General features: G+C 71.0%; 376 protein-coding genes, 10 tRNA genes, 2 pseudogenes and 1 riboswitch (2 of these 389 cut by a window edge). Of the genes and pseudogenes, 170 read left to right on the top strand and 218 right to left on the bottom strand.

The window, feature by feature from the left end; genetic code table 11:
• A protein-coding gene (locus ACT1U9_RS21540) for a SanA/YdcF family protein (RefSeq protein WP_444534313.1) crosses the window boundary here: on the top strand, window positions 1-507 show its 3' portion. It extends 177 nt beyond the left edge of the window; only the last 507 of its 684 coding nucleotides appear in the window; its start codon lies beyond the left edge, outside the window; it ends in the stop codon at window positions 505-507.
• A 6-nt stretch (window positions 508-513) separates the two neighbouring features.
• Here ACT1U9_RS21540 and ACT1U9_RS21535 read toward each other — a convergent pair whose 3' ends face one another.
• Window positions 514-960 (bottom strand): gamma-glutamylcyclotransferase family protein, encoded by a 447-nt coding sequence (locus ACT1U9_RS21535; RefSeq protein ID WP_444534312.1) that lies wholly within the window; start codon window positions 958-960, stop codon window positions 514-516.
• A gap of 210 nt (window positions 961-1,170) precedes the next feature.
• Here ACT1U9_RS21535 and ACT1U9_RS21530 point away from each other — a divergent pair, with 210 nt between their 5' ends.
• From ACT1U9_RS21530 to ACT1U9_RS21520, 3 genes are all read left to right on the top strand, one after another.
• Window positions 1,171-1,851: a hypothetical protein gene (locus ACT1U9_RS21530; protein WP_444534311.1), complete on the top strand. Its 681-nt coding sequence runs from the start codon at window positions 1,171-1,173 to the stop codon at window positions 1,849-1,851.
• Window positions 1,848-3,143, top strand: a complete 1,296-nt coding sequence (locus ACT1U9_RS21525; RefSeq protein WP_444534310.1) for an ATP-binding protein — start codon at window positions 1,848-1,850, stop codon at window positions 3,141-3,143. Before ACT1U9_RS21530 ends, ACT1U9_RS21525 begins: the two co-directional genes overlap by 4 nt.
• Before the next feature lie 252 nt (window positions 3,144-3,395).
• Window positions 3,396-5,036, top strand: a complete 1,641-nt coding sequence (locus ACT1U9_RS21520; RefSeq protein WP_444534309.1) for a M4 family metallopeptidase — start codon at window positions 3,396-3,398, stop codon at window positions 5,034-5,036.
• Window positions 5,037-5,079: 43 nt separating this feature from the next.
• Here ACT1U9_RS21520 and ACT1U9_RS21515 read toward each other — a convergent pair whose 3' ends face one another.
• Entirely contained in the window at window positions 5,080-5,691 is a 612-nt protein-coding gene (locus tag ACT1U9_RS21515; RefSeq protein ID WP_444534308.1) for an NADPH-dependent FMN reductase, read from the bottom strand.
• Window positions 5,692-5,748: 57 nt separating this feature from the next.
• On the opposite strand from ACT1U9_RS21515, the gene ACT1U9_RS21510 reads away from it, so the two are divergent.
• From ACT1U9_RS21510 to ACT1U9_RS21470, 9 genes are all read left to right on the top strand, one after another.
• A complete protein-coding gene (locus tag ACT1U9_RS21510) occupies window positions 5,749-6,528 on the top strand; it encodes an aminotransferase class IV family protein (protein ID WP_444534307.1) in 780 nt (259 codons plus the stop codon).
• Between the two features lie 127 nt (window positions 6,529-6,655).
• Entirely contained in the window at window positions 6,656-7,231 is a 576-nt protein-coding gene (locus ACT1U9_RS21505; RefSeq protein ID WP_444534306.1) for a hypothetical protein, read from the top strand.
• Window positions 7,232-7,237: 6 nt separating this feature from the next.
• A complete protein-coding gene (locus ACT1U9_RS21500) occupies window positions 7,238-7,930 on the top strand; it encodes a class F sortase (protein WP_444534305.1) in 693 nt (230 codons plus the stop codon).
• 273 nt (window positions 7,931-8,203) lie between these two features.
• Window positions 8,204-10,714 carry a nitrite reductase large subunit NirB gene (nirB, locus tag ACT1U9_RS21495; RefSeq protein WP_444534304.1) on the top strand — a complete coding sequence of 837 codons (2,511 nt, stop codon included), beginning with the start codon at window positions 8,204-8,206 and terminating at the stop codon, window positions 10,712-10,714.
• Between the two features lie 5 nt (window positions 10,715-10,719).
• The gene (gene nirD, locus ACT1U9_RS21490; protein WP_444539211.1) at window positions 10,720-11,079 is read left to right on the top strand and encodes a nitrite reductase small subunit NirD; all 360 of its coding nucleotides are present in this window, start codon (window positions 10,720-10,722) and stop codon (window positions 11,077-11,079) included.
• Window positions 11,080-11,094: 15 nt separating this feature from the next.
• Complete coding sequence (locus tag ACT1U9_RS21485; RefSeq protein ID WP_444534303.1) at window positions 11,095-11,679, top strand: TetR/AcrR family transcriptional regulator; 585 nt, start codon at window positions 11,095-11,097, stop codon at window positions 11,677-11,679.
• A 67-nt stretch (window positions 11,680-11,746) separates the two neighbouring features.
• Window positions 11,747-12,523 carry an SDR family NAD(P)-dependent oxidoreductase gene (locus ACT1U9_RS21480; RefSeq protein WP_444534302.1) on the top strand — a complete coding sequence of 259 codons (777 nt, stop codon included), beginning with the start codon at window positions 11,747-11,749 and terminating at the stop codon, window positions 12,521-12,523.
• 49 nt (window positions 12,524-12,572) lie between these two features.
• Window positions 12,573-13,493 (top strand): oxidoreductase, encoded by a 921-nt coding sequence (locus ACT1U9_RS21475; RefSeq protein WP_444534301.1) that lies wholly within the window; start codon window positions 12,573-12,575, stop codon window positions 13,491-13,493.
• Between the two features lie 348 nt (window positions 13,494-13,841).
• Window positions 13,842-15,752, top strand: a complete 1,911-nt coding sequence (locus ACT1U9_RS21470; RefSeq protein WP_444539210.1) for an APC family permease — start codon at window positions 13,842-13,844, stop codon at window positions 15,750-15,752.
• A 72-nt stretch (window positions 15,753-15,824) separates the two neighbouring features.
• Here ACT1U9_RS21470 and ACT1U9_RS21465 read toward each other — a convergent pair whose 3' ends face one another.
• From ACT1U9_RS21465 to dusB, 3 genes are all read right to left on the bottom strand, one after another.
• A complete protein-coding gene (locus ACT1U9_RS21465; protein ID WP_444534300.1) occupies window positions 15,825-16,826 on the bottom strand; it encodes an ArsR/SmtB family transcription factor in 1,002 nt (333 codons plus the stop codon).
• A gap of 521 nt (window positions 16,827-17,347) precedes the next feature.
• On the bottom strand, window positions 17,348-20,071 hold the full coding sequence (gene ppdK / locus ACT1U9_RS21460) for a pyruvate, phosphate dikinase (RefSeq protein WP_444534299.1): 2,724 nt from the start codon (window positions 20,069-20,071) through the stop codon (window positions 17,348-17,350).
• A 461-nt stretch (window positions 20,072-20,532) separates the two neighbouring features.
• Window positions 20,533-21,678: a tRNA dihydrouridine synthase DusB gene (gene dusB / locus ACT1U9_RS21455; protein WP_444534298.1), complete on the bottom strand. Its 1,146-nt coding sequence runs from the start codon at window positions 21,676-21,678 to the stop codon at window positions 20,533-20,535.
• A gap of 64 nt (window positions 21,679-21,742) precedes the next feature.
• Between dusB and ACT1U9_RS21450 the strand changes: the two genes are divergently transcribed.
• The gene (locus ACT1U9_RS21450) at window positions 21,743-23,188 is read left to right on the top strand and encodes an MFS transporter (protein WP_444534297.1); all 1,446 of its coding nucleotides are present in this window, start codon (window positions 21,743-21,745) and stop codon (window positions 23,186-23,188) included.
• Between the two features lie 80 nt (window positions 23,189-23,268).
• On the opposite strand, the gene ACT1U9_RS21445 is transcribed toward ACT1U9_RS21450, so the two are convergent.
• Window positions 23,269-24,132: a helix-turn-helix transcriptional regulator gene (locus ACT1U9_RS21445; RefSeq protein WP_444534296.1), complete on the bottom strand. Its 864-nt coding sequence runs from the start codon at window positions 24,130-24,132 to the stop codon at window positions 23,269-23,271.
• 186 nt (window positions 24,133-24,318) lie between these two features.
• Between ACT1U9_RS21445 and ACT1U9_RS21440 the strand changes: the two genes are divergently transcribed.
• The 3 genes from ACT1U9_RS21440 (at window position 24,319) to ACT1U9_RS21430 (ending at window position 27,521) form a co-directional block, all read left to right on the top strand.
• The gene (locus ACT1U9_RS21440) at window positions 24,319-25,713 is read left to right on the top strand and encodes an MFS transporter (RefSeq protein ID WP_444539209.1); all 1,395 of its coding nucleotides are present in this window, start codon (window positions 24,319-24,321) and stop codon (window positions 25,711-25,713) included.
• A 143-nt stretch (window positions 25,714-25,856) separates the two neighbouring features.
• Window positions 25,857-26,873 (top strand): aldo/keto reductase, encoded by a 1,017-nt coding sequence (locus tag ACT1U9_RS21435; RefSeq protein WP_444534295.1) that lies wholly within the window; start codon window positions 25,857-25,859, stop codon window positions 26,871-26,873.
• Window positions 26,874-26,924: 51 nt separating this feature from the next.
• A complete protein-coding gene (locus ACT1U9_RS21430; protein ID WP_444534294.1) occupies window positions 26,925-27,521 on the top strand; it encodes a TetR family transcriptional regulator in 597 nt (198 codons plus the stop codon).
• 138 nt (window positions 27,522-27,659) lie between these two features.
• Here the strand turns inward: ACT1U9_RS21430 and ACT1U9_RS21425 are convergent, their stop codons facing one another.
• The 3 genes from ACT1U9_RS21425 to ACT1U9_RS21415 are packed head-to-tail and all read right to left on the bottom strand — an operon-like array spanning window position 27,660 to window position 30,402.
• A complete protein-coding gene (locus ACT1U9_RS21425; RefSeq protein WP_444534293.1) occupies window positions 27,660-28,517 on the bottom strand; it encodes a hypothetical protein in 858 nt (285 codons plus the stop codon).
• Window positions 28,514-29,167: a response regulator gene (locus tag ACT1U9_RS21420; RefSeq protein ID WP_444534292.1), complete on the bottom strand. Its 654-nt coding sequence runs from the start codon at window positions 29,165-29,167 to the stop codon at window positions 28,514-28,516. Before ACT1U9_RS21420 ends, ACT1U9_RS21425 begins: the two co-directional genes overlap by 4 nt.
• Window positions 29,155-30,402, bottom strand: a complete 1,248-nt coding sequence (locus ACT1U9_RS21415) for a histidine kinase (protein ID WP_444534291.1) — start codon at window positions 30,400-30,402, stop codon at window positions 29,155-29,157. Before ACT1U9_RS21415 ends, ACT1U9_RS21420 begins: the two co-directional genes overlap by 13 nt.
• Window positions 30,403-30,578: 176 nt before the next feature.
• Between ACT1U9_RS21415 and ACT1U9_RS21410 the strand changes: the two genes are divergently transcribed.
• The gene (locus ACT1U9_RS21410) at window positions 30,579-31,010 is read left to right on the top strand and encodes a hypothetical protein (protein ID WP_444534290.1); all 432 of its coding nucleotides are present in this window, start codon (window positions 30,579-30,581) and stop codon (window positions 31,008-31,010) included.
• Between the two features lie 170 nt (window positions 31,011-31,180).
• Here ACT1U9_RS21410 and ACT1U9_RS21405 read toward each other — a convergent pair whose 3' ends face one another.
• On the bottom strand, window positions 31,181-32,563 hold the full coding sequence (locus ACT1U9_RS21405) for a glycine--tRNA ligase (RefSeq protein ID WP_444534289.1): 1,383 nt from the start codon (window positions 32,561-32,563) through the stop codon (window positions 31,181-31,183).
• A gap of 225 nt (window positions 32,564-32,788) precedes the next feature.
• On the opposite strand from ACT1U9_RS21405, the gene ACT1U9_RS21400 reads away from it, so the two are divergent.
• The 9 genes from ACT1U9_RS21400 (at window position 32,789) to ACT1U9_RS21360 (ending at window position 43,273) form a co-directional block, all read left to right on the top strand.
• Entirely contained in the window at window positions 32,789-33,739 is a 951-nt protein-coding gene (locus ACT1U9_RS21400; protein WP_444534288.1) for a metal ABC transporter substrate-binding protein, read from the top strand.
• 47 nt (window positions 33,740-33,786) lie between these two features.
• The gene (locus ACT1U9_RS21395) at window positions 33,787-34,545 is read left to right on the top strand and encodes a metal ABC transporter ATP-binding protein (RefSeq protein ID WP_444534287.1); all 759 of its coding nucleotides are present in this window, start codon (window positions 33,787-33,789) and stop codon (window positions 34,543-34,545) included.
• Window positions 34,546-34,547: 2 nt separating this feature from the next.
• On the top strand, window positions 34,548-35,441 hold the full coding sequence (locus ACT1U9_RS21390) for a metal ABC transporter permease (RefSeq protein ID WP_444534286.1): 894 nt from the start codon (window positions 34,548-34,550) through the stop codon (window positions 35,439-35,441).
• 57 nt (window positions 35,442-35,498) lie between these two features.
• The gene (locus tag ACT1U9_RS21385; protein WP_361428995.1) at window positions 35,499-35,909 is read left to right on the top strand and encodes a Fur family transcriptional regulator; all 411 of its coding nucleotides are present in this window, start codon (window positions 35,499-35,501) and stop codon (window positions 35,907-35,909) included.
• Between the two features lie 285 nt (window positions 35,910-36,194).
• Entirely contained in the window at window positions 36,195-36,857 is a 663-nt protein-coding gene (locus ACT1U9_RS21380) for a ScbR family autoregulator-binding transcription factor (RefSeq protein ID WP_444534285.1), read from the top strand.
• A gap of 355 nt (window positions 36,858-37,212) precedes the next feature.
• Complete coding sequence (locus ACT1U9_RS21375) at window positions 37,213-38,970, top strand: acetyl/propionyl/methylcrotonyl-CoA carboxylase subunit alpha (protein ID WP_444534284.1); 1,758 nt, start codon at window positions 37,213-37,215, stop codon at window positions 38,968-38,970.
• A 10-nt stretch (window positions 38,971-38,980) separates the two neighbouring features.
• Window positions 38,981-40,837: a 2-oxoacid:acceptor oxidoreductase subunit alpha gene (locus tag ACT1U9_RS21370; RefSeq protein WP_444534283.1), complete on the top strand. Its 1,857-nt coding sequence runs from the start codon at window positions 38,981-38,983 to the stop codon at window positions 40,835-40,837.
• A complete protein-coding gene (locus tag ACT1U9_RS21365) occupies window positions 40,830-41,894 on the top strand; it encodes a 2-oxoacid:ferredoxin oxidoreductase subunit beta (protein WP_444534282.1) in 1,065 nt (354 codons plus the stop codon). The genes ACT1U9_RS21370 and ACT1U9_RS21365 overlap by 8 nt, the downstream gene beginning before the upstream one ends.
• A 152-nt stretch (window positions 41,895-42,046) precedes the next feature.
• A complete protein-coding gene (locus ACT1U9_RS21360; protein WP_444534281.1) occupies window positions 42,047-43,273 on the top strand; it encodes a cytochrome P450 family protein in 1,227 nt (408 codons plus the stop codon).
• A 50-nt stretch (window positions 43,274-43,323) separates the two neighbouring features.
• Here the strand turns inward: ACT1U9_RS21360 and ACT1U9_RS21355 are convergent, their stop codons facing one another.
• Together ACT1U9_RS21355 and ACT1U9_RS21350 are read right to left on the bottom strand one after the other, a co-directional pair.
• Window positions 43,324-44,169 (bottom strand): NmrA family NAD(P)-binding protein, encoded by an 846-nt coding sequence (locus tag ACT1U9_RS21355; RefSeq protein ID WP_444534280.1) that lies wholly within the window; start codon window positions 44,167-44,169, stop codon window positions 43,324-43,326.
• Window positions 44,170-44,180: 11 nt separating this feature from the next.
• Window positions 44,181-45,122 (bottom strand): ScbA/BarX family gamma-butyrolactone biosynthesis protein, encoded by a 942-nt coding sequence (locus ACT1U9_RS21350; protein WP_444534279.1) that lies wholly within the window; start codon window positions 45,120-45,122, stop codon window positions 44,181-44,183.
• A 168-nt stretch (window positions 45,123-45,290) separates the two neighbouring features.
• On the opposite strand from ACT1U9_RS21350, the gene ACT1U9_RS21345 reads away from it, so the two are divergent.
• The gene (locus ACT1U9_RS21345; protein ID WP_444534278.1) at window positions 45,291-45,950 is read left to right on the top strand and encodes a ScbR family autoregulator-binding transcription factor; all 660 of its coding nucleotides are present in this window, start codon (window positions 45,291-45,293) and stop codon (window positions 45,948-45,950) included.
• Between the two features lie 28 nt (window positions 45,951-45,978).
• Here ACT1U9_RS21345 and ACT1U9_RS21340 read toward each other — a convergent pair whose 3' ends face one another.
• From ACT1U9_RS21340 to leuA, 4 genes are all read right to left on the bottom strand, one after another.
• Window positions 45,979-46,812, bottom strand: coding sequence for an isoprenyl transferase (locus ACT1U9_RS21340; RefSeq protein WP_444534277.1), 834 nt, complete (start codon window positions 46,810-46,812; stop codon window positions 45,979-45,981).
• Window positions 46,813-46,828: 16 nt separating this feature from the next.
• On the bottom strand, window positions 46,829-47,578 hold the full coding sequence (recO, locus tag ACT1U9_RS21335; protein WP_444534276.1) for a DNA repair protein RecO: 750 nt from the start codon (window positions 47,576-47,578) through the stop codon (window positions 46,829-46,831).
• Between the two features lie 47 nt (window positions 47,579-47,625).
• Window positions 47,626-48,345 carry a TerB family tellurite resistance protein gene (locus ACT1U9_RS21330; protein ID WP_444534275.1) on the bottom strand — a complete coding sequence of 240 codons (720 nt, stop codon included), beginning with the start codon at window positions 48,343-48,345 and terminating at the stop codon, window positions 47,626-47,628.
• 160 nt (window positions 48,346-48,505) lie between these two features.
• A complete protein-coding gene (gene leuA, locus ACT1U9_RS21325; protein ID WP_444534274.1) occupies window positions 48,506-50,269 on the bottom strand; it encodes a 2-isopropylmalate synthase in 1,764 nt (587 codons plus the stop codon).
• Window positions 50,270-50,580: 311 nt separating this feature from the next.
• Between leuA and ACT1U9_RS21320 the strand changes: the two genes are divergently transcribed.
• From ACT1U9_RS21320 to ACT1U9_RS21310, 3 genes are read left to right on the top strand one after another with little or no spacing between them, the layout of a single operon-like run.
• On the top strand, window positions 50,581-51,642 hold the full coding sequence (locus ACT1U9_RS21320; protein WP_444534273.1) for a M4 family metallopeptidase: 1,062 nt from the start codon (window positions 50,581-50,583) through the stop codon (window positions 51,640-51,642).
• A 31-nt stretch (window positions 51,643-51,673) separates the two neighbouring features.
• Window positions 51,674-51,940: a protealysin inhibitor emfourin gene (locus ACT1U9_RS21315; RefSeq protein WP_188278017.1), complete on the top strand. Its 267-nt coding sequence runs from the start codon at window positions 51,674-51,676 to the stop codon at window positions 51,938-51,940.
• A 29-nt stretch (window positions 51,941-51,969) separates the two neighbouring features.
• Window positions 51,970-52,776 (top strand): GNAT family N-acetyltransferase, encoded by an 807-nt coding sequence (locus tag ACT1U9_RS21310; protein ID WP_444534272.1) that lies wholly within the window; start codon window positions 51,970-51,972, stop codon window positions 52,774-52,776.
• Window positions 52,777-52,922: 146 nt separating this feature from the next.
• Here the strand turns inward: ACT1U9_RS21310 and era are convergent, their stop codons facing one another.
• The 5 genes from era to ACT1U9_RS21285 all read right to left on the bottom strand — a co-directional run bounded on the left by era (window position 52,923) and on the right by ACT1U9_RS21285 (window position 57,676).
• Window positions 52,923-53,864 carry a GTPase Era gene (era, locus tag ACT1U9_RS21305; protein ID WP_444534271.1) on the bottom strand — a complete coding sequence of 314 codons (942 nt, stop codon included), beginning with the start codon at window positions 53,862-53,864 and terminating at the stop codon, window positions 52,923-52,925.
• A 53-nt stretch (window positions 53,865-53,917) separates the two neighbouring features.
• Window positions 53,918-54,853 carry a WxL protein peptidoglycan domain-containing protein gene (locus ACT1U9_RS21300; protein WP_444539208.1) on the bottom strand — a complete coding sequence of 312 codons (936 nt, stop codon included), beginning with the start codon at window positions 54,851-54,853 and terminating at the stop codon, window positions 53,918-53,920.
• A gap of 69 nt (window positions 54,854-54,922) precedes the next feature.
• On the bottom strand, window positions 54,923-56,245 hold the full coding sequence (locus ACT1U9_RS21295) for a beta-xylosidase (protein WP_444534270.1): 1,323 nt from the start codon (window positions 56,243-56,245) through the stop codon (window positions 54,923-54,925).
• Between the two features lie 223 nt (window positions 56,246-56,468).
• On the bottom strand, window positions 56,469-56,822 hold the full coding sequence (locus tag ACT1U9_RS21290) for a cytidine deaminase (protein ID WP_444534269.1): 354 nt from the start codon (window positions 56,820-56,822) through the stop codon (window positions 56,469-56,471).
• Between the two features lie 32 nt (window positions 56,823-56,854).
• Window positions 56,855-57,676: a helix-turn-helix transcriptional regulator gene (locus tag ACT1U9_RS21285; protein ID WP_444539207.1), complete on the bottom strand. Its 822-nt coding sequence runs from the start codon at window positions 57,674-57,676 to the stop codon at window positions 56,855-56,857.
• 170 nt (window positions 57,677-57,846) lie between these two features.
• On the opposite strand from ACT1U9_RS21285, the gene ACT1U9_RS21280 reads away from it, so the two are divergent.
• Complete coding sequence (locus ACT1U9_RS21280) at window positions 57,847-59,292, top strand: MFS transporter (RefSeq protein WP_444534268.1); 1,446 nt, start codon at window positions 57,847-57,849, stop codon at window positions 59,290-59,292.
• Here ACT1U9_RS21280 and ACT1U9_RS21275 read toward each other — a convergent pair.
• The 6 genes from ACT1U9_RS21275 to ACT1U9_RS21250 form a co-directional block, all read right to left on the bottom strand.
• Window positions 59,273-59,626 carry an MmcQ/YjbR family DNA-binding protein gene (locus tag ACT1U9_RS21275; RefSeq protein WP_444534267.1) on the bottom strand — a complete coding sequence of 118 codons (354 nt, stop codon included), beginning with the start codon at window positions 59,624-59,626 and terminating at the stop codon, window positions 59,273-59,275. The genes ACT1U9_RS21280 and ACT1U9_RS21275 overlap by 20 nt on opposite strands.
• Window positions 59,623-60,912: a hemolysin family protein gene (locus tag ACT1U9_RS21270; protein WP_444534266.1), complete on the bottom strand. Its 1,290-nt coding sequence runs from the start codon at window positions 60,910-60,912 to the stop codon at window positions 59,623-59,625. Before ACT1U9_RS21270 ends, ACT1U9_RS21275 begins: the two co-directional genes overlap by 4 nt.
• Window positions 60,909-61,406, bottom strand: coding sequence for an rRNA maturation RNase YbeY (ybeY, locus tag ACT1U9_RS21265; RefSeq protein WP_444534265.1), 498 nt, complete (start codon window positions 61,404-61,406; stop codon window positions 60,909-60,911). Before ybeY ends, ACT1U9_RS21270 begins: the two co-directional genes overlap by 4 nt.
• Before the next feature lie 12 nt (window positions 61,407-61,418).
• The gene (locus tag ACT1U9_RS21260) at window positions 61,419-62,435 is read right to left on the bottom strand and encodes a PhoH family protein (RefSeq protein ID WP_188278027.1); all 1,017 of its coding nucleotides are present in this window, start codon (window positions 62,433-62,435) and stop codon (window positions 61,419-61,421) included.
• Window positions 62,436-62,743: 308 nt separating this feature from the next.
• Window positions 62,744-63,871, bottom strand: coding sequence for a carbohydrate kinase family protein (locus ACT1U9_RS21255; protein WP_444534264.1), 1,128 nt, complete (start codon window positions 63,869-63,871; stop codon window positions 62,744-62,746).
• A 65-nt stretch (window positions 63,872-63,936) separates the two neighbouring features.
• Window positions 63,937-65,223 carry a glucarate dehydratase family protein gene (locus ACT1U9_RS21250; RefSeq protein ID WP_444534263.1) on the bottom strand — a complete coding sequence of 429 codons (1,287 nt, stop codon included), beginning with the start codon at window positions 65,221-65,223 and terminating at the stop codon, window positions 63,937-63,939.
• 241 nt (window positions 65,224-65,464) lie between these two features.
• Between ACT1U9_RS21250 and ACT1U9_RS21245 the strand changes: the two genes are divergently transcribed.
• Complete coding sequence (locus ACT1U9_RS21245) at window positions 65,465-66,646, top strand: MFS transporter (RefSeq protein ID WP_444534262.1); 1,182 nt, start codon at window positions 65,465-65,467, stop codon at window positions 66,644-66,646.
• A 336-nt stretch (window positions 66,647-66,982) separates the two neighbouring features.
• Here ACT1U9_RS21245 and ACT1U9_RS21240 read toward each other — a convergent pair whose 3' ends face one another.
• From ACT1U9_RS21240 to hrcA, 8 genes are all read right to left on the bottom strand, one after another.
• Window positions 66,983-67,981, bottom strand: a complete 999-nt coding sequence (locus ACT1U9_RS21240) for an adenosine deaminase (protein ID WP_444534261.1) — start codon at window positions 67,979-67,981, stop codon at window positions 66,983-66,985.
• Window positions 67,982-68,044: 63 nt separating this feature from the next.
• Window positions 68,045-68,956 carry a ribonuclease Z gene (locus ACT1U9_RS21235; protein ID WP_444534260.1) on the bottom strand — a complete coding sequence of 304 codons (912 nt, stop codon included), beginning with the start codon at window positions 68,954-68,956 and terminating at the stop codon, window positions 68,045-68,047.
• 6 nt (window positions 68,957-68,962) lie between these two features.
• Window positions 68,963-69,322, bottom strand: a complete 360-nt coding sequence (locus ACT1U9_RS21230) for a histidine triad nucleotide-binding protein (RefSeq protein WP_444534259.1) — start codon at window positions 69,320-69,322, stop codon at window positions 68,963-68,965.
• 116 nt (window positions 69,323-69,438) lie between these two features.
• Window positions 69,439-69,975: a hypothetical protein gene (locus ACT1U9_RS21225; RefSeq protein WP_444534258.1), complete on the bottom strand. Its 537-nt coding sequence runs from the start codon at window positions 69,973-69,975 to the stop codon at window positions 69,439-69,441.
• A 65-nt stretch (window positions 69,976-70,040) separates the two neighbouring features.
• Window positions 70,041-70,793: a 16S rRNA (uracil(1498)-N(3))-methyltransferase gene (locus ACT1U9_RS21220; RefSeq protein ID WP_444534257.1), complete on the bottom strand. Its 753-nt coding sequence runs from the start codon at window positions 70,791-70,793 to the stop codon at window positions 70,041-70,043.
• Window positions 70,790-71,872, bottom strand: a complete 1,083-nt coding sequence (locus tag ACT1U9_RS21215; protein WP_444534256.1) for a nitronate monooxygenase — start codon at window positions 71,870-71,872, stop codon at window positions 70,790-70,792. Before ACT1U9_RS21215 ends, ACT1U9_RS21220 begins: the two co-directional genes overlap by 4 nt.
• 187 nt (window positions 71,873-72,059) lie before the next feature.
• Window positions 72,060-73,196, bottom strand: a complete 1,137-nt coding sequence (gene dnaJ / locus ACT1U9_RS21210) for a molecular chaperone DnaJ (RefSeq protein WP_444534255.1) — start codon at window positions 73,194-73,196, stop codon at window positions 72,060-72,062.
• Window positions 73,197-74,213, bottom strand: a complete 1,017-nt coding sequence (gene hrcA, locus ACT1U9_RS21205; RefSeq protein WP_444534254.1) for a heat-inducible transcriptional repressor HrcA — start codon at window positions 74,211-74,213, stop codon at window positions 73,197-73,199.
• A 178-nt stretch (window positions 74,214-74,391) separates the two neighbouring features.
• Between hrcA and ACT1U9_RS21200 the strand changes: the two genes are divergently transcribed.
• Together ACT1U9_RS21200 and ACT1U9_RS21195 are read left to right on the top strand one after the other, a co-directional pair.
• Window positions 74,392-75,120 (top strand): MBL fold metallo-hydrolase, encoded by a 729-nt coding sequence (locus ACT1U9_RS21200; RefSeq protein WP_444534253.1) that lies wholly within the window; start codon window positions 74,392-74,394, stop codon window positions 75,118-75,120.
• Between the two features lie 39 nt (window positions 75,121-75,159).
• The gene (locus ACT1U9_RS21195) at window positions 75,160-75,960 is read left to right on the top strand and encodes a DUF3097 domain-containing protein (RefSeq protein ID WP_444534252.1); all 801 of its coding nucleotides are present in this window, start codon (window positions 75,160-75,162) and stop codon (window positions 75,958-75,960) included.
• 135 nt (window positions 75,961-76,095) lie between these two features.
• Here ACT1U9_RS21195 and hemW read toward each other — a convergent pair whose 3' ends face one another.
• Both hemW and ACT1U9_RS21185 read right to left on the bottom strand, forming a co-directional pair.
• A complete protein-coding gene (gene hemW, locus ACT1U9_RS21190) occupies window positions 76,096-77,328 on the bottom strand; it encodes a radical SAM family heme chaperone HemW (protein WP_444534251.1) in 1,233 nt (410 codons plus the stop codon).
• A gap of 81 nt (window positions 77,329-77,409) precedes the next feature.
• Entirely contained in the window at window positions 77,410-79,341 is a 1,932-nt protein-coding gene (locus tag ACT1U9_RS21185) for a SpoIIE family protein phosphatase (protein WP_444534250.1), read from the bottom strand.
• A 179-nt stretch (window positions 79,342-79,520) separates the two neighbouring features.
• On the opposite strand from ACT1U9_RS21185, the gene ACT1U9_RS21180 reads away from it, so the two are divergent.
• A complete protein-coding gene (locus ACT1U9_RS21180; protein WP_444539206.1) occupies window positions 79,521-83,588 on the top strand; it encodes a HAMP domain-containing protein in 4,068 nt (1,355 codons plus the stop codon).
• 9 nt (window positions 83,589-83,597) lie between these two features.
• Window positions 83,598-84,185 carry a response regulator gene (locus ACT1U9_RS21175; RefSeq protein WP_444534249.1) on the top strand — a complete coding sequence of 196 codons (588 nt, stop codon included), beginning with the start codon at window positions 83,598-83,600 and terminating at the stop codon, window positions 84,183-84,185.
• A gap of 21 nt (window positions 84,186-84,206) precedes the next feature.
• Here the strand turns inward: ACT1U9_RS21175 and ACT1U9_RS21170 are convergent, their stop codons facing one another.
• Window positions 84,207-86,093 (bottom strand): AMP-dependent synthetase/ligase, encoded by a 1,887-nt coding sequence (locus tag ACT1U9_RS21170; RefSeq protein WP_444534248.1) that lies wholly within the window; start codon window positions 86,091-86,093, stop codon window positions 84,207-84,209.
• Between the two features lie 226 nt (window positions 86,094-86,319).
• Window positions 86,320-88,185, bottom strand: a complete 1,866-nt coding sequence (gene lepA / locus ACT1U9_RS21165; RefSeq protein ID WP_444534247.1) for a translation elongation factor 4 — start codon at window positions 88,183-88,185, stop codon at window positions 86,320-86,322.
• Window positions 88,186-88,392: 207 nt separating this feature from the next.
• Here lepA and rpsT point away from each other — a divergent pair, with 207 nt between their 5' ends.
• The gene (gene rpsT / locus ACT1U9_RS21160) at window positions 88,393-88,659 is read left to right on the top strand and encodes a 30S ribosomal protein S20 (protein ID WP_188278044.1); all 267 of its coding nucleotides are present in this window, start codon (window positions 88,393-88,395) and stop codon (window positions 88,657-88,659) included.
• Between the two features lie 454 nt (window positions 88,660-89,113).
• On the opposite strand, the gene holA is transcribed toward rpsT, so the two are convergent.
• Window positions 89,114-90,100, bottom strand: a complete 987-nt coding sequence (gene holA, locus ACT1U9_RS21155) for a DNA polymerase III subunit delta (protein ID WP_444534246.1) — start codon at window positions 90,098-90,100, stop codon at window positions 89,114-89,116.
• 104 nt (window positions 90,101-90,204) lie between these two features.
• Between holA and ACT1U9_RS21150 the strand changes: the two genes are divergently transcribed.
• Entirely contained in the window at window positions 90,205-90,453 is a 249-nt protein-coding gene (locus ACT1U9_RS21150) for a hypothetical protein (RefSeq protein WP_444534245.1), read from the top strand.
• Between the two features lie 58 nt (window positions 90,454-90,511).
• On the opposite strand, the gene ACT1U9_RS21145 is transcribed toward ACT1U9_RS21150, so the two are convergent.
• From ACT1U9_RS21145 to leuS, 6 genes are all read right to left on the bottom strand, one after another.
• Window positions 90,512-91,468 carry a YceI family protein gene (locus tag ACT1U9_RS21145; protein ID WP_444534244.1) on the bottom strand — a complete coding sequence of 319 codons (957 nt, stop codon included), beginning with the start codon at window positions 91,466-91,468 and terminating at the stop codon, window positions 90,512-90,514.
• Window positions 91,469-91,680: 212 nt separating this feature from the next.
• The gene (locus ACT1U9_RS21140) at window positions 91,681-94,293 is read right to left on the bottom strand and encodes a ComEC/Rec2 family competence protein (RefSeq protein WP_444534243.1); all 2,613 of its coding nucleotides are present in this window, start codon (window positions 94,291-94,293) and stop codon (window positions 91,681-91,683) included.
• Window positions 94,290-95,045 (bottom strand): helix-hairpin-helix domain-containing protein, encoded by a 756-nt coding sequence (locus ACT1U9_RS21135; RefSeq protein ID WP_444534242.1) that lies wholly within the window; start codon window positions 95,043-95,045, stop codon window positions 94,290-94,292. The genes ACT1U9_RS21140 and ACT1U9_RS21135 overlap by 4 nt, the downstream gene beginning before the upstream one ends.
• A 508-nt stretch (window positions 95,046-95,553) precedes the next feature.
• Window positions 95,554-96,399, bottom strand: coding sequence for a DegV family protein (locus tag ACT1U9_RS21130; RefSeq protein WP_444534241.1), 846 nt, complete (start codon window positions 96,397-96,399; stop codon window positions 95,554-95,556).
• Window positions 96,400-96,557: 158 nt separating this feature from the next.
• A complete protein-coding gene (locus ACT1U9_RS21125) occupies window positions 96,558-97,274 on the bottom strand; it encodes a hypothetical protein (RefSeq protein WP_444534240.1) in 717 nt (238 codons plus the stop codon).
• A 118-nt stretch (window positions 97,275-97,392) separates the two neighbouring features.
• Entirely contained in the window at window positions 97,393-100,266 is a 2,874-nt protein-coding gene (leuS, locus tag ACT1U9_RS21120; RefSeq protein ID WP_444534239.1) for a leucine--tRNA ligase, read from the bottom strand.
• 425 nt (window positions 100,267-100,691) lie between these two features.
• Between leuS and ACT1U9_RS21115 the strand changes: the two genes are divergently transcribed.
• Together ACT1U9_RS21115 and ACT1U9_RS21110 are read left to right on the top strand one after the other, a co-directional pair.
• Window positions 100,692-101,888 carry a hypothetical protein gene (locus ACT1U9_RS21115; RefSeq protein ID WP_444534238.1) on the top strand — a complete coding sequence of 399 codons (1,197 nt, stop codon included), beginning with the start codon at window positions 100,692-100,694 and terminating at the stop codon, window positions 101,886-101,888.
• Window positions 101,885-103,453, top strand: a complete 1,569-nt coding sequence (locus ACT1U9_RS21110; RefSeq protein ID WP_444534237.1) for a ferredoxin — start codon at window positions 101,885-101,887, stop codon at window positions 103,451-103,453. The genes ACT1U9_RS21115 and ACT1U9_RS21110 overlap by 4 nt, the downstream gene beginning before the upstream one ends.
• A 50-nt stretch (window positions 103,454-103,503) precedes the next feature.
• On the opposite strand, the gene ACT1U9_RS21105 is transcribed toward ACT1U9_RS21110, so the two are convergent.
• A tRNA-Ala gene (locus tag ACT1U9_RS21105) sits at window positions 103,504-103,576 on the bottom strand.
• 117 nt (window positions 103,577-103,693) lie between these two features.
• Between ACT1U9_RS21105 and ACT1U9_RS21100 the strand changes: the two genes are divergently transcribed.
• A complete protein-coding gene (locus tag ACT1U9_RS21100; RefSeq protein ID WP_444534236.1) occupies window positions 103,694-104,893 on the top strand; it encodes a glycosyltransferase 87 family protein in 1,200 nt (399 codons plus the stop codon).
• Here ACT1U9_RS21100 and ACT1U9_RS21095 read toward each other — a convergent pair.
• The 3 genes from ACT1U9_RS21095 to ACT1U9_RS21085 form a co-directional block, all read right to left on the bottom strand.
• Entirely contained in the window at window positions 104,862-105,095 is a 234-nt protein-coding gene (locus ACT1U9_RS21095) for a hypothetical protein (protein ID WP_188278056.1), read from the bottom strand. The genes ACT1U9_RS21100 and ACT1U9_RS21095 overlap by 32 nt on opposite strands.
• Window position 105,096: 1 nt before the next feature.
• Complete coding sequence (locus ACT1U9_RS21090; protein ID WP_444534235.1) at window positions 105,097-105,261, bottom strand: hypothetical protein; 165 nt, start codon at window positions 105,259-105,261, stop codon at window positions 105,097-105,099.
• 72 nt (window positions 105,262-105,333) lie between these two features.
• Window positions 105,334-106,695, bottom strand: a complete 1,362-nt coding sequence (locus ACT1U9_RS21085; protein ID WP_444539205.1) for an MFS transporter — start codon at window positions 106,693-106,695, stop codon at window positions 105,334-105,336.
• 181 nt (window positions 106,696-106,876) lie between these two features.
• On the opposite strand from ACT1U9_RS21085, the gene ACT1U9_RS21080 reads away from it, so the two are divergent.
• Window positions 106,877-107,746, top strand: coding sequence for a helix-turn-helix transcriptional regulator (locus ACT1U9_RS21080; protein WP_444534234.1), 870 nt, complete (start codon window positions 106,877-106,879; stop codon window positions 107,744-107,746).
• Between the two features lie 127 nt (window positions 107,747-107,873).
• Here the strand turns inward: ACT1U9_RS21080 and ACT1U9_RS21075 are convergent.
• From ACT1U9_RS21075 to ACT1U9_RS21045, 7 genes are all read right to left on the bottom strand, one after another.
• Window positions 107,874-107,946, bottom strand: a tRNA-Ala gene (locus tag ACT1U9_RS21075).
• 138 nt (window positions 107,947-108,084) lie between these two features.
• Window positions 108,085-108,726: a histidine phosphatase family protein gene (locus ACT1U9_RS21070; RefSeq protein ID WP_444534233.1), complete on the bottom strand. Its 642-nt coding sequence runs from the start codon at window positions 108,724-108,726 to the stop codon at window positions 108,085-108,087.
• Window positions 108,727-108,737: 11 nt separating this feature from the next.
• A complete protein-coding gene (rsfS, locus tag ACT1U9_RS21065) occupies window positions 108,738-109,172 on the bottom strand; it encodes a ribosome silencing factor (protein ID WP_361430043.1) in 435 nt (144 codons plus the stop codon).
• 78 nt (window positions 109,173-109,250) lie between these two features.
• Entirely contained in the window at window positions 109,251-110,972 is a 1,722-nt protein-coding gene (locus ACT1U9_RS21060; RefSeq protein ID WP_444534232.1) for an LCP family protein, read from the bottom strand.
• Between the two features lie 14 nt (window positions 110,973-110,986).
• Window positions 110,987-111,607: a nicotinate-nucleotide adenylyltransferase gene (gene nadD / locus ACT1U9_RS21055; RefSeq protein WP_361430041.1), complete on the bottom strand. Its 621-nt coding sequence runs from the start codon at window positions 111,605-111,607 to the stop codon at window positions 110,987-110,989.
• Window positions 111,608-111,657: 50 nt separating this feature from the next.
• Window positions 111,658-111,819, bottom strand: a complete 162-nt coding sequence (locus ACT1U9_RS21050) for a hypothetical protein (RefSeq protein WP_188278063.1) — start codon at window positions 111,817-111,819, stop codon at window positions 111,658-111,660.
• Window positions 111,820-112,025: 206 nt separating this feature from the next.
• The gene (locus tag ACT1U9_RS21045; RefSeq protein ID WP_444539321.1) at window positions 112,026-112,259 is read right to left on the bottom strand and encodes a hypothetical protein; all 234 of its coding nucleotides are present in this window, start codon (window positions 112,257-112,259) and stop codon (window positions 112,026-112,028) included.
• Between the two features lie 109 nt (window positions 112,260-112,368).
• On the opposite strand from ACT1U9_RS21045, the gene ACT1U9_RS21040 reads away from it, so the two are divergent.
• Complete coding sequence (locus ACT1U9_RS21040; RefSeq protein WP_444534231.1) at window positions 112,369-113,577, top strand: M48 family metallopeptidase; 1,209 nt, start codon at window positions 112,369-112,371, stop codon at window positions 113,575-113,577.
• Window positions 113,578-113,584: 7 nt separating this feature from the next.
• On the opposite strand, the gene ACT1U9_RS21035 is transcribed toward ACT1U9_RS21040, so the two are convergent.
• The 7 genes from ACT1U9_RS21035 to ACT1U9_RS21005 form a co-directional block, all read right to left on the bottom strand.
• Complete coding sequence (locus ACT1U9_RS21035) at window positions 113,585-114,658, bottom strand: SCO2583 family membrane protein (RefSeq protein WP_444534230.1); 1,074 nt, start codon at window positions 114,656-114,658, stop codon at window positions 113,585-113,587.
• Window positions 114,659-114,847: 189 nt separating this feature from the next.
• Entirely contained in the window at window positions 114,848-115,492 is a 645-nt protein-coding gene (locus ACT1U9_RS21030; RefSeq protein ID WP_444534229.1) for an SCO2584 family spore wall biosynthesis protein, read from the bottom strand.
• A gap of 89 nt (window positions 115,493-115,581) precedes the next feature.
• The gene (locus tag ACT1U9_RS21025; protein WP_444534228.1) at window positions 115,582-116,865 is read right to left on the bottom strand and encodes a glutamate-5-semialdehyde dehydrogenase; all 1,284 of its coding nucleotides are present in this window, start codon (window positions 116,863-116,865) and stop codon (window positions 115,582-115,584) included.
• A gap of 121 nt (window positions 116,866-116,986) precedes the next feature.
• Window positions 116,987-117,472 carry a hypothetical protein gene (locus ACT1U9_RS21020; RefSeq protein WP_444534227.1) on the bottom strand — a complete coding sequence of 162 codons (486 nt, stop codon included), beginning with the start codon at window positions 117,470-117,472 and terminating at the stop codon, window positions 116,987-116,989.
• A gap of 149 nt (window positions 117,473-117,621) precedes the next feature.
• Window positions 117,622-118,749, bottom strand: coding sequence for a glutamate 5-kinase (gene proB, locus ACT1U9_RS21015; RefSeq protein ID WP_444534226.1), 1,128 nt, complete (start codon window positions 118,747-118,749; stop codon window positions 117,622-117,624).
• Window positions 118,750-118,884: 135 nt separating this feature from the next.
• On the bottom strand, window positions 118,885-119,859 hold the full coding sequence (galE, locus tag ACT1U9_RS21010; RefSeq protein ID WP_444534225.1) for a UDP-glucose 4-epimerase GalE: 975 nt from the start codon (window positions 119,857-119,859) through the stop codon (window positions 118,885-118,887).
• A gap of 182 nt (window positions 119,860-120,041) precedes the next feature.
• Complete coding sequence (locus tag ACT1U9_RS21005; protein WP_444534224.1) at window positions 120,042-122,183, bottom strand: PIG-L family deacetylase; 2,142 nt, start codon at window positions 122,181-122,183, stop codon at window positions 120,042-120,044.
• A 218-nt stretch (window positions 122,184-122,401) separates the two neighbouring features.
• On the opposite strand from ACT1U9_RS21005, the gene ACT1U9_RS21000 reads away from it, so the two are divergent.
• Together ACT1U9_RS21000 and ACT1U9_RS20995 are read left to right on the top strand one after the other, a co-directional pair.
• Window positions 122,402-123,412, top strand: a complete 1,011-nt coding sequence (locus ACT1U9_RS21000) for a hypothetical protein (protein WP_444534223.1) — start codon at window positions 122,402-122,404, stop codon at window positions 123,410-123,412.
• Window positions 123,409-126,225 (top strand): stealth conserved region 3 domain-containing protein, encoded by a 2,817-nt coding sequence (locus ACT1U9_RS20995; protein ID WP_444534222.1) that lies wholly within the window; start codon window positions 123,409-123,411, stop codon window positions 126,223-126,225. The genes ACT1U9_RS21000 and ACT1U9_RS20995 overlap by 4 nt, the downstream gene beginning before the upstream one ends.
• A gap of 118 nt (window positions 126,226-126,343) precedes the next feature.
• Here the strand turns inward: ACT1U9_RS20995 and ACT1U9_RS20990 are convergent, their stop codons facing one another.
• From ACT1U9_RS20990 to rplU, 4 genes are all read right to left on the bottom strand, one after another.
• Window positions 126,344-128,080, bottom strand: a complete 1,737-nt coding sequence (locus tag ACT1U9_RS20990; RefSeq protein WP_444534221.1) for a stealth family protein — start codon at window positions 128,078-128,080, stop codon at window positions 126,344-126,346.
• A gap of 217 nt (window positions 128,081-128,297) precedes the next feature.
• A complete protein-coding gene (obgE, locus tag ACT1U9_RS20985) occupies window positions 128,298-129,737 on the bottom strand; it encodes a GTPase ObgE (protein ID WP_444534220.1) in 1,440 nt (479 codons plus the stop codon).
• A 141-nt stretch (window positions 129,738-129,878) separates the two neighbouring features.
• Entirely contained in the window at window positions 129,879-130,133 is a 255-nt protein-coding gene (rpmA, locus tag ACT1U9_RS20980) for a 50S ribosomal protein L27 (RefSeq protein ID WP_049715810.1), read from the bottom strand.
• Window positions 130,134-130,147: 14 nt separating this feature from the next.
• On the bottom strand, window positions 130,148-130,468 hold the full coding sequence (gene rplU, locus ACT1U9_RS20975) for a 50S ribosomal protein L21 (protein ID WP_114036861.1): 321 nt from the start codon (window positions 130,466-130,468) through the stop codon (window positions 130,148-130,150).
• Between the two features lie 330 nt (window positions 130,469-130,798).
• On the opposite strand from rplU, the gene ACT1U9_RS20970 reads away from it, so the two are divergent.
• Complete coding sequence (locus tag ACT1U9_RS20970) at window positions 130,799-132,625, top strand: hypothetical protein (RefSeq protein WP_444534219.1); 1,827 nt, start codon at window positions 130,799-130,801, stop codon at window positions 132,623-132,625.
• 72 nt (window positions 132,626-132,697) lie between these two features.
• Here the strand turns inward: ACT1U9_RS20970 and ACT1U9_RS20965 are convergent, their stop codons facing one another.
• From ACT1U9_RS20965 to ACT1U9_RS20895, 15 genes are all read right to left on the bottom strand, one after another.
• Window positions 132,698-136,672 carry an Rne/Rng family ribonuclease gene (locus ACT1U9_RS20965; RefSeq protein ID WP_444534218.1) on the bottom strand — a complete coding sequence of 1,325 codons (3,975 nt, stop codon included), beginning with the start codon at window positions 136,670-136,672 and terminating at the stop codon, window positions 132,698-132,700.
• Between the two features lie 235 nt (window positions 136,673-136,907).
• Window positions 136,908-137,684, bottom strand: coding sequence for a TIGR03936 family radical SAM-associated protein (locus ACT1U9_RS20960; RefSeq protein ID WP_444534217.1), 777 nt, complete (start codon window positions 137,682-137,684; stop codon window positions 136,908-136,910).
• 132 nt (window positions 137,685-137,816) lie between these two features.
• Entirely contained in the window at window positions 137,817-138,803 is a 987-nt protein-coding gene (locus ACT1U9_RS20955) for a hypothetical protein (protein ID WP_444534216.1), read from the bottom strand.
• 63 nt (window positions 138,804-138,866) lie between these two features.
• Window positions 138,867-140,795, bottom strand: coding sequence for a TIGR03960 family B12-binding radical SAM protein (locus tag ACT1U9_RS20950; RefSeq protein WP_188278077.1), 1,929 nt, complete (start codon window positions 140,793-140,795; stop codon window positions 138,867-138,869).
• 88 nt (window positions 140,796-140,883) lie between these two features.
• A complete protein-coding gene (locus ACT1U9_RS20945) occupies window positions 140,884-142,413 on the bottom strand; it encodes a CYTH and CHAD domain-containing protein (protein ID WP_444534215.1) in 1,530 nt (509 codons plus the stop codon).
• Window positions 142,414-142,516: 103 nt separating this feature from the next.
• Window positions 142,517-143,707 (bottom strand): rod shape-determining protein RodA, encoded by a 1,191-nt coding sequence (gene rodA / locus ACT1U9_RS20940; RefSeq protein ID WP_444534214.1) that lies wholly within the window; start codon window positions 143,705-143,707, stop codon window positions 142,517-142,519.
• 4 nt (window positions 143,708-143,711) lie between these two features.
• On the bottom strand, window positions 143,712-145,943 hold the full coding sequence (gene mrdA / locus ACT1U9_RS20935) for a penicillin-binding protein 2 (protein ID WP_444534213.1): 2,232 nt from the start codon (window positions 145,941-145,943) through the stop codon (window positions 143,712-143,714).
• A gap of 16 nt (window positions 145,944-145,959) precedes the next feature.
• A complete protein-coding gene (mreD, locus tag ACT1U9_RS20930) occupies window positions 145,960-146,634 on the bottom strand; it encodes a rod shape-determining protein MreD (protein ID WP_444534212.1) in 675 nt (224 codons plus the stop codon).
• Between the two features lie 12 nt (window positions 146,635-146,646).
• The gene (gene mreC, locus ACT1U9_RS20925) at window positions 146,647-147,696 is read right to left on the bottom strand and encodes a rod shape-determining protein MreC (protein ID WP_444534211.1); all 1,050 of its coding nucleotides are present in this window, start codon (window positions 147,694-147,696) and stop codon (window positions 146,647-146,649) included.
• 136 nt (window positions 147,697-147,832) lie between these two features.
• A complete protein-coding gene (locus tag ACT1U9_RS20920; RefSeq protein WP_188278344.1) occupies window positions 147,833-148,852 on the bottom strand; it encodes a rod shape-determining protein in 1,020 nt (339 codons plus the stop codon).
• 283 nt (window positions 148,853-149,135) lie between these two features.
• A complete protein-coding gene (ndk, locus tag ACT1U9_RS20915; protein ID WP_444534210.1) occupies window positions 149,136-149,549 on the bottom strand; it encodes a nucleoside-diphosphate kinase in 414 nt (137 codons plus the stop codon).
• Between the two features lie 90 nt (window positions 149,550-149,639).
• A complete protein-coding gene (locus ACT1U9_RS20910; RefSeq protein WP_444534209.1) occupies window positions 149,640-150,005 on the bottom strand; it encodes a DUF4233 domain-containing protein in 366 nt (121 codons plus the stop codon).
• 6 nt (window positions 150,006-150,011) lie between these two features.
• Window positions 150,012-151,526, bottom strand: a complete 1,515-nt coding sequence (gene folC / locus ACT1U9_RS20905; protein WP_444534208.1) for a bifunctional tetrahydrofolate synthase/dihydrofolate synthase — start codon at window positions 151,524-151,526, stop codon at window positions 150,012-150,014.
• An 85-nt stretch (window positions 151,527-151,611) separates the two neighbouring features.
• Window positions 151,612-152,715 (bottom strand): sensor histidine kinase, encoded by a 1,104-nt coding sequence (locus ACT1U9_RS20900; RefSeq protein WP_444534207.1) that lies wholly within the window; start codon window positions 152,713-152,715, stop codon window positions 151,612-151,614.
• A gap of 168 nt (window positions 152,716-152,883) precedes the next feature.
• Window positions 152,884-155,535, bottom strand: a complete 2,652-nt coding sequence (locus ACT1U9_RS20895; protein WP_444534206.1) for a valine--tRNA ligase — start codon at window positions 155,533-155,535, stop codon at window positions 152,884-152,886.
• A gap of 139 nt (window positions 155,536-155,674) precedes the next feature.
• Here ACT1U9_RS20895 and ACT1U9_RS20890 point away from each other — a divergent pair, with 139 nt between their 5' ends.
• Window positions 155,675-156,577 (top strand): hypothetical protein, encoded by a 903-nt coding sequence (locus ACT1U9_RS20890; RefSeq protein ID WP_444534205.1) that lies wholly within the window; start codon window positions 155,675-155,677, stop codon window positions 156,575-156,577.
• 612 nt (window positions 156,578-157,189) lie between these two features.
• Here the strand turns inward: ACT1U9_RS20890 and clpX are convergent.
• The 5 genes from clpX to ACT1U9_RS20865 all read right to left on the bottom strand — a co-directional run bounded on the left by clpX (window position 157,190) and on the right by ACT1U9_RS20865 (window position 162,009).
• On the bottom strand, window positions 157,190-158,482 hold the full coding sequence (clpX, locus tag ACT1U9_RS20885; RefSeq protein WP_067158960.1) for an ATP-dependent Clp protease ATP-binding subunit ClpX: 1,293 nt from the start codon (window positions 158,480-158,482) through the stop codon (window positions 157,190-157,192).
• Window positions 158,483-158,626: 144 nt separating this feature from the next.
• On the bottom strand, window positions 158,627-159,304 hold the full coding sequence (locus ACT1U9_RS20880) for an ATP-dependent Clp protease proteolytic subunit (protein ID WP_317453864.1): 678 nt from the start codon (window positions 159,302-159,304) through the stop codon (window positions 158,627-158,629).
• Window positions 159,305-159,379: 75 nt separating this feature from the next.
• On the bottom strand, window positions 159,380-159,997 hold the full coding sequence (locus ACT1U9_RS20875; protein ID WP_444534204.1) for an ATP-dependent Clp protease proteolytic subunit: 618 nt from the start codon (window positions 159,995-159,997) through the stop codon (window positions 159,380-159,382).
• Between the two features lie 333 nt (window positions 159,998-160,330).
• Window positions 160,331-161,722 (bottom strand): trigger factor, encoded by a 1,392-nt coding sequence (gene tig / locus ACT1U9_RS20870; protein ID WP_444534203.1) that lies wholly within the window; start codon window positions 161,720-161,722, stop codon window positions 160,331-160,333.
• 210 nt (window positions 161,723-161,932) lie between these two features.
• A tRNA-Pro gene (locus ACT1U9_RS20865) sits at window positions 161,933-162,009 on the bottom strand.
• Window positions 162,010-162,184: 175 nt separating this feature from the next.
• Here ACT1U9_RS20865 and ACT1U9_RS20860 point away from each other — a divergent pair.
• A tRNA-Gly gene (locus ACT1U9_RS20860) sits at window positions 162,185-162,258 on the top strand.
• 62 nt (window positions 162,259-162,320) lie between these two features.
• Here the strand turns inward: ACT1U9_RS20860 and ACT1U9_RS20855 are convergent.
• The 8 genes from ACT1U9_RS20855 to ACT1U9_RS20820 form a co-directional block, all read right to left on the bottom strand.
• Window positions 162,321-162,515 (bottom strand): hypothetical protein, encoded by a 195-nt coding sequence (locus tag ACT1U9_RS20855; protein WP_188278091.1) that lies wholly within the window; start codon window positions 162,513-162,515, stop codon window positions 162,321-162,323.
• A 127-nt stretch (window positions 162,516-162,642) separates the two neighbouring features.
• Window positions 162,643-163,101 carry an HD domain-containing protein gene (locus ACT1U9_RS20850; protein WP_444534202.1) on the bottom strand — a complete coding sequence of 153 codons (459 nt, stop codon included), beginning with the start codon at window positions 163,099-163,101 and terminating at the stop codon, window positions 162,643-162,645.
• 5 nt (window positions 163,102-163,106) lie between these two features.
• Window positions 163,107-165,545 carry an ABC transporter permease gene (locus tag ACT1U9_RS20845; RefSeq protein WP_444534201.1) on the bottom strand — a complete coding sequence of 813 codons (2,439 nt, stop codon included), beginning with the start codon at window positions 165,543-165,545 and terminating at the stop codon, window positions 163,107-163,109.
• A complete protein-coding gene (locus tag ACT1U9_RS20840) occupies window positions 165,542-166,354 on the bottom strand; it encodes an ABC transporter ATP-binding protein (RefSeq protein WP_444534200.1) in 813 nt (270 codons plus the stop codon). The genes ACT1U9_RS20845 and ACT1U9_RS20840 overlap by 4 nt, the downstream gene beginning before the upstream one ends.
• Window positions 166,355-166,487: 133 nt before the next feature.
• The gene (locus tag ACT1U9_RS20835) at window positions 166,488-167,633 is read right to left on the bottom strand and encodes a PP2C family protein-serine/threonine phosphatase (protein WP_188278095.1); all 1,146 of its coding nucleotides are present in this window, start codon (window positions 167,631-167,633) and stop codon (window positions 166,488-166,490) included.
• Window positions 167,634-167,785: 152 nt separating this feature from the next.
• Window positions 167,786-168,937, bottom strand: coding sequence for a phage tail sheath family protein (locus ACT1U9_RS20830; RefSeq protein ID WP_444534199.1), 1,152 nt, complete (start codon window positions 168,935-168,937; stop codon window positions 167,786-167,788).
• Window positions 168,938-169,050: 113 nt separating this feature from the next.
• Entirely contained in the window at window positions 169,051-169,863 is an 813-nt protein-coding gene (locus tag ACT1U9_RS20825) for an Fpg/Nei family DNA glycosylase (RefSeq protein ID WP_444534198.1), read from the bottom strand.
• Between the two features lie 9 nt (window positions 169,864-169,872).
• Window positions 169,873-170,361 (bottom strand): ribose-5-phosphate isomerase, encoded by a 489-nt coding sequence (locus tag ACT1U9_RS20820; RefSeq protein WP_188278098.1) that lies wholly within the window; start codon window positions 170,359-170,361, stop codon window positions 169,873-169,875.
• Between the two features lie 205 nt (window positions 170,362-170,566).
• On the opposite strand from ACT1U9_RS20820, the gene ACT1U9_RS20815 reads away from it, so the two are divergent.
• Window positions 170,567-172,078 carry an amino acid permease gene (locus ACT1U9_RS20815; RefSeq protein ID WP_444534197.1) on the top strand — a complete coding sequence of 504 codons (1,512 nt, stop codon included), beginning with the start codon at window positions 170,567-170,569 and terminating at the stop codon, window positions 172,076-172,078.
• Here ACT1U9_RS20815 and ACT1U9_RS20810 read toward each other — a convergent pair.
• Window positions 172,042-173,727: a protein kinase domain-containing protein gene (locus tag ACT1U9_RS20810; protein ID WP_444534196.1), complete on the bottom strand. Its 1,686-nt coding sequence runs from the start codon at window positions 173,725-173,727 to the stop codon at window positions 172,042-172,044. The genes ACT1U9_RS20815 and ACT1U9_RS20810 overlap by 37 nt on opposite strands.
• 256 nt (window positions 173,728-173,983) lie before the next feature.
• Between ACT1U9_RS20810 and ACT1U9_RS20805 the strand changes: the two genes are divergently transcribed.
• Window positions 173,984-174,787: a hypothetical protein gene (locus ACT1U9_RS20805; RefSeq protein ID WP_444534195.1), complete on the top strand. Its 804-nt coding sequence runs from the start codon at window positions 173,984-173,986 to the stop codon at window positions 174,785-174,787.
• Window positions 174,788-174,848: 61 nt separating this feature from the next.
• Here ACT1U9_RS20805 and ACT1U9_RS20800 read toward each other — a convergent pair whose 3' ends face one another.
• The gene (locus ACT1U9_RS20800; RefSeq protein ID WP_444534194.1) at window positions 174,849-175,442 is read right to left on the bottom strand and encodes a biotin transporter BioY; all 594 of its coding nucleotides are present in this window, start codon (window positions 175,440-175,442) and stop codon (window positions 174,849-174,851) included.
• Between the two features lie 280 nt (window positions 175,443-175,722).
• Here ACT1U9_RS20800 and ACT1U9_RS20795 point away from each other — a divergent pair, with 280 nt between their 5' ends.
• From ACT1U9_RS20795 to ACT1U9_RS20785, 3 genes are all read left to right on the top strand, one after another.
• On the top strand, window positions 175,723-177,138 hold the full coding sequence (locus ACT1U9_RS20795) for an amino acid permease (protein WP_444534193.1): 1,416 nt from the start codon (window positions 175,723-175,725) through the stop codon (window positions 177,136-177,138).
• A gap of 211 nt (window positions 177,139-177,349) precedes the next feature.
• Window positions 177,350-178,756, top strand: a complete 1,407-nt coding sequence (locus ACT1U9_RS20790) for an amino acid permease (protein ID WP_444534192.1) — start codon at window positions 177,350-177,352, stop codon at window positions 178,754-178,756.
• 261 nt (window positions 178,757-179,017) lie between these two features.
• The gene (locus ACT1U9_RS20785) at window positions 179,018-179,659 is read left to right on the top strand and encodes a superoxide dismutase (protein ID WP_444534191.1); all 642 of its coding nucleotides are present in this window, start codon (window positions 179,018-179,020) and stop codon (window positions 179,657-179,659) included.
• Between the two features lie 228 nt (window positions 179,660-179,887).
• On the opposite strand, the gene ACT1U9_RS20780 is transcribed toward ACT1U9_RS20785, so the two are convergent.
• The gene (locus ACT1U9_RS20780) at window positions 179,888-180,550 is read right to left on the bottom strand and encodes a DsbA family protein (RefSeq protein ID WP_188278104.1); all 663 of its coding nucleotides are present in this window, start codon (window positions 180,548-180,550) and stop codon (window positions 179,888-179,890) included.
• Window positions 180,551-180,722: 172 nt separating this feature from the next.
• On the opposite strand from ACT1U9_RS20780, the gene pepN (ACT1U9_RS20775) reads away from it, so the two are divergent.
• Both pepN (ACT1U9_RS20775) and ACT1U9_RS20770 read left to right on the top strand, forming a co-directional pair.
• The gene (pepN, locus tag ACT1U9_RS20775; protein ID WP_444534190.1) at window positions 180,723-183,302 is read left to right on the top strand and encodes an aminopeptidase N; all 2,580 of its coding nucleotides are present in this window, start codon (window positions 180,723-180,725) and stop codon (window positions 183,300-183,302) included.
• 136 nt (window positions 183,303-183,438) lie between these two features.
• A complete protein-coding gene (locus ACT1U9_RS20770) occupies window positions 183,439-184,506 on the top strand; it encodes a hypothetical protein (protein ID WP_444534189.1) in 1,068 nt (355 codons plus the stop codon).
• Between the two features lie 19 nt (window positions 184,507-184,525).
• On the opposite strand, the gene ACT1U9_RS20765 is transcribed toward ACT1U9_RS20770, so the two are convergent.
• The 3 genes from ACT1U9_RS20765 to ACT1U9_RS20755 all read right to left on the bottom strand — a co-directional run bounded on the left by ACT1U9_RS20765 (window position 184,526) and on the right by ACT1U9_RS20755 (window position 187,222).
• On the bottom strand, window positions 184,526-185,716 hold the full coding sequence (locus ACT1U9_RS20765) for a serine hydrolase domain-containing protein (RefSeq protein ID WP_444534188.1): 1,191 nt from the start codon (window positions 185,714-185,716) through the stop codon (window positions 184,526-184,528).
• Between the two features lie 123 nt (window positions 185,717-185,839).
• Entirely contained in the window at window positions 185,840-186,721 is an 882-nt protein-coding gene (locus ACT1U9_RS20760) for a pyridoxamine 5'-phosphate oxidase family protein (protein WP_444534187.1), read from the bottom strand.
• Between the two features lie 45 nt (window positions 186,722-186,766).
• The gene (locus ACT1U9_RS20755) at window positions 186,767-187,222 is read right to left on the bottom strand and encodes a VOC family protein (protein WP_444534186.1); all 456 of its coding nucleotides are present in this window, start codon (window positions 187,220-187,222) and stop codon (window positions 186,767-186,769) included.
• A gap of 179 nt (window positions 187,223-187,401) precedes the next feature.
• Here ACT1U9_RS20755 and ACT1U9_RS20750 point away from each other — a divergent pair, with 179 nt between their 5' ends.
• The gene (locus ACT1U9_RS20750; RefSeq protein WP_444534185.1) at window positions 187,402-187,944 is read left to right on the top strand and encodes a CGNR zinc finger domain-containing protein; all 543 of its coding nucleotides are present in this window, start codon (window positions 187,402-187,404) and stop codon (window positions 187,942-187,944) included.
• A gap of 157 nt (window positions 187,945-188,101) precedes the next feature.
• Complete coding sequence (locus ACT1U9_RS20745; RefSeq protein ID WP_444534184.1) at window positions 188,102-191,434, top strand: S8 family serine peptidase; 3,333 nt, start codon at window positions 188,102-188,104, stop codon at window positions 191,432-191,434.
• Between the two features lie 61 nt (window positions 191,435-191,495).
• Here ACT1U9_RS20745 and ACT1U9_RS20740 read toward each other — a convergent pair whose 3' ends face one another.
• A complete protein-coding gene (locus ACT1U9_RS20740) occupies window positions 191,496-192,986 on the bottom strand; it encodes a M28 family peptidase (protein ID WP_444534183.1) in 1,491 nt (496 codons plus the stop codon).
• A 236-nt stretch (window positions 192,987-193,222) separates the two neighbouring features.
• On the opposite strand from ACT1U9_RS20740, the gene ACT1U9_RS20735 reads away from it, so the two are divergent.
• Window positions 193,223-194,239: an aspartate-semialdehyde dehydrogenase gene (locus ACT1U9_RS20735; protein ID WP_444534182.1), complete on the top strand. Its 1,017-nt coding sequence runs from the start codon at window positions 193,223-193,225 to the stop codon at window positions 194,237-194,239.
• A gap of 387 nt (window positions 194,240-194,626) precedes the next feature.
• Here the strand turns inward: ACT1U9_RS20735 and ACT1U9_RS20730 are convergent, their stop codons facing one another.
• Window positions 194,627-195,802, bottom strand: a complete 1,176-nt coding sequence (locus ACT1U9_RS20730) for an MFS transporter (protein ID WP_444534181.1) — start codon at window positions 195,800-195,802, stop codon at window positions 194,627-194,629.
• Window positions 195,803-195,859: 57 nt separating this feature from the next.
• On the opposite strand from ACT1U9_RS20730, the gene ACT1U9_RS20725 reads away from it, so the two are divergent.
• Window positions 195,860-196,816, top strand: a complete 957-nt coding sequence (locus ACT1U9_RS20725; protein WP_444534180.1) for a LysR family transcriptional regulator — start codon at window positions 195,860-195,862, stop codon at window positions 196,814-196,816.
• Here the strand turns inward: ACT1U9_RS20725 and ACT1U9_RS20720 are convergent.
• Window positions 196,767-197,288 (bottom strand): DUF1203 domain-containing protein, encoded by a 522-nt coding sequence (locus ACT1U9_RS20720; RefSeq protein WP_444534179.1) that lies wholly within the window; start codon window positions 197,286-197,288, stop codon window positions 196,767-196,769. The two genes, ACT1U9_RS20725 and ACT1U9_RS20720, sit on opposite strands and share 50 nt — an antisense overlap.
• Window positions 197,289-197,460: 172 nt before the next feature.
• On the opposite strand from ACT1U9_RS20720, the gene pepN (ACT1U9_RS20715) reads away from it, so the two are divergent.
• Window positions 197,461-200,031, top strand: a complete 2,571-nt coding sequence (pepN, locus tag ACT1U9_RS20715) for an aminopeptidase N (protein WP_444534178.1) — start codon at window positions 197,461-197,463, stop codon at window positions 200,029-200,031.
• Between the two features lie 216 nt (window positions 200,032-200,247).
• Here pepN (ACT1U9_RS20715) and ACT1U9_RS20710 read toward each other — a convergent pair whose 3' ends face one another.
• The 3 genes from ACT1U9_RS20710 to ACT1U9_RS20700 are packed head-to-tail and all read right to left on the bottom strand — an operon-like array spanning window position 200,248 to window position 203,112.
• Window positions 200,248-201,159, bottom strand: coding sequence for a LysR family transcriptional regulator (locus ACT1U9_RS20710; protein WP_444534177.1), 912 nt, complete (start codon window positions 201,157-201,159; stop codon window positions 200,248-200,250).
• Window positions 201,160-201,168: 9 nt separating this feature from the next.
• On the bottom strand, window positions 201,169-202,101 hold the full coding sequence (locus tag ACT1U9_RS20705) for a DMT family transporter (RefSeq protein WP_444534176.1): 933 nt from the start codon (window positions 202,099-202,101) through the stop codon (window positions 201,169-201,171).
• 51 nt (window positions 202,102-202,152) lie between these two features.
• Window positions 202,153-203,112 (bottom strand): EamA family transporter, encoded by a 960-nt coding sequence (locus tag ACT1U9_RS20700; RefSeq protein WP_444534175.1) that lies wholly within the window; start codon window positions 203,110-203,112, stop codon window positions 202,153-202,155.
• Window positions 203,113-203,232: 120 nt separating this feature from the next.
• On the opposite strand from ACT1U9_RS20700, the gene ACT1U9_RS20695 reads away from it, so the two are divergent.
• Complete coding sequence (locus ACT1U9_RS20695; protein ID WP_444534174.1) at window positions 203,233-203,733, top strand: MarR family winged helix-turn-helix transcriptional regulator; 501 nt, start codon at window positions 203,233-203,235, stop codon at window positions 203,731-203,733.
• A gap of 97 nt (window positions 203,734-203,830) precedes the next feature.
• On the opposite strand, the gene ACT1U9_RS20690 is transcribed toward ACT1U9_RS20695, so the two are convergent.
• Genes ACT1U9_RS20690 through ACT1U9_RS20680 form a run of 3 tightly spaced genes read right to left on the bottom strand, consistent with a single transcriptional unit; the run spans window position 203,831 to window position 206,492 of the window.
• Window positions 203,831-204,061 carry a hypothetical protein gene (locus tag ACT1U9_RS20690; protein ID WP_188278126.1) on the bottom strand — a complete coding sequence of 77 codons (231 nt, stop codon included), beginning with the start codon at window positions 204,059-204,061 and terminating at the stop codon, window positions 203,831-203,833.
• Window positions 204,062-204,081: 20 nt separating this feature from the next.
• On the bottom strand, window positions 204,082-206,310 hold the full coding sequence (malQ, locus tag ACT1U9_RS20685; protein ID WP_444534173.1) for a 4-alpha-glucanotransferase: 2,229 nt from the start codon (window positions 206,308-206,310) through the stop codon (window positions 204,082-204,084).
• A gap of 2 nt (window positions 206,311-206,312) precedes the next feature.
• Complete coding sequence (locus tag ACT1U9_RS20680; protein WP_444539204.1) at window positions 206,313-206,492, bottom strand: hypothetical protein; 180 nt, start codon at window positions 206,490-206,492, stop codon at window positions 206,313-206,315.
• Between the two features lie 227 nt (window positions 206,493-206,719).
• Here ACT1U9_RS20680 and ACT1U9_RS20675 point away from each other — a divergent pair, with 227 nt between their 5' ends.
• Window positions 206,720-209,806, top strand: a complete 3,087-nt coding sequence (locus ACT1U9_RS20675) for a beta-N-acetylglucosaminidase domain-containing protein (RefSeq protein WP_444534172.1) — start codon at window positions 206,720-206,722, stop codon at window positions 209,804-209,806.
• Between the two features lie 124 nt (window positions 209,807-209,930).
• Here ACT1U9_RS20675 and ACT1U9_RS20670 read toward each other — a convergent pair whose 3' ends face one another.
• Entirely contained in the window at window positions 209,931-210,467 is a 537-nt protein-coding gene (locus ACT1U9_RS20670) for an HNH endonuclease (RefSeq protein ID WP_188278129.1), read from the bottom strand.
• A 254-nt stretch (window positions 210,468-210,721) separates the two neighbouring features.
• Between ACT1U9_RS20670 and ACT1U9_RS20665 the strand changes: the two genes are divergently transcribed.
• The 14 genes from ACT1U9_RS20665 (at window position 210,722) to ACT1U9_RS20600 (ending at window position 229,358) form a co-directional block, all read left to right on the top strand.
• Window positions 210,722-211,804, top strand: a complete 1,083-nt coding sequence (locus tag ACT1U9_RS20665; protein WP_444534171.1) for a mechanosensitive ion channel family protein — start codon at window positions 210,722-210,724, stop codon at window positions 211,802-211,804.
• Between the two features lie 277 nt (window positions 211,805-212,081).
• Window positions 212,082-213,287 carry an ROK family transcriptional regulator gene (locus ACT1U9_RS20660; RefSeq protein ID WP_444534170.1) on the top strand — a complete coding sequence of 402 codons (1,206 nt, stop codon included), beginning with the start codon at window positions 212,082-212,084 and terminating at the stop codon, window positions 213,285-213,287.
• Between the two features lie 81 nt (window positions 213,288-213,368).
• On the top strand, window positions 213,369-214,712 hold the full coding sequence (locus tag ACT1U9_RS20655; RefSeq protein ID WP_444534169.1) for an ABC transporter substrate-binding protein: 1,344 nt from the start codon (window positions 213,369-213,371) through the stop codon (window positions 214,710-214,712).
• A gap of 18 nt (window positions 214,713-214,730) precedes the next feature.
• Window positions 214,731-215,672, top strand: coding sequence for a carbohydrate ABC transporter permease (locus ACT1U9_RS20650; RefSeq protein WP_444534168.1), 942 nt, complete (start codon window positions 214,731-214,733; stop codon window positions 215,670-215,672).
• Window position 215,673: 1 nt separating this feature from the next.
• Window positions 215,674-216,570, top strand: coding sequence for a carbohydrate ABC transporter permease (locus ACT1U9_RS20645; RefSeq protein WP_444534167.1), 897 nt, complete (start codon window positions 215,674-215,676; stop codon window positions 216,568-216,570).
• An 8-nt stretch (window positions 216,571-216,578) separates the two neighbouring features.
• Window positions 216,579-217,844, top strand: a complete 1,266-nt coding sequence (locus ACT1U9_RS20640) for a 6-phospho-beta-glucosidase (RefSeq protein ID WP_444534166.1) — start codon at window positions 216,579-216,581, stop codon at window positions 217,842-217,844.
• The gene (locus ACT1U9_RS20635) at window positions 217,841-218,815 is read left to right on the top strand and encodes an N-acetylglucosamine kinase (protein ID WP_444534165.1); all 975 of its coding nucleotides are present in this window, start codon (window positions 217,841-217,843) and stop codon (window positions 218,813-218,815) included. Before ACT1U9_RS20640 ends, ACT1U9_RS20635 begins: the two co-directional genes overlap by 4 nt.
• 213 nt (window positions 218,816-219,028) lie before the next feature.
• On the top strand, window positions 219,029-220,426 hold the full coding sequence (locus tag ACT1U9_RS20630) for a hypothetical protein (RefSeq protein ID WP_444534164.1): 1,398 nt from the start codon (window positions 219,029-219,031) through the stop codon (window positions 220,424-220,426).
• A gap of 61 nt (window positions 220,427-220,487) precedes the next feature.
• Complete coding sequence (locus ACT1U9_RS20625) at window positions 220,488-221,465, top strand: glutamate ABC transporter substrate-binding protein (RefSeq protein WP_444534163.1); 978 nt, start codon at window positions 220,488-220,490, stop codon at window positions 221,463-221,465.
• A 59-nt stretch (window positions 221,466-221,524) separates the two neighbouring features.
• The gene (locus ACT1U9_RS20620) at window positions 221,525-222,853 is read left to right on the top strand and encodes a hypothetical protein (protein ID WP_444534162.1); all 1,329 of its coding nucleotides are present in this window, start codon (window positions 221,525-221,527) and stop codon (window positions 222,851-222,853) included.
• A complete protein-coding gene (locus tag ACT1U9_RS20615; protein WP_444534161.1) occupies window positions 222,850-225,483 on the top strand; it encodes a tetratricopeptide repeat protein in 2,634 nt (877 codons plus the stop codon). The genes ACT1U9_RS20620 and ACT1U9_RS20615 overlap by 4 nt, the downstream gene beginning before the upstream one ends.
• Window positions 225,484-225,486: 3 nt before the next feature.
• Window positions 225,487-226,743: a PP2C family serine/threonine-protein phosphatase gene (locus ACT1U9_RS20610; protein WP_444534160.1), complete on the top strand. Its 1,257-nt coding sequence runs from the start codon at window positions 225,487-225,489 to the stop codon at window positions 226,741-226,743.
• 64 nt (window positions 226,744-226,807) lie between these two features.
• Window positions 226,808-228,166, top strand: coding sequence for a vWA domain-containing protein (locus ACT1U9_RS20605; protein ID WP_444534159.1), 1,359 nt, complete (start codon window positions 226,808-226,810; stop codon window positions 228,164-228,166).
• An 85-nt stretch (window positions 228,167-228,251) separates the two neighbouring features.
• A complete protein-coding gene (locus ACT1U9_RS20600; RefSeq protein WP_444534158.1) occupies window positions 228,252-229,358 on the top strand; it encodes an FHA domain-containing protein in 1,107 nt (368 codons plus the stop codon).
• A gap of 6 nt (window positions 229,359-229,364) precedes the next feature.
• Here ACT1U9_RS20600 and ACT1U9_RS20595 read toward each other — a convergent pair whose 3' ends face one another.
• Window positions 229,365-230,333 carry a methyltransferase domain-containing protein gene (locus tag ACT1U9_RS20595; RefSeq protein ID WP_444534157.1) on the bottom strand — a complete coding sequence of 323 codons (969 nt, stop codon included), beginning with the start codon at window positions 230,331-230,333 and terminating at the stop codon, window positions 229,365-229,367.
• A gap of 86 nt (window positions 230,334-230,419) precedes the next feature.
• Here ACT1U9_RS20595 and ACT1U9_RS20590 point away from each other — a divergent pair, with 86 nt between their 5' ends.
• From ACT1U9_RS20590 to ACT1U9_RS20575, 4 genes are all read left to right on the top strand, one after another.
• Window positions 230,420-230,824, top strand: coding sequence for a globin (locus ACT1U9_RS20590; protein ID WP_444534156.1), 405 nt, complete (start codon window positions 230,420-230,422; stop codon window positions 230,822-230,824).
• A 218-nt stretch (window positions 230,825-231,042) separates the two neighbouring features.
• Window positions 231,043-234,342, top strand: coding sequence for an FtsX-like permease family protein (locus ACT1U9_RS20585; protein WP_444534155.1), 3,300 nt, complete (start codon window positions 231,043-231,045; stop codon window positions 234,340-234,342).
• 11 nt (window positions 234,343-234,353) lie between these two features.
• Window positions 234,354-237,116: an FtsX-like permease family protein gene (locus tag ACT1U9_RS20580; RefSeq protein WP_444534154.1), complete on the top strand. Its 2,763-nt coding sequence runs from the start codon at window positions 234,354-234,356 to the stop codon at window positions 237,114-237,116.
• 66 nt (window positions 237,117-237,182) lie between these two features.
• The gene (locus tag ACT1U9_RS20575) at window positions 237,183-238,163 is read left to right on the top strand and encodes an ABC transporter ATP-binding protein (RefSeq protein WP_444534153.1); all 981 of its coding nucleotides are present in this window, start codon (window positions 237,183-237,185) and stop codon (window positions 238,161-238,163) included.
• A gap of 50 nt (window positions 238,164-238,213) precedes the next feature.
• Here the strand turns inward: ACT1U9_RS20575 and ACT1U9_RS20570 are convergent, their stop codons facing one another.
• The 7 genes from ACT1U9_RS20570 to ACT1U9_RS20540 form a co-directional block, all read right to left on the bottom strand.
• Complete coding sequence (locus ACT1U9_RS20570) at window positions 238,214-238,888, bottom strand: hypothetical protein (protein ID WP_444534152.1); 675 nt, start codon at window positions 238,886-238,888, stop codon at window positions 238,214-238,216.
• Window positions 238,885-239,331, bottom strand: a complete 447-nt coding sequence (locus ACT1U9_RS20565; protein WP_444534151.1) for an acyl-CoA thioesterase — start codon at window positions 239,329-239,331, stop codon at window positions 238,885-238,887. The genes ACT1U9_RS20570 and ACT1U9_RS20565 overlap by 4 nt, the downstream gene beginning before the upstream one ends.
• Before the next feature lie 5 nt (window positions 239,332-239,336).
• Window positions 239,337-241,001, bottom strand: a complete 1,665-nt coding sequence (gene ettA, locus ACT1U9_RS20560) for an energy-dependent translational throttle protein EttA (protein WP_393263464.1) — start codon at window positions 240,999-241,001, stop codon at window positions 239,337-239,339.
• A gap of 200 nt (window positions 241,002-241,201) precedes the next feature.
• Window positions 241,202-242,635, bottom strand: coding sequence for an LAETG motif-containing sortase-dependent surface protein (locus ACT1U9_RS20555; RefSeq protein ID WP_444534150.1), 1,434 nt, complete (start codon window positions 242,633-242,635; stop codon window positions 241,202-241,204).
• Between the two features lie 219 nt (window positions 242,636-242,854).
• The gene (locus ACT1U9_RS20550) at window positions 242,855-243,373 is read right to left on the bottom strand and encodes a single-stranded DNA-binding protein (RefSeq protein WP_444534149.1); all 519 of its coding nucleotides are present in this window, start codon (window positions 243,371-243,373) and stop codon (window positions 242,855-242,857) included.
• Window positions 243,374-243,648: 275 nt separating this feature from the next.
• Window positions 243,649-245,826, bottom strand: coding sequence for a GTPase (locus ACT1U9_RS20545; RefSeq protein ID WP_444539203.1), 2,178 nt, complete (start codon window positions 245,824-245,826; stop codon window positions 243,649-243,651).
• A gap of 200 nt (window positions 245,827-246,026) precedes the next feature.
• Complete coding sequence (locus ACT1U9_RS20540; RefSeq protein ID WP_444539202.1) at window positions 246,027-247,625, bottom strand: dynamin family protein; 1,599 nt, start codon at window positions 247,623-247,625, stop codon at window positions 246,027-246,029.
• Window positions 247,626-247,969: 344 nt separating this feature from the next.
• Between ACT1U9_RS20540 and ACT1U9_RS20535 the strand changes: the two genes are divergently transcribed.
• Window positions 247,970-248,042: transfer RNA gene (locus ACT1U9_RS20535), tRNA-Arg, on the top strand.
• Window positions 248,043-248,232: 190 nt separating this feature from the next.
• On the opposite strand, the gene ACT1U9_RS20530 is transcribed toward ACT1U9_RS20535, so the two are convergent.
• Together ACT1U9_RS20530 and ccsB are read right to left on the bottom strand one after the other, a co-directional pair.
• The gene (locus ACT1U9_RS20530) at window positions 248,233-248,607 is read right to left on the bottom strand and encodes a hypothetical protein (protein WP_444534148.1); all 375 of its coding nucleotides are present in this window, start codon (window positions 248,605-248,607) and stop codon (window positions 248,233-248,235) included.
• 108 nt (window positions 248,608-248,715) lie between these two features.
• Window positions 248,716-249,876, bottom strand: coding sequence for a c-type cytochrome biogenesis protein CcsB (gene ccsB, locus ACT1U9_RS20525; protein ID WP_444534147.1), 1,161 nt, complete (start codon window positions 249,874-249,876; stop codon window positions 248,716-248,718).
• A gap of 409 nt (window positions 249,877-250,285) precedes the next feature.
• Between ccsB and ACT1U9_RS20520 the strand changes: the two genes are divergently transcribed.
• From ACT1U9_RS20520 to ACT1U9_RS20510, 3 genes are read left to right on the top strand one after another with little or no spacing between them, the layout of a single operon-like run.
• Complete coding sequence (locus tag ACT1U9_RS20520) at window positions 250,286-251,590, top strand: aminotransferase-like domain-containing protein (protein ID WP_444534146.1); 1,305 nt, start codon at window positions 250,286-250,288, stop codon at window positions 251,588-251,590.
• Between the two features lie 34 nt (window positions 251,591-251,624).
• The gene (hppD, locus tag ACT1U9_RS20515) at window positions 251,625-252,719 is read left to right on the top strand and encodes a 4-hydroxyphenylpyruvate dioxygenase (protein ID WP_444534145.1); all 1,095 of its coding nucleotides are present in this window, start codon (window positions 251,625-251,627) and stop codon (window positions 252,717-252,719) included.
• A 50-nt stretch (window positions 252,720-252,769) separates the two neighbouring features.
• Window positions 252,770-253,822: an alpha-hydroxy acid oxidase gene (locus ACT1U9_RS20510; protein ID WP_444539201.1), complete on the top strand. Its 1,053-nt coding sequence runs from the start codon at window positions 252,770-252,772 to the stop codon at window positions 253,820-253,822.
• Window positions 253,823-253,856: 34 nt separating this feature from the next.
• Here ACT1U9_RS20510 and ACT1U9_RS20505 read toward each other — a convergent pair whose 3' ends face one another.
• From ACT1U9_RS20505 to ACT1U9_RS20465, 9 genes are all read right to left on the bottom strand, one after another.
• Window positions 253,857-255,206 (bottom strand): hypothetical protein, encoded by a 1,350-nt coding sequence (locus tag ACT1U9_RS20505; RefSeq protein WP_444534144.1) that lies wholly within the window; start codon window positions 255,204-255,206, stop codon window positions 253,857-253,859.
• A 33-nt stretch (window positions 255,207-255,239) separates the two neighbouring features.
• Window positions 255,240-255,461 (bottom strand): MbtH family protein, encoded by a 222-nt coding sequence (locus ACT1U9_RS20500; protein WP_188278159.1) that lies wholly within the window; start codon window positions 255,459-255,461, stop codon window positions 255,240-255,242.
• Between the two features lie 29 nt (window positions 255,462-255,490).
• Window positions 255,491-259,417: an amino acid adenylation domain-containing protein gene (locus ACT1U9_RS20495; protein ID WP_444534143.1), complete on the bottom strand. Its 3,927-nt coding sequence runs from the start codon at window positions 259,415-259,417 to the stop codon at window positions 255,491-255,493.
• A complete protein-coding gene (locus ACT1U9_RS20490) occupies window positions 259,417-276,633 on the bottom strand; it encodes a non-ribosomal peptide synthase/polyketide synthase (RefSeq protein WP_444534142.1) in 17,217 nt (5,738 codons plus the stop codon). Before ACT1U9_RS20490 ends, ACT1U9_RS20495 begins: the two co-directional genes overlap by 1 nt.
• Window positions 276,634-276,872: 239 nt before the next feature.
• The gene (locus ACT1U9_RS20485; RefSeq protein ID WP_444534141.1) at window positions 276,873-277,760 is read right to left on the bottom strand and encodes an ABC transporter permease; all 888 of its coding nucleotides are present in this window, start codon (window positions 277,758-277,760) and stop codon (window positions 276,873-276,875) included.
• Window positions 277,757-280,393, bottom strand: a complete 2,637-nt coding sequence (locus ACT1U9_RS20480) for an alpha/beta fold hydrolase (protein ID WP_444534140.1) — start codon at window positions 280,391-280,393, stop codon at window positions 277,757-277,759. The genes ACT1U9_RS20485 and ACT1U9_RS20480 overlap by 4 nt, the downstream gene beginning before the upstream one ends.
• 123 nt (window positions 280,394-280,516) lie before the next feature.
• On the bottom strand, window positions 280,517-281,308 hold the full coding sequence (locus tag ACT1U9_RS20475; protein WP_444534139.1) for a maleylpyruvate isomerase family mycothiol-dependent enzyme: 792 nt from the start codon (window positions 281,306-281,308) through the stop codon (window positions 280,517-280,519).
• 89 nt (window positions 281,309-281,397) lie between these two features.
• Window positions 281,398-282,795 (bottom strand): APC family permease, encoded by a 1,398-nt coding sequence (locus tag ACT1U9_RS20470; RefSeq protein WP_444534138.1) that lies wholly within the window; start codon window positions 282,793-282,795, stop codon window positions 281,398-281,400.
• A 356-nt stretch (window positions 282,796-283,151) separates the two neighbouring features.
• The gene (locus tag ACT1U9_RS20465) at window positions 283,152-284,039 is read right to left on the bottom strand and encodes a LysR family transcriptional regulator (protein WP_444534137.1); all 888 of its coding nucleotides are present in this window, start codon (window positions 284,037-284,039) and stop codon (window positions 283,152-283,154) included.
• 76 nt (window positions 284,040-284,115) lie between these two features.
• On the opposite strand from ACT1U9_RS20465, the gene ACT1U9_RS20460 reads away from it, so the two are divergent.
• A complete protein-coding gene (locus ACT1U9_RS20460) occupies window positions 284,116-284,865 on the top strand; it encodes a CTP synthase C-terminal region-related (seleno)protein (protein ID WP_444534136.1) in 750 nt (249 codons plus the stop codon).
• A gap of 51 nt (window positions 284,866-284,916) precedes the next feature.
• Here ACT1U9_RS20460 and mmsA read toward each other — a convergent pair whose 3' ends face one another.
• Genes mmsA through iolC form a run of 5 tightly spaced genes read right to left on the bottom strand, consistent with a single transcriptional unit; the run spans window position 284,917 to window position 290,992 of the window.
• Window positions 284,917-286,419 carry a CoA-acylating methylmalonate-semialdehyde dehydrogenase gene (gene mmsA, locus ACT1U9_RS20455; protein ID WP_444534135.1) on the bottom strand — a complete coding sequence of 501 codons (1,503 nt, stop codon included), beginning with the start codon at window positions 286,417-286,419 and terminating at the stop codon, window positions 284,917-284,919.
• Between the two features lie 14 nt (window positions 286,420-286,433).
• Window positions 286,434-288,314, bottom strand: coding sequence for a 3D-(3,5/4)-trihydroxycyclohexane-1,2-dione acylhydrolase (decyclizing) (iolD, locus tag ACT1U9_RS20450; RefSeq protein ID WP_444534134.1), 1,881 nt, complete (start codon window positions 288,312-288,314; stop codon window positions 286,434-286,436).
• On the bottom strand, window positions 288,311-289,120 hold the full coding sequence (gene iolB / locus ACT1U9_RS20445) for a 5-deoxy-glucuronate isomerase (protein ID WP_444534133.1): 810 nt from the start codon (window positions 289,118-289,120) through the stop codon (window positions 288,311-288,313). The genes iolD and iolB overlap by 4 nt, the downstream gene beginning before the upstream one ends.
• Window positions 289,121-289,136: 16 nt before the next feature.
• On the bottom strand, window positions 289,137-290,024 hold the full coding sequence (locus ACT1U9_RS20440) for a Cgl0159 family (beta/alpha)8-fold protein (RefSeq protein ID WP_444539200.1): 888 nt from the start codon (window positions 290,022-290,024) through the stop codon (window positions 289,137-289,139).
• A gap of 2 nt (window positions 290,025-290,026) precedes the next feature.
• Entirely contained in the window at window positions 290,027-290,992 is a 966-nt protein-coding gene (gene iolC / locus ACT1U9_RS20435) for a 5-dehydro-2-deoxygluconokinase (protein WP_444534132.1), read from the bottom strand.
• Between the two features lie 137 nt (window positions 290,993-291,129).
• On the opposite strand from iolC, the gene ACT1U9_RS20430 reads away from it, so the two are divergent.
• From ACT1U9_RS20430 to ACT1U9_RS20410, 5 genes are all read left to right on the top strand, one after another.
• The gene (locus tag ACT1U9_RS20430) at window positions 291,130-292,032 is read left to right on the top strand and encodes a sugar phosphate isomerase/epimerase family protein (protein WP_444534131.1); all 903 of its coding nucleotides are present in this window, start codon (window positions 291,130-291,132) and stop codon (window positions 292,030-292,032) included.
• 2 nt (window positions 292,033-292,034) lie between these two features.
• Entirely contained in the window at window positions 292,035-293,093 is a 1,059-nt protein-coding gene (locus ACT1U9_RS20425) for a Gfo/Idh/MocA family protein (RefSeq protein ID WP_444534130.1), read from the top strand.
• A 326-nt stretch (window positions 293,094-293,419) separates the two neighbouring features.
• Window positions 293,420-293,623, top strand: coding sequence for a helix-turn-helix transcriptional regulator (locus tag ACT1U9_RS20420; protein ID WP_444534129.1), 204 nt, complete (start codon window positions 293,420-293,422; stop codon window positions 293,621-293,623).
• Window positions 293,624-293,758: 135 nt separating this feature from the next.
• A complete protein-coding gene (locus tag ACT1U9_RS20415) occupies window positions 293,759-294,076 on the top strand; it encodes a heavy-metal-associated domain-containing protein (RefSeq protein WP_188278176.1) in 318 nt (105 codons plus the stop codon).
• 77 nt (window positions 294,077-294,153) lie between these two features.
• Complete coding sequence (locus ACT1U9_RS20410; protein ID WP_444534128.1) at window positions 294,154-296,397, top strand: heavy metal translocating P-type ATPase; 2,244 nt, start codon at window positions 294,154-294,156, stop codon at window positions 296,395-296,397.
• A gap of 415 nt (window positions 296,398-296,812) precedes the next feature.
• Here the strand turns inward: ACT1U9_RS20410 and ACT1U9_RS20405 are convergent, their stop codons facing one another.
• Both ACT1U9_RS20405 and recD2 read right to left on the bottom strand, forming a co-directional pair.
• Complete coding sequence (locus ACT1U9_RS20405) at window positions 296,813-298,102, bottom strand: citrate synthase (protein WP_361387685.1); 1,290 nt, start codon at window positions 298,100-298,102, stop codon at window positions 296,813-296,815.
• Window positions 298,103-298,281: 179 nt separating this feature from the next.
• Complete coding sequence (recD2, locus tag ACT1U9_RS20400) at window positions 298,282-300,498, bottom strand: SF1B family DNA helicase RecD2 (RefSeq protein WP_444534127.1); 2,217 nt, start codon at window positions 300,496-300,498, stop codon at window positions 298,282-298,284.
• A gap of 303 nt (window positions 300,499-300,801) precedes the next feature.
• Between recD2 and ACT1U9_RS20395 the strand changes: the two genes are divergently transcribed.
• Window positions 300,802-301,179, top strand: coding sequence for a DUF937 domain-containing protein (locus ACT1U9_RS20395; RefSeq protein WP_444534126.1), 378 nt, complete (start codon window positions 300,802-300,804; stop codon window positions 301,177-301,179).
• A 213-nt stretch (window positions 301,180-301,392) separates the two neighbouring features.
• On the opposite strand, the gene ACT1U9_RS20390 is transcribed toward ACT1U9_RS20395, so the two are convergent.
• Entirely contained in the window at window positions 301,393-302,193 is an 801-nt protein-coding gene (locus tag ACT1U9_RS20390; protein WP_444534125.1) for an SDR family NAD(P)-dependent oxidoreductase, read from the bottom strand.
• Between the two features lie 177 nt (window positions 302,194-302,370).
• The gene (locus ACT1U9_RS20385) at window positions 302,371-303,483 is read right to left on the bottom strand and encodes a LacI family DNA-binding transcriptional regulator (RefSeq protein ID WP_444534124.1); all 1,113 of its coding nucleotides are present in this window, start codon (window positions 303,481-303,483) and stop codon (window positions 302,371-302,373) included.
• Between the two features lie 246 nt (window positions 303,484-303,729).
• On the opposite strand from ACT1U9_RS20385, the gene ACT1U9_RS20380 reads away from it, so the two are divergent.
• The 5 genes and pseudogenes from ACT1U9_RS20380 to ACT1U9_RS20360 all read left to right on the top strand — a co-directional run.
• Window positions 303,730-304,854 carry a Gfo/Idh/MocA family protein gene (locus ACT1U9_RS20380; RefSeq protein ID WP_444539199.1) on the top strand — a complete coding sequence of 375 codons (1,125 nt, stop codon included), beginning with the start codon at window positions 303,730-303,732 and terminating at the stop codon, window positions 304,852-304,854.
• Window positions 304,851-306,005 (top strand): dihydrodipicolinate synthase family protein, encoded by a 1,155-nt coding sequence (locus ACT1U9_RS20375; RefSeq protein WP_444534123.1) that lies wholly within the window; start codon window positions 304,851-304,853, stop codon window positions 306,003-306,005. The genes ACT1U9_RS20380 and ACT1U9_RS20375 overlap by 4 nt, the downstream gene beginning before the upstream one ends.
• A 26-nt stretch (window positions 306,006-306,031) precedes the next feature.
• Entirely contained in the window at window positions 306,032-306,829 is a 798-nt protein-coding gene (locus tag ACT1U9_RS20370; RefSeq protein WP_444534122.1) for a sugar phosphate isomerase/epimerase family protein, read from the top strand.
• Between the two features lie 140 nt (window positions 306,830-306,969).
• A pseudogene (locus ACT1U9_RS20365) lies at window positions 306,970-307,458 on the top strand (GNAT family N-acetyltransferase); the annotation flags it as partial.
• 5 nt (window positions 307,459-307,463) lie between these two features.
• Window positions 307,464-308,207, top strand: a pseudogene (locus ACT1U9_RS20360) (sugar phosphate isomerase/epimerase family protein); the annotation flags it as partial.
• Here the strand turns inward: ACT1U9_RS20360 and ACT1U9_RS20355 are convergent.
• Window positions 308,110-309,090, bottom strand: a complete 981-nt coding sequence (locus ACT1U9_RS20355; RefSeq protein WP_444534121.1) for an EamA family transporter — start codon at window positions 309,088-309,090, stop codon at window positions 308,110-308,112. The pseudogene ACT1U9_RS20360 and the gene ACT1U9_RS20355 overlap by 98 nt on opposite strands.
• A gap of 111 nt (window positions 309,091-309,201) precedes the next feature.
• On the opposite strand from ACT1U9_RS20355, the gene ACT1U9_RS20350 reads away from it, so the two are divergent.
• The 3 genes from ACT1U9_RS20350 to ACT1U9_RS20340 all read left to right on the top strand — a co-directional run bounded on the left by ACT1U9_RS20350 (window position 309,202) and on the right by ACT1U9_RS20340 (window position 312,899).
• The gene (locus ACT1U9_RS20350; RefSeq protein WP_444534120.1) at window positions 309,202-310,122 is read left to right on the top strand and encodes a LysR family transcriptional regulator; all 921 of its coding nucleotides are present in this window, start codon (window positions 309,202-309,204) and stop codon (window positions 310,120-310,122) included.
• Between the two features lie 333 nt (window positions 310,123-310,455).
• Complete coding sequence (locus ACT1U9_RS20345; RefSeq protein WP_444534119.1) at window positions 310,456-312,267, top strand: glycoside hydrolase family 3 protein; 1,812 nt, start codon at window positions 310,456-310,458, stop codon at window positions 312,265-312,267.
• 65 nt (window positions 312,268-312,332) lie between these two features.
• Complete coding sequence (locus ACT1U9_RS20340) at window positions 312,333-312,899, top strand: hypothetical protein (protein WP_444534118.1); 567 nt, start codon at window positions 312,333-312,335, stop codon at window positions 312,897-312,899.
• Window positions 312,900-312,939: 40 nt separating this feature from the next.
• Here the strand turns inward: ACT1U9_RS20340 and ACT1U9_RS20335 are convergent, their stop codons facing one another.
• From ACT1U9_RS20335 to speB, 7 genes are all read right to left on the bottom strand, one after another.
• Window positions 312,940-314,343, bottom strand: a complete 1,404-nt coding sequence (locus tag ACT1U9_RS20335) for a S28 family serine protease (protein ID WP_444534117.1) — start codon at window positions 314,341-314,343, stop codon at window positions 312,940-312,942.
• Window positions 314,344-314,463: 120 nt separating this feature from the next.
• Window positions 314,464-314,856 (bottom strand): hypothetical protein, encoded by a 393-nt coding sequence (locus tag ACT1U9_RS20330; RefSeq protein WP_444534116.1) that lies wholly within the window; start codon window positions 314,854-314,856, stop codon window positions 314,464-314,466.
• Window positions 314,857-314,969: 113 nt separating this feature from the next.
• Complete coding sequence (locus ACT1U9_RS20325) at window positions 314,970-315,326, bottom strand: hypothetical protein (RefSeq protein ID WP_444534115.1); 357 nt, start codon at window positions 315,324-315,326, stop codon at window positions 314,970-314,972.
• Window positions 315,327-315,396: 70 nt separating this feature from the next.
• Complete coding sequence (locus ACT1U9_RS20320) at window positions 315,397-319,104, bottom strand: ABC transporter ATP-binding protein (RefSeq protein ID WP_444534114.1); 3,708 nt, start codon at window positions 319,102-319,104, stop codon at window positions 315,397-315,399.
• A 208-nt stretch (window positions 319,105-319,312) separates the two neighbouring features.
• On the bottom strand, window positions 319,313-320,302 hold the full coding sequence (locus ACT1U9_RS20315; protein ID WP_444534113.1) for a serine hydrolase: 990 nt from the start codon (window positions 320,300-320,302) through the stop codon (window positions 319,313-319,315).
• A gap of 138 nt (window positions 320,303-320,440) precedes the next feature.
• Window positions 320,441-322,111: a thiamine pyrophosphate-binding protein gene (locus tag ACT1U9_RS20310; RefSeq protein ID WP_444534112.1), complete on the bottom strand. Its 1,671-nt coding sequence runs from the start codon at window positions 322,109-322,111 to the stop codon at window positions 320,441-320,443.
• A complete protein-coding gene (gene speB, locus ACT1U9_RS20305) occupies window positions 322,108-323,079 on the bottom strand; it encodes an agmatinase (RefSeq protein ID WP_361433087.1) in 972 nt (323 codons plus the stop codon). Before speB ends, ACT1U9_RS20310 begins: the two co-directional genes overlap by 4 nt.
• Before the next feature lie 147 nt (window positions 323,080-323,226).
• Here speB and ACT1U9_RS20300 point away from each other — a divergent pair, with 147 nt between their 5' ends.
• From ACT1U9_RS20300 to ACT1U9_RS20290, 3 genes are all read left to right on the top strand, one after another.
• A complete protein-coding gene (locus ACT1U9_RS20300) occupies window positions 323,227-324,660 on the top strand; it encodes a PucR family transcriptional regulator ligand-binding domain-containing protein (protein WP_444534111.1) in 1,434 nt (477 codons plus the stop codon).
• 66 nt (window positions 324,661-324,726) lie between these two features.
• Window positions 324,727-325,884 carry an acyl-CoA dehydrogenase family protein gene (locus ACT1U9_RS20295; protein WP_444534110.1) on the top strand — a complete coding sequence of 386 codons (1,158 nt, stop codon included), beginning with the start codon at window positions 324,727-324,729 and terminating at the stop codon, window positions 325,882-325,884.
• Window positions 325,881-326,741: an acyl-CoA thioesterase gene (locus ACT1U9_RS20290; RefSeq protein ID WP_444534109.1), complete on the top strand. Its 861-nt coding sequence runs from the start codon at window positions 325,881-325,883 to the stop codon at window positions 326,739-326,741. The genes ACT1U9_RS20295 and ACT1U9_RS20290 overlap by 4 nt, the downstream gene beginning before the upstream one ends.
• Window positions 326,742-326,817: 76 nt before the next feature.
• Here the strand turns inward: ACT1U9_RS20290 and ACT1U9_RS20285 are convergent, their stop codons facing one another.
• Together ACT1U9_RS20285 and ACT1U9_RS20280 are read right to left on the bottom strand one after the other, a co-directional pair.
• Window positions 326,818-327,597: a phosphatase gene (locus tag ACT1U9_RS20285; protein WP_188278195.1), complete on the bottom strand. Its 780-nt coding sequence runs from the start codon at window positions 327,595-327,597 to the stop codon at window positions 326,818-326,820.
• An 89-nt stretch (window positions 327,598-327,686) separates the two neighbouring features.
• Window positions 327,687-328,280, bottom strand: coding sequence for an SACE_7040 family transcriptional regulator (locus ACT1U9_RS20280; RefSeq protein WP_444534108.1), 594 nt, complete (start codon window positions 328,278-328,280; stop codon window positions 327,687-327,689).
• 129 nt (window positions 328,281-328,409) lie between these two features.
• Here ACT1U9_RS20280 and ACT1U9_RS20275 point away from each other — a divergent pair, with 129 nt between their 5' ends.
• The 10 genes from ACT1U9_RS20275 (at window position 328,410) to ACT1U9_RS20230 (ending at window position 341,635) form a co-directional block, all read left to right on the top strand.
• Window positions 328,410-330,041: a carboxyl transferase domain-containing protein gene (locus ACT1U9_RS20275; RefSeq protein WP_444539198.1), complete on the top strand. Its 1,632-nt coding sequence runs from the start codon at window positions 328,410-328,412 to the stop codon at window positions 330,039-330,041.
• Window positions 330,042-330,049: 8 nt separating this feature from the next.
• On the top strand, window positions 330,050-332,050 hold the full coding sequence (locus ACT1U9_RS20270; RefSeq protein WP_444534107.1) for an ATP-binding protein: 2,001 nt from the start codon (window positions 330,050-330,052) through the stop codon (window positions 332,048-332,050).
• Between the two features lie 8 nt (window positions 332,051-332,058).
• Entirely contained in the window at window positions 332,059-332,988 is a 930-nt protein-coding gene (locus ACT1U9_RS20265; RefSeq protein ID WP_444539197.1) for a hydroxymethylglutaryl-CoA lyase, read from the top strand.
• Window positions 332,989-332,994: 6 nt separating this feature from the next.
• Window positions 332,995-334,155, top strand: coding sequence for an acyl-CoA dehydrogenase family protein (locus ACT1U9_RS20260; RefSeq protein ID WP_444534106.1), 1,161 nt, complete (start codon window positions 332,995-332,997; stop codon window positions 334,153-334,155).
• A 407-nt stretch (window positions 334,156-334,562) separates the two neighbouring features.
• Window positions 334,563-335,594 (top strand): ABC transporter substrate-binding protein, encoded by a 1,032-nt coding sequence (locus tag ACT1U9_RS20255; protein WP_444534105.1) that lies wholly within the window; start codon window positions 334,563-334,565, stop codon window positions 335,592-335,594.
• A gap of 2 nt (window positions 335,595-335,596) precedes the next feature.
• Complete coding sequence (locus ACT1U9_RS20250) at window positions 335,597-336,436, top strand: siderophore-interacting protein (protein ID WP_444534104.1); 840 nt, start codon at window positions 335,597-335,599, stop codon at window positions 336,434-336,436.
• A gap of 154 nt (window positions 336,437-336,590) precedes the next feature.
• The gene (locus tag ACT1U9_RS20245; RefSeq protein WP_444534103.1) at window positions 336,591-338,045 is read left to right on the top strand and encodes a pyridoxal phosphate-dependent decarboxylase family protein; all 1,455 of its coding nucleotides are present in this window, start codon (window positions 336,591-336,593) and stop codon (window positions 338,043-338,045) included.
• On the top strand, window positions 338,026-339,300 hold the full coding sequence (locus ACT1U9_RS20240; RefSeq protein WP_444534102.1) for a lysine N(6)-hydroxylase/L-ornithine N(5)-oxygenase family protein: 1,275 nt from the start codon (window positions 338,026-338,028) through the stop codon (window positions 339,298-339,300). The genes ACT1U9_RS20245 and ACT1U9_RS20240 overlap by 20 nt, the downstream gene beginning before the upstream one ends.
• Window positions 339,297-339,851, top strand: coding sequence for a GNAT family N-acetyltransferase (locus ACT1U9_RS20235; RefSeq protein WP_444534101.1), 555 nt, complete (start codon window positions 339,297-339,299; stop codon window positions 339,849-339,851). The genes ACT1U9_RS20240 and ACT1U9_RS20235 overlap by 4 nt, the downstream gene beginning before the upstream one ends.
• Window positions 339,848-341,635 carry an IucA/IucC family protein gene (locus ACT1U9_RS20230; protein WP_444534100.1) on the top strand — a complete coding sequence of 596 codons (1,788 nt, stop codon included), beginning with the start codon at window positions 339,848-339,850 and terminating at the stop codon, window positions 341,633-341,635. Before ACT1U9_RS20235 ends, ACT1U9_RS20230 begins: the two co-directional genes overlap by 4 nt.
• Before the next feature lie 363 nt (window positions 341,636-341,998).
• On the opposite strand, the gene ACT1U9_RS20225 is transcribed toward ACT1U9_RS20230, so the two are convergent.
• Together ACT1U9_RS20225 and ACT1U9_RS20220 are read right to left on the bottom strand one after the other, a co-directional pair.
• Entirely contained in the window at window positions 341,999-342,499 is a 501-nt protein-coding gene (locus tag ACT1U9_RS20225; RefSeq protein ID WP_361433754.1) for a hypothetical protein, read from the bottom strand.
• Between the two features lie 58 nt (window positions 342,500-342,557).
• Complete coding sequence (locus tag ACT1U9_RS20220; RefSeq protein ID WP_444534099.1) at window positions 342,558-343,073, bottom strand: NUDIX domain-containing protein; 516 nt, start codon at window positions 343,071-343,073, stop codon at window positions 342,558-342,560.
• Between the two features lie 149 nt (window positions 343,074-343,222).
• Here ACT1U9_RS20220 and ACT1U9_RS20215 point away from each other — a divergent pair, with 149 nt between their 5' ends.
• Window positions 343,223-344,578 (top strand): hypothetical protein, encoded by a 1,356-nt coding sequence (locus ACT1U9_RS20215; RefSeq protein ID WP_444534098.1) that lies wholly within the window; start codon window positions 343,223-343,225, stop codon window positions 344,576-344,578.
• Window positions 344,579-344,703: 125 nt separating this feature from the next.
• On the opposite strand, the gene ACT1U9_RS20210 is transcribed toward ACT1U9_RS20215, so the two are convergent.
• Window positions 344,704-345,858, bottom strand: coding sequence for a hypothetical protein (locus tag ACT1U9_RS20210; RefSeq protein WP_444534097.1), 1,155 nt, complete (start codon window positions 345,856-345,858; stop codon window positions 344,704-344,706).
• Window positions 345,859-345,929: 71 nt separating this feature from the next.
• Between ACT1U9_RS20210 and ACT1U9_RS20205 the strand changes: the two genes are divergently transcribed.
• Window positions 345,930-346,157 (top strand): hypothetical protein, encoded by a 228-nt coding sequence (locus tag ACT1U9_RS20205; protein ID WP_361433763.1) that lies wholly within the window; start codon window positions 345,930-345,932, stop codon window positions 346,155-346,157.
• A 300-nt stretch (window positions 346,158-346,457) separates the two neighbouring features.
• Here ACT1U9_RS20205 and ACT1U9_RS20200 read toward each other — a convergent pair whose 3' ends face one another.
• Window positions 346,458-348,011 carry a beta-N-acetylhexosaminidase gene (locus ACT1U9_RS20200; RefSeq protein WP_444534096.1) on the bottom strand — a complete coding sequence of 518 codons (1,554 nt, stop codon included), beginning with the start codon at window positions 348,009-348,011 and terminating at the stop codon, window positions 346,458-346,460.
• 173 nt (window positions 348,012-348,184) lie between these two features.
• Here ACT1U9_RS20200 and ACT1U9_RS20195 point away from each other — a divergent pair, with 173 nt between their 5' ends.
• The 3 genes from ACT1U9_RS20195 (at window position 348,185) to glmS (ending at window position 351,390) form a co-directional block, all read left to right on the top strand.
• Complete coding sequence (locus ACT1U9_RS20195; RefSeq protein ID WP_444534095.1) at window positions 348,185-349,081, top strand: DUF4429 domain-containing protein; 897 nt, start codon at window positions 348,185-348,187, stop codon at window positions 349,079-349,081.
• 139 nt (window positions 349,082-349,220) lie between these two features.
• Window positions 349,221-349,502, top strand: a complete 282-nt coding sequence (locus ACT1U9_RS20190; protein WP_067159327.1) for a hypothetical protein — start codon at window positions 349,221-349,223, stop codon at window positions 349,500-349,502.
• A gap of 70 nt (window positions 349,503-349,572) precedes the next feature.
• Complete coding sequence (gene glmS / locus ACT1U9_RS20185; RefSeq protein ID WP_444534094.1) at window positions 349,573-351,390, top strand: glutamine--fructose-6-phosphate transaminase (isomerizing); 1,818 nt, start codon at window positions 349,573-349,575, stop codon at window positions 351,388-351,390.
• Between the two features lie 108 nt (window positions 351,391-351,498).
• On the opposite strand, the gene ACT1U9_RS20180 is transcribed toward glmS, so the two are convergent.
• Window positions 351,499-352,068 carry a GPR1/FUN34/YaaH family transporter gene (locus tag ACT1U9_RS20180; RefSeq protein WP_444534093.1) on the bottom strand — a complete coding sequence of 190 codons (570 nt, stop codon included), beginning with the start codon at window positions 352,066-352,068 and terminating at the stop codon, window positions 351,499-351,501.
• Window positions 352,069-352,233: 165 nt separating this feature from the next.
• Window positions 352,234-352,755, bottom strand: a complete 522-nt coding sequence (locus ACT1U9_RS20175) for a universal stress protein (RefSeq protein WP_188278211.1) — start codon at window positions 352,753-352,755, stop codon at window positions 352,234-352,236.
• Between the two features lie 369 nt (window positions 352,756-353,124).
• Between ACT1U9_RS20175 and ACT1U9_RS20170 the strand changes: the two genes are divergently transcribed.
• From ACT1U9_RS20170 to ACT1U9_RS20155, 4 genes are all read left to right on the top strand, one after another.
• Entirely contained in the window at window positions 353,125-353,610 is a 486-nt protein-coding gene (locus tag ACT1U9_RS20170; RefSeq protein ID WP_444534092.1) for a hypothetical protein, read from the top strand.
• 387 nt (window positions 353,611-353,997) lie between these two features.
• Window positions 353,998-355,230 carry a helix-turn-helix domain-containing protein gene (locus tag ACT1U9_RS20165; protein WP_188278212.1) on the top strand — a complete coding sequence of 411 codons (1,233 nt, stop codon included), beginning with the start codon at window positions 353,998-354,000 and terminating at the stop codon, window positions 355,228-355,230.
• A gap of 5 nt (window positions 355,231-355,235) precedes the next feature.
• On the top strand, window positions 355,236-355,838 hold the full coding sequence (gene orn / locus ACT1U9_RS20160; protein WP_444534091.1) for an oligoribonuclease: 603 nt from the start codon (window positions 355,236-355,238) through the stop codon (window positions 355,836-355,838).
• Window positions 355,839-356,028: 190 nt separating this feature from the next.
• Window positions 356,029-356,101 (top strand) — tRNA-His (locus tag ACT1U9_RS20155).
• Between the two features lie 67 nt (window positions 356,102-356,168).
• Here the strand turns inward: ACT1U9_RS20155 and ACT1U9_RS20150 are convergent.
• Window positions 356,169-357,209, bottom strand: a complete 1,041-nt coding sequence (locus tag ACT1U9_RS20150; RefSeq protein ID WP_444534090.1) for a LacI family DNA-binding transcriptional regulator — start codon at window positions 357,207-357,209, stop codon at window positions 356,169-356,171.
• Window positions 357,210-357,480: 271 nt separating this feature from the next.
• Here ACT1U9_RS20150 and ACT1U9_RS20145 point away from each other — a divergent pair, with 271 nt between their 5' ends.
• From ACT1U9_RS20145 to ACT1U9_RS20130, 4 genes are read left to right on the top strand one after another with little or no spacing between them, the layout of a single operon-like run.
• Complete coding sequence (locus ACT1U9_RS20145; RefSeq protein WP_444534089.1) at window positions 357,481-358,779, top strand: ABC transporter substrate-binding protein; 1,299 nt, start codon at window positions 357,481-357,483, stop codon at window positions 358,777-358,779.
• A gap of 35 nt (window positions 358,780-358,814) precedes the next feature.
• Window positions 358,815-359,825 carry a carbohydrate ABC transporter permease gene (locus ACT1U9_RS20140; RefSeq protein ID WP_444539196.1) on the top strand — a complete coding sequence of 337 codons (1,011 nt, stop codon included), beginning with the start codon at window positions 358,815-358,817 and terminating at the stop codon, window positions 359,823-359,825.
• Window positions 359,822-360,664, top strand: coding sequence for a carbohydrate ABC transporter permease (locus tag ACT1U9_RS20135; protein WP_444534088.1), 843 nt, complete (start codon window positions 359,822-359,824; stop codon window positions 360,662-360,664). The genes ACT1U9_RS20140 and ACT1U9_RS20135 overlap by 4 nt, the downstream gene beginning before the upstream one ends.
• A 59-nt stretch (window positions 360,665-360,723) precedes the next feature.
• Window positions 360,724-362,172, top strand: coding sequence for a glycoside hydrolase family 1 protein (locus tag ACT1U9_RS20130; RefSeq protein ID WP_444534087.1), 1,449 nt, complete (start codon window positions 360,724-360,726; stop codon window positions 362,170-362,172).
• Between the two features lie 9 nt (window positions 362,173-362,181).
• On the opposite strand, the gene ACT1U9_RS20125 is transcribed toward ACT1U9_RS20130, so the two are convergent.
• Both ACT1U9_RS20125 and ACT1U9_RS20120 read right to left on the bottom strand, forming a co-directional pair.
• Entirely contained in the window at window positions 362,182-362,964 is a 783-nt protein-coding gene (locus ACT1U9_RS20125) for an oxidoreductase (RefSeq protein ID WP_444534086.1), read from the bottom strand.
• Between the two features lie 68 nt (window positions 362,965-363,032).
• Entirely contained in the window at window positions 363,033-363,611 is a 579-nt protein-coding gene (locus ACT1U9_RS20120; RefSeq protein WP_444534085.1) for a TetR/AcrR family transcriptional regulator, read from the bottom strand.
• Window positions 363,612-363,709: 98 nt separating this feature from the next.
• Here ACT1U9_RS20120 and ACT1U9_RS20115 point away from each other — a divergent pair, with 98 nt between their 5' ends.
• Window positions 363,710-364,480 (top strand): MerR family transcriptional regulator, encoded by a 771-nt coding sequence (locus ACT1U9_RS20115; RefSeq protein WP_444534084.1) that lies wholly within the window; start codon window positions 363,710-363,712, stop codon window positions 364,478-364,480.
• Window positions 364,477-364,647: a hypothetical protein gene (locus tag ACT1U9_RS20110; RefSeq protein ID WP_444534083.1), complete on the top strand. Its 171-nt coding sequence runs from the start codon at window positions 364,477-364,479 to the stop codon at window positions 364,645-364,647. Before ACT1U9_RS20115 ends, ACT1U9_RS20110 begins: the two co-directional genes overlap by 4 nt.
• A 46-nt stretch (window positions 364,648-364,693) precedes the next feature.
• Here ACT1U9_RS20110 and ACT1U9_RS20105 read toward each other — a convergent pair whose 3' ends face one another.
• The 3 genes from ACT1U9_RS20105 to ACT1U9_RS20095 form a co-directional block, all read right to left on the bottom strand.
• On the bottom strand, window positions 364,694-366,169 hold the full coding sequence (locus ACT1U9_RS20105) for a glycoside hydrolase family 18 protein (protein ID WP_444534082.1): 1,476 nt from the start codon (window positions 366,167-366,169) through the stop codon (window positions 364,694-364,696).
• Between the two features lie 354 nt (window positions 366,170-366,523).
• Window positions 366,524-367,900 (bottom strand): ATP-binding protein, encoded by a 1,377-nt coding sequence (locus ACT1U9_RS20100; RefSeq protein WP_444534081.1) that lies wholly within the window; start codon window positions 367,898-367,900, stop codon window positions 366,524-366,526.
• Window positions 367,897-368,601 (bottom strand): response regulator transcription factor, encoded by a 705-nt coding sequence (locus ACT1U9_RS20095; protein ID WP_444534080.1) that lies wholly within the window; start codon window positions 368,599-368,601, stop codon window positions 367,897-367,899. The genes ACT1U9_RS20100 and ACT1U9_RS20095 overlap by 4 nt, the downstream gene beginning before the upstream one ends.
• A gap of 97 nt (window positions 368,602-368,698) precedes the next feature.
• Here ACT1U9_RS20095 and ACT1U9_RS20090 point away from each other — a divergent pair, with 97 nt between their 5' ends.
• Window positions 368,699-369,229: a hypothetical protein gene (locus ACT1U9_RS20090; protein ID WP_444534079.1), complete on the top strand. Its 531-nt coding sequence runs from the start codon at window positions 368,699-368,701 to the stop codon at window positions 369,227-369,229.
• Between the two features lie 8 nt (window positions 369,230-369,237).
• Here ACT1U9_RS20090 and ACT1U9_RS20085 read toward each other — a convergent pair whose 3' ends face one another.
• Together ACT1U9_RS20085 and ACT1U9_RS20080 are read right to left on the bottom strand one after the other, a co-directional pair.
• Window positions 369,238-370,128 carry a spermidine synthase gene (locus tag ACT1U9_RS20085; RefSeq protein WP_444534078.1) on the bottom strand — a complete coding sequence of 297 codons (891 nt, stop codon included), beginning with the start codon at window positions 370,126-370,128 and terminating at the stop codon, window positions 369,238-369,240.
• A gap of 135 nt (window positions 370,129-370,263) precedes the next feature.
• Window positions 370,264-370,728 (bottom strand): hypothetical protein, encoded by a 465-nt coding sequence (locus tag ACT1U9_RS20080; protein WP_444534077.1) that lies wholly within the window; start codon window positions 370,726-370,728, stop codon window positions 370,264-370,266.
• A gap of 230 nt (window positions 370,729-370,958) precedes the next feature.
• Between ACT1U9_RS20080 and ACT1U9_RS20075 the strand changes: the two genes are divergently transcribed.
• On the top strand, window positions 370,959-372,380 hold the full coding sequence (locus tag ACT1U9_RS20075) for a tetratricopeptide repeat protein (RefSeq protein WP_444534076.1): 1,422 nt from the start codon (window positions 370,959-370,961) through the stop codon (window positions 372,378-372,380).
• A 24-nt stretch (window positions 372,381-372,404) separates the two neighbouring features.
• Here ACT1U9_RS20075 and ACT1U9_RS20070 read toward each other — a convergent pair whose 3' ends face one another.
• The gene (locus tag ACT1U9_RS20070) at window positions 372,405-373,010 is read right to left on the bottom strand and encodes a histidine phosphatase family protein (protein WP_444534075.1); all 606 of its coding nucleotides are present in this window, start codon (window positions 373,008-373,010) and stop codon (window positions 372,405-372,407) included.
• A 193-nt stretch (window positions 373,011-373,203) separates the two neighbouring features.
• Here ACT1U9_RS20070 and ACT1U9_RS20065 point away from each other — a divergent pair, with 193 nt between their 5' ends.
• The 7 genes from ACT1U9_RS20065 (at window position 373,204) to ACT1U9_RS20035 (ending at window position 379,509) form a co-directional block, all read left to right on the top strand.
• Window positions 373,204-374,085, top strand: coding sequence for a phosphatase PAP2 family protein (locus ACT1U9_RS20065; protein WP_444534074.1), 882 nt, complete (start codon window positions 373,204-373,206; stop codon window positions 374,083-374,085).
• Window positions 374,006-375,172, top strand: a complete 1,167-nt coding sequence (locus ACT1U9_RS20060) for a hypothetical protein (RefSeq protein ID WP_444534073.1) — start codon at window positions 374,006-374,008, stop codon at window positions 375,170-375,172. Before ACT1U9_RS20065 ends, ACT1U9_RS20060 begins: the two co-directional genes overlap by 80 nt.
• Window positions 375,163-376,749 (top strand): hypothetical protein, encoded by a 1,587-nt coding sequence (locus ACT1U9_RS20055; protein ID WP_444534072.1) that lies wholly within the window; start codon window positions 375,163-375,165, stop codon window positions 376,747-376,749. Before ACT1U9_RS20060 ends, ACT1U9_RS20055 begins: the two co-directional genes overlap by 10 nt.
• Window positions 376,746-378,089: an AAA domain-containing protein gene (locus ACT1U9_RS20050; RefSeq protein ID WP_444534071.1), complete on the top strand. Its 1,344-nt coding sequence runs from the start codon at window positions 376,746-376,748 to the stop codon at window positions 378,087-378,089. Before ACT1U9_RS20055 ends, ACT1U9_RS20050 begins: the two co-directional genes overlap by 4 nt.
• Before the next feature lie 125 nt (window positions 378,090-378,214).
• Window positions 378,215-378,556 carry a hypothetical protein gene (locus ACT1U9_RS20045; RefSeq protein ID WP_444534070.1) on the top strand — a complete coding sequence of 114 codons (342 nt, stop codon included), beginning with the start codon at window positions 378,215-378,217 and terminating at the stop codon, window positions 378,554-378,556.
• Window positions 378,557-378,851: 295 nt separating this feature from the next.
• Complete coding sequence (locus ACT1U9_RS20040) at window positions 378,852-379,445, top strand: bifunctional DNA primase/polymerase (protein ID WP_444534069.1); 594 nt, start codon at window positions 378,852-378,854, stop codon at window positions 379,443-379,445.
• Window positions 379,436-379,509, top strand: a tRNA-Lys gene (locus tag ACT1U9_RS20035). Before ACT1U9_RS20040 ends, ACT1U9_RS20035 begins: the two co-directional genes overlap by 10 nt.
• A 73-nt stretch (window positions 379,510-379,582) precedes the next feature.
• On the opposite strand, the gene ACT1U9_RS20030 is transcribed toward ACT1U9_RS20035, so the two are convergent.
• A complete protein-coding gene (locus ACT1U9_RS20030; protein WP_444534068.1) occupies window positions 379,583-380,848 on the bottom strand; it encodes a M6 family metalloprotease domain-containing protein in 1,266 nt (421 codons plus the stop codon).
• A 330-nt stretch (window positions 380,849-381,178) separates the two neighbouring features.
• On the opposite strand from ACT1U9_RS20030, the gene ACT1U9_RS20025 reads away from it, so the two are divergent.
• Window positions 381,179-383,128 (top strand): putative bifunctional diguanylate cyclase/phosphodiesterase, encoded by a 1,950-nt coding sequence (locus ACT1U9_RS20025; protein ID WP_444534067.1) that lies wholly within the window; start codon window positions 381,179-381,181, stop codon window positions 383,126-383,128.
• 113 nt (window positions 383,129-383,241) lie between these two features.
• On the opposite strand, the gene ACT1U9_RS20020 is transcribed toward ACT1U9_RS20025, so the two are convergent.
• Both ACT1U9_RS20020 and ACT1U9_RS20015 read right to left on the bottom strand, forming a co-directional pair.
• Window positions 383,242-384,954 (bottom strand): glycosyl hydrolase family 18 protein, encoded by a 1,713-nt coding sequence (locus ACT1U9_RS20020; protein WP_444534066.1) that lies wholly within the window; start codon window positions 384,952-384,954, stop codon window positions 383,242-383,244.
• A gap of 248 nt (window positions 384,955-385,202) precedes the next feature.
• Window positions 385,203-386,267 (bottom strand): LLM class flavin-dependent oxidoreductase, encoded by a 1,065-nt coding sequence (locus tag ACT1U9_RS20015; protein WP_444534065.1) that lies wholly within the window; start codon window positions 386,265-386,267, stop codon window positions 385,203-385,205.
• Between the two features lie 133 nt (window positions 386,268-386,400).
• Here ACT1U9_RS20015 and ACT1U9_RS20010 point away from each other — a divergent pair, with 133 nt between their 5' ends.
• The 7 genes from ACT1U9_RS20010 (at window position 386,401) to ACT1U9_RS19980 (ending at window position 391,903) form a co-directional block, all read left to right on the top strand.
• Entirely contained in the window at window positions 386,401-387,783 is a 1,383-nt protein-coding gene (locus ACT1U9_RS20010) for an amidase (protein ID WP_444534064.1), read from the top strand.
• A 69-nt stretch (window positions 387,784-387,852) separates the two neighbouring features.
• Entirely contained in the window at window positions 387,853-388,725 is an 873-nt protein-coding gene (gene ehuB / locus ACT1U9_RS20005) for an ectoine/hydroxyectoine ABC transporter substrate-binding protein EhuB (RefSeq protein ID WP_444534063.1), read from the top strand.
• A complete protein-coding gene (gene ehuC / locus ACT1U9_RS20000) occupies window positions 388,722-389,381 on the top strand; it encodes an ectoine/hydroxyectoine ABC transporter permease subunit EhuC (RefSeq protein WP_444534062.1) in 660 nt (219 codons plus the stop codon). Before ehuB ends, ehuC begins: the two co-directional genes overlap by 4 nt.
• 50 nt (window positions 389,382-389,431) lie before the next feature.
• A complete protein-coding gene (gene ehuD, locus ACT1U9_RS19995) occupies window positions 389,432-390,049 on the top strand; it encodes an ectoine/hydroxyectoine ABC transporter permease subunit EhuD (protein WP_444539195.1) in 618 nt (205 codons plus the stop codon).
• Complete coding sequence (locus tag ACT1U9_RS19990; protein ID WP_444534061.1) at window positions 390,039-390,797, top strand: amino acid ABC transporter ATP-binding protein; 759 nt, start codon at window positions 390,039-390,041, stop codon at window positions 390,795-390,797. The genes ehuD and ACT1U9_RS19990 overlap by 11 nt, the downstream gene beginning before the upstream one ends.
• A gap of 167 nt (window positions 390,798-390,964) precedes the next feature.
• Window positions 390,965-391,723, top strand: coding sequence for an IclR family transcriptional regulator (locus tag ACT1U9_RS19985; protein WP_188278241.1), 759 nt, complete (start codon window positions 390,965-390,967; stop codon window positions 391,721-391,723).
• Between the two features lie 106 nt (window positions 391,724-391,829).
• Window positions 391,830-391,903 (top strand) — tRNA-Lys (locus ACT1U9_RS19980).
• A 183-nt stretch (window positions 391,904-392,086) separates the two neighbouring features.
• Here ACT1U9_RS19980 and ACT1U9_RS19975 read toward each other — a convergent pair.
• Genes ACT1U9_RS19975 through ACT1U9_RS19965 form a run of 3 tightly spaced genes read right to left on the bottom strand, consistent with a single transcriptional unit; the run spans window position 392,087 to window position 393,735 of the window.
• Window positions 392,087-392,980 carry a helix-turn-helix domain-containing protein gene (locus tag ACT1U9_RS19975; protein WP_444534060.1) on the bottom strand — a complete coding sequence of 298 codons (894 nt, stop codon included), beginning with the start codon at window positions 392,978-392,980 and terminating at the stop codon, window positions 392,087-392,089.
• Window positions 392,949-393,473, bottom strand: coding sequence for a DUF6879 family protein (locus ACT1U9_RS19970; protein ID WP_444534059.1), 525 nt, complete (start codon window positions 393,471-393,473; stop codon window positions 392,949-392,951). Before ACT1U9_RS19970 ends, ACT1U9_RS19975 begins: the two co-directional genes overlap by 32 nt.
• Entirely contained in the window at window positions 393,445-393,735 is a 291-nt protein-coding gene (locus ACT1U9_RS19965) for a hypothetical protein (RefSeq protein ID WP_444534058.1), read from the bottom strand. The genes ACT1U9_RS19970 and ACT1U9_RS19965 overlap by 29 nt, the downstream gene beginning before the upstream one ends.
• Window positions 393,736-393,927: 192 nt before the next feature.
• Between ACT1U9_RS19965 and ACT1U9_RS19960 the strand changes: the two genes are divergently transcribed.
• From ACT1U9_RS19960 to ACT1U9_RS19950, 3 genes are all read left to right on the top strand, one after another.
• Window positions 393,928-394,497: a hypothetical protein gene (locus tag ACT1U9_RS19960; RefSeq protein ID WP_444534057.1), complete on the top strand. Its 570-nt coding sequence runs from the start codon at window positions 393,928-393,930 to the stop codon at window positions 394,495-394,497.
• Window positions 394,494-394,979 carry a group II truncated hemoglobin gene (locus ACT1U9_RS19955; protein WP_444534056.1) on the top strand — a complete coding sequence of 162 codons (486 nt, stop codon included), beginning with the start codon at window positions 394,494-394,496 and terminating at the stop codon, window positions 394,977-394,979. Before ACT1U9_RS19960 ends, ACT1U9_RS19955 begins: the two co-directional genes overlap by 4 nt.
• 119 nt (window positions 394,980-395,098) lie before the next feature.
• Window positions 395,099-396,643 carry an MFS transporter gene (locus tag ACT1U9_RS19950; protein ID WP_444534055.1) on the top strand — a complete coding sequence of 515 codons (1,545 nt, stop codon included), beginning with the start codon at window positions 395,099-395,101 and terminating at the stop codon, window positions 396,641-396,643.
• A gap of 74 nt (window positions 396,644-396,717) precedes the next feature.
• Here the strand turns inward: ACT1U9_RS19950 and ACT1U9_RS19945 are convergent, their stop codons facing one another.
• The 3 genes from ACT1U9_RS19945 to ACT1U9_RS19935 all read right to left on the bottom strand — a co-directional run bounded on the left by ACT1U9_RS19945 (window position 396,718) and on the right by ACT1U9_RS19935 (window position 400,105).
• Window positions 396,718-397,308 (bottom strand): lytic polysaccharide monooxygenase auxiliary activity family 9 protein, encoded by a 591-nt coding sequence (locus tag ACT1U9_RS19945; protein WP_444534054.1) that lies wholly within the window; start codon window positions 397,306-397,308, stop codon window positions 396,718-396,720.
• Between the two features lie 167 nt (window positions 397,309-397,475).
• On the bottom strand, window positions 397,476-398,642 hold the full coding sequence (locus ACT1U9_RS19940) for an SPFH domain-containing protein (RefSeq protein WP_444534053.1): 1,167 nt from the start codon (window positions 398,640-398,642) through the stop codon (window positions 397,476-397,478).
• The gene (locus ACT1U9_RS19935; protein ID WP_444539194.1) at window positions 398,639-400,105 is read right to left on the bottom strand and encodes a peptidoglycan-binding protein; all 1,467 of its coding nucleotides are present in this window, start codon (window positions 400,103-400,105) and stop codon (window positions 398,639-398,641) included. Before ACT1U9_RS19935 ends, ACT1U9_RS19940 begins: the two co-directional genes overlap by 4 nt.
• Before the next feature lie 205 nt (window positions 400,106-400,310).
• Here ACT1U9_RS19935 and ACT1U9_RS19930 point away from each other — a divergent pair.
• From ACT1U9_RS19930 to ACT1U9_RS19920, 3 genes are all read left to right on the top strand, one after another.
• Window positions 400,311-400,384, top strand: a tRNA-Lys gene (locus ACT1U9_RS19930).
• 515 nt (window positions 400,385-400,899) lie between these two features.
• Window positions 400,900-402,900: a glycosyltransferase family 2 protein gene (locus ACT1U9_RS19925; protein WP_444534052.1), complete on the top strand. Its 2,001-nt coding sequence runs from the start codon at window positions 400,900-400,902 to the stop codon at window positions 402,898-402,900.
• Window positions 402,897-404,837 carry a galactose oxidase-like domain-containing protein gene (locus ACT1U9_RS19920; protein ID WP_444534051.1) on the top strand — a complete coding sequence of 647 codons (1,941 nt, stop codon included), beginning with the start codon at window positions 402,897-402,899 and terminating at the stop codon, window positions 404,835-404,837. Before ACT1U9_RS19925 ends, ACT1U9_RS19920 begins: the two co-directional genes overlap by 4 nt.
• A 288-nt stretch (window positions 404,838-405,125) precedes the next feature.
• On the opposite strand, the gene ACT1U9_RS19915 is transcribed toward ACT1U9_RS19920, so the two are convergent.
• The 13 genes from ACT1U9_RS19915 to ACT1U9_RS19855 form a co-directional block, all read right to left on the bottom strand.
• The gene (locus ACT1U9_RS19915) at window positions 405,126-406,118 is read right to left on the bottom strand and encodes a glycoside hydrolase family 6 protein (RefSeq protein WP_444534050.1); all 993 of its coding nucleotides are present in this window, start codon (window positions 406,116-406,118) and stop codon (window positions 405,126-405,128) included.
• 333 nt (window positions 406,119-406,451) lie between these two features.
• Window positions 406,452-407,138, bottom strand: a complete 687-nt coding sequence (locus ACT1U9_RS19910; protein WP_444534049.1) for a class F sortase — start codon at window positions 407,136-407,138, stop codon at window positions 406,452-406,454.
• A gap of 10 nt (window positions 407,139-407,148) precedes the next feature.
• Window positions 407,149-407,715 carry a hypothetical protein gene (locus tag ACT1U9_RS19905; RefSeq protein ID WP_444534048.1) on the bottom strand — a complete coding sequence of 189 codons (567 nt, stop codon included), beginning with the start codon at window positions 407,713-407,715 and terminating at the stop codon, window positions 407,149-407,151.
• A gap of 172 nt (window positions 407,716-407,887) precedes the next feature.
• On the bottom strand, window positions 407,888-408,667 hold the full coding sequence (locus ACT1U9_RS19900; protein WP_188278257.1) for an HAD-IIA family hydrolase: 780 nt from the start codon (window positions 408,665-408,667) through the stop codon (window positions 407,888-407,890).
• 152 nt (window positions 408,668-408,819) lie between these two features.
• Window positions 408,820-409,890: a 2-aminoethylphosphonate ABC transporter substrate-binding protein gene (locus tag ACT1U9_RS19895; protein WP_444534047.1), complete on the bottom strand. Its 1,071-nt coding sequence runs from the start codon at window positions 409,888-409,890 to the stop codon at window positions 408,820-408,822.
• 31 nt (window positions 409,891-409,921) lie between these two features.
• Window positions 409,922-410,719, bottom strand: coding sequence for an ABC transporter permease (locus ACT1U9_RS19890; protein ID WP_444534046.1), 798 nt, complete (start codon window positions 410,717-410,719; stop codon window positions 409,922-409,924).
• On the bottom strand, window positions 410,706-411,641 hold the full coding sequence (locus tag ACT1U9_RS19885) for a 2-aminoethylphosphonate ABC transporter permease subunit (protein ID WP_444534045.1): 936 nt from the start codon (window positions 411,639-411,641) through the stop codon (window positions 410,706-410,708). The genes ACT1U9_RS19890 and ACT1U9_RS19885 overlap by 14 nt, the downstream gene beginning before the upstream one ends.
• Complete coding sequence (locus ACT1U9_RS19880; RefSeq protein ID WP_444534044.1) at window positions 411,634-412,692, bottom strand: ABC transporter ATP-binding protein; 1,059 nt, start codon at window positions 412,690-412,692, stop codon at window positions 411,634-411,636. The genes ACT1U9_RS19885 and ACT1U9_RS19880 overlap by 8 nt, the downstream gene beginning before the upstream one ends.
• The gene (locus ACT1U9_RS19875) at window positions 412,689-413,390 is read right to left on the bottom strand and encodes a phosphonatase-like hydrolase (RefSeq protein ID WP_444539193.1); all 702 of its coding nucleotides are present in this window, start codon (window positions 413,388-413,390) and stop codon (window positions 412,689-412,691) included. Before ACT1U9_RS19875 ends, ACT1U9_RS19880 begins: the two co-directional genes overlap by 4 nt.
• Window positions 413,384-414,505 (bottom strand): TIGR03364 family FAD-dependent oxidoreductase, encoded by a 1,122-nt coding sequence (locus ACT1U9_RS19870; RefSeq protein ID WP_444534043.1) that lies wholly within the window; start codon window positions 414,503-414,505, stop codon window positions 413,384-413,386. The genes ACT1U9_RS19875 and ACT1U9_RS19870 overlap by 7 nt, the downstream gene beginning before the upstream one ends.
• 245 nt (window positions 414,506-414,750) lie before the next feature.
• Window positions 414,751-415,521, bottom strand: coding sequence for a GntR family transcriptional regulator (locus ACT1U9_RS19865; RefSeq protein ID WP_444534042.1), 771 nt, complete (start codon window positions 415,519-415,521; stop codon window positions 414,751-414,753).
• Window positions 415,522-415,612: 91 nt separating this feature from the next.
• Window positions 415,613-416,410, bottom strand: a complete 798-nt coding sequence (locus ACT1U9_RS19860) for a hypothetical protein (protein ID WP_444534041.1) — start codon at window positions 416,408-416,410, stop codon at window positions 415,613-415,615.
• Window positions 416,411-416,625: 215 nt separating this feature from the next.
• Window positions 416,626-417,771 carry an ROK family transcriptional regulator gene (locus tag ACT1U9_RS19855; protein ID WP_444534040.1) on the bottom strand — a complete coding sequence of 382 codons (1,146 nt, stop codon included), beginning with the start codon at window positions 417,769-417,771 and terminating at the stop codon, window positions 416,626-416,628.
• Between the two features lie 56 nt (window positions 417,772-417,827).
• Between ACT1U9_RS19855 and ACT1U9_RS19850 the strand changes: the two genes are divergently transcribed.
• Both ACT1U9_RS19850 and ACT1U9_RS19845 read left to right on the top strand, forming a co-directional pair.
• Window positions 417,828-418,913, top strand: coding sequence for a Gfo/Idh/MocA family protein (locus tag ACT1U9_RS19850; protein WP_444534039.1), 1,086 nt, complete (start codon window positions 417,828-417,830; stop codon window positions 418,911-418,913).
• Window positions 418,914-418,942: 29 nt separating this feature from the next.
• Window positions 418,943-419,392 (top strand): heme-degrading domain-containing protein, encoded by a 450-nt coding sequence (locus tag ACT1U9_RS19845; RefSeq protein WP_444539192.1) that lies wholly within the window; start codon window positions 418,943-418,945, stop codon window positions 419,390-419,392.
• A 24-nt stretch (window positions 419,393-419,416) separates the two neighbouring features.
• Here ACT1U9_RS19845 and ACT1U9_RS19840 read toward each other — a convergent pair whose 3' ends face one another.
• The 5 genes from ACT1U9_RS19840 to ACT1U9_RS19820 all read right to left on the bottom strand — a co-directional run bounded on the left by ACT1U9_RS19840 (window position 419,417) and on the right by ACT1U9_RS19820 (window position 422,916).
• Window positions 419,417-419,983: a Uma2 family endonuclease gene (locus ACT1U9_RS19840; RefSeq protein WP_444534038.1), complete on the bottom strand. Its 567-nt coding sequence runs from the start codon at window positions 419,981-419,983 to the stop codon at window positions 419,417-419,419.
• A gap of 23 nt (window positions 419,984-420,006) precedes the next feature.
• A complete protein-coding gene (locus ACT1U9_RS19835) occupies window positions 420,007-420,864 on the bottom strand; it encodes a fumarylacetoacetate hydrolase family protein (RefSeq protein ID WP_444534037.1) in 858 nt (285 codons plus the stop codon).
• 146 nt (window positions 420,865-421,010) lie between these two features.
• Window positions 421,011-421,772, bottom strand: a complete 762-nt coding sequence (locus tag ACT1U9_RS19830) for a YidC/Oxa1 family membrane protein insertase (protein ID WP_444534036.1) — start codon at window positions 421,770-421,772, stop codon at window positions 421,011-421,013.
• Between the two features lie 127 nt (window positions 421,773-421,899).
• Window positions 421,900-422,247, bottom strand: coding sequence for a DUF6412 domain-containing protein (locus ACT1U9_RS19825; RefSeq protein ID WP_444534035.1), 348 nt, complete (start codon window positions 422,245-422,247; stop codon window positions 421,900-421,902).
• 138 nt (window positions 422,248-422,385) lie between these two features.
• Window positions 422,386-422,916: a winged helix-turn-helix transcriptional regulator gene (locus ACT1U9_RS19820; protein WP_444534034.1), complete on the bottom strand. Its 531-nt coding sequence runs from the start codon at window positions 422,914-422,916 to the stop codon at window positions 422,386-422,388.
• 116 nt (window positions 422,917-423,032) lie between these two features.
• Between ACT1U9_RS19820 and ACT1U9_RS19815 the strand changes: the two genes are divergently transcribed.
• Entirely contained in the window at window positions 423,033-424,421 is a 1,389-nt protein-coding gene (locus tag ACT1U9_RS19815) for an MFS transporter (protein ID WP_444534033.1), read from the top strand.
• A gap of 6 nt (window positions 424,422-424,427) precedes the next feature.
• Here ACT1U9_RS19815 and ACT1U9_RS19810 read toward each other — a convergent pair whose 3' ends face one another.
• Complete coding sequence (locus ACT1U9_RS19810; RefSeq protein ID WP_444534032.1) at window positions 424,428-425,159, bottom strand: class E sortase; 732 nt, start codon at window positions 425,157-425,159, stop codon at window positions 424,428-424,430.
• A gap of 227 nt (window positions 425,160-425,386) precedes the next feature.
• On the opposite strand from ACT1U9_RS19810, the gene ACT1U9_RS19805 reads away from it, so the two are divergent.
• Window positions 425,387-426,394, top strand: coding sequence for an SEC-C metal-binding domain-containing protein (locus ACT1U9_RS19805; RefSeq protein ID WP_444534031.1), 1,008 nt, complete (start codon window positions 425,387-425,389; stop codon window positions 426,392-426,394).
• Window positions 426,395-426,477: 83 nt separating this feature from the next.
• Window positions 426,478-429,669, top strand: coding sequence for a DUF3427 domain-containing protein (locus ACT1U9_RS19800; RefSeq protein ID WP_444534030.1), 3,192 nt, complete (start codon window positions 426,478-426,480; stop codon window positions 429,667-429,669).
• Between the two features lie 16 nt (window positions 429,670-429,685).
• On the opposite strand, the gene ACT1U9_RS19795 is transcribed toward ACT1U9_RS19800, so the two are convergent.
• Window positions 429,686-430,333 (bottom strand): ATP-binding protein, encoded by a 648-nt coding sequence (locus tag ACT1U9_RS19795; protein ID WP_444534029.1) that lies wholly within the window; start codon window positions 430,331-430,333, stop codon window positions 429,686-429,688.
• Window positions 430,334-430,510: 177 nt separating this feature from the next.
• Here ACT1U9_RS19795 and ACT1U9_RS19790 point away from each other — a divergent pair, with 177 nt between their 5' ends.
• The 4 genes from ACT1U9_RS19790 to ACT1U9_RS19775 all read left to right on the top strand — a co-directional run bounded on the left by ACT1U9_RS19790 (window position 430,511) and on the right by ACT1U9_RS19775 (window position 432,229).
• Window positions 430,511-431,356 carry a helix-turn-helix domain-containing protein gene (locus tag ACT1U9_RS19790; RefSeq protein WP_444539191.1) on the top strand — a complete coding sequence of 282 codons (846 nt, stop codon included), beginning with the start codon at window positions 430,511-430,513 and terminating at the stop codon, window positions 431,354-431,356.
• Entirely contained in the window at window positions 431,356-431,553 is a 198-nt protein-coding gene (locus tag ACT1U9_RS19785) for a DUF397 domain-containing protein (protein ID WP_361427797.1), read from the top strand. The genes ACT1U9_RS19790 and ACT1U9_RS19785 overlap by 1 nt, the downstream gene beginning before the upstream one ends.
• Window positions 431,554-431,593: 40 nt before the next feature.
• Window positions 431,594-431,812: a DUF397 domain-containing protein gene (locus ACT1U9_RS19780; RefSeq protein WP_444534028.1), complete on the top strand. Its 219-nt coding sequence runs from the start codon at window positions 431,594-431,596 to the stop codon at window positions 431,810-431,812.
• A 114-nt stretch (window positions 431,813-431,926) separates the two neighbouring features.
• The gene (locus tag ACT1U9_RS19775; protein ID WP_393263620.1) at window positions 431,927-432,229 is read left to right on the top strand and encodes a hypothetical protein; all 303 of its coding nucleotides are present in this window, start codon (window positions 431,927-431,929) and stop codon (window positions 432,227-432,229) included.
• 356 nt (window positions 432,230-432,585) lie between these two features.
• Here ACT1U9_RS19775 and ACT1U9_RS19770 read toward each other — a convergent pair whose 3' ends face one another.
• The 5 genes from ACT1U9_RS19770 to ACT1U9_RS19750 all read right to left on the bottom strand — a co-directional run bounded on the left by ACT1U9_RS19770 (window position 432,586) and on the right by ACT1U9_RS19750 (window position 437,475).
• Window positions 432,586-433,923, bottom strand: a complete 1,338-nt coding sequence (locus ACT1U9_RS19770; protein ID WP_444534027.1) for a DUF445 domain-containing protein — start codon at window positions 433,921-433,923, stop codon at window positions 432,586-432,588.
• A gap of 123 nt (window positions 433,924-434,046) precedes the next feature.
• Window positions 434,047-434,730, bottom strand: coding sequence for a DUF1707 SHOCT-like domain-containing protein (locus tag ACT1U9_RS19765; protein ID WP_444539190.1), 684 nt, complete (start codon window positions 434,728-434,730; stop codon window positions 434,047-434,049).
• A 61-nt stretch (window positions 434,731-434,791) separates the two neighbouring features.
• The gene (locus ACT1U9_RS19760; RefSeq protein ID WP_444534026.1) at window positions 434,792-435,787 is read right to left on the bottom strand and encodes an ABC transporter ATP-binding protein; all 996 of its coding nucleotides are present in this window, start codon (window positions 435,785-435,787) and stop codon (window positions 434,792-434,794) included.
• Window position 435,788: 1 nt separating this feature from the next.
• Entirely contained in the window at window positions 435,789-436,667 is an 879-nt protein-coding gene (locus ACT1U9_RS19755; RefSeq protein ID WP_444539189.1) for an ABC transporter permease, read from the bottom strand.
• 7 nt (window positions 436,668-436,674) lie between these two features.
• On the bottom strand, window positions 436,675-437,475 hold the full coding sequence (locus ACT1U9_RS19750; RefSeq protein WP_444534025.1) for an ABC transporter permease: 801 nt from the start codon (window positions 437,473-437,475) through the stop codon (window positions 436,675-436,677).
• A 142-nt stretch (window positions 437,476-437,617) separates the two neighbouring features.
• Here ACT1U9_RS19750 and ACT1U9_RS19745 point away from each other — a divergent pair, with 142 nt between their 5' ends.
• A complete protein-coding gene (locus ACT1U9_RS19745) occupies window positions 437,618-440,119 on the top strand; it encodes a transglycosylase domain-containing protein (protein WP_444534024.1) in 2,502 nt (833 codons plus the stop codon).
• On the opposite strand, the gene ACT1U9_RS19740 is transcribed toward ACT1U9_RS19745, so the two are convergent.
• The 3 genes from ACT1U9_RS19740 to ACT1U9_RS19730 all read right to left on the bottom strand — a co-directional run bounded on the left by ACT1U9_RS19740 (window position 440,120) and on the right by ACT1U9_RS19730 (window position 441,384).
• Window positions 440,120-440,440: a DMT family transporter gene (locus tag ACT1U9_RS19740; protein ID WP_188278280.1), complete on the bottom strand. Its 321-nt coding sequence runs from the start codon at window positions 440,438-440,440 to the stop codon at window positions 440,120-440,122.
• Between the two features lie 50 nt (window positions 440,441-440,490).
• A riboswitch (guanidine-III (ykkC-III) riboswitch) is annotated at window positions 440,491-440,553 on the bottom strand.
• Window positions 440,554-440,618: 65 nt separating this feature from the next.
• A complete protein-coding gene (locus tag ACT1U9_RS19735; RefSeq protein WP_067159470.1) occupies window positions 440,619-440,951 on the bottom strand; it encodes a GroES family chaperonin in 333 nt (110 codons plus the stop codon).
• A gap of 79 nt (window positions 440,952-441,030) precedes the next feature.
• Window positions 441,031-441,384, bottom strand: a complete 354-nt coding sequence (locus tag ACT1U9_RS19730) for a DUF3618 domain-containing protein (RefSeq protein ID WP_444534023.1) — start codon at window positions 441,382-441,384, stop codon at window positions 441,031-441,033.
• Window positions 441,385-441,521: 137 nt separating this feature from the next.
• On the opposite strand from ACT1U9_RS19730, the gene bcp reads away from it, so the two are divergent.
• From bcp to ACT1U9_RS19715, 3 genes are all read left to right on the top strand, one after another.
• On the top strand, window positions 441,522-441,989 hold the full coding sequence (gene bcp, locus ACT1U9_RS19725; RefSeq protein ID WP_444534022.1) for a thioredoxin-dependent thiol peroxidase: 468 nt from the start codon (window positions 441,522-441,524) through the stop codon (window positions 441,987-441,989).
• Between the two features lie 111 nt (window positions 441,990-442,100).
• The gene (locus ACT1U9_RS19720; RefSeq protein WP_444539188.1) at window positions 442,101-442,241 is read left to right on the top strand and encodes an HNH endonuclease; all 141 of its coding nucleotides are present in this window, start codon (window positions 442,101-442,103) and stop codon (window positions 442,239-442,241) included.
• Between the two features lie 52 nt (window positions 442,242-442,293).
• Window positions 442,294-442,378 (top strand) — tRNA-Leu (locus ACT1U9_RS19715).
• Window positions 442,379-442,436: 58 nt separating this feature from the next.
• On the opposite strand, the gene rdgB is transcribed toward ACT1U9_RS19715, so the two are convergent.
• The 4 genes from rdgB to ACT1U9_RS19695 form a co-directional block, all read right to left on the bottom strand.
• A complete protein-coding gene (gene rdgB / locus ACT1U9_RS19710) occupies window positions 442,437-443,039 on the bottom strand; it encodes an RdgB/HAM1 family non-canonical purine NTP pyrophosphatase (RefSeq protein ID WP_444534021.1) in 603 nt (200 codons plus the stop codon).
• Window positions 443,040-443,067: 28 nt separating this feature from the next.
• Window positions 443,068-443,442, bottom strand: a complete 375-nt coding sequence (locus ACT1U9_RS19705) for a hypothetical protein (RefSeq protein ID WP_444534020.1) — start codon at window positions 443,440-443,442, stop codon at window positions 443,068-443,070.
• Between the two features lie 95 nt (window positions 443,443-443,537).
• Window positions 443,538-444,275: a ribonuclease PH gene (gene rph / locus ACT1U9_RS19700; protein WP_188278287.1), complete on the bottom strand. Its 738-nt coding sequence runs from the start codon at window positions 444,273-444,275 to the stop codon at window positions 443,538-443,540.
• Between the two features lie 242 nt (window positions 444,276-444,517).
• The gene (locus ACT1U9_RS19695) at window positions 444,518-444,751 is read right to left on the bottom strand and encodes a glucose PTS transporter subunit EIIB (protein WP_018517946.1); all 234 of its coding nucleotides are present in this window, start codon (window positions 444,749-444,751) and stop codon (window positions 444,518-444,520) included.
• A 270-nt stretch (window positions 444,752-445,021) separates the two neighbouring features.
• Here ACT1U9_RS19695 and ACT1U9_RS19690 point away from each other — a divergent pair, with 270 nt between their 5' ends.
• Together ACT1U9_RS19690 and ACT1U9_RS19685 are read left to right on the top strand one after the other, a co-directional pair.
• The gene (locus ACT1U9_RS19690) at window positions 445,022-446,320 is read left to right on the top strand and encodes a PTS transporter subunit EIIC (protein ID WP_444534019.1); all 1,299 of its coding nucleotides are present in this window, start codon (window positions 445,022-445,024) and stop codon (window positions 446,318-446,320) included.
• Between the two features lie 331 nt (window positions 446,321-446,651).
• Complete coding sequence (locus tag ACT1U9_RS19685; RefSeq protein ID WP_444534018.1) at window positions 446,652-447,914, top strand: PTS transporter subunit EIIC; 1,263 nt, start codon at window positions 446,652-446,654, stop codon at window positions 447,912-447,914.
• A 72-nt stretch (window positions 447,915-447,986) separates the two neighbouring features.
• On the opposite strand, the gene ACT1U9_RS19680 is transcribed toward ACT1U9_RS19685, so the two are convergent.
• On the bottom strand, window positions 447,987-448,739 hold the full coding sequence (locus ACT1U9_RS19680) for an MBL fold metallo-hydrolase (RefSeq protein WP_444534017.1): 753 nt from the start codon (window positions 448,737-448,739) through the stop codon (window positions 447,987-447,989).
• Between the two features lie 199 nt (window positions 448,740-448,938).
• On the opposite strand from ACT1U9_RS19680, the gene ACT1U9_RS19675 reads away from it, so the two are divergent.
• Window positions 448,939-449,403, top strand: coding sequence for a type II toxin-antitoxin system PemK/MazF family toxin (locus ACT1U9_RS19675; protein ID WP_444534016.1), 465 nt, complete (start codon window positions 448,939-448,941; stop codon window positions 449,401-449,403).
• Between the two features lie 134 nt (window positions 449,404-449,537).
• Here ACT1U9_RS19675 and ACT1U9_RS19670 read toward each other — a convergent pair whose 3' ends face one another.
• The 7 genes from ACT1U9_RS19670 to clpS all read right to left on the bottom strand — a co-directional run bounded on the left by ACT1U9_RS19670 (window position 449,538) and on the right by clpS (window position 454,314).
• Window positions 449,538-450,488 (bottom strand): PLP-dependent cysteine synthase family protein, encoded by a 951-nt coding sequence (locus ACT1U9_RS19670; protein WP_444534015.1) that lies wholly within the window; start codon window positions 450,486-450,488, stop codon window positions 449,538-449,540.
• A gap of 14 nt (window positions 450,489-450,502) precedes the next feature.
• Window positions 450,503-450,781 (bottom strand): MoaD/ThiS family protein, encoded by a 279-nt coding sequence (locus ACT1U9_RS19665; RefSeq protein WP_444534014.1) that lies wholly within the window; start codon window positions 450,779-450,781, stop codon window positions 450,503-450,505.
• A gap of 109 nt (window positions 450,782-450,890) precedes the next feature.
• Window positions 450,891-451,007: a putative leader peptide gene (locus ACT1U9_RS19660; protein ID WP_317453872.1), complete on the bottom strand. Its 117-nt coding sequence runs from the start codon at window positions 451,005-451,007 to the stop codon at window positions 450,891-450,893.
• A 115-nt stretch (window positions 451,008-451,122) separates the two neighbouring features.
• Entirely contained in the window at window positions 451,123-451,545 is a 423-nt protein-coding gene (locus ACT1U9_RS19655) for a Mov34/MPN/PAD-1 family protein (RefSeq protein ID WP_444534013.1), read from the bottom strand.
• Between the two features lie 77 nt (window positions 451,546-451,622).
• On the bottom strand, window positions 451,623-453,077 hold the full coding sequence (locus ACT1U9_RS19650) for an amino acid permease (protein ID WP_188278295.1): 1,455 nt from the start codon (window positions 453,075-453,077) through the stop codon (window positions 451,623-451,625).
• Between the two features lie 350 nt (window positions 453,078-453,427).
• Window positions 453,428-454,009: a DUF2017 domain-containing protein gene (locus ACT1U9_RS19645; protein ID WP_444534012.1), complete on the bottom strand. Its 582-nt coding sequence runs from the start codon at window positions 454,007-454,009 to the stop codon at window positions 453,428-453,430.
• Window positions 454,009-454,314, bottom strand: coding sequence for an ATP-dependent Clp protease adapter ClpS (clpS, locus tag ACT1U9_RS19640; RefSeq protein WP_188278297.1), 306 nt, complete (start codon window positions 454,312-454,314; stop codon window positions 454,009-454,011). The genes ACT1U9_RS19645 and clpS overlap by 1 nt, the downstream gene beginning before the upstream one ends.
• 156 nt (window positions 454,315-454,470) lie before the next feature.
• Here clpS and ACT1U9_RS19635 point away from each other — a divergent pair, with 156 nt between their 5' ends.
• Window positions 454,471-455,799 (top strand): nicotinate phosphoribosyltransferase, encoded by a 1,329-nt coding sequence (locus tag ACT1U9_RS19635; RefSeq protein ID WP_444534011.1) that lies wholly within the window; start codon window positions 454,471-454,473, stop codon window positions 455,797-455,799.
• A 104-nt stretch (window positions 455,800-455,903) separates the two neighbouring features.
• Window positions 455,904-456,491, top strand: a complete 588-nt coding sequence (locus ACT1U9_RS19630; protein ID WP_444534010.1) for an isochorismatase family protein — start codon at window positions 455,904-455,906, stop codon at window positions 456,489-456,491.
• Window positions 456,492-456,605: 114 nt separating this feature from the next.
• Here ACT1U9_RS19630 and ACT1U9_RS19625 read toward each other — a convergent pair whose 3' ends face one another.
• Together ACT1U9_RS19625 and ACT1U9_RS19620 are read right to left on the bottom strand one after the other, a co-directional pair.
• Complete coding sequence (locus ACT1U9_RS19625) at window positions 456,606-456,911, bottom strand: hypothetical protein (RefSeq protein ID WP_444534009.1); 306 nt, start codon at window positions 456,909-456,911, stop codon at window positions 456,606-456,608.
• A gap of 122 nt (window positions 456,912-457,033) precedes the next feature.
• Window positions 457,034-459,457 carry an immune inhibitor A domain-containing protein gene (locus tag ACT1U9_RS19620; protein WP_444534008.1) on the bottom strand — a complete coding sequence of 808 codons (2,424 nt, stop codon included), beginning with the start codon at window positions 459,455-459,457 and terminating at the stop codon, window positions 457,034-457,036.
• A 403-nt stretch (window positions 459,458-459,860) separates the two neighbouring features.
• Here ACT1U9_RS19620 and ACT1U9_RS19615 point away from each other — a divergent pair, with 403 nt between their 5' ends.
• Entirely contained in the window at window positions 459,861-460,124 is a 264-nt protein-coding gene (locus tag ACT1U9_RS19615; RefSeq protein ID WP_188278302.1) for a hypothetical protein, read from the top strand.
• Window positions 460,125-460,150: 26 nt separating this feature from the next.
• Here ACT1U9_RS19615 and ACT1U9_RS19610 read toward each other — a convergent pair whose 3' ends face one another.
• Window positions 460,151-460,927, bottom strand: coding sequence for an RDD family protein (locus ACT1U9_RS19610; RefSeq protein ID WP_444534007.1), 777 nt, complete (start codon window positions 460,925-460,927; stop codon window positions 460,151-460,153).
• Between the two features lie 75 nt (window positions 460,928-461,002).
• Window positions 461,003-461,373 carry the end of an RDD family protein gene (locus ACT1U9_RS19605; RefSeq protein ID WP_444534006.1) on the bottom strand. It continues 1,060 nt past the right edge of the window, so the window shows 371 of its 1,431 coding nt (coding positions 1,061-1,431); its start codon lies beyond the right edge, outside the window — the gene reads right to left on this strand; it ends in the stop codon at window positions 461,003-461,005.

Raw genomic sequence — 461,373 nt, 5'->3', positions numbered from 1 at the left:
GCGGTGGTGTTCGGGGCCGGGCTGTGGAAGGGCGAGCCGTCGCCGTACCTCGCGCACCGGCTCGACGCGGCGATCGAGCTGTACCGGGACCACAAGGTCAAGGCCGTGCTCGTGACCGGGGACAACGGGCGGGCCGAGTACGACGAGCCCGACGCCATGCGCGCCTACCTCGTGCAGCACGGCGTCCCCGACCAGCAGGTGGTCAGCGACTTCGCGGGTTTCGACACCTATGACTCGTGCGTACGGGCCCGCAAGATCTTCGGGGTGCGCCGGGCCGTCCTGGTCAGCCAGGGCTTCCACATCCGCCGGGCGGTCGCGCTGTGCGAGAGCGCCGGAATCGACTCGTACGGGGTCGCCGTCGACGCCGTACACGACGTGACCTGGTACTACGGCACGACTCGCGAGGTGTTCGCGGCGGGCAAGGCGGCCTTCGACGCCACCTTCCGGCCGGACCCGACCTTCCTCGGCCCGAAGGAGACCGGAGTGGCGCGGGCGCTCGCGCGGTGACGCGGCTCAGACGCGCTCGCCGGGCGGGCTGCGGCGGGCCGTGACCCAGTCGCCGCCGGGGATCGGTGTCCCCTCGGCCAGCAGCCGCCGGGCCAGCGCGGGCGCGGCCAGATAGACCCAGGCGCGGGCCGTGCCGCCGCCCGGCAGCTCGACGGTCCGGGACACCCGGTCGTACATGTTCCGGGGGTCGTCCGGCCCGTGACACTCCTCCAACTGGTCGAGTACGACGAGGACTTGGGCGTACGCCTCGGGGCTCGGGGTGATCAGCGCGCCGGTCACCACGCCGCCGCCCTCCATCGCGTACGGATAGCCGGGCCCTTCGTACAGCACCGCCCCCGGCAGCCGCGCGGGCACCTCGGCGGCGGTGCGGCCGCGCAGGAACCGGACGTAGTAGCGCTCGCCGGGCCGCAGCGTGCCGTACACGAAGAAGGGCAGCGGTTCTGCCGTGGTCACGGGCACTCTCCCTCGGGGCATGGGGCACAAAACGGGGGACGAAAGGGCACTCCGGCCTGGCCGAAAGTCCCTGATCCGACGGTTGCGGCGGGGCCTACGCACAGCTGTTACACACCGTCCCGGCTTCCGTGATGAAGGGGTCCTACCGTCGATTGTCGCGGCCGGTGGACCCGGCCGGTCCCCCGCCCCCTGCCACCAGGCCGCCTCGCCATGATCCTGAGTCTCCGCGCCACCGCGGTCGCCACTGCCGCGGCCGCCGTCGCCGTGCTCGCCGTGAGCGGGTGCGGCGCGCCCACCGGGCTCAGCGACGGCGGGGCCGCGCCGCCGGTGGCCGCGCAGCCGACGCCGAAGCCGCTCTGGCCCGACTGGTCCGACCCTTCCCCCAAGAAACCGGGCGCGGCCGACGCGGCAGGCACGCAGCCGCCGCCGGAGCCGCTGGCCGACGGGCCCGAGGTGCCGAAGGAAGGTCTCGCGGCGGTCGATCCGGACGACGTCGTACGGGCCGACCCGCGCACCAGGCAGTTCAGCAAGCTGGAGAAGATAAAGCGCCCGGGGCAGCCCGGCATGCGCCCGCCCGTCCTGCGCGATCTCACCGACGACGGCTCGCCCGAGCTGATCCTCTCCGCCGACGTGGAGAGCGGCCGTACGGTGATGGCGGTGTACACGGCCCGCGACGGCAAGGTCGTCCCGATCCTCTACACGGTGGGCAAGCGGCTCGCGGTCGAGACCGTCGGGACGGACCTCGTGGTGCGCACCGCCTCGGACGACGGCGCCGAACAGGCCGTCCGCTACCGGTGGGACGGCGCCCGCCTTTCGTCGGTGAGCGACATCAAGACGTACAAGAACGACGACGCGGACGACGACGGAGCGGCGAAGGAGGCCGGGCCGTGACGCCGTCCACGCGCGCGTGGTCCTTCGTACGCGAGGCACCGCGGCGGCTGCGGGCCGTACCGCAGGGGCTGAGTCTGCGCTGGAAGATCGCGGTGGTGCTGGCCGGCGGCTGCGCCCTTGTCGCGTTCGCCATCGGCGCGCTGATGCACGAGGCGCGGGCCGCACAACTGGTCGCGACGGTACGGGAGTCGGCGACCATGCAGCTCGCACGGGTGCGCCAGGTGTACGAGTTGACGGGGCAGGTCGACCGCAGCGACATCGACGCGGCCGTCGACGACCGGCGGATGCCCGCCGAGCTGCGGAAGTCGGCGCTGGCGGGGCGCCGCAGCACCTTCGTCGACCTGGACGGCCCGGACCCGGCCGTGTGGGCTGCGCGGCCCATCGGCGACCAGGTGCTGTCGGTGCGGCGGCCGCTGGTCGCCGAGCGGGCGGAGCTGCGGGAGTTCGACCGTGAGCTGATCTGCTGGGGCGCGCTCGTGGTGGCCCTTGCCGCGCTCGGTGGTGCGGGGCTCGCCAGCCGCCTCAGCCGTGAGCTGCGGACGGCTGCGGCGATCGCGCGGCGTATCTCGCGGGGTGAACTCGACGCGCGGATCGGGCAGTCGGCGGCACCCTCCGCGCGCAACGAGGTGGCGGAGCTGGCGTGCGCCGTCGACACGATGGCCGCGTCGTTGCAGCGGCGTCTGGAGGCCGAGCAGCGGTTCACGGCTGATGTGGCGCATGAGTTGCGTACGCCGCTCACGGGCCTGCATACGGCCGCTGAGCTGTTGCCGCCGAGTCGGCCGACCGAGTTGGTACGGGACCGGGTCGCCGCGTTGCGGACGCTGACCGAGGATCTGCTGGAGGTTGCCCGGCTTGACGCTCGGGTCGAGCGTCCGGATCTTGAAGTGCGGGCGCTGGGGCGGCTGATGGAGGGGATTCTGCGGCGGTGCGGATTCGCTGTGGAGTTGGCCGAGGGTGAGGGTGGGGGCGCGTTGGTTCGTACCGATCCTCGGCGGCTTGAGCGGATTGTGGCCAATCTTGTCGCCAACGCTCGGCGGCACGGGGCGGAGCCTGTCGAGGTCACCGTGTCCGGTACCGCCGTGACGATTCGGGATCACGGGGTCGGGTTTCCTGAGCGGGTGCTGCGGGATGGGCCCTCGCGGTTCGTCACCGGGGTGACGTCTCGGGGGCAGGGGACTGGGCTTGGGCTGACCATTGCCCTGGGGCAGGCGGAGGTTATTGGGGCGCGGGTTGCATTGCGGAACGCGTCCGGTGGTGGGGCGGAGGCCACGGTGACGTTGCCGGAGGCTTGAGTTTTCGGGTGCGGGTTGTGGGGGCTTGTCGCGCCCACGCGGCGGAGCCGCACAATGTCACAGCCCCGCGCCCCTAGGTACTAAATGCCCCGGCCAACCCGTGCGCTCGGGCACTCACTGCCGCTGGTCGCGCGGTTCCCCGCGCCCCTTTGTAGGCACAGGCACTATAGACAGCCAGCTGTCATGTTCACCTAAAATCTGAGATGGCATCAGATCCTCCGAGCCAACCCCCCATGGAACCCGAGGAGCCCGATGAGACCTACACGGAACGCATCGCGCCTCACCACCGCCGGGATAGTCGTCGCGGCCGGTGCCATGATCGCCGCCGCGCTCAGCCCCGCTTCCGCCGCTGTCCACCCCGCGCCCTCCCGGGACGTCGCCGTTCGGGACGGTGACCGGGCCGTCGCCGCGCACGCGGTCGCGCTCGCCGTGACCGCCGCGCAGGGCATGTCCGTACGGGACGTCGTCATCGACCCCGACGGCAGTCGGCATGTGCGTTACGACCGTACGTATCGCCAACTGCCCGTTCTGGGAGGCGACTTCGTTGTTCACCTCTCCCCCAGCGGGGCCTATCGCGGGGCCGACCGGGCCTTCGCCGGTGATCTGGCCGTGCCCACCGTCACGCCCGCGCTCCCCGCGCCGCGCGCCGCCGATCTGGCGGGCGCCGAGCTGCGCGCCGCGCACAAGGGTGCCTCCCTGAAACAGCTCACGGCCAAGCCGCAGCTGGTCGTCGACGCGCTGCACGGCGCGCCCCGGCTGGCCTGGAAGACGCAGACCGCCGCGCGGGACTCACTGGGCAACCCGGTCGCGCGCGTGGTGCTCACCGACGCCCGTACCGGTGCGAAGATCGACGCCTGGGACTCCATCGAGACCGTCACCGGCGACGGCCAGTCGCTGTACAGCGGCACGGTCCCGCTGGAGACCACCCAGTCCGGGTCGTCGTACCAGCTCACGGACCCGACACGCGGCAACACGTACACCGGTGACGCGCAGAACCAGACCGACTTCTGCTTCTTCGGCATCTGCTTCTGGCGGGCGCCCGCCACCCTCTTCACCGACGCCGACAACCACTGGGGCAACGGCACCAACTCCGATCGCGCCTCGGCCGCCGTCGACGCCCAGTACGGCACCAACACCACGTGGGACTACTACAAGAACGTCCATGGTCGGAGCGGAATCGCCGGTGACGGCAAGGGCTCGTACAACCGCGTCCACTACGGCAGCAACTACAACAACGCCTTCTGGGACGACAGTTGCTTCTGCATGACGTACGGCGACGGCGACGGCACCACGTTCGGGCCGCTCGTCGCGCTCGACGTGGCCGGGCACGAGATGACGCACGGCGTCACCGCCAAGACCGCGGCCCTGACGTACTCCGGTGAGTCCGGCGGGCTCAACGAGGCCACCAGCGACATCATGGGCACCATGGTCGAGTGGTACGCCAACAACGCCTCCGACCAGGGCGACTACCTCATCGGCGAGAAGATCGTGAAGCCCGGCTTCGGCAAGCCCGCGCTGCGCTTCATGGACAAGCCCTCCACGGACGGCAACTCGGCGGACTGCTGGAGCTCCGGCGTCGGCAACCTGGACGTGCACTACTCGTCCGGCGTCGCCAACCACTTCGCGTATCTGCTCTCCGAGGGCAGCGGCGCCAAGGTGATCAACGGCGTCAGCTACAACAGCCCCACCTGCAACAACTCCACGGTCTCCGGCATCGGCCACGACAAGGTCGGCAAGATCTGGTACCGGGCCCTGACCGTCTACATGACGTCCTCCACCGACTACGCGGCCGCCCGCACGGCGACCCTGAACGCGGCGAAGGACCTCTACGGCAGCGGCAGCGCGGAGCAGAACGCGGTCGCCGCGGCCTGGTCGGCGGTCTCCGTCGGCTGACCCGCGCCACCGGACCCGTCCGTACGCCATGGGCTCAACCGGCTTACGGACGGGCCCTCTTGGCGTCCCGCAGCGTCCGGCCCCACCAGCCCAGCTGGTCGAGCAGCCGCTTGACGGCCGACTCCGCCTCGGTCGGCTCGACGGGTTCGCCGTCCGGCCCGAAGCGGTCCGGGGCCTGGTGGAAGCTGACCGTGTCGCGGACCGTGACCGCGTGCAGCTCCGCGAAGACCTGCCGCAGATGCTCGACGGCCCGCAGACCCCCCGAGATCCCGCCGTACGAGACGAAGCCGACCGGCTTGGCCTGCCACTGCGTGTAGTGCCAGTCGATCAGGTTCTTGAGCGAGGCGGGGAAGGAGTGGTTGTACTCGGGCGTGACGACGATGAAGGCGTCGGCGTCGGCGAGCTTCGGCGTGACGCTGTCCAGGACCTCCCTCACCGGCGGCGTCGGGTTGTACGAGATCGAGGTGGGCAGCGCGACCTCGGCCAGGTCGATCAGCTCGACCTCGAAGTCGTCGCGCTCGCGCAGCCGAGCCAGCAGCCAGTCGCCGACGACCGGGCCGAACCGGCCCTCGCGGTCGGAGCCGACGACGACAGCGAGCTTGAGCGGGGCGGCATGGGTGAGGGGCTCCGCGAGGGGAGCTGTGGTGATGTCCATGCCGAGGAGCGTCACATCTCAAGCTAACTTGAGGTCAAGCCGCACTACGGTGGCCCCATGAGCGATGCGTATGCCGAGATCAACGGCCGTCCCGCCGACGCCGACACCCTCCGGATCCCCGCCCTGACCGGCAACTACGGCCACTTCAGCGCCATGCAGGTGCGCGGCGGCCGGGTGCGCGGGCTCGCGCTGCACCTGGCCCGGCTCGACGCCGCCACCCGCGAGATCTTCGGCCCCGGCCTCGACGGCGAGCGGGTGCGCACCCTGGTCCGCCAGGCCCTCAAGGCGTCCGGCGCCGAGGACGCCTCGACGCGCGTCTATGTATACGGGCCCGACGACGACCCGACCGTGATGGTGACCGTACGACCGCCGCAGGACCTCTCCCCGGAGCCGCAGCGGCTCCTGTCCGTCCCGTACGAGCGGCCCGCCGCCCATCTCAAGCACCTCGGCGGCTTCGGCCAGCTCTACTTCGGCAAGAAGGCCGTCCGCCAGGGCTATACGGATGCGCTGCTGACGGGTCCCGGCGGCGAGATCGCCGAGGGGTCGGTCACCAACATCGCGTTCTGGGACGGGAGTTCGGTGGTGTGGCCGGACCGGCCCTCGCTGCTCGGCATCACCATGGCGCTGGTCGAGGCGCGGCTGCCGCAGTACGGGACGCCGACCGTCCGGCGCCCGGTCACCCTGGACGGCCTCGGCGCGTACCGGGCGGCCTTCGTCACCAACTCGCAGGGCATCGCGCCGGTCGCCTGCATCGACGAGCACGGGTTCACGGTGGACGCCGAGCTGATGGAGACGGTGTGGCGGCTGTACGCGGAGGTCCCCTGGGACGAGATCTGAGGGCGATGCCCCCGGCCGGGCGAACGGGTGACGGGCTCACTCGTTCGCCCCCTGCCGGGGGGCGGCCGTCCGCGTGGGCCACTTACCTCGAAGGGAGAAGCACGGCACCCCGCTCCCCGGAGGACCCATGCGTACTGCCCGCCTGCTGACCGGTTCCGCGCTCGCGGCCGCCCTGCTGGGCCTCGGCGGCGCACCCGCGTACGCCAACAACGACTTCGGCGGCGGTGTGGAGGTCTTTCCCGCGACGGCCTCGCCGGGCACGACCGTGACCGTGAACACCACCGCGTGCGGCCGCGACGGCCACGCGACCGGGGACGCGCGGGCGGTCGGCGACGGGGAGTTCCACCTCAGCGTCTCCACCCACAAGGAAGTGCTCGCCGGTCAGTTCATGGTGCCCCACCACGCCAAGCCCGGGACCTTCGAGATCAGCGTGACCTGCGACAACGGCAAGTCCGCCCGGGGTGATCTGACGATCGCCCACGGCGGCGAGAGCGATCGTGGGGGCGAGCGCTTCGACCACTCGGAGCACGGCGAGCACGCCGAGCACAGCGAGCCCAAGGGCCATGTGAAGTCCGGCGTCGGCGGCAGCGTGATCTCCAACCGGACCGAGATCGCGGCCGGGGCGGCCGTGCTCGCGGTGGCCGCCGTCACCGGCGGACTGCTGCTGCGCCGCCGGGCGGGCGCTCCCGACCGCCGGAACTGACCGCCGGTGTCGGCGCAGTCGGCGGAGTCGGTACGGGCCGCCCAGGCCGCGCGGCGGCGCAACGGCTGGCTGATCGGTATCGCGGTGTGCGTCGGGGTGTGGCTGGTGCGCCAGGGCACGGAGGCGGCGCAGCCGCCGCAGCCGTCGCGCGCGGAGTCCTTCACGGGGTCGGTGGCCGGCTCGCCCCACGCGCGCGTAAGCGACGCCCAGACCGGTGGCGCGCTCGCGGGTGACGCGCTGGCGCCCTCCGAGCCCGTACGTATCCGGATTCCGGCGATCCGGGTAGACGCGCCGGTGCTGCCGCTCGGGCTCGCCGGGGACGGCAGTCTGGCCGTACCGCCGCCGGGCAAGTCGGACAGTGCCGGGTGGTACAAGGACGGCACGGCGCCGGGGGCCGTGGGGACCGCCGTGATGGCCGGGCATGTCGACGACGCGCGTGGGCCCGCTGTCTTCTATGCCCTTGGCGTGCTGAAGAAGGGCGCGCGGGTGGAGGTGGTCCGGCGGGATCGGGGTACGGCCGTGTTCACCGTCGACGCGGTGGAAGTGTTTGGGAATGACGGCTTCCCGAACCGGCGTGTGTACGGCGCGGTGGGCCGCCCTGAGCTGCGGGTGATCACCTGCGGTGGGGGCTTCAGTGAGGCGTCGGGGTACCGGGGGAACGTCGTGGTGTTCGCCCATCTCACCGGCGCGGGTCTTTGAGGCGCGGGAAGTAGCGGGAGGTCGGGGGCGGACCGTGCTGGGCTGGTCGCGCAGTTCCCCGCGCCCCTTAGGTGACCCGGAACCGTATCTGGCGGGCCTCACGCCTGCCCCCGCCTCCCCCTGAGCAGCCTCACCGGGCTCCCCCCACCCCGCTGAGCAGGCCGTTGCTCCCGGGAAACGGGGCAGATGCGGTCGGGAAACAGCCGCCGACCACGCTGATGGCATCACCAGCGGCCACCGTGCCCTGCTCACCCACGACGGAGGGTCCTGCCCATGACCACAGAACCCGGCCGCACGATCCTCGTCATCGGCCACGGCATGGTCGGCCAGCGCTTCCTCGAAGCCCTCGCCGACAACGGCGTCACCGCCTACGCACGCGTGGTGGTGCTCGGCGAGGAGCCCCGCGCGGCGTACGACCGGGTCCACCTCACCTCGTACTTCTCGGGCACCACACCCGATGAACTGTCCATGGTGGAAGAGGGGTTCATCGAGCGCCACGGCATCGAGCTGCTGCTCGACGACCCGGCGGAGCACATCGACCGGGCGGCGCGGACCGTCACCACGCGCGCGGGGCGCTCCTTCGCGTACGACGTCCTGGTGCTCGCCACCGGCTCGTACCCCTTCGTGCCGCCGGTCCCCGGCAAGGACCTCACCGGCTGTTTCGTGTACCGCACGATCGAGGACCTGCTGGCCATCGAGGCGTACGCGAAGACGGCGACGACCGGTGCGGTGGTGGGCGGCGGGCTGCTCGGCCTGGAGGCGGCGGGCGCGCTGAAGGGGCTCGGACTGACCACGCACATCGTGGAGTTCGCGCCCCGGCTGATGCCCGCGCAGGTCGACGACGGCGGCGGCGCGGCGCTGCTGCGCACCATCGAGAACATGGGCCTGACCGTTCACACGGGCGTCGGCACCCAGGAGGTCACCGGTGAGGGCGCCGTCGACGGCATGCTGCTCTCCGACGGCTCGCGCCTCGACACGGACCTGGTCGTCTTCTCGGCCGGGGTGCGCCCCCGCGACCAGCTGGCCCGCGCGTGCGGTCTGCCGGTCGGCGAGCGCGGCGGCATCGTCGTCGACGAGCGCTGCCGCACCGAGGACCCGGCCGTCTTCGCGATCGGCGAGTGCGCGCTGACCAGCGACGGCAAGGTGTACGGCCTGGTCGCGCCCGGATACGAGATGGCGGTCACGGCCGCCGAGACGATCGCGGGCGGCCTGGAGAAGTCGTTCACCGGCGCCGACATGTCGACCAAGCTGAAGCTGCTCGGCGTGGACGTGGCCTCCTTCGGCGATGCGCACGGCGCCGCCGAGGGCAGCCTCGACGTCGTCTACACCGACGCGCGCTCGGGCATCTACAAGAAGCTCGTCGTCTCCCCCGACGGCACCCTGCTCGGCGGCGTCCTGGTGGGCGACGCCGAGATGTACGGCACGCTGCGCCCGCTCACCGGCCATATCCCGCCGATACCGGCCGAGCAGCTGGTCCTGCCGGCCGGACTCGGCGCCCCCGTCGCGCTCGGCCCGGAGGCACTGCCCGACGACGCGGTGATCTGCTCCTGCCACAACGTCACCAAGGGCGCGGTCACCCCGCTCTCCTCGCTGCCCGAGGTCAAGAAGTGCACCAGGGCCGGTACGGGCTGCGGCAGTTGTGTCAAGACCCTCGAAAAGCTGCTGCCGAAGACCGGCGACGGCGGCCTGTGCGACTGCTTCGCCAAGACCCGTCAGGAGCTGTACGAGATCGCGCTCGCGCTGCGCGTCACGTCGTACGAGGCACTGCTCGACGACCACGGCCGCGAGTCGGCCCGGGGCGGTGACGGGTGCGAGATCTGCAAGCCCGCGGTCGCCTCGATCCTGGCGAGCCTGGGCAACGGCCACATCCTCGACGGCGGCCAGGCCGCGCTCCAGGACACCAACGACCACTTCCTCGCCAACATCCAGCGCAACGGCTCGTACTCGATCGTGCCGCGCATCCCGGGCGGCGAGATCACCCCCGAGAAGCTGATCGTCATCGGCGAGGTCGCCCGCGACCACGGCCTCTACACGAAGATCACCGGCGGCCAGCGCATCGACCTGTTCGGCGCCCGGGTCGACCAACTCCCGCAGATCTGGGCGAAGTTGGTGGCGGCGGGCTTCGAGTCCGGCCACGCGTACGGCAAGTCCCTGCGTACGGTGAAGTCCTGCGTCGGCCAGGCCTGGTGCCGCTACGGCGTGCAGGACTCGGTGAAGATGGCGATCCAGCTGGAGCTGCGCTACCGGGGTCTGCGCTCCCCGCACAAGCTGAAGTCGGCGGTGTCGGGCTGCGCGCGCGAGTGCGCGGAGGCCCAGTCCAAGGACTTCGGTGTGATCGCGACGGCCAACGGCTGGAACCTGTACGTGGGCGGCAACGGCGGCGCGACCCCGCGCCACGCGGACCTGCTGGCCCAGGACCTCTCGGACGCCGAACTGGTCCGCCTCATCGACCGGTTCCTGATGTTCTACATCCGCACCGCCGACCGCCTGGAGCGCACCTCGGTGTGGCTGGAGCGGATCGAGGGCGGCCTCAAGCACGTCAAGGACGTGGTGGTGCACGACTCCCTCGGCATCTGCGACGAGCTGGAGGCGCTGATGGCCACCCATGTCGACGACTACCGCGACGAGTGGGCCGAGACGATCGAGGACCCCGAGCGCCTGGCCCGCTTCGTCTCCTTCGTCAACGCGCCCGGCACCCCCGACCCCACGGTCCGGTTCGTGCCGGAGCGCGGTCAGATCAAGCCCGAACTGCCCTTGCTGACCCTGGAGGTGGCGGCGCGATGACCGAAATGACCGAAGCGGAGACCCTTGTTCAGGACAACAGTGTCCGAGTCCTGCTGGACGACGGCTGGTTCGAGGTGTGCGAGCGTACGCGTCTGATCCCCGGCCGGGGTGTCGCCGTACTGCTGCCGGACGGCCGGCAGGCCGCGGTCTTCACCGACCGCGCGGGCCGCACGTACGCCGTCGACAACCGCGACCCGTTCACCGGCGCGTACGTCCTCTCGCGCGGCCTGCTCGGCCTGACTCCGGACGGCCGTCCTTACGTGGCGTCCCCTCTCCTGAAGCAGCGCTTCGACCTGGAGACGGGTGCGTGTCTGGACGACGACGAGGTGTCGATCCAGGCTTACTTGACCGATCGTTCTCAATAGCCGTACGGTCACTGTGTGGCCAGGACCAAGGAATTCGATCCGGACGCCGCGCTCCAGGCAGCCCTTGAGCTGTTCTGGCGGCGCGGCTACGAGGCGACGTCGATGGCGGACCTCGTCGAACACCTCGGTATCGGCCGCGCCAGCATCTACGCGACCTTCGGCAACAAGCACGAGCTGTATCTGAAGGCGCTCGACCGCTACGGCGAGACCGTGGGCGAGGTCCTGGTCCACGAGCTGTCCGGCCCCGGCTCCGCGCTGGACGCCGTACGGGGCGTGGTGCGCCGGTTCGCGGCCGAGTCGACGGCTCGTGCGACCCGACTGAACGGCTGTTTCGCCACCAACACCGCGACCGAGATCGCACCGCACGACGCGGCCGCGGCCCGCCGGGTGGAGCAGGACTGGGAGCGCGTCGAGACCCTGCTGCACTCGGCGCTCGTCCGCGCCCAGGCGCAGGGCGAACTGCCCGGGGACCGCGATCCGCGCGCGCTGGCCCGTATGTTCCTGGTGCTCATGCAGGGCATGCGGGTCGTCGGCAAGGCGTGCGGCGACCCGGCCAGGGTGCGGGACGCGGCGGAGGCCGCGCTGACGCTGTTGGACTGACGCACACGGCGACCGAGTGTCGTCGCTTGTTTCTTACCCTTATAACAGAACGATTGGTCAAGAAAAAATGCCTACTGGCCTTCGCTTCACCGACAAGACCGTCCTCGTCACCGGCGCGGGCTCCGGGATCGGCCGGACCGTGGCGCTGGCGTTCGCCGCCGAGGGGGCCCGGGTGGCCGTCGCCGGACGGACGACGGCCTCGCTCGACGAGACCGTGGCACTGATAGAGCAGGCGGGCGGGACGGCTGCCGCGTTCACGGCGGACGTGTCCCGCGAGGACGAGATGCGCGGCCTGGTGGCGGCCACCGTCGACCGCTTCGGCTCCCTCGACGTGGCGGTCAACAACGCCGGGGTGCTGCGCGGCCGCAACGGCACGCCGATGGGCGACGTGGCCGTCGCCGACTGGCAGGCCATGCTCGACATCAACCTCACCGGCGTCTTCCTGGCCCTCCAGGCCGAGATCGCCCAGATGCGCACCCAGGAGAGCGGCGGCGCCATCGTCAACATCGGCTCCAACCTCGGTGCCCACAAGCGCATCCCGGGCGCGGCCGGCTACCAGGCCACCAAGGCCGCCGTCTCCGCGCTGACCAGGGCCGCCGCCCTCGACCACATCCGGGACGGCGTCCGTATCAACGCGGTCAGCCCCGGCGCCTCCGCCACCACGATGTCGATGCGGCCCGGCGAGACGGAGGAGGAGCGCGCGGAGCGTATGAAGGGGGCCTCGCCGCTCGGCCGGGTCTCGGCGACCGCCGAGATCGCGGCGGCCGTCCTCTACCTGGCCTCGGACGACGCGGCGTCGGCGGTCGGCACGGATCTGGTGATCGACGGCGGCGCGTCCGCCTGACCCCATGGGGCCCCTGCGCTCCAGACCTACCGGACGGTACGGTGGCCGCATGACTCAGGGCTGGAGCGCGAGGGACATCCCCGACCAGAGCGGCCGCACGGCCGTCGTCACCGGGGCCAACAGCGGCATCGGACTCGTCACGGCACGCGAGCTGGCCCGCAAGGGCGCACATGTGGTCCTCGCGTGCCGCAGCGAGGCGCGCGGCAAGGAGGCGGTGGCGCTGATCCACCGTCAGGTATACGGCGCGGACGTGGAGTTCAGGCCGCTGGACCTGGCGGACCTGTCGTCGGTACGGGCGTTCGCGGAAACGTATCCGCATGAGCGTCTGGACCTGCTGATCAACAACGCGGGTGTGATGGCGCTGCCGTACGGGAAGACGGCGGACGGCTTCGAGCGGCAGTTCGGCGTCAACCACCTGGGCCACTTCGCCCTGACGGGCCTGCTCCTGCCGAAGCTGCGCGCGGCGCCGTCGGCGCGGGTGGTCTCGGTCTCCAGCGGCCTGCACGCCCTGTCCAACGTGGACCTGACCGACCTCAACAGCGAGCGCGGCTACCGCCGTTGGATGGCGTACGCCCGCTCGAAGTCGGCGAACCTCCTCTTCATCCACGAGTTGGCGCGGCAGCTGCGATCGGCGGGCTCCGATGTGGTCGCGGCCGCCGCGCACCCCGGCTACGCGGCGACCAACCTCCAGACGGCGGGCGCCCGCATGGAGGGCCGCCGCCTGGCAGAACGCATAGCGGAACTGGGCAACCGAGTCCTGGCCCAGCCGGCCGAGTCGGGCGCCCTCCCCACCCTGTACGCGGCCACGGCCCCGTCGGTCCGCCCTGACTCCTTCACAGGCCCCCGATTCCAGGGCTGGCGCGGCGCCCCCACGAGGTCGACCCGAGCGAAGTGGACGCTGAACGACACGACGTCCGAGCGGTTGTGGGTCGCTTCTGAGGGGCTTACGGGGGTGCGGTACGGGTTGTAAGGGCGTGCGATTTCCCCCACCCCGCCCCTTCCCGAAAGCTCTGGGCGAGCGGCCTGGTTCTTTGTCCGCGGGCCGGTGGGGGCTTGTCGCGCAGTTCCCCGCGCCCCTAAATACCTAGGGGCGCGGGGAACTGCGCGAGCAACCCAGCACGATCCGCAGACAAACGGGATCCGGGGGCGCCGCCCCGGGAGGCTCTTCCACTCCCCTCCTCCACCCCCACCCACCCCCGGAGGGTTAAGGGAAGGGGCGGGGTGGGGGCGTCAAAGGTTCGTATGGATGGCCGTCCCGCCCGCCAAGGCCCCGACAAGAGAGGCCGCATCCCGCCGGGGCGACCGCACGCTGAACAGCATGCTGATCAAGTCGTCGATCCGGGCCGCCGACCCCGCGGCCGAGGAACCCCCCGGGGCAGCCGGGATCCCCGGGGCATCCGGCGCCGCGCCCACCGCCACACCCGGCCTCCCCGTCGCCCCCGGCGGCGCCCCCGACCGCCACCGCCTCACCGCGACCCAGGGCCTCGCCGCGCTCTCGCTCGATGCCATGGCCTCCGTGGCATACGGGCCCGAGGCCATCGTGCTCGTGCTGGCGGCCGCCGGGTCGTACGGGCTCGGGTTCACGCTCCCCGTCACCGTCGCCATCGCGACGCTGCTCGCCGTGCTCGTCGCCTCGTACCGCCAGGTCATCGCCGCGTTCCCGAACGGCGGCGGCTCGTACGCGGTGGCCCGCGCCCACCTCGGCCCGCGCACCGGCCTCGTCGCGGCGGCCTCGCTGATCCTCGACTACGTACTGAACGTCGCCGTCTCCGTCACCGCCGGCGTCGCCGCGCTGACCTCGGCGTTCCCCGGTCTCTATGACCAACGAGTCGTCATCTGCCTCGGCGTACTCGTCCTGGTCACCGCGGTGAACCTGCGCGGCATCGTCGAGTCGGCGAAGGCGTTCATCGTGCCGACGGCCGTCTTCATCGGCGCGATCATGGCGATCGTCGTCGTGGGGCTCTTCCGTGGCGCACCCGTCTCCACCGCGACCGCCGACGGCCACGCGTCCGTGCTCGCCGGGAACGCCACCAGCGTCGGCGCGCTGCTGCTGCTCAAGGCGTTCGCGTCGGGCTGTTCGGCGCTGACCGGCGTGGAGGCCGTCGCCAACGCCGTGCCCTCGTTCCGCGCCCCGGCCGCCAAGCGCGCCCAGCGCACCGAGGTGGCGCTCGGCGCGCTCCTCGGCGTGATGCTCATCGGGCTTTCCGTACTCATCGGCCGCTTCCACCTCCAGCCGGTCGAGGGCGTCACCGTCCTCGCCCAGCTCGCGGACGCATCGCTCGGCCACAACTGGGCTTTCTACGTCGTGCAGTTCGCCACCGTCGTCCTGCTCGCGCTCGCCGCGAACACCTCCTTCGGCGGGCTCCCCGTCCTCATGTCGCTGCTCGCCCGCGACAACTACCTGCCGCACGTCTTCGGCCTGAAGGCCGACCGCCAGGTCCACCGCCACGGCGTCCTCGCGCTCGCCACCGTCTCGGGCGCGCTCCTGATCTTCTCGGGCGGCGACACCAACACCCTCGTACCGCTCTTCGCGATCGGTGTCTTCGTCGGCTTCACCATCTGCCAGACCGGCATGGTGCTGCACTGGCGGCGCGAGCGCTCGCCGCGCTGGCGCGCGAAGGCGCTGCTCAACGGCTTCGGCGCGCTGCTCACCGGCGTCTCGGCCATCGTCGTCACCGCGACCAAGTTCACCGAGGGCGCCTGGATGGTGGTCATCGCCCTGCCGCTGCTGGTGCTCGCCTTCGAGGCGGTCCACCGGGCGTACGGCAGGATCAGCGAGCGCATCGGGCTCGGCCGCGTCCCCGAACCGCCGCACCGCGACCGCTCGCTGGTGATCGTGCCCGTATCGCATCTGTCCCGGCTGACCGGCGAGGCGCTGAACGCCGCCGTGTCCCTGGGCGACGAGGTACGGGCCGTCACCGTCACCCACCCCGACGAGGAGGACCGGCGGGAGACCGAGGCGCTGCGCCGCGACTGGCAGGCGTGGAACCCGGGCGTGGAGCTGGTCGAACTGCACTCGCCGCACCGCACGGTGGGCCGCCCGGTCGCCGCGTACGTCGACCGCGTCCACCGCTACCACCCGAACACCCGGGTCACCGTCCTGATACCGGAGGTCGAGCCCGCCCACATCTGGCAGCGGCTGCTCCAGAACCAGCGCGGCGCCGTCCTCGCGCACGCGGTGCGACGGGACACGGACGCGGTGATCTGCCGACTGCGGTTCCGGCTCTGAGACCCGCCCTCGCACGCGCCGCCAACGGCCTTCCCGGGAGCGGCCGTTTCCGGCCACCCCCGGAACCGGGCACTACATCGTCGCCGGGGCGGAACGTTCCGCCATCACCGGCTGACCGCCCCGCAGCAGCGCCGTCCCCAGCGGGGTCAGCGTGTGCAGCACCGCGCTGCCGTGCCGCAGCGTCACCAGCAGGCCCGCCTCCCGCAGGACGCCGGCGTGCTGGCTGGCGGAGGCGAGCGACACCCCGGCCCGGCGGGCCAGTTCGCTGGTGGTCGCGCCGTGGCCGATCGACTGGAGCACCGCCGACCTGGTGTGCCCCACCAGCCGCCCGAGCGACGGGGTCGTTCCCGAAGTCCGCTCGTACGGCGTGTGGGTGTGCGTGACCGGGTAGACCAGGACGGGCGGCAGCAGCGGGTCCTGCAGCGCCACCGGTGTACGGCGGCAGAAGAAGGACGGCTGGAGCAGCAGTCCGCGGCCCTCCAGGTACAGGTCACGGTCGACCGGGTAGTCCGCCTCCAGGACCGGCGCGCGCCAGCGCATCATCGGCGGGAGCGAGGCGAGCAGTTCGTCCGCCCCGCCGTCCAGGAGCGCACGGCCCCTGGCTCCCCGGTCGGCGTCGACGCGGGCCTGGATGTGCGGCCAGTACGGCGAGATGGCGGCCCGGTGGTAGCCGCGCAGCGCGCCGAGGAGACGGTCCATCGGCTCGGCGCGGCCGTCGGCGAGCGCCCGCAGCCAGCCCGGCAGCCCCCGGGGCCCTGCGACCCGGGTGAGCTCGTCCTGCAGCCGGTCCGGCCCGGTCTCGCGCACGACCTCCAGCGCTGACTCCAGGGTGTGCGGCCCTTCGGCGGGCGTGAGAAAGTCGGGAAAATAGCCGCGGCCCGGCACCACTGCGGAGAGCAGACGCGTTTCACCGTTCAACCGGGTACGCGTTTCCGTTCGCCATTCACCGAAGACTAGGGCGCCCCGACGGTCTCTTAATCGATGAAAGCTGAGAATCGTTTCCCACAGCGCGTCCGGACCGGGCGCCATGCGCACCCGGGCCAGGTCCACGCCAGTGAAATGAATACGCAGCACCGAATCTCCACCTGTCTCGAATGTTGCAACGTGTTGCATTGTGTTGCATCCGCAATCGTCCCGCCCCTGAGTATGCCTACCGTCACAGGCCGTGACCACCGGCCTTTCAGCCACACTTGAAAGGCATCGCGAGCAGCCCGTGCGTACCGAAAAGCTGTACGTCGTCGGGCACGACACCGGGCCAACCGGAAAGACGTTGTGAGGACCGTGGGGGGCTTTGCTTCGTCTGGCGGCGGTCGGCATGGTGGCGGCTCCGTGCCCGGCGGGGATGACAGAGTGCGGTTCGCGGATGGGGATCCGTGAACCGCACTCTGCTTTTACGGCAACGGGCTCATGAAATGTCCGTGCTTCAACAGGAATTAAGCGGCCGCACACTCGGGGAACATCGGGTCATCGCCCAAATCGCTTGTGAACAGGCGGAAGGGGCGGCACCCCCGCACAGGGTGCCGCCCCTTCCATGTGTTCCGAAGCCGCCGTCGGATCGGTGTTGAGGGTCGGGGACCCGACGGCGGCTCCGGGGCTTATCGCGAGTCGCTGCCCTTCGACTCGGCGGCCGCGCGGCCCGCTTCGAGGCGCGCGACGGGGATGCGGAACGGGGAGCAGGAGACGTAGTCCAGGCCCACCTCGTGGAAGAAGTGCACCGACTCCGGGTCGCCGCCGTGCTCGCCGCAGACGCCCAGCTTCAGGTCGGGGCGGGTGGCCCGGCCGGCCTGCACGGCGGACCGCACCAGCGAGCCGACGCCGTCCTTGTCGATGGTCTCGAACGGCGAGACCCCGAAGATGCCCTTCTCCAGGTACGCGGTGAAGAAGCTCGCCTCCACGTCGTCCCGCGAGAAGCCCCAGACCGTCTGGGTGAGGTCGTTGGTGCCGAAGCTGAAGAACTGGGCGGCCTCGGCGATCTGACCCGCCGTCAGGGCGGCGCGCGGCAGCTCGATCATCGTGCCGATGGTCAGCTTGAGGTCGGTGCCGGTGGCGGCCTCGACCTCGGCGATGACCCGGTCGGCCTCCTCACGGACGATCTCCAGCTCCTGGACGGTGCCGACCAGCGGAATCATGATCTCCGCACGCGGGTCGCCCTTGGCGTTGCGGCGCTCGGCCGCGGCCTCGGCGATCGCCCGCACCTGCATGGCGAACAGACCGGGGATGACCAGGCCGAGGCGGACGCCCCGAAGACCCAGCATCGGGTTCTGCTCGTGCAGCTTGTGGACGGCCTGGAGCAGACGCAGGTCGTTCTCGTTGGCGTCCTTGCGGGACTCGGCGAGCGCGACGCGGACCGACAGCTCGGTGATGTCGGGCAGGAACTCGTGCAGCGGCGGGTCCAGGAGCCGCACGGTGACCGGCAGCCCGTCCATCGCCTCGAAGAGCTCGACGAAGTCCTTCTTCTGGAGCGGCAGCAGGGCACTGAGTGCCACCTCGCGCTCCTCGTCGGTGTCGGCCAGGATCAGCCGCTCGACCATCTCGCGCCGCTCACCGAGGAACATGTGCTCGGTGCGGCACAGGCCGATGCCCTGGGCGCCGAACCGCCGCGCCCGCAGGGCGTCCTCGGCGTTGTCGGCGTTGGCCCGTACGCGCAGGCGGCGTACTCGGTCCGCGTACGCCATGATCCGGTGCACGGCCGCGACCAGCTCGTCGGCATCGTCGGCGCCCGCGTGCATCCGGCCCTCGAAGTACTCGACGACCGGGGACGGGACGACCGGGACCTCACCGAGGTAGACCTTGCCGGTGGAGCCGTCGACGGAGACCAGGTCGCCCTCTTCGATGACGGCGCCGGACTGCGTCGTCATACGGCGGCGCTTGGTGTCGACCTCCAGCTCCTCGGCGCCGCAGACACAGGTCTTGCCCATGCCGCGCGCCACGACCGCGGCGTGCGAGGTCTTGCCGCCGCGCGAGGTCAGGATGCCCTCGGAGGCGATCATGCCGTCGAGGTCGTCGGGGTTGGTCTCGCGGCGGATCAGGATGACCTTCTCGCCCGAGCGCGACCACTTGACGGCGGTGTACGAGTCGAAGACCGCCTTGCCGACGGCGGCACCGGGCGAGGCCGCGATACCCCGGCCGATGAGCTCGGTCTTGGCGTCCTCGTCGAAGCGCGGGAACATCAGCTGGGCGAGCTGGGCGCCGTTGACGCGCTGGAGTGCCTCGGCCTCGTCGATCAGGCCCTGGTCCACGAGCTGGGTGGCGATCCGGAAGGCGGCACCGGCGGTGCGCTTGCCGACCCGGGTCTGGAGCATCCACAGCTGGCCGCGCTCGATGGTGAACTCGATGTCGCAGAGATCCTTGTAGTGGGTCTCCAGGGTCTCCATGATCTGCATGAGCTGGTCGTACGACTTCTTGTCGATGCCCTCCAGCTCGGCCAGCGGCACGGTGTTGCGGATGCCCGCGACCACGTCCTCGCCCTGGGCGTTCTGCAGGTAGTCGCCGTAGACGCCCTGGTGGCCGGAGGCCGGGTCACGGGTGAAGGCGACGCCGGTGCCCGAGTCGGGGCCGAGGTTGCCGAAGACCATCGAGCAGATGTTGACCGCGGTGCCGAGGTCGCCGGGGATGCGCTCCTGGCGGCGGTAGAGCTTGGCGCGGTCGCCGTTCCACGACTCGAAGACCGCCTTGACGGCGAGGTCCATCTGCTCGCGGGCGTCCTGCGGGAAGTCGCGTCCGGCCTCGGCCTTGACGACCTTCTTGAAGTGCTTGACCAGCTTCTTCAGGTCGGCGGCGTCGAGGTCGGTGTCGACGGTGACCTTCTTGGCGGCCTTGGCCTCGTCGAGGGCGTCCTCGAAGAGCTCGCCGTCGACGCCCAGCACGGTCTTGCCGAACATCTGGATGAGGCGGCGGTAGGAGTCCCAGGCGAATCGCTCGTCGCCGGACTGCTTGGCCAGGCCCGTCACCGAGGCGTCGGAGAGGCCGATGTTGAGGACGGTGTCCATCATGCCGGGCATCGAGAACTTGGCGCCCGAGCGCACCGAGACCAGCAGCGGGTCGTCGGCCTGGCCGAGCTTCTTGCCCATCGTGGCCTCAAGGGCGTCGAGGTGGGCACTCACCTCGTCGCGCAGCGCGGCCGGCTCCTCGCCGCTGTCGAGGTAGACCTTGCACGCCTCGGTGGTGATGGTGAAGCCGGGAGGCACCGGCAGGCCGAGGTTGGTCATCTCGGCGAGGTTCGCGCCCTTCCCGCCGAGCAGGTCCTTGAGGTCCCTGTTCCCCTCGGTGAAGTCGTAGACGAACTTCTGGCTGTGCTGGAGGTCTTTGTCTTCCGACACGGGTCTCGACTCCTCGACGACTCGTTGGCTGCCCTGACGGCGAGGAACATACCCAGATCGAAGGTGTCTGGGTACGTCCACTTGCGCGTCATACGGCTTTAACCACTCGTCCGCCAGCAGATCGAAAGTAACTGGGAGGTAACCCGGGCGATCACCATTGCTTCACTCCCTGAAGGCGAAAGCGCTGGAACAGGCATCATTCCGCTCACCTGAGCGGCATTTTCTGCATCTGAGTTCACTTCTTGAACACAGAAGGGGTGGCACTCAGTGCCACCCCTTCTAGAGGTGCAGCCGCCTCAAAAGTGCTCATCTGAGCGCAACCCCTATCAGGGGTGGCGAGAATCACGCCGCCGAGAGGGCCGGAATTCCACGATCCGGACCGCGGATCACGCCATCACAAGACAGCGGGCCGCGAATATCGCGACCCGCTTTCGCCCTGCTGTCGACCGATTCGTACCGGTTCAGCCGCCGGAGGTGTCCAGCTCGGCGTCCGCGCTCACGCCCGAGCAGTCGTACGGGTCCTTGAGCCAGCCGTCCGGCAGGACGACGCGGTTGTTGCCCGAGGTGCGCCCGCGCGGGCCGTCGGCGCCGTCCGGCCACGACTGGTCCAGATCGAGCTCGCTCAACTGAGCGCTCAGCTCGTCCAGCGACGAGGTGATCGCGAGGCTCTTGCGCATCTCCGAGCCGACCGCGAAGCCCTTGAGGTACCAGGCCACGTGCTTGCGGAAGTCGATGACCCCGCGCGACTCGTCGCCGATCCACTCGCCGAGCAGCGTCGCGTGCCGCACCATCACGTCGGCGACCGTGCGCAGGGTGGGGCGCGCGTAGGAGTCCGTACCCTCGAAGGCGGCCACCAGGTCGCCGAAGAGCCAGGGGCGGCCGAGGCAGCCGCGCCCGACGACGACACCGTCGCAGCCGGTCTCCTTCATCATCCGCAGCGCGTCCTCGGCGGACCAGATGTCGCCGTTGCCGAGCACCGGGATCTCCGGGACGTGCTCCTTCAGGCGCGCGATGGCGTCCCAGTCGGCGGTGCCGCCGTAGTGCTGGGCGGCGGTGCGGCCGTGCAGCGCGATCGCGGTGACGCCCTCCTCGACGGCGATCCGCCCGGCGTCCAGATACGTGATGTGGTCGTCGTCGATGCCCTTGCGCATCTTCATCGTGACCGGCAGGTCCCCCGCGTTGGAGACGGCCTCGTTGAGGATCGCGCGCAGCAGCGGCCGCTTGTACGGGAGCGCCGAGCCGCCGCCCTTGCGGGTCACCTTGGGCACCGGGCAGCCGAAGTTCAGGTCGATGTGGTCGGCCAGGTCCTCGTCGACGATCATCCGGACCGCCTTGCCGACGGTGACCGGGTCGACGCCGTACAGCTGGATCGAGCGAGGCGTCTCGGTCTCGTCGAAGTGGATCAGCTGCATGGTCTTCTCGTTGCGCTCGACCAGCGCCCGCGTCGTGATCATCTCGCTCACGAACAGCCCCTTGCCGCCGCTGAACTCACGGCAGAGGGTACGGAACGGGGCATTGGTGATGCCGGCCATGGGCGCCAGCACCACGGGAGGCTGCACGGCATGCGGGCCGATGTTGAGCGTGGTCATCCAGCCATTGTCGCGCATCCCCGCGTTAATTAGTTAGCCGTACTACATGGACCAGGTCGTTAGTTAGGCGTACTATCTAGAGATGCCCGATCTCAGTCCCCGCCGCCGCATACTCGTGCTCGCGATCTGCTGCATGAGTCTGCTCATCGTCGGCCTCGACAACACGATCCTGAACGTGGCGCTGCCCACCATGCAGCGCGAACTGCATACCTCCGTCTCCGGGATGCAGTGGACGATCGACGCGTACACCCTCGTCCTCGCCTCCCTGCTGATGCTCGCGGGCTCGACCGCCGACCGCATCGGCCGCCGCCGGGTCTTCATGGCGGGCCTGGTGATCTTCACCCTCGGCTCGCTGCTCTGCTCGCTCGCCCCGAACCTGGCCTCCCTGGTCGCCTTCCGCACCATCCAGGCGGTCGGCGGCTCGATGCTCAACCCGGTGGCGATGTCGATCATCACCAACACCTTCACCGACCCGCGCGAACGCGCCCGCGCCATCGGCGTCTGGAGCGGCGTCGTCGGGATCTCCATGGCCGCGGGCCCGATCATCGGCGGCCTCCTTGTCGACTCGGTCGGCTGGCGCTCGATCTTCTGGATCAACCTTCCGGTCGGCCTGGCCGCGCTCCTGCTGACCTGGCGTTACGTACCGGAGTCCCGCGCGGAACGCCCGCGCCGCCCCGACCCCGTCGGTCAGCTCCTGGTCATCGCGCTGCTCGGCTCGCTCACGTACGCGATCATCGAGGCGCCCAGCTCGGGCTGGACCTCGGCACAGATCCTGCTCTGCGCGGCGATCGCCGCCGGCGCGCTCACCGGGCTCCTGCGCTATGAGCCCCGGCGCCAGGATCCCCTCATCGACCTGCGGTTCTTCCGCAGCACACCGTTCAGCGGCGCCACCGTCATCGCGGTCTCCGCCTTCGCCGCGCTCGGCGGCTTCCTCTTCGTCAACACGCTCTATCTGCAGAACGTACGGGGCCTGGACGCGCTGCACGCAGGGCTCTACATGGTGCCGATGGCGGCCGTGACCCTCGTCGTGGCACCGCTGTCCGGACGCCTCGTCGCCGCCCGGGGGCCACGGCCTTCGCTGCTGATCGCCGGGGTCACGATGGCCGCGAGCGGGCTGCTGTTCGCCGCGTTCGACGGTCAGTCCTCGACGGGACTGCTCTTCACCGGATACGTCCTGTTCGGCCTCGGCTTCGGCATGGTCAACTCCCCCATCACCAACACCGCGGTCTCCGGAATGCCCCGCGCCCAGGCGGGCGTGGCCGCCGCCGTCGCCTCCACCAGCCGCCAGACCGGGCAGACGCTGGGCGTCGCGGTCATCGGCGCGGTGCTCGCGGGCGGCCTCGCGGGCACGGCGGCCCCGGGCGCGTACGCCGCCGCCTTCCCGGACGCCGCCCGCCCCGCCTGGTGGATCATCACCGGCTGCGGTCTCGCCGTACTCCTGATGGGAGCCGCGACCAGCGGCCGCCGCGCCCGCGAGTCCGCGCGCCGGACGGCCGAGCGGCTGGAGCTGGCGAGCTCGGCGGCGTAACGCCTTAGGAAGGTGGCAGCCACCACGCGCGCGTAGCGGCTCTTTCGGCCTCTACGTGTGCGTGGCTGTGGTGACAGCCACTACGCGTGCGCGGGCACACGGCCCGAGAGCTCCTGGAGGTGTTCGAGCCGTACGCGCGTGTCCGCGTCGAGCGGTACGTACGTGACCAGGCGCGGGCCGGACGACGGGCCCAGCCAGAGGTTGGTGTGTTCCAGGTGCAGCAGGCCGACCAGCGCGTTGCGGATGAACTTGTCCCGGCCGCCCTGACCGACCACCTCGTGCCGCGCCCAGATCTCGCGGAACTCCGGCGACCCGTTCTCCAGGCGCATCAGCAGCGTCTTCCAGGCGGGCTCGGCCAGGTGCTCGGCCATGGAGGCGCGGAACTTGGCGGCCATCATCCGGTTGACCTCGGGCAGATCGGCGACCGCCGCCCGCCAGTCGTCGTTGGTGAAGGCCAGCCACATGCAGTTGCGGTCGCCGGGCGCCAGCGCGTCCAGGTCGCAGAGCAGCTTCGCGTACGTGCGGTTGTACGCCAGGATGTCGTACCGGCTGTTCTGGATGCAGGCGGGCATCGGCTCCAGCTGGTCCAGCATCGCGCGCATGGCAGGAGTCACCGTGGGGCAGGGCGCGTTGGGGTTCGGGTCGCCGGTGCCTGCGAGGGCGAACAGGTGCGCCCGCTCGCTCGGGTCCATCAGCAACGCGCGCGCGAGCGCGTCCAGGACCTGCGCGGACACCTGGATCTCGCGGGCCTGCTCCAGCCACGTGTACCAGGTGACGCCGACGGCGGACAGGTGCGCGACCTCCTCGCGGCGCAGCCCGGGGGTGCGCCGGCGGCGGCCGTGCGGCAGGCCGACCTGCTCGGGCGTGATGCGCTCGCGGCGGCTGCGCAGGAATTCCGCCAACTCGTGCCTGCGAACATCGGACTGCGGTGCCACAGTGGTCATACGCACCAGGGTGCCGCACCGCCGACCCAGTTGCCAGGTAGTGCGGGTACCAGGATAAGCAGACTCTGGTACCAGGCTGAGCAAACCGCGATCGTGTGATGCGTGAGCAACGACGTGAGTTCTGTTTCGACCACATCCGCTACCCGACCGAGGACCGCAACCACCACCCCGGCCACCGTCCCGGTCATCCATCACGAGGGCGCGTCGATCGGCGCGCTCGGGCTCTTCACCGTGCTGCTCGGCGCGGCCCTGCCCCTGATCGACTTCTTCATCGTCAACGTCGCCCTGCCCGCCATGGACAAGGACCTGTCCGCGGGCGCGGCCACCCTGGAGCTGGTGGTCGCGGGCTACGGCGTCGCGTACGCCGTACTGCTCGTCCTCGGCGGCCGGCTCGGCGACACCGCCGGGCGCCGCAAGCTCTTCCTGATCGGCATGGCCGGGTTCGGCCTGACCTCGCTGGCCTGCGGCCTGGCGCCGACCGCCTGGACGCTGGTCGCGGCCCGGGTCGCCCAGGGCGCCACGTCCGCGCTGATGCTCCCGCAGGTCCTGGCCACCATCCAGGCCACCACCACCGGACCGCACCGGGCGCGCGCGATGAGCCTGTACGGCGCGACCGCGGGCCTGTCGATGGTCGCGGGCCAGATCCTCGGCGGCGTGCTCGTGGCCGCCGACATCGCGGGCTCCGGCTGGCGCTCGGTCTTCCTGGTCAACGTTCCCGTGGTCGTCGTCGGCCTGGTGCTCGCGGTCCGCAGCGTGCCGGAGACCCGCTCGGAGCGGGCCGCCTCGATCGACGTGCCGGGCACGCTCCTGCTGGCCCTTTCGCTGATCAGCCTGCTGCTGCCGCTGACCGAGGGCCGCGCGGCCGGGTGGCCGCTGTGGACCTGGATATCGCTCGCGGTCTTCCCGTTCGCGGCGTTCGCGTTCTTCCGTACCGAGCAGCGCATCGACCGCCGGGGCGGCACCCCGCTGGTCCCGCCGAGCCTGCTGCGCCTGCCGTCCCTGAACCGGGGCCTGGTGCTGATCGTCCCGTTCTCCATCGGCTTCAGCGGCTTCATGTTCGTGATCGCGGTCGTCCTCCAGCAGGGCCTGCGGATGGGCCCGGTCTCGGCCGGTCTCGCCCTGGTGCCGATGGCGCTGGCGTTCTTCGCGGCCTCGCTGGCCGGGCCGCGCCTGATCGGGCGGTACGGCAGCAAGGTGGTCACCGTCGGCGGCCTCATCCAGGGCGTCGGCATCGCGGTCCTGGTGGCGACCGTCCACTACGGCTGGCCGGACCTCGGCATCGGCGCGCTGGCCCCTGGGGTCGCGCTTGCCGGACTCGGCCAGGGCCTCCAGCTGCCGGTGCTGTTCCGGATCGTGCTCTCGGACGTCCCGGCGGACCGGGCGGGCGTCGGCAGCGGCGTCCTGGTCACCACCCAGCAGTCGGCCCTCGCCCTCGGCGTCGCGACCCTGGGCAGCCTCTTCCTCTCCCTCGCCCCGTCCTCGGGCACCCGTGACGCGCTGGTCGTCACCCTCCTCGTCCAGCTGGCGGCCGTGGTCGTGACGGTGCTGCTGAGCCTGCGGCTGCCGCGGAAGGTGGGATGACCTGGGAAGACGGGGGGACACCCGAACACGGGGTGACGCGGGGTGACAGATGACAGATATTGAAATCTGTCATCTGTCATGTCATGGTGGGTACGGGGGTGCACACCGCACCTCCCACCCCCACCCTCCTAGGAGCGACCACCATGCGCACCCGCACCCTCGGCACCACCGGCCCCCAGGTCTCCGCCCTCGGCCTCGGCTGCATGGGCATGTCCGCGCTGTACGGCGAGGCCGACCGGGCCGAGTCCATCGCCACCATCCACGCCGCCCTCGACGCGGGCATCACCCTGCTCGACACCGGCGACTTCTACGGCATGGGCCACAACGAGCTCCTGATCGGCGAGGCCCTGCGCAGTGCCCCCGCCGCCGCCCGCGAACAGGCGCTCACCAGCGTCAAGTTCGGCGCCCTGCGCGACCCGGACGGCGGCTGGGCCGGATACGACGGCCGCCCCGCGGCGGTCAAGAGCTTCGCCGCGTACTCGCTCCAGCGCCTCGGCGTCGACCACATCGACGTCTACCGCATCGCCCGGCTCGACGAGAACGTCCCGGTCGAGGAGACCGTCGGGGCCATCGCCGAACTGGTCGAGGCCGGGCACGTACGCCACATCGGGATGTCGGAGGTCGGCGCGGAGACCCTGCGCCGGGCCGCCGCCGTCGCCCCCATCAGCGACCTCCAGATCGAGTACTCGCTCATCTCGCGCGGCATCGAGGACGAGATCCTGCCGACCGCCAAGGAGCTCGGCATCGGGATCACGGCGTACGGAGTGCTCTCGCGCGGCCTGATCAGCGGCCACTTCACCCGCGACCGCCAGTTGGCCGCCAACGACTTCCGTGGCATGAGCCCGCGCTTCCAGGGCGAGAACCTCGACCGCAACCTGGACCTCGTCGAGGCGCTGCGCAAGGTCGCCGACCACCAGGGCGTCTCGGTCGCGCAGATCGCGATCGCCTGGGTGATGGCGCAGGGCGAGCGGTTCGGCGCGGACATCGTGCCGCTGGTCGGCGCCCGCCGCCGGGACCGCCTGGCGGAGGCGCTGGGCGCGCTCGACGTCACGCTCGGCAAGGACGACCTGGCCGCGATCGAGGCCGCCGTCCCGGCCGGCGCCGCCGCGGGCGACCGCTACCCGGCGGCCCAGATGGCGCATCTGGACAGCGAGCACTGAGTTGTCCACAGGGCCGAACCGGTGTCGTCGGCGCCGGGTAACGTCAAGGTCATGAGTACGGAACCACTGACCGCCGAGCGCATCCTCGAAGCGACCGAGGAGGTGCTGCGCCGCCACGGCCCGGCGAAGGCCACGGTCGTCGACGTCGCCCGCCAGCTCGGCGTCAGCCACGGCAGCGTCTACCGCCACTTCCGTACGAAGTCGGCGCTGCGGGAAGCCGTCACCAAGCGCTGGCTGGACCGCACGACGCTGCAGCTGGGCGTCATCGCGGACGACGAGTCCAAGGACGCGGAGTCCGCCCTGCGCGAGTGGCTGGCGAAGCTGTTCGAGGCCAAGCGCCACAAGGCGGGCGACGACCCCCAGCTGTTCGCCACGTACGAGGTGCTGCTCGCGGAGAACAGCACGGTGGTCGAGGACCACATCGCGGACCTGGTCGCCCAACTGGCACAGATAGTCCATGCGGGCGTCCACCGAGCCCAGTTCACCACGACAACCCCCGACGAATCAGTGGCCCGAGCCCTCTTCGACGCCACAGGCCGCTTCCACGACCCGGCATACGCGTCCCAGTGGCAACGCCCGGGAATCGAGGCGGATTTCGAGGCAGTGGTGAACCTCTTGATACGAGGCCTGCGCACCCCGGCAAGTTAGGGGCGCGGGGAACTGCGCGACCAGCCACGCACGGTCCGCAGCCGAACTCGAACCTTTAAGGGGCGCGGGGAACTGCGCGACAAGCCCCCACCGGCCCGCAGCCGAACGCGCACCCCAAAACGCCGCAGCCGGGGACGCCTAGTGCCAACTGGCGTACCCGGCGGTCGCCGCACCCGACCCGGTCGAGATCGTCAGCGACCGATCAGACGCCGGGTCGACCAACGCGTCGTCGACATCCCGCGCCCCCGACCCCACAGACCCCGACACCCGATACCGAGACCCCGGAGGCAGGGAGACCTCCACACTCCCCGACCCGGAGGACGCACTGACCCGCCGAGGCGGGGTCACGAACTCCATCGACGCCTGCCCCGACCGCACCCGCACCTCCGCCGAGGACGACCCGATCGCGGACCCGCTGAACGACCCGGAGTCGACGGACCCGGTGATCGGCCCGCGTACGCCGTACAACTTCACACTCCCCGACCCGGCCCGCACATCGACCGGACCGGTGAGCCCGCTGACCCGGACCGTGCCCGAGCCGCTCTTCACCATCAGCTCGACCCCGGCCGGGACGGTCAGATCGAGCTGGACCGAGCAGTCCAGGCCCGTGACGGAGAGCAGACCGCCGCACTCGGGCCGCAGTTTCAGGGTGTCGTTGTCCCACACCTTGCTGACCTTGGGTTTGCGCAGCGACCAGGAAAGCCGCTCCTTGACCCGGACTTCACCGTCCGCGCCGGGCCCCACGGTCACCGCGGCGCTGCCGGAGTCGATCTGCACGGCCCGCACCGGGTGGTGGTCGTTCGTCTCGACGCTGCTGTGACTGGCCTCGCGGCCGAAGAACTCCCCGTACATCCCGAAGACGAGCGGAGCCACGATGAACAGCGCGCTGAGCACCGCGACCAGGATCCACCGCCCCCGGTGCTGGGGCCGGTCCCCACCCGCACCGGACCCCGGGCCGGGGCCGCTCTCCGTACGTATGCCCGTACTCGTACTCACGAGCCGCCGTCCAGGAACCGCAGCACGGCGAGGACACGGCGGTGGTCGCCGTCGGCGACGGGCAGGTCGAGCTTGGCGAAGATGCTGTTGATGTGCTTGGCCACCGCGCTCTCGCTGACGACGAGTTGGACGGCGATGCCCGCGTTGGAGCGGCCCTCGGCCATCAGGGCGAGGACTTCGCGTTCGCGCGGGGTGAGGCGCTCCAGCGGGTCCGTGCCGCCGCCCCGGCGCAGCAGCAGCTGGGCGACGACCTGCGGGTCGAGCGCGGTGCCGCCGCCCGCGACCCGCTTGAGCGCGTCGATGAACTCCTCGACGTCGGCGACCCGTTGCTTGAGCAGATAGCCGATGCCACCGGTCTGCGCGGTGAGCAGATCGGCCGCGTACCGCTCCTCCACGTACTGCGAGAGCAGCAGTACGGAGGTGTCCGGCCACTGCTGACGGATCATCAGGGCGGCGCGTACGCCTTCGTCGGTGAAGCCGGGCGGCATCCGGACGTCGACGAGGGCCAGCTTGGGCCGGTGCTCCTCGACGGCGGCGAGCAGCCCGTCGGCGTCGTCCGCCTCGGCGGCGACCTCGAACCCGGCCATCTCCAGAACCTTGACAAGTCCTATCCGCAGCAGGACCGAGTCCTCGGCGATCACAGCCCGCACGGCAACTCCACAGTGATGACAGTCGGGCCCCCGTGGGGGCTGTTGATCCGGATCGTTCCGTCCACCGACCCTACGCGCTTGCCCAGGCCCCGCAGTCCGGTGCCGCCGGCGGCGTCCGCGCCGCCGACCCCGTTGTCGGAGACGGTGAGGGTGAGCAGGTCGGCGCGGCGGCGCACCTGGACGGAACAGCGCGTCGCGCGGGCGTGCTTGGCGACGTTCGCCAGTGCCTCGGAGACGACGAAGTAGGCGACGGCCTCGACGGTCGGCGACGGGCGCCGGTCGATGTCGACGGTGAGCTCGACGGGCAGCGGGGCGCGGGCGGCGATGCCGGAGAGCGCGGCGTCCAGGCCGCGGTCGTCGAGGACGGCCGGGTGCAGCCCGCGCACCAGGCTGTTCAGCTCCTCGATGGCCTCCTTGGCCTCGCGGTGCGCCTCGTCGATGACGGCCCGGGCATCGGGCGGCAGATCGGTGAGGGTGGCCCGGGCCAGGCCCAGGTTCATGGCGAGCGAGACGAGCCGCTGCTGGGCGCCGTCGTGCAGGTCGCGCTCGATACGGCGGCGTTCGGCGTCGGCGGCGTCCAGGACCCCGGCGCGGCTCTCGGCCAGCGTCTCGACCCGCCGCTCCAACTCCTTGGCCCGGTTGGGGCCGAGCAGGGCGGCCGCCGCGTGGGCGTCGAGGCGGACGGTGGCGGCGGCGAACCAGGGCGTGGCGAGCAGCAGCACGAAGCCGGCGACGGTGAGCAGGACGTACTCGTCGGTCCAGCCCGGCATCCGGTCGTCCATCGGCAGCGCCCACACCCAGGAGAAGACCAGCGTCCCCGCGAGGCCCACTGCCCATGAGCAGACCACCAGCACACCGGCCGTCGCCGCGAGCGGGGCGACGAGGAGGTGGTAGCCGTACTGCCGCCAGGTCGACTCCGAGCGCAGCCGCTCGACGAGCCCGCGCCAGCTCAGCCTGCGGCTGCGCCAGGCGATGTGCGGCACGTCGAGGCCGAGCAGCGACCAGAAGCGGCTGCGCTGGAGGGTGGTGAGCAGCGGATTGACGACGAGGACGAAGAGCAGGGCGCCGGGGGTGTGTCCGGGCGCCGCGATCATGTACGTGAACGCGGCCGCGGCGGGCAGCGCGAGGGGAACGCCTGCCACGGCGAAGGTGGTGTTGCGCCAGGCCCACGCCGACCAGGGGGCGTGTGCGGCGGCCCAGTCGAATGCGCGCCGCAGCGGGCCGGGAGTTGCCATGTGCATACCGTAAATGCCCAGGTCGGGGCCGCGCCATCACGCTGCTGCCCGGCCGGGGGTGTAGCTGGCACCACCCCCGTTACGGACAGCCGCGCTACTGATTCGGACGGCTGGAACGACGAGGCTTGTGATCATGCCCGGCGGACGGACCTCCGGGCCGGAAGGAGCCCGTCGCCATGACGCTCGTCGCCCCGCAGATCCGCACCCGTCGTACGACGTCCCGTACCGGTGCCGGTGTCGCGGGCCTGCGCCTGCCGCGTCTGGCGACGCTGCTGACGGGGGCGGGGGCCGCGCTGCTGCCGTGGATGGTGGTCCTGGCCGGGACGCTGCCGCAGACCACGGAGGTCTCCAACTGGTCCGCGGCCTGGATCGGCCTCGACGTCCTCCTGGCCGTCGGGCTGACCGGAACGGGTGCGCTGCTCAAGCGCGGTGACGCGCGGGTGGGGCAGGCGGCTGCGGCGACGGGGGCGCTGCTGCTTGTGGACGCCTGGTTCGACGTGATGACTTCGGCCCCGGGCCCGGAGTTCACCACGTCCGTGGTGCTGGCCGTGTGCGCGGAGCTGCCGCTTGCAGTGGCGTGCGGTGTGCTTGCGGCGCGACGCCCGTAGCTGCGCTTTCGTCTGCGGGCCGTCTGTGGCTGCTCGCGCAGTTCCCCGCGCCCCTAGGTAGTCAGGGGCGCGGGGAACTGCGCGAGCAACCCAGCACGATCCGCAGACGAACCAATGGCTGAGCCCCGCACTGCCTGCTCGGCGGTACGGGGCTCAGCTACATGCCCGAATCAGCAACCGAGCAGTCGGCTACCGAGGTAGGACTGGATCTGGTCCAGGGACACCCGCTCCTGGGACATCGTGTCGCGCTCGCGCACCGTCACCGCGTTGTCGTCGAGCGTGTCGAAGTCGACGGTGACACAGAACGGCGTACCGATCTCGTCCTGGCGACGGTAACGGCGACCGATCGCGCCCGCGTCGTCGAACTCGATGTTCCAGTTCTGCCGCAGGTCCGCCGCCAGGCCCTTCGCCTTCGGCGACAGCTGCGGGTTGCGCGAGAGCGGCAGGACCGCGACCTTGACCGGCGCCAGGCGCGGGTCCAGGCGCATCACGGCACGCTTCTCCATGACGCCCTTGGCGTTGGGCGCCTCGTCCTCGCTGTAGGCGTCGAGGAGGAAGGCGAGCATGGAGCGGCCGACACCGGCGGCGGGCTCGATGACGTACGGGGTCCAGCGCTCACCGGCCTCCTGGTCGAAGTACGACAGGTCGCTGCCGGACGCCTTGGCGTGCGCCGAGAGGTCGTAGTCGGTGCGGTTGGCGACACCCTCCAGCTCGCCCCACTCGCTGCCGCCGAACTGGAAGCGGTACTCGATGTCGGCGGTGCGCTTGGAGTAGTGGGAGAGCTTCTCCTTCGGGTGCTCGTACCAGCGCATGTTCTCCTCGCGCAGGCCCAGGCCCGTGTACCAGTTCCAGCGCTCCTGCATCCAGTACTCCTGCCACTTCTCGTCCTCGCCCGGCTTGACGAAGAACTCCATCTCCATCTGCTCGAACTCGCGGGTGCGGAAGATGAAGTTGCCGGGCGTGATCTCGTTGCGGAAGGACTTGCCCATCTGGGCGATACCGAACGGGGGCTTCTTGCGGGAGGTCTGCTGGACCTGGCCGAAGTTGGTGAAGATGCCCTGCGCGGTCTCGGGACGCAGGTAGGCGACGGAGCCGCTGTCCTGGGTCGGGCCGAGGTGGGTGGAGAGCAGACCCGAGAAGTTCTTCGGCTCGGTGAAGGTGCCCTTGTTGCCGCAGTGCGGGCAGCCGATGTCGGCGAGGCCGTTCGCGGGCTCCTTGCCGTGCTTCTCCTCGTACGCCTCGATCAGGTGGTCCGCGCGGAACCGCTTGTGGCAGGAGGTGCACTCGGTGAGCGGGTCGGTGAAGGTGGCGACGTGGCCGGAGGCCTCCCAGACCTCGGTGGCCAGGATCACCGACGAGTCGATACCGACGACGTCCTCGCGCGAGGTGACCATGTAGCGCCACCACTGGCGCTTGAGGTTCTCCTTCAGCTCGACACCCAGCGGCCCGTAGTCCCAGGCGGCACGCTGACCACCGTAGATCTCGCTGCACGGGTAGACGAAGCCACGGCGCTTGCTCAGGTTGACGATGGTGTCGATCTTGTCGGCGGCCACGGTGCTCTCTTCATTACGACGACGACGAACGGCGAATGCCCCAGGGTAGCGGCGGCCTGCACCCCTGGATCAAATCGGTATCCGGGACGGGCGTTGACGAGGGGTCCTGGAGGGGCTCGGGGGGTGGCTGGGAGGAGGGTCCGGAGGGTCGCTTGACGAGGGCTTGGCCAGGGCTTGACGGGGCGTTGTTGACAATCGTTTCCACTTTTGTTGAAAATGAGTGTCATGAACGTACGACGCCTCATACCCGCCGCCGCCCTCTCCAGCGCCGTGATCCTCGGCCTCACCGCCCTGACCGCGTGCTCGGGCTCGTCCACGGGCAAGAAGGACGGCAAGCTCGACGTGGTGGCGTCGTTCTACCCGATGCAGTACCTGGCCGAGCAGATAGGCGGCTCGCACGTCGCCGTCTCGAACCTCACCAAGCCGGGCGTCGAGCCGCATGACCTGGAGCTCAGCCCGAAGCAGACCGCCTCGCTCGGCGAAGCGGACGTCATCGTCTACCTCAAGGGCATCCAGCCCGCCGTGGACAAGGCCATCGACCAGTCCGGTGTGAAGCACACCGTCGACGCGGCGGGCCTGACCAAGCTGGAGGACCACGGCACCGAGACCGGCCCGGGCCACGAGGGCCACGCCCACCAGGGCGGCAACGAGGCCGGCGCCGACCCGCACATCTGGCTGGATCCGGTGAAGTACGCCGAGGTCGCCAAGGGCGTCGGCAAGACCCTGGAGCAGGCCGACCCGGACCACGCGGCGGACTACAAGAAGAACACCGACACCGTGGTGAAGAACCTCGGCGCGCTGAACGACAAGTTCGCGTCGGGTCTGAAGAACACCGCGACGAAGACGTTCATCACCACCCACTCCGCCTTCGGCTACCTCGCCGAGCGCTACGGGCTGACCCAGGAGGGCATCGCCGGCATCGACCCCGAGGCCGAGCCGAGCCCCGCCCGGATCAAGGAGCTCCAGTCGCTGGCGAAGAAGGACCACGTCAACACGGTCTTCTTCGAGACACTGGCCAGCGACAAGACCGCCAAGACCCTCGCCAAGGACACCGGCCTCAAGACGGATGTCCTGGACCCGCTGGAGGGCATCACCAAGAAGTCCAAGGGCGCCGACTACATCGCGGTGCAGGAGTCCAACCTGGCCGCGCTCCAGAAGGCGCTCGGTGCCAAGTGACCACCCCGGCAACGAAGTCCGCATCCGACGCATCGGAGGCAGCAGCGATGGAACCCGTCATATCCCTGCGCGGGGCCACGGCCACGCTGGGCTCGCGCCCGGTGCTGCGCGGCATCGACCTCACCGTCCAGCGCGGTGAGGTCGTCGCGCTCCTCGGCGCCAACGGCTCGGGCAAGTCCACCGCCGTGCGCTCGGTGATCGGCCAGGTGCCGCTCACCGGTGGCGCGATCGAGCTGTTCGGCACCGAGCTCAAGCGCTTCAAGGACTGGGCGCGCGTCGGTTACGTACCGCAGCGCACCACCGCCGCGAGCGGCGTCCCGGCCACGGTCCGCGAGGTCGTCTCCTCGGGGCGTCTGTCCCGTACGAAACTGGGCCTGCTCTCCAAGGCGGACCGGGCGGCCGTGCGCCGGGCCATCGAGCTCGTCGGCCTTTCCGACCGCGCCAAGGACTCGGTGAACGCGCTCTCCGGCGGCCAGCACCAGCGCGTCCTGATCGCCCGCGCGCTCGCCTCCGAGCCCGAGCTGTTGATCATGGACGAGCCGATGGCGGGCGTCGACCTGGCCAGCCAGGAGATCCTCGCCGCGACCCTGCGCGAGCAGGTCGCGGGCGGCGCGACCGTCCTGCTCGTCCTGCATGAACTCGGGCCCCTGGAGCCGCTGATCGACCGCGCGGTGGTGCTGCGCGACGGCTGCGTCACCCACGACGGCCCGCCGCCCAAGGCCACCGGCCAGCACGCGCTGCCCGGCCACGACCACGTCCACCCCCACTCGGCCGCCGAGCCGATCCGTACAGGACTGCTGACCTGATCATGGAAATCCTCCAGACCGCCTTCATGCAGCGGGCGCTCATCGCGGCCGTCCTGGTCGGCATCACCGCCCCCGCCGTCGGCATCTACCTGGTGCAGCGCCGCCAGGCCCTGATGGGCGACGGAATCGGCCATGTCGCGATGACCGGCGTCGGCCTCGGCTTCCTGCTCAACAGCAGCCCGGTGTGGATGGCGACGCTCGTCTCCGTCGTCGGCGCCGTGACGATGGAACTGATCCGCGCGTACGGCAAGACGCGCGGCGACATCGCGCTCGCCATGCTCTTCTACGGCGGTATGGCGGGCGGTGTGCTGCTGGTCAACCTCTCGGACACCGGCTCCAACGCCAACCTCTCCTCGTACCTGTTCGGCTCGCTCTCCACCGTCTCCGACTCGGACGTCACCTCGATCTGCCTGCTCGCGGCGTTTGTGGTGCTGGTCACGGTCGGACTGCGGCGGCAGCTGTTCGCGGTCAGCCAGGACGAGGAGTTCGCACGGGTTACGGGTCTGCCGGTGCGGGCGCTCAACCTGCTGATCGCGGTGACCGCCGCGATCACCGTCACGGTCGCGATGCGCGCCGTCGGGCTGCTGCTCGTCAGCGCGCTGATGGTGGTCCCGGTCGCCGCCGCCCAGCAGATCTCGCGCTCGTTCGTGGTGACGTTCGTCCTCGCGGTGGTCATCGGTACGACGGTCACGCTGGCCGGAACGGTCACTTCCTACTACCAGGACGTGCCGCCCGGTGCGACGATCGTGCTGCTCGCCATCGGCGCGTTCATCGCGCTGACCGCGCTCGCGGCCCCCTTGGCTCGACGGCGCGCGCGGGTGGCCGAAACCGCCGCCCAGGAGTGCACCCTGGAGGTACCGGGGGCACGGTCCGCGGCGGACGAGGCCACGGTCTGACCCCGACCTGGCAGAATGGCCCGACGACGTGAGCGGGCGACGGTAAGGGAGGCACCTGTGGCGACGGCTGGACCACCTGTACGCGGACGGTCCACCCGGCAGCGGGCCGCCGTGGCGGCGGCCCTCGACCAGGTGGACGAGTTCCGCAGCGCGCAGGAGCTGCACGACATGCTCAAGCACCGGGGCGACTCGGTGGGGCTCACCACCGTCTACCGCACCCTGCAGTCCCTCGCCGACGCCGGCGAGGTCGACGTCCTGCGCACCAGCGACGGCGAGGCCGTCTACCGCCGCTGCTCCTCCGGCGACCACCACCACCATCTGGTGTGCCGGGTGTGCGGCAAGGCGGTCGAGGTCGAGGGCCCGGCGGTCGAGAAGTGGGCCGAGGCGATCGCCGAACAGCACGGCTTCGTGAACGTGGCGCACACCGTGGAGATCTTCGGTACGTGCGAGGAGTGTGCGGCGAAGTAGTCGACGCACGGTAGTTGTTGACGTACGCCGGAGGGGGTGCGGGCCGTAGTGGCCCGCACCCCCTTCTGCATGCCCCGGCTCGCCCCTCCCGCACCATTCGCTATTTGCCGCCACAAACAGCACGTCCGGTTCTGTGCTGGGGTCAGGTGCTGCTGTTTCCAGCCGCTCAGAACTCCTTCAAGCCAGAGTCGAGGGAAATTAAGAAACCATCGCGTCGGTTTCTATAGACTCGCGTACGCATGCCATGCCCATGCCTATGCCCCCGCCGGACAACGGAGTGACACGATGAGCAAGCAGCAACGGGCGGAGCGGACGCGTCAGACGCTGATCCTCGCCGCGGCGGAAGTCTTCGACGCGGACGGATTCGCACCGTCCTCACTGACCGCGATCAGCACCCGGGCCGGCGTCAGCAACGGGGCGCTGCACTTCCACTTCGTCAGCAAGAACGCCCTGGCCGAGGCGGTCTGCGAGAACGCGATGGCGTCCCTGCGGCAGATCGCCCGCCCCAGGGAGGCCGGTCACGGACGGGCGCTCCAGGTCCTCGTGGACACCACGCACGCGCTGGCGTTCCGGCTCGGCGACGACGTGGTCCTGCGCGCCGGGTTCGGCCTCAGCTCCGACGCGACCTGGAAGGGCTCGACCGATCTGCGCCAGTACTGGGTCGACTGGGTCGGCGAGGTCCTGACCGGCGCGGCCGCCGAGGGCGCGCTCGCCGAGGGGGTCGCCGTGGACGACGCCAAGGCGGTGATCGCGGCGACGACGGTCGGCTTCGAGGCGATGGGCCGCGCCCATCCCCGCTGGTCCTCCCGCCAGATGTTCGGCAGGTTCTGGCGCCTGCTCCTCCCCCGCCTGGCCCGGGCGGACGCCCTGGACTCACTGAAGCCGGACGGCAGCCCGGGCTTGATGGCAGCGATCGGCACCCCGGGGATGGCGGCCGCGCTCGCCTAAGCGGACTTTTCCCTAAGGGGCGCGGGGAACTGCGCGACCAGCCCGGCACGGTCCGCACCCGAATTCAGGAACTAACAACTCGCGTTCCGCAAGAATTTCGCACAATTCCCCGTGGTGGAGCAACGGTGGCGAAGCCGTCTGACCTACGGGGGCGTAGCGCCCAAACCCCCTGCATAGGAGGGGGTTTGGCGGCTGAGCCAGCACGCGGGGCAGCGCGTGAGATCACCGCGCGGTGGACAACTGCGGAGTAACGCCGGATACGTTCCCTCCACGATGCTTCGAGGGTAGCGCTGTACAAACAACCGGCGTTCCGATCCGATCTTTCCGCTCAGCACCCGCAAGTTGAGGAGCCGTCGTGCGCAAGGTGCTCATCGCCAACCGTGGCGAAATCGCTGTCCGCGTTGCCCGGGCCTGCCGGGACGCCGGGATCGCCAGCGTAGCCGTCTACGCCGACCCGGACCGGGACGCTCTGCACGTCCGCGCGGCCGACGAAGCATTCGCTCTGGGCGGTGACACCCCGGCCGCCAGCTACCTGGACATCACCAAAGTCCTCCAAGCAGCCGCAGACTCCGGCGCGGACGCCATCCACCCCGGCTACGGATTCCTCTCCGAGAACGCCGACTTCGCCCAGGCCGTCCTCGACGCCGGACTGACCTGGATCGGCCCGCCGCCGCAGGCGATCCGCGACCTGGGTGACAAGGTGGCCGCGCGTCACATCGCGCAGCGCGCGGGCGCCCCGCTGGTGGCGGGTACCCCGGACCCGGTGTCGGGTGCTGATGAGGTCGTCGCGTTCGCCGAGGAGCACGGCCTGCCGATCGCGATCAAGGCGGCGTTCGGCGGCGGCGGACGCGGGTTGAAGGTCGCCCGCACCCTCGAAGAGGTCCCCGAGCTCTACGAGTCGGCGGTGCGTGAAGCTGTTGCGGCGTTCGGGCGGGGCGAGTGCTTCGTGGAGCGCTACCTCGACAAGCCGCGCCACGTCGAGACCCAGTGCCTCGCCGACAGCCACGGCAACGTGGTCGTCGTCTCCACCCGCGACTGCTCGCTCCAGCGCCGCCACCAGAAGCTGGTGGAAGAGGCCCCCGCGCCGTTCCTGTCCGAGGCGCAGAACGCGCAGCTCTACAGCGCGTCGAAGGCGATCCTGAAGGAAGCCGGTTACGTCGGCGCGGGCACCGTGGAGTTCCTGGTCGGTGCGGACGGCACGATCTCCTTCCTGGAGGTCAACACCCGCCTCCAGGTCGAACACCCGGTCACCGAAGAAGTCACCGGCATCGACCTGGTCCGCGAGATGTTCCGCATCGCCGACGGTGAAGCCCTCGGCTACACCGACCCGGCGGTGCGCGGGCACTCCTTCGAGTTCCGCATCAACGGCGAAGACCCCGGCCGCAACTTCCTCCCCGCCCCCGGCACCGTCACCACCTTCAACCCCCCGACCGGCCCCGGCGTCCGCCTCGACGCGGGCGTCGAATCCGGCTCGGTCATCGGCCCCGCCTGGGACTCCCTCCTCGCCAAGCTGATCGTCACCGGTGCCACCCGCGAACAGGCCCTCCAGCGCGCCTCCCGCGCCCTGGCCGAGTTCACCGTGGAGGGCATGGCCACCGCCATCCCCTTCCACCGCGCCGTCGTCACCGACCCCGCCTTCACCAGCGACCCCTTCACCATCCACACCCGCTGGATCGAGACCGAATTCGTCAACACCATCCCCGCGTTCGTCCCCCCGACGGCCGACGGCGACGACGAGTTCTCCACCGAGCGGGAGTCGGTGGTCGTCGAGGTCGCGGGCAAGCGGCTTGAGGTCTCGCTGCCCGCTTCCCTCGGGATGACGCTGGCCCGTACGGGACTCGCGGCAGGGGCCAAGCCCCAGCGTCGCGCGGTCAAGAAGGCGGGCTCCGCCGTCTCGGGCGACGCGCTCGCGTCTCCGATGCAGGGCACGATCGTCAAGGTCGCCGTCGAAGAGGGCCAGGAGGTCAACGAAGGCGACCTCATCGTCGTCCTCGAAGCGATGAAGATGGAGCAGCCCCTCAACGCCCACCGCTCCGGCACCATCAAGGACCTTGCGGCGGAAGTGGGTTCGTCCGTCACGTCCGGTGCCACCATCTGCGAGATCAAGGGCTGAGGAGTCACCCATGCTGAAGGAAGTCAAGCGTCTCGACCGGGTGATCATCCGCTTCGCGGGTGACTCGGGCGACGGCATGCAGCTGACCGGCGACCGCTTCACCTCGGAGACCGCCTCGTTCGGCAACGACCTCTCGACCCTGCCCAACTTCCCCGCCGAGATCCGCGCCCCCGCCGGCACCCTCCCCGGTGTCTCCAGCTTCCAGCTCCACTTCGCCGACCACGACATCCTCACCCCGGGCGACGCCCCCAATGTACTGGTCGCGATGAACCCGGCGGCCTTGAAGGCGAACCTGGCGGACGTGCCGCGCGGCGCGGACATCATCGTGAACACGGACGAGTTCACCAAGCGCCCGATGGCGAAGGTCGGTTACGAGACCTCCCCGCTGGAGGACGGCTCCCTCGACGCGTACAACATCCACCCCGTGCCGCTGACCACGCTGACGGTCGAGGCGCTCAAGGAGTTCGGCCTCCCGCGCAAGGAGGCCGAGCGCAGCAAGAACATGTTCGCGCTGGGCCTGCTGAGCTGGATGTACCACCGCCCCACCGAGGCCACCGAGGCGTTCCTGCGGCAGAAGTTCGCCAAGAAGCCGGAGATCGCCGAGGCGAACGTCGCGGCCTTCCGCGCGGGCTGGAACTTCGGCGAGACGACCGAGGACTTCGCGGTCTCGTACGAGGTGGCCCCCGCCACCCGCGCCTTCCCGCCCGGCACCTACCGCAACATCTCCGGCAACCTCGCCCTCGCCTACGGGCTGGTCGCGGCGGGCAAGCAGGCGGACCTGCCGCTCTACCTGGGCTCGTACCCGATCACCCCAGCCTCGGACATCCTGCACGAGCTGTCCAAGCACAAGAACTTCGGCGTACGGACGTTCCAGGCCGAGGACGAGATCGCGGGCATCGGCGCAGCTCTGGGCGCGGCCTTCGGCGGCTCCCTCGGCGTCACCACCACTTCCGGCCCCGGTGTGGCACTCAAGTCCGAGACCATCGGCCTGGCCGTCAGCCTCGAACTGCCGCTGCTCATCGTCGACATCCAGCGCGGCGGCCCGTCCACCGGCCTCCCCACCAAGACCGAACAGGCCGACCTGCTCCAGGCGATGTACGGCCGCAACGGTGAAGCCCCGGTCCCGATCGTGGCGCCGAAGACCCCGGCCGACTGCTTCGACGCGGCTCTGGACGCCGCCCGCATCGCCCTGACCTACCGCACCCCGGTCTTCCTCCTCTCCGACGGCTACCTCGCCAACGGTTCGGAGCCGTGGCGAGTTCCGGATGCCGAGGAACTCCCCGACCTGCGCGTCCAGTTCGCCACCGTGCCCAACCACACGCTGGCCGACGGCACCGAAGTGTTCTGGCCCTACAAGCGCGACCCGCAGACGCTGGCCCGCCCGTGGGCCGTCCCCGGCACCCCGGGCCTTGAGCACCGTATCGGCGGGATCGAGAAGCAGGACGGCACGGGCAACATCTCGTACGACCCCGCCAACCACGAGTTCATGGTCCGCACCCGGCAGGCGAAGATCGACGGCATCGAGGTCCCCGATCTTGAGGTCGACGACCTCGGCGGTGCCAACACCCTTGTCCTCGGCTGGGGTTCGACCTACGGCCCGATCACCGCGGCCGTCCGGCGGCTGCGCGCCGAGGGCGTGCCCATCGCGCAGGCCCATCTGCGTCACCTCAACCCCTTCCCGAGGAATCTCGGCGAGGTGCTGAGGCGTTACGACAAGGTGGTCGTCCCCGAGATGAACCTCGGCCAGCTCGCCACGCTGATCCGGGCGAAGTTCGTGGTCGACGCGCAGTCGTACACCCAGGTCAACGGAATGCCGTTCAAGGCCGAGCAGCTCGCGGAGGCCCTCAAGGAGGCCATCAATGACTGAGACGACGGCACGTACCCTGCTCAGCCTGGTGCCCAAGGCCGAGGCCAAGCAGTCGATGAAGGACTTCAAGTCGGACCAGGAGGTCCGCTGGTGTCCCGGCTGCGGCGACTACGCCGTCCTCGCCGCCGTCCAGGGCTTCATGCCCGAACTCGGCCTCGCCAAAGAGAACATCGTCTTCGTCTCCGGCATCGGCTGCTCCAGCCGCTTCCCGTACTACATGAACACCTACGGGATGCACTCCATCCACGGCCGCGCCCCCGCCATCGCCACCGGCCTCGCCACCTCGCGGCGCGACCTGAGCGTGTGGGTGGTCACCGGTGACGGCGACGCGCTGTCGATCGGTGGCAACCACCTCATCCACGCCCTGCGCCGCAACGTCAACTTGAAGATCCTGCTGTTCAACAACCGGATCTATGGCCTGACCAAGGGCCAGTACTCGCCGACGAGCGAGGTCGGGAAGATCACGAAGTCGACGCCTATGGGCTCGCTCGACGCGCCCTTCAACCCGGTGTCCCTCGCGCTCGGCGCGGAGGCCTCCTTCGTGGCGCGTACGGTCGACTCCGACCGCAAGCACCTCACCGAGACCCTGCGCCAAGCGGCCGACCACCCCGGCACCGCCCTCATCGAGATCTACCAGAACTGCAACATCTTCAACGACGACGCCTTCGAAGTCCTCAAGGACAACGAGCTGGCGCAGGAGGCCGTGATCCGGCTTGAGCACGGGGAGCAGATCCGGTTCGGCGCCGACCTGCACAAGGGTGTCGTCCGCGATCCGGCCACCGGTGACCTCCAGGTGGTCGAGGTGACCCCGGAGAACGAGTCGCGGATCCTGGTGCACGACGCGCACGCCACGTCGCCGACCACCGCGTTCGCGCTGTCCCGCCTCGCCGACCCGGACACGCTCCACCAGACCCCGATCGGTGTGTTCCGCAGCGTGAGCCGGCCGGTGTACGACACGCAGATGGCCGACCAGCTGGACCAGGCCATCGAGCAGCGCGGCAAGGGCGACCTCGCCAACCTCCTCACCGGCAACGACACCTGGACCGTCGTCGGGTGACGCGCACACGGGACGCAAGGGGCTGAAAACCGACCCTGTCGTCAAACCGGTAACCCGGTTTGTTAGTGTCCTCCCGCCCGCGCGTCTGGGGGGAGGGCACAGTAGTCGGCATGGCACGCACCCCCCGTTCCCGTCCCCTTCGGAGCACCTCCATGCCCCAGCACTGCCCGTTCGCCATCGACGCCTCCGGGGCCGACATCCACGGCGAGATCGCCCGTATCCGCGAGCGCGGCCCGGTCACCCGGGTCGAGCTGCCGGGCGGCGTGTCCGCGTGGTCGGTCACCAGCAACGACGTGGCCAAGAGCCTGATGACCGACCCGCGCGTCTCCAAGGACGCCGAACTGCACTGGCCCGCCTGGATCAGCGGCGAGATACCCCGCACCTGGCCGCTCGCCATCTGGATATCGGTGCGCAGCATGATCACCGCGTACGGCGAGGAGCACAGCCGGCTGCGGAAGCTGACGAACCGGGCGTTCACCGCGCGGCAGACCGAGTCGCTGCGGCCGACGGTCGCGCGGATCGTCTCCGACCTCCTCGACAAGCTCGCGGGCACTCCGCGCGGCGAGGCGGTCGACCTGCGCACGGCCTTCGCGAGCCCGCTGCCCGTCCAGGTGATCTGCGAGCTCTTCGGTGTCCCGGACACCTCCCGCGACCGGCTCTGCCGGCTGATCGACATCACCTTCCTGACGTCGGTCAGCGCCGAGGAGGCCGAGGCGAACGGGCGTGAACTGTACGCCGCGCTGCACGAGTTCATCGCGTACAAGCGCGCCGAGCCCGGCGACGACATGACCAGCGGCCTCATCGCCACCCATGACGAGGACGGCAGCGGTCTGACCGAGGTGGAGCTCGTCGACACCCTGCTGCTGATGATCTCCGCCGGGTTCGAGACCGTGGTCAACCTGATCGACCAGGCGACGCACGCACTGCTCACCCACCCCGAGGAGCTGGCGCGCGTCCGGCGCGGGGAGGTGGCCTGGGAGGACGTGGTCGAGGAGACCCTGCGCTGGGAGCCGCCGGCCGCCCATGTGCCGCTGCGCTACGCCGTGGAGGACATCGAGGCCGGGGGCGTACTGATCCGCAAGGGCGAGCCGATCCTGGTCGCGCTGGCGGGTCCCGGCCGCGACCCCGAGGTGCACGGCGACGACGCCGACCGCTTCGACCCGGCGCGCCCCCTGCGCCGCGAGCACCTGGCGTTCGGGCACGGCGTGCACTTCTGCCTGGGCGCGCCGCTGGCCCGGATGGAGGCGACGGTCGCGCTCTCGGCGCTCTTCGAGCGCTTCCCGGACGTGGCCCTGGCCGCGCCCGGCGAACGCCTGCCGCAGCTGCCGTCGTTCATCTCCAACGGCCACCAGGCGCTGCCGGTCCTGCTGCACGGCTGACCGGCCGGGGTCCGCGCGCTACCTACGTACTACGTACGTGAGGCTCGCGCTCACGCGAAGGCGCTCGCGTGGGCGCGGGCCCAGTCGGCGTACGACCGGGCCGGGTGGCCGGTCAGTTCGCGGACCGTGTCCGACACTCCGGCCTTGGCGCCCGCCAGCTGGCGTTCGGCGCTGTGCAGCAGCGCCTCGGCCACCGGCTCGGGGTAGCGCTTCAGCAGCGCCGCACGCGCCCGCTCGGGGCCCAGCTCCTCGAACTTCAGCTCCCTGCCCAGGGCTTCGGAGAGCTGTGCGGTCTGCTCGACGGCGGTGACGGCCGCAGGGCCCGACAGGGCGTACTCCCGGCCCTCGTGCGCCTCGGGCGCGGTGAGCACCTCTGCCGCCACCTCGGCGATGTCGCGCGGGTCGACGGTCGCGTTGGGCGCGTCCCCGTACAGCGCGCGCACCACGCCCTCGGCGCGCACCGAGGGCGCCCAGGACAGGGTGTTGGTCATGAACGCCCGGGGCCGCAGCAGCGTCCAGGAAAGGCCCGACTCCCGTACGGCCGTCTCGTTCTCGCGCTGGCGGCGCGTGATGAGGTCGGTCGCGGCCGGGTCGGCGACGGCGAGCGCCGAGAGCTTGACCAGATGGCGCACCCCGGCCACGCGGGCCGCCGCCGCGAAGTGGGCGTCGTCGGGCTCGGTCATGCTGTTCGTCACCAGGAAGGCCGCGTGTACGCCGTCGAGCGCGCGCTCCAGGCTGTCGCGGTCCCCGTACGCGCCGGGCACGACCTCGACGCCCGGGCCCGTCACCGTCACCCGTTCCGGGGTCCTGGCCAGGATCCGCAGCGGGCCCCGCTGTGCGAGCAGGCGGGCGACCTCGCGGCCCACGGTCCCGGTCGCGCCGGTCACCAGAATCATCTGAGCCTCCGTCAACTTCCGTGCGGTGCCGCCAGGGTGGCCAGGAATACCAGACTGTCGTCCTGGTGGCCGGTGACCTGCACGGCACGTGTTCCGGGCCGCGCGTCCGGCGCGTCGGACACCTGGATCCAGCACGGCGTGCCGAACTCCGCGTACCGGTGGAACGCTATGCCGCCCGCGAGCGGGACGAACGGCCGGGGTCCCAGGGTCGCGCAGGCGGCCTGCCGGGCCGCCTCCAGGAGCAGCATGCCGGGTATGTGGTCGTTGGGGCGCTGGAAGAGCGTGGGGTGCGTGGTGTCGACGCGCAGCCGCCAGACGCGTTCCTGCGGGAAGGGCGCGAGCACCACGTCCTCGGCGCGGGAGCGGCCCGCGAGGTCGGCGGGTATCGGCGGCGGGAGGTGTTCCAGGACGCCGGGGAACTCCTTGTCGCCGCGCAGCCTGCGGTAGACGCCGGGGCTCAGGACCCGGGCCCGGCCGTTTCCGGTGGCCAGCAGGCGGCCCCCGCGCCGCAGCGTCCAGTCGACCTTGAGCTGGGTGAGCCTGCCGCCGCGCCATTCGAGCTGGGAGAAGTCCAGCTCCACCTCGATGAGGGCGGACGCGCCGCCGACGTCCAACTGGTCGGCGTGGCCCTCGTATTCGAGGTCGGTGAGCATGAAGTGCCAGTCGAGCGGGACTTCGTAGCCCGCGTGCACGATGAGCATCGCGGACTGGCGCATCGTCTCGACGACGAGCAGCGGGTCGTGCAGGGCGCCCGAGACTGGCTCGAAAAAGACGTGGTCGTGGGGCCAGCTCGCGGTGACCGAGAAGGTATGGTCACCGCGGCGCCGCCAGCCGCGCGGGAACGCGTCGGCGGGCCGGGCCCGGTGGACAAGTTCAGGCGAAACGGTGTGTACCGGGCCGCTGTTCAGGGCGTTTACGGCCGCGGTGCCGGTTATGTGCTGGGCACCGGTCAAGACTGCCTGCGTTTTGGGCATGCTCCCCCCAGGGGCGTGTACCGAAAGACCGTAGTGGCGCGTCCCCTGATAAGATACAAACTAGACGGTTTTTTTCAAGACATTGGGGCGGGCGGCCCCGGAAAGCTTCACCGCGCTGACATCGCGGCGATACAACGAGGAGGCAGTGTGGCGAAGCAGGACCGGGCGATCCGTACCAGGAGGGCGATCCTGGAGGCCGCGGCCATGGTCTTCGAGAAGCAGGGCTTCCAGGCCGCCACCATCACGGACATCCTGAAGGTCGCCGGGGTCACCAAGGGCGCGCTGTACTTCCACTTCCAGTCGAAGGAAGCGCTCGCCCACGGGGTGCTCAGCGAGCAGGGCTCGGGCCCCGGGCTTCAGCCGCAGCCGATCAAGCTCCAGGAACTCATCGACGCCGGCTCGATCCTGGCGCACCGGCTCCGTACCGACCACCTGGTACGGGCGAGTGTCCGCCTCACCCTCGACCAGCAGGCCCACGGCCTGGACCGCAGCGGGCCGTTCAGGCACTGGAGCGAGGTCAACGGCGAGCTGCTCACCGTGGCGCAGCAGCGCGGCGAGCTGCTGCCCAACGTGGTCATCTCCGACACGGCCGAGCTGTATGTGGGAGCCTTCGCGGGGCTGCAGATGATGTCGCAGATCCTCAGCGACTACCAGGACCTCTCGCACCGCCACGCCGTCATGCAGCGCCACATGATGTCCAGCATCGCGGTGCCGTCGGTGCTGGCGGCCCTGGACTTCGCCGAGGACCGCGGCGCGCGTATCTCCGCCGAGCTGGAGGCCGCCGAGCGCGAGGCCGCCGGGGTCTGACCCCCAGCGGCCCGCACATGAGCGGGTCCTACTCGCCGGACTCCGGCTCCGGCTGGCCCTGGTTGGGGATCGCCCCGCCGAAGCGGCGGTCGCGCTGGGCGTACTCCAGGCAGGCGCGCCACAGGTCGCGGCGGTCGAAGTCCGGCCACAGCACGTCCTGGAAGACCATCTCCGCGTAAGCGCTCTGCCAGATCAGGTAGTTGGAGGTGCGCTGCTCGCCCGACGGGCGCAGGAACAGGTCCACGTCCGGCATGTCCGGGTAGTACAGGTACTTCGCGAAGGTCTTCTCGTTGACCTTCGACGGGTCGAGGCGGCCCGCCTTCACATCCTCCGCCAGCGCCTGCGCGGCGTCCGCGACCTCCGCCCGGCCGCCGTAGTTCATGCAGAAGTACAGCGTCAGCTTGTCGTTGTCCTTGGTCTGCTCCTGGGCGACCTGGAGCTCCTTGGCCACCGACTTCCACAGCTTCGGCATCCGGCCCACCCAGCGCACCCGGATGCCCAGTTCATCGAGCTGGTCGCGGGTCTTGCGGATGAAGTCGCGGTTGAAGTTCATCAGGAAGCGCACTTCGTCCGGCGAGCGCCGCCAGTTCTCGGTGGAGAAGGCGTACAGGGAGATGCTCCCCACGCCCATCTCGATGGCGCCCTGGAGCACGTCGAGGACGCGCTCGGCGCCGATCTTGTGGCCCTCGGTGCGCGGAAGTCCGCGCTCCTTGGCCCAGCGCCCGTTGCCGTCCATGACGACCGCCACGTGCTTGGGCACCAGCTCGCCGGGGATCTTCGGCGGGCGCGCGCCCGACGGGTGCGGCTCGGGACTCGTGTACTCCCGGCGGGACCGGCCGCCCAGGATTCCGCGTCGTGCCATGTGGAGTTCTTCTCCCTCAGTTCTTCTCTACGTACCGCAGTGAGCGCAGGCCGCGCTCCAGATGCCAGTGCAGATAGGCCGACACCAGGCCACTGCCCTCCCGCACGTGCCTCGGCTCGCTCGCGTCCGCCGTCGCCCAGTCCCCCGTGAGCAGCGCGCTCAGCAGGGCGACCGCCTCCGCAGAGGGTACGACGCTGCCGGGCACCCGGCAGTCGGCGCATATCACTCCGCCGCCGGCCACCGAGAAGAACCGGTTGGGCCCGTGGATGCCGCACTTCGCGCAGTCCTCGAAGCTCGGCGCGTAGCCGTTGACCGCGAGCGAGCGCAGCAGGAAGGCGTCCAGGACCAGGCCGGGCGCGTGCTCGCCGCGCGCCAGCGTGCGCAGCGCGCCGACGAGCAGCAGGTACTGCTGCACGGCGGGCTCGCCCTCGTTGTCGGTGAACCGTTCCGCCGTCTCCAGCATCGCCGTGCCGGCGGTGTACCGGGCGTAGTCGGTGACGATGGCGCCACCGTACGGAGCGATGGTCTCACTCTGGGTGCACAACGGCAGCCCCCGGCCGACCAGTTCGCTGCCGCGCGCGAAGAACTGCACGTCGACGTGCGAGAACGGTTCGAGTCGCGCCCCGAACTTGGACTTCGTCCGGCGCACTCCGCGGGCGACGGCGCGGACGCGGCCATGGCCGCGGGTCAGAAGCGTGATGATGCGGTCGGCCTCACCGAGCTTCTGGGTGCGCAGCACTATGCCGTCGTCCCGGAACAGACTCATGGGCCCATTGTTTCACCGCGTCGAGCGGTGCCCTCACGGAGCCGCTGTCACGACGGCGTACGCGCCGCCGCAAGCAGCCGTGAGACGTCGTCCGCGCACAGCCGGAGCGCGCCGCCGACCGTCGTGAGGACCTCGCGCTCCGCCGGGCTGTACGGGCCGTCGGCGAGCGCGATGCGGGCGCCCTGGAGCAGGATCGACTCCCGGCCGGCCGGGGCCAGGTGCGGGGCCAGCGGCTCCAGGGACTCATGGAGCTCGATGGCGAGGGCCGCGCCGCACGGGTCGGCGTCGGTGTCGGCGAGGTAGCGGCCGGTGTCGGCGGCCAGCGCCTCGATGAGGGCGATCAGCTGCTCCTCGGTGCAGTCGTCGTACCCGGCGGCGCGGACCGTGGCGGCCGCGGTGGCCGTGACCGTGCGCGAGGAGGTGCCGCCGGCGGCGAGGACGGCGAGCGCGACGGTGTGGACCGCGTCCCGCAGCATCGCCGAGAAGCGGGTGGTGGTCGGGTGGTCGAGGGCGTCCGTGCCGAAGTGGCTCTCGCAGGCGGCGCACTCCACGACGGGCCCGGCGTCCCCGCGCGAGAACAGCGGCACCCCGAACACGGCGAGGCGCCGACGGCCGGTCCTGCGGCGGAAGTTGCGGTCGCCCCCGCACTCCGGGCAGAAGAAGTCGCCGTCGCCGACGGTGTTCCATGATGTCCGGATCGTCCACACTCGTACGAGGATGCCTCGGGCGCGAGGGTTCGAACCGTCATGTCCCCGGCCTTGCACCACCGCGCACCTCCGTAACGGTCCGGCAACACTGCCGCGTTGACGTGATGTTAGCCACATCGATGATGTGACGTCAGCACCCCGTAGGAAGGAGTGGCGCAAAGACGGCGCCCCACCGCCCGCACAGGGCCGGTGGGGCGCCGCAAACCCTCCGCAGGGGGTGTCAGCGTGCGGCGCGGTTGACCGCCGAGACGACCGCCTTCAGGGACGCGCGCGTGGTGTTGGCGTCGATGCCGATGCCCCACAGCACCTGGCCGTCGATCGCGCACTCGATGTACGAGGCGGCCTGCGCGGACGCGCCCTCGCTCATCGTGTGCTCCTGGTAGTCCAGCAGTCGCGCGTCCACGCCGACGGCGGCCAGCGCCTCGAAGAAGGCCGAGATCGGACCGTTTCCGGTACCGGTCAGGACCGTCGGTACGCCGTCCACGACCGCCTCGACGGTCAGCGTGTCCCGGCCGTCCGTGTCGGTCGTGGTCTGTCCGGAACGCAGCTGGATGCGGCCCCACTGGTTGGCCGGATTCGGCAGGTACTCGTCCTGGAAGACCGACCAGATCTGGCCGGGCGTGACCTCGCCGCCCTCGGCGTCCGTCTTCGCCTGGATGATCTTCGAGAACTCGATCTGCATCCGGCGCGGCAGGTCCAGCTTGTGGTCGTTCTTCAGGACGTACGCGATACCGCCCTTGCCCGACTGCGAGTTGACCCGGATGACGGCCTCGTAGGAGCGGCCGACGTCCTTCGGGTCGATCGGCAGATACGGCACCGCCCACTCGATGTCGTCGACCGTGACGCCCTTGGCGGCGGCGTCCGCCTCCATCGCGTCGAAGCCCTTCTTGATGGCGTCCTGGTGGGAACCGGAGAAGGCGGTGTAGACCAGGTCGCCCGCGTAGGGGTGGCGCGGGTGGACCTCCATCTGGTTGCAGTACTCGCTGGTGCGGCGGATCTCGTCGATCTGCGAGAAGTCGATCTGCGGGTCGACGCCCTGGCTGAACAGGTTCATGCCCAGGGTGACCAGGTCGACGTTGCCGGTGCGCTCGCCCTGGCCGAACAGGCAGCCCTCGATGCGGTCGGCCCCGGCCATGATCGCCAGCTCGGCCGCCGCCACCGCCGTACCGCGGTCGTTGTGCGGGTGCACGGACAGGCAGACGAACTCGCGGCGGGTCAGGTTGCGGCTCATCCACTCGAACCGGTCCGCGTGCGTGGACGGCGTCGAACGCTCCACCGTGGCGGGCAGGTTGAGGATGATCTCGCGGCCCTCCTCGGGCTGCCAGACGTCGCAGACCGCCTCGCAGACCTCCAGGGCGAAGTCCAGCTCGGTGTCGGTGAAGATCTCCGGGCTGTACTGGTAGCCGAAGGTCGTCTCCGGGCCCAGGATCTTCTCCGCGTACTCCATCACCAGCCGGGTGCCGTCCACCGCGATCTGCTTGATGTCGTCCTTGGAGCCCCGGAAGACGACCCGGCGGAAGGTGGGGGCGGTGGCGTTGTACAGGTGCACGGTGGCCCGGTGGGCGCCGCGCAGCGACTCCACGGTCCGCTCGATCAGGTCCTCGCGGGCCTGGGTCAGGACGGAGATCGTCACGTCCTCGGGGATCGCGCCCTCTTCGATGATCGAGCGTACGAAGTTGAAGTCGGTGTCGCCGGACGACGGGAAGCCGACCTCGATCTCCTTGTAGCCCATGCGCACCAGCAGGTCGAACATCTCGCGCTTGCGGGCGGGGCTCATCGGGTCGATCAGGGCCTGGTTGCCGTCGCGCAGATCGGTGGACAGCCAGCGCGGCGCCTTGCTGATCCGCTGCTCGGGCCAGGTGCGATCGGGGATGTCCACGGCCTCGTACGTGCCGTACTTGTGGATCGGCATCCCGGACGGCTGCTGGGTGTGGGTCGCGTTGGTGATGGGCGTGGGGCGGCCGGCGAAGGTGTGCTGCGTCATTGCGAAGGGCTCCTCGGGGGTCCTGCGATGAAGGACGGCCGACTGTCGAAGCGCACCACCAGGTCCCGCGGGGAGGGGGTCGGCCTACGACTACAGGCCCTCGCCGCGGCAGCTAAGGAGAAGCAGCCCGAAACGCATGATGCGAAGAAGACTAATCGAGTGCCGGCGAGGTGGCAGTCCCGTTTCAGTATGCGGGACGTCACTGGTGACACCAGGGACCAAAGCCCCAAACGGGACGGCCTGCCCTTGTCGGAACCAATCATGGTGGCGGGTGGTGACAGCTCCATGACCCGGTGCCACATTGTCGCGACATGAACGCGCATACACCCGCCTTCTGCACCATCGTTCCCCCACACGTCTTCGACCGTCTGCTGGACGCCGAGGACCCCGCGCTGTCCGAGACCGCCCGCAGGACACTCGTCGCGGACGCGGCCCAGCGCACCTCCCGCCGCGTGACCACGGTGCTGGGCGCGCCCGCCGTCACCCCGCCCGAGGGCGCGGCCGCCGACCGGCCGCACCGCACGATCTGCGACGCCCGGCACGGCACCGCGCTGCCCGGCCAGGTCGTGCGCCGCGAGAGCGACCAGCCGGTCCAGGACGCGACCGTCAACCGCGCCTTCGCCGGGCTCGGCGCGACCTTCGAGCTGTATCTGAAGGCGTACGGGCGGCACTCGATCGACGGCCGCGGCATGCCGCTGGAAGCCACCGTGCACTTCGACAACCAGTACGACAACGCCTTCTGGAACGGCACCCAGATGGTGTTCGGGGACGGCGACGGCCGGATCTTCCTGGACTTCACGCTCCCCGTCGACGTCATCGGCCACGAGCTGACCCACGGCGTCACCCAGCACACCGCGAACCTGACGTACTTCGGCCAGCCGGGCGCGCTCAACGAGTCGATGTCGGACGTCTTCGGCTCGCTGATCAAGCAGTACACGCTGGACCAGGACGCGCAGGACGCCGACTGGCTCATCGGCCAGGGCCTGCTCGCCCCGGCGGTGACGGGGACGGCGCTGCGCTCGATGAAGGCGCCGGGCACCGCGTACGACGACCACGTCCTCGGCAAGGACCCGCAGCCCGCGACGATGCAGAACTACGTCACCACCGGCCGCGACAACGGCGGCGTCCACATCAACTCGGGCATCCCCAACCACGCCTTCTACCTGGTCGCCGAGGCGCTCGGCGGCAAGGCGTGGGAGCGGGCCGGGCAGATCTGGTACGACGTGCTGACCGGCGGCCAGCTGGGCAAACAGGCCATGTTCACGGACTTCGCCCGGCTGACGGTGGCGGCCTCGCACAGCCGGTACGGCGACGGGGAGGAACATCAGGCCGTTCTCAAGGCCTGGTCCCAGGTCGGGGTGGCTTCCGGCTGACGCGGGCCCGGAGCACTGCTAGACAGGGACCATGCGAATCCAGGTGACCCGCACAGGAGGTTTCGCCGGTATCGAGCGCCGGGCCGAGGTGGACACCTCGGGCCGGCCCGATGCCGCCGAGTGGCAGGCCCTGGCCGAGGCGGCGCTCGCCGACGGCCGGGCCGAGCCGTCCACGGGCGTACCGGACGGCTTCCACTACGAGATCACCGTGGACGGCCGTACCGTCCACTGCGAGGACCCACATCTGTCGGAGGCCCAGCGCACCCTCGTCTCACGGGTCCTTAAAGAGGGTGCGTAGCCGGTCCGCCGATTGCTTTGATGCGGAGCATGACGACACGCACTTCCGGCCTCGAACTCCTTGAGCGCTACTACGACTCGGTGCCGCGCGCATCGGCCCGGGCGGAGGACTTCGGTCCGCTGACCCTTTTCGTACGGGAGGGAGCGGGCTGGCCGTTCTACGCCCGGCCGACCCTCGACCACCCGGGCCCGGTCTCGGCCGCCGACGTGGACCGGGTCCGGGCGCGCCAGCGGCAGCTGGGGATACCGGAGGCGTTCGAGTGGGTGGGCGAGGTGAGCCCGGGGCTGCGGGCGGCCGTGGAGGCGACGGGTCTCTCGGTCCATGAGCATCCGCTGATGGTGCTCTCGGCGGACGCGCCGGACGCGCCTCCCCATCCGCTGGTGCGGATGCTGGGCGCGGACGATCCGCTGCTGCACGCGGCGCTGGTGGTGCCGCATCTGGCGTTCTCCTCGCCCGGTACGGCGGTGGGTGCGGCGGGTCCTTCCGAGCTCACCGCCGAGATCAGGGCGCGGGTCGGCGACGGCCGGGCCGAGCAGGTCGCCCAGCGCATCCGCGACGGCATCACGGCCATGGCGGCGGCTGTGGAGGACGGGCTTCCGCTCTGCTCGGGCATGCATCAGCCGGTGTCCGGTGTCACGGAGATCGTCGGCGTCGGCACGCTGCCTTCTGCGCGGCGGCGGGGTCTGGGCGAGGCGGTCACGGCTGAGCTGGTCCGCGACGCCCGCGCCCGGGGCGCGTCGACGGTGTTCCTGTCGGCGGGCGACGAGGACGTAGCCCGCATCTACGCCCGCCTTGGTTTCGTGCGAGTGGCGACAGCGCTGATCGCCGAGGCGTAATTTCCCCCCACCCCACCCCACCCCTTCCCGAAAGCCCTGGGCGGGCGGCCGGGTTCCTTTTCTGCGGACCGTGCTCGGTTGCTCGCGCAGTTCCCCGCGCCCCTGGATGGGCCCTTCGGGCCCTCCTTCAGGGGCGGGGTGGGGCTCTAAAAGCCCAGCTTGCGCAGCTGCTTCGGGTCTCGTTGCCAGTCCTTGGCGACCTTCACGTGAAGGTCAAGGAACACCGGCGTGCCGAGCAGCGCCTCGATGTGCTTGCGTGACTTCATGCCGACTTCCTTGAGCCGCTTGCCCTTGGGGCCGATGATGATCCCCTTCTGGCTGGGCCGCTCGATGTACACGTTCGCGTGGATGTCGAGCAGCGGCCGATCCGCCGGACGGTCCTCACGCGGCAGCATCTCCTCGACGACCACGGCGATGGAGTGCGGAAGCTCGTCCCGTACACCTTCCAGCGCCGCCTCACGGATCAGCTCGGCCACCATGACCTGCTCGGGCTCGTCCGTGAGGTCGCCCTCGGGGTAGAGCGCCGGGCCCTCGGGCAGCAGCGGGACCAAGAGGTCCGCCACCAGCTGGACCTGCTGGTCGCCGACGGCCGAGACCGGCACGATCTGCGCCCACTCGAAGCCCAGCTCGTCCCCGAGCTTCTGCACCGCGATCAGCTGCTCGGCCAGCGCCTTGGAGTCGACCAGGTCCGTCTTGGTGACGATCGCGATCTTCGGGGTCTTCTTGATCCCCGCGAGCTCCTTGGCGATGAACTTGTCGCCGGGGCCCAGCTTCTGGTCGGCGGGCAGGCAGAAGCCGATCACGTCGACCTCGGCCCACGTCGTCCGCACGACGTCGTTCAGGCGCTCGCCGAGCAGCGTGCGCGGCTTGTGCAGGCCCGGCGTGTCGACCAGGATCAGCTGGGCGTCGGGGCGGTGCACGATGCCCCGTACCGTGTGCCGCGTCGTCTGCGGACGGTTGGAGGTGATCGCCACCTTCTGTCCGACCAGAGCGTTCGTGAGGGTGGACTTGCCCGCGTTGGGGCGGCCGACGAAGCAGGCGAAGCCGGCCCGGTGGGGGGCGTTGTTCTCAACAGTACGAGCGCTCATGCCGCCCATTCTCCCCGATCCGCACGGCCCCGCCGCACGCGCCCGGCGCGGACTCAGGATCGCCGCGCCCGCACCCGCCGCAGCCGCCACCCCACGACCCCCGCCGCGAGCGCCGCCACCAGCACGCCGACCGCGAGCCACGGCAGCGCGAGGAAGGACGCGCCGCCCGAGCCGGTGGTGTCCTTGGCGCTCGCGGTGAGGGAGACATCACCCCAGTCCAGCTGCGGCGAGCCCGACCACGGCTCGCTGAGGCGGACCTTCTGGCCGGGCAGCAGCTCGGCCGGTATCCGGGTCAGGGCGCGGCTCAGGAGCGTACGCCCGAACAGGCCCTTCGCCTTGAGCTCGACCTTCGGGTTGAGCGTGACGTTTCCCCGGTTGTGCAGGGTGTACGAGATGACGCTCCGGCTCGTACCGGTGCCGGGCACCAGCGGGCGGTGCTGGGCGAGCGAGACGTCCTCGACCGCGAGCGCGGGCACGGCCGGGCCGCTCACCCGCAGATAGACGCGCGCGCCGACGGCCTGCTGGACGCCCATGGCAAGCTGCCCCTGCCCGGCCGCGATCTTCTCGTCGAGCGCGACGAGCGCGCCCGGATGGTCGCCGGGTTCGGCGTCGGCCGGGACGGTGACGGTGAACGGCACGGTGACCGAGGCGTGCGCGGGGACGGTGACGGACGTGCGGTCCGGCTTGGTCCAGGCGCCGACCCCGCGCTGGGTCTCGCGCTGGGTGCGCACCGCGAATCCGCCGTCGCGTTCGGTGTTGTACGCGTCGGCCCCGTAGAGCCGGAAGGTCATGGGCGCGGCGGTCTTGTTGGTGACGGTCACCTTGTCGGCCAGCGTGGTGCCGGGTGAGGCCGAGAGGTAGAAGTACGGGCGCTGGGCTGCTGCCGTGGAGGCGGGGAAGACGGCCCAGTTGCCGTTGTCGGCGGCCCGCGCGGGCGGGGCGAGCAGCAGGAGGGCCGCGGCGAGGAGGAGTACGTACAGCTTGCGCACGGTCGGGACCCCCGGGGACGGGTGGGCCGGCCGGGTGCGCGCCCGGCCCACGGGTTGATGCATACCGGCTCAGGCCAGCGTGAGGGTGAGCACACCCGCGTACGTGCCGGGTGCGGTGTACGCCGGGACGGTCAGCGAGACCTTGGCGTCGACGGTGAACTCACCGCCGGTGAGCGCCGCGTTGGGCGTGGTCGCGAGCGTCGCGCCCGCGCTGCCCACGGTGCCCGCCGAGCCCGCCGCACAGGTCGACGGGGAACCGGCCTTGGTGGCGCAGGCCGGGGTCCAGCCGAGCTTCGAGGCGTCGATCTTCGCCCCGGCGGGACCGGTGAAGTCGGTGACCTTGCCGGTCAGGGACCAGCCCGCGGGGCCGCCGCGGAAGTCCTGGACCGTCACCGTCTTCAGCGAGCCGTTGGAGGCGCCGCCCTTGCCGAAGTCGACGGCGTCCATCGAGACGGCGTCGCCTGCCTGGGTCATGGAGAGCGTGCCCGCCTTGACCGCGGAGCTGAGCTTCTGGCTGTTCGGCGGGGTCGGGGTGTTGTCGACGACGGTGTACGCCGACGGTCCCGCGCCCTTGTCGGCGCTCCAGCTCGCGCCTTCGTAGGCGACGATGCCGCTGGTCGCCTTGTCGTTGACCGTCAGGGCGGTGGAGAACGCGCCCTGCGCGTCCGCCGTCACGGTCCTCTTGTCGGCGGTCTCGGCGGCCCCGGCCCGGCCCACGACCGTCACGGTCGCGCCCGCGGTGAACTTGGACCCGGTGACGGTGACGCTGTCGCCGGGCTTGCCGGAGGCGGTGCCGAGCTGGACGGCCCGCTGGTTGGTCTGGCCGCCGCCGGTCGCGGTGACCGTCTCGGAGACGGGCGCGGGCGGGTTGGTGACCGTACAGGGGGTGTCAAGCTCCATGATGTAGCTGGTGTGGATGTTGTAGTCACCGGGCGACAGGGTGATCGCGCCGGGTGCGCTGACGGTGAACGTACCGGTCATGGAGAACGCCGGGAACGCGCCCTTGCCCGGCACCGGGTCGTTCTTCTTGGGTCCGGCGACCGTGACGGCGCCGGTCTGCGCACCGCCCAGGGCGACCTTTCCGGTGGGGGTCATGATGTCGGCGGGCAGCGCGATGTCCACCGGGTTGCCGGCGGCGGGCTTGGTGACGGTGTACGTCACGGTCACCGTGTCGCCGACCTTGGGTGTGGCGTTGTCGACGGTGATCTGGGCGGACGTGGTGCCGTCGATCGGCGGGATGTTGGCGATCGGCGGTGGTACGCAGTGTGTGGCGAAGTCGACGGGCGTCGCGGCCAGGGCCTGCGCGGGCGCGATAAGCGCTCCCGTTCCGGCCATGAGCGCCGCGGCTCCCAGTACGGCGGCCCAGTTGCGCCGTCTTCGTGGTGAAGGCATGACTGCCCTCCTCTGCGGTTGTGGCGCAGCAGCGGCTCGGCTGCGCCGGCAGGGAGCCATTCACGAGGGGGCGCGAAAAGAAGTCAATGGAATCGAAATCCACCGACTGATGGGCCATCAGATACTGTCAAGATCCGCGTTCCCGCAGGTCAGGAGCGGTAGATCAGCCTCCGCAACATCCTCGGAGATCGACCCGCCGCCCCTTCCCCACGGCGCGTCCGGCTCAGCCCGCCGCGACCGTGCTGCGCAGCTCCCCGTCCGGCCCCGCCACCAGCACGGGCGTGGCCGCCCCGCCGAGGTCCGCCACCGCCGCCCGGTCCTCGTCCGAGGCGCCCGGGGCCTCGGTGACCACGGCCGCCGCCTCCAGGGACCTGGCCCCGCTGGCCACCGCCATCGCGACGGCGGTCCGCAGCGCGGAGAGCTTCAGCGAGTCCAGCTCGACGGTTCCGGCGACGTACGTACGCCCGGTCTCATCCCGTACGGCCGCGCCCTCGGCCACCCCGTTGCGGGCCCGGGCGCTGCGCGCCAGGGTGATGATCTTGCGGTCCTCGGGGTCGAGTTCGGTGCTCTGAGTCATGCCCCGAGCATAAGGAGCGGCGATACGGTCGCTCAGCCCGCCACCGGGTACATCGAGCCGCGCCGTCCCTGGGGCGAGGTCAGCCACTCCAGCTTGGCGGCGGTGTCGGTCTCCGGCAGCGGGGTGTGCAGCACGATCGTGAGGTCCGGGCGGGCGGGGATGCGCAGCTGCGTGGACTCCACCAGCAGCGTGCCCACCACCTCGTGCTGGAACTCCTTGCGGACCTGGCCGCCGGGCAGGATGTCGCGGCGCTCCCACAGCTCGGCGAACTCCGGGGAGAGCCGCGTCGCCTCCTCGATCACCGCCCCGAACCCCTCGTCGCCGGGCCGCTCCGAGGCGGCGGCCCGGTACTGGGCGACCACGTTCACCGCGAGCTCCTCCCAGCACGTGGAGCGGGACCGGTAGACGGGGTCGGTGAAGAACGCGATCAGGCAGTTCTGCACGATCTCCGGCCGCAGGCCGAGCACCAGCGCGGCCGCGTCGTTGTACATCACGGTGTTCCAGTACGCGTCCATGATGTGCGCGGGGAACGGCATCCAGGCGTCGATGAGCCGTTGCAGTCCCTGGCACATGTCGGCGTCGGCCGGATCGACCTCGGGCGCGGGCGGGTTGAGGCCGGCCAGCACGTACAGGGTGCGGCGCTCGGCGCTGGTCAGCTTGAGGACCTTGCCCACCGAGTCCAGGACCTGCGGGGAGACCGTGATGTCGCGCCCCTGCTCCAGCCACTGGTACCAGGAGACACCGACCCCGGCGAGCACGGCGACCTCCTCGCGGCGCAGGCCCGGGGTGCGCCGGCGGGCGCCGCCGTCGGGCAGTCCGGCCTGCGTCGGGCTGATCCTGGCCCGCCGGTTCATCAGGAACTCGCGCAGCTCGGTGCGGCGCGAGGCGTTGCCGATCGGCGTGGCCACGTACGTACTCCCCCTCGTCGACTGCCCGTTGAGCACCACCGGTCCTGCCTGGTGGTGCCACCAACAGGATAAGTTCCCTCTCTCCACGGGCATTCCCGGGCCGCCAGGCTGTGGCCATGGCAATCGACACCCACACCGCAGCGGCCACCGCGCCGGTGCTCACGCAGGACCCGGAGGACAACCGGCTCTCGGGCCGGGCGAAGCTGGTCCTGTTCGTGCTCTGCGCCGCCCAGTTCATGGTGGCGCTCGACTTCTCCGTACTGAACGTGGCCCTGCCCGTCCTCGGCGACGACCTGGGCCTCTCCCAGTCCGCCCTGCAGTGGGCGGTCACCGCCTTCGCCCTGCCGTCCGGCGGCTTCCTGCTGCTGTTCGGCCGGATCGCCGACCTGTTCGGCCGCAAGAAGCTGTTCCTGACCGGGCTCGCCCTGTTCGGCGCGGCCTCGCTGCTCGCCACGCTCGCCTGGGACCCGGCGTCGTTCCTCACCGGCCGCGCCCTCCAGGGCCTCGGCGCCGCGGTGATCGTGCCGACCGGCATGTCCCTGCTGACCACCACCTTCCCCGAAGGACCGCAGCGCGACCGGGCGTTGGGCATCAGCGGAACGCTGCTCTCGCTCGGCTTCACCGTCGGCATGGTGCTCGGCGGGGTCATGACCGACACGCTGGGCTGGCGCTCCACGATGGGCCTGCTCGCGGTCGCCGCGGTGATCGTCCTGGTCCTGGCCCCCGGCCTGCTGCCCGAGTCCCGCACCACCGGCGAGCGCCCGCGTCTGGACGTGCCCGGCGCGGTCACCGTCACCGGCGGTCTGCTCGCGGTGATCTACGCCCTGTCGACAGCGGCCCAGCGCGGCTTCGGCGGCGCGGACGTCTGGGGGACGCTGGTCGTCGGCCTCGCGCTGCTCGCCGCGTTCGTCGCGGTCGAGTCGAAGGCGGTCGCCCCGCTGGTCTCGCTGCCGATGCTGAAGCGCCGCACGGTGGCGTGGGGCAACCTGGCCGGTCTGGTCACCTTCTCGATGATGTCGACGGTCGTCTTCGTACTGACCCTCTACCTCCAGGAGGTCCTGGGCCTCTCGTCCTTCCAGACGGGTCTGGTCTTCGGTGTCCAGGGCGTCCTGTCGGCCGTCGCCGGCACCCTCGCCCCGAAGGTCATCGGCCGCTTCGGCGCCCGCCGCACCCTGATCTTCTCGCTGCTCGGCCAGGGCCTGTTCATCGCCGCGCTGCTCGGCATCGGCTCCGGCTCGGGCGCGCTGCTCGCCACCGCCGCCGTCTCGCTGGCCAGCATGTTCCACCTGGGCGCGATCATCTCGTACGGGCTGACCGTCACCAGCGGTGTCCCGGACGAGGAGCAGGGCCTGGCGACCGGTCTGGTCACCACCACCCAGCAGGTCGGCATCACCATCGGCATCCCGCTGCTCGGCGTCCTCGCCACCACCCAGGGCAGCCTGTTCGACGGGGTGCGCACGGTCCTGCTCATCGACGCGGTGATCGTGGTCGCGGCGGCGGCCCTGGTGGCGGTCGGCCTTGGCCGCCGCGCCTCCCAGGAGGTCACGGCCGGTCGAGCTTGAGCCGTTCGGCCTTCGGGAGACCGGCCACCACCAGGTCGTACGAGTCCTCGATCAGCTCCCGGACCAATTGGTCCGGGAGCTGCTCCACGTCCACCGTGTTCCAGTGCCGCTTGTTCATGTGCCAGCCCGGCACGATCGCCGCGTACTCCTCGCGCAGCCGTACCGCGTCGTCCGGGTCGCACTTGAGGTTGGCGGTCAGCGGCGAGCCGCCCAGGTTGCTCAGCGCGAACATCTTGCCGAGGACCTTGAAGACCGAGGTCTCGGTGTCGAAGGGGAACTCCTCCGTCACCGCGTTGAACTCCAGGCAGAAGGCCCTGAGTTCCTGGGGGTTCATACGTCCTCCTCCTTGACCGGTACGGGCTCGACGAGGACCGTGACGATCTTGTTCCGGCGGCCCGCCGGGGACTCGGCGGTCAGCCGCAGCACCCGCCCGTCCGGCAGGTCCACCACGGCCGTGGCGCCCGCGATCGGCACCCGGCCGAGCGCCTTGGCGAGCAGCCCGCCGACCGTCTCCACGTCCTCGTCGTCGTACTCGTCGAGCCCGAACAGCTCGCCGAGGTCGGTGATGTCGAGGCGCGCGGTGACCCGGAAGCGGCCGTTGGAGAGCTCCTCGACCGGCGGCAGCTCCCGGTCGTACTCGTCGGTGATCTCCCCGACGATCTCCTCCAGGATGTCCTCGATGGTGACGATGCCGGCCGTGCCGCCGTACTCGTCGATCACGACGGCGACGTGGTTGCGGTCCTGCTGCATCTCGCGCAGCAGGTCACCGGCGTTCTTGGTGTCGGGCACGAACACGGCGGGGCGCATGGCCGTCGAGACCAGGTCCGCCTCGGAGTCCCGGTTGATGTGCGTCTTGCGGACCAGGTCCTTGAGGTACACGATCCCGACGATGTCGTCCTCGTTCTCGCCGGTCACCGGGATACGGGAGAAGCCCGAGCGCAGCGCGAGGGTCAGCGCCTGACGGATCGTCTTGTAGCGCTCGATGCAGACGAGGTCGGTGCGGGGCACCATCACCTCGCGCACCAGCGTGTCGCCCAGCTCGAAGACCGAGTGCACCATACGGCGCTCCTCGTCCTCGATCAGGGACTCCTGCTCGGCGAGGTCCACCATCGCCCGCAGCTCGGCCTCGGAGGCGAACGGGCCCTTGCGGAAGCCCTTTCCGGGGGTGAGCGCGTTGCCGAGCAGAATCAGGAGCTGCGGGACCGGGCCCATGATCCTGGCCAGCGGCAGCAGCACATACGCGGCCGCCGTCGCCGTGTTCAGCGGGTGCTGGCGGCCGATGGTGCGCGGCGAGACGCCGACGGCGACATACGAGACGAGCACCATCACCGCGATGGCGACGACCAGCGCCGCCCAGGTCCTGTCGAACTCGTTGAGACAGACGTACGTGACGAGCACCCCGGCCGCCATCTCGCAGGCGACCCGCACCAGCAGGGCCACATTGAGATAGCGCGTCGGGTCGGCGGCCACCTGGGCGAGCCTGGCCGCCCCGCGCCGCCCGGACCGTACGGCCTCGGCCGCGCGGAACGACGACGTACGGGCGATCCCGGCCTCCGCGCACGCGGCGAGCCAGGCGACGACGACCAGGGCGACCGCCCCGAAGAGCAGTTGCCCGGTCATGAGACGGTCGGCGCCGGGGAGGGGCCGGTGAAGCCCTTCTCCGCCCGCCAGCCGTCCACGATCGCCGCCTGGAGGCCGAACATCTCGGCCTTCTCGTCCGGCTCCTCGTGGTCGTAACCCAGCAGGTGCAGCACCCCGTGGACGGTCAGGAGCTGGAGCTCCTCGTCCATCGAGTGCTTCGTCGGCGCGTCCTCGCCCTGCTTGGTGGCGACCTCGGGGCAGAGCACGATGTCACCGAGGAGCCCCTGCGGGGGCTCCTCGTCGTCCTTCATCGGCGGACGCAGCTCGTCCATCGGGAAGGACATGACATCGGTCGGACCGGGCAGGTCCATCCACTGGATGTGCAGCTGCTCCATGGCCTCGGCGTCCACGACGATCACCGAGAGCTCGGAGAGCGGGTGGATCCGCATCCGCGTGAGGGCGTAGCGGGCGATGTCGAGGATCGCCTGCTCGTCGACCTCGGTTCCGGACTCGTTGTTGACGTCGATCGACATGGTGCGCTCTGACTACTTCCCGTTGCGGTCCTGCTGGCTGTCGTACTTCTCGTACGCGTCGACGATACGGCCGACGAGCTTGTGCCGGACGACGTCCTGCGACGTGAGCCGGGAGAAGTGGACGTCCTCGACACCCTCCAGGATCTCCTGGACCTGCCGCAGCCCGCTCTTCGTGCCGCTCGGCAGGTCGACCTGGGTGATGTCACCCGTGATGACGATCTTCGAGTCGAAACCGAGCCTGGTCAGGAACATCTTCATCTGCTCGGCGCTGGTGTTCTGTGCCTCGTCCAGAATGATGAAGGCGTCGTTGAGCGTACGGCCGCGCATGTACGCCAGCGGGGCGACCTCGATGGTGCCCGCCGCCATCAGCCGGGGGATCGACTCCGGGTCCAGCATGTCGTGCAGCGCGTCGTAGAGCGGGCGCAGATACGGGTCGATCTTCTCGTAGAGCGTGCCCGGCAGGAAGCCGAGGCGCTCGCCCGCCTCGACGGCGGGCCGGGTCAGGATGATCCGCGTGACCTGCTTGGACTGCAGGGCCTGGACCGCCTTCGCCATGGCGAGATAGGTCTTTCCGGTACCGGCGGGGCCGATGCCGAAGACGATCGTGTGCTTGTCGATCGCGTCGACGTACCGCTTCTGGTTGAGGGTCTTGGGCCGGATCGTGCGGCCACGGCTGGAGAGGATGTTCTGGGTCAGCACATCGGCCGGGGTCTCGTGGCCGTCCTCCGCCTTGCCGTTCTCGCTCGCCCTGAGCATGGCGATCGACCGTTCCACTGCGTCCTCCGTCATCGGCTGACCGGTGCGGAGCACCAGCATCATCTGGTCGAACAGGCGCTGGATGAGCGCGACTTCCGCCGGGTCCCCCGTGGCACTGATCTCATTGCCCCGGACATGGATGTCGGCCGCCGGGAAAGCCTTCTCGATCACGCGCAGCAGCGAGTCGCCGGATCCGAGCAGCATCACCATCGGGTGCTTGGCAGGGACCTTGATCTGGGCACTCGCCTGCGGCTGTGTGGGTGTCTGAGTCATGGGCCGGCTCTGTGGCCTGCGCATACCTCCCGTTGCAGGGTTCTCGCTGCTCGACAACCTCTGGAATACCAAGCCTACGACCTGCCACTGACACGTCCGAGGGGTTTTCGAGCGGGGGTTCATCCAAGGGGCGCGGGGTGTTCGGCGCAGGGGCGTTCCCGGGCTGCTTATGGGCGCAGGGGATTCGGGCGATCGCTACGGCCCCGGGTCACTTAAGGGGCGCGGGGCTGTGACATTTGCGGCTCCGCCGCGTGGGCGCGACCAGCCCGCCACGGTCCGCAGCCGAACACCGCACCTCCGGGAGGGGGCTAAACCGGGTGCCGGAAGCCAATGGTCGGCACGGCCCGACGAAGCGGCCACGGCCGAGCCGCCCCCGGCAGCAACCCCTCCAGGAACGCGTACCGCCGCAGCGCAGCCGGATCCTGGTCCTCGAACGTCCGCACCTGCTGCCACCACCCGGCGATCTCGGCCCACCCGGGCGCCGACAACGACCCGCCGAACTCCTGCACGGACAGCGCAGCCGTAAGCCCCGCGAAGGCAAGCCGATCCGCCAACGGCCACCCCGCGAGCGTCCCGGTGACGAACCCCGCCACGAACACATCCCCCGCCCCCGTGGGATCGAGCGCCTCCACCGCGATCGCGGGCACCTCCGCGGTCTCCCCGGTCGACCCGTCCACCGCGTACGCGCCCTCCGCGCCAAGAGTGACCACAGCCACCGGCACCTTCTCCGCCAGGGCGCGCGCGGCCGCACGCGGGCAGTCGGTCCGGGTGTACCGCATCGCCTCCCCCGCGTTGGGCAGAAACGCCTCGCAGTGTTCGAGCCCGGCAAGACCCGCCAGGTCCCAGTGCCCCGTGTCGTCCCAGCCGACATCCGCGAAGATCCGCGACCCGTTCCGGGCGGCGCCCTCGATCCACTCCTCGCACCGCCCCGGCACCAGCGAGGCGATCGCGGCACGCGCGCGTGGCGGGCACGCGGGCGCGGACTCCTCCGGAGGCGCCTCGTGCCCGTGCGAGACCATCGTCCGCTCGCCCTCGTACGCCATGGAGACGGTGACCGGCGAGTGCCAGCCGGGCACGGTCCGCGACAGCGACAGATCGATGCCCTCGCCCTGCTCAAGCGCGTCCCAGCAGTACTCGCCGTAGTGGTCGTCGCCGAACGCCGCCGCCAGCGACGTGCGCAGGCCGAGCCGGGACAGCGCGATGGCCATGTTGGCGACGCCGCCGGGGCTCGATCCCATGCCACGCGCCCAGGACTCCGTACCGCGCACGGGGGCGGAGTCCAGGCCGGTGAAGATGATGTCGAGGAAGACCGTGCCGGTCAGGAAGACGTCGCAGTCCGGGTCGCGGGGCCGGCGCAGCTTGTCCAGCGGGTCGACACCGGCACTGTGGCCCGACCCGGGGTACTGGTCGCTCTGCTCTCTGCGGGATGTGGTCACAGCGGGCTCCCCGTTCGCGTACGGATCTGGCCAGTGTGCCCGATCCGGCTCGCACGGGACTCGCCCTACCAGCGCGGCAGCGCCGGAGTCCGCCATTCCGCGTGCCCGGGCGCCCGGCGCATCGCGGCGGCGTCGTCGCGGTCACGCATGCTCCCGTCGTCCTCCAGCCAACGCCGGTGGAGCCGGTCGAGGACGTCCCGGTCGAGCTCGACGCCGAGCCCGGGGGCGTCGGAGACGGCGAGCCGCCCGTCCCGGAAGACATGGCGAGCGGTGATCACGTCCTCGCTCTGCCACGGGTAGTGGCTGTCGCAGGCGTAGTCGAGGTTGGGGACGGTGGCGGCGACGTGCGTCATCGCGGCGAGGCTGATGCCCATATGGGTGTTGGAGTGCATGGACAGACCCACCCCGAACGTGCGGCAGACCGCCGCCAGCTCCTGGGTGCGGCGCAGCCCGCCCCAGTAGTGGTGGTCGCTGAGGACGACCTGCACGGCGTCGGTGGCGAACGCCTCACGGATCTCGGGGAAGGTCGTGACGCACATGTTGGTGGCGAGCGGGATGTCCGTCCCCGCAGAGACCTCGGCCATCGCGCGCGTGCCGGGCGCCGGGTCCTCCAGGTACTCCAGTACGTCCGCGAGCTCGGCGGCGACGCGCAGCGAAGTCCCGGGCGTCCAGCCGCCGTTGGGGTCGAGCCGCAGCGGATGCCCGGGGAAGGCGTCGGCGAGCGCCCGGACGGCGGCGATCTCCTGCTCGGGCGGGAAGACGCCGCCCTTGAGCTTGAAGGACGTGAACCCGTACTCGCGCACGAACCGCCGCGCCTGGGCGACGATCCCGTCGGGGTCGAGCGCGGCCCCCCAATCGTCCTTCTCGCCCACCCCGCCCGGGTGTTCGGTCCACCGGTAGAAGAGATAGGCGCTGTACTCCACGCTGTCGCGGACCTTGCCGCCGAGGAGCGTGTGGACGGGCAGACCGAGGGCCTTGCCGAGCGCGTCGAGACACGCCACCTCGAAGGCGGACACGACGGACAGCCGCAGCTTGTCCGCGGTCTGCACCCCGCGCAGCCCACCGACGCCGATGGAGTCGTCGACACGAGATTCATCGACGCCGATCGAGTCCATGAGTGTGAACAAACCATTGAGGTCGGCGATGTCATGGCCGACCAGCAGCGGGGCGTACGGTCGGGCGAGTTCAAGGTACTTGGTGTCGCCGTACGTCTCACCGACACCGGTGACACCGCCCTCGGTGACGACTTCGACGACGAGGCGCGGGGTGTACGGCTGGTGGACGCCCTGGACGTTGAGGAGTGGGGGGTCGGAGACGAGGACGGGGGTGAGCCGGACTTCGCGTATATCCACAGGAACTAAGACTAGATATGTGAACAAGACCAGGTCAAGGGATCAGCGGGAGACCCCGATCGGGATCGCGCGGAATACCCGGCATTCATGAACGCAAACAAAAAGTGACCCAGATCACTCAGCCGCACCTTTCGTGCACTCAGGGCGCTTGATACAAATTGCTCCCGCGTTCCCGTACAACACCGGGCGCATCTCCCCTCTTTGGCATCTGCCCGTTCGGGCACCGCTCCCTGGAACGCCCATGTCCGCACGTCCTCGTGCCGCCTGGCCCCTGGTCGCCGTCTTCGCGGCCGGCTACCTCGCCGCGTATCTGCTCCCGACCGTCGTCGGCCGGCTCTCCTCGGGCCTCGGACTCTCGTCCACCCAGGCCGGACTCATCGGCTCCACACTGCTGTTGAGCTCGGCGGCGGCCGGATTCACGCTGGCGTCCCGGGTGGAGCGGTACGGGGAGCGGCGCCTGGCCCGGCTCGGGCTCCTGCTCGCGTTCGCGGGTTACGGGGGCGGCGCGCTGACGACGTACGTGCCGCTCGTCGTGGCGGGCGCGGTCGTCGGGGGCTTCGGGTCCGGTACGGCGACGGCCGTGGCCGCGGCGGGGATGGCCGCGCGGCCCGACCCCCACCGGGCGACCACGCTCGGCCTGCTGACCGTCTCGGCCACGGCCGGGGCGCTGTATCTGACGATCCCTCACCTCGGCGGCGGCCACGGGCTGCCGTTCGCGGCGATCGCGCTGGTGGCGGCGGTGGTGTGGCCGGTGACGGGACGGCTGCCGGGGCCGGGTGCGGCGCGGGTTCCCTCGGCGGCGTCGGCCGCCCCTCTCCCTCGGCGCCGCTCGGGCGCGGTGCTGGCCGTGGGGATGCTCTGCTGGTCCCTGGCGCAGAACGCGCTGTGGGGGGTGAGCGGGCGCATCGGCCTCACTCAGGCGGGTCTTTCCGAGGTCACCGTCGGCGTGGTGTTCGCCGTCGCGCTCGGGGCGGGGCTGCTCGGGGTGAGCGGGGCGGGGGCGCTGGGCCTGCGGCTCGGGCGGGCGGTGCCGATCGGGGTGGGGACGGTGGTGATCGCGGGGTGCGTGGTGGTGAGTTCGTCCGCGCGGGATCTGTCGTCGTTCGCGGGCGGAGTGATGCTGTGGAACGTCTTCTACCCGGTCGTGCTCTCGTATCTGCTGGGCCTCGGGGCCGCGCTGGATCCTCGGGGGCGGTGGGCGGTCCTGGTGGGTTCGGCGTCGTCGCTCGGCGTCGCGTGCGGGCCCCTGACGGGGAGCCTGCTGTCGTCGTACGCGGGGTTCGTGGGGATGGGTTTGGTGCTGGCCGCGCTGCTCCTGACGGTGGCGGGGCCGCTGGCCGCGGTGGCGCGGGGGGTGTCCGGGCGGGGGCCGGTGGTGGGTGCGGTACACGTGGACGAGCCCGAGGTGGCCCTGGCGTCTTAGGCCCCTCCCCACCCCTTCCCTAAACCCTCCGGGGGTGGGTGGGGGCGAAGGAGGGTTCTCCCAGGGGGTACGCCCCCAGCCCCCCGAGCGGGGGCTGCGCCCCCTGCACCCCGCTTCGCCTGCGGACCGCGCTGGGTTGCTCGCGCCCACGCGGCGGAGCCGCAAATCGATACAGCCCCGCGCCCCTAAGGAGGGCCCGAAGGGCCCATCAAGGGGCGCGGGGAACTGCGCGACAAGCCCCCACCGACGGTCGGTCAAAGAACCCGGCCGCCCGCCCAGGCCACGCGGCGGAGCCGCAAAATGTCACAGCCGGGAAGGGGCGGGGTGGGGAAAGGGTCACCCCGTACCGAACTCGTACGCCTCCACCTCCGCCAAGTACCGCTCCCGCAGCCCCTCCTCGTCGTCCAGGAACGCCGCCAGGAACGAGTTCCGGGCGAGTTCACGGAGGCGCGATTCCGAGAGCCCCAGCGCGGCCCGCACCGCGAGGAACGTGTCGTCCACGTACCCCCCGAAGTACGCCGGATCGTCGGAGTTCACCGTGCACATGAGCCCCGCATCCATCATCCGCCCCAACGGATGTGCCTCCAGAACGTCAACGGCGCGGAGCCGGACGTTCGACAGAGGGCACAGCGTCAGCGGTACGCGGTCGCGGACCAGGCGCGCCACCAGCTCCGGGTCCTCCAGCGCCCGCAGCCCGTGGTCGATCCGCTCGACGCCGAGCACGTCCAGCGCCTCGGTGATGTACGACGGCGGCCCCTCCTCCCCCGCGTGCGCGACCTTGCGCAACCCGAGCGCGGAGGCCACCGCGTACACCTCGCGGAACTTCGCCGGCGGATGCCCGACCTCGGCGGAGTCGAGGCCGATGCCCACGATCCGGTGCAGATACGGCCGCGCCGCGTCCAGCGTCGCGAGCGCCGACTCGGCCGACTGGTCCCGCAGGAAGCAGAGGATCAGCCGGGTCGAGATGCCGTGCCGCTCCCGGCTGCGGTCGAGCGCGCGGCCGAGCCCCTCCACCACCGTCCCGATCGACACGCCCCGCGCGGTGTGCGCCTGCGGGTCGAAGAAGATCTCCGCGTGCCGCACCCCCTGCGCCGCAGCCCGCGCCAGATACGCCTCCGCCAGCGCCTCGAAGTCGTCCTCCGTCCGCAGCACCGCCATCAGCGAGTAGTACAGGTCGAGGAAGGACTGCAGGTCGTCGAAGAGGTACGCCTTGCGCAGCTCCTCGGTGTCGGCGTACGGGAGCCGGACCCCGTTGCGCGCGGCCAGCTCGAAGGCGAGCTCGGGTTCGAGGGTGCCTTCGATGTGGAGGTGGAGTTCGGCCTTGGGGATGGGCATGAAGTACTGCTTCCTACGTGGTGCGTGCGTTGCGTCTGAGACTCGTACGAAAACCTCGTACGTCTACGTCGTGCGTTTCGGCAGCGGCACCCTCATCAGGTCCTCCGCCACCGTCAGCTCCCCCTCGAACCCCGCCGCCCGCGCCTGCCGTTCGAACTCGACCGGGTCGGCGTAGCGCTGCGAGAAGTGGGTGAGGACGAGGTGGCGTACGCCCGCGTCGCGGGCCACCACCGCTGCCTGACCTGCCGTCAAGTGGCCGTGGTCCGTGGCCAGTTGGACGTCCTCGTCCAGGAACGTCGACTCGATGACCAGCATGTCGCAGCCCTGAGCCAGCGCGTGCACGCCGTCGCAGAGGCGGGTGTCCATGACGAACGCGAACCGCTGGCCGCGCCGTATCTCGCTGACCTCGTCGAGCGTGACCCCGTCGACCGCGCCCTCGCGCTGGAGGCGGCCCACGTCCGGCCCGGCGATGCCGCGCTCGGCGAGGAGCGCGGGCAGCATGCGGCGGCGGTCCGGCTCGGTGATGCGGTAGCCGTACGACTCGACCGGGTGCGAGAGCCGCCGCGCGTCCAGCGTGTACGCGTCGGTCGCGGCCAGCACCGCCCCCTCCCCCTCGACCGGCACCTGGCCGAGCTCGACCGTCTCGCGGTAGGCCGTGGCGTACCGCAGCCGGTCGAAGAAGCGCTGCCCGCTCGCCGGGTAGTGCGCGGTGACGGGGTGCGGGACCCGGTCGAGGTTGATCCGCTGGATCACCCCGGCCAGGCCCAGCGAGTGGTCGCCGTGGAAGTGCGTGACGCAGATCCGGTCGATGTCGTGGGCGGCCACCCCGGCCCGCAGCATCTGGCGCTGGGTGCCCTCGCCGGGGTCGAAGAGGATGCCCTCGCCGTCCCAGCGCAGCAGATAGCCGTTGTGGTTGCGGTGCCGGGTCGGGACCTGGCTGGCGGTGCCGAGCACCACCAATTCACGTACGGACACGATCGGTTATCCGGGCGGCCACTGCATGCCGCGGCCGCCGAGCAGATGCGCGTGCGCGTGGAAGACCGTCTGGCCCGCGCCGCTGCCGGTGTTGAAGACGATCCGGTAACCGCTCCCGTCGATCTTCTCCTCGCCCGCGATCTCCCCCGCCGCGCGGAGCAGATCGGCGGCGATCGCCGGTTCGGCGGCGGCCAGCGAGGCAGCATCCGGGTAGTGGACCCGGGGGATGACGAGGATGTGCGTCGGGGCCTGGGGGTTTATATCCCGGAAGGCGACGACGGTCTCGCTCTCGCGGACGACGGTCGCGGGGACGTCCCCCGAGACGATCTTGCAGAACAGGCAGTCCGCCTGCGGCTCTCCGGCCACGGTCCTGAGCTCCTCGGTAGCGGTGATCAGTTCATGGGCATGCTACTGAGGTTCGCCGCGCGATGACGTGCCGCCCTCTCCGGGAACGTACGGGACCTGGCTTCGCAAAGGCCCGCTCACTTGCCCCGGAACGTCTCCGTCACCGTCACGGTGACCGTCGCCGTCGGGTGGCTGCCCGGTTTGCCCGTGGGCCTGGGGTGCGAGCTCGTGGTGGGCGCGGGGGCGTTGCAGTTGCCCAGGACGGTGGCCTTGAAGACCGTGCGGTCGCCGACCTTCGCCGTCAGGTCGCCGCGTACGCAGCGGTCGTCGACGACCTGGGTGACCTTGCCGGTGACCGTGATCGCCTTGTTGTCCTTGGTGCGGCCCCGGCAGTCGACCGTGGCGACCGAGTGCGTCGAGGAGGGGGACGGCTTACGGGTCGAGGTGCTGGTGCCGCTGACCTTCGCCGTACAGGACAGCCACGAGACGTTCACGCCGTCCTGCTTCAGCTTGTCCGTCGCCGTCTTGTCGGTGGTGATCGAGACGGTCGCCGAGCTCATGCCGCCCACCGGGTCGCAGGCCGCGGCGGCCGTGCCCGCCACCGCGACGACCCCGAGCGCGGCGAGCGCACGCCGGTGGCGCAGCGGGACGCGTAAGTATCTCCTTGCCCCCATACGCGCCAGCGTCCCACCGGCCCGGCCCACGCGGTAGACCGCTTTACGACGTCACGTCGGGCGGCTCACGCCCAGCGCCCCGTGCGTCCCATCAGCAACGCGGCGGCCGCCGTGCCCGCCGTGGAGGTGCGCAGGACGCTCGGGCCGAGGCGGTACGGCCTGGCGCCCGCCGCCTCGAAGACCGCCAGCTCCTCCGGCGACACACCGCCTTCCGGGCCCACCACCAGGACGATCTCGCCGCGCTCGGGCAGCTTCGCGGTGGCCAGCGCCTCACTCGGGGCGTCCCGGTCCTCGTGCAGCACGGCGGCGAAATCAGCCGTGGCCAGAAACGCGACAACCTGCTTGGTCGTCATCGCGTCCCGTACCTCCGGGAACCGCACCCGGCGCGACTGCTTGCCCGACTCACGGGCCGTACTGCGCCACTTGGCCAGGGACTTGGCGCCCCGGTCGCCCTTCCACTGGGTGATGCAGCGCGCGGCCTGCCACGGCACCACCGCGTCCACGCCGGTCTCCGTCATCGTCTCCACGGCGACCTCGCCCCGGTCGCCCTTGGGCAGCGCCTGGACGACGGTGATCCGCACCTCCGGCTCGGGCTCGTGCCGTACGGAGTCGAGCCGGACGACGAGACGGTCCTTGCCCTCGGTCTCCAGGACCACGGCGTCGGCCCAGTCGCCGTGCCCGTCGGTGAACACCACGTCCTCGCCGGGACCGAGCCGCTTGACCGAGACGGCGTGCCGCCCCTCGGGCCCGTCCAGGACGTACCGGCCGCCCGGTCCCACCGCTGTGAAACCGTCGACCACGAAGACCGGGGCGGTCATGACGCACTCCTCATGTTTCTCGATGCCGCCGCCAACGCGGCCAGCGAAGCGTCCAGTTCGGCCGCCAGTACCTCCACCAGCTGCCCGGCGGGCAGCTCGCGCGCGAGCCGGTGGCCCTGGCCCGCCCACAGGGCCATGCCCTGCGCGTCACCGGCCGCGGCGGCGGCCCGCCGCAGTCCGGTGGTGATCTGGTGCACCTCGGGATAGGCGGCCGGGGCGTACGGCCCGTGCTCGCGCATGAACCGGTTGACCAGGCCGCGGGCCGGCCGTCCGGAGAAGGCGCGGGTCAACTCCGTACGGGCGAAAAGGGGGTTGGTCAGCGCCTGCTTGTGCAGCGGGTCGGCGCCGGACTCCGGGCAGGCCAGGAACGCGGTGCCGAGCTGCGCCGCGTCCGCGCCCGCCGCGAGCACCGCCGCGATCTGGGCGCCGCGCATCAGCCCGCCCGTCGCGATGATCGGCAGCCGTACGGCCTCGCGGACCAGGGTGATCAGGGTGAGCAGCCCGATCCCGGAGCCGTCGGCCTGCGGGTCGTCGCGGTGCGTCGACTGGTGGCCGCCGGCCTCTATGCCCTGCACGCACACGGCGTCGGCCCCGGCGCTCTGCGCGGCCAGCGCCTCGTCGGGGGTGGTCACGGTGACGACGGTGTATGTGCCTACGGCCGCGAATCCGGCGAGCACCTCGGGCTCGGGGCAGCCGAAGGTGAACGACACGGCCGGGACCGGGTCGTCGCGCAGGATCGCCAGCTTGGCCTCGTAGCCGTCGTCGCCGCCGGAGTCGGCCTCGCCCAGCGGCGTCTCGTACCAGGTGGCCTCGCCCGCCAGCTGGTGCCGGTAGACGTCGATGACCGCGGGGTCGGTGTGCGGGGGCTGCGGCATGAACAGGTTGACCCCGAAGGGGCGCCCGGTGAGCCGCCGCAGCTGCTTGATCTCCTGGTACATCCCGTCGGCCGTCTTGTACCCGGCGGCCAGGAATCCGAGCCCGCCGGCCTCGCAGACCGCGGCGGCGAGACCGGCGGCGGAGACGCCACCGGCCATGGGGGCCTGCACGATCGGATACCGGCAGAGATCGGTCAAAGCCATGCCCGCATCGTGCCACGGGTGCGCTCCGGTACCCGAATCCCCCCGTCCGGACGCGAAGGTCCGGGGGCGAGACCCCCGGACCGACAGCCGTCAGCGGCCGTTGAAGGCGTCCTTCAGACGGGAGAACAGGCCCTGCTGGCCCGGCTGACTGTGCTCACCCGGGGGACAACCCCCGGCCCCCCGGCCGTCAGCGGCCGTTGAACGCGTCCTTGAGCCGCGAGAACAGGCCCTGCTGCCCGGGCTGGAACTGCCCCATCGGGCGCTCCTCGCCGCGCAGCTTGGCGAGCTGGCGCAGCAGGTCCTCCTGCTGGGGGTCCATCTTGGTCGGCGTGGTGACCTCGACGTGGACGATCAGATCGCCCCGGCCGCCGCCGCGCAGATGCGTCACACCGCGTGCGTGCAGCGGGATGGACTGGCCGGACTGGGTGCCCGGGCGGATGTCCACCTCCTCCATGCCGTCAAGGGTCTGCAGCGGCACCTTGGTGCCGAGCGCCGCCGCCGTCATGGGGATGGTCACCGTGCAGTGCAGATCGTCGCCGCGCCGCTGGAAGACGTCGTGCGGCAGCTCGTGGATCTCCACATAGAGGTCGCCGGCGGGGCCGCCGCCGGGGCCGACCTCGCCCTCGCCCGCCAGCTGGATCCGGGTGCCGTTGTCCACACCGGCCGGGATCTTGACCGTGAGGGTGCGCCGCGAACGGATCCGGCCGTCGCCCGCGCACTCGGGGCACGGGGTCGGCACCACGGTGCCGAAGCCCTGGCACTGCGGGCACGGCCGCGAGGTCATGACCTGGCCGAGGAAGGACCGGGTGACCTGGGAGACCTCGCCGCGGCCGCGGCACATGTCACACGTCTGCGCCGAGGTGCCGGGAGCGGCGCCCTCGCCGGAGCAGGTCGTACAGACGACCGCCGTGTCGACCTGGATCTCCTTGGTGGTCCCGAAGGCCGCCTCGTTGAGGTCGATCTCCAGGCGGATCATGGCGTCCTGGCCCCGACGGGTCCGCGAGCGCGGGCCGCGCTGCGAGGCCGTACCGAAGAACGCGTCCATGATGTCCGAGAAGTTCCCGAAGCCGCCCGCGCCGAAGCCGCCCGCGCCACCGCCGCCGGAGGACGACAGGGGGTCGCCGCCGAGGTCGTAGACCTGCTTCTTCTGCGGGTCCGACAGCACCTCGTAAGCGGCGTTGATCTCCTTGAACCGCTCCTGGGTCTTGGGGTCGGGATTCACATCGGGGTGAAGTTCCCTCGCCAGTCTCCGGAACGCCTTCTTGATCTCGTCCTGCGATGCGTCGCGGCGTACGCCCAGTACGGCGTAGTAGTCCGTGGCCACTTACGACTCCGCCAGGATCTGTCCGACGTAACGTGCCACTGCGCGTACCGCTCCCATCGTTCCGGGGTAATCCATGCGGGTCGGTCCGACCACGCCGAGTTTTGCGACGGCTTCGCCGCCCGAACCGTAGCCGACCGAGACGACGGACGTGGAGTTCAGCCCTTCATGGGCGTTCTCATGCCCGATACGTACGGTCATGCCCGATTCCTTGGCCTCGCCGAGCAGTTTGAGGAGCACAACCTGCTCCTCAAGTGCCTCCAGCACCGGCCGAATGGTCAGGGGGAAATCATGTCCGAAGCGGGTCAGATTGGCGGTGCCGCCGATCATCAGCCGCTCCTCGGTCTCCTCGACCAGGGTTTCCAGCAAGGTGGACAGAACCGTCGAAACGGTTCCTCGGTCCTCCGGTTCGAAGGACTCCGGCATGTCCTGCACCAGCTGCGGTACGTCCGCGAAGCGCCGCCCCACGATCCGGCTGTTGAGCCGGGCCCGCAGATCCGCGAGCGAGGTCTCGCCGAACGGCGCCGGGCAGTCGACCAACCGCTGCTCGACCCGCCCGGTGTCCGTGATGAGCACCAGCATCAGTCTGGCGGGCGCGAGCGAGAGCAGTTCCACATGCCGCACGGTCGAGCGCGTCAGCGACGGGTACTGCACCACGGCGACCTGCCGGGTGAGCTGCGCGAGCAGCCGCACCGTGCGCGCCACCACGTCGTCGAGGTCGACGGCCCCGTCCAGGAAGTTCTGGATGGCCCGCCGCTCCGGCGACGTCATGGGCTTGACGCCCGCGAGCTTGTCGACGAACAGCCGGTAGCCCTTGTCCGTGGGGATGCGGCCCGCGCTGGTGTGAGGCTGGGCGATGAAGCCCTCCTCCTCCAGGACGGCCATGTCGTTGCGCACGGTCGCCGGCGAGACGCCGAGCGCGTGGCGCTCGGTCAGGGCCTTCGACCCCACCGGCTCCTCGGTCCCGACATAGTCCTGGACGATGGCGCGCAGCACTTCGAGTCTGCGTTCACTGAGCACCGCGCACACCTCCAGCTGTGGTCCCTGGCCGCTCTGCCTGGCACTCTGTGCGTTCGAGTGCCAGCATTCCCCCGGCCAGTGTACGGCCGACCGGTACACCCCTAGCAAGGGCGGCCACCGTTGCCGCTCGCGGCGCGGTCGGGCGACGCGTCCGGTGACCCGGGATACCGTCGCAGTCATGGGCATCGACACGACGGACATCCGCTGGGAGGAGTCCGGCTGGGAGCGCCTGGGCGACGGCGTGGGCCGCCGCCGGCTGCCCGGCTGGGACGCGACGGCCGGCCTGGTCGTCGGCGACCAGGCGGTACTGCTGTACGACACGGGGTCCACGCTGCGCGAGGGCGCCGAACTGCGCGCCCAGGCGCAGGCGCTCGCCGGGCGCCGCGTGACCCATATCGCGCTCAGCCATCCGCACTTCGATCATGTGCTCGGCACGGCCGCGTTCTCGGGCTGCGAGGTGTACGGGGCGGTGGGCATCGACCGGGTCCTGGACGGCGAGGCCATGAAGGCCGACGCCACCGCCCACGGGGTCCCCGTCGCGCAGGCCGCCGAGGCGGCCGACCTGCTGGTCTCGCCGCACCACTTCGTGAGCGGCGAGTGGACGCTGGACCTGGGCGGCCGCCAGGTCCTGCTTGCCAACGTGGGCCCGGGCCACTCCGGCCACGACCTCGCCCTGCTGATCCCCGGCTCCCCCGAGATCGTCTTCTGCGGCGACCTGGTCGAGGAGTCCGGCGAGCCGCAGGCGGGCCCGGACGCGGTCCGCACGCGCTGGCCGGCGGCGCTGGACCGGCTGCTTGAGCTGGGCGGGGAGGACGCGGTGTACGTGCCGGGGCACGGGGCGGTGGTGGACGCGGCGTTCGTACGCGCACAACGGGCAACGCTGGCAGCCCAATTCGGCGTGTCGTAATACGTCGTCGGATGGTGATCAGCCCGTATTCTCATCCGAATGCGCAGCTACAGCCCGGATCTGACCCCGCCCTGGAAGAAGCAGGCCCCGGCCCCCGAGGTCGCCGCCGAGCCCGATCTGGTGGTGGAGGAGGTGACGACCGGCTTCTGCGGGGCGGTGATCCGCTGCGAGGCGGGCACGGTGACGCTGGAGGACCGCTTCGGCAAGCACCGGGTGTTCCCGCTGGCGCCGCGCGGGTTCCTGCTGGAGGGCAAGGTGGTGACGCTGGTCCGCCCGTCGGCGGCGCCTGCTCGCCCGGCCCGTACGGCGTCGGGGTCGGTGGCCGTGCCCGGGGCGCGGGCGCGGGTGGCTCGGGCGGGGCGGATCTATGTCGAGGGCCGCCACGATGCCGAACTCGTCGAGAAGGTGTGGGGCGACGACCTGCGGATCGAGGGCGTCGTCGTCGAATACCTCTCCGGCATCGACGACCTCCCCGCGATCGTCGCGGACTTCGCCCCCGGCCCCGACGCGCGCCTCGGCGTCCTGGTCGACCACCTGGTCCCCGGCTCCAAGGAGTCCCGGATCGCGGCGGCGGTCACGGGCGAGCACGTCCTGGTGGCCGGGCATCCCTACATCGACGTCTGGGAGGCGGTGAAACCGGCGTCCGTGGGGATCGCGGGGTGGCCGGTGGTGCCGCGGGGTGTGGACTGGAAGACGGGGGTGTGCGCGGCGCTGGGGTGGCCACCGAATTCCGGGGCGGCGTGGCAGCGGATCCTGTCCGGCGTACGGACGTACAAGGACCTGGAGCCGGAGCTGCTGGGCCGGGTGGAGGAACTGATCGACTTCGTGACGGCGCCGTAGGACCACCGGTGGTTCCGCGCCCCTGGGAGGGCCCGAAGGGCCCATCAAGGGGCGCGGGGAACTGCGCGAACGGCCCCCACCGGCCCGCAGACGAACGACACCCGCCGGAGGCTTTCGGGAAGGGGTGGGGTGGGGTCAATCCACCAGGTCGCGGACCACCGCGTCCGCGAGCAACCGCCCCCGCAGCGTCAGCACCGCCCGCCCCTCGGCGTACGGACCCGGGTCGAGGAGGCCGTCCGACAGGGCGCGGCGCGACGCCGCGAGGCCCGTCGGGCGCAGCAGGGACAGCTCGCAGCCCGACAGAAGCCGCAGCTCCAGCAGGATGCGCTCCACCCGGCGGTCCTCGGCGGACAGGAGCTCACGCCCCGCCCCCGGCGTACGACCACCAGCCAGCGCCGACGCGTACGCCCCCGGATGCTTCACGTTCCACCACCGCACACCCCCCACATGACTGTGCGCCCCAGGACCCGCCCCCCACCAGTCCGCCCCCCGCCAGTACAGCTCGTTGTGCAGGCAACGGCCCGCCTCGGACGTGGCCCAGTTCGACACCTCATACCAGGAGTAGCCCGCCTCCGCCAGCACCGAGTCCGCGATCAGATACCGGTCCGCGTGGACGTCGTCGTCGGTCATCGGCACCTCGCCCCGCCGGATCCGCCGCGCCAGCTGCGTACCCTCCTCGACGATCAGCGCGTACGCCGAGATGTGGTCCGGGCCCGCCCCCACCGCCGCCGCCAGCGACGCGCGCCAGTCGTCGTCCGACTCCCCCGGCGTCCCGTAGATCAGGTCCAGGTTGACGTGGTCGAACCCCGCCGCCCGCGCCTCGGCGACACACGCCTCGGGCCGCCCGGGCGTATGCGTACGGTCGAGGATCTTCAGTACGTGCTGCTTCGCGCTCTGCATCCCGAAGGACACCCGGTTGAAGCCCCCGGCCCGCAGCTCCTCCAGATACGCCCGGTCCACCGACTCGGGGTTCGCCTCCGTCGTCACCTCGGCGTCGTCCGCGAGCCCGAACTCGTCCCGTACCGCCGCCAGCATCCGTACGAGATCACCGGCCGCGAGCAGCGTCGGGGTACCGCCGCCGACGAACACCGTACGGACCGGACGGTCGTCGTCGCCCAGCACCTTGCGGGCGAGGCGGATCTCGTCGATCAGGGTCGAGGCGTAGTTGTCCCGGGAGGCGAGCACGCCGCCGGAACCGCGCAGCTCGGTGGCGGTGTAGGTGTTGAAGTCGCAGTAGCCGCAGCGCGTGGCGCAGTACGGAACGTGCAGGTAGAAGCCGAGCGGCCGCTCCCCCGCGCCCTCAAGGGCGGATCCGGGCAGCGCCCCGTCCTCGGGCATGGGCTCACCATCGGGCAGTACGGAAGGCATGACCCCATTGTCCGCCACCGGCGGGCAACCCCGGTCCGCGCGCCCGAGCGCCCCCCCGAGCCCCACTCCGCGCCCGCGCACTCAGCGCGCCTGCAGCACCAGCAGCGCCAGGTCGTCCTCCGGCGGCTTCGCGCCGAACGCGTACACCGCTCGCTTGATCCGTTCCGCGATCCCCGACGCCGTCAGCCCGGCGCACTGGGCGAGTGTCGTCGCCAGGCCGTCCTCGTCGTCGAACATGCGCGAGCCGGAGCGCCGCTCGGTCACCCCGTCCGTGACGCACAGCAGGCTGTCGCCGGGCATCAGCCGGAAGCTCTCGCTCTCGTACGCGGCCCCCTCGACCACGCCGATCAGCACCTGCGGCACCGCCGCCGCCCGCACCGTGCCCTCGGGGTTGAGGAGCAGCGGCAGCGGGTGGCCCGCGCTGGCCAGGGTGCAGCGGGCGCCGCCGCCCTGGTCCTCGGGGACCGGCACCAGCTCCCCGTACAGGAGGGAGAGGAATCGGGCCTGGGGCCCCTCGGGCATCTCGCGGCCGCCCGCCGTCGCCACCATCCGGGCGGCCGCCTCCGCCGCCTCGACGCCGTCGTCGACGAGCAGCTTGTTGAGGCGGTCGAGCACGTCGTGCACCGCGTACCCCTCGCGCGCGAGCAGGCGCAGCCAGGGACGGACGAGGCCGGTGACGACCGCCGCTTCCGGGCCGCTGCCCTGGACGTCGCCGAGCGCGAAGCACCAGCGGCCGTCGGCGCCCGGGAACAGGTCGTAGAAGTCACCCCCGGCCACCCCTTCCCCGCTCGGCTGGTACACCAGCGCGCTGTCGACCCCCGGGATCTCCGCCACGCCTGCGGGCAGCAGTCCGCGCTGGAGCACCCGGCTGATGGTGACCTGCCGGGTGTACTGGCGCGCGGCGCCGATCGCGAGCGCCACCCGGCGTACGAAGTCCTCGACCAGACCGGTGACTTCGTCCGGGATGCGCATCAGACCGCCCCGGCCGAGCATGAGCACGCCGACCGACCGGCCGCCCGCCACCATCCGGTAGGCCAGCGCCGCCCCGTCGTCCTCGTCCGGGCACGGCCAGGGCATCGGCACCGGTCCGCCGCGCGCCGACTCGGGCAGCCGGGGCGGCTCCTTCTCCAGGGCCGCCCGCAGCTCCTCGATGCCGGACTCGCGGGCGTGCCAGACCCGGGCGAGCCGGGGCGAGCCCAGCGGGCCGCCCGCCTCCGGGTCGAGCCAGATCGCGCACCAGTCGGCGAGCCGGGGCACCAGGAGCTGTCCGGCGAGCGCCGCGATCATGTCCTCGTCGAACTGGCCCGCCAGCAGGTCGGAGGCCTCGGCGAGGAAGGACAGCGCGCCCCGGTTGACCCAGTCCCGGTCGTGCTCGGACGAGGTGCGCCGGGGCGCGTTGGTGAGTATCTCGGCGGCCCGCAGCCCGCGTTGGAGCCGCGCGTCGGACCCGGGGTCGTAGTGCCCGTCCCCGTCGCTCCCGTCGCCCTCGCCGTCCCCCACGAGTTCGAGGCGGGCCCATACGGTCTTCAGGCCCGTGCGGTACGTGATGCCCCAGGCCTCCGAGAGCGCCGCCACCAGGTGCAGTCCCCGGCCGTACTCGGGCGCGCCCGGCTCGCGCGGGGCACGCGGTTCGTTGCGTACGGCTCTGGAGGGATGGTGGTCGGAGACCTCCAGGACCACCGCGCCCGGGTCGCCGCCGGTCGGCGCTTCCAGGCGGCAGACCAGCTCGACCGTGGTTCCGGCGTGCACCACCGCGTTGGTGACGAGCTCGTTGACCAGTATGGCGGCGTCGTCCGCGAGCCGGTCGCCGAGCCGGGTCGCGCCGGGCAGCCCCTGGTCCGTCCAGTCGGCGAGCGCGGCCCGCACGAAGCGGCGGGCGGCGGACGGGGCGAGCGGGTTGCCGGGCAGGCTGGTGCGGGCGCAGGACCTGGCGCCGTACTCCGTCGCGTCGGGCGGAGCGGGCGAGTTCAGTAGGCGGTTCACGCTCTCCCGCTGCGTTGGAATGGACCCCACGGTGCGGCTCCTGACCGGTTCTCACAATGCGCCGCTCATGACACCGACAGAGTGACAGACTGAGCGTGCCCATAAGCGCCGAGTCACCGAAGTGGGCCGAGATGAACCATGACAGTGCCGTGCCTCCTGATGAGGGCGACTGGATCCGCGCACTGGAGCTGCGCCCGCTGCTGGCCGCGATGACCGCCCTGCGCGACGGCGACTTCCGCGTGCGGCTCCAGGAGACCCACGAGGGAATACCCGCGGAGCTCAACGCGATCTTCAATCAAATCGCCGTCCGCAACCAGCACTTCACGGACGAGCTGGCCCGCGTACGCCGTGAGGTCGTCCGGCACGGGCGCCTGGACGAGCGTCTGGCGGCCAGCCCCGGGCAGGGCACCTGGACGGCCGGGGTGGCGAGCGCCAACTCGCTGATCGACGCCCTGGTCGTCCCGGCGGCGAACGCGACGCGCGTCCTGGACGCGGTGGCGGGCGGTGATCTGACCCAGCGGGTCGATCTGCACGACGGCAACCGGCAGTTGCGCGGCGATCTGCGCAGACTCGGCCGGGCCGTCAACAAGATGGTCGACCAGCTCTCGCTGTTCACCGGCGAGGTGACCCGGGTCGCCCGCGAGGTCGGCACCGAGGGGCGGCTCGGCGGGCGCGCCAAGGTGCAGGGCCTGAGCGGCAGTTGGCGTGACGTCACCGAGGCCGTCAACACCATGGCCGCGCGGCTCACCGCCCAGGTCCGCGACATCGCGGCGGTGACCACGGCGGTGGCGCGCGGCGACCTCACCCGTACGGTGACGGTCGAGGCGACCGGGGAGCTCCTTGAGCTGAAGCTCACGGTCAACACGATGGTCGACCAGCTCTCCGCCTTCGCCGACGAAGTCACCCGCGTCGCCCGCGAAGTCGGCACCGAAGGACGGCTCGGCGGCCGCGCCCAGGTCAGAGGCGTATCCGGAGTCTGGAAGGACCTCACCGACAACGTCAACTTCATGGCGTCCAACCTGACCTCGCAGGTCCGCAACATCGCCCAGGTGACGACGGCCGTCGCCAACGGCGACCTCTCGCAGAAGATCACGGTGGACGCGCAGGGCGAGATCCTGGAGCTGAAGTCGACGATCAACACGATGGTCGACCAGCTCTCCGCCTTCGCCGACGAAGTCACCCGCGTCGCCCGCGAAGTCGGCACCGAAGGAAACCTCGGCGGCCGCGCGCAGGTCAGAGGCGTCTCCGGGGTCTGGAAGGACCTCACCGAGAACGTCAACTTCATGGCGGACAACCTGACCTCGCAGGTACGCAACATCGCGCTCGTCTCGACCGCCGTCGCCCAGGGCGACCTCGGCAAGAAGATCACGGTCGAGGCGAAGGGCGAGATCCTGGGCCTGAAGTCGACGATCAACACGATGGTCGACCAGCTCTCCGCCTTCGCCGACGAAGTCACCCGCGTCGCCCGCGAAGTCGGCACCGAGGGAAACCTCGGCGGTCAGGCGCAGGTCAGGGGCGTCTCCGGGGTCTGGAAGGACCTCACCGACAACGTCAACTTCATGGCGTCCAACCTCACTTCACAGGTACGCAACATCGCCCAGGTGACGACCGCCGTCGCCAACGGCGACCTCTCCAAGAAGATCACGGTCGACGCGCGCGGCGAGATCCTGGAGCTCAAGGACACCGTCAACACGATGGTGGAGCAGCTGCGCGCCTTCGCCGACGAGGTGACCAGGGTCGCCCGCGAGGTCGGCACCGACGGCCGCCTCGGCGGGCGCGCGCAGGTCCTCGGCGTCTCCGGCGTCTGGAAGGCCCTCACCGACAACGTCAACTACATGGCGGACAACCTGACTTCCCAGGTCCGCAACATCGCCCAGGTGGCGACCGCGGTGGCCCAGGGCGATCTGTCGAAGAAGATCGACGTGGACGCGCGCGGCGAGATCCTGGAGCTCAAGACCACCATCAACACCATGGTCGACACGCTCTCCTCGTTCTCCTCCGAGGTCACCCGCGTCGCCCGCGAGGTCGGCTCCGAGGGCCAGCTGGGCGGCCAGGCCCGCGTCGAGGGCGTGTACGGGACATGGAAGCGCCTGACGACCAACGTCAACGAGCTCGCCCTGAACCTCACCACCCAGGTCCGCGCGATCGCCGAGGTGGCCTCGGCCGTGGCGCAGGGCGACATGTCCCGCTCGATCACCGTGGAGACGCGCGGCGAGGTCTCCGAGCTGAAGGACAACATCAACCTGATGGTGTCCAACCTGCGCGAGACGACCCGCGCCAAGGACTGGCTGGAGTCGAACCTCGCCCGCCTCGCGGGTCTGATGCAGGGCCACCGCGACCTGATGGAGGTCGCCGACCTGATCCTGCGCGAGCTCACCCCGCTGGTGAACGCCCAGTACGGCGCGTTCTTCCTGGCCGACCCCGGCAACGAGGACACCCCGTCCCGTACGACGTCGACGACCAAGGGACTGGCGTTCATCGCGGGATACGGCTCCGCGCAGGGCGCGACCGTCGACACCACCGGCATGCCGGGCCACGGCCTCGTCCGCCAGGCGGCGCTGGAGAAGAAGCGCATCCTCCTGGAGGAGGCCCCGCCCGACTACATCAAGATCAACTCAGGTCTCGGGGAAGCCTCCCCGGCCAGCGTCGTCATCATCCCGATCCTCTTCGAGGACAAGCTCCTCGGGGTGATCGAGCTCGCCTCCTTCTCCCGCTTCTCCGATGTCCACCTCGCCTTCTTCGACCAGTTCGTGAACACCATCGGCGTCGCCATCAACACCATCATCGCCAACTCCCGTACGGAGTCGCTGCTCAGCGAGTCCCAGCGGCTCGCCGTGCAGCTCCAGGAGCGCTCCAACGAACTCCAGCGCCAGCAGGCCGAATTGCAGCGCTCGAACGCCGCCCTGGAGGAGAAGGCCGCGCTGCTCGCCAGCAGCTCCCAGTACAAGTCGGAGTTCCTGGCGAACATGTCGCACGAGCTGCGCACCCCGCTCAACTCGCTGCTGATCCTCGCCCGGCTGCTCTCCGACAACCCGGACGACCACCTCTCCGACCAGGAGGTCCAGTTCGCCACCACCATCCACCGCTCGGGCTCCGACCTGCTCCAGCTGATCAACGACATCCTGGACCTGTCGAAGATCGAGGCGGGCCGGATGGACGTACGCCCCAAGAAGCTCCCGCTGATCAAGCTCCTCGACTACGTCCACGCCACCTTCCGCCCCATCACCCTCGACCGGGGCCTCGCCTTCGAGGTGGCGGTCGGCGAGGACGTGCCGCGTGACATGTACTCGGACGAGCAGCGGCTCCAGCAGATCCTGCGCAACCTGCTCTCCAACGCGATCAAGTTCACCTCATCGGGCCGCGTCGAACTGCGCGTGAGCCGGGTGAAGGATCCGGAGAACCGCCTCCTCGGCGGCTCCGACGACCTGATCGCCTTCGCGGTCGCCGACACGGGCATCGGCATCGCACCGGAGAAGCTTCCCGTGATCTTCGAGGCGTTCCAGCAGGCCGACGGCACCACCAACCGCAAGTACGGCGGCACGGGCCTGGGCCTGTCCATCAGCCGCGAGATCGCGGGCCTGCTCGGCGGCAGGATCATCGCCGAGAGCGAGCCGGGCGACGGCTCCACCTTCACCCTGTACGTCCCGGTGCTCTACCCCGGCCATCTGCCCGGCGAGCCCGACCAGCCCTCCGAGCTCAACCTCCAGCCGTCCGACCAGCTCGCCGACCAGCACCTGACGCTGCCGGACGAGGACGACGACTGGCCCACCAGCACCAAGCTGGAGGAGTGGAAGCGCGGCCGGGGCGGTCAAGTGCTCCCGGGACGGCGGGTGTTGATCGTCGACGACGACATCCGCAACGTCTTCGCACTCACCCATGTGCTCGGCCGGGTCGGCATGCCCGTCCTGTACGCGGAGAACGGCCGCGAGGGCATCGAGACCCTGGAGCGCAACCCGGACGTCGAGCTGGTCCTGATGGACATCATGATGCCGGAGATGGACGGCTACGAGACGATCGAGGCCATCCGCCGCAGCCCGCTCTGGGCCGAGCTGCCGATCGTGGCGCTGACCGCGAAGGCGATGCCCGGCGACCGCGAGAAGTCGATCGCCCAGGGCGCCAACGAGTACGTGCCCAAGCCCGTCGACGTAGACCGGCTCCTCACCGTCGTCTGCGCCCTGCTGGACCCTGAGGGCGAGACCGGGGAGCCGCGCGTTCCCTCTGTCCCGGAGCAGTCGGGCGGCACTGGGGAGACCGCCGCTGCTCCAGAGACCACGTAAGGCGACACCATGAGCACCCAGGCACCACCCGGCGACCGGGCGAGCATCCTCCTCGTCGACGACATGGAGGACAACCTGATCGCCCTGGAGGCCGTCCTCGGCTCCCTCAACGAGCCGCTGGTACGGGCGCGTTCGGGCGAGGAGGCGATGAAGGCGCTGCTGCGGCAGAAGTTCGCGGTGATCCTGCTCGATGTGCGCATGCCGGGCATGGACGGCTTCGAGACGGCGACCAACATCAAGCGCCTCGACCAGACGAAGGACGTCCCGATCATCTTCCTGACCGGGGCGGAGGGCGACAGCGGCTATGCGTTTAGGGGGTACGCCACCGGCGCGGCGGACTTCCTGGCCAAGCCGTTCGACCCGTGGGTGCTGCGGGCCAAGGTGAACGTTTTCCTCGATCTGCACCGCAAGAACCGCCAGCTGGAGCGGCTGCTCGACCAGGAGCAGAAGCAACTGGGCGAGATCATGCGGCAGTTGGCCGCGATCGAGGAGGAGCTGGCGAGAGGCGACGGCCCGCCGGAGATGGGCGAACTGCGCCACCGCCTCGCCGCGATGGAGGAGCTGATACGGGATATGAGACGACGGCGGGGCCGTTAGGCCCCGCCGCCTCCTGTCGACTCAGGCCTCGCGCGAGCCCGCGTACATCTCCTCGATCAGCGCCTTGTACTGGCGCTCGACGACCGGTCGCTTCAGCTTCAGGCTGGGCGTCAACTCGCCGTGCTCGACGTCGAGATCGCGCGGCAGCAGCCGGAACTGCTTGATGGTCTGCCAGCGCTGAAGCCCCTCGTTGAGCCGCTTCACATACCCGTCGACGAGCTCCACCGTCTCCGGGCGGGCCACCACCTCGGCGTACGAGCCGGTGATGCCCTTCTCCTTGGCCCAGCCGAGGATCGCGGGCTCGTCCAGGGCGATCAGCGCGGTGCAGAAGTTGCGGTCGGCGCCGTGCACCAGGATGTTGGAGACGAACGGGCAGACGGCCTTGAACTGGCCCTCGACCTCGGCCGGCGCCACGTACTTGCCGCCGGACGTCTTGATCAGGTCCTTCTTGCGGTCGGTGATCCGCAGATAGCCGTCCGGGGAGAGCTCGCCGATGTCACCGGTGTGGAACCAGCCGTCGGACTCCAGGACTTCGGCGGTCTTCTCGGGCAGCTTGTGGTAGCCCTGCATGATGCCGGGGCTGCGCAGCAGGATCTCGCCGTCGTCGGCGATGCGCACCTCGGTGCCGGGGAGCGGCTTGCCGACGGTGCCGGTGCGGTAGGACTCGCCCGGGTTCACGAAGGAGGCGGCACTGGTCTCGGTGAGCCCGTAGCCCTCCAGGATGTGGATGCCGGCGCCGGAGAAGAAGAAGCCGATCTCGGGCGCGAGGGCCGCCGAGCCCGACACACAGGCGCGCAGCCGCCCGCCGAACGCCTCGCGGATCTTCGCGTACACCAGCGCGTCCGCGACCTTGTGCTTGGCGGCGAGGGCGAACGGCGCCGAAGGGCGGCCGGTGCGGCGGAAGTTGTCCTGGGTGACCTTGGCGTGCTCGCGGGCGACCTCGGCCGCCCACTTGAAGATCTTGTACTTGGCGCCGCCGGCCTCCCGGGCCTTGGCGGCGACCCCGTTGTAGACCTTCTCGAAGATCCGGGGCACCGCGGCCATGTAGGTCGGCTGGACCACCGGCAGATTCGCGATGATCTTGTCGACCCGGCCGTCGACGGCGGTGACGTGCCCGACCTCGATCTGCCCGGAGGTGAGCACCTTGCCGAAGACGTGCGCGAGCGGCAGCCAGAGGTACTGCACGTCCTCGCCGCTGATCAGGCCGGTCGCCGCGATGGCCTTCGCCATGTACGACCAGTTGTCCTGCGGCAGGCGCACACCCTTGGGGCGGCCGGTCGTCCCGGAGGTGTAGATCAGCGTGGCCAGCTGGTCGGCGGTGATGGCCGCGATCCGCTCCTTGACCGCGTCCGGGTGCTTCTCCAGATACGCGGCGCCGCGCTCCTCCAGCTCGGCGAGCGTGATCACCCAGCCCTGCGGGTCGTCCTCGGCGGCCTCGACGCCCGTCGGGTCGATCACCACGACATGGCGCAGATCCGGCAGCTCGGCCCGGCGCTCACGCGCCTTCGCCAGCTGCGCCGCGTCCTCGGCGATCAGCACCACGCTCTCGGAGTCGGCGAGCACGTACGCCGACTCCTCGGCGTTGGTCTGCGGGTAGATGGTGGTGGTCGCGCCGCCCGCGCACATCACCCCGAGGTCGGCCAGGATCCACTCGACCCGGGTGGAACAGGCCAGCGCCACACGCTGCTCGGAGACGACACCGAGATCGGCGAGACCGGCGGCGATCGCGTAGACCCGTCCGGCCGCCTGGCCCCAGGTCAGCGACTTCCACTCGTCGGGGCCCGTGCCGTCCGCGGACGGGACCGGATGCCGGTAGGCCTCCAGGTCCGGGGTGGCCTCCACGCGCTGGACGAAGAGGGCCGCCACGGACGGTGGCCGATTCTCGATCAAGGTCTGTGTGTCGCTCACGACGTCCTCCGGGCCGGCCTGCGGCAGGGCTGGGGCTGCTGTTGTTTAACTGGCGAGTAACCATCGGGCCGTGATCAGAGTAGAGCGCTCCCGGCCGCCATGTAAGAGGCAGCGGAAGGTGGTTTCATAACGAACGGACCCCCACTCCGAGGAGCGGGGGTCCGTATTTCGGTGAGGGGTGACTGGCCGGTAACAACCGCTGACACCCTGTCGCCGATTCGCCTGGTTACTTCTTCTTGCCGCCGGACTCGTCACTGGACAGCACCGCGATGAAGGCCTCCTGCGGGACCTCCACGGAACCGACCATCTTCATCCGCTTCTTGCCTTCCTTCTGCTTTTCGAGCAGCTTCCGCTTACGGGAGATGTCACCGCCGTAGCACTTGGCGAGGACGTCCTTGCGGATGGCGCGGATGGTCTCGCGGGCGATGACCCGGGAGCCGATCGCGGCCTGGATCGGCACCTCGAAGGCCTGCCTGGGGATGAGCTCGCGCAGCTTGGCGACGAGCCGCACACCGTAGGCGTAGGCGGCGTCCTTGTGGGTGACGGCGGAGAAGGCGTCGACCTTGTCGCCGTGCAGCAGGATGTCGACCTTGACCAGGCTCGCGGACTGCTCGCCGGTGGGCTCGTAGTCGAGCGAGGCGTAGCCGCGGGTCTTGGACTTCAGCTGGTCGAAGAAGTCGAAGACGATCTCGGCGAGCGGCAGCGTGTAGCGGATCTCGACGCGGTCCTCGGAGAGGTAGTCCATGCCGATGAGCGTGCCGCGACGGGTCTGGCAGAGCTCCATGATCGCGCCGATGAACTCGCTGGGCGCGAGGATCGTGGCGCGCACGACCGGCTCGTACACGTCCGAGATCTTCCCCTCGGGGAATTCGCTCGGGTTGGTGACGGTGACCTCGTTGCCGTCCTCCAGGACGACGCGGTAGACCACGTTCGGCGCGGTGGCGATCAGGTCGAGCCCGAACTCGCGCTCAAGCCGCTCGCGGATCACGTCGAGGTGCAGCAGACCCAGGAAGCCGACGCGGAAGCCGAAGCCGAGCGCCGCCGAGGTCTCCGGCTCGTAGACGAGCGCGGCGTCGTTGAGCTGAAGCTTGTCCAGCGCCTCGCGCAGGTCCGGGTACTCGGATCCGTCCAGCGGATACAGACCCGAGAAGACCATCGGCTTCGGGTCCTTGTAACCGCCGAGCGCCTCGGTCGCGCCCTTGTTCAGGGAGGTGATGGTGTCACCGACCTTGGACTGACGGACGTCCTTCACACCGGTGATGAGGTAGCCCACCTCACCGACGCCGAGGCCGTCGGACGGCGTCATCTCGGGCGAGGAGACACCGATCTCCAGCAGCTCGTGCGTGGCGCCGGTGGACATCATCCGGATCCGCTCGCGCTTGTTGAGCTGCCCGTCGACCACACGGACATACGTCACGACACCGCGGTACGAGTCGTACACCGAGTCGAAGATCATCGCGCGGGCCGGGGCGTCGGCGACACCGACGGGCGCGGGCACGTCCCGCACGACCCGGTCGAGCAGAGCGTCCACGCCGACACCGGTTTTCGCGGAGACCTTGAGCACGTCCTCCGGCTGGCAGCCGATGAGGTTCGCGAGCTCCTCGGAGAACTTCTCCGGCTGGGCGGCGGGAAGGTCGATCTTGTTCAGTACGGGAACGATCGTGAGGTCGTTCTCCATGGCGAGGTAGAGGTTCGCCAGCGTCTGCGCCTCGATGCCCTGGGCGGCGTCGACGAGCAGGACGGTCCCCTCACAGGCGGCGAGCGACCGCGACACCTCGTACGTGAAGTCCACGTGCCCCGGGGTGTCGATCATGTTCAGGATGTGCGTGCTGCCCTGAGCAGGCCCCTCGGTAGGAGCCCAGGGCAGGCGCACGGCCTGGGACTTGATCGTGATGCCGCGCTCGCGCTCGATGTCCATCCGGTCGAGGTACTGAGCACGCATCTGCCGCTGCTCGACCACACCGGTCAGCTGGAGCATCCGGTCGGCAAGGGTCGACTTGCCGTGGTCGATGTGCGCGATGATGCAGAAATTGCGGATCAGAGCCGGGTCGGTACGGCTCGGCTCGGGCACGTTGGTAGGAGTCGCGGGCACGCAGGGTCCTGATTCTTGAGACGCGGGGCGTCTCGTCTCGGGCGATGTCGGATCGATACGTAGCCCCTATCGTCCCACGGGAACGGGACTGCGCCCGGTTTGGGCCGCCAGGAGGACGGCTGGTAACCTGGGCAGCTGTGCCTCGTCTGCCCTCTCAGCGGCGAGTGTCACACCCATCTGATACATCGAACCTGCAAAGGCTCTTTCGTGGCGAACATCAAGTCCCAGATCAAGCGGAACAAGACCAACGAGAAGGCGCGCCTGCGTAACAAGGCCGTCAAGTCCGAGGTCAAGACCGCGGTCCGCAAGGCCCGTGAGGCCGTCCTGGCCGGCGACGTCGAGGCGGCCACCACGGCTGTCCGCGCCGCCTCCAAGAAGCTGGACAAGGCCGTCAGCAAGGGTGTCATCCACAAGAACGCCGCCGCCAACAAGAAGTCGGCGCTGGCCACCAAGGTTGCCGCCCTCCAGGCCTGACCCGGCCTTCTGGTCCTCCCGGACCACTTGATTGTCCACCGGCAGGGACCCAGCGGGCCCTCTCATCCGCTCCCTCCCGGTACCCAGCACCACCGCCGCACGCGGCCTGCGTTCGCCACGCGGGTGCGGCGCTTTGCTTGATCGTTTAACGGAAACCCCGTTTCTGCCCCTCTTGGGGGGTGGGGGCGGGGTTTTTGCATGTCGTGTGTGGCTGGTCCCTAGGTATTTAGGGGCGCGGGGAACTGCGCGAGCGGCCAAGCACGGTCCGCAGACAGACGGGGTGAGGGGCGCAGCCCGTTCACCCACCCCGGCCGGGGCCAGGGGCGGAGCCCGGAGCGGGGTATAGGGGCCGCAGGCCCCGCGAAGGGGGTCCGGGGGCGGGAGCCCCCGGGAGACCGCCTCCACCCCCATCCACCCCCGGAGGGTTTAGGGAAGGGGCGGGGTGGGGCGAAACTCAGCGCCGAGACCGCGCGGCCCGCGCCACCACCACAATCGCCTTCTCCAAGGCGTACTCAGGATCGTCCCCCCCGCCCTTCACCCCCGCGTCGGCCTCGGCCACAGCACGAAGAGCCACGGCAACACCATCCGGCGTCCACCCCCGCATCTGCTGCCGCACCCGATCGATCTTCCACGGCGGCATCCCCAGCTCCCGGGCGAGATCGGCCGGCCGCCCGCCCCGAGCCGACGACAGCTTCCCGATCGCCCGCACCCCCTGAGCCAGCGCACTGGTGATCATCACCGGCGCGACCCCGGTCGACAGCGACCACCGCAACGCCTCCAGCGCCTCCGCGGCCCGCCCCTCCACCGCCCGGTCCGCGACCGTGAAGCTCGACGCCTCGGCCCGCCCGGTGTAGTAGCGCCCGACGACCGCCTCGTCGATCGTCCCCGCCACGTCCGCGCACAGCTGCGACACCGCCGACGCCAGCTCCCGCAGATCGCTGCCGATCGAGTCGACCAGCGCCTGGCACGCCTCGGGCGTCGCCGAACGCCCCAGCGCCCGGAACTCCGACCGCACGAACGTCAGCCGCTCCGCCGGCTTCGTCGTCTTGGGACACGCGACCTCGCGCGCCCCCGCCTTGCGCGCCGCGTCCAGCAGCCCCTTGCCCTTGGCGCCGCCCGCGTGCAGCAGTACGAGCGTGATCTCCTCGGCAGGCGCCTCGAAGTACGCCTTCACATCCTTGATCGTGTCCGCCGACAGATCCTGCGCGTTGCGTACGACCACGACCTTGCGCTCGGCGAACAGCGAAGGACTGGTCAACTCGGCCAGCGTGCCGGGCTGCAGCTGATCGGACGTGAGGTCGCGCACATCGGTGTCGGCGTCGGCGGCCCGGGCGGCCGCCACCACCTGCTGCACGGCGCGGTCGAGCAGCAGGTCCTCCTGGCCCACGGCGAGCGTGAGCTGGGCGAGCGGATCGTCGGTGGAATTCTTCCTGGTGGCCATCGCCGTCCAGCATCCCACGCCCCACTGACAGCGCCGGGCCGCCACCTTGACAGCACCCCGCCCGCCCGCGTCCCGCACCCGCCCGCATACCGGAGAATGTCCAGGTGAGCGATGTGACCCGACACGTACTTGTCCTGCCCGACCGCGACGCCGCCGACGAGGTCGCCGAGGAACTCCCCGCCCGCTTCGGCCTCACCCACGAGCCCCAGCTCGTACGCGACGCCCTGGCCGGCGAGGACGACGCCGAGGACGCCCAGTGGCTGCTCGTCATCGAGGACCCGGACGCCCGCCTGGACCCGGCGGCCCTGAACGAACTGGCCGAGGAGTACGAGGGCTGGCTCGAAGCACCGTAGGACGATCCGGGCCGGGGCAAGGCCGGGGCCGGAGTCGGGGCTGTCGCGGGCGTGGGGCTCAGGCGGCCGTGGGGCCCGCAGGTTCCACCAGGCGCTTGGGCACGACCTGTATGTCCAGGTCGATGGAGATCGACGACCCGATCGCCGCGATCCCCCGCGCCAGCATGGTCTGCCACGTGAGCGTGAAGTCCTCCCGATGCAGCTCGGTGGCGGCCCGGCAGGCCACCCGCGTCTCGCCCTCAAGCCCCGTACCGAGCCCGAGGTACTGCGTGTCCAGCGTGACCGTACGGCTCACCCCGTGCAGGGTCAGCCCGCCGATGATGGCCCAGCGACTGCCGCCCCGGTGCACGAAGCGGTCGCTGTAGAACTCCAGCGTCGGGCAGCGCCCCACGTCCAGGAAGTCCCCGGACCGCAGATGGTCGTCCCGCATCTGCACCCCCGTGTCGATGGACGCCGCGTCGATCACGACATGCATCGCCGAGTCCTCCATACGGTCACCGATCCGTACGGCCCCCGCGAACGTGTTGAACCGGCCGTGGATCCGGGCGAGCCCGATATGCCGCGCGGTGAACCCGATCTGGGAGTGCGACGGGTCGAGCTCCCACTCCCCCGCCTCCGGCAGCGCCGGCGGCGGCGCGAGATGCAGCTTCACATCACCGAGCCCGGCGAGCGCGCTCTCGGCCACCACGGCGTTGCTGTGGAACGGCGTGTACCCCTCGGCCGTCACCGCCAGCCGGTACTCCCCCGCCGGCACCGTCGCCATGACACTGCCGTACGGATCGGTCTCCCCCGCCACCACCTTGCGGCCCGAACTGTCGCTGACCACGAACTCCGCCTGCCGGACCGGCTCGTTGACCGGATCCAGGACCCGGCAGCTGAGCACCCCGGCGTTCGGCGGAACGACGACCGCCGCGAGCGGGCCACCTCTTCCCGAACGAGGCCCCGTACGAGGTCCCGTACGAGGTCCCGTACGGGAAGAGTCGGTCGAAAGCCTGCCGGACCAGCGGCTGAACACGGTGCACGCACCCCCGCGCGAGAAGAATCCTCCGGACCACGCGCGCCCAGGACATCGTCGTCACGGCAGGACCGCGGCCCTTGACGAAGACGCATTCGATCACTCTTGACCCGTTCGAGGCAAACGAGGCCCATGTGATGTGTTGGGCAACACTGTCCCGAGAGGCCCGAATTGCTACCCCCGGTTACCCGCGCGAGCCCACTCCCCTCCCCTCATGGGCCGCGCCCCGTCGGCACCGCCCGTAGCCCGCTCCCCGTACCCGCCACGGCGATCGCGCCGTCCGTGTCCGTACGCAGCACCCTCGCCCCGGCCGCGCCGAGCAGGGCGACGGTGTCGGGCGCGGGATGGCCGTACGGGTTGCCCCGGCCCGCCGAGATGAGCGCCAGCCGTGGCCGCACCGCCCGCAACAGCGCCGGATCCTGGTGCGCCGAACCGTGGTGCGCCACCTTGAGCACGTCCACCGGCGGCAACTCCGGATGGTCCCTCAACAGGGCTTGCTGAGCAGGCGGTTCAAGATCCCCCGGCAGGAACAGGGTCAGCCCTCCGGCCCGTACGAGCAGAGTGACGCTGGCATTGTTCGGCCCGTCCAGCACGGGATCGAGTCGGGTGGCACCTATGTGGTTGGGCATGTTCGAGGAGTTCGGCGCACCGGGCGTCGGCGGTGGCAGCGGGGCCGCCGGTGGCCACAGCACCTGCCAGGACAGTCCGCCCACGGCACGCCGCTCCCCCGCCTCCGCCGACGCCACCGGCACACCCGCCCGCGCGGCGACCCTCCGTACGAACCGGGCTTGTTCCGGCGGTTCTTCGAACGTCGTCGTCTCGATCACCCCGACCGAGCGGCCGCGCAACACCCCGGGCAGCCCCGCCACATGGTCGGCATGGAAGTGCGTGAGCAGGAGAAGGGGAATCCGGGTGACACCGAGAGCCCGCAGACACCGGTCGGCCGGGACGGGGTCGGGCCCCGTGTCGACCACCACCGCCGTGCCGTCCCCCGCCGCCAGCACCGTGGCGTCGCCCTGCCCGACATCGCACATCGCATAGGCCCAGCCCGGCGGCGGCCACCCGGTGACGATCCTGGTCAGCGGCGCGGGCCGCACCACCGCGAGCAGCACCAAGAGCGCACACAGCGCGGCCGCCCATGGATGGCGCGGCAGCCGACGCGCCAGGAACACTCCGCCGACGGTGACCCCGGCGAGCAGCAGCCCTCCGCCCCAGCCGCCCGGCCACCCCGTCTGCGCCCCCGGCAACGCCGCCCCGGTCCGCGCGATCGTCGCGATCCACTCCGTCGGCCACCCCGCACACCAGGCCAGCAGCTCGGCGACCGGCATCGCGACCGGTGCCGCGGCCAGGGCAGCGAACCCCAGCACGGTCGCCGGGGCCACCGCCAGCTCCGCGAGCAGATTGCACGGCACGGCCACCAGGCTCACCCGCGCCGCGAACACCACCACCACGGGCGCGCACACCAACTGCGCCGCGCCCGCCGCCGCCAGCACCTCCGCGAGCCCGCGCGGCACCCCGCGCCGCCGTAGCGCCTCGCCCCAGCCCGGGGCGATGGTGAGCAGCGCCCCGGTGGCCAGGACGGAGAGCAGAAAGCCATAACTCCGCGCCAGCTCCGGGGAGTACAGCACCAGGAGCAGTACGGCGGCGGCCAGTGCCGGGATCAGCGATCTGCGCCGACCCGTGGCGATCGCGAGCAAGGTGACCAGTCCGCAGGCCGCCGCGCGCAGCACGCTCGGATCGGGCCGGCACACCACCACGAACGCGAGGGTGATCACCCCACCGAGCAGCGCGGTCGCGCGCAGCGGGATGCCGAGGCGCGGGGCGAGACCACCCCGCTCGGCCAGCGACGCACGACCGGGCGAGCCGATGAGCAGCGCCAGGACGATCACCAGGTTGCTGCCCGACACCGCCATCAGATGCGTGAGGTCGGTCGCCTCGAACGCATCCCGCAGCTCGGGCGTGATCTGCGTGGTGTCGCCGACGACCAGCCCCGGCAACAGCGCCCGGGCATCCGGACTCAGCCCTTCGGCCGCCCTCCGCAACCCGGCCCGTAACCCACCAGCCGTACGCTGCAATCCAGTTGGCCCCCCGACCACCTCCGGCACCGTCCGCTCGGGCACCCTCACCACGGCCGCCGCCCAGTCATTGCCCGACGCGGGCGGAGCCAGCCGGGCGGACAGACGCAGCCGCGTCGAGGGGAGCAACCCCTGCCACGGCTTCGGCGCGATCACCAGCACGGGCGTCCGCACCCTGCTGTCCCCGCCGTGCGCCCCGACGACCCGGGTGACCTCCCCCTGAAGCACGACGGACCCGGCACCCCATGCCCGCCCCCGCACCGGCCTCGGATCGGAGGTCGTCGTCAACTCGACGGTGACGTGGGCGTATTGCCGCGCCAACTCGGCAATCGGACCCTGCCGCGCCTGCGCCACATGAAGCGCCCCCGAGGCAACACCGGCCGCCGAGCACAGCAACACGGCCGCGACGGCTACGCGGTTCGCCCACCATGGCCCGGCTCTGGCGGTTGAGGGGGCGGAAGCGGCGGTGGACTCGACGGGGCGAGCCCCTGCGGCCGCCGCACCACGTCGCCCGCGCGAAGTCCCGCGCCACCAGCCGCGGATCGTCGGCGCCAGCAACAGCCCCGCCCCCACCAGACACACCACCAGCCCCCAAGCCACCCACTTCGCAGGGGCGCTCATGGCCACGGCGGTGGCCACCCATGCCCCGACTGCGGGCGGGACGAGGCGCAGGTCGGCCGGGCCTTCCTGATGGGGGTTCGCGGCGCCGAGCCGGTGGCCCGAGTCGGCGTGGACCGCCGGGCGGTTCACAGCCGCACCAGCGACTGGAGGTCCGCGAACCGGCGGTCGCCGATCCCGTTCACGTGGCGCAGCTCGCCCACGGACCGGAAACCGCCGTGCTGGAGGCGGTAGTCGACGATGCGCTGGGCGAGCACCGGGCCGACACCGGGCAGAGCGTCCAACTGATCCACCGAAGCGGAGTTCAGGCTGACCGGTCCGGCCGCCGCGCCCGCCCCGGCGCCGCCACCGCCTCCGCCTCCGCCTCCGGAGACCGATCCCGGCGCCGCTCCGGTCCCACCAACTGGCATCCCAGGCAGCACACCGGGCATCCCCACGACCACCTGCTCGCCGTCCATGAGCACGCGCGCCCGGTTGAGCCCGGTGGTGTCCACCCCGTCCCGCACCCCGCCCGCCGCGTCCAGCGCGTCGGCGACCCGCGATCCGGTCGGCAGCCGGTGGATCCCCGGGCGCCGCACCTTTCCGCTGACGTCGACGACGATGCCCCCTGTGGGCGAGGGCGCGGGCGCCCCGCTCGGCCCGGCCCCCACCACCGGGCTCGGCGACCGCCCCGGACCCGACGACCGCACCGGCGATGAAGGCGGCGCGGGCCCGACCACCCGCTGCGGCGCCCGCACGGGCCCGGGCCTGCCCGTCCAGAACTGCTGCACGGCCAACCCCACGGCCACGATCAGCACCACACTCAGCGCGGCGAGACTCTTCGGCGAGAGCCCGCACCGCACCTGCACCCACACGGGCAGCCGCTCCCGTAACGCCGTCCACATCCGCTCCCGTACTCCTGGGAAAGGAGCGGCAGTTGAGTCGTTGGCAGACAGCGCCGGACCGGGCAGTGGATCGGAGGCGGGCAGTGGCACGGGCGGCAGAATCCCGGGCCGAGCGACGGTCTGCGCCGACGGCTCACTCGGCTTCGGCCCAGTCGGCGACGGCCCACTGGACGGCGGCCCACTGGACGGCGACGCCGGGAACAGCGTCTTCGCCCGCCGCTGTGCGGCCACTCTGGCGGAGGCCTGGGCCTGGGCGACGCGTCCGCGACGACCGTGACCATGGCGGGCACGGCCGTCCGAACCCGGAGCCCGGCCCGGCCCGCTCGTTGCGATACGTGGTGATCGGATAGCCATGCCACGAAACGGTAGGCACGTTCGGCCGACCCCGCTGAGCAGGCCCGATTCCCGTGGAAAACTTGCCAGTTGTGGATAACTCGCTCACCCGGGAGAGTGACCGACCCCCTCACGGATCAGCGCGAAACGAAGACCACCACGGCTACCGCCACACTCAGCGCGGCGACACCACCGCACCCAGCAGCCCCGGCCCCGTATGCGCCCCGATCACCGCGCCGACCTCGCTCACATGCAGATCCTCAAGCCCCGGCACCCGCTCCCGCAGCCGTTCCGCGAGCGCCGCGGCACGGTCCGGCGCGGCGAGGTGGTGCACGGCGATGTCGACCCGGCTCGACCCGGCCCGGTCGACGACGATCTCCTCAAGCCGGGCGATGGCCTTCGAGGCCGTACGCACCTTCTCCAGCATCTCGATCCGGCCGCCCTCCAGCTGGAGCAGCGGCTTGACCGCGAGCGCCGAGCCGAACAGCGCCTGGGCCGCGCCGATACGGCCGCCCCGGCGCAGATAGTCGAGCGTGTCCACGTAGAAGAAGGCGGAGGTGCCGCCCGCACGCTTCTCGGCCGCCGCCACCGCGTCGTCGAGCGTGCCGCCCGCCTCGGCGATCTCCGCGGCCGCCAGCGCGCAGAAGCCGAGGGCCATTGCGACCATCCCGGTGTCCACGACCCGTACCGGCACGGGGGCGCTCTTCGCGGCCAGCACGGCGGCGTCGTACGTACCCGAGAACTCGGACGAGAGGTGCAGGGAGACGATCCCGGCGGCGCCCGCGTCGGCGGCGGCCCGATAGGCCGCGGCGAACACTTCGGGACTCGGCCGCGACGTGGTGACCGAGCGGCGTTTCTGCAGTGCCAGGGCGAGGGAGCGGGCGGAGATCTCGGTGCCCTCTTCCAGCGCCTGATCGCCGAGGACTACGGTCAGCGGCACCGCGGTGATGCCGTGCCGCTCCATCGTCTGCGGCGGCAGGTAGGCCGTTGAATCGGTGACGATCGCGACATGGCGGGACATGAGCGGGAGGTTACCCGCCGGGGCCGCCGCGCGGCAGCCCGGCCCCGGTCCAATGATCGGTTCGGGTGGACGGATGATCGGTCAGAGCGGCCGCCGCGACGTACACACGCGCCTTCCAGCACGTGCCCGCCGCCCGGCCTACGCCGCCCGCTCGCCGCTCAGTTCGTCGTCTCGGGCCGGGCCGTCTTCTGCCACGAGTAGACGGGCGTGGGCCTGGCTGCGTCGATCGCCTGCGGGGCGTCGGCGACCGTGGCGGCCGGCGAGCCGTTGGCGCCGGAAGCATCGGCCGGGCGCGCGGCCGCGCCGGGCGCCGTCGACGTGGTCGGCCCCTTCGTCGCCCAGTCCCGCAGCGCCCCCGACTCGACCTCGATCTCCGCGCTGAGCGAAGCCAGGTCGTCGTCGGCGAACTGCCGGGCCCGGTCCCGCGCCGCCCAGCGCAGCGAGTCCGCCGCGTGCGTGATCTGCTCCGTTCGCTCGCGCAGCTCCGGCATGCGCTCGGCTGTGCGCTGCTTGTCGGGCTCGCGCTCAAGGCGCTTGAGCTCGTCGTCCAGTTCGTGCCCGTGGCCGCTCAGCCGCTCGAACAGGCGCAGCGACTCCTTGAGGGACTCGTCCTGCTCCACGCGCGCGTGGAGCGCGTCCTGGGTGGCCCGCATCGAGGTGCGCAGCGTGAGCCGCAGCTGGGCGAGTTCGCCCGCCACGCCGACCTGGCCCATGCTCTTGGCCCGCAGTGTCGTGTCCTCGACCGCCTTGCGGGCCTGGGTGACCGTGCGCTCCACTCCCCGCTTGGCGGCGCCGACCGCTTTCACGGTCAGGTACACGCCCAGCACGACGAAGGCGACGAACACCAGCGCCAGGATCGCGATCGCGGCTTCCATGAACGTCCCCTCGGTGTCGGCTGCCTTCCCTCCACCGTAAACGGAACGGGCAGGTTGGGGGTTCCCCGGGAACCCCCAACCTGCCCGTAGGGGAAACCCCCCACTACCGCCGTGTACGTCAGGCGGGAACGATGTTCACCAGCTTCGGCGCCCGCACGATGACCTTGCGGATCCCGGCGCCCGCCAGGGCCCCGACGACGGCCTCGTCGGCCAGCGCCAGCTTCTCCAGCTCCTCGTCGGAGATGGTCGGCGGGATCTCCAGGCGCGCCTTGACCTTGCCCTTGATCTGCACGACGCAGGTCACGGTCTCGTCCACGACGTACGCGGGGTCGGCAACGGGGAAGTCCTGGTGGACGACCGAGTCCTGGTGGCCCAGCTTGCGCCACAGCTCCTCGGCGATGTGCGGGGCCAGCGGCGCCACCAGCAGCACCAGGCGCTCGGCGACCGAGCGCGGCAGCGGGCCGCCCGCCTTGGTCAGGTGGTTGTTCAGCTCGGTGATCTTGGCGATGGCGGTGTTGAAGCGCATCTCCGCCAGGTCGCCGCCGGCGCCGTCGATCGCCTTGTGCAGGGCGCGCAGGGTCGCCTCGTCCGGCTCGGCGTCGGTGACCGTGGCCTCGCCGGTCGTCTCGTCGACGATGTTGCGCCACAGCCGCTGCAGCAGCCGGTACTGGCCGACCACCGCGCGCGTGTCCCACGGCCGCGACACGTCCAGCGGGCCCATCGCCATCTCGTACAGGCGCAGGGTGTCCGCGCCGTACTCGGCGCAGATCTCGTCCGGAGTGACCGCGTTCTTCAGGGACTTGCCCATCTTGCCCAGCTCGCGCTTGACCGGCTCGCCCTCGAAGAAGAACTTGCCGTCGCGCTCCTCGACCTCGGCGGCCGGCACCGGGAAGCCGCGGCTGTCCCGGTAGACGTACGCCTGGATCATGCCCTGGTTGTACAGCTTGTGGAACGGCTCGGCCGACGAGACATGGCCCAGGTCGAACAGCACCTTCGACCAGAAGCGGGCGTACAGCAGGTGCAGCACGGCGTGCTCGGCGCCGCCGACGTACAGGTCGACGCCGCCGTGCGGCTGGCCCTCGCGCGGGCCCATCCAGTACTGCTCGATGGCCGGGTCGACCAGCTTCTCGCTGTTGTGCGGGTCCAGGTAGCGCAGCTCGTACCAGCAGGAACCGGCCCAGTTGGGCATGGTGTTGGTCTCGCGGCGGTACTTCTTGGGGCCCGCGCCGTCGCCCAGGTCCAGGGTGACGTTGACCCAGTCCTCGTTGCGGGACAGCGGGGTCTCCGGCGAGGTGTCCGCGTCGTCCGGGTCGAAGGTGCGCGGCGAGTAGTCCTCGACCTCCGGCAGCTCCAGCGGCAGCATCGAGGCGGGCAGCGAGTGGGCGACGCCGTCCTCGTCGTAGACGATCGGGAAGGGCTCGCCCCAGTAGCGCTGGCGGCTGAACAGCCAGTCGCGCAGGCGGAAGTTGACGGTGCCCTCGCCGATGCCGCGCTGCGACAGCCACTCGGTGATCTTCACCTTGGCGTCGGTGACGCCCAGGCCGTCCAGCGAGATGTCCTCGCCCGACGAGTTGACGATCTTCGCGTCGTACGAGGCGAAGGCGTCGTCCCAGGTCGAGGCGTCGGTGCCGCGGTCGTCCGACGGCTCGACGACGCAGCGCATCGGCAGCTCGAAGGCGCGCGCGAAGGCGAAGTCGCGGACGTCGTGCGCCGGGACGGCCATGATCGCGCCGGTGCCGTAGCCCATCAGTACGTAGTCGGCGATGAAGACGGGGACCTTGTCGCCGCTCACCGGGTTGACCGCGTACGCGCCGGTGAAGACGCCGGTCTTCTCCTTGGCGTCGGCCTGGCGCTCGACCTCCGACTTGGACGCGGCGAACGCGCGGTACTTGGCGACGGCCTCGGCCGGGGTGGCGTGGCCGCCCGTCCAGACCTCGTGCGTGCCCTCGGGCCAGGCGGCCGGGACGATCGTGTCGACCAGCTCGTGCTCGGGCGCCAGCACCATGTAGGTGGCGCCGAACAGGGTGTCCTGGCGGGTGGTGAAGACGGTGATCGCGTCGTCGCCCACGACGAAGTCCACGCGCGCGCCCTCGGAGCGGCCGATCCAGTTGCGCTGCTGCAGCTTGATCGCCTCGGGCCAGTCCAGCGCCTCCAGGTCGTCCAGCAGCCGGTCGGCGTAGGCGGTGATGCGCATGTTCCACTGGCGCAGCTTCGCCTTGAAGACGGGGAAGTTGCCGCGCTCGGAACGGCCGTCGCCGGTGACCTCCTCGTTGGCCAGCACGGTGCCCAGGCCCGGGCACCAGTTGACCGGCGCGTCCGAGGCGTACGCCAGGCGGTAGCCGCCCAGGACGTCGGAGCGCTCGGCGGCGCTCAGCTCGCTCCACGCGCGCGTACCGGGAGCCTGACGCTCACCGCTCTCGAACTGCGCGACCAGCTGGGCGATCGGACGGGCCTTCTTCGCCTCGTCGTCGTACCAGGAGTTGAAGATCTGCAGGAAGATCCACTGGGTCCACTTGTAGTAGTCCGGGTCGATCGTCGCGAAGGAGCGGCGCTTGTCGTGGCCCAGGCCCAGCCGGCGCAGCTGCGCCTTCATGTTCTCCATGTTGGCCTCGGTGGACACGCGCGGGTGCGTGCCGGTCTGCACCGCGTACTGCTCGGCGGGCAGGCCGAAGGCGTCGAAGCCCAGCGTGTGCAGCACGTTGTGGCCGGTCATGCGCTGGTGGCGGGCGAAGACGTCGGTGGCGATGTAGCCCAGCGGGTGGCCCACGTGCAGACCCGCGCCGGAGGGGTACGGGAACATGTCCATGATGAACTTCTTGGGCCGCGCGACGACCGCGGGGTCACCGGCCAGGTCACCGCTGGGGTTCGGCGCCGCGTAGGTGCCGTCGGCGTCCCAGACGTCCTGCCAGCGTGCCTCGATGTCAGCGGCCATGGCGGCCGTGTAGCGGTGCGGCGCGGCCGACTCGGCGGCAGCGGTGTTCGTCTCGCTCATGATCCTTAAAGCTCCATCGATCGTCTCTGCCAGCGGCTGCGACATTCACCAAACGAAAAAGCCCCTCGCACAGGAGGGGACGCCGCGCCGATTCCGACCGGCTCTCTTCTTCGGTCGGGACTGATCAGCGCGGCTCGCTAAGCAGAAGGCGTACGGCACGCATGGCGTCAGGGTACCGCAGGCCCCGCACGGACCGCACAGAGTAGCCACGGGGCGCCTCAACGACCCCAGCCGGATGAGGTTACTCCGCGTACCGACCTCTTCTGGGGCAACCAATCAAACGCCGTACCCCTCGGTATGGGGCGACCTAGCATGCGGCCACGGGACCACTTTGCTGAACCTTTCGGAGTCGCCCCATGAATCCTCACAGTCCCCGCTCGCTGAAACTGAACATCCCGTCCCTGAAGGGACGGTTGAAAGGAGGGATGTCCGGCGCCCTTCTGATCGCCTCGGTGGTGCTCATACCGGTACTGGGCGCAGCCTCGGGCGGCGCGTTCCGGGCCGCCCTGGACTTCACCACCGGCGTCCTGTCCCTGGTCACGCTGTCGTCCTCGGTCGCCTGGGGCCTGCTCGCCACCGACCGGCTGTTCCTGTCGATCCGGCAGCGCCTGGTCTCCCAGGCCATCCACCGCGCGACCGCCGTGTCCTCGATCGGCTTCCTCCTGCTGCACATCACCGTCAAGATCGCGGAGGGCCACGCCTCCCTGCTCGGCGCCCTGATCCCCTTCGGGCTCGGCGTCACCGGTTCCAACGGATTGATCGGCCTCGGCTCGCTCGCCGCCGTCCTGATGGTCGTCACGGCCGCCACGGGCGCGCTGCGCAGCGCCTTCGCCAACCCCGACCGGGTCGCCGGCCACTGGCGCGCGGTGCACATGCTGGCCTACCCGGCCTGGTGCTTCGCGCTGATGCACGGCCTGTACGCGGGCCGTCCGGCGGCCGGCTGGGTCGTCACGCTGTACAGCCTCTCGCTGGCCGGTGTGGTCGGCGCCCTGGTCGTCCGCTCGCTGCCGCGCCCCGTCCAGCGCCGCATCGCCCGCCGGCTCGCCCCGCTCCTCGCGCGCGTGGAGCGTGCCCAGGCCGTCGCCCCGGACGCCTCGACCCCGCAGCCGCACCCGGCGGACCCGTCCTCGCCCCGCTATGAAGCACCCGCGCCGCACCCGTATCCGGCGGACGCCTTCGCGGACGACCCCTTCGCGACCGCGTCCTTCTCGGCCGACCCCCTCACGGCCGATCCGTACGAGAGCGCGCAGCTGTACGAGGCCGGGCAGCCGCGTGCCGTGCCCGGGCAGCCGAAGCCGGCCACCGGCATCTCGGCAGCCTACCGCGCGGTCTCGCTGGCCCCCGCCCCGCCGCAGTACGCCCCGAGCTGGCCGACGCCCACCCCGCGTCCGCCGGAGAACATGCCGGTCCACGAGAACGGCTTCAACGACCTCGGCGGCTACGACGAGACGGCGCCGCTGCCCACCGTCCCCTACGGGGACAGTGCCCCCCTGTTCGGGGCCCCCTCCGGGCCACCGCCCGAGTACGTAGCGCCCCAGCCCGAACCGTCCCCGCAGCCCAGCCCGTTCCACCAGCCCGTCGCCGGTGAGCCCTGGCACAGCCCCGCAGGAGATCGCCCGTGAACGTGCCCCTGCCCGACGTCCCCGAGGTGCGCGTCGTCGGACTGCCGCAGCTCACCGCCGGGTTCGACCTGGTCGAACGCCTCGGCCTCGACATGCACCTGAAGGTGCACGGCCCGCTGGAGCCGGTGCCCGGCGAGCGCCTGGCCCAGCTGGCCGAGGAGATCTCCCTCAACGGCCGCGGCGGCGCCGGGTTCCCGTTCGCCCGCAAGCTGCGCGCGGTCGCCAAGTCCGCGATCCGGCGCGGAGTGCGCCCGGTGGTCGTGGTCAACGCGAGCGAGGGCGAGCCCGCCTGCCGCAAGGACACCGTGCTGGTGAACCGCGCCCCGCACCTGGTCCTCGACGGCGCTCTGCTGGCCGCCGAGGCGCTGGGCGCGCGCACGCTGGTCGTCGCCGTGACCCGCGACTCCACGGAGGCGTCCATCCGCGCGGCCTTCGCCGAGCGGGGCCTCGCCGACAGACGCGGCACCGCGCTTCGCGCGCGCGTGGTGCGCACTCCGGAGCGGATGGTCTCGGGCGAGGCCTCGTCCGTGATCCGGGCGGCGGGCGGCGGCCCCGCGCTGCCGCCGGGGCGCAAGGTGCGCGCCTCGGACACCGGCATCGGCGGCGCGCCGACGCTGCTGTCGAACGCGGAGACGTACGCGCAGCTCGCCGTGGCCGCCCGCGTCGGCCCGCGCCGCTACAGCCACCACGGGCTGCCCACCGAACCCGGCACGGTCCTGCTCACGCTCTCCGGGGCGGTCGCCCGCCCGATGGTGGTGGAGGTCCCGACCGGCGTGCCGCTGCGGTACGTACTGCAGCTGGCCGGTGCGCCGCCGGTGCCCCAGGGGGTGCTGACCGGCGGCTACCACGGGAGCTGGCTGGACGCGGCGGCCGCTCACGACGCGGTGGTCTCACGGGACTCGCTGGCGGCGCTCGGCGGGGCGCTGGGCGCGGGCGCGATCCTGCCGATCGGGCCGGAGACGTGCCCGCTGGGCGAGTCGCTGCGGATCGCCAACTGGCTGGCCGCCGAGACGTCCGGCCAGTGCGGCCCCTGCCGGCTCGGTCTGCCGGCCGCCGCGGGCGGTCTGGCGGATGTGCTCAACGGCGGCGGCCCGGCCGCCCTGGAGGCGCTGCGCGAGGTCACCGGGGCGGTCAAGGGGCGCGGCGCGTGCAAGCACCCGGACGGCTCGGCCCGCTTCCTGACGTCGACCGTCAACGCGTTCACCGACGACCTGGCGGCGCATGTCCTGGCGGGCGGCTGCGGCCGCCCGACGCTGGGCCTGCTGCCGCTGCCGGGCGACGGCTACGCGGAGGAGGGCATCCCCAGCGGCGAGAAGGTGCTGGTCGACTGGACGCTCTGCGAGGGCCACGGGCTGTGCGCGGACCTCATCCCGGAGCTGATCCGGCTGGGCGCCGACGGCTATCCGGCGGTGGCCGACGCCACTGTCCCGATGCATCTGCGCGGGCGCGCGCAACGGGCCGTGCGCCGGTGCCCCGCGCTGGCACTCCGTATCGAGCAGGCGCCCGCCGCCATGCCCGCCCTGCCCGCCCCCGGCCGCAAGGCCCTGGGCAGCGGCCGTAGTTGACGCAACACAAGAAGGCGGCCACCCGGATCGGGTGGCCGCCTTCTTTACTGTGGAGCTAAGGAGAATTGAACTCCTGACCTCCTGCATGCCATGCAGGCGCTCTACCAACTGAGCTATAGCCCCTTGTTCTGTTTTCCGCCCGGTTTCCCTTGGCGACATCGAGAACATTACACGGTCCCCCCGGCACTCCACCAAATCGGTTGCCGTTCTGTACCGACAGGGCCGGTAACGTCCCCTTTCGTGACCGTGAACGTGCTCGCGCACTCCGCCACCCGTCCCGCCCTCGTCCGCCGTCCCGTGCTGCTCGCCGCCACGGCCTGTGCGCTCTCCTTCGGCGCCTTCTGGATCGCCCAGCGGGCCGCCGGGGTCTCGATGATCGACCTGATGGTCTACCGGGCGGAGGGCGCCGCCGTACGGGCCGGGGCGGACCTCTACGCGATGCGCGCCACGCGCGCGAGGCTGCCCACCACCTACCCGCCGTTCGCCGCGCTGCTGTTCACCCCGCTCACCCTGCTCGGCGTCCCCGAGATGCGCACGCTCGCCACCATCGCGAACCTCGCCCTCCTTGTCGCGCTCGCCCATCTCTCACTGCGCCTGGCAGGACGCGAGCGGCCGGGGGCGGCGCTGTGGGTGGCGGCGCTCGCCGTGTGGTGCGAGCCGGTGTGGACGACGCTGCGCTACGGCCAGATCAATCTGCTGCTCGCGGTCGCCGTCCTGTGGGACCTCACCCGGCGCCCGGGCCATCGAGGGGCGGGCGCGGGCATCGGGCTTGCGGCGGCCGTGAAACTCACGCCCGCCCTGTTCGCGCTCTTCCTGCTGCTGACCGGGCTCGTACGCGCGCGTGCGCAGGGCTGGAACACCTGGCTGCGGCAGGCGGCGACGGCGCTCGCGGTGTTCGCGGGGGCGACCCTGGTCGCCGCCGTGGTCCTGCCGCGGGACTCGCGGCGCTTTTGGACCTCGACGGTCTTCGAGGCGGACCGGGTCGGCCACGCCGAGGACACCGCCAACCAGTCGCTGCGCGGGGTGCTGGCGCGCCTGTTGCACACCGGGGACCCCGGGACGTGGTGGACGGTCGCCGCGGCCGTCACAGCGGCGCTGGGGCTGTGCGCGGCGGTACGGGCCGAGGTGCGCGGCGAGCGGGCCTGGGCGGCGCTGTCCTGCGCGGTCACCGCGCTGCTGGTGAGCCCCGTCTCCTGGTCGCACCACTGGGTGTGGTGCGTTCCGGTCCTGGTGCTGCTCGGGGCCAAGCGTCTGCGCCGGGCGGCCGCCGGCGCGCTGTTCTGCTCGTACGCCCCGTGGTGGGTGCCGCACGGGGCGGGCCGTCCCGAACTCGCCCAGAACGGCGTGCAGATGGCGCTCTCGGCGCTCTATCCGCTGGCCGGCGCCGCCTTTGTGACGGCGGCCGCGCTCAGGCCGTGGCGAACGAGTAGAACCTCTTGAGGGTGCAGTGCGCCTCCAGGAGACGGCCGTAGATCGGCTCACCCTCCAGCTCCCGGTAGGTCTCGATCGGGTCGCCTTTTATGATCAGCGCCCGCGCACATTCCTCGCACCAGTACTGGTAGTCGGCGTTGATCGGTTCCATGTCCCGGACGATCGGCGTACCGCTGCCGCACCAGTCGCACTTCCGCCTGTGTGCACCCATCTCAGCTCCAGCTGTGGCCGCAGGCCGTGCACACGTAGGAGACGCCACCGCCGTCGTCGCCGAGCATCTGGGCGACATGGGAGGAACCGCAGGCCGGACAGGTCAGGCGGGCGGCCGAGGTCGCCGTACCGGACAGGTCCGGGAACTCGTCGCGGCTCGCAGGCATCGCGGTCTCCCTCCCGTTCGGTCCGTCGTCCCCCTCCGGCCGTCACGATTCTGCCATGGCCGCGCAAGAGGGTCAGCGGCGTCGTGATACGAGAGCCGTCAGCACCCCCACCAGGGCCGCTCCGGCCAGCGCGACGGAGCACGCCCACAGCGCGTCGCCGGACGCGTGCGCCCCCGCGTCGAGCCGGTTCAGGAAGAGCGTGCCGAAGGTCGCGACCCCGATGAGCTGGCCGAGCTGGTTCACCGTCGCGAGCAGTCCGCTGGCGTCGGCCGCGTCCTCGGGCCGTACGTTCGCCAGAGCCCCCGCGAAGGTGGGGCTGAAAGCGAGCGCCAGTCCGGCGCCGACTCCCGCGTACGCGCCGTAGATGGCGAGGCCCCCGGTGCCGCCGCCGTGCTGGAGCGCGCCCGTGGCCGTCGTGGACAGCGCGGTCAGCGCGAACCCGCCGGGCACCAGCGCCCGTTGCCAGGAGGCGGGCCAGCGCCGCCAGGTGAGCCCGACCGTGCCGAACACGGCCGCGGTCGGCGCGAAGGTGAGCCCCGCGCGCAGCGGGCTGTAGCCGAGGCCGCCCTGGATGTGCAGCGTGAGGGTGAACAGGAAGCCCGCGTTGATCGCCATCGCCACGACGATCCTGGTGACCGCGAGGCCCATGCCGGGGATCCGCAGCACCCTGGGCGCGATCAGCGGGGCGCCGCCGCGCCGCGCGAGCCGCGACTCGTACGCCCAGAAGGCCGCGAAGAGCACCACGCTCGACGCCAGCGACAGCCACGCCCACAGCGGCCAGCCCTCCTCCTGCCCGAGCACCAGCGGCACCGTGAGCAGCGACACTGAACCGCCGAGCAGCACCAGGCCGGGCAGGTCGAGATCGCGCATCAGCCGGGCGGCACCGCGCCGCTCGCGCCGGTCCGTGGGCAGGTAACGCGCGCCGAGCGCCAGCAGGGCTATCCCGATGGGCACGTTGACGAGGAACACCGGCCGCCAGCCGGCTCCGAAGAGGTCGGCGCTGACCAGGATGCCGCCGAGTACCTGTCCGGCGGCGGCGCCGGTGGCGAGCACCGCGGAGTAGACACCGAGGGCACGCACGCGTGCCTCTCCGGTGAAGTTGCGCTGGATGAGGCTGAGCACCTGCGGGATCATCAGCGCCGACCCGACGCCCTGCAACAGCCGGAAGGCGATCAGCTGTCCGGTGCTCCCGGACAGGCCGCAGGCGAGCGAGGCGGCGGTGAACACGGCGAGCCCGACGAGGTAGAGCCTGCGGTGCCCGAGCAGTTCGCCCAGGCGCGCCCCGGTGATCAGCAGGACGGCGTACGCGATGGTGTAACCGGCGACGACGAGCTGCAACCCGGCGCCGGATGCGTGGAGTTCGGTGCGGATGGTGGGGGCGGCGACGTTGACGATGAACACGTCCAGGAGCGCCATGAACTGCGCGGCGAGCACGATCGCGAGCAGCAGCGGGGGCCGATTGTCAGTGGCAGCGTCTTTACTGAGCAAGGGACTTGGCCCCGTGGGAAGTGCTGTGGTCATGAAAGCGAGCCTGACCGCAGTCGGATACGGGTAACGAGAGCCCGCTGATGCTGGTACTGACAGCACCTGGCAGCGGTGGGTGACGGGATGGACGATGGGGGACGTGACGACTGTGGCTACACCGAACGGACGCCGGAGGCCGGAGCTTGCGGCTTTCCTGCGCGGCAGGCGGGCGCGGGTCACACCGGCCGACGTCGGCATGGCGCCGGGCCTGCGGCGGCGCACGCCGGGGCTGCGCCGCGAGGAGGTCGCCACGCTCTCCGGGGTAGGCGTGACCTGGTACACCTGGCTGGAGCAGGGCCGCCCCATCAACGCCTCGCCGCAGGTCCTGGACGCGGTGGCGCGTACGCTCCGCCTGGACCAGCCCGAGCGCGAGCATCTGTACCACCTGGCGGACGTGGCCTTCGAGCCGGACCGGGAGGCGTGCCCGGCGGTCATCGGCCCGGAGGTCCAGGGCCTGATCGACGCCCTCGACCCGCACCCGGCGGTGATCTACAACGGGCGCTACGACATCCTCGCGACCAACCCCGCCTACCGGGACCTGTTCGACCTGCCGGAGATCCGCGCGATGGGCGTGCGCAACGTCCTGTGGACGATGTTCATGCTGCCGGAGTCGAAGTGCCCGGTGCTGTTCCGGGAGCGGGAGCTGCCGGTGATGGTGGCGACGCTGCGCTCCGAGTACGGGCGCCACGTAGGCGAGCCCGCCTGGGAGACGTTCATCGCCCAGCTGTCGGCGGCCAGCAGCTACTTCGCGGAGCTCTGGCAGAACGGCGACGTGGTCCCGCCGGGCCCGCGCGTGAAGACCTTCCGGCACGAGGCGGTCGGCGAGATACGGATGACGTCGCTGTCCCTGTCGATCAACGGCATGCCGGACTTCCGGCTGGTGACGTACACACCGAACGACGAGGAGAGCCGCGCGCGTACGGCGGCCCTGCGGGAGAAGCGGGAGAAGCTCTGGGCGTGAGGCGTCCGCGCGGGCACGGGGCCGCGCGGACGCCTCACTCCCGCAGGCCCATTCCCGAAGAGGGCGGGTCTCGGGGGAAACGAAAGATCCCGCCCGGTCGAATCGACCGGACGGGATCTTGTACCTGTGGAGCTAAGGAGAATTGAACTCCTGACCTCCTGCATGCCATGCAGGCGCTCTACCAACTGAGCTATAGCCCCGCTGTTCGCTTTGTTTCCCGCGCTCCTGCGCCGCGAACAAGAAGAACTTTAGCCTGTGACCTGCCGGAAAGTGAAATCCGGTGGTCGCACCGCCCGAGCGGCCGGTCGGCGGCCCCGGCGGACGCCCGAGTCGTCGGCTCAGGCGTCGTCGCCGAGGACCGGCTCGGGCAGCGTGCCGGCGTTGTGCTCCAGGAGCCGCCAGCCGCGCGCGCCCTCGCCGAGGACGGACCAGCAGCAGTTCGAGAGGCCGCCAAGGCCCTCCCAGTGGTGCGCCTCCAGGCCGAGCAGGCGGCCGATGGTCGTACGGATCGTCCCGCCGTGGCTGACCACGACCAGGGTGCCGTCGTCGGGCAGCTTGTCGGCGTGGCTGAGCACCACCGGGGCGGCCCGGTCGGCCACCTCGGTCTCCAGCTCGCCGCCGCCCCTGCGCACCGGCTCGCCGCGCTTCCACGCCGCGTACTGCTCGCCGTAGCGCTCCACGATCTCCTCGTGGGTCAGGCCCTGCCAGGCGCCCGCGTACGTCTCCCGAAGGGCCTCGTCGTACGCCACCGGCAGTCCGGCCACAGCGGCCAGCTCACCGGCCGTCGCCGCGGCCCTCTTGAGGTCCGAGGCGATGATCGCGTCCGGCTTGAGGGCCGCGAGCAGACGCGCGGCGCGGCGCGCCTGGCCCAGGCCCGTCTCGGTCAGCTCGATGTCCGTGGAGCCCTGGAAGCGGCGCTCCAGGTTCCACGCCGTCTGACCGTGCCGCCACAGGACGACGCGGCGCCCCCTGGGCTTCACGTTGCCGGCGTTCAGCTCAGCTCACCGTCCTCCGTCCCACCGTGCAGCTGGGCGTGCTCGGCGGCCTTGCCGCGGGTCTTCACCGCGTCCTCGGGCAGCGCGATCTCGGGGCAGTCCTTCCACAGCCGCTCCAGGGCGTAGAAGACGCGCTCCTCGCTGTGCTGGACGTGCACGACGATGTCGACGTAGTCCAGCAGGATCCAGCGGGCGTCGCGGTCGCCCTCGCGGCGCACCGGCTTGGCGCCGAGCTCCTTGTTCAGGCGCTCCTCGACCTCCTCCGCGATGGACTTGACCTGGCGGTCGTTGGGGGCGGAGGCGAGCAGGAAGGCGTCGGTGATCGACAGCACATCGCTGACGTCGTACGCGATGATGTCGTGCGCGAGCCGGTCGGCGGCCGCCTGGGCGGCGGCGGTGATGAGCTCGATGGAACGGTCCGTGGCGGTCACAAGCAGGCTTTCGTCGGCGGTCAGATCGATTCAGATCGTTCTCCAGGATCTCACGGACCGCCGACAGCCCCGAAAGGATTACTTGACCTTGTAATCCTTGCCCAGTACCACGGTGACGTCCGCGTTCGCCGCGGCCTTGCCCTGCTTGACCGCACCGGCCGGCAGACCCAGCGTCTTGGCGACCTCTTCGGCCTTCGCCTTCTGCCCCACGTCACCGTAGGTGACGGTGGACGTCGACTGGGTGCTCGCGCTGCCCGCGTCGATGAAGGCGTAGCCGCCGTTGACCAGATCGACCCGGGCCTTGTCGGCCGCCTTGGCGTTGCCGCTGCCGTTGGCCACGCCGACCCGGACCGCCGCGCCCTTGTCGGGAGCCGAGACCGTGCCGCCCAGGATGTCCTTGACCACGCTGTTGCTCGCCTGCGCGCTGAGCGTGCCGTCGGCCTGTACCGGCAGGAGCGCCGTCTTGTACGCGCCGATCTTGGCGTGCTCGGCGAGCTTGGCCAGCGAGGCGCCCAGGTCCGACTCCGGCAGTGAGGGGTCGAGGATCTGCGCGAGGGTCTGCACGGTGATCGTCGCGGCCTTGGGGTCGTCCGAGATCTTGCGCAGCACGCCGTACATGACCTGCCCGAACCGCTGCAACTGCTTGGCGTCGGCCTCGCCGGGCCCCTTGTAGGTGGCGTACGCGACGGCCATCTGCCCGGTCAGCGTCTGGTCGTCGCCCTTCTTCACCACCGGATCCGCGCCCGCCTTGGTGCTCGGCACATCGGTATCGGTGCTGATGTCGACGTTGCCGACCAGGTCGACCAGGTTCTCCAGGTAAGGCGTATCCAGGCGCCAGGTTCCGGTGATCTTGGTGCCGAGCAGGGTGCCGATCGCCTCGCGCGTGCCCTGGGCGCCGTCGCCGTCGACGGACTTGCCCAGCGTGGTGCGGGTGCCGTCGTCATTGGAGACGGCGAGCGAGTTGGGCAGCAGGACGGTGGTGCCCTGCTTGGTGGTCGCGTTGTTCACGAGCAGCGCCGTGGAGGTGCCGCCCTTCTGGGTGTTGTGCAGATGGACGACGATCACGTCGCGCTTCTGCGCCCCGACCGCGGCCGCCGGAGTCTTGGAGCCGGAGGACGACGACAGGCCGGGCAGCTTGCCGACCGACCACAGGTAGCCGACGCCGCCGACCGCCGCGAGGGCCAGCACCACGATCAGCGCGACGATGCGGTTGCGGCCGCGGCGCCGCGCCTCCTCGCGCCGCTCACTGCGGCTCTCGGTGAACTTCAGCCAGTCGATGACGTCTTCGGAGTCCTCGTCGGGCTCCTCGATGAACGCGAACTGCTCGGTGCCGGGGCCGCGTTCGTCCTTGCGCTGCTGCGGCAGGATTGGCACCTGCTCGGCCACCGCCTCCGGCGCGGCCTCCTGGACAGGGGCCTGCACCTGGGCCTGGACCGGGGCCTGCGCGGCCGTCTCGGCGGCCGTCGGCTGCTGCTGCGCCGGGGCCTGCTGCTGGCTCCACTGCTGGGTGCTGTCGTAGCCGTAGCCCTGTTGCTGCTGCGGCACGGAGGGCTGGGCGGACTGGCCGTACGGGTCGTATCCGTAAGAAGGCTGCTGCTGGGCGTACGGGTCGTACCCGTAACCGCCCTGCTGCTGAGTCTGCTGAGTCTGCTGGGACTGCTGGTTCTGCTGATTCTGGGCGTACGGGTCGTACGAAGCCTGCTGCGGCACTTGCTGGTACACCGGCTGGCCGTACTCGTCATAACCGACAAGTTGCACCTGTGGTGCATACGGGTCGTGCGGGTCCTGTCGGTCGTTCACCGGGTGCCCTTCTCTCACTCGCCGCGGTACAGCTGGCGCTTGTCGATGTAGCGCACCACACCGTCCGGAACCAGATACCAGACCGGATCGCCCTGCGCGACCCTCGCCCGGCAGTCCGTCGACGAGATCGCCAGCGCGGGCACCTCCACCAGCGACACCCCGCCCTCGGGCAGACCGTCGTCGGTGAGCAGATGGCCGGGACGGGTCACCCCGATGAAGTGGGCGAGCGAGAACAGCTCGTCCACGTCGCGCCAGGTGGTGAGGATCTGGGAGAGGGCGTCGGCGCCCGTGATGAAGAAGAGGTCCGCGTCGTTGTTGAGCGCGCGCAGATCCCGCAGGGTGTCGACGGTGTACGTCGCCCCGCCGCGGTCGATGTCGATGCGGCTCACCGAGAACTGCGGGTTGGACGCGGTCGCGATGACCGTCATCAGATACCGGTCCTCGGCGGCGGAGACATGCTTGTGGCTCTTCTGCCACGGCTGCCCCGTCGGTACGAACACGACCTCGTCCAGATGGAACTGAGAGGCCACCTCGCTGGCGGCCACCAGGTGTCCGTGGTGGATCGGGTCAAACGTTCCGCCCATCACGCCGATGCGCCGCTTGACCGGACCGGTAGGCACTTCCTGCTCTCCCATGCGTGCAGAGCCTACTGGCCCGGTGGAAACGCCCCGCCTCGGCGGTCGCGTCAGCGGTCGCGGTTGAAGCGCGTGGTGATCCACAGCAGGAGCAGCAGCGCGACCAGGGCGCCGCCACCGGTGACGTACGGGCTGAGGCTTTCGTGGTTGCCACCGTGCTCGGTGCCCTCGGCGAGGGAGACCAGGTTGGCGGCGGTGCTGTGGAGGCTCATCGTCAGCAGGACCTATCCGGGAGTCGGAGCGGAGACTTCGGGCTCATCGTATGCGGGCGGCCCGGGCACGCTCACGCCGACTCAGCCGTTCAGTCCCGGGCGGGGGTTCGCGGCCGGGACTGAGTCGGTCCCGAGCGGCGCTCGCGGCGCGGTACGTGCGGTGAGCCGGGCGTCGTTCCCGACGGGGTACCCGGGGTGAGCCGGGGTCAGTCCCGGGTGGCGTTCTCCGCGGCGGACCGGTCGTCCTTCGCCCGCTCGACGGCGGGCCCGGCCGTCGTCGGCTCGCTCGTCTCCTCGTCGCCGGTCGAGCGGTAGCCGCGCAGCAGCAGCCAGGCGAGGCCGGCCGCGCCGAGGATGGTCACGACCAGCACGATCCGCAGCACATTGCCGGGTCCTTGCTGGTCGGAGGCGGCGGCGAGCAGCGTCACGGCGTCCGACATGGCAGGTCTCTCCTTGGTTATCCACAGGCCCCCGTCACACGGTAGCCCCACCGCCTAGTGTGGATGTCGTCAGGGGGACGAGCCGAGACTCTCAGGCAGGGGGACACCAATGACCGAAGACCTTCAGGACAGCGTGCCGAGCAGGCAGCGCCGCCGCTTCCCCGGGATCTCCTCCCGGGCCTACGAACATCCCGCGGACCGCTCGGCGCTGGTCGCGCTGCGCAAGCTCAGCGGGTTCGACACCGTCTTCAAGGCGCTCAGCGGTCTCCTTCCGGAGCGCAGCCTGCGCCTGCTCTTCCTCTCCGACTCGGTGCGGGTCAGCGACGCCCAGTTCGCGCACCTCAACGCCATGCTGCGGGACGCCTGTTACATCCTGGACCTGGAGAAGGTCCCGCCGATGTACGTGACCCAGGACCCCCAGCCCAACGCGATGTGCATCGGCCTCGACGAGCCCATCATCGTCGTCACCACGGGCCTCGTGGAGCTGCTCGACGAGGAGGAGATGCGCGCGGTCGTCGGCCACGAGGTGGGCCACGCGCTGTCCGGTCACTCCGTCTACCGCACGATCCTGCTCTTCCTCACCAACCTGGCGCTGAAGATCGCCTGGATTCCGCTGGGCAACGTGGCGGTCATGGCGATCGTGACGGCGCTGCGGGAGTGGTTCCGCAAGTCGGAGCTGTCGGCGGACCGCGCCGGACTGCTCGTCGGCCAGGACCTCCAGGCCTCGATGCGGGGCCTGATGAAGATAGCCGGTGGCAACCACCTGCACGAGATGAACGTGGACGCGTTCCTGGAGCAGGCCGAGGAGTACGAGGCGGGCGGCGACCTGCGCGACTCGGTCCTGAAGATCCTGAACGTGCTGCCCCGCTCGCACCCGTTCACCACGGTGCGCGCGGCCGAGCTGAAGAAGTGGGCCGCGACCCGCGACTACCAGCGGATCATGGACGGTCACTACCCGCGCCGCGAGGAGGACAAGGACACCTCGGTCACCGACTCGTTCCGCGAGTCCGCCGCGTCGTACGCCGATGCGGTACGGACGAGCAAGGATCCGCTGATGAAGCTGGTCGGCGACATAGCCGGCGGCACGGCGGACCTGGGCGGCAAGCTGTACGGCAAGTTCACGGGCGCGGGCTCCGGCTCACGTACGTCGGACTCCGGTACGTCGGACCGGCCGACGGACGGGCCTGCGGACGGACCGGTGGACGGCTCGCCGGGCACGGACCGCCCCTCCGGCGCGGCGGACGGCGACGGGCCGCACGACGAGCCGAAGGACGGCGACGGCGGCACCACCGGTGGCAACGGCGGCGGCAAGGGCTGAGGACTCTCTAGGGCGTCGGCTGGGCGCTGGTGGCGAGGGTGCCGCAGAGGGCGGCGGTGGCGGGACCGGTCGCGTACGGGTCGGTTCCCGCCGGGCCGACCGTGTTGGTCCGCTCCCCCGCCAGCAGCGGCCGCAGCTGCGCGGAGACATCGGCCGAGCACGCCTGCGGTCCGGCCTCCACATAGCTGACCTGGAGCTCCGCCCGGTGCAGCCGCAGGTCGTCGCGGTCGAAGCGGAAGTGCAGCTCGCGGCGGACGGTGAAGAGCGAGGCCGCCTTGGCCGAACCGGTCGCGGCCGGGCGCAGGGCGTACGTGAAGGTGTGGTCGGACGTCACGTCCAGGGTGTCCCGGCTGGACTCGGCGTAGTGGAAGGTGCCCTGCACCCGTACCTCGGTGTCGGCCAGCGCCACTTTGGCCGGATCGAAGCGCACCAGCCAGCCGGTGGCCGCGTGGCGGCCGTCGTCGGCGGGGTTGTCGATGCTCTGGTCGAACTGGGCCAGCAGCTCCGGGTCGAGCAGCGCCCGCACCTGGTGCACGGACTTGCCGGTGAGGACCTGGGGGTCGAGAGAGGACTGGACCAGATACTCCTTGGCGGTGGTGACACCGGCGATGATCTGGCTCTCGGAGAAGTGGGAGGTCCTGCGGACGGCCGGGAGGTTGATGCCCTCGGCGCCGGTGCGGAACTGGGCGGCCGGGCTGTGGTCGAAGAGCTGGGCGGCGTCGATGCCGGGAACGGCGCCTTGGGGCGCCAGGGGTATGACGGTCATGCGCAGCGGCTCGGCGGCGACGCTGCCGCCTCCGGGCTGATACGGGTGGCGCAGGCCCATGTACACAGCGGTACCGAAAGCGACGAAGAGGAGGACGACCAGCGCGACTATCTGCTTGGTGAAGGGCTTGAAGGACCAGCTGGAGCGGCTGCGCACCGCACGCGCGTGCTCACGCATCCGTTCCTGTGCGGAGAATTCCTGCAGGCGGGCAGCCCGGACGAACGATTCGTCGAAGACGACGGATCGGTACTCGTCCTCACCTCCGCCGGGGAGACCCTCCGGTGTCCCCTCGGGTGGCTCTCCACGCCCTGCCATACCTTCAGGGTAGGTCGCCGGAGGGGCCCGTAAACGCGCTGGTACGCGACAAGTTCTGGCGGGTTCTCGACCACTCGGTCAGAGGGGCGTCAGAGAGCCGTCAGAAGCCTGGTGGAGCGGGTGTCGGGGTGGGGGTGGGGTTGGGGGGAGGGGGCGGGGGGGAGCCCCCACCCCGATCAAGCACCCCGATCAAGGCGTCCGAGGCACAGCCGAAGCCGTCGGTACAGCCGCCGGCGGCACGGCCGAAGCCGCACGCGCAGCTGGTGCCGCCGGCGCGGCCGGTGCCGAGTAGTCGGCCGAGGCCGTCGGCCCCACGGCGGCCGGGATCGGCAGCCCGGGTTTGCCGTCCGGCTTGTCCACGTTGCTGGTGGTCGGCAGCGGAGCCGGGTCGTCATGGCCGGCGGAGGCACCCCGGTAGACGGCGGCGAAGGCCAGGGCGATCATGCCGACGCCCATGATCAGGGCGAGCAGCCAGGCGACCGGACGGTGCCAGCGGGAGCGGCCGCGGTAGGGGCGCAGGGCGCCGCCGTGCGGCCCGTAGGGACCTGCTTCGGCGCCGCCGGGGAAGGCGGGGCCGAACGCGTCCGGGTCGCGGGCCGGGTAGGTGAAGTCGTCGTCCGCTCCGGAGCCCGCGCGGGCTCTTGCCGCGTCGGCCTCGGCGCGCGCCTGGGCCGCGGCCAACAGCCGTTCCACGGCGCTCGGTTCATGGATCTCGGCGGCCCGTACGAAGTCCTCGTCGAAGACCACGGAGGCGAATGCGTCGTCCGCGCCCCCGCGGTCGTCGTCGGGCTCCCAGCCGTCCGGGAACGGCCTGCCCCCCACGTCGTCCGGCACGGGTTCAGCGTAGCCCCGGCGCGGTCGTTTTGGGCAGGGAGTGTCCGAACTCTCCCCCTCGGGAGCCGTCGGATCCACCGACCAGACCCCTACCGGATGTGCCCGTCCCCCGTGACGATGTACTTCGTCGACGTCAGTTCGGGCAGGCCCATGGGCCCGCGGGCGTGGAGTTTCTGGGTGGAGATGCCGATCTCGGCGCCGAAGCCGAACTGGCCGCCGTCGGTGAAGCGGGTGGAGGCGTTCACGGCGACGGTGGTGGAATCGACCAACTGGGTGAAGCGGCGGGCCGCGGCCTGGGAGGTGGTGACGATCGCCTCGGTGTGGCCGGAGGTCCACTGCCGGATGTGCGCGACGGCCGCGTCGAGGGAGTCGACGACGGCGGCCGCGATGTCGTACGAGAGGTACTCGGTCTCCCAGTCCTCGGCGGTGGCGGGGACGACGGTCGCCTTGGTCGCCTCGGCGTAGGCGAGGACCCGTTCGTCGGCGTGGACGCTGACTCCGGCGTCGGCGAGCGCGTCGAGGGCGCGCGGCAGGAAGGCGTCGGCGATGTCGCGGTGGACGAGGAGCGTCTCGGCGGCGTTGCAGACGGAGGGCCGCGACGCCTTGGAGTTGATGAGGATGTCGACGGCCATGTCGAGGTCGGCCTGGGCGTCCACGTACACATGGCAGTTGCCGGTGCCGGTCTCGATGACGGGGACGGTGGACTGTTCGACGACGGTGCGGATGAGGGAGGCGCCGCCGCGCGGGATGAGGACGTCGACGAGGCCGCGGGCGCGCATCAACTCCTGTACGGAGTCGCGGGATTCGCCGGGTACGAGCTGGATGGCGTCGGCGGGCAGGCCCGCGCCGGCGACAGCGTCGCGCAGGACGCGTACGAGGGCGGTGTTGGACTCGTACGCGGAGGACGAGCCGCGCAGCAGGACGGCGTTGCCGGACTTGAGGCAGAGGGCGGCGGCGTCGACGGTCACATTCGGCCGTGCTTCGTAGATGATGCCGACGACGCCGAGGGGGACCCTGACCTGGCGCAGGTCGATGCCGTTGGGCAGGGTGGAGCCGCGGACGACTTCGCCGACGGGGTCGGGCAGGGCGGCGACGTCCCGTACGTCACTCGCGATGGCGCGGACGCGGTCGGGGGTGAGGGTGAGGCGGTCGATGACGGTCTCGCTGGTCCCGGCCTCGCGGGCCTTGGTGATGTCGAGGGCGTTGGCCTCGACGATCTCCTGGGTGCGGGCTTCGAGGGCGTCGGCGATCGCCTGGAGCGCGTCGTCCTTGGCCGCGCGCGGCAATGGCGCGATTTCGGCGGCGGCCGTGCGGGCCCGGTGGGCGGCCTGGAGGACCGGGGACATGTTCTCGTTCGGGGATTGCGCGCTCATGCACGCAGGGTAATGCTCCCGGCGTGGGCGTTCCGTCGGTATTCCACTGTCCGAGACGGGTCTCTCACGGTGTGGTCGCGCGATGGGCACCGGTGGCCTGGTCCCGGAGGGAGCGGTGCTCTCAAAAGGGGTGGACTCCGACGGGTGCGGCCGGTGGCGGGCCGTAGCCCTCGGCGAGGCGCTGGTGGTAGGTCTCGCGGTCGATGACCTCCAGGCCGACGATCTCCCAGGGCGGGAGTTTGGCGGTGGAGCGGTGTTCGCCCCACAGGCGCAGGGCGACGGCGGCCGCGTCGTGGAGGTCGCGGGCCTCTTCCCAGTAGCGGATCTCGGCGTGGTCGCCCGCGTATCTGCTGGTCAGTAAGAACGGGTGGTCGTGGGCGAGTTGTTCGAGGCCGCGCCGGACCTCTTTGAGCGGGGCCTCGGCGCCGGAGACGCTGAGGGTGATGTGCCAGAGCCTGGGGGTGTCCCCGGGCTGTTCCCGCTCCTCGGTCTGCGTGATGTCGGCCCCCGTGCCCACGCTGGTCAGGGTCCGCCCGTCCTCGCCCACGGCCCTGCGGGCGTGGGTTCCCCCGACTCGGGGCGCCGCCCCCGGGCGCGCTCGTCTCACCGGCGGCCTCCTGTGATGCTGTGATGCGATGTAGTACCCCCGCGAAGTCACCCCCCGCGAGTACCCAGCAACAAAGTTGACCAGCCCGGGGCGGCGCGCGGGGCGGTTTTCGTGAAGGTGTCCGGCCGAAGGCTGGACTTTCAGCCGTTTCAGGGGTGCAGCACGACCAGATCGTCCCTGTGTACGACTTCACGCTCGTACTCGGGGCCGAGTTCCTTGGCGAGTTCGCGGGTGGAGCGGCCGAGCAGCTGGGGGATCTCCTTGGCGTCGAAGTTGACCAGGCCCCGGGCGACGGCGTGTCCTGCGGTGTCGCGCAGTTCGACGGGGTCTCCGGCGCTGAACTCGCCTTCCACGGCGGCGATTCCGGCGGGCAGCAGCGAGGAGTGGCGTTCGACGACGGCGCGTACGGCTCCGTCGTCGAGGACGAGGTGGCCCTGCGGGGTGGAGGCGTGGGCGAGCCACAGGAGGCGGTCGGCGGAGCGGCGGCCGGTGGGGTGGAAGCAGGTGCCGGTGTCGCGTCCGGCGAGGGCGTCGGCGGCGTGGCTGGCGGAGGTGAGGACGACGGGGACGCCCGCGGCGGCGGCGATGCGGGCGGCTTCGACCTTGGTGACCATGCCGCCGGTGCCGACGCCTGCTTTGCCGGCGCTGCCGATCTGTACGTGGGCGATGTCGTCGGGGCCGTGGACGTCGGCGATGCGGGTGGTGCCGGGGGTGCTGGGGTCGCCGTCGTAGAGGCCGTCGACGTCGGAGAGCAGGACGAGGAGGTCGGCGCGGACGAGGTGGGCGACGAGGGCGGCGAGGCGGTCGTTGTCGCCGAAGCGGATCTCGTCGGTGGCGACGGTGTCGTTCTCGTTGACGACGGGCAGGGCGCCCATGGCGAGGAGCTGGTCGAGGGTGCGGTAGGCGTTGCGGTAGTGGGCGCGGCGGCTGGTGTCGTCGCTGGTGAGCAGGACTTGTCCGACGCGTACGCCGTATCGGGCGAAGGAGGCGGTGTAGCGGGCGACGAGGAGGCCCTGGCCGACGCTGGCGGCGGCCTGCTGGCGGGCGAGGTCCTTGGGGCGGCGGCGCAGGCCCAGTGGCGCGAGTCCGGCGGCGATGGCGCCGGAGGAGACGAGCACTATCTCCTTCTCGCCGCCGCTGCGGGCTTTGGCGAGGACGTCGACGAGTGCGTCGACGCGGTCGGCGTCGAGGCCGCCGGAGGCGGTGGTGAGGGAGGACGAGCCCACCTTGACGACGATCCTGCGGGCCTGGGTCACGAACTGCCTTGCCACTGTCACACCGGCGAATCTATGCCAGGCCGCGCGGCGGGCGCGCGGCTATTCCGATCGCTGGACGGTCCGGGCGCGGGGCGGCCGGAGGGGTCCGGGGTCTGCTGGAGGGGTCCCGCGAGCGGCGGGACCCCTCGTGGGAGGTCAGCCGCGCGGGTGGCGCAGCAGCCAGCCCTCCCAGGCGGAGGTGACCATCTCGCGGATGTCGCGGCGGGCCGCCCAGTCGAGTTCCTTGGTGATGAGCTCGCCGGAGGCGACGACGCGGGCCGGGTCGCCGGCGCGGCGCGGGGCGGTCTCGGGGGCGGGCTCGGTGATGCCGGTCACGTCGCGGATGATCTCGATCATCTCGGCGACCGAAACGCCTTCGCCGCGGCCGATGTTGAGGATGAGCGCGGCGCTCGGGTCCTGGGCGAGGCGGTGGGCGGCGGCGACGTGCGCGGAGGCGATGTCCTCGACGTGGATGTAGTCGCGTACGCAGGTGCCGTCGGGGGTCGGGTAGTCGTCGCCGAAGATCAGCGGCGCCTTGCCGTCGGTGAGCCGCTCGAAGACCATCGGGACGAGGTTGAAGATGCCGGGGTCGCCGAGTTCGGCGCTGGCGGCGCCGGCCACGTTGAAGTAGCGCAGCGACGCGGTGGCCATGCCGTGGGCCTTGCCGACGGCGCTGACGAGCCATTCGCCGGCGAGCTTGGTCTCGCCGTACGGGCTCATGGGCAGGCATTCGGTCTGCTCGGTGACGAGGTCGACGTCGGGCATGCCGTAGACGGCGGCGGAGGAGGAGAACAGGAAGCGGCCGACTCCCGCGTCGGCGGCGGCTTCCAGGACGACCCGCAGTCCTTCGACGTTCTCGTGGTAGTAGTGCAGCGGCCGCTCCACGGACTCGCCGACCTGCTTCTTGCCGGCGATGTGGATGACGCCGTCCACGTCGTACTCGCGCAGGACGCGGTCGAGGACGTCCCGGTCGAGGACGGAGCCGCGCTCCAGGTGGACGCCTTCGGGCAGCCGGGCCGGGTCTCCGGTGCTGAGGTCGTCGAGGACGACGACCTGGTCACCGCCGTCGACGAGGGCCTTCACCACGTGAGATCCGATGTAACCGGCACCGCCTGTGATCATCCAAGTCATACGGACAGTCTAGGAGGTGACCTCCGGCGCTCCGGCCGCGTGTGACTTTTCGTACGTACGCGACGGGTGTTGTCGGCTGCGCGGGCGGGTAACGCGGGCGCGCGAACGAGGCGTACGGGAATCCCGCACGCCCCTGTTCGCTCCCGGTCCGCCCCGGCGGTGCGGGGCGGACGGTGTGTCGGTCAGACGGTGCCCGCGCGCGGCGGGACCCTGGTCACCGCGGGGGCGGTGTTGAGGCCGAGGGTGACGACGGCGACACCTTGGCCCGCTCCCTGGACGACGGCCGGGGCGCCGACCATCAGGCCCGTGGACGCGTCGCCGTGGAGGGTGACTTGCTTGCCGCTGTCGAGGTACTCGACCGCGCCGGTGCCGGAGCGGGCGCCGAGCACGACGCCGCCGGTGGCGAGGTCCTGGCCGTCGACGAGGGCGACCGGGCCGTAGCCGGTGACCTTCTGGTCGGGCAGGTCGGTCCAGCGGCCGGCCTCGCCGCCGCGCAGCTGGGACACGTTGATCTGGTCGCTGGAGGGCTTGGGGTAGGCGAGCAGCACGGTGCCGTCCTTGGCGGTGGCCACGTTCGGCGAGTCGCCGGGTCGGGTGCGCAGGTTGCGGGCGCCGCGCACCAGGGCGCCGCCCGCGTCCTTCTGGGTCCAGTGCTCGACCCAGCCGAAGGCGGAGCCGAAGACGTGGACGCGGCCGTCGCCGTCGACGGTGGCGCTGACGCCTTCCTGGATCTGGCCGCCGCCGGGCAGCTTCTGCCACGGCGACCACTTGCCCTGCTTGTCGCGGACGCGGGTGCTGATGCCCTTGGCGGCGTTGCGCACGAAGACGTGCACGGTGCCGTCGGGGGCGGCGACGGCGGTGGGCGGGCCGGTGAGGCGGGTGCGCCGGGCGTCGGTCTCGGGGTTGCCGAGGCTGATCCAGCGGTCCTCGAAGGCGCCGCCGGGCGTCTTCTGCTGGAGGAGGACTATCTCGCGGGTGTCGTCCGGGTCGCTCAATCCCATGCTGGTGAAGCGCAGGCCGAACACGAGGTGGCGGCCGTCGGCCGCGGCGACCGCGCTGAGCGCGGGGGCGAGGGGGCCGCCGCCGAGGTCCTCGGCCGCGCCCCAGCCGCCGCTGTAGGGGCCGGACTCGCGCCAGCGCGCGGCGCGGGTGCCGAGCACGGCGTACGCGGTCATCCGGCCGTCCTTGTCGAGTACGACCTTGGGTCCGGCGGTCGGGTAGCGCCGGTGGGTGGAGCGGACCCAGCCCTTCTTGGACTTGAGGACGCCGTTGAGGCCGACCGAGTAGTCGCCGCAGCCCGAGGCGTTGCCGCACTGCCAGCTGGAGGCGCCGCCGTAGTCGTTGAGGTACTCGGTCTTCTGGTGGACGGTGTCGCCCGGCAGGTTGTAGGGCCAGCGCTGGTTGTAGTAGCCGCGGTAGGCCTCGGTGAGGAAGCCGGGGGTGCGCGAGCCCTCGGAGGTGCCCTGGCCCCACTGGGCGAGCGCGCGCCAGGTGAACAGGGCGACGGCGGTGTGGTCGGGGTGGTCGGAGTAGCCGACCTGGTCGCTGCCGCGCGGGTGGAGCTTGTCGTGGACCTGGGCGTCGGGGTCCGGGTCGAGGGTGCGCACCAGCGTGGGCCGGTACTTGCGCATCAGGAACAGCAGCGTCTCGGTGAGGTCGTCGCGGCTGTAGGTGTAGTTCTCCTGGACCGTGGACTCGGGGGTCGGCTGGGTGCGCAGGACGACGCCGGGGGTGTTCCACAGCTGGGTCATGCCGACCGAGCCTCGGCCCGTCTTCTCGTGCATGCGGACGCCGAGGAAGATCAGCTCGGCGCGACGGCCGTTGTACTCCAGCACGTTGAGCTCGGCGGCGCGTCCGCCGGGCAGCTTGACGACGGTGCGGTTCCAGGGTGTGAACAGGGTCGCGCCGAGCATCCGGGCGTACGCCTGGCGCAGGCCCTGCTGGCGCGCGGAGACGTAGGCGGGCACGTCGGGGCGGGCCTTGGGCTCGCCGGGTGCCTGGTTGACGCCGTAGGAGCCGCCGCCGGTGACGTACACGGAGACGACGGGGACGCCCCGCTCGATCGTGTGGAGCGTGTCCGGGTTCATGAAGAACAGGTCGTCGTCCGGGTGCGCCAGGATCGCCATGGCGAGCGGCTTGCCGGGGGCGTCGAAGCTGCTGCGGCGGTCGACCGGCAGCAGCGAGACCGGCTTCGGTGGTTGACTGGTGACCGCCGCGCCTCTCGCCGACGGGTGGGAACTGTCGCATCCGGCGATCGCGCCGGCGGCGACTACCCCCGCCATCGAGGCCAGCACGGTACGCCGGGACGTCACTTGGCGTCCCATGTTCGACCAGCGTCCCATGTCCTTCTCCCACTCCCCGCTTCACGTTCATCTGCGATCAAGCAGACCGCCATCCGAGGAGAGGGAGGAAACTTCGTTTGGGTTCCACTCGATGAAGCAATCGTGATGCATCGATAGAATTACGAAGCAACTTGCCGATCTTACGCAATCTTGGCAGCATGCAACGCTGACCATTAGCCCAGACGAGAGCTAGGTTCACCGTGAGTGACTCACTGCTGCCCTATGCGGTGGGCGCCGCCAAGCGGGCGCGCCGCGCGGCAGTACGTATGCGCCGTCGTGTCGAGCAGATGCATACCGTACCGGCCATCGACGGCGTCAAGCCGCGGCCGCTGCTCCAGGCGGTGCACTTCTCGGTCTCCGGTGGACGCACCCTCAACTTCGCGGTGGCCTTCCCGCGCCGTCCCGAGGCCATCAGCGCGGCTCACCTGGAGTTCTCCCGCGGTCGCCGGGTCGTGCACGTCGACCTTGAGCAGGAGCCGCAGAGTGATGGAACTCTCCTTCTGACGGCCACCTCCCCGCTGCGCCACGACGATCCGTCGGAGACCGCCGTGCGCGGTCCTCTCCTTTCGACCGGCACCTGGCGCATGGAGGTCGTGGTCACCGGGAGTGACGGCCGTGAGCTGCGGGCGAAGATCTCCTCGGCCCCTTCCGCCTCTTCCGACTCGCTGGACGGCCCGACCCTGTCGACGTCGCCCTCGCCGACCAGCGGCGCGGTCTTCCGCCCGGTCCGCTCGGTCGACGGCCGCTCCATGCTGAGCGTGCGCGGGCCGCGCCACCACGCCGAGCTGACCTCGTTCGAATTGCGCTGGGACCGGGTCGTGGTGCACGGCCGCCTCATCGCGGGCCGCGCCCCGGTGTCGGAGTACGCGGCGGAGGCGGTGCTGCGGCGCAGCAGCAAGTCGGTCACGGCCCCCGTCGAGTGGGACGGCGACCGCTTCACCTTCGACGTGCCGCTCGCCGAGATGTCGCAGGGCCGCACCACCCGCACCTGGGACATGCATCTGAAGACCGGCGGAAACCGGCTGAAGATCACCCGTCGGCTGACCGATGTGCGTTACCCCAAGCAGGTCTACCGGACACCGTTCCGTATCGTCGCTCTCGACAACGGTGCGCTCGCGCGGGTGCATGCCTATGTCACCCCGGCCGGCGTGTTCGCCGTGTCCTGTACCGGATTCGGAACCGCCCCCCGTGGCGCAGAGGAAGTTGCATGAAGATCACGTTTCTGCTCACCTGGGGCGACGAGATGGGCGGCACCGAGATGGCCGCCTACACCCAGGCGATCCATCTCGCTCCCCGGCACGACGTCGAGGTGCTGAGCGTCTTCAAGACCCGTCCGGAGCCGTTCTTCGCGGCCGCCCAGCAGGTCAAGCGGCGCTACCTGGTGGACAGGACGGAAGCGTACGGCCGCCCGGTGCGCACCAGCACGCTGGACGAGAACACCTGCCGCACCCTTGAGTCGCTGCCCAGCGAGCTGATCAAGCCGTCCTGGGAGTCCACCTTCGACCGGCTCTCGGACATCGAGATGACGGCCGCTCTCGGCTCCCTCGACTCCGACGTCCTGGTCACCACGACCCCGGCGCTGATGGCGGCGGCCGCCGAGCTCGCCCCCGCCCGGGTGATCACCGTGCACCAGGAGCACCGCGCCTCCCAGCTGCGCGGCGTCTCCGGTGAGCCGCTCCTGGTCTACGGCCCGCGCATCGACGCGCTGGTGTCGCTGACCGAGCGCACCAACGACTGGTTCTCCGACTCGCTGCGCGACGCGGCCCCCGAGCTCGCCGCGATCCCCAACGCGGTGCCCGACGGCTACCGCCCGCGCGCCGACCTGGAGTCCAAGACGATCGTCCTGGCTGCCCGGATGACCCCGGAGAAGCAGCTGGACCACGCCATCCACGCCTTCCAGCGGATCGCCGCCGACTTCCCGGACTGGCAGCTGCGGATCTTCGGCGACGGCCCGCAGGAGGTGCGTCTGCGCCGCCTCGTCGAGGGCCTGGGCATGCACTCGCGCATCGAACTGGTCGGCCGCTCCTCGCAGATGGAGCAGGAGTGGGCCAAGGCCAGCGTCTGCCTGCTGCCCTCGCGCAACGAGGCCTTCCCGCTGGTGCTCCTGGAGATGTTCGCGGCCGGCGTGCCGGTCATCGCGTACGACATCGTCACCGGGCCCGCCGAGATCATCCGCCACGACGTCGACGGCCTGCTTGTGCCGCCCGGCGACATCGACTCGCTGTCGGCCGCCATGGCGCGCCTGATGGGCGAGGACGAGACCCGTCACGAGTTCGGCAAGGCCGCCCGCAAGGGTGTCTACGAGCGCTTCGGCGGCGAGGAGATCACCGCCCGCTGGGAGCAGCTGTTCGCCAAGCTGGTGGCCCGCCGCGACAGCCCCGAGCGCCTGGCGCAGCGCGCCGACCGCACGGCGATGCGCATCGCCGCCGGCGGCACCCGCAGCTTCAGCGTCGCCGCCCCCGTCTCGCACATGGCGAACTCGGCGGACGAGCAAAAAGCCCGCGAGGTCATGCTCCAGGCCCAGGACCGGACCCTGATCCGTTCCGCCGGCCGTCTCGCCGAGCAGCGCGACGACCTGTCGGGCCCGGCCATGGCGCAGATCAACCTGGAGATCACCGCCAAGGTCCTGGAGGACGCGGGGATCCCGTACATCCTGCTGCGCCACGACGCCGGTGTCGCCCACCGCGTCGCCGTGCCCGTCGAGCAGCGCCGCCAGGTGATGGAGGCGATGGCGACCGCCCTGCACGGCAAGCCCGTCTACGCCGAGCTGGTCACCCCGCGCGGCGCGGCGCCGGGCGCGGTGCTCGCCGAGCGGCTGCGCGAGGTCGGCGAGGTCGCCGGGCTGCGCGTCTTCAAGCCGGTCACCTCCGAGAGCCGCACGCTTCGTTACGGGCCCGCCTACGGCTGCAGCCTGGAGTTCTGGGCCGAGTCGGAGGAGGACGGCTGGCGCGAGACCCCGCGTCTGACCACCCTGCTCGGACGCCGGCTGCCGAACCTCCAGGCCACCGCCAAGCTGCGGGTCGGCGAGCGCGACTACCCGACGCTCGCGCAGTTCACCAAGCAGCTGATGTGGGACGTGGACTACCCCGTCGACGTCGTCTACACCTGGGTCGACGACACCGACCCGGCGTGGCAGCAGCGCCGCGACACGGTGCGCCGCGCCCACGACATGCCGACCAACGACGCCGACAGCGGCGACGTCCGGTTCCGCAACCGCGACGAACTGCGGTACTCGCTGCGCTCGTTGGAGATGTTCGCGCCCTGGGTGCGCACCATCTACCTGGTGACCGACGACCAGACCCCGGACTGGCTGGACACCACGCAGCCCGGCATCAAGGTGGTCAGCCACCGCGAGATCTTCAAGGACGCGGCGTGGCTGCCGACGTTCAACTCGCACGCCATCGAGAGCCAGCTGCACCACATCGAGGGCCTGGCCGAGCACTTCCTGTACCTCAACGACGATGTGTTCATCGGCCGTCCGCTCAACCCGTCGTCGTTCTTCCTGAGCAACGGCGTGGCGAAGTTCTTCCGCTCGCCGACCGCCGTGCCGCCGACCGAGCCGTCCGCGGACGACGAGGGCTACTTCGCGGCCGCGAAGAACAACCGGGCCCTGCTTGAGCAGGCGTTCGGGCGGACCGCGACGACCAGCTTCCTGCACGCGCCGCACCCGCTGCGCCGCAGTGTGCTGAGCGAGATCGAGGACAAGTTCCCGGACGAGGTGGGCCGCACCGCCGCCAACCCGTTCCGCGCCAACTCGGACCTGTCGATCACGTCGTCGCTGCACCACCACTACGGCTACCTGGTCGGCAGCTCGGTGCCGTCGGCGATCTCCTGCAGCTACATCAACGTGGGCAACTACGAGCACCACACGGTGCTGACCCGGCTGCTGGCCGAGCGCGGCCACGACGTGTTCTGCATCGGCGAATCGGCCGACGCGGAGGTGTCGGTGGAGGAGCAGGACCGCGTACTGCGGGCGTTCCTGAGCGCGTACTTCCCGGTCAAGTCGCGGTTCGAGCGCGACTGACGCGCCTGTCGCGCCTGTCGCGCCTGTCGCGCCTGTCGCGTCGGATACATCGCATACGAGTAAGGGGCTCGGCCCGGACCAGATGGTCCGGGCCGAGCCCCTTGTCTCTTTACGTCTGCTACTTCTTCTCGAACGGGCTCGGGACCGGGAAGTACGCGTCCAGGAACGGCGTGATCAGGTCCTTCTGCTCATGCACGTCCGACTCCGTGGAGACCGTGTCGTTGACGCAGAACACCGTCTTGTCCCGGTTGGCGAGCAGCCGGCCGAGCCGCGTCTCGGTCCACGGGTGCGTCAAGTCCAGGTAGGTGTACGGAAGTTCGGAGGGCAGAGCGCGCTGCGTGTGGTACGCGTAGTAGTGGTGCAGCGAGGAGGAGATGGAGATGTCGTCCTCGGAGCGGAACCGGCTCGCCTCGGTGTAGCGGTACTCCGGCTCGAACTCCGTCTCGATCTCGGTGAGCAGGCTGCGGCGCAGCGGGTGCGGCATGTGCTTCATCTTCTGCACGACCACCGCCCCGTACCGCTCCTCGATGAGACGGCGGTTGTTCTTTCCGGCGGCCGCGACCGGCGGGTCCTCGGGGCTGCGTGCGCCCAGCGGCACGAGCGCGGGCGACGGGAAGAACTTGGTGAGGCCGCTGGAGAGGAAGAAGTCCTGCGGGGTGACCTCGTTGCCGAGCATCACGTCGTCGTTGAAGTACAGGAAGTGCTCGGCGAGGCCCTCGATGTGGTGGAGCTGGCTCTCGATGGCGTGCGAGTTGAAGGTGGGCAGCAGGCCCGGGTCGCGGAAGATCTCCTTGTGGCTGACGACCTTGATGCCGGGCTGCGTGGTGTCCAGCCAGTCGGGGGTCTGGTCGTCGGTGACGAGGTAGACGTTGCGTACCCAGGGCGCGTACATGTGCAGCGAGCGCAGCGAGTAGCGCAGCTCGTCGCGGCTCAGATAGCGCGCGGCGTTGGCGGACTCGGCGTGGTAGGTCTCGCCCGCGAACTGGGCGCGGCGGCGCAGCCAGGCGGGGTCGGCGCCGTTCACCCAGGTGTAGACGACGTCGATCGGGAAGGTGATCTCGTCGGTGGGGTGGATGGCGAACTCGGCGCGTGTGCGCACCTGGGCCGCGTCCGGGGCCTCGCGCGGGGCGAGGTGGGTGAAGTACGCCTCGGAGACGACGGCGGCGGGCCCCTCGGCGTGCAGGCTCTCGGCGAGCTTGCCGACGCGCGGCGGCACCAGCTCACCGTCCTCCTCGTGCCAGAACTCGACGTCGCAGCCGTAGTTGTTGCCGAGGACGAGGCGGTGCGTGGGGTCCGTGCGGTACCAGGTGACGCGGACGGTCCCGGCGCTCTTGAACCGCTTCCAGGTGGCGTCCTCGTACCCCGGCAGGGAGGTCTCGGGGACCGGGTTGTTGCCCTTGACGTGGGTGACGTAGCCGGGCTGGTCGCCGCAGAGCGCTTCGAGCACCTTCAGCACTGCGGTGCGGTCGCCCTCGCGGACGGCGACTGCTGCGGCGGTGTCGGAGCGGCCGCGTACGCAGAAGTGGTCGAGACCGGCGGCGTGCAGGGCGCGCAGCACGGTGTCGAGGTTGGCGCGGCGCGCCTGGAGCGGGGTGACCCCGGGGGTGACGAGGGCGACCTTGGGGTCCTTGCCGACGTGCACGACCGCGCGGTCGGCCCCGGCGGCGAGGCTCTGGTAGCGCTTGGTGACGCGGGCGGCCCGCATCTTCTCGGCGACGGCCGCGCCGCCCGCGATGCGCATCTTCACGCGGCGCCGCATGTCGGCGTCTACCTGCGAGACGATCGCCTTGCGGACGCTCTCGGGCACGGCTCGCCGGTAGACCCCCAGCAGTCTCGGTGCCTCGGGATTACGCACGGGGGGCTGCTCCTTGACGTTCGGTGGACATCGTACGTTTGCTGAACGTGTCCAGTATGCCGCCGGGGTTTTGGCGGCGGGACGCCGGGTTTTCCCCGCCCCGCCCCCTTCCCGAAAGCCTCCGGCGGTTGATTCGGCTGCGGCCCGTGCCGGGTTGCTCGCGCAGTTCCCCGCGCCCCTTGAGCAACCTGTTCCGCAGCCGAACCGAGCGAACCGGCTAGAACGGGTTGAACTCGTCGAACTCCTGCTGGGCCTCGTCGCGCTCCGCCTCGCGGTCGCGGCGGCGCTGGGCGGCGGGACGGGGGGCCTCCAGGCGGTGGTCCTCGCCACGGCGGCCGAGCATCTCCGCGCCCGCCATCATCGTCGGCTCCCAGTCGAAGACGACCGCGTTCTCCTCGGAGCCGATGGCGACGCCGTCGCCCGCGCGGGCACCGGCCTTCATCAGCTTGTCCTCGACGCCGAGGCGGTTGAGGCGGTCGGCGAGGTAGCCGACGGCCTCGTCGTTGTTGAAGTCCGTCTGGCGCACCCAGCGCTCCGGCTTCTCGCCGCGCACCCGGTAGACCTCGGCGGCCTCGTCGTAGGTGACCGTGAAGCCCGCGTCGTCGACCGCCTTGGGGCGGATCACGATGCGGGTGGCCTCCTGGACGGGCTTGGCGGCGCGCGCCTGGGCCACGATCTCGGCGAGCGCGAAGGACAGCTCCTTCAGACCCGTACGGGCGACCGCGGAGACCTCGAAGACCTTGTAGCCGCGCTCTTCGAGCTCCCCGCGGATCATCTCCGCGAGGTCCTGGCCGTCCGGGATGTCGATCTTGTTGAGGACGACGATGCGGGGCCGGTCGTCGAGGCCGCCGTACTGCGCGAGCTCGGCCTCGATGACGTCGAGGTCGGAGACGGGGTCTCGGTCGGACTCCAGCGTCGCTGTGTCCAGCACGTGCACGAGCACCGAGCAGCGCTCGACGTGCCGCAGGAACTCAAGGCCCAGGCCCTTGCCCTGGCTGGCGCCCGGGATGAGGCCGGGGACGTCCGCGATGGTGTAGACGGTGGAGCCCGCGGTCACCACGCCGAGGTTCGGGACCAGCGTCGTGAACGGGTAGTCCGCGATCTTCGGCTTGGCGGCGGAGAGGACGGAGATGAGGGAGGACTTGCCCGCGCTCGGGTAGCCGACCAGGGCCACGTCGGCGACGGTCTTGAGCTCCATGACCACGTCACGGGCCTCGCCCGGCTCGCCGAGCAGCGCGAAGCCGGGGGCCTTGCGCCGGGCGGAGGCGAGCGCCGCGTTGCCGAGGCCCCCGCGGCCGCCCTGGCCCGCGATGAACGTGGTGCCGTGGCCGACCAGGTCGGCGAGCACGTTGCCGTCCTTGTCGAGGACGACGGTGCCGTCCGGGACCGGCAGGACCAGGTCCTGGCCGTCCTTGCCGGACCGGTTGCCGCCTTCGCCGGGCGCACCGTTGGTGGCCTTGCGGTGCGGGCTGTGGTGGTAGTCGAGGAGCGTGGTCACCGACTGGTCGACGACCAGGATGACATCGCCGCCACGGCCGCCGTTGCCGCCGTCGGGGCCGCCGAGCGGCTTGAACTTCTCCCGGTGTACGGAGGCGCAGCCGTGGCCTCCGTTACCCGCGGCGACGTGCAGCTCGACGCGGTCCACGAAGGTGGTCATGGTTACTTGCCTCCTGGGGGTCCCCCCCGGCCGAAGGTTGGGGGAGTACGGGAATGTCTCTTCTGTAACACGCGAAAGGCGGACCCGCTTCCCGTACGGCATCCGTACGGGAAGTGAGGTCCGCCTCAGCGAGAGAACCGGTCAGGCGACCGGAACGATGTTCACGACCTTGCGGCCACGGTGGGTGCCGAACTGCACCGCGCCGGCCTGCAGGGCGAACAGCGTGTCGTCGCCACCGCGGCCGACACCGGCGCCCGGGTGGAAGTGGGTGCCACGCTGGCGGACCAGGATCTCACCGGCGTTGACGGTCTGACCGCCGAAGCGCTTCACACCGAGCCGCTGAGCGTTGGAGTCGCGACCGTTCCGGGTGGACGATGCGCCCTTCTTGTGTGCCATGTCTCCTCAGTCCCTTACTTCGCAGCCGTGGGGATGCCGGTGACCTTGATCGCCGTGTACTGCTGGCGGTGGCCCTGGCGACGGCGGTAACCGGTCTTGTTCTTGTACCGAAGGATGTCGATCTTGGCACCCTTGTGGTGGTCCACGACCTCGGCCGTGACCTTGATGCCGGCCAGCACCCACGGGTCGCTGGTGACAGCGTCGCCGTCGACAACGAGCAGGGTCGAGAGCTCGACCGTGTCGCCAACCTTGGCAGTGGAAATCTTGTCAACCTCAACGATGTCGCCGACAGCAACCTTGTGCTGGCGACCACCGCTGCGCACGATGGCGTACACGCGGATCTCTCTCTCGCTCGGAACCGATACCTCTGAAGCCAGCCGCTCACACGGGCGGGGCCCGTGATGATCCGGAGTGGACGAGCGGCCTCTCCCCGTTCCTGCGCGAACAGGACCCGGGAGGAAGGTGCTCAGAGGCGGGCGCGCATGGAAACACGCCGAGGGTCAAGGTTACGGGGGTGGCCGCGAGGGGTCAAACCGGGGTGCGGCGGAGGGAAGGAGGGGGTGCGGCGGGGGCCGCAGGACAAGGGACGGGCGGCGGACCCGTGGTAACCCGCGCGGCCCTTCCTGATTCAATGAACACTCGTGTCCTTGCGTTCGCTGCTCTCCATGCCCCGCATGCTCCGCCACGGCTCGTCCGTGGGCGCGGACCTGCCGCCCGACGAGGCCGTCACGCTGGACGCCCCGGACGGCCCGATGCGCGACGCGCTGGCCGCCGTGCACGCCGGGGACCGCGGCCCCGCCGCCGCCCTGCTCGCCGGAACCCGCCTGGGCGCCGAGTGGGAGCGCCGCAGCACGTATGTGACCCAGCTCGCCGCGGCCGCCCTGCACAGCCCGCACTGGCTGGACGCCTGGCTCACCGAGTCGCCCGAGGACCCCGACGCGGTGCTGGTCAAGGCCGAGCTCTGCGTCCACCAGGCGTGGGAGGTGCGCAGCGCGGCACGGGCCAAGGACGTGGGGCCCGAGCGGTTCCAGGCGTTCTTCGCGCTGCTCGGCGACGCCGTGCCGGTGGCCTCCGCCGCCGCCCGGCTCAACCCGACCGACCCGGTGCCGTGGCAGATCGCGCTCACCCACGCCCGGGGCAGCCAGGCCTCCCGCGAGGTGTTCGACGCGTACTGGGCCGAGGCCACCGCCCGCTCCCCGCACCACTACGGCTGCCACGCGGCGGCCCTGCAGTACCTCTCGGAGAAGTGGTACGGCTCGCACGGCGAGATGTTCGCGTTCGCCGAGCGGGCCGCCGAGAGCGCGCTGCCCGGCTCCAAGCTGCACGCGCTGCCGCTGCTCGCGGCCGTCGAGTACGTGGTGGCCTCGGACGATCCGGCCCGCCAGAGCCCGATCGAGCGCCCCCGCATCGACGCGGCGGTGGAACGGGCCCTGGAGCTGTCCACCTGGTACGAGCCGGGCGACCCGGAGGCCGCGGACTTCCGCAACCACCTCGTCCTGATGCTGATCCTGCACGAGCGCTGGGCCGAGGCGCTCGATGTGTTCCGGGCGATCGGGGTGCGGGCGCGGACGTATCCATGGGCGTACCTGGGCGAGCCGCGCACCGAGTTCGTGGAGCTGCGCTCGGGCGTACGGATGCAGCTCGCCTCGCGTACGCCGTTCTTCTCCCGGCCCCGGCGGCCCGCCGCCCGGCCCCTCGGCGCCACACAGCCCGCGAGCTCCGCGCTGCGCTCGCTGGCGATAGCCGCGGCCCCGCCGCACCAGGTCGCCGAGGCCGCGCTGATGTGCGGCGTCTCGCTGCGGATCGCGCCCGCGCGGACGGGGATGAGTTACGTGGAGCTCGCTTGGGACCCCTCGCCCGGGCGGCGTGCGGCGCTGGCCGGGGACGACCGGCTCACGGCGGCGGCCGACAGCTTCACCACGGGCGAGAAGTGGCCCGCGCTGGTGCTGCGCCGCACCGAGTCGCGGTACGGGCTCACGCTGCTGCAGAAGGGCAGGGAGACCGCCGCGCACCAGTGGGACCCGGCGGCCCCGGTCACCGACCACACGGCGGCAGCCGCGACCGCGCAGGCCCTCGCGGCGGCGTTCTCGGTCCCGGACGCGCGGCCGCTGGTGACGCTGCTGCGGGGTGCGGACTCCCCCGCCCGCCGCCAGGCCGACGTCCTGGCCGCGCTCGGCCTGCCGCCGCTGCCGCCCGGCTTCGGCGAGCGCGACGAGGTCCTGCGCACCACCCCGGGCGCCCAACTCCTGGCCCGCCGGGGCGTGTTGCGCGGCATCCGCGACTCCATGTCCACGGACCTGGGCACCCCGACCCTCCCGATCCCCCGCCCCCGCCGCTGGTGGCGCCTGCGCCTGGCGGCCCTGACAATCCTGCTCCCGGCGTCGGCGTACGCCTGGACGACGCCAGACCCGTACCGCGCCACAATCCCGACTCTGGCGTCCCTGTACCTGATGAGCCAGCTGCGTACGGCTTGGCGCGGCCGACGCTCGTAACGCGCGGCGAACGCCGAAGGCCCGGCCCCGGAATCCCGGGGCCGGGCCTTCGCCGTACTACCTGACCGTCGCTCAGCTCTCGGCCGGGGCCGACTCCGCTGCGGCGGACTTCTTGGACGCCGCCTTCTTCGCGGTCGTCTTCTTCGCCACGGTCTTCTTGGCCGCCGTCTTCTTCGCGGCCGCCTTCTTCGCGGGGGCCTTCTTGGCGGCCTTGCGGGCCGTCTTCTTGGCCGGGGCCGCCTCCTCGGCGACCTCCGCCTCGGGCTCCGCGACCACGACCGGGGCGGACTCGACCACGAGCACCGCGGCCTCCTGCGCACCCGAGGGCGAACCGGCGGGCGCGGTGGCCTTACGGGTCACCCGGCGACGGGCACGCGGCGCGGCGGCGACGGGCGCCTCCTCGACAGCGGGCTCGACGACCTGCTCGGCCACGACAGGCTCCGCGACCGGCTCGACCACGACGACCTCGGGCTCCGCCACCACGACCGGCTCGGCCGCGGCGGGCGAGCCCGCCGGCGCGGTCGCCTTGCGGGTGGCCCGGCGACGGGTGCGCCCACGCGGCGCCTCGTCCTCGATGAACGACGCGACCGTGACGGCCTTCGGCTCCGGCTCGGCCTCGACAACGGGCTCCGCGACCGGCTCGGCCTCGACGACCGGCTCGGCGGCCCGGCGCGGCGCACCGGCCGGAGCCGACGCCTTGCGGGTCGCCCGGCGGCGCGAACGACCACCACGGGCCGCGGCCTCCGCCTCGGCGGCGCTGCTGTACAGCTCCTCGTCCGGGACGAACGCGGGCTCGGCGAGCGCGACGGGAGCCGCGACCTCGGCCGCCACCTCCGCCTCGGTCTCGACGACCTCGCCGTCCACCTCGGCCTCGACGACCTCGTGCTCGTGCGCGTGGTCGTGCTCACCGGCGCCGCCCCGGCCGCGCTTCTTCGAGCGCTTGCCGTTGCCGCCGCCACCGACCGAGGTCGGCTGCTCCATGTGCACGATCACACCGCGGCCGTTGCAGTGGACACAGGTCTCGGAGAACGACTCAAGGAGGCCCTGGCCGACCCGCTTGCGGGTCATCTGGACCAGGCCGAGCGAGGTCACCTCGGCGACCTGGTGCTTCGTACGGTCGCGGCCCAGGCATTCGAGCAGGCGCCGCAGCACCAGGTCCCGGTTGGACTCCAGGACCATGTCGATGAAGTCGATGACGACGATGCCACCGAGGTCGCGCAGCCGCAGCTGGCGCACGATCTCCTCGGCCGCCTCCAGGTTGTTCCTGGTGACGGTCTCCTCCAGGTTGCCGCCCTGGCCGGTGAACTTGCCGGTGTTGACGTCGACGACGATCATCGCCTCGGTCTTGTCGATCACCAGCGAACCGCCGCTGGGCAGCCAGACCTTGCGGTCCAGCGCCTTCATCAGCTGCTCGTCGATCCGGTACGTGGCGAAGACGTCGACCTCGGAGGTCCACTTCGACAGCCGGTCCGTGAGGTCCGGGGCGACGTGCGAGACGTAACCGTGGATGGTCTCCCAGGCCTCGTCACCGCTGACGATGACCTTGGAGAAGTCCTCGTTGAAGATGTCGCGCACGACGCGGACGGTCATGTCCGGCTCGCCGTACAGCAGGCTCGGCGCGGACGTCGAGATCTGCTTGGACTTCTTCTGGATGTCCTGCCACTGCGCCTGGAGGCGCTCGACGTCGCGGCGCAGCTCGTCCTCGCTCGCGCCCTCGGCGGCAGTGCGCACGATGACGCCCGCGTCCTCGGGGACGATCTTCTTGAGGATGGTCTTCAGCCGCGCGCGCTCGGTGTCCGGGAGCTTGCGGCTGATACCGGTCATCGAGCCCTCGGGCACGTACACCAGGTAGCGGCCGGGCAGCGAGACCTGGCTGGTCAGACGCGCGCCCTTGTGGCCGATCGGGTCCTTGGTGACCTGCACCAGGACCGACTGGCCGGACTTGAGCGCGGCCTCGATGCGGCGCGGCCCGTTGGCCATGCCCAGCGCCTCGAAGTTGACCTCACCGGCGTACAGGACGGCGTTGCGGCCCTTGCCGATGTCGACGAAGGCGGCCTCCATCGACGGCAGCACGTTCTGGACCTTGCCCAGGTAGACGTTGCCGACGTACGAGGTGGCCTGCTCCTTGTTGACGTAGTGCTCGACGAGCACGTTGTCTTCCAGGACGCCGATCTGGGTGCGCTCGCCGCTCTGGCGGACGACCATCACGCGCTCGACGGCCTCGCGGCGCGCCAGGAACTCCGCCTCGGTGATGATCGGCACCCGGCGGCGGCCCTGCTCGCGCCCCTCGCGGCGACGCTGCTTCTTGGCCTCCAGACGGGTCGAGCCCTTGATGGACTGCACCTCGTCGGACGGCTCGGCCTTCTCGCGGGCCGGGCGCGGCTCACGGACCTTGACGACCGTACGCTCCGGGTCGTCCGAGCCCGTACCGGCCTCGTGGTCGCCACCGTCACCGCTGCGGCGACGGCGCCGGCGACGACGGCGGCTGCTGCTGGTACCGGCGGCGGACGGGGTGCCGTCGGCCTCCTCGTCCTCGTCCTCGTAGCTCTCGGCCTCGGCGGACTCCTCGGACTCCGCCTCCTCGGCGCCCTCTTCGCCCTCGGCGCCGGCGGACTCGCCCCGGCGACGGCGGCGGCCACCACGGCGGCGGCGGCGCGAGGGACGGTCGTCCTCGTGCTCCTCGGCGGCCTCCTCGGCCTCTTCCTCCGCTTCCTCCTCGGCAGCCTCGACGACCTCGACCACGGGGGCCTGCGGCTCGGGCGCGGCCTCGGCGCTCTCACCGCGACGGCGGCGGCGACGGCGCGAGGGGCCCTGCGGCTCCGCCTGCTCGACGACGGCCTCCTCCTCGGCCTCCGTCTCGTCCTCGACCTCGACGGCGGCGCGCGCGGCGGCGGCCGCGGCGGTCTCCGGGGTCTGGAACATCGGCTCGTGGAAGACCGGCGCCTGGAAGACGGCGACGGCGGGGCGGGTGGCGCGGCGGCGGGACCGGCCGACCGGCTCCTCGGCGGCCTCCTCGGCCTGCGGCTCCTTCGCCGGGGCCGCCTCGGCGGCGGCCGGCGTGAACTGCGGCGCGGTGGCCTTGCGGGTGGCACGGCGACGGGTCCGCCCACGCGGCGCCTCGTCCTCGACGGGCTCCTCGGCGACGACCTCTTCGGCGACCGGAGCCTCGACAACGGCCTCGACGATCTCCTCGGCGGCCTTGGGCGCACCGGCCGGAGCCGTCGCCTTACGGGTCGCACGGCGACGGGTGCGCGCCGGAGCCGCGCTCTCCTCGGCGGCGGCCGCGACAGCGGCCTCCTCGGCCGGGGAGGCGACCGGGTCCTCGGCGGCGACGGCGGCCGGCGCACCGAGGGCGCCCGGGGCCTCCTCGACGACCGGGGCACCGGCGGGCGCGGTGGCCTTACGGGTGGCACGGCGACGCGTACGGGCCGGGGCGGCCTCGACGACCGGCTCGGCCTCTTCGGCCTCTTCCGCCTCGACGGCGACCGGGGCGGCCTCGACGACCTCCACGGCCTCCTCGGCGGCCTTGGGCGCACCGGCGGGGGCCGTGGCCTTACGGGTGGCGCGACGGCGGGTACGGGCGGGGGCGGCGGGCTCTTCGGCCTCGGCCTCGACGACCGGAGCGGCCTCGACGACCTCGGGGGCCTGCTCGGCGGTGGCGGCGGGCGCGGTCACCTTGCGGGTGGCGCGGCGGCGCGGACGGGCCGAAGCGGCCTCGGGCTCGGCGTCAGCGACAGCAGGTACCTCAGCTTCGGCGGCGGCCGGGGTCTCCTCGACCACGGGCGCACCCGCCGGAGCGGTGGCCTTACGGGTCGCGCGGCGGCGCGGACGCGCCGGAGCGGCCTCCGGCTCGGCGGCGTCAGCAACTGCGGGGGTCTCGGCCACGGGGGCCGGCTCGGTGGTCGCCTCGGGGGCGTCGCCGGTGGCGGCACCCGGCGGACCGGCGGGCCGCGACGCCGCGCGGCGCCTGCGGCGCGGCGGCAGCGTGTCGCTGGGGCTGTTGTCGTCCCCGGTCACACCGGGTTCGTTCTTCTCGTTCTCAAGCATGCGGGCGTAGCTCCCGTCACGCTCCCGGGCGCCGCGCCTTGGTCCGGTCCGGCGGCACGACCGCGTGATGTGCGCGGGTGCCGTCGTCCGGGGCGCGGGCGCCGCACGGGAGCTGTATGTCCGGCTCGCCGGTTCCGTCCGCGATATACGCACGGCCTGGCGAAAGTCTCCTGGTCAGTGCGCGGCCCGACCCAGGTGGCTCCCGAGTACCAGGGCTGCGCTACAACGACTGCCCTTACGCGGCTGGACCTTCCGGCGCCGTCGCAGAAGCCGTCCCGGCGGCCTTGGGTGGAGCGGCCGGGGCTGCCTCGCGGTCGGGCGCGAGCGGGTCGGTCACCGTGCCGGACTCCTCGTCGAAGAGCCCCTGCGCCAGCCTGGTCACCGCTGCGGGGACCGGCGGCGCCAGGTCGGCCACAGCTCGGAGACCGGACAGGACGTCGTCGGGTCGCACGGCAGGTGTCAGGTGCCGTACCACCAGGCGCAGTATCGCACAGGGCTTGTCCACCGGCCTATCAGCCTGTGGAAGCGCCTGGAGCTCGACGACGGCGCCGCGCGTGTCGAAGGTGCGCATACCGTTCTTCGTCCGGCGCTGGACCTCGACGGTCTCGGCGGCCAGGAACGTCTCGACGGCCTTGTGGGCGTCCTCGACGGCCACGCCTTCGAGCCGCAGCTCCCAGACGGAGGCGGTCAGCCGGTCGGCGAGGCCGGAGGTGCGGGCCTCGACTGCGTCGGTGATGTCGAGCCCGGCGGGCAGCGACTCGTCGAGCAGCTCGCGCAGCGTCGCCGGGTCGCGGTGCTCGGTGAGCGCGATCTCCAGGTACTCGGCCTCGGAGCCGGTGCCGGTGGGGGCGGCGTTCGCGTACGAGACCTTGGGGTGCGGGGTGAAGCCCGCCGAGTACGCCATGGGCACCTCGGCGCGGCGCAGCGCGCGCTCGAAGGCGCGCTGGAAGTCGCGGTGGCTGGTGAACCGGAGGCGGCCGCGCTTGGTGTAGCGCAGTCGGATGCGCTGCACCGCAGGTGCGGGCGGCGGGCCTTCGGGCTGTCGCTTGCCCAGTGGTTCTTCTCCTCGTGCGGGGCGGGCGCGGTGGGCGCCGCCCACCTGTCCTGTGGGGGCCCTCCGGTCACAGCCCGCGCGCCGCCCGGCTCATCCCTCCGTTTTACGCAGGGAGATCTCGGGGGCGGCCACCGCGTCGGAGGCAGTAGTTGTACGACCCAGAGTACGCGCCGGATGCGGTGCCGGTTCCCGGGGCGGCCCGCCCACCAGCGCCCGCCAGGCATCGGCGCGGGCCTGGCGCACGGTGTCGCGGGCCGATGCGAGCGCCTCGCGCGCGGTACGCCCGGCCGCGCCCAGCGCCTCGCGCGCGGCCCGTCCGGCGACGGCCGCGGCCCGGGCCGCCGGGGCCCACAAGGTGTCCCGCACCCAGTGCAGCACCGGCGCGCACAGGCTCCGCCACACCCACCGCACGGGCCGCCCGACCAGCTGCCACCCGAGCCACTTCAGGCCGCGCCCGACGGCCCGCGAAATCTGCCCGGCGATCCGCCAGGCGTGCCCGAACGCGTCCCCGACCTCCCGCGCGACGACCGCGATCCCGCGCCCGACGGGCGTCAGCACCCGCCGCCAGAACCACCCGACAGGTACCACAATCAAGATCAAACCCACCCGAACGAGGGCGGTTCCGATCGCGGACAGGACCACCCCGATACCCCGCGCCACCCACGAGAGACCCGTCCACCCTCCGGCGGCGAGCCAGGCGACGCCGTGGCCCAGCGGAGTGAGGACGTACCGGTACACCCAACTCGCCGGAGCGGCCACGCCGTACCGCCACAGCGGCACCACCAGCCACCGCCACAGCCACCCCAGCGGCACAACCACCAACACCCGCCCCGTCCACGCCAGACCGCGCCCCAGATACATGAGCGGGAGCACGATCAGCGTGTGGCCCAGCCAGGACAGCGCGCGGCCCACGGGGCGCAGGATCGTGCGGTGGAGGGCGCGGGCCGCGGCGGCCAGGACGTCCCAGACCATGCGGACCGGCACGACGAGGACCAGGACGACGATCCGTACGGGGACGCGGATCGCCACGGTCGGACAGCCCTCGGGCTGCCTCGGCGGCTGCTGCTGGAGTTCCATGGACGTCAAGACGCGGCAAAGGCCCCGCACCGTTGCGGTGCGGGGCCTTCCGTGATCGAGCGGTTACTTGACGACCGTCAACGGGAGCAGCTTCTTGCCCGTGGGGCCGATCTGGATGCTGGTGTCCATCTGCGGACAAACGCCGCAATCGAAGCACGGCGTCCAGCGGCAGTCCTCGACCTCGGTCTCGTCGAGCGAGTCCTGCCAGTCCTCCCAGAGCCAGTCCTTGTCGAGACCGGAGTCCAGGTGGTCCCAGGGCAGGACCTCCTCGTATGTGCGCTCACGCGTCGTGTACCAGTCGACGTCCACGCCGAACGACGGCAGCGTCTTCTCCGCGCTCGCCATCCAGCGGTCGTACGAGAAGTGCTCGCGCCAGCCGTCGAAGCGGCCGCCGTCCTCGTACACGGCGCGGATGACCGCGCCCACGCGGCGGTCGCCGCGCGAGAGCAGGCCCTCGACGATGCCCGGCTTGCCGTCGTGGTAGCGGAAGCCGATGGAGCGGCCGTACTTCTTGTCGCCGCGGATCTTGTCGCGCAGCTTCTCCAGGCGCGCGTCCGTCTCCTCGGCCGACAGCTGCGGGGCCCACTGGAACGGGGTGTGCGGCTTGGGCACGAACCCGCCGATGGAGACCGTGCAGCGGATGTCGTTCTGGCCCGAGACCTCACGGCCCTTGGCGATCACGTTGACCGCCATGTCGCCGATCTGGAGGACGTCCTCGTCGGTCTCGGTGGGCAGGCCGCACATGAAGTACAGCTTCACCTGGCGCCAGCCGTTGCCGTAGGCAGTCGCGACCGTACGGATCAGGTCCTCTTCCGAGACCATCTTGTTGATGACCTTGCGCATGCGCTCGGAGCCGCCCTCGGGGGCGAAGGTGAGACCCGAGCGACGGCCGTTGCGGGTCAGCTCGTTGGCGAGGTCGACGTTGAACGCGTCCACACGGGTCGACGGCAGCGACAGGCCGATCTTGTCCTCGGTGTAGCGGTCCGCGAGGCCCTTGGCGATCTCACCGATCTCGGTGTGGTCGGCAGAGGACAGCGACAGCAGGCCGACCTCCTCGAAGCCCGTGGCCTTCAGACCCTTGTCCACCATCTCGCCGATGCCGGTGATGCTTCGCTCCCGCACGGGGCGCGTGATCATGCCGGCCTGGCAGAAACGGCAGCCGCGGGTGCAGCCGCGGAAGATCTCCACCGACATCCGCTCGTGGACGGTCTCCGCGAGCGGGACCAGCGGCTGCTTGGGGTAGGGCCACTCGTCGAGGTCCATGACGGTGTGCTTGCTGACCCGCCACGGCACGCCCGACTTGTTCGGGACGACACGGCCGATACGGCCGTCGGGCAGGTACTCCACGTCGTAGAAGGCCGGGACGTACACGCCACCGGTCTTCGCGAGGCGGAACAGGACCTCTTCGCGGCCGCCGGGACGGCCTTCGGCCTTCCACGCGCGGATGATCGTGGTCATGTCGAGCACGGCCTGCTCGCCGTCGCCGATAACCGCGCAGTCGATGAAGTCCGCGATCGGCTCGGGGTTGAAGGCCGCGTGGCCGCCCGCCAGGACGATCGGGTCGTCGATGCCGCGGTCCTTGGACTCCAGCGGGATGCCCGCGAGCTCCAGGGCCGTGAGCATGTTGGTGTAGCCGAGCTCGGTGGAGAAGCTGAGGCCGAAGACGTCGAACGCCTTGACCGGCCGGTGCGAGTCCACCGTGAACTGGGGCACCTGGTGCTCGCGCATCAGGGCTTCCATGTCCGGCCACACGCTGTACGTGCGCTCGGCGAGGACGCCCTCGCGCTCGTTCAGCACCTCGTAGAGGATCATGACGCCCTGGTTGGGCAGGCCCACCTCGTACGCGTCCGGGTACATGAGCGCCCAGCGGACGTCGCACTCCTCCCACGGCTTGACGGTGGAGTTGAGCTCACCGCCGACGTACTGGATGGGCTTCTGCACATGCGGGAGCAGAGCTTCGAGCTGTGGGAAGACCGATTCGGCGGCAGTCATCTCGACGAACTTTCGTGAGCTGGCAGGGGGCGACTCTCTAGCGTAACCCGCTCGCGAGGCGCTCCTCGCCCGCCGGAACCAGGGCGGCTCAGGCCATGAGCCGCTCCCGCAGTACGGGCCTGGACGCCTTCGCCCACACCTCGGGCAGCTCCCGCTCGCGCTCGGCCGCCGTCGCGGCCTCCTGTCCGTAAAGGAGTCCCCAGGTGAACGCGGACTCGCCCGCCAGATGCGCCTGGACGGCGAGGCCCCGCAGGGCCTCGCGGGCCACCACGCTGTCCTGGTGGTCGCCGAGCACCGTCTGCACGGCCTTCATCCGCTTGGCGAACTTCTTCGCGGGCCCGCCGAGCGCCGGGGTGGCGGCCTCGGCGGCGTAGCGGGCGCGCTTGGCGGCCTTGCGGGCGTCGTGCATGGCGAGGTCGCGCGGGATGCCGGGGTCGAGCGCGAGGGCGTGCTCTATCCGTCCGGCCAGCCGGTCGTAGTCTCTGATCACGGCCTTGGGCACGACGTCGGCGACCGGGCGGCGGGCGGCCGGGCGCAGCGGCGGGCCGTCGAGGAGGGCGTCGAGGGTGTCGAGCAGGACGAGGTAGCGCTTGCTGTCCAGGACGGCGATGGTCTTGCGGCGCGAGCCGCTGCGGCGGGCGACGGACCAGATGCGCAGCCGCCCGCGCACGGGGCCGAGCAGCAGCGTGCGGGGCAGGGCCGCGATCCGGCTCTGGAGGCGTTCGGTGAGCACTTCCTGGTCCCGGTCGACCCCGAGCTCCGCCGCGAGCCACTTCAGCTCCTCGCCGACGGGGTCGGTGACGGTCCGGTCGAGGACTTTTCCGTACGAGCGGAAGGCGCTGCGCAGACGGCGGGTGGCCACCCGCATCTGGTGCACGGAGTCGGGCAGATCGCGCCGGACCGCCGGGTCGAGGGCGACCAGGGCGTCGCGCTGGGCACGCAGATAGTCGAGGACGTGCGTGCCGGCGGTGGGCTTCCCGCTCTCGCGGGTGTCTTCGGCCGGGCGGCCGAGGCCGGTCTCCGCCAGCGCCCTGGCCAGCTTGGACGCGCTCGCCGAGGGGCGCAGGCCCGCCTTGCGCAGGCGTTTTTCGACGCGGTCGAGGAGGGCCGGGTCGGCGTCGTCGGCGAGCTCGACCTCGATCTCGGTCCACGAGGCCGTGGGCGAACCATCGGCCTGCGGCAGGCGCTCCGCCCGCACCGCGTCGACGCTCACCTCGGCGAGCAGGGCGCCGTCCTCGTCCAGCAGATGGCGTACGTCACGGGAAGACAACAGCCGTACCACGGGGGCGAGTTGGGTGTCGCGGACGAGGGAGCGCACCAGGGCGGCCAGGGCGCGCGGGACGGTCGGGGAAAGAGGGGCGCGGATCTCGTCGCGGATGCCGGTGGCGACCGGGAACTTCAGATGCCAGCCCGCGTCGTCGCCGCCCGTTCTGCGGCGCAGGGTGAGCGCGTGCGCGGCCAGGCGCAGGTCCGGGGTGTCGTAGTAGACGGCGTCCAGCTCCGCCACGCCCTTGTCCACGACGGACGCCACGTCCGCGACCCTGGTCAGGTCGGGCAGGCGCACTTCGTCGCCGGTGGCTTCGTACTTCCGCTCGATCTCGCGCTTCGTCTCCGCCATGAATTGAATCTAGACGCGAAAACGGGCCCTGGGCAGAGCGCCGGACCGGCCATTTCGTCCGATCCGACACCCTTCGCGCCCAGGGCCCCGTACTGCACCGCCACTACGCCGTTATCGGGCGCTGCACCCTGATCGACTGGAGCAGTCCGATCGCCACCCAGACCGCGAACATCGACGATCCTCCGTACGAGACGAACGGCAGCGGGATACCGGCGACCGGCATGATGCCGAGCGTCATGCCGATGTTCTCGAAGGACTGGAAGGCGAACCAGGCGATGATGCCGGCCGCCACGATCGTGCCGTACAGCTCGGTGGTCTCGCGGGCGATGCGGCAGGCGCGCCACAGGACGATGCCGATGAGCACGATGATCAGGCCCGCGCCGACGAAGCCGAGTTCTTCGCCCGCGACCGTGAAGACGAAGTCCGTCTGCTGTTCGGGCACGAACTGGCCGGTGGTCTGGGAGCCCTTGAACAGGCCGGTGCCGGTGAGGCCGCCGGAGCCGATCGCGATCCTGGCCTGGCTGGTGTTGTAGCCGACACCGGCCGGGTCGAGGTTGGGGTTGGCGAACGCGGCGAAGCGGTTGATCTGGTACTTGTCCAGTATCCCGAGCGAGGCGACCAGGACGGCGCCGACCACTCCGGCGCCGAGCAGGCCGAAGATCCAGCGGTTGGAGGCCCCGGAGGCCAGGAGCACGCCGAGGATTATCACCACGATGACCATGGTGGAGCCGAGGTCGGGCATCAGCATGATGCAGCCGATCGGCACCATCGCCAGGCCCAGCGCCTTCATCACCGTGCGGTGGTCGGGGTGGGCCTGGTCGCCCGCGTCCACCCGGGCCGCGAGCAGCATCGCCATGCACAGGATGATGGCGATCTTCGCGAACTCGGAGGGCTGGAGGGAGAATCCGCCGCCGAGCACGATCCAGGAGTGCGCGCCGTTGACGGTGGCGCCGAGCGGCGAGAGCACCGCGAGCAGCATCAGGATGGCCAGCCCGTACAGGACGGGCACGGCGCCGCGCAGGGTGCGGTGGCCGAGCCAGATGGTGCCGGTCATGAGGCAGAGGCCGATGCCGGCGTTCATGGCGTGCCGGATCAGGAAGTAGTACGGGTCGCCCTGGTTGATGTAGGTGCGGTTGCGGGTGGCGGACCACACCAGGAGCGAGCCGATGAAGCAGAGCGCGAGGGCCGCGAGCAGCAGCGGCCAGTCGAGCCGGCGCAGCACCGAGTCGCGCGCGGTCATCTTGGCGAAGGTGGAGCGCTGCGGGGCGTAGCGCTGGACGGAGAAGCCTGCCATGGCGCTAGTCCCTCCGGCCGTTGCGGTTGTCGGTGTTGGTGGCCGTGGTGTTCTGCTGCGGCTGTCCGGCGGGGGTCTGCTGCGGCTGCCCGTCGGGCGTCGGCTGGTCGGAGGCCTTGGCGACCGGCCGCTCGTAGGCGGTGACGGTGGGCGCGTCGATCGAGCCGTCGGGCTGGATCTTGGGCAGGGACTGCTCGGGCTGCGGCAGCAGGGCCTTCTTGAGGTCCTGGTGGCCGGCGTCGTCGATGCCGTACATCGCCTCGTAGATCTTGCGCACGGCCTCACCGGAGGCGCCGGAACCCGTACCGGCCTGGGCGATCGTCATGACGACCGTGTAGTCCTTGGAGTACGTGGCGAGCCACGACGTGGTCTGCTTGCCGTAGACCTCGGCGGTGCCGGTCTTGGCGTGCAGCTCGATCTTGTCCTGCGGCCAGCCCTGGAACTTCCAGGCGGCGGTACCGGCGGTGACGACGCCCGCGAGCGCCTTGTTCATCCCGGCGAGGGTGTCCTGGGTGATCGGCAGCTTGCCGTTGACCTTCGGCTTGATCTCGCGGACGGTCTTGCCGTCGGCGCTGACGATCGCCTTGCCGATGGTCGGCGCGTGCATGGTGCCGCCGTTGGCGAGCGCCCCGTAGATCATGGCCTCCTGGACCGGGGTGACGAGGGTGTCGCCCTGGCCGATGGAGTAGTTGATCGAGTCGCCCTCGCGCATCTTGTTGCCTTCGAGGCAGTTCTCGTACGCGATCTTCTCGACGTAACTGCCGTCCTTCTTGCCGGACTTGCACCAGCCGTCCTTGTTGGCCGTCCAGTAGTTCTCCTTCCACTGGCGGTCCGGGACGCGGCCGGTGACCTCGTTGGGCAGGTCCACGCCGGTGGGCTTGCCGAGGCCGAACTGGTGGGCCGCCTTGTAGAAGTAGTCCTGGGGCTCACCCTTCTTCGGGTTGATCCCGCCGTCCTTCTTCCACTCGTTGTCGGCGAGCCCGTAGAAGACGGTGTCGCAGGAGACCTCAAGCGCGCGGCCCAGCGAGATGGGGCCGAAGTTCTCGCCCTCGAAGTTCTTGAAGACCTGCCCGCCCACGGAGTACGAGCTGGTGCAGGGGTATCCGCCGTCCCACTTGTAGCCGGCCTCGACGGCGGCGGCCGTGGAGACCACCTTGAAGGTCGAGCCGGGCGCGGCCTGACCCTGTATGGCCCGGTTCAGCAGCGGGTAGTCGCTGTCCTTGCCGGTGAGCGCCTGGTAGTCCTTGCCGGAGATGCCGCCGACCCAGACGTTCGGGTCGTACGTCGGCGCGGACGCCATCGCGACGATCCGGCCGGTCTTGGCCTCCATCACGACGACGGCGCCGGAGTCCGCCTTGTAGTTCTCGTTGGTGATCTTGTCGAACTGTGTACGGGCGGCCTTCATCGCGTAGTCCAGCTCGTACTCGGCGACTGCCTGCACCCGTGCGTCTATCGACGTGACGATGTTCGCGCCGGGCTCGGCCTTGTCGCTCTGCGCCTGCCCGATGACGCGTCCGAGGTTGTCCACCTCGTACCGGGTGACCCCGGCCTTGCCGCGCAACTGCTTGTCGTACGTGCGCTCAAGGCCCGAGCGGCCCACCATGTCGGAGCGCAGATACGGCGAGTCGGTGCTCTTCGCCTTGACGATCTCGTCGTCGGTGACCGGCGAGAGATAGCCGAGCACCTGGGAGGTGTTGGCCTTGCCGGGCGAGGGGTAGCGGCGCACGGCGGTGGGGTCGGCGGAGATGCCGGGGAAGTCCTCGGAGCGCTCGCGGATCTGGAGCGCCTGCTGGGTGGTCGCCTTGTCGGTGACCGGGATCGGCTGGTACGGCGAGCCGTTCCAGCACGGCTTGGGCGTCTTGGCGTCGCAGAGCCGGATCTTGTCCATGACGTCCTGCGGCTTCATGCCGAGCACGCCCGCGAGCCGGGTCAGGACCGCCTTGCCCCGGTCGGGCATCTTGGTGAGGTCCGTACGGGAGGCGGAGACCACGAGCCGGGTCTCGTTGTCCGCGAGCGGCACGCCGCGCGCGTCCAGGATCGCGCCGCGCACGGCGGGCTGGACGACCTGCTGGACGTGGTTGTTCTTGGCCTCGTCGGTGTACTCCTGGCCGTTGCGGATCTGGAGGTACCACAGCCGCCCGCCGAGCGTGAGCAGCAGGGAGAAGACCAGGACCTGGATGATGATGAGCCGGATCTGCACCCGGGGGGTGCGGCCCGTCTCGGGGATGTTGCTCACGCCGTGGCCCCCTGGTTCACAGTCGCTTGACGCCCTTGATGCGGCCGGCCCGGGCCGCGCGGTTGCGGGCGGCCTTGACGCGCAGGCCGCCTCGCTGGTTGCCGATACGGAGTCCCGTGCCGCCGGAGAGCCAGCCGGTGGCGAAGGAACTGCTCTTGGCCGGGCCGCCGGACGTCTCCGCGAGCGGATCGTTCTCGGCGCGTCTGGCGAGCGCCATGATCAGCGGCACGGTGAACGGCGCGAGCAGCAGGTCGTACACGGCGGCCGTGAACAGCAGGTTCACCAGGCCGACATGGCGGGCCGCGGTGTCGCCGACGAGGGCGCCCACACCCGCGTACAGCAGGGTGGAGCCGATGGCCGCGCAGACCACCACGACCATGGGCCCGGTCGCCGAGCGCAGCCGGCCGTGGTCGGGCTTGGCGAGCCCGGCGGCGTAGCCGACCAGGCACAGGACCAGCGCGTACCGGCCGGCCGCGTGGTCGGCGGGCGGCGCGAAGTCGGAGAGCAGCCCGGCGCCGAAGCCGATGAAGGCGCCGCCGAGATGCCCGTACACGAGAGCGAGGCCGAGCACGGTGAGCAGCACCAGGTCCGGGACCGCGCCCGGCAGTTGGAGCCGCGCGAGCACGCTGACCTGGACGACGAGGGCGACGACGATGAGGGCGGAGGACAGCACGACCCTGTTGATGCGCATCTGGATCAGCTCCTACCGGCCGCGGTTGTCTACGGCGTTGTTCGCGTTCGCGTTGCCGTTGGGATCCCCATGGGGATTCCGGTTCCCGTTCTGAGCCGCGTTCCCGTTCGGGTTCGCCTCACCCGCCGCGTTGTCGGGGTTCGCGTTGCCGGTCGGCGACGGGGTGACCGTCACGGTGACGGTCGGCGTCGGGGTCGGCTTGGGCTTGGCGGGCAGCACCTCGTCGCGCGGGTCGGTGCGCGGTGCCTGGACGACGATGCCGACGATGTCGAGCTTGGTGAACCCGACGTACGGACGTACGTAGATGGTCCGGGTCAGGTCGCCGCCCGACGGGTCGACCTTGACGACCTCGCCGACCGGGACGCCCGGCACGAACGGCTTGTCGGACTGCGAGCCGAAGGTGACGAGCCGGTCGCCCGCCTTGACCTTGGCCTTGCCGTTGAGCAGCTGCACCGACAGCGGCCGGTCGCCCTGGCCGGTGGCGAAGCCCAGCTCGTCGCTGTTCTCCATCCGGGTGCCGACCGTGAAGTCCGGGTCGTTGGCGAGCAGTACGGTCGCGGTGGACGGGCCGACGGTGGTGACCCGGCCGACCAGGCCCTCGCCGTTCAGCACGGTCATGTCACGCTTGATGCCATCGCGCGAGCCCGCGTCGATGGTGACGGTCCAGGAGAAGCCCTGGGCCGCTCCTATCCCGATGACCTGCGCGGCCTTGATGCCGTACTGGCCCTCACCGGCGGTCTTCATCATCGCGTCGAGCTGGTTCAGGCGCGAGCGGTTGCGGGCGTCGCTGCCGAGCTTCTGCTTCAGTGCCTCGTTCTCGCGCTGGAGGTCGGCGATCTTGTTGTGCCGCTCCCCCGAGTCGCGTACCGCGCCGATGGCGTTGCCCACCGGGTCCACGGCGGCTGCCATGCCGTTCTCCACCGGCCCGAACACCGTGGCGCCGACCTGCCGGGCGCCGTCCAGCGGTGAGTTCTCCCCACCGTGGATGTCGACCGTGATCAGCGCGAACGCTACGGCGATCAGCAGCACCAGGAGCAGCCGGCTCTCTCGTGTGTCCCTCACGTGCGGCGGCCGTGCCTTCCTCGTCGGAATCTGTTCGATCTGTATATCAACGATCCGCCGTACGGGTTGGCAGTGGCCCGTACGGGCGGTCCCCCCGGGCCACTGGGTGACCCGGGGGGACGACGGCTTTGGGCCGTTATCGGCGCGGCTGGGCGTCCAGGACCTGCTGCAGGGCCTCGAACTCCTCGACGCACTTGCCGGATCCCAGAGCGACCGAATCCAGCGGGTCCTCGGCGATGTGGATCGGCATGCCGGTCTCGCGGCGCAGCCGCTCGTCCAGGCCGCGCAGCAGGGCGCCGCCGCCGGTCAGCACGATGCCGCGGTCCATGATGTCGCCGGAGAGCTCGGGCGGGCACTTGTCGAGCGTCGTCTTCACCGCGTCGACGATCGCGTTGACCGGCTCCTCGATGGCCTTGCGGACCTCGGCGGCCGAGATGACCACGGTCTTGGGCAGACCGGAGACCAGGTCGCGGCCGCGGATCTCGGTGTGCTCGTCCTTGTCCAGGTCGTACGCCGAGCCGATGGTGATCTTGATCTGCTCGGCGGTGCGCTCGCCGAGCAGGAGGCTGTACTCCTTCTTGATGTGCTGGATGATCGCGTTGTCCAGCTCGTCGCCGGCGACGCGGATGGACTGCGCCGTGACGATTCCGCCGAGCGAGATCACCGCGACCTCGGTGGTGCCGCCGCCGATGTCGACGACCATGTTGCCGGTCGCCTCGTGGACGGGCAGGCCCGAGCCGATGGCCGCGGCCATGGGCTCCTCGATGATGTGCACCTGACGGGCGCCGGCCTGCGAGGAGGCCTCGATGACGGCGCGGCGCTCGACTCCGGTGATACCGGAGGGCACACAGACGACGACGCGCGGGCGGGCCAGGTAACGACGCTTGTGGATCTTCAGGATGAAGTAGCGGAGCATCCGCTCCGTGATCTCGAAGTCGGCGATGACGCCGTCCTTCAGCGGTCGTACGGCCACGATGTTGCCCGGCGTACGGCCGATCATCTTCTTCGCCTCGGCGCCGACCGCCAGGATGCCGCCGGTGTTGGTGTTGATGGCGACGACGGACGGCTCGTTCAGGACGATTCCGCGGCCCCTGACGTACACCAGCGTGTTGGCGGTCCCGAGGTCGACAGCCATGTCACGGCCGATGAACGACATGTTGTTGCTCCCCATGAGGATGCGTCCGGCCTTCCCTAATCGAGCGTTGACGGCTTTTTAGGTCGGCGAGGTGGGTGCTGTGGGCGTGAGGCTCCATCGTAGTGCCGCCTGCACGGACACGGCGCGTTGGTCCACCTCTAGTAATGGTGACGAAGGGTCGGAGCGATGAGTTCCCGATATGGCCGTGCATATGCCGAAGGGCGACCGAAATTCCTTCGGTCGCCCCAGGTCATGAGCGCTATATGGCTGACACCCGGTCAAGAAACGGGTGCCTCGGGAAGACTCAGACCAGACCCGGGAAGAAGAGCTTCAGCTCCCGCTCGGCGGACTCCTCGGAGTCCGAGGCGTGGATGAGGTTCTCCCGGACGATGGTGCCGAAGTCGCCGCGGATGGAGCCGGGGGCGGCGGCGATCGGGTCGGTGGGGCCCGCCAGCTGGCGTACGCCCTCGATGGCCCGCTCGCCCTCGACGACGAGCACGACGACGGGGCCGGAGGCCATGAAGCCCATCAGGGGCTCGTAGAACGGCTTGCCCTTGTGCTCGCCGTAGTGCTGCTCCAGCGTCCCCTGGTCCAGGGTGCGCAGCTCCAGCGCCGGGATGGTCCAGCCGGCCTTGCGCTCGATACGGCCGATGACCTCGCCGATCAGGCCGCGACGGACGGCGTCGGGCTTGAGGATGACGAGAGTGCGCTGGGTCATGGTGTACGGCTCCTTGCAGACATACGTGTGCGGTGAGGCGAGGCTACCGGGTGCGTCCGAACGAGCGGCACCCGGCACCGGCCGCCCGGGTCACCCGGCCTGGGGAGCCTCCGCCTGGGAAGCCTCGGCCTGCGCCGCGAAGCGGGCCTTCGCCTCGTCGACCTTGCGGCCGAAGTGGATCGAGGCCCACCACAGACCGGCGAAGACCGCGCCCAGGAAGAACATGTGCGGGACGACGAAGCCGCTGGCGATCAGCGCGATCTGCAGCGCCCAGCCCAGCTGGACGCCGCCCGGACGGGTCAGCATCCCGCACAGGAGCAGCGAGAACAGCATGCAGATGCCGCTGATCGTCCAGACGGTGGTGGCCGTCAGGTCCGGGTCCTTCATCGCGACCAGGCCGGCGAAACCGATCACGAAGAATTCACCGATGAGGGTGGAAGCGCAGAGCGTACGCATCGGGTGTCAGCCCCTCCCCAGGAGCAGCCGGGCCTCGCCGACCGTGATCACGGAACCGGTGACGAGGACTCCCGCACCGGCGTACTCGTCCTCTTCCTCGGCCAGCGTGATCGCCGCCTCCAGGGCGTCGTCCAGGCGCGGCTCGACGACGACGCGCTCGTCGCCGAACACCTCGACGGCGACGGCGGCCAGCTCGTCGACGTCCATCGAGCGGTGGCTGGAGTTCGCGGTGACCACGATCTCCGCGAAGACCGGCTCGAAGGCTTCGAGCAGCCCCTTCACGTCCTTGTCGGCGCTGGCCGCGACCACACCGATGAGCCGCGAGAAGCCGAACGCCTCGGTCAGGCCCTCGGCCGTGGCGAGCGCGCCCGCCGGGTTGTGCGCGGCGTCCAGGACGACGGTCGGCGAGCGGCGCACGACCTCCAGACGGCCGGGCGAGACCACGGAGGCGAACGCCTTGCGGATGGTGTCGACGTCCAGCGGCCGGGCGTGCTCCGAGCCGATGCCGAAGAACGCCTCGACGGCGGCGAGCGCCACCGCCGCGTTGTGCGCCTGGTGGGCGCCGTACAGCGGAAGGAAGATCTCCTCGTACTCACCGCCCAGGCCCCGCAGGGTCAGGAGCTGACCGCCGACCGCGACCTCGCGCGCGACGACGCCGAACTCCATGCCCTCGCGGGCCACGGTCGCGTCCGCCTCGACGGCCTTCTTCAGCATCACCTGGGCCGCGTCGACCGGCTGCTGGGCCAGGATCACGGTCGCGTCCTGCTTGATGATCCCGGACTTCTCGACGGCGATCTCGGCGGGCGTGGAGCCCAGGCGGTCGGTGTGGTCGAGCGAGATGGGGGTGACGACGGCGACCGAGGCGTCGATGACGTTCGTCGCGTCCCAGCTGCCGCCCATGCCGACCTCGACGACGGCCACGTCCACGGGCGTGTCCGCGAACGCCGCGTACGCCATCCCGGTCAGCACCTCGAAGAAGGAGAGCCGGTACTCCTGCTGGGTGTCGACCATCTCCACGTACGGCTTGATGTCCTCGTACGTCTCGATGAAGCGCTCGGCCGTGATCGGCGCGCCGTCCAGGCTGATGCGCTCGGTGATCGACTGGACGTGGGGCGAGGTGTAGCGCCCGGTGCGCAGGTCGAAGGCGCCGAGCAGCGCCTCGATCATGCGGGCCGTGGACGTCTTGCCGTTGGTGCCGGTGATGTGGATCGAGGGGTACGCCCGCTGGGGCTCGCCGAGGACGTCCATCAGCGCGGAGATACGCGAGACCGACGGCTCCAGCTTGGTCTCGCCCCAGCGGCCGGCCAACTCCGTCTCGACCGCGCGCAGCGCCTTGTCGACCTCCGGGTCGGCGGGCCGGGCGGGCACGGGGTCGGCCTGCGGCGCTCCGCCGTGCGTACGCAGGGTGCGGCTGCCGGCCTCGATCACCGCCAGGTCGGGGTCGCGATTGGTCTCGGCCTCGACGATGTCGTCGAAGTGGTCGTCGTCGGGGCTGCTGGTGTGGTCGGGCTGCTCGGTCACGCCCCCAGTCTACGGAGGGGCACCGACAGGACCCCGGACCCGCCCCTGTCGGCCTTCGCCGTCGCGGGTCTGCGGGTAGTCCGGCTCACGCCGTGCCCGACGGCAGCGTCGCCTCGACCTCGTACGTCGTCGGGGTGCGCCGCGTCGTCAGTGTGCCGCCCATGCTCTCCACCCGTTCGCGCATGGAGAACGTGCCCGTGCCGGAGGAGACGGGTGCCGTCGCCGGTACGGCGGAGGGCAGGCCGTTGCGTACGCGGACGCACAGCTCACCGCCCCGTACCGCGATCACCACCGAGACGCCCTCTCCCCCGGCGTGCTTGACCGCGTTGGTGAGGCATTCCTGCACCACCCGGTACACCGCCGCCTGGCGGAGCGGCGAGAGGCCGTAGGCGCGCTCGGCGACGTCCAGTTCGACGGGGGTCCCGGCGCGGCGGGTCTCGTCGGCGAGTTCCTCCAGACCCTCCAGGCCCGGTGTCGCCGTCCGCTCGTCCGCCCGCTGCACGATGATCTCGTTGAGCATGTGGTGGGCGCGGCGCGCGGTCTCGGCCAGGGAGTCGAAGTCCTGCTCATGGGGGCCGCCGCGGGCTCTGCGCGCGCGTACCTCCGCCGTCACCGCCAGCATCGTCAGCTCGCGCCCGACCATGTCGTGGACGTCCCGCGCCACCGACGCCCGCTCGGCCTGCACGGCGTGCAGCGCCTGCACCTCGCGTACGAGGTCCTGGCGGTAGGTGGCCACACCGACCGCGGCCGACAGCACCCCCACCGGCACCACGATGCTCAGGAACGACGTCAGCGTGTCCGACCGGTGCTCGGGCCAGCCCGGGGCGAGGTAGAGCGTGCACGCCACCGCCACGTACAGCACGGTCGCCACCACGGCCGTGCGGCGGCCCCGGAAGCGGCCCAGCGAGTAGAGCGCGAACTGGATCAGGGTGAGCTGGTGCAGCCAGCCCATGAAGACCAGCGCGGCCACATACGGGATCCACGGCCACCGTCGGCGCAGCAGCAGCGTGGCCGAGCCCGCCGCGAGCACGGGCGGCACGGTGGCGCTGTTGAGCGAGTTGTCCGCCGCCGCGAGGCCGGGGATGTCGATGAGCAGGAGCGCGAACGCGGTCACCGCGATCACCACGTCCAGCGCCCGGTCGTCGCCCAGCGCGCGCCGCAGCGCGGAGGCAGGGGACGAGGCGAACATGCTCTCCATCATCCAAGGTCTTTGGGCCCTTGTTGGCTGACTTTCGACCCTAATCAGGGGTGAATTGAGTGATTTGCCCCACGCGCGCCTTTCCGTGGGTAACAGCGAAGGCCCCGGCCGTACGTCCTCACGTACGAACCGGGGCCTTGCTCACGCGCTACGCGCGCGTCACGCCTGCGGCAGGTTCGCCAGCTGCGTCGTGATGCGCTCGATGTCGGCCTCGGCCTTGGCGAGACGGGCCTTGATCTTGTCGACCACGTTGTCGGGGGCCTTGGCCAGGAACGCCTCGTTGCCGAGCTTGCCGTTGGCCTGCTGCTTCTCCTTCTCGGCCGCCGCGAGGTCCTTGGCCAGGCGCTTGCGCTCGGCCTCGACGTCGATGGTGCCGGACAGGTCGAGCCCGACCGTCGCGCCGGCCACCGGCAGGGTGGCGGTGGCGTGGAAGCCCTCGCCCTCCGGCTGGAGGCGCAGCAGCTGGCGGATCGCGGCCTCGTGCGCGGCCAGCGGGGTGCCGGTCAGGTCCAGGCGGGCCGGGACCTTCTGGCCGTCCTGGAGGCCCTGCTCCTTGCGGAACCGGCGGACCTCGGTGACGACGGCCTTGACGCTCTCGATCTCGGCCTCGGCGGCCTCGTCACGGAAGCCACCCGGGGCGTCAGCCCCAGGAACAGACACAGTCTTAGGCCATTCGGCGATCACCAGGGATTCACGCCCGGTCAGCGTGGTCCACAGGGTCTCGGTGACGAACGGGACCACCGGGTGCAGCAGCCGCAGCATGACGTCGAGGACCTCGCCAAGCACCCGGCCGGAGACCTCCGCCTGCTCGCCGCCCGCGAAGAACGTGGTCTTCGACAGCTCGACGTACCAGCTGAAGACCTCGTCCCACGCGAAGTGGTACAGCGAGTCCGACAGCTTCGAGAACTGGTAGTCCTCGTAGAAGGCGTCGACCTCGGCCACGGTCTTGTTCAGCTGGGACAGGATCCAGCGGTCGACCGCCGACAGCTGCTCCACGGGCGGCAGTTCGCCCTCGATCGTGGCGCCGTTCATCAGCGCGAAGCGCGTCGCGTTCCAGATCTTGTTGGCGAAGTTGCGGGACGCCTGGACCCAGTCCTCGCCGATCGGGACGTCGACACCCGGGTTGGCGCCGCGCGCCAGGGTGAAGCGGACCGCGTCGGAGCCGTAGGTGTCCATCCAGTCCAGCGGGTTGACCGCGTTGCCGAAGGACTTCGACATCTTCTTGCCGAACTGGTCGCGGACCATGCCGTGCAGGGCGATGGTGTGGAACGGCGGGGTGCCGTCCATCGCGTACAGGCCGAACATCATCATCCGGGCGACCCAGAAGAAGAGGATGTCGTAACCGGTGACCAGGACGGAGTTCGGGTAGAACTTCGCGAGGCTCTCGGTCTGCTGCGGCCAGCCGAGGGTGGAGAAGGGCCACAGACCGGAGGAGAACCAGGTGTCCAGGACATCGGTGTCCTGGCGCCAGCCCTCGCCGGTCGGCGCCTCCTCGTCCGGTCCGACACAGACGATCTCGCCGTTCGGGCCGTACCAGACGGGGATGCGGTGACCCCACCAGAGCTGGCGCGAGATGCACCAGTCGTGGAGGTTGTCGACCCAGTCGAAGTACCGCTTCTCCATCTCCTGCGGGTGGATCTTGACCCTGCCGTCGCGGACCGCGTCACCGGCGGCCTTGGCGAGCGGGCCGACCTTGACCCACCACTGCATCGACAGACGCGGCTCGATGGTGGTCTTGCAGCGCGAGCAGTGACCCACCGAGTGGGTGTACGGGCGCTTCTCGGCGACGATGCGGCCCTCGGCGCGCAGGGCGGCGACGATCGCGGAACGGGCCTCAAGCCGGTCCAGGCCCTGGAAGGGGCCGTGGACGGTGATGACCGCGTGCTCGTCCATGACGGCGAGGTTGGGCAGGCCGTGGCGCTGGCCGATCTCGAAGTCGTTCGGGTCGTGCGCCGGGGTCACCTTGACGGCGCCGGTGCCGAACTCCGGGTCGACGTGCTCGTCCGCGACGACCGGGATGCGGCGGCCGGTGAGCGGCAGCTCGATCTCGGTGCCGACCAGGTGCTTGTAGCGCTCGTCCTCGGGGTGGACGGCGACGGCGGTGTCGCCGAGCATCGTCTCCGCGCGGGTCGTGGCCACGACGATGGACGCGTCCCCGTCCCCGTACCGGATCGAGACGAGCTCGCCGTCGTCGTCCTGGTACTCGACCTCGATGTCGGAGATCGCGGTCAGACAGCGCGGGCACCAGTTGATGATGCGCTCGGCGCGGTAGATGAGCTCGTCGTCGTAGAGCTTCTTGAAGATGGTCTGGACGGCCTCGGACAGGCCCTCGTCCATGGTGAACCGCTCACGCGACCAGTCGACGCCGTCACCGAGGCGGCGCATCTGGCCGGAGATCTGCCCGCCGGACTCGCCCTTCCACTGCCAGACGCGCTCGATGAACGCCTCCCGGCCCAGGTCGTGACGGGACTTGCCCTCCTTGGCGAGCTCACGCTCGACGACGTTCTGGGTGGCGATACCGGCGTGGTCCATACCCGGCTGCCACAGCGTCTCGTACCCCTGCATGCGCTTGCGGCGCGTGAGGGCGTCGATCAGCGTGTGCTCGAAGGCGTGGCCCAGGTGCAGGCTGCCGGTGACGTTGGGCGGCGGGATGACGACGGTGAAGGGCTCCTTGTCGCTCTTCGCGTCCGCCTCGAAGTAACCGCGCTCTACCCAGCGCTCATACAGCTCCCCCTCTACCTCGGCCGGCGCGTACTGGGTCGGCAGTTCGGTGATGGGCGCTGAGTTCTGCTGCTGAGTGTTCTCGGTCACGGGGGTCAGTTTAGAGGTGTCACGGGCCGGTACTGAAACGGGAATCTTTGGTAACGGTCGGGCCCCCGATGCGCTATGTGGCCGGACCGTCCGCCAGGATGTCGGGATCGCATAAGCATCTCTAGGGGGAATCCCAGCAATGAGCTACAACCAGCCGGGCCCGTACGGTGGCCAGCCCCAGCAGCCCGGTCCGTACGGCCAGCAGCCGCCCCAGCCGCCGTACGGGCAGCCCGGGCAGCCGCAGCCCGGCTACGGCTACCCGCAGCAGCCCCCGCAGGGCGTCCCGCCCCAGCAGGGCTACGGCTACCCGCCCCAGCAGCCCCAGTACGGCCAGCAGCCGCCCTACGGCGCACCCATGCCGCCCGCCCCGGCCAAGAAGAAGACGGGCCTGATCGTGACGGCCGTTGTCGTCGCAGTGGCCGTCATCGGCGGTGGCGTGTGGTTCGCGACGAAGGGGGGCGGCAGCAGCAGTGTCGCCGATGACGGCGCGCACAAGCTGATCGCCCCGGACAGCGTGATCGCGGGCGCATACAACATCAACAAGTCGACCCCGTCCGACAAGACCACCGAGAAGGACAAGAAGGACTTCGAGACGGCGGGCATCAAGAACCCGACGACGGTCAAGGCGAGCTACAAGGCGTCGACCGGCATGCCGGCCAAGCAGATGAGCTTCAACGGCGTCTGGGGCCAGATCGCCGACCCGGAGAAGTCTGTCGACGCCGTCTTCGCGCAGATCAAGAAGAACGCGGAAACCGACAAGGAAGCCAAGGGCACCTTTGCCGGCAGTCCCGAGCAGAAGTCCCCGGCCGGGCTGGACGGCGCCTTCATGAAGTGCCAGTCCGCCAAGATCACCGGTGACAAGAGCACCGGTGGCAAGGACCTGGAGTTCCCGGTGTGCGTCTGGGCCGACCACAGCACCCTCGGCATGGTCACCCTGGTCGACCCGGCCGCGCTCATTGCCGGCACTAAGGGCGTCTCGCTCGACGAGAACGCGGACACCACGGCGAAGCTGCGCAAGGACGTGCGGGTTCCTGCCAAGTAGTTTCGCGACGCAAGACCGCCGAAGGGCGCCCGACGGACTCGTCTGGCGCCCTTGCTTCTGCCCCGTCGTCTCCTGTTGCCCGATGCGTGAACGGCATGATCGAGCCAATCCGGCCATAAGCCGTTGAAAGTCATGAACTCGTCATGATCAGCTGGCAGCTCGTGCCGGAGTGAACCGGCGATTCCCCTTTGTGACGAGGAGTGTTCTTGTGCTGCGCGCAACACGGCGTGTTCTGACAACGGTGGCTCTGGCGTCTACGACCGCCGCAGCATCCCTGCTGATAGCGACACCGGCATCGGCCGATACAGATGCCTGCGCGAGGTACGTGGCAGACGCAGGATATGACGTCGGTTCGAAGACACAGGCCGCCTGCAAGAACCATGCACTCGGCAGCGGCTTTCCCGTGGTTGTCAACCCTTACTGCATCAGGGGTCTCGCACTGCTGGGCGTTCGTTCGGACGTGTCGATGTCAGCATGCTCGCTTGCATGAGATGACAAAACAGTCGAGTGGCCGGCACGCCCTCGGTTGACTTAAAGGTGCCACGCATGAAGGGCGCCCGGCCGGTGGAGTGCTCCACCCGGCCGGGCGCCCTTCGTGTAACCACCCCTCGGCTACGCCGACTTCTCGTGCCGCCCGTCGTTCTTCACGATCCGCGGCTCGCGCGGGACCAGCGTCGGGTTGACGTTGTTGTGGACCACGTCGGACGTGATGACGACGCGGGCCACGTCCTTGCGGGACGGGACCTCGTACATCACGGACATCAGGACTTCTTCCATGATGGCGCGCAGGCCGCGCGCGCCCGTGCCGCGCAGGATGGCCTGGTCGGCGATGGCCTCCAGGGCCGGGCGGTCGAAGTCGAGCTCCACGCCGTCGAGTTCGAAGAGGCGCTGGTACTGCTTCACCAGGGCGTTGCGGGGCTCGACGAGGATCTGCAGGAGCGCCTCGCGGTCCAGGTTGTGGACCGAGGTCAGGACAGGGAGGCGGCCGATGAACTCGGGGATCATCCCGAACTTCACCAGGTCCTCCGGCATGACCTCCTGGAACTGGTCGCTCGCCTCGATCTCCCGCTTGGAGCGGATCGTCGCGCCGAAGCCGATGCCCTTCGCGCCCGCCCGGGACTCGATGATCTTCTCCAGGCCCGCGAAGGCACCGCCCACGATGAACAGCACGTTCGTCGTGTCGATCTGGATGAATTCCTGGTGGGGGTGCTTGCGGCCGCCCTGGGGCGGGACCGAGGCCGTGGTGCCCTCCAGGATCTTCAGGAGCGCTTGCTGGACGCCTTCGCCCGAGACATCGCGCGTGATCGACGGGTTCTCGGACTTCCGAGCCACCTTGTCGATCTCGTCGATGTAGATGATGCCGGTCTCGGCCTTCTTGACGTCGTAGTCGGCGGCCTGGATCAGCTTCAGGAGGATGTTCTCGACGTCCTCGCCGACATAGCCCGCCTCCGTCAGCGCCGTCGCGTCCGCGATGGCGAACGGGACGTTGAGCATCCGGGCGAGGGTCTGGGCGAGCAGCGTCTTGCCGGAGCCGGTGGGGCCGAGCAGCAGGATGTTGGACTTCGCCAGTTCGATGGCGTCGTCGCGGCCCTGGGCGCCGCCGTTCTCGCCGGCCTGGACGCGCTTGTAGTGGTTGTAGACCGCCACGGAGAGCGCCTTCTTGGCGGGCTCCTGGCCCACCACGTAGCTCTCCAGGAACTCGTAGATCTCGCGCGGCTTGGGCAGTTCCTCCCACCGCACCTCGGAGGACTCGGCGAGCTCCTCCTCGATGATCTCGTTGCAGAGATCGATGCACTCGTCGCAGATGTACACACCGGGGCCTGCGATGAGCTTCTTCACCTGCTTCTGGCTCTTCCCGCAGAACGAGCACTTGAGCAGGTCGCCGCCATCACCGATGCGTGCCACGAGGTGCTTCCCCTTCGCCTGGGAGACGCCACGTTCAGCGGCTCCTGGTGCCTCATATCCGACGGTACCTTGCCTGGCCCCCCGTTCGGGCCCCCCTTGGCGCGGTTCACTTTGACGTGCACCGCGCCAAGGGCTCCGGCTGCGTCAGGCTGCCGCGGCCGACGTCGTCTTGCGGGTCGACACGATCTGGTCGACCAGGCCGTACGCCAGGGCGTCCTCGGCGGTGAGGATCTTGTCCCGCTCGATGTCGTCCCGGATCTTCTCGATCGGCGTGGTGGAGTGCTTGGCCAGCATCTCCTCCAGCTGGGTGCGCATGCGCAGGATCTCGTTGGCCGCGATCTCCAGGTCGGAGAGCTGCTCGCGGCCGGTCTGCGAGGACGGCTGGTGGATCAGCACGCGCGCGTTGGGCAGCGCCATGCGCTTGCCGGGGGTGCCCGCGGCGAGCAGCACGGCGGCGGCGGAGGCCGCCTGGCCCATGCAGACCGTCTGGATGTCGGGCTTGACGAACTGCATCGTGTCGTAGATGGCCGTCAGGGCCGTGAACGAGCCGCCCGGGCTGTTGATGTAGATCGAGATGTCGCGGTCCGGGTCCATCGACTCCAGGCACAGCAGCTGCGCCATGACGTCGTTGGCGGAGGCGTCGTCGATCTGCACGCCGAGGAAGATCACGCGCTCCTCGAAGAGCTTCGCGTACGGGTCGTACTCGCGCACGCCCTGCGAGGTGCGCTCGACGAAGCGCGGCACGATGTAGCGGTTGTCCACCTGCGGGCCGGTGTAGAGGCCGCTCGCGGAGAGGTTGTTCTGCATGTCGGGGTTCACCATCCTGGTGGCGTTCTGGGGGCTCGGGGGCTTCGGAGGCCGGGGCTGAAACCTGCTCGGCAAGGAGCAGGACGGGGCTCAGGCCCCGGTGCCGCCGCCGCCCGGAACGCCCGCCGCGTGGGCCATGATCTCGTCGATGAGGCCGTACTCCTTGGCCTCCTCCGCCGTGTACCAGCGGTCGCGGTCGCCGTCGCGGATGATCGTCTCGACGGTCTGGCCCGAGTGGTGGGCGGTGATCTCGGCCATGCGCGTCTTCGTACGCAGCAGGTACTCGGCCTGGATCTTGATGTCCGAGGCGGTGCCGCCGATGCCGGCGGAGCCCTGGTGCATCAGGATGTCGGTGTTCGGCAGCGCGAAGCGCTTGCCGGCCGTGCCACCCGTCAGCAGGAACTGGCCCATCGAGGCCGCCATGCCCATACCGATCGTGACCACGTCGTTCGGGATGTACTGCATGGTGTCGTAGATCGCCATGCCGGCCGTCACCGAGCCGCCGGGGCTGTTGATGTACAGGTAGATGTCCTTCTCCGGCTCGGCGGCCAGGAGCAGGAGCTGCGCGGTGATCTTGTTGGCGATGTCGTCGTCGACCTGCTGGCCGAGGAAGATGATGCGCTCGTTGAGCAGTCGGTTGTAGACATGGTCGCCGAGGCCACCACCGAGGGACGGCTCGCCGGCGGCGTAAGGCATCAGATTCGTCACGTATCCACCTGCTCGTCTCTGACGGCTCCGGCCGTCTCAGCGTCTTCGTTCGGAGGGCGGGACTTCGGGCCGACTCTCAACCGGCCGACTCCACGCCCCCGTATTCATGGACCCTAACGCGCAGGTAGGACAACGCCATCCCGGTTCCCGAACTGTTCGCTCGGAGCGCAAGGTGGTTGAACAGCGGGCCCGTACGGAACCGGCCATCGGCCACCTGGGCGAAGGTCCGTCCCGGGTACGCGAAGGGGCCCGGACGCGGCTGCGTCGCGGGCCCCTCCTCACGTACTTCGTACGTGGTCAGGCGGTGCCTGCCGTACGAGGTCGCACCGAGGCTCAGGCCTCGGTCTTCTCCTCGGCGGCGTCACCCTCGACGACGGCCTCGACGGTCTCGGCGGCGGCCTCGACCTCGTCCTCGTCGTCCTCCAGGTCGACGGCCTCACCGTTGGTGTCGACGACCTTGGCGGCCTCGACGACCACGGCCAGCGCCTTGCCGCGGGCGACCTCGCCGACGAGCATCGGCACCTGGCCACCCTCGACGACGGCCTGGGCGAACTGGTCGGGGGACATGCCGGAGGAGGCGGCACGGCGCACCAGGTGCTCGGTGAGCTCCTCCTGGTTGACGTTCAGCTTCTCCTTGTTGACGAGCTCGTCGAGGATGAACTGCGTCTTGATGCCCTTGACGGCCGCTTCCTCGGTCTCGGCGTCGAACTCTTCCTGCGTCTTGCCCTGGATCTCCAGGTACTTGGCGAGGTCGAGGCCCATCTGGCCGAGCTGGTGGTGCTCAAGGTTGTGCTTGCGGGTCTGGACCTCGTCCGCGAGAAGCTTCTCGGGGATCGGGACCTCGGTGATCTTCAGCAGCTCGTCGAGCACGCGCTCCTGGGCCTGGGTGGCCTGGTCGAACTGCTTCATGTTCTCAAGGCGCTTGCGGCTGTCGGCCTTGAGCTCGTCGAGGGTGTCGAACTCCGAGGCGAGCTGCGCGAAGTCGTCGTCCAGCTCCGGCAGTTCGCGCGCGGCGACCTGGGTGACCTTGACGGTGACCTCGGCGTCCTTGCCCTCGGCCGAGCCGCCCTTGAGCTGCGAGGTGAAGGTGGCCTCGCCACCGGCCTCCAGGCCCTTGACGGCCTCGTCGATGCCGTCGAGGAGCTCGCCGGAACCGATGGTGTACGAGACACCCTCGGCCACGCCGTCCTCCAGGACCTCGCCGTCGACCTTGGCCTCGAGGTCGATGGTCACGACGTCGCCGTCGGTGGCGGCGCGCTCGACCGGGGAGGTCGAGGCGAAGCGCTCGCGCAGCTCGGTGACGGCCTTCTCGACGTCCTCGTCCGAGACCTCGACGGCGTCCACGGTGACCTCGATGCCGGAGTAGTCCGGGATCTCGATGGTCGGGCGGATGTCGACCTCGGCGGTGAAGTTCAGCGTCTCGCCGTCCTTCAGCTCCGTGATGTCGACCTCGGGCTGGCCCAGCGGGTTCAGCTCGGCCTCGTTGACCGCCTCGGTGTAGAACTTCGGGAGGGCGTCGTTGACGGCCTCCTCCAGCACAGCACCACGGCCGAACCGCTGGTCGATGACGCGGGCCGGGATCTTGCCCTTGCGGAAGCCCTTGACCGTGACCTGCTGGTTGATCTTCTTGTACGCCGCGTCGAGGCTGTCCTTGAGCTCCTCGAAGGGCACCTCGACAGTGAGCCGAACCCGGGTCGGGTTCAGGGTCTCCACGGCGCTCTTCACGGTTCGGTCTCCTTGTGGCTGACTTCTGGGGGTTCTACCCGGTGGCCGACGGCCGCGGGCGGATGGGGCCCGGTTCATCGGATTGGTCAGACACACGGGCACGCAGCTTGCATAGTAACCGCAAGCGGGATGCCACCCACAATGTGATCTTGTGCGTGGGAGTCCGCGGGACCCGCTGAGAACGTCCGCGAGAGGTACTGAGGACGGTGGTGGTCGGGGTGGCGGGATTTGAACCCACGGCCTTCCGCTCCCAAAGCGGACGCGCTACCAAGCTGCGCCACACCCCGTCGGTGCGACACGTAGGGTACATGCCCGGGAGACGGGCGTCGGCCGCTTTGCAGGTGCGGACACCCGGCTCGTTCGCGTACGGACACCGGGCCCTTATGCGGTGTGCACGCGCGGGGGGTGACCCGCTACGATGCTCTTCGTGCCGCGGTCGTCATGACCTGCGACGCGGCGCACGCGGGCGTAGCTCAATGGTAGAGCCCTAGTCTTCCAAACTAGCTACGCGGGTTCGATTCCCGTCGCCCGCTCCACGGCTTCGGGCCCGGTGACCAGCTCACCGGGCCCGGAGTGTTTTCCGGGGCCCGGGACCGCTTCAGAACTTGATCTGGTTGATGGTGTCCGCCAGCGAGTTCAGGAACCGCTGTATCGACGGCGCCATGCCGGTCGACGCCATGAAGAAACCGAAGAGCGCGGCGACTATGGCCGGGCCGGCCTTGATGGAGCCACCGCGGATCATCACCACGAGGACGATCGCCAACAGCAGCACCACAGACAGTGAAATGGCCACACTGATCACACCCTCGGTCGGTCCGCCTTGCCGGCCCGGGGTGCGCCGCCGAGCACACCCCGCAGAGTCCATCGTGCCACCAACACCCCCATGGATGCTGCCGCGTGACGGATCGCCATCGAATCGTTCACACCGAATCCTTGTACGTGTCCGTCAGACCCAGGAGCGCGCGGACGGTGGCGTACTTGCGGGTGAGACGGATACGGGTCGCCTCGTCCAGGACGGCGAGACGCGCCGGGTCCGCGTTGTGGGCCAGGTCCGCCTCCTTGACCAGCAGCGCTCCCGGTGTGGCGAGGATCCTGGCCGTGTACGAGGACAGCTCCTCGCCGGGCACCTTGGTCACGGCGAGGACCATCTCCTTGACGGAGGGCGGGAGTTCGGCACCGTCCAGCCACGCGCGCGTGAGCGCCGCGTCCTCCACCGCATCGTGCAGCCACGCCGCCGCGATCTGCTCCTCGCTGCCCCCACGCGCGCGTACGCCCTCGGCGACGGCCGCCAGGTGTTCGCTGTAGGGACGGCCCGCCTTGTCGGTCTGGGCGGCGTGGGCGGCCCGGGCCAGCTTCTCCACCTCGGCAAGTGTCAGCATGCGCTTCAGCGTAGGGCCGCCCGCGCCGGGAGCGCGGTGGAGGCGAGGCCGAGGCCCAGGACGGCCGCCGCGAACGACGCGTACAGGAACGGCGGGATGTACGGGTTCTCGCCGGTCATGCCGTTGGTCAGCGGGATCAGGGTGGCGATCGCGATGGCCGTGCCGAGGAGGATTCCCGCCGAGGTGACGAGCAGCGCCTCCCAGCGGACCATGCCCATGACCTGGCGGCGGGTGGTGCCGATCAGCCGCAGCATGCCGAGCTCGCGGCGCCGGTCGAGGACCGTCATGACCAGCGTATTCGCGGCCGCGATCGCCGCGAAGCCGCCGAGGACGGCCGCCATGGTGGTGTTGGCCCAGGCGTTGAGCTCACGGTCCATGTTCTTGGCGGTGGCGTAGCCCGCCGCGTCCGTGACCGTGCCGAGGGGTGCGAGGGCGGACGCCTGGACCGGGCCCTTCACCAGGAGTTCGGTGGGCAGGGCGACGGTGGTGGTGTGCCGCGCCAGGTCGGCCTGGGGAAGCGTCACTTGGGACAGGCCGAGGCCCCGGTCGTACGTGGCCACGACCTGCGGGGACGCCTTCGTACCGTCGGGGAGCACGACCCCCAGGCGGTCGCCGACGTGGGCGCCGGTGTCGTCTGCCAGGGTCTTGTCGAGGGCGACCGTGCCGGGCTTCAGGGCGTCCAGGGAGCCCTTGCGCACACCCAGGTCCTGGACGCGGGCCAGGTCCGCGCCCGTGCCCGTGAAGCCCTGGGTGGAGACCGACTGCAGCGCGCCGTGCTCGCGGACCAGGACGGACGTACGGGTCAGACCCACCGCCGTGTCGACGCCCGGGGTCGCCTGCGCACGCGCCACCGCGTCCGAGGCCAGACCGGACGGACCGGTGACGACCCGGTCGGCGACCAGGCCCGCCCGCTGCTGCTTCTCGGTGACCCGGTCCTCGCTGGTGTGCATGAAGACGAGCGTGGAGGCGAAGGCCATCGCGAGGACGATCGGGGTGATCGCGGAGGCCAGACGGCGTGCGTTCGTACGGGAGTTGGCGGCCGCGAGGGACGCGGGAGCGCCCGCCGCGCGCAGCGGCAGACCGAACAGGGAGGCGCAGGCGCGGGCGATCAGCGGGCCGAGGAGGGCGACGGCGAGCATGAAGAGCATGACGACGCCGAGGGCCGCGTTCGCCGCGTTCGAGCCCTTCTCGTTGGCGGCCACGCCCGTCATCGCGATACCGCCGCCGAGGGCCGCGACCCCCAGCGGCGTACGGATCCAGCCGACCCGCGGCCGCTCCACCGACGCATCCCGCAGTGCCTCGCCCGGCTTGGTGCGCGAGGGGCGGCGGGCGGCCATGTACCCGGCGAAGAGCGAGGTCAGGACGGTGGCGCCGACCGCGCACACCATCGGGATCCACGACACCGACAGGTCGACGGCCGCCGGGACCGCGCCCTTGTCGCGGAGCTGGCCGAACCACCAGGTCGCGAGCGCCATGCCGGGCAGACAGCCGAGCGCGCCCGCGAGCGGGGCGACAAGGAGCGCCTCGGTGGCGATGGTGCGCCGGATCTGGCGCGGGGTCGCGCCGATCGCGCGCAGCAGGGCGTACTCGCGGCGGCGCTGGCCGACCGAGAGCGTGACGGTCCCGGCGGCGGTGAAGACGGCGACCATGGTGGCCGTGCCGCCGAAGGAGCCGCCGAGTCCGGTGAGCATCTCCTTGGCGTAGGCGAGCCCGGGGGTCTCGACGGCGCCGCGCCCGTCGCCGGTGTGCACCTCGGCCGCGTCCCCGAGCCGCTGGGCGACCTGGTCGGCGAGGGCGGAGGCGGCGACGCCGGGCTTGGCCAGGACGGCGATGGCGTCGGCCTGGCCCGGGTGCCCGGACAGGGCCATGGCCTGGGTGTCGGTGAACCACACGGTTCCGGGGGCCTTGGTGGTGCCGGACACCGTGAACTGCCGCTTGCCGGAAGGGGTGTCGAGGGTGACCCGGTCGCCGGCGGCGGCGCCGTCGCCGGTCACCACCTCGCCGGTGCGGGGCGCGGTGCCGGAGGCGAGCTTCGTCCCGGTGAAGGCGGTCGAGCCCCAGCCGTGGGCGGTGGCGGGCGTATTTCCCGTACGTACGTCGTGTACGGGGAAGGAGACGTCCGGGATCGCCGCGGCCGCGCCGGGTGCCTGTGCCGCGCGGGACGCCAGGGCGGCGTCGAGCCGGGCCTTGTCGGGCAGCGGGACGGACTCGGTGGCGCGGTCCTCGCCGCTGCCGGTGGTGTGGTGCGCGCGCTGGTCGGCGGCGGCGACCACGGGGGCGCCCGCGTACCGCTCGGCCGGGACGGAGGCGCGTACACCTGTTTCCAGGAGGATCCCGCAGGCCGAGACGATGAGCGCGGCCATGAACAGGGCGACGAAGGTGCCGACGAACGCGGACGGTTTGAAGCGCACGGCCGCGCGGGCCAGGCCGTTCGGGCCCCTCATGCCGCCATCCCCGCGTACGCGGCCGTCGGCCGGGCGGTCAGGGTGCTCATCCGGGACGCGATATCCGCCTCCGACGCGCGGGTCAGGGAGTCGACGATCGAGCCGTCCGCCAGGAACAGGACCTGGTCGGCGTAGGAGGCGGCGCGCGGGTCGTGGGTGACCATGACGACGGTGGCGCCCATGCCGTCCACGGCGTTCCGCAGCAGCGTGAGCACTTCCGTCGCCGTGGTCGTGTCCAGGGCCCCCGTCGGCTCGTCGGCGAAGACGACGTCCGGGCGGGTCACCAGCGCGCGGGCGATCGCCACACGCTGCTGCTGGCCGCCGGACAGCTCGCCCGGGCGGCGCTTCCCCTTGCCCGCGAGCCCCACCTGGCCGAGCAGTTCCTCGGCCCGACGGCGGTCGGGGCGCCGCCCCGCGAGCCGCATCGGCAGCAGCACGTTCTGCTCGACCGTGAGCGAGGGCAGCAGGTTGAACGCCTGGAAGACGAACCCGAGCCGGGAGCGCCGCAGTTCGGTCAGCTTGTTCTCGCTCATCCCGGTGATCTCGGTCCCGCCGAGCCGCACCGACCCGTCGGTAGGCCGGTCAAGGCCTGCCGCGCACTGGAGAAACGTCGACTTGCCGGAGCCCGACGGCCCCATCACCGCCGTGAAGCTGCCGCGCGGCAGGGCGAGGTCGATCCCGCGCAGGGCGTGCACGGCCGAGCCGCCGCGCCCGTACCGACGGCGCACCCCGCGCAGCTCGACGGCCCAGCCGGGGTCGGTCTCCACGGCCTCGCCCTGTGTCCGCCGCCTGCCGCGTCGCAGTGCCATCGTCCTCGACCTCTCCTCGTACGTACGTCTTGCTCGATGTCTCGAACGTACGGATTCGGGCAGGTCGGGGGCCATGGCGGCTGCTGGCGGACCCGGGGTGGGGAAATCCCCACCCTCGGCCTTCAGAAGGGTGTCACGCCTCGCGCCGGATCAGCAGGAGCGCGCGGTCGTCGTTGACGTCCTTGGCGACGGCCTCGATCAGGTGCCAGGCGGCGCCGTCGAAGCCGCTGGTGACATAGCGGTCGGCCTCGCCGGTGAGGCGGTCGATGCCCTCGGCGATGTCGCGTTCGGCCGTCTCGACGAGGCCGTCCGTGAACAGCATCAGGACGTCGCCGGGGCCCAGCGAGCCCTTGACCGGGTGGAACTCGGCGCCGTCGTACACCCCGAGCAGCGGTCCCTCCCCCGACACCTCCTGCCAGCGGCCGGAGCCCGCCTGGAGGTGGAGGGCGGGTAGGTGTCCGGCGGAGAGCAGCTCGTAGTCGCCGGACTCCAGGTCCAGGACGAGGTGGATGGAGGTCGCGAAGCCCTCGTCCCAGTCCTGGCGGAGCAGATAGCCGTTGGCGGCGGGCAGGAAGCCGTGCGGTGGCAGCGAGCCGAGGAGGCCGCCGAAGGCGCCGGACAGGAGCAGGGCGCGCGAGCCCGCGTCCATGCCCTTGCCGGAGACGTCGGTGAGGACGATTTCGAGGGTGCGGCTGCCGTTGGTGCGGGCCGCGACGACGAAGTCGCCGGAGAAGGACTGGCCGCCGGCCGGGCGCAGCGCCATCTCTCGGTGCCAGCCCCTGGGCAGCCGGGGCAGCGCGGACTGGACCCGGATGCGTTCGCGCAGGTCGAAGAGCATGGTGCCGCCGCGCCGCCAGGGCACCCCGACGCGCGCCCGGAACTGGGCGATCAGCAGCCCGAAGAGCCCGCAGGCGGCGACCACCAGGACCGTGCCGGGGGTCACGCGTGCGGGGCCCTCGGTGTACGGGCCGAGCTGGATCGACTCGACGATCAGGGCGATCGCGGCGGCCGCGTACAGCCCGAGCAGGCTCGCGGGCCGCAGCAGGACGCCGCCCGCGACGATCGGCAGGGCGAGGGCGCCCGGCGCGCACCAGACCGGTGAGGCGAGCGTCGCGAGGGCGATCGCCGGGACGGTCAGGAGCAGGCCCGCGAGCGCGATCCAGTCCGAGCCGTCGCCCCGGAAGTAGTCCACCCCGGACTTGCGCAGCGCAATACGTGCCCGGTGCGCGGACTTCCGCCACCGGGCACTGTACGAATCCGCTCCCGCGCGACGTGCCATTGCCGGTGACCCTATCCAGCCGATGGCGCCGTGCGCAGGGGGACCCCTTGGCCATCCCGTTCGAAATCGGCCCGTCCTGATGTCCTACCCACTGGTAGTCATGGCATATGACAGAGCGTGTACGTCCGGGCCAACGCCCCGGGATCCGTCGACTACCGTGACTGACCGGCGAGTTGCGTGATCCTGAAGTGGACGAACTCCGCCGGGCGCACCGGGGCGATCGAGATGTCCACGTGCACCTCTCCCCGGCTGATCGCCCGCTGATCGTTGTTGGTCTCGTCGCAGATCACGTAGAAGGCCTCCTTCGGTGTGGAGCCCATCAGCGCGCCCTGCCGCCACTGCTCGTCGAGGAAGGCCGTCACGGACTGCCGGAGCGCGGCCCACAGGTGGTGGTCATTGGGCTCGAAGACGGCCCAGTCGGCGCTCCGCTTGATGGAGTCGGCCAGGAAGCAGGTGAGGCGCCGTACGTTGAGGTACTTCCAGTCCGCCTCGTTCGAGAGCGTGCGCGCTCCCCACACCGTCGGACCCTTTCCGGGGAAGTCCCGCACGATGTTGACGCCCGCGTCGGCCAGTTCCGCCGACTCCTTGTCGTCGAGCGCCCGGACGGGTTCGAGCACCTCCTTCAGCGACATGTCCCCCGGGGCCTTGTGCACGCCGCGCTCGCTGTCCGTACGGGCCCAGAGCCCGGCGATATGCCCGACCGGCGACACCTGCCGGGAACGTCCGTCGATGCCGGGGGCCTTCAGCCAGGGGGTGTAGACCGCCACGAACGAACGTGCGTCGTCCAGCTTCGGCGGCTCCGCATCCGGCGGGATGCTCAGGATCGCCATCCGGTTGCCCATCTTCTTGCAGTGGTCGGCCATCAGCCGCGCCACCGTGTCGTGCTCGTCCGGTGAGCCCAGCGCGGGCGCGGCGATCATCGACACGTCCGGGATCAGCTCCAGGTCCCTGAGCGCCTTGGCGTAGCCGTCGTCACCCATCGCGACGGGGACGACGTAGCAGGACTGGCCCCCGTTCGCGAAGAATCCGTACACCGCCTCCGCCATCAGCAGATAACCGGCCAGCTTGCCGTGCTCGCTCTCCGGCTTGTCCTCGATCTCGGCGAGCACCCCCGGGACGTCCCACGACTCCTCGAACTCGGCCCAGCTGCGGACCAGTTCGGGGCCGGTGACGTTGTGCTTGCTGCCGCTCCAGCCGAGGAAGGCGGGCGTGGACGTGCCGGCGGCCGTGATCGTGCGCACTCCGCCGGACACCTCGCCGACGTAGACGCCGGGGGCCGGGTTCTCGGGCGGTGGCGTGGGCATGGCGACTCCTTCGATGGGGAGTCCGACTCTGGTCCGGGGAGCGTGGCCCCGCAGCCCGTACGCACCCGGGCGGCCCTCGATCCGGGCCGATTCCACCTGTACGGGTGGTGTGCTCAGCCGGTGCGCTGGCAGGTCGGGCACCAGAACAGGTTCCGGGCCGACAGGTCCGCCGTGCGGATCTCGGTGCCGCAGATGTGGCACGGCATGGTGGCGCGGCGGTACACGTACACCTCGCCGCCGTGGTCGTCGACCCTCGGCGGGCGGCCCATCGCCTCGGGCAGGTGCTCGGGGCGGACGGTGTCGATGCGGTTGACGCGGACGCCCTCGCGCATCAGCAGCACCAGGTCCGCCCAGATCGCGTCCCACTCGGAGCGCGTGAGGTCCTTGCCGAGGCGGTACGGGTCGATTCCGTGCCGGAACAGGACCTCGGCCCGGTACACATTGCCGACGCCCGCGATGATCTTCTGGTCCATGAGGAGCGCCGCGATCGTCGTGCGGCTGCGCGAGATCCGCGCCCACGCCTTCTCGCCGTCGTCGGCGGGCCGCAGCGGGTCGGGGCCGAGGCGGTCGTGTATCGCGCGCTTCTCGGCGTCGGTGATGAGCGCGCACGTCGTCGGGCCGCGCAGATCCGCGTAGCCGTCCTCGCCGAGCAGACGCAGGCGGACGGTCTCGGTCGGCGGCGGGACGGGGGCGCCGCCGAGCGCGTACTTGCCGAACAGACCCAGATGGACGTGGATCCAGCCGACCGGGCCGAAGCCCAGGAAGAGGTGCTTGCCGTGGGCCTCGGCCAGGTCGAGGACCTGACCGCTGACCAGGGCCGCGCCGTCCGAGAACTTGCCCTGCGGGCTGGACGCGCGCACGACGCGGCCGCCGAACCACTGATCGTGGTCGGCGGCCAGCCGGTGAATCGTGTGCCCCTCGGGCATAACGCCAGGTCAGCCCTGCTGCGGGTGGTGGGCGGGGATGGGCGGGAGCGCGCCGGTGGTCTCGTACTCGGCGAGCATCTCGATACGGCGGGTGTGGCGCTCCTCGTTCGAGTACGGGGTGTTCAGGAACACCTCGACGAACTTGGTCGCCTCCTCCTGCGTGTGCATCCGGCCGCCGATGGAGATCACGTTGGCGTTGTTGTGCTCACGGCCGAGGGCTGCGGTCTGCTCGCTCCAGGCCAGGGCCGCCCGGACGCCCTTCACCTTGTTCGCGGCGATCTGCTCGCCGTTGCCGGAGCCGCCGATCACGATGCCCAGCGCGTCCGGGTCCGCGGCCGTCTTCTCGGCGGCGCGCAGGCAGAACGGCGGGTAGTCGTCCTGGGCGTCGTAGATGTGGGGACCGCAGTCGACGACCTCGTGGCCGTGGGCCTTGAGCCACTCGACGAGGTGGTTCTTCAGGTCATATCCGGCATGGTCTGAGCCGAGGTACACGCGCATGACTCCGAGTGTGGCATGCGTTCCGGCGGGCAGGGTTCATCGGGGTGAGGGACGTTCGTCCCGGCCGCAGATGACCTTGTTCCTGCCGGGTCGGGGCTTTGTTCCCCTCATCACGATTCGGAGTCAGGACTTCCGTACCTGGGAGTACCGGGCTTCAATGCGTTGGTTCGTAACCCGAGCGACCCTTAGACCTAAGGATTGGTCCATGACCTCGCAACCCTCCCTTGCGAAGGAAGAAGGCCGACCGGGCGATCCCGGAACGTCCGACTCCCCCGTCGTCGGCGCCCCGCACGGCTCCAACGGCCTCCAGGCCGGTCTCAAGAACCGTCACCTCTCGATGATCGCCATCGGCGGTGTCATCGGAGCGGGCCTGTTCGTCGGCTCCAGCTCCGGCATCGCCGCGGCCGGTCCCGCCATCCTGCTCTCGTACGCGCTCGTCGGCCTGATGGTCGTCTTCGTGATGCGCATGCTCGGCGAGATGGCCGCCGCCCGGCCGACCTCCGGCTCCTTCTCGGCCTACGCCGACCGCGCGCTCGGCCGCTGGGCCGGGTTCTCCATCGGCTGGCTGTACTGGTTCTTCTGGGTCGTGGTGCTCGCCGTCGAGGCGACCGCCGGCGCGAAGATCCTGCACGGCTGGGTCGGGGCGGTCCCGCAGTGGGGCTGGGCGCTGATCGTGATGATCGTGCTGACGGCCACCAACCTGGTGTCGGTCTCCTCGTACGGAGAGTTCGAGTTCTGGTTCGCCGGGATCAAGGTCGTCGCCATCGGCGCCTTCGTCGTCATCGGCCTCCTTGCCGTCTTCGGGATACTCCCCGGGTCCAACAACCCCGGCGACGGGTTCGCGCATCTCACCGATGCGGGCGGATTCATGCCGAAGGGCGCCGGGGCGATCCTCACCGGTGTGCTGATGGTCGTCTTCTCCTTCATGGGCAGCGAGATCGTCACCCTGGCCGCCGGCGAGTCCGAGGACCCGCGCCGCGCCGTCACCAAGGCCACCAACAGCGTGATCTGGCGTATCGGCGTCTTCTACCTGGGCTCGATCTTCATCGTCCTGACGCTGCTGAAGTGGAACGACCCGGCGATCGTCAAGGACGGCTCGTACGTGGCCGCGCTGAACTCGATCGGCATTCCGCACGCCGGCCAGATCATGAACGTGATCGTGCTCACCGCTGTGCTGTCCTGCCTGAACTCCGGTCTGTACACCGCCTCCCGTATGGCCTTCTCGCTCGGCCAGCGCGGTGACGCGCCGCGCGCCTTCGCCAAGACGAACAACCGGGGCGTGCCGCAGGCGGCCATCCTCTGCTCGGTCCTCTTCGGCTTCGTCGCGGTCTTCTTCAACTACAAGTGGCCCGACACCGTCTTCGACTTCCTGCTCAACTCGTCCGGCGCGGTCGCGCTGTTCGTGTGGCTGGTCATCTGCTTCACGCAGCTGCGGATGCGCGGGATCATCCTGCGCGAGACGCCGGAGAAGCTGACGGTCAAGATGTGGTTCTTCCCGTATCTGACCTGGCTGACGATCGCGATGATCTCCTTCGTGCTCGTCTACATGCTGACCGACGACGCCGGGCGCAAGCAGGTGCTGCTCTCGCTGCTGGTGGCGGCGATCGTGATCGCGATCGCGTTTGTACGGGACTTCATGCAGCGGGGTGCCACGCAGGTTGCCGTTGTTCAGAGCGGTGCTCAGAGTGGCGTGAACGACGAGGTCACCGCCGAGTAGGTGCGCAGGGCGTCGTCGGCCTCGGCGGTCGTGGCGGCCTCGTACCAGATGTTGACCTGGTACGACTTGCCGCCCTCGTCGAAGCCCATCTGGCGGGCCTTCCACGGGTCGCCGTTCTGTGTGAAGTAGTAGTCCCAGACGATGGCGGGGCGGCCGTTGAACGTGCTGCGCTCCAGCCGGATGTTCCGGTAGCCCGGGACGTCGTGGGAGCCCTGTTCGGCCTCCTGCCACTGGGTCATGAGATCGCCGCCGCGTGCGAGTGCGTACGAGGCGGCGATCTCCTGTTTTCCGCCGGGGGCGTGGTAGTGGATGTTGGACGGGCTCTTCGCCGTGCGCGTCCAGCCCTTGGGGGGTGCCCAGGCGAAGCCCGTTTCGCCGATGGTGCCGGGTGGGGGTGTGCTGGGTGGGCGGGATGTTCCGGCGACGGTGGGGGTGCCGGTGGTTGTGGGGGTGCCTGGGTTGTTCGTCGTGCTGAGCACGATGACGACTGCGGTGGCTGCGGCCAGGGCCAGTGCGGCGCCGATTGCCGCGCGGCGGCGGTTTCCCCACCCCGCCCCTTCCCGAAAGCCCTGGGCGGGCGGCCGGGGGGTGGGCTGAGGCGGAGCCTCGGGTGCGGGGGGAAGGGGGTTGCCGGGGGCTGCGCCCCCGGACCCGCTTGCGGGGCCTGCGGCCCCTGCACCCCGCTCGGGGCTCTGCCCCGGACCCCGTGGGGATAGTGGGGGTTCGGCCCCCGGTACCCGGTCCTCGGGGCTCCGCCCCGGACCCCGCGAAGACCCCTCGTCCACCCGACCCCCCGTCGGCTCCTCCTCCACCGGCCTCTCCCTCACCCCCTCCCGCGCCTCCGGTGCCGTCTGGTGGACCGCCACCGTCGGGGGGTGCGGGGTCGGGGCCAGGACCGTGGGCGGGGCCGCTATCGGGAGCAGTAGGGCCGACAGGGCGTCCAGGGTTGGGCGGGTTTCCGGGTCCTTGACCAGGAGGGATGCCAGCGCGGGGGCCAGGGGGCCCGCCGTCGGCGGGAGTTGGGGCTCCTCGTACAGGACCGCGTGCAGGGTCGCCAATGTCGTCTCGCGGGCGAACGGGGACTGGCCGCCCACCGCCGCGCACAGCGTCGCCCCCAGTGACCACAGGTCCGACGCCGGACCCTGCGGCTTGCCGCCGACACGTTCGGGGGCCATGTAGTCGGGCGAGCCGACCAGCATCCCCACCACCGTCAGCGCCGTCGCGTCCTGGATCGCCGCGATGCCGAAGTCGGTCAGGACCACCCTTCCCGTCCGGCCGAGAAGGACATTTCCCGGTTTGATGTCTCGGTGCAGGACTCCTACCGCGTGCACCTCGCGCAGTGCCTCCACCAGGCCCAGGCCGATCCGCGCCGCCTCTCGCGGGGTCACCGGGCCGTCCTGGACCAGGAGTTGCTCCAGCGAGCGGGACTCGACCAGTTCCATCACGATCCACAGCCGGTCCGACTCCTCCACCACGTCGTACACGCGCACCACATTGGGATGGTCGATCCGGGCCGTGGCGCGGGCCTCGCGCAGGGTGCGTTCGCGGCGGATACGGCTGTCCTCGGCGTCGAGATCGTCCATGCGCATCTCTTTCACCGCGACCGTACGGTCGAGTATTTCATCGGCCGCCCGCCACACCCGCCCCATTCCTCCCTGGCCGATCGTGACGTCCAGGCGATATCGCCCCGCAACCAAAAGCCCGCGAATTCCCGGCATTACCGCCCGCCCCCTCAGTACCTGGTGCGACCAGGACAGAAACACGAACTTGCCACCATCACAGCATAATTCCGCGAAATCTTGTGGGACCCTTCTCAGCACTGCAAGCGCCCAACTCGGGTGAGGGGGATGAGAAATGCGTTCGACACATTCGAAACGCTCTTACCATTCGGACCGTTCAGATCAAATGGTGCGGTCCGGAGAACACAAGAAACATCGGACGGCTCTCGCCGCCGTCGGCCTCTTCGCCGCCCTGCTCGTACTGCCGCTCGGCTCCGCCGCCTTCGCCGACGACCCCACCCCCGGGAGCGGCCAGGGCGGTTCTCCCGGGCCCAGCGCCCCGGCGGACGTCAAGATCGGCACCGAGCTGCCCAAGGAGATCAAGGTCTCCAATTCCTCCGGTGAGACCACGCTCACCGCCAAGGTCATCAACAAGGGGACCAAGGACACCGGGCAGATCACCTTGAGTGTGCTCGGTCTGGACGGAATGCGGATCACCGGTGTGCAGGGGTGCGTACCGGTTCCCCAGGACAAGCTGCCGAAAGGGGTCAACACCGGATTCGCCTGTGTCATCGACAATCTGGCGGCCGGAAAAGACAAGTCGTACACCGTCTCCGCCACTTACGACCTGAAGGCGACCGGAAAGATCTGTCTTCCGGTGACCGAGGGCACCGGCGACAAACTGCTGTGGCAGCAGGGCCCGGTCCCGTTCGGGACGAACAAGCCGACGCCCAACGCCCCTGACACCCCGCTGCTGCTCGGCACCGACAACGTCCCGGCCGCCCCGCCCAGCGGCTCGCCCAGCCCCTCCGCCCCGGCCACCCCGACCCCGACCACCCCGGCTCCGACCCCGCCCGCCCAGCTGCCCAAGACCGGCGTCAACGACGGTGTGCTGCCGCTGCTCGCGGCCGGCGGACTGCTCCTGTTCGTCGGCACCACCGGCGTCTGGTGGGCCAACACCCGCCATCAGCAACGCCGTCGGACACATTGAGAGACAGGGAAGGGGCCGGGCGCGTTGTTCGCGCCCGGCCCCTTCTCGTCTGCCGCTGCCGCTACTTGCGGCCCACGAACTTCCACGCCGCCGGCAGCGCGCCCATCGCCAGCGCCGCCTTCAGCGCGTCGCCGAACAGGAACGGCGTGAGGCCGAGCGCGACCGCCTGGTTCAGGGACATACCGGTCGAGGCGGCCAGGTACGGGACGCCGACCGCGTAGATGATCGCGGAGCCGAGCACCATCGTGCCCGCCGTGCGCAGCACCGAGCGGTCGCCGCCCCGGCGGGCCAGCGCGCCCACGACGGTCGAGGCGAGCAGCATGCCCAGGACGTAACCGAAGGTCGCGCCGCCCGCGCCCGAGGTGCCGTCCGCGAACCAGGGCATCCCCGCCATGCCGATCAGCGCGTACAGACCGAGCGAGAGGAAGCCTCGGCGGGCGCCGAGCGAGGTGCCGACCAGCAGCGCCGCGAAGGTCTGGCCGGTGACCGGGACCGGGGAGCCCGGGACGGGCACGGCGATCTGGGCGGCCACGCCGGTGAGCGCCGCGCCGCCGAGCACCAGGGCGATGTCCCGGGTGCGGGCGCCGGGCACCAGGTCGGCGAGGACCTGTCCGGTGCGGGGTGCGGCAGGGGCAGTGACAGTGGTCGTGGCCATCGTGGGACTCCGCGGGATCGGGACGGGCAGGGCGTTACGTACGGGGGACACCGTGACGTTAACCGAGGGAATCTCGCTCGATCACCGTCAGTGGCCGACAAAGCGGCTGGTGACAGGTTCGTGGGGATCGCACAAAGGGCGGAGGTCTTCCGTCCGTCGGCGTGATGCTGATCACTGCGGCGATGGAGAGAAGGTCCCGTTTTGCGGTCCGGGGGCGCGCTCGGGGAGACTGTGGACTCCCCATAAACGATCAGCGAGTGATCCGAGAGTTACGAGCGCCATGCACGACGGCAAGACCACCGCCGGGGCCACCGCCGCCGACACCACGGGCGAGGCCGAGCCCCTGTCCCACGGTCTGAAGCAGCGTCATCTCACCATGCTCGGTCTGGGCGGGGTGATCGGCGCCGGGCTCTTCGTGGGGTCGGGCGCGGGCATCGCGGTCGCGGGGCCGGGGATCGTGGTCTCGTATCTGATCGCGGGCGCCATCGCGATGCTGGTGATGCGGATGCTCGGCGAGATGTCGTCGGCGATGCCCGCGTCGGGGTCGTTCTCCGTGCACGCCGAGCGGGCGCTCGGACGGTGGGCCGGGTTCAGCGTCGGCTGGCTGTACTGGTTCCTGCTCGTGGTCGTCCTCGCGGTGGAGGCGACCGGCGCGGCGCAGATCGCCAACGGCTGGGTGCCGGGGATGCCGCAGTGGGCCTGGGTGTTGGTGTTCATGGTGGTGTTCACCGGCGCCAACCTGGCGGCCGTGAAGAACTTCGGCGAGTTCGAGTTCTGGTTCGCCACGCTCAAGGTCGGCGCCATCGTGCTGTTCCTGGTGCTCGGTCTCCTCGCCGTCTTCGGCGTGCTGCCGGACACCGAGCCCGTCGGGTTCACCAACCTCACCGGACAGGGCGGCTTCCTGCCCAACGGATGGGACGGCGTGGTCTCCGGCGTCCTCGCCGTGATCTTCGCCTTCGGCGGTCTGGAGGTCGTCACCATCGCGGCCGCCGAGTCGGCCGACCCGGTCCGTGCGGTGGGCCGCGCGGTGCGCAGCGCGGTGTGGCGCATCCTCCTCTTCTACGTGGGCTCGATGCTCATCATCGTCACCCTGCTCCCGTGGACCTCGATGCGGCCGGGCCACAGCCCGTACGTCGCCGTGCTCGACTCGATCGGGGTCGGCGGGGCCGGGCAGATCATGAACGTGGTGGTGTTCGTGGCGCTGCTGTCGGCGCTGAACGCCAACCTCTACGGCTCCTCCCGGATGATCTTCTCGCTCGCCGAGCGCGGGGAGGCGCCGAAGGGACTGCTGAAGGTGTCGGGCGGCGGGGTGCCCCGGCGCGCGGTGCTCGCGTCGGTGGCCTTCGGGTTCATCTCCGTACTGCTCAATCTGAAGTGGCCCGACTCCGTCTTCCTCTACATGCTCAACGCGGTGGGCGCGGTGCTGCTCTTCGTGTGGGGACTGATCGCCGTCTCGCAGCTGCGGCTGCGCCGCCGGATCGAGCGCGAGGCCCCGGAGAAGCTGACGCTGAAGATGTGGGCGTTCCCGTGGCTGACCTGGGCGGCCCTGGCCGCGATGGCGGCCGTACTCGTCCTGATGCTCCTCGACGACAACGCCCGTCCTCAGCTGCTGTGGTCGACGGGCGCGACGGCGGCGGTCCTTGCGGTGGCGTTCGTACGGGAGCGGCGGGCGCGGCCGACCGATGCCGAGGCCTGAACCGGTTGCCTCTAGGCTTGAACCTGTTGTTACGGGCGGGTTTGGTGTGACCCACGAGCATGGAAGTGTTCATTCCGTGTGCAACATGTGCGTAAATATTCACGCTGTGTGAGTCGAGTGTCCGGATAGCGGTCGGGTGTTCCCTCTGAGCGGTGCCGCCAACAGACTGTGGCTCCCTCTCCCCGTCTCGGCTACTGAACAGGGCCTGCCCATGTCCCGGACAAACGCGCCCGCGACGACCGACGCGAAGCCGAAGGTCGACTCCCCACTCACCCACGGACTCAAGCAGCGCCATCTCTCGATGATCGCGCTCGGCGGCGTCATCGGCGCCGGGCTCTTCGTCGGCTCCGGCGCCGGTATCGCCGCGGCCGGGCCCTCGATCGTGCTCGCCTACGGCATATCCGGCGCGCTCGTCATGCTCGTGATGCGCATGCTGGGCGAGATGTCGGCGGCCAACCCCGCCTCCGGCTCCTTCTCCGTCCACGCCGAGCGGGCCATCGGCCCCTGGGCCGGATTCACCGCCGGCTGGTCGTTCTGGGTGCTGCTCTGCGTGGCGGTCGGCCTGGAGGGCATCGGCGCCGCGAAGATCGTCACCGGCTGGCTGCCCGGCACGCCCGAGTGGGCCTGGGTCGCGCTGTTCATGCTGGTGTTCACGGCCACCAACCTCGCGGCCGTGAAGAACTTCGGCGAGTTCGAGTTCTGGTTCGCGGCGCTGAAGGTCGCGGCCATCACCCTCTTCCTCGTCCTCGGCCTGCTCGCCATCCTCGGCGTCCTGCCCGACACCCCCGCCCCCGGCACCTCCAACCTCACGGGCGAGGGCGGATTCATGCCCAACGGCTCCGAAGGCCTGGTGCTCGGACTGCTCGCCTCCGTCTTCGCGTACGGCGGTCTGGAGACGGTCACCATCGCGGCCGCCGAGTCCGAGCACCCGGTGCAGGGCGTGGCGCGTGCGGTGCGTACGGCGATGTGGCGCATCGCGGTCTTCTACATCGGCTCGATGGCGGTCATCGTCACGCTGGTGCCGTGGAACGACAAGGCCGTCGTCGCCAAGGGCCCGTACGTGGCCGCCCTCGACCACCTGGGCATCTCCGGCGCCGGGCAGATCATGAACGTGGTCGTCCTGGTCGCCCTGCTCTCCGCGATGAACGCCAACATCTACGGCGCCTCCCGGATGTCGTACTCGCTGGTCGCCCGCGGCCAGGGCCCCAAGGCGCTCAGCCGTACCTTCGGCGGCGTGCCGCGCATCGGGGTGCTGTGCTCCTCGGTCTTCGGCTTCGGCTGTGTGCTGCTGAGCTACTGGCGGCCGGACGACGTCTTCCCGTGGCTGCTGAACATGATCGGCGCGGTGATCCTGGTCGTCTGGATCTTCATCGCCGTCTCCCAGCTGCTGCTCCGTCGGCGCACCGAGCTGGAGTCGCCGGAGAAGCTGGTGGTGCGGATGTGGCTGTTCCCGGGGCTGACCTGGGCGGCGCTCCTCGCGATGGCAGGGATCTTCGTCCTGATGGCCCGTCAGTCGGACACGCGCGACCAGCTGACGGCGACGGGTGTACTGACGGTCGTGCTCGCGATCGTCGGGTACATCCGCCAGCGCCGGGCGGAGGCCCGGACGGCGGTCTGATCCCGCTCCCCACTCGTAGAAGCCCTGCGTCCCGAGGTCCTAGACCCCGGGACGCAGGGCTTTTTGCTGAGGTCACCCTGAGAGGCTGTCTTTGAACCCCCGCCTGCGCAGCGACGCCCGGCACGCACCGACCGCCGCCGCGCCCGCCCTCCGGGCGGACGACGAGGGTTCAAAGACAGGCTCTCGGCTGCGGTTGATCATTCCTGCTGTTAGCCTGCACTTGCACATCAGTTGCAACAAGCAGTCGGAGGGGCTTCGGACATGGCCATTTACACGCTTCCTGAACTTCCGTACGACTACGCCGCGCTCGAACCCGTCATCAGTCCGGAGATCATCGAGCTGCACCACGACAAGCACCACGCGGCGTATGTGAAGGGCGCGAACGACACCCTGGAGCAGCTCGCGGAGGCCCGCGACAAGGACGCCTGGGGGGCGGTCAACGGCCTGGAGAAGAACCTCGCGTTCCACCTCTCCGGCCACATCCTGCACTCGATCTACTGGCACAACATGACCGGTGACGGCGGTGGTGAGCCGCTGGAGAAGGACGGCGTCGGCGAGCTGGCGGACGCGATCGCCGAATCCTTCGGCTCCTTCGCCAAGTTCAAGGCCCAGCTGACGAAGGCGTCGGCGACGACGCAGGGTTCGGGGTGGGGTGTCCTCGCGTACGAGCCGGTGAGCGGGCGGCTCATCGTGGAGCAGGTCTACGACCACCAGGGGAATGTCGGGCAGGGGTCGACGCCGGTTCTGGTCTTCGACGCGTGGGAGCACGCGTTCTATCTTCAGTACCGGAATCAGAAGGTTGATTTCATCGAGGCGATGTGGCGGGTCGTCAACTGGCAGGACGTTGCCCGGCGTTACGCGGCCGCGAAGGCTTCGGGGAACACGTTGCTGCTGGCCCCGTAGGGCCCCCATTTACGTCCTGCTCGTGATCGTCTTCTCAACCTTCACGGCGGGCGGATATACGGACGGCCCCCCCACGAGGACGTGACTCGTGAGGGGCCGTTCGCATGCGGATGGTGCTTTGACTGCGGGCTGTCTTGGGCTGGTCGCGCAGTTCCCCGCGCCCCTAGAAGCAAGGGGGTTGCCAGGGCGCGCCCGTGCGGCGGAGCCGCTGTAGGGCGCCCGGGGTGCTCAGTCGAAGATCGGGCCCTGCGTCCTCGTCCGCTTGATCTCGTAGAAGCCCGGCGTCGATGCCACCAGGAGCGTGCCGTCCCACAGGCGGGCCGCGGCCTCGCCCTTCGGGGCCGGGGTTACCACCGGGCCGAAGAAGGCGATCTGGTCGCCGTTGGCGTCGGGGACCGCGATGACCGGGGTGCCCACGTCCTGGCCGACCTTGTCTATGCCCTCCTTGTGGGAGGCGCGCAGCTGGGCGTCGAACTCGAAGGTGTCGGGGTCGGCGTCCGCGTAGTCGGCGAGCTCGGCCGGGAGACCGGCCTCTTCGAGCGCGGCGACCAGGACCTCGCGGCCGGAGCCGAGGGCCTGGTTGTGGAAGCGGGTGCCGAGCGCCGTGTACAGCTTGCCGAGGACCTCGGAGCCGAACTTCTCCTGCGCGGCGATCACCACGCGTACCGGACCCCACGCCTTGGTGGTCAGGAACTCGCGGTAGTTCTCGGGCAGCTCGTCCAGCTTGTTCTCGTTGAGGACGGCGAGGCTCATCACATGCCAGCGGACCTCGACGTCCCGGACCTTCTCGACCTCCAGCATCCAGCGGGACGTCATCCAGGCCCACGGACACATCGGGTCGAACCAGAAGTCGACGGGGGTCTTCCCGGTCTGGGACGCGGTCTCGGACATGTCACTCCTCGTGCGGGGATGCTGGAAACGGTGGGACGGGTTCCGGCGGCGCACGCCGGTGCCCTTTCCAGTGGGTCGCAACGTCGGCGGGCGCCCGGCGCATTCCCACGTGTCCCGACGTGGGTCGACGTGGCAGGATCGTCGCATTCGAACGAGACACGAAGGAGTGCCCGTGCCCGGTGAGAATCTGTCCCGCGACGAGGCCCGTGAGCGGGCCGAGCTGTTGTCCGTCGACGGGTACGACGTCGCCCTCGACCTGCGGTCCGCGGTCGGGGACGCCCCGGACGGGCCGAGGACCTTCCGCTCGGTGACGACGATCCGGTTCCGCTGCGCGCGGCCGGGTGCCGAGTCGTTCGCGGACCTGATCGCGCCGTCCGTGAACTCCGTCACCCTCAACGGCAAGCCGCTCGACGCCGCCGCCGTCTTCGACGGCACCCGGATCGCGCTCGCGGAGCTGGCCGCCGAGAACGTGCTGGTCGTGGACGCGAACTGCGCGTACAGCCGGACCGGCGAAGGCATGCACCGCTTCGTCGACCCGGAGGACGGCGAGGTCTACCTCTACACCCAGTACGAGCCGGCCGACTCGCGGCGGGTGTTCGCGAACTTCGAGCAGCCCGATCTGAAGGCGCCCTACCGCTTCGAGGCCCAGGCCCCGGAAGGCTGGACTGTCTGGTCCAACGGCGAGGGCACGCGGGGCGAGGACGGGGTCTGGCGGTTCGCCGAGACCAAGCCGATCTCCACGTACATCACCTGTGTCGTGGCCGGTCCGTACCACTACGTGACCGACACCTACACGCGGACCTTCGACGACGGCACCACCCTGGAGATCCCGCTCGGCGCGATGTGCCGCAAGGGGCTCGCCCGGCACTTCGACGCGGACGACGTGTTCCTCGTCACCAAGCAGGGCTTCGATTTCTTCCACGACCAGTTCGACTACCCGTACCCGTTCGGCAAGTACGACCAGGCCTTCGTGCCGGAGTACAACCTCGGGGCGATGGAGAACCCGGGTCTGGTGACCTTCCGCGAGGAGTTCATCTTCCGCGGCAAGGTGACGCAGGCCGCCTACGAGCGGCGCGCCAACGTCATCCTGCACGAGATGGCGCACATGTGGTTCGGCGACCTCGTCACCATGCAGTGGTGGGACGACCTGTGGCTGAAGGAGTCGTTCGCCGACTTCATGGGCAGCTTCTCGCAGGTGGAGGCGACCCGGTTCACCAACGGCTGGATCACCTTCGCCAACGGCCGCAAGTCCTGGGCGTACCGCGCCGACCAGCTGCCCTCCACGCACCCGGTCACGGCCGACATCCGCGACCTGGAGGACGCCAAGCTGAACTTCGACGGCATCACCTACGCCAAGGGCGCCTCCGTCCTCAAGCAGCTGGTGGCGTACGTGGGACGGGACGCGTTCCTGGAGGGCGCCCGCCGCTACTTCAAGCGCCACGCGTACGGGAACACGCGCCTGGGCGACCTGCTCTCCGTCCTCGAAGAGGTCTCCGGCCGCGACATGGCGGCCTGGTCGCAATCCTGGCTGCAGACCGCCGGGGTCAACTCCCTTACGCCGGTGGCCACTTACGACGCCGGTGACCGCGTCACCGAGCTCGCCGTGGTCCAGGAGTTCGCCGAGGGCTACCCCACCCTGCGCCCGCACCGCGTCGCCGTCGGCCTCTACCGCTCCGAGGCGGGCGCGCTCGTACGGTACGCGCGCGCCGAGGTCGACGTGGAGGGGCCGCGCACGGTGGTCGAGGAGCTGGCCGGGGCCGAGCGGCCCGAGCTGATCCTCGTCAACGACGACGACCTCACGTACTGCAAGATCCGCTTCGACGCCGACTCGCTCGCCACGCTGCGCGCGAACCTCGGCGACATCACCGACCCGCTGGCGCGCGCCCTGTGCTGGTCGGCGCTGTGGAACCTGACGCGGGACGCGCTCATGCCCGCCCGGGACTTCATCGAGCTGGTGCTCGCCCACTCCGGGCGCGAGAGCGACATCGGCGTGCTCCAGATGCTGCACGCCTGGGCCCGCTCGGCGCAGACGTACTACGCGGCGCCCGAGTGGCGCGAGCGGGGCGGGCGGCTGCTCGCCGAGGGCGCGCTGCGCGAGCTGCGGATCGCGGAGCCGGGCAGCGAGTCCCAGCTGGCCTGGGCCCGGTTCTTCGCCTCCACGGCGACCGACGGCGCCCACTTCCAGCTGCTCGAAGGGCTGCTCGCGGGCACGGCGAAGATCGACGGTCTCGATGTGGACCAGGAGCTGCGCTGGACGTTCCTGGAGCCGCTGGCCGCCGACGGCCGCGCCGACGAGCAGGCGATCGCCGCCGAGCTCGCCCGCGACGACACCGCCTCCGGCAAGCGCCACCAGGTCCGGTGCCTGGCGGCCCGGCCGTCCGAGGCGGTCAAGGCGCAGGCGTGGGCGCAGGTCGTGGAGTCGGACGCGCTCTCCAACGCGCTGGTGGAGGCCACCATCGCCGGCTTCGGCCAGCCCTCGCAGCGCCCGCTGACCGCTCCGTACGCGGCGAAGTACTTCGAGGTGATCGAGCGGGTCTGGGCCGAGCGCTCCATCCAGATCGGCATGGATATCGTGAAGGGCCTCTTCCCGGGCCTTCAGGACAACAGCTCGACTCTCGCTGCCACGGACGAATGGCTCGCCGGCCACCAGGACGCGGCCCCGGCGCTGCGCCGCCTGGTCGTCGAGGCCCGTGACGACCTGGCCCGCACCCTGCGCGGCCAGGACTGCGACGCGGCGGCCGCCGCGCTCTGACACCGGTGAGGGGGCCCGGCGACGGGCCCCCTGATCGGCACTCGAACGCCCGTACTTTAGGACGGGGTTGTCCGGAATTGTCGACGGGCTTGTAACAGCGGTTAAGGGGCGGTCCGGGCGCGGAAAACCCCGGTGCATGAACCACAACACCCCGACCTTCGGCGGCGAGACCCCCTCCCCGCTCTCCCCCCGCCCCCTCAGCCACCTCACCGACGTCCAGCGCCGGGTGCTCTCCTCGACGCAGCTGCGGGCGCACGGTGTCTCGGCCTCCCGCGCGGCGGCCCAGTGCCGCCCCGGCGGCCCCTGGCAGCAACTGCTGCCCGGTGTCTATGTGTTGCACCCGGGACCGCCGACCAGCGACGAGCGGCTGCACGCGGCCCTCCTCTACGCGGGCCGCCCGGCCGAGCGCGCCCGGAGTATCCCGGCCCAGGGCACAGCGCACTCGGCGCCGCCCGACGCCATCGTCACCGGGCTCGCGGCGCTGACCCTGCACGGGTTCGCCTCCGCTCCCCCGCTGATCTCGCTCGACCGGATCGACATCCTGGTCCCGCGCACCCGCCGGCTGCGCTCGACCGGCTGTGTCCGGCTTGTGCGGGCGCATGTGATGCCGCTCGCCGAACCCGTCACCGGGGTGCCGGTGGCGCCCGTACCGAGGGCCCTGGCGGACGCGGTCGCCCAGCTCACCGACGCGCACGCGGTCCGCAGGCTGCTGACCGAGGCGGTGCGGGGCGGGCACTGCGAACCGGCCGCGATCGTACGGGAGTTGACCCAGGCGCGGCTGCTGAGCCGGGCGCATGTGGTGGACGCGGTGGACTCACTGCTGGCGGAGGGACGCTCGATCGCCGAGGCCCGGCTCTACGAGATGGTGCGCGTCCACGGCCTGCCGGACCCGCTGTGGAACGTGGATCTGCGGCTGCCGGGCGGCCCGCACATCGGCGGCGTGGACGCCTACTGGCCGGACCAGGCGGTGGCGGTGGAGCTCGACACCCGGGCGCCGCGCCACGACCGCGGCCAGGACGACGCGCTGTGGTGCGAGTACACCCAGAAGCGCGAGACGCTGGAGCGGCTCGGCATCACCGTCGTCCACATCACGCCCCGCAAGCTGCGCGACGCGATGGAGCAGCAGGCAACCGTGGTGCGCACCGCCCTGATGGCGTCGGCGGACCGCGAACCGGCCGCGTATGTGGTGGTGCTCCCCCGCTGAACAGGGGAGCACCACAAGGTCACTTGACGGTCTTGGCCGCCGGTGAGGTGCCGCAGAACTCGGCGAGCACGACCGCCTGGGAGTCACCCGTCCAGTCGCCGTTGAAGTTGAACGCCAGCGAATGGCGCCCGTCCTTCGTCGTGAGGGCCACCGACGACGAACCGTGGATCCCGCCGTCATGGCCCCAGACCTCGGTGCCGCAGGGCAGCTTGTTCCTCATCAGACCCAGACCGTAACCGCTGTTTGCGGACCCGGAGCCCAGCGGGACGGTGGTCGTCATCTCCTTCAACTGGCGCTGCGGCAGCAGTTTTCCGGTCAGCAGGGCCCGGTAGAAGCGGTTGAGATCACCGGAGTCGGAGATCATCTCGCCGGCCGAGCTCGCGACGGACGGGTTGAGCTCGGTGACGTCGTAGGTGGGGCCGGTCGTCGTCTCCAGGGACAGCTTGGAGTACGCGCGGCCGCTGGGCTGCGGCATCCGGGCGTCCGTACCCGGCAGCGTGGTGGACCGCAGATGCAGCGGGCCGAGGATCCGGTGCTCGATCTCGCTCGCGTAGGAGTGGCCGGTCGCCTTCTGGATCACCATTCCGGCCAGGACGAAGTTGGTGTTGGAGTAGTGCCAGGAGGTGCCCGGCGCGAAGTCCGGCCGGTGGGCCATGGCGATGGCGACGAGTTGCCGAGGCGTGTATGTGTCGTAGCGGTGCTTGAGGAACTCCGGCCCGAAGACCTTGGTCTGGAAGTCCTTGTCCTCGGTGACGTTGAAGATGCCGCTGGTGTGGTTGAGCAGTTGGCGCAAAGTGATCTTCGTGCCGTCGTGGCCGTTGCCCTCGACGACGCCCGGCAGCCAGTGGTCGACGGTGTCGTCCAGGCTCAGTTTGCCCTCGGCCTCCAGCTGGAGCATGACCGTGGCCACGAACGTCTTGGTGATCGAGCCGACCCGGAACCGGTCCGGGGCCTGCCGCTCACGGCCGGTGGTGAGGTCCGCGACGCCGGAGTCGCCGCTCCAGGTGCGGCCGTCGCGCTGGGCGACCCCGACGACGCCGGGGACGCCCGCGTGCACGGCCGCGTCCATCGCCCGCTGGGTCGCCGTGTGCGAGGCGGCGCCCGCCTCGTGGGCCGAGGCGGGCGCCATGAAGACGGTCGTGGATACCCCCGTCGCCACGACCGCCCCCAGCACGACCGTCCTGATCCGTCGCCCCGTACGTACCGACATCTGCGTCTCCCTCCACCTGCGGCGCCACATGATCGTGCACCGTCGGTGGACAAGACTCCGCATCGCCAGGCGGAAGTTGCCCGGGACTTGGGCGGTTGAGCGGGTTTCAGCCGATTGACGCGATCAGTTCGGCGGGTTGGCGGGCGAGTACCCGGGCGCCGACCAGCGCAGCGGGCTGGCGCCGTCGGCCTGCACCACGTGCTCGACGGTGAAGCCGGTGATCCGCTCACCTGCCGCGTACGTGGTGTGTGCCGTCCCGGAGAGCTGGAGCGTGGTGCCGTGCGTCCAGTCGACGAACAGCAGCCCGGCGCGCGGGTCGGCCTCCAGATTGCCGAGGGTCATATACATGTTGTTGCCGGGGAAATCGCGCCACTCCAGAGCATTGGACGAAGTCACCTGGACGAAGCCGGGGTTGCCGCCCCGGTGGCTGGCATCCACGCCGTCGGGGGCGGTGGTGGCGATGAAGAAGGTGTCGGCGGTACGGATGAACTCCTGCTGGTCAGGAGTGAGTTGTCCGGTGCGCCGGACGACACCTGGCCGGTTCTGGTCGTACGCCTCGATCTCGCGGTGCTGAAGATACTTCGGGCAGTTGGAGAAGACCTGCTCGGCCACGACGGCGAAGCCGCGCGGGGTCGCGCGGGCCGTGCCGTTGAGCCGCATCCGGCGCCGGGTGCGCGGGTCGAGGGCGATCGTGCCGACCGGGACGTCCTCGCCCGCGAGCGCACCGGCGAGGGGGTCGCCCTCGCGCGGGCCGCCCGCGACCGAGATCTGATGCCGGCCGGTGGCCCGGGCGAACCCGGGGTCCCCGGTGAGCAGCGAGGCCCACATCCGGCCGGCCGGGTCCGCCGCCCCGAGCACCAGCATCGGCTGGACCTCCAGGAAGGCGGCGGCGACCGGGCGGATGCCGGGGCCGATGGAGCGGCCGACGTGGTCGGCGAGCTCGCGGACACCGAGGCGGTCCTGCACGGCCCGGGCCCCGGGGTGGAATGCGGTCTGTGTCGTCACGGCGTACGCACCTTCGTCGGTCGAGCCGGTGTCTTGGTCGGCTTTTTAGAAGAAGCCGCAGGTGGGGGCGGCCGCGACCGGCGCATCGGCGCCCTCGCCCGCGGTGGGCGCGGCGATCTCCAGGCGGATGCCGTCGGGGTCGCGGAAGAAGATACCCCCGGAGGCCGAGCCCTCGCCGTGGGCGACGACGCCCTCGTACACGAACTCCGCTCCGGCCGCGAGCAGTTCGCTCTCGTACGCCTTGACCTCGTCGAGGGTGTCGACGCGGAAGGCGAGGTGGTGCAGCCCGGCGCGGCCCGGCGCGTACTCGCCCTCGGCCTGCTGCCAGAGCGTGAGCGTCAGCTGGCCCTCCCGGCCGAGCAGCGCGAAGCGGCGGCCCCCCTCCTTGCCCTCGTGCAGCAGCTCGAAGCGCAGGAGGTCGCGGTAGAAGGCGAGCGAGCGGTCGAGGTCGGTCACATTGAGGCCGACGTGGGCGGTGCGGAACGTGCTGGTCGCCGTCATGGCGTTCCCTCCCGAGCGGGGTCCGTACGAGGTGGTGCGAGGCCATCTAACCTCTGAAATGAAGATTAGAGGTTAGATGCGCGCCGCGCAACCGGTCACGTAACCTTTAGTGGTTAGTGGCGGTCGGGAGGGCGCACCCCGCCCGCCCCGCCGCATCCGCCGTACGAGAGGAGCCGGACATGTCCGCGCCCGACCCGCGTCCGCTCACCGGAGAGCCCGTCTCCCTCGACCTGCTGAACACGCACTGGAACCGCGAGGGCGTCCGCCAGGATCTGCTCACCGGCACCGAAGGGCTCGCCGTCTGGCTCGCCACCAACGGTCTGGATCAGAGCTTCGCCGCCGACGAGGCGACGCTCGGGCCGCTGCTGCGGGCCCGGGAGGCACTGGAGCGGGCCGTGGCGAGCCCGGACGACCCGGCGGCGCTCGCGCTCGTCGACGAGATTCTGGAACACGGCCGCATTCGCGCCACTCTCACCCCACAAGGCCCGGGCGAGCGCCCGGAGTTCGCGGATCCGGCGTGGGGGGCCGCCTGGACGGCCGCGCGCGACTACCTCGATCTACTGCGGACCGCGCCCGACCGCATCCGCTCCTGCGCGCACGAGGCGTGCATCCTGCGCTTCTTCGACACCTCGCGCAACGGCACCCGCCGCTGGTGCTCGATGGCGGCATGCGGCAACCGCGCGAAGGCGTCGCGTCACTACGCCCGCACCCGCGAGAGCTGATTCGCCCTGATTGACACCGCCTTGCGCCCGATGGCGTATGGCGGGATTCCGCCATGTCCGATTCCGGCAACGGTCAACTCTCCACAAAGACCTGTCATATACGAAATGCTCAGCGGTCATCCGGCACCGTATTCCGGACCCTTTCTGACCATTAGGGATGCTGATGACCTCCGAATCGCCGCGCGCCATACCCGGCGCGAGACGTACGGCCCAGATAGCGGCCGCGGCCGGCATGGTGGCCGCGCTCGTCGCCGCGGGCGCCGCGCCCGTCTTCGCCTCGGGCCAGAGCGGCCCGACGCCCGCCCCCGCGCAGTCCACCCCCGTCAAGGCCCCCGCGGACAAGCTCGGCGTGGCCGGGCAGCAGCGGCTCGCCGAGGCCGAGGCCAAGGGCGAGAAGAGCGTCACCGTCATGGTGGCGACCGCCCCCGGCGCCACCGGCGCCGTCACCCGCCAGCTCGGCTCCGTCTCCGGCGCCACCGTCGGCAAGACCGACGACAAGCTCGGTTACGTACGGGCCACCCTGCCCACCGGCAGCGCCCAGTCCGCCCTGAAGGCGGCCGCGAAGCTGCCCTCCGTCCACGGGATCGACCTCAAGCAGGAGATCCAGCTGGACGACCCGACCCCGGTCGGCGACAACCCCAAGGGCGCCAAGTCCCTGCGCAGCGCCTCCGCGCAGCCCGCGCCGGGCAAGAACACACCGGCGAAGAACCCGTACAACCCGTCCTTCGAGACGGGCGCGGTCGACTTCGTCAAGCAGCACCCCAAGGCGGACGGCCGGGGCATCACCATCGGCGTCCTCGACTCGGGCGTGGACCTGGGCCACCCGGCGCTGCAGAAGACCACCACCGGCGAGCGCAAGATCGTCGACTGGGTCACCTCGACCGACCCGGTGGCCGACAACGACGGCACCTGGCGGCGGATGAACACCCCGGTCTCCGGGTCGACGTTCACCTACGCGGGCCGCACCTGGAAGGCGCCGGCCGGCTCGTACGAGATCAGCATGTTCTCGGAGGCGGTCACCAAGGGCGGCGACGCCAAGGGCGACCTGAACCGGGACGGCGACACCACCGACAGCTGGGGCGTGCTCTACGACCCGGTCGCCGGGACCGTGCGCGTGGACCTCAACAACAACGGCGACTTCACCGACGACGAGCCGATGAAGCCGTACAAGGACGGCTACCAGGTCGGCTACTTCGGCGAGGACAAGACCGACCCGGTCACCGGCGCCAGCAAGCGGATCCCGTTCACCGTCGAGATCCGCAAGGACGTCAAGTACGACGCGGCCGGGCACACCTCGGACTACGTCAACATCGGCGTCATCGAGTCCGAGCACGGCACCCATGTCGCGGGCATCACCGCGGCCAACGGCCTGTTCGGCGGCAAGATGAGCGGCGCCGCCCCCGGCGCCAAGATCGTCTCCTCGCGGGCCTGCAACTGGTCCGGCGGCTGCACCAACATCGCGCTCACCGAGGGCATGATCGACCTGGTCACCAACCGCCACGTCGACATCGTCAACATGTCGATCGGCGGTCTGCCGGCGCTCAACGACGGCAACAACGCGCGCGCCGAACTCTACAAGCGCCTGATCGACACCTACGGCGTCCAGCTGGTCATCTCGGCCGGCAACGAGGGCCCCGGTGTGAACACGATCGGCGACCCGGGCCTCGCGGACCACGTCATCTCCGTCGGCGCCACCATCTCCCAGCAGACCTGGGCGTCCAACTACGGCTCGGCCGTGTCGAAGAAGTACGACATGATGCCGTTCTCCTCGCGCGGCCCGCGTGAGGACGGCGGCTTCACGCCGACCCTGTCGGCGCCGGGTGCCGCGATCAACACCACCCAGACCTGGCTGCCGGGCTCCCCGGTCAAGGAGTCGGGCTACTCGCTGCCGGCCGGCTACTCGATGCTCCAGGGCACCTCGATGGCCTCGCCGCAGGCGACGGGCGCGGCGGCCCTGCTGCTCTCGGCCGCCAAGCAGCAGCACATCGACCTGGCACCGGCCGATCTGCGCACCGCGCTGACCTCTACGGCCAAGCACATCAAGGGTGTTCAGGCCTACGCCGAGGGCGCGGGCCTGATCGACATCGTCGACGCCTGGAGCATGATCAAGGCGGGTGCGAAGGACTCGGGCGGTCTCGCCCACGAGTACACCGTCAAGGCGCCGGTGAAGACCGCGCTCGACTTCGCCCTGAAGACGCCGGGCTTCGGCACCGGCATCTACGACCGCGAGGGCGGCCTCAAGGTCGGTGAGAAGCGGACGTACGACGTCACGATCACCCGCACCACGGGCCCGGACAAGGCCGTCAAGCACAAGCTGTCGTTCAAGAACGACGACGGTACGTTCAAGGTCCTCGGCTCCCGCGAGGTCGCGCTGCCGCTGGCGACGCCCGTCACCGTCAAGGTGCAGGCGCAGCCGAAGTCGGCGGGCGTGCACAGCGCCATCCTGGAGGTCGACGACAAGGCCACCAAGGGCGTCGACCAGCAGATCCTCGCCACGGTGCTCGTCTCCAAGCCGCTGGCGAAGCCGTCGTACGCCTTCACCGACTCCTCCTCGGTGCAGCGCAACAGCACCAAGTCGTACTTCGTGACCGTCCCGGCGGGCGCCAAGTCGCTTGAAATCGGCATGGGCGCGCTGCGCTCGGGCAGCCAGACCCGGTTCATCGCGCTCGACCCGTACGGGGTGCCGGTCGAGGACACCGGGACGCCCAACTGCTACCCGAACTACGACAACCCGGCCAACACCTGCCGCCCGGACCTGCGTTCGTACGCGAACCCGACGGCCGGTGTCTGGGAGATCGAGGTCGAGTCGCGCCGTACGTCGCCGTACCTCGACAACCCGTACAAGCTCGATGTCTCGCTGCTCGGCGCCGAGTTCGCCCCGGCGGTGCAGGCGCTGCCCGAGGCGAAGATCGGCACCGCGGCGCCGGTCGGCTGGAAGGTCACCAACGGGTTCGGCGTCCTCGACGGCCGTCTCCAGGGCGGCTCGCTGGGCTCCGCCAAGGTCGCCAAGCCGACCATCAAGCAGGGTGACGTCCAGAGCACCACGGTGACCATCGGCGAGGGCGTGGAGCGCCTGGACGTGGCCATCGGCGGCACCTCGGACGCCGGGGCCGACCTCGACCTCGCGGTCCTCAAGGACGGCGTGCAGGTCGCGACGTCGGCGGGCTCCACCTCGGAGGAGCACGTCAGCCTGGTCAAGCCGGCCGCGGGCACGTACACCATCCAGGTCGCGGGCTACTCGGTCCCGTCCGGGTCGACGACGTACAACTACCGCGATGTGTACTTCGCGCCGTCGCTCGGCACCGTCAAGGTCGACGGCACCACGCCCGTCAAGCTCGCCAACGGCGCCTCGGCGACCGTCGGCGCGCAGGTGCTGGTGAGCGGGGCGGCCCCCGAGGGCCGTCAGTTCTTCGGCGAGGTCAAGCTGGTCAACGCGCGCGGCACCGCCGCGGGCACCGGCAGCGTCGTGATCGAGAAGGTCACGCCGTAACCGGCTGAGCATGTGTGAGGGCCCGGCGTTCGGTGAACGCCGGGCCCTTCTCTGTGCCGCGTCAGCTCTTCAGCGAGCTCAGGTCCTGTGCGTATGTGCCGACCGCGTGCGCGATCACGTCGATGTTGAGGTCGAAGTACTTGCGGTCGATGTTCTTCAACGTGTCCCCGGCCGCGTGGTAGTTGGGGTCGAACGCCTCACCGGCGGTGCCGCCCCACTTCGCCGCCTGCTCGGGCGTCTTGATCTCCTCGGCGCCGGTGTAGGTGCCGCCCGCCGGGATGCCGACCTCGATGAACGGGCCGTAGTCGGAGCGGCCGTCGAAGTCGTACCCCTCGTGCTGGACATGGCGCTTGTCGAGGTAGCCGTTGATCAGGCCCTCGATCTGCGCCGAGCCCACCGGGCCCGGGCCCGCGCCCTTCTTGTCGGAGTCGTCGCCGTCGTAGACAAGCTGGGCGGCGTTGGGCGAGGCGATCATGTCGAAGTTGAGGTAGAGCTTGATCTGCCGCTTCTGGGCGTCGGTGAGCGACTTGACGTAGTGGTCGGAGCCGAGCAGGCCGAGCTCCTCTGCCGACCACCAGGCGAACCGGACCTTGTTGGCGGTGGGCTTCGGGTGCTTCTTGGTCTGCCTGGTCTCCTTGGCGAGCTTGAGGGCGACTTCGAGCACCCCGGCCGAGCCGGATCCGTTGTCGTTGATGCCGGGGCCCGCCGGGACCGAGTCGAGGTGGCTGCCGAGGGCTACGACGTTGTCGGGGTCGCCGCCCTTGGTCTCGGCGATCACGTTACGGGTCTTGTGCGCGACCGCCTCGGTGGCGACGTCCAGGGTGACGGTGACGTCGCCCTTGGCCGCCTGCGCGGCCAGCGCCTCGCCGTCGGCCAGCGAGATGCCGGTGGCGGGGATGTGCGCGTTGCCGGGCTCGCCGACCGAGCCGTGGACGGGCTCGGTGCCGGAGTGGTTGTAGACGATGATCCCGGCGGCGCCCGCCCGGGCCGCGACCGCCTCCTTCTGCTGGAAGGTGCAGCTGCCGCGCTTGACCAGGGCGATCTTGCCGGTGAAGGTGTCCGACTTGTAGTCGTCGAGCTCGCAGCCGGGCGTGGCGTCCACACGTACGGCCTTGACCTGGGCGGTGAGGCCACCTGCCGGGCTCGCCTTGCTGAACTTGAACGCGGCGGTCTTCAGCTCGCGCGGCTCGGGCGCCACGACCGTCAGCTTCTCGCGCAGCGCCTTGGACTCGTAGATGTCGAAGTCCTGGTACTTCACGTCGTACCCGGCGTTCTTGAGCTGCCCGTAGACGTACGCGGCCGACGCGTCGTAGCCGGGGGTGCCCGCGGCGCGGTTGCCGCCGTTGGCGTCGGCGATCTTCTGGAACTGCTCCAGATGGCGGTAGGCGCTCTCCCCCGACGCCTCCGCGACCAGCTTGCGCGCCAGGCGGTCGGCCTGGCGGTGCGGATCGGGGTGCCCATGGGAACGGGCTACGGCCGGGGTGGCGGCCGCCAGAAGTACGGGGGCGGCGGCCAGGACCGCTATGGCCCGGCTGCGACGGGATGCGCGCACGGAAGATCCTCCGTTATACGGGGGGTGATGACCGGTAATCGATCGGTACGGCAGGACCGTAACCAGCGAATCGTCCGTCGCAGGGCATTTCGGGGCGGATGCAACAGACCTGCCATGAGCTCGTCACAAGTGGGCAGCCGTCCCACAGCCCGGACAATGGATTGGACAAGTCGGCCGTGCGCCGACGCATCATGGAGGCGCCCGGGCCGTACATACGTGCACACAAAGGAGTCATCGTGAGGGTCGGAATCGTCGGAGCCACCGGACAGGTCGGCGGAGTCATGCGCAAGATCCTCGCCGAGCGGAAGTTTCCGGTCGACGAGCTTCGCCTGTTCGCCTCCGCGCGGTCGGCGGGCAGCGTGCTCGACGGGGTGACGGTCGAGGACGCCGCCACCGCCGACTTCTCCGGTCTGGACATCGTGCTGTTCTCGGCCGGCGGCGCCACCTCGCGCGCGCTCGCGGAGAAGGTCGCGGGCCAGGGCGCGGTCGTCATCGACAACTCCTCGGCGTGGCGCGGCCACCCCGAGGTGCCGCTGGTCGTCTCCGAGGTGAACCCGGACGCGATCCGCAACCGCCCCAAGGGCATCATCGCCAACCCGAACTGCACGACGATGGCCGCGATGCCGGTGCTGCGTCCGCTGCACGACGAGGCCGGGCTCACCGCGATGGTCGCCACCACCTACCAGGCCGTGTCCGGCTCGGGCCTCGCGGGCGTGGCCGAGCTGCACACCCAGGCGTGCAAGGTGGCCGAGGCGGCGGACCAGCTGACCTTCGACGGGGACGCGGTCGAGTTCCCCGAGCCGGGCGTCTACAAGCGCCCGATCGCCTTCAACGTACTTCCGCTCGCGGGCTCGATTGTCGACGACGGCTCGTTCGAGACGGACGAGGAGCAGAAGCTCCGCAACGAGTCCCGCAAGATCCTCGGCATCCCCGAGCTGAAGGTCTCCGGCACGTGTGTGCGTGTGCCGGTCTTCTCCGGCCACTCGCTCCAGGTGAACGCGCGCTTCTCGCGCCCGATCAGTGTGGAGCGAGCGTACGAGCTCCTGTCCGCCGCCCCCGGCGTCGAGCTCTCGGAGATCCCGACGCCGCTTCAGGCCGCGGGCAAGGACGCGTCGTACGTGGGCCGGATCCGCGTCGACGAGACGGTCGAGCACGGTCTGGCGCTGTTCCTGTCGAACGACAACCTCCGCAAGGGCGCGGCGCTCAACGCGGTCCAGATCGCGGAGCTGGTGGCGGCGGAACTGTCGGCGTAGTTCCCCCCACCCCGCCCCTTCCTTGAACCCTCCGGGGGTGGGTGGGGGCAAGGGTGGGCTCCCGGGGCGGGGCCCCGGACCCCTGGGCGGGGGGCTGCGCCCCCTGCACCCCGCTTCGTCTGCGGACCGTGCTGGGTTGCTCGCGCGGTTCCCCGCGCCCCTCAATGGGCCCTGCGGGCCCTCCTGGGGGCGCGGGCAACCGCGATGGGCCCGGAGGGCCCTCTTAGGGGCGCGGGGAACTGCGCGACCAGCCCCCACCGGCCCGCAGACAAACCAAGGGGGTCCGGGGGCAAAGCCCCCGGCAGCCCACCCCAACCCCCACCCGGCCGCCCGCCCAGGGCTTTCGGGAAGGGGCGGGGTGGGGGATCCGCCCGCCGCAGGCGCCGCCTACCGCCGGCTCGCCGCCCCCACGACCAGCAGCGCTCCGCCCGCCAACCCCGCCCCCACCACCAGCACAACCGTCTCCCCCGACCCGTTCACCACCGCACCCCCCACCGCCGCGCCCAGCGCAATCGCCGCGTTGAAGACGCCCACCAGCAGGGCAGAGGCCGCCTCCGGCGAGCGCGGGGCCGCCGCCAACAGCCACGTCTGGGTCGTGACCGAGACGCCGCCGTAGGCCAGGCCCCACACCGCCAGCAGGACGATGGACAACAGCGCCGAACCCTGCGCGAACGCCAGCAGCGCCAGTACCGCGGCGAGCAGCCCCGAAATGACCGGCAGCGCCCGCCCCGCAGCCGTCGCGCCCGCGACGAAGTTGCCCACGACCCCCGCGACCCCGTACAGCAGCAGAAGCCCGCTCACCGCGTCCGGGGAGATACCGTCGACGCGCTCCAGGACGGGCCGTACGTATGTGTACGCCGCGAAATGGCCCGTCACCAGGAGCAGTACCAGCAGCAGACCCACCCGTACCGGGCGCAGCGCGAGGAGCCCGGCCAGCTGCGCCGGGCGGACCGCGCGCTCGGCGGGCAGCGGCGGCAGCAGTACCGCCAGCAGCGCGGCCACCGCGAGCGCGAGCAGCCCCACCGCCGCGAACCCCCAGCGCCAGCCCGCCAGTTCACCGACCAGCGCGCCCGCCGGGACGCCGACGACCGACGCCACCGCGATGCCGCTGAAGACGACGGCCGTCGCCCGGCCCACCGCCTCGGCGCGTACGAGCCGGTGCGCCAGACCCGCCGCCAGCGCCCACACCCCGCCGATGCACACCCCGACGACCAGACGGGCACCGAGCAGTACACCGAAGCCCGGCGCCAGGGCCGAGACCAGGTCGGCGGCGGCCAGGAGCAGCACCAGGGCCACCAGGAGCGTACGGCGGTCGGTGCGGCCCGCCAGCGCGGGCAGCAGCGGCGCGGTGACCGCCGCCACCACCCCCGGCAGGGTGACCGCGAGCCCGGCCGTCCCCTCGCTCACCCCGAGCGCGTCCCCGAGCGGACTGAGCAGGCCGACGGGCAGCATCTCGGTGGTGACGACGCTGAAGGTCGTGGCGGCGACCGCGAGAACGGCGGCCCGGCTCCGCGCGGGGCTCAAGAGGGCGTGATCCGGGGCGACTTCGGTGATCGTGTCCATGCCCCCCAGCCTTCGCCCGCCCGGCGGCGGGAACAACGGCCGTTTTCTCATCCTTGGATGAGCTGGGCCAATGAATCGACGGCGGAGGAGCTTTTCGTGGGCGGGCTGGAAATACGTGAGCTGGAGTGCTTCCTCGTCCTCGCCGACGAACTGCACTTCGGACGGACCGGGGAGCGGCTGTACCTCTCGCAGAGCCGGGTCAGCCAGCTGCTCGCCGCCCTGGAGCGTCGACTCGGGGCGCGCCTGGTCGAGCGCACCAGCCGCCGCGTACGTCTGACGCCCTTCGGCGACGCCTTCGTAGCCGAACTACGGCCTTCGTACGAGCAGTTGGCGGATGTCGTCGCCAAAGCGCGCGCGACCGCGCTCGGCGGCACGCTGCGGATCGGGTTCCAGGGCGCGGCCAACGCGGATCTGACGGGGGCGCTCGGCGCGTTCCGCGCGGCGTATCCCGAGGTCCGTACGCAGGTCACCGAGGTGCCGCTGTGCGATCCGTTCGGCGCGCTGCGGCGCGGTGAGGTGGACACGGCCGCCGTGCTGCTGCCGGTGGCCGAGCCGGATCTGGAGCTGGGGCCGGTCTTCTCCGAGCAGCAGCAGACGCTCGCGGTGTCGGTCCGGCATCCGTACGCCTCGCGCCCGTCCCTGCCCGCCGCCGAACTCGCCGGTGCCCGCCTCATCGCTCCGGCGGCACCCGCCCCGGCCTACTGGCGTACGGCGCAGGCGCCCGGGGCGGATGACGGGCCCGCCGTGGCGACCCTCCAGGAGGGCCTGACCCTGGTCGCGGCGGACATCGGGGCGATGCTGCTGTGCCGCCCGAGCGCCGAGTACCACGCGCGCGACGACATCGCCTTCGTGCCGGTGGAGGGGCTGCCCGCCTCGGCCCTTGGCGTGGTGTGGCGCCGGGGCGGGGCGACGGCCGCGGTGCACGCGTTCGCGGACGCGCTGGCCGGGGTTCAAAGACAGGCTCTTAGGGGCGGCGCACCTCGAAGAGGAAGCAGCCGTACTCCAGCGCCCTGACGTGGACGAGGGTGACCTGCGGGTCGGCGAACGCCTCCTCGAAGGCCGCGTCGCAGGCCGCCGTCGCATCCGCCGGGACCGCGAGCAGGCGGCCGCCGACGATCCGCCCCTCGCTGTCGTAGCGGCGCACGGTACGCAGCGCGCCCTCGGTGGCGAACGGATAGCCGTCCGCCTCGCCCGGCCCGTCGCACTCGGCGTGGATGAAGACCGGGCCCTGTTCGTCGTACGCGCCCGGCTTGGCCCAGGTCAGGGCCGCCCAGCGGCGCAGCGGGGCGTACGACACGAGCGCGATGCGCTCGCCGGGATCGCTCCGGCGCAGACAGCAGCGCAGGGGCGCGCCGCCCTCGTCGTCGGTGTACGGGACGCAGGGACGCCCGGCGTCGTCGCTCACCCGCAGCTGCGCGAGCGCGGCGGACCCGATGGCCCGGGCGGTGTAGGTGGTGGTCGCGGTGGTCGAAGTCGTCGTGTTCATGCCTTCGAGCCTGGCCCGCGTCCGCCGCGTCCACCGGCGGAATTCGGACCTGGCGGTGGACGGGTACGCGGGCGGCGAAAAGCCCTGTACGTCCGCCGGAGGTGTCATGTAAGGATGGCCGGAACCGTCACGATCTGATGGATACATCTGAAGTTCTGAAGGAGATGGCCGGGTGCCTGGCACGAATCTGACCCGTGAAGAGGCGCAGCAGCGGGCGAAGCTGCTGAGCGTCGACTCGTACGCGATCGAGCTCGATCTGAGCGGGGCACAGGAGGGCGGCACCTTCCGGTCCGTGACGACCGTGCGCTTCGACTCCGCCGAGGCCGGCGCACAGACCTTCATCGACCTGGTCGCGCCCACCGTGCACGAGGTCGTCCTGAACGGGACCGCGCTGGACGCAGCCGCCGTGTTCGCCGACTCACGGATCGCGCTGACCGGTCTGGAGGCGGGCCCGAACGAGCTGAAGGTCGTCGCGGACTGCGCGTACACCAACACGGGCGAGGGTCTGCACCGCTTCGTCGACCCGGTCGACGACCAGGCGTACCTCTACACGCAGTTCGAGGTACCGGACGCGCGCCGTGTGTTCGCGTCCTTCGAGCAGCCGGACCTGAAGGCGACCTTCCAGTTCACCGTGAAGGCGCCCTCGGGCTGGACGGTCATCTCCAACTCGCCGACGCCGGAGCCCTCCGATGACGTGTGGACCTTCGAGCCCACCCCCCGGATCTCCAGCTACATCACGGCCCTGATCGTCGGCCCGTACCACTCGGTCCACTCCTCGTACGAGAAGGACGGGCAGTCGGTGCCGCTGGGCATCTACTGCCGTCCCTCGCTCGCCGAGTACCTCGACGCGGACGAGATCTTCGCGGTCACCCGGCAGGGCTTCGACTGGTTCCAGGAGAAGTTCGACTACGACTACCCGTTCGCCAAGTACGACCAGCTCTTCGTGCCGGAGTTCAACGCGGGCGCGATGGAGAACGCGGGCGCGGTGACCATCCGCGACCAGTACGTGTTCCGCTCGAAGGTGACGGACGCCGCGTACGAGGTGCGCGCCGAGACCATCCTGCACGAGCTGGCGCACATGTGGTTCGGCGACCTGGTCACCATGGAGTGGTGGAACGACCTGTGGCTGAACGAGTCGTTCGCCACCTACACCTCGATCGCCTGCCAGGCGTACGCCGAGGGCTCCAAGTGGCCGCACGCGTGGACCACGTTCGCCAACTCCATGAAGACCTGGGCGTACCGGCAGGACCAACTGCCGTCCACGCACCCGATCATGGCGGACATCCGCGACCTGGACGACGTGCTCGTCAACTTCGACGGCATCACGTACGCGAAGGGTGCTTCGGTTCTCAAGCAGCTCGTCGCGTACGTCGGCATGGACGAGTTCTTCCAGGGCGTGCAGGCGTACTTCAAGGCGCACGCGTTCGGGAACACGCGCCTCTCGGACCTGCTCGGCGCGCTGGAGGAGACCTCCGGGCGTGACCTGAAGACGTGGTCGAAGGCGTGGCTGGAGACGGCCGGGATCAACATCCTGCGCCCGGAGATCGAGGTGGACGGCGAGGGTCTGATCACCTCCTTCACCGTCCTCCAGGAGGCCCCGGCGCTGCCCGCCGGCGCCCAGGGCGAGCCGACCCTGCGCCCGCACCGCATCGCGATCGGCTTCTACGACCTGGACGAGGCGGGCAAGCTGGTCCGTACGCAGCGGATCGAGCTGGACGTCGACGGGGCGCGTACGTCGGTCGAGCTCCCGGCGGGCACGCGTCGCCCGGCCGTCGTGCTCCTCAACGACGACGACCTGTCGTACGCGAAGGTCCGCCTCGACGAGGAGTCCCTGAAGGTCGTCACCGCGCACCTCGGCGACTTCACCGAGTCGCTGCCGCGCGCGCTGTGCTGGGCCTCGGCGTGGGACATGACCCGCGACGGCGAACTGGCCACGCGCGACTACCTGGCGCTCGTGCTCTCGGGCATCGCCAAGGAGTCGGACATCGGCGTCGTGCAGTCGCTGCACCGCCAGGTGAAGCTGGCGCTTGAGCTGTACGCGGCGCCGGACTGGCGCGAGACGGGTCTCGCCCTGTGGACCTCGGCGACCCTTGAGCAGCTGCGTGCGGCCGCACCCGGCAGCGACCACCAGCTGGCGTGGGCGCGGGCGTTCGCGGCGACGGCCCGTACGGGCGACCAGCTCGACCTGCTCCAGGGGCTGCTCGACGGCACGGAGACGGTGGACGGCCTGGCCGTCGACACCGAGCTGCGCTGGGCGTTCGTCGAGCGGCTCGCGGCGACGGGGCGTGCCGACGAGAAGGCGATCGCGGCGGAGCACGAGCGGGACCGTACGGCGGCGGGCGAGCGCCACGCCGCCACCGCGCGTGCGGCGCGGCCGACTGCCTCGGCGAAGGCGGAGGCGTGGGCCTTGGTGGTGGAGGGTGACTCACTGCCGAACGCGATGCAGGAGGCCGTGATCGGCGGCTTCGTCCAGACGGACCAGCGTGAACTCCTCGCCCCGTACACGGAGAAGTTCTTCGCGGCGGTCAAGGGTGTGTGGGAGTCGCGCTCGCACGAGATCGCGCAGCAGATCGCGACGGGTCTGTACCCCTCGCTCCAGGTCTCCGCCGAGACCCTGTCCGCGACGGACGCGTGGCTGGCCTCCGCCGCCCCCAACGCGGCCCTGCGCCGCCTGATCTCGGAGTCCCGAGCGGGCGTGGAGCGCGCGCTGCGGGCGCAGTCGGCGGACGCGGCGGCGTCGTAACGGGTCGGGGTGGGGCTGCCGGGGGCTTTGCCCCCGGACCCCCTTGGTTCGTCTGCGGACCGTGCTGGGTTGCTCGCGCCCACGCGGCGGAGCCGCAAATCGATACAGCCCCGCGCCCCTAGGAGGGCCCGAAGGGCCCCTTCAAGGGGCGCGGGGAACTGCGCGACAAGCCCCCACCGGCGGCCGGCCAAAGAACCCGGCCGCCCGCCCAGGGCTTTAGGGAAGGGGCAGGGTGGGGGACGACACCGCGCGTAGCGCGGACAGCACTCGTCCAACCCCCAGCCCACCCTCCCCGCCACGCCGCACCGCAGCCACCACATGCCGGTACGGGCGGTCCGCAAAGAGCTCCCGCATCGCCACCCCCTCCCTCCGCGCCGCGGCAAGGCGGGGGACCAGCGCGACCCCCATCCCCGCCTGCACCATCGACAGGATCGCCGTCCAGCCCGCCGCGCTGTGGGCCTGGGCGGGGACGAAACCCGCCGCCTCGCACGCGGCCACGGTGATCTCGGACCACGGCCCGCTCCCGCCGTAGATCCACGCCTCCCCCGCCAGGTCGGACAGCCGCAGGTCCGGCGCGGACGCGAGCGGGTGGTCGGCGGGCAGGGCCACGTCCAGCGGGTCGGCGAGCAGCGGCACCACCGTGAAGCGGGGATCGCGGGCGCTCGGCGCATGGGCGGCCAGCGACAAGGCGAGGTCGACGTCACCGGCCGACAGAAGCTCGTACGCCTCGGCCGCCTCCGCCTCCCGTACCCGTACATCGAGCGCGGGATGACTGCGCCGCAGCCGCAGCACGGCGGGCACCACCAGCGCGGGCACGGCCGTCGAGAACGCCCCCACCCGCACCTCGCCCGCCTCCCCCCGCAGATACCCGCCCAACTCCGCGTCCGCCCGCTCCAGTTGGGCGAAGACCGCATCCGCGTGCCGCAGTACGAGATGGGCGGCGTCGGTGAGGCGGACCCGGCGGCCGTCGGCTTCGAGGAGCGTCACGCCGAGCTGTTTGGCGAGGTTGGTCAGCTGCTGCGAGACCGCCGAGGGCGTCATGCGCAGCGCCTCGGCGGTCGCGGTCACGGTCCCCCGCTCGTGCAGGGTCCGCAGGATCCGCAGCTTCTTGATGTCCCAGTCGGCCATGGCCGCAACCTACCTGCGCGACCCCAGCACCACTCCGCCGAGGATCAGCGCCATGCAGAGCAGCTGCCCGGGTCCCGTCGCCTCGCCGAGCAGGGCGAAGGAGAGCAGCGCCACGCACACCGGCTGGAGGTAGTAGACGACGCCCGCGCGGGCCGCCCCGATCAGGCCGATCGCCTTGTTCCAGGCGAAGAAGGCGACGGCGGACGACAGCACCCCCACGTACACCAGCGGACCCACCGTTCCCGGCGTCGCCGCGAAGCCGCCCTGTACCGCGACACTCACCCCGTACACCGGCGCCAGCATCAGCGCACCGAGCGCGAAGGTGGTGAACAGGAAGGCGAGGGAGCCGAGTTCGGCCGGGCGGCGGCGCAGCAGCGCGCTGTACGAGGCGAAGGAGAGGGCCGCCGCGACCATCCACAGGTCGCCCGGCGCGAAGTCGGGGGTCAGCGACCCCTTGCTGACCAGCAGCAGCACCCCGGCGCAGGCGACGAGCATCCCGGCCGTGCGGCGCGCGCCGAGCCGCTGCCCGCCGAGCCGTTCGTACACCGCCATCAGGACCGGCGAGGCGGCCATGATCATGCCCATGTTGCCCGCCGAGGTGGAGAGTCCGGCCTGGTTCACGAGGGTGTTGTAGACGGTGACGCCGAGCAGCGCGGCGAGGAGCGCGAAGCCCAAGTGGCGACGGATCAGCGCCCGTTGGCGCCAGGCCTCACGGGCCGCGAAGGGTGCGACCGCCACCAGCGCGATGATCCAGCGCCAGAACGCGGCCTGGATGGGCGGTACGGAGTCGTGGAGCGCCCGGGAGGCGACGAAGCTGCCCGACCAGACGACGGTCGCGAGCCCCGCGAGGAGCAGCCCGCGCCCACCGGCCCGGGACGCGCGGGGCGCCCCGGGGGTGCTGGTCGATTCGGTGCGGACACGTGCGCGTTCCAGGACTGCCACGTTCGTCGTTTCTCCTTAGCGAGGTCAGCGGGGTTCTCGGTGAGTGGATCCCTACCGTCGCACCGCCGGACCCGTCAGGTCCATCGAATCTTTTCGATCAGTTCCTTTAGGAGAAGTGAACGAAGTGACACCGCGAGCCTTCCCGCGCGGCGTCCACTGGCCCGCCAGCGTCGCCCCGAACGCGATCGCCATCCCGACCAGCTGGAGCGGCGCCAGCGACTGCCCGAGCGCGGCCCACCCGATGACGGCGGCGGTGAGCGGCGAGAGCGGGCCCAGGAAGGTCACCGAGGTCGCGGTGAGCCGGCCGATGCCGCGGAACCAGAGCCAGTACGCCACCGCGGTGTTGACCAGCGCGAGGTAGAGGTAGCCCGCGAGGTTGCGCCCGTCGAGCGCGGGCGGCGCGCCCTCGGTCAGGAAGGCGATCGGCGCGATGAGCAGTCCGCCCGCTGTGAGCTGCCACCCCGTGAGCACCAGCGGCCCGACCCCCTCAGGCCGCCCCCAGCGCTTGGTGAACACGGTCCCGGCGGCCATCGAGGCCGAGGACGCCACCCCGGCGAGCACCCCGACGGTGTCGAGCGCCCCCGCCGCTCTCAGGACGACGAGACTCACCCCGAGCGCGGCCGCGATGCCCGTGAGGAGCGTACGCAACGTGGGCTTCTCGCCCAGGAAGAGCGCGGCGAGCCCGGCGACCCACAGCGGCCCGACGGACCCGATGACCGCCGCCATCCCGCCGGGCAGCCGGTAGGCGGAGAGGAAGAGCAGCGGGAAGAACGCCCCGATGTTCAGCGCCCCGAGCACCCCCGCCTTCCACCACCACTCCCCTCTTGGCAGCCGCCGCGTGACCGCGAGGAGCGCGAGCCCGGCGGGCAGCGCCCGCATCATGCCGGTGAACAACGGCCGGTCGGCGGGCAGGAACTGCGTGGTCACGGCATACGTGGAGCCCCAGGAGATGGGGGCGAGGGCGGTGAGCGCGATGGTGGCCAGGCGGCTCGGGTTGCGGACGGTGCTCATGCGGGGCTCCAGAAACGGGATCGACGCCGAAGTTGCTCGATGGAAAGTAGCTTACTCCTAAGCTACTTTCCGCCAAGCAACTTTCTTGCGCCCGACCCATTCCGCTCGGATACTGGGCCCATGACAGCGACCACCCCCCGCGACCCCGTCGACGCCATCACCGCACAGTGGGCGGAGGTCCGCCCCGACCTCGACACCCTTCCGATGGCCGTCTACGGCCGCATCTACCGCATCTCCCGGGCGATGGGCGACCGGATCGAGAAGGAGTACAAGCGGTTCGGGATCTCGCGCGGCGAGTTCGACGTACTGGCGACGCTGCGGCGCTCCGGCGAGCCGTACACGCTCTCGCCGCGCCAGCTCTCGGCGACGCTGATGCTCACCACCGGCGGGATGACCGGGCGGCTCGACAAGCTGGAGAAGGCCGGGCTGCTGAGCCGCAGCCCGGACCCGCACGACCGGCGCGGGCTGCGCGTCACGCTCTCCGACAAGGGCCGGGAGATCGTCGACGAGTCGGTGACGGCGGGCCTGGCGATGCAGCACGAGGTGCTGGACGGCGTGCTCGACGAGACCGAGGCGGCCCAACTCGCCGCCCTGCTGCGCAAACTGCTCGCCGCGCACTGAAACGGACGCGAGTCGCCCGAAATGAGAAAAAGGCGCCTTACGGTATGAGTCGGACTCGTACCGTAAAGCGCCTTCTCAAGGCGTGAAGCGCGGGCGGTCAGGCCTTCTTGCGCGACTTGTCGAGGACTATCACCAGACCGGCGATGATCGCGAAGAGCGCGATCGGCGTGACCACGTACAGGCCGATCGTGTTGATCACGCTCAGGCCCTTGCCCGGGTCGTCGCCGTCGTCGCGGGTGAGCGCGAGGGCGGGGGCCGACATGAGCAGCATCATCAGCGTCGTTCCGGCCGCCACGGCGCCGGCGCGCAGGGTGTTCTTCTTGTCCACACTGCAAAAGTAGCGAACGCCTAAGTGGGGCGCGCGCCCGGGGGTGCCGTATGAGTCCGCGCGCCCGTCCCGGCGGTGCGCGCGTCACCGGTGAACACCCGCATCAGGCCGTGCAGCCGGGGTGAGGAGACCAGGTCCTCCAGGGTCAGCGGGCGGCCGTCGGGGCCGGCCACGGGCAGGCGCCAGTTGGGGTACTGGTCCCAGGTGCCCGGCAGGTTCTGCGGGCGGCGGTCGCCCACCGCGTCCGGCAGCCAGACCCCGACCATCCGGGCGGGCGTGCGCAGCAGGAACCGGTAGACGGCCCGGACCGCGCCCTCCTCGCCCCGGGCGCCCTCCGGCAGCAGCCCGAGCCGGGCGAGATAGGCCAGCCACTCCCCCACCTCGGCCGCGTCCTCGGCCTGTTCCTCGGCGAGCGGGCGGGTGAGCAGGCCGAGGCGGTGGCGCAGGCCCACGTGTTCGCCCGTGAGCCGGGCGGCCGTGGACGGCAGGTCGTGCGTGGTGGCGGTGGCGACGCACGCCTCGCGCCAGGCGGTGGGGGGCAGTGGCCGGTCGGTGCCGCCCCAGTCGCGCTCGAACCAGAGCACCGAGGTGCCGAGCACCCCGCGCCTGCCGAGCGCCTCCCGTACTCCGGGCTCGACCGTGCCCAGGTCCTCCCCTATGACGACGGCCCCGGCGCGGTGCGCCTCCAGGACGAGGACGGCGAGCATCGCCTCGGCGTCGTAACGGACGTACGTCCCGGCGGTCGGCTCCTGGCCCTGCGGGACCCACCACAGCCGGAAAAGGCCCATGACGTGGTCGATCCGCAGCGCGCCCGCGTGCCGCAGCAGGTTCCGCAGGAGCCCTCGGTACGGGGCGTAGCCGGTCGCGGCCAGGACATCAGGGCGCCAGGGCGGCAGGCCCCAGTCCTGGCCTCGCGCGTTGAACGCGTCGGGCGGCGCGCCCACCGACATGCCCCGGGCGAAGGTGCGCTGCTGCGCCCAGGCGTCGGCGCCGCCCGGGTGCACACCGACGGCGAGGTCATGGACGAGCCCGACCGCCATCCCGGCCTCGCGGGCGGCCCGTTGGGCGGCGGCGAGCTGGGTGTCGGTGAGCCAGGCGAGGCGGGTGTGGAAGTCGACGCGGTCGATGAGCTCGCGGCGGGCGCGCGCGGTGGCGGCCGAGCGCGGGTCGCGCAGCCCCTGCGGCCACCGCGCCCAGTCGGACCCGTACCGCTCGGCGAGCGCGCACCAGGTGGCGTGGTCCTCCAGCGCCTGCCCCTGCTGCGCCAGATAGTCGCAGTACGCGGCCCTTCGACCGGGCGCCAGCGGTACGCGCGCGATCTCCTCAAGGGCTTCCCGCTTGAGCGCCCACACCGCGTCCCGATCGATCAACTCACCGTCGTGCAGAACGGATTGGCGCAGCACGTCGGCCGCCTTGAGGAGCTCGTCGAGCCGCCGCCTGTCGCGTACGTACGCGTACTCGGCGACGTCCTCGATCCGCAGGTGTACGGGGTCGGGGAAGCGGCGGGAGGAGGGGCGGTAGGGCGAGGGGTCGGTGGGGGCGCCCGGGACGGCCGCGTGCAGCGGGTTGATCTGGAGGAACCCGGCCCCCACGGCCCGCCCCGCCCACGCGGCGGCCTCTGCGAGGTCCCCGAGGTCGCCCATGCCCCAGGAACGGGCGGAGAGCAGCGAGTACAGCTGCACCAGGAACCCATGGGTGCGGGCGGGGGGTTGCGGGGTGCGGGCGGGCGCGACGACGAGCGTGGCGCGCGCGACGCGGCCGTCGGGGGTGCGGGCGGTGACACGGTGGACGCCGAGGGGGAGGGCGGGCCAGGGAGTTCCGGGCGGTGGTTCGGCCGATCCCGGCGGCCCGGCGGGTGGTGGCTCGGGCTGCGCATCCCGCCCGGCGCGTGCCGATGCCTCACCCGGTCCCGGTGGCTCCGCCGCCTCCGGCGTCACCCACCGCGTCTCCCCGCCGTCCTCCGCCTCGACGCGGATCGTCGTGCCCGGGGGCAGGGTCGCGAGGGCCGGGGGCGGGGACGGTGGGCCCGGGGTGTGCCAGTGGACCACCGTGGGGGGCAACAGGCGTTCCGCCTCGGCCAGTTCGGCCACCGCAAGGGAGGTGGCCACCGCCTCGGGGGTCGCCGCGTCCACGCCCAGCGCGGCCAGGACCGCGACGACCGTGGCGTCCGCGACCGGAACCGTACGGTCCGGCGACGGGTCGTACGACGTGGCGACGCCGTGCAGCGCGGCGAGCCGGGCGAGGGTCATCGTCAGGCTCCGGCTGGCCCGGCCACCGGGGTCGGCTCGCTGGTCAGGGGCGCCGCCTCGGTCAACGGCGGCTCGCTGGTGAGCGGTTCGGCGTCGGCCAGCGGAGGTTCGCTGGTCAGGGGCTGTTCGAGGGCGGAGAGGGCCACGGGGGCTCCACGGAGTGTCGGCAACGGGGGACACAGCAGCCCTACCCCGTGGGCGGGCTCCCATCCGTACAACGTGAGGCGGGTCACGGTCGTCACTGCGCGTTCGCCGCGGCGACACGTTTCTCCGCTCGTGAACGATCACCGGAGGGGGCAATTCCGGCACAACAGTCACCCGCATTGACACCCTCGCACCGGGGGTGGTGGGCTCGGGGCGGGTTGTGGCGCGGGCGGCCGCAAAAGCGGTGCCGAGGCGAGGAGATGGCGTGCGGTTCGGGCGCGGTAGGCGGGCGACGGCTCTCGCGGTGGCCGTGATCGGTGGGCTCCTCGGCGCGGCCCCCGGCGCACTCGCGGCTCCCACCGGACCCTGGGCGCCCGACCAGCCCACCACCGGCCCGTCCCAGGGCGCCGGACAGGACTCCGTCCCGGCCGTCTGGCCCCGGCCGCAGTCGGTGAAGCGGTCCGGGACCGGGCTGAGCCTGGGCAGCGAGGCCGTGGTGATCGCGGACCCCGGCGCCGACCCGTACGCGGTGTCCGCGCTCGGCGACGTACTCGACCAGGCCGGAGTCACCACGATCCACGACGTCCCCCAAGCTCTTGAGGAGCAGGGGGGACCCCCAGCGGGCAACGGGCCGGTGTTCGTGGTGGGCGGGGCGGGCGCGCAGGACGCGCTGCGCGCCCTGCGGGTCCCCGAGCGCGGGGATCTGCCGTCGGGCGGCTACCGGATCGGGGTCGGCCGGGTCGGCGGGCGGGACACCGTCGCCATCGACGGCGTCGGCGACGACGGCCTCTTCCACGCCGTGCAGACGCTGCGTCAGCTCGTCGGCAAGGACGCGCGCGGGGACGCGACCGTGCCCGGCGTGAGCGTGCGGGACTGGCCCGCCACCGCCGTGCGCGGCACCACGGAAGGCTTCTACGGGCAGCCCTGGACGCCCGAACAGCGGCTCGGGCAGCTGGACTTCATGGGGCGCACCAAGCAGAACCGGTTCATGTACGCGCCCGGCGACGACCCGTACCGCCAGACCCAGTGGCGCGACCCGTACCCGGCCGACCAGCGCGCCGCCTTCCGTACGCTCGCCGCCCGCGCCGCCGCCAACCATGTGACGCTCGCCTGGGCGGTCGCGCCCGGCCAGGAGATGTGCCTGTCCTCGGACGGCGACGTCAAGGCGCTGGTGCGCAAGCTCGACGCGATGTGGGCGCTCGGCGTGCGCGCCTTCCAGCTCCAGTTCCAGGACGTCAGCTACAGCGAGTGGCACTGCGGGCAGGACAAGAAGACGTTCGGGAAGGGCCCGGCCGCCGCCGCCCGCGCCCACGCGCGCGTGGCGAACGCCGTCGCCGCCCACCTCGCCGATCGCTACCCCGGCTCGCAGCCGCTGTCGCTGATGCCGACGGAGTACTACCAGGACGGCACCACCACGTACCGCAGCGCGCTCGCGGACGGGCTCGACGCGCGCGTACAGGTCGCCTGGACGGGTGTCGGGGTGGTGCCGCGCACCATCACCGGGCGCGAACTCGCGGGCGCGCGGGCCGCGTTCGGGCATCCGCTGGTGACGATGGACAACTACCCGGTCAACGACTGGGCGCCCGGCCGGATCTTCCTCGGCCCGTACACCGGCCGCGAGCCCGCCGTCGCGACCGGCTCGGCGGCGCTGCTCGCCAACGCCATGGAGCAGGCGTCGGCCTCCCGCATCCCGCTGTTCACGGCCGCCGACTACGCCTGGAACCCGCAGGGTTACGAGCCCGAGGCGTCCTGGCGGGCCGCGATCGCGGATCTGGCGGACGGCGACGCGCCGGTGCGCGAGGCGCTGACCGCGCTGGCAGGCAACGACTCCTCGTCGGTGCTCAGCAGCGCCGAGTCGGCCTATCTGCGCCCGCTCCTGGACGCGTTCTGGCAGTCGCGCGGCTCGGCGGATCCATCAGTACGGGACGGGGCCGCCGCACGGCTGCGCTCGGCGTTCACGGTGATGCGCCAGACGCCCGACCGGCTCGCCGCCGACAGCGCGCTGGCCGACGAGGTCCGCCCCTGGTCCGACCGGCTCTCGCGGTACGGCCGGGCCGGGGAGGCCGCCGTCGACATGCTCCAGGCGCAGGCCCACGGCCGGGGTGCGGCCGCCTGGAAGGCCTCGCTCGCCCTGGAGCCGCTGCGGCAGAGCGCCGCGACCGGGACGGCCACGGTCGGCAAGGGGGTCCTGGACGCGTTCCTGGCGCGCGCGGCCGACGCGTCGGCGGCCTGGACGGGCGCGGACCGCCCGGCCGGGAACGTCACCGTGTCGCCGGACGCGTACACCGTGGGCCTCGGGCGGGTGCGCCCCGTGGAGGCGCTGACGGTCATGGACGACGCGGGCTTCGGCCCAGGCCCCGCCGTGGGCCCCGGCTCGGGTCCGCCCGCCTGGGCCACGACGGGCGCCCCGGCCGCCCCGGTCGTCGGCCCCGGCCCCGTCCTCGCCGACGCGCGCGTGCCCTGGGCCGAGGGCGGGGCGCTGGTGCAGGTGCATGTGCCGGGTCAGGGCTGGCGCAGCGTCGGGCCGCTGTCGGGCGACGGCTGGACACAGGCCCCCGCCGGTGGCGTCCTCGCCGACGCCGTCCGCGTCACCGGGCCCGCCGACTCCGTACGATCCGTACGGCATCTGATCCCGTGGTTCGCGGACGAGCCGCGCGCCCGCTTCGAGCTGGCGAAGGACGCGACGGACGCGGAGATCGGCGGCAAGCCGCAGCGGGTCGCGGCGGTGCTGACGTCGACGCGCCCCGGTGACGTACAGGGCACGCTCACCGCACGCGCTCCCCGAGGCATCACCGTCACGGCCCCCAGCTCGGCCACGGTGCCGCGCGGGGCCACTTCGACGGTGCCGGTGGAGGTGACGGTGGCGCCGGGCACTCCCGCGGGCGAGTACCGCGTGCCGGTCTCCTTCGCCGGGCAGGAGCGGACCCTGACCGTGAAGGCGTATCCGCGTACGGTGGGCCCCGACCTGATCGCGGGCGCGGCAGCGTCGTCCTCGGGCGACGAGACTCCCGCGTTCCCGGCCCGCGCGGCGGCCGACGGCGACCCGTCCACGCGCTGGTCGTCCCCGGCGGTCGACAACGCCTGGTGGCAGGCCGAACTCCCGGCCCGCAGCCGCGTCGGCCTGGTGGTCCTGAACTGGCAGGACGCCTACGCGAGCGCGTACACCATCCAGACCTCCCCCGACGGCCGCACCTGGCGCACGGCGGCAACGATCCGAGACGGCAGGGGCGGCCGAGAGGCGGTGCGGATGGACGCACGCGACGCCCGCTTCATAAGAGTCCAGGGCGTCACACGGGCAACCCCGTACGGCTACTCACTGTGGTCGGTGGAGGCGTACGCAGTAGCGCAGTAGGTTGCCCGCGCCGCCAGGCTTTCAAGGGGCGCGGGGCTGTGACATTTGCGGCTCCGCCGCGCGGGCGCGACAAGCCCCCACCGGCCCGCAGACAAACCCCACGCCCGACAAAAATGGCCCGGAATCAGGCAGAAATGCCATCGATCCGGGCCAGAGCATCATCCGCCCCGAACGGTTGAAGGTACGGAAGCCATCGCGGATCCCGATGCCCCGTACCGATGATGCGCCAGGCCAGCCCACTGGGCGGCGCGGGCTGATGCCGCAGGCGCCAGCCGAGCTCCAACAAGTGACGGTCGGCCTTGACGTGGTTGCAGCGGCGGCACGCGGCCACCACGTTGTCCCAGACGTGCAGACCACCACGGCTGCGCGGGATGACGTGGTCGACGCTGGTTGCGACGCCACCGCAGTACATACAGCGCCCGCCGTCCCGTGCGAAGAGCGCACGGCGGGTCAGCGGAACGGGCCCCCGGTAGGGGACCCGTACGAATCTCTTCAGCCGGACCACGCTGGGCGCGGGGACGGCACGGGTCGCGCTATGCATGAAGGCGCCGGATTCCTCTAGGCAGACTGCCTTGTTTTCGAGCACGAGGACGAGCGCGCGGCGGAGCGGTACGACGCCGAGGGGCTCGTACGACGCGTTGAGGACCAGGACGTGCGGCACGGTGGATGCCTCCTTGTACGCCGGCGGCGCGTGGCTCGCGCCGGGACGATCTGCCTTCAGTCTCTCCTCATGCCTGGTCGAAACGCCACCACGTCCGGGTAACGGGCTGGAAGTGTTTTCGACCACACTCCCCTACATCCCCAGGTCCGGTCCGTCTCTCCCTCGAACACGGCACCGAAGCACATGGGTTGCCCCGTTAGTGTGGTTGGCCTGCCGTCGCACTGTCGGCAGCGCAAGTCCTGGAGGTTCCCGCCGTGCACTGGCCCGCCGTACTGGCCGCCGGATCCCCGTCCGCCGATCCCACCGGTCCGACGACCACCCCCACCCTCGACAACGCCCAGAAGTCGGCCACCGAGGCCGCCGGCTGGGTCGAGCAGAACTGGTCGACGTGGCTCGCCATCGGCCTGCGCATCCTGCTGATCCTGATCATCGCGTCGGTCCTGCGGGTGCTCATACGCCGGGCGCTCACCAAGCTCATAGACCGGATGAACCGCAGCGCCCAGGCCGTGGAGGGCACCGCGCTCGGCGGCCTCCTGGTCAACGCCGAGCGCCGCCGCCAGCGCTCGGAGGCGATCGGTTCGGTCCTGCGCTCGGTCGCGTCCTTCCTGATCCTGGGCACGGCGGCCCTGATGATCCTGGGCGTCCTCAACATCAACCTGGCGCCGCTGCTGGCGTCGGCGGGTGTCGCGGGTGTGGCGATCGGTTTCGGCGCGCGCAACCTCGTCACGGACTTCCTGTCCGGTGTCTTCATGATTCTGGAGGACCAGTACGGAGTCGGCGACTCGATCGACGCGGGCGTGGCCTCCGGCGAGGTCGTCGAGGTGGGCCTGCGCGTGACGAAGCTGCGCGGCGACAACGGTGAGATCTGGTACGTACGCAACGGAGAGATCAAGCGGATCGGCAACCTCAGCCAGGGCTGGGCGACGGCCTCCGTCGACGTCCAGGTCCGCCCGAGCGAGGACCTGGGCCGGGTCCGCGCGGTGATCGCCGAGGCGACCGACTCCATGACCAAGGACGAGCCGTGGAACGAGCGGCTGTGGGGCCCGGTGGAGATCCTGGGCCTCAACGAGGTGCTGCTCGAGTCGATGGTCATCCGTATCTCGGCGAAGACGATGCCGGGCAAGGCGGTGGGTGTCGAGCGCGAACTGCGCTGGCGCATCAAGGAGGCGTTCGACGCGGCGGGCATCCGCATCGTGGGCGGCCCGCCCCTGACGGAGACCGCCGCCACGGCGGACCCGACGGCGTCCATGGCCGCCCCCTCGGCCCTGGGCAACCCGACGTCCCCCCAGTCCCTGGCCACGGCCGAGATACCGCCGGGCCCGAGCCTGTCGAAGTAATCCGTACGCACAAGGGCGCCCCCACCGGTCAGGTCCGGCGGGGGCGCCCTTTGCCGCGCCCCGTCGCATCCTGAGAGCCCGGGCCCGGGCGCGTATGTGACATCGGTTTGGGGCGATCGACCCGAGGTAACGGAATGATTGCCGCCCGGGGTCAGACCATTGACGGGGCCCTGACGTGCGGCCTACCGTCCTCCCAACCGAATAGGAAACTTTCCTAACAGTGCTCCCCGCAGCAGCGAGACGCGGCGGGCCCCAGCCGAAGGCAGGTGCAAGCGTCGTGGCGGGTACTACCCCGGGAACTCCGCGCGTACTCCGCGCCATGAACGACCGCGCCGCCCTCGATCTCCTGCTGGAGCACGGGCCGTTGTCCCGCACCCGGATCGGGAAGCTCACCGGGCTCTCCAAGCCCACCGCCTCGCAGCTGCTCGCGCGCCTCGAAGCCGCCGGGCTCGTCGTCGCGACCGGCACCACCGAGGGACGACCGGGCCCCAACGCCCAGCTGTACGCGGTCAATTCGCGGGCCGCGCACGTCGCCGGGCTCGATGTCACGCCCGAGCGCATCCGCGCCGCCGTCGCCGATGTCACCGGGGACGTGGTCGGCGAGTTCGAGGTGCGCACGCCCGGGCGGCGCGCCGCCGAGTCCGTGGCGCGCCAGGTCACCGACGCCCTCGACGGGGCCGTCAAGGCCGCCCACCTGGTCCGCTCGGACCTGCACCGCGTCGTCATCGGCACCCCCGGCGCCTTCGACCCCGGCACCGGCCGCCTTCGCTACGCCTCCCATCTGCCCGGCTGGCACTCCCCCGCGCTGCTCGACGAGCTCGCCGCCGCGCTGCCCATGCCGGTCGAGTACGAGAACGACGTCAACCTCGCCGCCATCGCCGAGCAGCGCCTGGGCGCGGCCCGCGGCCACGACGACTTCGTGCTGCTCTGGAACGAGGGCGGGCTCGGCGCGGCCCTCGTCATCGGCGGGCGGCTGCACCGGGGCTTCACCGGCGGCGCGGGCGAGGTCGGCTTCCTGCCGGTGCCGGGCGCCCCGCTCGTACGCCATGTGACCAAGGCCAACAGCGGCGGCTTCCAGGAGCTGGCCGGCGGGCAGGTGGTGCCCCGGCTGGCCCGTGAGTTCGGTGTGCCCGACATCCCCGGCGGCACCCCCATCGAGGTCGCCGTCGCGCTGGTCGCGCGCGCGGCCGAGGCCGACGAGGGCCCGTACCGTCAGCTCCTCGAAACGTTCGCGACCGGCCTCGCCACCGGTCTCGCCTCCCTGGTCGCCGTGCTCGACCCCGAACTCGTCGTCCTCTCCGGTGCGTTGATCGCCGCCGGGGGCGAGCCGCTGCGCGAGCTCGTGCAGACCGAGCTGGGCGAGCTGGCCGCCTCCCGGCCCCGGCTCGTCATCGGCGAGGTCGACCGGCACCCGGTGCTGCGCGGCGCGTTGGAGAGCGCCCTCGCCACCACCCGTGACGAGGTCTTCGACACCTCGCGCTGAAAACCCGCCTGCTCAACCCCGCTGAACCCCGCCCCACCCCGTCCTGCCCCCACCCCCGACCCTGCCCCGGGAGACTTCGCCATGTCCGCAATCCGCCGGAACCGGAAGGCGGCCGCCGCGCTCGCCGCGTCCGCCTCCATCGCCCTGTTCGCGTCCGCCTGTACGGGCCAGAGCACCTCCTCCGCCAAGGACGACCCGTCCAAGGAGACGACGATCACCTTCTGGCACGGGTGGAGCGCCCCCGACGAGGTCAAGGCGATCCAGGCGGACGTGGACGCCTTCGAGAAGGCGCACCCCAACATCCATGTGAAGGTCGTCGGCAACATCAACGACGACAAGATCAACCAGGCGCTGCGCGCGGGCGGTTCCAGCGCGCCGGACGTGGTCTCCTCGTTCACCACCAACAACGTCGGCAAGTTCTGCTCGTCGCACGCCTTCGTCGATCTCAACGCCTTCCTCAAGAAGGACAGGATCGACCCCGCCAAGACGTTCCCCAAGGCGATGAACGAGTACACCCAGTTCGAGGGCAAGCGCTGCACACTGCCGCTGCTCGGCGACGCGTACGCGCTCTACTACAACAAGGACGCCTTCAAGGCGGCCGGGATCGCCGAACCGCCCAAGACCTGGAGCGAGTTCGCCAAGGACGCCAAGCTGCTGACGAAGCCCAAGGGCGACTCGTACGAGCAGCTGGGCTTCATGCCGACCTACCACGGCTACGAGTCGACGACCGAGCACTACCTCGCGCAGTGGTCGCCCACGTACTTCGACTCCAGCGGCAAGTCGAACATCGCCAAGGACCCGGCCTTCGCCAAGCAGCTCGCCTTCCAGAAGCAGCTGGTGGACGACCTGGGCGGGTTCCAGAAGCTGGAGAGGTTCCGGACCGGCTTCGGCGACGAGTTCGGCGCCAAGCACCCCTTCCACCTGGGCCAGGTCGCCATGCAGATGGACGGCGAGTGGCGCCTGGCGATGGCCGAGGAGGCCAAGCCGAAGTTCGAGATCGGCGTCGCCCCGCTGCCCGTGCCGGACGACCAGGCGGCCACGGCCGGCAAGGGCTATGTCACCGGCACCATCGTCGGCATCCCCGCCACCTCCGCCAAGCAGAACGCCGCGTGGGAGCTGGTCAAGTTCATGGCCACCAATACGGACGCGGTGGTGAACTTCGCCAACGCCATCCACAACGTGCCGTCCACCCTGGACGCGCTGAAGTCGCCGAACCTGAAGTACGACCCGCGCTTCAAGACGTTCCTGGACATCGCGCAGAACCCGGACTCGACGACCACCCCCGCCTCCGTCAACGGCGGCCAGTACCTGCTCTCCCTGCAGAACCTCGGCTACGACGTCGAGAAGGGCAAGCAGAGCGACATCAAGGCCGGTCTGGAGAGCACCGCCCGGGAGATCGACTCCGCGATCGCCCAGGCGAAGTAAGCGGGACCGGTCGATCCCATGAGTACGTACACCCTGCGCGCCAAGCGCCGCCGGGCCGCGCTGCGGACCCTGGCCTTCATGTCGCCGTGGCTGATCGGCTTCGGCGTCTTCTTCGCCTACCCGCTCCTCTCCACGGTCTACTTCTCCTTCACCGACTACGACGGCTTCGCGGCCCCCTCCTTCACGGGCCTGAAGAACTGGTCGTACGTCTTCAACGACTACCCGCTGTTCTGGCCCGCGCTGCGCAACACGCTGTGGCTGGTGCTCGTGATGGTCACCTGCCGGGTCGTCTTCGGCCTGGGCATCGGCATGCTCGTCACCAAGATCAAGACGGGTGTCGGGGTCTTCCGGACGCTGTTCTATCTGCCGTACCTCGCGCCCCCGGTCGCCGCCACGCTCGGCTTCGTCTTCCTGCTCAACCCCGGTACGGGACCGGTCAACTCGGTCCTGACCGGCCTCGGCGTCCCCGCGCCCGACTGGTTCACCGACCCCGCCTGGTCCAAGCCCGCGCTCACCATGCTGGCGGTGTGGGGGGTGGGCGACCTGATGGTCATCTTCATGGCCGCGCTGCTCGACGTACCGAAGGAGCAGTACGAGGCCGCCGAGCTCGACGGGGCCTCGGCCTGGCAGCGGTTCCGGTTCGTGACGCTCCCGAACATCTCGCCCATCGTGATGTTCGCGGTGGTGACCGGGATCATCCAGACCATGCAGTACTACACCCAGCCGCTGGTGGCCGGGAAGGTCGCCTCCGGGATCATCGGCAACTCCGGGCAGCAGTTCGAGCCCGGTTACCCGGACAAGTCGACGCTGACCCTGCCCCAACTGGTGTACAACCTGGGCTTCCAGCGCTTCGAGTACGGCTCCGCGTGCGTGGTCGCGCTGGTGCTCTTCGCCCTCTCCATGGCCTTCACCGCCCTGCTGATGCGGCGCCGCGGCGGACTGATCCAGGCAGGTGACTGACATGGCGACGACCGATCTGGCCCACCCGCCGACGACGGCGTCCGCCGACACCCCGGCGGCCCGGGTGGCCCGCCGCAAGGCGGTCCTGCAGTGGATCGCGGTGCACGCGCTGGGCGTGGCGGCGGCCCTCTTCTTCGTGCTGCCGTTCGTCTTCCTCGTCCTCACCTCGCTGATGGACGACCAGCAGACGCTGACCCGCGACCTGATCCCACACCACTGGGAGTGGTCCAACTACAAGAAGGTCTTCGACACCCCGGGCTTTCTGACCTGGTGGCGCAACACCCTGCTCTACGCGGGACTCGGCACGGTGCTGACCGTGGTGTCGTCCCTGCCGGTGGCGTACGCGCTCGCCAAGTTCCGCTTCCGGGGCCGCAATCTGTCGATGATGCTGGTCATCTCGATGATGATGCTGCCGCCGCAGGTCATCATCATTCCGATGTACCTGTTCTGGGCGAAGCAGCTCGACCTGTCGGGCACGCTGTGGCCGCTGATCGTCCCGATGGCGTTCGGCGACGCGTTCTCCATCTTCCTGCTGCGCCAGTTCCTGCTGACCATCCCCAACGAGTACCTGGACGCGGCGAAGGTCGACGGCTGCGGGGAGCTGCGGACACTGCTGCGGGTGGTGGTGCCGATGGCCAAGCCCGGCATCGCCGCCGTCGCGCTCTTCCAGTTCTTCTACGCCTGGAACGACTACTTCGGACCGCAGATCTACGCCTCGGAGAACCCGGGCGCCTGGACCCTGTCGTACGGCCTTGAGTCCTTCAAGGGCGCGCACCACACCGACTGGAACCTGACCATGGCCGCGACCGTTCTGGTCATGGCCCCTGTCATCCTCGTCTTCTTCTTCGCCCAGAAGGCGTTCGTCGAGGGTGTCACACTGACCGGAGTGAAGGGCTGACGTCTGTTATGAAGCTCGCAGTTGTAGGGGGCGGATCCACCTACACCCCCGAACTCGTCGACGGCTTCGCGCGGTTGCGGGACACGCTGGCGATCAGTGAGCTGGTCCTGGTGGACCCGGCGGCCGACCGCCTGGAGCTGGTCGGCGGCCTCGCCCGGCGCATCTTCGCCCGGCAGGACCATCCCGGGAAGATCACCACGACCTCCGATCTGGACGCGGGCGTGCAGGGCGCCGACGCGGTGCTGCTCCAGCTGCGCGTCGGCGGCCAGGCGGCCCGCGAGCAGGACGAGACCTGGCCGCTGGAGTGCGGCTGCGTGGGGCAGGAGACGACGGGCGCGGGCGGGCTCGCCAAGGCGCTGCGGACCGTTCCGGTGGTCCTGGACATCGCCGAGCGGGTGCGGCGCGCCAACCCGGACGCCTGGATCATCGACTTCACCAACCCGGTGGGCATCGTCACGCGCGCGCTGCTCCAGGCCGGGCACAAGGCCGTCGGGCTCTGCAACGTCGCCATCGGCTTCCAGCGCAAGTTCGCGGCGCTGCTCGATGTCGCGCCGGGCGAGGTGCATCTGGACCACGTGGGCCTCAACCACCTCACCTGGGAGCTGGGCGTACGCCTCGGCGGCCCCGGGGGCGAGAACGTGCTGCCGAGGCTGCTCGCCGAGCACGGCGACGCGGTCGCGGACGACCTGCGCCTGCCCCGCACGCTCCTGGACCGCCTCGGCGTCGTCCCCTCGTACTATCTGCGCTACTTCTACGCCCACGACGCGGTGGTGCGCGAGCTCGCCACCAAGCCGTCGCGGGCGGCCGAAGTGGCGGCCATGGAGCGGCAGTTGCTGGACATGTACGCGGACCCGGCGCTCGACGAGAAGCCGGAGCTGCTGGCCAAGCGCGGCGGCGCCTTCTACTCGGAGGCGGCCGTCGACCTCGCGGCCTCGCTGCTGGGCAACGGCGGCAGCCCGGTGCAGGTCGTCAACACGTACAACAACGGCACCCTGCCGTTCCTCGCCGACGACGCGGTGATCGAGGTGCAGGCGCGGGTCGACAAGGACGGACCGGTGCCGCTGGCCGTGCCCGGGCTCGACCCGCTGTACGCGGGGCTCATCGCCAACGTCACCGCGTACGAGGACCTGGCGCTCGAAGCCGCGCTGCGCGGCGGGCGCGACCGGGTCTTCCGGGCGCTGCTCGCGCATCCGCTGGTGGGCCAGTACGACTACGCCGAGGGCCTGACCGACCGGCTCCTCGCGCACAACCGGGAGCACCTTTCGTGGGTATGAGTGTGCTGGCGATCGACGCCGGCAACAGCAAGACCGACGTCGCCCTGATCGGCCCGGACGGCACCGTCCTGGGCACGGCCCGGGGCGGCGGGTTCCGTCCCCCGGCCGTGGGGGTGAAGGCGGCGGTGGACACCTTGGCGCAGGCGGTCGAGGCGGCCTGGGAGGACGCCGGGCACAGCGGCCCGGTCGCCGTCGACCATGTGTCGGCGTGCCTGGCCAACGCCGATCTGCCGGTCGAGGAGCGGGAGTTGGCCGAGGCCCTGACCGACCGGAGCTGGGGCGGGAGCGTGCAGGTGTACAACGACACCTTCGCGATCCTGCGGGCCGGACTGCCGCGCGGGGCCGAGCCGCGCGGGGTGGCGGTGGTGTGCGGGGCGGGCATCAACTGCGTCGGGATGACGCCGGACGGCCGCACCGCCCGCTTCCCCGCGATCGGCAAGCTCTCCGGCGACTGGGGCGGCGGCGGGGGTCTGGCGGAGGAGGCGTTGTGGTTCGCCGCGCGCGCCGAGGACGGGCGGGGCGAGCCCACCGCGCTGGCCCGCGCGCTGCCCGCGCACTTCCGACTGCCTTCCATGTACGCCCTGATCGAGGCGCTGCACCTGGAGCGCGTACCGGCCGCGCGCAGGCATGAGCTCGCGCCGGTCCTGTTCGCGGTCGCGGCGGCCGGTGACCGCATCGCGCGGGCGCTGGTGGACCGGCAGGCCGAGGAGATCGTCGCGCTCGCGGTGGTGGCCCTGGACCGCCTCGGCCTGCTCGACGAGGAGACCCCGGTCCTGCTCGGCGGCAGCGTGCTCGCCGCGCGCCATCCCCAACTGGACGACGGCGTACGGGAGTTGCTGGCGGCCCGCGCCCCGAAGGCGGTGCCGCTGGTCGTCGCGGCGTCGCCGGTGCTCGGGGCGGGGCTGCTGGGGCTCGATGTCATCGGCGCCGGGGAGGAAGTGCTCGAACGGCTGCGTCGGCAGTACGTCTAGGTGTACGAAGCCCCCTTATCCGTACGCCCAGAAGGGAACCGAATGGGTGCCATCGGCGTATACATGAGGGGGAAGTATGCGGTGGGGAACGGGATGGCGGAGAGGGACAGGGGCGGGGCGGGCGGGTAACAAGATCAGGTCAGCCCTTGTGTCGTGGCCGGTCCCTGCGTCCATACTGCTGACCAGGCACTGGGTGACCGAGGGGGAGGTCTAGTGGCACACCCGCCGAACACGCGCGCACCTGACGAGGCGTCGGCGACGGCACGGACATCGGCACCGGCGTATCCCGCGCAGCCTCCCGCCCCGCGCCGGGGCGGCTGGGCCGAGGCGCGCGAGCGGCTGCGGGCGGCCGCGACCACGGAACCGGGCCGCCTGTGGATCGTCGGGACGGTCGTGGCGCTGCTCGTCGTGGCGTTCGGCGCGGTCACCGCCTGGGAGGTCACCGACCGGGCGGCCGCGGCCGACGACGTGGTGAGCCGCAGCCAGCCGCTGAGCGCGGACGCGGCCTCCATCTACCGCTCGCTCGCCGACGCGGACACCGCCGCCGCCAGCGGCTTCCTCGCGGGCGCGAAGGAGCCGCACGACGTGCGCCTCCGGTACGAGGCGGACATCGCCACCGCGTCCAAGCTGCTCGTCAAGGCCGCCGCCAACACCACGGGTTCGTCCGGCTCCGCCCAGTCCATCGCCCAGCTCAACGAGCAACTGCCGGTCTACAACGGGCTGATAGAGCAGGCCCGCGCCAACAACCGGCAGGGCTTCCCGGTCGGCGGCGCCTATCTGCGCTACGCCAACGAGAAGATGACCAACGACCTGCTGCCCGCCGCCCACACGCTGTACGCGGCGGAGACCGGGCGGCTCTACGACGACTACGACCAGGCGGAGACCTGGCCGTACGCGGCGCTCGCGGTCGGCGTGCTCGCGCTCGGCGGGCTCTTCTGGGCCCAGCGGCGCAACTATCTCCGGACGAACCGGGTCTTCAACCAGGGGCTGCTCGCGGCCAGCGCCGCCTCGGTGGTCGTCCTGCTGTGGCTGGTCGCGGCGCACGCGGTGGCCTCCAGTGACCTCTCGACCTCGCGCTCGCACGGCCAGGAGTCGCTGAAGGTGCTCAACGACGCCCGGATCAACTCGCTGCAGGCCCGTGCCAACGAGAACCTGACGCTGGTGGCGCGCGGGGCCGTCCTCACCGCGGACGGCAAGGACAAGTACGACGCTGATTACAAGGCGGAGATGAAGAACCTCGTGGCCCAGCTCGGCTCGGCCGACAAGCTCGCCGACGACAGCTCGGGGCGCACCCCGGTCTCGGACGCGCAGAGCAGCGTCACCGAGTGGCAGCAGCGGCACGCCACGGCGCGTACGACCGACGACAGCGGCGACTACGACGGCGCGCTGAAGCAGGTCATCGGCGAGACCGGCTCCACCGGCCAGTCCTTCGACCGGGTCGACGCGGCCCTGGAGAAGGCGATCGGCCATGAGCAGAGCGAGTTCACCCGGGCCGCCTCGGACGGCAAGGGCGCGCTGACCGGGCTTCCGCTGGGCGCGGCCGTCCTCGCGGTGCTCGGCGCCGCGGCGGCCGGTGTCGGCGTCAGCCGCAGGCTCGCGGAGTACAGGTGAGCACCGTGGGGTACAGGGGAACACCGGCCCGAGCGGCACAGCGGTCCTGGGAGGAGGCGCGATGAACAGGAACGGCAGGCTCCGCGGGTGGGGCGGCGTCGGCGGGATGGCCCTGGCCTGTGCCGCCGCCGCTTCGCTGCTCGTTCCGCTGTCGCGGCACGGGGCGGGCGAGGACAGCACGCACGTCGGCGGGTCCGGTGTGGCGCAGGGCGTCCAGGCGAAGGCCGACACCTGCAAGGACCCCGAGGCCAGCCTGCCCGCGTCGAGCGCCGACGGGCCGAGCATCGCGGAGATCAAGAAGCGCGGAAAGCTGGTCGCGGGCGTCGACCAGAACAGCTTCCGCTGGGGCTACCGCAACCCGAACACCGGGGAGCTGGAGGGCTTCGACATCGATCTGGTGCGGGCGATCGCCAAGAACATCCTGGGCGACCCGGACGCGGTCATCTACCGCGCCATCCCCACCAGTCAGCGCATCCCGGCGCTCCAGAACAAGCAGGTCGACGTCGTCGTACGGACGATGACCATCACCTGCAAGCGGATCGGCCAGGTCGCCTTCTCCTCGGCGTACTTCACGGTCGGCCAGCAGGTGCTCGCGCCCAAGGAGTCGCCGATCACGGGCTTCAACTCCACGCTGAACGGCAAGAAGGTCTGCGTGGCGAGCGGCTCGACCGCGTTCGACGCCCTGGAGAAGGAGTCGAACGGCGCCGTCTACAAGAACCAGACCGTGCCCAACCAGCTGGACTGCCTGGTGCGCCTGCAGCTGGGCCTCGCCGACGCGGTGGTCACGGACAGCGCGCTCGCCGCGAGCCAGGCCGCGCAGGACCCGACGGTCCAGCTCAAGGGCGTCCCGCTGGCCCCGGAGTACTACGGAGTGGCCACCAACCTGGACAGCACGGACCTCGTCCGGCGGATCAACCAGGTCCTGGTGGACTACCGCAACGGCGGCGAGGGCAGTCCCTGGATGACGGCGTACCGCAAGTGGCTCGCCGCCGACCTGCCCGGCATCACCGGGCCACCCGAGCCCAAGTACCGTTCGTAGCAACCGGATCGGCACCGGTGTCGTACCAGCGCGGTGAACGCGGAGCAGAGAGGTGATCGATGGGCGCGGGATCCTTCCCCGGCTCCTCCTCGGGGAGGCCCGCCCGGCCGGTGCTCGACCGGGACGAGGTGGACCGGGCGCTGTCCCGGCTCGACGCCGAGCACGAGGCGATCGAGACCTCGCTGCTCGCGCTCCAGGACCACGCGGGCAGACGGCTGCTCGAAGGCGCCGAGCTGACCGGGGTCACCCGGGAGCGCTGGGCGGCGGCCGAGCAGTCGATCTCCTTGCTGTGGACGTACTTCGACGCGTACAAGGCGGCCGTGGACGCGGCGCGTGAGCTGCGCGAGCGGCGCCGCTGGCCGTCCCGCGAGGATCTGCTCGACCTCACCGAGCGGCTGCTCGGCGAGTCCGTGACGGTCGCCGGATCGGCGCAGGCCGCGGCCTCGATCACCGGCCCGGCCCGGCTCACCGAGTCGTTCACGCTGGAGAAGCTGGTCGGCCGGATGAACGAGCTGTACGCGAGCTCGCTCGACCTGGTGGTCGCGGCCGACGCGGTGTGGTCGGCGCTGCCGGCCCGGATAGACCTGCTCGCGGCCGAGCTGCACCGCACCCGGAGTCTGGCGCACTCGGTGGGCGTGCGCCCCGGGGAGCATCCGTCGGGCGACGACCTGGAGTCGATCACCGAGGAGCTGACGGTGCTGCGCGCCCAGGTGGTCTCGGACCCGCTGGCGTTCTGGCTGTCCGCGCCCGGCAGTTCGGCGCCGGGGGGCGGGCGCCCGGACACCGAGCGCTACGACCGGGCCGCCCGCGCCCTCGACGAGGTGCGCCGGGAGATCGAAGCCGTTCTGACGGTGCGCCAGGATGCCGAGATGCGGCTCGTACGGCTGCGGGACGTGCTCTCGCGCGCGGACCGTACGCTCACCGAGGCGCGGTCCGCGCGCGGCGAGGTACTGGCGAAGATCGCCGCGTCCGAGGTGCCCGCGGTGAGCGGGCCGCCGACCGCGCTCCAGGAGCGCCTGGTGGCCGCCGCCGAGTACCGCAGACACGCGCAGTGGCACCGGCTCTCGCCGCTGCTGGAATCGCTTGAGCGGGAGGCCGAGGACGAACTGCTGCGCGCCCGCGAGTCGTTGACGGCCGTCACCGCGCCGCTGGCGGTCCGCGCGGAGCTGCGCGGCAGGCTGGACGCGTACAAGGCGAAGGTCGCCCGGCACGGCATGGCCGAGGACCCGCTGCTCATCGAGCGGTACGACGCGGCGCGCCGGATGCTGTGGTCCGCCCCCTGCGATCTGCGCGTGGCCGAGCAGGCGGTGCTGCGCTACCAGCAGGCCGCCGCCGACGTGCTGGTGCCGAGGCAGAGCGGACCCGTTGACCAGAGGGGGGAATCATGAGCGAGCAGAAGAAGTGCCAGCGCCCCGGTTGCGAGGGTGCGTACGAGGACATGGGCGGCGGTGAGCTGTACTGCGACACCTGCGGCCTGGCGCCGGTCGTGTCGGTGAACGGAACGCTGAACTCGCCGGCGACCGGGATCACCGGCGGCAGGGTGAAGGAAAGCGGCTCCTCGTCGGCCCGCTCGGCGGGCTCCTCGCGCTCGTCGCAGGCGTCCTCGCGGTCCTCGACGTCCCGGCGCTCGGTCTCCGGGCGCCTGTCGCGCTCGCTGACCGGCGGGTCCGGCAGCTCGCGTTCGGTCTCGGTGCGCAGCTCGGGCTCGGCGACCGGCAGTTCGGGGCGCAGCAGACTCGGCGCCGGGCTCGTCAGCGTGCCCGGGGTGCCCCGCCCCGACCCGGCGAAGGCCGTGATGGAGCACCCGGAGGTCCCCGAGCGGAAGCGATTCTGCTCGAAGTCGGACTGCGGGGCGCCGGTCGGCCGCTCGCGCGGTGAACGGGCCGGGCGCACCGAGGGGTTCTGCACCAAGTGCGGCCACCCTTACTCGTTCGTGCCCAAGCTCCACGAGGGCGACATCGTGCACGGCCAGTACGAGGTGGTGGGCTGTCTGGCGCACGGCGGCCTCGGCTGGGTCTACCTCGCCGTCGACCGCGCGGTCTCCAACCGCTGGGTGGTCCTCAAGGGCCTGCTCGACACCGGCGACCAGGACGCGATGGCGGCCGCGATCTCCGAGCGCCGCTTCCTCGCCGAGATCGAGCACTCCAACATCGTCCGCATCTACAACTTCGTGGAACACCTCGACCAGTCCACCGGCTCCCTGGACGGCTACATCGTCATGGAGTACGTGGGCGGCAAGTCGCTCAAGGAGATCGCCAACGAGCGGCGCGGCACCGACGGCAGGCGCGACCCGCTCCCGGTCGAGCAGGCGTGCGCGTACGGGATCGAGGCCCTGGAGGCGCTCGGCCATCTGCACAGCCGCAATCTGCTCTACTGCGACTTCAAGGTCGACAACGCGATCCAGACCGAGGACCAGCTGAAGCTGATCGACATGGGCGCGGTGCGCCGGATGGACGACGACGAGTCGGCCATCTACGGCACGGTGGGCTACCAGGCCCCCGAGGTCGCCGAGTCCGGCCCGTCGGTCGCCTCCGACCTGTACACGGTGGCCCGTACGCTCGCCGTCCTCACCTTCGACTTCCAGGGCTACACCAACGTCTTCGCGGACAGCCTGCCCGACCCCGACAACATCGAGGTCTTCCGTACGTACGAGTCGTTCTACCGGCTGCTCGTACGGGCCACCGACCCCGACCCGGCGCGCCGGTTCGCCTCCGCGCAGGAGATGGCCGAGCAGCTGACGGGCGTGCTGCGGGAGGTCGTGGCGCTGCAGACCGGCCGCCCGCGCCCGTCGCTGTCGACCCTGTTCGGGACCGAACTGCGCGTCCCGGACACGCAGTTGTTCGCCGAGCTCACCGGGGACGTGTCGGCGCTCGGCGCCCGCGCGGTGCCCCCGAGCCGCCTCGGCCGCAAGCGCGCGAACGGCTCCCCGGCGGCGGTCACCGCCACCCCCGCCACCGCGCTGCCCCCTTCGACGGCCCCGGCCGCCCCCGCGACCCGCACCGCCACCGCCGTCGTCCCCGCGCCCCGCGTGGGCGGCAGTTCCGACCCGTACGGCACGGGCGCGGGCGGAGACGCCCAGCTCAGGGCGCTCGACGCGGGCGCGACCTCACTGGCGCTGCCGGTGCCGCACGTGGACCCGAACGACCCCAACGCGGGGTTCCTCGCCGGGCTGATGGCGGCCGCGCCCGCCGAGCTGATCGCCGCGCTGCGGGCCGCGCCCGCGGGCTCCGTGGAGAAGCGGCTGCGCGAGCTGCGGGCCCGGCTCGACATGGGCGAACTGGTCTCCGCCGCCAAGGGCCTTGAGTCCCTGGAGCACGACCACCCCGACGACTGGCGGGTGGTCTGGTACCGGGGCGTCGCCTCGCTGGTCTCCGGCGACCACGAGAACGCCGCGCTCTCCTTCGACGCGGTCTACGACGCCTTCCCCGGCGAGCCCGCGCCCAAGCTGGCGCTCGGCGTGTGCGCGGAGGTGCTGGGCCAGCTGGACAACGCGGCCGAGTACTACCGGCTCGTGTGGACCACCGACCCGAGCTATGTCAGCGCCGCGTTCGGCCTGGCCCGGGTGCAGCTGGCGGCGGGCGACCGCACGGCCGCCGTGCGCACCCTGGAGTCGGTGCCGGAGGCGTCGATCCACTACACGGCGGCGCGGGTCGCGGCCGTACGGGCGCGGCTGCGGCGGCGCTCCCCGGGCGAGCCGCTCCTGGACGACCTGCGGGCGGCGGCGGGCCAGGTGGACGCGCTGCAGAAGCTGGGTCTGGACGCGGTGCGCCGTGAGCGGCTTGCCACCGAGGTCCTGGGCACGGCGCTCGACTGGGTACTCTCCGGGAGCCGGGGCGCCCAGAGCCCGGGCGGGCCGTCCGCCGGGGCCATACTGCTGGGCAGCGAGCTGGACGAGCGGGGCCTGCGGTTCGGCCTGGAGCGTTCGTACCGGGTGCTCGCCCGGCTCGCCGCCGGCGGCGACGAGCGGATCGAACTGGTGGAGCGGGCCAACCGTTTCCGCCCCCGGACGTGGGTGTGATTGATGGCGCAGATGCATCGGCCGGCGGCCGGGTCGACGTGCCCCGACTGCGGGGAGCCGCAGGAGTCGGGCGACCTGTTCTGCGGGCGCTGCGGGTACGACCTGTCGGCGGAGCCCGTGGCGGGCCCGGCCGTGGACAACCCGACCGTGGTCCTGGGCAGCCCGGTGACGGGCGAGGCCTGGCCCGCCGGGCGTGCGGCGGAGGGCCCGGACGCCACCGGCTCCGCGCCGCCCTCGGGCGTACGGACCGAGGCCGAGCCCGAGGAGTACCCGCTGCCCGCGCCGGACCCCCGTGCCGCCGACCCCGAGCCGGCCACCCATGTCACGGCGCCCGTCAAGGTCTGTGTGGCCTGCCGGGCCGGGCGGGTCGACGCGGACGGCTACTGCGAGAACTGCGGGCACGCCCAGCCGCGCGAGCGCGACCACATGGAGCTGGAGCTGAGCGCGGTGGCGGCGGTCAGCGACCGCGGGCTTCGCCACCACCGCAACGAGGACTCCTTCGCCCTGTCCACGACCTCGCTGCCGGACGGCTCGCCCGCCGTCGTCGCGATCGTCTGCGACGGCGTCTCCTCGGCGACCCGCCCCGACGACGCCTCGGCCGCGGCCGCGGCGCGCGCCAACGACACGCTGCTGCACGCCCTGCCGCAGGGAACCCATCCCCAGCAGGCGATGCACGAGGCGATCGTGGCCGCCGCCGAGGCGGTCAACTCCCTCGCCACCGAGCCCCACCGGGCCATGGAGCACGACTCGCACCGCCATGAGAACGCGCCCGCCTGCACCTTGGTCGGCGCGATCGCGGCGGGCGGCCTTCTGGTGGTCGGCTGGGTCGGCGACAGCCGGGCGTACTGGGTGCCCGACGACCGTACGACCCCGCCCGCCCGGCTCACCGAGGACGACTCCTGGGCCGCGCAGATGGTCGCGGCGGGCCTGATGAGCGAGGCCGACGCGTACGCGGACGAGCGGGCGCACGCGATCACGGGCTGGCTCGGCGCCGACGCGTACGAACTGGACCCGCACACCGCCTCGTTCAAACCGGACCGCTCCGGTGTGGTCGTGGTCTGCACGGATGGGCTGTGGAACTACGCGGAGGGCGCCGAGGAGATGGCCGGAGCCGTGCCGCCGGACGCCGCCGAACGGCCGCTGCACAGCGCCCAGGTGCTGGTCGGCCACGCCCTCGACGGCGGCGGCCACGACAACGTAACAGTGGCGGTCCTGCCGTTCACGGTGCCGTCCGCAGGGGCAGGATCCGCCTACAACTAGGCCTTCGTACCGGTTTCCACCACACTTCTCTCTTCAGGCCCAGAAGCCTCAAGGAGCCTTTCAGATGGCCAACTTCTCCAAGTCCATGGCGCCCCGGTTCTCCGTCGAGGTCTACCAGAACGAGTACCTGCCGGAGGGCGGCCGCGAGGTCAACGCGATCGTCACCGTGACGTCCACCGGCGGGGGCACGGTCGGTGGCGCCCCGCTGGCCGGGGCCGCGCTGTCGCCCTCGTACATACCGGGCCAGGCGCCCAGCGCCGCCGTGGTGATCATGGTCGACTGCTCGGGTTCGATGGACTACCCGCCGACGAAGATGCGCAACGCACGCGACGCGACGGCGGCCGCGATCGACACCCTGCGCGACGGCGTGGCCTTCGCCGTGGTGGCCGGAACCCATCAGGCCAAGGAGGTCTACCCGGGCAACGGCCGCCTCGCCACCGCCGATTCGGCGACCCGTTCGCAGGCCAAGGAGGCGCTGCGCCGGCTGAGCGCGGGCGGCGGCACCGCCATCGGCACCTGGCTGAAGCTGGCCGACCGGCTGCTGAATGACGCCGACGTACCGATCCGGCACGGCATCCTGCTCACCGACGGCCGCAACGAACACGAGTCGCCGCAGGACCTCCAGGCCGCCCTCGACGCCTGCGCCGGGCGGTTCACCTGCGACGCCCGAGGGGTGGGGACCGACTGGGAGGTCAAGGAGGTCACCCAGATCGCCTCGGCGCTGCTCGGCACCGCCGACATCGTCGCCGACCCCTCGGGCCTGGCCGCCGACTTCACGCGGATGATGGAGACCGCGATGGGCAAGGAGGTCGCGGACGTGGCGCTGCGGCTGTGGACCCCGGTCGGCGTGGAGATCAAGTTCGTGAAGCAAGTGGCGCCCACCGTGGCGGACTTGACGGACCGGCGCACCGAGGCGGGCCCGCGCGCCGGGGACTACCCGACCGGCTCATGGGGCGACGAGTCCCGCGACTACCACGTGTGCGTACAGGTTCCGGAGGCCGGAATCGGCCAGGAAATGCTGGCCGCGCGCGTCTCGCTGATCCTCCCCGACCCTGCGGGCGGTACGCCGCAGACGCTCTCGCAGGGTCTGGTGCGGGCGGTGTGGACCGAGGACATGGCCGCGTCCACCGCCATCAACCCCCAGGTCGCCCACTACACGGGTCAGGCCGAACTGGCGCAAGTCATCCAACAGGGTCTCGATGCCCGCAAGTCGGGCGATATCGACGGCGCGACCGCCAAGCTCGGCCGGGCCGTCCAGCTCGCCGCGGCCTCGGGGAACGCGGATACGGCGAAGCTGCTTGCGAAGGTGGTGGACGTCGTCGACGAGGCGACGGGTACTGTGCGACTCAAGGCGAAGGTCGCGGAGGCGGACGAGATGACTCTCGAAACCCGTTCCACCAAGACCGTTCGCGTCAAGAAATAGGACCGCGTCCAGCGGTACGAGCAGCAGCGATACCACTTGAGTGGCCTGGCCCACGGGCCGGACGAGGAGAGGGGGAAGCGACTCCATGCCGACCTGCCCGAACGGACACCAGTCGGGTTCCGACGACTGGTGCGAGGTCTGCGGCCATCGCATGGGCGCCGTGCCGCCGCCTCCCCCGCCCCCGCCGCCCGCGTTCCGGCAGGGGCCGCCGCCCCCGCCCGGCGGCGGCTACGGCTACCCCGGCCCCGAGGCACCCACGGCGCCTGCGGAGCTGTGCCCGCAGTGCCGCACGCCCCGGGAGGGCAACACGCCCTTCTGCGAGGAGTGCCGCTGGAACTTCCTCACCCAGACGGCGACCTCGTACACGCCGCTGGCGCCTAACCCGTCGCCGAGCCCCGGCCCGGCCCTGAACCTGCCGCCGGGCTTCCAGTCGCCGCCGCCCCAGCAGCAGCGCGACCCGTACGAGTACCAGAGCTCGCGGCCCTCGCAGGTCAACCGGCCCGCCGAGCCGATCGGCGGCGACCCCTCGCGCCAGCAGGGCCCGCCGTCGTTCCGGCAGGGGCCGCCCCCGCCGCCGAGCGTGGACACCGCGCAGCAGCAGCCGCCCGCCTTCCAGCAGGGACCGCCGCCGCCCCCGCCGGTGTTCCAGCAGGCCGGGCCGCCCGCGCCCCCGGCGTTCCAGCAGCCGCCGCAGCAGCAGGCCGAGGCCGACGACTGGCTGATCCCGCCGCCCGCGCAGGTACCGGCGCCGCCGCAGCAGCAGTTCCAGGCCCCGCCGGCCGCGCCGGTGAACTGGACGGTGACGGTCGGCCCGGACCGCGACTACTTCATGGCGATGATGCAGCGCAGCGGCCCGGAGGCCGCGGGCCTGAACCTGCCCGCTTACTCGCCGGAGCAGCAGCGTCCGCTCACCGGCAACCAGCTCACCATCGGCCGCCGCCGCCACTCCACGGGTGAGGCCCCGGACATCGACCTGGCCGTGCCGCCGGAGGACCCCGGCGTCTCGCACCAGCACGCGGTCCTGGTCCAGCAACCGGACGGCAGCTGGGCGGTCGTCGACCAGAACTCGACGAACGGCACCACGATCAACGGCGCCGAGGAACCGATCCAGCCATACGTCCCGGTCCCGCTCCAGGACGGCGACCGGGTCCACCTCGGCGCCTGGACGACGCTGACGGTACGCAGGGGCTGACGGGTTTCAGGCCGCGTCCCGCAGGGGCCACGTATAAGGCCCCTGCGGGTCGTCCAGCCACGCCCACTGCCGCCCCTCGCTGACCGTCACGCCGAAGCGCTCCCGGCGCGGGCGCCCCTCGCGCCGCCACAGCTCGTACGCCTCGTACGGATTCAGGCTCTCCTCGGTCAGCGCCAGCAGGAAGCGGAACAGCTCGCTCTCCAGGCCGGGGTGCGGCAGCCCGCCCGCGTACGGGACATCGCGCTCGGGGCCGGGGGCCACGCCCCGCAAGGGGACGAAGTACGCGGGGGTGTGCAGGAAGCGGCCCTGCGCGTACCCGGCGTCGTACACCGTCAGCAGGATCAGACCGGTGGCCAGCGGGGCCTCGATCAGCGCGCCCGGGGCGCACTGCGCCAGCCAGCCGGACGGCACCCACGGCAGGGTGCAGGTCGCGATGATCTTGTCGAAGGGCGCCCGGGACGGACAGCCGCGCGCCCCGTCGCCGGTCACCACCGCCGGGTGGAAGCCCGCGGCGGCCAGATGCGTACGGGCCGACTCGGTGATCTCCGGTTCGAGGTCGACCGTGGTGACCAGGTCTTCGCCGAGGCGATGGCAGAGCAGCGCCGCGTTGTAGCCGGTCCCGGCGCCGATCTCCAGGACCGCGTCCCCGTCCCGGATCGCGAGCACCTCCAGCATCCGCGCCATCAGCGAGGGCTGGCTGCTGGAGGAGAGCAGCTCCCCGTCCCGCACCCGGGTGGCCAGCGGCATGTCGGTGTAGACCCCGTCCAGCCAGCGATCGCGCCGGGCCGGGTCGGGGTCGGCGCCCCACAGCCGCTCGTAGCCGCCGGGGCGGCCGACGAAGTAGTAGGGCACGAACAGATCGCGGGGCACCTCCTCGAAGGCGGCCCGCCAGGCCGGGTCGGCGAGCGCGCCCCCGGCCACGATCTCCCTGACCAGGGCGGCCCGCGCCACGGTCGGGTCCCGGTGTGCGCCCATATGTCCACTGTGCTGCGTACGGGGCCGGGAGGCGAGTGGTCCTAGGCCCCGGGTCCTCGGCCGGGGCATCTGCGACCATGGACTACGTGAATGAGATTCCGCGCGGCACGCTTCAGGAGCAGACCTTCTACGAGCAGGTCGGCGGCGAGGAGACCTTCCGGCGCCTGGTCCACCGCTTCTACCAGGGCGTCGCCGAGGACCCGCTGCTGCGGCCGATGTACCCGGAGGGCGATCTGGGCCCGGCCGAGGAGCGGCTCGTGCTGTTCCTCATCCAGTACTGGGGCGGCCCGCGCACCTACAGCGACCACCGCGGTCACCCCCGGCTGCGGATGCGGCACGCGCCGTTCACCGTCGACCGGGCCGCGCACGACGCCTGGCTGACCCATATGCGCGAGGCCGTCGACGAGCTGGGGCTCTCCGAGGAGCACGAGACGACGCTCTGGAACTATCTGACGTACGCGGCCGCGTCGATGGTCAACACGGCCGAATAGCGACGGTCAACGCCGCCGCTTTAAGCGGAAGTTGATGTTCCATCCGGTCGGCCACCGGAATGCGGCAATCCGCGACCGCATTCCGGTCACGATCGGATGAAGGTCGCCCCCGCTCGGCCCGCAAGCGGTTTCCACGGACCCGTGCCCTCTGAAAGCATCGTCGCCTGTCAGCACAACTGGACAGGCGTTCGGGGGAACGAGGGGTCTGGGGGGCGTAGGTGGCGGGATTCGTGTTCTTGCGGGTGCGCGCGCACCGGCTGCTGCTCGCCGCCGCACTGCTCGCGGTCCTGCTCACCACCTCGGTGCTCGCCGCCCTGACCGCGTTCTCCGGCTCCATCGGCGACGCCGCCCTGCGTCACACCCTCCAGACCCGCTCGGCTATACCCGCATCCCTCACGGTCAAGGCGAACGTCGCGGAGCGCAACCGACAGGCCGCCGACACCGCCGTACGCGAAGGAGCGGCCCGGACCTTCGACGGACTCCCGGTCACCACACGGAAGTTGACCCAGTCCGGGCCCTACGCCCTGCCGCGCTCGCTCCAGCCGCCGGGCGCCCGCAAGGGCGACCCCGACCTCACGCTCTTCGCCGCCGTCGACCGCACCCGGGTCCGGCTCACCGGCGGCAGCTGGCCGGCCGCGCCCACCGCGCGCGGAGAGGTCCAGGCGGCCCTGCCCGAGACCGCCGCCGCCCAGCTGGGCCTGCGCACCTGGCCCGTCACGCTGCCTCTCACCGACCGGCTCGGCGGCCCGCCGGTCAAGGCCGTGGTCACCGGCGTCTACCGGCCGGTCGACGCCACCGAGGCGTACTGGCAACTGGACGACCTCGGCGGCCGGGGCACGCGCAAGGTCAACTTCACCACGTACGGGCCACTGCTCACCGATCCCGCAGCGCTCACCGGCAGCCGGGTGAGCGCGGGCCAGACCTCCTGGATCGCCTCCGCCGACTTCGCCACCCTGACCACCGGCCGCATCCACGCCCTGCGCGCGGCGGCCACCGAAGGCCCCAAGTCCCTGGTGAACGCCGGGGTGTTCGCGGGCGACGCGGCCGCCTCCACCGGTCTGCCCGACGTACTCGACCGGGCCGAGCGCTCCCTGCTCGTCTCGCGCTCGACGCTGCTGATCGTGGCCCTGCAACTGATGATGCTCGCGGGGTACGCGCTGCTGCTCGTGGCCCGGCTGCTGAGCAGCGAGCGCACCGGCGAGAGCGCACTGCTGCGGGCACGCGGCGGATCGCGCGGCCGTCTGCTCACCCTCTCCGCCATCGAGGCGCTGCTGCTCGCCGCCCCGGCCGCGCTCTGCGCCCCGCTGCTTTCCGGCCCGCTGACCCGGCTGCTCGCCGGGCACGGCCCGCTGGCCCGGATCGGGCTGCGCCTGGACACGGGGACGACCGGCACGGTGTGGCTGGTGGCGGTCCTGGTCGCGCTGGGGTGCGCGGGGGCCGTGGTGGCCCCGGCCCTGTCGGCCGGGCGCACCACCCGTCCCGGCCGGGCGGGCACGCTGCCCGCGTCCGTGCGCGCCGGGGCCGACATCGGGCTCCTGGTGATCGCCGGGGTCGCCTACTGGCAGCTGGACCGACAGACCTCCGGAACGGGAGCGCTCAGCGGCGACAGCAAGGGCAACCTCGGCATCGACCCGCTGCTCGTGGCCGCGCCCGCGCTCGCCCTGCTCGCCGGGACCGTACTGACCCTGCGGCTGCTCCCGCCCGCCGCGCGCCTGGCCGAGCGCCGGGCGGCGGGCGGCCGGGGGCTTCCGGCGGCGCTGGCGGGCTGGCAGCTCAGCCGCCGCCCCCTCCGCGGCGCCGGCCCGGTGCTGCTGCTCGTCCTCGCGGTCGCCATGGGCATGCTGGCGCTCGGCCAGTCCGCCTCCTGGGACCGCTCGCAGAACGACCAGGCCGACTTCCGGGCGGGCACCTCGGTACGCGTCTCCGGGGCGAGCACCCCCACCATGGGCCAGGCCGGTTCGTACGACGGCCTGCCGGGCGTACGGGCGGTGGCCCCGGCCGCGCGCTCGTCGGTGGAGCTCTCCGACAACCGCTCCGGCACCGTGCTCGCCCTCGACACCGCACACGCCGACGGCCTGCTGCTCCGCGACGACCTGGGCTCCAGGCCCGAGCTCCTGCGCGAGCTCGCCCCGCCCCGCGCACCCCGCGTCGGCGCGCTGCTCCCGGCGGACACCGCCGAGCTCGTCCTCGCGCTGCGCCTGGGCGCCGAGGACGCGTCCGGCAAACCGTCGACGGGCCACACCTCCGTCGACGTGACAGCCATCGTGGAGGACCGTTTCGGCGTGCAGTACAGCATCCCGGCCGGATCCCTGGCGCCCGACGGACGCCCGGCCGAGCACCGGATCTCCCTGGACGCCGCGGCGGGCGCGCCGGTGGGCCGCCCGGCCGCACCGCTCGCGCTCACGGAGCTCGACCTGGACTTCACCGAACCGCTCGACCAGGCCGAGCGGCACCGCTTCACTCTCGACGCGCTGAGCGGCGTCTCCCGCGACGACCGCACCACCCCGGTCGCGCTGCCCACCGCCGACCGCTGGCAGGCCGAGTCGACGGAGTTCGTCGGGTCCCCGGCCAACTCCCAGCTGGTCCCGGCCACCCAAGGGCAGGCGCTCACCGTGCCGTACACGACGGGCGTCGCCACGCAGCTCTCCAACACCTGGGCCACGCTTCCGACCCGTACGGTACGGATCAGCGCCGCCCGGCCGAAGCCGCCGGAGCTGACTGCGGTGGCCGGTGACCGGTTCCTCACCGCCAGCGGGACGAAGGTCGGGCAGAGCGTGACGGTCCAGCTCGCCGGGCAGACCGTACGCGCGAAGGTCGTCGACCGGGTGCGCGATGTCCCGACGACCGGGCCGGGCGCGGGCGGCTCCGCCGAGCACGACGGCGGCGCGCTCCTGCTCGATCTGCGCGCGGTCAACGAACTGCTCGCCGCCGACTCCTCCACCAGCCTCGCGCCGACCGAGTGGTGGCTCACGACCGCCCCGGGCGAGGCGGCCCGTACGGCGGCGGCGCTGCGGGCCCGGCCCGACATCGACCCGCAGCAGGTCGTGGTCCGCGCCGAGGTGGCCGAGCAGCTGCGCGACGACCCGCTGGGCGCGGGCCCGCAGGCCGCGCTCGCCGCCGCGTCCCTGGTGGCGGCGGCCCTCGCGGCGGTCGGCTTCGCGGTGAGCGCGGTGGGCTCGCTGCGCGAACGCGGCGCCGAGTTCGCGGTGCTGCGGGCGCTCGGTGCCCCGCGCCGCCAGCTGGCCCGGCTGATCGCGGCCGAGCAGGGGGTGCTGATCGCGCTCGCCCTGCTGGTCGGGCTCGCCCTCGGGGAAGTGCTGACCAGAGCCGTGGTGCCGCTGATCGTGCTGACCGAACAGGCCACCCGGCCGGTGCCGAAGGTGCTGGTGCAACTGCCCGCCGGACAGCTCGCCCTACTGCTCGCCGGGGTCGCCGCCGTACCGCTCATGATCGTGGCGGCGCTGGCGCTGCGGCGGACCGACCCGGCGGTGTCGCTGCGTCATCAGGGGGACGACTGAGATGCAGGGGGATGACTGAGATGAGTGCCAAGGCTGTCGCCCCCTGGGTGCGCACCCGGCTGCGGACCGCGCCGGGCGCGGCGGGCGCGCTCGCCCTGCTCGTGCTGCTGACCGCGTTCCTGGCGGCGGCGGTGCCGCGCGGCATCGACCGGTACGAGGACCGGGGGCTGCGCCACGCGGTGGCGTCGGCGTCCCCGGACAACACGGTGATCCGGGTCTCCGGCACGATCCCGCCGCCGCCCGTGGGCGATTCCCTCACCCCCGCCAAGATGGCGGACGGCAACGAGGAGACGCTGAAGGCGATCCCGGCGCCGCTGCGGCCGGACCGGAGCCAGTCGGCCTACGGGGTGCGCACCACGGAGAAGGTCCTGTCCGACGCACGGGACACCTGGCTGGCCCGGCCCGAAGGGCTGCCGCCGCGCTTCTTCATCGACGCGCGGTCCGCGCCCGCCGATCACACCCGCCTGGTCTCCGGCCGCCTCCCCGCCGCGAAGGCCGACACGTCCTCGCCGACGGCCGAGGCGGCGGTGACACGGGTGACCGCCAACACCCTCCACATCACGGTGGGTTCGGTCATCCATGTGAAGCGCCTGATCGGCGACCCACTGGCCGTCCGGATCACCGGCATCGTCGAACCGCTTCGCCCCTCGGCGTCGTACTGGGCGGTCGAACCGGTGCTGCGCGAGCCGGAGTTCGTCCTGTCCGACGTGAACGACCGCGACTCGCCGCACTACTGGTACGCGGGCCTGCTGCTCGGCCCCGACTCGGCCCCGGCGCTGGTCGGGGCGGCGGGCAAGCCCGAGACGTACCACGACATCGCCCCCGACCCGCAGGCCATGAACGCCCGGCAGCTGGGCGGCCTCAAGAGCGCGCTCGCCTCCCTGAAGGCCGGCCCTGCCCTCGCCGACATCCGTGCGAACTCCGGCTCCGACACCCTCCTCACCCAACTCGACGCGGTCCTCACCCTGTTCACCTCGGTACGCGACTCGATCACCCCGGTGGTCGCGGTGGCCACCCTCGGTACGGCGACGGTCGCAGGAGTGGTCCTGCTGATGGCGGGCGGCCTCGCGGCGGCGCGCCGTACGACCGAACTCGCCCTGCTGCGCGCCCGGGGCGGCTCCCTGCGCGGCATCGCCGGACGCCTGACGGCCGAGACGGCGGTGGTGGCCGTACCGGCGGCCGCGCTGGGCCTGGCGCTCGCGGTGTGGGCGGTCCCGACCGGCCGGATCGGGCCCTCGCTGATCGCCGTGGCCACGGTGACGGCGGTGTCCTGTCTGGCCCTGCCGGTACGGGCGGCACTCGCCCACCGCACGGTCCGCTCGGCCGCCGACCGCGACGACCTCGTCCGCGTCACCCCGTCCCGGCGCCGCACGGTGGCCGAACTGACCTTGCTGGTCCTGGCGGTGGGCGCGGTGGTGGCGCTGCGCCGCCGCTCCACCTCGGCGGGCGCCGACGCGCTGGTGAGCTCGGCGCCGGTGCTCGTCGGTGTGATCGCCGCGCTCGTTCTCGTACGGCTGTATCCGCTGCCCCTGCGGTGGGCGGCCCGCCCGGCGGCCCGGCTGCGCAGCACGGTCGGCTTCCTGTCGCTCGCCCGCGCGGGCCGCGCCCCCGGCGGCGGCGTACTCCCGCTCCTCGCCCTGCTCACGGCCCTGACCACGGCGGCGTTCGGCGGCTCGGTCCTGGCCGGGGTGGCGGACGCGCGGGACAAAGCCGCGCTGTACACGACGGGCGCGGACGCGCGCATCGACAGCGTGGGCCCGCTGCCGCGCACCCTCCCGGACCGGGTCGCGAAGGCACCGGGCGTCTCGTCCGCGACGCCCGCGCATGTCGAGTACGGAGTGGAGACGCCGTACGGGGACCGGGTGGCGGTGATCGGCGCGGACCCGGACTCGTACGCACGGCTGTCGGCTCGTACGGGGCTCGGCTCGTTCGCGGCGGACGCGCTGCGGGCTCCGGCGGGTGCGGGTCCGGCGGGGCCGGGGTCGGTGGGGCCACGGGGCGTGCTCCCGGCGGTCGCCTCGCCGAAGGTGGCGGCGGGCCTGGGCAAGGGCCCCCGGAAGGTGCGGGTGGCGGGCTACGACGTGATGGTCCGGGTCGTCGCCGTACGCACCCACACCCCGGCGGTCCCGCACAGCGACTTCCTCGTCGTGGACGCGTCCGGTCTGGGCGCGAAGTACCCGACGACGGTGCTGATCACGGGGTCGGGGGTGGACGGCAAGGCCCTGCGGCGTCTGGCGACTTCCACAGCGGGCCCCCACGCCCAGGACCCCCCGTCGGTGCAACTGCGCGGCGACACCCGTCGGCAACTCACCGACTCCCCGCTCCAGACGGGCGCGGAACGCCTCTACTCGGCGGCGGTGGTGGCCGGGGCGGGCTATGCCGTACTGGCTCTGCTGCTCTCGCTGCTGCGGGGCGCGCCGGAGCGGGCGGCGCTGCTCGCGCGGCTGCGGACGATGGGGCTGACCCGTGGCCAGGGCCGACGGCTGCTGATCCTGGAGGCCCTGCCGCAGGCGGTCCTCGCGGCGGTCGGCGGCGCCCTGACGGGCTGGGCGGCGACCGAACTCCTCGCCCCCGGCGTCGACTTGGCGGGCCTGGCCCTGGCGGCCTCCCCCGCGACGGCCGCGGTCACCGGCGAACTCCGGGCGGACCCGCTGTCCCTGGCGCTCCCGGCGGCGTGCGTGGTGGCTCTGGCGGCGGGGGTCGCGGCGACACAGGCATGGTGGACGAGCCGACGTGGCTCGATCACGGAGCTGAGGGCGGGAGATACGAGATGACGGGGATGGGGACGGAAACGGAGGTTCGCCGATGACGGGGACGCGCGGGGAGACGGAGGCCGGCCGATGACGGGGACGAAGGCCGATGCGGGTGGCGGGCGGTCGCTGGCCGAGCTGGAGGCACGGGCGACGGCGCACCGCGACCGCCCGGCGTACGGCCACGACGCCCTGATCGCCTGCGACCGCCTGGTCCGTATCTTCACCACGGACGGCGTGGAGGTCCAGGCCCTCCAGGGGCTCGATCTCCTGGTCACCGAGGGCGAGTTGATGGCCCTGGTCGGCGCGTCCGGCAGCGGCAAGTCGACGCTGATGAACATCCTGGCGGGCCTGGACGTCCCCACGGCGGGCTCGGCGAAGGTGGCGGGCCGCGATCTGCTGTCCATGGACGCGAAGGCGCGGCTGAGCTATCGCCGCGAGGTCGTCGGCTTCGTCTGGCAGCAGACGGCGCGGAACCTGCTGCCGTATCTGACGGCGGCGCAGAACGTGGCGCTGCCGATGCAGTTGCGGGGCGGGGGCCTCAAGTCGGGCAGGTCCAGGTCCGCTCGTGCGGCCCGGGCGGACTCCCTCCTGACGATGCTGGAGGTCGCGCACTGCCGGGACCGGCGCCCGCACCAGATGTCCGGCGGCGAACAGCAGCGCGTGGCGATCGCGGTGGCCCTGGCCAACAACCCGTCCGTGCTCCTGGCCGACGAGCCGACCGGCGAACTCGACTCCACCACGGCCGAGCAGATCTTCGCCGCGTTCCGTACGGCGAACGAGGAACTGGGCACGACGATCGTCATCGTCACCCACGACCAGACGGTGGCGAGCGAGGTCCGCCGCACGGTGGCCATCCGCGACGGCCGCACCTCCACGGAGGTCCTGCGCCGCACCCACGTCGACGCCACGACGGGCGAGGAGTCGGTGGTGGCCCGCGAATACGCCATGCTCGACCGCGCGGGCCGCCTCCAACTCCCCACGGAGTACACGGAGTCGCTGGGAATGGAACGCCGGGTCCTGCTGGAACTGGAACCGGACCACATCCAGGTATGGCCGGACGGCGATTGATCCCCCACCCCGCCCCTTCCCTAAAGCCCTGGGCGGGTGGCCGGGTGGGGTTAAGGGAAGGGGCGGGGTGGGGAGGAAAACTTCAGGCCCGTGACGCCCGACCCCGTCGACCGGACCGCCACAGACCCGTACGGCGTACGCAGCCGCAGCCACGGCCCGGCGCCGAGGAGCGCCACCGGCGCACCGGGACGCAGGAACCCCAGCGACTGCGCCGCATGCACCACCCGCAACGGCAGCCCGGTGGATCCCAGCGTCCGCGACCAGATCTCACGCCCGAGACGGTCCCGCTCGGCCCGAGTCCGCTCGGCCGCGGGCAACGCCTCGTCCCGAGCCCGGAACTCAGCGACCGCCGCACCCACAGCCGCCGCGATCTCCGACGCAGAGGGCAGCCCGGGCAACTGCTGCCAGCCACCGCGCGGCGGCAGCACACCCGCCCACGGCGGCCCCGTCACCGACGGCGGGACGACCACCGCAGACGCCGGCTCGTCCAGCGCCTCAAGCAGCTCACCCGCCGAGACGGTGACGTCGAGCTCGACGACCGCGTCCAGCCGGGCCGTACGAATCGCCAGTACCTCGAACGACGGCGGACGGCCGAACACCGCCACCGCCCCACCACCGGCCTGCAGCCGCACGGCCGCCGACCGGTCGTAGTGGATCAGCCGCGCCAGGAAGGCGGCGAGATCCGCCACCTCCCCGGCGTCGGCGAAGCCCAGCTTCACGGTCATGCCGCGGCCCGCTCCGAGCCCGAGCCCACGCCCGCCGCGCCCTCGACGTATTCCTGGAGGAAGGACTTCTCCTCAGCGGATATCCGCCGGGGCCGCCCCGCCGCCAGGTCGTACGGCACGACGACCGTCGACGCCCGCACATACACCTGCTCGGGGTCCTTGATCTCGTACGCGATCGTCAGCGACGCCGCGCCGATCTTCGTGACCCACGACTCGATGGTCACGGGTGCGTGGCGGTGCACCAGCGGCCGTACGTAGTCGATCTCGTGCCGGGCCACGACGGACCCGCCCGAGAACGACGGCGAGCCGTCCCCCGGCGCCAGCCGGAACATGAAGTCGATACGGGCCTCTTCCAGGTACCGGACGAAGACCGCGTTGTTGACGTGCCCGAAGGCGTCCATGTCCGACCAGCGGAGCGGGCAGCTGTAGATGTGGCGAGCCAAGAGGATCAGCCCCGGGTCAGCTTCTTGTAGGTGGCACGGTGCGGACGCGCCGCGTCGGCCCCGAGCCGCTCGATCTTGTTCTTCTCGTACGACTCGAAGTTGCCCTCGAACCAGTACCACTTCGAGTCGCCCTCGTACGCCAGGATGTGCGTCGCGACCCGGTCCAGGAACCAGCGGTCGTGGGAGATCACGACAGCGGCACCCGGGAACTCCAGGAGCGCGTTCTCCAGCGAGGAGAGCGTCTCGACGTCGAGGTCGTTGGTGGGCTCGTCGAGGAGCAGCAGGTTGCCGCCCTCCTTGAGCGTGAGCGCCAGGTTCAGACGGTTGCGCTCACCACCGGAGAGCACCCCGGCCGGCTTCTGCTGGTCCGGGCCCTTGAAGCCGAACGCGGAGACGTACGCCCGCGAGGGCATCTCGACCTGGCCGACGTTGATGTAGTCCAGCTCGTCCGACACCACGGCCCAAAGGGTCTTCTTCGGGTCGATGTTGGCGCGGCTCTGGTCGACGTACGAGATCTTGACGGTCTCGCCGACCCGGATGGAGCCCGAGTCGGGGGTCTCCAGGCCCTGGATCATCTTGAACAGCGTGGTCTTGCCCGCGCCGTTCGGGCCGATGACGCCGACGATGCCGTTGCGCGGCAGCGTGAACGACAGGTCGTCGATGAGCACCTTGTCGCCGAACGCCTTGGAGAGGTTCTGGACCTCGACGACGATCGAGCCCAGACGCGGGCCCGGCGGGATCTGGATCTCCTCGAAGTCCAGCTTCCGCATCTTGTCGGCCTCGGCCGCCATCTCCTCGTAACGGGCGAGGCGCGCCTTGGACTTGGTCTGCCGGCCCTTGGCGTTGGAGCGGACCCACTCCAGCTCTTCCTTGAGGCGCTTGGCGCGCTTCTCGTCCTTGCGGCCCTCGACCTTGAGGCGGGACGCCTTCTTGTCCAGGTACGTGGAGTAGTTGCCCTCGTACGGGATCGCGCGGCCGCGGTCGAGCTCAAGGATCCACTCGGCGACGTTGTTCAGGAAGTACCGGTCGTGGGTGACCGCGACGACGGCGCCCGCGTACTTCGAGAGGTGCTGCTCCAGCCAGTTCACCGACTCGGCGTCGAGGTGGTTGGTGGGCTCGTCGAGGAGGAGCAGGTCGGGGGCCTCGATCAGCAGCTTGCAGAGCGCCACACGGCGCTTCTCGCCACCGGAGAGGTTGACCACGGGCCAGTCGGCGGGCGGGCAGCCCAGCGCGTCCATGGCCTGCTCCAGCTGGGCGTCGAGGTCCCAGGCGTTGGCGTGGTCGAGATCCTCCTGGAGCTTGCCCATCTCCTCGAGGAGCGCGTCCGAGTAGTCCGTCGCCATGAGCTCGGCGACCTCGTTGAAGCGCTTCAGCTTGCCCATGATCTCGGCGGCGCCGTCCTGCACGTTCTCCAGGACCGTCTTGGTCTCGTCGAGCTGCGGCTCCTGCATGAGGATGCCGACGCTGAAGCCCGGCGTCAGGAACGCGTCACCGTTGGAGGGCTGCTCAAGGCCCGCCATGATCTTCAGAACGGTGGACTTACCGGCACCGTTCGGACCGACCACACCGATCTTCGCGCCGGGCAGGAAGCTCAGCGTGACGTCGTCAAGGATCACCTTGTCGCCGTGCGCCTTGCGCGTCTTGCGCATGGTGTAGATGTACTCAGCCAAGAGAAACCGTCCGGCAGTGTGAATCGGGCTGTGGGCAGATACACCCCATCTTGCCGTACCGCCACCCCTCGGCGGAAACGGGTACTTCGACGGGGACGTCGATGGGAACGCCAGTGGCCCCGGTGCGCCTGCGCTCACCGGGGCCACTGTCACAGGGTGCTCACTCTGCGTACGGAGTGCTCTGCGTCACCGTCGCATGGTCAGTGCCCAGCGGTCCCGGCCTTCTTGCGGCGCAGGAAGAACACCGCGCCGCCGCCTATGGCGACCAGCGCGACCGCGATGCCCGCGATCATCGGGGTGGAGCTGGAGCTACCGGTCTCGGCGAGGTCGCCACCGGTGGAGCCGGACGAGGTGCCGCCCGCGGAGGCGGGGCTGGGGTGCGACGACGGCGTGGTGGTGCCGGTGCCGGTCTTGCAGTCCAGGACGCCCTTGAACTCCTGCTTGAAGCCGTTCGGCCCGGTGATCACGAAGTCGTACGCCTGGTCCTCGGCGACCGGCACGGTGACGGTCTTCGACTTGCCGGCGCCGATCGTGTACGTGAAGCCGGCCAGCTTGAAGGTGAACGCCTGGTCGCCCTTGTTGGTGGCCGTGATGTCCACGCCGCCCTTGGCGCAGTTCTTCATCGCCGACAGGGCTGGAATGGCGCCCTGCTTGGCCCAGGTCGCCTTGGCGACGGCCGTCACGGTGGAGTCGCTGGACCCGGCGAGGATCTGCGTCTGACTCTTGGACTCACTGGCGAACGCGCGGCCGACCGGCACCTGCGTGGTGGCCTGGACGCTCAGCGTGGCGGAGCCCGGCTGGGCGCCCGCGGGGACGTCGAAGAACAGCTGCGAGCCGTTCTTGGCACCCGTGACGACCTTGCCGGCCTTGTCGACGACCTTGATCCCGGCCGCCTTGAGCTCCTCGGACGGGGTGACCGAGACCTTGTCGGCGTTGGTCCGGACGGTCACCGGGCCGAGCTTGGTGCCCGCCTTGCCGGAGACCGCCGGGTTGTCGAGGGTCAGCGACGCCTTGGGCTCGTCCACGTTCTGCGCGGACTTGGTCAGCCAGTCCGCCAGCACCTTGGCCTGGCCGTCCACGGCGTCGACCTTGGCGTGGTCCGAGTAGCGCCAGATCGCGACCTGGGTGGCGGCCGCGGCCGTGCGATTGGTCAGCTGACCGCTGAGGCCGGCCGACTTGGCGAGCGCCGTCAGGTCGTTCACCTGCGGGTACGAGTGCTCCAGGATCCAGCGGATCTTGCCCGCGTCCGGGTTGCCGCTCAGCGAGGTGCCGCTCCAGGGGGTCTCCTGGTACTTCGCGGCCTGCTGGGTCGGGTTGTGGATGTCGATGCAGTACGTACGCAGCGTGCCGCCGCCGTCGACGACCATCTGGAAGAGGCCGGCCGAGACGTTCTGGTCGTCGCCCCCGTCGTGGTGGATGACGGCCGCGTCCGAGGCGTCCGGGTCCAGGCCCTTGATGGTGGCGACCGCGCCGCCCTGATGCTGCTGGCCGGGCGTGTCGGCGACCGCCGCACCGGCGCCGGCTATCGCGCTGCCGGCGACCAGACCCGTGACGGCCGCAGCGGCCGCGAGACGTGCGGCGCCGCGCTTGCGTACAGACTTGGGTACAGAAAACCCGTGAACGACTGAAAACACAGAATTCCCCTTCGGGCGAGGCTCTTTCGCGTACATGCGCGTGGGGGAAGTGCCTCGCCTGCTGACTCAAGTGCCCCGTGAGTACGGGGAATCCTATGGAGGCCGCGCCCCCTGATCCCCGGTCATACGGTCCTATAACCATTCCGAATCGGAATCGTTATCGCCGGTACCCACTCCCACCTGGGGTTATCGACAAATCTCCAGAACGGAACGGGACGTTCAGGGCACACTGGCCGCCACTGCGGGCGGATTCACGGACGGCTCCGCGGACGGATCCGCAGGCGGTGGCGGCCCCGCCGTACCGGGATCCGTCGAACCGGGCACCTCCGAACCGGCCCGTGCCGCCGGGTCCTTGGGCGGGGCCGTCAGCGCCGGGTCCGCCTTCACCACCCGCCGGAACGCCGATGTCCCGCGCGTCAGATCGTGGCCCACCGCGATCGCCTCGACGTCCGCCGAGAATCTGCGGTGCCCGTCCTGGTCCTCGTCGCGGACCCGCAACCGGCCGTGCACCACCAGCGGTTCGCCCACCGCGACCGAGCTCGCCAGATTCAGCCCGAGCGTCCGCCACGCCCAGACGGTGTAGAAACTGGAGTGCCCGTCGACCCAGGCGGCCGTCTGCCGGTCGTACCGGCGCGGGGTCACCGCCAGCCGGAACCGCGCCACCCCGCCCGTCGCCGAGTCCCGGTACTCGACCCGCGTCGCCGCGTTCCCCACCAGCGTCACCAACGTGTCGTTCATCCCCACCACTCCCCCGTCATACGTGTCTTGCGCACGCGCCTGTCGCACGCACGAGTCGTCCCCGGCGCAGCTCCGTCCGGCCCAGGCGGCCGATCGAACCCTTGCGCTGTCGATCTCCATGCTGGACCGGACGGAGGACCTCGTGCCGGGGGCTGTGGACTACCGGCCGGTTGTGGAAAACCCCGTCACCCGTACGTGGCGTTCCGCCCCACCGAGCCAGCACGCGCGGTCAGAACGCACAGCCGCCGACCACCCCACCCGCACCCGACGCCCCGTCACGACACCCCCGCCCGCACCCCGGACCCGCCCCGGACTCCCGTACCGCCCCGCACCGCCACGTACTGCTCGCGCACCTCCCGGTACCGCAGCAGCTCCGCCGCGACCGGGTCGAGGACCCGCGCGCGGCCGCAGCCCGCCGCGGCCTCCCGCAGGCGGCGCTCGGCCTCCTGCCCGTACCGCCGCCCCGGTCCACGCGCCGCGACCCCGCAGGCCCACTCCACCAGCGGCCCCCCGACGATCCCGGCCAGCATCACCAGAGCGGGCACGAGCAGCCCGGGGCTCAGTACCCCGACGATCTGGCCGAGGAGCCAGCCCCCGCCCACGATCTGAACCAGCGTCATGGCCGCCTGCACCAGGACCGCCGCCGGCCACCACGCGGGCCGCGGCGAGGTGCCCCGCTCCCGCTCAGCCCGTACGGCCAGCTCGTCCAGCGCCTGCGGCAGCCCCTCGGCGCCGCGTACGGCCGCCTCCCGGACCGCCTGGGCCCAGGGTGCGGGCAGCCCGCCGGACGCCTCGTCCGCGACCACGCGTACGGCCTGCTCGACGCGTTGCCGGGCGGTCACCTCCTCCTCGGGCGGCGCGCTCGGCAGGGGCGACTCAAGGCCCGGGACGCGGGTCCGCTCGTACCAGCGCCAGAGCCGCAGCCACGGCGTGCCGCACGCGCGCGACGCGTTGCGGCGCCATTCGCGCTCGGCCGCCTCGCCCGCCGCGGCCGCGCCGACCGCCGCCGCGAGCCGGTCGGTGAACTCCTCCCGGGCCCGCTCGTCGAGCCCCGAGCGCCCGTCCGCGACGTACACCGGACGTAGTCCGGCCGCCGCCGCGTCCAGATCGGCCGCCACGCGGCGCTCGGGCGCGCCGCGCTCCTGTACGAAGCGGCTGAGCAGTTCGCGCAGTTCGACGACTCCTTGGCCGGTGAGGGCGGAGAGCGACAGTACGGTGGCGCCCGGTTCGCCGTGCTCGCCGAGCGCCATGCCGTCGTCGTCCAGAAGCCGTCGCAGGTCGTCGATGACCTGGTCGGCGGCCTCTCCGGGCAGCCGGTCCACCTGGTTCAGGACGACGAAGGTGACCTCGGCGTGCCCGGCGAGCGGCCGCAGATAGCGCTCGTGCAGGACGGCGTCCGCGTACTTCTCCGGGTCCACGACCCAGACGACGGCGTCCACGAGCGCGAGGACGCGGTCGGCCTGGTGGCGGTGGTCGACCACGGCCGAGTCGAGGTCGGGCAGATCGACCAGGACGAGCCCTTGCAGCGCCTCGGCGTTGGGGTCGCTCGGCAGCGGTCGGCGCCGCAGCCGCCCCGGAATCCCGAGCCGGTCGAGCAGCCCCGCCGCGCCGTCCGTCCAACTGCACGCGATGGGCGCGCCGGTGGTGGGGCGGCGCAGCCCGGTCTCCGAGATGTTCGTTCCCGCCAGGGCGTTGAACAGCGTCGACTTGCCGCTGCCGGTGGCTCCCGCGATGGCGACGACCGTGTGCCGGGCCGAGAGCCGCTGCCGCGCCGCCGCCTCGTCGAGGACCCGTCCGGCCTCGGCCAGCGTCTTCCCGTCCAGCCGGGTCCGCGACAGCCCGACGAGCTCCCGCAACGCGTCGAGCCGCCCGCGCAGCTCGCCGCCGTAGGGCCCGCCGATGGGTACGTATGCCTCGACCGGCTCGGGCTCCTCCTCGGGAACCTCCTCCGCAGCCTGCTCGTTCACCCGTCGAGCGATCAGCCCGTCATCCCAGGCGGTGGCGGAGCGCGTGTCGGGGTCGGGCGCCGGGGTGGCGGCGTCGCGGATCCGCGGACGTGCTCCGGAACCGACGGCGTCGCGTGTGTCGCGTGTACGGGGGCGTGCGTGCGGGGCCGCATCCGCGGTGCCGTTACGTGGTGTGGCAGTGCGGGTTGCGGCGTTGCGGGGCGTCGGGCCGGGTGCTGGGGGCGTGGCATCGCGCGCGTCGTCGCCCGAGCCCGCATCCGGGGTGCGCGGTGGCTCGGCCTCGGGGCGGTCGGGCCGGGGCGGGGCATCGGCCTGCGCCGAACCAAGGGCCGCACCTTCAGCCCCATCGGACGCATCACCACGCCGGGTGCGCGGGCGCTCGGCCCAGGGGCGGTCGAAGCCGAGCCAGCCCGAGGTCGGGCCGACGGTCTCCAGACGGCCGATCCCGGGCAGCGCGGAGGTCCGGAGCCCGGTCCCCGTCGACATGGCCTCCGGCTCGTCACCCGATGGGGTGGGTTCGGACACGGCGAGGTCGGGCTCGGTCTCCGGAAGGCTCGGCGTGACGTCCTGCGAGGAAGCCGAGAGGCCGTCGGAGTCAGGCCGGTCAGCGTCAGGCTGTTCCGACTCAGGCTCTTCGGAGTCGGGCTGGTCGGCCCCCGGCCGATCCGTCAGAGCGGTCACCCCGCTCACCTCTCCTTCTGCAGTAGGGACAGCGCGGCGATCAGCTCGGCCTGGGGCTCGGGGGTCACCTGGAGCGCGTCCAGTGGGGCGAGTCGGCGGTCGCGTTCGGCGTTCAGGACTTCGTCGATGTACGTGGTGACCAGCTCGCCGCCCTGGTCGCGCAGCCGGAGCGCGCGCTGGGCACCGACGCGCTCGGCCAGCCGCTCCCCGGCCCGGCGCGCCCGGCGACCACCGAGGAGGGCTGCCGCGAGGAGGGCCGCGACGGCCTCGGGAGCGGGCGCGACGGCCCGTTCCATCTCGGCCACCTCCTCCTCGGCCAGCTCCTCCAGGACCCGCCGCCAGCGGCGTACCGCGACCTCGATGCGGTCGCCGGTCTCCCGGTCCCGTACGCCCTCGGCCAGCTCCGCCGCCGCGGGTTCGCGGCCCCAGGCCTCGCGGACGCGTTCGTCGGCGGCGTCGGCGGCGCAGCCGAGCAGTTCGGCGAGGCTCTCGACGAGCGCGTCGAGCAGCTCGCCGGAGGTCGCGTCGCGGGGGTACGCGCGCCAGCGGGTGAGCGCGTCCCCGGCGAGCACGCCCCCCGCCTGCAGCCTGCGCCGCACGCGTGCGCCTTCCCGCTCGTACGCCTCCTCGACGACGCCCGTCATCCGTACGGCCGCGGCATGCTGTGCGGCGACGGCGGAGGCGAGCTCGGGCATCCGGGCGTTGAGCGAGTCGATGACGCCGACGGCGGTACGGACGACCGCCTGCTGGCGGGCGGCCGCGTCCTGGGCCCGGTGGGTGAGCCACTGGCCGAGCGGGGCGACCGCGGTGGAGGGCAGCAATCCGCTTCCGCCGCCCGCCGATTCGGGCAGCTCGGGGATGGTGAAGCGGGGCACCTCGCCGAGCCCGGCCTTGATGAGCAGCGCCGCGTACTGCCGCGACACCTCGGCCATGACCTGGTGCGGCACCCGGTCGAGGACGGTGATCAGCGTGGCCTTGTACTCCTTCGCGGTACGCAGCAGATGCCAGGGCACGGCGTCGGCGTACCGCGACGCCGTCGTCACCATGACCCAGATGTCGGCGGCGCAGATCAACTGCGCGGCGAGGATCCGGTTGCTGACGACGAGTGAGTCGATGTCGGGCGCGTCGAGCAGGGCGAGGCCGGGGGGCATGTTCCGCGAGGTCTCGACCCGTACGGAGTTCTCGGCGTCGTTGCCGCCGATGCCCTCCTCCCCCTCCGTGTCCTCGCTCTGCTGCGGCAGCCATACGCGGGTGAGCTGCGGCAGTACGCGGATTCCGGTGAACCAGTGGTGATCGTCGGGGTGGCAGACGAGGACGGGTGTACGGGTCGTGGGCCGCAGCACCCCGGCCTCGCTGACCCGCCGCCCGACAAGGGAGTTGACGAGGGTGGACTTGCCCGCGCCGGTGGACCCGCCGACGACGGCGAGCAGCGGCGCTTCGGGATCTTTGAGCCGGGGCAACAAATAGTCGTCGAGCTGCGCGAGCAGCTCGATCCGGGTCTGCCGCGCCCGCGCCGCCCCCGGCAGGGGCAGCGGAAGACGCACGGCGGCGACCCGGTCGCGCAGGGCGGAGAGTGCGTCGATCAGCTGAGGCCGTACGTCCAAGGTCACCACATGCGAAGAATGCCCAATTTTGGCGCCTTTTTGAAGCGTATGGAGGCCTTCGCGCGCCGATCGGACACAGTGGGACAGACGGGATGAGTGGGACGCAGGCATAACGAGTGCACAACACCCGGCGCCGCAAGCGTCAAAAGCGCTGCGTGTTCCGCGCTCGCCTGCGATTATCGGTTCGCTTCACCGAACCTCCACATCGTGCCACGCAGGTGAAGCAACCGGGACGAGGTGAGAGGAGCCCTATCCTTGTCCCCGGCAAGGTCATCGGCCCGGAGCCCGCTCCGGACCGCAGCCCTGCCCGCCCGGGGGCTCCAGGCCACCGCGGCCGCCAACCGGCCCCCGTAGCTCAGTGGATAGAGCAGGCGCCTTCTAAGCGCTTGGCCGCAGGTTCGAGTCCTGCCGGGGGCGCTTCAGCCCGTGCGGTACCAGGCCCTCCCGCCGGGAGGGCCTTTTTGCTGCTCAAAGGGAACATAGCGAGCGGGGCGTAGCGGGGGCGTAAGCGGTTCGCGGACTCGCTGTGCGCGGCGGAAGAACTCAGCGAAGGCACTCGGCGGAAGCACGCGGCGCGAGTGCGGGGCGAGCCCGGCGGCGGGCCCGCTCACCGATCCGAGTAACTGAAATCCCCCACCGTCCACGCCGTCACGTCCGCGATCGCGACGCGGTACATGCCGCCCGTTTCGGGGATGCCCGTCGTGCCCTGGAGGATCCGGGCGACGTGGAAGTGCAGGTGGGTGGGGTGGGGGTGCTGCGGAAAGCGGGGGGTCGTGAAGGTGCCGGAGAACGCGCCCAGGCTGTCCGAGTCCGTCAGGACCTCGGCCACGCGCTGTCTCCAGACCGCCTCGGGGGCCAGGCGGCCGGTGATCACGGAGCCGCCGGTCACCACCGTCAGGGACATCTGGTTGCTCTGCTCGGACTCCACCGTCGCCGCGACGGCGACCAGCAGTTCGTCAGGGGCATGGTCAGGGGTCGACATGACCGCGGATTTTAGCCCCCGCCACCCCGTCCCGTCCGCCCCTAACTGCCGCGCGCCGCCCCGCCGTTCGACGGCGGGGCGGCGCGGGCGGCAGGCGGACCGCGAGGATCACACGCCCGAGTACGAGTGCTTCCCGCCGAACAGGAAGTTCACGCCGTAGTAGTTGAACAGGTACGCGCCGAACGCCGCCAGCGCGATGTACGCCGCCTTGCGGCCCTTCCAGCCGGCCGTGGCGCGCGCGTGGAGGTAGCACGCGTAGGCGACCCACGTCACGAAGGACCAGACCTCCTTCGGGTCCCAGCCCCAGTAGCGGCCCCACGCGTCGCCCGCCCAGATCGAGCCCGCCACGATCGTGAAGGTCCACAGCGGGAAGACCGCCGCGTTCACCCGGTACGAGAAGCGGTCCAGGCTGGACGCGGCGGGCAGCCGGGCCATGATGTCGTTGCCCATCACCCGCGCCCACAGGACGAGGCGGGAAGAGCCCTCCAGGCTGCGTCCGCTCGCCAGGGTCTTCTCCGCCTCGCCGACCCGGCCCGCCGCGAGCCGTGCCTCGTACCGGTCGCGCAGCAGGTAGACCAGGGACGAGAGCGCGCCCATGTAGAGCACCGCGCCGCAGAAGATCGCGGTGGAGACATGGATCCACAGCCAGTACGAGTGCAAGGCCGGGACCAGCTGGTCGCTGTCGGTGTACAGCCAGGTCGTCGCGACGCCGAGGTCGAGCAGGACGGAGGTGACCAGCGGCAGGCCGAGCCAGCGCACCTTCTTCTTGGCGAGCAGCAGCGCGAGGTACACACCGACGGCCACCGTCGAGAAGGTCGTGGAGAACTCGTACATGTTGCCCCACGGCGCCCGCTGCACCGAGAGCGAGCGGGTGACCACCGCGGCCGCCGCGATGAGGAACGCGAGGACCGTGAGGGAGATGGCGATACGGCCGTACAGGCCGCCCTTCTCGTCGCCGCCGTCGGCGCCGGGGCCGTCCGCGATGTCACGGCTGCCCTCGGTCGCGCGTCCCACGACCTTCGGCCGCTCCAGCACAGCCGTCCCGCCGCCCGCCTGGGCCTTGCGCACCTGAGCCGAGCCCTTCGCCGCGCGGCCCGCGCTCTCACCCTCGGCCACCAGCGCGGCCGCCGTCCGGCCGACCTTGCTGCGGCTGCCGAAAACCCATTCGGCGATATGCGCGAGGAAGGCCAGGGTGTAGACAGCCATTGACGAATAGATCAGCACATTACTGATGTGCGCCAAGTTCTCATTGGCGGCGGCCAGATTCACTTCTCAACCCCTTTGAAGGATTCAGCCTGCGGGCCGGGGACGGACCGCCCCGGGCCTCAGCCTAGCCTCCGCCGTTCACGGCCCGGCAGCCGGGGCCCGGGCCACACCGGGAGCAATGACTGCCTGGTCACGGGGAGTTGGCCGGGCATCGGCCCGACCGCCCGGTATCCCCCGTACACGTAAGCCCCGACAGGCCTCTCGTCAAGCTCCGTACACCTGAGCCAGGTTGACCGACCATCAGACACCGTGATTGAATCGATCAAGATATGCTCGGCATGCATCGATAAACGCATGCGCTTTCATGAGGAACCTGCAAACGGGGGCCAGGTTCCTTTGCAGTGAGCCTTTTTGTTGGTGCCTCCGTTTTGCTTCGGAGGGGACGTCAGGCCGCCGGTACGGCCGTCACCACATGCCAGCAGAAATCGACATGCTCAGCCTGCACGGGTCGCTCGACTCTCCTGTCATCGAATCGATGAACTTCCTCAACGAGATCTCCCAGCGATTTCCCGAGGCGCTTTCCCTCGCCGCCGGGCGTCCGTACGAGGGCTTCTTCGACACGGAGGACGTGCATCGCCATCTCCGTACGTTCGAAGCCCACTTGCGGGCGAAATTCGACGGGGACGAGACCCAGGTGCGCAGAACGCTTCTGCAGTACGGGCGCACCAAGGGCATCATTCACGATCTGATCGCGAAGAACCTCCTCCTCGACGAGAACATCGACATCGACCCGGAGTCGGTGGTCGTGACCGTCGGCTGCCAGGAGGCGCTGTTCCTCACCCTGCGCGCCCTGCGCCGCGACGACAACGACGTCCTGCTCGCCCCGTCGCCCTGTTACGTGGGGGCGAGCGGCGCCGCCGAGCTGGTCGGCATGCGGATCCTGCCGGTCCGGGAGAGCGCCGACGGCGTGGATCTGGACGATCTGGCGCGGGTCGCCGAGGAGGCGAGGGCCGCCGGACTGCGGCCGAGGGCCTTCTATGTGGTGGCCGATTTCGCCAACCCGTCGGGCGCCGGACTGGACCTCGATGCCCGGAAGCGTCTGCTCCGCATTGCCGGGGAGCAGGATTTCCTCGTCCTGGAGGACAATCCGTACGGTCTGTTCCAGGACAGCGAAATCGAGCCACTGCCGACGCTCAAGTCGCTGGACGGCGAGCGCCGACGGGTGGTGTATCTCGGCTCGTTCGCCAAGACCGGCCTGCCCGGCGCCCGGATCGGATACGTCGTCGCCGACCAGCGCACGGTAGGCGCCGACGGGCGCACGGAACTGTTCGCCGATCAGCTCGCGAAGATCAAGAGCATGCTCACCGTGAACACCTCTCCGGTGGCCCAGGCCGTCATCGGCGGGAAGCTCCTTGAGCACGGCCACAGCCTGCGCGCGGCGAATGTCCGGGAAACCGAGCTGTATCAGGGGAATCTGCGGCACGTACTGGGCGAGTTGGCCCGGCAATTCCCCGCCGGGACGCGGCCGCAGGTCACCTGGAACACCCCGGCCGGCGGATTCTTCGTCGTCGTCACCGTGCCCTTCCCGGTCGACGACGCACTTCTTGAGCATTCCGCCCGCGCCCACCGGGTCCTGTGGACCCCCATGCACCACTTCTACGGCGACGGGCAGCCGCGCAACCAGCTGCGCCTGTCGTTCAGTTACCTCTCCCCGGACGAGATCACTCTGGGAATCGACCGGCTCGCGACATTCATTCGCGAACAAAGCGACGTCTAGAACACCGACGTCCACCACACGGAAACGGAATGTCATGAGCAGCCCCTTTGACGGACTCCGCCTCGACCACGTCGGCTTCGCGGTCGGCGATCTCGCCGAGGCGACCGAATTCTTTGTGAACAACTACGGGCTCGGCGTCTACGCGCAGTCGACGCCTTCGGCGGAAGCGGACGCTTCCGTTCGCGCCAACGCCCTCGGACGCCACGCCATCCGCTTCGTCCTGACCGACTCGCGCGGCACCGACCACCCCGCTTCCGCCTATGTGGAGCGCCATGGTGACGGTGTGTCGGACATCGCGCTGAGCGTGGCGGACGCCGCCGCCGCCTTCGCCGAGGCCGTACGGCGCGGGGCCCGGCCGGTGGCCGAGCCGCAGGAGCGCGACGGGGTCGTCACCGCCTCCATCACCGCGTTCGGCGACGTCACGCACACCTTCGTACAGCGTCCGGAGGGCATGAACCCCGCTGTTCTGCCCGGGCTTTCGCCCCTGGACAAGGGCGGGGAAACGACGGGCGCGGCCGCCGCCGGGCTGCACACCGTCGACCACTTCGCGGTGTGCCTGGAGCCGGGCCAGCTGGTGCCGACCGTCGAGTTCTACGAGCGCGTCCTCGACTTCGCCATGGTCTTCACCGAGCGCATCGTCGTCGGCGGCCAGGCCATGGACTCCAAGGTGGTGCAGAGCCGGTCGGGCGCGGTGACGCTCACCCTGATCGAGCCCGACACCTCGCGCGAGCCGGGCCAGATAGACAAGTTCATCAAGGAGCACGGCGGCGCCGGTGTCCAGCACATCGCCTTCGCCACCGACGACATCGTCCGGGACGTGGACCTGCTCGGCGCCGAGGGCCTGGCCTTCCTGAAGACGCCGTCGGCGTACTACGACCAGGTGCCGGACCGGCTCGACCTGCTGCGCCACTCGGTGGACCAGCTGCGGGCGCTGAACATCCTGGTCGACGAGGACCAGGACGGCCAGCTGCTGCAGATCTTCACCAAGTCCGTCCACCCGCGCGGCACCCTGTTCTTCGAGCTCATCGAGCGCCTGGGCGCGCGGACCTTCGGCAGCGGCAACATCAAGGCGCTGTACTCCGCGGTCGAGCTGGAGATGGAGCGGGCAAGCGAGGACGCGGGCAAGTGACCGTCCCTCCGCAGCCCCCGGCACACCGAAGAGCCGCCTGCGTCGCCGACATGGCCCGGCTCGCGGCGGACCGGCTCCCCCGCGACGTCCTCGACTTCGTCGACGGCGGCGCGGGCGACGAGTCCACCCAGGCCGCCAACCGGACCGCCCTCGACGCGGTCCGCCTGGTCCCCCGCGTCCTCGGCACCCGGGGCGGGACCGACACCTCGGGCACCCTGCTGCGCAGTGCGGCCGCGCTGCCGCTGGCGGTGGCGCCGATGGCGTACCAGCGGCTGATGCACCCGGACGGCGAGCTCGCGGCGGCGCGGGCCGCGCGGGACGCCCAAGTCCCGTACATCATCAGCACGTTGAGCAGCTACTCGATCGAGGAGATCGCCGCGGTCGGCGGGGCCGTGTGGTTCCAGCTGTACTGGCTGCACGACCGCGGTGTGGTGCTCGACCTGGTGCGGCGGGCCGAGCGGGCGGGCTGCGAGGCGGTGGTCCTGACCGTCGACGTGCCCCATATGGGCCGCCGCCTGCGCGATGTACGCAACGGGTTCGCGCTTCCCGCCGATGTGACGGCGGCGAACCTCGCCCCGGCGCCGGTCTCGGCCGCGCACGCGAGACAGTCGGGCACCTCGGCCGTCGCCACCCACACCGCGCTCGCCTTCGACCCGGCGATCGGCTGGGAGGAACTGGCCTGGCTGCGCGAGCACACCGAGCTGCCGGTGCTGGTCAAGGGCATCCTGGATCCGCGCGACGCCGTACGCGCGGTGGAGCTCGGCGCCGACGGGGTGATCGTCTCCAACCACGGGGGCCGTCAGTTCGCGGCCGCGCCGCCGAGCGTCACCGCGCTGCCCCCGGTGCTCGACGCGGTCGGCGGACGGTGCTCGGTGCTCCTGGACAGCGGGGTGCGCACCGGTACGGACATCCTGCGGGCCCTCGCCCTCGGGGCCGACGGGGCGCTGTGCGGCCGGCCGGTGCTGTGGGGGCTCGCGGTGGACGGCGAGGCCGGGGCGCGGCAGGTCCTCGACCTGCTCCACACCGAACTGCGGGAGGCTCTCCTGCTGTCCGGCTGCCCCGACCTGGCGGCCGCCCGGGACCTCACCGTCGTGAACATGTGACGTCGAGGCCCCAGGCGGCCGGCGGGCGCTCTGATCAGGCGGCGGTGAGCTGCGGGAACAACCCGACGTTCGCCGCCGCCTTCAGGTAGTCCGCCCCGGCGGTGCCGCCGGTGCCCGGCACCTTGCCGATGATCTTCATCGTGACGCCCCAGTGGGTGCGCTTCATGCCCCGCCAGTTGGCGTCGAGGCCGCGCATCGCGTCCTCCAGGCGGCGGGCGTCCTCGCTCGGCCAGCCGCCCGCCCGCGCCAGGAACGCCTCCTGGAGCGTGGTGTCGAGCGCGAACAGCGGGCCCTTCTCCGGGCGGTGCGCCTCGCCCTCACGCTTGGCGCTCACCGTCTCCACCAGCTGATACGGCCTCGACTGGATGGCGCTGGCGCCGTGCGTGTGGTCCCGGATCACCGCGAAGGACTCCGGCGGCATGGTGGTCAGGACCCGGTACAGCGGCCCCGTCGCCCCCGACAGCCAGGCCGCGGCCTGCTCCAGGACGGCCGCCGCGTCGGCCGGGCGGTCCGCGCGGACCGCCTCGACCGCCGAGGTCAGCGACCTGGCCACCCGGGCGAAGAGCCGCTCGAAGAGCTGGATGGACCGGATGAACATCTGCTCGTCGTGCAGCGTCGTGACCGGCAGCAGGCTGACCTCGACTGCCCGCAGCAGTGCGGGAGTTGCCTGCTCACGGATGGCCGCGACCGCTGCCCTTGCCGCCTCCGGCACCCCGTCGGCCTCGCTCTCGCCGAGCGCGGCGCGCACCGCGTCCAGGGGCGCGGTGTCCGCCAGGGCCAGCGGCGCGTAGTCCGCGAGCCGGGCCAGCGCCTGCCACGCGGCGGTGGTCCGGGTGCGCTGCGCGGCATGCGCCCCGGCCTGCTCCAGAGCGTTGGTCTCCCGCTCGACGACGTCGGCGATCAGCACCGCCGTCAGCACGTCGTCGGCCCGCTCGGCCGCCGCCGGGGTGCCGTCCGTGTCCCAGTGGGCGATCGACATCACGTCGTTGCCCGCGTACGAGACGTAGTTCATGGGGCGGTCGGTGAAGGTCAGCGGCAGCCAGGCGTCGAACAGCCAGGCGTCCGGCGACGACCAGGGCCGCGCCCGGCCCGAACACTCGATCCCGAGCCGGGCCCCGCGCAGCAGCGCGACCAGCTCGTGGGAGACCTCCGCCTTGCCCACCTTCTGGTAGTAGTCCACGACCTCCCGGTACGGAAAGCGGCCGAAGACCTCCGGACCGTCCCCCAGCGCCTCGTGCGACCAGGCGGCGACGGCCTCGACCGCCTGCCGCAACGCCCGTACCCGGTCCAGCCGTGTGCCGCGGCCGAGGGCCGTCCCGCCGACACCGCGAAGCTCGTCCTCGTGGTGTTCGGCGGATCCCCCGACCGACGCCTTCTCCGTCATATACACGCTTTCACCAATTCTTCGACTGCGCCGCTAGGCGCGTTCCGCGCCCATGGCATCGACGAGGCTCTTGGGGCGCATGTCCGTCCAGTTCCGCTCGATGTGGTCCAGGCACGCCTGCCGGGTGTCCTCGCCGAAGGCGCGCTCCCAGCCGGCCGGCACCTCGACGAACGACGGCCAGAGCGAGTGCTGGCCCTCCGCGTTCACCAGGACCAGATAGGTGCCGTTCTCGTCCTCGAAGGGGTTGGTCGCCATGGTGTTTCTCCTTGTTGTGGGTGGGTGTGTCAGCGGGCGGTCGTACGGTCGTCGATCACGCGGGTGATGACGTCGAGGGCGGCGGGCGTGGTCATGCCCAGGTGCGTGCAGTCCACGTCGAACTCATGGATCTCGCCCGTCACATGGGCGTCCCAGGCCTTGACGGCGTACGGGCCGTCGCCCTGGGCGGAGCGGAACGCCAGCACGTCACCACGGAAGACCCCGGGCACGAACTCCCCGGCGATCTTCCGGTTGTTGGCCGCGACCCGGTGCAGCGCCTCGATGCCCTGCTCGCCCAGGTCCGCCAGCGGGCTGTCGTGCTCGCGCAGCAGGGCGGCGACCTCGGCGGTCGTCAGCGGGCCGGCGCGGCCGTCGCGGGCCGCCGGGCCCAGCGCGTCGGCGAGCACGGCCAGGATCTCCTGCCGGAGGTCGCCCTCCGGCGCGCCCTCGGGGCCTTCCGCCGGGTAGGAGTCGAGCAGCGCGAGCAGTTCGACCTCGGCGCCCTCGCTCTGCAGCCGCGCGGCGATCTCGTGCGCCACCAGACCGCCGAACGACCAGCCGATCAGACGGTACGGGCCCTCGGGCTGCACCGCGCGGATGCGGGCGGCGTAGTCCGCGGCCATCGCGGGCAGATCGGCGGCGCAGGCGTCGTCGGGGTTCAGGCCGCGCGCCTGGAGGGCGTACACCCCGGCGTCGGGCCCGAGGCGGGTGATGAAGCCGGTGTAGCACCAGCCGATCCCGACGACCGGGTGGATCAGGAAGTACGGGGTGCCACCGCGCCCGGCGCGCAGCCGCAGCATGGTCTCGAACGGGTCGTCGTCCCCGCCGTCCTGGTGCAGTCGCCGGGCCAGACCCGCGACGGTGGGCGCCTCGAAGACACTGCGGATCGAGGTGGCGGTGCCAAGGTCGGCGCGGACCCGGTTGACCAGGCGCGTGGCGAGCAGCGAGTGGCCGCCCAGCTCGAAGAAGTCGTCGTCGATGCCGACCGAGTCCAGGCCCAGCACCTCCGCGAACAGGGTGCACAGCGCTTCCTCGCGCGCGGTGCGCGGGGTCCGGCCGCCGGTGGTGCGCCCGGCCGTGGCGTCCGGGGCGGGCAGGGCCTTGCGGTCCAGCTTCCCGTTCGGCGTGAGCGGCAGCGCGGGCAGCTCCATGACGACGGCGGGCACCATGTACTCGGGCAGGCGGCCGCGCGTATGCGTCCGCAGCGCCTCGGAGTCGAAGGCGCCACCCGGACCGGGCACCACGTAGGCGACGATCCGCTTGTCGCCGGGCCGGTCCTCGCGGACCACGACCGCCACCTGGGCGACCGCCTCGTGCTCGCTCAACGCGGTCTCGATCTCGCCGAGTTCGATGCGGTGGCCCCGGACCTTGACCTGGTGGTCAGTGCGGCTCAGATACTCCAGCTCACCGTCCGCGCGCCGGCGCACCAGGTCGCCGGTGCGGTACATCCGCGTCCCGGCCGGACCGTGCGGGTCCGCCACGAAGCGGCCCGCCGTGAGGCCCGGCTGGTCCAGATAGCCCCGGGCCAGCCCCTCACCGGCGAGATACAGCTCACCGGGCACGCCGGGGAGCACCGGACGCAACGCACCGTCGAGCACATAGGCGCGGGTGTTGCGGATGGGGCGCCCGATGGTGGGGCCGCCCTCGGCCCCGGCGTCCAGGGTCACGGCGGTCGACCACACGGTCGTCTCGGTCGGGCCGTACAGGTTGGTGGCCTCGACACCCGCCCGCGCCATCCGCTCGGCGAGCGCGGCCGGCAGCGCCTCGCCGCCGACCAGCATCCGCAGCCCCTCGGCGGCCGACGCCCGCTCGGTGAGCAGCGAGTGCCACAGCGTGGGCGTGGCCTGCATGATCGTGGCACCGCTGGCGGCGATCAGATCGGCGAGCGCGGCCGGGTCGAGGATGGTGTCGCGCTCGGCGACCACCACGCTCGCCCCGGCGAGCAGCGGCAGATGCAGTTCCAGGGCGTGGATGTCGAAGGCGACGGTGGTCACCGCGAGCATCCGGTCGGCGGCGGTGAGCGGGAACCTCTCGCCCATCGCGGTGAGGAAGTTGAGCAGACTGCGGTGCTCGACGACGACACCCTTGGGCGCGCCGGTGGAGCCGGAGGTGTAGATCACGTACGCGGGGTGCTCGGGCCGCAGAGGGCCGACCAGCTCCTCGTCGCTCAGATTCTCCGCGCCCAACTCCCGTATTTCTACGTTGAGTTCATCGAGACAGTGAACAGCCGGGCCCTCGGGCAGGCGGGCGGCACCGTCGAGCGTGGTCAGTACGGCCGCCGGACGCGCTCCGGCCAGGATCGCCTCGACGCGGTCCTTCGGGTGGCCGAGGTCGACCGGCAGATAGGCCGCGCCCGTCTTCAGTACGGCCAGCATGGCGACGACCAGGCGCGGCGAGCGCGGCAGGGCGAGCGCGACCACGGTCTCGGGACCGGCGCCCCGGGCCACCAGGAACCGCGCCAGCCGGTTGGCCTCGGCGTTCAGCTCCGCGTACGTGATCACGGACCCGTCGTCCCAGAGGGCCGCGGCCTGCGGGGTGCGCCGCGCCTGTTCCTCGAAGAGGGCGGGCCAGCACCGCGCCGAGGGCTCGGCTGCGGTGTCGTTCCACTCCTCAAGGATCCGGTGCCGCTCGGCCGCATCGAGTACGTCCGTGTGCGCGGCCGGACGGTCCGGCGCCTCCACCAGGGACCGCAGGACGGTACGCAGCCGGTCCGCCCAGCCGAGCGCGATCTCGCCGGTGAACAGGTCGGGCCGGTAGGTCAGGCGCAGCCGGAGCGTGGTGCCCGGCAGCACGGTGAGGGTGAGCGGGTAGTGGGCGGCGCCGCTGCCTTCCGTGCCCGCGATCTCCAGGCCCTGGTAGGCGGGCTTGCCGTCGCCGGACGGGGCCGGGTAGTTCTCGAACACGTACAGCGTGTCGAAGAGTTCACCGCCCGTCCCGCCGAGCTGCTGGATCTCACCGAGGCCCATGTACTCGTACGCGGCAAGCGCCGAGCGCTCGTCCTGGAGGCGGGTCATCAGCGCGATCGCGGACTCTGCGGGGTCCACCCGCACGCGCACCGGGACCGTGTTGGCGAACAGGCCGATCATCGACTCGACGCCCGCGAGCTCGGGCGGGCGGCCCGAGACGGTGGCGCCGAAGACGACGTCGTCGCGGCCGGTGAGCGCCCCGAGCACCTGCGCCCAGGCGCCCTGCACCACGGTGTTCAGGGTGAGGCCGCGCGCACGGGCCAACTCGGCCAGTCTCGCGGTGAGTTCCGCATCCAGCTCGGCTTCGGTCTCCTCGGGCACCACCGTCTCGCGGCCCGCGCCGACCGGGCCGAGCAGCGTCGGCTCCTCCAGGCCCGCGAGGTGGCCGCGCCAGGCCGACTCGGCGTCCGCGCGGTCGCGCTGCGAGAGCCAGCGCAGATAGTCGCGGTAGGGCTGGACCGGCGGCAGCGTGTGGTCGGCGCCGTCGTGCGCGTACATGGTGAACAGCTCGTGCAGCATCAGCGGCACCGACCAGCCGTCGAGCAGGATGTGATGGCTCGTCAGGACGAAGCGGTGCTCGTCCGCACCGAGCTTGACCAGACGGCAGCGGATCAGCGGCGGCTTGCGCAGGTCGAAGCGGGTGTCGCGGTCGTCCGCCAGCACCTCGGCGAGCCGTGCCTCGCGCTCGGCCGGGGCGAGCGCCGACAGGTCGATCTCCTGCCACGGCACCGGCACCCGGTCCGGGACCACCTGCACGGACTCGCCGTTCTTGCGCTGGCGGAAGGCGCCGCGCAGATTGCCGTGCCGGCGCAGCAGCCCGTCGGCCGCCCGGCGCAGGGCGCCCGCGTCCAGGGCGCCGCGCAGGTCGAACACGAACTGGAGGTGGTAGACGTCGGCGCCCTGCTCGTCGTAGAGCGAGTGGAACAGGAATCCCTCCTGCAGGGCCGTCAGCGGCAGCACGTCTTCGATGCGTGCCTTGGCGCGCGTCATTACTGATCCCCGTCCTCGAACATCAAGTCATCGCCGAAATCACCGAACTCGTCGCCGAATTCGTCCTCGAACGCGTCGATCTCGTCCTGGTCGAGCTGGACCAGTTCGAAGTCGGACGCGGTCGCGCCGCCCGCGTCGGCCCGTTCGGCATGCCGGGCCATCGCGGTCAGGGCCCGTACCCAGGCGTCCGCGACGGCGGACACCTCGGCCTCGGTCAGCACGCCGTCCGGCCACGTCCATACGGCGCGCAGCTCGGCGCCGCCGTCCGTGGGCCGGGTCATCGCGTTGACCGTGAGCGGGTTGCGCAGTGGCATCGCGGTCACCGGCAGGGTGTCCGCGCCGCCGTCCCGGACCGCCTCGGGGGCGAGGCCCCAGTCGGCGGAGCGGCCCGAACCGTCGAACCTGCCCAGGTAGTTGAAGCCGATCTGCGGCAGCGGCAGGGCGGCCATCGCCGGTGCCGTCTCCGGGTTGAGATAGCGCAGCAGACCGTGGCCCAGACCCTGGTCCGGCACCGCCCGCAGCTGCTCCTTGGCCCGCTTGAGCACGTCCCCGACGGCCGGGCCCGCCTGCCACAGGTCGTCCCAGTCCACCGCGCCCGGTTCGATCCGGACCGGGTGGACGCTGGTGAACCAGCCGAGGGTGCGGGACAGGTCGACCCCGTCCACCAGCTCCTCGTGGCGGCCGTGGCCCTCGACCTCGACGAGCACCGGCTCGCCCTGCGGCCGGTTGCGGCCCGACAGCGACGCCAGGGCGAGCGCGGTCAGCAGGACGTCGTTGACGCCCGCGTTGTAGGCGGCGGGCACCCGGGTGAGGACCGCCTCGGTGACGCTCGCGGGCAGCGAGACCGTGAGCGAGTGCGCGGTCGCGGTGGTGTCCCGCTCCGGGTCGAGCTCGCGGCTGCCGAGCGGCTGCTCGGGCCGGTCGTGCAGACCGGTCCAGAAGGCCAGTTCGGCCGTACGGGACGGCTTCGCGGCCTCCTCGGCGAGCAGGTTCGCCCAGCGCCGGAACGAGGTGCCGACCCGCTCAAGACGCGGTTCGGCGCCTGCGGCGACCGCGCTCCACGCGGTGCTCAGGTCGTGCAGCAGCACCCGCCACGACACACCGTCCACCGCCAGGTGGTGCACGGTGAGCAGCAGCCGCCCGGACGTCCCGGCGCCCGCGTCGAACCAGACCGCCTGGAAGATCACACCGTCGGCCGGGGCAAGGCGCTCGCCCGCCGCGACGGCCTCCTTGGCCATCAGGGCGCGGGCCGACGCCTCGTCCATGCCGGTCAGGTCGACCCGGCGCAGACAGTCGGCGGCGGACACCTCCCCGACGGGCCGCACCCTCAACCGCCAGGCACTGTCGACGACTTCGAGGCGCAGTACGTCGTGGTGGTCGACGGCGGCCTGAAGGGTCGCCGCGAGTCCCGTCTCGGTGAGTGCGGCCGGGACCTGGAGCAGGACCGACTGGAGCAGCCCGTCCAGGTCGCCGCCGCGCGCCCGCAGATCGTGCACGACCGGCGTGAGCGGGACCTCGCCGACGCCGTCGTCGGCCGGGGCCGACTCGGGCGCGGTGACCTCCCCGGCCACGGCCGCGAGTTCGGCGAGCGTCCGGGTGCGGAAGACGTCCTTCGGGGCGAGTTCGAGACCGGCCGCGCGGGCCCGGCTGGCCAGCTGGATCGAGCCGATGCTGTCGCCGCCGAGCTCGAAGAAGTTGTCCTGGACGCCGACCGCCTCAAGGCCCAGGACCTCGGCCACCAGGCGGCACAGCACCTCTTCCTGCTCGGTGCGCGGGGCGCCGCCGTTCCCGGCCTCGGACTTGAAGACCGGGGCGGGCAGCTTGGCCCGGTCGAGCTTGCCGTTGGGGGTCAGCGGCAGCTCGTCGAGCGCCACGACCGCCGCCGGGACCATGTACTCGGGCAGCACCTCGGCCGCGTGCGCGCGCAGCTCGGCCGCGTCCACTCCCCGTACGGAATCCGCCGGTACGACATAGGCGACGAGCCGCTTGTCGCCCGGCCGGTCCTCGCGGACGACGACCGCGCTCTGCGCGACCGTGGCGTGCCGGGTGAGCGTCGCCTCGACCTCGCCGGGCTCGATACGGAAGCCGCGCACCTTGACCTGGTCGTCGGCGCGGCCGATGAACTCCAGGGCGCCGTCGTGCCGCCAGCGCGCCAGGTCGCCGGTGCGGTACATCCGCGAGCCCGCGGGCCCGTACGGATCGGCGACGAACCGCTCGCCGGTGAGCGCGGCCCGGTCGAGGTAGCCCCGGGCAAGGCCCGCGCCCGCGATGTACAGCTCGCCCACCGCGCCGACCGGCACCGGCGCGAGCGCCGCGTCCAGTACGTAGGTGCGGGTGTTGGCCATCGGCCGCCCGATCGGCAGCCGGTCGCCCAGCTCGTCCGCCGCGCCCACCAGGTGGTTGGTGGCGCACAGGGTGATCTCGGTGGGCCCGTACAGATGCCGTACGACGACGTGCGGCGCGGCGCGCAGCACGCTCTCGACGGCCGCCACCGACACCACGTCACCGCCGGTCAGGATCTCCTTGACGCCGCCGAGGGCGTCGCCCAGGTCGTCGGCGACGACCCGGAAGAGTCCGGCCGTGAAGTGCACGCCGGTGATGGACTCGTCGACGATCAGCCGCTTGAGCTCGGCGATGTCCAGCTCGCCGGGCGGCGCGAGCACGACGCGGCCGCCCGCGAGCAGCGGCACCCACAGCTCGTAGTTGGAGATGTCGAAGGCGTACGGGGCGTGCATCAGCACCTGCTGATGGCGGTCCCCCTCCGCCCAGGACGGGTCCAGGGCGAGTTCGAGCAGCGCGCGATGGCTGATCGCGATGCCCTTGGGCTTACCGGTCGAACCGGAGGTGTGCATGACGTACGCGAGCGCGTCGGGCCGCATCGGCGGCACGTCCGGGGCCGTGTCGGCGGGCTCGGCCTCGTCGGCGAGGACCACATGGTCGGCGTCGGGCAGGCCGCGCTCACGCCAGGCGTGGTCCGTGACGAGCACCCGGGCGCCGGAGCCGTGCAGCACCTCCCGCATGCGCTCGTCCGGGTAGCTCTCGTGCAGCGGGGCGTAGGCGGCGCCCGCCTTGAGGATGCCGAGCAGGGCGACCACCAGATCGGCGGAACGTTCCAGCAGAACGGCCACGCGGTCCTCGGGGCGCACCCCGAGGCCGACCAGGTGGTGCGCGAGCCCGTTGGCCCGGCGGTCGAGCTCGCCGTAGGTCAGATGCAGCGAGCCGGAGGTGACGGCGACCGCGTCGGGGCTGCGGCGGGCCAGCTCCTCGAAGGTGGCGTGCACCGTCGAGTCGAGCCCCGCGACGGCCACTTCGGTGGCGTTCCACTCGCTGAGCACCTGGTGGCGCTCGTCGGCCCCGAGGATGTCGACCAGGGCGAGCGGCCGGTCCGGGTCGGTGACGGCCGCGTGCAGCAGCCGCCCGAGCCGGGCCGCGATGAGCTCCGCGCTCGCGTGGTCGAACAGGTCGGTGCTGTATTCGAGCATGCCCCGGACGCCGTCCGCGCCCTCCTGAAGGCTCAGCGACAGATCGAACTTGGCGACGCCGATGTCGACCGGCTCACCCGCGATGGTGAGCCCGGGCAGTTCGAGGGAGACCTCGGGCGTGTTCTGGAAGGCGAGCAGCACCTGGAAGAGCGGGTGCCGAGCGCGGGATCGAGCGGGGTTCACCAGCTCGACCAGCCGCTCGAACGGCACGTCCTGGTGCGCGTACGCCGCAAGATCCGCCGTCCGCACCCGCGAGACCAGCTCACGGAAGGTCGGCTGACCCGACACGTCCGTACGCAACACGAGCGTGTTCGTGAAGAACCCGATCAGATCGTCGAGGGCTTCATCGGTGCGTCCGGCGATCGGGCTGCCGATCGGAATGTCGTCACCGGCACCGAGACGGTTGAGCAGCGCGGCCAGAGCGGCCTGCACCACCATGAACACGGACGTGGACGACTCACGGGCGAACTCGGTGATGCGTCCGTGCAGTTCGGCGTCCCAGTCCACCGACACCCGCCCACCGACATGGCTCGACTCCGCCGGGCGCGGCCGGTCGGTGGGCAGCTCCAGCTCGTCGGGCAGACCCGCCAACGCGTCCTGCCAGAAGGCGAGTTGACCGTGCGCGAGGCTGTCCGACTCGCTCTCGTCGCCGAGGAGTTCACGCTGCCAGAGCGCGTAGTCCGCGTACTGGACGGGCAGCGGCTCCCACTGCGGGGCCCGACCCTCAAGACGGGCCGCGTACGCCGTGCCCAGGTCGCGGGCCAGCGGCGCCATCGACCAGCCGTCGCCCGCGATGTGGTGCAGCGAGATGGCGAGGACGTGGTCGCTCTCGTCGACGGTGAACAGCGAGGCCCGTACGGGTATCTCGCGCGACAGGTCGAAGCCCGCGCTCGCGGCCGTCTTCAGGAGGCCGGGCAGCGCCTGCTCGTCGGCCCGTACGAAGGACAGCGAGAAGGCCGCCTCGGCCGGGGCCAGGATGCGCTGCTCGGCGCGCCCGTCGGACTCGACGAACACGGTACGCAGCGACTCGTGCCGGGCGACCACATCGGCCAGCGCCGCCTGGAGGGCGTCGCCGTCCACGGTGCCGGTCAGGCGCAGCACGACGGGCATGTTGTAGAGCGCGTCCGCGTCGTGGAGCTGGCTGAGCATCCACAGGCGGTGCTGGGCGAAGGAGAGCGGCAGCGGGTCGGGCCGGTCCTTCGGCTCCACCGCCGGGCGGGCCGACTCCGCGTCGTCGCAGGCCACGGCGAGGCCGAGCACGGTCGGGGTCTCGAAGAGGGTCGCCAGCGGGAGTTCCACGCCGAGCACCGAACGGATGCGGCTGACCAGCCGCGTCGCGAGCAGCGAGTGGCCGCCCAGCTCGAAGAAGCTGTCGTCGATACCGACCCGGGTCAGTCCCAGGACCTCGGCGAACAGACCGCACAGCACCTCTTCGCGCGGAGTGCGCGGCGCACGACCCGACACCACCGTGTCGAAGTCCGGCGCGGGCAGCGCCTCGCGGTGCACCTTGCCGGTCGGCGACAGCGGGATGGCGGCCATCGCGACGACGGCGGCCGGGACCATGTACTCGGGCAGCGCGCCCGCGACATGCGCCCGCAGCTCGGCCGCGTCGACACCTCGTACGGAATCCGTCGGCACGACGTACGCCACCAGGCGCTTGTCCCCCGGCCGGTCCTCGCGTACGACGACGGCGGCCTGGGCGACCGAGGCGTGCCGGTCGAGTACGGCGGCGATCTCGCCCGGCTCGATGCGGAAGCCCCGCACCTTCACCTGGTCGTCCGCACGCCCCAGATACTCCAGCTCACCGTCCGCGTTCCACCGCACCAGGTCACCCGTGCGGTACATCCGCTCACCCGGCGCCCCGAACGGGCACGCCACGAAGCGGTCGGCGGTCAGGTCCGGCCGGTTGAGATAGCCGAGCGCCACGCCGTCGCCCGCGAGGTAGAGCTCTCCCATGACCCCGGCCGGAACCGGCTCCAGGCCCGAACCCAGCACGTACGCACGGGTGTTGGGGATGGGGCGGCCGATCGGCGCGGAGATGGCACCGGTCAGCGGGGCGCTGAGGGTGGCGCAGACGGTCGACTCGGTCGGGCCGTACGCGTTGAGCATGGTCCGGCCGGCCGACCAGCGCGCGGTCACCTCGGGCGGGCACGCCTCGCCGCCGGTGATCAGCCCGCGCAGGGTGGGCACGGTCTCGGGGTCGAGGGTCGCGACGAAGGCGGGCGGCAGCATGGCGTGCGTGACGCCGGTCTCCGCCATGAGCCGTACGACCGCGTCGCCGATGACCTGCTCCGGGCGCGGCATCACCAGAGTGGCACCGGCAAGCAGGGTCATGACCAGCTCACCGGCCGAGGCGTCGAAGCTGAGCGAGGCGAACTGGAGCACCTTCGACTCTGTGTCCACACCCAGCGCGTCCTGGTGCGAGACGGCGAGGCTGGCGAGGCCCCGATGGGTGACCAGGACGCCCTTCGGCTTGCCGGTCGAGCCGGAGGTGTAGACGACGTACGCGGGGTGGCCGGTGCGGAGCGGGGAGACGCGGTCGGCGTCGGTCAGATTCGTATCCGACCCTGTCGTGCACTCCTCGTCGTCCAGGCGCCAACGCGGTACGTCGTCCGGGACACGGCTGCCCGCGTCGCCGACGGTGAGCAGGCCCAGGGGCGCGGCGTCCGCGCACATGTAGGCGGCGCGCTCGGCCGGGTAGTCCGGGTCGATGTTGAGGTAGGCCGCACCCGCCTTGACCACGGCCAGGGCGGCGAGCACCAGCTCGGCCGACCGGGGCAGCGCCAGCGCCACCACGGTGTCCGGCCGTACCCCACGCTCGACCAGACGGCGGGCGAGCCGGTTGGCACGCGCGTTCAGCTCGGCGTAGCTGAGCGCCTCGCCGTCGTGCAGCACGGCCGTGGCCTCGGGCGTCCGGGCGACCTGCGCCTCGAACAGCGCGGGCAGCGTCGCCGGGGCTATCGGCTCGCCGTTGGTGTTCCAGTCGGTGAGGACGCGCCGCCGCTCGTCCGCGTCGAGGACGTCGACGCGGCTGACCGGGCGGTCCGGGTCGCCGACCACCGCGTGCAGCAGGCTGTGCAGTCGCTGCGCGAGACCGTTGGCGGTGTCCTCGTCGAAGAGGTCGCCGCTGAATTCGAGGACGCCGTCCATACCGGTCGCGTCGGCCTGCTCGCGCAGGCTGAAGACCAGGTCGAACTTGGCGACGTCCGTGCCGACCGGCTCGGCCCCGATGGTGAGTCCGGGCAGTTCGAGGTGGACCTCGGGCGTGTTCTGGAAGACCAGCATGACCTGGAAGAGCGGGTGCCGGGCACGCGAACGGGCCGGGTTGACCAGCTCGACCAGCCGCTCGAAGGGAACGTCCTGGTGCGCGTAGGCCGCGAGGTCCGCCTTGCGTACCCGCGAGACCAGCTCACGGAAGGTGGGCTGCCCGGACACATCCGTACGCAGCACCAGCGTGTTGGTGAAGAACCCGACGAGGTCATCGAGTGCTTCGTCCGTACGCCCCGCGATCGGGGTGCCGATCGGGATGTCCTCGCCCGCGCCGAGCCGGTTCAGGAGCGCGGCGAGCGCGGCCTGGACGACCATGAAGACGGAGGACGACGACTCGCGGGCGAACTCCGCCAGTTTGCCGTGCAGTTCCGCGTCCCACGTGAACGGAACCATGCCACCCTTGTGGCTGGCGACGGCGGGGCGGGTGCGGTCGGTCGGCAGGTCGAGCTCTTCGGGCAGAGCCGCCAACGCGTCCTGCCAGAAGGCGAGTTGGCCGTGCGCGAGGCTGTCCGACTCGCTCTCGTCGCCGAGGAGTTCACGCTGCCAGAGCGCATAGTCCGCGTACTGGACCGGCAGCGGCTGCCAGTCGGGAGTACGGCCGTCACACCGGGCCGCGTACGCCGTCCCCAGGTCGCGTGCCAGCGGCGCCATCGACCAGCCGTCGCCCGCGATGTGGTGCAGCGATACGAGGAGTACGTGTTCGGTGTCGCCGAGCGCGAACAGGAACGCCTTCAGGGGGATGTCGCTCGACAGGTCGAAGCCCGTCTTCACGGCCGCGTCGAGGAGGTCAGGGAGCGCCCGCTCGTCGGTTTCCGTGACCGGCAGCGATACCTCACAGGAGCCGAGGACGACCTGGCGGGCCTCGCCGTCCACGTCCGGGAAGACCGTACGCAGCGACTCATGGCGGTCGACGACGTCGGCCAGCGCCAACTCCAGGGCGGAGCGGTCGAGTTCACCCGTGAGCCGGAGCACCATCGGCATGTTGTAGAGCGCGTCCACGCTCTCCAGGCGGTTGAGGAACCACAGCCGCCGCTGGGCGAAGGAGAGCGGGACGGCGTCGGGCCGGTCCATCGGGACCAGCGCCGGACGCGCCGCTTCGGCCTCGGCCGAGATCGCGGCCAGACCCGCCACGGTCGGCGTCTCGAACAGCGCCGACAGCGCCAGCTCGATGCCGAGCACCGAACGGATGCGGCTCACCAGGCGCGTGGCCAGCAGCGAGTGACCACCGAGGTCGAAGAAGCTGTCGTCGATGCCGACCCGGTCGACGCCGAGGACCTCGGCGAACAGACCGCACAGGACCTCTTCACGCGGGGTGCGCGGCGCACGACCCGACACCACGGCGTCGAAGTCCGGCGCGGGCAGCGCCTTGCGGTCCAGCTTGCCGTTCGGGGTGAGCGGCAGCGCGTCGAGGGCGACCACGGCCGACGGAACCATGTACTCGGGCAGCGCACCCGCGACATGCGCCCGCAGCTCGGCCGCGTCCACGCCACGTACGGAGTCCGTCGGCACGACGTACGCCACCAGGCGCTTGTCCCCCGGCCGGTCCTCTCGTACGACGACGGCAGCCTGCGTCACCGACGGATGACGGCCCAGGACCGCCGCGATCTCGCCCGGCTCGATACGGAAGCCCCGCACCTTCACCTGGTCGTCCGCACGCCCCAGATACTCCAGCTCGCCATCCGCGTTCCACCGCACCAGGTCACCCGTGCGGTACATCCGCTCACCCGGCGCGCCGAACGGGCACGGCACGAAGCGCTCGGCCGTCAGGCCCGGGCGGCGGAGGTAGCCGCGCGCCACACCGTTGCCCGCCACGTACAGCTCGCCGGGCACCCCGGCCGGAACCGGCTGGAGGCCCGAACCGAGCACGTACAGACGGGTGTTGGCGAGCGGGCGGCCGACCGGCAGCGGGCCTTCGGCCGGGGTCGTGCCCGGCTCGACGCGGTGTTCGGTGGCGCTGACCGTGGTCTCGGTCGGGCCGTAGACATTGCGTACGGTCACGTCCGGGTGCGCGGCGCGCCAGTCGCGCAGCGCCTCGGCGGTCAGCGGCTCGCCCGCGAGCAGCAGGTCGGCCGTGGGCGAGGCGTGCCCGGGCAGGGCCTGGAGGATCGGCAGATGGCTGGGGGTCGCCTTGAGCAGGGTCGGCGCGGTGGCCGGGAGTTCGCCCTCGTCGAGGCGGCCCACGACGACGCAGCCGCCCACCGTCAGCGGCGTGAGCAGCGCGGTGACCGTCATGTCGAAGGACACCGACGAGTGCAGCAGGGCGGACCCGCCCGCGCTCGGGTAGCTGCGGCCGGCCCACTCCAGGTAGTCGACGAGGTTGCGCTGTTCCACCACGACGCCCTTGGGCGTGCCGGTGGAACCCGAGGTGTAGATGACGTACGCCGGGTGGTGCGGCCGCAGCGGACGGATACGGTCCGCGTCGGTCGGGTTCTCGGCGACGGGTTCCACACTGTCCGCGAAGACACGCGCGACGCCGTCGAACTCCTCCCGTCCCTCGACCGCGTCCCGCGTCGTCAGGAGCCGCACGGGCGCGGCGTCGCGCAGCATGTACGCGATGCGGTCGGCCGGGTAGTCGTGGTCGACCGGGAGGTACGCGGCCCCGGACTTGAGCACGCCGAGCAGCGCGGCGAGCAGGCGCGGCGAAGGCCGCATGGCCACCGCCACCAGGTCCTCGGGGCCGACGCCCTGCGCGGTCAGCTCCCGCGCCACACCGTTGGCCAGCGCGTTCAGCTCGGCGTACGTGAGGGTGTCCTCACCCTGCCGGGCAGCGGGCGCGTCCGGGGTCCGGGCGGCCTGCCCCTCGAAGAGCTCGGGCAACGTGGTGTGGGCCACCGCACTCTCTGTGGCGTTCCACGCCGTCAGGACACGCTGCCGCTCGTCCGCACCCAGGATGTCGACCCGGCTGACCGGCCGGTCCGGGTCCGACAGCAGCGCCCGCAGCATGTGTTCCAGCCGCGCGGCGATCCCCGAAGCGGTGTCGCGGTCGAAGAGGTCCCCGTTGAATTCAAGGGTGCCGCCGATCCCGGCCGGACCCTGATTGCCGTGCTGTTCCCGCACGTTGAACGACAGGTCGAACTTGGCGACGCCCGTGTCGACCGGCTCGACCCCGATGGTGAGCCCCGGCAGTTCGAGATGGACCTCGGGCGTGTTCTGGAAGGCGAGCAGCACCTGGAACAGCGGGTGCCGGGCCCGCGAACGAGCCGGGTTGACCAGCTCCACCAGCCGCTCGAACGGCACGTCCTGGTGCGCGTACGCCGCAAGATCCGCCGTCCGTACGCGGGAGACCAGCTCACGGAAGGTGGGCTGACCCGACACATCCGTACGCAACACCAGCGTGTTCGTGAAGAACCCGATCAGATCGTCGAGAGCTTCATCCGTACGACCCGCGATCGGGCTGCCGATCGCGATGTCCTCGCCCGCGCCGAGACGGTTGAGGAGCGCGGCCAAAGCAGCCTGCACAACCATGAACACCGAGGACGACGACTCCCGCGCGAACTCGGTCAGCCCACGGTGCAGTTCGGCGTCCCAGTCCACCGACACGCGGCCACCGGCGTGGCTGGCCACGGCCGGGCGGGGGCGGTCGGTCGGGAGCGTCAGCTCTTCCGGGAGCTCGGCCAACGCCTGCTGCCAGAAGTCGAGTTGGCGGTGGGCGAGGCTGCCCTGCTCGCTCTCGTCGCCGAGCAGGTCGCGCTGCCACAGCGCGTAGTCCGCGTACTGGACGGGCAGCGGCTCCCACTGCGGGGCCCGGCCCTCAAGACGGGCCTTGTACGCCGTGCCCAGGTCGCGCGCCAGCGGTGCCATCGACCAGCCGTCGCCCGCGATGTGGTGCAGCACCATCAGGAGTACGTGCTCGTTCTCGCCGAGCGAGAAGAGCGCGGCGCGGACCGGCAGGTCGCGGGAGAGGTCGAACGGCTGCTTGGCGGCCGCGTCGAGGAGCGCGGGGAGTCCCTGCTCGTCGGTCGTCGTGATCGGCAGCGGTATCTCGCACGTGCCGAGGACGACCTGGCGGGCCTCGCCGTCCACGTCCGGGAAGACCGTACGCAGCGACTCATGGCGGCCGACCACATCACCGAGCGCGGCCCGCAGGGCGTCGCCGTCCACGGTGCCGGTCAGACGCAGCACCAGCGGCATGTTGTAGAGCGCGTCCACGCTCTCCAGGCGGTTGAGGAACCACAGCCGCCGCTGGGCGAAGGAGAGCGGCACCGACTCCGGGCGCTCGCGCGACTCCAGCGCGGGGCGTGCGGAGTCCGCCTCAGCCGTGATCCCGGCCAGACCGGCGACCGTCGGCGTCTCGAACAGCGCCGACAGCGCCAGCTCCACACCGAGGACCGAACGGATGCGGCTCACCAGACGGGTGGCCAAAAGGGAATGCCCGCCCAGCTCGAAGAAGCTGTCGTCGATACCGACCCGGTCGACGCCGAGGACCTCGACGAACAGGCCGCACAGCACCTCTTCACGCGGGGTGCGCGGCGCACGACCCGACACCACCATGTCGAAGTCCGGCGCGGGCAGGCCCTTGCGGTCCAGCTTGCCGTTCGGGGTGAGCGGCAGCGCGCCGAGGGCCACGATCGCCGCCGGAACCATGTACTCCGGCAGCACCCGGGCCACCTGCGCCCGCAGCTCGGCCGTGTCCACACCTCGCGCGGAGTCCGTCGGCACGACGTACGCCACCAGCTGGCCGGGGCGGTCCGCGCGGGTCACCACGGCGGTCTGGGCAACACCAGCCTGCGCGCCCAGCACGGACTCGATCTCGCCGAGCTCCACCCGGTGGCCACGGATCTTGACCTGTTCGTCGGCGCGGCCCAGATATTCCAGCGTGCCGTCGGCCCGGCGCCTGGCCAGGTCGCCGGAGCGGTACATCCGCTCGCCCGGCGCCCCGAACGGGCACGCCACGAAACGCTCGGCCGTGAGACCCGCGCGGCCCAGATAGCCGCGCGCCACACCGTCGCCCGCGAGATAGAGCTCTCCCGCGACACCCACCGGAACGGGCCGCAGCCGCTCGTCCAGGACGTACGCGCTCATATTGGTGACCGGCGTGCCGATCGGCGGCCGCTGGTCGCCACAGAGCGCGCCGCTCATGGTGACGCAGACGGTGATCTCGGTGGGGCCGTACGCGTTGATCATCCGGCGGCCGGGCGACCAGCGGGCCACCAGCTCTCCGGACGAGGCCTCGCCGCCGACGAGCAGCGTGCTCACCGTGGGCAGGTCCGTCGGCGCCAGGACGTCGAGCACGGACGGCGGCAGCAGCAGATGGCTGACCTGGTGCTTCGCGGCGAGCTCCACCAGCGGTGCGCCGGGCCGGAGTTGGTCGGGCGAGGCGAGGACGAGAGTGGCGCCGGAGAGCAGCGCCATGGCGAACTCCCAGAAGGCCGCGTCGAAGCTCAGCGAGGCGAACTGGAGCACCCGGTCACCGGGGCCGACTTCCAGGAGCCCGTCGGCGTCGAGGAGTCCGGCGACACCGGTGTGGGTGCACACCACTCCCTTGGGGCGGCCGCTGGAGCCCGAGGTGTAGATGATGTAGGCCGCGTGGGCGGGGTGCAGCGGGCTGCGGCGTTCGGCGTCGGTGACGTCGTGGGACGGGAGGTCGGCCGCTGCTTCCTGGTCCAGTTCCAGGTACGCGGTGCCGTCCGGCAGCCCGGCCGTCGCGCCCCGGTCGACCAGGGTGAGGGTGGGTCGCCCGTCGGTGAGCAGATACGCGATGCGCTCGGCCGGGTAGGCGGGATCGACCGGGAGATAGGCGGCGCCGGCCTTCAGTACGGCGAGCACCGCGACGGGCAGTTCGGCGGAGCGCGGCAGCATCAGCGCCACCGTGTCCTCGGCGCCGATGCCACGCCCGATGAGCAGTCGGGCCAGCCGGTTGGCGCGGCTGTTCAGCTCCTCGTACGAGAGGGTGGTGTCGCCGAAGACGACGGCGGGCGTGCCCGGGGCGGCGGCTGCCCGGGCCTCGAACAGCTCGGGGATGGTGAGGGCCGGGATGTCCTTGCGGGTGTCGTTCCACCCGTCGGTCAGCTGGATGCGCTCGGCGTCCGTCAGCAACTCCAGGTCGCCGATGGGCAGTTCGGGTTTCGCGGCCGCCGCCAGGAGCAGGCGCGTCAGCCGGGCCGTCATCAGCTCGACGGTGTCCCGGTCGAACAGGTCGGTGCTGTACTCGACGAAGCCTTCGAGCCCGGCCGGGGAGCCGTCGGCGCCGCGCGTCTCGGTGAGGCTGAGCGACAGGTCGAACTTGGAGCCGCCGGGGTGGACCCCGTACCGGTCGAGCTCCAGGCCGGGCAGCTCCATCGTGGAGCCCGGGGTGTTCTGGAGGGCGAGCAGGATCTGCACCAGGGGCTGCCGGTTGGCGGAGCGCACCGGGTTCAGCACCTCGACCAGGCGCTCGAACGGCAGGTCCTGGTGGGCGTAGGCGGCCAGGTCGGCGGCGCGCACCCGGTCGACGAGCTCGGCGAAGCCGGGGTTGCCGGAGGTGTCGGTGCGCAGTACGAGGGTGTTGACGAAGAAGCCGACCAGATCGTCGAGGGCTTCGTCGGTGCGTCCGGCGATGGGGCTGCCGACGGGGATGTCGTCGCCCGCGCCGAGCCGGGTGAGCAGGGCGGCGAGACCGGCCTGGAGCACCATGTAGAGGGTGGCGCGGCGCTCTCCCGCGAGGGCGAGCAGCGCCTGGTGGAGCTCGGCGTCGAGGTGGACGGGCAGGGCCACGCCCTGGTGGCTGGCGACGGCGGGGCGGGGCCGGTCGGCGGGCAGGTCGAGCTCTTGCGGCAGCGCCGCCAACGCGCCCTTCCAATAGGCCAGTTGCTCATGCGCGAGGCTCGCCGGGTCGTTCTCGTCGCCGAGAAGGTCGCGCTGCCACAGCGCGTAGTCCGCGTACTGCACGGGCAGCGGACGCCACTCGGGCGTACAGCCGTCGATGCGGGCGGTGTACGCGGCGGCCAGGTCCTGGGCCAGCGGCGCCATGGACCATTCGTCACCGGCTATGTGGTGCAGAACGAGAGCGAGTACGTGCTCGCGCTCGCCCAGCGAGAACAGGGTCGCGCGCACGGGGATCTCGCGGGCCAGGTCGAAGACCGTGGCCGCCGCCGCGTCGAGCAGCGCGGGCAGCGCCTCTTCGTCGGCGTCGACGACCGGCAGCGGCACCTCGCAGGCACCGAGGACGACCTGGCGGGCCTCGCCGTCCACGTCCGGGAAGACCGTACGCAGCGACTCATGGCGCTCGACCACATCGGCGAGCGCCGACTCCAGGGCGCCACGGTCGAGTTCACCGGTGAGCCGCAGGGCCAGCGGCATGTTGTACGTCGAGCCGCCGCCCTCGACCTGGTCGAGGAACCACAGCCGCTGCTGTGCGAAGGAGAGCGGCACGGCGTCGGGCCGCCGCATCGGCACCAGGGCGGGGCGTACGGACGCGGCCTGCGAGAGCTGGGACGCCAGCCCCGCGACCGTCGGCGACTCGAAGAGCGTGCCCAGCTGGATCTCGGTGCCGAGCTCGGCGCGTACGCGTACGGCGAGACGGGTGGCGAGCAGCGAGTGGCCGCCGAGGTCGAAGAAGCTGTCGTCGATGCCGACCCGCTCGACGCCGAGGACCTCGGCGAAGAGGCGGCAGAGGATCTCCTCCTGGGCGTTGCGCGGCGCGCGCCCGGAGTCGTCGCCCTCGAACGTCGGCGCGGGCAGGGCGCGTTGGTCCAGCTTGCCGTTGGGGGTGAGCGGGAGCACGTCGAGGGACACCACGGCGGCGGGCACCATGTACGAGGGCAGCGACTCGCCCGCGTACGCGCGCAGCTCCGCCGGGTCCATCGCGCCGTCGCGCAGCACGGCGTAGGCGACGAGGCGCTTGTCGCCGGGCCGGTCCTCGCGGACGACGACCGCGACCTGGGCGACCTTCGGGTGGCGCGCGAGCACGGACTCGATCTCGCCGAGCTCGATACGGAAGCCGCGGATCTTCACCTGCTGGTCGGCGCGGCCCTCGTAGGCGAGCAGGCCGTCGGCGGTCCAGCGGGCGAGGTCGCCGGTGCGGTACATCCGGCTGCCGCTGGGGCCGTACGGGTTGGCCACGAAGCGGTCGGCGGTCAGGCCCGGCCGGTTGAGATAGCCGCGGGCCAGACCGTCACCGGCCACATACAGCTCGCCGGTCGCGCCGGGCGGCACCGGGCGCAGGGCCGCGTCCAGGACGTAGGCGCGCAGGTCGGCGAGGGCGGGGCCGACGGTGCTGCCGTTGTCGCTCGCCGCGCTCTCGCGGGTGAACGCCTGCTGGGTGACGTGCACGGTCGTCTCGGTGATGCCGTACATGTTGACCAGCGTCGGCCGGTCGTCGGGGTGCCGGTCGTACCACTCGCCGAGCCGGCCCGGGGCCAGCGCCTCGCCGCCGAACACGACGTAGCGCAGGGCGAGTTCGCTGTCGGGCTGGCGCTGGTCGGCCTGGATCAGCTGGTAGAACGCCGACGGGGTCTGGTTGAGGACGGTGACGCGCTGCTCGGCGAGCAGGGCGCGGAACGCCTCGGGCGAGCGCGAGACGGTGTGCGGCACGACGACCAGGCGGCCGCCGTACAGCAGCGCGCCCCACAGCTCCCAGACCGAGAAGTCGAAGGCGTACGAGTGGAACAGCGTCCAGACGTCCTGCTCGCCGAAGCCGAACTGGTCGGCGGTGGCGGAGAAGAGCCGGGTGACGTTGGAGTGCGGGATCACCACACCCTTCGGGCGGCCCGTGGAGCCGGATGTGAAGATCACATACGCGGGGTGGTCGGCCCGCAGCGGCGTCGTGCGGTCGGCGTCCGTGGGGTTCTCGGAGCGGCCCTCGTTCCTGGCGGCGGCGACGTCCGGGACGCCGTCGAGGACGAGGACGGGACCGGCCTCCTCCATCACGGCGGCGCGGCGCGCGGCCGGGGCGTCTGGGTCGACGGGCAGATATCCCGCGCCGGACTTGAGCACGGCGAGGACCGCCACGACCAGCTCGGCGGAGCGCGGCAGGACCAGGCCGACCAGCTGCTCGGGCCCGGCGCCCTGGGCGATGAGCCGGTGGGCGAGCCGGTTGGCCCAGGCGTTCAGCTCCGCGTACGTGAGGGTCGTGCCCTCGTACACCACCGCGACCGCGTCGGGGGTGCGGCGGGCCTGGGCCTCGAACCAGGCGGGGATGGTGCCCGCGTCGAGAGCGGTGGCCGTGGGGTTCCACTCGGTCAGGACGCGGTGGCGCTCGTCCGCGTCCATCACGTCGACCGAGCCGATCGCCCGCGCGGGGTCGGCGGTCAGGGCGCGCAGATAGGCGACGAAGCGGCGGCCGTGGCCGTCGATGTCCTCGGCGCCGTACGCGGCGGTGTTGCCCGCGATCCGCACCCCGATGCCGTCCTCGCCCGAGCCGCCCTCGAAGACGATCACCAGGTCGTCGACGGGGCCGCTGGGCATGCCGTGGGCGGCCGCCGTGCAGGGGCCGAACCGCAGCCCCTCGTCGAGCGGAAGGAAGTTGATGGAGGGGCCGAACATACGGCGCGAGTGGCCGCCGAGCCCGAGGTCCTTGCGCAGGTCCTCGCCCCGGTAGCGCTGGTGGCGCAGCAGGCCGCGCATCTCCTGGCCGACGTGCCGGTGCAGATCGATGAAGGACATCTCGGAGCGTACGGCGAGGCGCAGCGGCAGGACGTTGGAGGCCATGCCGGGGGTGGCCTGGGTGACCGAGGTCAGACGGCCGGTGACGGGGAAGCCGAGGACGACGTCGGCCGCGCGCGTGAAGTGGCGCAGATACGCCGCCGCGGCGGCCGTGAGGGTCACCTGCCAGGTCGAGCGGGCCTCGCGGGCGAGCCGCTTGATCTCGGCGAAGTACTCGGGCTCCAGCCACGCCTCGTACCGCTTGGACTCGGCCCACAGACCGGTGGCGCGGTCCGGGAGATTCAGGATCTCGGGGTCGTCGCCGAACCGTTCGAGCCAGTAGTCGTGGTCCCGCGTACTGCGTTCGCTCCCGGTGTACTTCTCGTGCTCGGCGACGAACTCGGCGAGCGGGGAGAACGAAGTGAGGGGAATCTCTTCTTCCGCCACGAGTGCGGTGTAGCAGTCGGCGACGCGCTGCACGAGGAGGTTGAACGCATAGGCATCACAGACGATGTGATGCGTCCTCATGTACCAGAAGAAGCGGTCCGGGGCGACCTGGAACAGCATCTGCACGAACAGCGGGCCGTTTTGCAGGTCAAAGGGCTTGTCGAGGTCTTCCTGCATGGCCGCGAAGGCCGCCGCGCGCGGGTCGCTCTCGCTTGTCAGGTCCACGTGCGGCAGCGGCCAGTCGCGCCACTCGCGCACCGACTGCCGTGGTACGCCGTCGACTTCGGTGAAGACGGCCCGCAGCGCCTCGGCCTCGTCGATCGCCTGGCGCAGCGCGCCCTCGAACAATTCCGGGGCGAACGTCCCGTGAATTTCCACGTAACCGTTGAGGTTGTAGAGAAGGCTGTCCGGAGCCAGCTTCTGGGCGAACCAGACGCGCTCCTGCGCCGTCGACAAAGGATGGCCTGCAGACTGCGATCCGCCGAACACCTAGAGAATCCCCCACGCATTATCGGGGGAGAGTCTTCCTCTGGCCCCCCGGCGCACGGGTTCTCACACCACCCCCGCACACGCTTTCCAAAGTCGAACAAGATCGGACTCTATCATCGAGCCTTGACGAGTCGACTTCCGGCCAAACGTGATAAGGGGTCGTCATGTGTCGTTCGCCCTATGCCATTTGGCAGAGGGCGAACTCGCTACGACACGATGTCCTTCTTCTCGAAGCCCCGGAACGCCAGGGCCATGAGCACCAGCGCGTACCCCACCGAGACCCCCGCGCCCTGGGCCATGCCGCTCCACTCCAGATGCGGCTGGAGCGCGTCCGCCCAGGCGAACTGCCAGTGCGCGGGCAGGGCCTTGCGCCAGCTGCCGAGCGCGGTGATCGCGTCCAGGACGTTGCCCACGATGGTGAGTCCGACCGCGCCGCCCACCGCGCCCAGCGGCGCATCCGTCTTGGTCGACAGCCAGAACGCGAGACCGGCGGTGACCAGTTGCGAGACGAAGACGAACGCCACCGCGATGGCCAGGCGCGGTATCGCCTGCCCGGCGCCGAGGGAGCCGCCGGTGGGGATCTCCAGCGGGCCCCAGCCGTACGCCGCCGTGCCGACCGCGAGCGCGACCAGCGGCAGCAGCACGATCGCCGCCGCGCTCAGGCCGAGCGCCACCGCCAGCTTGCTCCACAGCAGCCGGGCCCGCGGCACGGGCGCGGCCAGCAGATAGCGCAGCGAGGACCAGCTGGCCTCCGAGGCGACCGTGTCGCCGCAGAACAGGGCGACGGGCACCACGAGCAGGAAGCCCGCCGAGACGAACAGGGCGGTCGCCGCGAAGTTCGCGCCGGACGCGGTGGCCGTGTCGATCAGGGTGATCCGGCCGTCGCGGCCGGACGGTGTGCCGCCGATCGCGAAGGCGGTGACCAGGATGAAGGGCAGGGCGGCGAGGATGCCGCCCATCACCATGGTCCGGCGGCGCCTCAACTGGCGCGCCGCCTCCACCCGCAGCGGCAGGGTGCGGCCGGGCCGGTAGCCGGGCGCCGTCGCCCGCAGGTCCGCCCCGGACGGTGTCCCCGTGTGCGTCGGCGTCGTCATCCCGATCCTCCGATCAGGGTCAGGAACGCGTCCTCCAGGCGGCGGTGCGGGCCCACGCCCGTCAACGGCACGTCCAGACGGATCAGTTCGGTGATCAGTGCGGTCGGGGTGGCGCCGTCCAGCCGGACCAGCATGCCCTCGTCGGTACGCGTCGCCGCGCCGATGCCGGGCAGCGCGGCCACCTTGTCGGCGAGCACCTCCGCGACCGGGCCGTCCACCGTCACCAGGAGCGTGTCGCTCTCGCCGGTGATCTCGGCGACCGGGCCCGCCTGGACGAGGCGGCCCCGGTCCATGACCACCAGATGCGTGCAGGACTGCTCCACCTCCGACAGGAGGTGGCTGGAGACGATGACCGTGCGGCCGCCCTGCGCGTAACGGATCATCACGTCCCGCATCTCGCGGATCTGCGGCGGGTCCAGACCGTTGGTCGGCTCGTCGAGTATCAGCAGGTCCGGCAGGCCGAGCATCGCCTGCGCGATGGCCAGGCGCTGGCGCATGCCCTGCGAGTACGTGCGCACCGCCCGCTGGAGCGCGTCGCCCAGGCCCGCGATCTCCAGGGCCTCGTCCATGTGGGAGTCCTCGGCGGGACGGCCGGTGGCCTGCCAGTACAGCTCCAGGTTGGCGCGGCCCGACAGATGCGGCAGGAAGCCCGCGCCCTCCACGAACGCCCCGACCCGGGACAGGACCGGCGCGCCCGGGCGGATCGCGTGGCCGAACACCCGGATCTCGCCGCCGTCGGGCCGGATGAGGCCCATCAGCATCCGCAGGGTGGTGGTCTTGCCCGCGCCATTGGGCCCGAGCAGGCCCAGGACCTGGCCCTTCTCGACACGGAAGGAAAGGTCGCGGACCGCGTAACGGTCGCTGGACTTGCTGTACCTCTTGGTCAAGTCGGTGATCTGGAGCGGCACTTCGGCCAGCTCCGGGTCGGGGGCCGGGGCCGTTTTGCGGCGGGTGGCCAGCAGGCCGACCGCGATCACCGCGCCCCCGAGCGGCAGGCCCCAGGACCACCACGGCACCCCGGCCGGGTCGGTCTTCACGCCGGGCGCGGTCGGCACGGTCAGCGTGCCGTCGGCGAGCGAGACGGTGTACGTACCCGGCTCCGTAGGCGAGGCGTAGCCGAGGTCGGTCGCGGCGACCACCAGGCGCAGCCGGTGGCCCGCCTCCACGTTGTGGTCGACGGCGGGCAGGGTCAGCTCGACCGTCTTTCCGTCCTTGGCGCCGTCCACCCGGACGGGTGCGACCAGTTGGGACGGCAGCACCTGCTGCTTGCCGTTCGGGCCCACGTCGTACACCTTGCCGAAGAGCACCGCGTCGTCGCCGCTGGACTTGACCTTCAGCTTGACCGTGGGCGAGCCGGTGATGCGGATGCCGGGCTTCAGCTTCGGCGAGTCGAAGGCCGCGTACTGGCCGGGGAAGTCGATGTTCAGGCCGCCGACGCCCAGCGAGGACAGGCCCGCGAGGCCGCCGCCGACGCCGGGCACGGCGGAGATCGCGGGCGGGGCCGCGCCCGCCGGGTTCTCGACGGTCTGCTCGCGGCCGCTGAGCGCCACCGCGCGCGTGCCGTTCGCAAGGCCCGGGTAGCTGCCGCTGGTCGCGCCGCGCAGCTGGGCCGCGCCGTCGGTGGAGCTGATGCCGCCGGTCCTGGTGACCCGGAAGGCGGGGCCGGTGTCGGCGCCCTTGTCGCCCTTGAGATAGCGGTCGAACCAGGAGGCGATACGGGCGTCGACGCGGCCCGACTCACGGTCGCCGCCGTCGTGGCCGCCCGCGATCCAGTCGACCGCGACCGGCGCCCCGTTGGCGCGGATCTTCTTGGCCGCCGCGTCCGCCTGGCCGAGCGGGAAGAGCGAGTCGGTCTGGCCCTGCACGAGCAGCGTCGGCACCTTGATGCGGTCGCCGACGGCGGACGGCGAACGGGCCGCGAGCAGATCGCGCGCCTGCGTGTCCGGCTTCCCGCTGACCGCGACCCTCTCGTACATCTCGCAGAGCTGCTTCTCGAAGGTCTTGCAGCCGCCGCCGGTGGAGAAGAAGATCCCGGCCCACAGCTTCTTGAAGACGCCGTCCGGGAACAGCGCGTCCGCCAGGTTCCAGTAGGTGATCTGGGGGGCGATGGCGTCGACGCGCTTGTCGTAGCCCGCCGCGAGCAGGGAGATCGCGCCGCCGTAGGAGGCGCCCGTGACGCCCACGCGCGGGTCGCCCGGCGCGTCCAGCTGCACCTCGGGCCGCTCGGCGAGCCAGTCGATCAGCCGCGAGACGTCCTTGACCTCGAACGCCGGGTCGTTGAGGCCGATCTCGCCCGTGGAGTCGCCGAAGCCCCGGGCCGACCAGGTCAGCACGGCGAAGCCCTCGCGCGCGAGCTTCTGCGCCTGCGGGCGCACGTCGTCCTTGTTGCCGCCGAAGCCGTGTCCCAGCAGCACGGCGGGGCGCTTCCTGTCCGCGCCGCCCGCCGTGAAGAAGGACGTGTCGATCTTCGCGCCGGGCATCTGGAGGACCCGGTCCTCCCGGTGCACCGCCGGCGAGCCGCCGGCGCCGGTGGCCGTCCAGATACCGGCCCCGGCCAGCACGGCCAGAGCGGCGGCCGCGGCGGCCGCCGCCCGTCCACGAGGTCGGCGAAGACGAGGTCTGCGCAATTCCATGCCTCCACCGTAAGTGCCGCCTCCGACAACCGAGCCTGCCGCCAGGTGGAGGTGGCGGCGGTACTCACGGCGTACGGCCGCCGCCTCCCGTACCGCAGCGGGAGTACGGCGCTGCCGGACCGCTCAGCCGAACGACGCCCGCTGGAGCCAGAAGTCGAGCAGTCCGGCGTCGCCGAGCACCTCGACCTTGGGGCTGTCGGCGGGCAGCCGCCGGTAGAAGACGTTCATGACGTCGGTCAGCGGGCCGCGCAGCGCGACCGTCGCCTTCTCGTGGCCCCGGCGCCAGCTCACCCCCTCCTCGCCGAGTTCGATCAGCCACTCCGCGTCCGGCACGTCGGTGGCGTGCAGATGGATGCTGCGGCCGGGGCCGCGCAGCTCGGCGGCCTGCGGGGCGAGCTTGGCGGCCTGGATGAAGGTGATGATCTCCAGCCACTCGTCGATGGTGTCGACGGCCACCTCGGGCGCGAGCCGGTACTCGGCGCCGACGGTGAACGCGGCGTCCGCGCGGTGGACCACCGTCTCATGGGTCATCCGACGCGCCCAGAACCCGGTCGTCGCCTCCCCCGCCCACGTCCAGGCCGCCTGGTCGGGACCGGCCGCGCGCAGCGCGTCGGCGCAGAGCTCGGCGCCCTGCGCCAACCAGGCGTCCATGGCGGCCGGTTCTTCGCTGTCGGGGCCCTTGGAGTCGAGCGAGAGCTGATCGGGGGCGCTGGTGGTCTTCGACCGTACGATCTCGGCGACCCAGCGGTGCGCCCCGCTCACATGGACGGCGAGCTCGCGCAACGTCCAGTCGGGGCAGGTCGGTACGGTGACGGAGAGGTCCGCACCCGTCAGGTGGGACCTCAACTCGTCTGTCTGGCGGAGGATTTCGGAACAGTAGAACTCGTGGCCCAGAGGAGAATCCGCGGCAGTCATACCCCAAACCCTAGGCGCGATCCGCCCGTTACGTCCCCTGATTGAGCGGCCGGAACCGGACAGAGTGCCCGGTCCCGGCCGCCCTTGTCTCAGACCTGCTCGTCCTCCGGAATGCTCACCAGCCAGCGCGTCTCGCGGCGCGGCCGCAGATAGAACGCCCAGTAGAGGGTGGCGACGGCGGTGATGCCGCCGGTCCACAGCAGATACGTCGTCTCCTGCTGGGTCAGGATGTACGCGAGGACCGCGATCAGCACCACCGGGACCGCGGGCCACAGCGGCATCCGCCAGGCCGGGACCTCGCGGTGCGCGCCCCGGCGGCTGAGCAGCGCCGCGACCGCGACCAGCAGGTACATCCCGGTGACCGAGACGCCCGTGACGCCGTACAGGGTGTCGAGGTTGACGAAGCACAGGGCCGCGCCCGGGACGCCGACCAGGAGGGTGGCGACCCACGGGGAGCCGAACCGGCCCAGGCGCGACAGCGCGCGGTTGACCGGCTCGGGCCAGGCCTTGTCGCGGGCCGAGGCGAACAGGACGCGGGAGTTCTGGATGACCATCACGATGCCCGCGTTGACGATGGCGAGGGCGACGCAGAGGCTGACGAAGGTGCCGACGGCCGAGTTGGACCAGGCGGTGACCATGCCGCTGATGTCGCCGGAGGCGAGCACCGAGAGGTCGGAGGCGCCCAGGGTGATGGCGATGACGGGGACGAGGATGACGGCGGTGGAGATGGCGAGGGTGGCGAGCACGGTCCGCGCGACGTTGCGGCGCGGGTGCTCCAGCTCCTCGGAGAGGTAGACGGCCGTCGAGAAGCCCTGGGTGACGAAGAGGGCGATGGCCAGGCCGGAGATGACCATCATCGCGGTGACCGTGGAGTGCGTACCGCCGTCACCGGCGACCGTGCCGTGCACGAGCGAGGAGGCGCCCCGGTGGCTGTGCGAGAAGCCGAGTACGGCGACCACGGCCGCGGCGACGACTTCGAGCACCAGGAAGACGCCGGTGATCCAGGCGTTGGCCCGCAGGTCGAGCAGTCCGGCGAGGGTGGCGAGCAGCATCACGCCGCCGCCCGCGACCGGCGCCGGGATGTGCACGAGCGGGGCCAGGTAGTCGGCCGTGCCCATCGCGATGACCGGAGGGACGATCATCACCACGAGCAGCGAGAGGACGAACACCAGCCAGCCCGCGAGGCGCCCGGCGAGCGTGGAGACCATCGCGTACTCGCCGCCCGCGCTGGGGATGAGCGTGCCCAGCTCCGAGTAGCAGAACGCGACGCCGATACAGAGCAGCGAGCCGATGGCGATGGTGAGCGCGGTGTAGGTGCCGAGGCTGGAGAAGAGGTCCGGCACGACCACGAAGAGCGTGGACGCGGGCGTCACGCAGGACAGCGTGAGCAGGGTGCCGCCCACGACGCCGATGGAACGCTTGAGCTTCCTGGGGGCTTCGCCCGTCGCCGGGGAGAGGACGTGGGGCGGGCTGAGCGTTTCGGTCATCGATGCGCATCCGATCGGCAAGGTGCGGGGTGTGAGCGGGGAGCGCTATCGACCTCCGGGTGGTGCTCCGGGGCCCGTCCGGCCCCGGGGTTGAGTGGTGTGTCGCTCCCGGGGCGCCATTTCAATCTCCACGCGATCCGCAGGTCAATAGCTGTTCACCTACGGAATTCGTCGCTCCAAAGCCCTTCTGACACTGATACGGCATTAAGAGTGCAATAAAAACGCCCTGTCGGGCGGTACGGGAACCGCAGCCCGCGCGCGGAAATTTTTCGCCCGGTTCCGCATATCGAAACGGCCGCGACGACCGAGACGGCGCTTGCGGTTACCCGGGGTCACCGATCACTGGTCGCCGGCCGTCACGCGCCCCCGCCCAGCGCCGCCACCAGCGCCCGCACCGGCGCCGACGGCGTGCGCGGGTGCAGTACCTCCGTACGGTGCACCAGGCGCGGCGCCGAGACGCGGACCGCGGCCGTGCCCGCGAGACCCGCGGCCGCCTCAAGCCCCGTCGCGGCGAGGCCGTGTCCGGCCGCGACCAGTTCGGCCAGTCCCCTCAAGTCCCCTCCCCCGTACGTCAGTCGGGGCCGGAAGCCGTCGGCGTGCGCGGCGGCGCGCAGCTGGGCCAGGGCAACGGCCGTGTCCGGCGCGTCGATCCAGTGCGCGTCGGCCAGGTCCGCGAGCCGCAGCGAGGTACGGCGCGCCAGCGGGTGCCCGGCCGGGAACAGCACCGCGAGCGGGGTCTCGGCGACGGCCACGGTGACCATCGGGCCCGCGTCCGGCAGGGGCAGCGGGTCGTTGGGGGCCGCGGCCCCGTCCACCAGGCCGAGGTCCGCCTCCCCGGTCACCACCGCCCGTACGGCCGCGTCCCGCCCGAGCACCCGCACCTCGGCCGCGAGCCCCGGGGCATCCCGCCGCGCCCCGGCCAGGGCGGCGGCCAGCGCGGGCGTGAGGGCGGCCGGGGTGCAGACGAGCGCCAGACGCGCGCCCCGCACCCCGCTCAGCCGGGCGATGTCCGCGCGGGCCGCGTCGAGCCGCAGCAGCAGCGGCCGGGCGTGCTCCATCAGCCGCTCGCCCGCCTCGGTCGGCCCGACCGGCCTGCGCTCCACGAGCCGGGCACCGAGGTCGGCCTCCAGGGCGGCGATGTGCTGCGAGACGGCCGACTGCGTATAGCCGAGGGCCTGGGCGGCGCCGGAGAAGGAGCGGTGCTCGACGACGGCGACGAAGGTGCGCAGGAGGTGGGGATCCATGGGCATCAGTATCACTAATGCTGGATGCATTGATCATCGTTGGACGTGATGTGAGCACGCCGCCCACGATGGACGCATGACGAACCACACCGCACGGATCGCCCTGGTCGGCGACCGCTCCCCCAACGTCCGCTCCCACACCCGCGTCCCCCTCCTGCTCGACGCCCTGCGCGAGCGCGACGGGCTCGACCTCGACGCGTACTGGATCCCGACGGAGGAGGCCGAGGGCGGCGTCGAGGGGTTCGACGCGATCTGGCTGCTGCCCGGCAGCCCGTACCGCAGCGAGACGGGTGTGGTCGCCGCCGTGCGCACCGCCCGCGAGCAGGGCATCCCGTTCCTCGGCACCTGCGGCGGCTTCCAGCACGCGCTGCTCGAATTCGCCCGTGACGTGTGCGGCCTCGACGACATCGCGCACGCCGAGAACGACCCCGGTGCCGACCTCGGGGACGCGCTGATCGTGCCGCTGGCCTGCTCGCTGGTCGGCCACGAGGGTACGGTCGAGCTCGCCCCGGGCTCGCTGGCCGAGCAGCTCCTGGGCGCCGAGCGGACGGTGGAGCGCTACCACTGCCAGTTCGGCCCCAACCCGCGTCACCTGGACACCCTGCGTGCCCACGGGCTGCGCTTCACCGGCACCGACGCCGAGGGCGACGTCCGGATCGCCGAGCTCCCCGGCCACCCGTTCTTCCTGGCCACGCTCTTCCAGCCCGAGCTGTCCGGCGACGGCACGCGCCCGCACCCGGTCATCCGGGGCCTGGCGGCGGCCGCCGTGGCAACGGCAGCGGCCCGCACGGCGGGGGAAACCGTACGGGCCGCATCGAAGGGCTGAGCCGAGGTGTCGGCTTGGCCGTGGTCAGTGGTTGCGGGGAAGAACCCCAGGTCAGTGGTTGCGGGGGAAGCCCAGGTCGACGCCGGCGGGGGCGTCGGCCGGGTCCGGCCAGCGGGTGGTGACGACCTTGCCGCGGGTGTAGAAGTGCGTGCCGTCGTTGCCGTAGATGTGGTGGTCGCCGAAGAGCGAGTCCTTCCAGCCACCGAAGGAGTGGTAGCCCACCGGCACCGGGATCGGCACGTTGACGCCGACCATGCCGGCCTCGACCTCCAGCTGGAAGCGGCGGGCGGCGCCGCCGTCCCGGGTGAAGATCGCGGTGCCGTTGCCGAACGGCGAGGCGTTGATGAGGGCGAGCCCCTCGTCGTACGACTCGACGCGCAGCACGCACAGCACCGGGCCGAAGATCTCGTCCTTGTACGCGTCCGCCGTCACCGGCACCCGGTCCAGCAGCGAGAGGCCGATCCAGTGGCCGTTCTCGAAGCCGTCGACCGTGTGGCCGGTGCCGTCGAGGACGACCTCGCTGCCCTGGGCGGCCGCACCGGCCACGTACGAGGCGACCTTGTCGCGGTGCGCGGCGGTGATCAGCGGGCCCATCTCGGACGTGGGGTCGTTGCCCGGACCGATCTTGATCTTCTCGGCGCGCTCGCGGATCTTCTCCACCAGCTCGTCGCCGATCGAACCGACCGCCACCACGGCCGAGATCGCCATGCAGCGCTCGCCCGCCGAGCCGTACGCGGCGGAGACGGCGGCGTCGGCGGCCGCGTCCAGGTCCGCGTCCGGCAGGACCAGCATGTGGTTCTTGGCGCCGCCGAGCGCCTGGACGCGTTTGCCGTTCGCGGAGGCGGTGGTGTGGATGTAGCGGGCGATCGGGGTGGAGCCGACGAAGGAGACGGCGGCCACGTCCGGGTGGGCGAGCAGCGCGTCGACCGCGACCTTGTCGCCGTGGACGACGTTGAAGACGCCGTCGGGCAGCCCGGCCTCGCCCAGCAGCTCCGCGATCTTCATCGAGGCCGACGGGTCCTTCTCCGACGGCTTCAGTACGAAGGTGTTGCCGCAGGCGATGGCGATCGGGAACATCCACATCGGCACCATGGCCGGGAAGTTGAACGGCGTGATGCCCGCGACGACGCCGAGCGGCTGGCGGATCGAGGAGACGTCCACGCGCTGCGACACCTGCGTGGAGAGCTCGCCCTTGAGCTGGGTGGTGATCCCGCAGGCCAGGTCCACGATCTCCAGGCCGCGCGCGACCTCGCCGAGCGCGTCCGAGTGCACCTTGCCGTGCTCGGCGGTGATCAGCTCGGCGATGGCGTCCCGGTTGGCGTCGAGCAGCGCGCGGAACTTGAAAAGGACGGTCGTACGCTGGGCGAGCGAGGACTGGCCCCAGGTCGCGTACGCCTCCCGGGCTGCCGCGACCGCCGCGTCCACCTCGTCGACGCTCGCGAAGGCGACCCGCGTCGTGACGGCACCGGTCGCGGGATCCGTCACCGGACCGTATGTACCGGACGCACCCTCGACGGTCTTGCCACCGATCCAGTGGTTGACGGTCTTCGTCATGACAGGAAACTCCCTCAGAGATGGCGGCGTCGGGCTGCGACTTGCCGGTCGTACTCCTCACGTGCCTCGACCGCCGACCGACGGGTCGCGGTCTCGGCCACAGGAACATCCCACCACGCCTGCGCCGGGGGCGGGCCCGACACAGTGTCTGCCGTTTTGGTCTCCACGTAGACACATGTGGGGCGGTCCGCCGCACGCGCGGTCGCGAGGGCTTCGCGCAGGTCACGGATGGTCTTGGGGCGCAGCACGGCCATCCCGAGCGAGGCCGCGTTCGCCGCCAGGTCCACCGGCAGCGGCTCCCCCGTGTACGTACCGTCCGGCGCCCGGAAGCGGTACGCCGTGCCGTACCGCTCGCCGCCCACCGCCTGCGAGAGCCCACCGATCGAGGCATACCCGTGGTTCTGCAGGATCACCACCTTGAGCGGGATGTTCTCCTGCACGGCCGTCACGATTTCCGTGGGATTCATCAGATACGTACCGTCGCCGACCAGCGCCCACACCGGCCGTCCGGGCGCGGCCATCGCCACCCCGATCGCCGCCGGGATCTCGTATCCCATGCAGGAGTAGCCGTATTCGACGTGGTACTGGTCGCGCGAGCGGGTCCGCCACAGCTTGTGCAGATCGCCGGGGAGCGAGCCTGCCGCGTTGATCAGAATGTCGTCGTGGGTGACCAACGTGTCGAGTACGCCGAGGACTTGGGCCTGGGTGGGCTGGTCGTCCTCGCTCTCGGGGGTGTACGCGAGAGTCACCCGCCCTTCCCACGCGGCCTTCAGCTCCGCGTACTCGCTCTCGTACGACGGCTCGACGCGGTACTCGCCCAGCGCCTTCGTCAGCGCCTGGAGTCCCACACGCGCGTCCGCGAGGACTTGCAGGCCGCCCATCTTGTGGGCGTCGGCGCCGTTGACGTTGATGTTCGCGAACCGGACGTCGGGGTTCTGGAAGAGCGTCGAGGACGCGGTGGTGAAGTCGGTCCAGCGGGTGCCGACGCCGAGCACGACATCGGCGGTGCGGGCGAGTTCGTCGGCGGTGGCCGTGCCGGTGTGGCCGATGCCGCCCACGTCGCAGGGGTGGTCGTACGGGAGCGAGCCCTTGCCCGCCTGGGTGGAGGCGACGGGGATGCCGGTCCGGTCGGCGAAGATCCGCAAGACCTCCTCGGCGCCGCCGTGGTGGACGCCGCCGCCTGCCACGATCAGCGGCCGTCGCGCGCCGCGCAGCAACTCGACGGCCTCATCCAGCTCGTACGAGTCCGGCTCCTGAGCCCGCACCTGCCACACCCGCCGCCGGAAGAACTCCTCCGGCCAGTCGTACGCCTCCGCCTGCACGTCCTGCGGCAGCGCCAGCGTCACCGCCCCGGTCCTGGCCGGGTCCGCGAGCACGCTCATCGCGGCGAGCGCGGCCGGGATCAGGGCCTCGGGCCGGGTGATCCGGTCGAAGTAGCGCGAGACCGGCCGCAGGCAGTCGTTGACCGACACATCGCCCGCGTACGGGACTTCGAGCTGCTGGAGGACCGGGTCGGCGGGGCGGGAGGCGAAGACGTCGCCGGGCAGCAGCAGGACCGGGAGGTGGTTGACGGTGGCCAGCGCCGCGCCGGTGACCAGGTTGGTGGCGCCCGGGCCGATCGACGTCGTCACCGCGTGCGCCGAGAGCCGCTGGGACTGGCGGGCGTAGCCGACGGCCGCGTGCACCATGGCCTGTTCGTTGCGGCCCTGGTGGTACGGCATGTCGCTGCCGGGTTCCAGGAGCGCCTGGCCGATCCCGGCGACGTTGCCGTGGCCGAAGATGCCCCAGGTCGCGGTGATCAGGCGCTGCTCGATGCCGGACCGGGCGGTGTACTGCCGCGAGAGGAAGGCGAGCAGCGCCTGCGCGGTGGTGAGCCGCCTGGTCTTCGCGCTCATCGGTAACCCTCCACGTGGTCGGGGTGGAAGCTGATGCGCCACGCGCGCTCCTCGCCGGGGCCCGCCATGACGTTCAGGTAGTACATGGGATGCCCGGGCGCGGCGATCGACGGGCCGTGCCAGCCGTCGGGGACGAGCACGGCGTCGCCCGTACGCACTTCGGCGAGCACGTCCGCGCCGCCGGGACGCGACGGCGAGACCCGCTGGTAGCCGAAGCCCTTGGGGTCCTCGAACGCGAAGTAGTAGATCTCCTCAAGTACCGACTCCTGCCCCGGGATGTGCTCGTCGTGCTTGTGGGGCGGGTACGAGGACCAGTTGCCGCCGGGGGTGATCACCTCCACGGCGATAAGGCGGTCGCACTCGAAGGCGTCGGCGGCGGCGAAGTTGCGGACCTCGCGGGCGCTGACGCCCGCACCCCGCCGTTCGACGGGTACCTCCGGCGCGGGGCCGCGACGAGCGGGGAGTCGGCGCTCGCATCTCGCTCCTGCCAGGGCGAAGCGGCCTCCCGCGCCGGAGGCGATCTGCGCGTGGGCGTCCCGCGGGAGATAGGCGAAGTCGCTGACCCCGCCGAACACGTCCTCCCTGCCCAGCAGTTCCAGGATTCGATCTTCTACCTGTACCGTACATCCACCACTGAGCGGCAGCACGATCCACTCGCTGTCGCCGGTGGTGAACTCATGCGTGCCGCCGGGCGCCAGCTCCAGCACACGCAGCGCGCTGTGCCCCCAGCCCGCTCGCTCGGGTCCGATGTCGAGGGCGTAGGCCCCGTGGGCGGTGGAGCCCGCCCGTACGAACAACTCGTCCATGCGTCCTCCCTACCCCCTACAGCAGCCCGACCGCGGTATCGACCGCGCCCGCCACGTCCCCGTCGGCCGGATAGAGCAGGGTGCGCCCGGCCACCAGACCCTGCACGGTGGGCAGTTGCAGCGCCGAGCGCCACTTCTCGTACGCCGCCTCCTGCTCGGCCGCCGTCCCGCCGACGTCGCCGCCGAGCAGCACGGCGGGCAGCGTCGTCGTCGCCATCACCCGGGCCATGTCGTCCGGATCCTCCGTGACGGGGACCTTCAGCCAGGTGTACGCCGAGGTCCCGGCGAGGCCGGAGGCGATGGCGAGCGAGCGCGTGACGGCCTCGGCGCTCAGATCGTTGTGCACCCGTCCGTCGCGCCGGTGACAGATGAACGGCTCCACGAAGACCGGCAGCCGACGCTCCGCCATCTCGTCGACGGCGCGGGCGGCCGAGTGCAGCGTGTTGAGCGAGCCGGGGTCGTCGTAGTCGACGCGCAGCAGCAGCTTGCCCGCGTCGAAGCCCAGTCGGGCGAGGTCCTGGGCGCGGTGGCCGGTGAACCGGTCGTCGAGTTCGAAGGCGGCCCCGGCGAGCCCGCCCCGGTTCATCGACCCGATGACGACCTTGTCGTCGAGCGCGCCGAGCAGCAGCAGGTCCTCCAGGATGTCGGCGCTGGCCAGCACCCCGTCGACGCCGGGCCGCGACAGCGCGAGGCAGAGCCGTTCGAGCAGGACGCGGCGGTCCGCCATGGCGAAGGCGTCCTCGCCGACGCCGAGCGCGCCCCGGGCGGGGTGGTCGGCGGCGATGATCAGCAGCCGTCCGCCGCCCCGGACGAGCGGCCGCCGTACGCGCCGCTCGGCCGCTTCGGCGATGGCCTGCGGGTGCCGGGTGCGGACCCGGGCGAGTTCGCCGGGGCTGACGCGGATGCTCACGCCGCTCCCCCCGCCAGTACGCGCTCGACCTCGTCCGGGAACGGCATCGCGGAGGAGCAGGCGAGGCGGGAGGCGACGATCGCGCCGGCGGCGTTGGCGTACCGCGCGACCCGTTCGATCTCCCACCCGGCGAGCAGTCCATGGCAGAGCGCACCGCCGAACGCGTCCCCGGCGCCAAGGCCGTTGACCACCTCCACCTCGACGGGCGGCACCTCGACGGCCCGCCCGTCCGAGCCCATCGCGAGGACCCCCTTGGGCCCCTGCTTGACGACCGCGAGCTCGACCCCGGCAGCGAGCAGTGCCCGCGCGGCGGCGTACGGTTCGCGCTCACCGGTGGCCACTTCGCACTCGTCGAGGTTGCCGACGGCGACGGTGGCGTGCCGCAGGGCGTCGCGGTACCAACGACTGACGTCGTCTTCTTTCCAGAACATCGGCCGCCAGTCGAGGTCGAAGACCGTGATGCCCGCGCGGGCCCGGGCCGCGAGCGCCGCCAGGGTGGTGGACCGGCTGGGCTCGACACTCAGGCCCGTCCCGGTCACCCAGAAGATCCGCGCCGCGCGGATCGCTTCGAGGTCCAACTCCGCCTCGTACAGCTCCAGATCGGGCGCTTTGGGCTCGCGGTAGAAGTAGAGCGGGAAGTCGTCCGGCGGGAAGATCTCACAGAAGGTGATGGGCGTGGGCAGGCCCGCGACCGGGGTGACCCAGCGGGCGTCGACCCCGAACTCGCCCAGTTCTTCCCGCAGATACTCGCCGAAGGGGTCCTCGCCGGTGCGGGTGATGACCGCCGTGCGCCGGCCGAGCCGGGCCGCCGCGACCGCCACATTGGTGGGCGAGCCGCCGACGAACTTGCCGAAGGACGTGACCCGCGGGAGCGGCACACCGGTCTGGAGCGGATAGAGGTCCACCCCGATCCGGCCCATGGTGATCACGTCGTACGGAACCTCGTACGGAACCGCCTCCATGCACGCCCCCTTCATCGGTAGCGGTGACCCCGGCCGGTCCCAGGTCTAGTCGCCCCGGCCCGACCCTGTCAATCTTTTGTCCTGACATTCGGACGTAGTCTTGACACCGTTCCGGCGCCCCCGGAAGGCTGGCTCCCATGACGACGGACAGGACTCGTATCCGGATCGGCTCGGCCCCCGACTCCTGGGGCGTCTGGTTCCCCGACGACCCGCGCCAGGTCCCCTGGTCCCGGTTCCTCGACGAGGTCGCGCACGCGGGGTACGCGTGGATCGAACTCGGACCGTACGGCTATCTCCCCACCGACCCGGCACGCCTCGCCGACGAGACCGGGCGCCGGGGTCTGCGCGTCTCGGCCGGGACCGTCTTCACGGGGCTGCACCACGGGCCCGCCGTGTGGGACGCGACCTGGGAGCACGTCGCGGACGTGGCCGAGCTGACCCGGGCCACCGGGGCCGAACACCTCGTCGTCATCCCGGCGTTCTGGCGCGACGACAAGACCGGTGAGGTCCTGGAGAGTCCGACGCTCACCGCCGCGCAGTGGCGCGATCTGGCCACCCAGACCGAGCGCCTGGCCCGCGAGGTGCGCGAGCGCTACGGGCTGAAGATCGTGGTCCACCCGCACGCCGACACCCATGTCGACAGCGAGGAGAACGTGGCGCGCCTGCTCGACGCCACCGACCCCGACCTGGTCAACCTGTGCCTGGACACCGGCCACTACGCCTACTGCGGCGGCGACAGCGTCAAGCTGATCGAGACGTACGGGGAGCGGATCGGCTACCTCCACCTCAAGCAGGTGGACCCGGAGATCCTGGCCCAAGTACACGCCGAGGAGCTGCCGTTCGGGCCCGCCGTGGCGCGGGGCGTGATGTGCGAGCCGCCGACCGGGGTGCCCGCGCTCGAACCGGTCCTCGCGGCCGCCGGGGCGCTCGACGTCGACCTCTTCGCCATCGTGGAGCAGGACATGTACCCGTGCGATCCGGACCGCCCGCTGCCCATCGCCGAGCGCACCCGCGCCTTCCTGCGCTCCTGCGGGGCGTGACCATGACGCAGGGGACGCTGGGTGTCGCGGTCATCGGCACCGGGAAGATGGGCGCGGACCACGTCCGCCGCCTCTCCACGGTCATCGGCGGCGCCCGCGTGGCCGCCGTCGCCGACCTGGACGCGGAGCGCGCCAAGTCCGTGGCCGCCGGAATCGACGTTCCCCAAGCTCTCAACTACGTTCGAGCAGGGGAGGCCCCCATCACGGTCCACACCGACCCGGCGGCCGCGATGGCCGCGCCGGGCGTCGACGCGGTACTGATCGCCTCCTCCGGCCCGGCCCATGAAGCGGCCCTGCTCGACGCGTTCCGGCTCGACCTGCCGGTCCTGTGCGAGAAGCCGCTCACCCCGGACCCGGGCGGGGCGCTGCGCGTCATGGAGGCCGAGCGCCGCCTCGGCCACCGCCGGGTGCAGGTGGGCTTCATGCGCCGGTACGACACGGAGTACGCGGACCTCAAGGCGCTGCTCGACGGCGGCGAGCTGGGCCGCCCGCTGTTCCTGCACTGCCGCCACCGCAACGCCTCCTCCCCGTCCTTCTTCACCACCGAGATGCTGATCCGGGACTCCGTCGCCCATGAGGTGGACGCGGCCCGCTGGCTGCTCGGTCAGGAGATCACCGCCGTCCAGGTGCTCCGCCCGCGCCCGTCCGCGTACGCCCCGGAGGGCTTGGGCGATCCGCAGCTGGTGCTCCTGGAGACCGCCGGCGGCGCGGTCGTCGACGTCGAGATCTTCGTCAACTGCGGCTTCGGGTACGAGGTGCGCTGCGAGGCCGTCTGCGAGCGCGGCGCCGCCTCGATCGGCGCCGGGACCGGCCCGGTCGTGCGCACCGGCGGCCGCGTGGGCGCGCCGGTCCCGCAGGACTTCACGGTCCGCTTCGCCGACGCGTACGACCGCGAGGTCCAGGCGTGGGTGGACGCGACCCGCCGGGGCCGCGTCGAGGGCCCGAGCACCTGGGACGGCTATGTGGCGTCCGTCGTCTGCGAGGCGGGCGTACGGGCCCAGCGGACGGGCGAGCGGGTCCCGGTCGAGCTGGAACGGGAACGGCCGGAGCTGTACGCGTAGGGCGGGCGCTTCAGGCGTAGGGCGAGGCCGGACACGTAAGGCGGGGCCCGATGCGGCGGGGGCGTGCGAGACGCGCACCCCCGCATGCGCGCGCCCGACACCGCCCCGCTCCATTCACCCCGTATGCCACCCCTGTCACAACCATGCGCCCGTCGTCACACATGTCTCGATTACGCGGGTCTTGCGTCACAGACAGTCGACAGCCACACCCCCGCCTTCACTCTGCGTCGTTCAACGGGCACAGGCTGAGTGATTGTCAAGTTCCCGCGCCCGGCTCCCCCGACGGCCACCGGACCGCCGCTGCGGCGCACGCAGGGAGGTGCACCATGACCGACCGACGGCTCTGGTCGTACAAGGAAATCGCCGCACACATCCGCGTCCAGCCGGACACGGTCCGCTCGTACCGCAAACACGGGCTGCTCCCCCCGCCCGACCTGGTCGAGAACGGCAAACCCTTCTGGTACGCGGACACCATCCGCGGCTGGGTCGCGCGCCGCCCCGGGAACCGGAGCACCCGCAAGGACGACTGACCGTGGGACGGAAGCGCCGAGGGGACTGGATTTATACCCCCTAGGGGTATAACGTGTTCACTGTCAGGGCGTCCCGGCTTCCCCGTGGCCCTCTGGTGCACCATGGACCCGTACCGTCCCGAAGAGGAGAACCCCATGACCGCCGAGACCGAAGCCGCCGTCGCCACCACCACGACCGGCTCCTGCTGCTCGCCCGCCGGCTCCTGCCACAGCGACGGCCCGGCCGACGTCCAGCTCGGCTCCGTCACCACCGTCTACCAGGTCTCCGGCATGACCTGCGGGCACTGCGAGGGCGCGGTGTCGAGCGAGATCTCCGAGATCGACGGCGTCGGCTCGGTCACGGCCGTCGCCGCGACCGGCCGGGTGACCGTCGTCTCCGCCGCGCCGCTGGACGAGGAGGCCGTCCGGGCCGCCGTCGACGAGGCCGGCTACGAGCTGGTCGGCCTGGCCTGAGCCACGGTTTCCCTGTCCGGGCCGTACGAGCGACGCATCGGCTCCGTACGGCCCGGCCCCTTTTTCTGGAGCCTCACGTGGACACCGTGAACACCGTGGAAAGCGCCCCACCTCAGCTGGTCGAGCTGACCATCGGCGGGATGACCTGCGCCTCGTGCGCGGCCCGTATCGAGAAGAAGCTCAACCGCATGGAGGGCGTCGAGGCGACGGTCAACTACGCGACCGAGAAGGCGAAGGTCGCGTACGCGACCGGGATCGAGGTCGCGGATCTGATCGCCACCGTCGTCAAGACCGGCTACACCGCCGAGGAGCCACCGCCGCCGGAGCCCGAACCGGTCACCGCCGAGGCCCCGGCCGAGCGGCGCGACCCCGAGCTCGCGGCACTACGGCAGCGGCTGATCGTCTCGGCCCTGCTCGCCGCGCCCGTGGTCCTGCTCGCGATGGTCCCGGCCCTCCAGTTCGACAACTGGCAGTGGCTGAGCCTGACGCTGGCCGCGCCGGTCGTCGTCTGGGGCGGGCTGCCGTTCCACCGGGCCGCCGCCGTCAACCTCCAGCACGGCGGGGCCTCGATGGACACCCTCGTCTCCGTCGGCACCCTGGCCGCCTTCGGCTGGTCGCTGTGGGCGCTGTTCTTCGGGGACGCCGGGATGCCCGGTATGCGCCACGGCTTCGAGCTCACCGCGAGCGGGACGAGCGGCGCCTCCACCATCTACCTCGAAGTGGCCGCCGGGGTCATCTCCTTCATCCTGCTCGGCCGCTATCTGGAAGCCCGCTCCAAGCGCAAGGCGGGCGCGGCCCTGCGGGCGTTGCTCGAACTGGGCGCCAAGGACGTGGCCGTCCTGCGCGCGGGCACCGAAGTACGTGTCCCGGTGGCCGATCTGCACGTCGGTGACCGCTTCGTGGTCCGCCCCGGTGAGACCGTCGCGACCGACGGCACGGTCGTCGAGGGCTTCGGCGCGGTGGACGCGTCGATGCTGACCGGCGAGTCCGTCCCGGTCGACGTGGCCGTGGGCGACCCGGTCACCGGCGCCACGGTCAACGCGGGCGGCCGCCTCGTCGTCGAGGCCACCCGCGTCGGCGCCGACACCCAACTCGCCCGGATGGCCCGCCTCGTCGAGGACGCCCAGAACGGCAAGGCCCAGGTCCAGCGCCTGGCCGACCGGATCTCCGAGGTCTTCGTCCCGGTCATCCTGCTCATCGCGCTCGGCACGCTGGTCGGCTGGCTGCTCGCCACCGACGACATCACCGCGTCCTTCACGGCGGCGGTCGCGGTCCTGATCATCGCCTGCCCCTGCGCCCTCGGCCTGGCCACCCCCACCGCCCTCATGGTCGGTACGGGACGCGGCGCCCAGCTCGGCATCCTCATCAAGGGCCCCGAGGTCCTGGAGACCACCCGCCGCGTGGACACGATCGTCCTCGACAAGACCGGCACCGTCACCACCGGCCGTATGACGCTGTCCGATGTGTACGCGGCCGACGGCGTCGACGAGAAGGAAGTACTGCGGTTCGCGGGCGCCCTGGAGCACGCCTCCGAGCACCCCATCGCCCGCGCCATCGCCGACGCAGCCGTTGCCCGGGTCGGCGAGCTGTCCGCGGTCCAGTCCTTCCGCGCACTGCCCGGACGCGGTGTAGAAGGTGTGGTGGAGGGGCGCGCGGTCTTCGTGGGGCGGGGTGTCGAACTACCCGCCGGGCTCGCCGCCGCCAAGAAGGCCGCCGAGGCCGAGGGGCGCACGGCGGTCGCGGTGACCTGGGACGGAGTGCCGCGTGGCGTCCTGACCGTCGCCGACGCGGTGAAGGTGACCAGCGCCGAGGCCGTCGGGCGGCTGCGCGGGCTCGGGCTGCGGCCGGTCCTGCTGACCGGTGACAACCGGGCGGTCGCCGAATCGGTGGCGGCCCGGGTCGGGATCGCCGCCGAGGACGTGTACGCCGAGGTGCTGCCCGAGGAGAAGGTCGAGATCGTCAAACGCCTTCAGGGCGAGGGGTGTTCGGTGGCCATGGTCGGCGACGGCGTCAACGACGCGGCCGCGCTCGCCACCGCCGATCTGGGCCTCGCGATGGGCACCGGCACGGACGCCGCGATAGAGGCGGGCGACCTCACCCTCGTACGGGGGGACTTGAGGGTCGCGGCCGACGCGATCCGGCTCTCCCGGCGGACCCTGGCCACGATCCGGGGCAACCTGTTCTGGGCCTTCGGCTACAACGTGGCGGCCGTTCCGCTGGCTGCGGCGGGGCTGCTGAATCCCATGATCGCCGGTGCGGCTATGGCGTTCTCATCGGTGTTCGTGGTAACCAACAGCCTACGGTTGCGCTCCTTCACCTGATCTCCACAAAGAGAGCTAGATCACAGAGATTATGAGGTAACCATCGGGCCGGTTCGGGAGTCTAAGTGGGCGATGCCGAGGACGTCTTGGGGGACGTCCATGGAATGTCTTGGGGGACGTTCCAGGCAGCGCGTTGGCCGGGGCACGTACAACGGGGAGCTTTGAGCGGCCCACCCGTTACGTACGTACCCCGGCAGACCGCCAGACCCCCGGCCGGATCCCGTGGGGGGAATCCGCACCGGGCAAAGGGAAGCGCCCCGCCCGCCAACCCGTGGGGGGATTGGTGGGCGGGGCGCTTCTGTATTCGTTTGAGATCCGGCTCCGGACACTCCCAACCCCCCCTAGGGGCGCGGGGAACTGCGCGACCAGCCACGCACGGTCCGCAGCCGAACAACCGCCGCTCCTAGCGGAGCGTTCAGCGGGCCTCGACAGGCACGAAGTCGCGAAGGACCTCGCCCGTGTAGATCTGGCGCGGGCGGCCGATGCGGGAACCCGGCTCCTTGATCATCTCGTGCCACTGGGCGATCCAGCCCGGCAGGCGGCCGAGGGCGAACAGGACCGTGAACATCTCGGTCGGGAAGCCCATGGCGCGGTAGATGAGACCCGTGTAGAAGTCCACGTTCGGGTACAGGTTGCGCGAGACGAAGTAGTCGTCGGAGAGCGCGTGCTCTTCCAGCTTCAGCGCGATGTCGAGCAGCTCGTCGGACTTGCCGAGGGCCGAGAGGACATCGTGCGCGGCGGCCTTGATGATCTTCGCGCGCGGGTCGAAGCTCTTGTAGACCCGGTGGCCGAAGCCCATCAGACGGACGCCGTCCTCCTTGTTCTTCACCTTGCGGATGAAGGAGTCGACGTCGCCGCCGTTGGCCTGGATGCCTTCCAGCATCTCCAGGACCGACTGGTTGGCGCCACCGTGCAGGGGGCCCCACAGGGCGCTGATGCCGGCGGAGATCGAGGCGAACATGTTCGCCTGCGAGGAGCCGACCAGACGCACGGTGGAGGTCGAGCAGTTCTGCTCGTGGTCCGCGTGCAGGATGAGCAGCTTGTCGAGCGCCGAGACGACGACCGGGTCCAGCTCGTACTCCTGCGCCGGGACCGAGAACGTCATCCGCAGGAAGTTCTCGACGTAGCCGAGGTCGTTGCGCGGGTAGACGAACGGGTGGCCGATCGACTTCTTGTAGGCGTACGCCGCGATCGTCGGAAGCTTGGCGAGCAGCCGGATCGTCGAGAGGTGACGCTGCTTCTCGTCGAACGGGTTGTGGCTGTCCTGGTAGAACGTGGACAGCGCGGAGACGACCGAGGACAGCATGGCCATCGGGTGGGCGTCACGCGGGAAGCCGTCGAAGAAGCGCTTGACGTCCTCGTGCAGCAGCGTGTGCTGGGTGATCTCGCTCTTGAACGTCGACTGCTGGTCGACCGTCGGCAGCTCACCGTTGATGAGCAGGTACGCGACCTCCAGGAAGGTCGAGCGCTCCGCGAGCTGCTCGATCGGGTAGCCGCGGTAGCGCAGGATGCCCTGCTCGCCGTCGAGGTAGGTGATGGCGGATTTATAGGCAGCGGTGTTGCCGTACCCGCTGTCCAGAGTCACGAGGCCGGTCTGGGCCCGGAGCTTCCCGATGTCGAAGCCCTTGTCGCCGACGGTGCTGTCGATCACCGGGTAGGTGTACTCGCCATCGCCGAACCGCAGTACTACAGAGTTGTCGCTCACGTCATCCCTCACCGACGTAGTGCCTCTTCTTCGAGGTGCCCTGACTGTCTCTACCATCCCCCATTTGGCTCAGCAGAGTGCACTCGGGGTCGCCCATTGGGCTTATTAGCGGCACTCAGTGCCGTCAACCTGCTCATCCTGCCCCCTTCGCCCCGGTTCTGGAAGCCCCACGTGATGTTTCACACCAAGGCGCCCCCTGACAGCCGATGAGCGAGTGCGGTAAAGCGTCTGCCTGCGGAAACCGTACGCACTGCCTGCCCGATCGCCTTGCGGGAACCCACCAGTACGACCAGTTTTCTGGCGCGGGTGACCGCCGTGTAGAGCAGGTTCCGTTGAAGCATCATCCAGGCGCCGGTGGTGACGGGGATCACCACCGCCGGGTACTCGCTGCCCTGCGAGCGGTGGATCGTCACCGCGTACGCATGGGCCAGCTCGTCCAGTTCGTCGAAGTCGTACGGCACCTCCTCGTCCTCGTCGGTGAGCACCACCAGGCGCTGCTCGTCCAGGTCGAGGGAGGTGACCACGCCGACGGTGCCGTTGAAGACGCCGTTCTTGCCCTTCTCGTAATTGTTCCGGATCTGGGTGACCTTGTCGCCCACCCGGAACACCCGGCCGCCGAACCGCTTTTCCGGCAGCTCGGGGCGGGCCGGGGTGATGGCCTGCTGGAGCAGCCCGTTCAGGTTCCCCGCGCCGGCCGGGCCGCGGTGCATGGGCGCGAGCACCTGGACGTCGCGCCGGGGGTCGAGGCCGAACTTCGCGGGGATGCGGCGCGCGGCGACGTCGACGGTGAGCCTCCCCGCGTCCTCGGTCTCCTCCTCCACGAAGTGGAAGAAGTCGCTGAGGCCCTGGGTGAGCGGCGGGACACCGGAGTTGATGCGGTGGGCGTTGGTGACCACGCCGGACTGCTGGGCCTGGCGGAAGATCCGGGTCAGCCGGACCCTGGGCACCGGGCCGCCGTCGGCGAGCAGATCCCGCAGCACCTCGCCCGCGCCGACCGAGGGCAGCTGGTCCACGTCCCCCACCATCAGCAGATGCGCGCCCGGCGCCACCGCCTTCACCAGCTTGTTGGCGAGCAGCAGATCGAGCATCGACGCCTCGTCGACGACGACCAGATCGGCATCCAGCGGCCGGTCCTTGTCGTACGCCGCGTCGCCGCCGGGTTTCAGTTCGAGCAGGCGGTGGACCGTTGACGCGTCGGCGCCGGTGAGCTCGGCGAGGCGCTTGGCGGCGCGGCCGGTGGGCGCGGCGAGCACCACCTTGGCCTTCTTGGCCCGGGCCAGCTCCACGACCGAGCGCACGGTGAACGACTTGCCGCAGCCCGGGCCGCCGGTGAGCACGGCGACCTTGCTGGTCAGCGCCAGCCGGACGGCCTGCTGCTGCTCGGGGGCGAGCTCGGCGCCGGTGCGCCCGGCGAGCCACGACAGCGCCTTGTCCCAGTCCACGTCCTGGAAGCCCGGCATCCGGTCCTCGCCGGTGCGCAGCAACCGCAGCACCTGGGCGGCGAGGGAGAGCTCGGCGCGGTGGAAGGGGACGAGGTAGACGGCGTTGACCCGGTCGGCCCCGCCCTGCGGCCCCGGGACCGCCTCCCGGACGACGCCCTCCTCGGCGACGAGCTCGCCCAGGCAGTCGATGACCAGCCCCGTGTCGACCTGGAGGAGCTTCACCGAGTCGGCGATCAGCTGCTCCTCGGGCAGGAAGCAGTGGCCCTGGTCGGTGGACTGGGACAGCGCGTACTGCAGCCCCGCCTTCACCCGCTCCGGGCTGTCGTGCGGGATGCCGACGGCCTGGGCGATGCGGTCGGCGGTGAGGAAACCGATGCCCCAGACGTCGGCGGCCAGCCGGTAGGGCTGGTTCTTCACCACCGAGATCGAGGCGTCCTCGTACTTCTTGTAGATGCGCACGGCGATGGAGGTGGAGACGCCGACGCCCTGGAGAAAGACCATCACTTCCTTGATGGCCTTCTGCTCCTCCCAGGCGGCGCCGATGAGCTTGGTGCGCTTGGGTCCCAGGCCCGGCACCTCGACCAGCCGCTTGGGCTCCTGCTCGATGATGTCCAGCGTGTCCGTACCGAAGTGCTCCACGATGCGGTCGGCGATACGGGGGCCGATGCCCTTGATCAGGCCCGAGCCGAGATAGCGGCGGATGCCCTGGATGGTGGCGGGCAGGACCGTCGTGTAGTTCTCCACGGTGAACTGCTTGCCGTACTGCGGATGCGAGCCCCAGCGGCCCTCCATCCGCAGCGACTCGCCCGGCTGCGCGCCGAGCAGCGAGCCGACCACCGTGAGGAGATCGCCCGCGCCCCGCCCGGTGTCTACCCGGGCGACCGTGTAGCCGTTCTCCTCATTGGCATAGGTGATCCGCTCCAGGACCCCTTCGAGCACCGCGAGATTGGACATGATCCGACGCTACCGGCAGGGTCGGACAGCGCGGGATGCCTGTGGATAACTCACTGCGTCCCCCGTGGACAACTCACTGGGTCCCCCGGGAACTCAAGGGGGCCCGGTCCGTATGACCGGGCCCCTCGATTCCCCTCCCCATCCCACCCCACTCGGCACTCCCCGATCCCCCCGGATCCCTCCCCTGGAGCGCCGATGACAAGTACGACACCCGTAACGCCTGAAGGGTTGCACGACTGCGGAAAGTAATTTTTCCGGAATCCCGACATGCCGATGGAGGGGCGCGGCCGTAGCGTTTCGCCCATGAGTGACGATTCCACCTTCGAGCAGGACGTACTGAACGAGCTGGGGGACGACGGGCTGGAGCAGCTCGCCCAGGAACTCGGCACGGACTCCGCCGGGGCGCGGGCGGTCGTGGGCACGGCGGCGTCGGAGCTGGCGGGCGAACTCCCGAGCCTGCCGCCCGAGGAGCCCCCGCTCCAGGGCGTCGCCACCCTGGGCGGCCTCGGCATGGCGGGCGGTGGCGTCACGGCCACGGTCCTGGCCAAGGTCGCGAAGCCGGTCGCGAGGACGGTCTCAAAGAAGACGGGCCTCCCCGAACCCACGGTCACGCGCGCCCTCGAACTCCTGATCCCGGTAGCGCTGACGGTGCTCAGCAAGCGGGCGGCGAAGCGGAAGTAGTGGGGCGCGGGCTGAAGGGGTGGGGGTTCGTCTGCGGGCCGGTGGGGGTTGCTCGCGCAGTTCCCCGCGCCCCTTGAGGGGCGCAGCCACAGAGCAGGGGTGCAGGGGGCGCAGCTCCCGCCCGGGGGTCTGGGGGCGAAGCCCCCAGGAGAACTCCCCCACCTTCACCCCCACCCACCCCCGGAGGGTTTAGGGAAGGGGCGGGGTGGGGGATCACACCGCCTTCAAGAAGCCCCCGTCCACCACGAACTCCGCCCCCGTCGTGCTCCCCGACCGCGGCGACGCCAACAGCGCCACCACATCCGCGATCTCCTCCGGCGTGATGAAGCGGCCGGTGGCGGCGTTAAGTTGGGGGGCCAGGGTGTCGAGGACCGTGGAACGGTCGGCGCCCGCCATCGCCGCGATGGCATCCGCCGCACCGCCCGACCGCGTCCACCACGACGTCCGCACCACCCCCGGCGACACCGTGTTGACCCGGACGCCCCGGGGCGCGTACTCCTCCGACAGGACCTGCGTGAGGTTGGACAGGGCCGCCTTCGCCGCGCTGTACTCCGCGTTGCCCACCGCGGGCTGACGGGCCAGCACCGACGAGATGTTGACGACGGCGCCGCCCCCGGCGAGCAGATGCGGCAGGGCCGCGCGGAAGGCGCGTACCGCCGAGAAGACGTTGAACTCGAACATCGCCGGCCAGTCCGCGTCGGGCGCGTCCAGGAACGAAGCGCGCGGCAGGACCACACCCGGCGGCGGCCCGCCCGCGTTGTTGACCAGGATGTCAAGACCGCCGAACTCCTCGACGGCACGGGCCACCACGCGCGCGGGGGCGTCGGCATCCATGAAGTCGGCCGAGACGTGGACGAGCTCGGGCCGGGCCAGTTTCTCCAGCTCCGGGCTGGAGTTGCGCGAGGCGGCCACCACGCGCGCACCCTCGTCGAGCAGCGTCCGGACGACCGCGAGCCCGATGCCCTTCGAAGCGCCGGTGACCACGGCCGTACGGCCGGAAAGGTGCAGGTCCATGGGGTGTCTCCAACATTCGATGGCGCTCGCCCCGTACGGGCGAGCCGGAGGCCATGGACACGATCCTGTTCCGGCGCGACGCCCACCGCTGGCGGGAATCCGGCACCGAGTTGCCCACCGGGACGGCCAGCAGATCGCGCTACGCGCGCGCCCGTCCCCGCACGCCCGGCCCACGCTCTACGCGCGCGCCCGTCCCGTAGACCCCCGCACCATCAACTCCCCGTGCACCGTGGCGATCCCACCCGGCGGCACCGGCTCCTTGCCCATCGCCAGGCGCCCCGCCCGCGCCCCGGCCTCGTACAGCGGCAGCCGTACGGTCGTCAGCGCGGGCACCGCGTCCATGCTGAACGGGAGGTCGTCGAAGCCCGCCACCGAGACCTCGCCGGGGATGGACAGGCCCCGGTCGCGAAGCGCCGCGCAGGCACCCAGCGCGACCGTGTCGTTGGCCGCGACCACCGCTGTCAACTCCGGGTCGCGCCGCAGGAGTTCAAGGGTCGCGTCGTACCCGGACCGGCGGTCGTACGAGCCGTGCACCACGGGCCCGTGCGCCGCACCCGCCGCCGCGAGCGCGGCCCGGTGGCCCTCCAGGCGGTGCCGGGTCGTGGTGCGCTCCTCGGGGCCCGCGATATAGCCGATACGGCGGTGGCCGAGGGCGAGCAGGTGCTCGGTCAGGCGCTGACTGCCACCACGGTTGTCGAAGGTCAGCGTGGCGGCGACGGGCCCGGTGGCGCCAACTCCCGTGCTCGCACCCGTCGTCGGTCCGGCAGAACCATCCCCCGCCCCCACCCCCTCCACCGGCCACGAGACCGGCGGCCGCCCGCACAGCACCACCCGCGTCCCCGCCTCCGCAAGGCGTCCCAGCTTCGCCGCGACCGCCGCCGCGTGCTCGGGGTCCTCAAGGGCCCCGCCCGTCACGATCACCGCAGCCGCGCGCTGGCGCTGGAGCAGCGTGAGATAGGTGAGTTCGCGTTCGGGCGAGCCACCCGTGTTGCAGACGACCGCCAGTTTCTCGCGGGCCCCGCGCTCGCCCCCGATCTCGGACTGGGCCGCGCCCGCCATGATCCCGAAGAACGGGTCGGCGATGTCGTTCACGAGTATGCCGACCAGGTCGGAGGTGGCGGCGGCGAGTGAACTGGCGGGCCCGTTGAGGACGTAGTCGAGCTCGTCGACGGCGCGCAGGACGCGTTCGCGGGTCGCCGCGGCCACCGGATAGTTGCCGTTGAGCACCCGCGAGACGGTCGCCGGGGACACCCGGGCGCGCGCCGCCACATCCGCCAGGGTCGTTGTCATCTCTGCCTCCGCCGAACCTCTCGTGGACCGCCGCGCGCCTCTTGTCCGCGGCGCTCTGCGCAGGCTAGCGTCCCTCCTTGCAGAAAGCGCTTACTGCCGCGTCTGCAAAAGGCAAAAGCCGCGTGGCCACCGGCCGTTGCGGGCACATTGCCACGAGCCCGGAAGGGACGTCACGTGACAGACAGGACCGCGACGGACAAGGCCGCGCCCCTCACCACCCCGCCCCGCAGGACCGTCCGCATCGCCATGAACGGCGTCACCGGCCGCATGGGCTACCGCCAGCACCTCGTACGCTCCCTGCTCGCCCTGCGCGACGAGGGCGGTCTCGACCTCGGTGACGGCACGGTCCTGTGGCCGGAGCCCGTCCTGGTGGGACGCCGGGAGTCCGCGCTGCGGGCCATCGCCGACAAGCACGGCCTCGCCCACTGGTCCACCGACCTGGACGCCGTACTCGCGGACGACAGCGTCGAGATCTACTTCGACGCCCAAGTCACCGCCGCCCGCGAGGAGTCGATCCGGAAAGCGATCGCCGCCGGCAAGCACGTCTACACCGAGAAGCCGACCGCGACCGGGCTCCCCGGCGCCCTGGAGCTGGCCCGGCTCGCCACCGCCGCCCGGATCAAGCACGGCGTCGTCCAGGACAAGCTCTTCCTGCCGGGCCTGCTGAAGCTCAAACGGCTGGTGGACAGCGGCTTCTTCGGGCGGATCCTGTCCATCCGGGGCGAGTTCGGCTACTGGGTCTTCGAGGGCGACTGGCAGAGCGCGCAGCGCCCGTCGTGGAACTACCGCGCCGAGGACGGCGGCGGCATCGTCGTCGACATGTTCCCGCACTGGGAGTACGTGCTGCACGAGCTGTTCGGGCGCGTCACCTCCGTACAGGCGCTGGCCACCACGCACCTCGCGCAGCGCTGGGACGAGCGCGGCAAGCCGTACGACGCGACCGCCGACGACGCCGCGTACGGCATCTTCCAGCTGGCGGGCGGCGCGATCGCCCAGATCAACTCGTCCTGGGCCGTCCGCGTCCACCGCGACGAACTCGTCGAGTTCCAGGTCGACGGCACCGAGGGCTCGGCCGTGGCGGGGCTGCGCGAGTGCCGCTTCCAGCACCGCTGCGCGACGCCCAAGCCGGTGTGGAACCCGGATCTCCCGGCGACGGAGGCGTTCCGCGAGCAGTGGCAGCCGGTCCCGGACAACGAGGACTTCACCAACGGGTTCAAGGCGCAGTGGGAGCTGTTCCTGCGGCACGTCTACCTCAACACCCCATACCAATGGGATCTGTTGGCGGGTGCGCGCGGGGTGCAGCTGGCCGAGCTGGGGCTGCGGTCGTCGGCCGAGGGCCGCCGTATCGAGGTGCCGGAGATCTCGCTGTGACGATCCTGCTGCCCCGCTCCGACGGCTCGCTCGTACGGTACGAGCCCCGCCCCGACCCGATCGCGTTCACGCCGGGCGGCCCGCCGGTCTCCCGTACGGTCTTCGCGGCCGCCCACGTGGTCGCCGACCCGTACGCGGACCCATATACGGATGCGACCTCGGCCGTCGACTGGGACGCCACGCTCGCCTTCCGCCGCCACCTGTGGTCGCACGGGCTCGGTGTCGCCGAGGCCATGGACACCGCACAGCGCGGTATGGGTCTGGAGTGGGCCGGGGCCGCCGAGCTGATCCGGCGCTCGGCGGCCGAGGCGAAGGCGGCCGGGGGCCGGATCGCCTGCGGGGTGGGCACCGACCAGCTGACCGGCCCGGCCACACTCGCCGAGGTGACGGCCGCGTACGAGGAACAGCTCGCGCTCGTGGAGGGCGTCGGCGCGCAGCCCGTCCTGATGGCGTCGCGCGCGCTCGCGGCCGTGGCGCGCGGGCCAGAGGACTATCTCGCCGTGTACGGGCGGCTGTTGGAGCGGACCGAGCGGCCGGTGATCCTGCACTGGCTCGGCCCGATGTTCGACCCGGCCCTCACGGGGTACTGGGGCTCGCCCGACCTCGACCTCGCCACCGAGACCTTCACGAAGATCATCGCCGCCCACCCCGGCAAGGTCGACGGCATCAAGGTGTCGCTGCTCGACGCGGCCCGGGAGGTCGCGCTGCGGCGACGGCTGCCAGAGGGCGTGGCGTGCTACACCGGCGACGACTTCCACTACCCGGGGCTCATCGCAGGCGACGAACAGGGCTTCAGTCACGCCCTGTTGGGGATCTTCGACCCGCTCGCGCCGCTGGCCGCGCAGGCCGTACGGGCGCTGGACGCGGACGACCCGGACGGCTTCCGGCGCCTCCTCGACCCCACCGTGCAGCTCTCCCGCCATCTCTTCGAGGCGCCCACCCGGTTCTACAAGACGGGCGTGGTCCTGCTCGCCTGGCTGGCGGGGCACCAGGACCACTTCACCATGGTGGGCGGCCTCCAGTCGGCGCGGCCGCTGCCGCATCTTGCACGAGCATACGAACTGGCTGACGGGCTCGGCTTGTTGCCCGACCCCGGGCGGGCCGAGGCCCGGATGAAGAACCTGCTGAACGTGTACGGAGTCGACCAGTGAGCCTTTCCCGTCTCAGCCTCAATCAGATGACCGTCAAACAGTTGCCGCTGCCCCAACTCGTGGACACCTGCGCGCGGCTGGGCGTACCCGGCCTCGGACTGTGGCGCGAGCCCGTGCGGGCGTACGGCGTGGAGGCCGCCGCGAAGCTCGTCCGGGACGCGGGGCTGAGCGTCACCTCGCTCTGCCGGGGCGGCTTCTTCACCACCGCCGAGCCCCACGCGCGCGTAAAGGCGCTCGACGACAACCGGGCCGCGATCGACGAGGCGGCGACGCTCGGCACCGACACTCTGGTGCTGGTCTGCGGCGGGCTGCCCGAGGGGAGCCGGGACCTGGCGGGGGCGCGCGAGCGGGTCGCCGACGCGCTCGCCGAACTCGGCCCCTACGCGCGCGTGCGGGGCGTACGCCTCGCGATCGAACCGCTGCACCCCATGTACGCGTCCGACCGCTGCGTCGTGTCCACCCTCGGCCAGGCCCTCGACCTCGCCGAACGCTTCCCGGCCGAGGAGGTGGGGGTCGTCGTCGACACGTACCACGTGTGGTGGGACGACCTGGCCCCGGCGGCCGTCACGCGCGCGGGGGCCGCCGGCCGCATCCACGCCTTCCAACTCGCCGACTGGGTCACACCGTTGCCCGAGGGCGTACTGACCGGGCGCGGCCAGCTCGGCGACGGCTCCATCGATCTGCGGGACTGGTGGCAGCGGGTGGACGCGGCCGGGTACACGGGCCCGGTCGAGGTGGAGCTCTTCAACGAGGCGCTGTGGCGGCGGGACGGGGCGGAGGTCCTGCGCGAGACGGTCGAGCGGTTCCGGTCGTGCGTGCCGTGACGCGCGCGTGTGCCGTGTCCGCGTGTGATGGCGTACGCGATGCCCTACGGGGCGCGTCCGCCTGCGATCCCGTACGCGATGTCGTACCCGCCCGGCATACTGGCCCCGTGTCCGACACACACGCCACTCCCCCTCCCCCCGAACCCGTCCTGCGGGACCCCCGTCCGGGGGACCTGGGCTGGGTGGTGCACCGGCACGGCGCGCTGTACGCCGCCGAGTACGGGTGGAACGCCGAGTTCGAGGGCATGGTCGCCGGAATCGTCGCCGGCTTCACCCAGGACCACGACCCGCACCTCGAACGCGTCTGGATCGCCGAGCTGGACGGGCGGCCGGTGGGCTCGGTGATGTGCGTACGCGACGACGCCCCCGGCACCGCCCGGCTGCGCCTGCTGCTCGTGGAGCCCGAGGCGCGCGGCCATGGGCTCGGGGACCGGCTGGTCGGCGAGGTCGTCGCGTTCGCCCGCGAGGCCGGGTACCGCGATCTGGTGCTCTGGACCTACGACGCGCTCGCCATCGCCCGCGCCCTCTACCAGCGGCACGGGTTCACCCTGGTCACCGAGGAGGCGCACCGCTCGTACGGCGCCGACCTGGTCGGCCAGGACTGGCGGCTCGGCCTGAAGGACCGGTGAGAGCGGTGCGGTACGCGTTCTCCACGCTCGGGGTGCCGGGACTGCCCGTCCCCGAGGTCGCCCGGCTCGCCGCCGCGCACGGCTACCAGGGCGTCGAGCTGCGCGCCCACCCCGAGGAGCCCGTGCACACCGGTGTCGGGATGCGCGAACGGGCCGCTGCCGTACGCGAGTTCGCGGCGCAGGGTGTGGACATCCTCGCCGTCGCGGGGTACGCGCGCGTGGCCGGTCCCGGCGACTCCGAGCGGCTCGACGAGCTGGTGCTCCTCGCGCACGACCTCGGCGCCTCGTACGTACGCGTCTTCCCCGGCGGCGACGGCTCCCCGAACGACGACGGCATCGCGGTGCGGCGGCTGCGGGAGGTCGCGGCCCTGGCCGCCGAGCGCGGCGTACGCGTCCTGCTCGAAACGCATGACTCGCACCGCACGGGCGCGGCAGTCGCCCGCGTCCTGGACCGGGTCGGCGCGCCGGAGATCGGCGCCCTGTGGGACGTGATGCACACCTGGCTCGGCGGCGAGAGCCCGTCCGCCACCCACACCGCACTCGCCCCGCACCTCGGATACGTACAGGTCAAGGACATCGCGTCGGCCGAGGACACCACCCCGCTGCCGCTCGGGGCCGGGGTGCTGCCGCTCGCTGCGTGCCTGGCGCGGCTCAGGCCGGACGGCTGGCTGTGCTGGGAGTACGAGAAGCGGTGGTATCCGGACGCGGCGGAGCTGCCGGGGCTGCTGACGGCCGGGCGGGAGCATCTGGACACGCTGCTCGGAGCGTCAGGAACCGAGGCATCCGGGACAGTGACGTCAGCGCCACCCCGCCCACCAGCAGCACCGCCGCGCACCACCGCAGCGGACTGACCGGCTCGCCCAGGAACAGAGCGGCCGACGACATCCCGAAGACCGGCACCAGCAGGCTGAACGGCGCCACCGACGACGCCGGGTGGTGGCGCAGCAGATAGCCCCAGGCGCCGAAGCCGAAGACCGTACTGCCCCAGGCGACGAAGACGAGCGCGCCCGCGCCGCTCCAGTCGAACGACCGCAGCGCCCCCGCGTCCCGGCCCGGGCCCTCGAAGAGCAGGGAGAGGCCGATCAGGGGCAGGATCGGGACGGTCGAGACCCACACCATGAAGTTGAGCGCGTCGGGCGGGGCGGCCTTGCGGGTGAGGACGTTGGAGACACCCCAGCAGGCGGCGGCCGCGACGGTGAGGCCGAAGCCGAGCAGGGGGCCGCTCGCGCCCTCGTCCACGGCGGCGACCGCGATCCCGGCGAGCGCGACCAGCATGCCCAACAGGCGGGTGCGGCCGGGCCGTTCACCGAGGGCCACCATCGCCACGACCGCCGTGAACACCGCCTGGATCTGGAGCACCAGCGAGGAGAGCCCGGCCGGCATCCCCTGGTTCATACCGGTGAAGAGCAGCCCGAACTTGGCGACCCCGAGGACGAGACCCACCGCCACGATCCACTTCCACCCGACCTTCGGGCGCCCCACGAAGAACACGGCCGGCAGCGCCGCGACCAGGAAGCGCAGGGCGGAGAAGAGCAGCGGCGGGAAGTGGCCGAGGCCGACCTCGACGACCGTGAAGTTCACTCCCCAGACGGCGGTGACCAGCACGGCGAGTGCGATGTGTACGGGACGCATGCGTTGAGGATCTCCGGGCGGACCATGTAGCACCAGCGCGGATTTCTTCATGGTTGGATTGAGCATACGTAATGAGTTGCCGTAAAGGGATCTTCGGAAAGTGAGGCCGTCGTGCTCGATCTCGCCCGGCTGCGCGCGCTGCACGCCGTCTCCGTCCACGGGTCCGTGGCGGCCGCCGCCACCGCCCTCGGCTACACCCCCTCCGCCGTCTCCCAGCAGATCACCAAGCTGGAGCGGGAGACCCGCACCACGCTCCTGGAGCGGCGCGGGCGCGGGGTCGCGCTCACCGAGGAGGCGCTGCATCTCGCCGCCACCGCACAGGAGTTGCTGGCGCTCGTCGAGCGGGCCGAGACCACCCTGGAGGAGCGCCGGGGGCTGCCGACCGGACGCCTCACGGTCGCCGCGTTCGCCACGGCGGCGCGCGGACTGCTGCCGGGCGTGCTGGCCCAACTCGCCCGCGAGCACCCGGACCTGGACGCCCGGCTGTCCGAGATCGACCCGCATCTGTCGATCGACCTGGTGGCGAAGGGCGTCGTCGATCTGGCGGTGACGCACGACTGGGACATCGCGCCGCTGCCCGCTCCCGAGGGCGTGGAGCACGCGGTGATCGGCGACGATATGTGCGACCTGCTCGTACCGGAGGACCACCGGCTCGCCGGGCGGCACTCGGTGCGCCGCGCCGAGCTCGCCCGGGAGCACTGGATCTGCCAGCCGCCCGGGTCGGTCTGCCACGACTGGCTGGTGCGGACGCTGCGGGCCGACGGATGCGAGCCGGATCTGCGCCACCAAGCCGCCGAGTACCACACCCAACTCGCCCTGGTAGCCCATGGGTTGGGCATCGCACTGATACCCCGCCTCGGCCGGGGTCCACTGCCCGACGGTGTGGTGGCGGTGCGGCTCGACCCCGCTCCGGTGCGCCGGTTGTACGCCCTGTGGCGCACGGGGGCCGCCCGCCGCCCGGCCATCACGGCGGCGGTCGCGGCGCTCCAGTCGCAGTGGCCGACCGCCGCGCCGCCTCCCGTACAACTCTGATCACACCGGGAGACTTCCGTACCGAATTCTCCGAATCGGGCCCCGGCCGGGAACCCACCGGGGGCGGCGATCGTCCAACGTCCGTACTGCCGGTGAGTCTCCGCAATGCGGTGTCGGCGATCGCTGCTGGCTGCGAACGGCCGACTCCCCTCTCCAACCGCCTGCGGCCGGCAGCACACCGCCACCGGTGCGCCCCCCTCCGACTGCGCCGGTGGCGGTCCCTTTTCCGGGCCCAGTACGAGGCCTTCGATGCGCGCCCTCTTGACCGGTAATAACTTTCCGGTTATCCGTTCGGCGTTGGAAGTTTCTTCCACGCCTACGGATGGAGCGCACGTGTCGCACCGCACCTCCAGACGCACCCTCCTCACCGCGACCGCCGCCGCAGGCGCGGCGGCCGCCCTCGGGCCCGCGATCCCCGCGTACGCGGGACAGTGGACCGACCACGACCGGCTGCGGCGGATCATCGCCCGGATGTCGATCGAGGAGAAGGTCGGCCAGCTCTTCGTGATGCGGGTCTACGGACATTCCGCGACCGCACCCGACCAGGTGGACATCGACGCCAACCTGAGCGAGATCGGCGTGCGCACCGCCGCCGAGCTCATCGCGAAGTACCACGTCGGCGGCATCATCTACTTCACCTGGGCGCACAACACCCGCGACCCGCACCAGATCGCCGACCTCTCCAACGGCATCCAGCGCGCCGGGCTCGCCCAGCCCACGCCCGTACCGCTGATCATCGCCACCGACCAGGAGCACGGCATCGTCTGCCGCGTCGGCCACCCCGCCACGCTCTTCCCGGGCGCGATGGCGCTCGGCGCGGGCCGCTCCGCGCGCGACGCCACCACCGTCGGACGCATCGCCGGGGCCGAGCTGCGCGCGATCGGGATCCGGCAGAACTACTCCCCCGTCTCGGACGTCAACGTCAACCCGGCCAACCCCGTCATCGGCGTACGGTCCTTCGGCGCCGATCCTGCGGCCGTCGCGCGGATGGTGGCGGCCGAAGTACGCGGCTACCAGGGCGCCGGAATCGCGGCGACCGCCAAGCACTTCCCCGGGCACGGCGACACCACCGTCGACAGCCACACCGGCATCCCGATCATCACCCACACCCGCGAGCAGTGGGAGAAGCTGGACGCGCCGCCGTTCCGGGCCGCGATCGCCGCCGGGATCGACTCGGTGATGACGGCCCACATCCAGTTCCCGGCGCTCGATGCGACCAACGACCCGGCGACGCTCTCGCACCCCATCCTCACCGGCATCCTGCGCGAGCAGCTGGGCTTCGGCGGCGTGGTCGTGACGGACGCGCTCAATATGCAGGGCGTGCGGGACAAGTACGGCGACGACCGGGTGCCGGTGCTGGCCCTGAAGGCGGGCGCCGACCAGCTGCTCGACCCGCCGAAGCTGGACGTGGCCTGGAACGGGGTCCTCTCGGCGGTCCACAGCGGCGAGCTCACCGAGGCCCGCCTCGACGTATCGATCCTGCGGATCCTCGAACTCAAGGAGCGGCGTGGCCTGTTCAGCCATCCGTACGTCTCGCAGCGCGAGGTGGACCGGGTGGTCGGCACCCGGCCGCATCTCGCCGCCGCCGACGCGGTGGCCGAGCGGACCACGACGCTGCTGGTCAACAAGGGCGGGCTGCTGCCGCTGTCACGGAAGCACCGCCGGAACATCCTGGTGGTGGGCGCCGACCCCGCGTCGCCGTCGGGGACGACGGGCCCACCGACAACGGTCCTGACCAAGGCATTGACCGAACTGGGCTTCACAGCAAGCGCATTGCCGACCGGTTCGCTGCCCTCGCAGGCCCAGATCGACGCGGCGGTGGCGGCCGCGCGGGGCAAGGACGCGGTGGTCGCGGCCACCTACAACGCGGGGCCGGGCGGCGCGCAGTCCAAACTGCTGGCGGCGCTGGGCGCGACCGGAGTGCCCGTGATCCACCTGGCGATCCGCAACCCGTACGACATCGCGTACCTGACGGGATACACGGCGTCGCTCGCCACCTACTCCTGGACCGACGTAGAACTACGGGCTGCGGCACGGGTGTTGGCGGGCAAGGCGGCGCCGGTCGGGCGGCTGCCGGTGGCCGTGCCGCGCGGGGACGATCCGACCCAGGTTCTGTACCCGATCGGCTACGGACTGTCGTACTAGAGATACCCCTCGCATCCCCTGGCGAGCCGCCCGGGCCGCAGGTCACGCTGGTGCGGGGGTCGGTCATGCGCGCGTACGGTTCGGTCAGGGCGGTTCTGGCGGTGTCCGCCGCCCTGTTGCTCACGGCGGGCTGCCAGCGGGCGGCGGGCGGCTCGGCGGAGCGCGTACCGCCCGCGCCTTCGGAGGCGACGTTCCTGGGGCCCGGGGCCTGCGCGGCACACGGGCAGGCGTTCACCGAGGTCCCCTGCACCAGCGAACGCGCGGTGGCCCGGGTCTCGGTCCGCCGCACGGGCACGGCACACACGGCCGCGGGCTGCCCGCTGAACACGGACTTCGTCCTGTACATCGACGCCCGGGCCACCCCGGGCTACGCCTGCATGCGCAACCTGGAGTCCCCGCACCCCGGCGACCCGGGCATGGGCGGCGGCCCCTTCACCGTCGTCGGTGACTGCGTGTACCAGGCGGGCGAGGGCCAGGTGAAAGAAACACCGTGCGACGGCTCGGGCCCCGAGCCCCCGGGCTTCAAGGTGACGAAGGCGGTCACCCGCCGCACCGACTGCCCGCCGACGACGGCGATGTACGTGGAACTGACGGGCGGGGCGCAACGGGTGGGGTGTGCGCGGCGGTTGTGAGGCGACAGGGGCCCGGGGACGCATCCCCGGGCCCCCTCACTCACGGACGCAGCGTCTGCTCGCGCTCCGCCTGCGGGCGGTCCAAGCGCGCGTCGTACGACGCCAGCGGCTTCGGCGTCGTGGCGGGCAGGCCCGCCCAGCGGAGGATCGCCGAGGTCGCCGTGGCCTTCTCCGCAGCGGCCAGACCGGCGACCTTGGAGCCGTGGTTGCCGCCCGCCACCGTGTAGACGTACGAGTCGCGCGAGCCGGAGCCGAGGCGGAAGCGCTCGGCGCCCCACGGGTCGTTCTGGCCGTACACGTACAGCATGTGGTCGGCGTGGTGGCGCACCCAGCTGTCGATCTGCGGCATCACCCACGGCTGGAACCGCATCGGGATGCTGCGCGGGACGAAGTTGCGCGGCGGCTGGTAGCCGTAGCGGCTCAGACCGCCCAGCCAGGGCTGCTTGATGGTGGGCGAACCGAGCTGGGTGCCCGCCTGGTAGTAGTACGGGGTGTACTTCTCCAGGCCCTGGTCGACATAGGAGTCAAAGCCGACGATCTTGTTGACGGAGTCCCAGATCGCCTGGTCGGTGGCGTGCGGCGCGTCCGCCGGGATGGTGCCGCAGTCGGAGAGCAGGCTGTACTGCCAGAACGTCCACACGTAGTCGAGGACGACCGCCTCGTACGCCTTGTCGAGCGTGCCGACCGTGGTGAACGTGTACTTGTTGTCGGTCGCGTACTGCGCCAGCTTCTTCTCCAGCGGCTCGCGGCGCACCAGCGCCTCGCGCTGCACGGCCTCCAGCTTGTCGCGGCACTCCTTGGTGCCTACGGTCTGGAAGAAGCGGTCGTACGCGGAGTCCTCGTCGTTGACGACGTCGTTCGGGGCGACGTACGCGACGACGCCGTCCATGTCCCTGGGGTAGTAGCGCTTGTAGTACGTCGCCGTCATACCGCCCTTGGAGCCGCCGGTGGTCAGCCAGTTCTTGCGGTAGACCGGCTTGAGGGCCTGGTATATGGCGTGCTGGTCGCTGGCCGCCTGCCAGATGTCGAGCTTCTTCCAGTCGGCCGGCTGCGGCCGGGACGGGGTGAAGTAGCGGTATTCCACCGAGACCTGGTTGCCGTCCACGATCTGGGTCGGCTCGCTGCGGCTCGGGTTGGTCGACACGTTGTAGCCGCTGGTGTACATGACGGTGGGACGGCCGGTGTCCTTGTGCAGCAGGGTGACGCGCTGCTGGAAGGTGCCCTGCGAGGGGTGCCGGTGGTCGACCGGCTGGGTGAAGTCGAGGACGAAGTAGCGGTAGCCGGCGTACGGCTTCTCCTCTATGAGGCTCACCCCGGGTATCGCCAGGATGCGGTCCTTGATGTCCGGCTCGGCGGCGGTGGCCGCCCCGGCGGTGGCTCCCGCCACGCTCACCGTGCCTATCAGCACGACGAGCGAAAGGAGCCATCTGAGCGTCTTGCGCATGCGTTCTCCCCTGTGGTCACGATGTTTCGCGATCGTCGTGAACCTAACGGGAGCAACACCCGCACCACCAGACCCAGTTGTCCCACTGGGCCTGGCATCGTTGTCAACGGCGGCTGAGTATCAGCACAAGATCCATCCTGTAGATGCCCCGGATCCCGCGACCGAACCCGACGCCCGTACACAGCGGTTGATCGCGTGCACCGTGACCGGGCCCGCCTGCTGGGTGAACAGCCCGCTGTCGGAGACCGGGCCGCCGCCGCGCGCCTGGAGCGTGACCGCCATCTGCCGTCTGGCGCCGGGCGACTTGGCGACCGTGACCGCGCAGGCGTAGCCGTGCGTCTTGTAGACCCGCAGCTCACCGGTGGCGAACGGGACCGTCTTGACCTGCCGGCCGCCGCACGCGGCCGCCGCGTCGGCGCTGCCGGTGCCCGGCCCGAGCACGATCAGGGAACCCGTCGCCAGAAATACGGCAAGCCCCCAGCCCGCCCGCCTGTGAGACCCCCCACCGAACACGCTTGCCTCCTTCCGTCACATGAACGTATGTGTGTACGGACGCGGAGGTCCACCCGGCGGTTGCGCGGATTCCGGATGGGCTCGACGATCACGGCCGCATCACACGGCCCGGGTCACGCGTGGCTCAGGATCATCGAGAGGAAGCCGAACTCGGCGGCGAGTTGGACGCACAGGCCCGTCACCCGGAGCTCCTTGACCCGGCGGGCGCGGTCGGGGGTGGCGATGACCAGGACGAACGCGAGCCCGGCGAGGACGAGCGCCCACAGCATCTGGGTACCGGTCGCGGCGCCGTGGTCCGTGCAGTTGGCGCTGTTCTCGAAGCACGCCGAGAACCGCTCGCTGGACAGGACCGCGAGCCCGGCCAGGATCGTCCCCGGGATCAGCAGGAACGCGGAGATCACCGCACCGGTCCGCAGACGCGGCAGCGACTCGGCGGTCAGGGCGGGCGTGGACTCGGTCGTCGTCTTCATGCCCCGATCACACCGGAAACGGCCCGCCGCGCGGACCGTCCCCGGTACTCATCTTCTCGGGCGCGGATACTCAGACCGCCGCCGGCTCGTCCTCCCCGATGAACGTGCGCCACAGGCTCGCGTACCGGCCGTCCTGGGCGAGGAGTTCGTCGTGGGTGCCGTCCTCGACGACCCGGCCGTGGTCCATCACGACCACCCGGTCCGCGCGGGCGGCCGTGGTGAGGCGGTGGGCGACGACCAGTGTGGTGCGCCGGCCGGTGAGGCGGTCGGTGGCCTGGTTGACCTGGGCCTCGGTGGCGAGGTCCAGCGCGGCCGTGGCCTCGTCGAGGAGCAGGACGTCGGGGTCGACGAGCTCCGCGCGCGCCAGCGCGATCAGCTGGCGCTGGCCCGCCGAGAGGTTGCGGCCGCGCTCGGCGACCTCGTGCAGATAGCCGCCGTCGAGGGTGGCGATCATGTCGTGGGCGCCGACGGCCCGCGCCGCCGCCTCGACCTCGGCGTCACTGGCCTCGGGCCGCCCGTACGCGATGGCGTCCCGGACCGTCCCGGCGAACAGATACGCCTCCTGCGGCACGACGCCCAGGCGGTGCCGGTAGGCGGTGAGGTCCAGTTCGCGCAGGTCGATGCCGTCGGCGGTGACCCGCCCGCCGGTCGGGTCGTAGAACCGGGCGACCAGCTTGACCAGCGTCGACTTGCCCGCGCCCGTCTCGCCGACGAAGGCGACGGTCTGCCCGGCCGGTATCCGCAGCGCCACGCCCGAAAGGGCCTCCTCCTCGTCCCCGTACGCGAAGTCCACGTCCTCGAAGGCGATCTCGCCGCGCAGCGAGGGGACATCCTGGGGCTTGGCGGCCGCCTCCGTGGAGGTCGGCTCCCGCAACAGCTCCTGGATCCGCTTGAGCGAGACGGCCGCCTGCTGGTAGCCGTCGAAGACCTGCGAGAGCTGCTGTACGGGGGCGAAGAACAGGTCGATGTAGAGGAGATACGCCACCAGCGCGCCCGTCGTCAGACTGCCCGCGTCGACCCGGTGGGCGCCGACGATCAGCACCGCCGCCGACGCGACCGTCGACAGGAGCTGGACGAACGGGAAGTAGACCGAGATGAGCCACTGGCCCCGGATACGCGCCGTGCGGTAGTCGGCGCTGCGGGCCGCGAACCGCTCGGCGCCGTCGCGCTCGCGTCCGAAAGCCTGCACGATCCGCAGCCCGCTCACCGACTCCTGGAGGTCGGCGTTGACCCCGGCGACCCGCTCACGGGCCAGTTCGTACGCCTTCACGCTCTGCTTGCGGAAGAAGTACGTGCCGACGATCAGCGGCGGCAGGGTCGCGAAGACGACGAGGGCGAGCTGGACGTCGATGACGAGCAGCGCGAGCATGATGCCGAAGAAGGTGACGACCGAGACGAACGCGGTGACCAGACCGGTCTGCAGGAACGTGGCGAGCGCGTCCACGTCCGTCGTCATCCGGGTCATGATCTTGCCGGTCAACTCGCGCTCGTAGTAGTCGAGTCCGAGCCGCTGGAGCTGGGCGAAGATCTTCAGGCGGAGGCTGTAGAGGACGCGTTCGCCGGTCCGGCCGGTCATCCGGGTCTCGCCGAACTGGGCGGCCCACTGGATCACCACGGTCAGCAGGGCCAGACCCGCGGCCGCCCACACCGCGCCGAGCGCGAGCTGGCTCACGCCCTTGTCGATGCCGTGCCGGATGAGGACCGGAAGCAGCAGGGACATGCCCGCGTCGATGGCGACCAGGGTGAGGCTGATGGCGAGCGGCTTGCCGAAGCCGCGCAGCAGTCGGCGCAGACCGTAGGAGGCTTCGGGCTGTACGGCTCTGGCCTCGTCGACGCCGGGGGTGTCGACGGCCGGGGGCAGCGCCTCGACCTGGGCGAGGAGTTCGGGGGTGGCAGGCATCCCGCCGGGGGCCGCCGACTCGGGCTTGTCCGGACGTATCCACAGCGGCGGCGTGATGCCCCGCTCGGCGTCGAACTCGGCGTCCAGCTCGTCCCGTACGGTGTGGTCCTCCACGACCTCGGCCGGGGCGATGTGGCCGGGCGAGACCGCGCCCAGCTCGTCCGGGTCGGTCAGCAGGCGCCGGTAGAGCGCCGAGTCGCGCTGGAGCTCGTCGTGGGTGCCGATGGCCGCGAGGCGGCCGCCGTCGAGGACGGCGATGCGGTCGGCGAGGTTGAGGGTGGAGCGGCGGTGCGCGATGAGCAGCGTGGTGCGCCCGGCCATCACGGACTTGAGCGCCTCGTGGATCTCGTGCTCCACGCGCGCGTCCACAGCCGAGGTGGCGTCGTCCAGGACCAGCAGACGCGGGTCGGTGAGGATGGCGCGGGCCAGGGCGACGCGCTGGCGCTGGCCGCCGGAGAGGGTCAGGCCGTGCTCGCCGACCGTGGTGTCGTACCCGTCGGGCAGCTCGGTGATGAACCGGTCCGCCTGCGCGGCGCGCGCGGCCTTCTCGATCTCCTCCTGGGTGGCGTCCGGCTTCCCGTACGCGATGTTGGCGCGCACGGTGTCGGAGAACAGGAAGCTGTCCTCGGGCACCAGGCCGATGGCGGAGCGCAGCGAGGCCATGGTCAGCTCGCGCACATCGTGGCCGCCGACCAGGACGGCGCCGTGCGTGACGTCGTAGAAGCGCGGCAGCAGCAGGGAGACGGTGGACTTGCCGGAGCCGGAGGCGCCGACGACGGCGACGGTCTCGCCGGGCCGGATCTCCAGCGAGAACCCGTCAAGGACCGGACGCCCGTCCTCGTAACCGAACCGCACGTCGTCGAACTCGACGGTCGCGGGCGCGTCGGCGGGCAGTTCCCTGGTGCCGTCCTCGATGGACGGCTCGGTGTCGATCAGCTCCAGGACCCGCTCGACACCGGCCCGCGCCTGCTGGCCGACGGTCAGCACCATCGCGAGCATCCGGACCGGTCCGACGAGCTGCGCGAGATACGTGGAGAACGCCACGAACGTGCCGAGCGTGATCTCGCCGCGCGTGGCCAGCCAGCCGCCGAGCGCCAGCATGGCGACCTGGCCGAGCGCGGGGACGGCCTGGAGGGCCGGGGTGTAGCGGGAGTTGAGCTTGATGGTCCGCAGCCGTCCGGCGAAGAGCTTGCGCCCGACCTCGCGCAGCTTCCCGGTCTCCTGCTCCTCCTGCCCGAAGCCCTTGACGACGCGTACGCCGGAGACGGCGCCGTCGACGACGCCCGCGACGGCCGCGGCCTGGCCCTGGGCGTACCAGGTGGCCGGGAAGAGGCGGGTGCGGCTGAGCTTGGCGATGAACCACAGCGCGGGCGCCACGGCCAGCGCGACCAGGGTCAGCAGCGGCGAGAGCCACGCCATGATGGCCAGGGAGATCAGGAAGAGCAGGATGTTGCCGATGGTCATCGGCAACATGAAGAGCAGACCCTGGATGAGCTGGAGGTCACTGGTGGCGCGGCCGACGACCTGCCCGGTGGAGAGCTCGTCCTGACGCCGCCCGTCGAGCTTGGTGATCGTCGCGTACATCTCGGTACGCAGGTCGTGCTGCACGTCGAGGGCGAGGCGGCCGCCGTAGTAGCGACGTATGTACGTCAGTACGTACACGACGACCGCCGAGGCTATGAGCATCCCGGTCCAGACCGCGAGCGAGCGGGTGTGGGAGCCGACCACGTCGTCGATGATCACCTTGACGACCAGCGGGACCAGAGCCATCACCGCCATACCGGCCAGGGACGACCCGAGCGCCAGCAAGACATCGCGCCGGTACCGCCAGGCGTACCCGGTCAGCCGCCGCGCCCACCCTTGATCTGCCGCCGCCACTGGTTGCCTCCCGTAGTCCGAACCACCGCAAGGCCCCAACGCCACGACCGGCGGATTTCATCCCGCAGCAACAATTGGGGGGCTTTTTGGGAGGCGCGGGGGGGCGGGTTGCCCGAGCAAGGCGGTCCCGGATCACTTAAGGGGCGCGGGGAACTGCGCGACCAGCCCAGCACGGTCCGCAGACAAACCCCGCACCCCCGCGAAGCGGCTAGCGGCCGGGCAAAGCCGTAACCAGCTTCCGCCCAGCCGGCGCCTCCGGCACCGGCGGCACAGCCTCCTGAGGCAACACAGACACAGGCCGCTGCCACCTCGGCGGATTCCAAGGCCGAGCAACCACACCCGGGGTGCCAAGATCACCGTGCACAGCCCGGGCCACCGCCTGAATCGTGTCGATGCCCTGATTCATCGTCGAGTTGTCCTCGGTGAGCACAGCCATGGCGTAATCATGGCCGTTGCCGGTGAACGCCCCGATGCTGTGCACGCGCCAGCCGTGCGTGGCCCGCTCAAGCCACCCGTTCTTGAGCTGCGCAACCGCCCCGGCCGGGGCCCCCGCAGGCGTACCCCACCGCTGTCCGGCCACGACCCGGCCCATCAGACCCAGCTGGTACGACCGCGCGGCATCGCTCAGCAGCGAGTTCCGCGAGGTGAGCAGCGCGAGCAGCTTCGCCTGGTCACGCGCGGTGATCCGGGTCAGCCCCCAGTACCCGTCCGCGCCCGGCACCGTCTGCGTCATCCCGGCCGCGGCCAGGAACGACCGCACCTTGCCCGCACCCAGCTGCTTCCACAGCTCGGTGGTCGACGCGTTGTCCGACTCGGTGATCATCTTGGTGGCGAGACCCCGCTCGCGCTGGGTGAGCGAACGGTCCTGCCGCGTCGCCTCCCACAGCAGCGTCGCGAGCACGGTCGCCTTGACGACGCTCGCGGAGTCGTACGTGGCGGTCGCCCCCAGCTCGCAGCGGGTGCCGGTCGAGCGGTCGTACAGCGCCACGGCCGTCAGCGAGGAGCGGCCGCGGAGCGCCGAGGTGATGTCCTTGGACAGCTTGGCGGCGAGTGCGGGGTCGTTGGACGTGCAGGTCACCGAGGACGCGGCGGCGGCCGGTGCGGCACCCGCCACCAGCGGCGCGACCACGCTCGCTGCGACGGCGGCGCCGAGCGCGCCACGGCGTATCCGTCTGACCGTGCCGGAGTGTCTGAACAAAGCTTCCCGCCCCCTGTGAGTACCGAGACGAGCACATCGCCCTGACGTGCTCGCCTCACATGACTCATCAGGAGGCGAAAAGTTGTACGAAGAAAATGTTGAACGAGATTACAGTTACGACACCGGTGTCGCCCCTGGTCACAGATGCGTCGGCGCGAACATCTTCAGCACGGCGGGCAGCACGACCACCGAGGGCCCGGGCTCCGCCAGCGCCTTCGCCAGATCGTCCCGCAGCGACTCCACACTCGTACGCACCGCGGGCACGCCGAACGACTCGGCGAGCGCGACGAAGTCCGGCCGCACCAGCTCCGTACCGGTCGCCGCGCCGTACGCGTCCGTCATGTACTCGCGCAGGATGCCGTACCCGCCGTCGTCGACGATCAGCCAGGTCACCGGCAGGTCGTCCTGCCGGGCCGTGGCGAGCTCGGCGATCGAGTACATCGCGCCGCCGTCGCCGGAGACCGCGAGCACCGGCCGACTGCGGTCGGCGGCCGCCGCGCCGATCGCCGCCGGGAAGCCGTAGCCGAGGCCGCCCGCGCCCTGGGCCGAGTGCAGCGCCCCCGGCCAGGCGGACCAGGCCCAGTACGCCAGGATCGTCATGTCCCAGAAGCTGGGTGCGTCGGCGGGCAGCGCCGCGCGCACATCCGCCAGGATCCGCTGCTCGCTCTCCAGTCCCTGCCCGGCGATCCGCTCCCGTACCTTCGCGAGGACCGTACGTACGGACTCGGCGGCGGCCGGGTCGGTGCGCTCGCGGACCGTCTCCAGGAGCGCGGAGAGCGCCACGCGCGCGTCCGCGTGGATGCCGAGCGCGGGGTGGTTGGACTCCAGCTTGCCGAGGTCGGCCTCGATCTGGATGACGCGGCCGCGCGGCGCGAACGTGTGGTAGTTCGAGGAGAGTTCACCCAGGCCCGAGCCCACGACGAGCAGGACGTCGGCGTCCTCCAGGAAGTCGGTGGTGTGCCGGTCCTCCAGCCACGACTGGAGCGAGAGCGGGTGCTCCCAGGGGAAGGCGCCCTTGCCGCCGAAGGTCGTCGCTACGGGGGCGTCGATGCGCTCGGCGAGCGCGCGGAGCTTGCCGGAGGCGTCGGCGCGTACGACGCCACCGCCCGCGATGATCACCGGGCGGGCCGCGTTCGACAGCAACTCGGCCGCCACGGCGGTCAGTTCGGGGCGCGGGAGCAGGTCGTGCGGGGTCGCGTCGACGGCCGTGACGACCGGCAGGGCCGTCTCGGCGGTCAGCACGTCCTGCGGGATCTCCACCCAGACCGGCCCGTGCGGGGCGGTCAGCGCCGACTCCCACGCCGCCGCGATCGCGGACGGGATCTGGGACTGGCTGCGGACCGGGTGTACGGACTTCACCACGTCCCGGAACGAGGCCTGCTGGTCGCGGAGTTCATGCAGATAGCCGTGGCGGCCGCCGCCCAGGCCCGCCGTGGGGACCTGGCTGGCGATGGCCACGACGGGGGCGCTGGCCGAGGCCGCCTCCTGGAGGGCGGCGAGCGAGGTCAGCGCGCCGGGCCCGGTGGAGAGCAGCAGCGGCGCCGCCTCGCCGGTGACCCGGCCGTACGCGTCGGCCGCGAACCCCGCGTTGTTCTCCATCCGCAGCCCGATGTAGCTCAGATCGGAGCGGCACAACGCGTCGAACATAGCGAGCGCGTGCTGCCCGGGCAGCCCGAACACGGTGGTGGCGCCGAGGCCTTGGAGGGTCTCGACGACCAGGTCACCGCCGGTGCGCCCGGGCGGCGGGTTCAACGCGGCCGCGGTCTGCGCCGGCGTCGGGCGCAGCACCACGTCGTGGTCGTGGGTCACTTGGACGCCTTGGCCGCCGCGATCTGCCGGGACATGATCGTCGTCAGTTCGTACGCGGTGTGGGACGCGGCCACCGAGGTGATCTCGGCGTGGTCGTACGCCGGGGCGACCTCGACGACGTCGGCCGAGACCAGGTTGCAGGAGGCCAGGCCCCGCAGGATCTCCAGGAGTTCGCGCGAGGTCATGCCGCCGGCCTCGGGGGTGCCGGTGCCGGGGGCGTGCGCCGGGTCGAGGCAGTCGATGTCGATCGAGATGTAGAGCGGGCGGTCGCCGATGCGCTGGCGCAGCTGGTCGGCGATCTCGTCGGCGCCCCGGCGGTAGACGTCGGCCGAGGTGACGATGCCGAAGCCCATCTTCTCGTCGTCGGTCAGGTCCTGCTTGCCGTAGAGCGGGCCGCGCGTGCCGACGTGCGAGAGCGCCTCGGTGTCGAGGATGCCCTCCTCGACGGCGCGGCGGAACGGGGTGCCGTGGGTGTACTCGGCGCCGAAGTAGGTGTCCCAGGTGTCCAGGTGCGCGTCGAAGTGGAGCAGCGCGACCGGGCCGTGCTTCTTGGCGACCGAGCGGAGCAGCGGCAGCGCGATGGTGTGGTCGCCGCCGAGCGTCATCAGGCGGGCGCCGGTGCCGAGCAGGTCGTCGGCGGCGGCCTCGATGGTGTCCACGGCCTCGTTGATGTTGAACGGGTTCACCGCGATGTCGCCGCCGTCCGCGACCTGGGCGAGCGCGAAGGGCGAGGCGTCCTGCGCCGGGTTGTACGGACGCAGCAGACGGGAGGCCTCGCGGATGGCGTTGCCGCCGAAGCGGGCGCCGGGGCGGTAGGAGACACCGCTGTCGAAGGGCACGCCGACGACGGCGACATCGGCGGTGCCGACCTCGTCCAGGCGCGGCAGCCGGGCGAAGGTCGCGGGCCCGGCGTACCGCGGGACGCGGGACGAGTCGATCGGACCGCGCGGCGTTTCGTTGCTGCTCATCTGAATTGCCCTTCGTTTCAGCGATTCATGCACTTCATGCCGTTTACGCAGTTCATGCAGTTCACCACGACGATAGATGGCCGGAAAGCAACACTGAAGTGTACGTTTTGCACACCCCCGACGCCGATGATGGATGGACCATCCACCATGCCGGACACTCCCGTCCCACCCACCACTCCCGTTCCGCTCTCGGCCCTGCTGGCCCGCACCGATCTCGGCCTGCGGCAGATCGCCGGGCCGCCCGAGGCCGATGTGCACTGGGTGCACACCTCGGAGATGGCCGACCCGTATCCGTACCTCCTCGGCGGGGAGCTGCTGCTGACGGCGGGCGTGCAGCTCACCGACCCGGAGCGGTACGCGGCGCGGGTCGCCGAGGCGGGTGCTGCGGCGCTCGGCTTCGGTGTCACGCCGGTGTACGACACGGTCCCGGCGGCCCTTGTCGACGCCTGCGAGCGGCACGGGCTGCCGCTGCTCGAAGTGCCGCCGCCCACCACGTTCAGCGCGATCGCCCGTGCGGTGTGGGGCCTGATGACGCAGGCCCGCCACCATGAGCTGCGCCGCGTCTCGCAGGCCCAGCAGGGTCTCGCGTCGGCGGCCGCGCGCGCCGACCCCGTTCCGGCGGTCCTGCATCAGCTGGCGACCCGGCTCGGTGGCTGGGCGGGGCTGCTCACGCCCGAGGGCTCGGTCCTCCAGGCGGCGGGCCGGGACCCCTCCACGCGCGCGTCGGCGGCGCTGCGGCACCTCGCGGCCGTGGTGGCCCCGGGCACCCCCGGCTCCCCCGCCTCCGCCACCGACACGAGCGCGGACGCGCACCTCGCCGCATACCCGCTGGCCGGGCCGCAGGGCCTGGTGCTCGGGATCGTGGCCGAGGGGCGCGAGGCGGGCGACCACACCATCGCCGGGGTCGCCTCCGTACTGCTCTCGCTGCTCACCGCACCCCGCCAGGGCGCGGGCGAGGCCGCGCGTTCGGCCGCGCTGGTGCGGCTGCTGCTCGGGGCCGCGCCCGGCGAGGTGGCGCCGCTGCTCGGGGAGGCGCCCTGGACCGTCGTCCACGCGCGCGGTGAGGGCGCCCCGCCCGATCTCGGCAGCCCTCTGGTGGACGCGGACGACGGCCACGCGCGCGTGCTCGTCCCCGGCGGCCACGACATCGCCCCGCACCCCGGCTGGACGCTCGGCGTGAGCGCGCCCGTGGCGGCCGACGGCCTGGCAGCCGCCGACGCCCAGGCCGCCCGGGCCCTGCGCCGTGCGGAGGCCGCCCGGACCACCCTTGTCCGCCATCGCACCGGTGGATACGCCTCGTTGGTGGACCCCGAGGAGGCCGCCGCGTACGCGCGTCAGCTGCTCGCGCCGCTGACCGAGCCGCTGCTCACAACCCTGCGCTGCTGGCTCTCGCTGCACGGCAGCTGGGACCGGACGGCCGTGGCGCTCGGCGTGCACCGCAACACCGTCCGCCAGCGCCTGGCCCGCTGCGCGGCCCTGCTCGACGCCGATCTGGACGACATGGACGTACGCACCGAGCTGTGGCTGGCGCTCCGGGGTGCGGACGGGAGTGCTGAGTCTCACTCTGGACAGTGCGAGTGACCGCCGGGTAACTTCATTATTCAATCTGAGCAAGCGCTTAGCCACTGGTTGTGAGGAGGGCGTCCCGTGCGCCGTACGGTATTCAACGAGGACCACGAGGCGTTCCGGGAGACCATCCGGGCCTTCATCGAAGCCGAGGTCGTGCCCGTCTACGACGAGTGGTACGCGGCGGGCCAGGCGCCCCGGGACTTCTACTACAAGCTCGGTGAGCTGGGCGTCTTCGGCATCCGCGTGCCCGAGGAGTTCGGCGGCGCGGGCATCGACTCGCACAAGTTCGAAGCCGTGATGTACGAGGAGACCGCCCGCGCGGGCGTCAACTTCGGCGGCTCCGGCGTCCACGTCCTGCTCGGCCTGCCGTACATCCAGATGCTGGCGAGCGACGAGCAGAAGAAGCGATTCCTGCCGAACTTCGTCTCCGGCGAGGAGATGTGGGCGCTCGCGATGACCGAGCCGGGCACCGGCTCCGACGTCGCCGGCATGAAGACCACCGCGAAGCTCTCCGAGGACGGCACGCACTACGTCCTCAACGGCGCCAAGACGTTCATCACCGGCGGTGTGCACGCCGACCGCGTCATCGTCTGCGCCCGCACCTCCGCGCCGACCGCCGAGGACCGCCGCCACGGCATCTCCCTCTTCGCCGTCGACACCAAGTCCGAGGGCTACTCCATCGGCCGCAAGCTCGACAAGCTCGGCCTGAAGACCTCCGACACCGCCGAGCTCGCGTTCGTCGACGTCAAGGTCCCGGTCGAGGACCTGCTCGGCGAGGAGAACAAGGGCTTCTACTACCTCGGCCACAACCTCGCCTCCGAGCGCTGGGGCATCGCGTTCGGCGCGTACGCGCAGGCCAAGGCGGCCGTCCGGTTCGCCAAGGAGTACGTCCAGGAGCGCACCGTCTTCGGCAAGCCGGTCGCCGCGTTCCAGAACACCAAGTTCGAACTGGCCGCCTGCCAGGCCGAGGTGGACGCCGCCGAGGCCGTCGCCGACCGCGCCCTTGAGGCCCTGGACGCGGGCGAGCTGACCCCGGCCGAGGCCGCGTCCGCGAAGCTCTTCTGCACCGAGGTCGCGCACCGCGTCATCGACCGCTGCCTCCAGCTGCACGGCGGCTACGGCTTCATGAACGAGTACCCGATCGCCCGGCTGTACGCCGACAACCGCGTCAACCGGATCTACGGCGGCACCAGCGAGATCATGAAGACGATCATCGCCAAGGACATGGGTCTGTGACCCAGGCCCTCGACGACCTGCTCGATCTGCTCGACCTTGAGCGGATCGAGCAGGACATCTTCCGGGGCAGCTCGCGCTCTGCGCTGGTGCCCCGGGTGTTCGGCGGCCAGGTGGCGGCCCAGGCGCTGGTCGCCGCGGGCCGCACCGTCCCGCAGGACCGCACGCCGCACTCCCTGCACGCGTACTTCCTGCGCCCCGGCGACCCCGGCGCGCCGATCGTCTACCTGGTCGACCGCATCCGCGACGGCCGCTCCTTCACCACCCGAAGGGTGGTCGCGGTCCAGCACGGCAAGCCGATCTTCCATCTCTCGGCGTCGTTCCAGACGTACGAGGAGGGGCTGGAGCACCAGGCGGACATGCCCTCCGCGCCCGACCCCGAGTCGCTGCCGACGGCCGCCGAGATGCTGCCGCGCCATCTGCCGCCGGACATCGCCCGGCGGCTGATCGAGGCCCGCGCCGCCGTCGACCTGCGCTACGCCGAGGTCCCGCCGTGGGGCAGCGTCGGCACCCCGCGCGAGCCGCGCTCCCAGGTCTGGTTCCGCACCAACGGCAAGCTCGCGGACGACCCCCTGCTGCACGTCGTGCTCGCCACGTACGTCTCCGACATGACGCTCCTGGACTCGGTCCTGCTCGCCCACGGCCGGGGCGGCTGGGCGGTCGGCGACGTGGTCGGCGCGTCCCTGGACCACGCGATGTGGTTCCACCGCCCGTTCCGAGCCGACGAATGGCTCCTCTACGACCAGGAGTCCCCGTCGGCATCGGCGGGCCGGGGCCTCGGCCAGGCAAGGATCTACACCCAGGCGGGCAACTTGGCGGTAACGGTGATCCAGGAGGGGGTTGTGCGGGTACCGCGGTAAGCCGTCTTCAGGGGTGGGCGCGACAAGCCCCCACCGGCCCGCAGACAAATCCGCACCCCCGCGGAATGCACCGCACTCACACCAACTCGGCCGCACCCAGCAGATACTCGGTCATCGGCTCGTAGAACCGCGGATCGGCAACATGGTCATCCATGGGGACGGCAACCTGAAGCGTCCCCTCGGCCTCCGCAAGGAACAACGCGGGATCGTTGCAGTCCGCATACCCCACCGCATCGATACCCCGCTGGGCCGCACACCCCGCCCACCCGTGGTCCGCGACGACAAGATCGGGCAACGGCCGCCCCTCCCCCGCCAGCGCATCCAGAATCGCGGCCATCGGCGCCGGCGAGTGCGTGTGCCACAGCGACGCACCACGCTCGAACAGCGAGACGTCCGCGAACTGCACCACACACCCCTCATCGGCCCGCACACCATCCGGGATGCGTACGATCTCGCACCCCGCCGCCCGCAGCGCGGCCGCGGTCCGGCTGTGCACATCGATGAGCGAGCCGGGGTGCCCGGTCGCGAACAGCACCCGCTCCCGCCCCGCCGCGGCCTTCCGCAGCCGCGCCGCCATCCGGTCGAGCGCGTCGACGGTGAGCTCGGGGTCGATGGTGTCCTGGCCGGTGCGGTACTCGGGGTCGTCCACGACACCGCAGCGCTCGGCCATCACCGCGAGCACGTCCTGCTCGTCGCTCCAGCGCTCGCCCAGCTCCAGACCCAGCCAGTAGTGGCGGTCTCCGTTGGCGAGCTTGCGGTAGTGGGAGAGGTTGTTGTCGCGGGGGGTGGCGACGTCTCCGGCGATACGGGTGCGGACGAGGTGGTCGACGAGAGCGGCACGGCTGGGTATCGGCATGCGCCCATTCTGCCCCGCTGCGCGGCGCGGGGCCCCGCCGTCCCGCGCACTGGACGCACCTGCGCGCGCGTGCGCCCCCGGTTCGCCACCTAGTCCGCCAGCGCCGCGAACGCCCCGTGCGCGAGCCGCCGCAGCAGCTCCTCGGTGGCCGCCCGGCCCGGCAGACCCAGACCGTACGAACCCAGGTGCGGCGTCGAGTTGAGCAGGCCGAAGACCGCGTGGACGGCCGCGCGGGTCTCCGCCTCGGACCCGTCCGGGTAGAGCTCGCGCACCACCGAGACCCACAGCTCCACGTACTGCCGCTGCAACTGGCGCACCAGCTTGCGGTCGCTCTCGCGCAGCCGGTCCAGCTCGCGGTCGTGGAGCGTGATCAGCGCCCGGTCGTCGAGCGCGAAGTCGATGTGGCCGTCGATGAGCGAGCCGAGGACCGCCTCCGGGCCGCCGTCGGCCGCCGCGACCCGCTTGCGCCCGCCGTCGTAGAGCCGCCCGCTGATCCCGACCAGGAGCTCGGCCAGCATCGCGTCCTTGCCCGCGAAGTGCCGGTAGAGGCCGGGGCCGCTGATGCCGACGGCCGCGCCTATCTCGTCGACGCCCACGCCGTGGAAGCCGCGCTCGGCGAAGAGGCGCGCGGCCTCGCGCAGGATCTGCTCGCGTCGGGTCGGGGCATCGGTGCGGGTGCTCATGGAAATTCATTCTAGACAACGCGGTTAGCGCTCGTTAACCTGAAGGAAACGATGTTAACGCTCATTAACATCGCTGTACGGACATCGGGCCGTGAGAACGACGGCGTACGGGCAAGGGGGCTCGACACGATGCAGCAGGCACCGGTCCTTGGGAGCGCGGCCGATCCCGCGTCCGAGGCGTGGCGGGCCAACGAGGAGGCGCACCGCGCGCTCGGCGACGGGCTGCGCGCCAGACTCGCCGCGGCCCGGCTCGGCGGCGGCGAGCGGGCCCGCGAGCGCCATGTCGCGCGCGGCAAGCTGCTGCCCCGCGACCGCGTGGACACGCTGCTCGACCCCGGCTCGCCCTTCCTGGAGCTGGCGCCGCTCGCGGCCGAGGGGATGTACGACGGCCAGGCGCCGGCCGCCGGTGTGATCGCCGGGATCGGGCGGGTCAGCGGCCGCGAGTGCGTGATCGTGGCCAACGACGCCACGGTCAAGGGCGGCACGTACTACCCGATGACCGTCAAGAAGCATCTGCGCGCCCAGGAAGTCGCCCTGGAGAACCGGCTGCCCTGCCTCTATCTGGTCGACTCCGGCGGCGCCTTCCTGCCGATGCAGGACGAGGTGTTCCCCGACCGCGACCACTTCGGGCGCATCTTCTACAACCAGGCCCGGATGTCGGGCGCGGGCATCCCGCAGATCGCGGCGGTGCTCGGCTCCTGCACGGCGGGCGGGGCGTACGTCCCGGCGATGAGCGACGAGGCTGTGATCGTCCGCAGCCAGGGCACCATCTTCCTGGGCGGCCCGCCGCTGGTGAAGGCCGCCACCGGCGAGGTCGTCACCGCCGAGGAGCTCGGCGGCGGCGAGGTGCACTCGCGCGTCTCCGGCGTCACCGACCACCTCGCCGAGGACGACGCGCACGCGCTGCGGATCGTCCGCAACATCGTCGCCACGCTCCCCGCGCGCGGTGAGCTCCCGTGGAGCGTCGAGCCCGCCGAGGAGCCGAAGGTCGACCCGTTCGGGCTCTACGGCGCGGTGCCGGTCGACTCGCGCACTCCGTACGACGTGCGCGAGGTCATCGCGCGCGTGGTGGACGGCTCGCGCTTCCAGGAGTTCAAGTCCGAGTTCGGTCAGACCCTGGTCACCGGCTTCGCCCGGATCCACGGCCACCCGGTCGGCATCGTCGCCAACAACGGCATCCTGTTCTCCGAATCCGCCCAGAAGGGCGCGCACTTCATCGAGCTGTGCGACCAGCGCGGCATCCCGCTGGTGTTCCTCCAGAACATCTCGGGCTTCATGGTCGGCCGGGACTACGAGGCGGGCGGCATCGCCAAGCACGGCGCCAAGATGGTGACGGCGGTGGCGAGCACGCGCGTCCCCAAGCTGACGGTGATCGTCGGCGGGTCGTACGGGGCGGGCAACTACTCGATGTGCGGCCGCGCCTATTCGCCGCGCTTCCTGTGGATGTGGCCCAACGCCAAGATCTCGGTGATGGGCGGCGAGCAGGCCGCATCCGTGCTGGCCACCGTCAAGCGCGACCAGTTGGAGGCGCGGGGCGAGGAATGGCCCGGCGAGGCCGAGGAGTCCTTCAAGGACCCCATCCGCGCCCAGTACGAGCAGCAGGGCAACGCCTACTACGCGACGGCCCGGCTGTGGGACGACGGGGTGATCGACCCGATGGAGACCCGCCAGGTCCTCGGGCTCGCCCTGACCGCCTGTGCCAACGCCCCCCTCCCCCAGCGGGACCTCTCGGCGCCCGGCTTCGGCGTCTTCCGGATGTGAGGCGGACCATGACGATGTTCGACACAGTCCTCGTCGCCAACCGCGGCGAGATCGCGGTCCGCGTGATCCGCACCCTGCGCGCCCTCGGGGTCCGCTCGGTCGCGGTGTTCAGCGACGCCGACGCGGACGCCAAGCACGTACGGGAGGCGGACACCGCCGTCCGGATCGGCCCGGCGGCCGCGTCCGAGAGCTATCTCCGTGTCGACCGGCTCCTTGAGGCGGCGGCCAAGTCGGGCGCCCAGGCGGTCCACCCGGGCTACGGCTTCCTCGCGGAGAACGCGGCGTTCGCGCGCGCGTGCGCCGAGGCGGGCCTGGTCTTCATCGGCCCCCCGGCCGACGCGATCTCCCTGATGGGCGACAAGATCCGCGCCAAGGAGACCGTGAAGGCGGCCGGTGTCCCGGTGGTGCCCGGCTCCTCGGGCAGCGGCCTCACCGACGCCCAACTGGCCGACGCCGCGCGGGAGATCGGCATGCCGGTGCTCCTCAAGCCCAGCGCGGGCGGCGGCGGCAAGGGCATGCGGCTGGTCCGGGACGAGTCGGCGCTCGCCGACGAGATCGCCGCCGCCCGGCGCGAGGCCCGCGCCTCCTTCGGCGACGACACACTCCTGGTGGAGCGGTGGATCGACCGCCCGCGCCACATCGAGATCCAGGTCCTGGCCGACGGCCACGGCCATGTGGTGCACCTCGGCGAGCGCGAGTGCTCCCTCCAGCGCCGCCACCAGAAGATCATCGAGGAGGCCCCCTCGGTCCTGCTCGACGAGCGGACCCGGGCCGCGATGGGAGAGGCGGCCGTCCAGGCGGCCCGCTCCTGCGGCTACGCGGGCGCGGGCACGGTGGAGTTCATCGTCCCGGGCAACGATCCGTCCTCGTACTACTTCATGGAGATGAACACCCGCCTCCAGGTGGAGCACCCGGTCACCGAGCTCATCACCGGCCTGGACCTGGTGGAGTGGCAGGTGCGGGTCGCGGCGGGCGAGCAACTGCCGTACGGACAGGACGACATCACCCTCACCGGCCACGCTGTCGAGGCCCGTATCTGCGCCGAGGACCCCTCGCGCGGCTTCCTGCCCTCGGGCGGTACGGTCCTGGCGCTGCGCGAGCCGCAGGGATGGGGGTCCCCCCTGTCCGAGCGGAGCCGAGGACTTGGGGGAGGGGTGCGCACCGACTCGGGGCTGAGCGAGGGCACGGAGGTCGGCAGCCTCTACGACCCGATGCTGTCCAAGGTCATCGCGTACGGGCCGGACCGCGCCACCGCGCTGCGCAGGCTCCGGGCGGCGCTCGCCGACACGGTCACCCTCGGCGTGCCCACGAACGCCGGGTTCCTGCGCAGACTGCTCGCCCACCCGGCCGTGGTGGCGGGCGAGTTGGACACGGGCCTGGTGGAGCGCGAGGCCGACGGGCTGGTGCCCGAGGGGGTGCCGGACGAGGTGTACGCGGCGGCGGCCGCCATTCGCGGGGCTGCGCTCGCCCCCGTGGCCGGAGGCTGGACCGACCCGTTCTCGGTGCCGAGCGGCTGGCGCATGGGCGGTGAACCGGCACCGCTGGCCCACTGGTTGCGGGTCCCGGGCCAGGAGCCGGTCCACGCGAGCGGTACCGGCCGGGTCACCCCCGACCACGTCACCGTGGAGCTCGACGGTGTCACCCACACCTTCCACCGCGCGGGCAACTGGCTCGGCCGCGACGGCGACAGCTGGCACGTGCTCGACCACGACCCCGTGGAGGCCGCGCTCAGCGGCACCGCGCGCGGGGGCGTCGACACGCTGGCCGCGCCGATGCCCGGCACCGTCACCGTGGTCAAGGTGGCGGTCGGGGACCAGGTCGCGGCGGGGCAGAGCCTGCTGGTGGTCGAGGCGATGAAGATGGAACACGTCATCTCCGCCCCGCACGCCGGCACCGTCACCGAGCTGGACGTCTCGCCCGGCTCGACCGTCGCCATGGACCAGGTCCTGGCCGTGGTGACCCCGGAAGAGAGCCCGGAGCCCAAGGAGCCCAAGGAGGAGGAGCGGTGACGCTGCCCATGGTCGTACCGGCGCAGGATCTGCCCGCCTCGGTGCGCATTCACGAGGTCGGGGCCCGCGACGGCCTGCAGAACGAGAAGGGGGTCATCCCGACCGGGATCAAGGCGGAGTTCATCCACCGCCTGGCCGAGGCGGGTCTCACCACCATCGAGGCGACCAGTTTCGTGCGTCCCGAGTGGGTGCCCCAACTGGCCGACGCCGAGCAGCTGTTCCCCATGCTCGACGACATGAAGGGTGTGGCACTGCCCGTCCTCGTGCCCAACCAGCGGGGTCTGGACCGGGCGCTCGCGCTCGGCGCCCGCCGGATCGCGGTGTTCGCCAGCGCCACCGAGTCGTTCGCCAAGGCCAATCTGAACCGTACGGTCGACGAGTCGCTGGCCGTGTTCGCGCCGGTCGTGGCCCGCGCCAAGGAGCAGAAGGTCCACGTCCGGGGCTATCTGTCGATGTGCTTCGGCGACCCGTGGGAGGGCCCGGTCCCGGTCCACCAGGTCGTCAAGGTCGCCAAGTCCCTGATGGAGATGGGCTGCGACGAGCTGAGCCTCGGCGACACGATCGGCGTCGCGACCCCGGCGCACGTCCAGACGCTGCTGGCCGAGCTGAACGAGGAGGGCGTGCCGACCTCCGCGATCGGGGTGCACTTCCACGACACCTACGGCCAGGCGCTCGCCAACACCTTCGCCGCGCTCCAGCACGGCGTGTCCACCGTCGACGCCTCGGCGGGCGGCCTCGGCGGCTGCCCGTACGCCAAGTCCGCCACCGGAAACCTCGCCACCGAAGACCTCGTGTGGATGCTCCAGGGCCTCGGTATCGACACCGGGGTCGACCTCGGCCGGCTCACCGCCACCAGCCTCTGGCTGGCCGAGCAGCTGGGGCGCCCCAGCCCCTCCCGTACCGTCCGCGCCCTCGCGCACGACTCCCACAAGGAGTGACCCCCCATGTCCCTTGACCACCGGCTTTCCGCCGAACACGAAGAACTCCGCCGTACGGTCGAGGAGTTCGCGCGCGACGTCGTCGCCCCGAAGATCGGCGACTACTACGAGCGCCATGAGTTCCCGTACGAGATCGTCCGCGAGATGGGCCGCATGGGCCTGTTCGGGCTGCCCTTCCCCGAGGAGTACGGCGGGATGGGCGGCGACTACCTCGCCCTCGGCATCGCCCTGGAGGAGCTGGCGCGGGTCGACTCGTCGGTGGCCATCACCCTGGAGGCCGGGGTCTCGCTCGGCGCGATGCCGGTGTTCCGGTTCGGCACCGAGGAGCAGAAGCGCGAGTGGCTGCCGCGGCTGTGCTCCGGCGAGATGCTGGGCGCGTTCGGCCTCACCGAGCCCGACTGCGGCTCGGACGCGGGCGGCACGCGCACCACGGCGGTGCGCGACGGCGACGAGTGGGTGATCAACGGCACCAAGTGCTTCATCACCAACTCCGGTACGGACATCACGGGCCTGGTGACGGTGACGGCGGTGACCGGCCGCAAGGACGACGGCCGCCCGCTGATCTCGTCCATCATCGTCCCCTCCGGCACCCCGGGCTTCACGGTGGCCGCGCCGTACTCGAAGGTGGGGTGGAACGCGTCGGACACCCGCGAGCTGTCCTTCCAGGACGTACGCGTGCCGGTCGCGAACCTGCTGGGCGAGGAGGGCCGCGGCTACGCCCAGTTCCTGCGGATCCTGGACGAGGGCCGCATCGCCATCTCGGCGCTCGCGACCGGCCTGGCGCAGGGCTGCGTCGACGAGTCCGTGAAATACGCGCACGAGCGGCACGCGTTCGGGCGCCCGATCGGTGACAACCAGGCGATCCAGTTCAAGATCGCCGACATGGAGATGCGGGCGCACATGGCCCGCGTCGGCTGGCGCGACGCCGCCTCGCGCCTCGTGAGCGGCGAGCCGTTCAAGAAGGAGGCGGCGCTGGCGAAGCTGTACTCGTCGACGGTCGCGGTCGACAACGCGCGCGAGGCCACGCAGATCCACGGCGGGTACGGGTTCATGAACGAGTACCCGGTGGCCCGGATGTGGCGCGACTCCAAGATCCTGGAGATCGGGGAGGGCACGAGTGAGGTGCAGCGGATGCTGATCGCGCGGGAGTTGGGGCTGCCCGCCTGACATCGACCCGCGCTCCTCGGGCGGCAGGCCGCCGACACGCTGGCCTGTCGCCCGAAGGTGTGGCGCGTGCCCCGTCCGCCGGGCGTGTGCGTTTGTGGCGCACCACGCTCGGTCAGGTGATCCCACCTACCTGTCCCACCTGCCCTGGGCGTCCGCCGCTGTGGAAGGACACATCCACGACTGCGCCGGGCGCGGCCGATCGTTGGCACTGGCATTGCGTCTCGTGCCGTCTGGTGTACGAACCCACCGCGTCGCACAAGGTGCGGTTCACGTATGCGCCGCTCAGGCGGTGAGGTGCGGGGCATCCCACGTGACTTGGTGACCCCTTTACAGATCCTTGTGAGGTTAGGCTAACCTATCCAGGAACTGTCAAGTGGCCGACCCGGCACGTACGAAAGCGGACCGTCATGCCCATTTCCCGAGCGTCCCACCTCTCCCGTCGCGGTCTGCTGGCCGCCGGCGGCGCCATCGGCCTCGGGGCCGCGCTGGCCGCCTGCGGGGGCGGCGACGACAAGAAATCGGGCGGTACGGACAAGGGCGCCGGGAAGTCCGGGCCGTGGTCGTTCAAGGACGACCGCGCCAAGACGGTCGAGCTGAAGTCCACCCCGAAGACCATCGTGGCCTTCACCGGCACCGCCGCCGCCCTCCACGACTACGGCGTCGAGGTCAAGGCCGTCTTCGGTCCGACCAAGACCAAGGACGGCAAGCCGGACGTCCAGGCCGGTGACCTCGACATCAGCAAGGTCGAGATCCTCGGCAACGTCTGGGGCGAGTTCAACGTCGAGAAGTACGCGGCGCTCGGCCCGGACCTGCTCGTCACGGACATGTGGGAGAAGGACGCCCTCTGGTACGTGCCGGACAACAGCAAGGACAAGATCCTCAAGCTGGCGCCCAGCGTGGCGCTCTGGGCCGCGCAGATCAGCATGCCCGCAGCGCTCCAGCGCCGCGCCGACCTCGCCGCCTCCCTCGGCGCCGACCTCAAGGCCGCCAAGGTCACCGCCGCCAAGGCCCGTTTCGAGAAGGCCGCGGCCCGGCTGCGCGCCGCCGCGAAGGCCAACCCCGGTGTGACGGTGATGATCGGCTCCGCCAGCGCCGACCTGTTCTATGTCTCCGCGCCCAAGATGTCCGCCGACACCGCGTACTTCCAGGAGCTCGGCGTGAAGTTCGTCGAGCCGAAGGTGAACGCGCAGGGCTTCTTCGAGGAGCTGAGCTGGGAGAACGTCGGCAAGTACAAGGCCGACGTGATCATGATGGACAACCGCTCCACGGCCCTGCAGCCCGACGCCCTGAAGTCCAAGCCGACCTGGGCGGGCCTGCCCGCCGTCAAGGCCGGCCAGGTCACCCCGCGCACCACCGAGCCGATCTACTCGTACGACAAGTGCGCCCCGATCCTCGAATCGCTCGCGAAGGCGATCGAAACAGCGAAGAAGGTTGCCTGACCATGACGCTGACAGCCGAGACCGCCACCGTCCCCTTCCGTCTCTTCGACCTCCAAGTGGTACGGACCCGGCGGCTCGGCCCGTCGCTGGTCCGGATCACCTTCGGCGGCGAGGAGTTGGCGTACTTCGAGGCGGGCGGGCGCGACCAGAGCCTCTCGCTCTTCCTGCCCCACCCCGGCCAGGCGGCCCCCGTGCTGCCGCCGGCGATCAACCCGGAGACGTGGTTCGCGGAGTACCGCGCGCTGCCCGACGACGTACGGGCCGTGATGCGCTCGTACACCGTGCGCGCGCAGCGCCGTGAGCCCGACGAGGTCGACATCGACTTCGCGCTCCACCAGGACGGCGGTCCGGCGTGCCGCTGGGCCGACCGCGCCGTGCCCGGGGACCGTGTGGCGGTCCTCGGTCCGGCGATCGCCGACAACACGGCCGTTCGCTTCCGGCCGCCTGTCGGTACCGACGGGGTCGTGATGTGGGGCGACGAGACCGCGTTGCCCGCGCTGTCCTCCATCCTGGAGTGGCTGCCGCGTGGCACTCGGGCGCGGGTGTTCATCACTGTTCCGTTCAGCGCGGACCGGATGCCGCTGCCCACCGCTGCGGATGCGTCCATCACATGGTTGGTGCGGGAAGAAGGTGCGGCCTCTCCTGTGGACGCGGTCCGAGCCGAATCCGACCTTCCCGGGGTCGACCCGTACGTATGGATCGCGGGCGAGTCCTCCTCCATACGGGAGTTGCGGCGTCATTTTGTGAATGAGCGTCAAGTCGACCGCAGGAACGTCACGTTCGTCGGCTACTGGCGGCGTGGGCGTAGCGAGGACCAGCTGCGCGCGGAAGAGGCCGCCTAGGTCGTTTGCGCGACAAGCCCCCACCGGCCCGCAGACGAACGCACCGCACCCCCGGGGGGGCGAGGCCCTGTTGTGATCGAACTTAGGTTAGGCTAACCTAAGTTCGAGATCACGGCCTCGCCCCCTTTCCTTCCCCGTCCGGAGGACACTTCCCATGCGTTCGCACCTGCTCAATGACACGACGGCGGAGAGCTACCGGCGCTCCGTGACCGAAGGAGTCGAGCGGGTGGCGTCGAAACTCGCCGCGACCCGGCGCCCGTTCACGGGTGTCGGCGTCGAGGACATCGCCCCGCTCGTCGACGGCATCGACCTCGACCGGCCGCTCGGCGACACCTCCGCCGTCCTCGACGAGCTGGAGGACGTGTATCTGCGCGACGCCGTCTACTTCCACCACCCCCGCTACCTCGGCCACCTCAACTGCCCGGTCGTCATCCCGGCCGTACTCGGCGAGGCGGTCCTGTCGGCCGTCAACTCCTCGCTCGACACCTGGGACCAGAGCGCCGGCGGCACCCTCATCGAGCGCCGCCTGATCGACTGGACCGCCGGCCGCGTCGGCTACGGCCCGGGCGCCGACGGTGTGTTCACCAGCGGCGGCAGCCAGTCCAACCTCCAGGCGCTGCTGCTCGCCCGCGAGGAGGCCAAGCCCCCAAACGGCGAAGGTCTCGGCAAACTGAGGATCTTCTCCTCCGAGTGCAGCCACTTCAGTGTGCAGAAGTCCGCCCAGCTCCTTGGCCTCGGCCGCTCCGCCGTCGTGTCGATTCCCTGCGACCACGACAAGCGGATGCAGACCGTGGCGCTCGCCCGGGCCCTGGAGAAGTGCGTGGCCGAGGGCAATGTGCCGATGGCCGTCGTCGCCACCGCCGGGACCACCGACTTCGGCTCGATCGACCCGCTGCCGGAGATAGCCGAGCTGTGCGCGCAGTACGGGGCCTGGTTCCACGCGGACGCCGCGTACGGCTGCGGGCTGCTCGTCTCGCCGACCCGGCGCCACCTCCTGGAGGGCATCGAGCGCGCCGACTCCGTCACCGTGGACTACCACAAGTCCTTCTTCCAGCCGGTGAGTTCGAGCGCGATCGTGGTCAAGGACGGCACCACGCTGCGCCACGCCACGTATCACGCGGACTATCTCAACCCGCGCCGCGCCGCCGAGGAGCGCATCCCCAACCAGGTCGACAAGTCCCTCCAGACCACCCGCCGCTTCGACGCCCTGAAGCTGTGGATGACCCTGCGCACGATGGGCGCCGACGGGGTCGGCTGCCTCTTCGACGAGGTCTGCGAGCTGGCCGGGGAGGGCTGGCGGCTGCTCGCCGCCGATCCGCGCTACGACGTGGTCGTCGAGCCCAGCCTGTCCACCCTGGTCTTCCGCTACATCCCGGACGCCGTCACCTCGCCCGCCGAGATCGACCGCGCCAACCTCTACGCCCGCAAGGCGCTGTTCGCGTCCGGCGAGGCGGTCGTCGCCGGTACCAAGACCGGCGGCCGCCAGTACCTGAAATTCACCTTGCTCAACCCCGAGACGACGGTCCACGACATCGCCGCCGTCCTCGATCTGATCGCCGGCCACGCCGAGCAGTACCTGGGAGAGAACCTTGTCCACGCAGCCTCGTGAGCCGTACGACTTCATCGGGATCGGCCTCGGCCCCTTCAACCTGGGCCTGGCCTGTCTGACCGAGCCGATCGACGAGCTCAGCGGCCTCTTCCTGGAGACCAAGCCGGACTTCGAGTGGCACTCGGGCATGTTCCTGGAGGGCGCCCACCTCCAGACCCCGTTCATGTCGGACCTGGTCACCCTCGCCGACCCGACCTCCCCGTACTCCTTCCTCAACTATCTGAAGGAATCCGGCCGCCTCTACTCGTTCTACATACGCGAGAACTTCTATCCCCTGCGCACCGAGTACAACGACTACTGCCGCTGGGCCGCCGGGAAACTCTCGTCCATCCGCTTCAACCAGACGGCGAAGACGGTGACGTACGAGAACGAGCTGTACGTCGTACGCACCGAGGACGGCTCCGAGTTCCGCGCCCGCCGTCTGGTGCTCGGCACCGGCACCCCGCCGTTCGTCCCCGAGGCGTGCCAGGGCCTGGGCGGCGACTACCTGCACAACTCCCGTTACGTGGACCACAAGGAAGCGCTCCAGGCGAAGAAGTCGATCACTCTGGTAGGCAGCGGGCAGTCCGCCGCGGAGATCTACTACGACCTCCTGAGCGAGATCGACGTCCACGGCTACCGGCTGAACTGGGTCACCCGCTCGCCCCGCTTCTTCCCGCTCGAATACACCAAGCTGACGCTTGAGATGACCTCGCCGGAGTACGCGGACTACTTCCACGCGCTGCCCGAGGACACCCGCTACCGCCTGGAGTCCGAGCAGAAGGGCCTCTTCAAGGGCATCGACTCGGAGCTGGTGGACGCGATCTTCGATCTCCTCTACCAGAAGAGCCTGAAGGGCCCGGTCCCGACGCGCCTGCTCACCAACTCCTCGCTGAACAGCGCGAGTTACGACGCCACGACGGGCTCGTACGAACTCGGTCTGCGCCAGGAGGAGCAGGGGAAGGACTTCACGCTCACCACCGAGGGCCTGGTCCTGGCCACCGGCTACAAGTACGCCGAGCCCGAGTTCCTGAAGCCCGTCTCCGACCGGCTCAAGCGGGACGGCCGCGGCCGCTTCGACGTGGCCCGCAACTACGCCATCGACACCACCGGCCGCGAGATCTTCCTGCAGAACGCCGCCGTGCACACCCACTCGATCACCTCGCCCGACCTGGGCATGGGCGCCTACCGCAACGCGTACATCATCGGCGAGCTCCTCGGCCGCGAGTACTACCCGGTCGAGAAGTCCATCGCCTTCCAGGAGTTCGCCGTATGAGCACCCTCACCGACATAGGCACCTTCACCGTCCGCGCCCTCGACCCCTTGAAGGACGCCGAGCTGCTGCACGGCTGGGTCACCCACCCCAAGGCCGCGTTCTGGATGATGCAGGACGCGAAACTGGAGGACGTCGAGCGGGCGTACATGGAGATCGCGGCCGACGACCACCACGACGCGCTGCTCGGCCTGCACGACGGCACCCCCGCGTTCCTGATGGAGCGGTACGACCCGGCCCACCGCGAACTGGTCGGCCTGTACGACCCCGAGCCCGGCGACGTCGGCATGCACTTCCTGGTCGCGCCGACGGGAGCGCCGATCCACGGCTTCACCAAGGCCGTCATCACCGCCGTGATGGCCCACCTGTTCGCGGACCCGGCGACCCGGCGGGTCGTCGTGGAGCCCGACGTCGGCAACAAGGCGGTGCACGCGCTGAACGCGGCCGTCGGCTTCGACGTGGTCGGCGAGATCGCCAAGCCGGAGAAGACGGCGCTGCTCAGCGTGTGCACGCGGGAGGCGTTCGAGGCCGCGACCGAGGAGAGCGCGCGATGACGAAGACGATGACCGAGGTAGCCGTACCGCACCTCACCCCCGAGCTGTGGGCGCGGGCGAACCGGCTGCTCGTGCGCAAGGCGCTGGCCGAGTTCGCGCACGAGCGGCTGCTGACGCCGCAGCCGCTGGGCGAGGACCGGTACAGCGTACGCAGTGACGACGGCACGGCGGAGTACCGCTTCACGGCGGGCCGGTTCGCGCTGGACCACTGGCAGGTGTACCCGGAGTCGATCTCGCGCCACTCCCTGGACGGCGGTGAACTCCCGCTCGACGCCCTGGACTTCTTCATCGAGCTGCGCGCGACGCTCGGCCTGAGCGACGAGATCCTGCCGGTGTATCTGGAGGAGATCTCGTCCACGCTCTCCGGCACGGCGTACAAACTGACCAAGGATCAGATCTCCTCGGCCGAGCTGGCGAAGTCCGGTTTCCAGGCGATCGAGACGGGGATGACCGAAGGCCACCCCTGCTTCGTCGCCAACAACGGGCGGCTCGGGTTCGGTGCGCACGAGTACGCCGCGTACGCGCCGGAGGCCGCCGCTCCCGTCCGGCTGATCTGGCTGGCCGCGCGCCGCGACCGGGCGACGTTCACCTCGGGCGCGGGGCTCGACTACGAGACGCTGATGCGGGCGGAGCTGGGCGAGGCGACGCTGGAGCGCTTCGCCGCGACGCTGGCCGAGCGGGGTCTGGACCTCGCGGACTACCAGCTGCTGCCGGTCCACCCCTGGCAGTGGTGGAACAAGCTGTCGGTGACGTTCGCGGCGGAGGTGGCGCAGAACAGGCTGGTGCCGCTGGGGGTCGGCGACGACGAGTACTTGGCGCAACAGTCGATCCGCACGTTCTACAACACGACGGACGCGTCAAAGCACTACGTGAAAACCGCCCTCTCCGTCCTCAACATGGGCTTCATGCGCGGGCTTTCGGCGGCGTACATGGAGGCGACGCCCGCGATCAACGACTGGCTGGCGGGGCTGGTGGAGCGCGACTCCGTCCTCCGCTCGGTCCGCTTCTCGATCATCCGCGAGCGGGCGGCGATCGGCTACCACCACCGCCAGTACGAACGTGCCACCGACCGCTACTCGCCGTACCGCAAGATGCTGGCCGCGCTGTGGCGCGAGAGCCCGGTGCCGTCGCTGGCGCCGGGCGAGCGGCTGGCGACGATGGCGTCGCTGCTGCATGTGGACGGCGCCGGCTCGTCGTTCGCGGGCGCGCTGATCGCGGAGTCGGGGGTGGGGGCGCAGGAGTGGCTGCGGCGCTACCTGCGGGCGTACCTGCTCCCGATCCTGCACTCGTTCTACGCGTACGACCTGGCGTACATGCCGCACGGCGAAAACGTGATCCTGGTGCTCGCGCCGGACGGCACGGTCTCGCGGGCGATCTTCAAGGACATCGCCGAGGAGATCGTGGTCATGGACCCGGACGCGGTGCTGCCGCCGGAGGTCGAACGGATCCGGATGGACGTGCCGGACGACACGAAGCTGCTGTCCGTCTTCACGGACGTCTTCGACTGCTTCTTCCGTTTCCTGAACGCGACGCTGGTGAGTGAGGGGGTGCTGACGGAGTCCGACTTCTGGGACGCGGTGGCGTCGTGCGTCACGTCGTACCAGGCTTCCGTCCCGGAACTGGCCGACAAGTTCAAGCAGTACGACATGTTCGCGCCGGAGTTCGCCCTGTCCTGCCTGAACCGCCTGCAGCTCCGCAACAACCGCCAGATGGTGGACCTGACGGATCCGGCGGGGGCACTGCAACTGGTGGGGAACCTGAGCAACCCGATCGCGAAAGGCTGAGGTCCGGGGGCAGCCCACCTGTGACGGTCTTGCCCCCCACCCGCCGTACGGGGCGGCGGACGTCCTGTGTGTCTAGTGCCCTGCCGAGTTGCAGTCCGTGCACTCGGTGTTGAGAGGCTTGTGAGTGGCGGGGTGGATCGTGAGCGTCACCCCGCGACCGTGCCGGCAGACTCGGCAGGGGCGCCCGTTGGCACGCCGAGCGGTTCGCAGGCCGTACCAGTAGTCCAGTACCTCGCCGTACCTGGGATCGCTCCATGCACCGGGGCGCTGCCTGTCGTCCTCTTTGCCCATTGCGGTTCCCCTCTTGCCGACCTCAGTCGAGTCTAGGAGGCGGACAGTGCGCCGCGCGGACGTTCACACACCTCAATTCGCCTCCGGAGCCGCACAGTTGGAACCACCGTCAGTGCACTCGCTGTGCATGCAGTCGGCCGCTACGAGCACCGAGTTCTGCGTCTCCTTGGCCCACAGATAGTCGTCCGGCAGGTATCCGGCGCTCCGGATGGCCGCGAGGGTCCGGTCCACCGTGGCGGTGTCGTGCTTCTTGGTTGCCGGGCTCTCGGGCACGTGGTGAATGAACCGCCCGAGGAAAGCACACAGCGACTCGTACGTTTTCGTGTCCCACAGGAGGGCGTGCCATCCCTCATCCACGATACGCGAAGGGCGGAGGGCGAAGCCCGGCGTCCGGTTGGTCGCTGCGGCGGCCAGGAACTTCAGCGCCTCGTCGACGATACGGCTCGCCATATCGTCGTGAAGGCCCGCATTGCAGCGCTGGACGATGTGCACGGCGGTCACGAAGCTGGCGTCCGGGACCAGGTGACGAGCACTGGGCTTGAGAAGTGCGGCGGTGTCCGCGAGAGCAGTCATTTCTGTCTCCTCGATGGGTGTATGGCGGTTCAACGCCCACCCCTGCCAGGGGCCTGGACTACGAGCCGACGAGCTCGCCGAGCAGGAACATCGGCTGCCTCATGCCGTACTCGAACGCACGTGCCGCCGCGCGAATCCGGGCAGCCTGGTAGGGCAAGGCGAGTTCGTCCAGCTGCCCCGCGGGAACCCACTCGACCGCGGACAGTTCGCCTTGCGCGCTCTCGGGCAGCGATACCGCGGCGGCCTCATCGTTGTCGAGCGTTCCGCCGTCGAGTACGAAGTTGATGCCCTCGGCGCTCGCTTGGTCCGCGCTCGCAGGTACCTGGTCCACCATGAGCAGGTACGAGAGCTTGCGCTTGAGCCCGGTCTTTTCGAGCAGCTCGCGGGCCGCAGCGACGGCGATGGGCTCGCCCGCATGTGTTCCACCGCCCGGAAGCTGCCACCCCTGCTTCCGATCGGCGTGCCCGCGCCTGGGCTTCACCATGAGAATGTCGCCGTATCTGTTGCGAACCAGGACCACGGCCCTGATGCGTCGGCGTGGCGGGTCGGCCTGGTCGATGTCAGCGTGCGCCATGGGGCATCCGTTCTCTTGCGGGTGTGAGTCCCGCCTCGGCGATCTCTCCTGCCTCTACGCAACCGCACGACCACTCTCAGCGGTACCGTGGGAGCGAGGCCGAGGCATGAAAGCCATGAACGCCACGCAGTCCGTCGGGAGTTGAGGGCATGGCGAACCGCTCACGTACACCGAACCTGAGCTTGGAAAACCTGCTCAAGCAGGCGAAATGGTCTCGCTCGCAGTTCGCGAGCATCGTCAACCGCTTGGGCGCCGAAGCTGGATTGGATCTCCACTACGACCAGTCGGCCATGTCGCACTGGGTCAGTGGCACAGTGCCGAACGCCCCGGTCAGGCGCGTGATCGTCGAGGCGTTCTCGCGCAAGCTGCACCGCACGGTCACGCACGCCGAGGCCGGACTGCCGCTCGCCACGTCCGACAAAGCCCCGCCCGGCGTCGACGCCGTAGAGGAAATCGTCGATCTGGGAAGGGCGGATATGGATCCATCACGCCGTGGCGTGATCGCCGCAGCCAGCCTGTTCTCCGCAGCCTTGACCGTTCCGATGTTCGCCGACTCCGCGCACGCCGCAGATGCCGTTCCGGTGAGTCCGGGCAAGATGACGGTGCGAATCGGCACGGGTCAAGTCGAGTCGGTCCGCAAAATGACTGACAAGATCGCCGACATTCTCGATGAGTTCGGCGGAGCACACGCAAGGCCGATGGCTGCGGCCTTCTTGGTGAACACCGTCGTTCCTTGGCTCCGCGCCGAAGCCAAGGACACGGTACGGAAAGACATGTGGGCGGCAGCGTCGGACCTCGTCTATCTGACCGGGTGGATGGCGATGTACGAGCGGGATCACGGCACCGCACAAAAGTACTATCTGAAGGCTCTCAAGCTCGCCGGCCGGGCGGACGACCACGTGACGTACTGCCGGACATTACGGGGGATGAGCCTTCAGGCATCCAATCTCGGATACGGCCCCCTGGCCGTGCAACTCGCGGACTCGGCGGCCGAAGCCGCACCGAAGGCAGGTCCACGGCTTCAGGCGTTCCTGACAGGACAGCAGGCACACGCCTCATCCATGGTGGGTGCCCATCGGCGTGCGCGGAAATTGTTGACCGCCACGGAAACCGCGCTGATGAAGGCCGACAACCGCCGTGAGTCGATCGGCGGATACGACCAGTCCGCCTACGCCTTCCATGTCTCCCACGTCTTGTACGAAGGGAAGGATCTGCCGGGTTCCATCAGCGCCCTACAGCAGGCGCTCAAGGCGCAACCGGCCAATGAGCGGCAAGGACGGGTCCACTTCAACGCAGTACTGGCGCAACGTCAGTTGCAACACGGGCACCTCGACGCGGCGTGTGATTCATGGGCACGATTCCTGGAAGACTACGAACACATCTCATCCGCCCGAGGCGACGAGCATTTCGAGACCATGCGGCTCCGACTGAAGCCGTTCCAGCACGCCCGATCCGTACGGGCACTGGCGCCACACATCACCGAAGTGGCCATGCTCAAGGGATAGCCTCCCCGCCAGACCCCGCCCCTCCGGCGCTCGCAAGTAGGGGGTCGTCGGTTCGAACCCGACAGGGGCTCTGGCTTCCACCCTGAATGAGCTGCAGGTTTTTCCTACGGAAGGCTTCCCTGGCGTCATTGTGATTGCGCCGACTCGTCCGGCCCCTTCCAGGGCGGAAAGAGTAGTCGTACATACGCCTTCTTTGCGTCGCGCATGAAATTAGGGTGATTTTCGCTGCCGTAGCGCCACCCTTTGCTGCCTCTACCCGCGCGATGCCCGTATCGATCGTTCCAATCTCGGCGCAGAGACTGCCAAGTGGCCCCGTCTGTTGGCTCGATAATGTGAACCAGTCCGGTCGGGCCTGCCTGCAGTGGGCGGCCCTTCCTGGCGGTACGCCCTGGCTGATCGACACGGGAAACAAAATGCGGCCCGATATGTTGAGCGAGTCGATAGTGCTTCTCTGACAGCGACTTTATAGGACCTGAATGCAGTCGGGCCTTGAGTCGACCATAAATGCCCGCCACTTGATCGGGTGTGAGGAATGGATCAAGGGTCATCGTGACGCGGCTGCAAGCGGCTGTCGCGCCATGACGAATAGATGCAGATCCCGAGTAAACGAAAACCTCGGGTTGTCGCCCTGTAAGCACGAAGGTAGCTGCCTCCGACTGGCGCCACTGGTACGTATCTGCCATGTCCTCGGTCAACTTGGCGAGCTCCCCCAGGGTCCATCGGGAGTCAACCGTCAGAGCCCGCTCGCGGTGGCTCGCAATGTACCAAAGGTCGACTACAGGGCTTCCGCCCGGTCGACGCGCAGTAAGGAGGTCCTCAATATGCCGGTTTCCGTTGCCATCAGGGGAATCGCCATTGAAATGATCCATAATCCACTGATCCACATCTTCCGGTGCGAGGAGTTGAAACTCTGGATAATCACCTCTTCCTGCTATCCACGCTTCGTACTCGAGCGTGTTCTGGGGAACCAAATGGGAACGGCGAAACCAATTCACTTTGAGGTCACTGTTCGCCCAGGCCGCATAGATGGCAGAGAGTGCATCGATCCTCGCTGAGGAAGAAGCCGTGGCTGGCCGCATCGGCGGCGTTTGACTACCCGCCCGGATGACAGGAATGCGCCCATATACGGCCGTTCGATGCCTGATTGCTTCGACAAGCTCCTGGCGGGCCGCCGCACGGTCCGGGCGCCAGCTCATTCCGTCTCCGTCAAGGTCCTCCCACATGGCGTCGGACACCGGCCAGCCCAGTGCCTTCTCGACATCAGTGCGGAGGTTTGTCATCTCAGCTCCCCTCAAACTGACAAATCATCCTAGGCCTGTCGACTGAAGAACGGGTGCGTAAGGAGACTTTCGTGGGCGCGACCAGCCGGATGGCAGCAGATCAGGTCTACGTGCACATGGCCGCAGGAGGGCAGTGGCTTCTCACCGCAGTGGTGGTCGCGCCGGTGGCGATCGTCTGCGGGACCGTCGTCATCCTGGTTCTATCTGTAGCCCGGAGCCATCGGCTTCCTGCTGTCAAAGCGTTGACACCCGTGTTGGTAGCCCTCGTTGAACGGGTCAGAACCAGGCTTCGTGACTGATCATGGTGCTGTCGTCGCCCGGACAGACAACGTCGCGGGCAGATCGTCCCTCTACCCCTCGCCTCAGTTCAGTGAGTTCTCCTGCGAGTCTTACGTGAGCGAGGCGGGAGCGGACGGGGCGGCAGAAGCCGTCCCGAGGTGAACTGCCGAGGCCGCCGCGTGGGGCCGACTTGCAGGTTCGGCGCCACGCGGCGTCGGGCGTCACGTATGTCGTGATCCAGGTTGTCTTCAGGAGGGGCCGGGACACAGTCCAAGCGGGGTGCCGGGGCGGAGCCCTGGACGGGAGTGGGGCGGGGGGAATCACTCCCACGGCACCACCGGCGACCGGTAAAAATTCACCCCCAGCGCCGCCAGCCGCGGACCCTGCTCGGCCAAGCGGGAGCGGTAGTCCGGCCAGGAGTGCGTCGACGCCGGGGACCAGCCGATCTCCGCGATCCCCGGCAGGCGCGGGAACGCCATGTACTCGATGTCCGCGCTCGTCGTCAGCGTCTCCGACCACAGCGGGGCCTCGACCCCCAGGACCGACCCGGACGGCAGACCCGTAATGAACGTTTCCGGGTCCCAGGCATAGGACTTGTCCACGTCCACCAACCCCGCCCAGTCCAGCCCCAACTTCGTCGCCGCGTCGTACTTCATATCCAGGTACGCCCGGTTCGCCGGGGACATCACCAGTCGCGTCCCCGCCTTCGCCGCCGCGACCACCTCGGCCTCGTTCCCCTCCGTACCCCAGTACTGGGCCACCGCCCCGGCCACCGGACGCGCGCCCGTCAGCTGGTGCCAACCCATCACCGTCTTGCCGTACTTGGCGACGATCGCCTGCGCCTTGTCCATGAACGTCACGTAATCCGCGTGGGGAGTGGAGTGGGCCTCGTCGCCGCCCACATGGATATAGCGCCCCGGCGTCATCGCCGACAGCTCCCTCACCACGTCGTCCAGGAGCTTGTACGTCACATCCTTCGGTACGCACAGCGAGCTGAAGCCGACGTCCGTGCCGGTGTAAAGCGGGGGCGCGACCCCGTCGCAGTTCAGGGACGCGTAGGAGGCCAGGGCCGCGTTCGTGTGGCCGGGAGTGTCTATCTCCGGGACCACCTCCAGGTACCTGCTCGCCGCGTACCTCACGATCTGCCGGTAGTCCGCCTTCGAGTAGTAGCCGCCCTTGCCGCCGCCCACCTGCGTCTGGCCGCCGTACGTCGCCAGCCTCGGCCACGAGTCGATGGCGATCCGCCAGCCCTGGTCGTCGCTGAGGTGCAGGTGCAGCTTGTTGATCTTGTAGAGGGCCAGCTGGTCGATGTACCGCTCGACCTGCGCGACCGTGAAGAAGTGGCGGGAGACGTCGAGCATCGCGCCCCGGTACGCGTAACGCGGGGTGTCGGTGATCGTGCCGCCCGCCACCTGCCACGGGCCCTGCTGCCGGGTGCGCTTCTCCACCGACGCCGGCAGCAGCTGCCGCAGCGTCTGGACGCCGTGGAAGAGTCCGGCCGGGCGGTGCGCCGTGACCGTGATCGCGCCCCGGCCGCTCACCAGCCGGTACCCCTCGTCCCCGAGCCGCGTCCCGCCCGACAGCCGTAGCCGGATGCCGCCGGAGCCGTCCGGCCCGACCGGGAGCGCGTACCCCGTCGAGGGGCGCAGGACGTCCGCCAGATACCCGGCGATCCGGCGGCCCTCGGCCCCGGCGGCGGCGTCGACCCGTATCGGGGTGGAGGACGTGATCGTGTACGGGGAGCCGCCGGGGGCGACCGACGCCGGGGCGGGGACCAGCCGGCCCAGCGGGCGCGCGGCCCGGGACGCTGCCGCTGCGGGGGTCGAGGAGAGGCCCGCCGCCATGAGCAGCAGGGCGCCCAGCAGACCGGCCATCGTTCTGTGCTGTCTCAGTCTCAGTCTCACAAGCGGTTCCCTTCGACGGGGACGCGAGCAGAGGACGCGAGCAAACGAACGGGAACCATCACAACCGCCCGCCCCACCGGCGGTCAAGGTGTAGACCAGCAGCCAACGGGCCGTCCGTACACGCCCGATGGAAGAATCACCTCATGGCGGAAATCATCCAGAACGACGGGACCTGGACCTTCGACGGGGACGGCGTACGCATCGTGCCCGGCAGCGACAAGAGTGTCGGCCTGCTGCGCCGCACGCTCGGCGAGATCACCGTGCCGCTCGAAGCGCTCGCCGGGGTGGCGTACGAGCCGGGGCGCAGGACCGGGCGGCTGCGGCTGAGGCTGCGGGACGGCGCCGACCCGCTGCTCCAGGTCACCGGCGGCAAGCTGGACGACGCCTCCGATCCGTACACCCTGACCGTGGAGACGAAGGCGGCGGCGATCGCCGAGTACTTCGTGGACGAGGTCCGCAACTCCCTGCTGCTCGACTCGGTGCCCACCGGGCCGGTCGACCGCTATCTGCTGCCGGGGCCCTCGCTGCCGATGACCGTGGGCGCGGGCGACGGCACGGCCAGCTTCGACGGGCGCACCGTCCGGCTCGAATGGACCTGGCACACCGACGAGGTGAAGACGGGCAGCGGGCCGACCACGCTCGCCCTGGAGGATCTGCACGCGGTGGAGTGGCAGCCCGCGCGCGGGCTTGTGGACGGGCATGTGCGGTTCGTGAGCTCGCCGAACGCGCCCCGGCTGCCCGCCGGGCGCGATCCGCACGCCGTGGAGCTCAACGGGTTCAAGAAGGACCCGCTGATGGCGCTGCTCGCCTCGGCCGTGGTCGTACGGATGCCACATCCGCACGCGCCGGAGCCCGAGCCGAAGGCCCTGGAGGCCGCGCCTGCCGCGCCTGCCGCCCCCGCGCTCGCCGCCGCGCCCGCCGCCGACGACCACGACGCCCTGCTCCGGCGGCTGCGCGAGCTCGGTGACCTGCGGGAATCCGGGATTCTCACCGAGGAGGAGTTCACCTTCGCCAAGCAGGCCGTACTGAAGCGGCTCTGAGGCGCCTCCCGAGCGCCCCTGCGAAGCACCCCGCAGATACGACCCCTGGTACAGACCAGGACGCGTATGATCATGAGAATCCTGCCCGATATCGGGCAGGATTCTTGCGTGGGGGCTCGATACACCGCAATATCGACGGGTGCTCGAACGCCGCAGCCCGTCGTCCCACGACGACCTCATCGACCATCTGGTGCGCAGCACCGCGCTCCAGCGCGGTGAGGCGGCCCGGGTGGTGCTCGATGTGCTGGCGTACTTCGACGAGACGTACGAGGAATTCGTCCGCCGCCGCCACCGTGAGCTGCAGTCCGGTGGCCTGGTGAACGCGGAGATCTTCGAGCGGATCGCGGCCGAGCTGCCGCACCGCGCCGTGGCGCCACCGGAGCTCTCGCTCCGGCAGCTGCGCCGCATCGTCTACGGCTGAGTCGTCTGCGGCCGAGCACACACCTTTTGATCTTGTAGAACCTGTACGTCGATGGAGGGGTAGAGACTTTATGTGCGGAATCGTCGGTTATATCGGTAAGCGTGATGTGGCTCCGCTGCTGCTCGAAGGTCTGCAGCGGCTGGAGTACCGGGGTTACGACTCCGCGGGCGTCGTCATCAACAGCCCCAAGTCGGGCGCGCTGAAGATGGTCAAGGCCAAGGGTCGCGTCCGTGACCTGGAGGCTCGCGTCCCCAAGCGCTTCACCGGCACCACCGGCATCGCGCACACCCGCTGGGCCACCCACGGCGCCCCCAGCGACGTGAACTCGCACCCGCACCTCGACCCCGAGAACAAGGTCGCCGTCGTCCACAACGGCATCGTGGACAACGCCGCCGAGCTGCGCGTCAAGCTGGAGGCCGAGGGCGTCGTCTTCGCCTCCGAGACCGACACCGAGGTCATCACCCACCTGATCGCCCGCGCCCAGGCCGACACCCTTGAGGAGAAGGTCCGCGAGGCGCTCAAGGTCATCGAGGGCACCTACGGCATCGCCGTGATGCACGCCGACTTCGCCGACCGCATCGTGGTCGCCCGCAACGGCTCCCCGGTCATCCTCGGCATCGGCGAGAAGGAGATGCTCGTCGCCTCCGACGTCGCCGCGCTGATCGCCCACACCCGCCAGGTCGTCACCCTGAACGACGGCGAGATGGCGACCCTGAAGGCCGACGACTTCCGTACGTACACGACCTCGGGCACCCGCACCACCGCGACCCCCGAGACCGTCGAGTGGGAGGCCGCCTCCTACGACATGGGCGGCCACGACACGTACATGCACAAGGAGATGTCGGAGCAGGCCGACGCCGTGGACCGCGTCCTGCGCGGCCGCATCGACGACCGGTTCTCCACCGTCCACCTCGGCGGCCTGAACCTGGACGCCCGCGAGGCCCGCGGTGTGCGCCGGATCAAGATCCTCGGCTGTGGCACCTCGTACCACGCCGGTCTGATCGGCGCCGGCCTCATCGAGGAGCTCGCCCGCATCCCCGCGGACGCCGAGCCGGCCTCCGAGTTCCGCTACCGCAACCCCGTCGTGGACCCCGACACGCTGTACATCGCGGTCTCGCAGTCCGGTGAGACCTACGACGTGCTCGCCGCCGTCCAGGAGCTCAAGCGCAAGGGCGCGCGCGTCCTCGGCGTGGTGAACGTCGTCGGTTCGGCGATCGCCCGCGAGGCCGACGGCGGCACCTACGTGCACGCCGGCCCCGAGGTCTGCGTCGTCTCCACCAAGTGCTTCACCAACACCGTCGTCGCCTTCGCGCTGCTCGCGCTGCACCTGGGCCGCATCCGCGACCTGTCGGTGGCCGACGGCAAGCGGATCATCGAGGGCCTGCGCAAGCTGCCCGCGCAGATCTCCGAGATCCTGGCGATGGAGCCGGAGATCGAGAAGCTGGCCAAGGAGTACGCGGGCGCCCAGTCGATGATGTTCATCGGGCGTGTGCGCGGCTACCCGGTCGCCCTTGAGGCCTCCCTGAAGCTCAAGGAGATCTCCTACATCCACGCCGAGGCCTACCCCGCCTCCGAGCTCAAGCACGGCCCGCTGGCGCTCATCGAGCCCGCGCTGCCGACGGTCGCGATCGTCCCCGACGACGACCTGCTTGAGAAGAACCGCGCGGCCCTGGAGGAGATCAAGGCCCGCAGCGGCCGCATCCTCGCCGTGGCCCACCGCGAGCAGGAGAAGGCCGACCACACCATCGTCGTCCCGAAGAACGAGGACGAGCTGGACCCGATCCTGATGGGCATCCCGCTCCAGCTCTTCGCGTACCACACGGCGCTGGCCATGGGCCGCGACATCGACAAGCCCCGCAACCTGGCGAAGTCCGTCACGGTCGAGTAGTCCACCGGTCGCTGCGAAGCGACGCAGAGCGGCCCCGCACGCGCCACCAGGCGTGCGGGGCCGCTCCTTTGTTCGCCGATGCCGCCCATTGCACCGGCACGCGCGTGCCTAGCCGGCGGCCGTCACCCCCCGGCCGGCCGCGCGTCGCGGAAGGGTCGTCGGCCAGTTGGCGAGGCCGGCCGTGGCGCCGTACCAGGAGACCGCGCCCGCGACCGCCGCGACCCAGCCGCCGGCCTTGCCCAGGCCGTCGTTGGTGGCGAAGTCCGCGATGGCGAGGAGCACCAGGGCGACGAAGAGCAGGGCGTACGAGCCCTGCCTGATGGGTCCCGCGCCGGCCGCGCCGACCGCCAGGCTCAGCGCGAGCAGCCCGAACAGGAGCAGGAACAGACCTGCCGCGTTGGCCGAGAACTTGGAGTCCGCACCACTGGCCCAGGTGAACCAGAAGGCGCCCAGGCCCGCGAACGCGGTGCCGGTGAACGCGTCCTGGTCACGGAACGCGACGATCCCGAGGACGAACAGGCCGATGCCGCCGATGTAGGTGGCGATCGCCACGGCGTCCGCCACCGTCACGCCGTGGATGACCTTGGTCGTGCCGAGGCCGAAGGCGAGCAGGGTGAGTCCGAGTGCGAGGTGACCGAGAGTGGAAGTGATGCTTCCCGCGGGGGCTTCGTGGTCCACGACGGGCTCCCTTCATGTGCAGTTGTGCTGCTGTCGTGCTGCTTCCCAGTGACCCTTATGTACCCTTCACAAGGGCACAATCCACCCCTACCGGAGGGTAGATTCGCCGTGTGCGCAAGGGAGTTGACGCTGTCTCAGCTGGGACAACGTACGGACACGACAGGGTTACGGAATGACGACCACGGGGCGCTGGGCTCTACGCGCGAGGCGACCGGCGACCGAGCCGAAGATCCGGCCGACGATGCCGTGCGTGGAGCCGACCACGATCGCGTCCGCCGCGTACTCCCGCCCGACTTCTTCCAGTTCATGGCAGATGTCGCCGCCGCGCTCGACCAGGATCCAGGAGACCTCGGCGAGATAGTCCGCGCAGGCGAGCTCCAGGCCGAGGACTTCGGTGCGGTGGTCGGGCACGTCCACGAAGACCGGCGGCTCGCAGCCCGCCCACACGGTGGTGGGCAGCCGGTTGGCGACATGCACGATGATCAGGCCGGAGCCGGACCGTCTGGCCATGCCGATCGCGTACGCCAGGGCGCGTTCACTGGACGTGGAGCCGTCGAATCCGACCACCACTCCGTGCCGGAAGGCGGGGTCACAGGACAGACGTGGGTCTTCTGCCGCCTGGAGGTCCGACGTCGGGTCGGCTACCTGCTTGCGGTCCGCGGGTTCGGGGAATTCTTGACCGGCCATGGGTGTCTCGGCGTTTGGATCCTCATGGGAGGGCGACAGTTGGCGGCGGAGCTGTGTCCGGGAATCATCTTCCCAAGCCCATACCCCCAAGGGTACGGCGACACTCCTCTCCTGCCCAGAGCCGCCGATGCTGCACGGCGTTCCCCGGAGCATGCACGAGCCCGCCCCGGATGGCAATGGCCGTTGGCCGGTACAGAGGTCATCGCTTCAACATTTCGTGTGACCACGGGCCCTTCCGGGCGTCCGCCACTGTGGTCCGGCTGTGGCCCCGCTGTGTACGCGCAGTGACCGGAAGCGGTACCTCCCCGTTAGACACGCGGCCGCTTCGACGCTGATCTCGCGCCGTTCTCCGACGCCCCCAGGGAGCCCATGCCCGTGCCCGCCCCGCCGGTCGCCCAGGACGCCTTCGAGGACACGCCGCCCGGCGGCTCCCCGAGGATCGCCCGCACCCCGCACGCCCCCGCCGCGCCCGCGCCCGCCGGGGGTCCGCCACGCCGGGACGACGGCGCGCAAAGCGGCGCGCGGGGCGTACGGGCGCCGGTTTGGGGAACCGGTGACAGCGCGGGCGACGTCGTGCGCTGGGCGGCGTTCAGCTGCGTCCTGGTCCCGGTGGTGCTCGTCGTGTACGGGGACACGTTCGGCGGAGCGGCGGGCTCGGCGCTCGGGCTCACGGCCGTGACGGCGGCCTGCCGGCTGCTGCTGCGCCGGTCCGAGCGGGCGGCCGCGCGGGGACGTGCGGAACGGACGACTCCGCTGCCGCGTCCCACGCCCGGCACGCGCGCGCGGCACGGCCGGACGGGCGCCGGTGCGCACCGCGGCGCTCGGCACAACGGCGAAAGTTCGCCGTTGGACTGACGCGTTCGTACACGCGGACCCGTATGTTTTCAGCCAACTTCCCCTCCCCCCTGATCCCTGTCCGGATTGGCCTGCCAACCCCCTTGCCACCAGGGCGAAAAGCGCTGTGGCACCCGCTTCGGCCATACAGGTACGGGCCATGCGCGTGAGGCGCACTTCCCTGCGGGCGCCTTGAGTGAAACCCTTCGTGATCGAATGCTTCGCGCCAAGTTGCCAAGTCGACATAGCGCTGAGTACCGGACTTGTCACGCCGACGCCACAGAACGCAGTAGATTCGATCATGCGTATCGAAGGCTGGGGGACTCGTGCAAAACCAAGGGGAAAAGTGCAGGAGCGACAAGCCCGACAAGAACGGGGAGCCGCGAACACCGAGGGGGGCTTAGCAGAATGAGCCAGGACTCCGCTGCCGCATCACCGGAGGCCACAAGGAAGCTCGCCGGCCGTCGCCGCCGGGAAGTCGTAGCCGTACTGCTGTTCAGTGGCGGCCCCATCTTCGAGAGCTCCATTCCGCTCTCCGTGTTCGGGATCGACAGGCAGGACGCGGGCGTTCCCCGCTACCGCCTGCTGGTCTGTGCCGGAGAGGAGGGCCCCCTGCGGACCACAGGCGGGCTCGAACTGACCGCGCCCTATGGGCTGGAGGCCATCAACCGGGCCGGCACCGTGGTCGTGCCCGCCTGGCGGTCCATCACATCGCCGCCACCGGCGGCCGCGCTCGACGCACTGCGCCGGGCGCACGAGGAAGGCGCCCGCATCGTCGGCCTCTGCACCGGCGCGTTCGTCCTTGCGGCCGCGGGGCTGCTCGACGGGCGCCCGGCGACCACGCACTGGATGTACGCGCCGACGCTCGCCAAGCGGTATCCGTCGGTGCACGTGGATCCGCGCGAGCTGTTCGTCGACGACGGGGACGTCCTGACGTCGGCGGGTACGGCGGCCGGAATCGATCTCTGTCTGCACATCGTGCGGACCGACCACGGCAGCGACGCCGCCGGAGCCCTCGCGCGCCGGCTCGTCGTCCCGCCGCGGCGCAGTGGCGGGCAGGAGCGCTATCTGGACAGGTCTTTACCTGAAGAGATCGGCTCCGACCCGCTCGCCGAGGTCGTGTCGTGGGCGCTTGAGCATCTTCACGAGCAGTTCGACGTGGAGACGCTGGCGGCTCGCGCGTACATGTCACGCCGGACGTTCGACCGGCGGTTCCGCTCGCTGACGGGATCGGCGCCGCTCCAATGGCTGATCACCCAGCGGGTCCTCCAGGCCCAGCGCCTCCTCGAAACCTCCGATTACTCGGTGGACGAGGTGGCGGGCCGCTGCGGCTTCCGCTCCCCGGTCGCGCTGCGCGGGCACTTCCGCCGCCAGCTCGGCTCGTCCCCGGCGTCCTACCGGGCGGCGTACCGGGCGCGCAGGCCGCAGGCGGAACCGTCCGGAGGTCCGCCGGCGCTGGAGACGGTGCCGCCGCAGGCACTGCCGCAGTCCCGGCGCACGGCGGCGGCGAGCGCCCTGGTCGGCCCGTCGGCGGTCTCGCACGCGCCGCCGCCGGAGCCGGGAAAGTCGGTCGCTGACATGTACGCCACCGGTTACATGCGTCCGAGTCTGCCGGGGCAGCGGAGCGGCCCCGTAGGCTAAGGCGCATGAACGACCGCATGGTGTGGATCGACTGCGAGATGACCGGGCTCTCGCTGGCGGACGACGCACTTATCGAGGTGGCCGCGCTGGTCACCGACTCGGAGCTGAACGTGCTCGGTGAAGGGGTGGACATCGTGATCCGTCCCCCGGACGCCGCGCTGGAGACCATGCCGGAGGTGGTGCGCACCATGCACACCGCCTCCGGGCTCCTCGACGAGCTGGCCGGCGGCACCACGCTGGCGGACGCCGAGGCGCAGGTCCTGGCGTACGTACGTGAGCACGTCAAGGAGCCGGGCAAGGCCCCGCTGTGCGGAAACTCGGTCGGCACCGACCGCGGCTTCCTGTCGCGCGACATGCCGGCCCTGGAGGAGTACCTCCACTACCGGATCGTGGACGTCTCCTCGGTGAAGGAGCTCGCCCGCCGCTGGTACCCGAGGGCGTACTTCAACAGCCCGGACAAGAACGGCAACCACCGCGCGCTGGCGGACATCCGCGAATCCATCGCGGAGCTCCGCTACTACCGCGAGGCGATCTTCGTCCCGCAGCCCGGCCCGGACTCGGACACGGCGAAGACGATCGCGGCGAAGCACGTGCTGCCTGCGGAGTAATCCGCGAGGGGTGTGTCGGGGCCGGGCGGGGGTGACCCCCGCCCGGCTTTCGTCACCGCCCCGAGGGCACCTTGGGAGGGCCCCGCGAAACATGTGCGCGAGCACCCTCCAAGACCCTGTACACTTTTTCTCGGCCGGTAGGGAAAGCCCCCAGGGACTTCCCAAGACCACAACAGTCCGGCCATGCATGGTGGGTATAGCTCAGCTGGTAGAGCACCTGGTTGTGGTCCAGGATGTCGCGGGTTCGAGTCCCGTTACTCACCCTGAAGGTCGAGGGCCGGTACGCGAAAGCGGACCGGCCCTCGATGCGTTTGCGGCCACGGTGGGTCGTCACGACGACGCCCGCACCATCACCTCCGTCGGGAGTACCAGCCGCGCCCCCGACCGCTCCCCCGCCGCGATCTGGGTCAGGAGCAGGTCCGTCATCGCGCGGCCCATTTCCTCTATCGGCTGGCGCACGCTCGTCAGTGGGGGGTCCATGTGGCGGGCTATGGCCGAGTCGTCGAAGCCGATCAGGGCTATGTCCTCGGGGACTCGGTGGCCGCGTTCGCGGAGGATCTGGCGGGCTCCCGCCGCCATTACGTCCGAGGCTGCGAACACTGCGTCCAGACACGGAACCCGGTCCAGCAGTGCCGCCATTGCCGCCCTGCCGCCCTCCTCCGTGAAGTCCCCCGGAGCTACCAGGTCCGGCGACGGTACGTGGCCCGCCTCCGTCAGGGCCGATCTGTAGCCCTCCAGGCGGCACCTCGCGCCGTACACGTCCAGCGGGCCCGTGATCGTGGCTATGCTGCGGCGGCCCCGGGACAGCAGATGGGTCACCGCCGCCCGCGCGCCCCCGAAGTTGTCCGAGTCGACCGATGCCAGCGGCTCGTGTTCGGAGCGGGGGCCGCTGATCACCACCGGGATGTCGAGCTGTTCCAGGAGTTCGGGCAGGGGGTCGTCCGCGTGGACGCCGACCAGGAGGACGCCGTCGACCCGGTGGCCCGTCAGGTACTCGGCCAGGCGGCAACGCTCCCGGTCGCCGCCCACCAGGGTCAGCAGGAGCTGCATCTCCGTGTCCGCGAGCGCCTGGCTCACTCCCCGTACGACCTCCGAGAAGTACGGCTCCGCGAAGAACCGTGTCACCGTCTCGGGGACGACCAGGGCGATCGCGTCCGTACGGTTCGCGGCCAGCGCGCGGGCCGCTCTGTTGGGGACGTAGCCGAGTTCGTCCACGGCCGCCTCTACGGCCGCGCGCGTACGGTCGCTGACCCGGGGCGAGCCGTTGATCACCCGTGACGCCGTGCCCCGGCCGACACCGGCCCGTGCCGCCACCTCTTCAAGGGTGGGCCGCCCCGCACCACGGCCCCGGACCGCGCGAGCTGCTGTCATGCCTGCCTCCCCGTCCCGCCGAACCCCGCTGAATTCCGTCGATCCCCGGTGAACCCGGTGAACTGCGGTGAAAGCTAACAGCCCCGCCTGGCTGCGGCTGCCCTTGTCCGTTGTCTTGACACCCCCTCAGCCAGTCGACACCCTTCAAGACATACGGCTGGGAGCGCTCCCAACCCCCTTCGTACGTACATCCTTCGTACTTCCCTCGTACGGCAGTTGGAGGAACGTCATGCGACAAGCAACGCGCTCACGAACACGTACGTCCTCAAGAATGGCGGCACTTGGCGTCGTTGCCGCCCTCGGCGCGGGGCTGCTCGTCTCCGGTTGCGCCGACGACAGCGGCGGGGCGAGCAACGGACCGGGCGGGGGCGGTGGGGGGCGGACCACGCTCACCGTCGGCGTCTTCGGGGCCTTCGGGCTCCAGGAGGCCGGGCTGTACGACGCGTACATGAAGCTCCACCCGGACATCACGATCAAGCAGACGTCGATCGAGCGCAACGAGAACTACTACCCGCAGCTGCTCACCCACCTCGGCTCCGGCAGCGGGCTCGCCGACGTCCAGGCCGTCGAGGTCAACAACATCGCCGAGGTCACCGCCACCCAGGCCGGCAAGCTGGAGAACCTGGGCACCGTGCAGGGCGTCGACAAGAACAACTTCCTGCCGTGGAAGTGGGGGCAGGCCACCACCAAGGACGGCAAGACCATCGGGCTCGGCACCGACATCGGGCCGCAGGGCATCTGCTACCGCAAGGACCTGTTCGCCGCGGCCGGGCTGCCCACCGACCGGGATGCCGTGGGCAAACTGTGGACCGGGGACTGGAACAAGTACCTGGCGGCCGGTGACCGGTACAAGGCGAAGGCGCCGAAGGGGACTTCGTTCGTCGACTCCGCGTCCGGGGTCATGGCCGCCATCACCGGCAGCAGCGCCAACCGCTTCTACGACGCCGACGGGAAGGTCGTCTACAAGACGAACCCGGCCGTGAAGGACGCCTGGGACACCGCCGCCGCCTTCGCCACCCATGGCCTGACCGCGAAGTTGCAGCAGTTCCAGCCCAGTTGGGACCAAGGGTTCGCCAACGGGACCTTCGCCACCGTCTCCTGCCCCGCCTGGATGCTCGGCTACATCCAGGACAAGGCGGGCGACGCGGGCAAGGGCAAGTGGGACGTGGCGGCCGCGCCCAAGCCGTCCAACTGGGGCGGCTCGTTCCTCATCGTCCCGTCGGCGGGCAAGCACCACGCGGCGGCCGCCGCACTCGCAGCCTGGCTCACCGCGCCCGCCCAGCAGGCCACGCTCTTCGAAAAGCGCGGCAGCTTCCCGAGCGCCAAGGCCGCGTACGCCCTGCCCACCGTCGCGAACGCCAAGCACCCGTACTTCGACAACGCCCCCATCGGGCAGATCTTCTCCAGGGCCGCCGAGGGCACCCCGGTGCAGATCCTCGGCCCGAAGGACCTGATCATCGCCCAGAACCTGGCCGACGTCGGCATGCTCCAGGTCGACCAGAAGGGCAAGTCCCCGCAGGCCGGATGGGACGCCGCCGTGAAGGCCATCGACAACGCGCTGGACCAGTGACGGTGGCGAGCGACACGGGGGCGACGGCGAGCGACATGGGGGCGGCCACGAGCGGCGCGGGGGTGTCGGCCGGGGCGCGCCCGTCCGGCTCCGCCCCCGCCCCCGACGACACCGCCGAGGCCCGACGGCGCGCCCGGCGCAGTCGTCGCTACCGGCGTGACCTGCGCTGGAGCCCGTACGCCTTCGTCGCGCCCTTCTTCCTCTTCTTCGCCGCGTTCGGTCTCTTCCCCCTTCTCTATACGGGCTGGGCCTCGCTGCACCAGGTCGAGCTGACCTCGCCGAACGACATGCACTGGGTCGGGCTGCGCAACTTCTCCCGGCTCCTGTCCGACGACTTCTTCTGGAACGCGCTGCGCAACACGTTCACCATCGGCATCATCTCCACCGTCCCCCAGCTCCTGATGGCCCTCGGTATCGCGCATCTGCTCAACTACAAGCTGCGCGGCTCGATGTTCTTCCGGGTCGCCGTGCTCACCCCGTACGCCACCAGCGTCGCCGCCGCGACCCTCGTCTTCGTGCTCCTCTTCGGGCGCGACTACGGGATGGTCAACTGGGTGCTGGGCCAGGTGGGTTGGGGGCCGGTCGACTGGCAGAACGGGCGGTGGACCTCACAGCTCGCCGTCTCCACCATCGTCGTCTGGCGCTGGACCGGGTACAACGCGCTGATCTACCTCGCCGCGATGCAGGCCGTCCCGCACGATCTGTACGAGTCCGCCGCGCTAGACGGGGCCACGCGCTGGCAGCAGTTCCGGTATGTCACCGTGCCCTCGCTGCGGCCGACCATCCTGTTCACCTGCGTCGTCTCCACCATCGGCGCCACCCAGCTGTTCGGCGAACCGCTGCTGTTCAACGGCAGCGCGGGGGCCACCGGCGGCTCGGACCACCAGTTCCAGACGCTCGGGCTCTATCTCTACGAACAGGGCTGGGTGAACCTCCATCTCGGCCGGGCCTCGGCGATCGCCTGGGCCATGTTCCTGATCCTGCTCCTCATCGGCGCGGTGAACTGGCTGATCTCGCGCGGACTCCGCAAGGGGGTGGCGAGTTGACCGCGAATCGCGCCGGGCGCCAGCTGCACGGCGGGCGTCTCACCTACGCGATCCTGACCCTGTTCACCATCGGCTCCCTCTTCCCGCTGGTGTGGACCGCCGTCGCCGCCTCGCGCAGCAACGAGCGGCTCGCCCAGACTCCCCCGCCGTTCTGGTTCGGCGGGAACCTCTTCCGGAATCTGAGGATCGCCTGGACCGACGCCAACATGGGCACGGCCCTGCTCAACACCACGATCGTCGCCGGGTCGATCGCGCTCGGCACGGTCTTCTTCTCGACGCTCGCCGGGTTCGCCTTCGCCAAACTGCGGTTCCGCTTCAAGAACGTACTGCTCCTCCTTGTCATCGGCACGATGATGGTGCCGCCCCAACTCAGCGTCGTGCCGCTCTACATGATGGTCGCCGAGCTGTCCTGGACCGATCAGCTCCAGGCGGTCGTCCTGCCCACCCTGGTCAGCGCGTTCGGGGTGTTCTTCATGCGGCAGTTCCTCGTGGAGGCGCTGCCCACCGAGCTGATCGAGGCCGCCCGCGTCGACGGCGCGAGCAGCTGGCGGGTGGTGTGGCACGTCGTGTTCCCCGCCGCCCGGCCCGCGATGGCCGTCCTCGGCATGCTCACCTTCGTGATGGCCTGGAACGACTTCTTCTGGCCGATCATCGCGCTGACCCAGAACGGCAGCCCCACCGTCCAGGTGGCGCTCACCGGACTCGGCCGGGGCTATATCCCGGACCAGTCGGTCATCATGGCCGGCGCCCTGCTCGGCACCCTCCCGCTGCTGCTCGCGTTCGTCCTGTTCGGGCGGCAGATCGTCGGCGGCATCATGCAGGGCGCGGTCAAGGGGTGACCGCCGACCCCGAGCCGTACATCGACCTCCTTCCGCACCACCCCGATGGGAGCGTTTCCATGGCCGCCACGTCCGACCTGCCCGACCGCTTTCCGCCCGGGTTCCTCTGGGGCGCCGCCACCTCCGCGTATCAGATCGAGGGCGCGGTCGCCGAGGGCGGGCGCACGCCGTCCATCTGGGACACCTTCTGCCGTACGCCGGGAAAGGTGTCCGGCGGGGACAGCGGGGACGTCGCCGTCGACCACTACCACCGCTGGCGCGACGACATCCGGCTGATGGCGGACCTCGATCTGAACGCGTACCGCTTCTCCGTGTCCTGGCCCCGGGTGCAGCCCACCGGGCGCGGGCCCGCCGTGCAGCGCGGGCTCGACTTCTACCGGGCCCTGGTCGACGGACTCCTGGAACAGGGCATTCGGCCCTCCCTCACGCTCTACCACTGGGACCTGCCACAGGAGTTGGAGGCGGCGGGCGGCTGGCCGGAGCGGGAGACCGCGTACCGGTTCGCCGACTACGCGCGGCTCGTCGCCGATGCCCTCGGCGACCGGGTGGATATGTGGACCACCCTCAACGAGCCCTGGTGCAGCGCCTTTCTGGGGTACGGCTCGGGCGTCCACGCGCCCGGCCGCACCGATCCGGTGGCCGCGCTGCGCGCCGCGCACCACCTCAACCTGGGCCATGGGCTCGCCGCCCAGGTACTGCGCTCGACGCTGCCGGGGGCCAAGTTGGCGATCAGCCTCAACCCGAGCGCGATCAGGGCCCGTACCCAGTCGCCCGCCGACCTCGACGCGCGCCGCCGCGTCGACGCGCTCGCCAACCGCGTGTTCACCGGCCCGATGTTCCGGGGCGCGTACGACGACGACCTGCTGCGGGACACGGCGCATCTCACCGACTGGTCGTTCGTCCGCGACCGCGATCCGAGCGTCATCAAGCACCCCCTCGATCTGCTGGGCATCAACTACTACACACCCTCAGTTGTATCCGCCCCCACTGACAATGACTCCGGAACTGGCCCTGACCAGCGGAAATCCCGGCTCGACGGGCATGGCCAGAGCCCCGACTCGCCCTGGCCGGGCGCCGACTCGGTGGTGTTCCACCGGCCACCGGGCGAGCTGACGACGATGGACTGGGCCGTCGATCCGACCGGCCTGTACGACCTGCTGATGCGCTACACCCGCGAGGCGCCGGGCGTGCCGCTGATGATCACCGAGAACGGGGCCGCGTACGACGACAAGCCCGGCCCGGACGGCGCCGTGCACGACCCGGACCGCATCCGCTATCTGCACGGCCACCTCTCGGCGGTGCGGCGCGCGATGCGGGACGGGGCGGACGTACGCGGGTACTTCCTGTGGTCCCTGCTGGACAACTTCGAGTGGGCGTACGGCTACAGCAAGCGGTTCGGGGCGGTGTACGTGGACTACGAGACACAGGCCCGTACGCCGAAGTCGAGCGCGCGGTGGTACGCCGAGGTGGCTCGTACGGGAATCCTGCCGGAGCCGCCGACGGCATAAGGATGCAGGTCAGGCCGTCTTCACCGCGCCGCCGTCGATGCGGTGGTCCGCGCCCGTGATGCCGGCGGCGCGGTCCGAGACGAGGAAGGCGATGAGGGCGGCCACCTCCTCCGGTTCGGTGAACCGGCCCGTCACCATGCCCATCAACTGCGGTGCCTGGTCCAGGAGTTCCTGGTGTCCGAGGCCGTTCACGGCGGCCAGGCTCGCCCCGAATCCGTCGGCCGCCTCCCATATCGCGGTGCGCACCGGGCCCGGCGAGACGGTGTTGACCCGCACGCCGCGCGGCCCGAACTCCTCGGAGAGCGCCTTGCCGAACGCGGTCAGCGCCGCCTTCGCCGTGTTGTACGGGATGGGGCCCGAGGCGGGCATGCGGGCGCCCATGGAGGACACGTTCACTACCGCGCCGCGCCGCTCCAGGAGGGCGGGGAGGGCGGCGCGGGTGGTGCGGACGGCGCTGAAGAAGTTGACGTCGAACGCGTTCTGCCAGGCGGCCTCGTCGATGTCGAGGAAGCTGCCGAGGTCGATGGTGTCCCCGCCGCCGACGTTGTTGACCAGGATGTCGATCCCGCCGAGCTCGGCCAGCGCCTGCTCGACCAGGGCAGCGCCGCCTTCGGGGGTGGAGAGGTCGACGGCGACCGGGAAGGCGCCCGAGTCCTTGAGTTCGGCGGTGACGGTCCGGCTCGCGCCGACCACGCGTACGCCTTCCCTGACAAGGGAGTTGACCACGGCGAGGCCGATGCCACGGCTCGCGCCGGTGACGAGGGCGGTCTTTCCTTCGAGGTGCAGATCCATGTCCCGTTCCTTCTTGAACTGTAGGTACAAAATATGGGCAGGCGTGAATCCCGACGGATCGGTGCAGGTCAGAAGGTCGCGAGTACGCCGTCTACGACTCGGCGGAGCTGGTCCGCGTCCTCCGCCGTCTTGGCCAGGACGCGCGTACCGACGACCGTACTGAGCAGCAGCGCGCCGAGGGCGCGGGCGTCGCGGTCCGGGGCGATCTCCCCGGCGCGCTGCCCCTCCTCGATCGCGGCCCGGAACGCTTCCTCGGTCCGGGCGAACATGCGCCGCACCTCCGCCGCCGCCTCCGGGTCCGAACTCGCCAGCTCGGAAGCGGTGTTGACGGCGAAGCAGCCCTTGCGCTCCGGGTCTTCGACGTCCAGCTCGACCAGCGTCTCCAGCGCGACCCTGATCCGCTCCTTGACCGGCCCCGGCTGCCCGATGATCTCCGTCAGGGAGACGGCCTGGGTGGTCGCGTACCGCCGCAGCGCACGCTCGAACAGCGCCCGCTTGCTGCCGAAGGCGTTGTAGAGGCTGCCCTTGCCGATACCGAGCTCGTCGACGAGGTCCTGCGGCGTGGTGGCCGCGTACCCCTTGCGCCAGAAGGTCTCCATCGCCTGGTCGACGGCGGTCTCGGGATCGAACTGCTTCGGCCTGCCCATGATCACGACGGTACTCGTTATTTGACCTGGAGGTCAAGAAAAACGTACAGGGAAAGGCACTTGAACCTCACGTCGCGTCAGGATGCATCGTGGGTGCCATGACCGCATCCATGACCTGGAGGGTGGGACCGCTGGCCGAGGCCAGCGGGCTGACCGTCCGTACGCTGCACCACTGGGACACCATCGGGCTGCTCTCGCCGTCCCGCCGCACGGCAGGCGGACACCGCGAGTACACCGAGGACGACATCGACCGGCTCTACCAGGTGCTCGCCCTGCGCAGCCTGGGCCTCGGCCTTGAGACCATTGCAGTCTGCCTGGATTCCGGGGTGGACCCGACCCGGGTGCTGCGCGACCACCGCGCCGGCGTCGAGGCGTCGCTCGCGGCCCTCGACGCACTGCGGCAGCGGCTGCTGCACATCGAGGAGCAGATCGCCGACGGGCAAAGGCCCACGACCGAGGCCGTCCTCGCCGCGCTGCGGGCGACCGGGGCGGCCGGTTCGCCGGGCGAACGCGCGCTGCGCCAGCACCTCGACGGCGACCAGATCCAGGTCCTCGCCACCCGCGCCGCAGCCCTCGGGCCGACCGCGCACTATCTGCTGGAGATCGAATGGCCGGAGCTGTACCGGCGGGCCGAGGCGTTGCGCAAGGCCGGGAAGCCGCCGACCGACGCTTCCGTACGGAAGCTGGTGGCGCGGATGGACGAGCTGAGCGTGCTGTTCGGCGGTGGGGACAAGAAGATCTCCGGCGGCGTACGCGCGGCCTGGCGCGAGGACCCGGCCGCGATGTCGGGCGACGCCTCGGCCGTGCCCGGTCAGTGGGACGACCTGTCGACGTATCTGGACGCGGCGAGGGCGGGGGCGCGCGCATGAACAAGTACTCGGTGCTGCCACTGCTGTTGATCGCCGCGCCGCTGCTGTACGTACTGGCGGCGGCAGGGGTCGTTCCGTGGGCGGCGGTGGTGGGCGTGGTGATCGCGCTCGGTCTGCTCGCGGTCGTTGCGCGAAAGGGGCGCGCGCCCCGGCCGGGTGGAGGGTGAACCGGCGGGACGCGCGCGTGGAGCTCGAACGGGGCTTGTCCGACGGTTACTTGAAGGCGCCGAACGCCTTCGTGAAGGCGAACGGGTCCTGGACGATCGACGAGCAGGTCGGGTCGGCGGAGTTCTTCGCGCCGCCCGCGCACTGCTTGTCGCGCGCCCCGGACCACATCGCGAGCCAGCCCAGACCCTTGGACTTGGCGAAGTCCACCAGCTTCGTGGCGTCGTCGACCTTGAACGTCTCCGTGCTGACGTCGTTGACGCCGATCATCGGCGTGACGGCGACGGCCTTCCAGGCGGCCGCGTCGGAGAGCCCGAGCACGCCCTTGATCTGGGCCTGGGTGGCGGTCGCGGCCTGGATGGCGTAGCCGCCCATGTCACCGCTGTACGAGGGCCCGTAGTCCATCGCCATGATGTTGACGGCGGAGACGGCGACACCGTTCTTCTTGGCGTCGGCGACCAGGTCGACACCGGGCTGCGTCAGGCCCTCGGGCATGACGGGCAGCGTGAACGACACATCAAGGCCCGGATGCGACTTCTGGAGCTGCGCGATGGCCTGCGCGCGGCGGGAGTTGGCGGCCGTGTCCGGCAGAGCGGCCCCCTCGATGTCGAAGTCGACCTTGGTGAGCTTGTACGTGTCGACGACCTTGCCGTACGCGGCCGCGAGGTCGGACGCGCTCTTGCAGACCAGACCCAGTTCGGAACCGGACGCGCCGCCGAACGAGACGCGGACGTCGCCGCCCTTGGCGCGCAGGGCGCCTATCTGCTTGGCGACGGCGTCGTTGCCGAGGTCGGTGACGCCGCCCCAGAGCGGGGTGCAGCTGCCGGCGGAGGTGATGAAGGCGAGGTTGAAGTCCTTCACGCCGGTCTTGGTGGCGGTGTCGACCAGGTCGTACGCGGGGTAGAGCGAGGTGTCGACGTACGGGGCGAAGCGGGCGGTGCCGGTGCCGGGCTGGGTGGGGGGCTGTGTGGGGGGCTGCGTCGTCCGGGTCGGGGTCGGGGTCGGCTTGGCCGTGGGCCTGGTGGTGGGCTGCGTAGTGGGGGTCGGCTGCGTCGTCGGGCGGCCGCTCGGCTCGGGGGTCGCGCCGGTGTCGACCGAGCACTTCTCCTGGTTGATGAGACAGCCGGTGGGGTCTCCGGCGGTGCCGGTGGCGGAGGTGACGAAGCCGACGGTGACGGATGCGCCGGGGGCGAGTCCGTTCTTGTCCCAGGCGGCGGGCTTCACGGTGACGTGCCGGCCCTTGACGGTCTGCGTGCCGTTCCAGAGGGAGGAGAGCTTCGTCCCGGCCGGGAGGTCGAACTCCAGGGTCCAGTCGGCGAGGGCCTTGCCGCTGTCGTTGGATATGACGTACTGGCCGGTGTAACCGCCGCCCCAGGCGCTGGTCTTGGTGTACGCGGCGCCTACGGAGGCGGCCTGGGCGGTACCGGTCAGCGCGAACGCTGCGCCGCCGATGACTGTCGCGGCGACGACCGCGCCGATCGCCTTCGTCTTGCCGGTCGCTCGGCGGCGGTGGGTGCGGGTCATGTTCGTGCGCCTGCCCTCTGGGGGTTGGGGGTGTCGTGGGGTGCGGGCAGCACGCTAGCTCGTTCGAAACGGGCGAATGGGGTGTGTGGGGCGGGCGTTGAGGATCTTAGGGTTCGCTTAAGGAACGCATGCGCGGGGCTTAATCCCCCACCCCGCCCCTTCCCGAAACCCTGCCGGAGGCTGACCGTTCGGCTGCGGACCGTGCTGGGCCGTTCGCGCAGTTCCCCGCGCCCCTAGGAGCGCCCTTCGGGCGCATTTAAGGGGCGCGGGGAACTGCGCGATCAGCCCCCACCGGCGGACAGACGAACTGACAGCCCCCGGCAGGGTTTCGGGAAGGGGTGGGGTGGGGCCACATCACGCCGGAGACGGGCGGCGTGGGCGGCGGCGGGCCCGGATGCGGGACGTCGGGGTGGGCCCACCTCGGCCGATCCAGACCCGGACCTCCGTGCCGCCCAGGACCGACCGGCCAAGACGGACGTCGCCGCCCGTAGACTCCGCGATGCGGCGGACGATGTCCAGGCCGAGGCCCGTCGAGCCGCCACCGCTGGAGCCCCGGGCCAGCGCCGCACCCGGGTCCGCGATACCCGGCCCCGCATCCGACACCAGCACGATCACCGCGTCGTCCGAGCTGTGGACATCGACCGAGAACGCCGTCCCCTCCGGCGTGTGCCGGAACACATTGCCCAGCATCGCATCGAGCGCCGCCGCGAGTTCGGGCCGCGCGACCGGGATGCGCAGCGGCCGGTCGACGCCCGCGAGCCGCACCTCCCGCCCCTCGTCCTCCGCCAGCGCCGACCAGAACGCCATCCGGTCCCGGATCACCTCGCACGCGTCGCACCCGGCGCCGACCCCGGTCGGCTGGGTCTGCGGCTTCGCCTCCCGTGCCGTACGGATGATCGTGTCCACCTCGCGCTCCAGCTGCTCGACGGCCGCCCGCGTCTGGTCGGCGGCCGGACCGTCCCCGAGGGAGGCCGCGTTGAGCCGCAGCACCGTGAGCGGGGTGCGCAGCCGGTGCGAGAGGTCGGCCGCCAACTCCCGCTCGTTGGCGAGGAGCTGGACCACCTGGTCGGCCATCGAGTTGAACGCGGCCGCAGCCGACCGCAGTTCCGCGGGCCCCTCCTCCGGCACCCGCGCGCCCAGCTTCCCCTCGCCCAGGTCGTGCGCCGCGCCCGCGAGCCGCTGGGCGGGCCTGACCATACGTACGCCCAACCGGTCCGCGACCGCGACCGAGCCGATGACCAGTGCGACGCCCACCCCGGCCAGGACCAGCCACGCGGTGGCGACGCCGTTGGTGACCTCGGCCTCGGGCACGTACACCTCGACGATGGCGATCTCGCCCGAGCTCAGCGCGGTCGGCTGGAGGAGGGTGGAGCCGCCGGGGACGCCGGAGATGTACGCGCGGACCACCTTGCGGGTGGCCTCCAGGTCCTTCTGGGCCGCCCGCCGCCGGCCGATGTCGACCGGCACGCTGCCCTTTACGTCGGGAAGTACGGGAATGTGCACGGCCATCCGGCCCGCCGCGCCCGCCTGGGTGGAGGCGACGGCCCGCTCCAGCGCGTCGCGGTCGGTGGTGATGGAGAGCGTCGGACCGATCGCGGCGGCCTGGCGTTCCGCGTTGGAGAACGCGCGGTCGCGGGCCATCTCCTTGATGACCAGGCCCAGCGGTACGGCGAAGGCCAGCACCACCATGACGGTGACCGCGAGCGCCACCTTGACCAGCGCCCATCTCATCGCGGCGGCTCCACCCTCGGTGGCTCCAGCTTCACCCCGACCCCGCGCAGGGTGTGCAGATAGCGGGGCTTGGCAGCGGTTTCACCCAGTTTGCGGCGCAGCCAGGACAGATGGACGTCGATGGTCTGGTCGTCGCCGTACGACTGCTGCCACACCTCGGCGAGCAGTTCCTTGCGCGGCACGACCACACCGGGCCGCCCGGCGAGGAACGCGAGCAGGTCGAACTCGCGCCGGGTCAGGTCGAGCCGCAGCCCGTCCAACTCGGCCTGGCGGCGCAGCGGGTCGACCCGGAGCCCGCCCACCCGGATGACCCGGTCCGGCGGCTCGGCCCCGGCGGCCGCGCGCGCCCTGCGCAGTACGGCCGTCATACGCGCGGACAGGTGCTCCACCGAGAACGGTTTGACCAGGTAGTCGTCCGCGCCGTCGTTGAGCAGCCGGACGATCTCCGTCTCGTCGTCCCGCGCGGTCGCGATGATCACCGGTACGTCGGTGATGCCGCGCAGCATCTTCAGCGCCTCGGCGCCGTCGAGATCGGGCAGTCCGAGGTCGAGGACGACCACGTCGAAGCGGAAATGCGCGACCTCGCGCAGCGCCTCAAGAGCCGTGCCGACGCTCCGTACCGTGTGGGACGCCTCGGTGAGGTGGCGGATCAGGGCGGAGCGGACGAACTGGTCGTCCTCGACCACGAGCACACTTGCCATGGGCGGCACCGTACGCCATCCGGAGTACGCCGGTCCCGGTCGGGACGGGAGGGGCGACGGGGGACACACATGGGGCGTGTGGTGCAGTATGGCCCCGATGCACAGAGGACTCGTTCACGTCTGCGCGTGGTCGCTCGCCACCGGGGCAGCGGTCACGCTCTCCTGGTGGGGCGTCCACACGGTGATGGCCGGAACGGCGTACGACCCACCGCGCGCGGTCCCGCTCACCGGCGACGGCCACACCGCGCAGGGGGCGGTGTTCCCGCTCCCGTCCTCGACGCAGCGGCCGAGGCAGAGCCCGTCGCCGTCGGATTCCCCGTCCGCGAAACCCCCGAAGACGCCGGGCGGCCACTCCCCCACCCCCACCAACTCACCTTCCCCGTCCGGTTCCTCCGGTTCATCCGGGAATGTGAAGGGCTACAACGTGGCGGGCGGGCGGGTCGTGTTCGACATCGGCAGTACGTCGGCGCAGCTGGTCACGGCGACGCCGGACACGGGGTGGCAGATGCAGGTGTGGCGGCAGCCGACGTGGATCCGGGTGACGTTCAGCAAGGGCGGCCGCGAGGTGTCGGTCTTCTGCACCTGGTACAACCACGCGCCGACGGTGGAGTTCGACGACCGAGGCTGACCTGCGAGTCATCTGAATACGGACGGCGGCGGTACGGGGGACGGCTTGGCGCTCGCGTCCGTGACGGCCGTTGCCCCGCCGGTGAAGTCGGCCAGCGCGCGGCCGTGTTCGACGCGTCCGGGGTGCGGGTCGCTCGCGATACGGCGGGTGAGTTCGGCAACCGGCAGCGGTACGTCCGAGGCGACCAGGACCGCGTTGCCGAACCGCTTGCCGCGCCACACCGTGGGGTCGGCGGCGAGCGCCAGCTCGGGGAAGATCCCGGCGGCCGTGGCTATCTGGCCGCGCAGATGCGCGAGCGGCGGGCCGTCGGCGAGGTTGGCCGCGTAGATCCCGCCCGGCCGCAGCACCCTGCGCACCTCGGCCAGGAACTCGGTGCTGGTCAGATGCGCGGGGGTGCGGGCGCCGCTGAACACATCGGCGACCACCAGGTCCGCCCAGCCGTCCGGAAGCTTGCCGAGCCCTTCGCGCGCGTCCAGTGCGCGTACGCGCACCCGGGCCTGCGGATCGAGCGGCAGCTCCCGGCGTACGAGCTGGACCAGCGCGGCGTCGACCTCGACTATCTGCTGGCTGGAGCGGGGGCGGGTGGCGGCGGTGTACCGGGCGAGGGTGAAGGCGCCACCGCCGAGGTGCAGCACGTTGAGGGGCCTGCCCGGCTCGGCGGCGAGGTCTATTACGTGCCCCAGCCGCCGCTGATATTCAAAGGTCAACCGGTCCGGCGCGTCCAGATCGACGTGCGACTGCGGGGCTCCGTCGAGCAGCAGCGTCCACCCGCGCGGCCGGTCCCGGTCGGGTATGAGCTCGGCGAGCCCCCCGTCGACAGGCTCGACAACAGCCTCGGGCGCAGCACCACGCCCCCGCCGCCCCTTACCCTCACTCTTCGCCCCACTTCGTGCCGCCATCCGCCCATTATCGACCGCACGTACGAGTGCCGCCGCCCAGCGCTGACACGGCCGGGCGACTAAGGGGCGCGGGGAACTGCGCGACCAGCCACGCACGATCCGCAGCCGCAATCAGACCACGCCAGGCCGCGCGCTCTAGCGCCCCGCCTCCGTGATGCCATCGGCGGCCTCGATGAGCCGAGCAGCCTCACCCAGGGCGACCCGCAACACGGCGGGATCGGTGACCGGAACGGCATCCACCGCATCCGGGGGAAGCAGCCACCCACTACCGGAGAGCGGCGGCTCGGCCACCACCCCCGGCACACGCAACCCTCGCCCGTTGGTCTCCGTACAAGCACTGCCCGGCACATCCCACGCGGCAGCGGTGCCGGGCGGCACCAGAAACCCCAGCGTGTCGCACGGCCCGTCGTGCAGAACGGGCCCCACCGCCGCCGGGGCAGCGGCACGCCGCAGGATGTCCACCGCCTCAAGCCCCTGCCGCGCAGGCACAGTCACCAGATCACAGGGTGACGCGCCGGCGGACGGCGGCGGCGAGCCGAGGTCCGGGGTGGGCCGGTGCCGAGCGGTCGTCGTGGTCGTACCGGTGCCATTGATGTCCATGCCGGCCTCCAACAAGGCAACCCCCACGTGGTTTTTGCGGGTTGGCGGTATCCGCATGGTTCAACGCGGCCCCGAGTCAACGGCTACGGCACAACGCCGCCGCAAAGGATGGCAGTTCATAGCAGATCGCGGGTGAGATATCCCTTTTGTAGCCAAACTGTGGATGTGCGGCGCGATGTTGCCGGTACGTTCTTGCTCCGCACCACACCGCCAAAGAGAGCTGTCGAGCCATGGCGACGTCAACGGATCCCAGTGCCGGACGGAACTCCGCGCGGAGCACCACCGCCAAGGGCCCGAACACCGCGTTCCGGGAGCTGCGCGGCCGGCGCTCGCCGGGCGAGTTCGCGGCGGCGGTGCGCAGGGCGGCGCGCGAGATCGGCGAGCAGGTCGCCTGCGACGCGCGCTACATCGGACGCGTGGAGGCCGGCGAGATCCGCTGCCCCAACTACGCGTACGAGCGCGTCTTCCGGCACATGTTCCCGGGTCTGTCCCTCACCGACATGGGGTTCTCGGCCCGCGAGACGGTACGGGGACGGGGGGCGCGCGGGGGCTGCGCCGCGCCCGTGGCGCACGCGACACCGCCGGAACACGACGACGGCACCATCGACATCGACGACCGTAACGACGAGGAGAGCGACGTGCTGCGTCGCGCATTCATGACAGGCGGATCCGCCACCGTGGCGGCCGTCTCCCTCGGGCTGATCCCCGAGACCCCCGTGGCCGCCGCACCCCTGGACTCCGTACGCGTACGGCGGGTCGGCGAGGCCGAGGTGAACGCGGTCGAGGACGCGGTCCGGCGGATCCGGCTGCTCGACGACCGGCACGGCGCGGACGGGCTCTACCGCCGGGCCGCGCAGCCGCTGCGCACCGCGTACGCCCTGCTCGACGCGGGCACCGCCCGGCAGTGCACCGCCGACCGCCTGCAAGCGGGCGCGGGCGAGCTCGCCATCTCGGTGGGCTGGCTCGCGCATGACTCGGGCCGCTACGAGGAGGCCCGCTCGCACTACGCGGAGGCGCTGGCCACCGCGCGGCTCGCCGGCGACCCGGCGCTGGAGGCGCACGCCTTCTGCAATATGTCGTTCCTGGCCAGGGACGCGGGACGGCCGCGCGAGGCGTTGCGGGCGGCGCAGGCGGGCAGCCGCGCGGCCCGTCAGCTCGGCTCGCCCCGGCTGCTCGCCCTGCTCGCGCTGCGGGAGGCGGGCGGCTGGGCGGGGCTCGGCGACCGGGGCGCCTGCGAGCAGTCGCTGAACCGGGCGCACGCGCTCTTCGCGCGCGGGGCGGCCGAGCGCGACCCGGAGTGGATGACGTTCTTCGTCGAGGCCGAGCTGGAGATGCTGGAGGCGCAGTGCTGGTCGGCGCTGGGCGACTGGTCGCGCGCGGCCGCCCACGCCCATCGCGCCGCCTGCGTCCAGGACCCGCACTTCACACGCAATCTGGCGCTGTACCGCGCCGAGCTCGCCGACGACCTCGCGCGCGCGGGCGCGCCCACCGAGTCGGCGGCGGCGGGCCATCAGGTCCTCGACCTCCTTACGGAGGTCCAGTCGACCCGTATCCAGGCGATGCTCGCCGACACGGCCCGCATCCTCGCCCCGCACGGGACCTGCCCGGAGGTGGCGGCGTTCCTGGAGCGTCGGGCCACCGTGACGGTCTGAGATCCGCGACCGTTGCCCTCTGCTTCAGTTCTCCAGGTGCCCCGTGTCGTTCCAGCGCTCGATCGCCGGGTCGCCGTACGCCCAGCCCAGGACCGAGAGGGACGTCGGGTCGAGCTTGATGCGGGCGGCGAAGCCGATCGGCTCGCCCAGCCAGCTGGCCGCGATCGACCGCAGGATGTGCCCGTGGGCGAAGACCAGTACGTCCCGGTCGGCCGAGCGCGCCCAGTCGACGACCTCGTCGGCCCGCGCCGACACCTGGGCCAGCGTCTCGCCGCCCTCGACGCCGTCGCGCCAGATGAACCAGTCGGGCCGGCCCGCCTTGATCTGCGGCGGGGTGAGCCCTTCGTACGCGCCGTAGTCGAACTCCATGAGCACGTCCCAGTCGGTGGCCCGGTCACCGAAACCGGCCAGCTCGCACGTCTCACGCGCGCGAAGCAGCGGGCTGGTGCGCACCTCGACGTCCTTCAGGCCGTCCCACGGCGAGCGGTGCAGCCGCTCGCCGAGCAGCTTCGCGCCCCTGCGGCCCTCTTCGAGCAGCGGGATGTCCGTCCTGCCGGTGTGCTTGCCGAGCAGCGACCATTCGGTCTGCCCGTGCCGGGCGAGCAGGATGCGCGGGGCGGCGGCTGCCATGTCAGGTCTCTCCCGGTGACGCGTGGAATCCGCCGAATGTTCGGCGGCGGTTCCCTTCCATCATCGCGCACCCTTCCGGCCATCCCTCGCGTCCTTCGGGGGTGGGTGCACGAACGCACCCACGTACACCGTACGGTTGAACACCTGTATCGGGCCCGACGGGTCCTGAAGACGAGATGGAGAGGGTCCGCAGATGCAGCACCCCGCGCCTCGGCCCCGCTGGTGGACCGAGCTGCCGCTCATCGCCATCGTCTATGCCGCCTACTCGGCGGGCCGCCTCCTGGTGAGCGGCAGCGAATCGCAGGCCGTGGACCACGGTCTGGAGATCCTGCGCATAGAGAAGTACCTGCACATCAACGCCGAGCACCCGCTCAACCGGCTCTTCACGCGCACCCCGTCGCTCGGCATACCCGCCGACTTCGCGTACGCGTCGCTGCACTACCTGGTGACGCCCGCGATCCTGGTGTGGATGTTCCGCCGCCGCCCGCTGCAGTACCGCGCCGCCCGCACCTGGCTGATGCTCTCCACCATGCTGGGCCTCATAGGCTTCTCGCTGCTGCCGACCGCCCCGCCGCGCCTGCTCGACGCCTCGCAGGGCTTCGTCGACACGATGGCGCACTACAGCTCGTACGGCTGGTGGGGCGGCGACGCGAGCGCGCCGCGCGGCATGGGCGGCATGACCAACCAGTACGCGGCGATGCCGAGCCTGCACGTGGGCTGGGCGCTGTGGTGCGGTGTGATGCTGTGGCGCTTCGGCGGCAACCGCTTCACCAAGGTGCTGGGCGTCGCGTACCCGGTGACCATCGCGTTCGTGGTGATGGGCACGGCCAACCACTATCTGCTCGACGCGGTCGCCGGTGTCTTCGTGATGGGTATAGGGCTGCTGCTCGCCGGGCCCGCGCTGCGGCTCGCGAACCGGATCCGGGCGCGGGTCGCTCCCGGCACATTCGGCGCACGCGCCCCGATTGTCAGTGCCGGATGCAAGACTTCCCCGGGTGAGCGAATCCCAGGGCAGCGCGCCTCCGACGACTCCACCGCGGGAGCGGACGACAGCCATCCGTCAGCGGCTCGCTGAGCTGCGCGGACCCACTGTCGTACCGCGCCCGCTGGACGCCCGCGCACTGGCGGCGCTCGCCGCCAACCCGGGCTGCCGCAGACGCGCGCTGCTCGACGGGGCGGGCGTCGACAAGGGGGCGCTCGCCGAGGCGCTGGGCTCGCCCTCGGCGGCCTTCGGCCAGTCCCAGTTCGCCATCGCGCGCGGCAACACCTTCGAGTCCCGGGTGAAGGCGGACGGCGGTACGGAGCTGCTGCGGCTGCTGTACGAGCACGCCGGCGCGGGCGGCGAACCGCCCAAGGACGCGGCCGTGCCGGACCTGTCGGCCGCCGGTCCCGAGGGCCGTGCGGCACGTACGGCCCTGGCCCTGCGCGAGGCGACGGCGTCCGGCGCGTGGACGCTCCTGGACCACCCGATGCTGGCCCTGAACGTGGCGGGTTCCCCGGCCTATCTGGAGCCGGACGCGGTGGTGGTGGCGCCCGACGGCCGCTGGACGGTCGTCGAGATCAAGTCCTTCCCGATGATCGACGCGGCGGCCGACCCCGCCAAGGTGGGGGCTGCGGCCCGCCAGGCGGCCGTCTACGCGCTCGCGCTCGAACGCGTGGCGGCGCTCACCGAGGGCGCCGAAGTGGCCCACTCGGTGCTGCTGGTCTGCCCGAAGGACTTCTCCAACCTGCCGACGGCCTCCCTCGTCGACGTCCGCAAACAGCTCTCCGTCACCCGCCGCCAGCTGGCCCGGCTCACCCGGATCGAGGAGATCGCCGACACCCTGGAACCGGGCGCGAGCTTCGCCCCCGACCGTCCGGCGGCGGAGCTGACGCGGACGGTCGAGTCGGTCCCGGCGGCGTACGCGCCGGAGTGCCTGTCCGCGTGCGAGCTGGCCTTCCACTGCCGGGAGCGGGCCCGTGCGGCGGACACGGTGACCGCGCTCGGCCGGGGCCTGCGGGCCGAGCTGGGCGGTCTGACGACGATCGGCGAGGTCCTGTCCGCCGCGCGCGCGGCCTCCGGTGACCCCGACGACCCGACGGTCGCGGCCCTGCGCCGGGCGGCGACCCTGCGCGCGCAGGCGCTGGAAGGCGCGGCAGTGGGAGGCGCCGGATGTCGCTGATCACCACCCTGGCCCGCCTTGAGGCCGCCGAGGCCGGGCGGGCCGTGCCGCTGGCCACCGTGCGCCACCGGCATCTGTCCGAGCGCCCGCTGGTGCTCGTGCCGCTGACCACTTCCGGTGAGGCGGGCGCGCCGCTCGGTGCGCTCGTCGGGACCGACCGCGAGGCGCCCCGGCTGCTCGTGGTACCGCAGCCGCGCGACCGCGAGCTGCGGTTCGCGTTCCTCGCCGAGCTCGCCGACGCCGTACTGCCGCATCTGGACACGTACGCGGACGACGTCGAGCTCGTCGAGCGCAACGAGACGGACGCCGAGAGCGGCAAGAAGACCAAGGTCGAGGTCGAGCTGTGCGCGGACGCGCCGCAGCTGGTCGTGCCGGGACGGGCCGCCATCGACTTCGTACGGCTGCTCGGCCGGTCCATGCGTTTTCGCCGCACCGCCGAGCAGGACCCCGACACCCCGCACCCCGCCCCGCCGCACGTCCCGCTGCTCGGCCGCTGGCTCACGCACTACGGGGAGCGCGCCCGCGTCCCCGGCTCCGCGCTGCTGCTCGCCACGACCGACCTGCTCGGGCGGCACTGGGCGACCGGCCAGTCCAGCCTGGAGGACCAGCATCTGGCGGCCCTGCTCGCCTGGATCGACCCGCCCGAGAGCGCTTCGGGCGCGGAGGCGGCGCTCCGCGCGGAGCTGGCCCGGGACCGGGACGGCCAGCTGCTCTGCCCGCCCGCGGGACCCGCCACCGACCCGGCGTTCGACAACAAGCTGCTCGCCCCCGCGATCGACCGCTACGACCGGGCCCGCCAGGCGCTGTACGCGGCGCAGGACGGCGAGGCGGCCGACGACAGACTCGGCGATCTGCGCCGGGCCGAGCAGGAGATCCGCCGTCTGGTCGCGGACCAGCTGCGCCCCACCTGGGAGTCGGTGTGGCACGCCCTGGACCTGCTGCGGGAGCTTCCCGAGGCACCGCGCGCGGTGGACCGCTGGACCCGCGACCGCTGGTCGTTCACCGCGCACCGCGACCGCGTACGGGCGGGCGAGCCGCCGCAGCCGCGCCGCGACGACGCCGTGACGGCAGCCGCCAAGCTCGCCTCCCGGGAGACCGCGCAGGCCCAGCTGGAGGCGCAGGAGGCGCTGGACGACCCGCTGGTGATGGCCGGGCGCAGGCTCGCCGGGGAGGCGTTCGCGGGCGAGGTCACCGAGGTGGTGATGGCCTGGTCGGAGTCGAAGCGGCCGAGCCCGCGCCCGCTGGTGACCGTGCGCACCGACGACGCCCCGCACCTGGCCGAGCGCGCGAAGGTGTTCCGCTCGCTGGAGGGCAGGCCGCAGTCGGCGGAGTTCGTGGGGTACGAGGCGGACGGCGCCCTCGTCCTGCGGCTGCTCGACAAGATGGGCCGCGGCAAGGACCCGGCGCCCGGCTCGGTGCCGGAGAAGGGCGAGCCGGTGTGCTGGACGCTCTTCGAGCACGACCAGCGCGGCGGCCCGAAGCTGCCGGACCCGGAGGCCACCCCGTGGACCCACGGCGGCCCGCCCGGCACGGACGCGGAACACCCCGATCCCCTCACCCCGGAGGACCTGCTGTGACCCGCCCCGACAGCGGCTTCGACCCGGCAGCGGCGGCGGCCGAGGCCACCGGGAGGATCCTCGACCACACGCTGAACGGCGACGCGCGCGGTGTCGTCGTGGACTCGCCGCCGGGCGCCGGAAAGTCGACGCTCGTGGTGCGCGCCGCGCTCGAACTGGCTGCCGCAGGGCGCCCGTTGATGGTCGTGGCACAGACCAACGCCCAGGTCGACGACCTCGTCCTGCGGCTCGCCGAGAAGGAGCCGGACCTCCCGGTCGGCCGGCTGCACAGCAGCGACTCCGACCCGTACGACAAGGCCCTGGACGACCTCGCCAACGTACGTAAATCGGCGAAGGCCGGTGATCTGGCGGGGCTCGACGTGGTGATCTCGACGGCCGCGAAGTGGGCGCACGTCAAGGACGTCGAACCGTGGGCGCACGCGATCGTGGACGAGGCGTACCAGATGCGCTCGGACGCACTGCTGGCCGTGGCCGGGCTGTTCGAGCGGGCGCTGTTCGTGGGCGACCCGGGCCAGCTGGACCCGTTCGCGATCGCCGACTCCGAGCAGTGGGCGGGGCTTTCGTACGACCCGTCGGCGAGCGCGGTCACCACGCTGCTCGCCCACAACCCCACGCTGCCGCAGCACCGGCTGCCGGTCTCCTGGCGGCTGCCCGCGTCGGCGGCGCCGCTGGTCTCGGACGCGTTCTACCCGTACACACCGTTCCGCAGCGGTACGGACCACGGCGACCGGCGGCTCGCCTTCGGCGTCGCCTCGGACGGCTCGGCGCCGGACCGCGCCCTGGACGAGGCGGCCGAGTCGGGCTGGGCCCTGCTCGAACTACCGGCCCGCCACACCCCGCGCACCGACCCCGAGGCGGTACGGGCGGTGGCCCAGGTCGTCCGCCGACTGCTCGACCGGGGCGGCGCGGCGACCAGCGAGCGCTCCCCCGACCCGGTGCCGCTGACCGCCGGGCGCATCGCGGTCGGCACGGCCCACCGCGACCAGGCGGCGGCGGTACGGGCGGCGCTCGCGGAGCTGGGCGTCACCGGGGTCGCGGTGGACACGGCGAACCGGCTCCAGGGCCGCGAGTTCGACGTGACGGTCGTGCTGCACCCGCTGTCGGGGCGCCCCGACGCGACGGCCTTCCACCTGGAGACGGGCCGCCTGTGCGTCCTGGCCTCCCGCCACCGGCACGCCTGCATCGTGGTCTGCCGCGCGGGCGTCGCCGACCTGCTCGACGAGCACCCCTCGGCCGAACCGGTCCAGCTGGGCGTCACCGTGAAGTTCCCGGACGGCTGGGAAGCGAACCACGCGGTGCTCACGCATCTCTCCGAGCACCGGGTGGCGTACCGGCCGTAGCGCGATGGGCGGGGGCGCGCGGTGGGGCGCGCGGGGGCGGGGCAGGCCCACTTGCGGGGCGCGGGACAATGGAGGGTGGCCCGGGGCGAACACCGGGCTGTTGAACTGTGGCAGGAGGAGACCTGATGGCGGAGCCCGAGCGGAAGGAGCAGCGGCTGAGGCCGGCGCCGTTGCTGTTCGAGCCTGCCGAGGCCGCCGCCGACCCGGAGCACTTCTTCGACCTGGAGTCGATCGAGGACCCGCGCGAGCTGCTGTCCCGCTCGACGGAGCTGGCCCTCGCGTTCCGCGCGGCGGCGGACCGGGCCGTCGAGTACCAGGCGATCGCGGCCGCGCAACTGGGCGACCCGCGTCGTTTTGACCGCCTCACGGCCGCCGACATCGCCGACCGGGCGCAGTGGACCGAGGACTACGCGAAGAAGATGGTCGAGTTCGGACGGGATCTGCTGCGGGGGACCGAGGCGAAGTAGCGGGCCGAAGGCCGGGCGGGACGGCGGGGCGGGCGCAGGGCGGCAGACCGGGCGGGACGGCGGGCGCGGGCCGCAGGCGCGCGAGCCGGGGGCGGAGCCGGGCCGCAGGCGAGGGCGCGGGCCCGGGGCCGCGCGCCTGCGGATGCCCCAGCCAGCCCCCGTAACCCCAGGTCACACGCCTCGCTCACACGCCCTCGGCATATGCGGCGCGCACCATACGCCCTCCCGCCCCGCCCTGTCCCGGTTTCCGGCAACTACTGGAACAGAACGTCCGGCATCGGTAGATCTAGGTCACATGAGCATCTTGGAGTGCGACGAGACCCCGGTCGCCGACGACGCCGCCGGCGAGGTGACCCCCGAGGGCGCGGCCTGGCTCGTCTCGGCCGCCACGCATCCGCGCAGCACCCTCGCGCTGTGGGAGGCGCGGCCGACCGCCCCGCTCGTGCTGCCCTGCGGCTCGGCGTTCGACGTGGTCAGCGCGCCCTCGGTGTTCGGGCGGCGGATGCTCGACCGGCTGTGGTCCCAGGGCGCGGGCTCCGGCCCGGTCGCCCAGCACCGGGGCCGCCTGCTGCTCTTCGCCGCCCCCGGCACCGCCCACCGCCTGCCGTCCCTGCTCGACTGGGAGGAGTGGGCCGCCGTGCCGCCGCTGCTCTGCCACGGCACCGGGGACGCGGTCACCGTCCCCGCGCTGGTGCGCTCCGGGCACCCCGAGGCGGCCCGCTGGGTGGTCGCCCCGAACACCCGCAAGCCGTGGCTGCCGGGCCCCGACATCCTGCTCTGGGCCTGCGTACGAGCGGCCCGGGACGCCTCCGCGGGCGGGCGCCGCTTATCGATTTTTCCTCCCGGCGATCAGGATGCTAAGGTCTACGACGTCAGCAGGCGCCGCTAGCTCAGTTGGTTAGAGCAGCTGACTCTTAATCAGCGGGTCCGGGGTTCGAGTCCCTGGCGGCGCACAGACAGAAGAAGCCCTTCGCGCAAGCGGAGGGCTTCTTCGTTTTCCCGTACGGAACACCCCAGCGGCACCCCTCACGGAGTGACCCGCACGGTCCACCCCCCCGACCGCGTCCGCCCCGCCACCTCGATCTTGATCTTCTCGCCCGGCACCGTGTACGTCTCCCCCACGCCCAGCGGCGCGTCCGCCAGCGCCGGATAGACCGAGCGCTCCCAGCACGCCCCCGTGTCCGGATGCGTGTCCAGGACCTCGACGGGGCCGCTGCCGGACGCGGACTCGCTGCGTACGCGGTAGATCAGCACCCCTTCCGTGCAGGTCGACCGGTCGTTGCCGGTCGCGTCCCGGACCTCGATGGCGAGCGCGCTGTCCGCCGACGTACGCACCACCGCGAGCCGCACACCCTCCCGGCCGACGGCCTCGGGCGGTGCGGAGAGCGGGGCCAGCGTCAAGGTGGTGCCGCGCGCGGGCACGCACGCCACCTGCCGCCGGTCCAGCCACCCCAGCTTCCACTTCTGCCAGCCGAACAGATCCGGCGCCATCCCGAACTGGCTGCCCATCACGTCCCAGTCGCCCACGTACGTGTCCCAGTCGCCCTTGCCGTCGACGGGCCGGTGGTAGAGGTCCGGCAGGTCGAAGACGTGCCCGGTCTCGTGGGCCAGGACGTTGCGGTCCGGCGGGTGCTGTTCGAAGACCGTGACGACCCGCTTGATGTCCGTCCCGTCGACGCGTAGCGGCTGGTCGAAGTTGACGACCTTCGTGGCGTCCGAGTCGACGCCCGGCGCGTACGGGTCGGCGACCAGGTAGACGATGTCGTACGCGGAGAAGTCCACCGTCGGATCGGCGGCGCTGATCGCGTCGCGCAGATACTCGGTGCGCTTGTCCGGGTCCCAGTCGCGCTGTATGCGGTACGCGGTGGACGCCTTCGGCATCTTCACCCAGTTCGGCTGCGGATGGGCGGCGAGCTTGAACTTGCCGTACGAGGCCCGGGCGAAGAAGTCGCTGGTCGCCGGGAAGTAGTCGCTCGCCAGCTCGCTGGGCGAGGTGGTGGGCGCCGAGTCCGGGAAGGACAGGAAGATCATCACCGCGTTGAGGGTGTGGACCGGGCGCGGATAGGCGTCGTTCCAGGTGTCGACGCCGAGCGAGTGGTGGGCCGCGGTGCGGGCCAGCGCGCAGGGCATCGCCGACCCGGCGGCCACGGCGGGGCCCGCCACGAGGGTGGTGGCGGCAACCGCCGTGAGGGAGGTGAGCGCGGCGGCGGCACTGCGCAGCCGGACGCGCTCCACTCCCCCGGGTGTCAGCTGACGCTCCACGTCGACCTCCGGGTACGGAATGCGGGACACCTCACCCACCTTGTGGGGGTTTGAGGGATTACGCCCTGTTCCGCTGCCCCAGTCGGGTGAGGAGCCCGACACCTGCCCGACACCCCGATGCCTCACGGAAAGTCACAATCGGTCACACGGGAATCGCCGCTGGCCAGACCCATGCAGAAACGATCGGTCTCGACTCCCGGGTGCGCATGATCACGGCATTGGAGCTGGATCGGCTGCTGCGCCTGCCTCTATGATCGGCACACTTTCCTGCGTGGATTCAGCCCCGGGCGGCTGTCCTCCACCCGGTCGACGGCCCCGACCACATCTCTGTACGACTCGAATGCACAGCGGGAGCGAGCGGTGAGCGGAACCCCCGAAGGACCGGGATCAGCCCCCGGGACGATCCGGCCGCCGGTCACAGAGCGTCATCCGGAGACCTTCGAGCGGCCCTCCGGCCGCCCGCCCGAACGTCACGCGGTCGGCCGCACCACCGCCGAGCTGCGCGACCGTACGACGGCGGAGCCGCACGACCTCACCACGGCCGACCTGCACGACCACCTCACGACGGAGGTGCGCGACTTCAGCGCGGCCGAGCCGCAGGACTACCGCGCCGCCTTCAACGCGGCGCATCTCGCGATGGCCGTGGTCGACCGGGAGGGCACGGTCGTCGCCGCCAACGACGCGCTGGCCGCGCTGCTCGCCGCCGAGCCCGCCGAGCTGTGCGGGCAGGCCGCAGCCGACCTCGTCGACCTCGCCGCCGACGCCCGTACCTGGCACATCTACCGCGAGGTGCTCAGCGGCAGCCACTCCCGGTTCCGCTGCACCCGCCGCCTCAAGCACCCCGACGGGCACTCCCTTTGGGCCGAGGTGACGGTGGCGCCCGTGCCGGACAGCACCTGCGTGCTGCTCTCGATCACCGACATCAGCGACCGACGCGAGCTCCAGGCCCGGCTGCGCCACCTCCAGATGCACGACCCGGTGACCCGGCTGCCCAACCGCACGCTGTTCTTCGAGCGGCTCGCGGGCGCGCTTGAGGCCTCGACGTACGGGCGCGGCGGCACCGGCCGGATCGGCATCTGCTACCTGGACCTCGACGGCTTCAAGGCCGTCAACGACACCCTCGGCCACCGCATCGGCGACCGCCTCCTCTCCGCCGTCGCCGCGCGCCTGACCCACTGCGCCGACCAGAGCGGATACGCGCGCAGCGGCGGGCACCTGGTGGCGCGCCTGGGCGGCGACGAGTTCGCGGTCCTGGTCGAGGACTCGACGGGCACCGAGCAGCTGGCGGACCTGGCGAAGTCCGTACTGGCCGCGCTCCAGCAGCCGTTCGACCTGGCCGGGCAGCGCCTGTCGGTCTCGGCGTCGATCGGCGTGGTGGAGCGGGTGGTCGCCGGGACGACCGCGACGGGCCTGATGCAGGACGCCGACACCACGCTGTACTGGGCCAAGGCCGACGGCAAGGCCCGCTGGACGCTCTTCGACCCGGAGCGCAACGCCCACCGCATGACCCGCCAGGCGCTCTCCTCCACGCTGCGCCCGGCCGTGGACCGGGGCGAGTTCGGACTCCAGTACCAGCCGCTCGTCGGCATGGCCGACGGGGTCGTACAAGGTGTGGAAGCACTAGTGCGATGGAACCATCCGCAGTTCGGCACACTTGCGCCGAATCGGTTCATCGGAATTGCGGAAGAGGACGGCTCCATCGTCCAGCTCGGCCGCTGGGTGCTGCGCACGGCCTGCCGGCAGGCGCGGCGCTGGCAGATCGACCACCCGGGCGTGCCGCCGATCTTCGTGAGCGTCAACGTCGCCGTACGCCAGGTCTGGGACTCCGACCTGGTGGCGGACGTCGCCGAGATCCTGGCGGAGACGGGCCTGGCCCCGCATCTGCTCCAGCTGGAGCTCACCGAGTCGGCGGTCATGGGCTCGGCGGGCCGCCCGCTCCAGGCGCTCCAGGCGCTCTCCGACATGGGCGTACGGATCGCGATCGACGACTTCGGCACCGGGTACTCCAACCTCGCCTACCTCAGCCGTCTCCCCGTCTCCGTACTGAAGCTCGACGGATCGTTCGTGCGGGGCTTCCAGTACGACGAGGGGGGCGCGCACCCCAACCCGGCCGACGAGACGATCGTCGAGGCGATGGTCCAGCTCGCCCACCGCCTCGGCCTCACGGTGACGGCGGAGTGCGTCGAGACGGCCCACCAGGCGGAGCGCCTGCGCCGCATCGGCTGCGACACGGGCCAGGGCTGGCTGTACTCCCGCGCGATCGCCCCGGAACATATCGCGGTGATGCTGGCGGCGGGCTGCCGGGCGTAGGAAGCCACGGCAGGACGCAAAGAAGCCGCCCCACCCCCGGCACGGGGTGAGGCGGCTTCCCCCTTGGGGGGCCTTGGTCGGGTCAACAGGCCCTCAGGTGGCCCCAGTTCGGATCAGCAGGCGCCCAGGTCCTGCCACACACCCCAGTCGCCGGTGGTGCCGGGCTCGTCGCCCTGCGTCCACCACTTGGCCTTCCAGTTGTGGCCGTTGTGCGAGACCTGCGTCCCGCCGGTGTAGACCCCGGCCTTGTCCCAGGCCGTCGCCGTGCACCCGCTCGTGGGCGGCGTGGTCGGCGGGGTGGTCGGGGGCGTCGTCGGCGGGGTGGTCGGCGGCGTGGTGGGCGGGGTCGTCGGGTCCGGGGTGGACGACGGGGACGAACCGACCGCCGTCACGATCTGGTTGAGCAGCGTGGTCTGGTCGTCGAGCCCGAGCAGCGAGTACATCATCGCGCCCGCGAGCCCCCGGCTGTGCGCGTAGTCCGCCCGCGCCTGGATGGACTTCTGGTTCAGGCCGGTGAAGAACTCGCCGTCCTTGTAGAAGTACGACGCCTTCGCCTGGTCGTCCCAGAACGTCGTCGCCGGGTTGTCGACGATACCGCCGAGCTCCTTGTAGTGCGCGATACCGGGCTGCTGGCTCAGCGGACGCGCGGCCGAGGGGCCGGTCGCCGTCTGGGCGAGGCCGTTGGCGCTGCCCGCCGGGACGCCCTTCCAGCCCCGGTAGTAGAACTCGTACCCCAGCGTCAGCTTGTCGGCGGGGAAGCCGCCCGCGATGCCGTACGCGGCGTTCCCGTCCAGCCAGGAGTCGACCGCGTTGGCGATCGAGTACTTCTGGGTGCCCGGCTTGATGACGTCGGTGGGGTCGTTGGCGCCCGAGTAGAGCGGCGACTGGTGGTACGTCGGCCCGTTGCCGTTCCAGGCGCCGTGCATGTCGTACGTCATGATGTTGGCGTAGTCGAGGTACTGCCCGACCCTGTCGGTCTCGATGTTCTTGATCTTGTCCTGGCCGGCCGGCATCGCCGCCGTCAGCAGGTACTTCTTGCCGCCGTGCGCGGCCCCGTACTCGTCCAGCTGCTTGCGGAACTCGGCGAGCAGCAGCGTGTAGTTCTGCTTGTCCTCGGCCGCGTAGTGGTTGCCGAGGTGGCCGTCGGGCGAGCCGGGGTACTCCCAGTCGATGTCGATGCCGTCGAAGATCCCGGCGGCGGTCCCGGGGCCGCCGAAGCCCTGGTCGGCGGGCAGGTCGCCCTGGATGTACTGCTTGATGCAGGAGGCCACCAGCTTCTTGCGGCTGGCGTCCGTCTTGGCCGCGTCCGAGAAGTACTTGGAGTAACTCCAGCCGCCGATCGAGATGTTGATCTTCAGCTTGGGGTACTTGGCCTTGAGTTCCTTGAACTGGTTGAAGACGCCGACGATCGGCTGGTTCCAGGTGTCGGCGACCCCGCTGACGCTGTCGGCGGCGCTGAAGGACTTCTGGTAGTCGGCGTACGAGTCGCCCGCGCCGTCACCGGCGCTCGCGTTGCTGTCGTCGCCCGCCGCCTTGTTGGCCTCGAAACAGGTGAGGTCGGTGGGGTGGATGTTGCCGAACGAGTAGTTGATGACGTCCAGCTTGCCCGCGATGCCACGGGTGTCGAGCTGCTTGGGGTAGAAGGCGTTCCCGTACACGCTCCACTGGTCGTAGTACGCGATCTTCACGCCACCGGTGGAGGCCGCGACGGTCTGGGCGTCCGAGGCGGAGGCGGCGGCCGGGCCGAGGCCCGCGAACGCGGCCAGGGCACCGGCGGCGAGCGTCGCGGTGGTGAGGGCTGCGGCTAGAGGTCTGCGGACGGACACGGACGGGCCTCCGAGGGGGGTGAGCGGAACGGCGGTTGGAGAAGTGATAGCGATCACGACCGGGACACGTCAATGGTCTGAACCAAATTGAGGACTAGACCAATTTGAACGCGAAACCGCTCGTCAGGGAGGTGTGCCGCACGCACGAACCGCCCGCCACCATCGGTGACGAGCGGTTTAAGGGTGTCTTATGGATCTTGGGCGGGCCGGTGAACGAGCTGGACCACCACCCATGCGAAACCCAGGTTTTACGTCAGGTCGGGCGCCCCGTACACGTCCGCGATCAGCTCGTACGAGCGCAGCCGAGCCTGAGGGCTGTGCGCGTTCGCGGTCAGCATCAGCTCGTCCGCGCCGGTCCGCTTCTGCAGCGCGTCGAGCCCGTCGCGGACCTGGTCGGCGGTCCCGGAAACGACGTTGGCGAGCCAGCCGTCGACGAACTCCCGCTCCAGCGGGCTGAACGCGTACGCCTCCGCCTCCTCCGGGGTCGGCACCAGGCCCGGGCGGCCGGTGCGCAGCCGGAGCATCGACAGCGCGTTGGTGCGCGTCTGGCGGCGCGCCTCCTTCTCGTCGTCGGCGGCGAGCGCCGAGACCCCGATCAGCGCGTACGGCGCGTCCAGCACCTCGGAGGGCCGGAACGACTCGCGGTAGAGGTCGAGCGCGGGCACCGTGTTCTGCGCCGAGAAGTGGTGCGCGAACGCGAACGGCAGCCCGAGCATCCCGGCGAGCCGGGCGCTGAAGCCGGACGAGCCGAGCAGCCAGATCGGCGGCCGCCCGGTCGGGCCCTGCACGGGGCCGGGCACCGCGTGGATGCGGGCGTAGGGGTGCCCGTCGGGGAAGTCGTCGTCCAGGAAACGCGTCAACTCGGCCAGCTGCTGCGGGAATTCGTCCGCACCCTCGTTGAGGTGGTCGGTCCGGCGCAGGGCCGCGGCCGTCGCGCCGTCCGTGCCGGGCGCGCGCCCCAGACCCAGGTCGATCCGCCCCGGGGCCAGCGCCTCCAGGGTGCCGAACTGCTCGGCGATCACCAGCGGCGCGTGGTTGGGCAGCATGACGCCACCCGAGCCGAGCCGGATGCGCTCGGTGTGGGCGGCGAGGTGGGCGAGGATCACAGCCGGGGACGAGGAGGCGACGCCGGGCATGGAGTGGTGCTCGGCGACCCAGTGGCGGGTGAAGCCGCGCCGCTCGGCGAGTTTGGCGATCTCCACGCTGGTGCGCAGGGCCCGCGTCGCGGTGTAGCCGCTGCCGACCGTCACCAGGTCCAGTACGGACAGGGGCACGGGCGCGGTCCCGAACGCCGTCCCTCGAATGTCGTCCACGTCCACCGGTCCGCTCCTCCAGTTCGTGCCGTACGGGTACGACAGCCGAACAGGAGGGTGTCTCCGTTTTATTCCCCGACCGGCCCCCGACCCCTGCCACTGTCGATCAGCAAACGCGGGTACGAACCCGGTCATGACTGAGCCGACGACAGGCACCGCCGCACTCGCCGATCTGACTGCCCGTCAACTCCTGGACGGATACGGCAAAGGAGACTTCACCCCCGTCGAGGCGACCTCGGCGGTGCTCGACCGGATCGAGGCCGTAGAGCCACGGATCAACGCGTTCGTACGGGTCGACGCCGAGCAGGCCCTCGCACAGGCGGAGGCGGCCACCGAGCGACGCCGGAAAGGCGAGCCGCTGGGGCTGCTCGACGGGGTGCCGGTGTCCGTGAAGGACACGCTCCCGATGGCCGGCGGCCCCACCCTGCGCGGCTCCAAAGGGGCCGGCACCAAGGGCAGTTGGGACGTGGACGCGTCCGCCGTGGCACGCCTTCGCGAGCAGGGGGCGGTGCTGGTCGGCAAGACCACGACGCCCGAGTTCGGATGGAAGGCGACCACCGACTCCGCGCTGTCGGGTATCACCCGTAATCCGCACGACCCCGACCGCACGGCGGGCGGGTCGAGCGGCGGCAGCGCGGCGGCGGTCGCGGCCGGAGCGGCGCCGCTCTCGCTCGGCACCGACGGCGGCGGCTCGATACGCATCCCCGCCTCGTTCTGCGGGGTCGTCGGGCTGAAGCCGACGTACGGGCGGGTGCCGCTGTTCCCGGCGAGCCCGTTCGGCTCGCTCGCGCACATCGGGCCGCTGGCCCGCAGCGCGGCGGACGCGGCGCTGCTGCTCGACGTGATCTGCGGGGCCGACTGGCGCGACTGGTCGGTGCGCGCCGCCGAGCCCGTCTCGCCGCTGCTCGCCGAGGGCGTCAAGGGTCTGCGCATCGCCTACTCGCCGCACTTCGGCGGCCAGGTGGCCGTGCGCCCCGTGGTCGCGGCGGCGGTACGGGCCGCCGTCGCCCGGCTCGCGGGCCTCGGCGCGTATGTGGAGGAGGCCGACCCCGACTTCGCCGACCCGGTCGCCGCCTTCCACACCCTGTGGTTCACGGGGGCGGCCCGGGTGGCGCAGCAGCTGCCGTCCGCGTGGCGGGCCTCGCTGGAGCCCGGGCTGCGGGAGATCGCCGAGCAGGGCGCGCGCATCGGGGCCGTGGACTATCTGGCGGCGACCGAGGTGCAGGCCCAGCTGAACCACCGCATGGCCCGCTTCCACCGCACGTACGACCTGCTGGTCACCCCGACGCTGCCGATCACCGCGTTCGAGGCGGGCGTGGAGGTGCCGAGGGGGTCGGGGCTGCGGCGGTGGACGGGGTGGACCCCGTTCACGTACCCCTTCAACATGACCGGGCAGCCCGCGGTGACGGTCCCGGTCGGCACGGACTCGGCGGGGCTTCCCATCGGCCTCCAACTCGTCGCCGCGCGCCACCGCGACGACCTGGTGCTACGGGCCGCACACGCGCTGGAACAGTGAAACCCGTACGCAATCAGGCATACGGGACCCGTACGCATGGCGGCGTGGAAGGCGGGTAGCGGCGCCGCCATGGCTGGAACACGACCGAGAGACCAGATCCGCAGGCGCACGCTCCTCGCCTCCGCCGCCGGGGCCGCCGCCACGGCCGCCGCCGGCTGCTCAAGAGTGCCCGGGGGCGACGCGCTCGCGCGGCTCAGATCGCAGGGCACGGTCCGGCTCGGGATCGCCGGCGAGGTCCCGTACGGCTATGTCGACGAGGACGGGAAGTTCACCGGCGAGGCGCCCGAACTCGCCAAGGTGGTCTTCAAGCGGCTCGGCATCGGCCGCGTCCAGCCGGTCGCCACCGACTTCTCCTCGCTGATCCCCGGCCTCAACTCCCAGCAGTTCGACGTCGTCTCGGCCGGGATGTACATCAACAAGGACCGGTGCGCACAGGTGCTCTTCGCCGACCCCGAGTACCAGATGCTCGACTCGTTCATCGTGCGCAAGGGCAATCCGAAGAACCTGCACACGTACGAGGACGTGGTGCGCACCCGCGCCCGGTTCGCCACCGGCACCGGCTACGCGGAGATCAAGTACGCGGTCGCCGCCGGGCTCCCGGAGAAGGACATCGTGATCCTCCAGGACCAGGTCGCCGGTCTCAACGCCGTCGAGTCCGGCCGCGTCGACGTCTTCGCCGGGACCGCGCTGACCACCCGGGCGGTGGTGAAGAAGAGCAGCAGGGCCGAGGCGACCGCGCCGTTCGCCGCCGTGGTCGACGGCAAGAAGAAGGTCGACGGCGGCGGCTTCGCCTTCCGGCCCACCGACACCTCGCTGCGCGACGCCTTCAACACCGAGCTCCACAAGATGCGCGGCAGCGGCGAACTCTTCCGCATCCTGCGCCCGTTCGGCTTCACGAAGACCGAGATGACCACCCTCACCGCCAAGGAGCTGTGCCGATGACGGCGGGACTGTGGCAGCACTGGGTGCTGCCGGGGATCTGGATCACGGTCCAGCTGACCGTGTACAGCGCGGCGCTCGCCGCCGCCGTCGCCTTCGGCATCGGCATGGCCCGTACGCACCGCTCGCGGCTCGTCCGCTTCCTCGCCGCCTGCTACACCGAGATCTTCCGGGGCATGTCCGCCCTGGTCCTGATGTTCTGGCTGTTCTTCGTGCTGCCCCCACTGGTGGGCTGGCAGCTGGTGCCGATCTGGGCGGCCGTCCTGGCCCTCGGCCTCTCGTACGGGGCGTACGGCGCCGAGATCGTGCGGGGCGCGCTCAACTCGGTGACGCGCGCGCAGCGCGAGGCGGGCATCGCACTCAGCTTCACCCCCTGGCAGCGGATGCGGCTGATCCTGCTGCCGCAGGCGGTGCCGGAGATGCTCCCGCCGTTCTGCAACCTGCTGATCGAACTCCTCAAGGGCACCGCGCTGGTGTCGCTCCTCGGCGTCGGCGATGTGTCCTTCGCCGCCTATCTCGTACGCCTGGCCACCCAGGACAGCGCGAAGATCTACAGCGTCACCCTCGTCATCTACTTCGTCCTCGCCTTCGCAATCACCCGTGGCATGAAGGCACTTGAGCGCCGCGCCAAGGCGAACCTGGGGGTGACGGCCAAGTGAGCGCCACCGCGCACCACTCGTCCTGGGACTGGTCCGCCGTCTGGGACTTCATGCCGCGCCTGTGGGACGGGATGCTCGTCACCCTCCAGATCCTGGCGCTCGGCTCGCTGATCTCGTTCTCGCTGGGGCTGGTGTGGGCGCTGGGCCTGCGCTCCCCGGCCCGGCTCGTACGGTGGCCGGTCGCCGCCGTCACCGAGTTCATCCGCACCACGCCCCTGCTGGTGCAGCTGTTCTTCCTGTTCTTCGTGCTGCCCGAGTGGGGCGTGAAGTTCTCCACGCTGACCACCGGGGTCCTCGCCATCGGGCTGCACTACTCGACGTACACCGCGCAGGTCTACCGGGCCGGGATCGACGCCGTACCCAAGGGCCAGTGGGAGGCGGCCACCGCGCTCAGCCTGCCCGCGCACCGGACGTGGCTCGCGGTGATCCTGCCGCAGGCGGTCCGCCGAATCGTTCCCGCGCTCGGCAACTACGTCATCTCGATGCTCAAGGACACTCCGCTGCTCGCCGGGATCAGCGTGCTGGAGATGCTCCAGCAGTCGCGCCTCGAAGGGGCGTCGACCTTCCAGTACACCGAGCCGCTGACCGTGGTCGGTGTCGCCTTCGTCCTCATCGCCTACCCGGCATCCCTTCTCGTACGAGCCCTGGAGCGCCGCCTTGCCCGCTGACCATGCACCCGACCACCCCCTGATCACCTTCGACAACGTCACCAAGAGCTTCGGCGGCACGACGGTCCTGGACGACCTGTGCTTCTCGGTGGAGTCCGGGCGCCATGTCACGCTGATCGGACCGTCCGGTTCCGGCAAGACCACGATCCTGCGGCTGCTCATGACCCTGGAGACGCCCGACTCCGGGACGATCCGGGTCAATGGGGACCGGCTGTTTCCGGCCGCCGAGAAGGAGCGGCGCGAGGCCCGCAAGAAGATCGGGATGGTCTTCCAGCAGTTCAACCTCTTCCCCAACATGACCGTGCTGCGGAACATCACCGAAGCACCGGTACGGGTGCTCGGACTGACCCCCGACGAAGCGCACGCGCGCGCGAAGGACCTGCTCGACCTCGTCGGGCTCGGCGACCGGGGCGACGCGAAGCCCGGGCAGCTCTCCGGCGGGCAGCAGCAGCGGGTGGCGATCGCGCGGGCCCTGGCCATGCGCCCCCAGGTGCTGCTTCTCGACGAGGTGACGTCCGCGCTCGACCCGGAGCTCGTGGCCGGGGTCCTGGACGTCCTGCGCGATGTCGCGACGACGACCGACATCACCATGCTGTGCGTCACCCATGAGATGAATTTCGCCAGGGACATCTCGGACGAGGTGATGATGTTCGACTCCGGGAAGGTCATCGAGCAGGGTCCACCGGAAAAAATCTTTGCGGGAGCAGAGCACGAACGTACGCGCGAGTTCCTGGGTGCGGTGCTCTGACCTCAGGTTCCAGCCATAGACCGTGCCGTTGGCATATGCCATAGGGATGCGCCCCAGCGTAACGGCCGGGGCGCATCATCAATCTCGTCAACACCCCCACCAGAAAGGGGTCTTGGCGGTTATCGTGGTTGGGCAAGCTTGCGGTCTCGACCTGCTAGGGGGAAACCGTGGCGCTGAAGCCCGAGCCGACCGCGCCGTTCCATTCGGTGCAGTACGCCTTCCGCGTCCTGGAGACGATCTCCAAGCACGCCGGCGGCGTGACGGATGTCCAGATCGCACGAGAGACCGGTTTGCCGACCGCACATCTCGCCTCACTTCTTCTGATGCTCCGCTGCGAGGGTTATGTGGAGCAGGTCGCCGACGGCGCGTACGTCATCGGCGACTCGACGGTCCTCCTCGGCTCCGGCGCCGTGCGCCAGCAGGCCCTGGAGGCCAAGCTCCAGAGCACCCTCACCGAGCTGCGCGACTCGGTCGGCGCGGCGGTCTACATCAGCCGGTACATCGACGGCGAGGTGAAGATCACCCAGTACGCGGACGGGCCGCGCGCCCCGAAGGTCAACGAGTGGGTGGACTTCCGCTCGGCGGCCCACGCGAGCGCGGTAGGCAAATGCCTGCTCACTCAGCTGGACCAGAACGGCCGCCGAGACCACTTGTCCCGCCACAAGATCGCCCGCTTGACGTCCCGGACGATCACCAACGAGCGGATCCTGTTCTCCAAACTGGACGCCCAGCCGGCGACGGTCCCGGTCCTGGACCTCCAGGAGTACGCGGTCGGCACGGTCTGCGCGGCCGTCCCGCTCACGGCAGGCTCGGCAGTCGGCTGCCTGGCGCTCTCCATGCCGATCGAACACGCCCACCGCCTGCGCTCGGCAGCCGACACCCTGAACCGCCGGGCGGCTCCGGTGGTGCTGTCGCTGGCGATCTAGGCGTGTCGTTTCCCCGCCCCGCGCCCGGTCCGCGCCCAGGGCGGGTCCCGCCTGCGGGTGGTCAGGAGCACCCCCGCGGACCAGGTAGTATTTTCTCTGTCAGCAGGCGCCGCTAGCTCAGTTGGTTAGAGCAGCTGACTCTTAATCAGCGGGTCCGGGGTTCGAGTCCCTGGCGGCGCACAGACAGTCGCAACCCCCTCACCAATGGTGAGGGGGTTGCGGTCGTTTCGGGGGTCGGATGCTGGCGGGGGCCAACGGCGTCGGCGAACATCGCTGCCAGCAGCTTCGGGTCGGTGACTGCGGCATCCTGCTGCTCGGTGTTGGTCACGGCTCGACCTCCGGGCGCCTCTGCATCGCGACTGCCTAGTCCCTCGGCATCTGATCGAAGTGCTGGATGGCGGCGAGGATCAGGTCCCGGACCGTGGTGCCGTAGACGGCTGATCGTTTCAAGAGGGCGAACGCCTTGGTGTACAGCTCGATCTCTCGGGGCTGCGTGACGGAGAACTCCGCCGAGTAGGTCTCCACCAGGACGAGCTTGTCGTCGAACATCGAGAACGAGTTGCCAGGCCAGATACCGATGGGTGCGGAGCGCGGGATGACGCCCAGGCTCATCCGGGGCAGCCGCATCACCGCCAGCAAGCGGTCGAGCTGCCCCAACATCACCTCTGGCCCGCCGAAGTTGGTGTAGAGCGCCTGCTCACCGAGGACGACGTTGAAGATCCGGTCGCCTCGGTACAGGTACTGCTGTCGTTCCAGTCGTTTGGCCGTGGCGGCTTCCACGTCGTCGGGGATCTCGTAGTAGTCCACGACCTGGCGGAAGGTCTCCGCCGCGTACTCCGCCGTCTGGAGCGTTCCCCACACCAGCGTCGGGTGCCAGATGCGGAAGACCTTCGTCCTGGCGTAGACCGGCAAGGCCTTCTTCTGTCGTTCTTCCGCGCCGGGCTCCAGCTGTCGGCGCCACTCCAGCCACAGCTCGTCGATGCGCCGGACGGTCGCGATCAGGTCGGGGATCTGCTCTGGCCGGTCGGTGGTGACGCACCAGGTGCGGATGTCGGCCTCGCTGGGGTTCTGCTTGCCGTTCTCAAGCCGGGAGACCTTCGACTCCGCCCACCCCGTGGCCACGGCGAATGCCCGGCCGCTGGCGAACCCCGCATCCTTGCGGAATCCGCGAAGCCGGGCACCTAGCGCCTCTCGTGCTTCTTGTGCTTGGTGACTCACTGATGGATCAGGGCTTGTACTCGACGTGCCGAATGGCATCGGCCCAGAGCAGGTCGCGTACGCGGACGCATGCGGCCACCGTGTCGGGGTCCTCGATGATCTCGGAACCCAGGACACGGCCCTCCAGGTCGAAGCGGCCGACGGCCAGCACCCGGTCGTCGAAGAGCCACCAGTCATCGCCGTCCACGGGGAAGGTGATGCCGCCCGGCAAGCTGTGCCGCGGTAGCCACCGGATGTCCTCGCCGACGTCGATGTTGAGGTGGGTCAGCGAGCGCTCCCACGTGACGTACTGGCTGTGCGGCTCCGACACCACCCGCACGCGGCGCACCGTCTTGCCTTCGCCGGTGACCCGCTTCATCAAGGCCATCCACTCGTCGAGCCAGGCGTAGTCATCGGGTTCGCCCCGCTGCCATCGGGCGTACGGCGTGTCCTCGATGGGCGAGCCGTAGTCGTCTCTGAGCTCCAGGTGGAAGGCGTCGCGTTCGAAGCTGTTGAACAGCTCGTCACGCTGAGCAGGAGTGATCAGGTCCATCGTCTTCCTCCAACAGGGCCGTGATCGAGGACCTGGGGACCTCGATGCAGGTCTCGTAGTCGGGCAGGCGCATCTGACCGAGGGCTTCAGGATCGTGCATTTCGGGGCCCTGGAGCACGCACGTGCCCTGTTCTGTGACGAGCATGATCGGGGCGGTGAACTTCCTGATCTCGCCGGACACTTGGCCGTCCTTGGTCAGGTGCTCGAACAGCTCGGTCGGCACCTCGACGACCGTCTGCCCTTCGGGTACATCGAGCTGCATGAGCAGTTCGTCGGCGAAGACCTTCCGGCCTTGGATGACGTAGCTGTCCTGGTCGCTGGCGTAGAGCGTGGGGCTGTCTCCGGGGGTGGAGTTCTTACCGAGGAACCGTAACTAGGTCTGGACCAATACGGCCCGCGTTCCCTTACGGTGAACACCCTTGGCAAACCGCCATGCCTGAGTAACGTTGATTACATGATTACAGCCGAACAGCACGAGCAGCTTCGCGGCTGGTTTTCCGGCCGCATACCGGACGATGTCTATGAGCGTCTGGTGGAGGTGGTGGTCGATCGGGAGGAGATCACCGTCATCGGGCGTATCCCCGAGCCCGAGGTCGGCGATGGGGTCTCCGCCGTCGAGCGGGACGCCGCGTTCGACGGGCGGATCCAGGAGTTTCGCGAGCGCACGCGGGACGAGCGGATCGCCGTGGCGCGGGAGGCCGAGCAGCGGTATGGGCGGAAGGTGTCCTGGGGGGCGGAGTGCGGGGGGCGGCGGGCTCTGTTCACGCATGTCGCCGCGCCCGTCATGACCCGGCTGCGGCAGCCGGAGCGGCAGGTGCTCGACACTCTGGTCGCCGGCGGGGTCGCCCGCAGTCGTAGTGATGCGCTCGCCTGGTGCGTACGACTGGTGCAGAGTCACACCGACGACTGGCTCGGGGATCTGCGCGACTCCCTGGAGCGGGTGCGAGAGGTGCGCGCCCAGGGGCCCGACCGTCAGGCGGAGTCATCGGCACCACCGGCACAGGAGAGTGAAGACAGCGTATGAGCGACGGCACTCCGGGCACTCCCAGCATCTTCGAGTGGATGGGTGGCCAAGCGGCCCTGGACCGGCTGACCGAGGTGTTCTACGGGCATGTGCACAAGGACCCCGTGCTCGCGCCGGTGTTCGCGGGTGCTCCGGCCGAGCACCCCCACCACGTGGCCGTCTGGCTCGCCGAGGTCTTCGGTGGGCCCGCCGACTACACCGCCTCCCACGGCGGCCACGACCACATGGCCGCGCGCCACCTCGGCCGGGGCATCACCGAGGAGCAACGGCGGCGCTGGATCGCGCTGTTGATGGACTCGGCGGACGAGGTGGGGCTCGCCGAAGACCCGGAGTTCCGCGCGGTGTTCGCGTACTACATCGAGTGGGGCACCCGGATGGCACTCCTCTACTCCGGGCCGAACCCGCCGCCGGTGGAGGGGACCGGCTCCCACGTGCCTCAGTGGGGGTGGAATCAGACCCCTCCCTGGCAGCCCAAGCCCTAGCCCACCAAGACCCCGACTGCCTTGCGTACGGCCCCTTCCCGCACCTCCGGAAGGGGCCGTACACATGTCTTATACATTCGTTCTAGACAAGCGTTTTAAACAGCCGTACAGTTCCTGCCATGACGCACTCGCCGAGCACGAACAGCCCGAGCAGCCCGGCCGGCCTCCGCGCCGGCCGCAAGGAATGGACCGCCTTCGTCGTCCTCCTGCTGCCGCTCCTCCTGGTCTCGATGGACGTCTCCGTCCTCTACTTCGCCATCCCGTCGATCACCCGGGAGCTGGACCCGAGCGCCACCCAGCAGCTGTGGATCTTCGACGTGTACGCCTTCGCGCTCGCCGGGCTGCTCATCACGATGGGGTCGCTCGGTGACCGGATCGGGCGCCGCAAGCTGCTGCTGATCGGGGCGACGGCGTTCGGCCTCGCCTCGGTGACGGCGGCGTACGCGACCAGCGCCGAGATGCTCATCGCGGCCCGCGCCCTGCTCGGCGTCGGCGGGGCCACCCTGATGCCCTCCACCATGGGCCTGGTTCGCAACATGTTCCGCGACGACAAGCAGCGCGGTCAGGCGATCGGCATCTGGTCGGGCGCCATGGCGGGCGGCATCGCGCTCGGCTCGGTGATGAGCGGCGTGATGCTGGAGCACTTCTGGTGGGGCTCGGTGTTCCTGATCAACGTGCCCGCGATGCTGCTCCTGCTGGTCCTCGTCCCCATCCTGGTCCCCGAGTTCAAGGACCCGGCGCCGGGCAAGTTCGACCTGCTGAGCGTGCCGCTGTCGATGGGCGCGGTGCTGCCGGTGGTGTACGGGCTGAAGGAGTTCGCGGCCGAGGGATTCGGCTGGACGCGACTGCTCTCGGTGGCCGCGGGCCTCGCGATCGGCTGGGTCTTCGTCCGCCGCCAGCGCACCAAGCGTGACGCGATGATCAGCCGTGAACTCTTCCGCGACCGCGTCTTCGGCGCCGGGATCTCGCTCAACGCCGTCGCCGCCTTCGCGATGATGGGCTCCGCGTACTTCACCACGCAGTACCTCCAGTCGGTGCTCGGCATGGGCACCATGGAGGCGGCCCTGTGGTCACTGGCCCCCTCGGTCGCGGTGGGCATCGCGGCCCCGACGGCGACGGCCGTGGCGGCGAAGGTCGGCAAGGCCCCGGTCATCGCGTCCGGCTTCGTCATCGGCGGCGCGGGTTACGGCATCCTCGCCCTCACCGGCACCGACTCCCTCTGGCTCGTCCTGACCGGCGCCGCGGTGATCGCCAGCGGCATCGTCACGGTGATGGCGCTCGTCTCCGACATGGCGCTGGCCTCGGCCCCGGCCGAGAAGGCGAGCTCGGCGGCCTCGCTCCTGGAGACCGGCCAGGAGTTCGGCGGCGCGCTCGGCATGGCGGTCCTGGGCTCGATCGGCACCGCGGTCTACCGCTCCGACATGCCCGACTCGGCTCCGCCCGCCGCCCGCGAGACCCTGGGCGCGGCCGTCGCGAGCGCCGACCACGCGCTGGTGACGACGGCCCGGGAGGCCTTCGTCCACGGGATGCAGTACGCGGCGGTCGGCGGCACGGTGCTGCTCCTGGGCACGGCGGTCCTGGCGGTGGCGCTGCTGCGCGGCACCCCGGCGGCGGAGCCCGCACCGGTCGAGGCCGAGGCGCCGGAGGGTGAGCTGGTGGCGTAGTCACCACACGTACACGATTGCCCGGCTGGCTCACCACGAGCGAGCCGGGCAATCGCCGTTCGCAGAACCAGACGTCAGAACTGCACGTCCGAGCAGGCGTAAAACGCGTTGCCCGTGTCCGCGATCGTCCAGACCGCGAGGATCAGGTGGCGGCCCGTCTTGCCGGCGGGGAGCGTGCCCTCGTGGGAGAGCGTGGACGGCGGGCGCTGACCGTAGAAGGGGACGGTCAGGAACGGCTGCGGGTCGAGTGCGTCCCGGGTGAGCGGTTGGCTCGGGTCCCAGCCGTCTTTGGTGATGTAGTACTTGAAGTCCGTCGTGGCGTGCATGGCCGTGAACTGCCAGCGGAAGGTGTACGTCTGACCTGCCGTCAACTGGGTCGTGGGCCAGCCGGTGCCGCCGCGCGGGTCGTCCAGCTCGGCGAACCTGCTGTTGCCGCCCGAACAGATCGCGCCGTCGTCGGGACCGGCGTCCGGGAAGCCCTTCGGCCCCTCGACGGACTGCGGCTCCCACTGTATTTCGCCGCAGTCGTGGGCGTTGGCGCACACCTTCTGGCGGCTCAGTGGCTGATCGGTGTAGCCGTGGCTGCTCGCGGTCGAAGTGGCCAGCAGGGAGGTCCCCGCCGCCACGAGCGCGACCACGGCCGCGCTCAGCTTCTTTTTCCGCATGCTGACGCTCCTGGAGAACGTGGGGGAGTTCCGGGATCGGGCACGCGCGCGTCCGTGATGGAGCATGGTCCAGTCTTGGTCTGGACCAACTACCAGACTATTCACGCCAGTTGAACATGTCCAGACCAATCACACGGCCGGGTCTCCCACTCGCCCGAACCTCTCCCCTACGCTCCCTCCGCCCCACCCCTGCCCGTGTAGAACGCCACCGTCAGGTCCTTCACCAGCGCCCTGCGCTCGTAGTCGTCGAGCTCGACCAGGCCGCGCGAGGTGAGCCGGGTGACCGTGTCCTCCACCGCGTCCACCACCGAGGTCAGCACCGTCTCGCGGTGCCGCGCGTCGATCGCCGCGATCCGCCGCCGCCGCATCGCGGCCGCGACCTCGGGCGCGTACTCGATCACGGTCGGCTGCGCCGAGTACACCTCGATCCCGACCGGCGCCACCTCCGCCTTGAGCAGCCGGGTCAGCGCGTCCCCGACGGCCTCCGCGTCGCGCAGGGTCGGGGCGTCCTCGTGGAAGGCGTCGGCCGGGAGCTGCGAGAGGACCCGGGCCATCGCCGCCTCCACCTGTTCGCGCAGATAGACGACGTGGTCCTCGACCGCGAGCGCCGCCCGCGCGGTGTCCCTGACCCGCCACACCACCAGGACCACCACCCGCAGCGCGGTGCCGTCCGCGTCGACCGCGGGCATCGGCTCGCTGCGCCAGTGCCGCAGCCGTACGTCGACCCGGCGGCGCAGCAGCAGCGGGTTCGTCCACATCAGCCCCGTGCGGCGCACGCTCCCCCGGTAGTCGCCGAAGAGCGACAGCACCCAGGCGTATCCGACCCGGCCCCGCCCGAGCCCGCCGAAGCAGACGACCGCGATAGCCACGCCGAGGACGAGCAGCGCCCAGCGCGTCGGGCCGATCCCCGTACCTCCCTGCGTATACGAGTGCAGGCGCGGCACCCCGGTCAGCGCGGCCGGGAGCACCCGGGCCGACCAGATCACCGCCGCGCACCCGGCGAGCGCCGCGACTCCCGCCCCGACCGCGACCATCCCGGGCAGCACGGGCCCGGGCCGCTCGACGAGCCCCGGGTCACCGGGCGTCGCGGGCCGAGCGGGCGCGGCCGGCGGCGCGGGCCGGGCCGCACGGCGGGCCGGGACCGGGGCGAGGGGCTGCGGCACCACGGGACCGGTGCCGGTGTCGTCCCGGAAGAGCAGGTGCACGGGGATCTCGGCGGTGGCCTCACCCTTGATCACCGCGACCCGGCGGCCCGGGGTGCCCCCGGGACCACCGCCGTCGCCGCCGCCGTCCGTCACGTTCGTCGTCTGCTGCTGCATCGATACCTCCGTCATGCGAAAAGCCGCCGCCAGGTCTCGGGGCCGGGGTAGCCGTCGGCCTCGGCGCCGCGCCAGCCCTGGGCTCGCTGGAACGCCTCGACGTTGCGGCGGTCTGCCTCTTCCCAGTCGGGTCCGGGGCCGGATGTGTAGTAGCGGCCGAAGCCCTTCAGCACGAGCCGGCGGCCGAGCTCGGTCACGTACGCACTGGACTGACCGGGGCGGAAGTACGCCGCGCCGGGGTAGCCGGCGGCGGTCACGAAGGACGCCGGGGTCACGGTCGAGGGGGTGCGGGCGGCGGGGATGTCCTTGCCCGTGCCCTTGACCAGCAGGCTCCAGGTGTCGGGGCCGGGCAGCCCGTCGGCCTCCGCGCCGGTCCAGCCCTGCGCCCGCTGGAACGCCTCGGTCGCCCGGCGGTCCGCGTCGCCCCAGCGCGGTCCGGGGCCCTCGGTGTAGAAGCGCTTGCCGCCGCGCGCCACGAGCATCTGGCCGAGGCGGGTGACGCTGCTGTTGTTCGCGCCCGGCCCGAAGGAGCCCGCGCCCGGGAAGGCGGCGGAGGGCTTGTCCGTCACGGGCTTGTCGGGGGCGCTGTCCGTCGCGGTGGCCGGGGCGGCTCCGAAGGTTCCGTTGCTGAGGCCCTTGTAGCGGTAGGGCAGATAGCGGGTGGAGTTGCTCCAGTACGCGTACGGGGTGGGCTGCTTGCGGGCGTTCGGGGGCGTCTGCTCGTACGCGACGTAATAGGTGTGCGTGTAGTCGGTCCAGCCGCCGAAGATCACGACGTGCGAGCCTCGGGTCGGGTTGTCGGGGTTGTGGAAGAGCAGCATGTCGCCGGGCTGGAGCTCGTCCTTGGTGATCCGCACCGCGAACGTGGCGAGGCTGCCGGTCCATTCGTTGGTGCCGAGGTTCCAGGCCATGGAGACGAAGCCGGAGCAGTCCTGGCGGTACCCGTCCGACCAGTACTCGTCCATGCTGTACGGGACCTGGGCGCTCACCCACTTCTTGGCCCGGTTGACGATGTCGGCCCGCGTCATCGGCTGAAGCCGTCGCGACGGTGTCAGCCCGCCCACACCGCCCGGGCTCCCGTGCAAGGCACTGGTCACACCCTGCGCGGTGACGGGCTCGTCGTCCTGGCCTGTGGCCCCGTCGCCGTCGCGGGCGCGGTCGTGGGGGGCGGGGTGGCCGGGGCGCCCGGCGGCGGAGGCGTGGCCGGGCGGGCCGGAACGCGCCGCAGCCGCGCTGTGGCCGGGCGCGGCGTCCCGGCCCGCACCCCGGTCCCGGCCGACGCCGACGTCCCGGCCCGCCCCGTCCACGGCGGCCGCAGTCGCGGTCCCGCTCAGGACCACCCCCGCCGCCGTCGCCAGGACAATCGCGCGGGCGCCGCCGGCGCGGAGCGGGCGGGCGGCCGGGCGCCGCCGCTCCGCGCACCCCGCGCACCCGCACGCACCCACCGGTTCGTACTCCTCGAACTGCGGCAACTCCAGCCCCGCCGCCATACGCGTCACCTGCCGCTCCCGGAGTTCTCGTGGCCTTTGAAGATCTTTTCTGCGCTTCTGCACGGGCGACAGCTTTCCAACTGTCCGCACAAATCGCATTTTGACGGATCAAAACGGATGAAACGAACATCTCACCGCGTGGCGCCGGTCAGAACCACCCGTCCGCGTCCGGTAGAGTTCTCGTTGTCAGCAAGCGCCGCTAGCTCAGTTGGTTAGAGCAGCTGACTCTTAATCAGCGGGTCCGGGGTTCGAGTCCCTGGCGGCGCACAGACAGTCGCGACCCCCTCACCATCGGTGAGGGGGTCGCGGTCGTTTTCCCGGGCGTACGCCCGCGCCCATGGGGCCATGCGGCGCGTCGCACTGCCACGGGAGCCCTACCCGAAATCCGTACGCCCTGCACAAGCGCCCCGTAAAGCCCGTGTATGACCGGTAAACAGCTTGTTTCACCCTTGCGATCAAGCCGGTCGACATAGAAACCTGACTGGGGGGCCATTGGCCCCAAGGGGGTGCGCGGCTCCATCAGTTGGAGGGCATGGGACGCCGCGCGAGCGATTCGGAGGGGAATGTCCCGGTTGCGCGGACCACGGGGTGGGGGCCCCGTTCATAAAGCGGTGCCGATGAAGGCATCATGCAACCGGAAGGGTCACGTCCCATGTCTAGAACAAGGGTGCGGCCCGCCCCTGACTGACCATCAGTACGTCCGCGCCGGTCGAGGGGGACCGACGCGGACGCAGGAACACGACACACACGCAAGCGGACCTTTGCGTGCGGGGGGATGACTCATGACGTCGACGCCGACCGGCGCCCGGCAACACGATGACCCGTCCCAGACCACCCAGCTCCGGATCCCCGCGCATCTGCGGGCCGGAGCGGCGCGGCAGCGGCTGAAAAAGTCCCTGCCCCGCTACGACTACGAGCACTACAGCAGGCTCGCCGGCCCGCTCACCCAGCCGGATCCGACGAAGCCGTACCGCGTGCAGTACCGGTCGCTGCTCTCGCAGGAGCCGCACCGGATACGCGCGGCCCTGCTGCTCGGCGCGGCCCCGCTGGTCTCGCTCGGCCTGTTCGCCTGGCTGATGCAGCCGGAGCACTGGACCAAGCGCGACCACGCCTCGCAGTCCCTGCTGGTCCTGGACATCGTCATGCTGGTCTCGATCGGACTGATCGAGCTCTTCCGGACGATGAACGTCCTGTCGAACGCGCACGCGACCCTGGTCGCCCGCGATCCGATTCCCGTGGTGCCCGAGACCGGCACCAAGGTCGCCTTCCTCACCTCCTTCGTGCCCGGCAAGGAGCCGCTGGAGATGGTGACCAAGACGCTTGAGGCGGCGGTCCGCATCCGCCACCGCGGCCTGATGCACGTCTGGCTGCTCGACGAGGGCGACGACCCGGCGGTCAAGGAGGTCTGTGCGCGCCTCGGGGTGCACCACTTCTCCCGCAAGGGCATATCCCGCTGGAACCAGCCCAAGGGCCCGCACCGCGCCAAGACCAAGCACGGCAACTACAACGCCTGGCTCGAAGCGCACGGCGGCGACTACGACTTCTTCGCCTCGGTCGACACCGACCATGTGCCGCTGCCCAACTACCTGGAGCGGATGCTCGGTTACTTCCGCGACCCGGACGTCGGCTTCGTCATCGGCCCGCAGGTCTACGGCAACTACGACACGTTCGTCACCAAGGCCGCCGAGTCCCAGCAGTTCCTCTTCCACGCGCTGATCCAGCGCGCGGGCAACAAGTACGGCGCGCCGATGTTCGTCGGCACCAGCAACGCGGTGCGCATCAGCGCGCTGAAGCAGATCGGCGGCCTGTACGACTCGATCACCGAGGACATGGCCACCGGCTTCGAGATGCACCGGCACAGCAACCCGGCGACCGGCAACAAGTGGCGCTCGGTCTACACCCCGGACGTGCTGGCCGTCGGCGAGGGCCCGTCCGCCTGGACCGACTTCTTCACCCAGCAGCTGCGCTGGTCGAGAGGTACGTACGAGACGATCCTCAAGCAGTACTGGAAGGGCTTCACCACGCTGCCCGTCGGCAAGCTCTTCAACTACACGATGATGATCATCTTCTACCCGATGTCGGCCCTCAACTGGATCCTGGCGGCGCTCAGTTGCGCCCTGTTCCTGGGCCTGGGCGCCTCGGGTGTGCAGATCGACCCGGTCATCTGGATGATGCTGTACGGCAACGCCTCGGCCCTCCAGATCGGGCTCTACATCTGGAACCGGCGCCACAACGTCTCGCCGCACGAGCCGGAGGGCTCCGGCGGGATCGCCGGCATGGTGATGTCCGCGCTCTCCGCGCCGATCTACGCCCGCTCGCTGATGGACGCCGTACTGCGCCGCAAGAGCTCCTTCGTGGTGACGCCCAAGGGCGACTCGTCCAGCCCGGACACGCTCTTCGGCACCTTCCGCATCCACCTGTTCTTCATCGTGGTCTTCGGCGGCTCGCTGACCGCCTCGCTCTTCAACGGCCACAGCCACCCCGCGATGATCACCTGGGCCGCCCTTGCCCTGCTGATCACGGCCGCGCCGATCATCGGCTGGCGGTGGACCGTACGGGCGGAGAAGAAGAAGCGCGGCAAGCGGCGCCGCTCGGGGCCGCCCGCGCCGCCGACTCAGGCGCAGCCGCCGCATCCGCAGCAGCGCCCGCAGTGGGCCCCGGCCCCCGAGGCCCAGGCCGGACCTCAGCCGCTCCCTCAGCCCAGGTCACAGGCCGGGCCCGGGACGGACGGACCGGCCGACGACCAGACCGTGCAGATCGTGCTTGGGGGACGTAACCCATGAGATACCGTCCGAGCCGCCGTACCCGCCGCTGGGCGATCGGTACGGCGGTGGTCCTCGCGCTCGCGGGCGCCAACGGGCCCTGGCTGTACCGGTTCTCCACGGACCAGTACCACGACTACAAGATCAACCAGCCGGGGTACAAGGCGGACAACGGCCACTGGGACATGGTCGACATGCCCAAGCAGTTCCGCCTCAACACGATCCACGCGGCGCTCCTGCACACCGGCAAGATCCTGCTGGTCGCGGGCTCCGGCAACAACGCCAAGAACTTCGACGCGAAGAAGTTCGACACGGTGCTGTGGGACCCGGAGAAGAACACCTTCAAGAAGATCCACACGCCCAACGACCTGTTCTGCACCGGCCACACCCAGCTGGCCGACGGCAATCTGCTGATCGCGGGCGGCACCAAGCGGTACGAGAAGCTCAAGGGCGACGTCACCAAGGCCGGCGGCCTGATGATCGTCCACAACGAGGACCCGGACAAGCCGATCACGCTGCCCGCGGGCACCCGGTTCACCGGCAAGTCCAACGGCAAGACGTTCGTCTCCAAGGACCCCGTCCTCGTCTCGCGGGCCAAGAAGACCTTCGACAAGAAGACCGGCAAGTTCCTGCGTACGGAGGCCGGGCTCGGGCGGATCTACGTCGAGGCCCAGGAGTCCGGCACCGAGCACGAGACCGGCACCGAGGACAACTACCGCATCCAGGGCCTCACCGGCTCCGACACCCGCAACGTGTACGGCATCGCGCAGAAGCTCGCCCTGGACAAGAAGGATTTCCAGGGGATCCGGGACGCGTACGAGTTCGACCCGGTCGCCGAGCGGTACATCACCGTCGACCCCATGAACGAGGCGCGCTGGTACCCGACGCTGACCACGCTGGCCGACGGCAAGGTCCTGGCGCTGTCGGGCCTGGACGACATCGGGCAGCTGGTGCCGGGCAAGAACGAGGTGTACGACCCGAAGACGAAGAAGTGGACGTACACCAAGGGGATCATGCAGTTCCCCACGTATCCGGCGGTGTTCCTGCTCCAGAACGGCAAGCTGTTCTACTCGGGCTCCAACGCGGGGTACGGGCCGGACAACGTCGGGCGCGACCCGGGCATCTGGGACTTCGACAGCAACAAGTTCACCAAGATCCCCGGGCTGAGCGACGCGGCCGAGATGGAGACGTCGGGCACGGTGCTCATGCCGCCGGCGCAGGACGAGAAGTACATGGTGATCGGCGGCGGGGGTGTCGGCGAGTCGGCGAAGTCGTCGAAGAAGACGCGGATCGTGGACCTGAAGGACCCGAACCCGACCTTCAAGGACGGCCCTTCGCTCTCGGAGGGCACCCGCTACCCCGAGACCTCGGTCCTGCCCGACGACACCATGCTGATCAGCGGCGGCTCCAAGGACTACCGGGGCCGGGGCGGGTCCAATCTGCACCAGGCGCGGATCTATGACGCGAAGACGAACACGATGCGGCGGGTGGCGGATCCGGAGGTCGGCCGCAACTACCACTCGGGCTCGATCCTTCTCCCCGACGGCCGGGTCGTGACGTTCGGCGGCGACTCGCTCTTCGCCGACAAGGACGACACGAAGCCGGGCGTGTTCGAGCAGCGCATCGAGATCTATACGCCGCCGTATCTGTACAAGGGCAAGGGCAAGCAGCCGGACCTGGGCGAGGGGCCCAAGTCGCTTGCGCTGGGCGCGAGTGGGACTTACAAGTCCAAGGACGCGGCGTCGATCAAGACGGCGCGGCTGATCCGGCCGAGCGCGACGACGCACGTCACGGACATCGATCAGCGGTCGATCGCGCTGGACGTCTCGAAGACGGCGGACGGCGTCCAGGTCACGGTCCCCAAGAGCCGCAACCTGGTCCCGCCGGGCTGGTACATGCTGTTCGTCACGGACGGGGAGGGTGTGCCGTCCAAGGCGGTGTGGGTGGAGGTGCCGTAGGCGCCTCCGGCGCTTGAGCCCCACCCCGCCCCTTCACCTAGACCCTCCGGGGGTGGGTGGGGGTGGAGGTGGGTCTCCCGGGGCTGCGCCCCGGACCCCGGCTGGGGCGGGTGGGTAAGCGGGGCTCCGCCCCTGCACCCCACTTTGGCTGCGGACCGTGCTGGGTTGCTCGCGCAGTTCCCCGCGCCCCTAACTACCCAGGGGCGCGGGGAACTGCGCGACCAGCCCCCACCGGGCCGCAGACGAACGACACCCGCCGGAGGCTTTCGGGAAGGGGCGGGGTGGGGCTTACTTCGTGTTGCGCGACAGCCCCAGCGCGTACTCCGCCCACCACTCCCCCGCCTTCGGACCACCTTTGCAGTCCCCGTCCGATTCGCCGGGGCGCTTGACCCAGACGTACGCGTCCACCAAGGGGTCGGACGTGTGCGTCGTCGGGCGTTCGCCCAGCGCGCGCCCCGGCGGGTTGCACCACGTCTCCTTCGGGTCGCCGCCCGTATAGGGGCCGTTGCCGTTGCGGCTGGTGTCGATCACGAAGTGTTTGCCGGACAGCTTCGTGGAGAGCTTGTGGCCGAAGTCCTTGCTGGCGGCTGTTGTTTGGAAGTTCGAGACGTTCACCGCGAAGCCGTCGGCGAGGTCCACGCCCGCCCGACGGAGCGGGTCGTCAAGGGCGTCCGGCTGCTGCCACCCCGCGTTGCCCGCGTCCACGTACACCTTCACCCCCGGCTGCCGCTTCAGCCGCGAGACCGCCTTCTTCAGCAGGTCGTACCGCTCCTCGGCGAACTGGGGCGGGGTGCAGCCGTCCACGAGGTGCAGGACCGCGTCCGGCTCCAGGACCACCGTGGCGCCCCGGTCACCGATCCCTGCGGCCACCTTGTCCACCCACGCCCGGTACGCGTCCCCGTCCGCCGCCCCGCCCTTGGAGAACTGGCCGCAGTCGCGGTGCGGGATGTTGTAGAGCACGAGCAGCGCCGTACGGTCGGCCTTGGCCGCGGCCTCCGTGAAGCCCTTCGCCTCCGACTCCGGGTTCTCCGGACCGATCCACTCCCCGACCGGCTGCTCCGCGATCTTAGAGATCAGCGCGGCGTTGGAGTCGTCGCCGTCCTTGCGGTACGTCGCGACCTGCCGCGAGGCGTTGCCGTCCGGGTTGACCCAGAACGGGTCGACCGACTTGGGCTGCTGCGCCACCGTCGGCTTCTTGCCACCGTCCGACGACGAGCAGGACGTCAGCAGCAGCGCCGCGCCCACAGCGACCGCGCCCGCCCGCGCACAGCTCCGGAACATCCGATCCCCCTCAAACGTGCTTCCCCGGACGCTTCCCCCGATCCATCGTGGCACACCCGGACGTCCCGTACCGACGCGATCCCCACCGAGCGCACACGGAAGGCGACTTGGCGTTATCCGGGCCTAGGCCGAAAGCGCACACCGGTTCTACAGTGGTCGCGTCGGCCCCAGCCCCGGCCGCAGTGCGACGCCGTTCCCCTTGAGCCTCCCGTGGCGGCGCCGGGCTTCTCCCGCAGCCCGCGCGCCCACGGTCGAGGACCAGCCCGGCCGGCGGCTCCGGGGGGAGCGGGCCGTCGGCCGGGCCAGGTGCCCGGTCCAACTACCCACGCGCGCTCAGGACTTGACCGCCGCCGTACGCGGCGCCCGTACATCCGTCAGATAGGCGGAGACCACCACATTCGCCGTATACGTACGCGCCTTGCGGTCGTACGTGCCCCCGCAGGTGATCAGCCGCAGCTCGGCGCGGCCCCCCTCGCGCGGCCCGTACACCTTGTGCGCGTCGAACCGGTCGCGGGTGAAGACCCGTACGTCGTCGATGGTGAACTCGGCGACCGAACCGTCCGCGCGGACCACGTCGACCTTCTGGCCGGGGCGGGTGGCGCTCAGGCCGTAGAAGACGGCCGGTTTGCTCTCGGTGTCGACATGGCCGACGAGCAGCGCCGCGCCCGGGGCACCGGGCTGGGCCCCGGCGGCGTACCAGCCGACCGTGCCCGGCCGGCCGTACGGCGGCGGATCGACCGCGCCCGAGGTGTCGAGGCCGCGCGGCACGACGGGTGCGGTCACGCCTATCGACGGGATCTCGACACGCTGTGGCGGCGCCGCCGTCACCGGGTCGTGCGCGGGCGGCAGCGCCACGCCCAGCGGGCGCCCCACCGCCGCCACATCGCCCGTGGTCGGCGCCGAGCTGCCGCCCGGGCCGTCGCTGACCTCGCGGCCCCACAGCCACAGGCCGAGCAGCAGGACCGCCCAGGCGACCCCGGTGAGCAGCCGCCCGGTGCCGGACGCGCGCTCGCTGGACACGGGTGGCGCCTCAGTCGCTACGGCGCCGGCGCCGTACGCCCCGGCCCGCCACGGCGAGCGCCGCCACGGCCGCCAGGGCCAGGCCGATCACGGCGTGCTTGGTGCCCGGGCCCTGCTCGGTGGGCTGGTGGTCCGAGGCGAGCCGGGCGGTGCCGCCGCCGCCCGCGTGAACGGGGGCGTGCGGGGTCGGACGTCCGTGATGGTCGTCGTGTCCGTCGCGGTTGCCGCCGCGGACGACCGTGACCCGGCCGCCGGCCTGCCCTGCGCTGTCCTTGCAGTTGACCCAGATGTCGTAGTCGCGCGCCTGGGCGTCGGAGCGGATCCTGGCCTGCGCGAAGAGGCCCCCGTCGGCGGCAGGCGCGAAGTTCGCCTGCGCCACGAAGGCCTCCGAGGTCCCGACGGCCTGCCGCCCGCTGCACACACTGACCCGCAGGTCCACCTCACCGCCCGGCGCGATCGTGGACGGCGTCACCGTCACCGACCCGTGCGGCTCGGACTCCGCCGCAGCCCCGGACACCGGCATCACAGCAGCAGCCACCGCCACAGCCGCACAGAGCGTGACCTCTCGAAAACGCATCGTGAACCTCCTAGAAGGAAGATTCACGCGCGCGGGTTCATTTCGCATCCGGGACGCGCCCGAACGGCTGTCTTTAGGGGCGCGGGGGCATCCCACCATCCCGGACGCGCCCGGACGCCTGCCTTTAGGGGCGCGGGGAACTGCGCGACAAGCCCCCACCGGCCCGCAGCGACTAGATCAGCTTCACAAGATCGGCGATCGAGTCGACAGTAGTAGACGGCCGGAACGGGAAATTCTCGACATCCTCGGGCCGAGTAAGCCCAGTCAGCACGAGGAACGTCTGCATCCCCGCTTCCAGTCCGGCCAGGACATCCGTGTCCATCCGGTCACCGATCATCGCGCTGGTCTCAGAATGCGCCCCAATCGCATTCAACCCCGTCCGCATCATCAAAGGATTCGGCTTCCCCGCGAAGTACGGCTTCTTCCCCGTCGCCTTGGTGATCAGCGCGGCCACCGCACCGGTCGCGGGCAGCGGGCCCTCGGTGGACGGCCCGGTCTCGTCCGGGTTGGTGCAGATGAACCGCGCCCCGCCGTTGATCAGCCGGATCGCCTTGGTCAGCGCCTCGAAGCTGTACGTACGGGTCTCGCCCAGGACCACGTAGTCCGGCTCGTGGTCGGTCAGGACGTACCCGATGTCGTGCAGCGCGGTCGTCAGACCGGCCTCGCCGATGACGTACGCGGTACCGCCGGGCCGCTGGTCGTCCAGGAACTTCGCGGTGGCCAGCGCCGAGGTCCAGATGTTGTCGACGGGGACGTGCAGGCCCATCCGCGCGAGGCGGGCCTGGAGGTCGCGCGGGGTGTAGATCGAGTTGTTGGTCAGTACCAGGAAGGGCTTGCCCGACTCCTTGAGCCCGGTGATGAAGGCGTCCGCACCCGGGATCGGCGTGCCCTCGTGAATGAGGACCCCGTCCATGTCGGTGAGCCAGGATTCGATCGGCTTGCGCTCTGCCATGAGGCGGACTCTCCTGCGGTGTGCGCCGGTGGGCGCGGGGGCTGGGCGATGCCGGTCGCACCACGCTGTGCGGTGCCGACAACGCCCAGCCTAGTCAAGATGCACGGATCTTCACCTGGTCGATCACCTGGTGGATCGCGCGCGACCCGGGATCAGCTGCCGGTCGCCGACTTCCAGGCGTCCACGTACTCGGTCAGGTGCGTGCTGATGTCGAGCCAGTTCGGGTTGAAGATCTCGACGCCCTGCATCAGCTGCGCGAGCGCGGTCGCGTTGGCGTCGGTGGCCTTGACATCCGTACGGGCCGCGAAGCCGCCGCCGATCGCGCTGACCTCCTGCTGCGCCTGCTCGGTCAGCATGAAGTCGAGCAGCTTCTTGCCGTTGGTGGTGTGCGGGGCCGCCTCCACGAGACCGGCGGCGTACGGCAGCGCGAAGGTGGTCGGCTTGCCGGTGCCGGTCGCCGGGAACCAGATGCCGAGGTTGGGCATGGTCTTGGCCTGGGCGTAGTTCATCTGCACATCGCCGTTGGCGACGAGCAGCTCGCCCTTGTCGACCTTGGGCGCGAGCTTGCCGGTGGAGGCGGACGGGCCGACGTTGTTGGCCTGGAGCTTCTTCAGGTACTCCATGGCGGCCTCCTTGCCGCCGAAGTCGTGCATCGCCTTGATGACGACGGCGGTGCCGTCACCGGCGACGCCCGGGGTGGAGTACTGGAGCTTGTTCTTGTACTTGCCGTCGAGCAGCTCCTCCCAGGTCTTGGGGGCCTGGGTGAGCTCCTTCTTGTTGTAGACGAAGCCGAAGTAGTTGTTGACGACGGCCGTCCACTTGCCCTTGGCGTTCTTCTGCGCGTCCGGCACCTTGTCGGCGCCGACCGGTACGTACGGCTGCAACAGGCCCTTCGCGTCGGCCTGCTGGATGAACGGCGGCAGCGTGACCAGCACGTCGGCCTGCGTGTTGGACTTCTCGCGGACGGCGCGCTGCACCATCTCGCCCGAGCCGCCCTCGACGTACTTGACCTTGATGCCGGTCTTCGCCTCGAAGTCCTCGAAGACCTTGTCGTACCAGCCGTCGCCCTTCTCGCCCTTGAGGCCGTCGGCGCTGTAGACGGTGACGACCTTCTCGTCCGCCTTGGAGTCGGCGGAGGAGGAGCCGCCGCAGGCGGAGAGGGTGGCGGCGAGGACGAGGCTGCCGGTCACGGCGGCGATCGGCTTAAGGGGGCTTGTGCGCATGACGTTTCGAACTCCTGTTGTCTGAAGCCTGTTATCTGAAGCTGGCTTTGGTACGGATACGGGAGACCGCGAGCAGGACGAGCAGCGTCGTGCCCATGAGGACCACGGCGACGGCCGCGCCGGTGAAGAGCGAGCCACGGTCGGTGGCCGCGAAGATCTGTACGGGCAGGGGCGTCCAGTCCGGCGGGTAGAGCATCATCGTGGCGCTCAACTCGCCCATGGACAGGGCGAAGCAGAGCCCGGCGGCCGCGGTCAGGGACGGCAGCAGGAGCGGCAGCCTGACCCGCCACAGGACGTACGCGGGCCGGGCGCCGAGGCTGGCAGCGGCCTGCTCGTACATCGGGTCCAGACGCACGATGGCGGCCGAAACCGACTGGTAGGCAAACGCCGTGACAAGAACGGTGTGCGCGAGGATCACGATCCAGCGCGTGCCGTTGAGCAGGACCGGCGGCTTGGAGAACGCGACGAGGACCGCGAGGCCGACCACGACGGACGGCACGGCGACGGGCAGCACGAACAGCGCGTCCATGGCCCGTTTGCCCCGCTTCCCCAGCGAGGCGGCGGCCAGCGCCGCCCACGCCCCGACGGTCAGCGCGAGCAGGCTGGCGGAGACGGCCGTGACCAGGCTGGTGGTGAGCGCCTGGAGCGAGTCGCCGGTGGTGGCCGCGTCGTAGTGGGTGGTGGTGAAGCCGGACGGGAAGGCGCCCGGCCAGTTGGTGGCGAACGACGCGGCGACGATGACGAGCAGCGGCAGCGCGAAGATCGGCAGGAAGAGGACGAAGAAGACGGTCCAGGTGGCCCAGCGGCCACCGCGGCTATGCACCAACACGTCGGCTCACCACCCGGTAGAGGCCGTAGAGGCCCACGGAGATCGCGATGTTGACGACGGCGACGACACAGGCGGCCGGGTAGTCCGACTCCAGGATCGCCTTGCTGTAGACGAGCATGGGGAGGGTGGTGACCCCTTTCGCCCCGGTGAAGAGCACGATGCCGAACTCGTTGAGGCACATGACGAGGACGAGCGAGCCGCCGGCGGCGAGCGCGGGCAGCGCCTCGGGCAGGATCACCCGCCGCACGATCCGCGCGGGCCGCGCGCCGAGCGACGACGCCACTTCCAGCTGTGCGGTGTCCAGTTGGGAGAACGCGGCGAGCAGCGGCCGCATCACGAAGGGCGTGAAGTACGTGATCTCCGCGAGCAGTACGCCCCACGGTGTGGTCAGGAACTGGAACGGCCCGCTGTGCGCGCCGGTCACATCCGTCCACATCCCGTTGGCCATGCCGACCGTGCCGTAGATGAACAGCAGCGCGAGCGTGATCAGGAACGACGGGAAGGAGAGGAAGACGTCGATGAACCGCGCGACGGCCTTTCCGCCGGGGAAGGGGACGAAGGCGATGACGAGGGCGAGGGTGAACCCGAGGATGACGCATCCGGCCGTCGACCCGGCCGCCAGCCACACCGTGGTGGTGAGTGCGTCGCGGAACGCGTGGGACGCGAAGACGTCTGTGTACGGGGTCAGCGACATCCCGTCCGCGCCGTCGGGGGTCAGTGACTGTCTGACGACGAGGACGAGGGGGTAGAGGAAAGTGAGTCCGAGGACGAGGACGGGGGGAAGCGCCCATGCCCAACTCGGCACCAGTCTCTGTGACTTGGCGTCGAGCGTTCCGCTGGAGGGGCGGTCATTCGACTGCGGACCGTGCGTGGCTGGTCGCGCAGTTCCCCGCGCCCCTATAGGCGTCCGGGACCTAGCCATCACCCGCCACCCCCGCACCCAGCAGCACCGCGTCCTCCGACGCGAAGTGGAGCGTGACCTCGTCACCCAAGGACGGTGTCGCGCGCAGTTCGCGCAGGTCCGCCTTGATGCGGTGGCCCGCCACGTCCACGTACAGGCGATGCGTGGACCCGCGCCACTGGACCTCGGCGATCCGCCCGCGCAGGGCGTTGGGGCCATCGCCCAGGCCGACCAGGTGCGGCCGTACGCACAGCGTGGCCGACGCCCCCACCGCGACCTCGTCCGTGGCGACCGCGAGCGAGGTGCCGCCGAACGACACGTACCCCGAACCCACCCGCACCGGCAGCAGATTGGCGTTGCCGACGAAGGACGCGGTGAACTCCGTACGAGGGCGCCGGTACAGGTCCTGCGGTGTGCCGCAGTCCCGCAGCCGGGCCCGGTCCATGACGGCGATCCGGTCGGCCAGGGTCAGCGCCTCGATCTGGTCGTGGGTGACGTAGAGGATCGAGACGTCCGGCAACTCGCGGTGCAGCCGGGCGAGTTCGGCGAGCATCCCGGAGCGGAGCTGGGCGTCGAGTGCCGACAGCGGCTCGTCGAGGAGCAGTACGCCCGGCCGGATGGCGAGGGCGCGCGCGATGGCGACGCGCTGCTGCTGGCCGCCGGACAGCTCGCGCGGATAGCGGCGCGCGTACGCCGACATCCCGGTCATCTCCAGCGCCTCGGCGACCCGCCCGGGGATCTCGGCCCGGGGCGCCTTCTGGGCGCGCAGCCCGAACGCGACGTTGTCGGCGACGCGCATGTGCGGGAAGAGCGCGTACTGCTGCACGACCATTCCGATGCCGCGCCGGTGCGGCGGCAGCGCGGTGACGTCCCGGCCGCCGATGAACACCCGCCCGGCGGCGGGCCGTACGAACCCGGCGACGGCCCGCAGCGCGGTCGTCTTGCCGGACCCGGACGGCCCGAGCAGCGCCATGACCTCGCCGGGCTCGACGGTGAGGTCGAGCGAGTCGAGGACGGTGTTCCCGTCGTAGACGACGCTGACCCCGTCGAACCGTATGCCGCCGCCGGTCATGAGCTTTCCGCCCGCGCGATGAGGTCCGGCAGCTCGGCCACCGAGCCGAGCACATCGGTCGCCCCCGCCGCCCGCAGCGCATCCGTGTCATGGGCGCCGGTCAGCACCCCGGCGACGATGCCCGCGCCGGAACGCACCCCGCTGAGCATGTCGTACGAGGTGTCACCGGCCACCGCGATCTCCCGCACCCCGTCCACCGCGCCGGTGCGCAGGAACGCCGCCAGCGCCATGTCCGGGTAAGGCCGCCCCCGGCCCCCCGCGTCCGCCGGGCACAGGGTGAGGTCGACGAGGTCGCGCCAGCCGAGCGCGCCGAGGATGGCGTCCTGGGTGACGCGGGCGAATCCGGTGGTCAGGACGACCGTGCGCCCCTCGCCGCGCAGCCGCTCGATCGCCTCTCGGGCGCCGGGCAGAGCGCTGATCCGACCGCCCGCGACGAGCTCCCCGTACGCCTGCTCGAAGGCGGTGTTCGCGGTCTGCGCCCGCTCCTCGGTGCCGAACAGATGCCGGAAGACGGAGATCTTGGACTCGCCCATGGTGGCGCGGACGTAGTCGACCATCTCGGCCGGATCCTCGCCGAGCCGCCGGGCGGCGGCCGCGAAGGCCTGCTCGACGAGCCCGCCGTCGGCGACGGTGGTGCCAGCCATGTCAAGAACGACCAGCTTGTACGTATGGGTCACGCCACTCAACTCCCTTACCAGCCCAGCTCGTTCGCGGTCCGCTCGGCGATCGCCGGGGAGCAGGTCATCCCGCGTCCGCCCGGCCCGGTCACCAGCCATACCCCGTCACGCACCTGCTGGCGGTGGACGACGCGGGAGGTGTCGGTGCACTGCGCGTACACCCCGGCCCAGCGGTGCCGGACCTTCGGCATCGGGCGGCCGAGGAAGGACTCGACGACGCGCGCCAGATGCTCGTACGGCTCCTCGACGACGTCGAAGGCGAAGGGGTGCTCGTACTCGTGCGTGTCGCCGATCGTCAGCCCGCCGTCCGCGCGCTGCACCATCAGGAGCTGCATCTTGTGCGCGGCGGCCGTCGGATCCTGCGCCTGGCCCGCGTTGAGCGCGTCGAGCGCGCCGCTCGCGTACGCCGGGTAGTAGCGGAAGCTGTCGGCGTCGGCGACGGACGTGGTCAGCGTCTCGCCGAGCGGCTCGGTCTGCATCATCTGCAGCCGTACGCGACGAACGGGCAGATCGGGCACGAGCTCACGCACGAGCCCGCCGAGCCACGCGCCCGTACACAGGACGACGGCGTCGCCGGTGTGGACATCACCGTGATCGTCGCGGACGGCATTCTCACCGATGACCTCACGGACTTCACGCCCTCCGAGGAAGGTGTACCGCCCGGACTCCAACAGCGATTTTTTGAGCGCGAGTTGTGCGGTACGAGGCTCGACAGCGGCATCGCGCTCACACCACAGGGCGGCCGCGAATTCGCCACGCAGTGCGGGGTTGACGGCCCGCGCCTCGTCGGCGGTGAGCAGCTTGTACCCACGGGCGGCAGCGTCTTCGCGCGCCAACGCGGCCTCGGCGACGGCGAGTTCGAGGTCGTTACGTACGGGGGTGAGCGAGCCGCAGGCCCGGAACCCCAGCTCCGGAACCCGCTCCCCGATGCCCTCCCACAGCTCCCGGGCCCGCAGAGCGGTCTCCAACTCCTCGCCCCCGGCGCGGCCACTGACCCATATCTGCCCGAAGTTACGCAGGGATGCCCCGCGCGCCTCACTCTCACGCTCGATCTGTACGACCTCGTGGCCGCGTTCCACTGCGTGCCAGGCGTGCATGGTTCCCACCACGCCGGCTCCAACGACGATGACTCTCACGCGGTGAACAGTCCTCGGGGCGGGTGGACCAAAGGGGTCCACCCGACGACGGGACGGTGAACGCCCCTTCAAGTTTGGCCTAGACCCGTTACGAGTCTGTTATACAAAGTGCCTGGCCCTACAAGGAGCGCGGGGAACTGCGCGAGCAACCACCCACGATCCGCAGGCAACACGACACAGCACCCCCACCTCCTAGGGGCGCGGGGAACTGCGCGACAAGCCCCCACCGGCCCGCAGACGCCCGACTACACAGAACCGCCCCCGCCCAGATGCGTGGTGAACGAGAACCGATCCCCTCGGTACAACGTGCGCACCCGCTCCAGCGGCAGCCCCGCCGTATCGCGCGAAACCCGATGAATCAGCAACATCGGCAACGCAGGCGGGGTACCGATAAGCAGCGCCTCCCGAGGCGTGGCAAGAACGGTCTCGATCCGCTCATCCGCATCCCCGAAAACAATCCCGAGCCGGTCATGCAGATACGCATAGAACGACGAGTCCGGCTCGAACTCCACATCCAGACGCGGCACCCGACCCACAGACACATACGTACTCTCCAGCCCCACCCGCTCGTCATCCGCGAGCAGCACACGCTCCATGTGCCACACAGGCTCCCCCAGCGAGAGCCCGGTCTCGGCGGCCAGCGCAGCCGGGCACGGGAACCGGTCGAGGGAGATCAAAGCGCGCCCCGGGCGGCGCCCCTGCCGCCGCACCCCCTCCGTATAGCTCGCAAGGGACAGCGGCTGCTCCAGCTTCGGGCCCGCCACCACCGTGCCCCGCCCCTGCCGCCGCAGTCGCCCTTCGAGCAGCAGCTCGCGCAGCGCCTGGCGTACGGTCTCGCGGGCGACCTCGTACTGTACGGCGAGATCGCGTTCGGTCGGCAGCAGCCCGCCCTCCCCCAACTCGTCGATGAGCGCGGCCACTTGGGCCTTGACGGCGTAGTACTTGGGGATGCGCCCGTGCTCGGGGATGCCGGAGCGGACGGGGGCGCCGGGGGCTTGATCGTTCGGGTAGTCCACGAGGGGGATGTTCGCATGCGGGCTCACGGCGTACGGGCACGGCTGCGGCCCCAACGCCGACAGCGCCGCACCCGTCGGCCCGGGCACGACCTCAGCGCCGCCGCAACCGCAACCGCAACCTCCGAGACCCGATCACCAGCGCCCCACCCCCAAGAACCAGCCCCCCGGCCACGCCCCCGAGCCCGACCGGCGAACGGGCCCCGGTCTCGGCAAGCTCGTCCAGCTCGTCGAGGTCGTCCTCGTCACCCAGCTCGGCCAGTTCGGACGAAGGCGGCGCCACCGCACCCGGCGGCGCGATCCCGAACCGGTACCCGCCGGACTCCCCGACCCACTCCCCGTTGTCGCCCCGCCGCTGCACGACCGCCGCGTTCACGGTGACCTGGTTGGCCCGGGTGTCGGCGGTGAACCCGAGCCGGACCTTGACCGTGACCGTCTGCCCCGCACCGATCACGAACCCGGGGAACCCGTCGTCGAACACCCCGATGTGCTCGTCCTCGTCCGTCCGCTCGAACGGGACGGGGTGCGGGCGCCCGGCCGACGTATCGAAGAACTCCATCTTGGCCTGGGAGTTCTTGAGCGTCCGGTCCCGGTCGACGAGGACGACGACGGGGTGGATGTTGCGGCAGGTGCGGGCGGTGGTGTTGGTGAGGTCGACGTACCAGACCTGGGCGCCGCCACCGGGGTGGTACTCGGCGGGCCCGCCATGGATCCGGGTGTCGAACGGGAAGTCGGGACCGTCCTTGTCCCCGCAGACCGGCTGGTTGGCGGCGAAGAGCGAGGCGTGCCCGTGGCGGCCGCGCGGCTCGCTCTCGTCGGCCGTCGCGGCGGAGGTCCCGGACAGGGCCGTGGCCGCGGTCATTCCGATGGCGAGGGCGTTGCGCAGTCGCATGAGGGGCCTTTGCTGGTCGCAGGCGTTCGTGCCTCCGGACCCTGCCACGCGCGCGCGAAGCCCCGCCGCAGCCACGCCCGCCACCGACGGTTCAGCCCCGCGAATCCACCTGATCAGCCCAATATCGTTCTGTCGGAACAGCGACACGGCGTCAGTACGAGGACCTCAGCCCGCACCACCTACGAGGGCCTCGGCCCGCCTCACGTACGAGAGCCTCAGCCCAACCGCATCGCATCTCCCGCGAGCCGCCGACCCGGCCCCGCCGCCCCGTGCCCAAACACCGGCCCCAGGATCAGCCGTGCCGCGCCCTCCGCCACCGCGTGCGGGCCGCCCGGGGTCACCGACACCGGGATCGCTCGGGCGTCGCCGCCGCCCCGGCGGGCGCGTTCCTCCAGGACGGCCCGTACGCCGCGTACGAAACTGTCCGGCGCGCCCATGACCGTACGGCCGCCGAGCAGGACGCGGTCGATGTCGAGGAGGCCGACGAGGTTCGCGGCGCCGACGCCCAGGAAGCGGGCGGCGGCCGCGATGTCGCCGCGCGCCACGGACGACAGGCACAGCGCCTCGATGCAGCCGCGCGCCCCGCAGCCGCAGGCCGGGCCGCCGAGCAGGATCGTCTGGTGGCCGAACTCGCCCGCGCCCGTGCGCGAGCCGCGCAGCAGAGTGCCGCCGAGGACCAAGCCCGCGCCCAGGCCCGTACCGAGATGCAGATACGCGAAGGAGTCGGCCGGGCCGCGCAGGGCGAGGCCCAGGGCCGCCGCATTGGTGTCCTTGTCGAGGACGACCGGCAGGCCGAGGCGGTCGGCGAGCGCGTCGCGCAGCGGGAAGCCGTTCCACAGCGGGAAGCCGGTGACGCGGTGGAGCACGCCGGTGTGGTGGTCGAGCGGGCCGGGGCTCGCGACGCCGACGCCGAGCACCCGGCGGCCCCCGATGAGTGATTCGGCCTCGCGGGCGGAGGCTTCGACGACCGTGTCGTGGCCCGCGCCGAAGTCGAGCGGCACGGTCCGCACGCCGACCAGCGTGCCCGCGAGGTCGACCAGGACGGCGGTGAGCTCGTCGCGGTCGAGGTGCAGTCCTATCGCGTGTCCGGCGGACGGCACCAGTTTGAGCACCGTGCGCGGCTTGCCGCCGGTCGAGGCGCGGCGGCCCGCCTCGGTCGCCGTGCCCTCCGCCCGCAGCCGTGCGGTGATCTTGCTGACGGCCTGCGGGGTGAGCCCGGTCCGCTCGGCGAGCTCCAGTCTGCTGATCCCGGCGTCCCCGGCCGTGCGCAGCAGATCGAGCACCAGCGCGGCGTTGTGGCTGCGCAGGGCCGGCAGATTGGCTCCCGAGGTTCCCGATGCTCTCGGGTTACTCCTGTTCACACCCCCATTGTCTCCTGCGCTTGCACTTTGGCAACAGCGTTGCTTAAGTGGGGCGCATGAATGCTCGTACGGACTCTGACCTCCGCGTCGGACTCGTGGGCTACGGCCTGGCGGGATCCGTCTTCCACGCCCCGCTGATCGCCGCGACCGAGGGCCTGGCCCTCGACACGGTCGTCACGTCCAGCCCCGAGCGCCGGGCACAGGCCCGCGCCGAGTTCGGCGAGGGGCTGCGGTTCGCCGACTCCCCCGACGACCTCGCCGACGCGGGCCTCGACCTCGTCGTGATCGCGTCCCCCAACAAGACCCATGTGCCGATCGCCACCGCCGCCCTCAAGGCGGGCCTGCCCGTCGTGGTCGACAAGCCGGTCGCGGGCACGGCCGCCGAGGCACGGGGCCTCGCCGCCCTCGCCGAGGAGCGCGGTCTGCTGCTCTCCGTCTTCCAGAACCGGCGCTGGGACAACGACTTCCTGACCCTGCGCGCGCTCCTGGACTCCGGCGAGCTCGGCGAGGTCCAGCGCTTCGAGTCCCGCTTCGAGCGCTGGCGCCCGCAGCCCAAGGGCGGCTGGCGCGAGTCGGGCGACCCGGCGGAGATCGGCGGCCTGCTGTACGACCTGGGCAGCCACCTCGTCGACCAGGCCCTCGTTCTCTTCGGCCCGGCGCTGCGGGTGTACGCGGAGGCGGATGTACGCCGTCCGGGCGCCCAGGCCGACGACGACACGTTCATCGCGATCACGCACGCGGGCGGGGTGCGCTCGCATCTGTACGTGAGCGCGACGACCGCCCAACTCGGCCCGCGCATGCGGGTGTTGGGATCGTCGGCGGGATACGTCAAGTACGGGCTCGACCCGCAGGAGGCGGCGCTGCGGGACGGGAAGCGACCGGTCGCCGGGCAGCCGTGGGGCCTGGAATCGGAGGCGATGTGGGGCCGGGTCGGCTCCGGCGAGTCCCCGCTGACGGGCGGCGGCCGCCCGGTCGAGACCGCGCCGGGCGACTACCCCGCGTACTACACGGCCATCGCCAAGGCCCTGCGCGAGGGCGGCGAACCGCCGGTCGCCGCGCACGAGGCGGCGGCGGCGCTCGACGTACTGGAGGCGGCACGCAGGTCCGCGCGCGAGGGCGTGACGGTGGAGGTGGCACTGTGACGACACCCGTCTTCGACCCCGATTTCAGCATGGCCGAACTGGAGGCGCAGGAGGTCGAGTTGACACTCCCGCGCTTCACGTACGAGGACGCGTGGGCGCTCGGCTCGCTCCTGCGGCAGCTCGCCGTGGCTCGCAACGCCCCGGTCACGATCGACATCCACCGGGGCGCCCAGCAGCTCTTCCGCTGCGCCCTGCCGGGCTCGACCCCGGACAACGACGCGTGGGTCGACCGCAAGCGCCGCGTCACGGAGCGGTACGCGTCCAGCTCGTACCTGGTCGGCGCCCGCTTCCGCGCCAAGGGCACGACGTTCGAGGCCTCCTCCCGCCTGGACCCCGCCGTATACGCGGCCCACGGCGGTTCGTTCCCCCTACGGGTGACGGACACGGGCGTCATCGGCACGGTGACGGTCTCGGGCCTCCCGCAGGTGGACGACCATGCGCTGGTGGTGGAGGGGTTGCGGGGGTTTGTGGCGGGCTAAGGGGGCCGTCGGCCGCCTGAGCCGTCAGGCGAGCTCGGAGGTGTCGAGGTCGAATCCGAACGGCTCGGGCAGGGCCAGTTTGGCGCCGAAGGCGGCCGTCGACGCATGCTGGTAGTGCCCGTTCTCCGGGTCCCAGTGCACGACGGCCTCGCCGCGGTGGCGGTCGATGAGGAGGTACACGGGGAGCCCGGCCTGAGCGTACGCATCGCGCTTGTCGATACGGTCGACCTCGGCGTCCTGCTCGCGCCCGGACGTCACCTCGACGACCATGAGGACCCCCGCAGGGTCCGACCAGGACGGCTGCCCTCGGAAGTACCCGACGGGGGTGACCGCGCCGTCTACCCGCGCCCGACCGGCCCGGTACGCAGGCACGGCCAAGCCGCGCTCCTGGTACATGCGCAGCTGCGGATGGCGCGACCGAATCTGGTCCCCGACGGACATGACGTTCTCATCGTGATCGCCGTCCGGAGCCGGAGTCACCAGAACCCTCCCGTTGATCAGCTCGACATGGAAACCTTCCGGAGCCGCGGCATCGAACGCCTCGAACTCCTCAAGCGCCACTTCGGTCTGCTCGGACTGCGCGACAGTCATGGTGCCCTCCTTATAGCGCCAGCCTACGCGTCCTTGAGCTCCTGGCGCTGCCTTCCCAACCCCTCGACCTCCAGTTCTACAACATCCCCCGCCCGCAGATACGGCTTCGGCTCCGGCTGCCCCATGGCGACGCCCGCCGGGGTGCCGGTGTTGATCACGTCGCCCGGGTACAGCGTCATGAACTGGCTGACATACCGCACGACTTCCGCGACCGGGAAGATCTGGTCCGCCGTCGACCCGTTCTGCTTCAGCTCGCCGTTGACCCACAGCCGCAGCGAGAGCGCCTGCGGGTCCGGGATCTCGTCCCGGGTGACCAGCCAGGGGCCCAGCGGGTTGAACGTCTCGCAGTTCTTGCCCTTGTCCCACGTGCCGCCGCGCTCGATCTGGAACTCGCGCTCGGACACGTCGTGCGCGACCGCGTACCCGGCGACGTGCGCCAGCGGGTCCTCGTCGGCCCCGATGTAGCGGGCCGTGCGGCCGATGACGATCGCGAGCTCGACCTCCCAGTCGGTCTTGACCGACTTCCTCGGCACCAGGACCGTGTCGTTCGGCCCGACGACCGTGTCCGCCGCCTTGAAGAAGACGACGGGCTCGGCCGGAATGGCCGCGCCGGTCTCGGCCGCGTGGTCGTGATAGTTCAGCCCGATGCACACGACCTTGCCGATCCCGGCGACCGGCGGCCCGATCCGCTCCCCGGCCGCGTCCAGCGCGGGCAGCACCCCGGTGTCCGCCGCGGCCCGTATCCGGTCCAGGGCGAACTCGTCGGAGAGCAGGTCACCGTCGATGTCCGGAACGAGTCCGGACAGGTCCCGCAGGGTCCCGTCGGCGGCGAGCAGCGCGGGGCGCTCATTGCCCGCCGTGCCTACGCGCAGCAGCTTCATGGTCTGTCTCCCTATGGTCGAGCGTGGCCCGGCCGATGGGTAGCGGCCATCGGAGGATCGTTCGATCCTCCAAGGTCGACGTCCACTCCGCAAGACCCCGTTCACAAACTGGACCGTAACCAGGGAGGACCAGGGCGTACGTCGGGCTACGCCGGTCTGAGAGCAGTCGCGTCACCGGCGGCGCCGGGCCGCGCGTCCCGGTAGAGGTACGCCCGCTCGACGGCCGACCACGTCGTGCTCGTGACCACGTACAGCGCGGCCGCGAGCGGCACGACCGCCACGGTTATCAGCGTGCCGAACGACATCAGCGGCATGAACTTCGTCATCGCCCCGAGCCCCGGCATGGCCTCCTGCTGATCGGCCGGGACCATCGGCGTCACCGCCATCTGCCGCTTCGTACGCCGGTAGTTGAAGGTGGCGACCCCGGCGACGAGCACGAAGAGCCCGAGGTAGACGAGACCCTGCCCGCCGACGATTCCGCCGTGGCCGAGCGCGTCCGCCCATCGGCCGCCGAGCGGGGCGGAGAGCAGGGTGTGGTCGAGCAGCGCGTTCGGCTCACCGCCGATGCTGGTGCTGGAGAACAGGTGGTACAGCAGGAAGAACGCGGGCATCTGCAAAAGGCTCGGCAGGCACCCGGAGAACGGCGAGACCTTCTCCTCGGCGTGCAGCTCCATGATCGCCTTCTGCAGGCTCTCGTTGTCCTTGCCGTGCTTCTTGCGCAGCTCGGCTATGCGCGGCTGGAGCGCGGCCCGCGCCTTCTGCCCCCGCGCCGCCTGCCGCGACAGCGGATGGACGGCGAGCCGTACGAACATGGTGAACAGCACGATCGCGGCGGCGGCCGCGGCGCCGTGGAACAGCGGCTGGACGAGGTCGGCGAGGTGCCCGACCAGGGTGGCGAAAACGGACATGGAAAGCCTCCGGAGTCACTTCTGAGTCATATGACGTCGGCGTGACGGACCGGGAGAGGGCACCAAGGCAAGGGTCGACAGGACCCCTGCGTACAGGGGTGTCGTGTCGACAGGAAGAAGCGGAGCCCTACGCGGCCGTCGGCGCGAGGCGGCCGGGGGCTCGGGGCCGCGGCCGTCCGGAGGCGTCGGGGTCGCGCTGCGGAAGGAAGGCGGTGCGCCGCTCCCGGTCACGTATCGCGGTGCGTATACGCGTACGCGCCACCCTGGGCACCGCGCGGGACGCGAGCGTCGCGCAGGCGGCGAGGGCGGAGCCGGCCGCGGCGGTGGCGGCCAGGGCGACGGCCCCGGACAGCGTGCCGCCGCCGATGAGCAGGACCTCGACGAGGAGGAAGACGAGCAGGCTGAAGGTGAGGCGGACCGATGGGAGGGAGGGCAGGCGGAAGGCGGGCCGCGCGAAACGCGTCGTGCCGGTCATGCTTACCCCCCTCGTTCAAACCCTCGCTCAAGCGTCGCCCGAGCGTCTGTCCGACTATTTCTGACTCTTCTGCCGTTATACACGACGGGTCCGACAACGGGTCCGGGCGGCCAGGCGGGTGCGGTCAGACGGGTGCGGTCAGGTGTGGTCGGCCTCAAGCGGCTGGAGCAGGCGCCGGGGTGCCAGCAGCGCGCGGCTGACCCAGTCCTCGGGGTCGGGGTTGAGCCCGGGCCCCGGCCGCATCTCCACGTCCCGCGGCGCCACCGCGACCCCGCACGCCGGGCACTCCCCGTACGCGCCGAGCTCCGTACCGCACCCCGCGTGGTGGAAGCTGCGCATCTGCACGGTCCCGGGGATGTTCTGGCGCCCCCAGAGCCCGAGCGAACGCAGCACGGGCCACAGGGCGAGGGCGCGCTCGGTCGGGACGTACTCGTCGCGCGGCGGCGACTCCTGGTAGCGGCGCTTCTCCAGGATCCCGGCGTCCAGAAGCGTCTGGAGGCGCGCGGCGAGCACCGCGCGCGGGATCCGCAGATGGACGAGGAAGTCGTTGTACCTGCGTACGCCGTACAGCGAGTCCCGTACGACCAGCAGCGTCCAGCGCTCGCCGACGATCTCCAGCGCGCTGGCGATGGAGCACTCCTGGGAGGCGTAGTCCTTACCGAGAGCCATGGAATCAGTCTACCGCCGAGGGTTCAATGAACGAACCGAGCGTGCTAAGGTCGCCCACGTATGCAAGTTCATTGATTGAACCTACTGATACCGCTACGCCCTGGAGTTCGGGACCCATGACCGGCGAGACAGTGCACATACCGACCGAGACGGCGACGGCGTCGCGGACCGACGCTCCCCCGAAGGGGGCGGCCGCGACCCTGGCCGCGACCAGCGCCGCCACCGCCGTCGCGCTGATGAACTACACCGCCCCGATGCTCACGCTCCCCGGCATGACCGCGTCCTTCGGCACCCCGGTCTCCGCCCAGGCCTGGCTCCTCAACGGCACCCCGCTGGGCCTGGCCGCGCTGCTCCTGGTCGCGGGCAGCCTGGCCGACGACTACGGGCGGCGCCGGATCTTCCTCGCCGGAACGTTCGCCCTGGGCATCACGATCGCGCTCGGCGCCGTCGCGCCCACGACGCTGACGTTCACGCTCGCCCGGGTCGCCCAGGGCGCGGCGAGCGCGGCGATCCTGGCGAGCAGCCTCGGCCTCCTGGTCGCCGCGTTCCCGGCCGGGGCCGCGCGGATTCGGGCGACGGGGGTGTGGGGCGCGTTCGTCAGCGGCGGCATCGCGGTCGGCCCGCTGCTCGCGGGCGGCCTGGCGACGGTGAACTGGCGCCTGGCGTACGCGGTGTTGGCCGTGGCGGCCCTGCTCGCCTTCGCGGCCGCCACGCGCGCGTTGACCGAGTCCCGCGCGCCTCGCGAGGGCGGACGCCCCGACTGGGCGGGCGCGCTGACCCTCGCGCTCGCGTTCACCGCCCTGATCGGCGCGCTGACGCTGGGCCGCGACGGCTGGCTGCGCGCGCCCATCGGCGTACTCCTTGCGGCGGCGGTACTGCTTGCGGTCGCCTTCGCGCGCGTGGAGCGCCGCGCGGCCACCCCGACGATCGACCTCGCCCTCTTCCGCCGCCCCGAGTTCCTGGCGTCGTCGGCGGCGGCACTGTTCACCGGCCTGTCGGTGATCGGCCTGTTCAGCTGCCTGCCGAACCTGCTCCACCAGATACGCGGTACGTCCCCGATGTCGGCGGCCTGGCTGTTCGTGCTCTGGTCGGGCCTCGCGTTCGTGGTCGCGTTGCAGGCCAGGCGCCTGGCGGGCCGGGTCGCCGCGCGCCATCAGCTGGCGATCGGCTTCGCGCTGCACGCGGTGGGCGTCCTGGCGATGCTGGGCGCGGTGCAGCCGACCGGCGGCACGCTGTGGCGGCTGGTGCCCGGCCTGGTGGTGGGCGGCGTCGGCAGCGGCCTGCTGAACGCGGCACTGCCCCGCCTGGCCGTCGAGTCCGTACCGGCCGACCGCGCGGCGATGGGGTCGGGCGCCAACAACACGGCCCGGTACATCGGTTCGTCGGCCGGGGTCGCCCTGACGATCGCGGTGGCCCCGTCCGGGGTGAACGCGGCGCTGTGGGTGTCGGCGGGGCTGGCGGTCCCGGGGGCGGTGCTCGCGCTGGTGCTGCGGGAACGTTCCTGAGCAGGCTCAGCGGGGCCGCGCGGAGGCGAGCTTCCCCCACACCGCGAGCCGGTACCGGGAGGTGAACTCCGGAGTGCAGGTGGTGAGCGTGACGTAGTACCCGGGCCCGCTGTACCCGTACTCCGTACGGAAGTTGCTGCGCGGGACGGGAGCGATAACACCGCTGTCACCGGCGGACGTCTGATTGAGGGAACTGTCCACCAGATAGGTGAAAACGACGGTACGCGTCTCAACGACGACGCGGTCGCCCGGCCGCAGCCGGTTGATGTACCGGAACGGCTCGCCGTGCGTGTTGCGATGCCCGGCGAGCGCGAAGTTCCCGACGTGGCCGGGCTGGGCGGTGCCGGGGTAGTGCCCCACGTACCCCTTGTCGAGCACCCCGTGCTTGCTGATCCCTTCGGCGATGGGGGCGGTGATGCCGAGGGAGGGGATACGGAGGACGGCGTACGCCTGGGCGCCTTGGGGGCGGTCGTCGGGGGTGGGCCTGCTGGGGGCGGAGGCGGGCGACCCGGCGGGGTGGGGTGAGGGAGCGGCTGGGGCGGCCGTCGGTGCATGGGACTGCCCCCACTCCTTCTCCAGAGCGTGCACGGTGTGCCGCGCCTCGGCCCGCGCCTCCCGGTTGGTCCACCACAGCTGATGGGCGACGAGCAGGAGCAGGACGACCCCGAGGGTGACTGCGAGCTCGGCGCCGCTCCAGAGGGCGCGGGCGAGGAGGCGGGGGCTCGATGCCGAAGGCACGCGCGCGGGGCGCGCGGCTGGACGTACGTACGCGTACTGCCGACGCAAGGGCACCCGGCGAAAGCGCCCACGCCCATGCACCACCACAGGTACCGGCGAAAGCTTCGGCATCCGCTTCCGCACCCACATCGACGTCCGCACGCGCGCACCATAAGGGCTGCCCCGTCAACTCACCAGGGCCGGAACACCCCTCCGCCGGGACCCCGCACAGCAGTACGGTGTCCCTCATGCGCCCCGACACGCCTGCCGATCACACCACCGAAGCCGAGCGTCTGCTGCGCACCGCGACGCAGTACCCGGAGGACCACGAACCGCTCCTCCTCCAGGCCGCGGCCCATCTGGAACTCGCCGGCGACCGCGAGCGCGCCACCACGCTCTACGACCGTCTGCTGGCATCCGAGCCGGAGCACCCCACCCTGATCAAGGCGTTCAAGGCGGCCAACCTCTGGGAGTACGGGCACGAGGCCGAGGCGCGCGCGATGATCGAGGGCATCCGCATCGCGGCCCCCCGGGACCCGGCGCCGTGGGAGATCATCGCGGAGACGCTGGAGACCCACGACGAGCTGGACGCGGCCCACACCACCCTGACAACGGCACTGACGCTCTTCGTCCCCACGGCCGACGCATCGACGGAAATCCCCTACCCCACCCAGTCGTTGCTGACGGCCCGCCACCGCGTACGCCGCCTGCTCGCCCTCGACCACGACACCTGGGACGACCTCGCGGACCGCCTGCACCGCGCCGAGATCACCCTGGACGAACTCCACGACCCCAAGCGCCTGTGGTCCCTGGGCTCGAACGACCCGGCGGAACTCAAGGCGGAACTGGCCCGCCTGCGCACGGAGTTGGGCTCGTACCGCGCGGCGCTGTCCCGCCCGTTCCCGGTAGCGGTCCTGCACTGGCCGGAACCAGAACTGACGGAACTCCTCACGGCGTACCCGGAGCTCCAGTCCGAATACCCCACCCACGCGGCCCACTTGCTGGACATCGAGGCATCGCTACGAGAACTGTCGGCCACGGGGACAGCCAACCTGGGCATCGTGACAGGCACGGTCCCGTCCTACGAAGCCTTCGCAGCATCAGAGTCCTCGTCCCCGTCCAACGCGGACCTCCTACCCCAGTACGCCACGACGCTGGCGGCCCGGGGGCGAGCGGTGGCGTGGCCGCCGCGGCGGGGGGCGGATTGCTGGTGTGGGTCTGGGGTTGCTTATGGGGAGTGCCACGGGTCAATGTGACGGCCGCTGTCGGGGTTGTCAGTGGTCTTTGTTAAAACTGAGTCGCAACGGAATCGAATGACCCAGCGACCCAGGGAGAGGCCGTGGCGGACTCGGGGGATTTCACGCAGCCGATCACCGGCGTGTACGAGAAGCTGATCACGCAGCAGGTGCAAGAGCAGATCGATGGCCTCACCACCGACGGGTGGAAGGTAGTCGACGGCGAGGTCAGCCAGGAGTCCTCGCCCCATGTGCTCGCGCGGTTCGTCGCCGCGGCCGTGCAGCGGAAGTTGCGGGAGCTTCCGCAGGACAGGCAGGTGGCCGCGGCCAACCACATCATGGCGTCGTTCTCCTCATTCGCTGCCGAAGGGCCCTCGCTGCCGGATGCCGCATCCCCCAGGGATGCGGCATCGGCGCATCCGGGCGCGGATCCCGAGGACGTCATCGTCGACGGCCCGCGCCAGCTGCTGGCCCTCGCCGAGCAGGAGGCCCCGGGTGTGTACGCGATGCGACCGCTCACCCCGCTCTCCGAGACGGCTCTCATCACCAACGCGCCCGAAGACCCCAGCCTCGGCAGCGAGTTGCGGGCCGAGCTGGCCACGGCGGACCGCGTCGACCTGCTCTGCGCCTTCGTGAAGTGGTACGGGCTTCGTGTACTGGAGGACTCGCTGCGCGCCGCCAAGGAGCGCGGCGTACCCATCCGGGTCATCACGACGACCTACATGGGCGCCAGCGACCGGCACGCGCTCGACCGGCTGGTGCGGGAGTTCGGCGCCGAGGTCCGGATCAACTACGAGATCCGCTCCACCCGCCTGCACGCCAAGGCGTGGCTGTTCAGACGCAACACCGGCTTCGACACCGCGTACGTCGGCAGCTCCAACCTCTCCAAGGCCGCGCTCCTCGATGGCCTGGAGTGGAACGTACGACTGTCCTCGGTCGCCACCCGTGACGTCCTCAACAAGTTCGAGTCCACCTTCGACGCGTACTGGAGCAGCAGCGCGTTCGAACCGTACGACCCGGATGCGGACGCCGAGCGCTTGGACGAGGCGCTTGGGCTGGCAGGCGGCACCACCAGCTCAAGTGAGACGCGGATCAGCCTCTCCGGGCTCGAAGTGCGCCCCTTCGCGCATCAGCGCGACATGCTGGAACGGCTCACCATCGAGCGGGAGGTCCACGACCGGCACCGCAATCTGCTGGTGGCCGCGACCGGCACCGGCAAGACCGTCATGGCCGCGCTGGACTACCGCGATCTGCTCCGCACCAGGGGCAAGGACCTGCGACTCCTCTTCGTGGCGCACCGCAAGGAGATCCTCAAGCAGGCTCGGCGAACCTACCGCGAGGTCCTGGACGACGCTTCATTCGGGGAGCTCCTGCACAACGGGGAGCAGCCGAGCGAGTGGAAGCACGTCTTCGCCAGCGTCCAGTCCCTCACCGAGCAGCGCCTGTCGCTGTTGGACCCGGCCCATTTCGACATCGTCGTCATCGACGAGTTCCATCATGCGACCGCGAACACCTATCGGCAGGTGATCGACTACTTCGCGCCCGCGGAACTGCTCGGCCTGACAGCCACGCCGGAGCGGATGGACGGGCTGAACGTCCAGGACGAGTTCTTCGACGGCCGTATCGCCGCCGAAATGCGCCTGTGGGAGGCACTGGACAACGATCTGCTGTGCCCGTTCCACTACTTCGGCATCCCGGACGGCACCGACCTCAAGACCCTCAGCTGGCAGAAGGGCTCGTACGACGTTGCCGAGCTCGGTGACGTCTACACCGGCAATCATGCTCGCGCCCGACTGGTCGTGAAGGCCATACAGCAGAAGATCTCCCACCCCGAGTCCATGCGTGCGCTCGGATTCTGTGTGACCAAGGCGCACGCCCGCTTCATGGCCGGTTTCTTCCGCGATGCGGGCATCAAGGCCATAGCCCTCGACAGTGACTCTTCTCCCTCCGAGCGGGACAACGCGCTGGCCGCTCTGCGCAACGGCCCCCTTCAAGTGATCTTCTCGGTCGACCTGTTCAACGAAGGGCTCGACATTCCGGATGTCGACACCTTGCTGCTCCTGCGGCCGACGAACAGTGCGACGGTCTTCCTCCAGCAGCTGGGCCGTGGCCTGCGCCGCACCCCGAACAAGCCGGTCCTGACCGTCCTCGACTTCATCGGTGAGCACCGCGCCGAATTCCGCTTCGAGGAACAGTTTCGCGCCCTGACGAGCTTGTCGCGCAACCGCCTGGTCGACAATCTGGAGCGAGACTTCCCGCAGCTTCCTTCCGGCTGTCAGATCATGCTCGAAGGCGTCGCCAAGGACATCGTCCTGGACAACGTCCGTACGCAGCTCAAGGCGGGCATCAAGGTCCTCGCCTCCGAAGTGAAGGACTTCGCCGAGCTAGGCCTGTCGGGCTATCTCACCGAGAGCCGCCGAGAGATCAAGGAGCTCTACAAGGGCTCCAACTCCTGGACGCGGATACTGCGTTACGCGAATCTCATCCCGGAAGACGCGCCGCCCGGCGAGGAGCAACTCCTCAAGCGCGTCCACGCGTTCCTGCACGCCGACGACCGCGAGCGCGTCGAGGCGTACACCAGGCTGCTGGAAGATGATGCGCCCGCGTACGCCGAGCTGGACGCCACGCATCAGGGCTATGCCCGCATGCTGTTCTTCAACCTGTGGGACAAGGCGGGCGGATTCTCCAGCTACCAGGAGGGGTTCGACTCGCTGCGCCAGCAGGTCGCACTACGCAGTGAGCTCCGTCAGGTGCTGGCGCACATCCACGAGCGTACGGACCATCTGCCGCTCGACCTGGCAGGACCCCACCACGGGCTCCCCCTGAAGATCCATAGCTCGTACAACCGCTCGGAGATCCTGGCCGCCCTCGGTGTGGCCAAACTCGGCGGCCAAATGCCGGGATCGTTCGCGCAAGGCGTGGCGTGGGTGGACGCCCTCAAGACGGATGCCCTGCTGATCACGCTGGAGAAGAACGAGAAGGACTTCTCCCCGTCGATCCGGTACAAGGACTTCGCGCTGAGCCCCACCCAGTTCCACTGGGAGTCGCAGAGCACCACGGCGGCGAACTCACCCACGGGTCGGCGCTACCAGAAGCATGTCGAGCAGGGCAGCCACGTGATGCTTTTCATGCGCCGCTACAAGGACAACGACATCGGCAAGTCCCAGCCGTGGATGCTGCTGGGTCCGGCAACGTACGCCGAACACAAGGGAAGCAAACCGATGGCCATAACGTGGCGCCTCCACAATGAACTACCGGCCGACGTCTGGACTTACGCCCACATCGCGGCGGGTTGATCCGGCCTCTGGTTCCCTAGTTGCCCAGTGCCTCGGTCGTGAATTGCATCTGGGCCTGACCCAGCGCCGCGTCGGGGTCGCAGCCATGAGCGTGCAGCCAGTGGAGGAGGTCTGCGATCACCCCGATCGTCGCCTCCTCTGCCACGGCCACGCTGAGCGGACGGGCGTCCGCTCTGGCGGCTTGCGTGCAGTACAGCCCCAACAGTGCCTCTGCACTGGCAACTTGAGGACCGTCGACATGGTCATCCGCCGACCGCAGCCCCGTGGCCAGTTCGCACCACGTCACCTTGGTGTCCGCCCGCAGAACGACACCCCAGCGCGTTGCCACGGCGTCCACCAGAGCCATGCCCCGCCCCGACTCCTCCCCCTCGGTGGCCGCGAGGAGCGTCGGCAGGGCCCGTACGTCCGGGTCGGTCACTTCGAGGCGCAGGAAGCCGCCGTTCATCGAGACCGCCAGGGTGGTCGGGGTGCCGCAGCCGACGTGCGTGATGACGTTCGTGACGAGCTCCGTCACACACAGCTGGACGGCATCGATCATGTGCGGCAGCCCCCAGACGCCCAGGTGTAACCGCACCACGTTCCGCAGCCCCCGAAGTTCCTCGGGCTCCGCCAGGAACGGCAGATCCCACGGCTTCCTGCGGACCTTGAACCTGCATCCATCCACTGAGCCACCCTTCCACTTGCGAACGGACTCCAGCGTGACAGTGGAACTCTCAATATGGAACTCTCACAAGCGAGTTGAAGGAGCACACTGGATCAAATGCGCCCCCGGCGTGCGCTGTCTTGCCCGTATCGCGATGCGCCGGGCACGCTCGGGTAGATCGACATGAAGGGTCACGACATGGCTGTTGGACCGACCACCCGAAGGCGCCAGCTCGGTGCCGACCTACGTCGGCTGCGTGAGCTCAAGGGCTTCACCTTGGAGGAGGCAGGGGCGCTCGTCGGTGTCTCCAAAGCCACCCTGAGTCGCTACGAGACCAAGGAAGGGACCGTCAAGTGGCCGACGGTTGATGCTCTTTGTCGCCAGTACGACGCTTCCGAACAGGAACGGCTGACACTCGTCGAGTTGGCCAAGGGCGCGAAGATCCAAGGATGGTGGCGGTCGCTCGCCGACCCGATTCCCGAGTCGATGAATCTCATGCTGACGCTGGAGGACGAGGTGGTCCGCGAGGACCACTACGCCTGCATGTATGTTCCCGGCCTGCTCCAGACCCGCGCGTACGCCGAGGCCGTGCACCGCGCCTCCGAGATGCGCTGCTCGGAGCAGGAGATCGCGCACATGGTCGACATCCGTATGAAACGGCAGGAGTTGCTGGCTCGTGAGGACGCACCGCACATCTGGGCCGTGGTCGACGAGGCCGTTCTTCGTCGCATGGTCGGTGGGCGCGATGTCATGCGCGAGCAGCTCGTACATCTGCGTACGCGCGCCGAGCAATCACAAGTCACCGTTCAGGTACTGCCCTTCGCCAGTGGCGCCCATGCCGCAGCCGTCGGAAGCTTCGTCATCCTCGGTGGTCCCACGGCCGAACTCGACGTCGTCTACGTGGACATCATCGGCGGTGGCTTGTTCATGGAGAAGCCCGAAGAACTTGAGCGCTATAAGTTGGCGTTCGAATACTTGCGCGCGCAGGCGCTGGACATCGAAGCATCGGCCGCGCTTCTCGATCGGGCGTGCAAGGAGCTTTGATGGATCACGACGAGGAACACGTCCGCTGGGTGAAGTCCTCGTACAGTGGCGGCAGTGGTACGGAATGCGTCGAGGCATCGTTCACTGCTCTGGGCACGGCCATACGCGACTCCAAGCACCCCTGCGGCCCGCAGCTCACGTTCACCGATCCCACTTGGAAGATGTTCGTCGCGGCGCTGCGGAAGGACTGGTCGTAGTCGGCTGCGCCCTCCTCGACCGGACCCATAGGGAGCTTCGATGAGTTACGACGACATGCATCGGGTGGAGTCCACGGACAGCGGAAGGTGGTTCAAGAGCAGCTACAGCAACGGATCCGGCGGTGAGTGCGTGGAGGCGGTGTTCCTCGCGGGCGGGGCGGCCGTCCGGGACTCCAAGCGCCCCCACGGCCCCCGTCTCACCTTCGCCGACCCCTCCTGGGCGGACTTCGTCGGGGCGCTGCGGGCGGGGCGGATGTAGCGCATCCGGGAGCGGACCTAGCGGGCCCGATGAGGTGGACCGGATGCGAGTCGGCGGCGGTGGGCTATTAGCCTCGGAGCGGACAGTCCGTAGAGGCAGGCGCAGGAGGCAGAGATGGCTAAGGTTCCGGCAGCGGCTATAGCGGCGGGTGGGCTCGTCGGGGGGTACGGGGTCGCGCGGTGGACCAAGAAGCGGCAGCTCGGTGGGGTCGCGCTCGCCGCCGCCGGGGTTCTCGCCGCGCGCGAGTGGAAGCAGGCCGCCGGGACCAAGGCGGCCGTCGGGCTGACCACGGCGTACGTGGCCGCCTTCGCCGGGTCGCATCCGCTCGCCAAGAAGGTCGGCGCCTGGCCGTCCGTGTTCGCCGTGGCGGGTGGGGTTGCCGTGGCCTCCTGGGCCGTCACCCGGAAAGCCGCCTAGCCGTACTCGGCAGTACTCGCTAGTGCTGGCTGCACCGGCGGAACCGGGAAGCCGGAAGTCCGGGGGAATCCCGGAAATCTCGGAAATCGCGGAACCAACTGAACGCCGGATGCGACCCCTACGTACGTAGTGATGCAACTCCCCGCAGGGTGGCTGGGCGCGTGACGGTGCAGAGCAGGGACAGGACTGCGAGCACGCGCCCAGCAAGGCCCCGGAGCTGCCGGGGATCGGGGACGCACCAATCCCGGGTGAGCCCGTTGGCGCCGCCCCGTTGCCCGGGCCGGGCCCACTCGACCGGCGCCGCGTGCCACCAGCCGCGCCGGAGGCGCCCCCGCACCCCCAAACCCCCCGCCCCCCTACCCCCCCACCACCCGCGAAACCGTAAAGATCACCAGCCCCGCCAGCGCCCCCACCACCGTCCCGTTGATGCGGATGAACTGGAGGTCGCGGCCGATGTGGGCCTCGATCTTTCGGGAGGTGTCCGTGGCGTCCCAGGAGCGGACCGTGTCCGTGATCAGGGACGTGATCTCCGCGCGGTACGTCGAGACCACGTACGCCGCCGCGTCCTGGAGCCAGCCGTCGACCTTTTGCTGGAGGCGGGTGTCCGTGGAGAGGCGGGCGCCCAGGGAGAGCAGGGACGCGCGCGCCCGCAGGCGCAGCTCGCTGCGTTCGTCCTCCGCCGCCGCGATGATCATCGAGCGGACCGAGGACCACGCCGACGCGATCACGTCCTGGACCTCGGGGCGGGCCAGGACGTCCGACTTCAGGCGCTCCACCCTGGCGCGCGTGTCCGTGTCCGACTGCAGGTCCGCCGCGAAGTCCGCCAGGAAGCGGTCCAGCGCCCCGCGCGCCGGGTGCGTCGGCATGTCCCGCATCTCCGTGACGAAGCGCAGCAGCTCCTTGTAGACGCGCTCGCCGACCTTCCTGTCGACGAAACGCGGCGTCCAGCCCGGCGCGCCGCCCTGCACCGCGTCCATCACCGAGTCCCCGTGCAGCACCAGCCAGTCGTGGGCGCGCGCGCAGACCAGGTCCACCACCCTGCGGTGGCCGCCGTCCGCGACCACCTTCTCCAGGGTCTTGCCGATCCCCGGGGCGACCTCCGCCGCGTCCGCCCGGCGCGTGATCGCCTCGCCCACCACCGCCTGGACGTCCGAATCCCGCAGGACCGTCAGCGCACCCCGCAACGCCGTCGCCAGCTCCGACGTCACCCGGTCCGCGTGCGCCGGCTCCGCCAGCCATGCCCCGAGCCTGCTGCCGATTCCCAGGGCGCCGAGGCGCGTACGGACGACAGATGGAGAGAGGAAGTTCTCGCCTACGAACGCGCCCAGCGACACCCCCAGCTGGTCCTTCTTGTTCGGGATGATCGCCGTGTGCGGGATCGGGACGCCCAGCGGGTGGCGGAACAGGGCCGTCACCGCGAACCAGTCCGCCAGCGCGCCCACCATGCCCGCCTCGGCCGCGGCCGCCACATAGCCCGCCCAGGGGCCCGCGCCCGAGCGGTCCGCCCAGGTCGCCAGGGCGAAGACCAGCGCCACGAAGAGCAGCAGGCCCGTCGCCGTCGCCTTCATCCGGCGCACGCCCCGGCGCTTCTCCTCGTCCGCCTCCGTGTACGAGAACGGAGACCCGAGCGCCCCCGCATCGGCCGGTCTCGGGCCGGCCGACGCCGAGGCCGATGCCGCATCAGTACGTTCCATCACTCCGCCCGTCCGCGCCGCGCGCACCACCCCGTACGCAATTGTCCCTACCTCAGGGACTCCCGGGACGCACGTGGAGTTCCCGGTCTCACCTACACGGACAAGTGCAAGGAACCGGCGCCCTCAGCCCAGCTCCTTGCGCGGGCCCTCGCCCTCCACCTCGCCGCGACCCGCCCCGCCCGACTCCCTGAGCTGGCGCTTCGCCGCCTTGCGGAGTTTGCGTTCCACCCCGATCCCGCCCATCAGCGCGAATCCGGTGATCGTCACGCTCGGTGAACCCGGCGTGCCCTCCCCCGTCGCCCGGTCGCCGAAACCGCCCATAAGGCCGAAACCCCGGACCCTGACCGTGAGCTCGGGCGGGACCGTCACGCCCATGCCGCCCATGATCGTGAAGCAGCGGATCACGGTCTCGCGGGACTCGAAGCGGGCCTCGCGCAGATCGATCTCGCCGCCGCCCCACATCGCGAACGCGGTGAACTTCGAGGCGATCGTCCACGTACCCCGGCGGCCGAATCCGCCCCAGAGCGCGAACGCGCCCCGCGAGGTGGCCGTGCCGCCGATCCGTGACGGCCAGTCGACCTCGGCGGAACCCTCGCCGGAGGGCTTGTGCAAGGACACCGCAGCCGCCGCGCCGCTCCCGCCCGGCGCCGGCAGGTCCCGCACCAGCGGCGCCAACTCCCCGTGCGTACGCGCCTTGTAGGCCGCCTCAAGTCGCTCCTCGAACTCCTCCATGTCCAAGCGGCCCTCGGCCACCGCCTCCCGCAGCGCCTCGGCCACCCGCTCGCGCTCCGCGTCGGACGCACGCATCTCGGGAAGCCCGGCCCCCGAAGGTTCATTCGTCATATCGTCAGCCTAATAAAGGCCCCGGCTAATAGCGGTCCCGATCCGCGTACATCCGGGCGATCACCGACTCGATGTCCGGCTCGCGCACCGACAGGTCCACCAGCGGGTACTCCGCCGCGACCTGCGCCACCAGCGGCGCCGCCGACGACGTCGCCGGGAAAGCGAGCCACTGACGCGGACCCTCGACCTTCACCACGCGCGCGTGGGGGACGTCAATGGGCGGAAGTTCGCGTTCCAGGTCGACCACCAGCGTCCGCTCGCTCTCCCCCACCTCGTGCAGCCCCGCCAGCGCGCCCTCGTACACCAGACGGCCGTGGTCGATGACCATCACGCGCTTGCAGAGCTGCTCGATGTCGGTGAGGTCATGGGTGGTCAGCAGGACCGTCGTGCCGCGCTCGGCGTTCAGGTCGCTCAGGAACTCCCGTACTTTCGCCTTGCTCACCACGTCCAGGCCGATCGTCGGCTCGTCCAGGTAGAGCACGTCCGGGTCGTGCAGCAGCGCCGCCGCGATGTCGCCGCGCATCCGCTGGCCGAGCGAGAGCTGGCGTACGGGCACGTCCAACAGCTCGCCCAGATCGAGGAGTTCGACGCAGCGGTCCAGGTTCTCGCGGAAGCGGGCGTCCGGGATGCGGTACATGCGGTGGGCCAGGCGGTACGAGTCGTACAGCGGCAGGTCCCACCACAGCGTGGTGCGCTGGCCGAAGACCACGCCGATCCGCTGGGCCAAGCGCGTCCGTTCGCGCGACGGGTCAAGGCCCGCCACCCGCACCCGGCCCGCGCTCGGGGTCAGGATGCCGGTGAGCATCTTGATGGTGGTGGACTTGCCCGCGCCGTTCGGGCCGATGTAGCCGACCATCTCGCCACGAGCGACCCGGAAACTGATCCCGTCGACCGCCCTGACCTGCTTCTTCTCCCGCTTCAACCGCCCGCTTTTGCGGCGGACCTCGAAGACCTTCTCGATGCCGTCGAGTTCGATGAGGTCCGAGCCTGCTGAATCTGAGTATGCGTCATCTGAATTCATGTCAGCTTCCTGTGCTTCGGTACGACCTGAGTCCGGCCCGCCACGCCACTCCCGCCAGCGCGCAGCACCCCACCGCCACGACCGGCGGCGCGAACGCCAGCCAGGTCGGCAGGTCGAGCGGATACGGCCGGTCCAGTACGTACATCGAGGGCAGCCAGTTGGCGAAGGCCAGCGGGACGACGAACGTCACGCCGCGCACCATGTCCTTCGCGAACACCGTCGGCGGGTACTGGAGCATCGTGACGCCGCCGTACGTAAAGGAGTTCTGCACTTCGGAGGCGTCCTGCGCGACGAACTGGAAGGCCGCGCCCGCCACGAACACCGCCGAGAAGACGACCCCGCCGCTCAGCAGCATCAGCGGGATCATCAGCACCCGCAGCGGCGTCCAGTGGATGTCGAGGGTGAGCAGCGCGTAGCCGAGGACCAGGAGCCCCTGGGTGATACGGCCGAGGCGGCGCAGCGCGAAACGGTCGGCGGCTACCTGGGCGAGCACCGGCACCGGGCGGACGAGCAGGGTGTCGAGCGTGCCGTCGCGCACCCGGCGGCCGAGCCGGTCCATGGACCCCATCGCCAGGTCCGCGAGGCCGAACGCGGTCCCCGACGCCCCGTACAGCAGGGCCACTTCGGGCAGCGAGTAGCCGCCGAGCGCGTCCACGTGCGAGAACATCAGCAGGATGGCCACGAAGTCGAGCCCGGTCGCCGCGAAGTTGGCGAAGGTGGTCATGGCGAAGGACAGCCGGTACGCCATCGTGGAGCGGATCCACATCCCGGCGATCAGGCGGTACGCGCGGATGCCGTCGGCCGCGTTACGGAAGCGGCTGCGGGGCGGGAGCCCGTGGGGCGCGTCGACGCCGCGTACGTCCTCAAGAGGTCCCTGAATCGTGCGTTCAGCCACCCTGCACCACCACCCTCCTCGTCGCGGTCGCCTGGAGCAGGCGTCCGGCGCCGAGCAGCGCCGCCGCCCAGCCGAGCTGGAACGCGAACGCCGCCACCAGGCCCCAGCCGGTGTGGCGGCCGAGCAGGATGTCGGCCGGGATCTGGAGCAGCGCGGACCACGGCAACGCGCGCGCCACCTCGCCGAGGGTGCCCGGGAAGACGTTGAGCGGCAGCACCAGGCCGGAGAAGAACATCCCGCCGAGCCAGGAGATCTGCGCGACGCCCGCCCCGTCCATCAGCCAGAACGCGGACAGCGCGACCAGGAAACGGATCGCGAAACTGACCACGACGCCCAGGAAGACCGCGCACAGGAACGCGAGCCAGCGCAGCGGGTCGGCCGGGAGCGCGAGATCGAAGGCGAGCGCCCCGAACGCCATGGGCACCGCACCCCGCCCGAGCAGGTGGAACGCCGCCCGGCCCACGTCACCGGCCAGCCACCACAGTTGGAGGTCGGCGGGGCGGTAGAGATCGATCGCGATATCACCCGTACGGATGCGTTCGATGAGCTCGTCCTCGAAGCCGCCGCCCATCATCGCGACCGTCATGATCAGGGCCTGGCCGAGCCACACATAGGTCAGGGCCTGGGACTGGTCGTAGCCGCCGAGATGCGGACGGACCTTCCACAGGGCCATATAGGTGTAGGCCACGATGACGCCGAAGACCGTATTGGTGAACACCCCGGCCGCCGTCGCGATCCGGTAGGTCGTATAGCGACGGAAGCCACCCGCCGCGACGACCGCGTACAGCCGCACGTGCCGCCTCCTCACCGAGTCCGAGGTGCCAAAGTGCCCGACCTTAGTTCCGGCGGGCGCTCCAGCGCGACGGCTTTTCCCCGGCCGGACGTGCAATATGGGCGTACGACGCGATTCCGACACCCGCAGTGGCGAGAGGGACATGAGCGACGACGAGCAGCCGGCCCGGCCGAGACAGCCCGGCTGGGCCCCTCGGGACCTGACGGCCGGCGGGCCGGACGCGGCACCCGGCCCCGACCCGGCGAACGGCGGCCCGCCGGGCGGCAAGCGGAAGCGCACCGGCTGGCGGCGGTTCCTGCCCAGCTGGCGCTGGGTCCTCGGGACCGTCCTGGTCATCGCCCTGCTGCTCATCGGCGGCTTCATCGCCGGCTACACGCTCGTCCACATCCCGCCCGCCAACGCCACCGCGACCGCCCAGTCCAACGTCTTCCTGTACGCGGACGGCAGCCAGCTCGCGCGCGACGGCGAGGTCAACCGCGAGAACGTCAAGCTCGCGCAGATCCCGCTCACCGTCCAGCACACCGTGCTCGCCGCCGAGGACCGCGACTTCTACTCCGAACGGGCCGTCGACCCCAAGGCCATGGTCCGCGCGGCCTGGAACACCTTCACCGGCAAGGGCAAGCAGTCCGGCTCGACCATCACCCAGCAGTATGTGAAGAACTACTACCTGGGGCAGGAGCAGACGATCAGCCGGAAGTGGAAGGAGTTCTTCATCGCCATCAAGCTCAACCGCGAGGTGAGCAAGGCGGACATCCTGGAGGGCTACCTCAACACCAGCTACTTCGGCCGCAACGCCTACGGCATCCAGGCCGCCGCCCAGGCCTACTACGGCAAGGACATCGAGAAGGTCACCACCGCCGAGGGCGCCTATCTGGCCTCGCTGCTCAACGCCCCCAGCGCGTTCGACGTGGTCGCGCACCCCGAGAACAAGGGCAAGGCCGTGGCGCGCTGGAACTACGTGCTCGACGGCATGGTCAAGAAGGACTGGATGAGCCCGGCCGAGCGGGCCGCCGCCACCTTCCCGGTGCCGGGCAAGGCGCGGCCCGCGGCCGGGATGGCGGGGCAGCGCGGCTATGTGGTCGAGGCCGTCAAGGACTACCTCACCAACAACAAGATCATCGACGAGAACACCCTGGCCAAGGGCGGCTACCGGATCACCACCACGCTCCAGCGCGCCAAGCAGGACGCGTTCGTCGCCGCCGTCGACGACAAGGTGATGTCCAAGGTCAGCGCCGACCGCAAGGTCGACCGCAACGTCCGCGTCGGCGGCGCCTCCATCGACCCGGCGAGCGGCAAGGTGCTCGCGATGTACGGGGGCATCGACTACACCAAGCAGTACGTCAACAACGCGACCCGGCGCGACTACCAGGTCGGTTCGACCTTCAAGCCGTTCGTGTTCACCTCAGCCGTCGAGAACGCCTCCAAGACGCAGGACGGGCGGACGATCACGCCCAACACGATCTACGACGGCACCAACAAGCGCTTCGTACAAGGCTGGTCGGGAACTCCGTTCAACCCCGCCAACGAGGACGACAAGACGTACGGGCCGATCACCGTCCGCACCGCCACCGACCTGTCGGTGAACGCGGTGTACGCGCAGATGGCCGTGGACGTCGGCCCGAAGACGGTCCGGCAGACCGCGGTCTCCCTCGGCATTCCGTCGAACACGCCCGACATGCCGAACGGCCCGGCCATCGCGCTCGGCACCGCCACCGCGTCCGTCCTGGACATGACCGAGGCGTACGCGACGCTCGCCAACCACGGCAAGCACGGCACGTACACGCTGGTCGAGTCCGTCACCAAGGACGGCGAGAAGGTGGACCTGCCGTCGAACGACGGCAAGCAGGCCGTCAGCCGCGAGTCCGCCGACACCACCACCTCGATCCTGCAGAGCGTCGTCGAGGGCGGCACCGGCACGGCCGCGCAGGCCGCGAACCGTACGGCGGCGGGCAAGACCGGCACGGCGGAGGACGACAAGGCGGCCTGGTTCGCGGGCTATACGCCCGATCTGGCCACTGTCGTAGCCGTGATGGGCCAGGACCCCGACACGGCCGTCCAGAAGCCGCTGTACGGGGCCCTGGGCCAGGACCGCATGAACGGCGGCGGGCCGCCCGCGCAGGTGTGGGCGCAGTACACCGCGGCCGCCCTCAAGGGCACCGAGCCGCAGGACTTCGACCTCCAGCTCCAGGACGGCGCGGCGGTGCCGCCGCCGGTCGAGACGCAGGCGCCGAACCCGAACCAGAACACGCAGGGGCAGAACCAGGGTCAGGACCAGGGCCAGACCGAGGGGCAGAACCAGGGCCAGACCCAAGGCCAGAACCAAGGCCAGAACCAGGGACAAACGCAAGGTCAGACGCAGGGCCAGACCCAAGGGCAGACACAAGGCCAGACACAGGGGCAGACCCAGGGCGGGACCACCAACGGCGGCACGACGAACGGAGGCACGACCAACGGCGGGACCACCGACGGCGGCACCACGACCACCGGCCCGACCAACGGCGGCACCACGGACGGCGGCACCACCACCGGCGGCACGACCGCGGGCACGGGCGGCACCGGCGGGGCGGCCCAGGGCACGACGACGGGGACGACGGCCGGGGGCGCGGACCGCCCGCGCCGCCAGCCCCGTACGCGTACGAGCTGATCAGTGGCCGGAGGTCGCCTTGAGCCCGACCACCGCCACCAGCAGCAGACAGACGAAGAAGATCCGGGCGGCGGTGGCGGGCTCGCCGAGCACCACCATGCCGAGCACCGCCGCACCGGCCGCGCCGATGCCGACCCACACGCCGTAGGCGGTGCCGATGGGCAGGGTCTTGGCGGCCTGCGAGAGCAGCAGCATCGAGGCGACGATCCCGGCGCCGGTCAGAACGCTCGGCCCGAGCCGGGTGAAACCGTCGGTGTACTTCATCCCGATCGACCAGCCGACTTCGAGCAGACCGGCGACGAGCAGCAGAACCCAGGCCATGACAGGCACCTCCGAGAGACGTTCACGCGCGTACGGGCGTGCGCGCGTGGGGTGCGTCGTCTTGTCCTGACCCGGTACGACGCGTCTCGTCGGGGTGCTACTAGGTGCTTTCAAAGATAGCAAAGGGCAACTAAAAAGGGCTGGTGACAAGGACCACCAGCCCTTTTACGAACCCGGCCTACAGATAGAGCCCGGTCGAATCCTCGGAAACGCGCTCCGAGGCGACGGCGTGCAGATCGCGCTCGCGCATCAGTACGTAGGCGATGCCGCGCACCTCGACCTCGGCGCGGTCCTCCGGGTCGTACAGCACCCGGTCGCCGGGCTCCACGGTCCGGACGTTCTGGCCGACCGCGACCACTTCGGCCCAGGCCAGCCGCTTGCCGACGGCGGCGGTGGCGGGGATCAGGATGCCGCCGCCGGAACGCCGTTCGCCCTCGGGGGTGTCGGACCGGACCAGCACGCGGTCGTGGAGCATCCGGATGGGCAGCTTGTCGTGGGTGTTCTCGCTCACGGACTCGAACCTACCTGCCCGTGCACGCGGCGTATGCCGAAGGGCGAACGCAGATGGGCCCGGGAGGGAGCGCGCGGGGTCAGCCGCGCTTCTTCTTGGCGGCCTTCGCCGCCTTGGCCGACGACTTCGACGAGGACATGGCGAGCAGGCCCACGAGGCCGACGGCGAGGAGCGCGGCCGGGAGGACGCGTTCCATACGGGGTGCGCCGTCCTCACTCACGAACTGGGCCTTCACGTCCGAGACGGTCTTGTTCACGGCGACGAAGGCCCGGCCCGCGGTCCGGTCCACGGCCGAGGCGACCTTGGCCTTCGCGTCCCCGACGATCGTCGCGGGGTGCAGCCGCACACCGATCTCGTCGAGGGTCACCGCGAGCTGATCCCGCCGGCTCCTGATGTCCGCCTCGATCTGCGCAGGGGTCCTGGCTTCCGACACTGCGCCGCCTCCGTCGCTGTCATGGGTTGTCCGTCGTCCACAGTCTGTCAGCTCCGCCGCCGATGCACTGTCACAGGCCCCCATTAGGCTCTGTCCGCGTACGCCCCACACCTCGGCCCTTCCGGAGGAAGACCCCCATGAGCGAGCGACTCCAGCCCGGCGACACCGCCCCCGCCTTCACCCTGCCCGACGCGGACGGCAACGAGGTCTCGCTGGCGGCGCACAAGGGCCGCAAGGTCATCGTGTACTTCTACCCGGCGGCCCTCACGCCCGGCTGCACCAAGCAGGCGTGCGACTTCACGGACAACCTGTCGTTCCTGGCCGGCCACGGCTACGACGTGATCGGCGTCTCCCCCGACAAGCCGGAGAAGCTGGCGAAGTTCCGCGAGAAGGAGTCCCTGAAGGTCACCCTCGTCGGCGACCCGTCGAAGGAGGTCCTGGAGGCGTACGGCGCGTACGGCGAGAAGAAGCTGTACGGCAAGACCGTGACCGGCGTCATCCGCTCCACGGTGATCGTGGACGAGGAGGGCAAGGTCGAGCGCGCGCTGTACAACGTGAAGGCGACGGGCCATGTAGCCAAGATCATCAAGGATCTGGGGCTCTGAGGTCCTGCATTCAGCTCACGGGCGGCCCGCACCGGCGTGATCCGGGCGCTGCATGAGATCGGTATTCCCGAAGTGTGCTCGGAATGCGGAACCGATCCGGTGTGGCGCGGAATGCCCATGACTCTTGAGGTCGATCACATCAACGGCGACCCATGCGACAACCGGCCGCACAATCTGCGCCTGCTCTGTCCCAACTGCCATGCCATCACCAGCAGCTGGTGCCGCGGAGGTGCGCGCTCAAGACCGAGGTAGCACCCGCCGGATCCACCGCAGCCGCCTGCCCCGGTAACATGGCATGCGGCCAGCGGCGGTGGTGCAACGGTTGACACAGCAGACTTAGGATCTGTGGCCTGTGAAAGGGCTTGAGGGTTCGAATCCCTTCCGCCGCACTGCGATCGGCCTGCGGATCAAAGGATCGATGCGCAGGTCGTTTTTATGTGCTGTGCCTCAGCCCAACAGCTCCCGCAGCACCGGTACCAGCGCCCGGAACGCCTTGCCTCGGTGGCTGATCGCGTTCTTCTCCGCTGCCGTCAGCTCGGCGCAGGTGCGGGTCTCGCCCTCTGGCTGGAGGATCGGGTCGTAGCCGAAGCCGCTGTTGCCGGTGGGCTCGTGGCGCAGGGTGCCCAGGAGGCGGCCCTCGACTACTCGTTCCGTGCCGTCCGGGAGCGCCAGGGCCGCCGCGCAGGCGAAGTGGGCCGCGCGGTGGTCGTCCGCGATGTCGCCGAGCTGGGCCAGGAGCAGGTTCAGGTTGGCCTTGTCGTCGCCGTGCGTGCCGGCCCAGCGGGCGGAGAAGATGCCGGGGGCGCCGTTCAATACGTCCACGCACAGGCCCGAGTCGTCGGCGACGGCCGGGAGTCCGGTGGCCTGGGCCAGCGCGTGGGCCTTCAGGAGCGCGTTCTCGGCGAAGGTGACGCCGGTTTCCTTGACGTCGGGGATCTCCGGATAGGCGTCGGCGCCGACCAGTTCATGGGGCAGTCCGGCGTCCGCGAGGATCGCGCGGAGCTCGGTGATTTTGCCGGCGTTACGGGTGGCGAGGATCAGGCGGGTCATGCCCCCAGTATCGGGGGCGCGCCGCACGTCACGGTGTGCAGACCTTGCCGACTTCCTTCGCCGCGTCCCGTACCGGACCGATGTCCGGCGTGTTGTCGCCGTTCTTGATCGCCGAACGGACGTTGCCGACCGCCTTGTTGAGGTTGTCGACCGCCTTGGAGAGGTCGGCGTTGCCCGTCTTGCTCTTCAGCGACGACAGGTCCTTGTCGATGTTGTCCAGGGCCTGATCCGCCTTGGCCGGGTCGTCCGTCGCGTTCGCCACCGCACGGCCGAGGTCGTCGACGCCGGACGCGATCGCGTCGGCCGTACGTACGCAGTCGATCGCCTTGTCCACCGCCCCGCACCCCGCCACAGAGACGGTGAGGGCTGCGGCCACGGTGGCCAGTGCGATGCTGCGGCGCATGTGCGTCCTCCCCTGGGTGCACGGACGGGCGTACGGGTTCGGCCCGTACGCCCGTATGGGTGGGGACGCGGGGAGGCGGTCCCGGGTTGCCCCCGTTACTCGCCCAGCGTGCGGCCCAGTGCCTCGACCTGGAGCGCCGCGAGGTCGGCGCAGCCGCCGGTCGCGAGGTCGAGCAGCGCGTTGAGCTCCTTGCGGTCGAACGGCTCGGCCTCGGCCGTGCCCTGGACCTCGACGAAGCGGCCGTCGCCGGTGCAGACGACGTTCATGTCGGTCTCGGCGCGCACGTCCTCCTCGTAGCAGAGGTCGAGGAGCGGGGCGCCGTCGACGATGCCGACGGAGACGGCGCTGACCGTGCCGGTCAGGGGCTGGCGGTTGGCCTTGACCAGCTTCTTGGCCTGGGCCCAGGCCACCGCGTCGGCGAGCGCGACGTACGCGCCGGTGATCGCGGCGGTGCGGGTGCCGCCGTCGGCCTGGAGGACGTCGCAGTCCAGGACGATGGTGTTCTCGCCGAGCGCCTTGTAGTCGATGACGGCGCGCAGCGAGCGGCCGATGAGGCGGGAGATCTCGTGCGTACGGCCGCCGATCTTGCCGCGTACGGACTCGCGGTCGCCGCGGGTGTTGGTGGAGCGCGGCAGCATCGAGTACTCGGCGGTGACCCAGCCCTCGCCGCTGCCCTTGCGCCAGCGGGGGACGCCCTCCGTGACGGAGGCGGTGCAGAAGACCTTCGTGTCGCCGAAGGAGATGAGGACGGAGCCCTCTGCGTGCTTGCTCCATCCGCGTTCGATGGTTACGGGGCGGAGCTGTTCGGGCGTGCGGCCGTCGATACGAGACATGCCCCGAGCGTAGCTCGTGGGCGTCTCGCTCCTGGGGGCGTGCCCCCCGGCCCCCCTTTCGGGGCTTCGCCCCATGCCCCGTTCCGGGGGCTTCGCCCCGGAACCCGTTCGTCCGCGCGCCGGTGGGGGTTGCTCGCGCAGTTCCCCGCGCCCCTAATGAGGGCCCTAGAGGGCCCATCAAGGGGCGCGCGCGAAAAGGGGCCCTCCCGTCCCGGGAAGGCCCCCTCACAGCGACGCGTCGCTCACATCATGTCTTCGATGTCCGCCGCGATCGGGTCCGCGTCGGTGCCGATGACGACCTGGATCGCGGTGCCCATCTTGACGACGCCGTGCGCGCCCGCGGCCTTCAGGGCGGCCTCGTCGACCTTGCTCGGGTCGATGACCTCGGTGCGCAGGCGGGTGATGCAGCCCTCGACCTCTTCGATGTTCTCGATACCGCCGAGCCCGGCGACGATCTTCTCAGCCTTGCTGGCCATGTCTGTCTCCCAGTTCTTTCAAAGACCGTTGTGGCGGCGCACCGCAGGTACGACCGGAGGCCCGTACGACCGCAGTTCCGCTTTGTCACCGTAACGCACGTTTGGCCCAGTTACGCGAGCGAGCCCCGGCGCCCTGGCCAAGGATGACGATCACCGGTACCGCGCCCGTGCGGCCAGGCTCCGGACGATACCGCAACTGGTCTACACCAGTGTGCAACGCATCCCGGAACTGGCTTGTTCCGGCGGGACGGACGGGACGGAGGGTCGCCGATGAGCGCGGACAGCGCGGCAGTGGACCGGCCGAAGTGGTGGAACGGCGCGTTCCAGAACCTCCAGAAGATGGGCCGCAGCCTCCAGCTGCCGATCGCCGTCCTGCCCGCCGCCGGCATCCTCAACCGCCTCGGCCAGCCGGACGTGTTCGGCAAGGACGGCCTCGGCTGGACCGACGTCGCCAAGGTCATGGCGGGCGCGGGCGGCGCACTGCTCGACGCCAACATCGGCCTGCCGCTGCTGTTCTGCATCGGCGTCGCCATCGGCATGGCCAAGAAGGCGGACGGCTCCACCGCGCTCGCGGCCGTGGCCGGATTCCTCGTCTACTACAACGTGCTGCACCAGTTCCCCAAGGACTGCCTCGCCGGGGCGAAGGCGATCGCGGCCGGGTGCCAGGCGAACGACGGCACGGTGGCGCCCTTCACGTTCCAGAACCCGGGCGTCTTCGGCGGCATCGTCATGGGGCTGCTCGCCGCCTGGTTCTGGCAGCGCTACCACCGGGTCAAGCTGGTCGACTGGCTCGGCTTCTTCAACGGCCGCCGACTCGTCCCGATCATCATGTCGTTCGTCGCGATCGGCTTCGCCGCGCTCTGCCTGTGGATCTGGCCGCCGATCGGCAGCGGCCTGGAGCACTTCAGCGACTGGCTGCGGGGCCGCGGGGCCCTGGGCTCGGGCATCTTCGGCGTCGCCAACCGCGCGCTGCTCGTCATCGGTCTGCACCAGTTCCTGAACGTGCCCATCTGGTTCCAGTTCGGCAGCTACACCAAGCCGGACGGGACCGTGGTGCACGGCGACATCAGCATGTTCCTGGCGGGCGACCCGAACGCGGGCCAGTTCACCACCGGCTTCTTCCCGATCATGATGTTCGCGCTGCCGGGCGCCGCGCTCGCCATCGCGCACTGCGCCAAGCCGCACCGCCGCAAACAGGTCGCGGGCCTGATGCTCTCGGTCGGCCTGACCTCGCTCGTCACCGGTATCACCGAGCCGATCGAGTACTCGTTCCTCTTCATCGCCCCGCTGCTGTACGCGATCCACGCCGTACTCACCGGCGTATCGATGGCGGTGACCTGGGCGCTCGGCGTGAAGGACGGCTTCAGTTTCTCGGCCGGTCTCATCGACTACGTCATCAACTGGAATCTGGCGACCAAGCCCTGGCTGATCATTCCGATCGGCCTGTGCTTCGCCGTCGTCTACTACGCGCTCTTCCGTTTCGCGATCATCAAGTTCAATCTCCCGACGCCCGGCCGTGAGCCGGAGGAGCTCGAAGAGGAGATGGAACGGGACGTCACGAAGGCGTGAGCCGTTCGGATACGGGTAGCGGAACGTACGGATACGCAAGGTCACTTCATAACGGCGGCGTCGCGTCGCAATAACGGCGGCATAACCGAAGAGCCCTTCAGCAAAGGCCTTGGACCCTGTGGTCCGGGGCCTTTGTCCGGCTTGCCGGAATGTATGGCCCACCCCACAGAAATTGCAGGTTCCTTATCTAACCCTCACCGTGCTACAACTGGTCTACACCACTCAATGGTGTAGACCACGCGGGCTTAACCGCGTTCCCCCCTGAGACGCCGCCGTCCCCCCGAGCTTTTCCATGTCCCCCGGGCGGCGCCTTGCCAACTGGAGGAAGTTGATGAGTACGGCAACCGCCACGGCGGCGCCCGCGAAGAAGCGGGGTGCCGGCCTGTTCCAGGGTCTGCAGAAGGTCGGTCGCAGCCTGCAGCTGCCGATCGCCGTACTGCCGGCCGCGGGCATTCTGCTCCGCCTCGGCCAGGACGATGTCTTCGGCAAGGACGGCCTCGGCTGGGGCAAGGTCGCCACGGTCTTCGCGACCGCCGGCGACGCGGTCTTCTCCAACCTGCCGCTGCTCTTCTGCGTCGGCATCGCGATCGGCTTCGCCAAGAAGGCCGACGGCTCCACCGCGCTCGCGGCCCTGGTCGGCTTCCTGGTCTACAAGAACGTGCTCACCGCGTTCCCGGTGACCGACGCCGTCGTGAACACCACCGCCAACAACGGTGTCGACGTCGCCGCGACGTACAACGACCCCAAGGTCTTCGGCGGCATCATCATGGGTCTGCTGGCCGCCGTCATCTGGCAGCGGTTCCACCGCACCAAGCTGGTCGACTGGCTCGGCTTCTTCAACGGCCGCCGCCTCGTCCCGATCCTCATGGCCTTCGTCGGCACCGCGATGGGTGTGCTGTTCGGCCTGGTCTGGGAGCCGATCGGCCATGTCATCACCAACTTCGGCGAGTGGATGACCGGCCTCGGCGCCGTCGGCGCGGGCATCTTCGGTGTCGTCAACCGCGCGCTGCTGCCGATCGGTATGCACCAGTTCGTGAACACGGTCGCCTGGCAGGAGATCGGCGACTTCAAGGACTCCAGCGGTGCCATGTGGCACGGCGACCTGCCGCGCTTCTTCCACGGCGACCCGACCGCCGGCCAGTTCATGTCGGGCTTCTTCCCGATCATGATGTTCGCGCTGCCGGCCGCCGCCCTGGCGATCACGCACTGCGCCCGCCCCGAGCGCCGCAAGGCCGTCGGCGGCATGATGATCTCGCTCGCGCTGACCTCGTTCGTCACCGGTATCACCGAGCCGATCGAGTTCGCGTTCATGTTCATCGCGCCGGTCCTGTACGTGATCCACGCGATCCTGACCGCCGTCTCGATGGCCGTCACCTGGGCGCTCGGCGTGCACCACGGCTTCAGCTTCTCCGCCGGTGCGATCGACTACGTCCTGAACTGGAACCTGGCGACCAAGCCATGGATGATCATCCCGATCGGCCTGGTCTTCGCGGCGATCTACTACTTCGTGTTCCGCTTCGCGATCATCAAGTTCAACCTCACCACCCCGGGCCGTGAGCCCGAGGAAGAGGTCGAGGACCTGACGAAGGCGTAAGCCTCGTCGGTGATACGCGGAAGGGCCCCCGGAACCGTTCGGTTCCGGGGGCCCTTCTTCGCGTACGCGCTCTCAGACCTCGTACACCGCTCCCGGAACCGCCAGTTCCACCGGGCCGGAGTACACCGCGCGGGCGTCCGCCAGGTTGACGTCGCCGTCCGTCCACGGCGGGATGTGGGTCAGGACCAGGCGGCCGACGCCGCCGCGGGCGGCGTGTTCGCCGGCCTCGCGGCCGTTGAGGTGCAGGGCCGGGATGTCCTCCTTGCCGTGCGTGAAGGACGCCTCGCAGAGGAAGAGGTCGGTGCCGTCGGCGAGCTCGTGCAGCGCCTCGCAGACGCCGGTGTCGCCGGAGTACGTGAGGGAGGCGCCGCCGTGCTCGATCCGGATGCCGTACGCCTCGACGGGGTGGCAGACCCGTTCCGTACGGACCGCGAACGGGCCGATGTCGAACGAGCCGGACTTCAGCGTGTGGAAGTCGAACACCTCGCTCATGGAGGAGGCGGAGGGCGTGTCGGCGTACGCCGTGGTCAGCCGCTGCTCGGCGCCCTCCGGCGCGTACACCGGCATGGGGGCGCAGCGGCCGCCCTCGTGGCGGTAGTAGCGGGCGACGAAGTAGCCGCACATGTCGATGCAGTGGTCGGCGTGGAGGTGGCTGAGGAAGATCGCGTCGAGGTCGTAGAGACCGATGTGGCGCTGCAGCTCGCCCAGGGCGCCGTTGCCCATGTCGAGGAGCAGCCGGAAGCCGTCGGCCTCGACGAGGTAGCTCGAACAGGCCGATTCCGCGGACGGGAACGACCCGGAGCAGCCGACGACGGTGAGCTTCATGGAGCGTGAACCTCCGGGAGCGGCAAGGGGACGAGGAGGGCGGCGGGAGGTCGTGCGGTCCGTCGAGCGTAAGGCGCCACGCTGCCGGTCGCTCCTCGGTGGCGGGCCGTTGTGGGGGAACTCACCTGCGCTGTCACCGGTTCGGGCGGTGTGTGGGCGGGGCGCGCGCGGTGGGGTGGGCGCCGGTAACGTCTGCGGTATGGACACGTCTTGGTGGCTCGCGGTGCTCGCCGTCGTGGTGGTCGCGCTGGGGGCCGCCGTGGTGGACGGGCGGGGGCGTTCGCGGCGGCCTTCCCGGCCCGGGGGGCGCCTGCGTCCTCCGGGGCGCCCTGGTCCGCGCCGGGGGCGTGAGCGGGGTCCTGCGCCGGGGGAGATCTGGTGGGCGGACGTTCCGTACGAGGACGGGCCCGGCTCGAAGGACCGGCCCTGCCTGGTCCTGTCGGTACGGGGTGACCGCGCGCTGGTCGCGAAGATCACCAGCAAGTTCCATGAGGAGCAGGCGGGGGTGATTCCGCTGCCGCCGGGGACTGTGGGCGACGCCCAGGGGCGTCCCAGCTTCCTGGAGACGGATGAGCTGCGGGATGTGGCGGTGTGGGAGTTCCGCCGGCGGGTGGGGGTGGTGGATCCGGTGGTGTGGGATCAGGTGCGGTATTTGGCGGGCTGAGGGTGTCTCCCGAGGGCTACGCCCCCCCGTTCGTTCGTCCGCGGACCGTGCTGGGTTGCTCGCGCAGCTCCCCGCGCCCCTAGGCAGTCAGGGGCGCGGGGAACTGCGCGACCAGCCACAGACGGCCCGCACCGCTACGCCCAGAGTTGGCCCTGGAGCGTCGCGATCGCTTCTTCCGTCGTTTCCGCCGTGTACACGCCCGTCGACAGGTACTTCCAGCCGCCGTCGGCGACCACGAAGGCGATGTCGGCCGAGGCGCCCGCCTTGACCGCCTTCTTGCCGACGCCGATCGCCGCGTGCAGCGCCGCCCCCGTGGAGACGCCCGCGAAGATGCCCTCCTCGCGGAGGAGTTCCCGGGTGCGGGTCACCGCGTCGGCCGAGCCGACCGAGAAGCGGCTGGTCAGGACCGACGCGTCGTACAGCTCGGGGACGAAGCCCTCGTCCAGGTTGCGCAGGCCGTAGACCAGGTCGTCGTAGCGCGGCTCGGCAGCGACGATCTGGACGCCGGGGACGTGCTCGCGCAGGTAGCGGCCGACCCCCATCAGCGTGCCCGTCGTCCCCAGACCCGCCACGAAGTGGGTGATCGAGGGGAGGTCCGCCAGGATCTCCGGACCCGTCGTCGCGTAGTGCGCACCCGCGTTGTCCGGGTTGCCGTACTGGTAGAGCATCACCCACGACGGGTTCTCGGCCGCCAGCTCCTTGGCCACCCGTACCGCCGTGTTGGAGCCGCCCGCCGCGGGCGACGGGATGATCTGCGCGCCCCACATCTTCAGCAGGTCGCGGCGCTCCTGGGAGGTGTTCTCGGGCATCACGCAGACCATGCGGTAGCCCTTCAGCTTCGCCGCCATCGCCAGCGAGATGCCCGTGTTGCCGCTGGTCGGCTCCAGGATGGTGCAGCCGGGCGTCAACCGGCCCGCCTTCTCGGCCTGTTCGATCATGTGGAGCGCGGGGCGGTCCTTGACCGAGCCGGTCGGGTTGCGGTCCTCCAGCTTGGCCCAGATGCGGACGTCTTCCGACGGGGAGAGTCTGGGCAGCAGCACCAGCGGCGTGTTGCCGACCGCGGCAAGGGCGGAGTCGTAGCGCATGACGGCGTTCGGCCTCAGACCATGCCGCCGGCCACGGCCGGCAGGATCGTCACGCTGTCGCCGTCCGACAGCTCGGTGGAGATGCCCGCCAGGAAGCGGACGTCCTCGTCGTTGAGGTAGACGTTCACGAACCGGCGCAGCTCGCCGGAGTCGACGATCCGCTCCTGGATGCCCTTGTGGCGGGTCTCCAGGTCGGCGAAGAGCTCGCCGAGGGTCGCGCCGCTGCCCTCGACCGCCTTGGCGCCGTCGGTGTAGGTGCGGAGGATGGTCGGGATGCGGACCTCGATGGCCATGACGTGGGCTCCTGTCGGGAGATCGAAAGAGGGAGAAGGGCAAGGGCCCGCGACCGGCGCGGGTGCTGCGAAAGTACGGACGTACGAGTGGTACGCGTGCGGCTGCCGCTCAGGCGGCGCTCGGGCGCGGACACATCGCGCTCGCCAGGCGGCACAGGTCGACGTGCAGGCGCGCCACGAGCAGTGGGCTGCTCGGCTTCTCTTCGCTCACGTCGTGGGGAACCATGCGGTCATCGTATCGATTCCCGGTCCGCTTCCCGGAATGTGATCTCAGCTGGCGGACGGAATCGGCTCAGGATGCGGGCGGGACACCACCCCGCCCCTCCCCCGCCGGGACGGCGTCAGTACGCCGTCACCACCTTGACCTCTTCCTCGGTGATCACACCGTCCACGATCCGGTACGAGCGGAACTGGAAGTCGCCCGCGCCGTCCGCGTCCGCCGTGGAGACCAGCACGTAGTGCGCGCCGGGCTCGTTCGCGTACGTCACGTCCGTACGGGACGGGTACGCCTCGGTCGCCGTGTGGGAGTGGTAGACGATCACCGGCTCCTCGTCGCGGTCGTCCATCTCGCGGTAGAGCTTCAGCAGGTCCTGCGAGTCGAACTCGTAGAACGTGGGCGAGCGGGCCGCGTTGAGCATCGGGATGAAGCGCTCGGGGCGGTCGGTGCCGGCCGGGCCGGCGACCACACCGCACGCCTCGTCGGGGTGGTCGGCGCGGGCGTGCCCGACGATCCGGTCGTACAGCGCCTGGGTGAGGGTCAGCATGAGCGCAAGGATAAACAGACGGGCCGCCCCGTACCGAAGAGTGGTACGAGACGGCCCGAATGCTGAGAAGCGACCGGTTACGAGCGCTTCGCGAACGCCTTGTTGTCGGGGTTGCGCGCCTTGAGCACCAGGTACGAGACGCCCAGGATCAGGCCCCACAGCGGGGCGCAGTACAGCGAGACCCGGGAGTCCTTGTCGATGCCCATCATCACGATGACCATGAAGATGAAGATGAGCGCGAACCAGCTGGTGTACGGGGCGCCCGGAGCCCGGAAGGTGGACTGGGGCAGCTCGCCGCGGTCGGCCTTGGCGCGGTAGCGGATCTGGCAGACCAGGATCATGATCCAGGCCCACATGCCGGAGATGGTGGCGAAGGAGACGACGTAGTCGAACGCCTTGCCCGGCGCCTTGTAGTTGATCCAGACGCCGACCAGCATCAGCGCGGCCGAGACCGTGGTGCCGACCAGCGGGGTGCCGCTCTTGGTGAGCTTGGTGAAGAACTTCGGGCCCTGGCCGTTGAGCGCGAGGTCGCGCAGCATGCGGCCGGTGGAGTACATGCCCGAGTTGCAGGAGGACAGCGCGGCGGTCAGGACGACGAAGTTGACGATCGCGGCGCCGACGCCGAGGCCCATCTTCTCGAAGGCCGCGACGAAGGGGCTCACCCCCGGCTTGAACTCGTGCCACGGGACGACCGAGAGGATCATGATCAGGGCGCCGATGTAGAAGACGGCGATGCGCCACGGCACGGTGTTGATGGCCTTGGGGAGCGTCTTCTCGGGGTCCTTGGACTCGCCCGCGGTCACACCGACCAGCTCGACGGCGAGGAAGGCGAACATCACGATCTGCAGGGTCATCAGCGTGCCGCCGATGCCCTTGGGGAAGAAGCCGCCGTCGTTCCAGAGGTTGGAGACGGTGGCGGTGTCGGCCGCGTCCGAGAAGCCGACGGTGAGGATGCCGGCACAGATCAGGATCATGCCGACGATGGCCGTGACCTTGACCATCGAGAACCAGAACTCCAGCTCGCCGAAGAGCTTCACGGAGATGAGGTTCACGGCGTACAGGATCAGCGTGAAGACCAGCGCGTACAGCCATTGCGGGACGTCGTTGTGCGTCCAGAAGGCCATGTACTGCGCGGCCGCGGTGACCTCGGTGATGCCGGTGACGACCCAGAAGAGCCAGTACGTCCAGCCGGTGACATAGCCCCAGAACGGGCCGACGAACTCACGGGCGTACTCCGAGAAGGAGCCCGAGACCGGGCGGTACATCAGCAGCTCGCCGAGCGCGCGCATGATGAAGAAGATGACCAGGCCGGCGATGGCGTAGGCCAGGATCAGGCTGGGGCCGGCCTTCGAGATGGCCTTGCCCGCGCCGAGGAAGAGCCCGGTGCCGATGGCTCCGCCGATCGCGATCATCTGGATCTGGCGGGCGCCGAGGCCCCGCTGGTATCCCTCGCCCTCGGCGGCGTCGTGGGCGGTCCCCACGGCCTCATTGCCGGAGCGGTCGTCCTGCTTGTCGACCTGCACTGAGGTCATGGTGGTGCGCCTTTCTCCATGCTGACCCGCCCGCTTCGGTAGTCGAAGCCGCGGATCAGGTCCTGATCCCCCCGGATGTGGATGGAGTGCCACCGGCGATCAGCCGGTCGAAGCGCCCCCGGGGACATGGGTGGCGTCCCTGGGTGGTCGTGAAGATTTATCACGGCTTTACCGATGATCCACAGACGGGGTTGTGGCGCACGCCACACGAAGAACCGGACAAAGGCCGTACCGATAAGCAAACTATGGCGTTGCGGTAATCGGATCGTTATGCGGATTTGAGCGTCCGCTGAGCGAACAGGAGGAAAACGGCCGCCACCGGCCATCCCCCGAGTGACCGTTCAGGCCATTCAGGCCATCAGCGTCTCGACGAGCGTCTCCTGGAGGCCGCCGAGCCAGAGGTAGGCCATGACCATCGGCTTGCGCGGGTCCTCGTCCGGCAGCCGGTACAGGTCGCCGCCCTCGTCCTCGTCGCTGACGTCGAGGCGCGTGCCGATCGTCAGGCGCAGGTCGTTGAGCGCGCCCAGCCACCGCTTGGAGTCGTCGGCGGAGAGCTTGAGGACCGCGCCGCCGTCGCCCTTGGGCGTCAGCGAGTCGAGGGCACGGACGACCGCGAGAGCGTCGTCGCGCTTGCGGGCGCGCAGGTCGTTCTCGGTGAACCGTCTGAACTCGGCGGCGGATTCGCGCAGTTCATCGCTCTCGCCGCTGTCGTACGCGTCCGGGAAGAGCCGGGCGAGCGCCGGGTCGGCGGGCGGTTCGCTGGGGCCCTCGGCGAAGAGCGCGGCCAGCGGGTCCTCGCCCTCGACCGGCTCGTCGCCGGGGCCGATGAGTTCCAGGAGCTGTACGGAGAGGGAGCGCAGGATGGCGATCTCGACCTCGTCCAGGGCGACGGCCGCGCCGCCGCCGGGGACCGCCTCGAAGAGGCCGGCCATCAGTTGCGGTCCTGCGTGAGCGTCGCCCACAGCCCGTAGCCGTGCATGGCCTGCACGTCGCGTTCCATCTCCTCGCGGCTGCCGCTGGAGACCACGGCCCTGCCCTTGTGGTGCACGTCGAGCATCAGCTTGCGGGCCTTGTCCTTGGGATAGCCGAAGTACGACTGGAAGACGTACTGCACGTAGCTCATGAGATTGACCGGGTCGTTGTGGACGAGCGTCACCCAGGGCACATCGGGTTCGGGGACGGCGAAGGTCTCCTCCGCCGACTCGGGCCGTTCGATCTCGACCGGGGCAACACTCACGTCTCGGGACGCCTTCGTCTTTCTTGCCGGGGGTCCGGGGGTTGTCCCCCGGGAATCACAGCCTCACTCACCCCATGCTGCCACTACGAAGTCGCAGTCGCACAAACGGGCCCCGGAAATCGTCACTCTGACGTTAAAGGAGTAGCATCCGTTGCCATGAACACTGCGGACCTCGGGTTGCCGGTGGACGTGCCGTCGACCGCCCTCTTCACGGACCAGTACGAGCTGACGATGCTCCAGGCGGCACTGCGCGGCGGCACCGCCGACCGGCGCTCCGTCTTCGAGGTCTTCACCCGGCGGCTGCCGGACGGACGCCGCTACGGCGTGGTCGCGGGCACCGGGCGGGTCCTCGACGCCGTCGAGAACTTCCGCTTCGACGCCGCCGTGCTCGGCTTCCTGCGCGAGCGCGGCATCGTCGACGAGCCCACCCTCGAATGGCTCGCCTCCTACCGCTTCTCCGGCGACATCTGGGGCTATCCGGAGGGCGAGGTCTACTTCCCGGGCTCGCCGATCCTGCGGGTCGAGGGGTCGTTCGCGGAGTGCGTGCTCCTGGAGACCGTGATCCTCTCCATCCTCAACCACGACTCGGCGATCGCCGCCGCGGCCTCGCGGATGTCGGCCGCGGCGGCCGGGCGCCCGCTGATCGAGATGGGCGCCCGGCGCACCCATGAGCTGGCGGCGGTGGCGTCCGCCCGGGCCGCGTACGTGGGCGGCTTCACCACCACCTCGGACCTGGCGGCCGGGTTCCGTTACGGCATCCCGACCGTCGGCACCAGTGCGCACGCCTTCACCCTGCTCCACGACAGCGAGCGGGACGCCTTCCGGGCCCAGGTGGACTCGCTCGGCCGGGGCACGACCCTCCTGGTGGACACCTACGACGTGGCCGAGGCGGTCCGTACCGCCGTCGACATCACCGGTCCCGAGCTCGGCGCGGTCCGGATCGACTCCGGTGACCTGCTGCTCGTCGCCCACCGGGTGCGCCAGCAGCTCGACGAACTGGGCGCCACCAAGACGAAGATCGTGGTGACCTCGGACCTCGACGAGTACGCCATCGCCTCGCTCGCGGCCGCGCCCGTCGACGCGTACGGCGTCGGCACCCAGCTCGTCACCGGCAGCGGGCACCCCACCTGCTCCATGGTCTACAAGCTGGTGGCCCGCGCCCAGAGCGCGGACCCGAAGGCTCCGCTGGTGCCGGTGGCGAAGAAGTCGACGGGCGGCAAGACGTCGATCGGCGGCCGCAAGTGGGCCGCGCGGCGGGCCGACGCGGACGGGGTCGCCGAGGCCGAGGTCGTCGGCACCGGGCCGGTTCCGGCGGAGCTCGCCGACCGGCAGCTGCTCGTCGAGCTGGTCAAGGGCGGCGAGGTGGTGGCCCGGGAGCCGCTGGACGCCGCCCGCGAGCGGCACATCGCGGCGCGCGGCGCGCTGCCGATGTCCGCGATCCAGCTGTCGCGGGGGGAAGCTGTGATTCCGACGGAGTACGCGTGACGCCGCCGATCCGGGCCGCCTTTGCACCCCAATTGCCCCCTGCCGTACCGGGGGCTGAGTCTCTACGCTCGTAGAACAGCCACCTTGACCGAAGGACAGCCGACATGCACCGCGCGTTGATCGTCGTAGATGTTCAGAACGACTTCTGCGAGGGCGGCAGCCTCGCGGTCACCGGTGGCTCCGACGTGGCCGCCGCCGTCACCGACCTGATCGGCCAGGCGGCCGGGTCCGTCTACCGCCATGTGGTGGCCACCCGCGATCACCATGTCTCGCCGGGCGGCCACTTCTCGGCGCACCCCGACTACGTCGACTCCTGGCCCGCGCACTGCGTGGCCGGGACGGAGGGGGTGGGCTTCCACCCGAACTTCGCCCCGGCCGTCGCCTGCGGGGCGATCGACGCGGTCTTCGACAAGGGGGCGTACGCGGCGGCGTACAGCGGGTTCGAGGGGCGGGACGAGAACGGGGTGCCGCTGGCGGACTGGCTCCGTGCGCGGTCGGTGACCGAGGTGGATGTGGTCGGGATCGCTACGGATCACTGCGTGCGGGCGACGGTGTTGGATGCGGTGCATGAGGGTTTTGCCACCCATGTCCTGCTCGACCTGACGGCCGGGGTCGCCGAGGATTCGACTGCTCGGGCCATCGAGGAGATGCGGGCCGCTGGCGCGGAGCTGTCCGGCAAGCCGGTGTCCTGACGGCGGCCTGCGGCCGAGGCGCTGTCATTTGTCTGCGGGCCATCGTGGGCTGGTCGCGCAGTTCCCCGCGCCCCTAGGGGATCCGGGTGGCCCAGCACCGCATTGCGCGCCCCTCTACGGCCTCAGCAGCGCTCGTATCGGGTGCCAGAGCTCGTCCACCTCGTTCTGGGGGGTCGTGCGCCACAGGAGGCCGTCCGGGTGGTGCAGGACGGCTGTGATCTCGTCCGGGGTCGGTGGTTCGGTGTTGCCGCGCAGGTAGACCGCGCGCAGGCCCAGGTTCCGCAGCCTGGTCAGGGCGCGGGCCCGGTTGGCCGCATGGACGAGCACGCGCACCTTGCGGCCTTCTCCGGCCGGAGAGGGCAAGGTGAGCGCGACGATGACGCTGCCGTTCGGCAGCTTGCTGAAACCTCCGCCAGGCATGGCGTACCGCTCCCCCGTGAGACGTCGTGTCAATAAGGACTGGTAAGACGCACCTAAACACGATCGGCCGCCGCCCGCTAGAGGGCGACGGCCGATCATGGTTTGACCTGCGGTTTTTAAAACTACTTGGTCGACGGACCAACCTTCACGGTGATCGTCGAGCCGTCCTTGGGCTGCTGGACGATCGTGATCCGGGTGTTGGTGTCAGGAACCTTCACGCTTCCCGTGGGGTTCTCCGCGTACCAGTAGGTGCCCCGGTGGTCGTCGAACATCGGCACGCCCGGCTGCGAGCGGACCGTGGTCGCCACGTCCGCCTTGTGCAGGGTGAGCGCCTGCGTCGGGTACCAGCTGAAGGCCGCGTCGAACGGCGTGATCTTGTTGCGCATCAGCGTGCCGTCGGCCCACTTCAGCGGCTTGGCGTGGGCGTCGATCGGCAGGATCTGGCCCTGGCCCGGGTGGGCCGAGACGTTGTTGTCCTTCTGGGAGAGGTCCCAGAGCCACAGGACCAGACCGGGCTGGTACGCGTAGTGCTCGACCCAGCTCGGACGGGACTTCGCGAAGCCGAAGTTGTACGGGCCGACCTTCAGCGTGGTGTCGGACGACACGTACTGGCGGTTCTCGGCGATGTAGTACTGCGGGTAGTCCTTGGTGAACGACTCGCCGATGCGGGAGAAGTTCTTCGAGGTCCAGCCGTTGTCGTCGCCCTCGGCGCCGTCGGTGAAGAGCGCGGCGCCGTCCGCCGTCACGGAGATGGCGTCGGCCGTGAAGCCCTTGCCGCCCGCGCCGCCGTCCGTCTGGTAGCGGAAGCGGATGTCGATCTTCTTGCCCGCGTAGGCGTCCAGCGGGTACGAGAGCTTCTTGTACGTGCCCGAGGCGTCGGTCAGGGCCGGCTTGTCGCTGCCGTCACGGGTGATCGGCTGGCCGTCGGCGGTGCCGTCGAGCGCGGTCCAGGTGGCGCCGCCGTCCGTGGAGGCCTCCGCGTACGCGAAGTCGTAGTCCTTCTCGATGTCCCACCAGCCCGAAAGGTCAAGGGACGCCTTGGACTTGCCGGTCAGGTCGACCGAGCGGGTCAGGGTGTTGTTGAGGTTGTCGCCCATCCCGCTCCACCACTGCTTCGTGCCCTCGACGGGCTTCACGACAGTCGTGGTGACCGGCTTCTGCGGCAGCTCGACGACGAGCGCCTGCTTGTTGTCGGTGTTGTACTCCGAGACGCCGAGCTTGACCGTCGAGTTCGTCGCGGCCTTGGCCTTGGCGTAGTCGAGCCAGCCGAGCTGGAGCTTGTCCCAGGCGGTCATGTCGCCCGGCAGGTCGCCTATCGAGTCCTTGCCGCTGCCGAGCCAGGAGCCGGCCGACATCAGGGACCAGAAACCGACCGAGTTCTCGGCGGTGTTGGTGGTGTCGTAGAGGTCCGGCAGACCGAGGTCGTGGCCGTACTCGTGGGCGAAGACGCCGAGGCCGCCGTTCTCCGGCTGCATCGTGTAGTCGCCGACCCAGATGCCGGTGTCACCGATCTCCGTGCCGCCGGCCTTGTTGTTGGCCGGGCCCGTCTTGCCCGCGTCCGTGCCGTACGCGTAACCGCGGTGCGCCCACAGGGCGTCGGTCTTCTGCGCGCCGCCGCCGGCCGACTCGTCCTCGCCCGCGTGGACGATCTGGAAGTGGTCGATGTAGCCGTCGGGCTCGTTGAAGTTGCCGTCGTGGTTGTAGTCGTTGCGGTCCCACTGGTCGTACTGGGACAGCGTCGCCTTGATCTGCTCGGCGGTCTGGCCCTTGGCCTTCTGGTCGGCGACCCAGGCGTTGACGCCGTCGCGGACCAGGTCCATCACGTTGGAGCAGTTGGACTGGCCGCAGTAGTTGGAGCCGTAGCGGGCCTCGTTCCACGGGACCCGGACCCAGTCGGTGACCTGGCCGTCGACGGAGTAGCGCCCGGAAGACGTCTTCTCGTAGTACGTCTTCAGCGAGTGCTTCTCGGTGCCGTCGGCGTTCTTGCCGGTGCCGAAGTACAGGTCCTGGAAGTGCTGGCGGCTGTAGTCCTTCTGCCAGGCCGTGGAGTTGTCCTTGGTGCGGTCCGGCTGGGCGATCGTGTTGTGCGCCGGGCCGGGGGTGCCGCCGTACTTGACGACCGGGGGCTTGGGGCCGGTCGGCCCGTCCGGGTCGTACATCGTGGTGTTGTCGACCTTGTCGCCGAAGTCCACCAGGATCGTGAAGATCTTGTCGGTGCGCTGGCGGCCGAGCTCCACGTACTTCTTGTCGTCGAGCTGGACGACCTTGGAGGCGCCGCGCTGCTGCACCTTCTTCTCGCCCGAGATGACCTTCTCCAGGGCCAACTGGCGCTGCTGCTCAAGCTGCTTGGTGAACGGGCCCGGCATGTTGTCGATGTGCTTCACGGCACTGGTGCCGGGGTCCTGGCGCTGCACCGCGACCGGGGCCCTGTCGGCCGGGGCCTTCGAGTCGGCCTGGGCGGTGGCGAACGCCGAGCCTATGGCGCCGGTCGTGGCGATGGCCACGAGCACGGCGGCAGCTCTGACCGCCCGTCTGTTGCTGGTCACTTGATGATGTCCTCCCCCGCGGCCGCAAGCACGGACCGGGGGGTGAGGGGTCAGGTCTCCGGTGCGCGGCACGCGTCTCAAGTGACGACATTGGACCGGAGTTGCCAAAGAAAAGACAGATCTTGACTTGCCTTGGGTAATTACATTATGCAGACGGGTAGTTCCGGTATCCGAACGCTTCCGATGTGCTACCCAACCCGGACAACTGATGCGCCTGTCCCACCAGTCGGACCGGCTGAATGACTCCGTGCGCCCCCTGTGCACCGGCACCGTGGGTTAGGTCACGCTTACCAACGGTTCCGTCAGGGCAAGGTCCGACGTAGAGTCGCTTGACAGTGCGATCCGGTTGCCCGGTCGAGAGACCCGCCCCATCCGATGCCTTCCCCCGAGGACGGATACCGCCATGCCGCGTCCGACTGCAGCACAGCTCGCCTACGGTTCGGCCACCGTCGTGTTCTCGACCGTGGCCATGATTCTGCTCTCCCAGACCGACTCGGGTGTCGGAGTGGGCGTGATAGTGCTCGCGGCGCTGCTGCTCGGGCTCCTGGTCGCCGTGACGGTGCCCATCCCGAAAGCGGCGCGCACGGTTCGTATGAACCGCGCCGCCGCCGTGGGTGAGCGCGCCGAGCCGGGGGTGCGGGTGCCGGCCGACTCAGTACGAAGCTGAGGTCGGGCGGGCCCAAAGGGCCGGCGTCAGTGGGCTGTTGAGACCACCACCGTCTTCCCGGCCTTGTCGTGCAGGCCCTGTTTGTAGGGCTTGTCGGTGAGGATCGTGATGATGAGGATGATCTGCCACAGACACGGGCAGCACAGCAGCGCCGGCACCCAGAGCACGGCGGTGCGCGTCAGACCGGCGCTCGTGGTCGGCACGCTGCCGTCGTTGAGCATCGCGACCCGCAGGTTCAGCAGCTTCTTGCCGACGGTCTGGCCGTCCCGCTTCAGCATCAGGGTGTCGTAGCCGAGGTAGACCACGATCCCGATCAGCGTCCACGCCAGACCGCTGCCGGTGTACGCCTTGGAGACCACGTCGGACGTGCTGTCGCCGCTCTTCGACTCGTACATGTACCGGCCGGAGGTCGCCCACTCCAGCAGACCGAGCGGGATCGCGACGATCAGGGCGTCGATGATGCGGGCGAGCAGGCGCCGCCCGAAGTCGGCGAGCGGGGGCATCCCGCTGAGGGGGTCGGGAGCGCCGTACTGGCTCCCGCCGCCGTACGCGTCGTACGGCGGCGGGGTGCTGCCATAGGGCGAACCGGGAGGTGGCGTGCCGTACGGGCCGCCGGGGGGAGGGTTTCCGTACGGGCCGCCGCCGGGGGGAGGGGCGCCGCTGCCCGGAGGTGGAGTACCGCCTCCGGGCGGGGTGCCGCCGGGGGGCACGCCTTCGCCGCCGCCGGGCGCAGTGGGCTCCGATGGCTTCTTGAGGAACGGGTCGTCCTCGGGCGGCTGGCCGGGCGGCGGTTCGTTGCTCATGTCCGCAGTGCACCGCGAGGGGTCGGGCGCCGCAACGGTACGGGGCCCGTTCGGGTGTCCCGCGCGGAGCTCCCGTCAGGTGCCCGCGACGAACGTACGGGCCGCCTTGTCGTGCCAGCACTGGCGCCACGGTCGGTCGAACAGGCACCACAGGACGTTGACGACGCCCACCGCGAGCACACCGAGCACCCCGTACACCAGCCAACGGCGCAGCGCGGCGCCGAACGCCGGCGGCTCGTGCGACTCGATGTCGCGCACCTGGAGCCGCAGCAGCCGCTTGCCCAGTGTGCGGCCCCACTTGGCGGTGGGCAGCGCCTCGTAGAGCAGACCGAGGAGCAGGAACACGCCGAGCACGATGCCGAGGTAGCCGGCCGTGGTGCCGTCGAGGAGGTAGACGGTCACGGTCTCGCCGGACAGCTTCGCCGCGTCGATCTTCTCCTGGATGT

It is taken from the genome of Streptomyces sp. BR1, assembly GCF_052373795.1.
Taxonomy (GTDB): domain Bacteria; phylum Actinomycetota; class Actinomycetes; order Streptomycetales; family Streptomycetaceae; genus Streptomyces.
The sequence above is the reverse complement of the archived record's forward strand: the minus strand, read 5'-3'. Positions and strand labels throughout refer to the sequence as shown.

Coding starts and splice junctions, on each gene's coding strand:
- ACT1U9_RS21530 (WP_444534311.1), top strand. CDS start 1,171: ATGATCCTGAGTCTCCGCGCCACCGCGGTCGCCACTGCCGCGGCCGCC.
- ACT1U9_RS21520 (WP_444534309.1), top strand. CDS start 3,396: ATGAGACCTACACGGAACGCATCGCGCCTCACCACCGCCGGGATAGTC.
- ACT1U9_RS21515 (WP_444534308.1), bottom strand. CDS start 5,691: ATGGACATCACCACAGCTCCCCTCGCGGAGCCCCTCACCCATGCCGCC.
- ACT1U9_RS21510 (WP_444534307.1), top strand. CDS start 5,749: ATGAGCGATGCGTATGCCGAGATCAACGGCCGTCCCGCCGACGCCGAC.
- ACT1U9_RS21505 (WP_444534306.1), top strand. CDS start 6,656: ATGCGTACTGCCCGCCTGCTGACCGGTTCCGCGCTCGCGGCCGCCCTG.
- nirB (WP_444534304.1), top strand. CDS start 8,204: ATGACCACAGAACCCGGCCGCACGATCCTCGTCATCGGCCACGGCATG.
- nirD (WP_444539211.1), top strand. CDS start 10,720: ATGACCGAAGCGGAGACCCTTGTTCAGGACAACAGTGTCCGAGTCCTG.
- ACT1U9_RS21480 (WP_444534302.1), top strand. CDS start 11,747: ATGCCTACTGGCCTTCGCTTCACCGACAAGACCGTCCTCGTCACCGGC.
- ACT1U9_RS21475 (WP_444534301.1), top strand. CDS start 12,573: ATGACTCAGGGCTGGAGCGCGAGGGACATCCCCGACCAGAGCGGCCGC.
- ACT1U9_RS21470 (WP_444539210.1), top strand. CDS start 13,842: ATGCTGATCAAGTCGTCGATCCGGGCCGCCGACCCCGCGGCCGAGGAA.
- dusB (WP_444534298.1), bottom strand. CDS start 21,678: ATGCGCGACAATGGCTGGATGACCACGCTCAACATCGGCCCGCATGCC.
- ACT1U9_RS21450 (WP_444534297.1), top strand. CDS start 21,743: ATGCCCGATCTCAGTCCCCGCCGCCGCATACTCGTGCTCGCGATCTGC.
- ACT1U9_RS21445 (WP_444534296.1), bottom strand. CDS start 24,132: ATGACCACTGTGGCACCGCAGTCCGATGTTCGCAGGCACGAGTTGGCG.
- ACT1U9_RS21435 (WP_444534295.1), top strand. CDS start 25,857: ATGCGCACCCGCACCCTCGGCACCACCGGCCCCCAGGTCTCCGCCCTC.
- ACT1U9_RS21430 (WP_444534294.1), top strand. CDS start 26,925: ATGAGTACGGAACCACTGACCGCCGAGCGCATCCTCGAAGCGACCGAG.
- ACT1U9_RS21415 (WP_444534291.1), bottom strand. CDS start 30,402: ATGGCAACTCCCGGCCCGCTGCGGCGCGCATTCGACTGGGCCGCCGCA.
- ACT1U9_RS21410 (WP_444534290.1), top strand. CDS start 30,579: ATGACGCTCGTCGCCCCGCAGATCCGCACCCGTCGTACGACGTCCCGT.
- ACT1U9_RS21400 (WP_444534288.1), top strand. CDS start 32,789: ATGAACGTACGACGCCTCATACCCGCCGCCGCCCTCTCCAGCGCCGTG.
- ACT1U9_RS21395 (WP_444534287.1), top strand. CDS start 33,787: ATGGAACCCGTCATATCCCTGCGCGGGGCCACGGCCACGCTGGGCTCG.
- ACT1U9_RS21390 (WP_444534286.1), top strand. CDS start 34,548: ATGGAAATCCTCCAGACCGCCTTCATGCAGCGGGCGCTCATCGCGGCC.
- ACT1U9_RS21380 (WP_444534285.1), top strand. CDS start 36,195: ATGAGCAAGCAGCAACGGGCGGAGCGGACGCGTCAGACGCTGATCCTC.
- ACT1U9_RS21370 (WP_444534283.1), top strand. CDS start 38,981: ATGCTGAAGGAAGTCAAGCGTCTCGACCGGGTGATCATCCGCTTCGCG.
- ACT1U9_RS21365 (WP_444534282.1), top strand. CDS start 40,830: ATGACTGAGACGACGGCACGTACCCTGCTCAGCCTGGTGCCCAAGGCC.
- ACT1U9_RS21360 (WP_444534281.1), top strand. CDS start 42,047: ATGCCCCAGCACTGCCCGTTCGCCATCGACGCCTCCGGGGCCGACATC.
- ACT1U9_RS21355 (WP_444534280.1), bottom strand. CDS start 44,169: ATGATTCTGGTGACCGGCGCGACCGGGACCGTGGGCCGCGAGGTCGCC.
- ACT1U9_RS21340 (WP_444534277.1), bottom strand. CDS start 46,812: ATGGCACGACGCGGAATCCTGGGCGGCCGGTCCCGCCGGGAGTACACG.
- recO (WP_444534276.1), bottom strand. CDS start 47,578: ATGAGTCTGTTCCGGGACGACGGCATAGTGCTGCGCACCCAGAAGCTC.
- leuA (WP_444534274.1), bottom strand. CDS start 50,269: ATGACGCAGCACACCTTCGCCGGCCGCCCCACGCCCATCACCAACGCG.
- ACT1U9_RS21320 (WP_444534273.1), top strand. CDS start 50,581: ATGAACGCGCATACACCCGCCTTCTGCACCATCGTTCCCCCACACGTC.
- ACT1U9_RS21315 (WP_188278017.1), top strand. CDS start 51,674: ATGCGAATCCAGGTGACCCGCACAGGAGGTTTCGCCGGTATCGAGCGC.
- ACT1U9_RS21310 (WP_444534272.1), top strand. CDS start 51,970: ATGACGACACGCACTTCCGGCCTCGAACTCCTTGAGCGCTACTACGAC.
- era (WP_444534271.1), bottom strand. CDS start 53,864: ATGAGCGCTCGTACTGTTGAGAACAACGCCCCCCACCGGGCCGGCTTC.
- ACT1U9_RS21295 (WP_444534270.1), bottom strand. CDS start 56,245: ATGCCTTCACCACGAAGACGGCGCAACTGGGCCGCCGTACTGGGAGCC.
- ACT1U9_RS21290 (WP_444534269.1), bottom strand. CDS start 56,822: ATGACTCAGAGCACCGAACTCGACCCCGAGGACCGCAAGATCATCACC.
- ACT1U9_RS21285 (WP_444539207.1), bottom strand. CDS start 57,676: ATGAACCGGCGGGCCAGGATCAGCCCGACGCAGGCCGGACTGCCCGAC.
- ACT1U9_RS21280 (WP_444534268.1), top strand. CDS start 57,847: ATGGCAATCGACACCCACACCGCAGCGGCCACCGCGCCGGTGCTCACG.
- ACT1U9_RS21275 (WP_444534267.1), bottom strand. CDS start 59,626: ATGAACCCCCAGGAACTCAGGGCCTTCTGCCTGGAGTTCAACGCGGTG.
- ACT1U9_RS21270 (WP_444534266.1), bottom strand. CDS start 60,912: ATGACCGGGCAACTGCTCTTCGGGGCGGTCGCCCTGGTCGTCGTCGCC.
- ybeY (WP_444534265.1), bottom strand. CDS start 61,406: ATGTCGATCGACGTCAACAACGAGTCCGGAACCGAGGTCGACGAGCAG.
- ACT1U9_RS21260 (WP_188278027.1), bottom strand. CDS start 62,435: ATGACTCAGACACCCACACAGCCGCAGGCGAGTGCCCAGATCAAGGTC.
- ACT1U9_RS21245 (WP_444534262.1), top strand. CDS start 65,465: ATGTCCGCACGTCCTCGTGCCGCCTGGCCCCTGGTCGCCGTCTTCGCG.
- ACT1U9_RS21240 (WP_444534261.1), bottom strand. CDS start 67,981: ATGCCCATCCCCAAGGCCGAACTCCACCTCCACATCGAAGGCACCCTC.
- ACT1U9_RS21225 (WP_444534258.1), bottom strand. CDS start 69,975: ATGGGGGCAAGGAGATACTTACGCGTCCCGCTGCGCCACCGGCGTGCG.
- ACT1U9_RS21220 (WP_444534257.1), bottom strand. CDS start 70,793: ATGACCGCCCCGGTCTTCGTGGTCGACGGTTTCACAGCGGTGGGACCG.
- ACT1U9_RS21215 (WP_444534256.1), bottom strand. CDS start 71,872: ATGGCTTTGACCGATCTCTGCCGGTATCCGATCGTGCAGGCCCCCATG.
- ACT1U9_RS21200 (WP_444534253.1), top strand. CDS start 74,392: ATGGGCATCGACACGACGGACATCCGCTGGGAGGAGTCCGGCTGGGAG.
- ACT1U9_RS21195 (WP_444534252.1), top strand. CDS start 75,160: ATGCGCAGCTACAGCCCGGATCTGACCCCGCCCTGGAAGAAGCAGGCC.
- hemW (WP_444534251.1), bottom strand. CDS start 77,328: ATGCCTTCCGTACTGCCCGATGGTGAGCCCATGCCCGAGGACGGGGCG.
- ACT1U9_RS21180 (WP_444539206.1), top strand. CDS start 79,521: ATGACCGCCCTGCGCGACGGCGACTTCCGCGTGCGGCTCCAGGAGACC.
- ACT1U9_RS21175 (WP_444534249.1), top strand. CDS start 83,598: ATGAGCACCCAGGCACCACCCGGCGACCGGGCGAGCATCCTCCTCGTC.
- holA (WP_444534246.1), bottom strand. CDS start 90,100: ATGGCCACCAGGAAGAATTCCACCGACGATCCGCTCGCCCAGCTCACG.
- ACT1U9_RS21135 (WP_444534242.1), bottom strand. CDS start 95,045: ATGTGGACGGCGTTACGGGAGCGGCTGCCCGTGTGGGTGCAGGTGCGG.
- ACT1U9_RS21130 (WP_444534241.1), bottom strand. CDS start 96,399: ATGTCCCGCCATGTCGCGATCGTCACCGATTCAACGGCCTACCTGCCG.
- ACT1U9_RS21125 (WP_444534240.1), bottom strand. CDS start 97,274: ATGGAAGCCGCGATCGCGATCCTGGCGCTGGTGTTCGTCGCCTTCGTC.
- leuS (WP_444534239.1), bottom strand. CDS start 100,266: ATGAGCGAGACGAACACCGCTGCCGCCGAGTCGGCCGCGCCGCACCGC.
- ACT1U9_RS21115 (WP_444534238.1), top strand. CDS start 100,692: ATGTCCGGCGCCCTTCTGATCGCCTCGGTGGTGCTCATACCGGTACTG.
- ACT1U9_RS21095 (WP_188278056.1), bottom strand. CDS start 105,095: ATGGGTGCACACAGGCGGAAGTGCGACTGGTGCGGCAGCGGTACGCCG.
- ACT1U9_RS21090 (WP_444534235.1), bottom strand. CDS start 105,261: ATGCCTGCGAGCCGCGACGAGTTCCCGGACCTGTCCGGTACGGCGACC.
- ACT1U9_RS21080 (WP_444534234.1), top strand. CDS start 106,877: ATGGGGGACGTGACGACTGTGGCTACACCGAACGGACGCCGGAGGCCG.
- nadD (WP_361430041.1), bottom strand. CDS start 111,607: ATGGGAGAGCAGGAAGTGCCTACCGGTCCGGTCAAGCGGCGCATCGGC.
- ACT1U9_RS21050 (WP_188278063.1), bottom strand. CDS start 111,819: ATGAGCCTCCACAGCACCGCCGCCAACCTGGTCTCCCTCGCCGAGGGC.
- ACT1U9_RS21045 (WP_444539321.1), bottom strand. CDS start 112,259: ATGTCGGACGCCGTGACGCTGCTCGCCGCCGCCTCCGACCAGCAAGGA.
- ACT1U9_RS21040 (WP_444534231.1), top strand. CDS start 112,369: ATGACCGAAGACCTTCAGGACAGCGTGCCGAGCAGGCAGCGCCGCCGC.
- ACT1U9_RS21035 (WP_444534230.1), bottom strand. CDS start 114,658: ATGGCAGGGCGTGGAGAGCCACCCGAGGGGACACCGGAGGGTCTCCCC.
- ACT1U9_RS21025 (WP_444534228.1), bottom strand. CDS start 116,865: ATGAGCGCGCAATCCCCGAACGAGAACATGTCCCCGGTCCTCCAGGCC.
- galE (WP_444534225.1), bottom strand. CDS start 119,859: ATGACTTGGATGATCACAGGCGGTGCCGGTTACATCGGATCTCACGTG.
- ACT1U9_RS21005 (WP_444534224.1), bottom strand. CDS start 122,183: ATGGGACGCCAAGTGACGTCCCGGCGTACCGTGCTGGCCTCGATGGCG.
- ACT1U9_RS20995 (WP_444534222.1), top strand. CDS start 123,409: ATGAAGATCACGTTTCTGCTCACCTGGGGCGACGAGATGGGCGGCACC.
- obgE (WP_444534220.1), bottom strand. CDS start 129,737: ATGACCACCTTCGTGGACCGCGTCGAGCTGCACGTCGCCGCGGGTAAC.
- rpmA (WP_049715810.1), bottom strand. CDS start 130,133: ATGGCACACAAGAAGGGCGCATCGTCCACCCGGAACGGTCGCGACTCC.
- ACT1U9_RS20970 (WP_444534219.1), top strand. CDS start 130,799: ATGCCCCGCATGCTCCGCCACGGCTCGTCCGTGGGCGCGGACCTGCCG.
- ACT1U9_RS20965 (WP_444534218.1), bottom strand. CDS start 136,672: ATGCTTGAGAACGAGAAGAACGAACCCGGTGTGACCGGGGACGACAAC.
- ACT1U9_RS20955 (WP_444534216.1), bottom strand. CDS start 138,803: ATGGAACTCCAGCAGCAGCCGCCGAGGCAGCCCGAGGGCTGTCCGACC.
- ACT1U9_RS20950 (WP_188278077.1), bottom strand. CDS start 140,795: ATGACTGCCGCCGAATCGGTCTTCCCACAGCTCGAAGCTCTGCTCCCG.
- ACT1U9_RS20945 (WP_444534215.1), bottom strand. CDS start 142,413: ATGGCGGAGACGAAGCGCGAGATCGAGCGGAAGTACGAAGCCACCGGC.
- rodA (WP_444534214.1), bottom strand. CDS start 143,707: ATGGCAGGCTTCTCCGTCCAGCGCTACGCCCCGCAGCGCTCCACCTTC.
- mreD (WP_444534212.1), bottom strand. CDS start 146,634: ATGCGCATCAACAGGGTCGTGCTGTCCTCCGCCCTCATCGTCGTCGCC.
- ACT1U9_RS20920 (WP_188278344.1), bottom strand. CDS start 148,852: ATGTCGTTCATCGGCCGTGACATGGCTGTCGACCTCGGGACCGCCAAC.
- ndk (WP_444534210.1), bottom strand. CDS start 149,549: ATGACCCAGCGCACTCTCGTCATCCTCAAGCCCGACGCCGTCCGTCGC.
- ACT1U9_RS20910 (WP_444534209.1), bottom strand. CDS start 150,005: ATGCGTACGCTCTGCGCTTCCACCCTCATCGGTGAATTCTTCGTGATC.
- ACT1U9_RS20900 (WP_444534207.1), bottom strand. CDS start 152,715: ATGTTCGCCTCGTCCCCTGCCTCCGCGCTGCGGCGCGCGCTGGGCGAC.
- ACT1U9_RS20890 (WP_444534205.1), top strand. CDS start 155,675: ATGAGCTACAACCAGCCGGGCCCGTACGGTGGCCAGCCCCAGCAGCCC.
- ACT1U9_RS20880 (WP_317453864.1), bottom strand. CDS start 159,304: ATGGTGAACCCCGACATGCAGAACAACCTCTCCGCGAGCGGCCTCTAC.
- ACT1U9_RS20850 (WP_444534202.1), bottom strand. CDS start 163,101: ATGCTGACACTTGCCGAGGTGGAGAAGCTGGCCCGGGCCGCCCACGCC.
- ACT1U9_RS20845 (WP_444534201.1), bottom strand. CDS start 165,545: ATGAGGGGCCCGAACGGCCTGGCCCGCGCGGCCGTGCGCTTCAAACCG.
- ACT1U9_RS20840 (WP_444534200.1), bottom strand. CDS start 166,354: ATGGCACTGCGACGCGGCAGGCGGCGGACACAGGGCGAGGCCGTGGAG.
- ACT1U9_RS20835 (WP_188278095.1), bottom strand. CDS start 167,633: ATGGCACGTCGCGCGGGAGCGGATTCGTACAGTGCCCGGTGGCGGAAG.
- ACT1U9_RS20830 (WP_444534199.1), bottom strand. CDS start 168,937: ATGCCCACGCCACCGCCCGAGAACCCGGCCCCCGGCGTCTACGTCGGC.
- ACT1U9_RS20825 (WP_444534198.1), bottom strand. CDS start 169,863: ATGCCCGAGGGGCACACGATTCACCGGCTGGCCGCCGACCACGATCAG.
- ACT1U9_RS20820 (WP_188278098.1), bottom strand. CDS start 170,361: ATGCGCGTGTACCTCGGCTCAGACCATGCCGGATATGACCTGAAGAAC.
- ACT1U9_RS20815 (WP_444534197.1), top strand. CDS start 170,567: ATGACCTCGCAACCCTCCCTTGCGAAGGAAGAAGGCCGACCGGGCGAT.
- ACT1U9_RS20810 (WP_444534196.1), bottom strand. CDS start 173,727: ATGGGGCGGGTGTGGCGGGCGGCCGATGAAATACTCGACCGTACGGTC.
- ACT1U9_RS20805 (WP_444534195.1), top strand. CDS start 173,984: ATGGTGCGGTCCGGAGAACACAAGAAACATCGGACGGCTCTCGCCGCC.
- ACT1U9_RS20800 (WP_444534194.1), bottom strand. CDS start 175,442: ATGGCCACGACCACTGTCACTGCCCCTGCCGCACCCCGCACCGGACAG.
- ACT1U9_RS20795 (WP_444534193.1), top strand. CDS start 175,723: ATGCACGACGGCAAGACCACCGCCGGGGCCACCGCCGCCGACACCACG.
- ACT1U9_RS20790 (WP_444534192.1), top strand. CDS start 177,350: ATGTCCCGGACAAACGCGCCCGCGACGACCGACGCGAAGCCGAAGGTC.
- ACT1U9_RS20785 (WP_444534191.1), top strand. CDS start 179,018: ATGGCCATTTACACGCTTCCTGAACTTCCGTACGACTACGCCGCGCTC.
- ACT1U9_RS20780 (WP_188278104.1), bottom strand. CDS start 180,550: ATGTCCGAGACCGCGTCCCAGACCGGGAAGACCCCCGTCGACTTCTGG.
- ACT1U9_RS20770 (WP_444534189.1), top strand. CDS start 183,439: ATGAACCACAACACCCCGACCTTCGGCGGCGAGACCCCCTCCCCGCTC.
- ACT1U9_RS20765 (WP_444534188.1), bottom strand. CDS start 185,716: ATGTCGGTACGTACGGGGCGACGGATCAGGACGGTCGTGCTGGGGGCG.
- ACT1U9_RS20755 (WP_444534186.1), bottom strand. CDS start 187,222: ATGACGGCGACCAGCACGTTCCGCACCGCCCACGTCGGCCTCAATGTG.
- ACT1U9_RS20750 (WP_444534185.1), top strand. CDS start 187,402: ATGTCCGCGCCCGACCCGCGTCCGCTCACCGGAGAGCCCGTCTCCCTC.
- ACT1U9_RS20745 (WP_444534184.1), top strand. CDS start 188,102: ATGCTGATGACCTCCGAATCGCCGCGCGCCATACCCGGCGCGAGACGT.
- ACT1U9_RS20730 (WP_444534181.1), bottom strand. CDS start 195,802: ATGGACACGATCACCGAAGTCGCCCCGGATCACGCCCTCTTGAGCCCC.
- ACT1U9_RS20725 (WP_444534180.1), top strand. CDS start 195,860: ATGAGCTGGGCCAATGAATCGACGGCGGAGGAGCTTTTCGTGGGCGGG.
- ACT1U9_RS20720 (WP_444534179.1), bottom strand. CDS start 197,288: ATGAACACGACGACTTCGACCACCGCGACCACCACCTACACCGCCCGG.
- ACT1U9_RS20710 (WP_444534177.1), bottom strand. CDS start 201,159: ATGGCCGACTGGGACATCAAGAAGCTGCGGATCCTGCGGACCCTGCAC.
- ACT1U9_RS20700 (WP_444534175.1), bottom strand. CDS start 203,112: ATGAGCACCGTCCGCAACCCGAGCCGCCTGGCCACCATCGCGCTCACC.
- ACT1U9_RS20695 (WP_444534174.1), top strand. CDS start 203,233: ATGACAGCGACCACCCCCCGCGACCCCGTCGACGCCATCACCGCACAG.
- malQ (WP_444534173.1), bottom strand. CDS start 206,310: ATGACCCTCGCCCGGCTCGCCGCGCTGCACGGCGTCGCCACGTCGTAC.
- ACT1U9_RS20655 (WP_444534169.1), top strand. CDS start 213,369: ATGTCCGCAATCCGCCGGAACCGGAAGGCGGCCGCCGCGCTCGCCGCG.
- ACT1U9_RS20650 (WP_444534168.1), top strand. CDS start 214,731: ATGAGTACGTACACCCTGCGCGCCAAGCGCCGCCGGGCCGCGCTGCGG.
- ACT1U9_RS20645 (WP_444534167.1), top strand. CDS start 215,674: ATGGCGACGACCGATCTGGCCCACCCGCCGACGACGGCGTCCGCCGAC.
- ACT1U9_RS20640 (WP_444534166.1), top strand. CDS start 216,579: ATGAAGCTCGCAGTTGTAGGGGGCGGATCCACCTACACCCCCGAACTC.
- ACT1U9_RS20635 (WP_444534165.1), top strand. CDS start 217,841: ATGAGTGTGCTGGCGATCGACGCCGGCAACAGCAAGACCGACGTCGCC.
- ACT1U9_RS20625 (WP_444534163.1), top strand. CDS start 220,488: ATGAACAGGAACGGCAGGCTCCGCGGGTGGGGCGGCGTCGGCGGGATG.
- ACT1U9_RS20620 (WP_444534162.1), top strand. CDS start 221,525: ATGGGCGCGGGATCCTTCCCCGGCTCCTCCTCGGGGAGGCCCGCCCGG.
- ACT1U9_RS20615 (WP_444534161.1), top strand. CDS start 222,850: ATGAGCGAGCAGAAGAAGTGCCAGCGCCCCGGTTGCGAGGGTGCGTAC.
- ACT1U9_RS20610 (WP_444534160.1), top strand. CDS start 225,487: ATGGCGCAGATGCATCGGCCGGCGGCCGGGTCGACGTGCCCCGACTGC.
- ACT1U9_RS20605 (WP_444534159.1), top strand. CDS start 226,808: ATGGCCAACTTCTCCAAGTCCATGGCGCCCCGGTTCTCCGTCGAGGTC.
- ACT1U9_RS20600 (WP_444534158.1), top strand. CDS start 228,252: ATGCCGACCTGCCCGAACGGACACCAGTCGGGTTCCGACGACTGGTGC.
- ACT1U9_RS20595 (WP_444534157.1), bottom strand. CDS start 230,333: ATGGGCGCACACCGGGACCCGACCGTGGCGCGGGCCGCCCTGGTCAGG.
- ACT1U9_RS20580 (WP_444534154.1), top strand. CDS start 234,354: ATGACTGAGATGAGTGCCAAGGCTGTCGCCCCCTGGGTGCGCACCCGG.
- ACT1U9_RS20575 (WP_444534153.1), top strand. CDS start 237,183: ATGACGGGGACGAAGGCCGATGCGGGTGGCGGGCGGTCGCTGGCCGAG.
- ACT1U9_RS20570 (WP_444534152.1), bottom strand. CDS start 238,888: ATGACCGTGAAGCTGGGCTTCGCCGACGCCGGGGAGGTGGCGGATCTC.
- ACT1U9_RS20550 (WP_444534149.1), bottom strand. CDS start 243,373: ATGAACGACACGTTGGTGACGCTGGTGGGGAACGCGGCGACGCGGGTC.
- ACT1U9_RS20545 (WP_444539203.1), bottom strand. CDS start 245,826: ATGTCGACGGGGACCGGGCTCCGGACCTCCGCGCTGCCCGGGATCGGC.
- ACT1U9_RS20530 (WP_444534148.1), bottom strand. CDS start 248,607: ATGTCGACCCCTGACCATGCCCCTGACGAACTGCTGGTCGCCGTCGCG.
- ACT1U9_RS20520 (WP_444534146.1), top strand. CDS start 250,286: ATGCCAGCAGAAATCGACATGCTCAGCCTGCACGGGTCGCTCGACTCT.
- hppD (WP_444534145.1), top strand. CDS start 251,625: ATGAGCAGCCCCTTTGACGGACTCCGCCTCGACCACGTCGGCTTCGCG.
- ACT1U9_RS20510 (WP_444539201.1), top strand. CDS start 252,770: ATGGCCCGGCTCGCGGCGGACCGGCTCCCCCGCGACGTCCTCGACTTC.
- ACT1U9_RS20505 (WP_444534144.1), bottom strand. CDS start 255,206: ATGACGGAGAAGGCGTCGGTCGGGGGATCCGCCGAACACCACGAGGAC.
- ACT1U9_RS20500 (WP_188278159.1), bottom strand. CDS start 255,461: ATGGCGACCAACCCCTTCGAGGACGAGAACGGCACCTATCTGGTCCTG.
- ACT1U9_RS20495 (WP_444534143.1), bottom strand. CDS start 259,417: ATGACGCGCGCCAAGGCACGCATCGAAGACGTGCTGCCGCTGACGGCC.
- ACT1U9_RS20485 (WP_444534141.1), bottom strand. CDS start 277,760: ATGACGACGCCGACGCACACGGGGACACCGTCCGGGGCGGACCTGCGG.
- ACT1U9_RS20480 (WP_444534140.1), bottom strand. CDS start 280,393: ATGGAATTGCGCAGACCTCGTCTTCGCCGACCTCGTGGACGGGCGGCG.
- ACT1U9_RS20475 (WP_444534139.1), bottom strand. CDS start 281,308: ATGACTGCCGCGGATTCTCCTCTGGGCCACGAGTTCTACTGTTCCGAA.
- ACT1U9_RS20470 (WP_444534138.1), bottom strand. CDS start 282,795: ATGACCGAAACGCTCAGCCCGCCCCACGTCCTCTCCCCGGCGACGGGC.
- ACT1U9_RS20465 (WP_444534137.1), bottom strand. CDS start 284,039: ATGGATCCCCACCTCCTGCGCACCTTCGTCGCCGTCGTCGAGCACCGC.
- ACT1U9_RS20460 (WP_444534136.1), top strand. CDS start 284,116: ATGACGAACCACACCGCACGGATCGCCCTGGTCGGCGACCGCTCCCCC.
- mmsA (WP_444534135.1), bottom strand. CDS start 286,419: ATGACGAAGACCGTCAACCACTGGATCGGTGGCAAGACCGTCGAGGGT.
- iolD (WP_444534134.1), bottom strand. CDS start 288,314: ATGAGCGCGAAGACCAGGCGGCTCACCACCGCGCAGGCGCTGCTCGCC.
- iolB (WP_444534133.1), bottom strand. CDS start 289,120: ATGGACGAGTTGTTCGTACGGGCGGGCTCCACCGCCCACGGGGCCTAC.
- iolC (WP_444534132.1), bottom strand. CDS start 290,992: ATGGAGGCGGTTCCGTACGAGGTTCCGTACGACGTGATCACCATGGGC.
- ACT1U9_RS20430 (WP_444534131.1), top strand. CDS start 291,130: ATGACGACGGACAGGACTCGTATCCGGATCGGCTCGGCCCCCGACTCC.
- ACT1U9_RS20425 (WP_444534130.1), top strand. CDS start 292,035: ATGACGCAGGGGACGCTGGGTGTCGCGGTCATCGGCACCGGGAAGATG.
- ACT1U9_RS20420 (WP_444534129.1), top strand. CDS start 293,420: ATGACCGACCGACGGCTCTGGTCGTACAAGGAAATCGCCGCACACATC.
- ACT1U9_RS20415 (WP_188278176.1), top strand. CDS start 293,759: ATGACCGCCGAGACCGAAGCCGCCGTCGCCACCACCACGACCGGCTCC.
- recD2 (WP_444534127.1), bottom strand. CDS start 300,498: ATGTCCAATCTCGCGGTGCTCGAAGGGGTCCTGGAGCGGATCACCTAT.
- ACT1U9_RS20395 (WP_444534126.1), top strand. CDS start 300,802: ATGAGTGACGATTCCACCTTCGAGCAGGACGTACTGAACGAGCTGGGG.
- ACT1U9_RS20390 (WP_444534125.1), bottom strand. CDS start 302,193: ATGGACCTGCACCTTTCCGGCCGTACGGCCGTGGTCACCGGCGCTTCG.
- ACT1U9_RS20385 (WP_444534124.1), bottom strand. CDS start 303,483: ATGACAACGACCCTGGCGGATGTGGCGGCGCGCGCCCGGGTGTCCCCG.
- ACT1U9_RS20380 (WP_444539199.1), top strand. CDS start 303,730: ATGAACGGCGTCACCGGCCGCATGGGCTACCGCCAGCACCTCGTACGC.
- ACT1U9_RS20370 (WP_444534122.1), top strand. CDS start 306,032: ATGACCGTCAAACAGTTGCCGCTGCCCCAACTCGTGGACACCTGCGCG.
- ACT1U9_RS20355 (WP_444534121.1), bottom strand. CDS start 309,090: ATGCGTCCCGTACACATCGCACTCGCCGTGCTGGTCACCGCCGTCTGG.
- ACT1U9_RS20340 (WP_444534118.1), top strand. CDS start 312,333: ATGCGCGCGTACGGTTCGGTCAGGGCGGTTCTGGCGGTGTCCGCCGCC.
- ACT1U9_RS20335 (WP_444534117.1), bottom strand. CDS start 314,343: ATGCGCAAGACGCTCAGATGGCTCCTTTCGCTCGTCGTGCTGATAGGC.
- ACT1U9_RS20325 (WP_444534115.1), bottom strand. CDS start 315,326: ATGAAGACGACGACCGAGTCCACGCCCGCCCTGACCGCCGAGTCGCTG.
- speB (WP_361433087.1), bottom strand. CDS start 323,079: ATGAGCAGCAACGAAACGCCGCGCGGTCCGATCGACTCGTCCCGCGTC.
- ACT1U9_RS20300 (WP_444534111.1), top strand. CDS start 323,227: ATGCCGGACACTCCCGTCCCACCCACCACTCCCGTTCCGCTCTCGGCC.
- ACT1U9_RS20285 (WP_188278195.1), bottom strand. CDS start 327,597: ATGCCGATACCCAGCCGTGCCGCTCTCGTCGACCACCTCGTCCGCACC.
- ACT1U9_RS20280 (WP_444534108.1), bottom strand. CDS start 328,280: ATGAGCACCCGCACCGATGCCCCGACCCGACGCGAGCAGATCCTGCGC.
- ACT1U9_RS20275 (WP_444539198.1), top strand. CDS start 328,410: ATGCAGCAGGCACCGGTCCTTGGGAGCGCGGCCGATCCCGCGTCCGAG.
- ACT1U9_RS20270 (WP_444534107.1), top strand. CDS start 330,050: ATGACGATGTTCGACACAGTCCTCGTCGCCAACCGCGGCGAGATCGCG.
- ACT1U9_RS20265 (WP_444539197.1), top strand. CDS start 332,059: ATGGTCGTACCGGCGCAGGATCTGCCCGCCTCGGTGCGCATTCACGAG.
- ACT1U9_RS20260 (WP_444534106.1), top strand. CDS start 332,995: ATGTCCCTTGACCACCGGCTTTCCGCCGAACACGAAGAACTCCGCCGT.
- ACT1U9_RS20255 (WP_444534105.1), top strand. CDS start 334,563: ATGCCCATTTCCCGAGCGTCCCACCTCTCCCGTCGCGGTCTGCTGGCC.
- ACT1U9_RS20250 (WP_444534104.1), top strand. CDS start 335,597: ATGACGCTGACAGCCGAGACCGCCACCGTCCCCTTCCGTCTCTTCGAC.
- ACT1U9_RS20245 (WP_444534103.1), top strand. CDS start 336,591: ATGCGTTCGCACCTGCTCAATGACACGACGGCGGAGAGCTACCGGCGC.
- ACT1U9_RS20235 (WP_444534101.1), top strand. CDS start 339,297: ATGAGCACCCTCACCGACATAGGCACCTTCACCGTCCGCGCCCTCGAC.
- ACT1U9_RS20230 (WP_444534100.1), top strand. CDS start 339,848: ATGACGAAGACGATGACCGAGGTAGCCGTACCGCACCTCACCCCCGAG.
- ACT1U9_RS20225 (WP_361433754.1), bottom strand. CDS start 342,499: ATGACTGCTCTCGCGGACACCGCCGCACTTCTCAAGCCCAGTGCTCGT.
- ACT1U9_RS20220 (WP_444534099.1), bottom strand. CDS start 343,073: ATGGCGCACGCTGACATCGACCAGGCCGACCCGCCACGCCGACGCATC.
- ACT1U9_RS20215 (WP_444534098.1), top strand. CDS start 343,223: ATGGCGAACCGCTCACGTACACCGAACCTGAGCTTGGAAAACCTGCTC.
- ACT1U9_RS20210 (WP_444534097.1), bottom strand. CDS start 345,858: ATGACAAACCTCCGCACTGATGTCGAGAAGGCACTGGGCTGGCCGGTG.
- ACT1U9_RS20200 (WP_444534096.1), bottom strand. CDS start 348,011: ATGGCCGGTCTGCTGGGCGCCCTGCTGCTCATGGCGGCGGGCCTCTCC.
- ACT1U9_RS20195 (WP_444534095.1), top strand. CDS start 348,185: ATGGCGGAAATCATCCAGAACGACGGGACCTGGACCTTCGACGGGGAC.
- glmS (WP_444534094.1), top strand. CDS start 349,573: ATGTGCGGAATCGTCGGTTATATCGGTAAGCGTGATGTGGCTCCGCTG.
- ACT1U9_RS20175 (WP_188278211.1), bottom strand. CDS start 352,755: ATGGCCGGTCAAGAATTCCCCGAACCCGCGGACCGCAAGCAGGTAGCC.
- ACT1U9_RS20170 (WP_444534092.1), top strand. CDS start 353,125: ATGCCCGTGCCCGCCCCGCCGGTCGCCCAGGACGCCTTCGAGGACACG.
- ACT1U9_RS20165 (WP_188278212.1), top strand. CDS start 353,998: ATGAGCCAGGACTCCGCTGCCGCATCACCGGAGGCCACAAGGAAGCTC.
- orn (WP_444534091.1), top strand. CDS start 355,236: ATGAACGACCGCATGGTGTGGATCGACTGCGAGATGACCGGGCTCTCG.
- ACT1U9_RS20150 (WP_444534090.1), bottom strand. CDS start 357,209: ATGACAGCAGCTCGCGCGGTCCGGGGCCGTGGTGCGGGGCGGCCCACC.
- ACT1U9_RS20145 (WP_444534089.1), top strand. CDS start 357,481: ATGGCGGCACTTGGCGTCGTTGCCGCCCTCGGCGCGGGGCTGCTCGTC.
- ACT1U9_RS20140 (WP_444539196.1), top strand. CDS start 358,815: ATGGGGGCGGCCACGAGCGGCGCGGGGGTGTCGGCCGGGGCGCGCCCG.
- ACT1U9_RS20130 (WP_444534087.1), top strand. CDS start 360,724: ATGGCCGCCACGTCCGACCTGCCCGACCGCTTTCCGCCCGGGTTCCTC.
- ACT1U9_RS20125 (WP_444534086.1), bottom strand. CDS start 362,964: ATGGATCTGCACCTCGAAGGAAAGACCGCCCTCGTCACCGGCGCGAGC.
- ACT1U9_RS20120 (WP_444534085.1), bottom strand. CDS start 363,611: ATGGGCAGGCCGAAGCAGTTCGATCCCGAGACCGCCGTCGACCAGGCG.
- ACT1U9_RS20115 (WP_444534084.1), top strand. CDS start 363,710: ATGACCGCATCCATGACCTGGAGGGTGGGACCGCTGGCCGAGGCCAGC.
- ACT1U9_RS20110 (WP_444534083.1), top strand. CDS start 364,477: ATGAACAAGTACTCGGTGCTGCCACTGCTGTTGATCGCCGCGCCGCTG.
- ACT1U9_RS20105 (WP_444534082.1), bottom strand. CDS start 366,169: ATGACCCGCACCCACCGCCGCCGAGCGACCGGCAAGACGAAGGCGATC.
- ACT1U9_RS20100 (WP_444534081.1), bottom strand. CDS start 367,900: ATGAGATGGGCGCTGGTCAAGGTGGCGCTCGCGGTCACCGTCATGGTG.
- ACT1U9_RS20095 (WP_444534080.1), bottom strand. CDS start 368,601: ATGGCAAGTGTGCTCGTGGTCGAGGACGACCAGTTCGTCCGCTCCGCC.
- ACT1U9_RS20090 (WP_444534079.1), top strand. CDS start 368,699: ATGCACAGAGGACTCGTTCACGTCTGCGCGTGGTCGCTCGCCACCGGG.
- ACT1U9_RS20085 (WP_444534078.1), bottom strand. CDS start 370,128: ATGGCGGCACGAAGTGGGGCGAAGAGTGAGGGTAAGGGGCGGCGGGGG.
- ACT1U9_RS20080 (WP_444534077.1), bottom strand. CDS start 370,728: ATGGACATCAATGGCACCGGTACGACCACGACGACCGCTCGGCACCGG.
- ACT1U9_RS20075 (WP_444534076.1), top strand. CDS start 370,959: ATGGCGACGTCAACGGATCCCAGTGCCGGACGGAACTCCGCGCGGAGC.
- ACT1U9_RS20070 (WP_444534075.1), bottom strand. CDS start 373,010: ATGGCAGCCGCCGCCCCGCGCATCCTGCTCGCCCGGCACGGGCAGACC.
- ACT1U9_RS20065 (WP_444534074.1), top strand. CDS start 373,204: ATGCAGCACCCCGCGCCTCGGCCCCGCTGGTGGACCGAGCTGCCGCTC.
- ACT1U9_RS20055 (WP_444534072.1), top strand. CDS start 375,163: ATGTCGCTGATCACCACCCTGGCCCGCCTTGAGGCCGCCGAGGCCGGG.
- ACT1U9_RS20045 (WP_444534070.1), top strand. CDS start 378,215: ATGGCGGAGCCCGAGCGGAAGGAGCAGCGGCTGAGGCCGGCGCCGTTG.
- ACT1U9_RS20040 (WP_444534069.1), top strand. CDS start 378,852: ATGAGCATCTTGGAGTGCGACGAGACCCCGGTCGCCGACGACGCCGCC.
- ACT1U9_RS20010 (WP_444534064.1), top strand. CDS start 386,401: ATGACTGAGCCGACGACAGGCACCGCCGCACTCGCCGATCTGACTGCC.
- ehuB (WP_444534063.1), top strand. CDS start 387,853: ATGGCTGGAACACGACCGAGAGACCAGATCCGCAGGCGCACGCTCCTC.
- ehuC (WP_444534062.1), top strand. CDS start 388,722: ATGACGGCGGGACTGTGGCAGCACTGGGTGCTGCCGGGGATCTGGATC.
- ehuD (WP_444539195.1), top strand. CDS start 389,432: ATGCCGCGCCTGTGGGACGGGATGCTCGTCACCCTCCAGATCCTGGCG.
- ACT1U9_RS19975 (WP_444534060.1), bottom strand. CDS start 392,980: ATGCCATTCGGCACGTCGAGTACAAGCCCTGATCCATCAGTGAGTCAC.
- ACT1U9_RS19970 (WP_444534059.1), bottom strand. CDS start 393,473: ATGGACCTGATCACTCCTGCTCAGCGTGACGAGCTGTTCAACAGCTTC.
- ACT1U9_RS19965 (WP_444534058.1), bottom strand. CDS start 393,735: ATGCAGCTCGATGTACCCGAAGGGCAGACGGTCGTCGAGGTGCCGACC.
- ACT1U9_RS19960 (WP_444534057.1), top strand. CDS start 393,928: ATGATTACAGCCGAACAGCACGAGCAGCTTCGCGGCTGGTTTTCCGGC.
- ACT1U9_RS19955 (WP_444534056.1), top strand. CDS start 394,494: ATGAGCGACGGCACTCCGGGCACTCCCAGCATCTTCGAGTGGATGGGT.
- ACT1U9_RS19950 (WP_444534055.1), top strand. CDS start 395,099: ATGACGCACTCGCCGAGCACGAACAGCCCGAGCAGCCCGGCCGGCCTC.
- ACT1U9_RS19945 (WP_444534054.1), bottom strand. CDS start 397,308: ATGCGGAAAAAGAAGCTGAGCGCGGCCGTGGTCGCGCTCGTGGCGGCG.
- ACT1U9_RS19940 (WP_444534053.1), bottom strand. CDS start 398,642: ATGACGGAGGTATCGATGCAGCAGCAGACGACGAACGTGACGGACGGC.
- ACT1U9_RS19925 (WP_444534052.1), top strand. CDS start 400,900: ATGACGTCGACGCCGACCGGCGCCCGGCAACACGATGACCCGTCCCAG.
- ACT1U9_RS19920 (WP_444534051.1), top strand. CDS start 402,897: ATGAGATACCGTCCGAGCCGCCGTACCCGCCGCTGGGCGATCGGTACG.
- ACT1U9_RS19915 (WP_444534050.1), bottom strand. CDS start 406,118: ATGTTCCGGAGCTGTGCGCGGGCGGGCGCGGTCGCTGTGGGCGCGGCG.
- ACT1U9_RS19905 (WP_444534048.1), bottom strand. CDS start 407,715: ATGCGTTTTCGAGAGGTCACGCTCTGTGCGGCTGTGGCGGTGGCTGCT.
- ACT1U9_RS19900 (WP_188278257.1), bottom strand. CDS start 408,667: ATGGCAGAGCGCAAGCCGATCGAATCCTGGCTCACCGACATGGACGGG.
- ACT1U9_RS19895 (WP_444534047.1), bottom strand. CDS start 409,890: ATGCGCACAAGCCCCCTTAAGCCGATCGCCGCCGTGACCGGCAGCCTC.
- ACT1U9_RS19885 (WP_444534045.1), bottom strand. CDS start 411,641: ATGGCTAGGTCCCGGACGCCTATAGGGGCGCGGGGAACTGCGCGACCA.
- ACT1U9_RS19880 (WP_444534044.1), bottom strand. CDS start 412,692: ATGACCGGCGGCGGCATACGGTTCGACGGGGTCAGCGTCGTCTACGAC.
- ACT1U9_RS19860 (WP_444534041.1), bottom strand. CDS start 416,410: ATGCGACTGCGCAACGCCCTCGCCATCGGAATGACCGCGGCCACGGCC.
- ACT1U9_RS19850 (WP_444534039.1), top strand. CDS start 417,828: ATGAATGCTCGTACGGACTCTGACCTCCGCGTCGGACTCGTGGGCTAC.
- ACT1U9_RS19845 (WP_444539192.1), top strand. CDS start 418,943: ATGGCCGAACTGGAGGCGCAGGAGGTCGAGTTGACACTCCCGCGCTTC.
- ACT1U9_RS19840 (WP_444534038.1), bottom strand. CDS start 419,983: ATGACTGTCGCGCAGTCCGAGCAGACCGAAGTGGCGCTTGAGGAGTTC.
- ACT1U9_RS19835 (WP_444534037.1), bottom strand. CDS start 420,864: ATGAAGCTGCTGCGCGTAGGCACGGCGGGCAATGAGCGCCCCGCGCTG.
- ACT1U9_RS19830 (WP_444534036.1), bottom strand. CDS start 421,772: ATGTCCGTTTTCGCCACCCTGGTCGGGCACCTCGCCGACCTCGTCCAG.
- ACT1U9_RS19825 (WP_444534035.1), bottom strand. CDS start 422,247: ATGACCGGCACGACGCGTTTCGCGCGGCCCGCCTTCCGCCTGCCCTCC.
- ACT1U9_RS19820 (WP_444534034.1), bottom strand. CDS start 422,916: ATGGCTCTCGGTAAGGACTACGCCTCCCAGGAGTGCTCCATCGCCAGC.
- ACT1U9_RS19815 (WP_444534033.1), top strand. CDS start 423,033: ATGACCGGCGAGACAGTGCACATACCGACCGAGACGGCGACGGCGTCG.
- ACT1U9_RS19805 (WP_444534031.1), top strand. CDS start 425,387: ATGCGCCCCGACACGCCTGCCGATCACACCACCGAAGCCGAGCGTCTG.
- ACT1U9_RS19790 (WP_444539191.1), top strand. CDS start 430,511: ATGGCTGTTGGACCGACCACCCGAAGGCGCCAGCTCGGTGCCGACCTA.
- ACT1U9_RS19785 (WP_361427797.1), top strand. CDS start 431,356: ATGGATCACGACGAGGAACACGTCCGCTGGGTGAAGTCCTCGTACAGT.
- ACT1U9_RS19780 (WP_444534028.1), top strand. CDS start 431,594: ATGAGTTACGACGACATGCATCGGGTGGAGTCCACGGACAGCGGAAGG.
- ACT1U9_RS19775 (WP_393263620.1), top strand. CDS start 431,927: ATGGCTAAGGTTCCGGCAGCGGCTATAGCGGCGGGTGGGCTCGTCGGG.
- ACT1U9_RS19770 (WP_444534027.1), bottom strand. CDS start 433,923: ATGGAACGTACTGATGCGGCATCGGCCTCGGCGTCGGCCGGCCCGAGA.
- ACT1U9_RS19765 (WP_444539190.1), bottom strand. CDS start 434,730: ATGCGTGCGTCCGACGCGGAGCGCGAGCGGGTGGCCGAGGCGCTGCGG.
- ACT1U9_RS19760 (WP_444534026.1), bottom strand. CDS start 435,787: ATGAATTCAGATGACGCATACTCAGATTCAGCAGGCTCGGACCTCATC.
- ACT1U9_RS19745 (WP_444534024.1), top strand. CDS start 437,618: ATGAGCGACGACGAGCAGCCGGCCCGGCCGAGACAGCCCGGCTGGGCC.
- ACT1U9_RS19740 (WP_188278280.1), bottom strand. CDS start 440,440: ATGGCCTGGGTTCTGCTGCTCGTCGCCGGTCTGCTCGAAGTCGGCTGG.
- bcp (WP_444534022.1), top strand. CDS start 441,522: ATGAGCGAGCGACTCCAGCCCGGCGACACCGCCCCCGCCTTCACCCTG.
- ACT1U9_RS19720 (WP_444539188.1), top strand. CDS start 442,101: ATGCCCATGACTCTTGAGGTCGATCACATCAACGGCGACCCATGCGAC.
- rdgB (WP_444534021.1), bottom strand. CDS start 443,039: ATGACCCGCCTGATCCTCGCCACCCGTAACGCCGGCAAAATCACCGAG.
- ACT1U9_RS19705 (WP_444534020.1), bottom strand. CDS start 443,442: ATGCGCCGCAGCATCGCACTGGCCACCGTGGCCGCAGCCCTCACCGTC.
- rph (WP_188278287.1), bottom strand. CDS start 444,275: ATGTCTCGTATCGACGGCCGCACGCCCGAACAGCTCCGCCCCGTAACC.
- ACT1U9_RS19695 (WP_018517946.1), bottom strand. CDS start 444,751: ATGGCCAGCAAGGCTGAGAAGATCGTCGCCGGGCTCGGCGGTATCGAG.
- ACT1U9_RS19690 (WP_444534019.1), top strand. CDS start 445,022: ATGAGCGCGGACAGCGCGGCAGTGGACCGGCCGAAGTGGTGGAACGGC.
- ACT1U9_RS19685 (WP_444534018.1), top strand. CDS start 446,652: ATGAGTACGGCAACCGCCACGGCGGCGCCCGCGAAGAAGCGGGGTGCC.
- ACT1U9_RS19680 (WP_444534017.1), bottom strand. CDS start 448,739: ATGAAGCTCACCGTCGTCGGCTGCTCCGGGTCGTTCCCGTCCGCGGAA.
- ACT1U9_RS19675 (WP_444534016.1), top strand. CDS start 448,939: ATGGACACGTCTTGGTGGCTCGCGGTGCTCGCCGTCGTGGTGGTCGCG.
- ACT1U9_RS19670 (WP_444534015.1), bottom strand. CDS start 450,488: ATGCGCTACGACTCCGCCCTTGCCGCGGTCGGCAACACGCCGCTGGTG.
- ACT1U9_RS19665 (WP_444534014.1), bottom strand. CDS start 450,781: ATGGCCATCGAGGTCCGCATCCCGACCATCCTCCGCACCTACACCGAC.
- ACT1U9_RS19660 (WP_317453872.1), bottom strand. CDS start 451,007: ATGGTTCCCCACGACGTGAGCGAAGAGAAGCCGAGCAGCCCACTGCTC.
- ACT1U9_RS19655 (WP_444534013.1), bottom strand. CDS start 451,545: ATGCTGACCCTCACCCAGGCGCTGTACGACCGGATCGTCGGGCACGCC.
- ACT1U9_RS19650 (WP_188278295.1), bottom strand. CDS start 453,077: ATGACCTCAGTGCAGGTCGACAAGCAGGACGACCGCTCCGGCAATGAG.
- ACT1U9_RS19645 (WP_444534012.1), bottom strand. CDS start 454,009: ATGGCCGGCCTCTTCGAGGCGGTCCCCGGCGGCGGCGCGGCCGTCGCC.
- ACT1U9_RS19635 (WP_444534011.1), top strand. CDS start 454,471: ATGAACACTGCGGACCTCGGGTTGCCGGTGGACGTGCCGTCGACCGCC.
- ACT1U9_RS19630 (WP_444534010.1), top strand. CDS start 455,904: ATGCACCGCGCGTTGATCGTCGTAGATGTTCAGAACGACTTCTGCGAG.
- ACT1U9_RS19625 (WP_444534009.1), bottom strand. CDS start 456,911: ATGCCTGGCGGAGGTTTCAGCAAGCTGCCGAACGGCAGCGTCATCGTC.
- ACT1U9_RS19615 (WP_188278302.1), top strand. CDS start 459,861: ATGCCGCGTCCGACTGCAGCACAGCTCGCCTACGGTTCGGCCACCGTC.
- ACT1U9_RS19610 (WP_444534007.1), bottom strand. CDS start 460,927: ATGAGCAACGAACCGCCGCCCGGCCAGCCGCCCGAGGACGACCCGTTC.